Annotated in this window: 400 protein-coding genes, 2 tRNA genes, 4 pseudogenes and 1 riboswitch (2 of these 407 only partly in view); of the genes and pseudogenes, 214 read left to right on the forward strand and 192 right to left on the reverse strand. The window is 43.7% G+C overall.

Annotation, left to right across the window (positions count from 1 at the left end):
* On the reverse strand, positions 1-2394 hold the 5' portion of the coding sequence (locus MgSA37_RS21855) for a gliding motility-associated C-terminal domain-containing protein (protein WP_096355001.1). Its footprint begins 1089 nt before the window's first position; 2394 of the gene's 3483 nt are visible here — the first part of the coding sequence; it begins with the start codon at positions 2392-2394; the stop codon falls past the left edge of the window.
* A 126-nt stretch (positions 2395-2520) separates the two neighbouring features.
* Here MgSA37_RS21855 and gcvP point away from each other — a divergent pair, with 126 nt between their 5' ends.
* Together gcvP and MgSA37_RS21865 are read left to right on the forward strand one after the other, a co-directional pair.
* Complete coding sequence (gene gcvP / locus MgSA37_RS21860; RefSeq protein WP_096355003.1) at positions 2521-5430, forward strand: aminomethyl-transferring glycine dehydrogenase; 2910 nt, start codon at positions 2521-2523, stop codon at positions 5428-5430.
* A gap of 103 nt (positions 5431-5533) precedes the next feature.
* Positions 5534-5845 (forward strand): antibiotic biosynthesis monooxygenase family protein, encoded by a 312-nt coding sequence (locus MgSA37_RS21865; protein WP_096355005.1) that lies wholly within the window; start codon positions 5534-5536, stop codon positions 5843-5845.
* 3 nt (positions 5846-5848) lie between these two features.
* On the opposite strand, the gene MgSA37_RS21870 is transcribed toward MgSA37_RS21865, so the two are convergent.
* Positions 5849-6130 (reverse strand): Txe/YoeB family addiction module toxin, encoded by a 282-nt coding sequence (locus tag MgSA37_RS21870; RefSeq protein ID WP_096355007.1) that lies wholly within the window; start codon positions 6128-6130, stop codon positions 5849-5851.
* Positions 6121-6336 (reverse strand): hypothetical protein, encoded by a 216-nt coding sequence (locus MgSA37_RS21875; RefSeq protein ID WP_096355009.1) that lies wholly within the window; start codon positions 6334-6336, stop codon positions 6121-6123. The genes MgSA37_RS21870 and MgSA37_RS21875 overlap by 10 nt, the downstream gene beginning before the upstream one ends.
* A 223-nt stretch (positions 6337-6559) precedes the next feature.
* Here MgSA37_RS21875 and MgSA37_RS21880 point away from each other — a divergent pair, with 223 nt between their 5' ends.
* Complete coding sequence (locus MgSA37_RS21880) at positions 6560-6922, forward strand: TM2 domain-containing protein (protein WP_197706032.1); 363 nt, start codon at positions 6560-6562, stop codon at positions 6920-6922.
* 126 nt (positions 6923-7048) lie between these two features.
* On the opposite strand, the gene MgSA37_RS21885 is transcribed toward MgSA37_RS21880, so the two are convergent.
* A complete protein-coding gene (locus MgSA37_RS21885) occupies positions 7049-8689 on the reverse strand; it encodes a M28 family metallopeptidase (RefSeq protein ID WP_096355011.1) in 1641 nt (546 codons plus the stop codon).
* Positions 8690-8881: 192 nt separating this feature from the next.
* Between MgSA37_RS21885 and MgSA37_RS21890 the strand changes: the two genes are divergently transcribed.
* The 3 genes from MgSA37_RS21890 to MgSA37_RS21900 all read left to right on the forward strand — a co-directional run bounded on the left by MgSA37_RS21890 (position 8882) and on the right by MgSA37_RS21900 (position 10792).
* Positions 8882-9241, forward strand: a complete 360-nt coding sequence (locus tag MgSA37_RS21890) for a hypothetical protein (protein ID WP_096355013.1) — start codon at positions 8882-8884, stop codon at positions 9239-9241.
* An 88-nt stretch (positions 9242-9329) separates the two neighbouring features.
* Positions 9330-10022 (forward strand): SIMPL domain-containing protein, encoded by a 693-nt coding sequence (locus MgSA37_RS21895; protein ID WP_096355015.1) that lies wholly within the window; start codon positions 9330-9332, stop codon positions 10020-10022.
* Between the two features lie 356 nt (positions 10023-10378).
* Entirely contained in the window at positions 10379-10792 is a 414-nt protein-coding gene (locus MgSA37_RS21900) for a hypothetical protein (protein WP_096355017.1), read from the forward strand.
* 4 nt (positions 10793-10796) lie between these two features.
* On the opposite strand, the gene serS is transcribed toward MgSA37_RS21900, so the two are convergent.
* Positions 10797-12068 (reverse strand): serine--tRNA ligase, encoded by a 1272-nt coding sequence (gene serS / locus MgSA37_RS21905; RefSeq protein WP_096355019.1) that lies wholly within the window; start codon positions 12066-12068, stop codon positions 10797-10799.
* Between the two features lie 123 nt (positions 12069-12191).
* Here serS and rsmI point away from each other — a divergent pair.
* The 4 genes and pseudogenes from rsmI to lnt all read left to right on the forward strand — a co-directional run bounded on the left by rsmI (position 12192) and on the right by lnt (position 15582).
* Positions 12192-12862, forward strand: a pseudogene (rsmI, locus tag MgSA37_RS21910) (16S rRNA (cytidine(1402)-2'-O)-methyltransferase).
* A gap of 92 nt (positions 12863-12954) precedes the next feature.
* Positions 12955-13317 carry a hypothetical protein gene (locus MgSA37_RS21915; RefSeq protein WP_096355021.1) on the forward strand — a complete coding sequence of 121 codons (363 nt, stop codon included), beginning with the start codon at positions 12955-12957 and terminating at the stop codon, positions 13315-13317.
* 65 nt (positions 13318-13382) lie between these two features.
* Entirely contained in the window at positions 13383-13904 is a 522-nt protein-coding gene (locus MgSA37_RS21920; RefSeq protein WP_096355023.1) for a DUF1572 domain-containing protein, read from the forward strand.
* Between the two features lie 67 nt (positions 13905-13971).
* Entirely contained in the window at positions 13972-15582 is a 1611-nt protein-coding gene (gene lnt / locus MgSA37_RS21925) for an apolipoprotein N-acyltransferase (RefSeq protein ID WP_096355026.1), read from the forward strand.
* A 34-nt stretch (positions 15583-15616) separates the two neighbouring features.
* Here lnt and MgSA37_RS21930 read toward each other — a convergent pair whose 3' ends face one another.
* Entirely contained in the window at positions 15617-16474 is an 858-nt protein-coding gene (locus MgSA37_RS21930) for an N-acetylglucosamine kinase (RefSeq protein WP_096355028.1), read from the reverse strand.
* Complete coding sequence (locus tag MgSA37_RS21935) at positions 16471-16851, reverse strand: response regulator (protein WP_096355030.1); 381 nt, start codon at positions 16849-16851, stop codon at positions 16471-16473. Before MgSA37_RS21935 ends, MgSA37_RS21930 begins: the two co-directional genes overlap by 4 nt.
* A gap of 321 nt (positions 16852-17172) precedes the next feature.
* Here MgSA37_RS21935 and MgSA37_RS21940 point away from each other — a divergent pair, with 321 nt between their 5' ends.
* The gene (locus MgSA37_RS21940; RefSeq protein ID WP_096357665.1) at positions 17173-18981 is read left to right on the forward strand and encodes a M61 family metallopeptidase; all 1809 of its coding nucleotides are present in this window, start codon (positions 17173-17175) and stop codon (positions 18979-18981) included.
* A gap of 106 nt (positions 18982-19087) precedes the next feature.
* Positions 19088-19243 (forward strand): lmo0937 family membrane protein, encoded by a 156-nt coding sequence (locus tag MgSA37_RS28385; protein WP_157750677.1) that lies wholly within the window; start codon positions 19088-19090, stop codon positions 19241-19243.
* Between the two features lie 77 nt (positions 19244-19320).
* Here MgSA37_RS28385 and MgSA37_RS21945 read toward each other — a convergent pair whose 3' ends face one another.
* The 6 genes from MgSA37_RS21945 to MgSA37_RS21970 form a co-directional block, all read right to left on the reverse strand.
* Positions 19321-19893, reverse strand: a complete 573-nt coding sequence (locus MgSA37_RS21945; protein WP_096355032.1) for a YciE/YciF ferroxidase family protein — start codon at positions 19891-19893, stop codon at positions 19321-19323.
* A 56-nt stretch (positions 19894-19949) separates the two neighbouring features.
* Positions 19950-22454, reverse strand: coding sequence for a DNA ligase D (ligD, locus tag MgSA37_RS21950; RefSeq protein WP_096355034.1), 2505 nt, complete (start codon positions 22452-22454; stop codon positions 19950-19952).
* A gap of 1 nt (position 22455) precedes the next feature.
* Positions 22456-23226, reverse strand: coding sequence for a non-homologous end joining protein Ku (gene ku / locus MgSA37_RS21955; RefSeq protein ID WP_096355036.1), 771 nt, complete (start codon positions 23224-23226; stop codon positions 22456-22458).
* Between the two features lie 137 nt (positions 23227-23363).
* A complete protein-coding gene (locus tag MgSA37_RS21960; protein ID WP_096355038.1) occupies positions 23364-23762 on the reverse strand; it encodes a hypothetical protein in 399 nt (132 codons plus the stop codon).
* A gap of 764 nt (positions 23763-24526) precedes the next feature.
* On the reverse strand, positions 24527-25963 hold the full coding sequence (locus MgSA37_RS21965; protein WP_096355040.1) for a glycosyl hydrolase 53 family protein: 1437 nt from the start codon (positions 25961-25963) through the stop codon (positions 24527-24529).
* 145 nt (positions 25964-26108) lie between these two features.
* Positions 26109-27065 carry a nitrilase family protein gene (locus tag MgSA37_RS21970; protein WP_096355042.1) on the reverse strand — a complete coding sequence of 319 codons (957 nt, stop codon included), beginning with the start codon at positions 27063-27065 and terminating at the stop codon, positions 26109-26111.
* A gap of 157 nt (positions 27066-27222) precedes the next feature.
* Between MgSA37_RS21970 and MgSA37_RS21975 the strand changes: the two genes are divergently transcribed.
* Positions 27223-28212 carry a family 43 glycosylhydrolase gene (locus MgSA37_RS21975; RefSeq protein ID WP_096355044.1) on the forward strand — a complete coding sequence of 330 codons (990 nt, stop codon included), beginning with the start codon at positions 27223-27225 and terminating at the stop codon, positions 28210-28212.
* A 5-nt stretch (positions 28213-28217) separates the two neighbouring features.
* Here MgSA37_RS21975 and MgSA37_RS21980 read toward each other — a convergent pair whose 3' ends face one another.
* Entirely contained in the window at positions 28218-28811 is a 594-nt protein-coding gene (locus tag MgSA37_RS21980) for a cupin domain-containing protein (RefSeq protein WP_096355046.1), read from the reverse strand.
* Positions 28812-29033: 222 nt separating this feature from the next.
* Here MgSA37_RS21980 and MgSA37_RS21985 point away from each other — a divergent pair, with 222 nt between their 5' ends.
* The 7 genes from MgSA37_RS21985 to MgSA37_RS22015 all read left to right on the forward strand — a co-directional run bounded on the left by MgSA37_RS21985 (position 29034) and on the right by MgSA37_RS22015 (position 35013).
* Positions 29034-29411 carry a VOC family protein gene (locus MgSA37_RS21985; protein WP_096355048.1) on the forward strand — a complete coding sequence of 126 codons (378 nt, stop codon included), beginning with the start codon at positions 29034-29036 and terminating at the stop codon, positions 29409-29411.
* Between the two features lie 631 nt (positions 29412-30042).
* The gene (locus MgSA37_RS21990; protein ID WP_096355050.1) at positions 30043-31059 is read left to right on the forward strand and encodes a hypothetical protein; all 1017 of its coding nucleotides are present in this window, start codon (positions 30043-30045) and stop codon (positions 31057-31059) included.
* Between the two features lie 46 nt (positions 31060-31105).
* Positions 31106-32113, forward strand: coding sequence for a hypothetical protein (locus MgSA37_RS21995; RefSeq protein ID WP_096355052.1), 1008 nt, complete (start codon positions 31106-31108; stop codon positions 32111-32113).
* 120 nt (positions 32114-32233) lie between these two features.
* Complete coding sequence (locus MgSA37_RS22000) at positions 32234-32446, forward strand: hypothetical protein (protein ID WP_157750678.1); 213 nt, start codon at positions 32234-32236, stop codon at positions 32444-32446.
* Positions 32447-32571: 125 nt separating this feature from the next.
* Positions 32572-33471, forward strand: coding sequence for a LysR substrate-binding domain-containing protein (locus MgSA37_RS22005; RefSeq protein ID WP_221199406.1), 900 nt, complete (start codon positions 32572-32574; stop codon positions 33469-33471).
* Positions 33472-33602: 131 nt separating this feature from the next.
* Entirely contained in the window at positions 33603-34613 is a 1011-nt protein-coding gene (locus MgSA37_RS22010) for an NAD(P)/FAD-dependent oxidoreductase (protein ID WP_096355056.1), read from the forward strand.
* Between the two features lie 82 nt (positions 34614-34695).
* Positions 34696-35013: a 2Fe-2S iron-sulfur cluster-binding protein gene (locus MgSA37_RS22015; RefSeq protein WP_096357669.1), complete on the forward strand. Its 318-nt coding sequence runs from the start codon at positions 34696-34698 to the stop codon at positions 35011-35013.
* A gap of 56 nt (positions 35014-35069) precedes the next feature.
* Here MgSA37_RS22015 and MgSA37_RS22020 read toward each other — a convergent pair whose 3' ends face one another.
* Positions 35070-36887 carry a patatin-like phospholipase family protein gene (locus MgSA37_RS22020; protein ID WP_096355058.1) on the reverse strand — a complete coding sequence of 606 codons (1818 nt, stop codon included), beginning with the start codon at positions 36885-36887 and terminating at the stop codon, positions 35070-35072.
* 166 nt (positions 36888-37053) lie between these two features.
* Here MgSA37_RS22020 and MgSA37_RS22025 point away from each other — a divergent pair, with 166 nt between their 5' ends.
* From MgSA37_RS22025 to MgSA37_RS22060, 8 genes are all read left to right on the forward strand, one after another.
* Positions 37054-37389, forward strand: coding sequence for a winged helix-turn-helix transcriptional regulator (locus MgSA37_RS22025; protein WP_096355060.1), 336 nt, complete (start codon positions 37054-37056; stop codon positions 37387-37389).
* Between the two features lie 148 nt (positions 37390-37537).
* Positions 37538-38071: a DinB family protein gene (locus tag MgSA37_RS22030; RefSeq protein ID WP_096355062.1), complete on the forward strand. Its 534-nt coding sequence runs from the start codon at positions 37538-37540 to the stop codon at positions 38069-38071.
* 181 nt (positions 38072-38252) lie between these two features.
* The gene (locus MgSA37_RS22035) at positions 38253-38762 is read left to right on the forward strand and encodes a MarR family winged helix-turn-helix transcriptional regulator (RefSeq protein ID WP_096355064.1); all 510 of its coding nucleotides are present in this window, start codon (positions 38253-38255) and stop codon (positions 38760-38762) included.
* Positions 38755-40314, forward strand: a complete 1560-nt coding sequence (gene hutH, locus MgSA37_RS22040; protein WP_096355066.1) for a histidine ammonia-lyase — start codon at positions 38755-38757, stop codon at positions 40312-40314. Before MgSA37_RS22035 ends, hutH begins: the two co-directional genes overlap by 8 nt.
* Positions 40292-41965, forward strand: coding sequence for a urocanate hydratase (gene hutU / locus MgSA37_RS22045; protein ID WP_096355068.1), 1674 nt, complete (start codon positions 40292-40294; stop codon positions 41963-41965). The genes hutH and hutU overlap by 23 nt, the downstream gene beginning before the upstream one ends.
* 163 nt (positions 41966-42128) lie before the next feature.
* Entirely contained in the window at positions 42129-43334 is a 1206-nt protein-coding gene (hutI, locus tag MgSA37_RS22050; RefSeq protein ID WP_096355070.1) for an imidazolonepropionase, read from the forward strand.
* 150 nt (positions 43335-43484) lie between these two features.
* Positions 43485-45167 carry a glutamate formimidoyltransferase gene (gene ftcD / locus MgSA37_RS22055; RefSeq protein WP_096355072.1) on the forward strand — a complete coding sequence of 561 codons (1683 nt, stop codon included), beginning with the start codon at positions 43485-43487 and terminating at the stop codon, positions 45165-45167.
* 32 nt (positions 45168-45199) lie between these two features.
* Positions 45200-46864 (forward strand): ABC transporter substrate-binding protein, encoded by a 1665-nt coding sequence (locus MgSA37_RS22060; protein WP_232010709.1) that lies wholly within the window; start codon positions 45200-45202, stop codon positions 46862-46864.
* An 11-nt stretch (positions 46865-46875) separates the two neighbouring features.
* On the opposite strand, the gene MgSA37_RS22065 is transcribed toward MgSA37_RS22060, so the two are convergent.
* Entirely contained in the window at positions 46876-47364 is a 489-nt protein-coding gene (locus MgSA37_RS22065; protein ID WP_096355074.1) for a hypothetical protein, read from the reverse strand.
* Positions 47365-47537: 173 nt separating this feature from the next.
* On the opposite strand from MgSA37_RS22065, the gene MgSA37_RS22070 reads away from it, so the two are divergent.
* Positions 47538-48092 carry a porin family protein gene (locus tag MgSA37_RS22070; RefSeq protein ID WP_394365404.1) on the forward strand — a complete coding sequence of 185 codons (555 nt, stop codon included), beginning with the start codon at positions 47538-47540 and terminating at the stop codon, positions 48090-48092.
* Positions 48093-48345: 253 nt separating this feature from the next.
* Here the strand turns inward: MgSA37_RS22070 and MgSA37_RS22075 are convergent, their stop codons facing one another.
* Together MgSA37_RS22075 and MgSA37_RS22080 are read right to left on the reverse strand one after the other, a co-directional pair.
* Complete coding sequence (locus MgSA37_RS22075; protein ID WP_096355079.1) at positions 48346-50613, reverse strand: aconitate hydratase; 2268 nt, start codon at positions 50611-50613, stop codon at positions 48346-48348.
* A 418-nt stretch (positions 50614-51031) separates the two neighbouring features.
* A pseudogene (locus MgSA37_RS22080) lies at positions 51032-51654 on the reverse strand (polysaccharide deacetylase family protein).
* Positions 51655-51753: 99 nt separating this feature from the next.
* Between MgSA37_RS22080 and MgSA37_RS22085 the strand changes: the two are divergent.
* The 5 genes from MgSA37_RS22085 to MgSA37_RS22105 all read left to right on the forward strand — a co-directional run bounded on the left by MgSA37_RS22085 (position 51754) and on the right by MgSA37_RS22105 (position 56697).
* The gene (locus tag MgSA37_RS22085) at positions 51754-53199 is read left to right on the forward strand and encodes a TolC family protein (RefSeq protein WP_096355081.1); all 1446 of its coding nucleotides are present in this window, start codon (positions 51754-51756) and stop codon (positions 53197-53199) included.
* 157 nt (positions 53200-53356) lie between these two features.
* Entirely contained in the window at positions 53357-54715 is a 1359-nt protein-coding gene (locus MgSA37_RS22090) for an efflux RND transporter periplasmic adaptor subunit (RefSeq protein WP_096355083.1), read from the forward strand.
* 222 nt (positions 54716-54937) lie between these two features.
* On the forward strand, positions 54938-55960 hold the full coding sequence (locus MgSA37_RS22095) for an NAD(P)H-dependent glycerol-3-phosphate dehydrogenase (RefSeq protein ID WP_096355085.1): 1023 nt from the start codon (positions 54938-54940) through the stop codon (positions 55958-55960).
* Between the two features lie 26 nt (positions 55961-55986).
* Entirely contained in the window at positions 55987-56298 is a 312-nt protein-coding gene (locus MgSA37_RS22100; protein ID WP_096355087.1) for a hypothetical protein, read from the forward strand.
* Between the two features lie 84 nt (positions 56299-56382).
* Positions 56383-56697: a single stranded DNA-binding domain-containing protein gene (locus MgSA37_RS22105; RefSeq protein ID WP_096355089.1), complete on the forward strand. Its 315-nt coding sequence runs from the start codon at positions 56383-56385 to the stop codon at positions 56695-56697.
* Positions 56698-57005: 308 nt separating this feature from the next.
* Here the strand turns inward: MgSA37_RS22105 and MgSA37_RS22110 are convergent, their stop codons facing one another.
* A complete protein-coding gene (locus MgSA37_RS22110; protein WP_096355091.1) occupies positions 57006-58847 on the reverse strand; it encodes a DEAD/DEAH box helicase in 1842 nt (613 codons plus the stop codon).
* A gap of 196 nt (positions 58848-59043) precedes the next feature.
* Here MgSA37_RS22110 and MgSA37_RS22115 point away from each other — a divergent pair, with 196 nt between their 5' ends.
* From MgSA37_RS22115 to MgSA37_RS22125, 3 genes are read left to right on the forward strand one after another with little or no spacing between them, the layout of a single operon-like run.
* The gene (locus tag MgSA37_RS22115; RefSeq protein ID WP_157750679.1) at positions 59044-59277 is read left to right on the forward strand and encodes a hypothetical protein; all 234 of its coding nucleotides are present in this window, start codon (positions 59044-59046) and stop codon (positions 59275-59277) included.
* Positions 59262-59570, forward strand: coding sequence for a type II toxin-antitoxin system RelE/ParE family toxin (locus MgSA37_RS22120; protein WP_096355095.1), 309 nt, complete (start codon positions 59262-59264; stop codon positions 59568-59570). Before MgSA37_RS22115 ends, MgSA37_RS22120 begins: the two co-directional genes overlap by 16 nt.
* A 7-nt stretch (positions 59571-59577) precedes the next feature.
* Positions 59578-60447, forward strand: coding sequence for an alpha/beta fold hydrolase (locus MgSA37_RS22125; RefSeq protein ID WP_096355097.1), 870 nt, complete (start codon positions 59578-59580; stop codon positions 60445-60447).
* A gap of 124 nt (positions 60448-60571) precedes the next feature.
* Here the strand turns inward: MgSA37_RS22125 and MgSA37_RS22130 are convergent, their stop codons facing one another.
* Positions 60572-61039 (reverse strand): DUF4293 domain-containing protein, encoded by a 468-nt coding sequence (locus tag MgSA37_RS22130; protein ID WP_096355099.1) that lies wholly within the window; start codon positions 61037-61039, stop codon positions 60572-60574.
* A gap of 118 nt (positions 61040-61157) precedes the next feature.
* Here MgSA37_RS22130 and MgSA37_RS22135 point away from each other — a divergent pair, with 118 nt between their 5' ends.
* The 4 genes from MgSA37_RS22135 to MgSA37_RS22150 all read left to right on the forward strand — a co-directional run bounded on the left by MgSA37_RS22135 (position 61158) and on the right by MgSA37_RS22150 (position 64212).
* Positions 61158-61673 carry a DUF892 family protein gene (locus MgSA37_RS22135; protein ID WP_096355101.1) on the forward strand — a complete coding sequence of 172 codons (516 nt, stop codon included), beginning with the start codon at positions 61158-61160 and terminating at the stop codon, positions 61671-61673.
* A 151-nt stretch (positions 61674-61824) separates the two neighbouring features.
* The gene (locus tag MgSA37_RS22140) at positions 61825-62280 is read left to right on the forward strand and encodes a MarR family winged helix-turn-helix transcriptional regulator (protein WP_096355103.1); all 456 of its coding nucleotides are present in this window, start codon (positions 61825-61827) and stop codon (positions 62278-62280) included.
* A 390-nt stretch (positions 62281-62670) separates the two neighbouring features.
* Positions 62671-63195, forward strand: coding sequence for an FKBP-type peptidyl-prolyl cis-trans isomerase (locus MgSA37_RS22145; RefSeq protein WP_157750680.1), 525 nt, complete (start codon positions 62671-62673; stop codon positions 63193-63195).
* Between the two features lie 45 nt (positions 63196-63240).
* Positions 63241-64212 (forward strand): FKBP-type peptidyl-prolyl cis-trans isomerase, encoded by a 972-nt coding sequence (locus MgSA37_RS22150; RefSeq protein ID WP_096355107.1) that lies wholly within the window; start codon positions 63241-63243, stop codon positions 64210-64212.
* Between the two features lie 26 nt (positions 64213-64238).
* Here MgSA37_RS22150 and MgSA37_RS22155 read toward each other — a convergent pair whose 3' ends face one another.
* From MgSA37_RS22155 to MgSA37_RS22180, 6 genes are all read right to left on the reverse strand, one after another.
* Positions 64239-65552, reverse strand: coding sequence for a cryptochrome/photolyase family protein (locus MgSA37_RS22155; protein ID WP_096355109.1), 1314 nt, complete (start codon positions 65550-65552; stop codon positions 64239-64241).
* On the reverse strand, positions 65545-66450 hold the full coding sequence (locus MgSA37_RS22160; protein WP_096355111.1) for a TIGR01777 family oxidoreductase: 906 nt from the start codon (positions 66448-66450) through the stop codon (positions 65545-65547). The genes MgSA37_RS22155 and MgSA37_RS22160 overlap by 8 nt, the downstream gene beginning before the upstream one ends.
* Positions 66451-66526: 76 nt before the next feature.
* Entirely contained in the window at positions 66527-66844 is a 318-nt protein-coding gene (locus MgSA37_RS22165) for a Dabb family protein (protein ID WP_096355113.1), read from the reverse strand.
* Between the two features lie 254 nt (positions 66845-67098).
* A complete protein-coding gene (locus tag MgSA37_RS22170) occupies positions 67099-68424 on the reverse strand; it encodes an ABC1 kinase family protein (protein WP_096355115.1) in 1326 nt (441 codons plus the stop codon).
* A gap of 374 nt (positions 68425-68798) precedes the next feature.
* On the reverse strand, positions 68799-69467 hold the full coding sequence (locus MgSA37_RS22175; RefSeq protein WP_157750681.1) for an HAD family hydrolase: 669 nt from the start codon (positions 69465-69467) through the stop codon (positions 68799-68801).
* Positions 69454-70116, reverse strand: a complete 663-nt coding sequence (locus MgSA37_RS22180; RefSeq protein WP_096355119.1) for a TetR family transcriptional regulator C-terminal domain-containing protein — start codon at positions 70114-70116, stop codon at positions 69454-69456. Before MgSA37_RS22180 ends, MgSA37_RS22175 begins: the two co-directional genes overlap by 14 nt.
* A gap of 389 nt (positions 70117-70505) precedes the next feature.
* Between MgSA37_RS22180 and MgSA37_RS22185 the strand changes: the two genes are divergently transcribed.
* The 4 genes from MgSA37_RS22185 to odhB all read left to right on the forward strand — a co-directional run bounded on the left by MgSA37_RS22185 (position 70506) and on the right by odhB (position 76929).
* Positions 70506-71804 (forward strand): DASH family cryptochrome, encoded by a 1299-nt coding sequence (locus MgSA37_RS22185; RefSeq protein WP_096355121.1) that lies wholly within the window; start codon positions 70506-70508, stop codon positions 71802-71804.
* A 43-nt stretch (positions 71805-71847) separates the two neighbouring features.
* Positions 71848-72099 (forward strand): hypothetical protein, encoded by a 252-nt coding sequence (locus MgSA37_RS28390; RefSeq protein WP_157750682.1) that lies wholly within the window; start codon positions 71848-71850, stop codon positions 72097-72099.
* A 329-nt stretch (positions 72100-72428) separates the two neighbouring features.
* Complete coding sequence (locus MgSA37_RS22190; RefSeq protein ID WP_096355123.1) at positions 72429-75239, forward strand: 2-oxoglutarate dehydrogenase E1 component; 2811 nt, start codon at positions 72429-72431, stop codon at positions 75237-75239.
* 112 nt (positions 75240-75351) lie between these two features.
* Positions 75352-76929 carry a 2-oxoglutarate dehydrogenase complex dihydrolipoyllysine-residue succinyltransferase gene (odhB, locus tag MgSA37_RS22195; protein ID WP_096355125.1) on the forward strand — a complete coding sequence of 526 codons (1578 nt, stop codon included), beginning with the start codon at positions 75352-75354 and terminating at the stop codon, positions 76927-76929.
* Between the two features lie 92 nt (positions 76930-77021).
* Here odhB and MgSA37_RS22200 read toward each other — a convergent pair whose 3' ends face one another.
* Positions 77022-78197, reverse strand: coding sequence for a serine hydrolase domain-containing protein (locus tag MgSA37_RS22200; protein ID WP_096355127.1), 1176 nt, complete (start codon positions 78195-78197; stop codon positions 77022-77024).
* Positions 78198-78566: 369 nt separating this feature from the next.
* Here MgSA37_RS22200 and MgSA37_RS22205 point away from each other — a divergent pair, with 369 nt between their 5' ends.
* The 8 genes from MgSA37_RS22205 to MgSA37_RS22240 all read left to right on the forward strand — a co-directional run bounded on the left by MgSA37_RS22205 (position 78567) and on the right by MgSA37_RS22240 (position 86714).
* Positions 78567-79430 carry a carbohydrate kinase family protein gene (locus MgSA37_RS22205; protein WP_096355129.1) on the forward strand — a complete coding sequence of 288 codons (864 nt, stop codon included), beginning with the start codon at positions 78567-78569 and terminating at the stop codon, positions 79428-79430.
* A 181-nt stretch (positions 79431-79611) separates the two neighbouring features.
* The gene (locus MgSA37_RS22210) at positions 79612-80037 is read left to right on the forward strand and encodes a hypothetical protein (RefSeq protein WP_157750683.1); all 426 of its coding nucleotides are present in this window, start codon (positions 79612-79614) and stop codon (positions 80035-80037) included.
* A 689-nt stretch (positions 80038-80726) separates the two neighbouring features.
* Positions 80727-80966 carry a hypothetical protein gene (locus tag MgSA37_RS28395; protein WP_157750684.1) on the forward strand — a complete coding sequence of 80 codons (240 nt, stop codon included), beginning with the start codon at positions 80727-80729 and terminating at the stop codon, positions 80964-80966.
* Between the two features lie 313 nt (positions 80967-81279).
* The gene (locus MgSA37_RS22220; RefSeq protein ID WP_096355135.1) at positions 81280-82377 is read left to right on the forward strand and encodes a vWA domain-containing protein; all 1098 of its coding nucleotides are present in this window, start codon (positions 81280-81282) and stop codon (positions 82375-82377) included.
* Positions 82378-82517: 140 nt separating this feature from the next.
* On the forward strand, positions 82518-82895 hold the full coding sequence (locus MgSA37_RS22225; protein WP_096355137.1) for a VOC family protein: 378 nt from the start codon (positions 82518-82520) through the stop codon (positions 82893-82895).
* 91 nt (positions 82896-82986) lie between these two features.
* Positions 82987-84492, forward strand: a complete 1506-nt coding sequence (locus MgSA37_RS22230; RefSeq protein WP_096355139.1) for a sigma 54-interacting transcriptional regulator — start codon at positions 82987-82989, stop codon at positions 84490-84492.
* Between the two features lie 285 nt (positions 84493-84777).
* The gene (locus MgSA37_RS22235) at positions 84778-85797 is read left to right on the forward strand and encodes a metallophosphoesterase (protein ID WP_317046602.1); all 1020 of its coding nucleotides are present in this window, start codon (positions 84778-84780) and stop codon (positions 85795-85797) included.
* A 29-nt stretch (positions 85798-85826) separates the two neighbouring features.
* The gene (locus MgSA37_RS22240; protein ID WP_172885357.1) at positions 85827-86714 is read left to right on the forward strand and encodes a UbiA family prenyltransferase; all 888 of its coding nucleotides are present in this window, start codon (positions 85827-85829) and stop codon (positions 86712-86714) included.
* A 257-nt stretch (positions 86715-86971) separates the two neighbouring features.
* Here the strand turns inward: MgSA37_RS22240 and MgSA37_RS22245 are convergent, their stop codons facing one another.
* The 4 genes from MgSA37_RS22245 to hemW all read right to left on the reverse strand — a co-directional run bounded on the left by MgSA37_RS22245 (position 86972) and on the right by hemW (position 91072).
* Positions 86972-87853 (reverse strand): cupin-like domain-containing protein, encoded by an 882-nt coding sequence (locus tag MgSA37_RS22245; protein WP_096355143.1) that lies wholly within the window; start codon positions 87851-87853, stop codon positions 86972-86974.
* A 199-nt stretch (positions 87854-88052) separates the two neighbouring features.
* The gene (locus tag MgSA37_RS22250; RefSeq protein WP_096355145.1) at positions 88053-88931 is read right to left on the reverse strand and encodes a cupin-like domain-containing protein; all 879 of its coding nucleotides are present in this window, start codon (positions 88929-88931) and stop codon (positions 88053-88055) included.
* A gap of 273 nt (positions 88932-89204) precedes the next feature.
* Positions 89205-89756, reverse strand: a complete 552-nt coding sequence (locus MgSA37_RS22255; RefSeq protein ID WP_096355147.1) for a fasciclin domain-containing protein — start codon at positions 89754-89756, stop codon at positions 89205-89207.
* Between the two features lie 194 nt (positions 89757-89950).
* Complete coding sequence (hemW, locus tag MgSA37_RS22260; RefSeq protein WP_096355149.1) at positions 89951-91072, reverse strand: radical SAM family heme chaperone HemW; 1122 nt, start codon at positions 91070-91072, stop codon at positions 89951-89953.
* Between the two features lie 185 nt (positions 91073-91257).
* On the opposite strand from hemW, the gene MgSA37_RS22265 reads away from it, so the two are divergent.
* From MgSA37_RS22265 to MgSA37_RS22310, 10 genes are all read left to right on the forward strand, one after another.
* Positions 91258-92355 carry a site-specific integrase gene (locus MgSA37_RS22265; RefSeq protein ID WP_096355151.1) on the forward strand — a complete coding sequence of 366 codons (1098 nt, stop codon included), beginning with the start codon at positions 91258-91260 and terminating at the stop codon, positions 92353-92355.
* Positions 92336-93289, forward strand: a complete 954-nt coding sequence (locus MgSA37_RS22270; RefSeq protein ID WP_096355153.1) for a hypothetical protein — start codon at positions 92336-92338, stop codon at positions 93287-93289. Before MgSA37_RS22265 ends, MgSA37_RS22270 begins: the two co-directional genes overlap by 20 nt.
* 127 nt (positions 93290-93416) lie before the next feature.
* The gene (locus MgSA37_RS22275; RefSeq protein ID WP_096355155.1) at positions 93417-93758 is read left to right on the forward strand and encodes a helix-turn-helix transcriptional regulator; all 342 of its coding nucleotides are present in this window, start codon (positions 93417-93419) and stop codon (positions 93756-93758) included.
* A gap of 25 nt (positions 93759-93783) precedes the next feature.
* Positions 93784-94740: a toprim domain-containing protein gene (locus MgSA37_RS22280; RefSeq protein WP_096355157.1), complete on the forward strand. Its 957-nt coding sequence runs from the start codon at positions 93784-93786 to the stop codon at positions 94738-94740.
* A 140-nt stretch (positions 94741-94880) separates the two neighbouring features.
* Positions 94881-95294: a plasmid mobilization protein gene (locus MgSA37_RS22285; protein ID WP_096355159.1), complete on the forward strand. Its 414-nt coding sequence runs from the start codon at positions 94881-94883 to the stop codon at positions 95292-95294.
* Positions 95291-96163 carry a relaxase/mobilization nuclease domain-containing protein gene (locus MgSA37_RS22290; RefSeq protein ID WP_096355161.1) on the forward strand — a complete coding sequence of 291 codons (873 nt, stop codon included), beginning with the start codon at positions 95291-95293 and terminating at the stop codon, positions 96161-96163. Before MgSA37_RS22285 ends, MgSA37_RS22290 begins: the two co-directional genes overlap by 4 nt.
* 55 nt (positions 96164-96218) lie before the next feature.
* Entirely contained in the window at positions 96219-96788 is a 570-nt protein-coding gene (locus MgSA37_RS22295) for a hypothetical protein (RefSeq protein ID WP_096355163.1), read from the forward strand.
* An 83-nt stretch (positions 96789-96871) separates the two neighbouring features.
* Positions 96872-97330: a hypothetical protein gene (locus tag MgSA37_RS22300; protein ID WP_157750685.1), complete on the forward strand. Its 459-nt coding sequence runs from the start codon at positions 96872-96874 to the stop codon at positions 97328-97330.
* Positions 97305-98351, forward strand: a complete 1047-nt coding sequence (locus tag MgSA37_RS22305) for a zeta toxin family protein (RefSeq protein WP_157750686.1) — start codon at positions 97305-97307, stop codon at positions 98349-98351. Before MgSA37_RS22300 ends, MgSA37_RS22305 begins: the two co-directional genes overlap by 26 nt.
* A gap of 183 nt (positions 98352-98534) precedes the next feature.
* On the forward strand, positions 98535-98768 hold the full coding sequence (locus MgSA37_RS22310; protein ID WP_096355169.1) for a hypothetical protein: 234 nt from the start codon (positions 98535-98537) through the stop codon (positions 98766-98768).
* A gap of 39 nt (positions 98769-98807) precedes the next feature.
* On the opposite strand, the gene MgSA37_RS22315 is transcribed toward MgSA37_RS22310, so the two are convergent.
* Both MgSA37_RS22315 and MgSA37_RS22320 read right to left on the reverse strand, forming a co-directional pair.
* A complete protein-coding gene (locus MgSA37_RS22315) occupies positions 98808-99449 on the reverse strand; it encodes a histidine phosphatase family protein (RefSeq protein WP_096355171.1) in 642 nt (213 codons plus the stop codon).
* 178 nt (positions 99450-99627) lie between these two features.
* A complete protein-coding gene (locus MgSA37_RS22320) occupies positions 99628-100866 on the reverse strand; it encodes a cation:proton antiporter (RefSeq protein WP_096355173.1) in 1239 nt (412 codons plus the stop codon).
* Positions 100867-101421: 555 nt separating this feature from the next.
* Between MgSA37_RS22320 and MgSA37_RS22325 the strand changes: the two genes are divergently transcribed.
* On the forward strand, positions 101422-101697 hold the full coding sequence (locus tag MgSA37_RS22325) for a hypothetical protein (protein ID WP_096355175.1): 276 nt from the start codon (positions 101422-101424) through the stop codon (positions 101695-101697).
* A gap of 14 nt (positions 101698-101711) precedes the next feature.
* A complete protein-coding gene (locus MgSA37_RS22330; RefSeq protein WP_096355177.1) occupies positions 101712-102374 on the forward strand; it encodes a hypothetical protein in 663 nt (220 codons plus the stop codon).
* Between the two features lie 166 nt (positions 102375-102540).
* Here MgSA37_RS22330 and istB read toward each other — a convergent pair whose 3' ends face one another.
* Together istB and istA are read right to left on the reverse strand one after the other, a co-directional pair.
* Complete coding sequence (gene istB, locus MgSA37_RS22335) at positions 102541-103287, reverse strand: IS21-like element helper ATPase IstB (protein ID WP_096355179.1); 747 nt, start codon at positions 103285-103287, stop codon at positions 102541-102543.
* A 29-nt stretch (positions 103288-103316) separates the two neighbouring features.
* The gene (gene istA / locus MgSA37_RS22340; RefSeq protein ID WP_232010710.1) at positions 103317-104840 is read right to left on the reverse strand and encodes an IS21 family transposase; all 1524 of its coding nucleotides are present in this window, start codon (positions 104838-104840) and stop codon (positions 103317-103319) included.
* A 538-nt stretch (positions 104841-105378) separates the two neighbouring features.
* On the opposite strand from istA, the gene MgSA37_RS22350 reads away from it, so the two are divergent.
* Complete coding sequence (locus MgSA37_RS22350; RefSeq protein ID WP_096355183.1) at positions 105379-106137, forward strand: metallophosphoesterase; 759 nt, start codon at positions 105379-105381, stop codon at positions 106135-106137.
* Positions 106138-106198: 61 nt separating this feature from the next.
* Here the strand turns inward: MgSA37_RS22350 and MgSA37_RS22355 are convergent, their stop codons facing one another.
* Positions 106199-107767: an RNA-binding domain-containing protein gene (locus tag MgSA37_RS22355; RefSeq protein ID WP_096355185.1), complete on the reverse strand. Its 1569-nt coding sequence runs from the start codon at positions 107765-107767 to the stop codon at positions 106199-106201.
* A gap of 455 nt (positions 107768-108222) precedes the next feature.
* On the opposite strand from MgSA37_RS22355, the gene MgSA37_RS22360 reads away from it, so the two are divergent.
* The 7 genes from MgSA37_RS22360 to MgSA37_RS22390 all read left to right on the forward strand — a co-directional run bounded on the left by MgSA37_RS22360 (position 108223) and on the right by MgSA37_RS22390 (position 115775).
* Positions 108223-109095, forward strand: a complete 873-nt coding sequence (locus MgSA37_RS22360; protein ID WP_096355187.1) for a helix-turn-helix transcriptional regulator — start codon at positions 108223-108225, stop codon at positions 109093-109095.
* Positions 109096-109175: 80 nt separating this feature from the next.
* Positions 109176-109934, forward strand: coding sequence for a nuclear transport factor 2 family protein (locus tag MgSA37_RS22365; protein ID WP_096355189.1), 759 nt, complete (start codon positions 109176-109178; stop codon positions 109932-109934).
* 967 nt (positions 109935-110901) lie between these two features.
* Complete coding sequence (locus MgSA37_RS22370; RefSeq protein WP_096355191.1) at positions 110902-112197, forward strand: TolC family protein; 1296 nt, start codon at positions 110902-110904, stop codon at positions 112195-112197.
* Positions 112198-112213: 16 nt separating this feature from the next.
* A complete protein-coding gene (locus MgSA37_RS22375; protein WP_096355193.1) occupies positions 112214-113413 on the forward strand; it encodes an efflux RND transporter periplasmic adaptor subunit in 1200 nt (399 codons plus the stop codon).
* A complete protein-coding gene (locus tag MgSA37_RS22380) occupies positions 113413-114165 on the forward strand; it encodes an ABC transporter ATP-binding protein (RefSeq protein WP_221199398.1) in 753 nt (250 codons plus the stop codon). The genes MgSA37_RS22375 and MgSA37_RS22380 overlap by 1 nt, the downstream gene beginning before the upstream one ends.
* Complete coding sequence (locus tag MgSA37_RS22385) at positions 114162-115382, forward strand: ABC transporter permease (RefSeq protein WP_096355197.1); 1221 nt, start codon at positions 114162-114164, stop codon at positions 115380-115382. Before MgSA37_RS22380 ends, MgSA37_RS22385 begins: the two co-directional genes overlap by 4 nt.
* 39 nt (positions 115383-115421) lie before the next feature.
* Positions 115422-115775 (forward strand): hypothetical protein, encoded by a 354-nt coding sequence (locus tag MgSA37_RS22390; RefSeq protein WP_096355199.1) that lies wholly within the window; start codon positions 115422-115424, stop codon positions 115773-115775.
* Positions 115776-115777: 2 nt separating this feature from the next.
* Here the strand turns inward: MgSA37_RS22390 and MgSA37_RS22395 are convergent, their stop codons facing one another.
* A complete protein-coding gene (locus tag MgSA37_RS22395) occupies positions 115778-116506 on the reverse strand; it encodes a LytR/AlgR family response regulator transcription factor (protein ID WP_096355201.1) in 729 nt (242 codons plus the stop codon).
* Positions 116503-117546 carry a sensor histidine kinase gene (locus MgSA37_RS22400; RefSeq protein ID WP_096355203.1) on the reverse strand — a complete coding sequence of 348 codons (1044 nt, stop codon included), beginning with the start codon at positions 117544-117546 and terminating at the stop codon, positions 116503-116505. The genes MgSA37_RS22395 and MgSA37_RS22400 overlap by 4 nt, the downstream gene beginning before the upstream one ends.
* 761 nt (positions 117547-118307) lie before the next feature.
* On the opposite strand from MgSA37_RS22400, the gene MgSA37_RS22410 reads away from it, so the two are divergent.
* The 8 genes from MgSA37_RS22410 to porN all read left to right on the forward strand — a co-directional run bounded on the left by MgSA37_RS22410 (position 118308) and on the right by porN (position 127987).
* Positions 118308-120824, forward strand: coding sequence for a glutaminase family protein (locus MgSA37_RS22410; RefSeq protein ID WP_232010711.1), 2517 nt, complete (start codon positions 118308-118310; stop codon positions 120822-120824).
* 296 nt (positions 120825-121120) lie between these two features.
* A complete protein-coding gene (locus MgSA37_RS22415; RefSeq protein WP_096355207.1) occupies positions 121121-122089 on the forward strand; it encodes a DUF4271 domain-containing protein in 969 nt (322 codons plus the stop codon).
* Positions 122090-122109: 20 nt separating this feature from the next.
* Entirely contained in the window at positions 122110-122874 is a 765-nt protein-coding gene (locus MgSA37_RS22420) for a uroporphyrinogen-III synthase (protein WP_172885359.1), read from the forward strand.
* A gap of 408 nt (positions 122875-123282) precedes the next feature.
* Positions 123283-124596 (forward strand): T9SS ring complex lipoprotein PorK/GldK, encoded by a 1314-nt coding sequence (gene porK / locus MgSA37_RS22425; protein ID WP_096355211.1) that lies wholly within the window; start codon positions 123283-123285, stop codon positions 124594-124596.
* 48 nt (positions 124597-124644) lie between these two features.
* Positions 124645-125457 (forward strand): type IX secretion system motor protein PorL/GldL, encoded by an 813-nt coding sequence (gene porL / locus MgSA37_RS22430; protein ID WP_096355213.1) that lies wholly within the window; start codon positions 124645-124647, stop codon positions 125455-125457.
* Positions 125458-125495: 38 nt separating this feature from the next.
* The gene (porM, locus tag MgSA37_RS22435) at positions 125496-127028 is read left to right on the forward strand and encodes a type IX secretion system motor protein PorM/GldM (RefSeq protein WP_096355215.1); all 1533 of its coding nucleotides are present in this window, start codon (positions 125496-125498) and stop codon (positions 127026-127028) included.
* Between the two features lie 6 nt (positions 127029-127034).
* The gene (locus MgSA37_RS29215; protein ID WP_232010712.1) at positions 127035-127280 is read left to right on the forward strand and encodes a hypothetical protein; all 246 of its coding nucleotides are present in this window, start codon (positions 127035-127037) and stop codon (positions 127278-127280) included.
* 26 nt (positions 127281-127306) lie between these two features.
* Positions 127307-127987 (forward strand): type IX secretion system ring subunit PorN/GldN, encoded by a 681-nt coding sequence (gene porN / locus MgSA37_RS22440; RefSeq protein WP_232010892.1) that lies wholly within the window; start codon positions 127307-127309, stop codon positions 127985-127987.
* A gap of 289 nt (positions 127988-128276) precedes the next feature.
* Here porN and uvrC read toward each other — a convergent pair whose 3' ends face one another.
* The 4 genes from uvrC to porW all read right to left on the reverse strand — a co-directional run bounded on the left by uvrC (position 128277) and on the right by porW (position 135996).
* Entirely contained in the window at positions 128277-130076 is a 1800-nt protein-coding gene (gene uvrC / locus MgSA37_RS22445; RefSeq protein WP_096355217.1) for an excinuclease ABC subunit UvrC, read from the reverse strand.
* A gap of 65 nt (positions 130077-130141) precedes the next feature.
* Complete coding sequence (locus MgSA37_RS22450; RefSeq protein ID WP_232010713.1) at positions 130142-130528, reverse strand: four helix bundle protein; 387 nt, start codon at positions 130526-130528, stop codon at positions 130142-130144.
* A gap of 84 nt (positions 130529-130612) precedes the next feature.
* Complete coding sequence (locus tag MgSA37_RS22455) at positions 130613-132844, reverse strand: transglycosylase domain-containing protein (protein WP_096355219.1); 2232 nt, start codon at positions 132842-132844, stop codon at positions 130613-130615.
* Positions 132845-132846: 2 nt separating this feature from the next.
* Positions 132847-135996: a type IX secretion system periplasmic lipoprotein PorW/SprE gene (gene porW, locus MgSA37_RS22460; RefSeq protein WP_096355222.1), complete on the reverse strand. Its 3150-nt coding sequence runs from the start codon at positions 135994-135996 to the stop codon at positions 132847-132849.
* A 69-nt stretch (positions 135997-136065) separates the two neighbouring features.
* Between porW and MgSA37_RS22465 the strand changes: the two genes are divergently transcribed.
* The 9 genes from MgSA37_RS22465 (at position 136066) to MgSA37_RS22505 (ending at position 142388) form a co-directional block, all read left to right on the forward strand.
* Complete coding sequence (locus MgSA37_RS22465; RefSeq protein ID WP_096355224.1) at positions 136066-136287, forward strand: AtpZ/AtpI family protein; 222 nt, start codon at positions 136066-136068, stop codon at positions 136285-136287.
* A 53-nt stretch (positions 136288-136340) separates the two neighbouring features.
* Positions 136341-136727 carry a hypothetical protein gene (locus MgSA37_RS22470; RefSeq protein ID WP_096355226.1) on the forward strand — a complete coding sequence of 129 codons (387 nt, stop codon included), beginning with the start codon at positions 136341-136343 and terminating at the stop codon, positions 136725-136727.
* A gap of 32 nt (positions 136728-136759) precedes the next feature.
* A complete protein-coding gene (atpB, locus tag MgSA37_RS22475; protein WP_311732857.1) occupies positions 136760-137818 on the forward strand; it encodes a F0F1 ATP synthase subunit A in 1059 nt (352 codons plus the stop codon).
* Between the two features lie 92 nt (positions 137819-137910).
* Positions 137911-138114, forward strand: coding sequence for an ATP synthase F0 subunit C (gene atpE, locus MgSA37_RS22480; protein WP_096357681.1), 204 nt, complete (start codon positions 137911-137913; stop codon positions 138112-138114).
* A gap of 84 nt (positions 138115-138198) precedes the next feature.
* Positions 138199-138693, forward strand: coding sequence for a F0F1 ATP synthase subunit B (atpF, locus tag MgSA37_RS22485; RefSeq protein WP_096355230.1), 495 nt, complete (start codon positions 138199-138201; stop codon positions 138691-138693).
* Positions 138694-138789: 96 nt separating this feature from the next.
* A complete protein-coding gene (gene atpH, locus MgSA37_RS22490; protein ID WP_096355232.1) occupies positions 138790-139335 on the forward strand; it encodes an ATP synthase F1 subunit delta in 546 nt (181 codons plus the stop codon).
* Positions 139336-139370: 35 nt separating this feature from the next.
* A complete protein-coding gene (atpA, locus tag MgSA37_RS22495; RefSeq protein WP_096355234.1) occupies positions 139371-140945 on the forward strand; it encodes a F0F1 ATP synthase subunit alpha in 1575 nt (524 codons plus the stop codon).
* 139 nt (positions 140946-141084) lie between these two features.
* A complete protein-coding gene (atpG, locus tag MgSA37_RS22500) occupies positions 141085-141981 on the forward strand; it encodes an ATP synthase F1 subunit gamma (RefSeq protein WP_096355236.1) in 897 nt (298 codons plus the stop codon).
* Positions 141982-142190: 209 nt separating this feature from the next.
* The gene (locus MgSA37_RS22505; protein WP_096355238.1) at positions 142191-142388 is read left to right on the forward strand and encodes a hypothetical protein; all 198 of its coding nucleotides are present in this window, start codon (positions 142191-142193) and stop codon (positions 142386-142388) included.
* Between the two features lie 23 nt (positions 142389-142411).
* On the opposite strand, the gene MgSA37_RS22510 is transcribed toward MgSA37_RS22505, so the two are convergent.
* The 3 genes from MgSA37_RS22510 to ggt all read right to left on the reverse strand — a co-directional run bounded on the left by MgSA37_RS22510 (position 142412) and on the right by ggt (position 147137).
* On the reverse strand, positions 142412-144211 hold the full coding sequence (locus tag MgSA37_RS22510) for an ABC transporter ATP-binding protein (protein WP_096355240.1): 1800 nt from the start codon (positions 144209-144211) through the stop codon (positions 142412-142414).
* A 109-nt stretch (positions 144212-144320) separates the two neighbouring features.
* Entirely contained in the window at positions 144321-145082 is a 762-nt protein-coding gene (truA, locus tag MgSA37_RS22515) for a tRNA pseudouridine(38-40) synthase TruA (RefSeq protein WP_197706033.1), read from the reverse strand.
* Between the two features lie 309 nt (positions 145083-145391).
* A complete protein-coding gene (ggt, locus tag MgSA37_RS22520; RefSeq protein WP_232010714.1) occupies positions 145392-147137 on the reverse strand; it encodes a gamma-glutamyltransferase in 1746 nt (581 codons plus the stop codon).
* Between the two features lie 199 nt (positions 147138-147336).
* Here ggt and MgSA37_RS22525 point away from each other — a divergent pair, with 199 nt between their 5' ends.
* The gene (locus MgSA37_RS22525; protein ID WP_096355242.1) at positions 147337-147831 is read left to right on the forward strand and encodes a hypothetical protein; all 495 of its coding nucleotides are present in this window, start codon (positions 147337-147339) and stop codon (positions 147829-147831) included.
* A 169-nt stretch (positions 147832-148000) separates the two neighbouring features.
* Here the strand turns inward: MgSA37_RS22525 and MgSA37_RS22530 are convergent, their stop codons facing one another.
* Positions 148001-151735, reverse strand: coding sequence for a S8 family serine peptidase (locus MgSA37_RS22530; RefSeq protein ID WP_096355244.1), 3735 nt, complete (start codon positions 151733-151735; stop codon positions 148001-148003).
* A gap of 365 nt (positions 151736-152100) precedes the next feature.
* Here MgSA37_RS22530 and MgSA37_RS22535 point away from each other — a divergent pair, with 365 nt between their 5' ends.
* From MgSA37_RS22535 to MgSA37_RS22550, 3 genes are all read left to right on the forward strand, one after another.
* Positions 152101-155274 carry a T9SS type A sorting domain-containing protein gene (locus tag MgSA37_RS22535; RefSeq protein ID WP_096355246.1) on the forward strand — a complete coding sequence of 1058 codons (3174 nt, stop codon included), beginning with the start codon at positions 152101-152103 and terminating at the stop codon, positions 155272-155274.
* A 404-nt stretch (positions 155275-155678) separates the two neighbouring features.
* Entirely contained in the window at positions 155679-157007 is a 1329-nt protein-coding gene (locus tag MgSA37_RS22540; RefSeq protein WP_096355248.1) for a T9SS type A sorting domain-containing protein, read from the forward strand.
* Between the two features lie 619 nt (positions 157008-157626).
* Positions 157627-162996 carry a DUF2341 domain-containing protein gene (locus MgSA37_RS22550; RefSeq protein WP_172885360.1) on the forward strand — a complete coding sequence of 1790 codons (5370 nt, stop codon included), beginning with the start codon at positions 157627-157629 and terminating at the stop codon, positions 162994-162996.
* A 72-nt stretch (positions 162997-163068) separates the two neighbouring features.
* On the opposite strand, the gene msrA is transcribed toward MgSA37_RS22550, so the two are convergent.
* On the reverse strand, positions 163069-163614 hold the full coding sequence (gene msrA / locus MgSA37_RS22555) for a peptide-methionine (S)-S-oxide reductase MsrA (protein WP_096355254.1): 546 nt from the start codon (positions 163612-163614) through the stop codon (positions 163069-163071).
* 460 nt (positions 163615-164074) lie between these two features.
* Between msrA and MgSA37_RS22560 the strand changes: the two genes are divergently transcribed.
* The 4 genes from MgSA37_RS22560 (at position 164075) to MgSA37_RS22580 (ending at position 181020) form a co-directional block, all read left to right on the forward strand.
* Positions 164075-167470, forward strand: a complete 3396-nt coding sequence (locus MgSA37_RS22560) for a T9SS type A sorting domain-containing protein (RefSeq protein WP_157750687.1) — start codon at positions 164075-164077, stop codon at positions 167468-167470.
* A 580-nt stretch (positions 167471-168050) separates the two neighbouring features.
* Positions 168051-174908 (forward strand): putative Ig domain-containing protein, encoded by a 6858-nt coding sequence (locus MgSA37_RS22565; protein ID WP_096355258.1) that lies wholly within the window; start codon positions 168051-168053, stop codon positions 174906-174908.
* 642 nt (positions 174909-175550) lie between these two features.
* Entirely contained in the window at positions 175551-180668 is a 5118-nt protein-coding gene (locus MgSA37_RS22575) for a YDG domain-containing protein (RefSeq protein WP_096355262.1), read from the forward strand.
* Between the two features lie 130 nt (positions 180669-180798).
* The gene (locus MgSA37_RS22580) at positions 180799-181020 is read left to right on the forward strand and encodes a hypothetical protein (protein ID WP_096355264.1); all 222 of its coding nucleotides are present in this window, start codon (positions 180799-180801) and stop codon (positions 181018-181020) included.
* Positions 181021-181035: 15 nt separating this feature from the next.
* Here the strand turns inward: MgSA37_RS22580 and MgSA37_RS22585 are convergent, their stop codons facing one another.
* Complete coding sequence (locus MgSA37_RS22585) at positions 181036-181665, reverse strand: DUF4136 domain-containing protein (protein ID WP_096355267.1); 630 nt, start codon at positions 181663-181665, stop codon at positions 181036-181038.
* A gap of 69 nt (positions 181666-181734) precedes the next feature.
* Positions 181735-183384 (reverse strand): NAD+ synthase, encoded by a 1650-nt coding sequence (locus tag MgSA37_RS22590; protein WP_096355270.1) that lies wholly within the window; start codon positions 183382-183384, stop codon positions 181735-181737.
* A gap of 101 nt (positions 183385-183485) precedes the next feature.
* On the opposite strand from MgSA37_RS22590, the gene gldB reads away from it, so the two are divergent.
* Positions 183486-184523, forward strand: coding sequence for a gliding motility lipoprotein GldB (gene gldB, locus MgSA37_RS22595; protein ID WP_096355272.1), 1038 nt, complete (start codon positions 183486-183488; stop codon positions 184521-184523).
* Between the two features lie 109 nt (positions 184524-184632).
* On the opposite strand, the gene MgSA37_RS22600 is transcribed toward gldB, so the two are convergent.
* The 4 genes from MgSA37_RS22600 to MgSA37_RS22615 form a co-directional block, all read right to left on the reverse strand.
* Positions 184633-184818: a hypothetical protein gene (locus MgSA37_RS22600; RefSeq protein ID WP_096355274.1), complete on the reverse strand. Its 186-nt coding sequence runs from the start codon at positions 184816-184818 to the stop codon at positions 184633-184635.
* 387 nt (positions 184819-185205) lie between these two features.
* Positions 185206-185682, reverse strand: coding sequence for a DUF4349 domain-containing protein (locus MgSA37_RS22605; RefSeq protein WP_096355276.1), 477 nt, complete (start codon positions 185680-185682; stop codon positions 185206-185208).
* Entirely contained in the window at positions 185679-186089 is a 411-nt protein-coding gene (locus MgSA37_RS22610; protein WP_096355278.1) for a DUF4349 domain-containing protein, read from the reverse strand. The genes MgSA37_RS22605 and MgSA37_RS22610 overlap by 4 nt, the downstream gene beginning before the upstream one ends.
* A gap of 89 nt (positions 186090-186178) precedes the next feature.
* Positions 186179-187036, reverse strand: a complete 858-nt coding sequence (locus tag MgSA37_RS22615; protein WP_096355280.1) for a DUF4349 domain-containing protein — start codon at positions 187034-187036, stop codon at positions 186179-186181.
* Positions 187037-187504: 468 nt separating this feature from the next.
* Between MgSA37_RS22615 and MgSA37_RS22620 the strand changes: the two genes are divergently transcribed.
* The 19 genes from MgSA37_RS22620 to MgSA37_RS22710 all read left to right on the forward strand — a co-directional run bounded on the left by MgSA37_RS22620 (position 187505) and on the right by MgSA37_RS22710 (position 206367).
* Positions 187505-188782 carry a cytochrome c3 family protein gene (locus MgSA37_RS22620; protein WP_096355282.1) on the forward strand — a complete coding sequence of 426 codons (1278 nt, stop codon included), beginning with the start codon at positions 187505-187507 and terminating at the stop codon, positions 188780-188782.
* Between the two features lie 41 nt (positions 188783-188823).
* Positions 188824-191880: a TAT-variant-translocated molybdopterin oxidoreductase gene (locus tag MgSA37_RS22625; protein ID WP_096355284.1), complete on the forward strand. Its 3057-nt coding sequence runs from the start codon at positions 188824-188826 to the stop codon at positions 191878-191880.
* A 25-nt stretch (positions 191881-191905) separates the two neighbouring features.
* Positions 191906-193375 carry an NrfD/PsrC family molybdoenzyme membrane anchor subunit gene (nrfD, locus tag MgSA37_RS22630; RefSeq protein WP_096355286.1) on the forward strand — a complete coding sequence of 490 codons (1470 nt, stop codon included), beginning with the start codon at positions 191906-191908 and terminating at the stop codon, positions 193373-193375.
* A gap of 2 nt (positions 193376-193377) precedes the next feature.
* Positions 193378-193914, forward strand: a complete 537-nt coding sequence (locus tag MgSA37_RS22635; protein WP_096355288.1) for a DUF3341 domain-containing protein — start codon at positions 193378-193380, stop codon at positions 193912-193914.
* Positions 193898-194482 carry a c-type cytochrome gene (locus MgSA37_RS22640; protein WP_096355290.1) on the forward strand — a complete coding sequence of 195 codons (585 nt, stop codon included), beginning with the start codon at positions 193898-193900 and terminating at the stop codon, positions 194480-194482. The genes MgSA37_RS22635 and MgSA37_RS22640 overlap by 17 nt, the downstream gene beginning before the upstream one ends.
* A 13-nt stretch (positions 194483-194495) precedes the next feature.
* Entirely contained in the window at positions 194496-195764 is a 1269-nt protein-coding gene (locus tag MgSA37_RS22645; RefSeq protein WP_096355292.1) for a quinol:cytochrome C oxidoreductase, read from the forward strand.
* 49 nt (positions 195765-195813) lie between these two features.
* Entirely contained in the window at positions 195814-197013 is a 1200-nt protein-coding gene (locus MgSA37_RS22650; protein ID WP_096355294.1) for a cytochrome c oxidase subunit II, read from the forward strand.
* 16 nt (positions 197014-197029) lie between these two features.
* Positions 197030-198916, forward strand: coding sequence for a cytochrome c oxidase subunit I (locus MgSA37_RS22655; protein WP_096355296.1), 1887 nt, complete (start codon positions 197030-197032; stop codon positions 198914-198916).
* A gap of 179 nt (positions 198917-199095) precedes the next feature.
* Positions 199096-200157 (forward strand): COX15/CtaA family protein, encoded by a 1062-nt coding sequence (locus tag MgSA37_RS22660; protein ID WP_096355298.1) that lies wholly within the window; start codon positions 199096-199098, stop codon positions 200155-200157.
* On the forward strand, positions 200154-201017 hold the full coding sequence (gene cyoE / locus MgSA37_RS22665; protein ID WP_096355300.1) for a heme o synthase: 864 nt from the start codon (positions 200154-200156) through the stop codon (positions 201015-201017). Before MgSA37_RS22660 ends, cyoE begins: the two co-directional genes overlap by 4 nt.
* Complete coding sequence (locus tag MgSA37_RS22670) at positions 201014-201595, forward strand: cytochrome c oxidase subunit 3 (RefSeq protein ID WP_311732856.1); 582 nt, start codon at positions 201014-201016, stop codon at positions 201593-201595. Before cyoE ends, MgSA37_RS22670 begins: the two co-directional genes overlap by 4 nt.
* A 20-nt stretch (positions 201596-201615) precedes the next feature.
* Complete coding sequence (locus MgSA37_RS22675) at positions 201616-202344, forward strand: cytochrome c oxidase subunit 3 (RefSeq protein WP_096355302.1); 729 nt, start codon at positions 201616-201618, stop codon at positions 202342-202344.
* A 20-nt stretch (positions 202345-202364) separates the two neighbouring features.
* Positions 202365-202721 (forward strand): cytochrome C oxidase subunit IV family protein, encoded by a 357-nt coding sequence (locus MgSA37_RS22680; RefSeq protein WP_096355304.1) that lies wholly within the window; start codon positions 202365-202367, stop codon positions 202719-202721.
* A gap of 50 nt (positions 202722-202771) precedes the next feature.
* Positions 202772-203419, forward strand: a complete 648-nt coding sequence (locus tag MgSA37_RS22685; RefSeq protein ID WP_232010715.1) for an SCO family protein — start codon at positions 202772-202774, stop codon at positions 203417-203419.
* Positions 203420-203464: 45 nt separating this feature from the next.
* Positions 203465-204037, forward strand: coding sequence for a DUF420 domain-containing protein (locus MgSA37_RS22690; RefSeq protein ID WP_096355308.1), 573 nt, complete (start codon positions 203465-203467; stop codon positions 204035-204037).
* A gap of 96 nt (positions 204038-204133) precedes the next feature.
* On the forward strand, positions 204134-204412 hold the full coding sequence (locus MgSA37_RS22695) for a hypothetical protein (RefSeq protein ID WP_096355310.1): 279 nt from the start codon (positions 204134-204136) through the stop codon (positions 204410-204412).
* Positions 204413-204451: 39 nt separating this feature from the next.
* Complete coding sequence (locus MgSA37_RS22700; protein ID WP_096355312.1) at positions 204452-204859, forward strand: DUF983 domain-containing protein; 408 nt, start codon at positions 204452-204454, stop codon at positions 204857-204859.
* A complete protein-coding gene (locus tag MgSA37_RS22705; protein WP_096355314.1) occupies positions 204837-205499 on the forward strand; it encodes a DUF2461 domain-containing protein in 663 nt (220 codons plus the stop codon). Before MgSA37_RS22700 ends, MgSA37_RS22705 begins: the two co-directional genes overlap by 23 nt.
* Positions 205500-205518: 19 nt before the next feature.
* A complete protein-coding gene (locus MgSA37_RS22710; RefSeq protein ID WP_096355316.1) occupies positions 205519-206367 on the forward strand; it encodes an OmpA family protein in 849 nt (282 codons plus the stop codon).
* A gap of 82 nt (positions 206368-206449) precedes the next feature.
* Here the strand turns inward: MgSA37_RS22710 and MgSA37_RS22715 are convergent, their stop codons facing one another.
* A complete protein-coding gene (locus tag MgSA37_RS22715) occupies positions 206450-206752 on the reverse strand; it encodes a DUF4286 family protein (protein WP_096355318.1) in 303 nt (100 codons plus the stop codon).
* A 140-nt stretch (positions 206753-206892) separates the two neighbouring features.
* Positions 206893-208701, reverse strand: coding sequence for a tetratricopeptide repeat protein (locus tag MgSA37_RS22720; protein ID WP_096355320.1), 1809 nt, complete (start codon positions 208699-208701; stop codon positions 206893-206895).
* 247 nt (positions 208702-208948) lie between these two features.
* Here MgSA37_RS22720 and MgSA37_RS22725 point away from each other — a divergent pair, with 247 nt between their 5' ends.
* Genes MgSA37_RS22725 through MgSA37_RS22735 form a run of 3 tightly spaced genes read left to right on the forward strand, consistent with a single transcriptional unit; the run spans position 208949 to position 213198 of the window.
* Positions 208949-210850 carry a S9 family peptidase gene (locus tag MgSA37_RS22725; RefSeq protein ID WP_096355322.1) on the forward strand — a complete coding sequence of 634 codons (1902 nt, stop codon included), beginning with the start codon at positions 208949-208951 and terminating at the stop codon, positions 210848-210850.
* An 8-nt stretch (positions 210851-210858) separates the two neighbouring features.
* Positions 210859-212502, forward strand: coding sequence for a sensor histidine kinase (locus MgSA37_RS22730; protein WP_096355324.1), 1644 nt, complete (start codon positions 210859-210861; stop codon positions 212500-212502).
* A 3-nt stretch (positions 212503-212505) separates the two neighbouring features.
* Positions 212506-213198, forward strand: a complete 693-nt coding sequence (locus MgSA37_RS22735; protein ID WP_096355326.1) for a response regulator transcription factor — start codon at positions 212506-212508, stop codon at positions 213196-213198.
* A 43-nt stretch (positions 213199-213241) separates the two neighbouring features.
* On the opposite strand, the gene MgSA37_RS22740 is transcribed toward MgSA37_RS22735, so the two are convergent.
* Positions 213242-213862, reverse strand: a complete 621-nt coding sequence (locus MgSA37_RS22740; RefSeq protein WP_096355328.1) for a class I SAM-dependent methyltransferase — start codon at positions 213860-213862, stop codon at positions 213242-213244.
* 143 nt (positions 213863-214005) lie between these two features.
* Here MgSA37_RS22740 and MgSA37_RS22745 point away from each other — a divergent pair, with 143 nt between their 5' ends.
* Complete coding sequence (locus tag MgSA37_RS22745) at positions 214006-215850, forward strand: CocE/NonD family hydrolase (protein ID WP_096355330.1); 1845 nt, start codon at positions 214006-214008, stop codon at positions 215848-215850.
* 28 nt (positions 215851-215878) lie between these two features.
* Here the strand turns inward: MgSA37_RS22745 and MgSA37_RS22750 are convergent, their stop codons facing one another.
* Positions 215879-216754: a c-type cytochrome gene (locus MgSA37_RS22750; protein WP_232010716.1), complete on the reverse strand. Its 876-nt coding sequence runs from the start codon at positions 216752-216754 to the stop codon at positions 215879-215881.
* 240 nt (positions 216755-216994) lie between these two features.
* On the opposite strand from MgSA37_RS22750, the gene MgSA37_RS22755 reads away from it, so the two are divergent.
* Positions 216995-218713: an ArnT family glycosyltransferase gene (locus MgSA37_RS22755; protein ID WP_096355334.1), complete on the forward strand. Its 1719-nt coding sequence runs from the start codon at positions 216995-216997 to the stop codon at positions 218711-218713.
* A gap of 18 nt (positions 218714-218731) precedes the next feature.
* Positions 218732-219754 carry a hypothetical protein gene (locus MgSA37_RS22760; protein WP_096355336.1) on the forward strand — a complete coding sequence of 341 codons (1023 nt, stop codon included), beginning with the start codon at positions 218732-218734 and terminating at the stop codon, positions 219752-219754.
* 129 nt (positions 219755-219883) lie between these two features.
* Here the strand turns inward: MgSA37_RS22760 and MgSA37_RS22765 are convergent, their stop codons facing one another.
* From MgSA37_RS22765 to MgSA37_RS22775, 3 genes are all read right to left on the reverse strand, one after another.
* Positions 219884-220621, reverse strand: coding sequence for a head GIN domain-containing protein (locus MgSA37_RS22765; protein WP_096355338.1), 738 nt, complete (start codon positions 220619-220621; stop codon positions 219884-219886).
* Between the two features lie 211 nt (positions 220622-220832).
* Positions 220833-222491, reverse strand: coding sequence for a M1 family metallopeptidase (locus MgSA37_RS22770; RefSeq protein WP_096355340.1), 1659 nt, complete (start codon positions 222489-222491; stop codon positions 220833-220835).
* 39 nt (positions 222492-222530) lie between these two features.
* Positions 222531-224405, reverse strand: a complete 1875-nt coding sequence (locus tag MgSA37_RS22775) for a CocE/NonD family hydrolase (RefSeq protein WP_096355342.1) — start codon at positions 224403-224405, stop codon at positions 222531-222533.
* A gap of 768 nt (positions 224406-225173) precedes the next feature.
* Between MgSA37_RS22775 and nagB the strand changes: the two genes are divergently transcribed.
* Entirely contained in the window at positions 225174-227093 is a 1920-nt protein-coding gene (gene nagB, locus MgSA37_RS22780; RefSeq protein ID WP_096355344.1) for a glucosamine-6-phosphate deaminase, read from the forward strand.
* 64 nt (positions 227094-227157) lie between these two features.
* Here nagB and MgSA37_RS29220 read toward each other — a convergent pair whose 3' ends face one another.
* On the reverse strand, positions 227158-227925 hold the full coding sequence (locus MgSA37_RS29220; RefSeq protein WP_232010717.1) for an excinuclease ABC subunit UvrA: 768 nt from the start codon (positions 227923-227925) through the stop codon (positions 227158-227160).
* A 5-nt stretch (positions 227926-227930) separates the two neighbouring features.
* Positions 227931-230105 carry an excinuclease ABC subunit UvrA gene (locus tag MgSA37_RS29225; RefSeq protein WP_232010893.1) on the reverse strand — a complete coding sequence of 725 codons (2175 nt, stop codon included), beginning with the start codon at positions 230103-230105 and terminating at the stop codon, positions 227931-227933.
* A 575-nt stretch (positions 230106-230680) separates the two neighbouring features.
* Between MgSA37_RS29225 and MgSA37_RS22800 the strand changes: the two genes are divergently transcribed.
* The 5 genes from MgSA37_RS22800 (at position 230681) to MgSA37_RS22820 (ending at position 235078) form a co-directional block, all read left to right on the forward strand.
* Complete coding sequence (locus MgSA37_RS22800; RefSeq protein WP_096355349.1) at positions 230681-231265, forward strand: RNA polymerase sigma factor; 585 nt, start codon at positions 230681-230683, stop codon at positions 231263-231265.
* Positions 231266-231567: 302 nt separating this feature from the next.
* The gene (locus tag MgSA37_RS22805) at positions 231568-231762 is read left to right on the forward strand and encodes a hypothetical protein (protein ID WP_157750689.1); all 195 of its coding nucleotides are present in this window, start codon (positions 231568-231570) and stop codon (positions 231760-231762) included.
* A 269-nt stretch (positions 231763-232031) separates the two neighbouring features.
* Positions 232032-232790 (forward strand): endonuclease III, encoded by a 759-nt coding sequence (gene nth / locus MgSA37_RS22810; protein WP_096355353.1) that lies wholly within the window; start codon positions 232032-232034, stop codon positions 232788-232790.
* A 267-nt stretch (positions 232791-233057) separates the two neighbouring features.
* Complete coding sequence (gene recA, locus MgSA37_RS22815; RefSeq protein WP_096355355.1) at positions 233058-234065, forward strand: recombinase RecA; 1008 nt, start codon at positions 233058-233060, stop codon at positions 234063-234065.
* A 221-nt stretch (positions 234066-234286) separates the two neighbouring features.
* Positions 234287-235078 (forward strand): DUF3050 domain-containing protein, encoded by a 792-nt coding sequence (locus MgSA37_RS22820; protein ID WP_096355357.1) that lies wholly within the window; start codon positions 234287-234289, stop codon positions 235076-235078.
* 187 nt (positions 235079-235265) lie between these two features.
* Here MgSA37_RS22820 and MgSA37_RS22825 read toward each other — a convergent pair whose 3' ends face one another.
* The 4 genes from MgSA37_RS22825 to MgSA37_RS22840 form a co-directional block, all read right to left on the reverse strand.
* Entirely contained in the window at positions 235266-236132 is an 867-nt protein-coding gene (locus MgSA37_RS22825) for an ice-binding family protein (protein WP_197706034.1), read from the reverse strand.
* A gap of 570 nt (positions 236133-236702) precedes the next feature.
* Positions 236703-238652 (reverse strand): OmpA family protein, encoded by a 1950-nt coding sequence (locus MgSA37_RS22830; protein ID WP_096355359.1) that lies wholly within the window; start codon positions 238650-238652, stop codon positions 236703-236705.
* A gap of 106 nt (positions 238653-238758) precedes the next feature.
* Entirely contained in the window at positions 238759-240846 is a 2088-nt protein-coding gene (locus MgSA37_RS22835) for an InlB B-repeat-containing protein (protein WP_157750690.1), read from the reverse strand.
* Positions 240847-240972: 126 nt separating this feature from the next.
* Complete coding sequence (locus MgSA37_RS22840; RefSeq protein ID WP_311732855.1) at positions 240973-241542, reverse strand: helix-turn-helix domain-containing protein; 570 nt, start codon at positions 241540-241542, stop codon at positions 240973-240975.
* A gap of 462 nt (positions 241543-242004) precedes the next feature.
* On the opposite strand from MgSA37_RS22840, the gene MgSA37_RS22845 reads away from it, so the two are divergent.
* A complete protein-coding gene (locus tag MgSA37_RS22845; RefSeq protein ID WP_096355361.1) occupies positions 242005-243105 on the forward strand; it encodes a hypothetical protein in 1101 nt (366 codons plus the stop codon).
* Positions 243106-243179: 74 nt separating this feature from the next.
* Here MgSA37_RS22845 and MgSA37_RS22850 read toward each other — a convergent pair whose 3' ends face one another.
* The 11 genes from MgSA37_RS22850 to MgSA37_RS22900 all read right to left on the reverse strand — a co-directional run bounded on the left by MgSA37_RS22850 (position 243180) and on the right by MgSA37_RS22900 (position 254227).
* Entirely contained in the window at positions 243180-244700 is a 1521-nt protein-coding gene (locus MgSA37_RS22850; RefSeq protein ID WP_096355363.1) for a S10 family peptidase, read from the reverse strand.
* Positions 244701-244774: 74 nt separating this feature from the next.
* Positions 244775-245152: a DMT family transporter gene (locus tag MgSA37_RS22855; protein ID WP_096355365.1), complete on the reverse strand. Its 378-nt coding sequence runs from the start codon at positions 245150-245152 to the stop codon at positions 244775-244777.
* A gap of 86 nt (positions 245153-245238) precedes the next feature.
* A complete protein-coding gene (locus tag MgSA37_RS22860; protein ID WP_096355367.1) occupies positions 245239-246222 on the reverse strand; it encodes a sterol desaturase family protein in 984 nt (327 codons plus the stop codon).
* Between the two features lie 57 nt (positions 246223-246279).
* A complete protein-coding gene (locus MgSA37_RS22865) occupies positions 246280-246642 on the reverse strand; it encodes a four helix bundle protein (protein WP_096355369.1) in 363 nt (120 codons plus the stop codon).
* Positions 246643-246734: 92 nt separating this feature from the next.
* The gene (locus MgSA37_RS22870) at positions 246735-248162 is read right to left on the reverse strand and encodes an N-acetylneuraminate synthase family protein (protein WP_183475847.1); all 1428 of its coding nucleotides are present in this window, start codon (positions 248160-248162) and stop codon (positions 246735-246737) included.
* Positions 248163-248190: 28 nt separating this feature from the next.
* A complete protein-coding gene (locus tag MgSA37_RS22875) occupies positions 248191-248997 on the reverse strand; it encodes an SDR family oxidoreductase (protein WP_096355371.1) in 807 nt (268 codons plus the stop codon).
* A gap of 145 nt (positions 248998-249142) precedes the next feature.
* Complete coding sequence (locus tag MgSA37_RS22880) at positions 249143-250480, reverse strand: aminotransferase class III-fold pyridoxal phosphate-dependent enzyme (RefSeq protein ID WP_096355373.1); 1338 nt, start codon at positions 250478-250480, stop codon at positions 249143-249145.
* A 15-nt stretch (positions 250481-250495) separates the two neighbouring features.
* Entirely contained in the window at positions 250496-251434 is a 939-nt protein-coding gene (locus MgSA37_RS22885) for a transketolase family protein (protein WP_096355375.1), read from the reverse strand.
* A 1-nt stretch (position 251435) separates the two neighbouring features.
* Positions 251436-252299: a transketolase gene (locus MgSA37_RS22890; protein WP_172885362.1), complete on the reverse strand. Its 864-nt coding sequence runs from the start codon at positions 252297-252299 to the stop codon at positions 251436-251438.
* A gap of 52 nt (positions 252300-252351) precedes the next feature.
* Positions 252352-253161, reverse strand: coding sequence for a cytidylyltransferase domain-containing protein (locus MgSA37_RS22895; protein ID WP_096355377.1), 810 nt, complete (start codon positions 253159-253161; stop codon positions 252352-252354).
* 19 nt (positions 253162-253180) lie between these two features.
* Positions 253181-254227, reverse strand: coding sequence for a hypothetical protein (locus MgSA37_RS22900; RefSeq protein WP_096355379.1), 1047 nt, complete (start codon positions 254225-254227; stop codon positions 253181-253183).
* A 362-nt stretch (positions 254228-254589) separates the two neighbouring features.
* A riboswitch (SAM riboswitch) is annotated at positions 254590-254689 on the forward strand.
* 79 nt (positions 254690-254768) lie between these two features.
* On the opposite strand from MgSA37_RS22900, the gene MgSA37_RS22905 reads away from it, so the two are divergent.
* The 3 genes from MgSA37_RS22905 (at position 254769) to MgSA37_RS22915 (ending at position 256415) form a co-directional block, all read left to right on the forward strand.
* Complete coding sequence (locus MgSA37_RS22905; RefSeq protein WP_096355381.1) at positions 254769-255899, forward strand: cysteine desulfurase family protein; 1131 nt, start codon at positions 254769-254771, stop codon at positions 255897-255899.
* Positions 255900-255912: 13 nt separating this feature from the next.
* Positions 255913-255984, forward strand: a tRNA-Cys gene (locus tag MgSA37_RS22910).
* An 11-nt stretch (positions 255985-255995) separates the two neighbouring features.
* Entirely contained in the window at positions 255996-256415 is a 420-nt protein-coding gene (locus tag MgSA37_RS22915; RefSeq protein WP_197706035.1) for a hypothetical protein, read from the forward strand.
* A gap of 336 nt (positions 256416-256751) precedes the next feature.
* Here MgSA37_RS22915 and MgSA37_RS22920 read toward each other — a convergent pair whose 3' ends face one another.
* From MgSA37_RS22920 to MgSA37_RS22930, 3 genes are read right to left on the reverse strand one after another with little or no spacing between them, the layout of a single operon-like run.
* Positions 256752-257303, reverse strand: coding sequence for a hypothetical protein (locus MgSA37_RS22920; protein ID WP_096355385.1), 552 nt, complete (start codon positions 257301-257303; stop codon positions 256752-256754).
* Positions 257300-257872: a DUF1543 domain-containing protein gene (locus MgSA37_RS22925; protein ID WP_232010718.1), complete on the reverse strand. Its 573-nt coding sequence runs from the start codon at positions 257870-257872 to the stop codon at positions 257300-257302. Before MgSA37_RS22925 ends, MgSA37_RS22920 begins: the two co-directional genes overlap by 4 nt.
* The gene (locus tag MgSA37_RS22930) at positions 257856-259586 is read right to left on the reverse strand and encodes an FAD/NAD(P)-binding protein (RefSeq protein ID WP_096355389.1); all 1731 of its coding nucleotides are present in this window, start codon (positions 259584-259586) and stop codon (positions 257856-257858) included. Before MgSA37_RS22930 ends, MgSA37_RS22925 begins: the two co-directional genes overlap by 17 nt.
* A 409-nt stretch (positions 259587-259995) precedes the next feature.
* Between MgSA37_RS22930 and MgSA37_RS28400 the strand changes: the two genes are divergently transcribed.
* Positions 259996-260154, forward strand: coding sequence for a lmo0937 family membrane protein (locus tag MgSA37_RS28400; protein WP_157750691.1), 159 nt, complete (start codon positions 259996-259998; stop codon positions 260152-260154).
* Positions 260155-260329: 175 nt separating this feature from the next.
* Positions 260330-261019, forward strand: coding sequence for a VIT1/CCC1 transporter family protein (locus MgSA37_RS22940; protein ID WP_096355393.1), 690 nt, complete (start codon positions 260330-260332; stop codon positions 261017-261019).
* Positions 261020-261194: 175 nt separating this feature from the next.
* On the opposite strand, the gene MgSA37_RS22945 is transcribed toward MgSA37_RS22940, so the two are convergent.
* The 3 genes from MgSA37_RS22945 to MgSA37_RS22955 all read right to left on the reverse strand — a co-directional run bounded on the left by MgSA37_RS22945 (position 261195) and on the right by MgSA37_RS22955 (position 263248).
* Positions 261195-261875 carry a hypothetical protein gene (locus tag MgSA37_RS22945; protein WP_096355395.1) on the reverse strand — a complete coding sequence of 227 codons (681 nt, stop codon included), beginning with the start codon at positions 261873-261875 and terminating at the stop codon, positions 261195-261197.
* Positions 261876-262161: 286 nt separating this feature from the next.
* Entirely contained in the window at positions 262162-262758 is a 597-nt protein-coding gene (locus MgSA37_RS22950; protein WP_096355397.1) for a hypothetical protein, read from the reverse strand.
* A 7-nt stretch (positions 262759-262765) separates the two neighbouring features.
* Entirely contained in the window at positions 262766-263248 is a 483-nt protein-coding gene (locus MgSA37_RS22955; RefSeq protein WP_096355399.1) for an RNA polymerase sigma factor, read from the reverse strand.
* A 232-nt stretch (positions 263249-263480) separates the two neighbouring features.
* On the opposite strand from MgSA37_RS22955, the gene MgSA37_RS22960 reads away from it, so the two are divergent.
* Entirely contained in the window at positions 263481-264737 is a 1257-nt protein-coding gene (locus MgSA37_RS22960; protein ID WP_096355401.1) for a hypothetical protein, read from the forward strand.
* Between the two features lie 13 nt (positions 264738-264750).
* Here the strand turns inward: MgSA37_RS22960 and MgSA37_RS22965 are convergent, their stop codons facing one another.
* Both MgSA37_RS22965 and MgSA37_RS22970 read right to left on the reverse strand, forming a co-directional pair.
* Positions 264751-265137, reverse strand: coding sequence for a helix-turn-helix transcriptional regulator (locus tag MgSA37_RS22965; protein ID WP_096355403.1), 387 nt, complete (start codon positions 265135-265137; stop codon positions 264751-264753).
* A 122-nt stretch (positions 265138-265259) separates the two neighbouring features.
* Positions 265260-265442: a type II toxin-antitoxin system HicA family toxin gene (locus tag MgSA37_RS22970; protein WP_096355405.1), complete on the reverse strand. Its 183-nt coding sequence runs from the start codon at positions 265440-265442 to the stop codon at positions 265260-265262.
* A 937-nt stretch (positions 265443-266379) separates the two neighbouring features.
* Here MgSA37_RS22970 and MgSA37_RS22975 point away from each other — a divergent pair.
* The 4 genes from MgSA37_RS22975 (at position 266380) to MgSA37_RS22990 (ending at position 270496) form a co-directional block, all read left to right on the forward strand.
* Positions 266380-268146 carry a PKD domain-containing protein gene (locus tag MgSA37_RS22975; protein ID WP_096355407.1) on the forward strand — a complete coding sequence of 589 codons (1767 nt, stop codon included), beginning with the start codon at positions 266380-266382 and terminating at the stop codon, positions 268144-268146.
* A 21-nt stretch (positions 268147-268167) separates the two neighbouring features.
* A complete protein-coding gene (locus MgSA37_RS29800; protein WP_096355409.1) occupies positions 268168-268398 on the forward strand; it encodes a DUF3624 family protein in 231 nt (76 codons plus the stop codon).
* 515 nt (positions 268399-268913) lie between these two features.
* Positions 268914-269159, forward strand: a complete 246-nt coding sequence (locus tag MgSA37_RS22985; RefSeq protein WP_197706190.1) for a hypothetical protein — start codon at positions 268914-268916, stop codon at positions 269157-269159.
* Between the two features lie 329 nt (positions 269160-269488).
* Positions 269489-270496: an IS110 family RNA-guided transposase gene (locus tag MgSA37_RS22990; protein ID WP_096349728.1), complete on the forward strand. Its 1008-nt coding sequence runs from the start codon at positions 269489-269491 to the stop codon at positions 270494-270496.
* Between the two features lie 492 nt (positions 270497-270988).
* On the opposite strand, the gene MgSA37_RS22995 is transcribed toward MgSA37_RS22990, so the two are convergent.
* Positions 270989-272239, reverse strand: coding sequence for a DUF2130 domain-containing protein (locus MgSA37_RS22995; RefSeq protein WP_096355411.1), 1251 nt, complete (start codon positions 272237-272239; stop codon positions 270989-270991).
* Between the two features lie 488 nt (positions 272240-272727).
* Here MgSA37_RS22995 and MgSA37_RS23000 point away from each other — a divergent pair, with 488 nt between their 5' ends.
* The 10 genes from MgSA37_RS23000 to pgl all read left to right on the forward strand — a co-directional run bounded on the left by MgSA37_RS23000 (position 272728) and on the right by pgl (position 285771).
* Positions 272728-273960 carry a DEAD/DEAH box helicase gene (locus MgSA37_RS23000; protein ID WP_172885363.1) on the forward strand — a complete coding sequence of 411 codons (1233 nt, stop codon included), beginning with the start codon at positions 272728-272730 and terminating at the stop codon, positions 273958-273960.
* Between the two features lie 69 nt (positions 273961-274029).
* On the forward strand, positions 274030-276414 hold the full coding sequence (locus MgSA37_RS23005; RefSeq protein ID WP_096355415.1) for an alpha-L-rhamnosidase-related protein: 2385 nt from the start codon (positions 274030-274032) through the stop codon (positions 276412-276414).
* Positions 276415-276767: 353 nt separating this feature from the next.
* Positions 276768-277526: an ROK family protein gene (locus MgSA37_RS23010; protein WP_096355417.1), complete on the forward strand. Its 759-nt coding sequence runs from the start codon at positions 276768-276770 to the stop codon at positions 277524-277526.
* 14 nt (positions 277527-277540) lie between these two features.
* Positions 277541-279544 carry a transketolase gene (gene tkt / locus MgSA37_RS23015; RefSeq protein WP_096355419.1) on the forward strand — a complete coding sequence of 668 codons (2004 nt, stop codon included), beginning with the start codon at positions 277541-277543 and terminating at the stop codon, positions 279542-279544.
* A gap of 152 nt (positions 279545-279696) precedes the next feature.
* Entirely contained in the window at positions 279697-280146 is a 450-nt protein-coding gene (locus tag MgSA37_RS23020) for an RpiB/LacA/LacB family sugar-phosphate isomerase (RefSeq protein ID WP_096355421.1), read from the forward strand.
* Between the two features lie 63 nt (positions 280147-280209).
* Positions 280210-281304: a transaldolase gene (gene tal / locus MgSA37_RS23025; protein WP_096355423.1), complete on the forward strand. Its 1095-nt coding sequence runs from the start codon at positions 280210-280212 to the stop codon at positions 281302-281304.
* Positions 281305-281309: 5 nt separating this feature from the next.
* Positions 281310-281954 carry an HAD family hydrolase gene (locus tag MgSA37_RS23030; RefSeq protein ID WP_096355425.1) on the forward strand — a complete coding sequence of 215 codons (645 nt, stop codon included), beginning with the start codon at positions 281310-281312 and terminating at the stop codon, positions 281952-281954.
* On the forward strand, positions 281935-283359 hold the full coding sequence (gene gndA, locus MgSA37_RS23035; protein ID WP_096355427.1) for an NADP-dependent phosphogluconate dehydrogenase: 1425 nt from the start codon (positions 281935-281937) through the stop codon (positions 283357-283359). The genes MgSA37_RS23030 and gndA overlap by 20 nt, the downstream gene beginning before the upstream one ends.
* Positions 283360-283380: 21 nt before the next feature.
* A complete protein-coding gene (gene zwf, locus MgSA37_RS23040) occupies positions 283381-284892 on the forward strand; it encodes a glucose-6-phosphate dehydrogenase (RefSeq protein WP_096357697.1) in 1512 nt (503 codons plus the stop codon).
* A 153-nt stretch (positions 284893-285045) separates the two neighbouring features.
* Positions 285046-285771, forward strand: a complete 726-nt coding sequence (gene pgl, locus MgSA37_RS23045; RefSeq protein ID WP_096355429.1) for a 6-phosphogluconolactonase — start codon at positions 285046-285048, stop codon at positions 285769-285771.
* 5 nt (positions 285772-285776) lie between these two features.
* On the opposite strand, the gene MgSA37_RS23050 is transcribed toward pgl, so the two are convergent.
* From MgSA37_RS23050 to MgSA37_RS23140, 18 genes are all read right to left on the reverse strand, one after another.
* Positions 285777-286562: a hypothetical protein gene (locus MgSA37_RS23050; protein ID WP_096355431.1), complete on the reverse strand. Its 786-nt coding sequence runs from the start codon at positions 286560-286562 to the stop codon at positions 285777-285779.
* Between the two features lie 283 nt (positions 286563-286845).
* On the reverse strand, positions 286846-287277 hold the full coding sequence (locus MgSA37_RS23055) for an OB-fold protein (protein ID WP_157750692.1): 432 nt from the start codon (positions 287275-287277) through the stop codon (positions 286846-286848).
* A gap of 10 nt (positions 287278-287287) precedes the next feature.
* A complete protein-coding gene (locus MgSA37_RS23060) occupies positions 287288-288220 on the reverse strand; it encodes a DUF5777 family beta-barrel protein (RefSeq protein ID WP_096355435.1) in 933 nt (310 codons plus the stop codon).
* A gap of 34 nt (positions 288221-288254) precedes the next feature.
* On the reverse strand, positions 288255-288617 hold the full coding sequence (locus tag MgSA37_RS23065; RefSeq protein WP_096355437.1) for a hypothetical protein: 363 nt from the start codon (positions 288615-288617) through the stop codon (positions 288255-288257).
* 12 nt (positions 288618-288629) lie between these two features.
* On the reverse strand, positions 288630-289307 hold the full coding sequence (locus MgSA37_RS23070) for a c-type cytochrome (protein WP_096355439.1): 678 nt from the start codon (positions 289305-289307) through the stop codon (positions 288630-288632).
* Between the two features lie 325 nt (positions 289308-289632).
* Positions 289633-290064: a YceI family protein gene (locus tag MgSA37_RS23075; RefSeq protein ID WP_096355441.1), complete on the reverse strand. Its 432-nt coding sequence runs from the start codon at positions 290062-290064 to the stop codon at positions 289633-289635.
* Positions 290065-290075: 11 nt separating this feature from the next.
* Positions 290076-290438: a hypothetical protein gene (locus tag MgSA37_RS23080; protein ID WP_157750693.1), complete on the reverse strand. Its 363-nt coding sequence runs from the start codon at positions 290436-290438 to the stop codon at positions 290076-290078.
* 13 nt (positions 290439-290451) lie between these two features.
* The gene (locus MgSA37_RS23085; RefSeq protein ID WP_157750694.1) at positions 290452-291180 is read right to left on the reverse strand and encodes a c-type cytochrome; all 729 of its coding nucleotides are present in this window, start codon (positions 291178-291180) and stop codon (positions 290452-290454) included.
* A gap of 598 nt (positions 291181-291778) precedes the next feature.
* Complete coding sequence (locus MgSA37_RS23095) at positions 291779-294154, reverse strand: MG2 domain-containing protein (protein WP_157750695.1); 2376 nt, start codon at positions 294152-294154, stop codon at positions 291779-291781.
* A gap of 59 nt (positions 294155-294213) precedes the next feature.
* Positions 294214-295395 (reverse strand): DUF4249 domain-containing protein, encoded by a 1182-nt coding sequence (locus MgSA37_RS23100; protein WP_096355451.1) that lies wholly within the window; start codon positions 295393-295395, stop codon positions 294214-294216.
* Between the two features lie 7 nt (positions 295396-295402).
* The gene (locus MgSA37_RS23105) at positions 295403-296572 is read right to left on the reverse strand and encodes a DUF4249 domain-containing protein (RefSeq protein WP_157750696.1); all 1170 of its coding nucleotides are present in this window, start codon (positions 296570-296572) and stop codon (positions 295403-295405) included.
* A gap of 44 nt (positions 296573-296616) precedes the next feature.
* Positions 296617-299382, reverse strand: a complete 2766-nt coding sequence (locus tag MgSA37_RS23110) for a TonB-dependent receptor (protein WP_096357699.1) — start codon at positions 299380-299382, stop codon at positions 296617-296619.
* 1 nt (position 299383) lies between these two features.
* A complete protein-coding gene (locus MgSA37_RS23115) occupies positions 299384-300133 on the reverse strand; it encodes a hypothetical protein (RefSeq protein ID WP_096355455.1) in 750 nt (249 codons plus the stop codon).
* A gap of 261 nt (positions 300134-300394) precedes the next feature.
* Complete coding sequence (locus MgSA37_RS23120) at positions 300395-300595, reverse strand: hypothetical protein (RefSeq protein ID WP_096355457.1); 201 nt, start codon at positions 300593-300595, stop codon at positions 300395-300397.
* A 77-nt stretch (positions 300596-300672) separates the two neighbouring features.
* Positions 300673-303654, reverse strand: a complete 2982-nt coding sequence (gene infB / locus MgSA37_RS23125; RefSeq protein ID WP_096355459.1) for a translation initiation factor IF-2 — start codon at positions 303652-303654, stop codon at positions 300673-300675.
* 61 nt (positions 303655-303715) lie between these two features.
* Entirely contained in the window at positions 303716-304951 is a 1236-nt protein-coding gene (gene nusA / locus MgSA37_RS23130; RefSeq protein ID WP_096355461.1) for a transcription termination factor NusA, read from the reverse strand.
* Positions 304952-304955: 4 nt separating this feature from the next.
* Complete coding sequence (gene rimP / locus MgSA37_RS23135; protein WP_096355463.1) at positions 304956-305420, reverse strand: ribosome assembly cofactor RimP; 465 nt, start codon at positions 305418-305420, stop codon at positions 304956-304958.
* Between the two features lie 246 nt (positions 305421-305666).
* Complete coding sequence (locus tag MgSA37_RS23140; protein ID WP_096355465.1) at positions 305667-306086, reverse strand: hypothetical protein; 420 nt, start codon at positions 306084-306086, stop codon at positions 305667-305669.
* Positions 306087-306470: 384 nt separating this feature from the next.
* On the opposite strand from MgSA37_RS23140, the gene MgSA37_RS23145 reads away from it, so the two are divergent.
* Positions 306471-308114: a response regulator gene (locus tag MgSA37_RS23145; RefSeq protein ID WP_096355467.1), complete on the forward strand. Its 1644-nt coding sequence runs from the start codon at positions 306471-306473 to the stop codon at positions 308112-308114.
* Positions 308115-308521: 407 nt separating this feature from the next.
* On the opposite strand, the gene MgSA37_RS23150 is transcribed toward MgSA37_RS23145, so the two are convergent.
* Both MgSA37_RS23150 and MgSA37_RS23155 read right to left on the reverse strand, forming a co-directional pair.
* Positions 308522-313330: a RecQ family ATP-dependent DNA helicase gene (locus MgSA37_RS23150; RefSeq protein WP_096355469.1), complete on the reverse strand. Its 4809-nt coding sequence runs from the start codon at positions 313328-313330 to the stop codon at positions 308522-308524.
* Between the two features lie 550 nt (positions 313331-313880).
* A complete protein-coding gene (locus MgSA37_RS23155) occupies positions 313881-316250 on the reverse strand; it encodes a prolyl oligopeptidase family serine peptidase (RefSeq protein ID WP_096355471.1) in 2370 nt (789 codons plus the stop codon).
* Positions 316251-316358: 108 nt separating this feature from the next.
* On the opposite strand from MgSA37_RS23155, the gene MgSA37_RS23160 reads away from it, so the two are divergent.
* The 4 genes from MgSA37_RS23160 (at position 316359) to MgSA37_RS23175 (ending at position 319169) form a co-directional block, all read left to right on the forward strand.
* The gene (locus MgSA37_RS23160; protein WP_096355473.1) at positions 316359-316877 is read left to right on the forward strand and encodes a GNAT family N-acetyltransferase; all 519 of its coding nucleotides are present in this window, start codon (positions 316359-316361) and stop codon (positions 316875-316877) included.
* Between the two features lie 161 nt (positions 316878-317038).
* Complete coding sequence (locus tag MgSA37_RS23165; protein WP_096355475.1) at positions 317039-317260, forward strand: hypothetical protein; 222 nt, start codon at positions 317039-317041, stop codon at positions 317258-317260.
* 216 nt (positions 317261-317476) lie between these two features.
* A complete protein-coding gene (locus MgSA37_RS23170) occupies positions 317477-317689 on the forward strand; it encodes a hypothetical protein (protein WP_096355477.1) in 213 nt (70 codons plus the stop codon).
* A gap of 16 nt (positions 317690-317705) precedes the next feature.
* Positions 317706-319169: a DUF692 domain-containing protein gene (locus MgSA37_RS23175; RefSeq protein ID WP_096355479.1), complete on the forward strand. Its 1464-nt coding sequence runs from the start codon at positions 317706-317708 to the stop codon at positions 319167-319169.
* Positions 319170-319178: 9 nt separating this feature from the next.
* Here the strand turns inward: MgSA37_RS23175 and MgSA37_RS23180 are convergent, their stop codons facing one another.
* Positions 319179-320348, reverse strand: a complete 1170-nt coding sequence (locus tag MgSA37_RS23180) for an FAD-dependent oxidoreductase (RefSeq protein WP_172885364.1) — start codon at positions 320346-320348, stop codon at positions 319179-319181.
* A gap of 92 nt (positions 320349-320440) precedes the next feature.
* On the opposite strand from MgSA37_RS23180, the gene MgSA37_RS23185 reads away from it, so the two are divergent.
* Positions 320441-320965 carry a YfiT family bacillithiol transferase gene (locus MgSA37_RS23185; protein ID WP_096355483.1) on the forward strand — a complete coding sequence of 175 codons (525 nt, stop codon included), beginning with the start codon at positions 320441-320443 and terminating at the stop codon, positions 320963-320965.
* Positions 320966-320978: 13 nt separating this feature from the next.
* Here the strand turns inward: MgSA37_RS23185 and MgSA37_RS23190 are convergent, their stop codons facing one another.
* The 8 genes from MgSA37_RS23190 to prfA form a co-directional block, all read right to left on the reverse strand.
* The gene (locus tag MgSA37_RS23190) at positions 320979-321479 is read right to left on the reverse strand and encodes a heavy-metal-associated domain-containing protein (protein ID WP_096355485.1); all 501 of its coding nucleotides are present in this window, start codon (positions 321477-321479) and stop codon (positions 320979-320981) included.
* A gap of 98 nt (positions 321480-321577) precedes the next feature.
* On the reverse strand, positions 321578-322429 hold the full coding sequence (locus MgSA37_RS23195) for a DUF6515 family protein (protein WP_157750697.1): 852 nt from the start codon (positions 322427-322429) through the stop codon (positions 321578-321580).
* Positions 322430-322599: 170 nt separating this feature from the next.
* The gene (locus MgSA37_RS23200; RefSeq protein WP_096355489.1) at positions 322600-323913 is read right to left on the reverse strand and encodes a sensor histidine kinase; all 1314 of its coding nucleotides are present in this window, start codon (positions 323911-323913) and stop codon (positions 322600-322602) included.
* A 4-nt stretch (positions 323914-323917) separates the two neighbouring features.
* Positions 323918-324601: a response regulator transcription factor gene (locus MgSA37_RS23205; protein ID WP_096355491.1), complete on the reverse strand. Its 684-nt coding sequence runs from the start codon at positions 324599-324601 to the stop codon at positions 323918-323920.
* A gap of 3 nt (positions 324602-324604) precedes the next feature.
* Entirely contained in the window at positions 324605-325492 is an 888-nt protein-coding gene (locus tag MgSA37_RS23210) for a hypothetical protein (protein WP_096355493.1), read from the reverse strand.
* A gap of 30 nt (positions 325493-325522) precedes the next feature.
* On the reverse strand, positions 325523-325867 hold the full coding sequence (locus MgSA37_RS23215) for a hypothetical protein (RefSeq protein ID WP_096355495.1): 345 nt from the start codon (positions 325865-325867) through the stop codon (positions 325523-325525).
* Between the two features lie 235 nt (positions 325868-326102).
* Entirely contained in the window at positions 326103-327047 is a 945-nt protein-coding gene (locus MgSA37_RS23220; protein WP_096355497.1) for an FAD:protein FMN transferase, read from the reverse strand.
* Between the two features lie 305 nt (positions 327048-327352).
* Positions 327353-328426 (reverse strand): peptide chain release factor 1, encoded by a 1074-nt coding sequence (gene prfA / locus MgSA37_RS23225; protein WP_096355499.1) that lies wholly within the window; start codon positions 328424-328426, stop codon positions 327353-327355.
* A gap of 297 nt (positions 328427-328723) precedes the next feature.
* Here prfA and MgSA37_RS23230 point away from each other — a divergent pair, with 297 nt between their 5' ends.
* Positions 328724-330055, forward strand: a complete 1332-nt coding sequence (locus tag MgSA37_RS23230; protein WP_096355500.1) for an alpha-L-fucosidase — start codon at positions 328724-328726, stop codon at positions 330053-330055.
* Positions 330056-330065: 10 nt separating this feature from the next.
* Here MgSA37_RS23230 and MgSA37_RS23235 read toward each other — a convergent pair whose 3' ends face one another.
* The 3 genes from MgSA37_RS23235 to MgSA37_RS23245 are packed head-to-tail and all read right to left on the reverse strand — an operon-like array spanning position 330066 to position 333082.
* Positions 330066-331646: a M1 family metallopeptidase gene (locus tag MgSA37_RS23235; RefSeq protein ID WP_096355502.1), complete on the reverse strand. Its 1581-nt coding sequence runs from the start codon at positions 331644-331646 to the stop codon at positions 330066-330068.
* A gap of 60 nt (positions 331647-331706) precedes the next feature.
* Positions 331707-332285, reverse strand: a complete 579-nt coding sequence (gldD, locus tag MgSA37_RS23240; protein ID WP_446425737.1) for a gliding motility lipoprotein GldD — start codon at positions 332283-332285, stop codon at positions 331707-331709.
* Positions 332282-333082, reverse strand: a complete 801-nt coding sequence (locus MgSA37_RS23245; RefSeq protein ID WP_096355506.1) for a shikimate dehydrogenase family protein — start codon at positions 333080-333082, stop codon at positions 332282-332284. The genes gldD and MgSA37_RS23245 overlap by 4 nt, the downstream gene beginning before the upstream one ends.
* A gap of 255 nt (positions 333083-333337) precedes the next feature.
* Between MgSA37_RS23245 and galB the strand changes: the two genes are divergently transcribed.
* Positions 333338-335767, forward strand: a complete 2430-nt coding sequence (galB, locus tag MgSA37_RS23250; RefSeq protein WP_232010719.1) for a beta-galactosidase GalB — start codon at positions 333338-333340, stop codon at positions 335765-335767.
* A gap of 211 nt (positions 335768-335978) precedes the next feature.
* On the opposite strand, the gene dinD is transcribed toward galB, so the two are convergent.
* The gene (gene dinD / locus MgSA37_RS23255; RefSeq protein ID WP_096355508.1) at positions 335979-336812 is read right to left on the reverse strand and encodes a DNA damage-inducible protein D; all 834 of its coding nucleotides are present in this window, start codon (positions 336810-336812) and stop codon (positions 335979-335981) included.
* 234 nt (positions 336813-337046) lie between these two features.
* Between dinD and MgSA37_RS29840 the strand changes: the two genes are divergently transcribed.
* Positions 337047-338726, forward strand: a complete 1680-nt coding sequence (locus MgSA37_RS29840) for a PQQ-binding-like beta-propeller repeat protein (protein WP_096355512.1) — start codon at positions 337047-337049, stop codon at positions 338724-338726.
* Positions 338727-338830: 104 nt separating this feature from the next.
* Here the strand turns inward: MgSA37_RS29840 and MgSA37_RS23270 are convergent, their stop codons facing one another.
* The 8 genes from MgSA37_RS23270 to MgSA37_RS23305 form a co-directional block, all read right to left on the reverse strand.
* Positions 338831-339121, reverse strand: a complete 291-nt coding sequence (locus tag MgSA37_RS23270) for a hypothetical protein (RefSeq protein WP_096355514.1) — start codon at positions 339119-339121, stop codon at positions 338831-338833.
* 51 nt (positions 339122-339172) lie between these two features.
* The gene (locus tag MgSA37_RS23275; RefSeq protein WP_096355516.1) at positions 339173-339937 is read right to left on the reverse strand and encodes an HNH endonuclease; all 765 of its coding nucleotides are present in this window, start codon (positions 339935-339937) and stop codon (positions 339173-339175) included.
* Complete coding sequence (locus MgSA37_RS28405) at positions 339934-340107, reverse strand: hypothetical protein (protein ID WP_157750698.1); 174 nt, start codon at positions 340105-340107, stop codon at positions 339934-339936. Before MgSA37_RS28405 ends, MgSA37_RS23275 begins: the two co-directional genes overlap by 4 nt.
* Complete coding sequence (locus tag MgSA37_RS23280; protein ID WP_232010720.1) at positions 340095-340226, reverse strand: hypothetical protein; 132 nt, start codon at positions 340224-340226, stop codon at positions 340095-340097. The genes MgSA37_RS28405 and MgSA37_RS23280 overlap by 13 nt, the downstream gene beginning before the upstream one ends.
* Positions 340227-340579: 353 nt before the next feature.
* Entirely contained in the window at positions 340580-340834 is a 255-nt protein-coding gene (gene atpC, locus MgSA37_RS23285; protein WP_096355518.1) for an ATP synthase F1 subunit epsilon, read from the reverse strand.
* 165 nt (positions 340835-340999) lie between these two features.
* Entirely contained in the window at positions 341000-342505 is a 1506-nt protein-coding gene (gene atpD, locus MgSA37_RS23290) for a F0F1 ATP synthase subunit beta (RefSeq protein WP_096355520.1), read from the reverse strand.
* A gap of 465 nt (positions 342506-342970) precedes the next feature.
* Positions 342971-343951: an NAD(P)H-quinone oxidoreductase gene (locus MgSA37_RS23300; RefSeq protein ID WP_096355524.1), complete on the reverse strand. Its 981-nt coding sequence runs from the start codon at positions 343949-343951 to the stop codon at positions 342971-342973.
* A 120-nt stretch (positions 343952-344071) separates the two neighbouring features.
* Positions 344072-346438 carry an ABC transporter permease gene (locus tag MgSA37_RS23305; protein ID WP_096355526.1) on the reverse strand — a complete coding sequence of 789 codons (2367 nt, stop codon included), beginning with the start codon at positions 346436-346438 and terminating at the stop codon, positions 344072-344074.
* Positions 346439-346575: 137 nt separating this feature from the next.
* On the opposite strand from MgSA37_RS23305, the gene MgSA37_RS23310 reads away from it, so the two are divergent.
* From MgSA37_RS23310 to obgE, 6 genes are all read left to right on the forward strand, one after another.
* Complete coding sequence (locus MgSA37_RS23310) at positions 346576-347214, forward strand: type IV toxin-antitoxin system AbiEi family antitoxin domain-containing protein (RefSeq protein WP_096355528.1); 639 nt, start codon at positions 346576-346578, stop codon at positions 347212-347214.
* Positions 347211-348068 (forward strand): nucleotidyl transferase AbiEii/AbiGii toxin family protein, encoded by an 858-nt coding sequence (locus tag MgSA37_RS23315; RefSeq protein ID WP_096355530.1) that lies wholly within the window; start codon positions 347211-347213, stop codon positions 348066-348068. Before MgSA37_RS23310 ends, MgSA37_RS23315 begins: the two co-directional genes overlap by 4 nt.
* Positions 348069-348181: 113 nt before the next feature.
* Positions 348182-348643: a redoxin domain-containing protein gene (locus MgSA37_RS23320; protein WP_096355532.1), complete on the forward strand. Its 462-nt coding sequence runs from the start codon at positions 348182-348184 to the stop codon at positions 348641-348643.
* Between the two features lie 74 nt (positions 348644-348717).
* A tRNA-Arg gene (locus tag MgSA37_RS23325) sits at positions 348718-348791 on the forward strand.
* 152 nt (positions 348792-348943) lie between these two features.
* A complete protein-coding gene (locus MgSA37_RS23330; RefSeq protein WP_096355534.1) occupies positions 348944-349516 on the forward strand; it encodes an adenylate kinase in 573 nt (190 codons plus the stop codon).
* Positions 349517-349646: 130 nt separating this feature from the next.
* On the forward strand, positions 349647-350645 hold the full coding sequence (gene obgE / locus MgSA37_RS23335; protein WP_096355536.1) for a GTPase ObgE: 999 nt from the start codon (positions 349647-349649) through the stop codon (positions 350643-350645).
* A gap of 96 nt (positions 350646-350741) precedes the next feature.
* Here the strand turns inward: obgE and MgSA37_RS23340 are convergent, their stop codons facing one another.
* The 39 genes and pseudogenes from MgSA37_RS23340 to MgSA37_RS23530 all read right to left on the reverse strand — a co-directional run bounded on the left by MgSA37_RS23340 (position 350742) and on the right by MgSA37_RS23530 (position 390586).
* Positions 350742-352322: a hypothetical protein gene (locus tag MgSA37_RS23340; protein ID WP_157750699.1), complete on the reverse strand. Its 1581-nt coding sequence runs from the start codon at positions 352320-352322 to the stop codon at positions 350742-350744.
* 10 nt (positions 352323-352332) lie between these two features.
* Positions 352333-352887, reverse strand: coding sequence for a WcaF family extracellular polysaccharide biosynthesis acetyltransferase (locus MgSA37_RS23345; RefSeq protein ID WP_096355540.1), 555 nt, complete (start codon positions 352885-352887; stop codon positions 352333-352335).
* The gene (gene xrtY / locus MgSA37_RS23350) at positions 352871-354292 is read right to left on the reverse strand and encodes an exosortase Y (RefSeq protein ID WP_096355542.1); all 1422 of its coding nucleotides are present in this window, start codon (positions 354290-354292) and stop codon (positions 352871-352873) included. Before xrtY ends, MgSA37_RS23345 begins: the two co-directional genes overlap by 17 nt.
* Positions 354289-354909 (reverse strand): class I SAM-dependent methyltransferase, encoded by a 621-nt coding sequence (locus MgSA37_RS23355; RefSeq protein WP_096355544.1) that lies wholly within the window; start codon positions 354907-354909, stop codon positions 354289-354291. Before MgSA37_RS23355 ends, xrtY begins: the two co-directional genes overlap by 4 nt.
* On the reverse strand, positions 354906-356045 hold the full coding sequence (locus tag MgSA37_RS23360) for an XrtY-associated glycosyltransferase XYAG1 (RefSeq protein ID WP_096355545.1): 1140 nt from the start codon (positions 356043-356045) through the stop codon (positions 354906-354908). Before MgSA37_RS23360 ends, MgSA37_RS23355 begins: the two co-directional genes overlap by 4 nt.
* Positions 356042-357450: pseudogene (locus MgSA37_RS23365) on the reverse strand (exosortase Y-associated Wzy-like protein). The gene MgSA37_RS23360 and the pseudogene MgSA37_RS23365 overlap by 4 nt, the downstream one beginning before the upstream one ends.
* Complete coding sequence (locus tag MgSA37_RS23370; RefSeq protein ID WP_096355547.1) at positions 357443-358600, reverse strand: glycosyltransferase family 4 protein; 1158 nt, start codon at positions 358598-358600, stop codon at positions 357443-357445. Before MgSA37_RS23370 ends, MgSA37_RS23365 begins: the two are co-directional and overlap by 8 nt.
* Complete coding sequence (locus MgSA37_RS23375; protein ID WP_157750700.1) at positions 358597-359688, reverse strand: acyltransferase family protein; 1092 nt, start codon at positions 359686-359688, stop codon at positions 358597-358599. Before MgSA37_RS23375 ends, MgSA37_RS23370 begins: the two co-directional genes overlap by 4 nt.
* A gap of 39 nt (positions 359689-359727) precedes the next feature.
* A complete protein-coding gene (locus MgSA37_RS23380) occupies positions 359728-360354 on the reverse strand; it encodes a class I SAM-dependent methyltransferase (protein WP_197706036.1) in 627 nt (208 codons plus the stop codon).
* Positions 360354-361637, reverse strand: coding sequence for a glycosyltransferase family protein (locus tag MgSA37_RS23385; RefSeq protein WP_221199443.1), 1284 nt, complete (start codon positions 361635-361637; stop codon positions 360354-360356). The genes MgSA37_RS23380 and MgSA37_RS23385 overlap by 1 nt, the downstream gene beginning before the upstream one ends.
* A complete protein-coding gene (locus tag MgSA37_RS23390; RefSeq protein ID WP_096355552.1) occupies positions 361634-362683 on the reverse strand; it encodes an acyltransferase family protein in 1050 nt (349 codons plus the stop codon). The genes MgSA37_RS23385 and MgSA37_RS23390 overlap by 4 nt, the downstream gene beginning before the upstream one ends.
* Positions 362676-363896 (reverse strand): glycosyltransferase family protein, encoded by a 1221-nt coding sequence (locus tag MgSA37_RS23395; RefSeq protein ID WP_096355553.1) that lies wholly within the window; start codon positions 363894-363896, stop codon positions 362676-362678. The genes MgSA37_RS23390 and MgSA37_RS23395 overlap by 8 nt, the downstream gene beginning before the upstream one ends.
* 20 nt (positions 363897-363916) lie before the next feature.
* Positions 363917-364303, reverse strand: a complete 387-nt coding sequence (locus MgSA37_RS23400; RefSeq protein ID WP_096355555.1) for a hypothetical protein — start codon at positions 364301-364303, stop codon at positions 363917-363919.
* Between the two features lie 20 nt (positions 364304-364323).
* Entirely contained in the window at positions 364324-365397 is a 1074-nt protein-coding gene (locus tag MgSA37_RS23405) for a glycosyltransferase family 4 protein (protein ID WP_096355556.1), read from the reverse strand.
* A complete protein-coding gene (locus tag MgSA37_RS29235) occupies positions 365343-366329 on the reverse strand; it encodes a glycosyltransferase (RefSeq protein WP_096355558.1) in 987 nt (328 codons plus the stop codon). Before MgSA37_RS29235 ends, MgSA37_RS23405 begins: the two co-directional genes overlap by 55 nt.
* A complete protein-coding gene (locus tag MgSA37_RS23415) occupies positions 366322-366999 on the reverse strand; it encodes a methyltransferase domain-containing protein (RefSeq protein ID WP_096355560.1) in 678 nt (225 codons plus the stop codon). Before MgSA37_RS23415 ends, MgSA37_RS29235 begins: the two co-directional genes overlap by 8 nt.
* 21 nt (positions 367000-367020) lie before the next feature.
* Entirely contained in the window at positions 367021-367938 is a 918-nt protein-coding gene (locus MgSA37_RS23420) for a glycosyltransferase family 2 protein (protein ID WP_096355561.1), read from the reverse strand.
* A gap of 7 nt (positions 367939-367945) precedes the next feature.
* Positions 367946-368848: a hypothetical protein gene (locus MgSA37_RS23425; RefSeq protein WP_096355563.1), complete on the reverse strand. Its 903-nt coding sequence runs from the start codon at positions 368846-368848 to the stop codon at positions 367946-367948.
* Position 368849: 1 nt separating this feature from the next.
* On the reverse strand, positions 368850-369821 hold the full coding sequence (locus MgSA37_RS23430) for a hypothetical protein (protein WP_096355565.1): 972 nt from the start codon (positions 369819-369821) through the stop codon (positions 368850-368852).
* Positions 369805-370635: an acyltransferase family protein gene (locus tag MgSA37_RS23435; RefSeq protein ID WP_157750786.1), complete on the reverse strand. Its 831-nt coding sequence runs from the start codon at positions 370633-370635 to the stop codon at positions 369805-369807. Before MgSA37_RS23435 ends, MgSA37_RS23430 begins: the two co-directional genes overlap by 17 nt.
* Before the next feature lie 70 nt (positions 370636-370705).
* A complete protein-coding gene (locus MgSA37_RS23440) occupies positions 370706-370888 on the reverse strand; it encodes a hypothetical protein (protein WP_096355568.1) in 183 nt (60 codons plus the stop codon).
* Positions 370881-372026 carry a glycosyltransferase family 61 protein gene (locus tag MgSA37_RS23445; RefSeq protein ID WP_096355570.1) on the reverse strand — a complete coding sequence of 382 codons (1146 nt, stop codon included), beginning with the start codon at positions 372024-372026 and terminating at the stop codon, positions 370881-370883. The genes MgSA37_RS23440 and MgSA37_RS23445 overlap by 8 nt, the downstream gene beginning before the upstream one ends.
* Positions 372017-373042 (reverse strand): glycosyltransferase family 2 protein, encoded by a 1026-nt coding sequence (locus MgSA37_RS23450; RefSeq protein WP_096355572.1) that lies wholly within the window; start codon positions 373040-373042, stop codon positions 372017-372019. The genes MgSA37_RS23445 and MgSA37_RS23450 overlap by 10 nt, the downstream gene beginning before the upstream one ends.
* Complete coding sequence (locus MgSA37_RS23455) at positions 373026-373895, reverse strand: FkbM family methyltransferase (RefSeq protein ID WP_096355574.1); 870 nt, start codon at positions 373893-373895, stop codon at positions 373026-373028. Before MgSA37_RS23455 ends, MgSA37_RS23450 begins: the two co-directional genes overlap by 17 nt.
* Complete coding sequence (locus MgSA37_RS23460) at positions 373892-374905, reverse strand: glycosyltransferase family 10 domain-containing protein (protein WP_096355576.1); 1014 nt, start codon at positions 374903-374905, stop codon at positions 373892-373894. The genes MgSA37_RS23455 and MgSA37_RS23460 overlap by 4 nt, the downstream gene beginning before the upstream one ends.
* Before the next feature lie 23 nt (positions 374906-374928).
* Positions 374929-375759, reverse strand: a complete 831-nt coding sequence (locus tag MgSA37_RS23465) for an FkbM family methyltransferase (protein ID WP_096355578.1) — start codon at positions 375757-375759, stop codon at positions 374929-374931.
* A gap of 15 nt (positions 375760-375774) precedes the next feature.
* A complete protein-coding gene (locus MgSA37_RS23470; protein WP_157750701.1) occupies positions 375775-376668 on the reverse strand; it encodes a glycosyltransferase in 894 nt (297 codons plus the stop codon).
* A 1-nt stretch (position 376669) separates the two neighbouring features.
* Positions 376670-378184 carry a hypothetical protein gene (locus tag MgSA37_RS23475; protein WP_096355582.1) on the reverse strand — a complete coding sequence of 505 codons (1515 nt, stop codon included), beginning with the start codon at positions 378182-378184 and terminating at the stop codon, positions 376670-376672.
* Between the two features lie 13 nt (positions 378185-378197).
* Positions 378198-379046, reverse strand: a complete 849-nt coding sequence (locus MgSA37_RS23480; protein ID WP_096355584.1) for a hypothetical protein — start codon at positions 379044-379046, stop codon at positions 378198-378200.
* A 3-nt stretch (positions 379047-379049) separates the two neighbouring features.
* A complete protein-coding gene (locus MgSA37_RS23485) occupies positions 379050-379895 on the reverse strand; it encodes an alpha-1,2-fucosyltransferase (protein WP_096355586.1) in 846 nt (281 codons plus the stop codon).
* Positions 379892-380827 (reverse strand): glycosyltransferase family 2 protein, encoded by a 936-nt coding sequence (locus MgSA37_RS23490; RefSeq protein ID WP_096355588.1) that lies wholly within the window; start codon positions 380825-380827, stop codon positions 379892-379894. The genes MgSA37_RS23485 and MgSA37_RS23490 overlap by 4 nt, the downstream gene beginning before the upstream one ends.
* A complete protein-coding gene (locus tag MgSA37_RS23495) occupies positions 380820-381731 on the reverse strand; it encodes an exostosin domain-containing protein (RefSeq protein ID WP_096355590.1) in 912 nt (303 codons plus the stop codon). The genes MgSA37_RS23490 and MgSA37_RS23495 overlap by 8 nt, the downstream gene beginning before the upstream one ends.
* Before the next feature lie 6 nt (positions 381732-381737).
* Positions 381738-383021 (reverse strand): ABC transporter ATP-binding protein, encoded by a 1284-nt coding sequence (locus MgSA37_RS29240; RefSeq protein WP_232010723.1) that lies wholly within the window; start codon positions 383019-383021, stop codon positions 381738-381740.
* Positions 383021-383884, reverse strand: coding sequence for an ABC transporter permease (locus MgSA37_RS23505; protein ID WP_096355592.1), 864 nt, complete (start codon positions 383882-383884; stop codon positions 383021-383023). Before MgSA37_RS23505 ends, MgSA37_RS29240 begins: the two co-directional genes overlap by 1 nt.
* On the reverse strand, positions 383877-384998 hold the full coding sequence (locus tag MgSA37_RS23510) for a glycosyltransferase family 4 protein (protein WP_096355594.1): 1122 nt from the start codon (positions 384996-384998) through the stop codon (positions 383877-383879). Before MgSA37_RS23510 ends, MgSA37_RS23505 begins: the two co-directional genes overlap by 8 nt.
* Positions 384991-386778 (reverse strand): asparagine synthase (glutamine-hydrolyzing), encoded by a 1788-nt coding sequence (asnB, locus tag MgSA37_RS23515; protein WP_096355596.1) that lies wholly within the window; start codon positions 386776-386778, stop codon positions 384991-384993. The genes MgSA37_RS23510 and asnB overlap by 8 nt, the downstream gene beginning before the upstream one ends.
* A gap of 154 nt (positions 386779-386932) precedes the next feature.
* A complete protein-coding gene (locus tag MgSA37_RS23520) occupies positions 386933-387448 on the reverse strand; it encodes a UpxY family transcription antiterminator (RefSeq protein ID WP_096355598.1) in 516 nt (171 codons plus the stop codon).
* A gap of 15 nt (positions 387449-387463) precedes the next feature.
* Positions 387464-389896 (reverse strand): GumC family protein, encoded by a 2433-nt coding sequence (locus tag MgSA37_RS23525; protein ID WP_096355599.1) that lies wholly within the window; start codon positions 389894-389896, stop codon positions 387464-387466.
* Entirely contained in the window at positions 389897-390586 is a 690-nt protein-coding gene (locus tag MgSA37_RS23530; protein WP_172885365.1) for a polysaccharide biosynthesis/export family protein, read from the reverse strand.
* A 183-nt stretch (positions 390587-390769) separates the two neighbouring features.
* On the opposite strand from MgSA37_RS23530, the gene MgSA37_RS23535 reads away from it, so the two are divergent.
* From MgSA37_RS23535 to gap, 3 genes are all read left to right on the forward strand, one after another.
* Positions 390770-391522 carry a glycosyltransferase family 2 protein gene (locus tag MgSA37_RS23535; RefSeq protein WP_096357705.1) on the forward strand — a complete coding sequence of 251 codons (753 nt, stop codon included), beginning with the start codon at positions 390770-390772 and terminating at the stop codon, positions 391520-391522.
* Positions 391523-391642: 120 nt separating this feature from the next.
* Positions 391643-392746 carry an MraY family glycosyltransferase gene (locus MgSA37_RS23540; RefSeq protein ID WP_096355602.1) on the forward strand — a complete coding sequence of 368 codons (1104 nt, stop codon included), beginning with the start codon at positions 391643-391645 and terminating at the stop codon, positions 392744-392746.
* Positions 392747-392858: 112 nt separating this feature from the next.
* On the forward strand, positions 392859-393851 hold the full coding sequence (gene gap / locus MgSA37_RS23545) for a type I glyceraldehyde-3-phosphate dehydrogenase (protein WP_096357707.1): 993 nt from the start codon (positions 392859-392861) through the stop codon (positions 393849-393851).
* Positions 393852-393962: 111 nt separating this feature from the next.
* Here the strand turns inward: gap and MgSA37_RS23550 are convergent, their stop codons facing one another.
* The gene (locus MgSA37_RS23550) at positions 393963-394589 is read right to left on the reverse strand and encodes a hypothetical protein (protein WP_096355604.1); all 627 of its coding nucleotides are present in this window, start codon (positions 394587-394589) and stop codon (positions 393963-393965) included.
* Between the two features lie 205 nt (positions 394590-394794).
* On the opposite strand from MgSA37_RS23550, the gene MgSA37_RS23555 reads away from it, so the two are divergent.
* The 5 genes from MgSA37_RS23555 to MgSA37_RS23575 all read left to right on the forward strand — a co-directional run bounded on the left by MgSA37_RS23555 (position 394795) and on the right by MgSA37_RS23575 (position 399251).
* Positions 394795-395229: a GNAT family N-acetyltransferase gene (locus MgSA37_RS23555; RefSeq protein WP_096355606.1), complete on the forward strand. Its 435-nt coding sequence runs from the start codon at positions 394795-394797 to the stop codon at positions 395227-395229.
* Between the two features lie 96 nt (positions 395230-395325).
* On the forward strand, positions 395326-396516 hold the full coding sequence (locus tag MgSA37_RS23560) for a phosphoglycerate kinase (RefSeq protein WP_096357709.1): 1191 nt from the start codon (positions 395326-395328) through the stop codon (positions 396514-396516).
* Positions 396517-396664: 148 nt separating this feature from the next.
* Entirely contained in the window at positions 396665-396901 is a 237-nt protein-coding gene (locus tag MgSA37_RS23565; RefSeq protein WP_096355608.1) for a hypothetical protein, read from the forward strand.
* Complete coding sequence (locus MgSA37_RS23570; RefSeq protein ID WP_096355610.1) at positions 396883-397293, forward strand: type II toxin-antitoxin system VapC family toxin; 411 nt, start codon at positions 396883-396885, stop codon at positions 397291-397293. Before MgSA37_RS23565 ends, MgSA37_RS23570 begins: the two co-directional genes overlap by 19 nt.
* 86 nt (positions 397294-397379) lie before the next feature.
* The gene (locus tag MgSA37_RS23575; RefSeq protein WP_096355612.1) at positions 397380-399251 is read left to right on the forward strand and encodes a CocE/NonD family hydrolase; all 1872 of its coding nucleotides are present in this window, start codon (positions 397380-397382) and stop codon (positions 399249-399251) included.
* Positions 399252-399345: 94 nt separating this feature from the next.
* On the opposite strand, the gene MgSA37_RS23580 is transcribed toward MgSA37_RS23575, so the two are convergent.
* The 4 genes from MgSA37_RS23580 to MgSA37_RS23595 form a co-directional block, all read right to left on the reverse strand.
* Positions 399346-399576, reverse strand: coding sequence for a histidine kinase (locus MgSA37_RS23580; RefSeq protein WP_096355614.1), 231 nt, complete (start codon positions 399574-399576; stop codon positions 399346-399348).
* 1 nt (position 399577) lies between these two features.
* Positions 399578-400984 carry a sigma-54-dependent transcriptional regulator gene (locus MgSA37_RS23585; protein WP_096355616.1) on the reverse strand — a complete coding sequence of 469 codons (1407 nt, stop codon included), beginning with the start codon at positions 400982-400984 and terminating at the stop codon, positions 399578-399580.
* Positions 400985-401192: 208 nt separating this feature from the next.
* Positions 401193-401975 (reverse strand): enoyl-CoA hydratase/isomerase family protein, encoded by a 783-nt coding sequence (locus MgSA37_RS23590; RefSeq protein WP_096355618.1) that lies wholly within the window; start codon positions 401973-401975, stop codon positions 401193-401195.
* 11 nt (positions 401976-401986) lie between these two features.
* Positions 401987-402406: a cobalamin B12-binding domain-containing protein gene (locus MgSA37_RS23595; RefSeq protein ID WP_096355620.1), complete on the reverse strand. Its 420-nt coding sequence runs from the start codon at positions 402404-402406 to the stop codon at positions 401987-401989.
* A 157-nt stretch (positions 402407-402563) separates the two neighbouring features.
* On the opposite strand from MgSA37_RS23595, the gene MgSA37_RS23600 reads away from it, so the two are divergent.
* Entirely contained in the window at positions 402564-403898 is a 1335-nt protein-coding gene (locus MgSA37_RS23600) for an APC family permease (protein ID WP_096355622.1), read from the forward strand.
* Positions 403899-403964: 66 nt separating this feature from the next.
* On the opposite strand, the gene MgSA37_RS23605 is transcribed toward MgSA37_RS23600, so the two are convergent.
* Positions 403965-404729, reverse strand: a complete 765-nt coding sequence (locus tag MgSA37_RS23605) for a ThuA domain-containing protein (protein ID WP_096355624.1) — start codon at positions 404727-404729, stop codon at positions 403965-403967.
* 464 nt (positions 404730-405193) lie between these two features.
* On the opposite strand from MgSA37_RS23605, the gene MgSA37_RS23610 reads away from it, so the two are divergent.
* The 3 genes from MgSA37_RS23610 to MgSA37_RS23620 are packed head-to-tail and all read left to right on the forward strand — an operon-like array spanning position 405194 to position 408510.
* Positions 405194-406903, forward strand: coding sequence for an IlvD/Edd family dehydratase (locus MgSA37_RS23610; protein ID WP_096355626.1), 1710 nt, complete (start codon positions 405194-405196; stop codon positions 406901-406903).
* Between the two features lie 41 nt (positions 406904-406944).
* Positions 406945-407688, forward strand: coding sequence for a hypothetical protein (locus MgSA37_RS23615; RefSeq protein WP_096355628.1), 744 nt, complete (start codon positions 406945-406947; stop codon positions 407686-407688).
* Positions 407689-407742: 54 nt separating this feature from the next.
* Positions 407743-408510, forward strand: a complete 768-nt coding sequence (locus MgSA37_RS23620; protein WP_096357711.1) for an SDR family NAD(P)-dependent oxidoreductase — start codon at positions 407743-407745, stop codon at positions 408508-408510.
* 250 nt (positions 408511-408760) lie between these two features.
* Here MgSA37_RS23620 and MgSA37_RS23625 read toward each other — a convergent pair whose 3' ends face one another.
* Both MgSA37_RS23625 and MgSA37_RS23630 read right to left on the reverse strand, forming a co-directional pair.
* A complete protein-coding gene (locus MgSA37_RS23625; protein WP_096355630.1) occupies positions 408761-409744 on the reverse strand; it encodes a GlxA family transcriptional regulator in 984 nt (327 codons plus the stop codon).
* A gap of 154 nt (positions 409745-409898) precedes the next feature.
* Positions 409899-410825 (reverse strand): sugar phosphate isomerase/epimerase family protein, encoded by a 927-nt coding sequence (locus tag MgSA37_RS23630; protein ID WP_096355632.1) that lies wholly within the window; start codon positions 410823-410825, stop codon positions 409899-409901.
* Positions 410826-411034: 209 nt separating this feature from the next.
* Here MgSA37_RS23630 and MgSA37_RS23635 point away from each other — a divergent pair, with 209 nt between their 5' ends.
* The gene (locus tag MgSA37_RS23635; RefSeq protein WP_096355634.1) at positions 411035-411541 is read left to right on the forward strand and encodes a GbsR/MarR family transcriptional regulator; all 507 of its coding nucleotides are present in this window, start codon (positions 411035-411037) and stop codon (positions 411539-411541) included.
* Positions 411542-411894: 353 nt separating this feature from the next.
* Here MgSA37_RS23635 and MgSA37_RS29470 read toward each other — a convergent pair whose 3' ends face one another.
* A complete protein-coding gene (locus MgSA37_RS29470; RefSeq protein WP_260146870.1) occupies positions 411895-412020 on the reverse strand; it encodes a hypothetical protein in 126 nt (41 codons plus the stop codon).
* A 221-nt stretch (positions 412021-412241) separates the two neighbouring features.
* Here MgSA37_RS29470 and MgSA37_RS23645 point away from each other — a divergent pair, with 221 nt between their 5' ends.
* Positions 412242-412883 carry a response regulator gene (locus MgSA37_RS23645; RefSeq protein WP_172885366.1) on the forward strand — a complete coding sequence of 214 codons (642 nt, stop codon included), beginning with the start codon at positions 412242-412244 and terminating at the stop codon, positions 412881-412883.
* On the opposite strand, the gene MgSA37_RS23650 is transcribed toward MgSA37_RS23645, so the two are convergent.
* Together MgSA37_RS23650 and MgSA37_RS28635 are read right to left on the reverse strand one after the other, a co-directional pair.
* Positions 412878-414683 carry a tetratricopeptide repeat-containing sensor histidine kinase gene (locus tag MgSA37_RS23650; RefSeq protein WP_096355638.1) on the reverse strand — a complete coding sequence of 602 codons (1806 nt, stop codon included), beginning with the start codon at positions 414681-414683 and terminating at the stop codon, positions 412878-412880. The two genes, MgSA37_RS23645 and MgSA37_RS23650, sit on opposite strands and share 6 nt — an antisense overlap.
* 137 nt (positions 414684-414820) lie before the next feature.
* Positions 414821-415024, reverse strand: a complete 204-nt coding sequence (locus tag MgSA37_RS28635; RefSeq protein WP_096355640.1) for a hypothetical protein — start codon at positions 415022-415024, stop codon at positions 414821-414823.
* 314 nt (positions 415025-415338) lie between these two features.
* Here MgSA37_RS28635 and MgSA37_RS23660 point away from each other — a divergent pair, with 314 nt between their 5' ends.
* The 5 genes from MgSA37_RS23660 to MgSA37_RS23680 all read left to right on the forward strand — a co-directional run bounded on the left by MgSA37_RS23660 (position 415339) and on the right by MgSA37_RS23680 (position 420116).
* Positions 415339-416148, forward strand: coding sequence for a hypothetical protein (locus MgSA37_RS23660; protein WP_096355642.1), 810 nt, complete (start codon positions 415339-415341; stop codon positions 416146-416148).
* A gap of 103 nt (positions 416149-416251) precedes the next feature.
* Complete coding sequence (locus MgSA37_RS23665; RefSeq protein ID WP_157750702.1) at positions 416252-416878, forward strand: hypothetical protein; 627 nt, start codon at positions 416252-416254, stop codon at positions 416876-416878.
* 82 nt (positions 416879-416960) lie between these two features.
* A complete protein-coding gene (locus MgSA37_RS23670; RefSeq protein WP_096355646.1) occupies positions 416961-417761 on the forward strand; it encodes a hypothetical protein in 801 nt (266 codons plus the stop codon).
* A 191-nt stretch (positions 417762-417952) separates the two neighbouring features.
* The gene (locus MgSA37_RS23675; RefSeq protein ID WP_096355648.1) at positions 417953-419122 is read left to right on the forward strand and encodes an acyltransferase family protein; all 1170 of its coding nucleotides are present in this window, start codon (positions 417953-417955) and stop codon (positions 419120-419122) included.
* Between the two features lie 184 nt (positions 419123-419306).
* Entirely contained in the window at positions 419307-420116 is an 810-nt protein-coding gene (locus MgSA37_RS23680; protein WP_096355650.1) for an SDR family oxidoreductase, read from the forward strand.
* Between the two features lie 53 nt (positions 420117-420169).
* Here MgSA37_RS23680 and MgSA37_RS23685 read toward each other — a convergent pair whose 3' ends face one another.
* From MgSA37_RS23685 to MgSA37_RS23695, 3 genes are all read right to left on the reverse strand, one after another.
* Complete coding sequence (locus MgSA37_RS23685) at positions 420170-420490, reverse strand: hypothetical protein (RefSeq protein ID WP_096355652.1); 321 nt, start codon at positions 420488-420490, stop codon at positions 420170-420172.
* A 91-nt stretch (positions 420491-420581) separates the two neighbouring features.
* Entirely contained in the window at positions 420582-420938 is a 357-nt protein-coding gene (queD, locus tag MgSA37_RS23690) for a 6-carboxytetrahydropterin synthase QueD (protein ID WP_096357713.1), read from the reverse strand.
* Positions 420939-421021: 83 nt separating this feature from the next.
* The gene (locus tag MgSA37_RS23695) at positions 421022-421633 is read right to left on the reverse strand and encodes a class I SAM-dependent methyltransferase (RefSeq protein WP_096355654.1); all 612 of its coding nucleotides are present in this window, start codon (positions 421631-421633) and stop codon (positions 421022-421024) included.
* Positions 421634-421904: 271 nt separating this feature from the next.
* Between MgSA37_RS23695 and MgSA37_RS28640 the strand changes: the two genes are divergently transcribed.
* Entirely contained in the window at positions 421905-422189 is a 285-nt protein-coding gene (locus tag MgSA37_RS28640; protein WP_096355656.1) for a hypothetical protein, read from the forward strand.
* 394 nt (positions 422190-422583) lie between these two features.
* Here the strand turns inward: MgSA37_RS28640 and MgSA37_RS29585 are convergent.
* Positions 422584-422939 (reverse strand): annotated as a pseudogene (locus tag MgSA37_RS29585) (endonuclease domain-containing protein).
* A gap of 681 nt (positions 422940-423620) precedes the next feature.
* Positions 423621-424049, reverse strand: a complete 429-nt coding sequence (locus MgSA37_RS23710) for a DoxX family protein (RefSeq protein WP_096355658.1) — start codon at positions 424047-424049, stop codon at positions 423621-423623.
* A 159-nt stretch (positions 424050-424208) separates the two neighbouring features.
* Between MgSA37_RS23710 and MgSA37_RS23715 the strand changes: the two genes are divergently transcribed.
* The 3 genes from MgSA37_RS23715 (at position 424209) to MgSA37_RS23725 (ending at position 426028) form a co-directional block, all read left to right on the forward strand.
* A complete protein-coding gene (locus tag MgSA37_RS23715; RefSeq protein WP_096355660.1) occupies positions 424209-424808 on the forward strand; it encodes a hypothetical protein in 600 nt (199 codons plus the stop codon).
* A 523-nt stretch (positions 424809-425331) separates the two neighbouring features.
* Positions 425332-425688, forward strand: a complete 357-nt coding sequence (locus MgSA37_RS23720) for an MmcQ/YjbR family DNA-binding protein (protein WP_096355662.1) — start codon at positions 425332-425334, stop codon at positions 425686-425688.
* The gene (locus MgSA37_RS23725) at positions 425681-426028 is read left to right on the forward strand and encodes a cupin domain-containing protein (protein ID WP_096355664.1); all 348 of its coding nucleotides are present in this window, start codon (positions 425681-425683) and stop codon (positions 426026-426028) included. The genes MgSA37_RS23720 and MgSA37_RS23725 overlap by 8 nt, the downstream gene beginning before the upstream one ends.
* A 131-nt stretch (positions 426029-426159) precedes the next feature.
* Here MgSA37_RS23725 and MgSA37_RS23730 read toward each other — a convergent pair whose 3' ends face one another.
* Positions 426160-427776 (reverse strand): DUF5597 domain-containing protein, encoded by a 1617-nt coding sequence (locus MgSA37_RS23730; protein WP_096355666.1) that lies wholly within the window; start codon positions 427774-427776, stop codon positions 426160-426162.
* Between the two features lie 662 nt (positions 427777-428438).
* Between MgSA37_RS23730 and hemC the strand changes: the two genes are divergently transcribed.
* The 10 genes from hemC to MgSA37_RS23785 all read left to right on the forward strand — a co-directional run bounded on the left by hemC (position 428439) and on the right by MgSA37_RS23785 (position 437527).
* Entirely contained in the window at positions 428439-430019 is a 1581-nt protein-coding gene (hemC, locus tag MgSA37_RS23740) for a hydroxymethylbilane synthase (protein ID WP_096355670.1), read from the forward strand.
* A 344-nt stretch (positions 430020-430363) separates the two neighbouring features.
* A complete protein-coding gene (gene hemB / locus MgSA37_RS23745; RefSeq protein ID WP_096355672.1) occupies positions 430364-431335 on the forward strand; it encodes a porphobilinogen synthase in 972 nt (323 codons plus the stop codon).
* Between the two features lie 44 nt (positions 431336-431379).
* A complete protein-coding gene (gene hemL / locus MgSA37_RS23750; protein ID WP_096355674.1) occupies positions 431380-432750 on the forward strand; it encodes a glutamate-1-semialdehyde 2,1-aminomutase in 1371 nt (456 codons plus the stop codon).
* A 117-nt stretch (positions 432751-432867) separates the two neighbouring features.
* The gene (locus tag MgSA37_RS23755) at positions 432868-433737 is read left to right on the forward strand and encodes a sensor histidine kinase (protein ID WP_096355676.1); all 870 of its coding nucleotides are present in this window, start codon (positions 432868-432870) and stop codon (positions 433735-433737) included.
* Between the two features lie 160 nt (positions 433738-433897).
* Positions 433898-434605 (forward strand): response regulator transcription factor, encoded by a 708-nt coding sequence (locus MgSA37_RS23760; protein ID WP_096355678.1) that lies wholly within the window; start codon positions 433898-433900, stop codon positions 434603-434605.
* Positions 434605-435132 carry a tetratricopeptide repeat protein gene (locus MgSA37_RS23765; protein WP_096355680.1) on the forward strand — a complete coding sequence of 176 codons (528 nt, stop codon included), beginning with the start codon at positions 434605-434607 and terminating at the stop codon, positions 435130-435132. The genes MgSA37_RS23760 and MgSA37_RS23765 overlap by 1 nt, the downstream gene beginning before the upstream one ends.
* A 110-nt stretch (positions 435133-435242) precedes the next feature.
* Positions 435243-436298 carry a uroporphyrinogen decarboxylase gene (hemE, locus tag MgSA37_RS23770; RefSeq protein ID WP_096355682.1) on the forward strand — a complete coding sequence of 352 codons (1056 nt, stop codon included), beginning with the start codon at positions 435243-435245 and terminating at the stop codon, positions 436296-436298.
* Between the two features lie 78 nt (positions 436299-436376).
* Positions 436377-436913, forward strand: coding sequence for a CopD family protein (locus MgSA37_RS23775; RefSeq protein ID WP_096355684.1), 537 nt, complete (start codon positions 436377-436379; stop codon positions 436911-436913).
* Between the two features lie 76 nt (positions 436914-436989).
* Positions 436990-437226: a hypothetical protein gene (locus tag MgSA37_RS23780; RefSeq protein WP_096355686.1), complete on the forward strand. Its 237-nt coding sequence runs from the start codon at positions 436990-436992 to the stop codon at positions 437224-437226.
* Positions 437219-437527, forward strand: coding sequence for a type II toxin-antitoxin system RelE/ParE family toxin (locus MgSA37_RS23785; RefSeq protein ID WP_096355689.1), 309 nt, complete (start codon positions 437219-437221; stop codon positions 437525-437527). Before MgSA37_RS23780 ends, MgSA37_RS23785 begins: the two co-directional genes overlap by 8 nt.
* A 98-nt stretch (positions 437528-437625) precedes the next feature.
* Here MgSA37_RS23785 and MgSA37_RS23790 read toward each other — a convergent pair whose 3' ends face one another.
* The 3 genes from MgSA37_RS23790 to MgSA37_RS23800 are packed head-to-tail and all read right to left on the reverse strand — an operon-like array spanning position 437626 to position 438453.
* Positions 437626-437856 (reverse strand): hypothetical protein, encoded by a 231-nt coding sequence (locus tag MgSA37_RS23790; RefSeq protein ID WP_096355691.1) that lies wholly within the window; start codon positions 437854-437856, stop codon positions 437626-437628.
* A complete protein-coding gene (locus MgSA37_RS23795) occupies positions 437856-438173 on the reverse strand; it encodes a rhodanese-like domain-containing protein (RefSeq protein WP_096355693.1) in 318 nt (105 codons plus the stop codon). The genes MgSA37_RS23790 and MgSA37_RS23795 overlap by 1 nt, the downstream gene beginning before the upstream one ends.
* Position 438174: 1 nt before the next feature.
* The gene (locus MgSA37_RS23800; protein ID WP_096355695.1) at positions 438175-438453 is read right to left on the reverse strand and encodes a rhodanese-like domain-containing protein; all 279 of its coding nucleotides are present in this window, start codon (positions 438451-438453) and stop codon (positions 438175-438177) included.
* Between the two features lie 215 nt (positions 438454-438668).
* Here MgSA37_RS23800 and MgSA37_RS23805 point away from each other — a divergent pair, with 215 nt between their 5' ends.
* Positions 438669-438878 carry a hypothetical protein gene (locus tag MgSA37_RS23805; protein WP_096355697.1) on the forward strand — a complete coding sequence of 70 codons (210 nt, stop codon included), beginning with the start codon at positions 438669-438671 and terminating at the stop codon, positions 438876-438878.
* Positions 438879-438884: 6 nt separating this feature from the next.
* Here the strand turns inward: MgSA37_RS23805 and MgSA37_RS23810 are convergent, their stop codons facing one another.
* Both MgSA37_RS23810 and MgSA37_RS23815 read right to left on the reverse strand, forming a co-directional pair.
* Positions 438885-439613, reverse strand: coding sequence for an esterase family protein (locus MgSA37_RS23810; RefSeq protein WP_172885367.1), 729 nt, complete (start codon positions 439611-439613; stop codon positions 438885-438887).
* Positions 439614-439663: 50 nt separating this feature from the next.
* Complete coding sequence (locus MgSA37_RS23815; protein ID WP_096355699.1) at positions 439664-440260, reverse strand: SGNH/GDSL hydrolase family protein; 597 nt, start codon at positions 440258-440260, stop codon at positions 439664-439666.
* A gap of 389 nt (positions 440261-440649) precedes the next feature.
* On the opposite strand from MgSA37_RS23815, the gene MgSA37_RS23820 reads away from it, so the two are divergent.
* Entirely contained in the window at positions 440650-443610 is a 2961-nt protein-coding gene (locus MgSA37_RS23820; protein WP_172885368.1) for a cadherin-like beta sandwich domain-containing protein, read from the forward strand.
* A 56-nt stretch (positions 443611-443666) separates the two neighbouring features.
* Here the strand turns inward: MgSA37_RS23820 and pdxA are convergent, their stop codons facing one another.
* The gene (gene pdxA / locus MgSA37_RS23825) at positions 443667-444734 is read right to left on the reverse strand and encodes a 4-hydroxythreonine-4-phosphate dehydrogenase PdxA (protein WP_096355703.1); all 1068 of its coding nucleotides are present in this window, start codon (positions 444732-444734) and stop codon (positions 443667-443669) included.
* A gap of 228 nt (positions 444735-444962) precedes the next feature.
* Here pdxA and rsmA point away from each other — a divergent pair, with 228 nt between their 5' ends.
* Positions 444963-445742 carry a 16S rRNA (adenine(1518)-N(6)/adenine(1519)-N(6))-dimethyltransferase RsmA gene (rsmA, locus tag MgSA37_RS23830; protein WP_096355705.1) on the forward strand — a complete coding sequence of 260 codons (780 nt, stop codon included), beginning with the start codon at positions 444963-444965 and terminating at the stop codon, positions 445740-445742.
* A gap of 21 nt (positions 445743-445763) precedes the next feature.
* Here rsmA and MgSA37_RS23835 read toward each other — a convergent pair whose 3' ends face one another.
* Positions 445764-446330 (reverse strand): hypothetical protein, encoded by a 567-nt coding sequence (locus tag MgSA37_RS23835; RefSeq protein ID WP_096357717.1) that lies wholly within the window; start codon positions 446328-446330, stop codon positions 445764-445766.
* Between the two features lie 135 nt (positions 446331-446465).
* Here MgSA37_RS23835 and MgSA37_RS23840 point away from each other — a divergent pair, with 135 nt between their 5' ends.
* A complete protein-coding gene (locus MgSA37_RS23840) occupies positions 446466-447407 on the forward strand; it encodes a 2-hydroxyacid dehydrogenase (RefSeq protein WP_096355707.1) in 942 nt (313 codons plus the stop codon).
* 84 nt (positions 447408-447491) lie between these two features.
* Here MgSA37_RS23840 and panC read toward each other — a convergent pair whose 3' ends face one another.
* Entirely contained in the window at positions 447492-448337 is an 846-nt protein-coding gene (panC, locus tag MgSA37_RS23845) for a pantoate--beta-alanine ligase (RefSeq protein WP_232010724.1), read from the reverse strand.
* 155 nt (positions 448338-448492) lie between these two features.
* Between panC and MgSA37_RS23850 the strand changes: the two genes are divergently transcribed.
* From MgSA37_RS23850 to glmS, 3 genes are all read left to right on the forward strand, one after another.
* Positions 448493-449317 (forward strand): glycogen/starch synthase, encoded by an 825-nt coding sequence (locus tag MgSA37_RS23850; protein WP_096355711.1) that lies wholly within the window; start codon positions 448493-448495, stop codon positions 449315-449317.
* 15 nt (positions 449318-449332) lie between these two features.
* Positions 449333-450754: a DUF4270 family protein gene (locus tag MgSA37_RS23855; RefSeq protein ID WP_096355713.1), complete on the forward strand. Its 1422-nt coding sequence runs from the start codon at positions 449333-449335 to the stop codon at positions 450752-450754.
* A 194-nt stretch (positions 450755-450948) separates the two neighbouring features.
* Entirely contained in the window at positions 450949-452784 is a 1836-nt protein-coding gene (gene glmS, locus MgSA37_RS23860) for a glutamine--fructose-6-phosphate transaminase (isomerizing) (RefSeq protein ID WP_096355715.1), read from the forward strand.
* A 139-nt stretch (positions 452785-452923) separates the two neighbouring features.
* On the opposite strand, the gene MgSA37_RS23865 is transcribed toward glmS, so the two are convergent.
* On the reverse strand, positions 452924-454423 hold the full coding sequence (locus MgSA37_RS23865) for a catalase (RefSeq protein WP_096355717.1): 1500 nt from the start codon (positions 454421-454423) through the stop codon (positions 452924-452926).
* Positions 454424-454629: 206 nt separating this feature from the next.
* Between MgSA37_RS23865 and MgSA37_RS23870 the strand changes: the two genes are divergently transcribed.
* The 8 genes from MgSA37_RS23870 to MgSA37_RS23905 all read left to right on the forward strand — a co-directional run.
* Positions 454630-455565: a hydrogen peroxide-inducible genes activator gene (locus MgSA37_RS23870; protein ID WP_096355719.1), complete on the forward strand. Its 936-nt coding sequence runs from the start codon at positions 454630-454632 to the stop codon at positions 455563-455565.
* Between the two features lie 139 nt (positions 455566-455704).
* Positions 455705-456229, forward strand: coding sequence for a Uma2 family endonuclease (locus MgSA37_RS23875; protein WP_096355721.1), 525 nt, complete (start codon positions 455705-455707; stop codon positions 456227-456229).
* Between the two features lie 107 nt (positions 456230-456336).
* Entirely contained in the window at positions 456337-456975 is a 639-nt protein-coding gene (locus MgSA37_RS23880; RefSeq protein WP_096355722.1) for an MBL fold metallo-hydrolase, read from the forward strand.
* Positions 456976-457117: 142 nt separating this feature from the next.
* Positions 457118-458344 (forward strand): FtsX-like permease family protein, encoded by a 1227-nt coding sequence (locus tag MgSA37_RS23885; RefSeq protein ID WP_096355724.1) that lies wholly within the window; start codon positions 457118-457120, stop codon positions 458342-458344.
* A 9-nt stretch (positions 458345-458353) separates the two neighbouring features.
* Entirely contained in the window at positions 458354-458719 is a 366-nt protein-coding gene (locus MgSA37_RS23890; protein WP_096355726.1) for a hypothetical protein, read from the forward strand.
* Positions 458720-458826: 107 nt separating this feature from the next.
* Positions 458827-459198, forward strand: a complete 372-nt coding sequence (gene rbfA / locus MgSA37_RS23895) for a 30S ribosome-binding factor RbfA (protein ID WP_096355728.1) — start codon at positions 458827-458829, stop codon at positions 459196-459198.
* 4 nt (positions 459199-459202) lie between these two features.
* Positions 459203-459907, forward strand: a complete 705-nt coding sequence (locus MgSA37_RS23900; RefSeq protein WP_096355730.1) for a peptidoglycan DD-metalloendopeptidase family protein — start codon at positions 459203-459205, stop codon at positions 459905-459907.
* A 235-nt stretch (positions 459908-460142) separates the two neighbouring features.
* Positions 460143-461373 carry the 5' portion of an amino acid permease gene (locus MgSA37_RS23905; RefSeq protein WP_096355732.1) on the forward strand. It continues 95 nt past the right edge of the window, so the window shows 1231 of its 1326 coding nt (coding positions 1-1231); its start codon is at positions 460143-460145; its stop codon lies off the right edge, out of view.

Consider the following 461373-nt stretch of genomic DNA (forward strand, 5'->3'; position numbering starts at 1 on the left):
ATCACCTGGAGCTACATTTAATAAATCGGGATCAACGGTAATAATTGAATGACCGGCGGCATCTGTCCAGATATATTTTGTGGCCCCGGTTACTATGATCCCGGTTATTGACCCGTTGTTATTACTGCAGCTTGCCACGCCGGGCGTAGCTTTAGTTTCATCCAAGGTGATACCATTGGTCTCGGGAATGGTAATATCGCTGCTATAAACCGGCCCGCACTGGCTGTCATCCATTACCTCCAGTTTATAGGTTCCGGCAGGTTGTCCCAAAAGGTCTTTGGTGGTACCCACAGTTTGCTGCTGGCTGTTCCACCAGGTATATTTTAAAGTGCCTGTTCCGGTAACAACAAGGTTAGTAATTGAACCGGTCGACTGGCCGCAATTGGTGGATTGGATGTTGGGGTTGGATTGATCGATATTGGGGCCGGAAACATTTTTTAGGGTGACGGGGCCGTAGGTTGTTACGCAGCCATCAGACGTATTGACAGTTAAGGTATAATCACCCGCCGTTAATCCCGCAACTTCTAAAGTATGACCTACCACGCTTCCGCTTCCATCTTTCCAAACGTAGGTACTGATTTCCGATAAGGGATCGTACACAAATAAATTTTTTATCGATCCATTGCTTGTTCCACAGGATATATCGGTTTTGACCAAACCGTTATCGTATATTATCACACGGTCGTCATCCACCCGGAATTGTTCGCTTACTATACAGCCACCCCCCAGCACCAACTGATATTTACCGGGCTTGCTTACTGTCAAGTCAAGGCTATGTGATATAATATTTCCATTTTCATCCACCCAATAATAAGTGAGCCCAGTAGGTACAATTAAACCGCTTATAGTTGCAATATTAGTGCACCTAAGGTTTTTAACCACTACATTAGTTGCATCTATTTGAAAAGTTTTATACTCAGACGTTACATTGTTTACTGTTGCTGATACATAAAATATACCGCTAAAATTCAAGATATTAGCTTGCCATTTACCTGTGTTATCGGCTGTAACTGTTTCGATGTAATTTCGGATGCTGCAATTCGCATAGGTGCAAGATTCTGACGAATAAACGTCGATAAGCGCACCAGGGTTGGAAGTGCCACTCAATGTTGTTTGATTTCCTACCGTGTTTGTTTTGTTAAGAGCTACTACGGGCAACACCCCAGCGGCTGCATCATTGAAATAGGCGCCTGTAGATATACAATTAAACACGTTTTTGCGGATAAATATATTGGGTGAATTGGCGGCCGCAATCGCACTAAAACAATCTCCTAAATAATTGGCTTGTGCCGCATCGCCGGTGCCAAAATTTACCTGCGCCTGGCAGTTTGAAATGCCTACCGGCAGGCCTTCGTTGGCACGCGATTGTGCGGAATTTAAACTGGTTGTACCATCGCCCGCTAGACCAAGGTAGTTACTATAAAAATTTATTCCCCCTTTCAAAGCGTTTATGGAAAAAACAGTCTCAAAGTTTCCACTCGTATTGTTTTCAATATCTAACTGGGCTGTCGCGCACTTTTGGGCATCCGATGCTGTAAATCCAAATTGATTCAGAAAATCGGTATTTACCCTAACATAAGAAACTAATTGGTACTCAAATGATGTGGTTACCCCATCCTGAAAAACTCCAAAATTGTTTGATTTGATACTGAGCACATTGCCAGTTGAATTTTGAGCAAAGTTGATTTCAATACCTATGAAAAATATATTTCCTGCTGAACCCGCACCGCCTATATTGATATTATTGCAGTGATACAAGCTTATTCCGCCGGAGGGCATATTATCACCAGTTTCAGTAGCACTATCTTCGGGTGTCAGGCCGATAACATTGCCCTGGATATTTAAAAAATCAACTCCATTTCCGTTAACAACCCGATCTTTAAACCCTCTTATCAAGTTCCCTTTACCAGGCGCGCCGATAGTAATATTGGTTGAATTTGCAATGTTAAACGCATATCTCGTTTTCAAGTCAGCCCAGGTTGAATTTGCGTAAGAATAATCATAAATATACAGGCCATCTATCTCGACATTATTAATACCCAACAAATTGAAGGTTGTAAATGGGTCGTTATTAACCGGCGTCGAAACTTCTACGCGGCTATTGGTGGCTCCAAAAGGCGCCCCGGGCTGGGTGGTACCGTCTATTAAAAGATTGGATGACAGATCGGGCAGTTGGGTTATCAGGGTAATTGTCCTTCCCGCCACACTAACATCCACTAATTTAAACTGTATCACATCTTGCGCAGCGCTACCATTTGCCGCCGCCTGCATTAAAGCATCGCGCAGCGTTCCCGGCCCCGAATCAGCATTGCTCGTCACCACAAATACGGCAGAAAATGCCCTCAGGCTGAAAAGAAATAACAGGAAAAAAAGTAAAAATTTTTTATGCAACATTATTTAGGTTATCACTTGCTAAAAATACAGTTTTTCAATGTAAAACCATTGTCACCATCGGGTTATTCAATTGTTATACAGTAATGAAATTTGTACCTTTGCGGAAAATTTAAGGGAAGCTAATTCATGAAGTTGAACATCGATTATCAGGAAAAATTTCAGTCGCGTCATATCGCGCCAAACGAGGCAGATACCGCGCAAATGTTAAAGGTTGCAGGTGCAGATTCACTTGATGAACTGATCAGCCAAACGGTACCGCAAAAAATAAGACTGAAGGCTCCCTTAAACCTCCCGGCAGCCAAAAGCGAATTTGATTACCTGAATACACTGAAGCAAACTGCTTCAAAAAACAAGGTTTTTAAATCATTTATCGGGCAGGGCTATTATGATGTGATCGTTCCCGGCGTAATACAGCGCAATATTCTTGAAAATCCCGGATGGTACACCCAATACACCCCCTACCAGGCAGAAATTGCGCAGGGCCGTTTACAGGCATTACTAAACTTCCAGACGATGGTGATCGACCTTACCGGGATGGAAATTGCCAATGCCTCCCTGCTTGACGAAGGCACCGCGGCTGCCGAAGCCATGTTTATGCAATACAGCCTGCGTAAAAATCAGGGCGCTAATGTATATTTTGTTTCGGAAGAGTTATTTCCGCAAACTATCGATATTTTAAAAACCCGCGCACAACCGTTCGGTATAGAATTACTGATCGGTGATCATCGTTCAGTTGAACTGACCGAGAATATGTTCGGCGCTATAGTTCAATATCCTGCCGGTAATGGCGCAATTTACAATTACGCCGGGTTCGCTGCCGCAGGCCACGAAAAAGGCATTAAATTAACTGTTATTGCCGACATCATGAGCCTGGCCCTTTTAACCCCTCCGGGTGAATGGGGTGCGGATGTGGTGGTTGGTTCAACCCAGCGTTTTGGCGTACCGATGGGTTTTGGCGGGCCGCATGCCGCTTTTTTTGCCACTAAAGAAGAATATAAACGCTCAATCCCGGGCCGTATCATCGGTGTTACTATAGACAGCGCCGGCGATTACGCACTGCGTATGGCATTGCAAACCCGCGAACAGCACATCCGCAGGGACAAAGCGACCTCCAATATCTGTACTGCACAGGCCTTGCTGGCTATTATGGCCGGCATGTACGCAGTTTATCACGGCCCTAAAGGCGTAAAACTGATTGCCGAAAGAATCCATGGCCTTGCTATATTACTGGCTGATTCACTAAAACAATTAGGCTATGAACAATTAAATGAGGCGTACTTTGATACACTGAAGTTTGACCTTGGCGCTTTGACCGGATCCGTTCATGCCGAGGCGATCAACAATGAAATGAACTTCCATTACAAAGGTTCGGAAGTGACTATTGCTATCGATGAAACCACTTCGCCGGAAGATATTAAAACCATCGTAAGGTTTTTTGCAAGGGTAAAAGGCAAAACATTGAACGATGTTACTTTCGATGAATTAAAAGAAAACATTCAAACTGTTATCCCGGCTGAATTACAGCGCCAATCGGCTTTTTTAACCCACGCGTTGTTTAATTCGCATCATTCGGAACACGAGATGCTGCGTTATATCAAATCGCTGGAAGCAAAGGACCTTTCGCTTTGTCATTCAATGATCGCGTTAGGCTCGTGCACCATGAAACTGAATGCCACTACAGAGATGGTGCCGGTTACCTGGGCCGAGTTCAGCAAAATGCACCCCTTTGCCCCTGCCGACCAGGTGGGCGGCTATATGCAGGTGTTTGATGAACTAAACAATTGGCTGAGCGAGATCACCGGCTTTGCAGCGATGAGTTTGCAGCCAAACGCCGGCGCGCAAGGCGAATATACCGGATTAATGGTAATTCGTGCTTACCATAACGATCGTGGCGACTCACACCGTAATATCGCGCTCATCCCTTCATCTGCCCATGGCACCAACCCGGCATCTGCGGCAATGGCCGGGATGAAGATCGTTGTGGTTAAATGTGACGAAAATGGCAATATTGATGTTGCCGACCTGAAAGCCAAAGCTGAACAATATAAAAACGAACTATCGTGCCTGATGGTTACCTACCCGTCAACCCACGGCGTGTTTGAAGAATCGATCATCGAGATCTGTGAGATCATACATGCAAACGGCGGCCAGGTTTATATGGACGGCGCTAATATGAACGCCCAGGTAGGCCTTACCAGCCCGGCCACCATCGGTGCTGACGTTTGCCATTTAAACCTGCATAAAACCTTCTGTATTCCGCATGGTGGTGGCGGCCCGGGTATGGGCCCAATTGGTGTGGCTAAACACCTGGTGCCATTTTTACCGGGACACGCGGTTGTTGATATCGAACGCGGTAAATCTATTCATGCGGTATCTGCTGCTCCGTGGGGCTCTGCATCTATCTTAATTATATCACATGCTTATATTGCCATGATGGGCGGCGAGGGTTTAACTAATGCAACCCGTTATGCGATATTGAATGCCAACTATATCAAAGCGCGTTTGGAACACCACTACCCTGTTTTGTATACAGGGGCTAATGGCCGCTGTGCACACGAAATGATATTGGATTGCCGTGCATTTAAAAACTTTGGCGTTGAAGTTACCGATATTGCCAAACGCCTGATGGATTATGGCTTCCATGCGCCAACTGTTTCCTTCCCGGTTGCGGGCACGGTAATGGTTGAGCCGACAGAATCGGAACCAAAACACGAGCTTGACCGTTTTTGCGATGCCATGATCTCTATCCGTCATGAAATTGACAATGTGGAGAAAGGGATTTTTGATAAAACAGATAACCCTTTAAAGAACGCCCCGCATACCGCATCGGTAATCACCGCCAACGAGTGGGAACATCCTTATACCCGCCAGAAAGCTGCCTTCCCGCTGCCTTATGTCGCTGCCTACAAATTCTGGCCGTCGGTTGGCCGTGTGAATGACACTTATGGTGACAGGACATTGATCTGTTCTTGCCCGCCACTTACGGAATACGAATTTGAAGAAAGCGAAATAACAACGCCGGAATACGGAACGTGAAAATGATGTGCAGATGTGCGAATATGCAAATGTGCAGATGACAATGAAGATGCGTTAATTTGAAAATTGACGCATCTTCAATTGATAGTTTGAATATTTAAAAATGATTGCAGGAACTCCAGATCCTCCCTATTACGCGGTAATATTCACTTCCCTTCGAACCGAAGGCGACAATGGCTATGGCGCTATGGCTGATGAAATGGGCGAACTTGCCAAACAGCAACCCGGTTACCTGGGTATTGAATCAGCAAGGAATGAATTAGGTATCACTATCTCCTATTGGCGCTCGCTGGAAGATATTAAAAACTGGAAAGCCAATGCACGGCACCTCGTCGCTCAAAAAACCGGTCGCGAAAAATGGTATGAACATTATAAGGTTAGGATTTGTAAGGTTGAGAGAGATTATGAGTTTTGAAGTTTACTTATCATCATAGTGACCACGCATACTGAATATAATCACCTCCTTAGCCATATCGTTAATTTCGTAGGTAATTCTGTTTTTCCTATCTATTCGCCTGGAATAACCATCAGTATATTTTAATTTTTCAGGATCGCCGGGGCTTTTACTGTAAGGGTTTCTTTGTAAGGCTTCTACAATATCAGATATCTTCTTTATTGCCTGTTTATTCCCTGACTTCTGCCAGTGCTCTATGTCCTTCTGTGCCTCTTTATAAAAAATAATCCGGTAGATTACTTCCACAGGTCTTTGGGATTGATTTCCTTAAATTGGTCCAGATCGCCGTTCCGATAGGCCTTTTGTCCATTAAGTACAGTTTGCTTAACTTGTTCTCCGCTGGGCACATCATCAACATTTATAGCCTCAAACTTAATTTTTAATTTCTTAAGCAAATCCTTAAGGAAAGATGATTCCTTTTCATCCTTAACTTTAATTACTAATTCTTCCATGATTTATTTTGTATAACAAATATAATGATAAATTCAATCGGGCCATTGCTGCATATCTATTCTTTTTTAGAGGTTTGATTGCATTCAGGCAAAGCTTTTCACCGTCAAAATCCCCTCACTCACCGACTTGTTTTAACTGCTAACCTAATACCGGTTGCGTTTTTTTGGATCTGCCTTAATTTTATACCAGGTTTTAATGATGACAAATTAATCTGGTACAAAAATGGACGCTTATCAATATTCATATACCAATGCGGCAGGCATCACCATGGAAGAATACAGTTTTCTTCACCACGCATCAGCAGGGCTTTCGCAAAATCAAATGCAAACCTTTATGCTGGTTTACAACAGCCGCAGAAAAAATCCAAATGATATTTTGCTGGCAACCCTGTTAGGTTTTTTAGGACTGGCGGGTATGCAACGGTTTATGACCAGGAACTATATGTTGGGAGGACTTTACCTGCTGACTTTCGGTTTTTTCGGGATCGGTACCCTTATTGATCTGATCACTTATAAAAGTATCGCTAATGACTATAACAGGCATTTAGCGTATGAATGCTATCAAATCGCTAAAATGAACAACTAAACTTTTTGACGGGAGCGCAATAGATATCAACTGAAAAACTCCCCGAATCTATCATATTGAACAGAAGGTGAAAGGTAAAAGCACCATCGCTTCACACCTTTCACCTTTTCCCTTTCAGCTTTATCCTTATTTTCCCATTGACTTTTCACGGACCGCTTTAAACTCAGAGCCATTTTTCCAACCAGGGAAAGTACTTTCATTCGCCAGTTTATCACCTACTTTAAACAGCATATTGGCTACCTCCGCCATCCCGCCAGCATCCATGCCCGGCGAATAGTTATCTGATGGCTGATGGTAATGCTTATCCCCATATTCTTTTTGCCTGGCTTTGCCCCAGGCTTCACCATGCGTAATACTTTCGGCCCCATTGTTCATATCCAACGCCGGTACACCCACCTTCGCAAAATTAAAATGATCAGACCTGTAGTAGCCGCCTGCGCCGGGGTTTTTATCGCCGGTAACCTTTTTGCCGTCTTGTTTTGCAAAATCTGCTACATAATCTTCCAGGTTGTTCTGCCCCTTACCCGCAATGGAAAAATCATTGGTTTCGCCATAGGCCCCCAGCGCGTCCATGTTAAGGTCAGCCACAGTTTTATTTAAGGGATAAATAGGATGCGTGGCATAATATTCCGAACCCAGCAGGCCCTGTTCTTCCCCTGTTACTGCTAAAAACACTACAGATCTTTGGGGTTTCTCCTTTAATTGCATAAACCGCCTGGCTTCGCTTAATACTGCAGCTACGCCGCTGGCATTATCAACTGCCCCATTATAAATGCTATCACCTTTTGCATCGGGTTTACCAATGCCCAGGTGATCCCAATGTGCGGTATAAAGAATGCATTCTTCAGGACGGGCGCTTCCCTTTAGTACAGCGATCACGTTGTGTGAGGTTGAATATTTTAATTTATTTTGAATAGTAAGCGTAGCATCCAGGTTTAACGGCATAGCTTTAAAATCCCTTTTACGCGCGATAGCCCTGAAATCGCCCGCTACACCCGCTGCTGCAAATAGCTTTTTGGCTGCTTCTTCGGTTATCCAGCCTTCAACTTTACATCTTGAAAGATGTTTATCTGATTGTTGTAAATATAGCTTTGCTCCTGTAAAACTATTGGCTACAACGCTCCAGTCATAACTTGCCGGCTCAGTTTGATGCACTATGATGATTCCAGCAGCCCCCTGCCGCGCTGCTTCTTCGTATTTATAGGTCCAGCGACCATAATAGGTCATGGTATCGCCTTTAAATAAGGTACGGTCGCCCGATTTAAAGCCAGGGTCGTTCACCAATACCACAACCGTTTTACCTTTAAGGTCCAGCCCCGCATAATCATTCCATTTATATTCAGGGGCAACAATGCCATATCCCGCAAATACCAGCGGGGAGTTTTTTAACTGCACCGTATCCAGTTCGCGCCGTGTTGAAGCCACAAAATCGGCCAGGTAATTCAGGCTGAAAGGTTGTTTTCCTCCCGATATTTCCATAGTGCCCACAGGCTTGCTGGTCACTTCAACCATAGGCACCTCCTGGAAATAACTGCCATTATTCCCCGGCTCAAGGCCCATATTTTTAAACTCCGATGAAATGTAGGCGATGGCCTTAGTTTCACCCACAGTAAATGGCTTCCGGCCAAGCAATGAATCATCTGCCAATACTGCTATATGGCTTTTTATTTCGTCGCCCGTTATGGGATTGCCCTTGTCGTGACTTTTGCATGCGGCCAGGACAGCGGTTATGCCAAAAGTTAAAAGGAAAGAATATTTTATTTTCATTTCGGTCAGTTTCGCCGAATGTAACAAAAATTCCCTTTATTTAAACGCAGGCGTAGCCGATCAAAAACGAACACCCCGCTGTATCAAAATGATACGTAGCGGGGCATATCATTACATAAAACACTGAAGTACAGCAATATAAAACAACGGCACATAGTTTGTGCAATAATATACAGTTAACACAAAATCAAAATGAGCAGTAAAAAACAACCTGAACGCCGTACATTTTTACAGGATCGTTTTGATATCCTGATCAAAAGGCAAAAATCGGGAAAGGCAACATTTAGTGAATTAACTGAACTGGATGAAATTGTAAACCGCGACCCGGAATTAAGGGAAAAAGTTATTCGTGAAAGTATGCTGACGGAAGGATATGATGACTTTGAAGAGCCAATGAACCATCCTCAAAATGAAGAGCCTGTTTTACAACAAGTAAAAAGACGAAGTTTATTAAGCCACATAAAATCACTAATAACCCGCATTTTCAATTCGCAAATTATTACGGTAAAAACCGGTAACGTTATACTGCGATCGGCACTTTTGTCATTCTGAAAAAATCACCCGCCAATATCTTTAGTTTACGTTGCGTACAAATAGATTTATTTTCGGTAATTTGGCAGAAACCTTAAAACTATAATTCATGAAAAAAATCATTTTACTGGCAGCCCTGATTGCATTTGTTTTTTCCGCCTTTTCGCAAACAGTTGACCTTCGCCGCAAAATTGAAGTTAGTGGATCCGCTGAGCAGGAAGTTACGCCTGATATTATCAACGTTACTGTATCCCTGCAGGAGTACATGAGTGGTAAAACCAAAATCACCATTGATGAATTGGAGAATCAGCTTGAAAGCGCTGTTAAGGATGCCGGCATTCCCAAAGAAGACTTCACTGTAAACAACTTGTTCTCTTACAATAATTATTATCAAAAGAAAAAGTCGCCAGATTTTTTAGCGGCAAAACAATACAGGATCCGCTTTCATGATCTTAACAAATATAACCAGATAATAGCGGCCGTTGACGCTAAAGGCATATCCTCAACAAATATTGATAGTTACGATTATTCGAAAATGCCGGAAGTAAAACGCCAGGTAAAAATACAAGCTTTGTTGGCCGCTAAAGAAAAAGCGACTTACCTTTTAAACAGCCTGGGCGAAAAACTGGGCCCAGTGATCAGCATCAATGAAACCGAAACCCCAATCCAGAATTACTTTAGTCCTAATATGTACTCAAACACAGTGATGGCCTACAATAAGAGCGAGTCGACTTCGGATATTGATTTTAAGAAAATAAAATTAAGTTATCAGATAAATGCTGTCTTTGAGATTTCGAATTAAGGTGTTGAAAACCCGGGGCCATTTATAAAAGTATTTTTAAACAGTTCTGTTTGCAAATTATAAATCCCTCAAAAAAAATTGCATTTCACGAAGAATTTTTAATTGTATAATGCAATTTCTTTGTTATACAAGTGTTAATAACTTTTAAGCCGGAACATCAACCACTACCCTTTATTGCGTTTTGGATACAATATTTTCTTATTGGTTAATTTAATATAAAAAACACACTCCTTTTGTGAAGTTTTGTGCCCAATATTAAAAAAATATTAAGTTTTTATTTTCTTTCCCATTGATTGATAAGCACTTGACAATTTGAAAATTACCATTTATCTTTAGTGACCCTAATAGATTTAAGCATGATCCGTACACGCTTCAGGAAGGTAATACTTGTTGCCCCTGAAATCTTCGATGAACATTTAATCGCTGGTTATACCAACGTTAAACACGTGTCTGTTGCAACCAATATATTCCCCTCTATTTTTGAATCCTACCCCGAGCTGATTATATTTGATCATGATTTTTTAGGAAGGGACCTGGAAAAAATTCTGCGCCGGATCCAAACAAATAAGTTCTACAATAAAATCAAACTTTACTGTTATAAAAATGATGCCAACGAAAAAACGGATAGTTTCCTGAAAGTTCTTGGCGTTGATCAGTTTATCTACAAGGCCGACCTGGCCAAGGTCCATCAACAAAAAACGGTGCTAAACACCGTCAATGATATGATCGATCACTCGATCATTAAACTTGTTGCCGGTGTAAGCAACTAAACGCTTAATCTATCCACTCAAACTTTGTGTACGGAACCAATACCTCGGGTACTTTTATGCCATTTTCCGTCTGGTAGTTTTCCAATATCGTTGCTACAATACGTGGCAAGGCCAATGCACTGCCATTAAGCGTGTGGGCCAACTGGGTTTTTCCTTCAGCATTGCGGAAACGGAGTTTTAAACGGTAGCTCTGGAAAGTTTCGAAGTTTGAAACAGACGAAACCTCGAGCCAGCGCTGCTGCGCCGCACTCCATGTTTCCAGGTCATAAGTAAGCGCGGAGCCGAAACCCATATCTCCGCCGCAAAGGCGCAATACGCGGTATGGCAGTCCTAATTTTTGTAATAAACCCTGTACATGGCTCACCATCTCCTCCAATAACGCGTATGAATTATCCGGGTGGGCGATTTGCACAATCTCCACCTTATCAAACTGGTGCAGTCTGTTCAAGCCACGTACGTGGGCGCCATATGAGCCTGCTTCCCTGCGGAAGCAAGGGGTATGGCCGCAATTTTTTACGGGCAACTCATCGGCCTTTAAAATAACATCACGGTAAAGGTTAGTGATGGGCACTTCTGCAGTCGGGATCAGGTACAGGTTATCCAAACCCACGTAGTACATTTGCCCTTCTTTATCCGGCAACTGGCTGGTGCCAAAACCCGAGGCTTCATTCACCATTAAAGGCACACTTACTTCGCTGAAACCTGCTTTTTCAGCCTCGTCAATAAAGTAATTAATGAGGGCACGCTGCAATTTGGCGCCTTTGTTTTTATATACCGGGAAACCCGCGCCTGTTATTTTAACACCAAGCTCAAAATCAATCAGGTTATATTTGGCGGCAAGTTCCCAATGTGGCAATGCGTTTGCAGGCAGGTGCGGCATAGCGCCGCTTTCAAGCACAACTTCATTCTCCTCGGGGGTAAGCCCTTTCGGTACCGAACTATGAGGTAAATTGGGCAGCAATACCTGTTTCTGGTATAATTCATCCTCGATAGTTGAAAGCTGCTCGCCTAAAGTCTTGATATCTTCTTTCCAGGTACCGGTTTTTGATTTGAGCACCTCGGCTTCTTCTTTCTTGCCGGCCCGCATCAGTTCACCAATCTGTTTTGCTGCAGCATTTGCTTCCGCCGAAACATTATCCAAACTGGTTTGTGTTTGACGGCGCTTATCATCCAATTGAATAATTTCATCAACCAAAGCGGGCTGTTTAAAATTTTTTACAGCCAAACGTTCCAAAACCTGTTCCCTGTTATCGCGGATATAATTAACTTGCAGCATTATTTTTAATTTTAGGCAAAGATATAATCAGTTGGCGGTTTGCAGTGTGTAGTTAGCAGTTTTTTTGTTTACCCTTTCAACTGCCTACTGCCAACTTCAAACTGCCAACTTCAAACAAAAAGAATGAGTGGAAAATTATACCTGGTTCCCACCCCGATAGGTAACCTGGAGGATATGACCTTCAGGGCAATCAGGGTTTTAAAAGAAGCCGACCTCATCCTGGCCGAGGATACGCGCACATCGGCGCCATTGCTGAAGCATTTTGATATCCATCAAAAGGTATTTGCACACCATCAGCATAACGAGCACCAATCGACCAACGAGATCATCCGTTTTTTAAAGGAAGGAAAAATATTGCGCTGATTTCGGATGCGGGCACCCCAGCGATATCCGATCCAGGCTTTTACCTGGTAAGGGAAGCATTGAAAAATGAAATTGCGGTGGAATGCCTGCCCGGCGCTACCGCGTTTGTTCCGGCCCTTGTCAACTCGGGGTTCCCTACCGACCGGTTTTGTTTTGAAGGGTTCTTACCGGTAAAAAAAGGACGCCAAACCCGCTATAAAACTTTAGCAACTGAAGAACGCACCATCATCTTATATGAATCGCCGCACCGGTTATTAAAAACACTGGACGAAATGGCTACCTATTTCGGAGCTGAAAGGCAGATCTCCGTTTCCCGCGAGTTGACAAAAATGTTTGAAGAAACTGTTAGAGGAACGGTAACCGAAGTAAAAACTTATTTTGAAACACATCCTTTGAAGGGTGAGTTTGTGATTTGTGTAGGCCCCCTCTAAATTGCAAAGCAATCATGAACACCGATAAAAAGCAATAAACCAGTGAATAATCCCCCCCGGTAGGAGAGACTTTTTTATATTACCTATAAAGCATGACACACATCGCCAAAAATGACGAGCTTTTAAATTACTTATCCGGAGATAAAAGTTTAATAAGTGCATCAATAAGCAGGTTCGATATTTTTTATGCTAATCATAAATTAAATATTGATGTTTATATTACCTTATTGTATTCAAAGGATGAAAAAGACCTAAAAATACAATTTCAAAATGTATCTCAATATGGCATGTTCTACACCTCAGATCATTATTTTTACTATATAGAACGGTACAAATTTTTTAAGTCCGATAAAGGGTACTATATTAGTTTTGACCCTTTCGAGGAAAATAGGGAAATTCAGGTTGAAGACAATAACTTTATTTTAGCCGACAATATGGAAGGCTATTTTTTGTAATAAATAAAACAAGTCTTAACGTCTCCCCTGCCGGGGGAGATTTAGAGGGGGCTGGAAGGGCTTTTATGAAAGAATATTTAACCAGCGCAATCAAACGCTTTGAATATTATAAAACACTTGCCGAACAGACTTTCGCCCAGGTTAATGACGAAAGCTTGTTTTGGCTATATAATGAGGAAAGCAATAGCATAGCCATGATCGTTCAGCACCTGGCAGGCAATATGCTTTCCCGCTGGACAGATTTTTTAACCAGCGATGGCGAAAAAGATTGGCGAAACCGTGATGCAGAGTTTGAAAATGCGATTACCAATCGAGCTGAATTGTTGACGCAATGGAATAAAGGATGGGATTGCCTCTTCAATGCCTTAAATTCAATCGGCGATGATGATTGGGAAAAGGATATTTATATCCGCAATGAGCGCCACAGCCTGGTGGATGCCATTAACCGGCAATTGTCACATTACCCTTATCATGTTGGGCAGATTGTTTTTATTGGGAAAATGATCGCCGGGGCTGATTGGCATTCGCTATCTATACCAAAAGGAAAATCGGGATCGTTCAATTCAGAAAAATTTAAAAAGCAGTAAGTACACCTTTAATAAACTATTAAAAATAATTGCGTCATTTGCAGCGTTTCCACGGGATATTATTTCAATGAAAAAAAACATACTGTTAGCAACGCTTTCCGGTTTACTACTTTGGATTGGCTGGCCGCCTACGCATTACACAACTTTTTTATTATTTGTGGGATTAGTACCGATGCTGGTTGCTATTGAAAGCATTATTCAATCCAACGCAAGCAAAAAAGGTAAAAAAATATTCGGCACCGCTTTTATCGGCTTTTTTGTTTGGAACATTCTATCTATTTTCTGGGTTTACAATTCTTTAAAAGTGATTGGTGAGGTGGTGGCCGTACCTGTTTCATTTATACCTTACTCCTTAGGGCCACTGTTAATGGCGACTGCTTGCTGGCTGTATTACCGGTTACGGTTAATAACAAACCGCAACTTCAGTTTATTTGGATTGATTTGTTTTTGGATAGCTTACGAATACCTGAATCAAAGCTGGGATCTTAAATTCCCCTGGATGACATTGGGTAATGGTTTGGCGGTCTCGCACCAATGGGTGCAATGGTATGAATATACCGGGGTATATGGCGGCACGCTTTGGATCTGGACGATAAACATCCTATTATTTTTAGTTTACACGGGGTTAAAAGAGGGGCAAAACAAATTCTCAAGATTAAAACTGATCACTGTATTTGTTCTGGTTTTAATACTGCCTGTAAGCTACTCACTGTTCACTTATTATAATTACCACGAGCAAAACAACCCCTCAAATATTGTGGTGGCACAACCCAATATAGACCCCTATGCAAAGGAATCAACAATGCCTGCATCATTGCAATTGAGTATATTAACCCATATTTCCGATTCGCTGGGACAGGCCAACACCGAGTTTTTTATCTGGCCGGAAACTGCCATTGCAGAAGAGATCAACGAGGATAATATCCGCACCAATACCTACTTTTTGCAAGCGCAGCATTTTTTAAACAAGTATAAAAATGGCAATTTATTAACCGGCGCCGAGACCTATAAGATCTATAATAACCAGGCCACGCCAACGGCAGCTTACGACGAAGAGCATAATATATATTCTGATAGTTTCAACACCGCTATAAACATTGAGAACTCTGCCGAGGTACAATTCTATCATAAATCCAAACTGGTTCCGGGTGTTGAGGCATTGCCTTTCCCATCAGCATTGGCGTTTTTAAAACCTGTTTTTGCACATTTGGGCGGGGCCACAGGCAGCTATGCCGGCCAAAAAGATCCGGGTGTTTTTTATGCGCAAAGTGGCATTGGCGTTACACCGGCAATTTGCTACGAAACGCTTTGGGGCGGATGGATAGCGGAATCGGTAAAAAAAGGTTCACAATTTATTGCCATTATCACTAACGATGGCTGGTGGGAAGACACCCCCGGCAAAGACCAGCACCTGGATTATGCCAAACTCCGCGCCATTGAAACCCGCAGATGGGTTTGCCGATCGGCCAATACCGGCATTTCAGCTTTCATTGACCAGCGAGGCGATGTGGTGCAGCAAACCAAATGGTGGGTACGTACGGCTATCAAACAAGATATCAATCTCAACTCGGATATTACTTTTTACGTGCAATATGGAGATTACCTGGCCAAAATTGGTAGCCTGCTGGCGTTATTGGGGATAGTTTTTATTGGTATAAAAATGGCAATCCGAAAATAAGCTGACTTAAAACTTCCGACTCGAGACTTTAGGCTTACTCCCCACCTTCCCTGCTCAAAATAAATTCCATCAAATCATGGATTGGCTGGCGGATGATCTTACCAACATGCACGCCGTTTTCTTTACAGGCCGCTTTCAGCTCATCCGAAAAAACAAAGGCTATCGAACCCACAAAATGGCATTTAAATTTATAGTATTGAGGGTACCACTTTATATTGGTTTCAATAAATTCAACCATGCCTTTATGCAAAAGGTTTTGCGCGTAGTTTGTACTTCTTATTTTTGTCAGAAATTTACTAAACGCCGCCAGGTACGAATTTGGATTAGGGGTTTGATAAACATTCCTGATCACTATTTCCTTGGTAATATGGTAATCTTCATCAAATTTAGCACTGATATCCAACGGCATATTACCGTATAAAAAATCAGTAATCAAAGCCTTGCCGAACCATGAACCTGACCCTTCATCGCCCAAAACAAAACCTAAACCATGCTGACCGGAATGGATTTCGGCCCCATCAAAGTATGAAATATTTGAACCCGTGCCCAAAACACAACAAAGGCCTTTTTCGGCTCCGCAGGTGGCATAGGCACTGCCAAGAAGGTCACTATCTACACTGATATATGATTTATTAAATAATTGGCTAAGGGCATTGGAAACGATCTCGTGCCTGTCCGGGCTGGAGCAGCCTGCCCCAAAAAAATAAATTTCTGTGATCTCAGGGGCATAGGCAATCATATCGGCTGCCTGCTCCTGTAAAATTTTTACGATCTCTTTTTCGGTTAAAAAATATGGGTTAAGCCCGGATGTTCTAAATTGCTTTACTTCACCCGTTGAAAGTTTAAGCAACCAGTCTGTTTTTGACGACCCGCTATCAGCTACCAAGATCATTGGCTAAGTTCTTCGAGTGCTTTTTGAGTAAGTGGTTTATGAATAAACTGGGTAATATATTTATTATCGGTTGATTTCCGCATATCCAGCGGGTCAAGAGATGATGAAAGCATAAATATTTTGATACCGGATTTGTCGATATCTATTTTGTCATAGTCTTCCAAAAATTCGAACCCACCCATGCCAGGCATCCTTACATCCAGGAAAATAACATCGGGTTTGATTGTTCCGTTGCTTAACGCGCTTATAGCCTCCTGTGCCGAACGCACCACTGTAATATTGTCGGCGAAGTTGCTGGCTTCCAAAATTTTACGCGTAACAAAATTGTCGATGTAATTGTCGTCGATCAACAAACAGTTTTTAAATCGGTTAGCCATTGAGTTCAAAAATAGCTTTTTCAGTCAATTTAAAAAATTCTGTGCCGCTTTTTATTTTTTTACGCTGATTACACCGATTGTTTTGTGATCACACCGATTTTTCGCCGACCAAAATTGGTGATATTTGACGGCCAAACGCAGTCAACTACTCACTTAATCAACCTAATCAACTCCCCATTGTGTCAGGTATTTTACAAATCTTTCCGGGCCCGGACAGTAAAATTTTAATAAATTGCCCCTCATAGTTTTTAAGTAAACTAAATATTCAACTTTTTGATTAATTATTCCCGGGTTACCGGGTTTCAAAACCTGCTCATCTCAATGAAAACAATTAAGTTAGCGCCCGTTTTATTAATAATGGTATTTTTTATGGATGTTAATACAAGTAAAGCAACCCAAACAACTGGAGCTACCCATATTGCATATACAGTAACTTTCCCTGAGGCTCAGGCGCACTACGCGGATATTGAAATGAATATTTCAGGCCTGCACCAAAACGGCCTTGACCTTAAAATGCCGGTTTGGACACCGGGATCGTACCTGGTGCGGGAGTTTGCAAAAAACATCGAATCTTTCAACGTATCGGCAAATGGCAAAACCCTGGCATCACCCAAAACCAGCAAAAACTGCTGGCATGTCAACACCGCCGGATTATCGGCCATAAACGTTAAATACAGGGTTTATTGTTTTGAGATCTCGGTACGTACCAGTTTTGTTGATGCCTCGCATGGATTCCTTTCAACAACGGGCATTTTTATTTATCCTGATAAAATGCTGCACCTGCCATCAACCGTTCATATTGTACCTTACAAGGGCTGGACAAAGGTGTCCACAAGTTTGGATATGGTAAATAATGATCCGTTTACCCGCTATTCGCCCAATTTCGATATTCTTTTTGATTCGCCCATTGAAATTGGCAACCAGGATGTTTTTGGTTTTGATGCTGCTGGTGTAAAGTATGAAGTGTGTATGGTTGGCGGCGGAAATTATGACAAAGAACGCCTTAAAACCGACATGGCCAAAATAGTTGAAACAGAAACCAATGTTTTTGGCGAAAACCCTAACAAACATTATGTTTTTATTGTCCATAATTACCTCCGCGGCGGTGGTGGTTTAGAACATTTAAGCTCTACCACTTTGGGCGCTTCAAGAGATAGTTATGCCACCGAAAGCGGGTACCGCAACTTTTTGGGACTTGTTGCCCATGAACATTTTCACTTATGGAATGTAAAACGTCTGCGTCCTTTTGTGCTCGGGCCCTTTGACTATGATAAAGAAAATTACACTACTGACCTTTGGATAGCCGAAGGTTTTACGGCTTATTACCAGAACCGGGTTTTGCGCCACGCGAACCTGGTAACACCTGATATTTTCCTGACCACCGTAGCCGCAGAAATGAGCGTAATGGAAAACCAGCCGGGCGCCAAAATTCAACCCTTAGCAGAAGCAAGTTATGATGCCTGGATAAAAGCCTACCGCCCGAACGAAAATTCAATTAACTCCACCATTTCATACTACGATAAAGGGGCGGAAGTGGCCACCCTGCTCGACCTGGAGATCATCAATGATTCTAAAGGAAAATACTGCCTTAATGATGTGATGAAATATATGTATAATACTTATTACAAAGGAAAAAAACGCGGTTATAAGGACATTGAATTTAAACATGGGCTTGAGAAATTTGCAGGCAAAAACCTGGATGATTTTTATGCTAAATATGTAACCGGCCTTGCCCCTATTGATTACAATCACTACCTGGGATACGCCGGTTATAAAGTTACCGACGAGTTGGTTTCTACCAATGATCCAACGCTCGGTATCACCTTTGCCGCTAACAATCCTAAAAAAATAATTTCTTCAGTGCTTCGTGGTAGCGCGGCATGGATTGACGGCATTAATGTGAATGACGAACTCACAGCAGTTGACGGCGCACCGGTGACTGATGCAGCCACCATACTAAACGGCAAAAAACCGGGCGATAAAATTACCGTAACAGTTTTACGCGACGGCCTGCCACTAACACTTCCGGTTACCCTGCTGAGGAACAACAAGGTTAATTTTAAAGTAGAAGCACTACCCAACCCAACGCCGCAACAACTTGTGGTACAGAAGAAATGGTTGGGCTTGTAGATTGGTTGGTTAATGGAGTCGACTAAGTTTTTCTTCGTCCTGCAAAACATTTTAGGTGCATTGGTGATTATAGTATCTATAAGTCATTAACTAACATACAGCTACCATGAACTCAATATTATACCTCGTGGCCTTTATCCTGGTGATATTGTGGGCCATCGGATTTTTTTTTATGGCCATAGGCGGCTTAATCCACATTTTACTGATCATTGCGCTTATTTCTATTGTGCTTGGGCTGATCAGGAGACCAACAGCAATTTAGACTCATCCGATGAGCAATGACAAAAAAAGCTACCCTACTTGGATAGCTTTTTTGTTATTGCTGCCATGTGCTTAATGTTATTCGCTTTCGTGGGCTCCTTTTTGATTAATGCTGTTTTCCGCTATTTTGCTCAGCATGTTATCAGCATTTTTTTCCTCCTGCAAAGTAGCATCCAACAGGCTTGCGGCTTCAGTGTAGCCCAATACGGTGGCCAGCGTCTTTAAAGTCCCATAGGACGCTATCTCGTAATGTTCAACTTTTTGAGCGGCTGAAATAATGCCGGCGTCCCTGGTAAAGCTGCCTTTCTTTGTTTCCGAAATTATTTCTTCTCCTTCTTTAATCAACCCGGCCATCGCTTCGCATTTTTTTGCCACTGCTTTTTCATCGATAGACTCAAAAGCGCTTTCAAGCCGCGTCACATGATTTTCCGTTTCGTTTAGGTGATTTTCAATAGCAGTGCGCAACTCGTCAGATGTTGCAGCTTTCGCCATTTTCGGCAGTGCGGATACCAGGTGTTTTTCTGCCCAGTAAATATCCTTTAATTCGTCGATAAACAATTCATTTAATGCAGATTCTTCTACTCCGGGAGTTTCAACTGCGTTTTTTTGTTTAGTTTTTATGATTTGATGTTTGTAGTGTCTCCTAAACATTAATCATACCAACATTTCTCAATTAGAAATTTATTTAATTATAAAGATTTAAATATTCATTTTTTCAATAATTCCAGGGCTTTTTTCAAGTCTGCCTTTGTATTTGTCAGCTCCTTCCAAGGGTCATTGATCTTTTTTACACGATCTTTCATATTAAAAATCGTATAGTCGGATAACTTAAGGTCGTAGTTCACTTCACTCCATTTGAGCGGAGCTGAAACGGTAGCACCGGGCCTTGGCCGTACCGAATAGGGGCAAGCCACCGTTTGGCCCCGGCGGTTTTGCAAAAAATCGATATAGACTTTATTTTTTCGTTTGGCTGGGCTCCGTTCAACGCTGGTAGTGTCAGGCAGTTCAGTGTGTATCAAATTTGCTGCGTATTCTGCAAACATTTTAACAAAGTCATAGTCGTATTTAGCACCCAGGTAGCAATAAATATGCAGGCCTTTTGATCCGGACGTTTTTATAAAAACCTCCAGTTTCATGCGTTCAAAAATTTCTTTTGTTTTTAGTGCCGCATCAACGGCATAGCTAAACGGCACATCATGCGGATCAAGATCAATAACTATATAATCCGGATTCTCCGGCGTTTTATATGAACTAAGCCATGGATTGATCTCGATGCAGCCTAAATTCACCATATACAAAAGCGTGGCAGCACCATCGCCTATAATGTAATGTATGTGCTTATCATTACTTTCTGAATAAAGCGATTCGGTTTTAATAAAATCGGGCAGGTGAGCGGTATCCGTATCTTTTTGAAAAAAACCGGGGTCGCCGGTACCGTTTGGCTGCCGGCGCATGGATATAGGTTTATCCTTTAAATAAGGAACTATCCAATCAGCCATGTCCCTGTAATAATTAATAAGCTGCCCCTTGGTTATCCCCTCTTCCTTCCAGAATACCTTATTCAGGTGGGTGACTTTCAAATTTTTGCGACCGATGGTGATAACCTCCTCGTCGGCCAGCTGTGTATCGGGTGTTTCCATAATTACCTTTTCTGATTTTTTATCCATCCTTAAACCTTTGAATACCGGGTGCCGCAGATGCTTATCAGCCGTCCATTCAGCATACCATACTTCGCAAACCAATTTTGGTTTTATCCAGGTTATTTTGTTCCGCCGGATTATTTTTTCTTCAAAAGGTTTTTTATCGGTTTCCAGCGGGTGCATTTTTTCATAAAGCTCCTTAATACCGGCCTCATTAAAACCTGTACCGCAGTTGCCGATATATTGCATTTTATCGCCGGGCTTAATGCCCAGGATCAACGAGCCAAAATATTTGCGCGAACCTTCAGGAGCTGTGTACCCGCAAATAATTGCCTCCTGCGAATTTTGAAGTTTAAACTTCAGCCAGTGATCAGTACGTTTGCCACTGTTATAGTAACTATGGCTATCCTTTCCTATTATTCCCTCCCATCCTTCTTTCTTCGCCTTTTCCAAATAAACAGTTCCCTTTCCTTCGATATGATCATTATAAATAATGTCCTTCGAATCAATCGACTTCAGTAAAGATTTTAACAATTCTTTCCTCCTGACCAGCTCCATCCCACGCAAGTCGTGCCCGTCAAAGTTCAGCAGGTCAAAAACATAATACTTTAGCTTCAATTCGCGGGTATCGCCCTCATATTGCTGTATATCCTGGAAACTACTTTTGCCACTTTTGTCTTCAATAACCAATTCCCCATCCAAAATGGCCTTTTGCGGAACGGACTTCAACTCATCCACTATCTTACTATAGTCCTTGCTAAAATCAATGTCGTTGCGCGAGATGAGCCGGGCTTTACTGCCTGTATATCCTATAGCCCGGTAGCCATCCAGTTTGCGCTCAAATATCCAGTCGTCGCTATCAAATACTTTCGGCGCCAGTTTTGCCATCATGGGGGTATAGGGTTTACCGGCAGTCGCCTCATTATCAGCAGCTATGGCTGCTTCGCCGTCTTCAACGTTCTTTTCTTTGGTTTTTATTTTTTTTGATAAAGGCAGAGTTGTCGCCTCCCCGTGTTTGTTGTTTTTTAGCGCCTTTATCTTTTCGGGCACCAGGTCTTCGCTGTTAAAATGCCGTTGGGCAAATTCATCGTTATGCTTAATCAGCAGCCACGAATTATCTTCAGCGTTATGCAGCTTTACCAGGGCAAATTCTCCTTTTAAAATTTCGCCCTTCAGCCTGAATTTTAAATTACCTGATTTTAGCCCGGCCCGCAATGTTTTTACATCGTCTTCCCGGTTTTCAGCCAGCGACGTATATGTTCCCTTGTCCCAGATTAAAACTACTCCGGCCCCGTAATTTCCCTGGGGTATAACGCCTTCAAAGTTGCGGTAATCATAGGGATGGTCTTCCACCATCATGGCTAAACGTTTGTCGTTCGGATCCATTGAGGGGCCTTTTGGTACGGCCCAGCTTTTCAGTACGCCATCAAGTTCGAGCCTGAAATCATAATGCAGGTGCGAAGCATGATGCCGCTGTACCACGAAGGATAAAGTTTTCGTTTTGCTTTTGCCGCTTTTTGGTTCGGCAGTCTTCTTAAAATCACGCTTTCTGAAATAATCAAGCAAACTCATATCAAGCTCCTTTCTTGCTATTAAGGCTTTGCATCAGTTGTTCGTACAGGTCGTCGCCGGTAGCTTTGGCAGGTTTCATTTTTTTAACAGTTGCCCTTTTACCTTTCGCTTTGGCCTTAATGATCTTTAAAAGCTCATTATTATATTCATCTTTAAATTTCGAAACGTCAAAATGTTCAGCATATTGGTTGATGAGCGCCATGCCGACGTCCAGCTCCTTCTTGCTTACTGCAACGTCTTTTGCTACATTCAGGTCATCCATGCTGCGGATCTCCTGCGCAAAACGGATGCGGGTTACTACCAGCACATGTTCCACCGGGTGTACAATGCAAAGCGACTCTGTGGTACGCAATACAAACCTGGCCAGGCCGGCTTTTTTTGATTTCACCAACGCCTCAACCAGCAGGGCATATGCTTTATTATTTTTAGCGTCCGGTTCGGCGTAATAGGAAGTTTCGTAATACATGGGGTTAACATCGCCGATATCCACAAAGCTTTCTATCTCGATGACCTTGCTTTTTTCGGGCGCTGCATCTTCAAAATCCTGATCGTCTACTATTACATAATCGTCGTTCAGTTTATAGCCTTTAACAATTTCATCGTAAGGCACTTCTTTATGTGTATTTTCATTAACGCGCTGGTAACGGATATGCGCATGATCGCGACCATCCAGCATATCAAAATCCAGCGAACTGCTTTGAACCGCTGAATATAATTTAACCGGGATACTAACCAGGCCAAAGCCAAGTGAACCTTTCCAGATAGGTCTCATAGGTAGATGTTTATACGTAAATATAACTCAAAAAAAGCGAGCGGGTTCAGAATAAATTTAACTGCCCTGCCTGGCAGGTTGACGGGGTATTAGGCAGATCTTAGTTGCAGCCGGCTATGGTTACCGAGCCGTTAGATTCAACCAATATCCCTTAGCTCCGCGTTAAGTTCATTATCTTGCGCTAAAACAGGCTGATGATCGTAATTTTTCAGCGGGCGAAGCCTTGTTTCAGCAGGCATATTATAATTTTCAACTATTTCCTCCTCATTCCGTTGCGGGATGGGTGTTTCGCGGGCATAGCTATAACCCAATCTCTTATTTTCCTCTTCAATAAAATTAAACAAATCGCCAAGGCATGCGTAAACAGCCCGTAAATATTTAAAGTTGGTGGATGTAAGGACTTTCCCCGGATCATCCGGCCCTTTACCCGGTTCACAAAAATTAAGCTTTGTGATGATGCCATTTACAAGTTCGGCATTAAATTTCCCTTCGTTATGCCATGATAGGGTGTTTTTTACTTCTCTGAAATGATCCATTTTCTCAGTAATTTTTTGTCATTTAAAAACGCATTTAACATCCACACAATTAACTCAATACGATGGCGTCTGCTATTATTTCTCATCAATGGCTATGCCAATAAACAAATCAGCTTGTTTTTTCATGCCTTCATTTAAAAGGTTAGCGCCCGGCTCAATTGAGAAAGGATTTGTGCCGGGATCCGGTTTATCAAAGAATGAAATCGTAAATTTAAGTGTAGTATTTCGTATACATCTAGTAGTCTAAATAAAGAAGGCAATGGTCGAAATAAAACAAAACCAGCTATAGAAACGGGCACTTCAATGGGATCTGCTTAACCCTCTTCTCTCCACGAAAAGAAAGCCTGCCGTTTACTGCCTTTGCGGCTGCCCGGGCAAACCGATATGCTTAAACAACCAGGTAAGCGCAAAGCCCGAAAAAGCTGCCTTTAAGTCCTTTAAGAACTGGTGGCAAAATCGGCTGAATTTTAAAGAATATTTTTCCGGATCGAACAACAATATATTACCTTTAGTAAACTAATTATACCATGAATCCGTCAACAAGCATAATCTTATGGACCACATTGTCTTTTATAACGTTATTGGTGGTAGTTTACTTTGTCATAAAGGCTTTAAGAAAAATTTTACGTTAAACAAAAACTTAATAGATAGATTCACGAAATTTAACCCGGGTCGTTTGTTTTTTAAAGCCCTGATAGAGGGCTTTGCCGTTTAAAGACTTTGTAAATCCTAATACTTCAGTTAAATCGAAAAAGTCAGTTAAATCAGTGATTCAGATACTTCCCCGCTATCTCCGGGTAAACCACATCCAGGTAATCATTGGCTTTGCCATCTTTATCAAAAATGCCTTCCCAGGTGCTTAGTGGTTCCCAAATAAAAGAACCTACGGCCTTGCCATTGGGCACATTGAAGGCAATATCGTTTACTTCACGTTTAAGCTGCGAGTATTCGGCAACCATTACCTGCTGCGGGTAGCGTTTGGCAAGGTCGGCCATATTGTATTTCAGGTCGGCAGGGGTACCGTGCCATTTGGGGTAGTAAGAAAGGCCTATCACATCAAAAGGCACGTTTCGCTCTTTCATATTATCCAAAAAGAACCTGGCTTCGGCATTTTGGCCCCCCAAAGCAATATGCAGCATAATAATAGTATTCGGACTAACTTTTTGAACACCCTTCACACCTTCGTATATCAGCTGTGCCAGGCTATCCAGGCTGCCAATGGCGCCGTCGGGCCATACCATACCATGGTTAATTTCGTTGCCTACCTGTACCATATCGGGCGCGGTGCCCTGGTCTTTTAACTGCTGCATTACATCAACGGTATAGTTATAAAGGGATGTTTTAACCGCCGGGAAATCTTCGCCAGCCCAGGCGGCGGGTTTATTTTGCTGTTGCGGATCGGCCCAGTAATCGCTGTAATGAAAATCGAGCAAAAACTTCATCCCTGCGGCTTTTATTCGCTTGGCCATTTGTTTGGTATGCTCAAGGTCGCAAAAACCTTTCACCGGCGAATAGCCTTTAGGCTGTGCCGGGTCGACAAAGATCCGCAGCCGGATGTAGTTAAACCCATGCGCTTTCATGATCTCCATAGCGTCACCCTGAACACCTTTGTCGGAAAATTTCATACCGCGGCTTTCCAGTTGCGGTAAAAAGGAAATATCGGCGCCCAATATTTTATCAGTAACTTTTTTCGGTTTGTATTTATCGCGTGTAACTACGTGCGCTATTCCTAATTGCACCGTGTGGATCTCGGTTGAGCCCGTGTATAAACTATCAGCTTTGGCTTCGAGTTTAATTTTACTTAGCGTTGTTCCGGCACGTAAGATTAACCGGCAGCTGCCATGCACGTTTATCTGCCAGCTAGTGTCCGTATGCGGTATGGCTGCAAAATCACCGGCATCCATTATGTTTACAATTTTGGCATCGCCACTTAAATGCAATACAACAGGGATTTGCGCATTTGCAAGGCTATCCCCCTTGCTATCAATAATTTTAACATTTATCAGGGCCTCATCCTTACCATTAGCAATCATCGTGGTTTTGTAAGGGGTTATCTGAATTTCGGAAGGTACGCCCGGAGGTTTTGGCTTCCATCGGTTTTGCTGAGCTTGCAGCGTGCCGGCAGCAAATAACATTAAAAAAACTAACAGTCCGCAACGTTTAAGTCCGGGGAAAGGTATGGTATACATATTATGTAACATAACGGTTTGAATTGGTAGGTTAAAGGTAAATTTAAAATGTAATTATGACAATTATTTTAACAGGAAAGCGGCTTTCTATCCAATTTTTTACAAAGAGCGAAAAAATGATTTGTGTTTCACGCCATTGTTATTGGCGTCTGTGTATTTAGTTGTTTTTAGTAAGCCATACCACTTTTTGTTCCGGTACGTGGTCTCTCCCTATAATATCTTTGTATAAATCCGGTCGCCTGGCTTTCCGGTAGCGGTAACCACCTGCCAGTTCCAGTTTATCAGGTGTTAGTGTTGCTATCGCGATATCATTATCCAGTTTACGGCATTCAGCAATGATATCGCCGTAAGGGTCGATGATCATTGAGCATCCGTTTTTCAGTTGTTCGCCGTCCATGCCTATCGCATTAGCAAAAACTGCATAAACAGCATTGTCATAGGCCCGTGCGGGCAGCCATTTCATCAGCCATTCCCTTCCCTTGGGGCCATCAAACTCCTGGCGCAGCGAGGTGGGGTCGGCGACCCTGTTTTCCCATAACTCGGGATCGACAAAACCGGCCCCCGGCCGGGTTGATGGGGTACACATGGTAACATGCGGCATAAAAATAATCTCGGCGCCAAGTAAAGCCGTAGCCCTTACATTTTCAATAACGTTATTATCATAGCAGATTAATATTCCGCATTTCCATCCGCAAAGATCAAATACTACATATTCATTTCCGGGAGTGATATGTGCATTGATAAAGGGGTGCAGTTTACGATATTTGGCTACCAGCCCGTTTTTATCCACGCAAACGTAAGGCTTGTAAATTTTATTATCGGCATCCTTCTCAAAAAGCCCTGCCAAAACTACGATGTTATATGCCGCCGCAATGTCGGTTAACCTTTTAACCGATGGCCCATCCGGGATAAACTCGGCCATATCCAGCATTTGCTGCTTCGAAAAATTAAGCGCAAATGAATAGCCGGTAATTGAGCATTCATGAAAAGCAATAACTTCTGCGCCTTCGCCGGCAGCTTTTGCAGCAAGCTGGCGGATGGTTTCCAGGTTAGCTTCTTTATCGCCGCTTTTGTGCTCAAATTGGGCGGTAGCGATTTTCAGCATGTTCTTCATAGGCTTTTTAATAAATTAAATGTTATTTCAATCTACCAAGGTAAGTTTTAAGCAGTAATTTATAATGTTCCGGCACAAAAAATCCGTACCCCTTTTAATGTCAAACGGCATTATAAATTAACTGTTATATTTACATTTTTATTATTGAAATAACCATATGTTACGCGAGATTTTTAAGTTCAAAAATAAAAGGTCATGGTCAGTTATATTGCTGACCATATTGGTATCAGGCATACATTTAAAAACCACCGCCCAACAAAATTTCATTAAAAACCCCATTGCAAGGGGGTATTTTGCCGACCCGACCATTATTAAGGATAAGGGCACCTGGTATATCTACGCCACCATCGATCCATGGGGCAGCGATGAGTTAGGTGTTTTGGCAACCAAAGATTTTAAAACTTTCACCCAAAAACATATCAACTGGCCTACCAAAAAAGCCTGCACCAGTTCAACGTCGAACGGATCAATGGTATGGGCGCCATCCATCCGAAAAGTCAATGGATTGTTTTACATGTATGTGGCGGTTGGCAGCGAAGTTTGGGCAGGCGTAAGTGAACACCCGCTGGGCCCCTGGCGCAACGCAAAACCTGATAATACACCTTTAGTTACTGCAAAAGATTATCCGGCAGTACATAACATCGACCCGGATTGTTTTATTGATGACGACGGGCAGGCCTACCTGTACTGGGGCTCTGGCTTCAATTGGATAAACGGGCATTGTATGGCGGTAAAACTAAAAAAAGACATGGTAACCTTTGATGGCACGCCAATGGACATTACCCCGCCCCACTATTTCGAAGCGCCGCACATGGTAAAGCGCAACGGCATCTATTACCTGATGTATTCTTACGGAAAAGCGATCGACGCCAGCTACCAGGTTCGCTATTCAACCGGGAAGACTCCTTCGGGTCCGTGGACAGAAGGCGTGTATGACCCTATTCTTTCCACCGCGGCTGACAGCAGTACTTACGGCCCTGGTCATCACACCGTTTTTAAAGTAAACAAACAATATTATATCCTGTACCACCGCATCCACCCACAAAAAAAGGATTATGTATTAAGGGAGCTTTGTTTGGATAGCTTAAATTTTGACGCCAAAGGCAATATCCTTAAAATAGATCCGGCAGGAGTTAAGGCATTTTAAATTTTCTATATAAACCGGTACTGCAAAACAGCGGTAACATGGGATGTTACCAATTTTATATCGTGCTTCTTATGCAAAGGGATCTCAACAAAATCGCCGGGACCTAAGGCATAAAAGTCTTCGCCGATAGTGCATTCGCAGCGACCCTGCAAAATGAAAAAACTTTCCAGCATATCGCCATGTTCTTCTTCTGGTACATTTACTTTGCTGATCACGAGCATTTGCTGAACGTCCTCATCGTCTCTTATCAGGTGGCTAACAAAATCTGCTACCGGCTCATCAGGAATTAAGTGAGAAAATAAACTTATCCAGGGTTCGGGGTCGCAAGCATGACGAATTACCGGGAGATCATCCATATTCAGCATCCCGGGGTCATCAAATCCAAGTGCCAAAAGCACTTTTTGTTTAACCGAAGGGTTGGGCTCGATAGCATTTAAATTCGCCAGTTTCTCCATGGCGTTTTCTATAGCCGTCAATTCTGCTTTAATATCCGGGTAAAGCATTGTCATCTGGATGAGGTGCGCCTCTTCTTCTTCACTTAGCAAACCCAGGCAATACTCTTCTAAAACACCGCTTTCAATATACTTCCCTGTATCCATCTTTAAATGCCGGTTCTTTATACCCTGTAACGAAATTCTTATGCAAAGGTAGACAATACTTTTTAACGACAAAGGCTTCAAAATATGCTTCGATATCTTCAGATATGCGGTGCGGGGTATTGTTCAGCAATAACAGTTTAACTAAATTAGCAGGGCTGATACAAAAAAAACCGATTTCACTTTTACATATCAGGATATGGTTTAGCTTTGATAATTATATACATGAAATTCAGGATCGCCAGGCATACTACAGACTTAAACCGCATCATTGATTTTTACGGCCGCATTTTGGGCCTGAAAGTGCTGGGCGATTTTAAGGACCACCACCAGTATAACGGCGTTTTCATGGGTTTACCCGGTGAAAGCTGGCATATGGAGTTCACCGTGTCGGAAAAACAGCCCGAACACAAACCCGATGACGACGACCTCCTGGTTTTTTATGCGGCATCCCTGGCCGAATTTGCTGAGATCAAAAAAAGGTTTATCATCAATAATGTAAAACATGTTAAACCACAAAACCCCTATTGGGAAAAGAACGGGATCACCTTTGAAGATCCGGATGGCTACAGAATTGTAATTTCGGTAATAAGGGGACTGTAATACCATCAAAAGTGCCCGTATGCCATCAATTTATTCCCGCCTAAAGCATTTCATTCATCAATAATTGCTTCCAAAAAAGCTTATACGCGAAAATATCGGGTAATTCCCGCACTATGTTCAGGTAGTATTACGCTTGCCCCACTTATAAATCCGCCGTTTCTTTACATCAATATTTAATAAGCTAATAATTCAGGTATAATAATTAATATAAAAATCACTATAAACAGTGATTGACAGCCACTTATACACATTGTAGCTTTACAGGATAAAGCAATTAAATAATTGAGGCCCGGCAGATGCCGGTTATTTATAAATATTCATATTTTAAATAAACCGGCCACCGCTTAATCAAACGTAAGAGATATAGTTAGTTAGTTAGTTTGGTTTGCCGGTACGGGGTCTCTGTACCGGCTTTTTTTAACTTATAAATAACAATAGCAGCTCCGGGTCAAAAAAATTATATAAATAAGATCAACGGCGTTGCGGGTCAATTCTTATCAGGCACTTTTTGACATATATAAATTACTAAATATTAATAACATAACCAAATTCAATAGGTCTACCTCCGATCCCGTAGCTTATTAAAATAACGAGTCAGAAAAAAAATTAAAAACCAATAATCAAAAAAATCATGAAACGGCTAACACTTTACCTTTTAATCTTTCCATTTGCTGCTACCATTATTGCCTCATGCAATAAAAATAGCAGTGTTAATCCCGCAAATACTGCCAAAATCGGCAACAGCTCCTATATTACCCAGCTGGTTACCGTTTCAGGCAGCATCCTCTATATCGGCAACATCCTTCCTACGCTTGCTGTAGGAGCGGTTGGCGATTACTTCCTCGACGTTACAAACGGGTATGTTTACGGCCCCAAAACAGCAGTATCCTGGGGAAGAGGATATTCCCTTAAAGGGCCAACAGGCTCTACCGGGGCCACCGGCGCACCAGGGACAGCGGGAAGCCAGATCTATAGCGGCACAGGTATGCCTCCGGCATCTACTGGTGTAATTGGCGACTACTATCTCGACACACAAAATTTCCTGCTTTACGGTCCTAAAATCGCTGCAGGCTGGCCCGTACCAGTGAGCCTTACCGGCCCGACTGGCCCGAAAGGCCCGGTTGGCCCTCAAGGCCCTCCGGGAGGAGCCACCAATGTAAAGGTTGATACTTTTACTGTTAAAGGCAGCGACTGGCTTTGGAATTCGCAGTATGTTTATGAAACATCCCCCGGCAGTTATACCGAATATTTTACAAGGTATTACGTTCGTCATAACAGCTCAGTTACTGCCGGAGTACTTGACACGGGATTGGTTGTGGTTTATTTTACGCCAAGCCCCGTAAATAATCCTTACCAATGGGCGCCGCTGCCTTACCAGTTCGATTCCTCATTCGGATACACGGATAACTATGTGTATGTTACAGCAGTGGGACAAGTAACGCTCCATTATTTCTTCATCCAGACAGACCCTAATTCTACCCTGCCCACGTTAAGTACCTACAATGATGAAACACGCAAGTTTAAAATAGTAACGATAACCGGCAAGGCATTTAAATCGGCCGTCGCAAATCATGTCAATTTTAATAATTACCAGGAGGTGAGCAGGATAACGGGCTTATGGCAACAGGACATCCGGGAACAGAAATAACAGAATATATTCCATATTACATTTATTCACCAATAAAAATGACATTATGAAACGGCTTATATTCAACTTTTATACAATAATTTCCGCAGCAATAATTTTTTCCTCTTGCCACAAAGACACTAAAGTTATCCCGCAGGACATGGCAGCTACAAATTCGCCATCTATCATCACGATGCTGACCTCGGCGGCCGGGTATGTACTTTATGGAGGCACAACCGTACCTGCTGCAAGCTATGGCACGGTTGGCGCTTACTATCTCGACCTGCTTAACGGCACCATATACGGGCCCAAAACGGCTTCGGGCTGGGGTAGTGGTTTATCGTTAAAAGGCAACACCGGCGCTCCGGGCAATACAGGGCCGAAAGGCGCTGCCGGAAGTAAAATTTATGCCGGAGGCGTAGCACCGGCTGCTACAACCGGCGCTATTGGCGACTATTACCTTGATAGAGTAACAGCTTTCCTGTATGGCCCTAAAACCGCATCAGGCTGGGGTATCCCGGTTACGCTAAAGGGCCCGGCAGGTCCTCCGGGAAACCCGGGACCAACCGGACCGGCAGGAAAAAATGCAAATGTATTTTCGGATGTATTTACCTTAAAGGGCAGCGATTGGCTTTGGAACTCGCAGTATGTTTATGAAACAAGCCCCGGCAGCTATACCGAGTATTTCACCCGGTACTATGTTCGTCCGAATAGTAAGATCAATGCTGACGTTTTGAATAACGGAATGGTATTGGTATACTTTACACCAAGCCCGGTAAACAATCCAAACCAATGGGAGCCTTTACCTTACCAGTTCGACTCCTCATTTGGATTTACCTATAACTATGAATTTGTACCGGCAGTGGGCCAGGTAACTTTACATTATTTCTTTATTCAGACAGACCCTGCAGCTACCCTGCCAACGTTAAGTACTTACAATGACGAGACACGACAGTTTAAAGTGGTTACTATTTTGGGTGAAGCCGGCATATTTATGCTTGCACACCATGTTAATTTAAACAATTACCAGGAAGTAAGCAAAGTAACCGGGCTGTGGCAGCAAGATGCTAAATAGCACAAGTTTGGTTAATAGTTAGTTTGATTGGCCGTCGCGGGATTTTCCCGTGGCGGCTTTTTTTCGATGCCTTTCAAAACAAATTCTGTTTTTATTTATTCTGTAATAAAATTATTTATAATGAACAGGACCATCGGGATCGCATTAATTATCATCGGGGCAGTTATGATCATTTGGACAGGTTTTAGCTACACCAAAAAGGAAAAAATTGTTGATGCCGGTCCTATTCAAATCAGTGCCGACAAAGAGAAAACAGTAAACTGGCCACCCTACCTGGGCGGAATATTGTTAATAGGCGGAATTGTAATTGTTGCTACCGCGAAGAAGAGGTGAAAGGTTAAAGCATAAAACTTGATTGGCTTAGTTGTTGCTTTCATTTCTACCTTTTGGCTTTCGCCTTTCTGCTTTCAGCTTTTCCCCTTACATTTGTAGAAACGCAATATTTTGCGTCTCCGCTAATGATCTTCGATTTCCGCCTGAAAGTATTTTACACGGTTGCACAAAGGCTGAGCTTTACCAAAGCCGCGGCAGAATTGTTTATTACTCAACCGGCGGTTACCAAGCATATTAAAGAACTGGAACATCAACTGAACGTGCAGCTATTTATGCGCAATGGCAACAGCATTGTTTTAACCACTGCAGGCAAAATTTTGACCCAATACGCCGAAAAGATCTTTCAAACCTATACCGAACTGGAAACCGAGCTGGCACAGCTGAATAATATGGAAGCCGGCACGCTGCACATTGGTGCAAGTACAACTGTTGCCCAAACCATTTTACCCAAGCTGCTCGCCCTGTTTAAAAAAACATACCCTGCCGTTCACTTTACGTTCACCCAGGCCAATACCGATGTGATCACCCAGCAGGTGCTGGCCGAAAAAATTGATATTGCCATTGTTGAAGGGGCAGCCCATTACCCCCAGATCGCCTATGCGCCTTTCGCGAAAGACGAGATCGTACTGGTAACAAAGGCTAATAACCAGCTTTCAAAAAAGGCCGAGATAACACCGAAACAATTGCTCAACATCCCATTGGTATTGCGTGAAGCCGGTTCCGGTACGCTGGATGTGATATTTAATGCCCTTGCCCATATCGGCATCAACCCCAAAGACCTGCAGATAGAGATCCAGCTGGAAAGCAGTATCGCCATTAAACAATACCTGCTGTACTCCGAAACAGCTACCTTTCTTTCTATACAATCCGTTGTAAGCGAGTTAAAGTACAATGAGCTAACCATCATTGACATCAAAGGACTCGATATATTCCGCACCTTCCAGTTTATCCAGCTCCAGGGTAAAAACACCAAACTTATTGAGCTTTTTAAGCGTTTCTGCCTTACCAACTATAACTTAAAGTAATCGCTGATTACTATTTATCATTAGTTTTATGTTATAATAACATTGACCTTTAGTTATTAATTCAAACGCATTTGATTGAATATTTGAACCTGCGATCGTATTCAATAATTCAACCAATCAATAATTAAAACATGGAACTAGTAACTACTGATATTTGCATTATAGGGGCAGGGCCTGTAGGTTTATTCGCTGTTTTTGAAGCAGGCCTGTTAAAAATGCGCTGCCACCTGATAGATGTATTGCCACAGGTTGGCGGGCAGCTTTCTGAAATATATCCTCAAAAACCCATTTACGATATTCCTGGTTTCCCAACTATCAATGCACAACAGCTGGTTGATGGTTTGATGGAACAAATACAGCCGTTTCACCCCGGATTTTCTTTAGCAGAACGCGTTAATGAACTTTTTCAGCTGGAAGACGGATCCTTTGTTACCCGCACCAGCGACGATACCGAAGTGCACAGCAAGGTGGTGGTAATAGCCGGTGGCCTGGGCTGTTTTGAACCGCGTAAACCTGTAATTGATGGATTGGAGCAATTTGAGGGCAAAGGTGTAGCGTACATGGTTAAAAATCCCGAAGCTTACCGCGGCCGCAAAGTAGTACTGGCCGGCGGTGGTGATTCCGCTTTGGACTGGACCATTTTTTTGGCCGATATTGCCGAAGAAGTAACCCTGATCCATAGAGGCGATACCTTCCGGGGCGCACCAGACTCTGCCGAAAAGGTTTTTGAACTGGCTACCGAAGGGAAGATCAACCTGATCCTTCAATCACATATCAATGCCATCAAAGGCAACGGGCATTTGCAGCAGGTAGAAGTGATTGGCAGGGATAACGAGACCACGGTAATTGAAGCAGATCATTTGATTCCGCTGTTTGGCCTCACCCCAAAACTTGGCCCTATTGCTGAATGGGGACTGAATGTAGATAAATCGGCCATTATGGTAGATACGGTTGACTACAGCACCAATGTAAAAGGCGTTTATGCTATAGGCGATATCAATATCTATCCCGGCAAGTTAAAACTGATCCTTTGTGGTTTTCACGAAGCTGCCCTGATGGCCCAAAGTGCATTTAAACACGTTTACCCTGATCAGAAATTAAGTTTTAAATATACTACCGTTTACGGTGTAACTGCTTTTTAAGTTTAAAGGCGAAAGGATAAAGGTGAAAGGTTTGAACGACCACACCTTTTGCCTTTCACCTTTTACCTTTAACCTCACCAACATGATCAATATAACCATAGAAGACCGCGACGGGAGCCGCCGGCCGGTTGAAATACCTGAAGAAATAAGCCTTAGCCTGATGGAAGTTTTAAAAGCATCTGACCATCATGTACTGGCCACCTGCGCCGGTATGGCCCTTTGCGCCACCTGCCATGTACAGGTGCTGGAAGGCCCTGAAAAATATTTCCATGCCACAAATACCGAACTGGATATGCTGGACACGCTGCCTGAAACAGGCCACGACAGCCGCCTGGCTTGCCAGATAAGGATCAGTGAAGATATGGATGGAATGATATTCAGGATAAGGGGCGAAGCATAAGCAAACGGCAAAAACTTCCGAAGTTTTTAAAACTTCGGAAGTTTACCATAATTCCCCTACCAATTTTCAGGAAAAGGAATATCCTTCACACTTAATGGCTTAAATTTTTTGATCTGGTAGTCCAGGCCGTACTGGTTATACATAAAAAAAGGATCGGTTTTAAAATGCTCATAATCTGCAGTCAATTGCGCCTTAAGGCTGTTTAAGCGGCCCAGGTATACTGCATCATAAGCCGAGGGGGTGGTAAAAAGCCTTTCGATATAAGTAAGCAAATTATAACAGGTGGTCAACTGCCCGCAGGCAATAATACAGGCCATGCTATGCTGCTGGTGCATATTGCTTTCGTCAAACCATAGCGTTGTGCCCATATTAAAAGCGGTTTGGGCCACAATCTGGATGTCGCGGCTGGGGTTTAAATACGGTGCAGGTGGCGGGTTCTTCTTGCGGTACAGGTCGCTTGAAAAAGCAAGATCATAAATGTGGTTGCCCTTGCCACGGTTTTTCCACTGCGGCGATCCGTAAAAAGTATTATAAAGCAGTTGCCTTATCCGTTTTAAAAAAACACTCATATTCAGCAGCAGCACCGATTCAACCCGGGCCTGCATCATTTGTTTCAATACCACCAGCGGTGTTTTAGTAAAATAATGGATGAGTAACCTGATGATCTTTTCGGTAAATGATTTTAGCAAGGGCGATGACGTGCCGAGGATCTTACTTTTTAATGAGGACACTGCCCATAAAAACAAAGCAGGCAACACAATTAAAATTCCGCCCAGCATCCCCATCCAAACCAAATGGCAGTAAAACCCAAACCCGATACAGCCTGCGGCAACCAAAAAGAATAGGGTGGCGATCCAGTTTATACCACCAAGACTGATGCCGGTATGTTCGGGTTGCGGCGGATTAACATATGGCTTGATAAAATAGCTGCCTACGTCATTCACCAGCATCAGGTCGAAAGGTTTAAAAGTCGTTTCGTGCCTTTGCCTGCGGCCGTCGGCATACATCATGCTTTGCAGGCCCTGGTTATCGGTGATGCCGCCATCCATAAAACCGACATTTTTTTCGGCTATAAAAGTCGATTCCTGCTTATCGCCGGTTTGAGGGATCATCGTGAGACCACCTTTCAGTTCATCTTCGGTTAAACCTTCATGCGTAAAATCCTCAGGGAATACAATAGGCTCAAAACCTGCCGGGAAACAGGAAGAAGCGGCAAGCACATCCCCTATTTTGTATTTTCCGGCAACCAGCTGGCTAAGGAATATATTTTCGTTCCCGAATTTGAAATAAGGGTCGTTAGCAGAGTCAAGCACCATTTTACGGTCCTGCCTGAAAGAGAGGCCGGTATAAAATTCAGTGGTATTAAAGCAAACTTCCTGCAGGTGGCCGGCTTCGTTATTATAAAAAAGAGAATGCAGCGTTGCTCCTTCAAAAATATACTCATCATAAGCCATTGAAAAAGCATTGATAATGTTGCGGCTTTTATCGGGCCGGTTGCGCCAGCGTTTTTGATCTGAAAGAATTTCGAGCGCGTTTTGCAGCAGAAAATCGCCGGAAAGGCATTCAAACAGCTTTACATAAAAATCCTTAAATGATTTACCCTGCGCGTTATACAGTGAGTATAAGGTGGTGGGAATAGTCCCGCCGGATGCCGACGACATATAAGTTACCTGGTTTAAAAGCACGTTGCCTTTAAGCGGGTCGTCATCGCCATTAAATTTAACTTTGTATAGATAGGATATGACGCCCATGCCAAATGAGGCGGCACGGAAGCCGCCGCCCGAAAATGCAAGCGCGATATTTTCAAATGGTTTGATGCTGGATACTTTCAGGGTAAGCTCCGCATGTTGAGGTGTGGGGGTTAAGGTTTCCATTGGATGGATTTTAGGTTTGTTTGCATAAAAATAGGCATAAAAAAAATATCGTCAATAAATTTTAAGGATTTTATCCGCCTGACTTATAATTATTTACGCAAAATTTAATTTGCAGTTTACATCAAAAGATATACATTTGATACCAGTAGCTTAACAAGTACTTTTAATGAAAGAAAAAAGTAATGACATCCTGAACCGGATAGCCCATGTACAAAATACCCTGCAGGCCATAAACGGCAAATGGAAGCTGCCGATATTAATGTCGATGTATGCGGGTAAAAGCAGGTTCAGGGATATACAGCGTAATATCCCGCAAATAACCACCCGGGTACTCTCCAAAGAGCTAAAGGACCTGGAAGCAAGTAAGCTCATCATCCGCATTGTTACAGACGGACACCCGGTGTCAGTTGAATACAAACTCACTACCTATAGTTATACCCTTACCCCTGTTGTTGATGAAATGATTAAATGGGGAAAGCAGCACAGTAAAGGCAGCCTTTGATTTACGATTTTAGAATTACGATTTACGAATTTTTTACAATTGTTTATTTTTTCAAGGCGTTCAAGAATGCTTCGCAGTTTAGAATTACGATTTACGAATTTGTGAACTAAACCTTTGCAGCAAACTCCGTGAAATAAAAAAGCATGTTATGCGAATAATACCAAAACCATTGGAAGGCGAATACCCGCCTTATGCTATTATGTACATCAACCTATTGCCTGATGACGGACAGGTATTAAAGCACATGCATGATAATTTTATTGCCGTAAAGCAATTGATCTATAGCCTTCCGGAAGAAACGCTGTACCATCGCTACGCAGCGGGTAAATGGAGCATTAAAGAAGTGTTGGTGCATATTGTGGATGATGAAAGGATCTTTGCTTACCGCGCACTTCGTTTTGCCCGGGGCGAACAACAAAATCTGATCGGGTTTGACCAGGATCAATACGCCGCACTTTCAAAAGCTAATGAACGTGATCTGGATAATATTTTTGAAGAATATGAAGCCGTCAGAAGATCAACCATTGCCTTGTTCAATGGCTTTCCCGAAGATTCACTAACCAGGATGGGTAAAGGAACCGGCAGTTTCAATGGCGCAACAGTAAGAGCACTGGCCTATCATATTGCCGGTCACGAACAACACCATATCAATTTAATAAAAGAACTTTATTTGAATAGATAAACCCAAGTCACACACCAAAAATCTGTAAAATCAAACTAATCAGTTAAAAATCTGTGATCAAAAATCTGTGAAAATCAAATTAATCAGCTAAATCTGCGGTCAATAATCAGTGAAATCAAAATAATCCGTAAAAATCCGTGATCAGGCTTGCATTTATATAAGCACTTATATAAATTGCACCATGAATTTATACCAAAGCCTGGGATACCTTGTAATGGGCAGCCGCTTACGGCGGTTAAGCGAGAGTTTTTTATCAGAAATTAACCGTGCTTACCAAAATGAGGGCATTGATTTTGATGCCAGCTGGTTCCCGGTATTTTATTTATTGTCGAAGAACGACGCTTTGTCTATCAAGGAGTTAAGCGAACAAACCGAGGTTTCGCACCCGGCTGCCAGCCAGCTCATCACCAATTTAAAAAACAAAAACCTGGTAACCAGCGCCACCTGTGCCGATGATGGGCGGAGGCAATTGATTACACTTACTGATAAAGGAAGGGATCTGTTACAGCAGATTATGCCTGTTTGGGATGCGATACTATTGGCGATGGACGAATTGATAACAGATAACCCCACATCTGACAACCTGCTGCCCGCTGTTGACGCTATGGAAAAAGTATTTAAACAAAACAGCTTAGCCGAAAAAATTGGCAGTAAACTATCCGTTGAACTTAAACCTGCAGCTAATGAGTAAAGTATTTAACTACGGTGCGGACCATTTAACGGCGGGTATTTGCATTGATATAGCCTCCGGCAAAACAAAAGGCTTGATCAATGGCCATACGGCTGACAGGGTGCGTGCATCGTGGCGCGAAGTGGAAAAGATTGTACACGCCCATCACCCGGTTTATGGTATCAATACGGGTTTCGGGCCTTTGTGTGATACCCGGATATCGGAAGCCGATACTTCTTTATTGCAAAGCAACCTGCTCAAAAGCCATAGTGTTGGCGTGGGTAAACCCATCCCTGCGGAGATAGCCAAACTGATGCTTATTACCAAAGTGCATGCACTGGCACAAGGCTATTCTGGCATTGCGCCTGAAACACTGGAGCGCATCATCTGGCATATCGACAATGATATTATCCCCGTAGTTCCTGAAAAAGGTTCGGTTGGCGCTTCCGGCGATCTTGCCCCCTTAGCGCACCTGTTTTTGCCCTTAATAGGCCTGGGCGAAGTTTTTGCCGGCGGAAACCGCCTGGCTACTTCGGGCATTTTAAGCGCTCACGGCCTTAAACCACTGGTACTGGGCCCAAAAGAAGGCCTGGCGCTGATCAACGGCACGCAGTTTATCCTGGCATTTGCTGTAAAGGCTGTACAACGGCTAAACGATGCATTGAATGCCGCAGATATCATAGGCGCTATGTCGTTAGAAGGTTTGATGGGTTCGGCTCGTCCTTTTGATGCCCGGTTGCATCAGTTACGCCCATACAAAGGCAATAAATTTGTCGCCAAACGCCTTCATACCTTGTTAAAAGATTCGGAGATCTGCAATTCGCATGTAAACTGCGACCGTGTGCAGGATCCCTACTCGCTTCGCTGTATGCCGCAAGTGCATGGCGCGTCGCGCAATGCCTGGCTGCATTTAAAAGAAATGACAGAGATCGAACTCAATTCGGTAACTGATAACCCTATTATTTTTAATGCCGAGGATACCATCAGCGGTGGCAACTTCCACGGGCAGCCCATGGCGATACCTTTAGATTATGCCACTATCGCGGCAGCAGAACTGGGCAATATTGCCGACCGCCGTTGCTACCTGATGAGCGAAGGACGTTACGGCTTACCAAAACTATTGACCCATAATGCCGGCCTGCATTCGGGTCTTATGATCCCGCAATACACTACGGCAGCTTTGGTTACAGAAAATAAAACGCTCTGTTTCCCGGCAAGTGCTGATAGTGTGCCGACATCCCTGGGTCAGGAGGACCATGTTTCGATGGGTTCTATCAGCGGACGTAAGCTGCACCAGGTAATTGATAATTTAGAATATATCCAGGCTATCGAACTCCTTTATGCTTCGCAGGCCATGGATTTCAGGCGGCCGCTCAAATCAACCCCGGTAATTGAGGCCTGCCACCAACTGGTACGCAGCAAAGTGCCTTTTATTGATGATGACCGCATTTTTGCAGATGACATCAACCAGCTTCACCAGTTAATTACCAATGGCGAACTGCTCACGACAGTAAACAATACAGCAACAGCTAACCAAATAATTTTAAACGATGACGACTTCGGAATTTATTAAAACCTACGCCAACCACCCGGTGTATAAAGCCCCGCGTGGTATGGAACTGCATGCCAAAAGCTGGCAGACTGAAGCACCTTTGCGGATGCTGCTGAATAACCTTGATGGCCAGGTGGCCGAAAACCCGGACGAACTGGTGGTTTATGGCGGCATCGGCCAGGCGGCCCGTAACCCGGAATCGCTCCGTAAAATTATTGAGCTTTTGCTGGAGCTGGATGAATATCACTCGCTATTGGTACAATCCGGCAAACCGGTAGGCATTATCCGCAGTCACCCCGAGGCACCGCGTGTACTCATCGCTAACAGCAATTTAGTTCCTGCCTGGGCAACCTGGGATCACTTTAACGAACTCCGCGCCAAAGGCCTGATGATGTATGGGCAGATGACGGCCGGCAGCTGGATCTATATCGGCTCGCAGGGCATATTGCAGGGCACTTATGAGACTTTTGTAGAATGCGGCGTACAGCATTTTAATGGCGACCTTACCGGCAAATTGATCGTCAGCGCTGGTTTGGGCGGCATGGGCGGCGCTCAGCCACTGGCAGCCACTATGGCGGGCGGTGTATTTTTAGGGGCCGATGTGGATGAAACCCGCATCCAAAAACGTTTGGATTCGCAGTACATCGACAGGATGACCCACTCGTACGAGGAAGCTATTGCCTGGGTGCAGGAAGCAATGGAAAAGGGCGAAACGTTGTCGGTGGGTCTGGTAAGCGATGCCGGCGATATGCTGGAAAAATTATTGCATGCCAATATCGTCCCCGATATGCTGACCGATCAAACTTCGGCACATGATCCGCTGAACGGTTATATCCCTAACGGACTTTCGATGACATTGGCATCGGTGCTCAGGAAAACCGACCCGGCTGAATATAAAAGATTATCCCTTGCCAGTATGGCAAGGCATGTTGGCTTTATGCTCGAACTGCAAAAACGCGGCGCCGTAACTTTTGATTACGGCAACAACCTGCGCGAATTTGCCCGCCAGGGCGGTGAGCCGAATGCGTTTAACTTCCCCGGGTTTACCCCCGCCTATATCCGTCCCTTATTTTGCGAGGGCAAAGGGCCGTTCAGATGGGTCGCCTTATCCGGCGATCCTGAAGATATTTTTGCTACTGACAACGCATTGATGGAAGCTTTTCCTGAAAACAAACCCCTGATTAACTGGCTCGAAAAAGCGCAGCAAAAGATCTCTTTCCAGGGCCTGCCCGCGCGCATCTGCTGGTTGGGCATGGGCGAACGCGAAAAAGCAGGCTTAATATTTAACGACCTGGTAAAAACAGGCAAAGTAAAAGGCCCCATAGTAATAGGACGCGATCACCTGGACTGCGGTTCCGTAGCATCCCCTAACCGGGAGACGGAATCCATGATGGATGGCTCTGATGCGGTATCAGACTGGCCGTTACTGAACCTGATGTCGAACACGGCAGGCGGAGCTACATGGGTATCCTTCCATCATGGCGGCGGCGTCGGCATGGGCTATTCACAGCATGCCGGGATGGTGGTATTAGCCGATGGAACTGATCGCGCAGCCACCTGCCTTAAAAGAGTTTTATATAATGACCCGGCAATGGGCATCTTCCGGCATACCGATGCCGGCTATGATAAAGCCAAAGAATGGGCGGAGAAGTTTGATTTGAAAGTATGGTAGGTATTGAGTCCGAAAGTCCGCAATGTCGGAAAAGTCCGAAAGTAAAGAAGAAATAAAAATACATAGCGTATAATTGTCATAACTATGATCTTTGGGGTTTGAATTTTCATAATCCTAAAATCTTTTAATCTTAGAAATCCTAGTTCAGACAAAGTTCCAAAACATGAAAAAAATAACAGGCCCATTCACCCAAATATTGCCATTAACCGGCCTGCCGCTAAAAGGCGCATTGAAGGACAGCCAGCTGCAGATCATTAAAAATGCATGGGTTTTGAGTAATAACGACCGGATCATCACCATCGGCACACTGGAAAGGCTGCGCAAGGACCATCCATCGGCACAGATCACCGAAATTACCGGCGACAGGGTGTTACTGCCGGGCTTTATTGACTGCCATACGCATATTTGTTTTGCCGGCAGCCGGGCCAATGACTATGCCCTGCGTTCATCCGGTAAAAGCTATACCGATATTGCTAAAGCTGGTGGCGGCATTTGGGATACGGTAACTGCTACCCGTGCGGCAAGTGAGGCAACCCTGGTTGAACTATTGGTGAAACGTGCGGACAGGCATCTATCCGAAGGTGTCAGCATAATTGAAGTAAAGAGCGGGTACGGTTTATCTGTTGAACAGGAGCTGAAACAATTAAGGGCGATAAAAGAGGCATCGTATAAAACAAAAGCAACCTTAGTACCCACCTGCCTGGCAGCGCACATGCTTCCAAAAGACTTTGAAGGAACGCGAGCAGAGTATTTGGATGACGTTTTAAAAAACCTGCTCCCTATCGTCAAAAAAGAAAACCTGGCTACCCGGGTGGATATTTTTGTGGAGGATGGTGCATTTAAGCCGGAAACCGCTATGAACTTCCTTCAAAAAGCAAAAGAAATGGGCTTTGCCGTAACCGTTCATGCCGACCAGTTTACTACCGGCGGCAGCGAGCTGGCTGTTGAAGTTGGTGCTGTTTCTGCAGATCACCAGGAAGCCACCAAGGACCGGGACATCAAATTATTAGCAAAATCAGATACAGTAGCAGTGGCCTTACCCGGAGCCTCATTAGGATTAGGGATGCAATATGCTCCTGCCCGGAAGTTACTGAACGCGGGTGCATGCCTTGCCATTGCCAGCGACTGGAACCCCGGATCGGCCCCGATGGGCGATTTGCTGATGCAGGCTGCCGTATTGGGTGCAGCCGAAAAACTAAGCGCCGCCGAAGTATTTGCCGGGCTAACCTTCCGCGCAGCACAGGCCTTAAGGCTCACCAACCGCGGAACACTGGCAACAGGTACCCCTGCTGATTTTCATATGTATCCGACCAATGATTACAGGGATATATTATATAACCAGGGGAAACTGAAACCAATTTTAAGGTGAAAGCAGAAACCTGCCTGCCGACAGGCAGGGGTAAAAGGCGAAAGCTAAAGCCATTTATATTAGAAATAAACTTAAAACAAATAATTGAACTTTTTCTTTCGGACTTCCGGTCTTCCCGGACTTTCGGACTAAAAACATAATCTCTCTACCATGCAACTAATCGAATGTGTCCCCAATTTCAGCGAAGGTGTAAACCTTGATATTATTAAGCAGATCACCAACGAAGTTGAATCTGTTGAAGGTGTACGATTGTTGAATGTCGATCCGGGCAAAGCCACCAACCGTACGGTGGTAACTTTTGTGGGCGAACCGGAAAAGGTGATCGAAGCGGCGTTTTTAGCTATTAAAAAAGCCGGCGAACTGATTGATATGAGTAAGCATAAAGGCGAACACCCCCGCATGGGCGCTACGGATGTCTGTCCGCTGATACCGATAGCGAATATCACCATGCAGGAAACGGCAGCATATGCCAAACGCCTGGCCAAACGCGTGGGCGAAGAGTTATTCATTCCGGTTTATTTGTATGAGCATGCGCAGGAAGATAAAAGCAGGAACAACCTTTCGGTGATCCGTGCGGGGGAATATGAAGGCTTTTTCAAGAAGATCAAATTGCCGCAATGGAAGCCTGATTTCGGCCCGGTGGAGTATGACGCCAAACGCGGCGCAACGGTTATCGGCGCAAGGGATTTCCTGATCGCTTATAATGTCAACTTAAATACTACCAGCACCCGCAGGGCAAATTCCATTGCCTTTGACGTGCGGGAGGCTGGTCGGGTTTTGCGTGAAGGCGACCCGATCAACGGAAAGATCATTACTGATGAGAACGGTAAACCAAAATCAATCCCCGGTTCGTTAAAATCAGTAAAAGCCATCGGCTGGTTCATCGAGGAATATGGTGTGGCACAAATCTCCATGAACCTCACCAATATTGAAGTAACCCCCTTACATATTGCCTTTGACGAGGTCTGCAAAAAAGCAGCAGAGCGTGGCATGCGTGTTACCGGCAGCGAGTTGGTGGGCCTAGTACCACTCAAATCCATGCTGGATGCAGGTAAATATTTCTTATTAAAGCAGCAGCGTTCGGTTGGGGTGAGTGAAAAGGAGTTGATCAGGATAGCAATCCTTTCAATGGGACTTTCGGAACTGGCGCCTTTCAACCCGGACGAACGCATTATTGAATATTTGCTGAAAGATAAGGGATCCAGCAAACTCGCATCCATGAGTTTGATCGATTTTGCCGACGAAACGGCCAGCGAAAGCCCTGCCCCTGGCGGTGGTTCAATTGCCGCCTACCTGGGCGCTCTGGGAGCAGCTTTGGGCACAATGGTAGCCAACCTATCCTCCCACAAAAAGGGCTGGGACGACCGTTGGAAAGAATTCAGCGATTGGGCCGAAAAAGGGCAGCAATATAAAGATGAATTGTTAGAGCTGGTCGACCTGGATACTGCCGCGTTCAACAAGATAATGGAAGCCTTCGGCCTGTCCAAATCAACACCCGAAGAAAAAGCGGCAAGGGATAAAGCCATACAGGACGCCACCAAATATGCCATTGAAATACCCTTTAAAGTGATGAAAGCCGCCTGTGGCAGCATGACCGTCATCAAAGCTATGGCCGAAACTGGTAACCCCAACTCCATCAGTGATGCGGGGGTGGCAGCCCTTTGCGCCCGCAGCGCGGTGATCGGTGCCTTTATGAATGTGAAGATCAATGCTTCGGGGTATAAGGATAAGGCATTTACGGATGAGATTATTGCTGAAGGTAATGAGATTGAAAAACAAGCTATGGAATTGGAAAAGGAGATTATTGAGTTGGTGAATTTGAAAATTAGTTAATTTGAAGATTTGAAAATGCGTAAATTTAGGTCGTGGGAGTAAAACAGCATTGTTCAACAATTTTCAAATTTTCAAATCAACCAATTTTCAAATTACTACTGCTACTGCTATTCATCTCCTGCTCAAACAATACATCCACTTCCAAAAAAACCGTCTTCAATATCAACCTGGATGAAGGCCTCAGTTCCCTTGACCCAGCTTTTTCGCGCAACCAGAATGCCATCTGGATGAACAATGCGTTGTATAACGGCCTGGTGCAGATTGATGACAGCCTGAAAACCATCCCCTGCATTGCAAAAAGCTGGGATATTTCAACCGATGGCACTGTCTATACTTTTCACCTGCGTAATGATGTTTATTTTCATGATGATCCCCATTTTAAAAACGGTATAGGCCGCAAAGCCGTCGCAGCTGATTTTGTGTACAGCTTCAGCCGCCTCGTCGACCCGAAAGTGGCCTCCTCCGGCTCATGGATCTTTAGTGACAAGGTGAACGGCTGTAACGGTTTTATCGCTATAAATGACTCTACTTTTCAGGTAAAACTGAAACAACCTTATCCGCCGTTTATAAGCATGCTTACTTCGCAGTATTGTTCGGTAGTACCGCATGAGGTGGTTGATTTTTACGGGAAAGATTTTCGCCAGCACCCGGTGGGTACCGGGCCATTCAGGTTTAAGTACTGGAAAGAAGGCGAAGTACTGGTATTGCTGAAAAACGAACATTACTGGGAAAAAGATAAGGATGGCAGTCCCCTGCCCCATTTGGATGCCATTCGTGCCACCTTTATCGGCGATAAACAAACCGCTTTTATGGAATTTATCAGCGGCAAGCTCGATTTTTTGAATGATATTGATGGCAGCTACCGCGATGATATCCTCACCAAGTCTGGTAAGATCACTACCAAATACAAAGGAAAATTTATCTTAAGCACCGGCCCGTTCCTCAATACCATTTACCTGGGCATGCTGGTAGATAGCAGCCTGGCTATCGTGAAAAGCTCGCCCTTGCGGCATTTAAAAATAAGGCAGGCCATCAATTACGCCATCGACCGCAAAAAGATGATCAAATACCTGCGCAACAGCATGGGTACGGCAGGTTCGGCAGGGTTTATTCCTGTCGGGATGCCGGGTTTTGAGGCAGACAAAATGCAAGGCTACTCCTACAATCCCGAAAAAGCAAGGCAGTTACTCAAAGAAGCCGGTTATCCCAATGGCGACAACCTGCCCGAAATTGTTTTACATACCACCGTAGGCTACCGCAGCCTGATTGAGTATGTGCAGGGACAGCTCAGCCAGATCGGCATTAAAACAAGTGTGGAGATTACCCAGGGCGCCAGCCTGCGCGAACTGGTATCCAAAAACGGCGTCAACTTTTTCTACGGAAGCTGGCTGGCTGATTATCCCGATGCGGAAAATTACCTTTCTGTTTTCTACTCAAAAAACAAGATCCCCTGGGGGCCAAACTATACCGGCTTTAACAATAAACAATTCGACGCCCTGTTCGTACAGGCCTACCACGAGCCTAACGATGAAAAACGCTACGCCCTTTACCGCCAGATGGATAATATTGTAATGCAGCAATCGCCGGTAGTTATTTTGTATTATGATAAACGGGTTAACCTGTATCAGAATAATATTTCAGGATATAGCGTTAACGCGCAGAATTTGCTGGTGTTTAAGAAGATAAAAAAGATTTAGAAATGCGCATACTACTCGTTTTTAGTGTGTTTTGAACGAAACTTATCCAAAGCAACTGCCTCATCAAAATAACCGGTAAACTTATTAGATAATACCTCGTCTTTAAATTTGACTATCGTATAACTGCTATCAAAACAGTCTATTTCCATAACGGCTTCTTGGTATTGTATGTGCCCATCCTCAAAAATAAATGGATTACTCTCAATAAAGGGAACAAGCTCATTACTGATCTCTATTTTAACATCAAGAGGTACAGCCAAAATCACACCCCATATCATTTGCATCCCGGAGTCAATAACTCTCTTAAACTGTTCAGGCTTCAATATAAAATACTCTTCCTCGTAATTTATAGGCAATTCATGGAAATTGTCGCATCCATTAAACTCGAAATCGGAGATTATCCAGTTATGGTTATTAATTTCTTCACAAATGGGTTTAAAAAGTTCAATAAGGTTGGTGTGATATTTTAACTTGTTTAATTTCCTGATTACCCAATTCATTTTACAATTGTACTATTTATTCTAGTTATTAATGATCTCGTGTTACTTAAAATAACAGATCGATTTCATTTCCAATAAATACCTATCTTTCCAAACTTAAATTTCATTTCACGCGAGAATCATACCTTATCCTCATCCTTCTATTTTCAACTGCATTTACTTTCGCCCAAACCATAAATTATGGCATTAAAGCCGGGCTTAATTTGTCAACATTATCACTTACAGGTCCAGGGTTTACAAATTATGGCAAATACCTCCCCGGGTTTAATGCAGGTGGTATCGTCAATATTGAATTTTCAAATTTCACAATCCAGCCGGGTTTATTCTATAGCACAAAAGGCGAACAAATTACTTTACTTTTTGTTGATGCTAATCAGCAAAACCCACAAAAAGCTACATTGACTTATAGGCTGAATTTCATTGAACTGCCTATTAACTTTCTGTATAAAATTGTAAAATTACAAGATGGAAACTTACATATTGGCGGCGGACCTTACCTGGGCTATGGCATTTCGGCGAACTCATCGATAAATGGAACAAATACTTCTCTTTCATATAGCAAATACTATCGTAACCCGGATTACGGGATCAATTTCATAGTCGGAGCAGAATTCATCAATAAATTTATCGTAGACGCCGGCTACGGGTTAGGGTTTGCCAACTTAGGCGGTGGTTCCACCCCACAAAACCGGGTATTTAGCTTTTCCGTGGGATATTTGTTTAGATAGGCCAATCCCAGACATTCCGCAATCGCAATTCCGACTTCCGCAATTCAAATTAGTTGTGCCTAAACACAACCCCCCGCCGGCAAAATAAAATTGGAAGATTTTACGAAGTAATTTGCGGAAGCATACAACAACAATTAACGCTTATTCATTCATAATTTGCTTCACAAAAAAAGCCTCCCCAAAACGGAGAGGCCTTAAATGCTTTCGCCTTTTACCCCTGCCTGTCGGCAGGCAGGTTTCAGCTTTCGCCTCCTTACGAAGCCATTTGCCGCCTGATGATATTCAGCGCGCCGCCGGCTTTAAACCATTCTATCTGCTGTGCATTATAGGTATGGTTTACCGGGAAGCTATCGGTCGATCCGTCTTTATGGTGCAATACCACGCTTAACTGTTTGCCGGGGGCAAAAGTGGTTAAGCCGATAATATCAATGGTATCGTCTTCCTGTATTTTATCATAGTCGCTGGCATCAACAAAAGTGATACCCAGCATGCCTTGTTTTTTCAGGTTGGTTTCGTGGATGCGGGCAAATGATTTTACCAGGATGGCACGGACACCCAGGTGGCGCGGCTCCATAGCAGCATGTTCACGTGATGAACCTTCACCATAGTTTTCGTCGCCTACTACAACGGTGCCTATGCCATGCGCTTTGTAATCACGCTGGGTTGCAGGTACCGGGCCGTATTCTCCGGTTAATTCGTTTTTAACGCTGTCGGCAGTATTGTTAAAATAGTTGATCGCTCCGATGAGCATATTGTTGGAGATATTGTCCAAATGCCCGCGGAACTTCAACCAGGGACCAGCCATAGAGATATGGTCGGTAGTACATTTCCCTTTTGCTTTTATCAAAAGTTTTAAGCCAAAAATATCGGTGCCTTCCCATGCAGAGAAGGGATCAAGCAGTTGTAAACGGGATGATTTAGGGTCAACCTTCACTTCTACTTTGCTGCCGTCTTCGGCTGGCGCCTGGTAGCCTGCATCTTCCACTGCATAACCTTTTACCGGCATTTCAATACCCAATGGTTCGTCTAATTTTACCTGTTCGCCTTTGTCATTGATTAAAGTATCAGTCAGCGGGTTAAACGTAAGATCACCGGCAATAGCAAATGCAGTTACAATTTCCGGCGAAGCCACAAACGCGTGGGTATTCGGGTTACCGTCCTGGCGTTTGGCAAAGTTACGGTTGAAAGAGGTGATGATAGAGTTTTTGCGCGTAGGGTCGTCAGTATGACGGGCCCATTGGCCGATACATGGGCCGCAGGCATTCGCCAGCACAACACCGCCCATTGCTGCAAAAGTGTCCAGGTAGCCATCACGGTCAACTGTATAACGTACCAGTTCTGATCCCGGTGTTATAGTAAACTCCGCTTTGGTTTTTAAATGTTTATCAATGGCCTGTTTGGCGATAGAAGCCGAACGGGTAATGTCTTCATAAGAGGAGTTGGTGCATGATCCTATCAAACCAACTTCCAGTTTTACCGGCCAGCCGTTTTCTTTAACCGCTGTCGCAAATTTAGAGATTGGCCATGCCAGGTCAGGGGTAAACGGACCGTTTACATGCGGTTCCAGTTCGCTCAGGTTCAGTTCGATCACCTGGTCGAAATAATCACCAGGGTTTGCATAAACTTCAGGGTCGCCGGTTAAGTATTCGGCAACCGCGTCAGCAAGGTCGGCAATGTCAGCACGCTTGGTACCCCGCAGGTAGGTAGCCGCTTTTTCATCGTAACCAAAAATAGAGGTGGTCGCGCCGATCTCGGCACCCATGTTGCAGATGGTGCCTTTACCTGTTGCAGAAAGCGAACGTGCGCCTTCGCCAAAATATTCAACAATAGCGCCGGTACCGCCTTTTACGGTAAGGATACCAGCTACTTTAAGGATAACGTCTTTTGCCGATGTCCAGCCGGAAAGTTTCCCGGTTAGTTTTACACCGATCAGTTTCGGGAATTTAAGCTCCCATGGCAGTCCGGCCATTACGTCGCAGGCATCAGCACCACCAACACCAATAGCGATCATCCCCAAACCACCTGCATTAGGGGTATGTGAGTCGGTACCGATCATCATACCGCCGGGGAATGCATAGTTTTCCAAAACCACCTGGTGAATAATACCAGCACCAGGTTTCCAGAAACCCAGCCCGTATTTATCCGATACCGAAGCCAAAAAATCATAAACTTCTTTATTTACATCCTTGGCGGTGCTCAAATCCTGGTCGGCGCCAATTTTAGCCTGAATCAGGTGATCGCAATGAACGGTTGAAGGTACGGCCACCTTTGGACGGCCCGCCTGCATAAATTGCAGTAACGCCATTTGTGCGGTAGCATCCTGCATAGCAACGCGATCGGGTGCAAAGTCAACATAATCCACACCGCGGCCAAATGCTGTTTGGGCATCGCCTTCGCTAAGGTGGGCGTATAATATTTTTTCGGTTAAAGTAAGGTGTTTGCCGGTCGCTTTACGGGCAGCAGCCACGCGGGTGCTGTAGCGGTCGTAAACATTTTTGATCATATCTAAATCAAAAGCCATCGTATTTGAACTTTTAGGTGAGGAATTAGTAGAAAAACTTAATAAAAAAACACTTTTAACAGTGTCGAGCGGCGAATTTACAAAAATTAAGAATAAATGCTGTCAGCTAAGTGTGTAAATATTATTTGGAGGGGTTCTAAATTAGTTGATTGGTTGGATTGGGTTGATTAGGTTGATTGAGTTAGATAGGTTGAGTAAGTTTATTCTTCCTTTGTGTTCTCTGTGTCTTCTTAGCGACCTTTGTGTTAAAAATCTAAATAAAGACTCAAAGCCGGGACTCAATTGAAGTAATTTTCTGTTTTGGGGCGATGCCTGCGGCCCGGTCCGCCCCAAGGCGGATCATACTGCACGGGCCTTAACCACATGGGCCGGTATCCGCTGCCATCCCTATCGCAAACTGCAAACTTTTCTTCCCCCTTTAGGGGGCCAGGGGGCAAAAACTATACCCCTCCTTACTCCAATATTCCAACGCCTTCGGCAGCGCATACTCCATCCGCTCCTGCGCTTTTAAACTATCATGAAAAAGCACAATATCACCGGGCTTTGTATTTTTGATCACATTATTAAGGCATTGTTCCGGGCTGACGGTGGCATCATAATCTGCTGAAAGCACACTCCACATTACAATTTGAATGCCTGGCTTTGCTTTTTGCAGCAGCTTAACCTGCGACCGTTTGATGCGCCCGTATGGCGGGCGAAAAAGCTTCGTATCCAGTAATTTATCGGCCTGCAAAAAATTGTCGAGGTAAATATTATCTTCAGTCTTCCATCCTTTTAAATGATTAAAAGTGTGGTTACCGATGACATGGCCTTCGTTTTTTACCTGCTCAAAAATAGCAGGGTGCTTGCAAACATTGTCGCCTATACAAAAAAAGTAGCTTTGGCATTGTACTGTTTTAAAATATTTAAAACAAATGGTGTAACAATGGGTATAGGCCCGTCGTCAAACGTCAAATAAATGCACCGGTTAGCTGCATTGGCGTCCCATAATAGTTTGGGATACAATATTTTTAACCATTTAGGTGTCTTGATCAGCAACATTTTAAAACAGCAGAATTACGAAATGAATATAAGCAAGCCCTTAACCGGTTCGCAAATTATTCAAATCTAACATCTCAAATTAATATACAGCATAAACTCATGGTACAATTTTTATCAAGACCTAAACTGATAAGCCTCGCGGGGATTGCGGCGTTTGCATTGCTTAGCTTTACAGCAAAAGCGCAGCAGGTGATTAGCTTGCAGCAGGCCGTTGACCTGACGATAAAAAATAATTTAACCATTAAGCAGGCCCAATTTACCGAGGCGCTTGCCAATGAGGATTACAAACAGGCAAAGTATAACCAGTTACCCAGCCTTTCAGCCAATCCGAGTGGAACGTATAATTTTGGCCGCAGCGCCAATTTAACCACTTATTCGGTTAGCAGTCAAACAAATTTTTATGCTTCTGGAAGCGCCCAGCTTTCGGTAACCGTTTTCCAGGGAGGTCAGTTGCGTAACCAGATATTGCAAAATAAACTCATATTGGATGCGGATAAAACCAGCACAGCAAAAGTTAAGAACGACCTGCTTTTAAACGTGGTTACAGATTACCTGACCATTTTGACCGACCTGGACCTTGTAGTTGCAGCAAAACAACAAATAGACCTGGCAAAGATCACGCTTGACAGGGCACAGAAAAACTTCGATCTGGGTAATTCAACCCGCGCCGACCTGGCACAGGCACAGGCGCAGCTATCAACCGCTGAGTTAAATTTAACCACTGCTCAAAATCAAGCCGACCTGGCCATTCTGATATTAAAGCAGTATATGGAGATGGATTCTTCAACTTCCATAACCGTTGAAAAACCTGATATCAGCAAGCTGACCGATATAAAGACCGTGTACGATGCAACCGAGGTTATAAAAACGGCATTTACAAACAACCCTGATATACGGCTTGCCGAATTGCAGCAGGAAACATATGCCCAGGCAATTAAGGTAGCTAAAGGCAGCTACTATCCAACCGTATCCTTTTTTGCCGGTGCCGGGTCGAATTATTCAAGTTTGGTAACTACGCATACCATAGGGGCAACGCCATACACATCGGTGCCTATTGGTTTTGTGGATGCTACAAAACAAAGCGTTGTAACTATGGAGCAACTACCAATAACCGCATCATATTCGCCGCTTAACCAGGTAAGGGATAACTTCAACCAATCATTGGGTATCAGCGTTCAAATACCGATTTTTAATCATTTTACCGCACGGACATCAGTAACAAAGGCTAAGTTAAACTATGAGTATGCCCAGCTAAGCACCCAGCTTGCAAAGAATACTTTAAGCAAAACTATTATACAGGCAGTACTTGATCTGCAGGCAGCTGAGAAAAGTTATCAATCATCATTAAACACTTATAATTCAAATAAGGAAGCATTAAATGTTACCAAACAGCGGTTTGATGCCGGGCTGGTAAACACACTTGATTATAATACTGCTTTAACTAATTACAATAAATCGCAGAATGATATGATCGAAGCGCAGTACCAGGTGGTATTCAGAAGTAAGGTGATTGACTATTATCTTGGTAACCCGATAACTTTGTAAAAAGTCCGGAAAGTCGGAAAAGTCCGAAAGTCCGAAAGAAAAAATAAGAAAATTAGAAAATAATAAATCCGAAATCGAACATCCGAAATCCGAAACGGCGTAGCCCTCTTGAACACCGTTAAAGAAAAAATTAAAAAGTGAAAAATACACAAGAATCATGGGAAAAACTACAAAATATATTCTGATCAGCCTTGGCGCTGTTATCCTTATCCTCATTTTATTAAAAGTGACAGGTGTAATTGGCAAACCCGACGTAACCCAGGTGGCTACCGAAAAAGCTGCCGTACGCGACATCAACGAAACGGTATCGGCCAGCGGCAAAATAAAGCCGCATATCGAAGTAAAGATCAGCCCCGAAGTTTCGGGTGAGGTGGTTGAACTGCCGATAAAAGAAGGCGATGTGGTAAAAAAAGGGCAGTTGCTTTGTAAAATCAGGCCTGACATTTTACAATCGCAGTATGACCGCGCTGAAGCAGCTAACAATACCCAAAAAGCGAGCATCGGCAATGCCAAACAAATGCTGGCCCAATCCCAGGCCACCTTTGATAACCAGGCCTCTATTTACAAACGCGACAAGGCGCTATATGATAATAAAGTAATCACTACTGCCGAATTTGAAGCAGCAAAGGCAAGCTATGACGGCGCCAAAGCGGCGCTTGAAGCAGCCAAGCAAAATGTAATCGGTTCAACGTATGGCCTGGCTCAATCACAGGCATCTGTAAAAGAAGCGGCTGATAACCTGATCAAAACCAATATTTATTCGCCCGTCGATGGTGTAGTTTCAAAATTAGGAATCCAAAAAGGTGAACGCGTATTGGGTACACAACAGTTTGCAGGTACCGAGATCATGACTATCTCTGACCTGAGCCAACTGGACGTAAACGTTGATGTAAATGAGAATGACATCAACCGGATCCAATTAGGAGATTCTTCAAAAATACAGGTGGATGCTTTTTTAGGCAAAACATTTACCGGTGTGGTTAGCGAAATTGGCAGCTCGGCAAACGTAGTGGGTACTAATGCCGACCAGGTAACCAACTTTACCGTTAAAGTAAGGATCAGCCCGGCTTCCTATCAAAACCTGCTGATTAAATCCGCCGAAAACCCTAACCCATTCCGCCCGGGATTAACGGCTACCGTGGATATCAATACCAATCACGCAAAAGCATTATCGGTACCAATTCAATCAGTTACTACCCGCGAACAGAAGAAAATGGTTACTACCGTAAACAGCGACAATTCAACCAATACGTCAACCACCGACGATAACAGCACAAAAACCAAAATAGCAGCCGTTGTAAAAGAATATGTGTTTGTTTATAACGCAGGTAAAGTAAAACAGGTACAGGTAACTACCGGCATCCAGGATGACAGTTATATCCAGGTATTATCGGGCCTTAAGGATGGCGACGAAGTGGTGTCAGCTCCGTTTGCAACCATCGCCAAGATCCTGAACGATGGTATGGTAGTTAAAAAAGTGGATAAGAGCAAGTTGTTTACCGGGGACGGAAAATAAGGTGAAAGCTTAAAGGTAAAAGCTAATAAAAATTACTAATGAACCAATGAGCCAGTGAACTAATGAACTAATGAACAATATTTCATTAAATTTGTCCTGTCAATTAAACCTGGCAGGACTTTTTATTTGATAAGTTTTGTTTTGAAAGAAAAATCAAACTTTTAAAACAGAAACAATATTGTGTGTTTTGCATTTGATATTTAACATTCACTACTCACCATTTTGACCACTCACTACTCACCCCTCACCCATCCAAAGATCACCGTTGTTGGCGGCGGAAGCTGGGCAACAGCCAATATTAAGATACTGAGCGATAACACTACCCCGAAAGAAATATTCTGGTGGATGCGCAATGTACAAGCGGTAGAACATCTGCATAAGTTCAGGCATAACCCGCATTACCTTAGTTCGGTTGAAATAAATGTGCCGGCTCAAAATATCTCAACAGACCTGGCTTCGCTGATCCATGAGGCCGATTATGTTTTACTAAACGTGCCTGCGGCTTTTTTAAAGGAGGCGCTCACCGGCATCACCACCGCTGACCTGGAGGGTAAGAAAATAATATCAGCCATAAAGGGTATCGTTCCGGATGAAAACCTCATCATTGGTGAATTTATGCACCAGCATTATGATATTCCCTATGATCGTTTCCTGGTAATCAGCGGCCCCTGCCATGCAGAAGAAGTAGCGCTGGAAAAATTATCCTACCTCACCATCGCTTCCGCCGATACAGAACTTGCGGCTGAATTTGCCGGCATGTTTAATACCCGGTATATTAAAACGGTAATTTCGGACGATATTTATGGCACCGAATATGGCGCGGTATTAAAAAACATCTATGCTATAGCCGGCGGCATTTGCCACGGTGTAGGCTATGGCGACAATTTCCAGGCGGTGCTGATCTCCAATGCCATCCGCGAACTGGAACGTTTTGTAGATGCCGTACACCCGATAGACCGTGACATTAAAGAATCAGCCTACCTGGGCGACCTGATGGTAACTGCCTACTCGCAATTCAGCCGTAACCGTACATTCGGTAATATGATCGGTAAGGGTTATACGGTAACCTCGGCACAACTGGAAATGAATATGATAGCCGAGGGTTATTATGCAGTAAATTGTCTACACCAGGTGAATAAACAGTACAATGTATTTATGCCTATTTGTGACGCTGTTTATGCCATTTTATACGAAAAACGGTCTCCGGTGCTCGAAATGAAACATTTGGCCGAACATTTGACTTAGTAGTATAAATCTTAACATTTACTACTATGAAGAATGTATTAAAAGTGGCACTGATAGCAGTGGGAATTTTCTCATTTGCACAAAGCCAGGCAAAACCAATGCAACAGGATACCACCGTGGGGCAAAAAATGAAGCACACGGCAAAAAAGGTAGGGCATGCAACTGCACATGCTGCAGCAACAACCGAATCAGCGGTGGTTGATAAAAAATATGATGGAAAATGCGGTCCCGGTGGCGAAACCGTTTATATCAACAAGCACTCGCACTATTATTACATTAACAAAAGAGGACACAGGGTTTACCTGAAAAAATCGCAGTTAATGGATAAGAAAATGTAATTTTTCCCTTTAAGCCTGTAATATTAAACCGTATTTTTAGCTGTTTAATATTACAGGCTTATTTTTTAGCCAAACAGCTTCGTCATGAAAAAAACCGCTTTGGTATTGGTGCATCTGGCTTGTGCATTTGTATTGATCAGCGGGGCCTGCAAAAGCCCTTCCAATAAAAAGCTTAAAGGAATGTGGCTGTCAAAGGATGGCTCCAAAAAATTAAACATAACCGATAAAACCTTCGCCATTGACGGCGAGGAAGCCGAAGATTATTTCGTAAAAGGCGATACGGTTTTTACCTCCTACCAGGGCAACCTGCCCTATACCATTTACCGGATACAGAAACTCGACGACCATTCTCTCAAACTCATGCTGCCTGATTCAGTGGCGGTGGAATATAGCAGGTAACGTTCATTGGTTCACTGGTTCATTTGTTCATTTGTAATATAGTGTTATATGATCTTTGCTATCTAATTCTGGCTGTTTTTACCGAAACGTTAGCCGCAGTTTCTTTCGGAACTGTCGGCAGGCAGGCTTTTCGGTCTTTACTGACTTCCGGACTTTCTGACAAATCATCTAATCTCTAATCTCCAGTCTCAAATCTCTACCCCCACCCCAATGCAAAAACCCTCAACCGGGAAGGTGAGGGTTTGCAAAACAAACTAAACTAAACTATTGCCTGCCGCTAAACAGGCTTATGAAAACTAAACTGCAAACTAAAATCTTCTGCGTCTTTCGCCGCGGTCCTCACGGCGTTTGCCTGAGAAATCGCGAAAACCGCCACCAGCTGCTCCACCGGCTCTTTCACGGTTGAAGCCGCCTTCGCGTTTTTCGCCGCTGCCGCTTCTTTCGCGGTTGTAACCGCCACCGCCTTCGCGGCGCTGGTATCCGCCTTCGCGTTTTTCGCTGGTGCCTTCGCCCGAAATTTCTATCCTAACCGGGCGACCTTTAAATTCAATATCTTTAAACCCGTTGGTTACTTTTTCAACGTCATCATGTTGTACTTCAAAAAATGAGTACACCCCTTTAACGTCTATCTTGCCCACAGTCCGTCCGCTGATCTTGGTATTGTTGCAGATATAACCAAGCAAATCGCCACGGTTAAATTCATCTACCGAACCCAAATTGATGAACAGGCGGGTATATTCTGATTTACCACCACCGCTAACACCGCCACTCTGGCGCGGTGCAGAACGATCATCACCTCTTTCGGGCCTGCGGCCTTCTTCTATCGGAGCGTTCAGATCCGGCGCATTCTTGTAATATTCAAGGAAGCTATTAAATTCAATAGAAGCAAAGCGTTTAATAAATTCTTCTTTGCTCATATCCTTAAACTCCTCCATAATACGGGGAATATATTGTTCAATCTGCTGCTCGTTAACAACAACACTATGTACTTTATGTACAATGCTGAACAATTGTTTCTCGCACACGTCAAAGCCGGTAGGGATCTCGGCCTTAACAAAACGCTTGCCCAGGCCGCGTTCTATCTGGCGGATCTTACCTAATTCTTTCGCATTGATGATGGAGATAGAAACACCTGTTTTACCTGCACGGGCTGTACGGCCGCTACGGTGAGTGTAATTTTCAACTTCATCAGGTAATGAGTAATTGATAACGTGTGTAACGTCATTAACGTCGATACCGCGTGCGGCAACGTCAGTAGCAATTAACAGCTGCAGGCTGCGGTCGCGGTAACGTTTCATTACCTTATCGCGCTGCTGCTGTGAAAGGTCGCCATGCAGCGAATCGGCATTGTAGCCATCCTTTATCAGGGCTTCGGCAATATCCTGGGTTTCAATTTTGGTACGGCAAAATACAATACCAAAAATGTCAGGGTTAAAATCAACGATGCGTTTAAAGGCAGCATATTTATCGCGGGCACGAACAATGTAATATTCATGCTCGATATTTACGTTTCCGGTATTTTTTTCGCCCATGGTAAGCTCAAACGGCTCATTCATGTATTTTTTGGCTATCCTGCGAACTTCGGATGGCATAGTGGCCGAAAACAACCATGTTTTTTTGGTATCAGGAGTAGTTGAAAGGATACTGTCAATGTCTTCCTGGAAGCCCATGTTTAACATTTCATCGGCCTCGTCCAAAACAACAAACTTAACCTGCGAAAAATCGATCGCTTTTCGGTTAATGATATCAAGCATACGGCCTGGGGTAGCAACCACAATTTGTACGCCGCGTTTTATCTGGCGTAACTGGTCAACTATACTGGCGCCGCCATAAACAGCAACAACATTAACGTTGCCCATTTTTTTGGCGTAATTTTTTATGTCATTCGTGATCTGTAAACAAAGTTCACGTGTGGGGCACAATACAAGTGCTTGCGGATAATTTACTTCGAAGTCTAACAGTTCTAACAATGGTAGGCCGAAGGCAGCAGTTTTACCGGTCCCGGTTTGGGCTAATCCGACAAAATCGTTGCTGCCTGTCAACAATACCGGGATTGACTGTTCCTGGATTGGTGTAGGATTTTCAAATCCTAATTCAGAGATGGCATTAACAATATCATGACGGATTCCCAGTTGAATAAATGGGTTCATGAATTAAAATAACGAATCTGGCAACATCGCCAAATCGGCCGCAAAGGTACGCTTTTTAATTATCAATTCAAACACCTAAGCCGCTAATTATGAATATGACATTTTAAGGATAAAAAAAGGCGGTTTATCCCCTATAAAAGATGTTTTATTGATAGACTTGTTTTTATTTATTAGATTTGATTTACATATGTATTTTATGGACATTCAGTTAGAAAAGTTGAATTTAATAAAATGGCTCACTGATATTGATGAACCCTCGGTGATTGCGAGGTTCATAGCTTTGAAAAACGAACAGCAGCAGGATTGGTGGGATGAAATCGGTGAGGATGAACGGGCAGAGATTGACGAAGGTTTAGCACAAGCTGACAGAGGTGAAGTTTTTTCACATGAGGAAGTTATGGCAAAGTACGAAAAATGGCGTTCAAAATAATTTGGACGATACAAGCTGCTAAAGGCTTTCAAAAAATCATCGATTATTTAGAAGAAAATTGGTCGGGCAGGGAAGTGTCAGATTTCGTGAATGAAGCTGACAGGTTTTTCAAAACGCTCGTAGTTCACCCTGAAATCTTACAAAAAACAGGGATGCGTAAAAATACTTATCGCGGCCCTATTAACAGTCTTACAATTGTAACTTATAGGATAAAGCCTAAAAAGAAAGAAATTGAATTAATTAGCATTCGAGGAGCCAGACAAAAGCCTCTAAAGCGATACCCACCTTTGTAAACCAATCATGATACAAAAAACCATCATCACGTTAGCATTAAGCATATTTGCTCAATTCTCCTTCGCCCAGGAGGCAAAATCACCCTTTGATACCACTACCTATGGGCGAAACCCGGCCGTTGGTAAATATGCTGATATCCGCGGTTTTAAAATGTATTACGAAACCTATGGAAAAGGCGAGCCCTTATTGATCATTCATGGCAATGGTGGGTCCATCAATAACTTCCTGTACCAGATCCCTTATTTTGCAAAAAATTACCAGGTAATAATTGCCGACAGCCGCGCCCAGGGAAAATCAGTTGATCCAACAGACTCGCTGAGCTATGAAATGATGACAGATGACCTGAATGCCCTGCTGGATAAACTTAACCTGAAATCCTGTTACGTGATTGGCTGGAGCGACGGCGGCATTAACGGGCTGCTGTTGGCCATGCGCCACCCGGATAAGGTAAAAAAACTGGCCGTCACCGGTGCCAACCTTTGGCCTGACAGTACCGCTGTCGACCCTTTTGTATATAAATGGGCCGTTAATATGAATAAGACCGTGCAGGACTCCGCCAAAAAAATGAAAAGCCCATCGCCCGCAATAAAAAATGAATTAAAGCTGCTCCACCTGTTATCATACGAGCCGCACATCACTATTGAACAATTGCATACAATTACCTGCCCCACGCTTGTAATTGGCGGCGACCATGACGTGATCCAGCCGAAACATACCATGCTGATAGCGCAATCCATTAAGAATTCCTATTTATGGATCATCCCTAATTCAGGGCATTCTACTCCTATCTTTAAAAAGGACCAGTTTAACCAGGTAGTTGGTGATTTCTTTTCGCAGGAATTCAGGACAATTGATCAGTTCGGGAGATTTAATTAATATTGGTTGATTAAGTTGAGTGAGTGAGCAGTTGATTAGGTTATCTGGATCAGGTGTCTAATTGGTGAATCAGTCAAACCAAAGCTAACTTAATCAACCTAATCCAACCTGGTCAACCAATCAACTACCTCAGCCTATCCGCTGATTTTACCAGCTTTTCGTCCCTTTGGATCGCCTTGAGCGCAAATACGATAAACAGTATACTAACGGAGGATAGTAATAACCCGATCCCCCAGTTATGGGTATCGATCTCGATACTTCCCATTACCCCCTTAACCGCCTGTGCCATCCAGAAACTGAAACCAAAAATCACCAGTATGGCGCTGTAGCATAAAGCGATCTGCTGTTTGCGGTTCTTATAAAGAAAAATGATCACCAAAGGGATCAGGCCTATCACGGCAGCAGCAGCAGTAAGTGCGGTAAAAAACTGGGTGTGCACGTATTGCCCATTCACATCCTGAAAAACACCTGTAACTGAAATTGTTACCGGTTTGCCGTCAACAAGAACATTGTGAACAAACGGAAAAAGAAAAAGTGCGTAAATGGCTAAGCCGGCCAGTAACAGGTAAATACTTTGTATTCTTTGCAGCATATTTTTTTTATATTGAAAACAAAGATATAATGTTTTAGTTTATAGCTCAATATGATTATCATTTGATGATCTGCAATAATTTTTTTGCCGATGCTTTTTACCCCGTAATTAAATAGCCATGAGTAACCAACTATCTGCTTTACAGCCTAAAGATGTGCAAATTGAAGATAAGCTGCTAAAAAAAACCTTTCTTGAACATTTAAATTATATCTATTTCGGCAAGCAGCACCTTTTACATTTCTTTGACGAAGTTAAAGGCCTTGCCAGGTTAAATGTTTTAAAACAGGCCATACAGGAGGCCATTGATGATACCATCAGCCAAATTGGCCAATTGGATGAAACTTACACGGCAATACACGAAACGCCCGCCAAAACAAATACTTTAGGAATAAAGGCGCTGACGCTGGAGGCCTACCTCTCGGCTATAAAAGCAGGGAAAACACCCCTTGAAAAAGACGTCTTCATTCTTTTTTACATGCAGCAGATAGAAGGCATTGAAATTACTTATTTTAAAGTTTTGAAAAACCTGGCCATTGCCATCGGTTATAACAGTACTTTTCTCGATCAGCCTTTTGACCTCGCTGTAGATAACAAAATTTTATTCGAAGAGATCTATAAAGAGTATATTTCCTGAGGCCGCCTTAACGCCCGTTTGGATAAATGTTATTAATGCCATGCCCTTATTGCGGGGATAGCTCGTGACAAGCTTGCCCAGGCCGTTTAAAAGTGTTTAACCGGCATTTAATCAGCCAACAATTCAATCAAAAAATGTAAGTTTGTTTCCTATGTCGGGTAGCGTAAAACACCAGGAAACCATCGACTATTTTTTAAAAATAGTTTGGCAAACTGTTGCCAATAAATACAATCATTTAGTTACAGAGTTTGGCATAACCCAGTCAATAGGATACCTGCTGATCAATATTGATGAAAAAGACGGCACTACTGTTTCGCAGGCTGCCACATTGCTTGGCCTGAAATCAACCAGCTTGTCAAGAATGCTGCGCCAATTGGAGAAATCAGGATTGATCTACCGCGAATCTAACGCGGGTGACAAACGTTCGGTTAAAATATATTTAACCCCTTTGGGTAAAGAGAAGCGCCACCTGGCACGTGCCCTGGTAAAAAAATTCAATAACTATCTTAATGCACACATCAGCGAAAATGATAAAGAGTACCTGATCAAAATGCTAAAAAAGATCAACCAGCTTACCGTCAGTTTTAAACCAGATACATTGGGTTAATTTATAATTGCTGCACTTTTCCTGTTTTGTTGCTGCCAGGGGATCAATGTATGCGTTGGGGTAATATTACAACTTTCCAACCTTACAACATTCCAACAACTTAATCAACTCAATCACCCCCAGCCACACACGTTTATATAAAAATAACCGTTATAGCCTAACAAAATGCTTTTGTAAAAGGGTGATTTTGCAGCTATTACAGCCTATTAAGTGTTAAAAAATGTTAAGCTGCTGTTTTTGAATTATAAAAGAATAAATTTGCCGATTGAAAAATCCCCGTGCGGCCAAAAAATGAGGTGCCGTTCAGGAAATGCCGGCAGATAAATCGCGTTAGCCATGTTAAGGGCGCTGCGAAAAATAAAAAGGCAAATAAACAGTATGGGACATAAAATGAACAGGATTCTGTTAATTGTATTGCTTGCTGCTGCTGGTTTAAGCTCTTGTACCAAAACGGTTGATGTTAAGGCACAGATCAGCGCGCAATTAATTAAAGATGATCAGTTAATTACAACCTATTTAAAAAACAATAACATCACAGCGAGTGTGATCGACTCAGCCGGTGTTTCAACCGGCATTTATTATAAAATAGATACCGCCGGCACCGGTACAGGTTTATTTACAAGTTCAACCCAGGTAACGGTTGGCTGGATTGCCTGGCAGATAAAACAAGATGGCACATTGAGTGGCGTAATTCAGCAGACGGACACTTTTCATCCAACTTTTATCTTAGGTGAAACCATAAGAGGCTGGCAATTTGGTTTCGAGGATACCAAAAACAGCTTAGGGCCCGGCGGGATAATAACATTATATGTGCCATCACATTATGCATACGGCCCGTTTCCGCAGTCCTCGTTAGGGCTGCCGGCCAATGCAGTGCTTGTTTTTCATATAACACTATACAGTATAACTAATTAATAAAAAATTACAACGCAAATACAAGCAACCCGAATAAAAGTGCAAATGAAACAAACCATATTTTCTGTTATAGTAATTTCAATAATAGGCGTTATTTTATCAACAGGCATGAGCTCATGCAGGAAAGACAACAATCAACTGACTATTAAGCAATACGATGACATCCAGATAAACAATTACATTACAGCCAATGGCCTTTCCGGTTTTTCAAGAGATACTTCAGGTGGCGACACTACAGGCATCTATTATAAAATCATCAGCCCCGGATCAGGCCCGGCACTTCAGTATTCGGATAAAGTTGCATTTGTTTATACCTACAAAACTTTAGACGGCTCCTATGTAACTTCTGATACGATCGCCAATCATTATTACGACTATGTTGGCCATATTCACAATAATAATTACCCTTTAGGGCTGCAAACCGCGGTACATAATATTTTAAAATATTCAAACGCCACGATGCGTTTGCTCATCCCATCTCACCTGGCCTATGGCAAAAACGGTTCAGGTTCGGGCAGCAGCCAGGTAGCCAATAACCGTATCGCGGGAAATGAGAGCCTTGATGTTTACATCCATGCCATCAACTACCTCCCAATAAACAACGCTACCACAAACGGGTTTCCTGCTTATGACGATATGGTGATACAGAATTACATGAAGGCCAATAATTTAACCGGCTATACCAAAACTGCTGATGGATTATACTACAGTATATTAACCCCGGGTACTGGTACCGACGCAATACTTGCAACCAGTACCATTACGGCAACCTATACCGGCCAACTATTGAACGGAAATATTTTTGATGGCGCTCACAACGGAACCAATGTAATGCCTGCCACGGTAATAAGTGGCTTCATACCAGGTGTGACGGAAGGTTTGCAAAAAGCGGTTGTCGGAACAAAAATATCCATGTTAATTCCTTCGTCTATAGCCTATGGTATATCGGGTTCTTCGGGCATCCCGCCATTTAGCTGCTTAAGATTTACCTGGCAGATAGTTACCGTAACACAGTAATAGAGAAAAGGGGTATTTTTTTTATCTTATACAGAAAGTGCCTCTTTAAAAACTTTTAAACAACGTTCGCGTGCGAAAGCATGATCAACAATGGGTTTTGGATACCTGCTGAAATCAGCATATTCCGGAACCCATTTTTTGATATATTTAAGCTGCGGATCAAATTTCTTCAACTGCGAATCAGGGCTGAAGATCCTGAAATAAGGCGCAGCATCCGTACCCGATCCGGCCGACCATTGCCAACCGCCCGCGTTGCTGGCTAATTCATAGTCCAATAGCTTACGGGCAAAATAACGTTCGCCCCAGCGCCAGTCAATCAGCAGGTCCTTACTTAAAAAACTGGCCACCACCATACGCACCCTGTTATGCATATAGCCCGTGCTGTTTAGTTCACGCATCCCCGCATCCACCAGTGGGTAACCTGTTTCGCCCTTGCACCACGCTTCAAAGTGCTTTTCGTCATTTACCCAATTGATCCGGTCAAATGCAGGTTTAAATGATTTGGTTGCAGTGTGGGGAAAATGGTAAAGAATCATCATATAGAATTCCCGCCAAATGAGTTCGTTCAGCCAGGTTTTCTCTTTAAACTCATATGCGGTACGGGCCAGTTCCCTTATGCTTACCGTACCAAAGCGTAAATGCAGCCCGATATGGCTGGTTCCTTCAACCGCCGGAAAATCTCTTTTTTCAGGATATGTAGCGATCAGTTCTTTATAATGAATTGCCGGAAAGTTAAGCGTGCTTTTTTCAAAGCCAAGGTCTTTTAACGCGGGAATCTGTAATAGCTCCGTTTTAAAAAAATTGTCAAAATATTTGCTGTTGGGATAGGCTTTCAGATAAAACGGGGTGAGCTTTTGGTACCATTTGCGATTATATGGCGTGTATACGGTATAAGGTTTGCCGTCGTCTTTTACTACCTCATCTTTTTCAAAAATCACCTGGTCCTTAAAAGTGTGAAATAGAATCTCCTGTTTTTTTAACAGGGCCTGGATGGTGTCGTCACGTTTTTTTGCATAAGGCTCATAATCATGATTGGTATAAACATTGGCAATTTGGTATTCCCTTAACAGTTGTGCCCAAGCGTTTTCGGCCGTATCATACAAAACAAGCAAGCTACTGCCGTTTTCCTGGAGCTGTTTGTCCAGCGCGGTAATTGTTTCATAAATAAAAGTAACACGGGCATCATCTTTATCTTCAAGTTGATCCAATATTTCCTTGTCGAATATAAACACGGGAAGCACCTTGTTGGGGCCTTTCAGGGCATGGTAAAGCCCGGCATTATCATCAAGGCGGAGATCGCGCCTGAACCAGAAGATAGAAACAGGTATTTTTTTATCCATAAATCGCTTTTAACGCTAACGAAACCTCCGAATAAATAAATTTATACCCTGCAGCTTCAATTTTTTTGGCGGAGACCTTGGTACTGCCCAAAACAATCGTACTCATTTCGCCTAATACTAATTTTAACAAAAAGGAAGGCACATTGGGCAGCCACAATGGTTTATGCAATTGTTTGGCAATTGCTCTGGTTAATTCCTTATTGGTGACAGGGTTTGGCGCCACCATATTATAAACCCCCTCAAAATTTTCATTTTCAACCGCGAACAAATACATCCCAATCACATCCTGCACATGGATCCACGGAATCCACTGTCTGCCACTGCCCAGGGGAGCGCCAACAAATAATTTTACAGGTGCAGCCATTTTGGCCAGCGCCCCGCCTTTATCAAGTACCACCCCGGTACGGAATTTAGTTACCTGCAGGCCTAAAGCTTTGCCTTCATCTACAACATTTTCCCATTCCACGCAGCATTTGGCCATAAAATCAGTAAACGGCGTGCTTTCCTCAGTCATCAGCTCTTCCCCCCTATCGCTGTAATAGCCGATAGCCGATGCAGAAATAATGGATTTAACCTGGTGTTTTCTTGTTTTGAGCAAGCCATAGATCAACTGGATCGATTTGGTGCGGCTATCTATGATTTCCTTTTTCCTTGCCTCAGTCCAGCGGCCGTCAGCTATGCCGGCCCCGGCCAGGTGAATGATGACATCTACCCCGTCAATACAGTGTTCTGCGATCTCCCCCTTATGCACATCCCACAAAAAGGTTTTAACGCGCGGGTCTCTTCCCGGCGAACGGCTTAGATGACTAACGGTATAGCCTTTATCCAGCAACTGCTTTGTAAGGCTGCTGCCGATCAGGCCGGTGCCACCGGTAAGGAGGATGCTTTTTGGGTTCATAGTTTATGGTTCATAGTTCATGGTAAAAAGGCGATTTGTAGAATAGCTCATTGCAGCTGCTATGAACTATGAACCATCAACCATGAACATTTACACTATCTGCAACAACAACTTTGCTGCAAAGAGGTTTGGCGTAGTTTTCGGCAAAATACACGTGGGTAGGGTCAACCTGGTAAGCTTCCTGCTCGGCAGGGCCATCAAATAACAACAAAAGCGAAACATCATACGAACGGTCAACTACGCTGCGGAAAGTTTCGGCAGGTACGCCGATATGGATCTGGCGGATATGCGGAATTGGCAAAAGCGTATTTAAACCGTCAATCAATTGCTGTTTATCGGCTTTATCATGAAGCCAGAAATGAACGTGATGTACAAAAGTATTTTCGAGAAGCATGTTAATGTGTTTTTATTTCACTAAAATGGAAATAAATTGTGACTATAAACGTACAAACTTCAGATATGATGAAGAGTTGACAGGAAGTGCCCGCGGATTCTTAATGCGTACACACTACATAAACCTTAGCCTTGAGGGCGAATGCGCAATTCGTGTCAATCAAATTCGTGTCCATTCGAACAAATTCGTGAAATTCGTGTCCATTCGAACAAATTCGTGAAATTCGTGTCCATTCAATTCGTGTCCATTCAATCTCATACAAACTGCTCCACCACATGCGGCTTAAACGTATCCGTTTTAACCTCCGCTTTCAACTCATGCAAAATATTATACAGCCCGAAATTGGTGCGGTTAACATAAATAAAATGCTTTACGCCCCGCGCCTGTTTAAACTCGGGCATTTTAGCTACCTTTTCACCAAAGCCATACAGTTCATCAAAAAACGCGGTTTGACCGAAATCAAAATGATCGGTAATATATGGCTTGGCAAACAAGCCTATCATTTGCCGGTACATTTTATAATAAAACTCAATTTGCGCGGGCGTATCATTCGGATGGATCATCTCCAGCTGGCGGAACGCCTTAATCGTTTCTTCCTTATTTTCCATTAACCCGGTAGAGGTGAGCGAGAAAAAAGGATAGTAAAAATCTTCAGGCATTTCTTTGATACAACCGAAATCTATCACACCGAGTTGGTCATCACCGGTGATCATAAAATTCCCGGGGTGCGGGTCCGCGTGTACGGCGCGCAGCTCGTGTTGCTGAAAATTATAAAAATCCCATAGCGCCTGCCCTATTTTATTGCGCAGTTGCTGCGACGGATTAGTATTTAAAAATTCGCGCAGGTGTTTGCCTTCCAGCCAGTCCATGGTGATGATGCGTTTGCTGGATAATTCGGGATAATATTTCGGAAAAACCACATTGTCAAGCCCTGAACAGGCATTTGAAAATTCAATAGAACGCCTTACTTCCAGCTCATAGTCGGTTTCTTCCAGCAGGCGTTCTTCTACCTCCTTCATATAAATATCCAACTCTTTTTCACTCATGCCCAGCATTCTGAAAGCAAATGGCTTTACCAGTTTAAGGTCGGACGAAATAGAATCGCCAACACCGGGATATTGAATTTTTACCGCAAGTTTTTTACCGTTTAACTCGGCCTGGTGCACCTGGCCGATGGACGCCGCGTTAGACGAGCGGACGTTAAATTTATCGTAGATTTTATCGGGTGTTTTGCCAAAATACTTTTTAAAAGTTTGTACGATCAGCGGCCCCGACAAGGGCGGCGCATTGTACTGCGACTGCGAAAACTTATCGGTATAAGCCTGTGGCAGCAGATTTTTGTCCATGCTCAGCATTTGCGCCACTTTAAGGGCGCTGCCCTTCAGTTCGCTTAATGATTCATAAATGTCCGATGCATTATCCTCGTTCAGTTCGCTTTTATCCATCTCGGGATTGAACAGTTTTTTGGAGTAATGCTTAATATAGTTACCGCCAATTTTAAAACCGGTTTTTACAAATTTCGCAGAACGTTCGACCTTGGAGGTTGGTATACTATTTTGTTCTTTTGGATTTTCACTCATTTGTTTACTTCTATCATACTTTGTACTGGTATCCGAATCCTATGACCCATCGGGCAATATCATTAGATTATAGAAAAATATTTGTTTTCCCCTCTTTTCCGCTTGCGGAAGAGAGGGGCGACCAGCGTAGCGTAGTCGGGGTGAGTAGGCTCGCCGCCCTGCATTGGCGGTAATGTCCGCTGGGGTTAACTCACCCGATCATCGCTACGCTTGATCTGCCCTCTCTTTTGCAGGCAAAAAAGAGGGCCAAAAAGCTCTAAGAGGCAATTATCTTCATCCTTATTTTTTCTACAACGGGGTTATCCCTAACGAGATCTTTTCTCCGCAATTCAATAATTGTCGGTTTGCTTTATTACTATCCCCTACACAAAACGTCATTCAAATAACGCAGCCAGCTTTTGCACGGTCAACGCCAAATAATTATCGATCACCAGGTTTACCGGCTGTAATTCCGCAGCGGTATGCCCTGTAGTTATCCCTACAACTTTCATCCCCGCGCTGTTAGCCGCTTTAACCCCAGCTAATGAATCTTCAAACACCACGCATTTTTCAGGCGGCATTCCTAATTTTTTGGCTGCTTTTAAAAATACCTGCGGATCGGGTTTGGGCCTCGTAACCATGGTTGAATTAATGATGGCATCAAAATCCCCTTCTATCGGAATTTTATTGAATACAAAATCTATATCTTCCTGCGTGGCTGACGTACCCATGGCCATTTTTACCCCGGCATTTTTCAATCCGTTTAGAAAATGCTCCAGCCCATTTATAGGCGCCAGGTAAGGCGCATAAAGTTGCCTGTAAAATTCTTCCTTTTCATTCAACAAGTCTTTTAGCTGCGCTTCATCCCTGCCTTCGCCAAACACCCGTCGGATAGTTTCCAATACCGGCACGCCACTGATAGTGGTATAGTAAGTTTCTTTACTTAACCCGCCTTTACCATATTTTTTATACAGCGCCTGCCACGATTTAAAATGATAGGGGGTATTGTCGATCAGGGTGCCGTCCATGTCGAAAATGGCGGCGAAGATACTAGTTGTTCCCAAATCCCATGCTCTGTTTAACCCCGCCGTGGGTGGCTAAAAACTTCCCGTATTCAATCAGGTTATCAATGGGTGAACGCTGAAAAAGATCAAACGTAACGTTGATGCCTTTTTCAATAGCTTCGTCGGTTTTTTCAAAACCCGTTGAGTTATCATTGATCCAGAAATGCAATACAAAAACCAATTGAACCCAAAGGGCATCTTTGTAACGGTTAGTGAAGAACTTACGCTCCGAAAGTTCGTTCGTCTCTATACCTTCAACAATAATATCATTGCAAAACGTTTCAAACAAGTCTTTTATACCCCGGAAAATCTGTGGGGTCGAAAATGTTTTGGGCTGCTTTTTAACACTGTAAACAACAAAACTGCGACTGCCTTTCAGCAACTCAAAAAAGCTGTAAAAAAATGATAATGCTTTTTCTCGGGCAGTATATTGCATCCATATTTCCTGCGTTTTTATTTCGGCAATGGTTTTCACAGCGCAACCGGTCCATATATTTTGCTCAATAGCGTCGAACGAGCTGAAGAAGCTGTAAAATTCTTCCTCCTGCATTTTGTTTTTCTTTGCAAATATGTAAACCGATTTTGGTTGTTCACCTTCTGTCAGCACAAAATCAATATAGGCTTTCTGTATATTTTCTATGGTAGCCATAAGTATATTTATTTTACGTTATAAAATTATAACATTACTTTAAAGTAAATGTCATTCACATCTATAATTAACAACGATGGTTTTGGGGGGATAGTACAATTGATTTTATGTTCCCAACATCGTTACAATGGGCCTTATCCTGAATTATAATGTCGGCCATTCCCTTTTTTTAAGCGATACCAAAATGATTTTCCGGCAAGTAAAACAACTAAACTTAATGACACAGCTATAAACGGAATAACACGTACGCCGGATTTTTGATTATTGCAATATTTATTTTTTTAGCTTAAAATGTATTAGCCATGTCAAATATTTATTGCACATTGTGCATCACAATTAAATAAATTGCAAATTTGCGGATTGCAATACTATTGTCCCCTTGATTAAAAATGAGCGAAAAGACGATATTGGTATGGTTCAGGAATGATTTACGCATCCACGATAATGAGATATTATTAGAAGCGGCACGTAAATCAGACAAGGTATTACCCGTATATTGTTTTGATCCCTATTATTTCCGCACAAATCCTTCAGGCAATGCAAAAACAGGCAGTTTAAGGGCGCGTTTCCTTTTGGAATCAGTTGCAGACCTGCGAAAAAACCTGCAAAATATAGGTGGAGAGCTAGTGATCCGCATCGGTAACCCGGCTGAGATCTTACCTCAACTCGCCGAAGAATACCATATCAATGAGGTTTACCATCACCGGGAAGTGGCCCACGAAGAAACAGACATATCCGAAGAGGTGGAAACAGCTTTATGGAAACTGAAGCTGAATTTAAAGCACTTTATCGGCCATACGCTTTATCATAAAGAGGACCTCCCCTTCCCGATAAAAGACATTCCGGATAGTTTTGCCATTTTTAAAAAGAAGATCGAGCGCGACAGTACCGTTCGCCCCTGCATCGCCACACCAACGGCTATCCAAACGCCCTTCATAACAAATGCAGGCAAATTGCCAACCCTGCGCGAATTGGGGTTGGATGAACCGTTAGATGATCCGCGTGCTGCAGGGCAGTTTTCAGGCGGCGAATCTGCAGCGCTAAACCAACTGGAACAATTTTTTTTAAATGGCGACCTGTTTGCCGTCGGAAAAGGTGCACGTATACCGTCCATCAATTCCTTTTCGTCAAAACTATCACCATGGATAGCTTTGGGCTGCATCTCGCTAAGGCATGTTTATTGGGAGATAACCAAACAACACCAGGCCACGCATTCAAACCAATACCAGCCTATCTTGCTTGACCTTTTGTGGCGTGATTATTTCAGGTTCATGTTTAAAAAACACGGGCAAAAATTCATTGCCGCTAAAAATAATAGCGAAATAATAGTTTTAAATAATGACAACCAGGATGATGCTTTAGAGCGCTGGAAAAATGGCGAAACCGGCGTGCCCCTTATTGACGCCGTTATGCACGAACTTAATGCCACCGGCTATATCAATAACTACGGGCGCCAAATTGTAGCCGGTTACCTGGTGCACGACCTGAAAGTTGACTGGACCAGGGGTGCAGCTTATTTTGAAGAAAAACTGGTTGATTACTCCCCCGCAAGCAACTGGGGTAACTGGGCATTCATCGCGGGAGTCAATGACGCACGCGAAAGCCGCTATGCTATTGCCACAAAACCGCCAACCGACCTGGTAACTAATAACGATTTTATTGACACCTGGCTACCTCAGGTGAGCTAAGATAAGTCGGGATTTTCTCCATGAGTGTTCGAAACAAAAGCAATTGCAGCTACCCTCTTTTTTGCCTGCAAAAGAGGGGGTGAACGAGCGTAGCGATGTTCGGGTGAGTCAACCCCGGCGGACATTACCGCCAACGCATGGCGGCGAGTTTACTCACCCCGGATTCGCTACGCCTGCCGGCAGGCAGGCAGGCCTGCCGGCAGGCTCTCCGACCCTCTCTACGGCAAGCCGTAAAGACGGTAAAAAAAGCGTTTTAATGCACGCTTGTTTCTTCCTGAAAAGTCACAATAAATAAATCAGGCAAAAATGTAACCTTTCAGGTATATTTACGTCTAATAATCATTATGATTATGAACCCGTTCGAGCAATATACAGTCATTATCGGCATTCTTGCTATTCTATTGGAAGGGGTTTCCTACCTGCGCGATTTCGTCCGTAAACTTTTCCATAAATAAACCATTTCGTCTGTCGTTTTTTATTATTACAAGGCATTAATAACATGTCGCGGTAAAACTTGCCGCCATTCATTCAGCTGTTTACCTATAAAACAACATTTTACAAATTAAATTAAAAGTTTACAAGGCGATATGCTTACTTTTGTACCGTTTTAAAGATTGGTTTCGCATGGATCGTCTCAATTATATTAATAGCGGAAACGCTGCCTACATAAATTCATTGTACGAGGCATACAAACAAGAGCCTGAATCTGTAGACTTTGGATGGCAAAAATTTTTCGAAGGATTTGATTTTGGAAAAGATACGCCCGCCGCTCCGGTGGCAACCATACCGGCCGAAGCTTCGGATCACTTTTTCAAAGAAATTAACGTACTCAACATGATAGATGGCTACCGCTCACGCGGCCATCTATTCACCAAAACAAACCCCGTTCGCGAGCGCCGCAAATACTTTCCGGGTAAAGAGCTGGAGACTTTTGGGCTTAGCGATGCTGACCTGGATACTGTTTTTAATGCCGGTGTACAGGTGGGTTTGGGCCCTGCAACCTTACGCGACATCCGCCAGTTGCTTGAAGAAACCTATTGCGAATCAATAGGCGCCGAATACAGGTACATCCGCAACCCGATCAAGATCAAATGGTTTGAGGACCGGATGGAAAGCAAACGCAACACCCCGTCTTATACCGTTGAGGAAAAGAAACTGATCCTGAATAAGCTGAACGAAGCGGTTGTTTTTGAAAACTTTTTGGGCACAAAATTTTTGGGCCAAAAACGTTTCTCGCTCGAAGGCGCAGAAGCGGTGATCCCTGCCCTTGATTCTGTTATACAAAACGGATCGGAATTGGGTATCGAAGAGTTTATCATCGGCATGGCCCACCGCGGCAGGCTGAATGTGCTGACAAATATTATGGAAAAACCCTACAAAGAGGTCTTTTCGGAATTTGAAGGCAAAAATTTTGATGAAGAAACTCCATTCGGCGGCGACGTGAAATATCACCTCGGCTATTCAACGGATGTGGTAACACAGGGCGGCAAAAAAGTGCATTTAAGCCTTTGCCCCAACCCTTCACACCTGGAAGCAGTTGACCCGGTAGTGGAAGGATTAACGCGGTCAAAAATTGATTTCAAATACAAGGGCGATCATTCCAAAATAGCGCCGATATTAATACATGGCGATGCATCTGTTGCCGGCCAGGGTATAGTGTACGAGGTTTTACAGATGGAAAAACTGGATGGTTACCGCACCGGCGGAACGATCCACATTGTTATCAATAACCAGATTGGCTTTACTACCAATTACAAAGACGCAAGGTCAAGCACTTATTGTACCGATGTTGCAAAAACTGTTTTATCCCCGGTATTTCACGTAAACGGCGATGACGTTGAGGCCATGGCCTATGTGGTAAACCTGGCCATGGAATACAGGCAGGTATTTCACGAAGATGTATTTATCGACCTGTTATGCTACCGCAGGTATGGGCATAACGAGGCAGATGAGCCTAAATTTACCCAGCCGGTATTATACAAAGCGATAGAGGCACATCCTAATCCACTGGAGATCTATAAAAAACAATTGCAGGACGAAGGCAGCATTGATGCGAATTACGCGCCCGAGCTGGAAAAAAACTTCCGCGCCTTGCTGCAAAAAAATCTCGACGAGTCGAAATCTGAAGACCGGATCACCGAAACGGTGCAAATGTTTGAAGGGGTTTGGCAGGGGATGCATATAGCAAGCACCAGGGAGTTTTTTGCCCCTGTTGAAACTGCCGTACCTGAAGAAGAATTACTTGAAATAGGTAAAAAAATAACTACGCTGCCCGAAGGAAAGGAGTTTTTCAAAAAAATTGAAAAGCTTTTTGACGAGCGGAATAAAATGGTGACCAAAACCCATGTTTTTGACTGGGCAATGGGCGAACTCCTGGCTTATGGCTCCTTGTTAAAAGATGGCCACCCGGTTAGGATAAGCGGCGAAGATGTTAAACGCGGTACTTTTTCGCACCGCCATGCAGTTTTAACTTTAGTTGATTCGGAAGACGAATACACACCGCTGGATACCATTGGTGCAGAAGGCAAATTCAGCATTTTTAATTCATTATTATCTGAATATGGGGTTTTAGGATTTGAATATGGTTATGCCATGGCAAACCCTAACGCACTTACTATTTGGGAAGCACAGTTCGGCGACTTTTTTAACGGTGCGCAAATTATTGTTGACCAATACATTGCCAGCGCCGAAACCAAATGGCAGCGTGGTAACGGATTAGTTATGTTATTGCCTCACGGCTATGAAGGCCAGGGCCCGGAACACTCTTCCGCACGTGTGGAACGCTTTTTGGAGCTTTGTGCCGATAGCAATATCCAGGTAGCTAATTGCACCACACCGGCAAACCTGTTCCATATTTTAAGGCGGCAGATGCTGCGGGACTTCCGCAAACCATTGATCATATTTACGCCGAAGAGCCTGCTGCGCAGCCCTAAATGTGTATCGAAGCTTGAAGAATTTACCCATGGCAAATTTCACGAGCTCATTGATGATGAATATGCCGATGCTAAAAAGGTAAAACGTGTACTGCTTTGCACAGGTAAAATATATTACGACCTGCTTGAAAAACAACAGGCTGATAAACGCAAGGATGTAGCTATAGTTCGTATTGAGCAACTTTACCCTACGCCATTGGTACAGATATTAAAAGTAAAAGCTAAATACAACAAAGCGAATGAATTTATCTGGGTGCAGGAAGAGCCTGAAAACATGGGTGCCTGGCCATATATTTGCCGCAAATTCCATAACGATAAATTGATCAATCTGAATGTAATTTCGCGAAACGAGGGCAGCAGCACCGCTACCGGTTTTGCAAAACAGCATGCGGCACAGCAGCTGTTAATTGTTTCAAAAGCGTTTGAAGCCCCTCCGGGCAAACAGGTAAAAGCTGCCGTTAAAGAAACTGCTGCAAAAATGGCGACAGCAGGAGCAGATTAATTTAGTCCTGAGTCGGTAGTCTAAAGTCTTAAGTCAGAGAAATTTTGACTCAAGACTTCGGACTCAAGGCTTTCGACTGCGAGACCAATTTATATAACTACAAAAACAAAAAATGAGTTTAACGATCAAAGTTCCGCCGGTTGGCGAATCTATTACCGAAGTAACCTTGGCCAGCTGGAAAAAGAAAGACGGCGATGAGGTTAAAATGGATGAAGTAATTGCCGAGTTGGAATCAGACAAGGCAACCTTTGAACTTACTGCCGAAAAAGCAGGTATTTTAAAAATTGTGGCGAAGGAAGGCGATACCCTGCCAATCGGCGCTGTGGTAGCTACCATTGAAGATGGCGGCGCTGCTGGTTCAGCTGTAAAAGAAAGTGCACCGGCCGCGCAGCCAGTTATAGCTGCGACTGCCCCCGCACCTGTTCCGGCAACTAATGGAGCTGCAACCGCTACCTCCGGTTCGTTGCAGGTGAAAGTGCCAACTGTAGGCGAATCCATTACCGAGGTAACGCTGTCGCGTTGGATAAAAAAGGACGGCGATACCGTTGCTATGGATGAGCCCATCGCCGAACTTGAATCAGATAAAGCAACTTTTGAACTAACTGCCGAAAAAGCAGGCATATTAAAAACAATTGCCAAAGAGGGCGATACTTTACCGATTGGCGCAGTAGTATGTACCATTGAAGGCGCTGGCGCTGCAAAAGCTGCAGAAACGGCACCATCAGCTGCTCCCGTACTAAATAACAGCAATCCAGCGTATGCTTCCGGAACACCGTCACCCGCAGCGGCTAAAATTTTAGCTGAAAAAGGCGTAGATGCCAAAGCACTAAGCGGAACCGGTGTTGGCGGCAGGATCACCAAAGAGGATGCCCTGCTTGCTGAAAAAGTATCCGAAAACCCGCAAATAAGTAAAGCGGCCCAAAGCCAAATCGTAGAACCGGCTAAACCTGCAGCACCTGCGCCCAAGATTGAAGCAGCAGCGCCCGGTTCAAGAACAGATCGCCGCGAAAAAATGTCTTCACTGCGCAAAACAGTGGCTAAACGTTTGGTTGCGGTTAAAAATGAGACTGCAATGCTCACCACTTTTAACGAAGTGGATATGGCGCCCATCATGGAACTGCGTGCTAAATACAAAGATAAATTCAAAGAAAAACATGGCGTTGGCCTTGGCTTTATGTCGTTCTTCACCAAAGCAGTTTGCGAAGCACTGAAAGAATGGCCTGCAGTTGGCGCCCGCATTGAAGGCGAAGAAGTAGTTTACAGTAATTTCGCTGATATTTCCATCGCTGTATCTGCGCCAAAGGGCTTGGTAGTTCCGGTGATCCGCAACGCCGAAAGCCTCAGCCTGGCCGGTATTGAAAAAGCCGTCGCAGCCCTGGCCGTAAAAGCCCGCGATAATAAATTAACCCTCGAAGAAATGACCGGCGGTACCTTCACCATCACCAATGGCGGTGTTTTTGGTTCGATGATGTCAACCCCTATCATTAATTCGCCGCAATCGGCTATATTGGGTATGCACAATATCATTGAGCGCCCTGTGGCTGTAAACGGGCAGGTAGTTATCCGCCCGATGATGTATGTAGCGTTATCTTATGATCACCGCATCATTGACGGCCGCGAATCGGTAAGCTTTTTGGTGAGGGTAAAACAATTGCTGGAAGATCCAACAAGATTGTTATTGGGGGTGTAGCCCCCTCCAAACCTCCCCCGGTTGGGGGGCTTAAAAATAATACCTTGCGGTATAAACTCATAAAAATCCGGCAATTTAAATTGCCGGATTTTTTATTTTACTGCCTTGTGCAGCTCATTTTCCAGTTGAGATACCTTATCCTGGCTGATATTATCGTTAACAACAATCATAAAACCAATTTGCTCGGTGGGATAAAACTCACATATGGTATTAAAACCTATTCCGGTGTGGCCGGTATGGTAATAGTCCTTAACGCCATCCTCCAGATCGTACATCCAGTTTAAACCGATGGCAAAATCTTTAGGGTTACTGCCCCAAACCAGCTGGTGGCTTAGCTTAACAGCAGGATCTTGCTCTGTCAGCTGCGCCTGCAGATATTTCATCATATCGTTCATGGTCGAGTTCATGCTGGGGCCTCCCGGGTAAAACAAGTTGGTATTGATGTCTCCACTGGGATAGGCTTTCAAATCGCACCATGTTATCGCGTTCCCGGCGCCATCATATCCCTGTATAAACCGGCTAAGTTGTGCCACCGGGATCCTGGTGCGGGTATCGTACATACCGAGATGGGTTTTAAGATAATGGGTTACCAGTACCTCATACGGCTGTTTATAGATTCTTTCCAACAACAGGATCAATACCTCCATGGCATTGCCATTGTAACGGTATTTGGTACCCGGAATGGTATCAATTTTAAAATGATGCAGATCGATTAACAGTGAATCCTGGTTATAACGAAGATAAAAGTTAAGCTGACCGGGTAGTAGAAGCTTTTTAACGCTATCCATAACGGAAGCAGGGAAATCCCTTGCAGAACCAGGCATGCCCGAGGTATGGCTTGCTATATCAACCAGGCGCACCGGGTGCCCCTGGTATTGCAGGTTGGGGTACTCACCGGGCAGATAAAGCCGGATATCATCTGTTAGTTTTACCTTTTTTTCAATTACCGCCTCTGCAAGCATGGTGCCCACAAAAGTTTTGGCAACCGATCCCAGGTTAAATAATTGGTCGTATCGTGGTAACTGGCCCGTACCCTTTACCGATTCGCCATAGCTATACATAAAATTACGACCATCTTTACAAACGCCTATCAATAGCCCAACTGCGCCTTCATTTTTCATGTAATCAGCCGCACCTTTTTGAATAGCCGAATCGAGGTGGTTTTTTAAAGGGTTGTCGGTTAACAATGGCTTTGCAATTTGCGCGGTGGTCAGCTGAACTGACAGATTTAGTAATGAAAAAAGGCAGACGTAAAATATCTTCATCATAAAGATAAGACGTGCGGGAAGAGGGATTAGTTACAAGGCTGTTTACCGAGCTAGTCATTTACGAAGTTTAATTCGGTATTGTTTTTTCTCAAAGGCCTCATTGAGGGCCTCGCCGTTTAAAAACTTCGTAAATCTTTTCCGGTCAATTTTTCATATGCAGATGGATTGTTTTCTTTATAATAGAATAAGGTTACATACCGGGTAGAGACGTGATGCATCACGTCTCTACGACATGCTGATCAGGACGAATGACCTAAGACCCACGAAACAATATAAAATCACCCTCTTCATCATGCAATTTAAATAAATTTATCAAAAAACATTTTACCTTTAACAACCCGGTAAACCCGGACCAATTTTCACCTCAAAATGAATACTATTCTCTGCTTCGGCGAAATACTATGGGATGCTTTTGGCGACGAAAAAGTTGCCGGCGGCGCCCCCATGAATGTGGCAAGGCACCTGGTACAGCAGGGTGCAGATGTTTTATTTGCCAGTCGTGTTGGCGACGATGAATCGGGCCATGGCCTGGTTGATTTTTTAAAAGCCAATGGCCTTTACAGCGACCTGATCCAGGTAGATACCCACCTGCCTACCTGCGAAGTAACCGTGCAGCTGGATAAACACGGGCACGCTACCTATATCATCCCTCAACCGGTGTCCTGGGATAACATTCAGCATGATAACAACCTGGATGAAGCCGCAAAAGAAGCATCTGCTATTGTTTACGGCAGCCTGGCCTGCCGCGATACCACTACCCGCGATACTTTGCTGAACTTACTGAATGAAACCACCGCCCTAAAAATATTTGACGTTAACCTGCGCCCGCCGCATTATACTTTATCCACCATTGAAACACTGGCTGCCGGAGCCAATGTGATCAAAATGAATGAAGATGAAGCGGCATTGCTTATCGGTGGCACCCCCGAAAACCTGAAGGAAGGCATTTTAGAATTCCGCTCAAAATACCATGCCCAAACCATTTGCGTAACTCGTGGCGGAGATGGCGCCATTGTATGGCATGATTATGAGTTTTATGAAAACCCTGGCTGCAAGGTTGAAGTTGTAGATACCGTAGGCGCGGGCGACTCATTTTTGGCCGCATTTGTAAACGGATTGTTAAAAGGGCAGCCGATGCCGCAGATCCTGGAAACAGCTTGTAAGATCGGCGCTTTTGTGGCGGGGAAACGGGGAGCGAATCCGGTTTATGATGAAAGCGTATTATCACTTTAATTGCTCTTAAATGAAATGCTGGCTTTTAAGTTTCCTTTCTATCATATTAAGCATACATTTTGCTGACGCTCAAAAGGTAAGTTTGGAAAAATGGGTATCTCATACGGTCGATTCTTTGCACAAAAATCATGTCGACACGATTGAATATTATCATGCATACTGTGGCGAGTGCTTGATATCAATGAAACCAACCGACACCGTTCCGACACATCAATGCGATGTTGGGACTGGCTGGGTACAAAGGGTAAATGCCATCATTTATAAACAAAACAACAAATACTATTCGTCAACCTTTAATTGTGGCTATCCGCCTATCAAGAAAAAATTAACAAACGTTAAATCCCTTGACTATTTTCTTTCTATTATCCCCATTCTGAATAAAAGAGATCAGTATGGAGCAGCAATGCGGAAAAGACACAAATTTAATCCTCTAATATCAGTAGATGGCGGTTACGAAGAAGCTTTTCTTTATTGCGGTCGTATCAGGAAAAGTGTTTTTATGAAAGAAGATCAAAAAACCGATAAAGAATGGCGACGATATTTTTGGATTGACAAACAAACCAAATTGCTTGCTATGTTAGAATCCGAAACTGCATCAAAGGATTAAAATCCCCCCCCGCTGGGAGTAAGACTATCCCAAAAAAAATAACTGTAGCTACCCTCTTTTTTGCCTGCAAAAGAGAGGGTGGTCGAGCGAAGCAAAGACCGGGTGAGTCAACCCGGCGGACATTGGCGCCAATGCATTTACGGTAATGTCGCTCGTATAGTCTACTCACCCCGACTACTCCGCCTTTAGGCGGATGGTCGATCCTCTCTGCCGAAATCGGCAAAGAGGGTAAAAAAATCAAGCTTTCAAACAGCATGAGGTTTGTCATCCTTTCCTAACAATTCCAATAAATTACACCTCACCCCAAACTTTTCAAAAAAATAATCCGTTTCTTTATATCAGAAAGGGTACCCTATGCGTGGTTTTTGTGGATGGGAAGCGAGAGGCGAAACCATATCCTTAATTTATTCTAAACCCAGACCTACTTATTGCGTCACTACATCATGCAGCAAACATTTAGTATTGACCAATCCAGGTTAAACAACATCAGGAAAAGATTTTTATTAAGCACAGGGAAAATATTCTTGCTTCCATATATCTTCGTTTTAATTCTTCAATTCTTAGATCCCTCTATAAAAAGTTTAAATTTTTATTTAATGCCGTTTCTATTTTATTGCGTTTTCGTAAGCCTTCTTATATTTTTAAAATCAAAAAAATTAATAAAGACATACAAAACACTTGAAATAACCTTGAACGACAAGGGCATCGAGTATAAAGGCGAAATGATGCTATCTCAAAAGCTCGGGTGGCGCAGCTTAAAAATTGAAGAGAAATCAAATGGCATTATAAATCTCTACGACACAAGTATCCCTGCTTTTACCAGGAGGATGAAAGGGGAAGGCTGGATACAAATTCAGCCTGAAATCAACAACAGGGAGCAATTGCTTTCTACCCTCTATGCCAACCAAAGTAAATACCAGGGCAAATAACTGCAGCTACCCTCTTTTTTGCCTGCAAAAGAGAGGGTGGTCGAGCGTAGCAAAGACCGGGTGAGTCAACCCGGCGGACATTGGCGCCAATGCATTTACGGTAATGTCGCTCGTATAGTCTACTCACCCCGACTACTCCGCCTTTAGGCGGATGGTCGACCCTCTCTGCCGAAATCGGCAAAGAGGGTAAAAAGATTTAAGCTTTCAAACAACAGGGGGTTTGTCATCCTTTCCTAACAATTCCAATAAATTACCTCTCACCCCAAACTTTTCAAAAAAATAATCCGTTTCTTTATATCAGAAAGGGTACCGTATGCGTGGTTTTGAGTTCTCGAAGTATAAACCCAGCCAGATTCCGAAAGGCGGGTTTGAAGATTTACTGAAATTATTTTTGGAATTGCTAAACTACACCGCCGGCGATGCTGGCGAAGCTTTGGCCTGGATGAATGAGCTGGATAAGCAATACAACATTACCAATAACGAATACGGGATGGGTGATTTTATTGACGACCTGAAGCAAAAAGGCTACCTGACCGAAGACAACGAAAAAGGCAATTTTAATATCACCGCTAAAACCGAGCAAAGCATCCGCGAATCAGCGCTGGAAGAAATTTTCGGCAAGCTGAAAAAATCAGGCAAAGGCAATCACCGCTCCCCACAATCGGGTCAGGGCGATGAAAAGAATGCCGAACGCAGGGAGTTTGAGTTTGGCGACAGTTCCGACCAGATCAACATGACGCAATCCATCCATAACGCCCAGGTTAACCATGGCATCGGCGATTTTATGATGACCGAACGCGACCTGGAAGTGGAAGAAATGGACTACAAAACCCTTACTTCCACCGTACTGATGATCGATATTTCGCACTCCATGATCCTTTACGGTGAAGACAGGATCACCCCGGCCAAAAAAGTGGCCATGGCCCTTGCCGAGCTGATTCGCACCAAATACCCTAAAGACACGCTGGATATTGTTGTTTTTGGCAATGATGCCTGGCCCATTACTTTAAAAGATCTGCCCTATTTGCAGGTTGGCCCTTATCATACCAACACCTATGCCGGGCTCGAACTGGCTACTGATCTGTTGCGCAGGCGTAAAACCCATAACAAGCAGATCTTTATGATCACCGATGGCAAGCCCACCTGTTTAAAAGAAGGTACTAAATATTATAAAAACAGCATCGGGCTCGACCGTAAAGTGGTTAATAAAACCCTTAACATGGCGGCCCAGTGCAAAAGGTTAAAAATACCCATCACCACATTTATGATCGCCAAGGACCCCTACCTGCAACAGTTTGTTCGTAAATTTACAGAGACAAATGGCGGCAAAGCGTTTTATAGCTCACTGAATGGCCTGGGCGAATATATTTTTGAAGATTACATCCGGAACCGGAGGAAAACAGTAAGATAATGTGCGGATATGCAAATGTGCGGATGTGCAGATGAGAGAAAGATGTGCGGATGTGGGAAAGATGTGCAGATGATAAAAACATGTGCGACGGGTTAATGAAAAACACACCAATGACCCAATGACTTAATGACCTAATGACAATGAATATCGACCGTATAAATCACCTGGTATTAACCGTAAAAGACGTTGAGGAAACCTGCGCATTCTACCGTGATATTTTAGGGATGGAGATCGAAATAATTACCGCCAGGAAAAGAGCCTTAAAATTCGGCGACCAACGATTTACCCTGCACCAAAAAGGTATGCGGTTTAGTCCGGAGGCACACATACCCACACCCGGGGCAATTGACATCGGCTTTAAAGTAAAAGAATCTGTCGAGCAGATCAAAGCAGAACTCGAAAACAAAAACATACCCATAGAGGGTATAGTGCAGCGGCCCGGCGTAAACGGGAAAGTAACTTCTATCTATTTTCGCGACCCCGATCAAAACCTGATCGAAGTGAGCAGTAATATATAAACGCATTTGAAGATGTGCTAATTTGAAAATTTGAAGATGTTATGCGCTTCATTTTCAAATTTTCAAATCATCAAATTTTCAAATTAAAAAGATGAACAAACTATTAAATATCAGAACCCTCGGCGAGTTAAAAAAGACGGATTATAAAAGCCGGTCGGTTAAAGAAGAATTAAGGGCAAACCTGATCAAACAATTGCAGCATGGCGAGGGAGGCTTTGAAGGGATCATCGGTTTTGAGGATACCGTTATCCCCGACCTGCAAACTGCCATTCTTTCGCGCCACAATATATTATTGCTGGGTTTGCGCGGGCAGGCTAAAACCCGGATTGCCCGCCTGCTGGTGAACCTGCTGGATGAATATATGCCTTATATTGAAGGATCGGAATTGTATGATGACCCTTTGGCGCCTATATCCTGGTTCGGGCATAATGAAATTATTACCAAAGGAGACGATACCCCGATTGGCTGGATCCACCGCTCTGAACGCTATACCGAAAAACTGGCCACACCCGATGTAACGGTTGCCGATCTGATCGGGGATGTTGACCCCATCAAGGCGGCCACCTTGAAACTGACTTATTCGGATGAGCGGGTGATCCATTTTGGTTTGATCCCCCGCGCACATCGGGGCATTTTTGTGATTAACGAACTGCCCGATCTTCAGGCACGGATCCAGGTTTCACTATTTAATATTTTACAGGAACGGGACATCCAGATCCGTGGTTTTAAACTGCGCCTGCCGCTGGATATTCAGTTTGTGTTCACCGCAAACCCCGAGGATTACACCAACCGCGGCTCTATCGTAACCCCGTTAAAGGATCGTATTGAAAGCCAGATCTTAACACACTACCCGCGTACCATCGACGTTTCCCGTAAAATTACCCAGCAGGAAGCATCACTCACCCCCGAACAACGTTCGACCATTGAGGTGGATGATTTGGTAAAAGACCTGGTGGAACAAATTGCTTTTGAGGCCCGGAATTCAGAATTTATCGACAAAAAATCGGGCGTTTCGGCACGTTTAACCATATCGGCATTTGAAAACCTGGTAAGCAACGCCGAAAGGCGCATGCTGATCAATGGCGAAAAAAACACCTTCGTCCGTATTTCTGATTTCCTGGGCGTAATCCCTGCCATCACCGGCAAAATCGAGCTGGTATACGAAGGCGAACTGGAAGGCCCTGGCAAAGTTGCCAATATCCTGATCGGTAAAGCCATTAAAACACTGTTGCTGCAGTTTTTTCCCGATCCCGAAAAAACAAAGAAAGCAAAGGCCCCAAATCCTTATGCGGAGATCATCAATTGGTTTGGCGATGGCAATAATTTAGCCGTGATTGACGAATTGCCGCTGCATGAATACAAAAAAGCGCTTAATGCCGTTAGTGGATTGAAGAGCCTTGTAAAAAAACTGCATCCAAGGTTGACAGAGAACCAGGAGTTATTAATGATGGAATTTGTTTTACACGGACTGTCGGAATTTTCGCAGCTGAACAAAGGTTTCCTTGATAACGGCTTCGCGTTTTCGGATATGTTTAACAGCCTGTTCAACCTGCAACCGGATGATGACGACCTTGACATTGATGACGACCGCTATTAATTTTGTTTCATTTTAACCCCTGAGGATGGAAGGCGTAACGCTTAATCTGCTTTTTTTATTGCCATTGTATTATTACTGGATGTTTATGTTTTCAAAGGGCTGAGCAAGCTTTCGGTAAAATGGAAATTTATTGGTAAAAGATGGTTTTTAATTACCTGGATAACTGTTACCACGGTACTGCTTGGCGGTTTGCTGCTGGCAGTATACGTAAAGATTGACCTGGGGCTGAGGCTCGTCATTGTCCTTGCGTTTTTTGGTCTTCTACTTTTTAAAGCTTGCTTTGCCTTGCTTTTATTGATTGATGATTTGCGCCGCTTAAGTATTTTCACCGGCAGAAAATTAAAGAAAACCGGCACCCTGGCACCTGAAACAAAACACGCCCCCGATACGATCCCGCGTTCTGAATTTTTACTAAAAGCGGGGTTGCTTGCCGGCGCTGTTCCGCTGGCGGCTTTTAAGCTGAACATGAAAAGCGGTTTGTATGATTACCAGGTAAAACGGCATAACCTTTACCTGCCCAACCTGCCAAAGGCTTTTGACGGGATGAAACTCGGGCAAATTTCAGATATTCATTCCGGCAGTTTTTTTGATAAGAAAGCAGTTTTGGGCGGGGTTGAAATGCTGCTTGGCGAAAAACCTGATGTCATATTTTTTACAGGCGACCTGGTGAATGAACAAACCAACGAAATGCGCGATTACCAGGATATTTTCAACAAGGTGAAAGCGCCTTTAGGTGTGTTTTCTTCTCTTGGAAATCATGATTACGGCGATTATGCGGACTGGGCCACCCCTGCGGCCAAACAGAAAAATCTGGATGACCTGGTACAAACCCACAAAAACATGGGCTGGGATTTGTTAAGGAATGAGAACCGCCGTTTAAAAATAGGTAACGAAGAAATTGGTATCCTCGGGATCGAAAACTGGGGCGAATTAAGCCGCTTCCCAAAATATGGCCGGATGGACCTGGCTGTAAAAAATACCGATGATCTGCCGGTGAAATTACTTTTGTCGCACGACCCTTCGCACTGGCGGGCGCAGGTATTACCACATTACCCGCAAATTGATATGGTGTTTGCCGGGCACACCCATGGTATGCAATTTGGGCTGAGGACAGAACATTTTCAATGGAGCCCGGTTGAATACCTGTATAACGAGTGGGCCGGCTTTTACCGTGAAGGCAAACAGCAAATTTATGTTAATGTGGGCTACGGATTTTTTGGTTTCAGGGGAAGGGTTGGAATATTGCCGGAGATTACGATATTTACATTAAAAGCCGGACCAGATCCTTTACAATCGCTCAGCTAAAAAATGCCGGTTTGCCATCCAGAAAAACGATGAAGAAAATATTGCAGCAGGCTTTTGACTTTTTGCTTTTCAGCAATGTTTTTATGGCATTGTGTGCCGTGGCACAGGGGCTTGTAACTTTCTACCTGGCAGGGGCAAAACCTGTTGCATCAGTTACCTGGCTGCTTTTTACCTCCACTATCGGCATTTATAATTTCAGCATTTTATTAACCCGGCCAAAAAATCCCGAACAATCTCAATACAGGCGCGTTCGCTGGTTTTTTGCGCATTACCGGTTAATGGTGACCTTTAGCATTGTTTCGTTACTTTCCCTCATTCCGCTATTCTTTTTGATGTCAACGGAATCAAGAATCTTGCTCATATTTTTGGCTGCCCTTTCTTTCGCTTACAGCATCCCATTGTTTACAATGGGCGAACAAAAATTTGGCTTACGGAATATCCCCGGACTAAAGCAATTCCTGATAACGCTGGTATGGACCATGAGCACCGTTTTATTACCGGTTTTGGAGGCGCAACATATCCATCTTACAACCATTTCGATGCGTGACACGACGATCCTGATCGCCAAACGCTTTTTACTGATAGCTGCCCTTACCGTGCCTTTTGATATCCGCGATCTTTTTGAAGACCAGCAATCCGGCCTGAAAACCATCCCCGTAGCCTTTGGAGAGAAAAAGGCCTATATATTTTGCCAGGTATTACTGGCCGGCTATGTTGTTTTATTGTTTCTTTTCCGCGGAAACGGTTTTAATACCGATTTTTTTGCATTAACCATTACGGTAGCATTGGCCGGCTGGCTCATCTTTAAATCAACCTGGGAAAAGAATGAATACTATTATTTTTTCTTTTTAGACGGGGTACTCATCCTGCAATACCTGGCGCTCCTGCTGTTTCACTGGCTTGGCGGGTTGCTGTAATTTTGAAATAAAAATTGAATATTATTGTAGTATGCCCCGCCATAGGCGGACTACCGCTTTGCAGCACAACGTTCAACCGTTATTTTGCCGCGTCAGCGGCTACCCAATTCGCGAAGGGTAGCCACTGACGTGGCAATTATTCTTGGTATTTGGTTTCTACAAAGCGGTAGCCCCGATGGGGCAAAGGTTTTTCTTGTCTCGAACTCAGATTAACTTAATGGACATTGAACGTTAGCATTTGCCTTAAGACTCTTTACTTAAAAAGGCTTTCCAGCGGCCAGCTCCTTATGCGCACGCTTAACGGCCAGGTTTTCGCGGTACCTGGCGTAATTGGCCTTAAAAGCTATTTTCAGCGCACTATCCAATCCGCCCTTTATGGCTAGGTTATAAACACTTGCTGCCTTGCGTGACAAAGAAGCATCCCAGGCGCGAAGGCTTAATGAATAGCCGCCTTCTACATACTTCATCCAGTGCCAGTACCCTGTAGGCATAAACAGCGTGTCGCCATGTTCTAAAAACGCTTCGGTACCTTCGACGCCTTCAAGGGCCGGGAATTTTTTGAAGTCTGGCCGAAGCACATCATAATCTTCCAGCGCATAAGTGGCATTGGGGATGCAATATAAACGGCGTTTCCATTTATTCTCAAACAAGATTACCTGCTTTTTCCCTCCAAAATGGGTATGGAAGATATGCGGCAGGTCGATATCATAGTGCAAAAAAGTAACCGAATCCGATCCGCCAAAAAACATGGAGGGCATGCTCTCGATAAAACCACCCATTAAATCCTTTGGGAAGGCGATATCATTGAGCAATTGCGGGGCCTGTTTAAATATATTGAAAAAGAAGATCCTTAACTCGGTAGGTTCCGACATGATCAGGTCGATATACGCATCAAAAGGCATTTCTGCGGCTGCTGAATTGATTGGTTTTGCAGGGTCAGCTTTGGAGTTATCATATAACGGGACTATTTTGTCGCCAACAACCTGTTTCAAATATCCGGGAGTCCATTTCTGCAAAGCGGGCCAGTTATGGGTAAGGCCTTTGATAATTAAAGGCCGTCGCGGGGTCAAATAATTAGCGGCAAAATCTTCGGGACTAATATGATCTACGATATCAATGGGGTGGAGGATAAAACTCATGCTTCGTTGATTCCCGTAAATTCCAGGTCAAAGTAAAAAACTACGGATAGGGAATTAACAAAGTAACGATACCAATATATCCTGCACATTAATAAAATGTTAAAAGATAGAGACGAGAGCCAAGAGCCAGGAATCGAGAACCAAGGTATAGTAAATAGGCGATTCTTTTCCTGGTTCCTGGCTCTTGACTCTTGGCTCTCTACAACTCCCCTTCGGCCAGCGCTTTTTCCGCGCGTTTAATAGCCAGATCCTCTTTCCAGGCCATATATTTAACGTTAAAATTCTTCTTCATCAGGTCGTCAAACTTCCGCTGTATCGTCAGATTATACAGGCTTTTTGCTTTAATACCCCATGATTTATCCCAGGCACGCAGTGAGATAGAAAATGACCCGTCGAGGTATTTCATCCAGTGCCAAAAACCGGTGGGCATAAACAGTGTATCACCGTGTTCCAGGATAGCCTCCTGCCCTTCTACCCCATCAAGGGCAGGGAATTTTTTAAAATCGGGGTTTTCAATATCGTAGTCCTCCAGCGCATAGGTGGCAAAAGGGATACAATAAAGACGTTCGCTCCATTTTTGGTCGAACAGGATCACGTGCTTGCGCCCGTTAAAATGGGTATGGAAGATATGGGCAAGGTCGATATCATAATGCAAAAAAGTAACTGATCCGGCCCCGCCAAAAAACATATTGGGATACTTATCTAAAAAGCCGCCCATCAGGTTAGTAGGCGAGCGGTAATCATCCAGCAATTTTGGCGCAAATTTTATAGGGTCAAATAAAAATATCCGCAGGTCGGTGGGTTGTTTTTGTATCAGGTCGATATAATCGCCAAACTTCATTTCCGCAGCAGCAGCGTTTATTGGTTTTGAGGGATCGGCCTTTGCGCTGTCATACAAAGGAACTACCTGGTCACCCACCACATCTTTCAAATAATCAAAAGTCCACTTTTGCAGCGCAGGCCAGCTTTCGGTGGCTTTGCGAATGATCAACGGCTTGCGCGGAATTAAATAATTGTTAATAAAATCCTCTTTATTGATATCATCAACGCGGTCTATAGGGGTTAGTACGATGCTCATGTTCACAATTATTTAACGTGCAAAAGTAAATAAAAGGTAAAAACGTTTAAACATCATCTTTGTTTCTGATAGTTTTCTGACAATTTCAGTTTGCAGTTGGAAGTGGGCAGTTTGCAGTATGAAACGAGATTTTGTTAAATCAAATAAAACCTAAAAAACCCGGCGCCATGGGCAACCGGGTTTGATTTCATAGATAGATGAATAAATATTGAGAAATTAGCTATGCCAGACGGCCATCCATCTGCAAACTGCCTGCTCAAAACTGCAAACTATTTAGTCAGGCATCAATACGGTATTCACCACATGGATCACCCCATTGCTTTGAAATACATCGGCAATAGTTATCCATGATTTGCCGCCTTTTTCGTCAACCAGGTACAGTTTTTTACCTTTTGCCATTACGGTTAAAGTGCCGCCTTCAACGGTTTTTAATTCCGCTTTACCGTCACCGGCTTTAACTTTTGCCCACAGATCGGCTGAACTTATGCGGCCTGCCACCACATGATAGGTTAAGATTTTAGTCAGGGTAGCCTTGTTCTCAGGTTTTACAAGGGTGCCAACAGTTCCCGCAGGCAGTTTATCAAAGGCTTCGTTTGTTGGCGCGAAAACGGTAAACGGCCCTGCACTTTCCAGTGTTTCAACCAAACCGGCTGCTTTAACGGCAGCCACCAGCGTAGTGTGGTCTTTTGAATTTACTGCATTTTCAACAATGTTTTTTGTTGGGTACATGGCGGCGCCACCTACCATAGGGTTTGTTTGTGCGTTTGCTTTGGGCGCTATTGCAATAGCTGCTAATGCAAAGGCCGCGATCATTAATTTTTTCATAGGTTTTAATTTGTTTTTTAAAGGTTATGAAGCTATCATGAGTAGTTTTTATTTTTTGTAACTCATGATGGTTTCATAAGGTATGTATGTTATTTTAGGAGAAGATACGGCAGCATTAACAACCCGGTTTTTGAGATCGCCGTTTTTTGTTATTCCCCCAGGTTTTACAAATACCCGTTAGTTAGATCGGCGTTTTAGAAAAACAGCCCTGCAGCTATTTTATCAGCATATAATTTACCATTTGGGGTTAAGTAAATAATATTATCTTTTTGAGTGATCCACCCACGCTCAAAATATTCCTGCGCTACTTTTACCAGGTCAGGAGATGCCCCGGCAGCAATTTTCTCAATCATCCTCAAATCAAGTCCCCATATTGTTCTTAAAGAGGTCATGATATATTCATTCAGGCGGTTGCCTTCGGTCAGTATTTCCTCCTCAGCGGGTATTTCCCCTTTTTGCAAAGCTGCTATGTATTTCGCATTATTGGCCACGTTCCATTGCCTGGCCTCCTGGTTATAGGAGTGCGCCGAAGGGCCAATGCCAAGGTATTTTACCCCTTTCCAGTAATTAGCATTATGCCTTGAATAATTACCCGGTTTGCAAAAGTTAGAGATCTCGTAATGCTCGAAACCCCGGGTTTGCATGGCGTCCATCAGCAAAACAAATTGTTCTGCGCTTTGCTGGTCGTCCATGGCCGGTTGCTTTTTCTTGCTGATGAAGGAAGCCAGCGCCGTGCGCGGCTCAACTGTCATGGAATAAGTTGAAACATGGGGCACATCCAGCGCAAATACTTTATCCAGGTTTTGCTTCCATTTGGCATCCGTTAATAATGGATACCCATAAATAAGGTCGACGGTTATGTTTTCAAACCCCATATCCTGCGCTCTTTTTACGCAGGCTTCGGCTTCATCGCCTTTATGTACCCGGTTCATCCATAGCAGGTCCTCATCAAAAAAAGATTGAATGCCGATACTTAAACGATTGATATTGGTTTGCCGCAGGGCCTTTAGTTTAGCATTGTCAAGGTCATCAGGATTAGCTTCCAGGGTAATTTCGGCATTTGAATTTACCACATGCAGCTTGGTGATCGTCCCGATAATTAAATTGAGTTCATCAGCGGTTAATAAAGATGGTGTACCTCCGCCGAAGTAAATCGTTTCGATGGTTTCGCCGTCAAGATAGTTTTTTTGCTGGCTGATTTCTTTAAGGACAGCCTCTAAAAGCTCATCCTTATATTTTAGCGAGGTACTGAAATGAAAATCGCAGTAATAACACGCCTGTTTGCAAAAAGGGATGTGGATATAGATGCCGGCCATGTTTTTATGATAGCATAAATGAGGAAAAATGGCAAAAGAATAAAATAGATATAATGCTCATTATTAGATGTTTAATTGTTTTATTTTTACTTTATTTTTTTGCATTCTTTTTAATTTTATGTTAATTTTGTTACTCAGTTGTTACTTTTCGACTTTCGTGAGTAACAAAAGTAACAAATTATTTTATGGTAACCATTAGATATAAAGAACTAAGCAGCGGCAAATTTAGTGCCTATCTCGATATTTATTCTAACACCGGTGAGGGCAAAGGTAAGCGCAATTATGAGTTCCTTAAGATTTATGTCGATAAGGACTATTCTGATTCCGGAACACGGATTAGTGAGGCTGATAAGGATAAGCTTAAAATCATAAAGGCACTTCGCAATAAACGAGAAGATGAATTAAATTTCTCAGAGCATGGGTATAAACAACGCGCAAAAATAAATTATAATCTTCAAGATTATTTTGATCAATGTTTGTCCAAGAAATTTAATTACAAATTAGAATGCCTTATTATTCACCTTAAGAAGTACTTCCCTAAGCGAGATGTTTTAGTTCAGGACGTGGATGAAGATTTGTTAAGCAACTTTCAAGGCTACCTGCTTAACCAGGTCAGCAGAAATACCACTAATGCCTATATGTCCGTTTTTCGTCAGCATTTCAATAAATTGGTTGTAAAAGGTGTTATCCAAGCTTCGCCATTTAGTAGCTTCAAGATCATCGAAGAGGAAGATTCAGAGCGTACCACCCTTACCATCGAAGAAGTACGAACTTTAGCTAATTTCATCCCCAAAAAGGGGAACAGTCAGATCCGGCAAGCTTTTTTATTTTCATGCTTCACAGGGTTGCGGTTTTCAGATGTAAAAAAATTAGTTTATAGTGAAATTCAAAATGACCAGATTACTTTCCGGCCCGCCAAAACCACGAAAAAAATCGTCATAGTGCCACTAATCGAAGACGCTAAATTAATCATCGAAAAACTTCCAAAGCATCCGATTAATAAAAAGGTGTTTTGGGATCTGCCATCAAGCCAGGTTGTTAATGTTTATCTAAAATTTTGGGCATTGGAAGCGGGTATAAAGAAAAACCTTCACTTTCATGCTGCAAGACACACTTTCGCCACCATCGGCCTAACGTTCGGCATGGACATTTATACGATGAAAGAATTACTTGGACATAGTAAAATCGAAATGACACAAGTTTATGCTAAAATTGTTGATCAGAAAAAAAAGTTAGAAATGTCAAAATTCCCCTCATTAGCAAATGAAAAAGATACTCTTTGAAATCTTAATGCTAATTACGTTTTGCCTGGTATATTTTCTGATACCAGGGTTTCGGATTTCATTACTGATTTGCCTTTGTGTACTTTCAGTTTGGATTATACCTGCACAGGTCTTTTTATCCATCGGCTTTCAAGACTGGCTTGATGAACTAAGTGATAGGTTTGGACAACTTAGTTATGAAAAGCGTTTGGCGCAGCTCCGGGAAAAGTTTGCAGGCTTAACCGAGGCGGAAGCAAAAAAGCTGCGGTGGTTTTACATTCTTACACATGTGTTTCATTACCTGCTTATTTTGACCTATATAGCGGCGGTGGCAATAGTTGTATTCTTTTTGCTTTTTTATAGCGGTAATAAACATGACCCTTTATTTGTTGCTAAGGCATTTATTATCGCTTCAATTATCATCATCATCGGTTACCTGGTTGGTAGAAATATGTTTTCGGTTAAACAAAAAAAAGTACGTGATGAAATATTCAACTTATTGATTGGCAAGGAATGGAAAAAAAAGCTACATGGCAGCTCAAATGCCAGTGACATTTCTGATATATTCAACGTACAGCCGGTTTCATTTTATAGTTTCTGGTTGCAGGGAAAAGGATTGGAGGAAAAGGAAGTCGCATTTAAAAAATTCCTTGACAGCTTAAATCGACACAGCAAAGGGGGCAACCTGTTCAATATTGATCCGGCTGGACGGGTAGAAATCGTTCCTGTTGTCTACGTATCAGCTGTCAGCAAATCATTGGCCGGATTTCTCAAATATTGCATTGAAGATCGTAAGGTTCTTTCCCACGATATTCTCCATCATAAACATCGGGAGCTTTTACGCGATGTTTTTATTATTGACAAATTGAAAAACCTTGTTTTTTTAGAAGGACAGCGGTTTAAAGATACTCCTGTTGAGTACATTAATGTATATAAGTCCATCTCCCTTGACTAAGCACTTTGCATAGTTTCCAATAGTTGCTGACAGCATAGCATAAAGTACGGTCATTCGTTACCAATCAACCGTTCGTATAGGTTCGTTTTGTTCTATTTTTTTGCTTCCGAATTAAATCGGAAGACGAATGAATATCAACGAAAACATGCGCTTAATAGATCTGAAAGTTTCGGATTTATTAACTATCCTAAAAGAAACCGCACCGACCCCACCCGCATCGCCAACGAGCGATGATGATGAAATCGGGGGCTATGAGATTGCAGAAAAAATCACCGGTTACGCGCGCCAGACCCTTTACCAATTAAAATCAGCTGGTGAAATCCCTTATATCGCCCTGCCCAATGGCGGTGTCCGGTTCTCTAAAAAGGCAATTGTCAATTGGTTAATGTCCCATAAAAAACTGACCAACGAGGAAATAGTAGACAGAGCCGAAAATTTTGTGTTTAAACGCAGAGCACGCCGCAAATAAATCAAGCGATCAAAAACTAATTCCTATGACATTAGATTGTAACCAGGCCAGGCAAATTCCGATAGTTGGATACCTGGCAAAATGCGGGTTTCACCCGCAATATATCAAAGGGGCCGATCACTGGTACCTGTCCCCGATCAGGGAGGAAAACACAGCCTCTTTTAAAGTCAATACCCGGTTGAATGCCTGGTTTGACCACGGCATCGGCGAAGGCGGCAACCTGATCGACCTGGGCATCCGGCTGCACCGCTGCTCGGTGGAAGAACTGCTGGCCCGCCTGTCCGCGGACGACTACACCCTTTCTTTTCATCAGCCATGGGTGGCTACGGCGGAACGCGAGACGGCATCTCCCGTTAGCGGCGCTAATGATACGGATGAGCCGCGTATTATCGTACTGGACGTTACGCCGTTGCACAGTCCTGGCCTGATCACATACATTACCGGCCGGGGTATTGACCTCACTTGTGTTCGCTGGTTTTGCCGGGAGGTCAAGTTTAGCATTAAAGACAAGACCTATATGGCTATCGGTTTTGAGAACCGTTCCGGAGGCTATGAGCTGCGCAATCCCTGGTTCAAGGGGTCATCATCACCAAAGGACATTACGGTGATCAGCAGCCATAACAACGCACAGGCGGTATGCCTGGTCGAGGGCTTTATGGATTTCCTGTCGTTGCAACGATTTCGGAAATTCCCCGACACGCCTACCGACATTATCGTACTGAACTCGGTTGCCCTCATCGGCAGGAGTATCGAATTGCTAAGTGGTTACCAGGATGTTTATCAATACCTGAACCATGATAGCGCAGGCCACGCCGCAACCGAAAAACTGAAGCAAGCAGGTATCCACGCGATTGATGCGAGTAGTTTTTACCAGGGTCATAACGACATTAATGCCTATTTGCTGGCAATGCAACAGAACACATTACAACAGGAAATAAACACCCAACCGCATGAAAAGCATGGCCATAGCTTACGGCGCTAAAGCGCCCCATATATATGTATATGGGCATAGTTGTATATCTCACTTTTTAGGTGAGCCAGCTATGTTTTGGCTATGCCAAAACTCGCTGGCCCCCCTCATGCTATCGCATTCGGGGGATTTTTGAAGACTTTTTTACGATAATGAATAAGACTATTAACAAGACCGGGATCACCACAGCCGGTAAAAATAAAACAGGTGCAGCCAAAGGAGGCCGGCCAACAAAGCAACACAAACGGCGGCAGCTGTTGGCAGCCATGTGTACACCCCTGGAAAAAAAGATGATAGAGATCAATGCCCAAAGGGTGGGTTTAACGGTATCAGAGTTCCTGCGCGACCTGGGTTTGAAAAACAGGATACAGGTGAAGATCAAAAGTCTGCCCAAGTCAGTATTGGAACTTAAAGGCACCCTAAATCACACGGCGGCCAACATTAACCAGCTGGCGCGGAAACGTAACAGCGGGGACGAACTGAACGCCCTGGAGCGGGCGCTGCTCAATCAATGTGTCCGCGAGATACAAGGTTTAATTGGCACCATAAACAGCTATTTACAATGATCGGAAAAATAGTTACCGGCAAAAGTTTCCGGGGTTGCCTGAACTACCTGCATGAGGGCAGGCTCCAGGAAACCGAGGAACAGCAACGGCAGGAAATGGAAAAGAAGCAGGCACAGGTCATCGCCTACAACCAATGTTTCGGCAACAAGAAAGAGCTGATCCGGCAATTTATCGAGGTCAGCAAACTGAATCCAAAGGTCAGCAAGCCGGTGTTTCATTTGACCGTTAGTTTAGCCCATGCCGATGCAGGCAAGCTCAATAACCAGCAAAAGGCGGATATCGCCGCATCACTGGCCAAAGAGTTCGAGTTTGATCGTAATCAGTATGTGGTCGTTACCCATGCAGATACCCAGCATGAACATCTGCATATTGTCGCCAACCGCATCGGTTATGACGGCAAGACAGCGGGCGACAGTAATAGTTACAAGCGTGTGGCCGAAACCTGCCGCAAAATGGAACTGGCCTATAAGCTGGAAAAAGTATTAAGCCCAAACAAATTCCTGGCGCCGGAACAGCGCGTAGCGCAAAGCCAGCGGATCGACCAGCGAAAGGAAGTTTTGAAGCAGCACCTTTCCAAAGCCATCAAGCAATGCCGGGATGTGCAGCAGGTAAAGCAATACATGGAAGACCGGGGCTATAAGGTGGAACAAGGCAGGGGCATCGCTTTTACCGATCAGCAGCAGGTCTACTTTAAGGGCAGCCAGGTTGGCTACAGTCTGCAAACCATTGAAAATAAATTAAAACAGGAACAACAATTAAAAGAGCAATTAAAACAACAACAGCAGCAACAACAAAAACTGGCCCTGCAACGGCAACAGGAGCAAATCAGGGAGCAAAAACGCGACCGGAGCCACGGTATGCATATGTGATAACAATATCTAAAGAAAGACGAATAACCAATTAATTAACTCAAATACTTAAGCAATGAAAACTGAAGAATTAGAATTAGACGAACGAAGCTTGAAAGACATCATCGGCGATATGACTGTTGAGCTACAAAAATGCCATGCGTTTATGGCGGTGCAAACCAACGAGCGGGAGGCAAGAGACAAGCTAATCGCTGAAAAAAACAAGGGAATCGGGCAACTGGTTACTGATTTTAAAGAGGACCTGAAGAATATCAAGGTCATCGCGCCACCAGCTGACCTATCGCCGGTAACCAAGACCTTAACAAATGGTTTGGCCGACATTAACCAAACTATTGACAAGGGGCCAAAGCCGATCCACAGGTCATTGAAAATTAACCTGTTCCCGGAACACAACCACAGGGAGCATTATAAATTGGTCTATGGCAGGTTGATCCCTTCATTATTAGGTTTTATCATTTTATTTTTTGTTTGCCTGACTGTCCGTGATTCATTGGACGCCTACCGGGCACATCAACAAAATATCGACGGTAATAACTGCATCAATGCATGGAATTATGTTTATAACCATTCCGGCCCTGCAACGCAAAAAAGAATGTCAAAAGCTTTGGAAGATGCGAGCAAATGATCAAAAAACAGACAGCCGTATGACAGCTGCGCACAGCGAAACAACAATTAATTACTTAATATTTATTAAATTTGAATAGTGTTATGGACAAGAGTATGGAAACCCAAATTATTACGGATGCTAACGGCGAACCACTAAGGGTAATCATGGATTACCAGGAGTATGCTAAAATACTCGAAGAATTGAAACGGCCATTGCCAGCACCTGTCAAGGTTGAAGAACGTAACCCGCTTGATTGGTATTCATTAACAGAAAGCGCTAAATCCATTGTGAACGGACTGGTGGCCCTGGCTTCGCGGGAACACATGAAAGAAATGGATAAACCGCAACCTAACCAGGACCGGATAAAAGAACTTGTTAGTTTACGCGATGAAGCATTAGCCATTAACCGTGATCCGGAAAATTTCATGAGCCTGCCGCGCATGGAGGAGATCATCGCTAAATACAGTCCGATACTGCTGGCAGAGAAAAAAAAATACCATAAGCGAATCTTATTCGCCATCCCTTTCCAAAACGTTGCAAACCTTGTATGCGCTGAGTGATTCTGCGTTTGAAAAGGCGCAACTCTATATCATCGATAACCACCGGGGTAATTTAACACCTGCTGAAAACCCTATCGCTGTTATCATAGGCGCGCAACCCGGTGCAGGTAAAAGCGAACTGGAAACTATCGCCCAAAAAGAATTGGGTGGTAATGTTATGATCTGTAACCTCGATGCTTTACGGGACTTTCATCCTGATGCGGAAACCATTAAAAGAAAGCACGAAGCCTATTATCCTGATATTACCGGGGACTATGCATGGAAATGGCGGGCCGGTCTAATGGATTATTGTGTAGAGAACCGGCTAAACTTTATTATGGAAGTTACTTTTGCAGACGGCCCCTATATCAATAGCGTCATCAACGGATTAAGGGAAAACGATTACCAGGTTAACCTCAAGTTGCTTGCAGTACATCCACAATTAAGTCTTTTGGGCATTCAGGATCGCTATGAACAACAGAAATTGGAGAATGAATCCGGGAGAATGGTCATTAAGGAAGCGCACGACGATCGTTACAGCAAGTTGATCCCCTCACTGATAACGGTGCAGGCGGAATCTTTATACAGTAAGTTGGAGATATATGGCCGGAATGTGGCCTCGGGCCTGCATTCGGATATTCATGGTGTACACCTGATCGCCACCAATCCCCCCAACGCCGTACAGGTCTTTCAGCATGTATTCGATCAGCCCTGGCCGGATAAACTGGTGCAATTTTTTGAACAGAAAATGCAATCGGTCATCCAGCTTAAAGAAGTCAGGAACGCGCCCAAATGGGAAATTGCAAAGTTCAAAGAGGAAATGCAAACTCAATATATCTCCCCCGGCCAAATGCAACAGTTGGTCGAGCAGCAGCAGCGTGAGTTAAAAGCAGCACAGGAACTAAAGTCAGCACAAGAGCTAAAAGCCGCGCAGGAACGGCAGGAATTAGAGCGGCAACGAAAGGCCGAGGAACAACGCCAAAACCTATTTATACGCAAAGGCCCTGGTAAAGACCGGGGCATGGGTGGGCCGAGCCGGTAAATTACCCTGTTTAATTACCGCCTGGAGGTAATAGCAAAGATGTAGTTTTGCATGTGCGAAACCATCTTTGCTGCCCTCGTGGTCAGGGTTTCGCGGCGAATCTTGCGAAATCTAGCGGTCCAAAACGAAGTGATCTGAAATAGGCGATAACCTTTTTGTAAATTAGTGTGTAATAATATATCAATGGAAGCAGACCCTTATAAACCGATCTTTGAATGTACTTTGAAAGAGATGGAAGATCGATTACGTCCGGTAATTGAAAAGGTAGAGGCCGAAAATCTTAAGGCCGGTTTTTATAATATTTACCACTATGGTAATTCCAAAAACATGTTTGTCCACCAATATGCTGACCACCGGGAACTTGTATGCGTAAACGCTGCAACCGGGGAAATAGTGGTGGTCAATGCAAACTTTTAGGTAACCTATTGATTTTTGACAGCAGCCAATGATATTTAATTATTCACCTACGGATAGCTCCGGGTCAAATACAGGGTCAAGAACATTCCACGTACCCTGACCGTAGCTAGCTTTGAACACCGCAGTATTATGTACCGGCAATAAGGTCATCTGATCACGAAAGACGGTCATGGCCGCCGGATCATCATGTTGGCCTGTGGTAAAATATTGCCAGATCACGCGCATGACGTGGCCATGCGCGAAAACCAGGATAAACGCTTCGTCCCTTTGCTCTAAACGTTTAATACACGAAATTACACGGCTTCGGAAGCTGTTAAACGATTCCGCACCTTCACCATGAACAGAATCAGGCTGACAGGCATCCCAGTAATTTTTTACCCAGGGCCGCCGCTGATCGACGGTGGTATTAATACATGCTTTGGGCGATAAAAAATCAAACTCATGTATTGGCCATACCAATGTTTGAACTTGAGGGTGTTTTTCCAATAAAGGCCGCGCGGTTTGTTGCGTTCTTATATAGGACGAACAGATTACCAGGTCAGGCACAGCATTGATAATATCAGCTAAAATTTCCGCCTGTTCATGTCCTTTGGGAGTTAATGCAATCAGTCCGGGATCGTCAGTAGGAAGTCCGGCATTCGCCTCGGATTCGGCATGGCGGATAAACCATACATTTTTCATAGACTCAAATTTACTGATATGAAGCTATATTTTAAAATGGCGTGAAAAATTTGGAAGCTAGCCATGGTCAGTATCTATACCGACAGCCTCACCGACCCGGACTTCAAAGATATTTATGCTCCGTTGGATGGTATAGTAATGAATGCGGAAGTCATGATCAAATTGCTGAACTAATCGGCTAAGTCCTTTGCAATCTTTTAGCCAGTTTCCCAATGGTCAAACCCTGCACTAAAATAGAAAAAACCACGATCATATAGGTAATGAGCACGAATTCATCCCGGTGCATAGCCGGGCTTAAAGAAAGAGCCAGGGCTACTGATAAGCCGCCCCTTAAACCGCCCCAGGTAAGGATGGCGACCGCGTGTTTTTCAAATTTGATCTTAAAACGCAATAATAACACAGGGAAAAAGACGGACACCCAGCGGGCTAGTAGTACGGTCAGGACGGACAGGACGCCAATAAGCAAAACTGTCATATTGATCTTAATGATCAGCATTTCCAAGCCTATTAGCAGGAAAAGGATAGCGTTCAGGATCTCATCGACCAGCTCCCAGAATTTATCGAGGTAATCCCGGCTGGTGTCGGACAGCGCCTCGTCTTTTACCTTGTTGCCTGTGATGATACCCGCTACTACCATCGCCAGCGGGCCGGATACGTGCAGATGACTTGCAATGAGGTAACCACCCATCACGATGGCTAAGGTGACCAGTACCTCCACTTTATAATCATCAATCGAGCGAAGGGCGTAAAAACCAATATAGCCTAACAAGCCGCCAAACAGCAACCCGCCAACGGCTTCCTGTAAAAAAAGTCTGCCAACCGCTAAAAAATCAACAGCGGAAACCCCGGAACCGGCGGCATCCAGCAAGGTGACAAATACCACCACCGCCACGCCGTCATTAAACAAGGATTCTCCAGAAATTTTGAGCTCCAGCGAAGACGGAATTTTGGCTGTCTTCAGTATAGCCAATACCGCAATCGGGTCGGTTGGTGATATTAATGCGCCAAATAGCAGGCAGTAAATAAAAGGAATTGGCAAATGAAACAACCCGAATAGGCCCCAGGTCATCCCGCCAACCAGGGTGGTAGAAATCAGGATACCTAAAGTTGATAAGGCCAGCACCGGCCAGCGTTCCTTTTTGAGTTTCCCGGCATCAATCTGAATAGCCCCGGCAAACAGCAGGAAGCTGAGCATAAAATTTAGCAGCACCTCCCGGAAATTAATAGAGGAAGCTAATTGAACGGCTTTATCCGAAAGCATAGAATGGAAATTGCCAAATATCACCAGCAGCATGGACGATAGCAGGGACAGTACCATAATACCAATCGTGGGAGGCCATTTGATCAGCCGGTGATTGATATAGGCGAATACTGCGGTCAGCACGATCGTAATGGTCAGAATCTCGTTAATGCTCATGTAGTGCTAATTTACTATTTATCTGGAATGCATGGGTGTAACTTAGCGGATTAATATGCTATCCAGAAACATAGCTGACAATGTTCAGACTGTAGATTAATTATTAGGCAATAATTATAAATCAGATGTTTACGATAGTAATAGCAGCCATTCCTTATTCACCTGTGCCGCGAAGATAGCCCACCGCCGGGATAAAAAGTAAAGGCTATACAAGCGGGCGGGAGTTGTTTGCTTTCAGCGGCCCCGCCCGGCCTTGACTTTTTACCCGGCTCGCGCTGTTGGTTGCTTAACAGTTGAATAAGGGATGGTGGGTTCAGCAGGTCGCAGACCTGCCTTGGTGTAGCCGTAGTGGTTTGTTTATTCTATCTTTCTTAAAATAAAATAGCTATTTTTACAATTACAAAAACAGGTAAGCTATCCTGCTTGCCTATTGTGATAAGGTTTAGGTTGAAAGGCCCGGCAGCGAGTGTTAGGGTCTTTCTTTTTGAGACTTAACCTGACCAATAGTATGAAGAAGACCTATAAACGTTACATAATTACTGATAAACCTAAAACATGCTTATCGAACAATACGAAATCGTCAAGGAGAGTATTTTTCTTTTTGACAATCTTGAAGAAAAAATCAAAGGCCGAATTGTAAAAATCATAAAAGGTGCTAATGCTGCCTACCAGTGGGATTTGAATTATTATTGCCGTTTAGACCACGAAGCGGGTGTATATTGTCCGTCCGCTCCATTTGGTGATTCAATGGCTGAAACGGAACATAAACTAATGTCTTATGTCAAACGATTTGAAAAGGCAGTCCAGGTAGTCCCCAATGATTTCTATTAAATAGCGGTTAATTAATGGCAAAGGAAAAATCGCTGATTAATAAATGGAGCCATTTAAAATCAGAAATAAAAAGACGACCGATATTAGGATTGAAATTGGGGTTTTCGGCTGAAATTCTGCATCATTATTATTATCATACGCCACCTGATCATGAAATTCTTCGGGTCGAAACCCTGTTATATCAAGACCGGACGGAAAAGACCAGGAGAATTAGAGATGAATTAAGCAAGGTCGTAGGTCACAGAGAGGCTGTAAAAGTTTCGCAGAAAATTGGGATAAGTGATTCTAAGTTGAGAGATATTATGGAAGGAAAAGATTTGACACCTTCTTATGATATTATAGCCAAAATTGAATTTTTCCTTTTTATGATTGTCGGGTTCGATGTTTCCCTTGAAAATGAGGAATTTAAAAGTGCTTATTTAGATACCTTAGTCGATAACTTATCGTCAAAAGTAAACTCGATTGGCGTATCTCTGCTGCGATGTTCAGAAAATATGGCGTTTCTTAAAAAATACCCGGTGAATAAAAATTATCCCAAATTGTCCAATAGTGACGAATATTATTTAAGAGGCCCTTTATCCTCAATTGCCAGGGATTTAAAGAGACTTACAGAAGTTCAGGAAGAAATACAGATATTTATGGATACTTATGTTAGAAAAGTTAAAGATATTCGTTGATTTTTTCCATTTTTAAGGGTAAAAACCATGATTTTAGGTGGTGTATGTTATGGAGATGTTGACCACCCTGTTCCGGGCCAAATTGACCACTGGGTTAGCTGACTTTTGGGTTGCAGCAAATGCTGTAAAAGCATGTACAAAAATAGTTATTTAAAAGGTAATTTCATTAGTGGCTGTTTTCCGGTTCCACGCCACGTTTTCTTCTCATAGATTCTCCCTTTAGCTCGATACGGTGCGCATCATGAACGATCCGGTCCAGGATAGCATCAGCAATCGTTTTTTCACCAATCACCTCAAACCATTTATTGACCGGCAGCTGTGAGGTAATGATCAGCGAGGTCTTACCGTGCCGGTCCTCAATGATCTCCATGAGTGCCGCCCTGCTTTGTGCATCAAAAGGCTGGATACCAAAGTCGTCCATAATGAGCAGTTGCTGTCGTTCCAGCTTGGCAGTCTCTTTGATATAGGAGCCGTCTGCCTTAGCCATCTTCAGTTTGGCAAACAGTTTAGGTGTGCTGGTATACAACACCCGGTAACCCAATATGCAGGCCTGGTGGCCAATGGCAGAAGCAATATAACTTTTACCGATACCTGTGCTGCCGGTGATCAGCAGGTTCTCAAAGCGGTCAATAAAGGTACAGTCCGCCAGACGCATAACCTGGTTCCGGTCGATTGTGCGGTCAGCATGGTAGTGAACATCCTCTATAGCAGCTTTATAGCGGAATTTGGCATAAAGGATAGTGCGCTCTATACGCCGGTTCTGCCGGTCTTCCCATTCAGCTTCTACCAGGTGGGCCAGCAGTTCGTCCGCTGTGTAATCATTCGTTTTACCGGTTTCCATGCTGCTTTTAAAGGCATGGAACATGCCGAAGAACTTCATCTTCCGCAGTTTGTCTAAGGTGCTTGTGTTCATGTTGTTATTGGTTTATTGTTGTATATTATTTACTTGTAATCGCCCCTGATGTTCTTGTGATCTGGCATAGGCAGCTCATCGGCAAATAAGCTTTCCTCGTAGTTATCCATCTTGTTTTCCAGTATGGTTTGTATCGTTTTATAGTTATAGACACCATAACTCAATGCCCGCTGGCAGGCAATAGTCAATCGTTCGTTCCCTGCTTTTTTCGCAAAGCCAAGCACCCCCAGGCACGATTTATAAGCCTGTTCGGGGTGTTGCTTGCGCTCCAGTATCTGAAGGATATACAGCCTTACGTCCTCATGAATGGAGGCTGCCCAATCCAGGAACATATCTGGCGTCCAGTCACTTTTAAAGCGGTGCGTACTGGCCATGTGCTCTTTATCAGTGGTATAGCCATAGGGGTTTTTATTGCGTTTATGCAAGGCGATACGCTCATAGTTGTAATAGATCTCTACGGTAGTGCGGGAGTATAACAGCTTGACATGTTTGCCGATAAAGCGGTAAGGGACACTGTAATAGTGCTTATCCGGGCCGAGGTTAACATGGCCGTTCTTGATTACCCTGGCCTGGTGCTGCTTCTTAAACTGGTAGCGCAGGACTGGCAGTGGTGCGAGGGTTTGGCGCTCGATCTCTTCAAACTGTAGTATTCTGCTATAGTTACGCCCCTTGAGTAACTGGCTGTTATGGACTTCCAGGGCCTGCCAGATCGCTGCATTGAGTTCTGTTAAAGAATGGTAGACATGCTTGTTTAAAGGCGCGTATATCTTGGTATAAATGATCTTTACCGCACCTTCCACCAATGCCTTATCGCGAGGGCGGTACGCCCGAGCTGGTAATATAGTTGTACCATAGTGATCGGCAAAGTCTTCAAATGTTTCGTTCAGGGTAGGTTCGTAGCGGCTGCTTTTGGTTACGGCAGCCTTCAGGTTATCGGGAACAATGGCGGCGGGAACGCCGCCAATAAAGTGCAGGGTATTCTCGCAGGCTGCTATAAAGTCTTCCTTTTGCTGGCTCATAACGGCCTCTACGTAGGTTAACTGGCTGGCGCCCAGGATGGCTACAAAGACCTCTACAGGCGTGATCTCCCCGGTATCCTTATCGGTGATGCTCAACTTCTCCCCGGCAAAATCGACATATAGCTTGTCCCCGGCCTTGTGATCCATGTGCATGGTCGGGTTGACCCTGGCCTTCCACTGGTTATAATAAAAGCAAAACTGGCTGTATTGGTAGCCGTCCGGGAACTCTTTGAAGTAGGCCTCCCATAGCATCTGCCGGTTAACACCTGTTCGTTTGAGTTCTTTATCGACGTGGGGAAAGCAGCGCAGCATGGACTGCATACGCGCATTTGGTGGGTGTTCTTTGGACTTTCCGAACAAATCTTCCAGCTCTTTGTCGTTCAGCGCGTTAACCTCATCAAAGGTGAAACCGCTGGCTTTAAATGCTGTTATGTACTTTTTTACTGTGTTTCTCGATGCATCGGCCTGGGCAGCTATCGTCAGTAGGGGCCGCTGCTGGCTGTGCATCTTTAGTATCTTTCTTATCTTACTCATGCTGATTGTTAAGTTGGCCATGCTTTACGAAGGTGTCTTTGCCCTCAAAAGATGGTTACTTCTACAGCATTTGCTACGTGTTTGGGGTGGTCAGTTTCCCCCGGAATGCCCTGGTCAATTTCCCCCGGAATGGGTGGTCAGCTTGCGCCGGAATGTGGTGGTCACGTTCATCAGAATCTCCACAACAAAAATCAAGAGGTTAATTGAGGCAAAATATTGAAAAAATCGCTTCGGAGTAAGGTCACGAAACAATACAGAAGACAAGGTTACCGCATCATCACAGCTGGTCTTTTCTGTAAGGCCCAAAAACAAACTTTATTAAGTTTGCTATCTTGCGGGCAGCAAATTATATTGCAAATATAATAAATCATATTGATTATATCCAGCCATAATTATTGTAATGGTAATTTTTATGTCAATTTATTTTAATATCATTCTAATTTAAAACTGATATAAATAAGATTAATTTAAAAAGTTTCGTCAAATAGTAGGCCCGCATAATGGTTTTAAAGTCCCCTTTTTCTAATTTTGAAACACTATGATTTTACAATACTGCTCCGACCTTCATTTGGAGTTCCCCCAAAATGAAGCCTATATAAAAGTTAATCCCATCAAACCCATTGGCGACATTTTGGTATTGGCTGGCGATGTAACACTATTTACCCGGATAGACCAGCAAAAGGACTTCTTCAATTATATTAGTGATCACTTCAAGGAAGCCTATTGGATACCGGGAAATCACGAGTACTACCAAAGCGATATTTCAAACAGATCGGGGTCATTTGAAGAAAAGATCAGAAGCAACGTGTCTCTGTTAAATAATGTAGTTAAAGAATTTGGCGGACATCGATTATTATTTTCTACTTTATGGTCATCCATCAGCCTATTAAATGGCTGGCGGATAGAACGTAGTCTGAATGATTTTTATCAAATTAGTTATAATGGGAAGCGCTTTCAAATTCCTGATTATAATGATTTTCATACAAACTGCCTTTCATTTCTATCTTCTGCTTTAGAAACAGATGCAATAGGCAAAAAAGTAGTAATTACCCATCATGTTCCTACTTTTAAAAACTATCCTCCAGAATATAAAGGAGACTACCTAAATGAGGCTTTCGCAACGATATTGGATGATTTGATTTTGAATACCACGCCGGATTATTGGATTTACGGCCATCACCATCAAAATATTCCTGAGTTTAAAATAGGGCACACAAAATTGCTGACCAATCAGCTTGGCTACGTTCAACGCAACGAGCATTTGTTCTATCAGTCTGATAAACGCATTGAACTTTAGTATATAACGGCACTACTGTTAATCCTTTTAACTTAGGCAAATAAATTTTATCACAAGAATTTCAAGTAGCGGGGGCCGTATTGCTGGTTTGATACTTTTGATATTTACTGGAAAGCTTATCGGGTTCGGTAAGAGTGATATAACCAGCTTGTATTAGGGGTAAAATATGCAGACGATAATTTTTAGGCTGATTCGAAATGCCAAGGTGAATAAATATATCTGCCCGGCTTTGGGGAATTTGGCAAAAGTTTAATATTTCCTTTTGTTTGGGAGATAACAGAATAACAGCTCTATTACCAGCCCTATTACCATCTCTATTACCTTCCTTATTACTTGCCACTTCTTTTTGGGCGTCATCTACCAGAACAACATCATTTTTAAAAGCAGGATGGCAAAATATTTCTACTTCGAAAAAAGTACGTTCATCATCTGTACGAAAGGTTGGTTCTGGAGAGCCGTTACGCTCCAAAACACGTTTAATAGTGGGAATACCTGTCGCACGGCCTTCTGTTAAATCGAGTTCTTTTAAAAAATCCCCTAAACGGCGGTTGCGGTAACGGCGCGGCCTTATCCTGCCACTGATGAAATCTTCCTGGCGGATAGAGCGATCAGGGCCACCATAATTAAGCAGTACGATAGATCCCGGTGAAACCCGGATTTCAACCTGTTCCCGCAATTGATAATCACGATGAAATAATGCATTCGCCACGGCTTCTTCCAATGCAGCGTAGGGGTAATTCCAAATACGGGTTGCTTCTGCCTTATCAGCTTGCTTAATAACTTTTTCCTTTAAAAAATTTGTTTTTAATAGGTCCAGCGTATTTCTGATTAAAGTAGGTACGGGGCCTGTGATACGCGGGTATTCAACAAATTCAGCTTCTCCTTCACCCTTTGGAAAATACACGACATCCACCCAGGTAGCCGGAAAGAATTTTTCCGGGTGTTCATTAAACATCATCAATGCCACATTCCGGGGAAAGCGGTGTTCGGGAGGGCCATCAACCAGGAGCATCTGCTCTAATATTTCCGTTTTGGTATGCTGATCGGAAGCTTCCATCAATTTACTGCCTATCAAGCGTAAATGATCCTGAATGAGCACCATTGAAATATCATCTATACCGGCATATTGGTTAGAACGGTCATCAAAGGGAATCTGGTTGGCGAGGCTAATGAGTTCTTGCTGAGTTTCCATATCTGCCACAGCAGAACTGGCATACCTACGAACATAATAGGAATATCTTTTTTGTTTAGCTGTAATTTGTTCAGGCACTTCATAAGGGCGGTTAGAGCCACCAGGCACCCAAATAACTAAAATCTGTTGACCATCCACAGTTTCAATAAAGAGTTTAGGATGATAAACCGGGTTAATTAGGTTATTATAACCGATCATTTCTTTTTGAATGGAGGCAATATTGGATGCACTTAAACCCATAACAGGCCGCTTGGCAATTCCGTTTTCCTCTTCCACGCCAATCAGAATATAGCCACCACCCACATTTTCAAAATCATTCGCAAAAGCACAGATTGAACGATAAACCGCATCCGGATTCCATCCCGTTTTAAATTCGAGCCGTTCCGATTCAACAGAACGGGCGTTTAATAAATCTTCAATATTGACGTGTAATGGCATGTTGTAAAAATAAGCAGGAATGTTATAGAATGAAATTAAAATTGACCCTACACCTCAAAGCATCGGGTAATAAATTAGTGATTGTAGTGTTACTTATTTGTTACTTTTAGAATGTAACTAATTGTGAGACAGTTATATATTCAATCCCGGCCATACGGCAAAGATATAGTTTTCAGTTGGCAGCAGAATGGCTATCCCGAACCATCCATTATAACCTCCAGGGAAAATATTTTTGACGTGCACCTTTTGAAGGCATTAAACAAGGCTGGGTTCTAAGCGATGAATGGATGGGTGATATAATCAGAACACCCTAAGAATATTTTGAACCCGATAGAATTTCCAACACTTCAACAGATACAACAACAATAATTATATTTTTGAATTAAATAAGTCTGTAAAAATATTAGTCCGAATTAAATGCGGTTATGGGTGAGCAATTACAAAAGATCCTGTAGATGACAACAAATATTAAAAAATACAGCTTCAAAGAAGGGCTTCCACAGGAATTTGAAATTGTAGCGCTTGCTGAATTTTATAAAGGTTTTAAAACTATAATAACCTCGGCGCACCGGGCAAGGTTTTACCATATTATCTGGTTCCAAACAGGAAATCCAATTCATTCAGTTGACTTCAATCCAGTAAGTATCGAATCCAATACACTTCTTTTTTTAAACAAAGACACTGTTCACCATTTTGACAGTAAAAACCCATTTGACGGGAAAGCCATTTTATTTACTGACAGTTTCTTTTGCAAGACAGAAGCTGACGGTAAGTTTTTGAGGGATACTATTTTGTTCAATAACTTATTTCCGGTGTCGCAAATTAATGTCGGGCATCATGCGAAATTATTTGAAAATTTATTTCAACTAATGACCCGTGAGTTGCAAAACGAAAAAGACAGTCGGCAAGATGAAATCCTGAAAAACCTTCTTCATAATTTGCTTTTACTTTCTGAGCGGGAGAGAAGAAAACAAAACATGAGGGAGTTGAAAAAAGGCCCTGATCTTGATTATGTAATGTTGTTTAAAGAGGCCTTAGATGCAAATTATAAAAGTAAAAAGCAGGTAAGCTTTTATGCTGAAAAGATACTCATAACAGAAAAACGTCTTAACCAGGCCACAACCAGGCTTCTGTCCAAAACCCCAAAAGAGTTTATTGATGATAGAGTTATGCTTGAGGCGAAACGGCTTTTAGCGCATACCACCGAAAGCATTAAAGCGATTGGCTTTGATTTGGGTTTTGATGAACCCACAAACTTTATTAAATATTTCCGAAAACATAGTCATTCGACCCCTGCTGAATTCCGGAAGAAAAACAATCAGGACTAAATGTATCATTTAAAGTAGATTTCTCACCTTTCTCACGCGTTCCATAGTTCAGACCTTTGTTGAAAAATAAAAATAAGAGAATGAAAAATAAACAAAAGGTAGTTGAATTACTAAAAGCTATTGAAACCGGCGCTACAGAACCCATCGGATATATTAATCCCAACAAGTACATCCAGCATAATTTAGGTGCCGCAGACGGGCTTGCCGGATTTGGCGCACTGCTTAGCGCATTACCTGCAGGTTCTGCAAAAGTAAATACTGTAAGGGCTTTTGAAGACGGTAATTATGTTTTCACACATACCGATTATAATTTCTTCGGCCCAAAAATCGGTTTTGATCTTTTTCGTTTTGAAGATGGTAAAATTGTAGAACACTGGGATAATTTACAGGAAACAAGCGGGCCAAATCCAAGTGGACATACGATGACCGATGGCCCTGCAACAAGTGCAGACGCTGATAAAACGGAAGCAAACAAGGCTTTGGTACAAAGTTTTGTGGACGATATTTTGGTAAATGGACGAATGGAAAAACTTACCGGATATATTGATGGAGATAACTATATTCAACACAACCCTCAAATTGGTGACGGCTTGTCGGGGTTAGGAAAAGCACTGGAATATATGGCCTCACAGGGTATCTCTATGAAATACGATACTATTCATAAAGTATTGGGCGAAGGTAATTTTGTTTTAACAATAAGCGAAGGTGCGTTTGCTGGGAAACACACTTCGTTTTATGATTTGTTCCGCATAGAAAACGGAAAAATTGTTGAGCATTGGGATACCATAGAGGAAATTCCGGCAAAAGAGAACTGGCAAAACAATAATGGTAAATTCTGATCAATAAAATTGCCGTTGAAAATAAAGAGGCTGTTTCAAAAGTTGATGAACTAAAAAGCAAACGAAATAAAATTTGGACTTAGTGTTCTTAGTGAATACTTTATGCCCTTTGTGGTTTGTTTTTTTAACCAAAGCACACGAAGAAAGAACACTATGGCCACAAAGGCCTAACGGTTCAAAATATAATTTGGTTACCTTTTACATGGAGAGACTTTTGAGACAGCCTTGTTTTTTTTAACTAGTTGAATCGGATTGAAAAACCGTTGGCTGCTTTTAAAACACAACGATGGGTTTTCTACCCGGTGTTACTCATTTGTTACTTTCTGAATGTAACCAGTTGAACATTCAATGCCGGCCATTGTGCAAAGGTAAGCGCAATTATGCGTTCCTCAATATTTATGTTGATAAGGCTGATTCCCACCAGCAAAATTTGTGACAGTTGGAAACGTAAACTAAAATAATAAAAGGCGGTTCGTTATGGTGCTATTAACTGAAGACGCTAACTAATCATAGAAAAGCTTCCAAGCATCCAGATAATAAAAGGGTATTCTATGATCTACTATCAAGCCCAGCGAGACCACTTTAAAAACTATTAGCTAACAGGAGGCACCTGCGGAGCCATCAGCTGATCTATTTATGCTATTAACAGGCAACTCCTCAGGAGTCATAGACAGAAGATCGCAATAGTGCCAGCGGAACTACCTGTTTATAGCACATACAATTGTGATTTAATGGCTCCAGTGGAGCCCCCTGTTTAAAAGCAATTTCCCTGATCAAGCCAAGGCATTAAGGTTTATTTAAGGTATAGGTACTTAAGTAGCTGATTTTACTTCTTTAATGTTCGGCGCTTTTATTACCCCGTTGATTAATTAATTGGAAAGCGTCGATACAAATCGGGTTAGTATCGACACTCGGTTTTTTTACGGGTTTTATATTATTCCTTTGCACTTAAGAAGCAACATAGTACATGACAAAAAAGGCAATTTCTTTATTTTTCAGCTGCCTGATATGCGCCACGACAGCATTTTCCCAGGACAGCCTGAGTGTTGTTAAATGGGACCTGCAGACCTGTCTGGACTACGCCAAAAAAAATAATATCCAGGTAAGCAGCGCCCGGCTTAGCCAGCAAACCAGTCAGCAGGAACTGATACTTTCCAGAGGCTCTGCATTGCCCAATTTGTATGGCTCGGCCACGCAATATGTCAATCATTATCACAACGAAGCGGTGTATGGCTCCGGTAACTACGGACTAACTTCATCCTGGACCCTTTACCAGGGTGGATACATCAAAAGCGATATTCAGCAAAAGAACGTGGAGGTGGAGCGGGCTAACCTGAACATCCTGCAACAGGTAAATGACATCACCTTGCAGATCACTCAGTATTACCTGAATATTTTACTGGATAAAGAAACTATTGTTTACCAGCAAAATGTGGTCACCACTTCACAGGCACAGGTAGAACAGGCCAAAAAACGACTGGATGCCGGCAGCATAGCGCAAAAAGATGTTGCCCAGCTACTGGCCCAGCTGGCAAACGACAAATACACTTTAGTTACTGCTGAAAACGCCCAACGGCAGGACCTGATCAGCCTGAAACAACTCCTTCAGCTGACCGTCACAACGTTTGATGTGATCACACCGGATACCATCATTTCAAAAAAAGCGGTGGATAACCTGCTTAGCGTACAGCAAACTGCCCTTAAAGACCGCCCGGAGGTAAAAAATGGCGAACTAAATGTAAAATCGGCCGAATTTGGGCTGCAAAAAGCCAATTCCGGCTATCTGCCAACCCTTACCGCCTCGGGTTCGGCCGGCACCAGCTACCAGGGCGCAGGCAGCGGTTATTTCAGCCAGTTGAACAACGGCTTTAACCAGCAGGTGGGCCTTAGCCTGTCTATCCCCATTTTTACCCGCAAAGTTAACCAGGTGAACCGGGCTGAAGCCAGGATCAATATCGATCAGGCTAAACTTTCATTAAAAGACACCAAAACAACCCTTGCACTAACTATTGAAAAGGCTTACATCAATGTAGTCAATTCGCAAAACCAGTACGATGCGGCAGCCGAGGCCTTTAAATACAACCAGGAAACTTACCGGGTCGCTAATGAGCAATTGAAGGTAGGCATCGTAAGCATGGTGGACTTTCTGCAGCAAAAATCCCTGTATACGCAAGCCCTACAGCAATATATCCAGGCTAAGTACAATGCTGCACTTACTATAGAGATATACGAATTTTATAAAGGAACCCCTGTTAAACTATAACAGTAGACCCCTCATCATGAAAAAGAACACGAAGAGAATCCTCATTATTGCAGCGATCATTATTGTACTCGGTACAATATGGCTGCTTGCCGCTAAAAAGAAAGAAAAACAGGTTGTATTACCTACCGAAGTGCCTGCATATGGTTATATCGCTCAAACAGTCACAGCAACCGGCACAATTCAGCCTGTGGATACGGTGGCGGTAGGTACCCAGGTATCGGGTATCGTGAAAGTGATCAATGCCGACTTCAATTCCAAAGTAAAGAAAGGCCAGCTATTGGCGCAATTGGATAAGTCGCTTCTGCAGGCAACGGTCGATCAGGCCAGTGCTACTTTGCGCACACAGCAAAGCCAACTGGTTTACAACGAGAATTTTTATAACCGGCAAAAGTTGTTGTACAGCAGCGGCTCGATCAGTAAGCAGGATTATGAGTCGGCTTTGAACAATTTTAATTCATCCAAAGCAGCGGTGGATAATGCGGCCGCTGCGCTGCGCTCGGCTGAAAAAAATCTGTCCTATACCGATATTTATTCGCCTGTAGACGGCGTGGTGCTTTCGCGGAGTGTGAGCCTCGGGCAGACCGTTGCGGCGGCATTCAGTACACCGACGCTCTTTGTGATCGCCAAAGATATTTCAAAAATGCAGGTGCAGGCAGATGTGGACGAAGCTGATATCGGCAACGTAAAAATCGGTAACCGTGTTAGTTTTACGGTAGACGCCTATATTGATGATGTGTTTAAAGGAACAGTATATGATGTTCGCCTGCACCCGAAGACCACATCAAATGTGGTGACCTATACAACCATCATCTATGCCCCTAATGATAGCCTGATGCTTAAACCAGGGATGACCGCCAACATCAACGTTTATACCAAAGAGGTAAAGAACGCGCTGACTGTCAGCTCAAAGTCACTGAACTTTGCGCCCGATTCCGCGCTAAGAAAACAGTTTATTTTAAAACCAATGGCGCAGGGCAATAACAGTAATGCGACTAATGGCCCGGGAAAACCAGGAAGCGTATGGCTTAAAAAAGGCAGGGAGCTGGTACAAACCCCGGTTCGCTACGGGCTTGATGACAATACGCATGCCGAGATCCTGTCGGGGTTATCTGTAAAAGATACCATCGTATCCTCGCTGCCGGTACCTGTGCAGGCCGAAGCAGGCACATCTATTTTGCCAAGTCCGGGCGGCGCTGATAAAAACAAGAAGCCGTAATGAAAAAGATATTAGAGTTACATGATATAACGCGGGAGTTCCAGATGGGTTCTGAAATTGTGCGGGCACTGAAAGGCGTAAGCTTTGATGTATTTGCCGGTGAGTTTGTGACCATTATGGGCAGTAGCGGCTCGGGTAAAACAACCTTGCTGAATACCCTGGGCTGCCTGGATAAACCCAGCAGCGGGAATTACCTGCTTGATGGCGTATCTGTGCGGGAACGGAGCCGGGACGAATTGGCCAAGCTTCGAAATGAGAAGATCGGTTTTGTATTTCAGGCCTATAACCTGCTGCCGCGTACCACGGCTTTGGAGAATGTGGAACTACCGTTGTTTTATAATCCAACGGTAACGGCGGCAAATCGCCGCCAAAGGGCCGCAGCCGCCCTGAATGCTGTAAAACTGGGCGACCGGATTAATCACCTGCCCAACGAAATGTCAGGCGGGCAGCAGCAGCGGGTGGCCATTGCCCGTGCGCTGGTGAACGAGCCAGTGATGATCCTGGCCGACGAAGCTACCGGTAACCTGGATACACGCACATCCTACGAAATTATGGCTTTGATGCAGGACCTGAATCAAAGTCAGGGCAAAACGATAGTCTTTGTGACCCACGAACCAGACATCGCGGCTTTCAGCAGCCGTACAATCACGCTTCGGGATGGCCGCGTGGTGAAAGATCAGGTTAACCAGCAGGTACGTTCAGCCAAAGAAATGTTGGCCGCCTTACCCCAAACAGAAGATTACCACGTATGAAAGTTTTAAATCTGATCAGGCTCGCGCTGTTGGCCCTGCAACGCAATAAGTTAAGGGCTGTACTTACCATGCTGGGCATCATCATCGGTGTGGCCGCAGTAATTACCATCGGTGCTATCGGCGCCGGCTCAACGGCCAGTGTCCATAATTCACTGTCCAGCATGGGCTCCAACCTGATCATGGTGATGCCCAATAGCAATGCGCCCGGCGGCGCGCGTTTGCAGGGCGCCAATGTGGAAACCCTGACCGAAAAAGACCTTTCCGCCTTAAAAAAGGAAGCGACATATATTAATGCCATATCGCCCTCATCACAATCCAAAGGGCAGGCGATCAATGGTTCGCTTAACTGGCCTACCACCATTGAAGGCGTAAACCAGGATTATCTTGCCATCAAAAACATATCGCTCAAAGACGGTAAAATGTTTTCAGACAGGGATGTGCACACTTACGGGAAAGTTTGCCTGCTGGGCCAAACCGTGGTAGATAATATATTCCCAAAAGGGGTTGATCCGGTCGGCAAGATCATCCGCTTTAAGAAAATTCCTTTCCAGGTCATCGGCATACTCAATAAAAAAGGGCAAAACACTTTTGGGCAGGATCAGGACGATATTATCCTGGCGCCCTACACCACTGTTCAGAAACGGATCATAGCATCCATCTATTTCGGAAGTTTTAATGCCTCGGCCAAATCCGAAAACCTGTCGCAGGCTGCAGCTGACGAAATGGAGAAGATCCTGCGTAAAACGCACCGGCTCCGCCCAACCGAAGACAATGATTTTACCGTGCGAACCCAGGCCGAACTCATACAGACCCTGAGCTCCATCACCACACTGCTAACCGCATTACTAACCGCCATAGCAGCTATATCATTGGTCATTGGGGGCATTGGTATCATGAATATCATGTACGTATCGGTAACCGAACGTACCAAAGAGATCGGCCTGCGCATGGCGATCGGGGCGCGCGGCAGGGATATCCTTAGCCAGTTTTTAACTGAAGCTATCCTCATCAGCGTTACCGGCGGCCTTATCGGTATTCTCATTGGGGAAACCCTGGCCTTTGTTATCGCCAATGCGCTGAAATGGGAGCCTATTATTGATAAAGCATCTATCATGGAAGCATTTGGTTTCTGCACACTGATCGGGGTTTTCTTTGGCTACTACCCGGCCCTGAAAGCTTCCCGGCTTGACCCGATAGAGGCGTTGCGATATGAATGAATAAATTAATCAAATAATTACCAATAAATCCTAAAAGCAATGAAAATTAAAAAACTGATTCTCGCCCTGATGGCAATGGCCATTGTAACTTTCGTTTACGCTGCAACTGATATCAGCGGCCATTGGGCCGGTTCTATTAACGGGCAAATGGAAGTTTCCTATGATTTTAAAGTAGACGGGCAAAAGCTAAGCGGCAGCACTAAAGGCCCCGACGGGAACACTGTTCAATTAACCGATGGTTGGTTTAAAGATGACAGTTTAGCCTTTACCCTACCTATCATGGACCAGCAGCTTAAAATGACCGGCAAGGTAAAAAGCGCTGACCAGATTGTGCTTTACATGAAAGGCGGCCCGATGGGCGACATGAGTTATACGATCAATAGGGCGAAATAATTTCAGGAACCAGGCTGACGCCAGCTTTTCATAAAATTACCGAATGCCTCCCGGTAAGGTTCAGATACCGGGATGGCAGCACGGCCAACCTGCACGGATGTTTTGGTTACGGCTGTCACCTTATCGATGGCCACAATGAACGAACGGTGCAGCCGTATAAAATGGCTGGTTGGCAGTTTTTGTTCTGCCACTTTTAAGGTCATCAGTGTTATTACCGGTTTTGGCTGGCTTTCTAAAAATATCTTGATATAGTCGGACATGCTTTCCACGTACAGAATCTGTGCCATATCGATCCTTATCAGTTGGTAATTGGAATATACGTGAAGATACTGTGGCTGGCTATCTTGCTCCAGCAATGAAAAATATTCAAGCGCACGGTTGGCGGCACGGGTAAAATCAGCAAAACTAAAGGGTTTTAACAGGTAATCCAGTGCGGCTAGTTTGTGCCCTTCCAGCGCGTACCGATCAAAAGCGGTTGTAAAAACAATGCGTACCGAACGCCGGTTGTCACCCTGGTCAACCATAGCGGCAAACTCCAGCCCGTTCAGATCAGCCATCTTGATGTCTAAAAAAACAAGCTGTACTTCTGGGTGTTCATTTAGAACGGTCATAGCCGTCATTGCACTGGAACATTTACTAACCAGTTGCAGGAATGGGGTCTTAGCTACATAAGCGGCGATCATTTCTAAAGCCACCGGCTCATCATCAACGGCGATACAGTGAATGGTCATGTCAAAGATATTTGAAGTTCGATCCGGAATTCCTGAAGTTCGTGGTCTTCTTTCACAGTGAGCTTATATTTGCCCGGATAGATCAGATCCAGACGGCGGCGCGTATTGGCCAGGCCGATCCCGCTGCCCTCGTCCGTTTCCTTTGCGGGTTCCGCAAATAAAGTGTTACGTACCACAAAGTGCAGCTTTCCCTGGCATAACTTCGCCGATATATAGATATGGCTCGGCTGCACCGTGCTGATGCCATGCTTAAAAGCATTTTCTACAAAAGGTAATAGCAGCATCGGTGCCAAAGGGGCGTCAATCGGGCCTTCTGGCCGGTTGAAAACGACCTGGACATGCTCAGGCAGGCGCAATTGCATTAACTGGCGATAACTATCGATAAGGTGTAGCTCTTTTTCGAGGGTGGTTGATTGCTGCCGGGTATCGTATAACACATAGCGCATCATATGAGACAGCGTGTAAATAGCTTCACGGGCCCGGTCTGCATCGATCTCGGTAAGTCCGTAAATAGTATGTAATACGTTGAAAAAGAAATGAGGGTTGATCTGTGAACGTAAAACGGCCAGTTCGCCTGCGATGCGGTCATTTTCCAGGGATTTCTCCTTTAACAGGTCGGCCTGTACTTTCTGGCTGACCGATATAATGATGGCGATACCGATGACGATCATGGTCATAATCATGATACTTAGGTCGCCTACCGGGGTATAACGATCGTCAATCGGAGGATGTCTCGGGGCAAACCTGCGTAGCAAGCCCGGCAGGTCCATCAGTTTATCGGCCTGGTGGTTTAAAAGCGGAGCGGCAATGCAGATCAGGAAAACGAGCAGTGCGAAGGTCCCACCGCTGTTGTTATAAAGCAGTTTGGGAATGAGTACCCGGAGATGAAGGTAAAATATACCTACCAGGGAAGCATATAAGGCTAATTGCTTGGTCCATATTTGTATGGGTAGAGACGAAGTTATAGTCAGTGGAATGCAGGTAAAGACCAATAGCCCCAGCAACACGGCAAAATGCACCGAGAAGATCAGGGAACGCAAACGGCTAATTTTAACGAGAGGTAACACAGCTACAAATTACCGCCTTTTAATTTCAAATCCAAAGTCGCCTTATCCATACCATGGGTGTTTCTACAGGAACATATCGCCTTTCCGTCGATACTCCTTCCTAATCAGGTCCCGAATGTATTATTTGCATGAATGACTACCCCACAAAAACTCAAAGACGAGGCAAGAGAATTACAGATCAGGCGTCAAATATGGCGGGCTTTCTTCTTGCTGGCAGAGCCTATCGATCCGGATTCTCTTATTGTTCGATTAAAAGCTACCGGTTTAATGATCGAACGTGGCATGGTGCACAGTACGTTGACTTTGTTGATCGAGTATGGTTTTGCAGAGCGGAACCGTAACGAAGAAATAGGTATCACTTACTACCGATGCCGTTGATCTTCAAGGAAATCAAAAGCAGGCATCATGATGACCCACAAAAGGAGTTACCGGCATTTGAATTGTCCTTTTGGAGTTCTCCAAAATTATTGAAGATTTGATAAAATCCTCATTGGCGTTATCAGTAACGAAACTATATTAACCTGCAATTACGGTTTTGATGCTCCATTTTGTATTATTGTACTCTTGACAGGCAACTTGTTTGGATAAAGGTCAATTCATGCATTTTTGAATGGATTGACTGAAGCATCCTGCTTTGACGATCCAAAATATGAAAGAGTAAACCTGGCAGTTGATTGGCTGATCATTGATTATTTACCTTTAATACCTCGATACTAAACTTTGAAAAACAAAAAATGAACAAGCTAACCCAAACAACACAGCAGGCAGCTATGATTTTAAAAAAAAGAACCAAATGGCCAATTTTGATTGCAAACATGCTATTGGCATTTTCAGCGTCCGCGCAGGAGAGAAAAGCGCCTGCCTACCCGCTGATCACCCATAACCCCTATTTCAGTGTATGGTCAACAACTGATGACCTTGCGGCATCAACTACCACACACTGGACAGGCGCCAGCCAGTCATTAATTGGTATGATCAGTGTGGATGGTTTGTTTTACCGGTTCATGGGCAAGGAACCGGCCTATTTTAAAACCATCCTTCCGGCGGCTGACGAAAAACCGTATGCTATAAAATATACGGAGACTGAACCACAAGGAGACTGGAAGGCTTTAACCTACAGTGCAGAAAACTGGAAATCGGGCATGGGGCGTGTTGGTGATATTGAAGGGCTTGATAAAACGATCTGGAAGACCAGGGACATTTGGATCAGGAGAAACTTTACTATAAACAGCGTACAGGATATCAATAAACTGATCTTAAAAATATCGCATGATGATGATGCCTATGTTTACCTGAATGGTGAAGAAATATTTAAAAAAGTTGGGGTAACCAATGATTATGGGATGATACCCGTAAACAAGGATAAGCTAAAAGTTGGTGAAAATGTGCTTGCTATCCATGTAGTAAACACTGGCGGCGGCGCAAGGCTTGATGTTGGCCTGGTTGACCAGGAAAAAGAAAACCTGTCCAATAATATCCTGGTAGCTAAACAAAACAGCGTAAACATAAACGCTACCCAAACGATGTATAATTTTAAATGCGGCAAAGTCGACCTGGATTTAACTTTTACTTCGCCATTGTTACTAAACGATCTGAAAATTTTATCAAGGCCGGTATCATACATCACCTGCCGTGTAAAAGCAAACGATAACCAGGCGCACCAGGTTAAGGTTTATCTCAGCGCTGCAACCAGTCTGGCGGTTAACAGGTCATCACAGGAAGTTACCACCAGTAAGCTCAGTACCGGGAGCTTATCTATTTTAAAAGCCGGAACAACCGAACAGCCTGTGCTTCAGAAAAAGGGCGATGATCTTCGCATAGATTGGGGTTATGTTTATATCGCGGTGCCAAAATCAGCTAACGCTACCCAGTTTGTCACTACTGAAAAGGGCGCGGCCAACGCTTTTTACAGTGGCAACACTACAACAAGCAGTAAAACCGGAACCGGTTTAGCCTTAAATACCCTGTTACCATTCGGAAAGGTCGGTAAAACGCCTGTATCGAAATTTATTGAAGTTGGTTATGATGATATTTATTCCATACAATATTTTGGCAGCAATCTGAGGCCGTGGTGGAATAACGACGGAAAGCATACGATTGAAAATGAGCTCGGCGAAGCTGCTGCAACCTGCAATAATGTGCTGGCCAAATGCCGGGCCTTCAACAAAAACATGTATGATGACGCAAGGAAAGCGGGAGGAGAAAAATACGCTGACCTGTGCGTACTGGCCTACCGGCAAAGTATTGCTGCCCATCAGTTGGTAAAAAGCCCGCAGGGTAAACTCTTATGGCTTTCTAAAGAAAACTTCAGCAATGGCTCAATCAATACCGTTGATGTAACTTATCCCTCGGCCCCCCTGTATCTGCTATATAACCCCCGTTTACTGGAGGGTATGCTGAATGGCTTGTTCTATTATAGCGAGAGCGGCAAATTTGACAAAGATTTTGCCGCCCACGACCTCGGCACTTACCCTATTGCCAACGGGCAAACCTACGGTGAAGATATGCCGGTAGAAGAATCGGGCAACATGATCATCCTGACAGCCGCAATTGCTAGAGCCGAGGGCAACGCCGCCTTTGCAAAACCACACTGGAAAACACTGAGCAGGTGGGTGAACTACCTGGTAAATGAGGGTTTCGACCCCAAAAATCAATTATGCACGGATGATTTCGCCGGGCACCTCGCGCGTAATGCCAACTTATCGGTTAAAGCAATAGTGGGTATAGCTTGTTACGCGGACCTGGCAGCGCAATTGGGCGATGCACAAACGGCCGCCAAATACCGCGGTATCGCTAAAGGTATGGTTGCCAAATGGATGAAATTAGCTGCAGATAACGATCATTATGCGTTAACTTTTGACGATAAAGGTACCTGGAGCCAAAAATACAACCTGGTTTGGGACAAGGTGCTCGGTTTAAAACTTTTTCCGCAGGAAGTGTATGATAAAGAAATTAAGTATTACCTGGCAAAGCAGGAAAAATTTGGTTTGCCGCTGGATAGCCGAAAAACCTACACAAAGTCTGACTGGATATTATGGACGGCAACTTTTGCCGGTAACCAAAAGGATTTTGTAGCGCTGATTGATCCGATCTACAAATATTCTTTGGAAACACCTACGCGGGTGCCATTGAGCGACTGGCACGAAACCACCGACGGCAAGCAGGTAGGTTTCCAGGCGCGCAGTGTGGTTGGCGGCTATTTTATGAAATTATTGTATAACAAGATGACCGGTAAAACGCAGGCGAGGTAAAATAGATCTGATTAAAGTTAAACCTGACTACCTTTTTGGTTACTGCCATCACCCTTGTTGATGGGAAGTGAATTATAAGTAAAGCAGTGGGTCCTTTTGTGGATCCGCTGCTTTTTAACTTCGGGGTTAGGCTAAGTGTTATTTCCTATACAAAACCTACCGCGGGGTTTATGGGGTTGGTATTCACGCTCATCAGGCCGGCTTCATTAATTAACGCTAATTTAAACAAGACATATGCTGAAACATCCAATTAATGAGGTATTTTTGCGGCACAATAAAAGGCTATCCTTATAATAATGCGCTTTACTGTTTTTTGCTGCCTGCTTTTATTATTTTGCTGTTTTGGCGCCAGTGGCCGGCAGGATAAGGTTGCTGCAAAGGACCAGAATGTTTTAAAACCTGTTGACCCAAATACCGTGAACCCTTTTCTTCCGGATTCTGTTGTTAAGGCGAATAAGGAAAAGCATATGCAGGATTCCATCGTATTTGCCTACCTCATCCCTGACTCCCTGCGAAGCAACCACGTTATGGATAGCATCCGCGCAAACAATTTATATAAAATGCTTTCAGGTCCTTCAGCTCATTTAAAAAAAAGAGAATTTGAGCAGAGCGGCTTCCTGAGAAGCTCCCGCGATCCATGGATCATCGCGGTAGTGCTGGGCCTGCTGATATTTACCGGTTTCCTGAATGCTTTTCTCGGCAACGATATAAAAAATGTGCTGCGTTCTTTTTACAACAGCCAGGCAATTTCGCAAACTGATAAGGAAGGCGGGCTAATCAATTCATGGGCCTTCCCTGGTTTATTTATCTTATTCAGTTTATCTCTTGGCCTCCTTTTGTACCAGCTAACACAATATTATAATATTTCATATAGGTTGAGCGGATTTGCGCTTTTTATTTCATTTGCTGCAATAATCAGCTTATTAATGGCATTTAAATTTATTATTTTAAAATTTATCGGGTTTATTTTTCAGTTAGATACGCTTGTCAGCGAGTACATAACCGTGTTGAACTTAACTTATTTCACAATGGCATTTATTTTGCTGATTGTTGCCATATGTTTTAGTTTGCTGGCCAGCAGGTTTATACCACTTTTATTGAATTTTACACTGGCTTTTACAGTGTTAATATTTTTATGGCAATACCTGCGTAACAGCATGAATATCATTTCTGATTTAAGATTTCACAAATTTTATTTATTTGTCTATCTTTGTGCCCTCGAAATTTGCCCCGTTTTAATAATAATTAAAGCACTGAATTTATAACTTTTAGCAGTTTACACGAATTGAATTTGGAAGATAGAAAGAAAAAGGTTAAGAGCATTTTAGTTACACTGCCTAAACCTGAGAATGATAAAAATCCATACGCCGAGCTTGCTAAAAAGCTTAACCTGAAAATTGATTTCAGATCATTTATTCACGTTGAAGGTGTGCCCGCAAAAGATTTCCGCAAGGAAAAAATCAACCTTGCCGATTTTAGCGCTGTGATATTTACCAGCCGGAACTCTGCTGATCATTTTTTCAGGATCTGTGAAGAAATGCGTTTCGAGGTGCCGGTTGAGATGAAGTATTTCTGCCTTTCAGAAACCATCGCCCTTTACCTTCAAAAATATATCCAATACCGCAAAAGGAAAATATTTTTTGGCAAACAAACGGCATCCGATCTGGCTGAAGTGCTGAAAAAACACTCCGGCGAGAAATTTCTGTACCCCTGCTCTGATGTCGCTGCAGAAGAAACCCAAAAATTCCTGCTCGAAAACGGTTATAATTTCACCCCTGCGGTTCTTTTCCGTACGGTTTGCAGTGATCTTTCTGACCTTGCAGAAGTATTTTATGATGTGATTGCTTTCTTTAGCCCGTCAAGCATCCAATCGCTGTACAAGAACTTCCCCGATTTCAAGCAAAATAATACCCGGATCGCTGCGTTTGGCGCAACCACACACAAAGCAGTGCTCGAAGCAGGTTTGATACTGGATATCCCGGCGCCAACGCCAGTTGCCCCTTCAATGACCATGGCCATTGAGCAATATTGCAAAATCGTAAATAAATAACCGCCGCCGATAAGGTTGTTTTAAACAACCACCTTATACTTATACGATTACACTTTATTAAAAACGGATCGCTGACAATGGTTACGATCCTAAAATAGCGCTGTTGCAACCGGGCAGCGTAAACAATACAGGCGCATAAATGGTTGTTAAAATGAAAAAACACGTGCTTTATGTAATCATTTTGCAACTATTTTTAATAATGGCTCGTATAAATGGAAACAATTTAGCATAATTGTAATGGATAATCAGATATAAATTATGCCGTTATTAGCTAAGAGTTTATATTAGTTTAGCAAAAATTAATGTAGATTTGACTAATAATATGTTTTTTATAATTAGGTGGATCAAATTTAATATATTCGGGGGTCACATTGTGTTATATTTATATAACTGATTTTTGATTTAAAAATGAAGCAAATTTACTTTTTAATTGCAGTCTTGGCTGTTGGAATATTAAGCGGCTGTAGCAAAGGCGGAGACAGGGGTGAGTTAACCGGGGTCCCGCAACGTTCATTCAGAGCCGAGGTGCCGTTGGGCATGGTTTATATCCCCGGAGGTTCGTTCCTGATGGGTCAAACAGATCAGGATGTTACTTTTTCCCAGATCGCCCAAACCAAGCAAGTTACTGAACCACCATTTTTTATGGACCAAACCGAGATCAGTAACAGCCAATACCGCCAATTTGTAAACTGGGTCCGCGATTCAGTTGCCATCACCAATTACCTTAACGACGACAAATATTACCTGAAGCCTCAAAAAGGCGAAGTTACCAATGGTAAAAAATACATCAACTGGGCCTATGTAAAACGTTATCCTGTAATGAGTACCCGCAAAGGCGCAGGCTCAGCCGCTGCTTCTGCAAAACTGCAGGGGATGTATTACCAGGGTGATGACAGGCTGTTTGACCGTAACGAACTTGACGTGCGCCTTTTAAAATATAATTATGCCCAGATGGTATTGCGTGATGCGGCTAATTATAAAGATGATAAAAGTAAAAAACGTTCCGACTTCATTTTCCGCGATACTGTACCTGTTTACCCGGATACATTGGTGTGGCTGAGTGACTTCTCCTATGCGGCAAATGAACCCATGACTGAAAGCTATTTTTCGCACCCTGCTTACCGTAACTATCCGGTAGTGGGTGTTACCTGGCGCCAGGCTGAAGCTTTTACTGTTTGGCGCACGCGCTATAACGAAGCTTATAAAGATTCAAGGCATATCCCGCACCGTGCCCCCTATGATCTGCCTACCGAAGGTGAGTTTGAATATGCCGCACGTGGTGGCAGGGTTGGTACCGATTACCCATGGGGCGGGCCATACATTAAAAATGCCAAAGGTTGCCTGCTGGCAAACTTTAAACCCGGCCGCGGTAACTATACCGACGATGGCGGCGCTTATACCGTAAGTGTAAAATCTTATTTCCCCAACGATTTCGGCTTATATAATATGGCCGGCAACGTAGCCGAATGGACATTATCAGCCTTTGATGAATCCGCTTCGACATTTGTACATGACCTTGCGCCAACTTTTAATTACCATGCCAAACCAAATGACGCGCCTGTTTTAAAACGTAAAGTTGTGCGTGGCGGATCATGGAAAGATGTTGGATTCTTCCTTCAAAACTCTACCCGTACTTTTGAGTACCAGGATACTGCAAAATCATATATCGGCTTCCGTTGTGTAACCCACTACCTGGGCCGTGATATCAAAGATAAACGCTAAAAAATCAATTTCAACAAAACAAAAATTAAACGCTTTTTAAAAACGACTATGACTGGGAAGAGAGAACCATACGGAATTAATAATATTGTATCCTGGGGTGCAACAATTGTTATTATAGGCCTATTATTTAAAATTCAGCACTGGCAGTATGCTACAGTTTTTATAACCCTTGGGTTAGGCACTGAGGCGGTATTGTTTTTCCTGTTGGGTTTTCAAAGAGACGTGAAAGAGATTGACTGGACCCGCGCTTATCCCGAACTGGATTACGATTATGACGGAGAGTTGCCAAAAGCAGCTTCAAAGAAATTAACAGGTGGAGGCGACAGTTTTTCAAATACCGCCGCACTTGACCAGATGCTGTCAGAAGCAAAGATAGGCCCTGAACTGATCGGCAGCCTTGCCAGCGGTTTAAGGACTTTTGGTGATAAAGTGAACTCTATTTCGCGCGTTACCGATGCAGGCGATGCAACAATGGCTTTTACTGCTAAAGTTAAAGAAGCTACCGCCAGTTACGAAAAACTGGGAAGCTCTTTTGCAAAAGCATCCGGCAACCTTGATGAAATAGCAAGCACCAGCATCGATTCAAAATCATACCACGAGCAGGTAAACAAGATGGCCAAAAACTTAACGGCTTTAAATGCTGTATATGAGCTGGAATTGCAGGACTCAAGCAACCATCTGAAATCAATGAACAAATTTTACCAGGATATGTCAACCACAGTTAAAAACTTTAATGATTCGGCAAATGATGCCAAATTATTTAAGGACGAAGTTAACCGTTTGGCTAAAAACCTGGCAACACTGAACTCGATATACGGTAACATGCTTTCGGCAATGAACCAGCCACGTGTTAATAGCTAACCAGTTTTGATCATTAAGAACATTAATATTTAATACACATGGCTGGAGGTAAACAAACCCCAAGACAACGAATGATAGGTATCATGTACCTGGTACTTTTGGGCCTCATCGCCCTTAACGTACCGGATAGCTTATTGGATGCCTTTAAAAATATAACTATAAGCCTTGATTCATCAAGCAAAAATGTTACCAACGGCGTTGAGACAACTTTTCAAACTTTTGAGGCTACAAAGCTAAAGGACGAACCACAAAGAGCCGCGCCAATTTTAAAACGTGCGAAAGATGCAGCAGCAGTAGCTGAATCATTAGTTAAATACGTTGAGTATTTAAGAGCTTTATTGGTTAAAGAAGGTGGTGGCATTAATCCCACTATCAATGACGTAGACGCAAGGGAAAATCTCGATATTTCTCCACGTTTGATGATCACAGACAAACGTGCTGATTCATTGAAAGACAAAATAGACCAGACAAAAGCACAACTCTTTGCGGCATTGAACGAAAAAGAAAGAAAAGGAGTTAACTTTTCTTTAAATACTGATGCTCCTCCATCAAGTTTAGGCGTAACCAAAACCTGGCAGGATGCCTATTTTGGTGAGGGTATCCCTTTAGGAGCTACCTTAACCACCCTTGCAAAAATAGAAACGGATACAAAAAACGCCGAAAACGAAGTAGTTAAAAGAATATTAGGCGAAGCAGAAAAGGCCCAGGTAAACCTTGACCAATTTAATGCTGTTGCAGTTGCACCTACAAGCTATGTGCTTGTAGGACAGCCTTATACTGCGGACGTATTTTTAACTGCGTATGACTCTAAATTGTCTCCAAACATTACGGTGGGCGGTTCTCCTTTAACGGTTGATGCTGGCAAAGGCAAATATGCTGGAAGTACATCCAGTGTAGGTTTACATACATGGTCGGCTACGATATCTTTTAAAGACAATGATGGCAAGATCCAAACTTACAATACGCCTTCACAAACTTATATGGTCGCTGCCCCTTCGGCTACCGTATCGCCTACCAAAATGAATGTGCTTTACATTGGTTTGCCTAATCCACTTTCTATCTCAGCACCCGGTATCGCAAAAGAAAATTTGCGGGTAACTATGACCGGTGGCAGCATTAGCGGTTCAAACGGCAATTACACCGCTACTGTTAGTTCTATCGGTCAGGCTACGGTAAGTGTTTCGGGTGAATTAACAAAAGGCAAAACTTCATTCTTAGGAAGCAGTATATTCCGTGTTAAACGGATTCCGGATCCTAAAGCACAGTTTGCAGGCAAAAGTGGTGGCAACACCAGCGCAGCGAACATCAGGGCGCAGGACCGGGTATTTGCAAAGCTTGAAGATTTTGAGTTCGACGCCAAATTTAACGTAACCCGTTTTACCCTGCTGATTGCAAAACCAAGGCAGGATGTGGTTACCTTATCTGCTACAGGCAATGAACTGACCAGCGCGATGAAATCATTTATGAATAATGTTACACCGGGTACAACCGTTGTATTTAAAGATATAATAGCCGTAGGGCCTGACGGAAGTCAGCGCGGCCTTGACCCTATTGTGTTGAGTGCAAATTAAAATGTTATGAAAAGGAAAATTTTAATCATTGTATTGTGCCTTGCAACTGTAGCATCCTATGCACAAAGTAGTAAAAAGAGGAGAAAACCAAAACCTAAAACAACTACCCAGCAGCAGGTTAAAAAACCCGATACCACCAGTATAGCCCAAAGCGCAAGACCATTGGCGGATACCAGTAAAAAATTGGGGGGCAAACCAGGCAAGCATTTTGACCGTCCCCTGGATGGCTACTACAAAAAAGCAATATATTAAATGCTAAAGTTACTCCTTATCCAAACCTGCGCGAATCGGACGTAGCTTTTGCAAAACGTGTTTGGCGCGAGATTGACACGCGCGAAAAAATGAACGCTTACCTGGCGTCTCCAAAACAAAGGCTGATAGATGTAATTATGAATGCCGTTGCAGCGGGTGAGCTAACTGCTTACAGCGCAGTTCCGGATAAGGACAATGACCCGGATGGTGATAGCTTTTATGCGCCGCTTAGCCCTGATAAAGCAAGAAATGCAATGGCCGACAGTGTACCCGTTGATAAATTTGACAAGGATGGTAACAAGATAGGTACGGTAATGAAAGCCGGTGAATTAAACCCAGACAGCGTTGTGAAATTCAGGATAAAGGAAGACTGGGTATTTGACAGGCAGCGCTCCATATTTGAGCCCCGTATTATTGGTTTAGCGCCAATGGTAAAAGTTAAAGTTGGCAGCACCGAAGAATATCAACCTGCATTTTGGTTGTATTTCCCTGATGCAAGGCCAATATTTGCAGTGAAGGAAGTTGTCAGCAAAAACAGTGATAATACCGGCCTGAGTTTCGACGATATTTTTATGAAGAGGATTTTTACCAGCTACATCGTGAAAGAATCCAACGATAAGGATGAACGTATCAAAGATTACGCTACGGGTATAGATAAGCTGTACGAATCTGAACGGATCAAAAATCCCTGCAGGATTGGGAGCTGAATTTGTGGTCGTACTAATGAAGTCGGGAAAGTCCGAAAGTCAGTAAAGTCCGAAAGAAAAATATTTGATGCCCTGATGATTAATTTCGTCAGGGCATTTTTGTTGAACCACCGGTCAGACCTATCCACGCCGCTCATTGCGAGGAACGAAGCAATCTCTAATCAGGACATTCACGAAACGAAATGCATCAGAATTTCCGGCGTGCGGCTGACAGGTAATCCGTTTCGCGCCGGTCCGAGATTTGCATGTGTAGAGATTGCTTCGTTCCTCGCAATGAGCGACAAGAGGGTTATTTCTCCCCAAAATACGCAAGTATTGCCTTTGCCTGTTTGGTATTCACCACCTCCATCAAAACTTCTTCCGTCGCTTCGCGTACTTTTTTTACTGATTTAAAGTATTTCAATAATTTTTCGGCTGTGGTTTTGCCTATGCCTTCAATAAGCTCAAGTTCGGTAACCAAAGTTCCCTGATCCCGCTTCTTACGGTGAAAAGTTATGCCAAAACGGTGCGCTTCATCCCTTAAGTGCTGGATAACTTTTAAGGTTTCCGATTTTTTATCCAGGTATAAAGGATATTGATCGCCGGGGTAATACAATTCCTCCAGGCGTTTGGCAATGCCGATAACGGTAACCTGTTTTTCTATCCCGAGTAACCTCAGGCTCTTCATGGCTGATGACAGCTGCCCCTTGCCGCCGTCGATAACGATCAGTTGCGGCAGTTCCCCAGCTTCATCCAGCATGCGCCTGTAGCGCCTGTGAACAGCCTCTTCCATCGTAGCAAAATCATCAGGGCCTTCTACGGTTTTTACATTAAAATGCCGGTAATCTTTTTTTGAAGGCTTCCCATCCTTAAATACAACAATTGCCGAAACCGGGTATTTACCCTGGAAATTGGAGTTATCAAAACACTCAATGTGCCGCGGCAGGGTATTCATCCGCAGGTCTTTCATCATTTGCGTAAGCAGCCTTTCGGTTCTTATTTCCGGGTTTAGTTTTTCATATTGATCGATCTTTTCTTTCCTGAAGAACCGCACATTTTTCTCCGAAAGGTCAAGCAGTTTCCGCTTTTCACCCAACTTCGGCACCGTAAATTTTAACGACTGATCTTCAACGTCGATATTAAAAGGAACGATGATCTCTTTTGAATGGCTTTCATACCTGGTCCTGAACTCGGATATAGCCAACTCCAATAGCTCCTCATCACTTTCATCCAGCCGCTTTTTCAGCTCGATGGTTTGTGTCTGGATGATGGTGCCATTCATCACCTTTAAGTAATTTACAAAGGCATATTTTTCGTCGGAGGCGATGCTGAATACATCCACATCGGTAATAGAGGAGTTAACCACCGTTGACTTGCTCTGGTAATTCTCCAGCAACTCGAATTTTCTTTTTAAGCGATGGGCATATTCAAAATTCATGTCGGCAACTGCCTGCTCCATATCACTTTTCAGGTTACGAAGTACGCCGCCGATCTTCCCGGTTAAAATGTCTTTAATTTCATTAATGCTGTGGTCGTAATCATCTTCCGTCTGGTAATCCTGGCAGGGCCCTTTACAGTTACCCAACTGGTATTCCAAACAAACCTTAAACTTGCCTTTTTGAATATTTTCTTTATTGAGCGCCAGGTTACAGGTACGTAAGGGATAAGTTTCTTTTATCAGCCCTAAAATATTATGCATCATACTTACCGATGCATAAGGCCCAAGATATTTTGACCCATCGCGTACGATGCGCCTGGTCCAAAAGATGCGCGGGTAATGTTCATTTTTGATGATGATCCAGGGATAGGTTTTATCATCCTTTAACATGACATTATACCGCGGCTGGTGCTTCTTTATCAAACTGTTCTCCAACAGCCAGGCATCAACCTCAGTATCAACAATGGTAAAGGTGACATTCCGGATCTTGGATACCAATACCCGGGTTTTGGCATTTACATTATAGTCCTTGTTAAAATATGAGCCCACACGGTTACGCAGGTCCTTTGCTTTACCGATATAGATCAGTTCCTTCTCCTCGTCCCAAAACTGGTAAATGCCTGGTTTATGGGGAATATTTTTTAACGCTTCTTTGTAGTCAAATTTGTTCATTGGTTCACTGGTTCATTAGTTCATTGGTAGCATGGCTTATCCGATTCAATAAACCTTTGAATGATTTAAATACCTGCCTTGTTAGCAGCTGATTTACCAATAAACTTTAGATAAGCATTTAGCTTAAGATGAATAGATTGAAGTTTTTCAAATAATGCAGTGAATTGATCTTCATTCAAAAGTCCCCTTGTTTTTGACTTTTTCAGCCACCCCTTTGTTTCAACTATCGAGCCCCGGCTAAAATAACAGAAGTTTTTATTTTCTTTATAATGATACCGCCCGTACCCTTCAGCAATATTTGCCCCGATTGAGTCAGCAGACCTTACAATTTGCTTGCCAACAGTATCTTTGGCAAAATAATCCCATTCACTTACGATAAACCAAATTTCATCACTAAAACTCTCGGCTAATTGGTAAACTTCTAAATCTTCAAGATTATAATAACTCATCATTATATTTTTTGAAAATAATTAACGGAAATTAATTAGCGAACTGTGCAACCAATAAACTAATGAACCAGTGAACTAATGAACCAATCAGAATCCTAACTTCTTATCCACATCATTTGTTCCCTGCTGCTGCTGTTTATAGGCATTACAATCTAAAGTAATGGTCATGTTTTTTGGGGCGTCAAAATCAACATTTTTTTTGATCCCAAGGGCCGGATTGGCATAAACCCTTTTCATAAATCCTGCAAATATAGGCAGGGCCGAATTGGCGCCTTCGCCAAGCCTTGTTGACCGGAAGTGAATATCCCGGTCTTCGCAGCCTGACCATACACCGGTAACCAATTGCGGTGTTATCCCAATAAACCAGCCGTCGGAGTTTTCCTGGGTGGTACCGGTTTTACCGCCAATAGGGTTATTTAAGCCATATTTATACTTTAACCTTGATCCTGTACCATCTTCTATTACTCCTTTCAGCATATAGGTCATTACGTAAGCGCTTTGCGCATCCATCGCCTGCACCACTTTAGGGGTATGGGTATAAACCACGTTGCCATTTTTATCTTCAATACGCAAAATAAATGTGGGCTCAGTCCAGGTGCCGTGGTTGGCAAATACCGAATAAGCGCCTGTCATATCAAATACCGAAGCATTAAATACACCCAAACAAATTGATGGATATGGCGGTACATCGCTGGTAACGCCCATCTTTTTGATCAGCTCCATTACGGGTGTTGGTTTCACTTCATTCATTACATAGGCCGTTACATAATTTTGCGAATGCGCCAGCGCTGTTCTCAGCGAGATAGCCCCCGGCAGCGTTTCAGTAGGCGATGAACCCGGCGTCCAGCCGTCAATCGTAACCGGTACATTATCCACTTCCTGGCAGGGCGAAAAGCCATTTTCGATGGCAACGGCATAGGTAAACGGTTTGGCGGTTGAACCCACCTGCCGTGTGCCAACTTTAACCTGGTCGTATTTAAAATGTTCAAAATCTGTGCCGCCTACCCAGGCCTTTACATAGCCGGTGGTTGGGTCCATGCTCATCAGGGCATTGCGCAACATCATTTTTGAGTATAATATCGAATCAATTGGCTTCATCAGCGTATCAATATCTCCCCGCCAGGTAAATAACTCCAGGCTGTCGGGTGTATCAAAATTTTGCCTGATCTCGTCTTCTGATTTACCCTGCAACTCCAATTGCTTGTACCTGTCAGACCGGTACATCCCTTCGTCGAGCAATAATTTAAAATTCTTGATGCTTTTCCACCGGCTAACCCCTTTCCATTGATCATTGAACTGACCTTGTAACTGGGGCATATACTCGCGCTGTGCTTCTTCCGCATATTGCTGCATTGTAGCGTCAATGGTGGTATATATTTTTAAACCGTCGCGGTCAAGGTCATATGGGGTGCCGTCTGACCGGACAATATTCTGGTTTTTAAAGATCTTTTGGATCTCCTGTTTCAGTACCGCCCTGAAATATGGCGCCGGCCCTTCGTTATGGTTCATCGGGTTAAAGTCGATCCCCAATGGTTTGCTTTTAAACTCCTGCAACTGGCCATCGGTTAGATAGCCTTGTTTCTCCATCAAGCCAAGGATCAGGTTTCGCCGGTTTAGCGCCCTGTCCGGATGCCGTATGGGTGAGTAAACACCGGGACCCTTAACCATACCAACCAACACAGCCGCCTGGTCGGGCGTAAGTTTATCAGGGGTAACATTAAAGTAGGTATGCGCAGCAGATTTGATACCAAAAGTATTGTAAGCGCCAAAATCCACTGTGTTTAAGTACATCGTTATTATTTCCTGCTTGGTATACCGCCGCTCAAGGCGAACCGCGATAATCCATTCTTTTAATTTTTGTGTGAGGCGTACAAAGGGGTTATGTGCACCCTGGCTCCCCGAAAAGAGATTTTTAGCCAGCTGCTGGGTAATAGTACTCCCCCCCTGCTTTGACCCGATCAGGTTTAATAAAGGAATGGTAAACAAACGGCGAAAATCTATCCCCGAATGGTCATAAAATCGCGAATCTTCGGTTGCGATCAGCGCGTTTACTACATTGGGCGACAGCTGCGAAAAGCTTACACTGGAACGGTTTTGTACATAATAAGTCCCCAGAACTGTAGTGCCATCTGCCGATATAACTTCAGAAGCCTGGTTACTTTTAGGATTTTCAAGGTCGCGGAAAGATGGGAGTTGCCCGAATAAGCCGAAATAGGTAACCACAAGCAGCAATACAAAAAGTGCAAAAAAGCTTAGCACCGCTCTCCACAGGTACCAGTTATACCTTTTTATATCCCCGGGCGAAAGTTTAATGATCATGATCAGTAATTGTTTTGAAAATAGTCGATATAACTATCCAATGTTTTTTGGTCGGCTAATTTATCCAGATTTTCCTTAGTAATAATAAAAAAGCTGTACTTATCCTTTGGCACCTTCATAATATCCGGCAAAAGCGGTACAATATCATGGGCAAACTTCTTTACTTTTTCCAGCGAAGGGAACAAGCCTACATAGATCACCTGGTCATGATCGCCAACGGCTTTCAACTGATGTTTAATGCCGTTGCCTGCATAATTTGCCCGGGTAAACTGCCCTATTCCAAAACGCGAAGAGGCCAGATTAGTTGTACCCGATGTAACATTTACTACAAAGTAATAATTGGTGCTGTCGCCTTTCGAAAAAATGGAAGGCACAACAACTTTAGCTTTCAGCGCATCCGGATCGGCCTGCGACGAGATCGCCTCCTGGCTTGCTTTTACAGAATCAACCGGGGCAACTGTTTTGGGCGTTTCAACCGGCGGACTAACAGGTGGCGCTGCCTGCGTGATAATTTTAGTTGTATCTACAGGCGGGGCCTTTGGCACAACCTGTGCCACCGCATTTGTGGTGTCTGTCTTTGGAATAACTTTTGGTGTTACCTGAACGATAGTTTTGGGCGTATCCGTTTTCGGGCTATTTTTTGGAACAGTTACCTGCGCTATAGTTTTGACAGAATCTTTCTTCGGGGTGATTTTTGGAACAACCACCTCTTTTTTCACCTTTGTTGAATCAACTTTCGGCACTGCCTTCACTATTTCAGCAGGCTTTTTCACCGGCTCTTCTTTCTTTTTTTCCGGGAGCCGTTCGCCGGGTTTGGCCGCAAAAATATAAGGCTTCAATATTTTTCGGTAAGTAGCCTTCTCTTTATTTTCCTGGGCAAGGGTAAAAGGGACATCATGGGGGTCGACATCTGCTAAAACTACATTCCTCGCCAGCATTTCATTTTGGTTTGCACTAATATAAGCCAGGTGCTGTTTAGCCAGCGGAACGATCAGCTTATCATTGGGGTATATTTTAATCAGTTGCTGCAAACTATCTGCAAATGGGCCAACCTTTTCATTATGCCCCTGCGAAATTATTTGCAGGTAAAATATCTGGGCCGATAATTTACTGCCGGGATATTTTTTTAGAAGCAACGGGGCCTTCTCAATTACCTCTTTGTATTTTTTATTGGCATACAAATCAAAAACATCGTTGTAAGCCTTGGTAAATTCAGCATCCTGGTCCTCAAGCTTCCTGGCAAACTCCGGATCAATGATGATTTTAGCGAAAGGGGTTTCGGGGAATTCTTTCAGTAACTTGTTTTTATAAAAATCAGACTTCGCCGGGTCGATGTCGCTGTAAAGCCTGTACAGGTTATAATAAATCGCCGGTTTATTTGGATCCTGCGGAAAACGGGCCAGTACCTTTTCAAAAATTTCAATAGCATCTTTCTTGTCTTCCAGGATATCCCTGTAAAAATCACCCAGGTCTGTATAAGCATTATAAACCCGCAGGTTGGATGCAGAAAGCAGCGCGGGTGTAAGCGGAAGTGCAGCAACCAGGTCCTTACGGAAACTTGATGCCGAATTGGATGTTTTACCTGTATTGGAAGGCCCGGCCGGCGCATCAGGGTCTGCAGATTGAGCAGCGACTGCCGGATTACTGCTTGCTTCAGCTGCGCCCCTGGTGCTTCTTCTCCAGTTATCTTCCAGCGTACGGTTACCCCAAACGCGTTTAAAATCGTTATATCCCTGGCTCACTGCGGTAGCATTATCAAAATAAAACGTTCCGCCTTTTGCCTGGCTCCCTGATGCCAGCCTGGAGCCACCTGCGCGGGATGCCGTGGTTGCGGCATTGGTCTGCGCCGCCGCAGCCGCTGCCTTTTGCTGCAAGGTGTTATCATTCACCATTTTATCAATAACACCCGCACGGGTTTTTTCATCCATCCGGGCAAGCGCCTGCAGCGTATCCTCTTTGGCTATAATTTGCAAACGTTCAGCAAGGTAAGAAAGGTTGCTCCCTATTTTTTTGATGCCCACATAACCGGGGTAATTGGTTGGCAAACTGGTTAACGTACTGTCGTAATACTTCTTCGACTTTAAATAATCGGCTTTAATTTTAAAATAGATCTCCGCAAGCCTTAAATAGGAAAGTCCCTTCTGGCCCTGGTTTTTAACACTTGTCCGTACGGACAGGTTATAATACTTTATGGCATCATCAACTTTTTTGTCGGCCATTTCCAGTTGCGCCACCTGGTAATAGATCTGGTCTTTAAATTCTTTATTATTCGGGTTCTTCAAAAGGGCAAGCAACTTGGTGATCCGGTCTATTTTTACCCCGTTTTGGTTGTCTTCAATCCGTATCAGGTTTAAGCTGGCATTAAAGGCCATTTCAAACTGGGCGTTACTCTTCGAGATCTGGTCGTAATTCCGCGCGGCATTTACCTGTTCATTGTTCAGTTCCTGTACCTGGGCCAAAATAAAGGTCCACCGCAGCCGCCGGGTTTTGTCGTGGCAATATTTCAAGGCCAGTTTGGCCATTTCCTCCGCGTCTTTGTAATCTTCTGCAGCTATATCATATTGCAATTTAGCAGCGTAAATATCAGCAGATATCTTCTTTTTAGGGTTGATGCTTTCAATGGCGCTGTCAATAACCATTTTCGCTTTTGGCAACTGGTTCAAATAAATTAATGCCCTCGTCTTCCAGATCCTGGCATCGCGTACCAGGTCATTTCGTTTAGGATAGTTATGGATCACATAACTCAAAAATTCATCTGCGTTATAAAAATTACCTTCCAGGTAGTTAGCCTGTCCCAAAACAAGATAGGCGTCGCCGATATATTTACTCTGGTCCTTATAATTAATGATGGTATACCCTTTTGCTATCGCTGCCTCCAGGTCTTTATCAGGTGTCTGGCTTTGTGCAATGGTATCCGGGTAAACACTTAATATTTCATTGTAATTATCAACAAATGATATTTCATAGCTATCCTGTTTCTGCTGCAATATCTCTTTTGCGTTAAAAAGGATATTAAAATTCGCAGTAAGGTTTTGCATATCGCGGTTAAAGCCGCTTTGTTTCTGGAGCGCACACCCCGACAGGATCGCCATCAAAGCAATTACCAGCAATTTAAAGGGTTTATTTACAGAAAGTTTAGATGTTAGCCTCAATTTTAAACGGGGATATAAAAGCCTTGCTAATTTAGCAACAATTATGAAATAGGTTTAATAAATTTGAAGATGGATAAAAACAAACCTCCAAAAGAGAATAACACGGGCAATGGCTATTTAAAGTATAGCGGAATGGGCTTTCAGATGATTGCGATCATCGGGCTATTTACGTACGCGGGCTATAAAATAGATCAGTCGGCCCAGCACCAGGTAAAATGGGTTACTGCCATTCTTTCGCTAACGGGTGTTTTTATATCTTTGTACGTCATCATAAGGTCTGCAAAAAGCTGAGTTTATTTAAGTCTTTTTAGCACATCATAAAAATTACAACCTCTCTCATTCAAATGAAAGTAACATCTTCTATTATTTTATTCGTGGTATTTATTATTGTTATCGCGATACCGCCGGCGGCACTTCAATATACAGGGAACACTGGTTTATTAACGCCAAATTTCTGGACTGTCTTCTGCTTTATGTCGGGTATCACGTTTTTAGTAGTTGCCGTGATGCTTATTGTCGGGCGGAAAAACCAGGAGCATTTTACCCCGGCATTTTTGGGCGGCACCACCTTTAAGTTGTTAGCCTGTTTAATATTTATTTTTGTTTTTTTATCAAAAAACCCCTCAAATAAGCCCATTTTTTTGGCTAATTTTTTATACGTATATTTATTAAATACTGTCTTTGAAGTTTATGTTTTGTTGCGTAACTTGCGGCACGAAAAATTAAAGTAGAAAACTTCATTTAGATGAATAATAGCTCGATTTTGAACTTAAAACTTTTTAGAATTTCTTTGTTTTGTGCGTTTTTTTCAATCGCAGGCTTGTTTAGCACCCCGGTTAAGGCCGAAGGAAATACCACTGATACTACTAAAAAGGCCTATGATGCCAAGGCAACAATACTTGAACATATTGGCGACTCACATGTATGGCCGATAATTGCTGAAAAGTGGCTCCCGCTTCCTGTAATTGTATATACAGATAAAGGGCTTGAAAGTTTTTCATCAGGTAAATTAATGCCGGAGGGCACTGTTTATAAAGGCGAAAAATACAGCTACAAACTGGAAGAGAACAAGATAAAAGCAGTGGACGCATCCGGAAATATTGATGAAGCGGCCACAAAAAAGCTGAAGGACTTTTCAATCACCCGCAACGTGGTGAGTATGTTTATGACCATGGCTATTTTACTTATTATATTTTTAAGTATTGCCGGCTCCTACAAAAAACGTGTGGGTAAAGCGCCTAAAGGTCTTCAGTCATTTTTGGAGCCCGTTATATTATTTGTGCGCGACGATATAGCCATCCCTAATATCGGCAGTGTGAAAGCACACAGGTTTTTACCCCTGCTGCTTACCATCTTCTTTTTTATCCTTATTAACAACCTGTTTGGTATGATCCCGTTTTTCCCGGGTGGCTATAACCTTACCGGTAATATCGCTGTAACAGCAGTGCTTTCCATTATCATATTTTTTGTGGTTAACCTTAACGGCAACAAGCATTACTGGAAACACATTTTTGTACCAAACCCCTGGTGGTTATTCTTTATCATGATCCCGGTTGAAATTGTGGGCATATTTACAAAACCTATCGCGTTAATGATTCGTTTGTTTGCCAACATTACCGCCGGCCACATTTTAATATTAAGCTTAATATCGTTAATATTTATTTTCAAAACAATTGCTGTTGCCCCTGTTTCAATTGTGTTTGTGGTATTTATGGATGCCATTGAGTTACTGGTTGCCTTTTTACAAGCCTATATTTTCACCCTGCTGGCATCATTGTTTATCGGGATGGCTATTGAAGAGCATCACAGTGAAGTTTTGTAATTAATTATCTTTTATATAAACACGTTTAAATTTAAAACACAATGACTGGAATGATTGGAAGCATCGGTATGGTTTTAGCTCAGGCTACTACTGTGCACGGAAGCGTTGCAGGTTTGGGTGCCGGCTTAGCTGCAATTGGTGCAGGTATCGGTATTGGCCAGATCGGCGGTAAAGCTGTTGAAGCTATTGCACGTCAGCCTGAAGCAATTTCTAAGATCCAACTTAACATGATCATCGCTGCCGCCCTTGTTGAAGGTGTGGCCCTGTTCGCGGTGGTTGTTGCAGCATTCTTTTAGGGTGCAGCGAAAAAACAACCCGGAGCGGTTGGCTCCGGGCTGTTTTTCACTTAATTAATTGATTATTAAAAATATATTTTAAATATGGATTTAGTTACCCCCGCATTAGGTTTAGTTTTTTGGACGACGCTTTGTTTTGCGATATTATTATTTATACTGGGTAAATTTGCCTGGAAACCTATTTTAGCTGCCGTTGCTGAACGTGAAAACTCTATTGAATCGGCCTTATCGAAAGCTGAAGCGGTAAAAGAAGAAATGGCCCGCTTAACCAGCGAGAACGAGGCTTTGTTAAAACAAGCCCGTGCTGAGCGCGATACTATTTTGGCAGAAGCAACCAAAGTAAAAAACCAGATCATCAGCGAAGCTAAAGAAGCAGCACAAAAAGAAGGTTCACGCCAGATTGAGCTTGCCCGTGTAGAAATCAATAACCAGAAAGCGATAGCTATGGCTGACGTTAAAAACCAGGTGGCCAGCCTATCACTGGAAATTGCTGAGAAAATTTTACGCAAGCAGTTTGAGGATTCGAAAAAACAGGACGAACTGGTTAAGGAATTATTAAAAGAAGTAAAACTTAGTTAGATATGAGACATGAGATGTGAGATATGAGAAAAGAGCGCTGCTCCCAAACTTAATGTCTCAAATCTCAAATCTCATTTCTCACATCTCAATAATAATATGTCAGAATTAACAGTCGCATCAAGGTACGCCAAATCATTAATTGATCTTGCAGGTGAACAAAGGCTTGTGGAAGAGATCAAGAATGATATGGACCTTTTTCATCATACTTTAAGGGTTAATCCCGAATTGAAAGCGGTTTTAGCCAACCCGATCGTTTCACACCCCAAAAAGATCAATATACTGGATGAAGTATTCGGCAAAAAGGTTAACAAAGTAACCAATGCCTTTTTTAAGCTGATGATCAACAAAAGCCGCGGTGAGGTTTTATATGCAACCGCTAAGGAATATGTGCACCAATACGATATCATGAACAATATTGTTGAGGCCCGCGTAGTATCGGCTACTGAATTATCGGCAGCTAACAAGGAAACACTGGTTGCTGATATTAAAAAGGCCACAGGCGGTAACATCAAGCTTGAAGCAAAGGTAGACCCATCACTGATCGGCGGCTTTGTTTTAACTGTTGGCGACAGGCAGGTTGATACCAGTATAGCTGCTGACCTTAGAAAATTGAAAAAAGAATTTGCCCAGGGGGTTAATTAATAAAAACAACAAAAACGCTAAAATAAAATTAAAAAATGGTAGAGGTAAGACCAGATGAAGTATCAGCAATTTTGCGTCAGCAATTAGCCGGCTTCAAGTCAGAATCTGAATTAGAAGAAGTGGGTACTGTGCTCCAGGTGGGCGACGGTATCGCGCGCGTTTACGGATTAACAAAAGTACAATCAGGCGAGCTGGTTGAGTTTGGTACCGGTTTACAGGGTATCGTACTTAACCTTGAAGAAGATAACGTGGGTGTGGTATTGCTCGGTAAATCCGATGATATAAAAGAAGGTGATACCGTTAAACGTACCAACCGCATCGCCTCAATCAATGTAGGTGAAGGCATGCTTGGCCGCGTTGTGGATACCCTGGGTAATCCTATCGACGGTAAAGGCCCTATAAAAGGCCAGACCTACGAAATGCCTTTGGAGCGTAAAGCACCAGGCGTTATCTATCGTCAGCCGGTAACCGAGCCATTACAAACAGGTATCAAAGCGATTGATGCGATGATCCCTATCGGTCGCGGACAGCGTGAGCTGGTAATCGGCGACAGGCAGACAGGTAAAACTGCCGTTTGTATCGATACCATCATCAACCAGAAAGAATTTTACGAAGCCGGTAAACCGGTAATATGTATCTATGTTGCCTGCGGCCAGAAAGCTTCTACCGTAGCCAACATCGTTCGCACATTGGAAGAAAAAGGCGCTATGCCATTTTCTATCATCGTTGCAGCCAACGCTTCTGACTCTGCTACCATGCAGTTCTTTGCTCCGTTTGCTGGTGCAGCAATCGGCGAATACTTCCGTGACACAGGTCGCCCGGCATTGATCATTTATGATGATCTTTCAAAACAGGCGGTTGCTTATCGTGAAGTATCCTTATTACTTCGTCGCCCACCGGGCCGTGAAGCATATCCTGGTGACGTATTTTATCTGCACAGCCGTTTACTGGAACGTGCCGCTAAAATCAGCCAGAATGATGAGATTGCACAGGCCATGAACGATCTTCCTGATTCTATCAGGGGTATTGTAAAAGGAGGTGGTTCGTTAACGGCTTTGCCGATCATCGAAACACAGGCTGGTGACGTATCTGCTTATATCCCTACCAACGTAATTTCAATTACCGACGGCCAGATCTTCCTTGAATCTAACTTGTTTAACGCAGGTGTTCGCCCGGCCATCAACGTAGGTATTTCGGTATCACGTGTGGGTGGTAACGCACAGATCAAGTCAATGAAAAAGGTTGCCGGTACGTTAAAGCTTGACCAGGCACAATACCGCGAGCTGGAAGCTTTCTCAAAATTCGGTTCAGATCTGGACGCTTCAACTAAAACTGTATTGGATAAAGGTGCGCGTAACGTTGAGATCTTAAAGCAAGGACAATATTCACCTGTAACTGTTGAAAAACAGGTTGCAATTATTTACCTGGGTACTAAAAACCTGATGCGTAATGTTCCGGTAAATAAGATCCGTGAATTTGAAAGCGAATTTACCAGCCAGCTGGAAGCACGTCACCCTGAAACATTAGCTGCCCTTAAAGCAGGTAAGTTTGATGATACGATCACCGGCGTACTGGAAACAGTTGCTAAAGAAATGACCGGGAAGTACTAATTTAGATATGAGATGTTAGATGTGAGATATGAGACAAAAGCATAGCTTACAGCTAACAGGAAGTTAAGAGAGATTGATGATTGAGAAGGGGGATGAAAATCTCAAATCTCAAATCTCAAATCTCAAATCTCAAAAAAGAATGGCTAATTTAAAAGAAGTAAGAAACAGGATAAAATCCGTAAGCTCAACACAGCAGATCACCAAAGCCATGAAAATGGTTTCGGCGGCTAAGCTGAAAAGGGCTACGAATGCTATTGTACAATTGCGCCCTTATGCTAACAAGCTGAAGGAATTATTGGCCAATTTATCGGCAAGCCTTGAAGACGGTTCATCGCCATTCCTGGCCGAGCGCGAGCCCAATAAAGTGCTGGTTATCGTAGTATCCTCCAATCGTGGTTTGGCAGGCGCTTTTAATGCAAATGTTATTAAAACCGCCAATAACCTGATTGCCGAGAAATACAGCGCGCAGTTAAGAGCAGGCAATGTTTCTATCGTAGCGATCGGTAAAAAAAGCCAGGAGTTTTATCAAAGGCGCAACTATAATGTTATTGGTAACAATAACGACCTGTACCTTGATTTGAATTTCGAAAATGCTTCAAAGATCACCGAGAGCATTATGGAAGGCTTTTTGAAAGGCGATTACGACCGGGTTGAACTGGTGTATAATCAATTTAAAAATGCCGCAATGCAAATATTGGTTGCTGAACAACTGATTCCGGTTCCGAAGCCTGCTGTAAAAGAAGTAAAAAAGGAAACCAAAGCGGCCGTACAGGTTGATTATATCCTTGAGCCTTCGCAGGAATCGATTGTTGAACAGCTAATCCCGAAAAACATCAAAACGCAGTTATACAAAGCCGTATTGGATTCAAACGCATCTGAACATGGCGCCCGGATGACGGCGATGGATAAAGCCACTGAAAATGCCGGCGATTTGTTAAAAGCCTTAAAGCTTTCCTACAACCAGGCCCGCCAGGCGGCGATCACTACCGAGCTTACCGAAATTGTAAGCGGCGCGGCAGCTCTTTCGGCAGAATAGGCCCAGCCCCCTCTAAATCTCCTCCGCCAATTGGCGGAGAGACTTAAAAAATATAAAAAGGCTTCCCTATTTGGGAGGCCTTTTTGTTGTCAGAACCGGGATTTTTAGGATTAATCAGATTCATCGGATTTTCATCCCGTTAACCTGATAAATCTGTTTAATCCTGGTTCAGACTTTAAACAATCCTAAACCCGCTTTGTTAATATGGTATGACAAAGCCAGCAAATTCAAAAGAAAAACCATCGCCTGCGGATACGCCAACAAAAAGGCCGCATGATAATGGCGGTAAAAGCAAAGTGCGTAAAGCAGACCGAATTTATCATGCAGATGAACCGCACGGCGGAGATATTGCCAAACAACATGAACAGGAAGAGCAACCGGTTCATTCGGCGGACGTTAAAGGGTGATTTAACGTTTTAACGCAACAAAATTACCTGCTGATCCCTGCCGAATTAAACTGCAGGTCATATAGTTTGCGGTAAAAGCCGTGCTCTATCCGCAGTAATTCCTGGTGTGTGCCAATTTCTTTTATCTCGCCATGATCAAGCACGATGATCTTGTCGGCGCTTTGGATGGTGGATAAGCGGTGAGCTATCACGATGGCGGTACGGCCCTGCATCAGCTTGTTGATGGCATTTTGTATCAGGATCTCTGTTTCTGTATCTACGGACGAGGTGGCTTCATCCAGCACGAGAATTGCCGGGTTATAAACCAATGCCCTGATGAATGAAATTAACTGCGCCTGCCCGGCGGACAGTGTTGCCCCACGTTCCATAACATTATAGGCATAGCCGCCTGGCAAACGTTCAATAAAATCATGAGCGCCCACGTCTCTGGCGGCTGCGATCACTTGCTCCAATGTTATAGCGGGATTATTCAGGCTGATGTTATTGGCGATGGTATCTGTAAACAAAAACACATCCTGTATTACAGTGGCTATTCGCGAGCGAAGGTAATTAACATCATATTCGCGGATATCTATCCCGTCTACCATTACACTGCCTTTTCCAATTTCGTAAAAACGGTTCAGTATGTTGATGGTGGATGATTTACCGGCGCCGGTAGCGCCCACCAGGGCCAGCGTTTTTCCGGGTTCGATGTGGAAGCTGATGTCTTTTAATACCCAGTTTTCGTCGTTATAAGCAAACCAAACGTTTTTAAATTCTATATCGCCCAAAATACTGGCTGGTTTTAAGGCACCGGTATTTACCGCAACTTCATCGGTATCCAATACCTTGAAGATCCTGTCGGCTCCTACCATGCCCATTTGCAGCGTATTAAATTTATCCGCCAGCTGGCGGATCGGCCTGAAAAGCATATTCAGCAATACGATAAATCCCGTAATTACGCCGGGGGTGATACCGTGTTCTGCCGCTGAGAATGATTTGATTTGCTGATCAGATAAGATCCGTTTACATCCATACCAAACTAACAAGCCGATGCAAATAGCAAACAAAATTTCCACCACGGGGAAAAAGATGGAATAATACCAATTGGAGCGGATATTAGCGTCCCTGTATTTTTTGTTTACGGCGACAAACTTGCGCATCTCCTGGTCTTCCCGCGCGAAATTCTGAATAATGCTGATGCCCGAAATATGCTCCGCCAAAAAAGTATTCAGATGCGCCACCTGTGTGCGTACTTCCTGGAAGGATGATTTTATCGCTTCCTTGAAAACATAAGTAGATAAAAGCAGCAATGGCATCGGGATGAGCGTGATCAGCGCGAGCTTCCAATCCTGGTACATCATGATGCCAATAACAGCAATCACCAGCAGCATATCCCCCATTATGGAAATTAGTCCTTCTGAAAAGATATCGGCAATGGTTTCCAGGTCTGACACGGTTCGGGTAATGAGCATGCCAATCGGCGTGCGGTCGAAATATTTTAACCGCAGGCTGGTGATGTGGTTAAAAATATCAATCCGCAGATCACGGATCACAGATTGGCCGAGGGAGTTGGTCAAATATGTTTGGTAATATTGGGCTATGGTTTGTATAAAGAGCTGTAAAAACATCAGTTCAACCATAAACCGCATGCCGTTATAATCGCTCTTTAAGATATAATTATCCAGTGTTTTTTGGATCAGGATAGGTTGAACAATGGCATTGGCGGCAATAAAAACTGTTAAAAACGCCGAAATGATAAATGTAAGCCGGTAAGGTTTCACATATTTCATTACCCTGCCAAGCAGTTTCCAATCAAGCGCTTTACCGGTTACTTCGGCCATTTTTTATTTACGAATTACGAGTTACGAATTACGATTTTTTTATTTGAAAGATTGTCTGAATTGAGTTAAACATTTAATAAATCTAAAATCGTAATTCGTAAATCTAAAATCAATACAAAACTTCCGTCAGATATAACCCGCATGCAGGTACGGAAGTTCCCGCTTTGCTCCTGTTTTTGCTTTCAATAATTTGCTGCACGGCTTCGGGTTCAATTTCTTTACGGCCAACCATGATGAGCGTACCTACTATTGCCCTTACCATATTACGTAAAAAGCGGTCGGCCGAGATGCGAAAAACGATGCCGCTTTCCGTTTCTTCCCAACGGGCATAAGTAATTTTACAATTATTGGTTTTTACCTGCGTGTTTGATTTACTAAAACAGCTGAAATCAGTATAAGCCATCATCAATTGGGCTGCTTTATTCATCAGCTCCAGATCTGGCCGGTCACGCAACTCCCAGGAATAATTATTTTTAAATGGATCCTTGTTAAAATGAATATGGTATTCGTAAGTCCGCAACCTGGCATCGAAGCGGGCATTTGCATCCGCTGCCACCGGGAATATATCCTTTACAGCAATATCAACCGGTAAAACAGCATTGATACTCCTTAACAAACTTTCCTTTTTTTCCATGGACCATGGACCATGGTCCATGGTCTCTCCTGCGTCGAAATGCGCAAAAAAGTCCTTTGCATGAACGCCGGTATCGGTGCGCCCGCAGCCTGTTGTTTCAATGGGTTGCCTCAATATGATGGAAAGTTTCTCATTCAACACTTGCTGTACGCTCATCGCATTTTTCTGAACCTGCCAGCCATGATAATTGGTGCCGTTGTAGGAGAGCTGAATAAAGTAACGTTGAAGGGTTGCCACAATGCAAAGGTAACAATTGTTAAAATGTTTTGACCCATACCAAAACAGGGCGCAGGGCAATCGCGTTTAAAATACCGGCATGGAATTTTTCGCCCCGACCAGAAAAATTATAAATAAAAATTTTCAAAAAAGCAAGCAAATCGCCGAAAAAATTACTGTCCCAGGTGTCCCAGGTCTATTCATCCGTCCCGGGTGGTTCAGCCGGTTTGGATATCCTAATGCCCTTGCCTGGTCTTATAAATACGTCGTCAACAAAAAGCTATTTTTTTTTAAATACGATTCTGTGAAAGAGGCCTGCTTAACAAAGTCTTACCATCCTGATTTCGTATCGTCCCCCCGCGGATCTGCGCCGCCATGGTAATAACCATCTTTGGTTATCAAAATAGCATCAACGCGGCCGATCTGGCCATGGTCAACCATTTTATAGCCTTTTTTTTCCAGGCGGCTTTTTTCCTCAGCTCTAATAGTTCCCCTTTCCACTTCAATCACATCAGGCAGCCATTGGTGGTGAAAACGTTTTACATCTACGGCCTGCTGCATATCCATGTTAAACTCAATCACATTTAAGATGGTTTGAAATACCGAGGTAATAATGGTAGCCCCTCCCGGTGTCCCAACCACCATAAATAACTTTCCGTCTTTTTCAATAATGGTCGGCGTCATGGAGGATAGCATCCTTTTGCCCGGCTGGATACTGTTTGCCTTACCACCTACTAATCCAAACATATTGGGCGCTCCCGGTTTCGAGCTAAAATCGTCCATTTCATTATTCAGCAAAAAGCCTGCGCCCTTTACAAAAATATGCGAGCCGAAAGAATCGTTCAGCGTGGTTGTGATCGACACTGCATTCCCTTCGGCATCTACAATGGAGTAATGGGTGGTTTGGTCGCTTTCGTAACCGGCTATAATTCCGGGCTGTATGGAAGCGCTCGGCGTGGCTGCATCCCAATTAAAGCTTTTCATCCTCCTTTCGTTATATGCCGGGTTAATCAGGCTATCCACTGGTACCTTATAAAAATCCGGGTCGCCCAGGTATTTCGACCTATCAGCATAAACACGCCGTTCAGCTTCAACTACGAGTTGCACCGTAGAATCAGTATTATGCCCCCACTGGCTCAACGGATACTTTTCAACGGAGTGTAAAAGCTGCAGCAAAGCAACACCACCGCTTGACGGTGGCGGCATAGTTATTATTTTATACCCTTTATAATTTCCGGTAACCGCTTCGCGCCAGACAGAATGATAATTTCCAAGGTCATTTTTGGTCATTATGCCATTACCTCTTTTCATTTCGGCCACTATCTCATCGGCTACGAGGCCACCATAAAAACCTTCTCTACCTTTATCACGGATCAATTCGAGCGTTTTAGCCAGGTCTTCCTGCACCAGCAGGTCGCCCTCTTTCCAGGCATCGTTTTTCAGCAGGTAGGTTTTACCCGGGTTAAGTTTTATGAATTGCCCCTTGTCGTAATTAAGCGCTGATGCAAGTTTCCTGGTTATTTTAAAGCCATTGCGTGCCAGGTTTATGGCAGGTTGCACAAGGTCGGCCCATTTTAATTTTCCGTATTTATGATGCGCCTGGACCATTCCGTCTACAGAACCCGGAACGCCTGATGCCTGGTGCGTATAGAGGCTCATATCAGGTATTATGTTACCTGCGCTGTCCTGGTACATTTTGCTGCCGGCGCTGGCAGGCGCTTTTTCCCTAAAGTCAAGCGTATTGGTTTTTCCGGATGCCGACCGGTAAACCATAAAACCTCCGCCACCAATGTTCCCGGCTTCAGGATGGGTAACCTCCAGGGCGAATTGTACTGCAACCGCGGCATCAACCGCATTACCGCCTTTTTTTAATATATCCAAACCGACCTTTGATGCAAAAGGCGTAGCGCAAACTACCATACCCTTGTTGTATTTGGTTGCATCCTGCGCATAGCAAACATGCACAGTAACAACCAGCAAAAGACATACAGAAAATTTTTGTAGCTTATTTTTTACGATGAAAAAAACATCTCCCCTGCTCCCTGCCATTTTATTTGCGGCAAATATGTTGCTCATAATTAAAGTCATAGTGCGACTAATTTATAACAATTACGGTAATAAATTTTATAATAACCATAATAATACAATTATACATTACATATCCTTTTTCATTTTTTATCTTTGAAAACCAACAATTTAAACGCAAATCTTCTTCGATTTTTGTATTAAAAAGCATAAAACCTCATTTTTGCCGTTTCATTTAAAACAATTACTTATGAAAAAATTATTATTCAGTTCCTTTATTTTAGTTTCCGTTCTATTTCTCAGTCAGCAATCAAAAGCCCAGGATTACAAAACCGCGGTAGGCTTAAAATTTGGCGGCTATGAAAATGGTATTTCCGTTAAATATTTCAGCACACCTGATATAGCCCTCGAAGGCGAATTGGGTTTCCGCGCGCATGGCGTTGTGATCACCGGTTTATACGAGATTCACACTGAAGCTTTTGGTGTAAAAGAATTAAAGTTCTATTATGGTGCAGGCGCACATATTGGTGCCGAAGGCAGCGGAGTTTATCAAACTTTTGACGGCGGCGACCAGGTGTATAACCAAAGCCATATCTTGCTGGGCGTTGATGGTGTTTTAGGGCTTGAATACAAAATCCCCCAAACCCCGGTCGCTATCAGCCTTGACTTAAACCCAAGGGTTGAACTGGCTACAGGGCCGTTTTTTGATATTGCACCCGGATTGGGCTTGAAATATACTTTTTAGGGGTTAAAGATTAGTGATTGGAGATTAGAGATCGGGCATAACTTGTATAATCACCCCTGCAGCAAGATGCTAATCTCCAACCACTTATGTATAACTTAGTAACTTTTGGCTAAACGTCAATTGCAGCTTCTTTTGGACTACCGGACTTTTCTGACTTTCGGACTAATCTCTACCTAACTATAACAATCTTATTGTAATAAACCTTTTGGCCCAATACTATTTTCAGGATGTAACTACCGGGCGCCTGTTTTGATACATCAATTGTTGTTGCAAAATTACCCTGTGTAATGGTTTGCAGGTTGGTATAAACTATTAAGCCTGCTGAATTTATCAGGGATAAATTTAAATTGTTATTAGCGGGTGATGCAAAAATAATGCTTAACTGGTTGCTTGCAGGAACGGGGTAAACTACCAAGCCAATATCGCCGGTATTTCCCTTGTTTGAGGTAAGCACATACACATAATTATCAGATAACAACTGGCAACCCGTACTAAGGTTGATGCCAAGGGTGTAATTTCCACTTTTGGCCGGGATATAGGTTTGACCGGTAGCACCATCAATTGCTTTACCATCAACATACCATTGGTTCCCTGCCAAAAAATTAGAAGTAAGCGCTGTTCCATTGAGGCTGATTACAGGTTGGGTAAGGGAAACTGCCTGTCTTGCCGGGGCCGCGCAGCCGGGGCTTTGTAATTTCAGATCATAAAAATAGTAGTAAAAGTTTTTATAGTAGGCCGTGTCCGTACCTGAAGCAGCATTATTACCATCAATACTAAAAACATTCCCTATTTTAAAAGGATAGCCGCTTACCCCGGTATTGCTGCGGTAAATAGTTGCTGTACTGTCAAATACGACAGTTAGGGTATAGGCGCCCGCGGCAGGCAGCAGTAAATTTAAAGGATATACGGCGCCCTGGTCGCTCGGATCGTCGGCTTGGGGGCCCGGAGTCGGATTAGTTCGGGTAGCAACCGTATTAATGGTAGTCGTTGATACCACCTGTCCATTGCCGTTAGCAACGTTAAAGGTTATTTTGCCGGAATTACCAATGTACAGGCGTGCGCTTTTAATTATTACAGGAATGCGCGTGCTTATATTGACATACGGTGTAAATTGGTTGTAACCGCCGCCGCTGAATGCATATTTGGTAGCCGGGCCAATACTTCCTTTAAAATCATTCAAACCAGCGTAATAGCTATTATTTATGGGTGCCTGCGCAACAGTTGCGGGCGAACCGAAGGCAAAAGGAATAGTATCAGCAACATGTTGGTACCAAAGTAATTCGCCGTCGCCCAGGCCTGAAAGCTGGTAGTTTTTATTGTTATTACAGTAATAGGCTGATAAATTGGTGATGGTTGACGGGGTATTGATGGTAACCGTTTCCGTTGCCTGGTTGTTGGTACTTATCGGGTCATTGCCAAGGTTGGTTGAAGCTGTTATGGTGTAAACGGCGCCAGCAACAGCGGTAAAGCTGCCGTTCAGCGTAAATGCTTCCTGATCCCCGGGCTGCAGGGCTGCGCTGTATGTTTGGTTTAAGGTGGTTACCGTTTGACCGGGACCGGTTATCACCACCTTTACGGGGATGTTGCTGATGGGTTTACTCCCGTAATTTTTAATCATCACCGTAATTTGCGGGTTGCCCGGGCACGTGCCCGTGGTATCCGGAGACACAATTGAAGCTATCCCGGCATCCGTACTTGTTTGTAAAAACTGCACGCGGAAATCTTCAGTTTCGCCTTTGGCATAGTTTCCGCATGGTTTTATGGTTGATGTATCGCTGGTTTCGGCCAGCACAACACGTAGCAGACTATAATCTCCAGGAATAACGGTAGCGGGAACTGTAATATTGGTACTGTATGTCCCGGTTCCACTGATGATCCCTGTTGTAGCGGCCAGCTCGTCTGTATCAAAAACACCGTTACCATTCCAGTCGATATATATTTTAGCCGCTTTATTAAAATTGCTGCCACAGGTGCCTAATGTTATGTTTAAAGGATATGTTTTTCCCTGTTCCAGCTGAATAGTTTGATCGGTATGATCTGAATAAGTAGTGCAACCCGCGGATGCTGTATAGTTAAGGTTAGCAAGTGACAGGTTATTCACCTTCGAATCAGCATTGGACAATGGCGCTGATGCACAGTAAGCCTGCCCCCCTGAACCTGTTACAATCAACGAATAATCCTGTAGTCCACCTTTCAAAGTGCCTTTGTGTGTTACAGTAATTGTATAGGCTTTGCCAGGTACCGTTCCGGGTATCATCACCTGTTCAACATTATCCACTACATTGTCGCCTTTTTTTGCAGGCGCAGAGGGATGGTCAGGATCAAGCACCCAGGGGTAAAAAGTTGTTGAGCCATCGTTAACGCGGATATCAAGGTCATTCACCAATTTGGGGATCCGGCTGTTAACCACACCATCCGCATTGGCCTGTCCTGCGGGATCCGTCCATGAAATAGTTGCTGATAAAAGGCCGTTTCCCGAGGCAATAACGTTGTAGGATTGCGTTTGCCCCTGCGGCAAGGTTGCTTCCGCCAATAAGCTTCCTGATCCGCTATTTGTTAACACCTGTGCTGCTTTCTTCATATCCAGCAGGCCCCAGCCATAAATATAATCCGGACCAGCATTGCCGGCGTCAAAAGCCGTGTGGCAGGCAAGCCCCTTAAGGGTTGCTGCGCGCATAAAACCCCCGCTGTGTTTTTTGGCATAATATTCCTGCAACAGGTATAAGGACCCTGTGACATTTGGTGCAGCCATAGAGGTGCCCGACATGGTAACATAACTACTTGAACTTGCAGCCCCGGCGGAAGTAACATCTACTCCATCGGCAACGATATCCGGCTTTACCCGTCCGTCGTCCGTTGGCCCCCAGCTGCTGAAATAGGCGATAGAAATATCGTTGCTGTTAGCCGGGCCATTGGGCAAAGGGTTTACCGCGCCTACGGTGAGTATATTTTTTGCATTTCCCGTGGAACTGATCACATCGTAAGCGCCGTTGCTGCTGATTGTAGTTGGCCTTGGGCCTTTATCTACCATTGTTTGATTATTGTTGCTTTGAAAGCCAAAATAATCCTGTCCGACATCCGGGCCGGGATAAGCATGTGCATTGCCTGCTGATTCAACAATTAAATAATAAGGTGCATTAAAAGCGATCTGGTCATACTGCATCGTCCGGGTTCCGTAAAATCCGAAGTTATAATCCACCGTATCTCCGGGTAAACCGTACCATTCCCAACGGTTCTGGTCGTTGTTAAAATTCCAGCCTGCTTCGTCGCCGTAGGAGTGGTTTGACAATAATAAACCCGATGAGGCTGCAGTCATCTTTGATACATCATTATCAAAATAATACGAATGCAGGGTAGCCGCATTAAACGCCATACCCTGTGCGGGCAGATACACGCCTTTTGCTATCATCGTCCCGGCCACATGGGTAGCATGATCTGCCACCGGTTGCGAATCCTCCAGCGTTATTGTTTTACCTGCAAATTCCTGGTGTGCTTTATCCACTTCTCCGCCGTCCCAAATGGCAAGTTTATCATTTAAAAACGTAGCTGAGCCCGAAAGGTTCAGGCCCAAAAGCCCTCCCGGTTGTACGGCATTGGTTTGGGTAGTTGCCGCGGCTATAATATTGTCATAGGTAACCAGGTAAACCGGGTAACCCAGGGCATTTATACCTTGCAGTAAAGCTAGTCCGTCGTTTTTTGTTTTCCTGGTTACGGGCCATCCGTGGGTTTTAGCCAGCGTAATTGCCTTTTGATAATTTGCCTGGAATAAAATACTTAACCGGGCGGAGGTATCAGCCAACTCCCTGCTTTTTACATCGGAAACCAATTTGTGCTGACCAAATGTTTCAGATGCTGTACACAGCAAAAAACATACTATCAAAAATGCTGCGTAAAATTTATACATACCGCCAATGATAATTAATCAGGACTATTTACGTCCTATTATTTTTCTTTAAAACCAATTGAATTATGATCCGTCTCCGGGGTACAATATATCAGGAATTTGAACATTTCCCACATTTAAATTGAAATGTCAAATCGATTTAATCAGAAGATTCACGATTGATTATTTCTTAAAAGAATATCTTTTTAAGAAACCCTATTGGCGTTTTTTACGTATATGACTAAATAATATTCACAAAAGATATTTTTTTGCCTGAATAGCTGTAATTACTAACAACTTGTGAATAATAAATGTTTATTAGACAGAAATTTTATTTAATATTTGCTCCAATAGCTTGAAATCTTACTTGTTAACAATAGAATCGATTGAAAAAAACGTTTTTCCTTTTCCATTTTATCATTGTTTCTATATTTTGCATAAAAAGTGCGGAAGCGGCTATAACTTATACATGGAAAGGCGGATCCAGCGGCACCTGGAATCTTGCCTCGAACTGGACACCGTCCAGCGGTAGCTTATATCCCGGAACGGCGACGTCCGACATAGCGATATTTCCGTCAGGCGGTACTTTCACAGTTACCTTGAACGCCGCTATTTCCCTTGCTAACATTAATGAAACTTCAGGCACAACATTATTAACAATCAACACCGGGGGCAAAGCAATAACTGTAAGTTCGGGCATTGCGCTTGGCACCAACTCCTCTTCGCTCACATTTCTGGGTTCAGGAGCGGTTTCTATTGCTGGAATGACGTTCCAGAATGGTGATTTTTTAAACTGCGGCTCAGCCACCGATGCTACTACCCAGGTAACGTTTACCGGTGCAAACATTACGCTGGCGGCTAACAGCGGAAATGGCATATTTAACTACGGCACTTTTAATTTAACCAGCTCATTGTTATACACAGGTTCAAGCTCGCAAATTAATAATGAAAGTGGCGGCATCTTCAGTTGTACATCTTCAAGCATATACCTGCAGGGCGGCTCGAGTTCCATAATCAATAGCGGAACCTTCAACATGTTATCAAGCTCTGTTTATTTGAATGTAAATCCATGCGCTATTACAAATAACCCAACCGGCTCCTTTAATATGAACGGCGGTTCGCTGATATCCTACACGGCCAGCAATAACGAGGAGATCTATAATTATGGTACATTTAACGCGACTACCGGAGCCAATAGCATTACGATGATCTCCGGCGCATCTGATAATACGATCTACAATTACGGCACTTTCAATGCAGGTTCAGGCACCTCTTCAGTTTGTACTATTACACTGGCCGCTACACGGGGCGATATCAAAAACACCAGCGCAACTTTATCCGGCACCACTTATAACGGCATTTTCAACCTCGGTTCGGGCTCCGTTATTAAATTCGATTCCTCATGCAGCAACTGCCAGGTTAATAACGATGCAAGTTGCGCTTCGTGTACTTTTAACCTGATATCGGACGCAAACAGTTCAGCAACTATTTACCAGATTCCATCGGGCTCAACCTGTCCGGGAACATTCAACGTTCAGCGATACTTGCAGGGTGGCAGCACTTTTACAAGCGGCAGATGGGTGTACCGCAACTACCGGCTGATGTCGTCACCGGTAAATACTGTTTCTTCAAACAGCAGTTCAACAGCTACCTACCCGGTTAGTTTAAAATACCTGGCGAACAGTGCCATTGTAACAGGTGCAAAAGGAGGCTATGCCTATCCCAGCACATTTAATTCGGCAACGGCTTCAGGGAACCCGTCTATTTACTTTTACCGCGAAGACATCACCCCCAGCAACACCACTTTTACAAGCGGAAACTTTATTGGCGTTACGGATATAACAGACCAAACGAATTACACCGTGGGCCTGTCAGACGGTTCAACGCCAAAAATTTCTATTGGCAACGGCTTCTTCTTCTTCTTCAGGGGAAACAGAACAGCGTCAATAGGCACCAGCCCCGGCAAAACCACCTATCCTTACGTAGCGCCGGAACCGACAGTTTTTACCGCCAGCGGCTACCTTAACCAGGGCGCGTACCAGGTACAAAATTGGGTGTCGGGGGGCGGAAGTTTAAAATATGAAGTCAACCCCACGTATAATGGCGTTAGCCAAAATAACAGTGCGGTTAGGGGATTCAACCTGGTTGGCAATCCGTACCCTTCATCAATAGACTGGGAAACTTATAATGCATCAAATACATCAACTACAGGTATTGTTGTAAATACAACTTCAGGTGTCGCCAACGTTTCGCCAACCATATGGGTATTTAATCCATTTACCAACCAATATAATACTTATATGAAAGGAGATGGTGGTATAGGAAAAGGCAGCAGCGGAACTGGTAATGGCAGTACCAATGCAAATATTATTGCAAGCGGACAAGCATTTTTTGTTCAGGCTGTTAACCATGCTTCTACTTTAACTTTTTACGAAACCGCTAAATCTATCTCACAACCGGCATCAGGCTACCTGCTGATGGGATCGCCGCCGCCCAGCACAACCCCGCAATATATGCGTCTCATTCTGCAAAAAGATTCCATCAATAACGATGACATGCTGGTTTTCTTTAATTCAGCTGCGAGCGAAAAATACAGCCCCTATGAAGATGCAGCATATTTCCCCGGATTAACCGCTCCGGAAAGCCTTGCGAGCATTTCAGGCGACAGTGTCAAATTGGCAATTAACCGTTTACCCCTGCCTGATCAAAAAGCGCCACGTATTATCCCGCTGTCTGTTTCGGCGGCCGAATCCGGTCAATATACTTTTTTAAGGACTGATTTAAAAGCCATACCGCAACTGTATAATATTTGGCTTACAGATAAGTATACAGCCGATTCGCTGGATCTTCGAAATAACACGACCTACAAATTTAATATAGATCTTAGCGACACAGGTACTTTCGGAAATCACCGTTTCCAATTGGTTATCCGCCAAAACCCTGCGTTAATGGTGCACCTGTTAAATTTTGCAGGCGCAAAAACATCAAATGGCGCGCAAATTACGTGGATAACTGAAAACGAAGAAAACTATACCAATTTTACAGTTGAAAGGAGCAGCGACGGCGGAACCACTTTTAGTGTTTTAGGGGGCGTTGCCTCGGGCGCACAGGGAACGTACAGCTTTCTTGACAAAAATCCTCCGGCAGCCGCAGTTATGTACCGCTTAAAGATAACAGACCTAAACGGCACCGTCACCTATTCAAATATTGTTACCCTAATGTACGCCGGCACTAACAACACTTTGGCAAGCAATATCAGCGTTTATCCAAATCCAGCAAGCAATGTAATAAACCTTGCCATCAGTGAGCCTGCGACCGGTTCGCTGCCAGGTGTATCAAGCCTGCCAAATACCTTAAATCAAGGTGCAAGCGGTAGCAGCAATACATCTTACAGCATTAAAATTGTTAATATCACCGGATTAGTTATTAAAAGCGTCACTACTACGCAAACGGTTTGCCAGGCTAATATCGGCAGCTTATTACCGGGCACCTATATTATCCAGGTTTTAAATAATAAGGATAACAGCATTGTTGGTAAAACCACATTTATTAAACAGTAAGCTACCCGCTTATTTGCATACACTGTACTATAATTACATATGCTGCTTTATTAAAATTAACAAAATCACCATACAAAATTTTCTGGCACCCGGTCTATTGTTGCAAATAACTTTTTTTGGAACACTATTTGCCTATTAAGGTGAACACATTTAATAAACGAGAATAGCGCGGGTAAAAACGGGGAATATATTCTAAAATATTTAACAGCAATTTTCAACCCCTTCCACACTGGTTAACCCTTCCGAAAACATCCTGTTTTATAGGTTAATTTCGATATACACAAGAGAAACTTTTAAATATTATCCACATTTATTTTATTATGTCGCACTTATTTCTTTAAATTGAAGGCCCTTTACCCTTTTATGGCAAGAATTTTGCCTTTTGATGAATTATTGTGAATAACTTGAAAACAAAAATACTCGTCTGCTTTTTGCTGACCGGGATATTGCAGGCTTTTAAAAGCACAGGCGCCATTACCTCTGCTGGTATCAAAACTGCTGCATCCAACAACAAAGGTGCGTTTGAAAAAATCCGCACTTTGGAACGGGGGCATTTTGTCCATATTGCACACACGGTTAACAAACAGGTGAGAAAAATATTTAACCACGGCATGAATCGCCATCTGCGGGAAAACTTCGTAAGAAATAACACCAATAGTACCGCACTTGATAGCGTCACCAAACTCCTGCGTTTACAATTATACCTCGATCAATATAATTATGATGAAATCGTGATCGGCTTTAACTCAGGCGCTAAAACAACCTACGATTTCAATGAAGATTCAAAATATTTGCAGGGCATCAACGCAGCTGAAGGGCTTTCAAGTTTTTCGAGCGATGGCGTACCGCTGGCAATTAATTTAGTTCCATTGCCAAAACAAAACCCCGAGGTAATAAAACTTGACGTAGAAGCCCAAAAAAGCGTGTCCTTTACCTTCAAACGCAAACAACTTGACCAAATCCCCGCTATTTATAATATCTGGCTGAAAGATAACTACAAGAAAGACTCTGTAAACTTCAGGGTTGATTCAAATTATTCATTTACAGTAAATAAGGCCGACAGCGCCACCTTTGGAAGCAATCGTTTTAGTGTAATCATCAGCAAGGAGCCGGCTGCTGCATTTAAATTACTGGCTTTTAACGCTACAAAAGACAACAACGGGGCACAAATATCCTGGGATACCCAAAATGAAGAAAACACAACAGCATTTTCAGTCCAAAGAAGCAGCGATGGTGGCTTGGTATTTAAAACCCTGGACAGTCTTAAATCAACCGGAGCCGGCAGTTACAGCTATATTGATAACAACCCGCCTGCTGCCACAGACGAGTACCGTCTAAAAGTCACGGACCTTAACAATGCCGTTACTTTTTCAAATACAATAACGCTGATCTATGGAAATGCAACCAAGGCCATCACCGGCAATATCAGCATTTATCCCAACCCATCCAGTAACACCATCAACCTTACAATTAACCAGGCCGGCAATGGTTCGTCAACCAGTACGCTGGCAACGCAAAGCGCCGGGCCATTCCTATCGCTGGCAGCAACCACAAATACTTTATACAGTATTAATATCGTGAGCACGTCGGGCGCTATTATCAAAACAGGAATGTCCTCGACCACAACATGGCAGGCGAATATCGTCAGCCTGTTACCCGGCACCTATATCATCACAGTTATTAACAATAATGATAAAAAACTGGTAGGCCGGAGCACCTTTGTAAAGCTATAGTAAACACTGTTGGTTAATGCGCGCTATAGGTTCGGCAAGGCCCCTGCTTTGCCCTGTCTCTCCTTCTAAAAACCCTTCACCCGTTTTTCAATATAGAAAAATAATTATCAGCTATTTTGGCAAAATAGGTGTGTTTAAAGTTAACCTTAAAGAAGAAAACTTTAAAGCCAGCCTTCTCCCTTTATTTCTTTTTATTTAATTGTTAATCATCATTAACCATTAGTATAATGACCTGTAATAAATTCCGAAACAATCCCCATTTATTTAATTAAAAACAGGTTGTAATAAAAGCAACCATCTGCGTATTCCACACACAAAATCAACAAATGTTAATAAACCGGGCATTTGTTGAGAAATACCGCCTTCTTGCAGCAACCTTCCGCTTTACACGGAGATAAAAATATTTCACCTTAGTAGAAGGTGAGATAGGCCTGATTTTGATTTGATAAATTATTAATTATTGATTAAAGCAATAATTGTCAGTGTGACAAAAGTTGGATAAAAGAAGGATTTATTTGAATACTTCATTATCCAGTTTGCGCTTTGCTGCTAAAAGGCAAAGCGCCGATGACTTAATTAATGTATGGCTATTACGCCCCTTACGCATATACTAAATAACATGAACATTAAAAGGCCGTTGTTTAAAGCAATCGGGAAGCAAACACAAAAGGTTCTTCCTGTATTAATTTTACTTCTCTTTGTTTTTAATGCAGCGTACAGCGCCAGAACCGTAACTGCAATCTCCGTAGGATCACAAACAGGTACAGCTACCTTTGGCACAGGAACTTCGGTTACCTATACCATTACATTAACCAGGGGTGGTAATAACGCTACCGGGTCTGATGCAATAAGCATAAGTGCATGGAGCCCGAGTACGCCAACGGGAGTTACAGCTACTTTCAGCCCTGCTTCTCCTTATAATTGCAACCTCGTTACAACCGTCACCTTAACTTTAACAACTACCGCAGCAACCGTTGCCGGTGCATATACTTTTACCGTAAAAAATATTGATGCAAACGGCGGTGGTACTTCAACATCAACCGGCACCTTAACCTTACTGCCAACCACCCCAACCATAAGCGGAGGCGGTTCTGGCTGCGCGGGGGGCATAACACTTACCGCTTCAGGCGGTTCGCCGTCCGGCGGAACATACAACTGGTATAATGTTTCAACCGGCGGAAGTGTGCTGGCTACCGGAACCACTTACCCGCCAACAGCAGCCGGTACCTATTATGCATCATACACGTCCTCTTCGGTAGAAGGCGCCCGCAGCTCAGGAACGGCGGTAACTTTAACAGGCGGGCCGATCATTTCAACTGCTCCAACCAGCCCGACGAGCGGTTTATATTTGTCTTATCCATTTACAGGCAATACCACCGACGCATCAGGTAATAGCAATAACGGAACCATCCGCGGCACAGTAACGGCAACAGCCGACAGGTATAATGCCAGCAACAGCGCATATAAGTTTAATGGATCTACGGGATATATTTCTACCGCCACAGGCATAGCCGCGCCCGGGCCACAAAATCTTTCCATCAGCGTGTGGTTTAATACAAGTACTGCCGGAGGGATGCTGGTAGGTTACAGCGCTTCGCAAACTGGGCTGGGCTCTCAATATGACCGGCATATTTATATGGATAATTCGGGCTATGTATATTTTGGCCTGTACGCTACTTCAACCGGCACCGCTAATACAATAGTGTCAACATCAGCCTATGCTGACGGAACCTGGCACCATGCTGTTGCAACATGCTCAACTACCTCTGGAAGCTGCCTGTATATTGACGGGGAACTACAGTCCTCAAGTTCAACCATGACGGCGCCCGAAACTTATACAGGCAACGGCTACTGGCGGGTGGGCTATAATAATTTAGCCGGATGGACGAATCCCCCAACTGATTATTATTTCACAGGTTCACTGGATGATATAGCGGTTTATAACACCGCTATAAGCGCATCGCAGGTTTATACATTGTATGGAGCGGGTAGCGCGCCAACCTGCGCTAACAGCACTCTTGCACTACAAGTTAATACGGTTAGTGGTGATACTTATTCATGGACGGGCCCAAACAGTTTTACATCAACATCACAAAACCCTACGGTTTCAACCAGCGCAACAACAGCTATGGCGGGTACTTATACCTGCACGGTTACCAGCCCAGGCGGCTGTACTTCATCCATTGACGTTACTGCTGTTGTAAATGCCGCGCCAACTTCTGCATTCACAGCATCTTCATCAGTGATCATAGGCGCTAACGCGACCATAACTTACAGTGGCACCTATTCAGCGAGCAATACCTACACCTGGAATTTTAACGGCGGCACTATTGCCTCCGGGTCTGGCGTTGGCCCTTATACCGTCAATTGGTCCACGTCGGGCTCAAAAACGGTAACACTTACGGTAACAAACTCAGGGGGCTGTTCCTCTACATCAACTCAAACAGTTACCGTAGGTTCGTACGGCAATTATGCTTTTAGCGATCCGATCACTTTGAACAGCGCCTCACTGGGTATAACATCTAATTTAACAAACTTTCCGGCTTTGCTAAGTATCCAGGATAATAACCTGATTATTTCAGGGGCTTGTACCGATAAGGTGTATTACCCAAATGGACCAAATTATGACTTTGCTTTTTATGACAATACAACAGGGGCCGAATGCTATTACCAGGTGGAGAGCTACAACCAAACCACGGGTACCTTACTTGTTTGGGTGCAGATACCCACGCTGACCTACGCCACTAATAAAAGTATAACATTTTACTATGGCTCAACATCGCCATCAACAACCCATAATACGGCTTTTTATCAAAACACCTGGGCAAGTGATTACAAAGGTGTATTCCATTTTAATGAATCGAGCTATTCGGGTTCAGTTACAGACGGCTCCTCAGGTGCGCATACCGGTACTACCAGCGGCATGACCTCTGCGGACCTTGTTACCGGAAAAATAGGCACTGCCTATTCATTTAACGGCTCTTCAAAAAAAATCACATTTGGCTCCATCCCCATCACCGGTACTTTTACACTTTCGGCATGGGTTAAGTTAGCTGCGATAAACATAGACCAAAAAGTAATGACCAATCAATCAGCCGCAGGAAACAGCAGTGGCGGATATAAGCTTGGCGTTTATACCAATAATTACCCGGAAACAGAATCCGGCACAGCCGGCGACAGAGGTTCGACACCATTCCCAACCGCATTTACAACCGGTACCTGGCATTATATACAGGGTGTTTATACCGGATCAACGCTAAGCACTTATGTTGATGGCTCGGCTTATGAAGTTTTAAGCACAACTAACAACCCCTCGGGTACCAATCCTTTTTATATAGGCGTAGGCGAAGGCGGAACTCAATATTACTTCAATGGCATTATTGACGAAGCCAGGGTATCATCCACTGCTAAAAGCGCCGATTGGATAAAAGCCGAATATGCTGACCAAAATAACCCCACAACTTTTACAACAGTTGGCTCAACCTCAACAAACAGCACCAACGCGGCCACCATATCGGGTGCATTAACCTATACCTGGACAGGTTCAACCAGCACCGACCCCACCGTTGCGTCAAACTGGAACAATACCACCGCCGGAACCACCAGCCAGTTACCGGCGTTTGACGGCAGCGCCACATTAGTGATACCGGCCGGGTTAACCAATTACCCTTCATTAACAGCCGATGCAAGCTTATATGGCTTAACCATAGCCAGCGGCGCTTCGTTAAATTTAAACGGCCATACCCTGAGCGTGGGCTGCAATATTTACAATAGCTCAGGCGGTCAGATTTTGTATGGGAGCACCCTTACATCAGGCATCACCTGGAACGGATCGGCTTCAACACAAACTTATACCGGCTCCAGTACCTCAAATACGGCTCAATTGGGAAACATGACCATAAATAACTCCGCAGCAGGAACCGTTACCCTTAGCGGCGGCCCTGTTGATATCTATAATACACTTACCATAACAAAGGGGAACCTGGTGATAGGCTCTTCGCCTGCGGCTTTAACATTAAAAAGTACAGCCGCGCAAACTGCAAGTGTAGCCGCCATCCCAGCCGCGTATTCAATCACCGGGAATGTAACCGCCGAACGTTTTATTACCGGAGGAAACACCTACCTCGGTGGTAAGTGGATCTACCGGAACTACCGGTTAATGTCTTCACCTGTAAATGAAGGCGTAAACAGCGGCAATTATCCGTATAGCTTAAATTATTTGGGCGCCAGTACCATTATTACAGGTTGCACTTCGTCCTATGCCACGTATTCAGGAAACCCGAGCTTGTATTTGTATAACGAAGCTTATACACCCTCCAATTTTAGCTTTACGAGCGGTAACTTCATTGGTGTCAGCAATATCAATAACACTGCTGCAAGCGGCCATATCACTACTACCGATGCCGCCCATCCCTCGGCAAATGTGTATGCAGGAGACGGATTTATGATGTATTTCAGGGGTAATAATATTAATAACCTTACCGGCTCGCCCAGTAAAACAAGCGCCCCCTATGTTGCACCCGAAAATGTGATCTTCTCAACCACCGGAAATTTAAACCAGGGTACCTATTCGGTGGTATCATGGACAGGTGCTGCGGGCCTGATGTACACAACAAGCAACGCAGGCAACTCCTCCGTACGCGGCTTTAACCTGGTAGGGAACCCCTACCCCAGTTCAATTGACTGGAGCACCTTCAGCAACTCAAGTTCATCCGCGGCTATTTACGGGTTACATGTAAATCCCACCATTTATATCTTAAACCCCGTTACCAGTAACTTCGACACCTACAATGCAACCACTAATATAGCCACGGGGAGTGCAAGCAAGATTATATCAAGCGGGCAGGGCTTTTTTGTACAGGCCAACGCAGCTTCGCCGACGCTCACCTTTACCGAGAACGCTAAAACAAGTACCCAGGTTAGCGGCAGCAACCTGCTATTGGGTACTCCGGACGCACAAAGCGCCTATAATAGCTATTTACGAATGAAACTGGTGACCGATACCCTTAATAATGATGAAATCGTCATTGGGTTTAACAGCACATCGTCTGTTAAATTTAATGGCGCTGAAGATGCTCAGTTTATGCCCGGTTCCGGGTCGGCTCAATCCATCGCCGCCTTGAGCGCGGATAGTGTAAGTACCGCTGTAAAATGGGTTCCCTTACCTAAAAGTGCTCTTAGCCAGGCCATCAGGCTAAACGTTTCAGCAAAGGCAAGCGGCACCTATACGTTAATACGGACGGATTTTAAAGCCATACCGAAACTTTACCAGGTTTGGTTGATGGATAATTACAAAAAAGATTCGCTTGATATCCGGAACAATACCACCTACACCTTTGATATCAGTCATTCCGACACCGCCAGTTTTGGCAACAACCGCTTCAAAGTGGTTGTACGCCAGGACCCGGCATTAATGGTGCATTTATTGAATTTTATTGCAAACAAGATAACAGGGGGGGCACAGATTATCTGGGTAACTGAAAACGAAGCAAATTACACCAATTTCACGGTTGAAAGAAGTATTGACGGGGGAAAAACCTATACGGTTTTAGGGGGCGCTGCATCCAATGATCTTGGCACCTATAGCTATTTGGATAAAAGCCCTGTAACCGGCGCAAACCTTTATCGCCTGCAGATTGTTGACCTTAACGGTACCATCAGCTACTCAAATATTGCAACAGTAATGTACGGTAAAACAACAAGCCTGGTTAAAACCGGAATTGTTGTGTACCCCAACCCGGCGAGTACTATTATTAACTTAGCAATAGCGCCCGGATTTAATTCGAATACGGGCTCATCCCAGGGATCAACAACAACCTATGAAGTTCAAATCGCAAATATTTTGGGTGCAACTGTAATTAAAACAACAACCAGCCAGCAAAGCTGGCAATCAAACATAAGTGCATTAATGCCCGGCACTTACGTCATTAATGTAACCAATGCAAAGGATAACAGCGCCGTAGGGCAAACAACATTCATTAAGTTATAATTCAATAAAAAGTTACCCTGATTTTTAAATCGGTGCAGGAAGGGTCTTATTGCTTTTAACCTACAATGTCATTCACAATAATCCGGGCTTGATCTTTTCGGCAAATTCCTTTGCAAATTTATTGAGCTTAGGCTGTATCACGATAGCACAATAGGAGTTATGCGGATTATTGGCGAAGTAATTCTGGTGATAATCCTCCGCTTTATAAAATGTTGAAGCAGGGGTAATTTCAGTAACAATAGGCTTATTATAAACCTTTTCCCCTGTCAACATTTTTACCATTACTTCGGCCTGCCGCTTTTGCTCTTCGTCGTAATAAAATATGGCCGACCTGTATTGAGTACCCACATCCGCTCCCTGGCGGTTAAGCGTAGTTGGATCATGCGTTTTAAAAAACACCAGCAATAACTCCTCAAAAGTTATCTCTTCAGGATTGTATTCAATATCAATTACTTCGGCATGACCTGTCGTGCCGGTGCAAACTTCTTTATACGATGGGTTTTCGGTATCGCCTCCCATATAACCGGAGGCTATATTTTTAACGCCTTTCAGGCTTAAAAAAACGGCTTCCGTACACCAGAAACAGCCGTTGCCAAATGTTATTCTTTTTAAATTCATGATATATTATTTACGAAGTTATGATAAAATAGATTTTATAACGGGTAAAGCTGTTAAAATTGCAAATCGATTACAAGGCATTTACCAGGATTTAGAACAATGATTAAAAATTCGCTAAACAATAAAATATAATACAATGGTTAATATTTTTCTTTTCAATAATAATCAAAAATGAGTTAAATTTTAATTTTTATATATAAAGAAATTATCACCCAGGAACAATAATCCGCTATTTATCAAACAAATAGCGGGCAGTTGCCATATAACGCAACCCATGTTAATATGTTAGTAATAACTACCGCTACATAATAAATACTATTAGTTAATTAGTTCCATCCCCTAATGCAAAATGCGGTAGTTTGATAATTATTGAAGCGTTATTTCCAGGTTTCAATTATTAATGAAATAAACACCAGGCACCTCAGGGGGGACTTAAAAGCTTTAGAAAACAGTGTATATTGTGAAAGTTAGTTTCAAAATCCTTCTTTGCTCAATAACTTTAGTATTATTCATTAATAATATATTTGCGCAGGCGCCCAGCATCAGCTATGCTACCCCGGTAAATGTTTATACAGTCGGTACAGCCATCACGCCTTTAGTGCCGACAAACACCGGCGGTTCAGTATCAACAACAACGCTTGCAACAACCAGTGTTTCGGGCCCAAGCGGCATGGGGTTAAACCCGGCCGGTAACCTGTATGTAACGCAATACACAAACGCCTCTGTCACTTATTACAACTCAAGTGTTACGTATATCGGCACTTTTGGATCAGGGTTTACCAATCCTGACGGTATCGTATTTGATGCTGCCGGGAACGCCTATATTGTAGATGCCGGCGCAGGTTCTGTATTTAAAATAACCACTGGCGGCGTTAAATCGACTTTCGTTTCCGGGCTGACCAACCCACTCGGCATCGGCATAGATGCTTCCGGCAATATATTTGTAGCTGTTACAGGCAGTAACCAGGTAAAAAAATACTCAAGCGCCGGAGCATTATTACTGACCATTACCACCAACGTAAGTTCACCAACTGATGTAAGGGTAGATGCTTCCGGCAATATTTATGTGTTAAACTACGGAACCAACAGAATCACCAAATATACATCGGCCGGTGTTTATTCATCAATATTTGCATCCGGGTTTAACGGCCCCTACACTATGTTTATCGGATCAACCGGAAACGTTTACGTAGGCGATTCAGGTAATAATAAAGTTATCATTTATAATTCGGCAGGAACGGTACTAAACACGATAACAGTAACCGATCCCGAAGGGGTAACCACTGACGCAAGCGGCGATATTTTTATATCCAGTTACAGCGGTAATAAAATATACGAATATCCGCCAATGGGAGGCTATACCATCTCGGGCACACTGCCGGCGGGCTTAAGTTTCAGCACTTCAACCGGCACTATATCAGGCACGCCTACGGCATCATCAGCGGCAACCAATTATACCATCACCGCCTATAACACAATCGGAAGCAGCAGTTGTACAATAAGCATAGCGGTTGGCAACACTGTTGCATGGCTGGGTTTTACCTCAACCGCGTGGGCCACCGGAACAAACTGGAGCACCGCATCGCCGCCTGGTGTAAACGATGCTGTAAGCATTGGCGTGTCAGCATATACCGGGGCAAAAAAAGAACCATTATTAACAACAGCAGTTACCGTTGGCTCGATTACGTTTGGCAATAACGGCGGTAGTCATACCTTAACGGTAACGTCTCCTGGAGCGTTGACCATTGGAGGCAGCCTTACGATCCCAACCGCCGTAACCCCTACTATAACGGGTTCCGGAGCTGTGAATATTGCGGCCGCAGGGATGGTAAACATCAACGGGACCGGCGTTTTAACACTCACGCAGCCCATCAGCTTTACGTTGATGTCGTCCGCATCCGGATCAGCATCTGTTGGTCAAATAACCACTACGTCTATCGCAGGCACGGCTGCGGATTCGATCCACGTTCAGCGGTATTTAACCGGAGGGGCCGGTTACAGGGGATATCGCCTGCTTTCATCGCCGGTATATGCTGCAACAGTAAGTTCAAATAACGTTTACAATTTAAATTACCTGCGTGATCATACATTTCTGACGGGTACATCGGGAGTTGGAAATGGCTTCGACCAGGCTGGAAATCCCACGCTTTATTTATTCAGGGAAGATAAAGTCCCTTCAAATTCGACTTTTACCAGCGGTAATTTTTGGGGAATAAGCACTATTACGCCAAATTCACATTCAACCAGCAGTTATTCGGTAACAGGGGGCACACCAGGTGCAACAAGCTCCTTTAATATTCCGGCCAGTAACGGGTTTATGCTCTTTTTCAGGGGGGACAGGACAACAGTTAGCCCCTATGTTACCAGTACCGTACCGGTTGCCGCTACGGTAACTTCAACCGGCACCTTAAACGCAGGTACCATTGTAGTACATAATTGGTATACACCGGCTGCTGCAACTATGGGGTTTACCAGCGTTGTTGCAAATGCAGCGGTACGGGGCTATAACCTGGTTGGCAACCCTTACCCAAGCTCAATTGACTGGAGCACATTCAGCAACTCGAACCCGGCCGCTTCTATTTACGGCTTAAATGTTAATCCAACTATTTACATATTAAACCCTGTTACTAAAAATTACGATACCTATAACGCTGTAACCGGTATCGCTACCGGCAGCGCAACCAAAATTATTCCGAGCGGGCAGGGCTTTTTTGTTCAGGCAAATCTCGCTTCACCCTCTTTAACTTTTAATGAAAGCGCCAAAATAAATGCGCAGGTTACCGGCAGCAACCTGTTAATGGGCACACCGGAAACACAAAGTGCATATAACAGCTTCATCCGGTTTAGACTGTCTACCGATACCATTAATAAGAGCGATATGGTTATCGGCTTCAACAATGCGTCGTCTACCAAATTTAATGGCAATGAAGATTCTGCATTCCATCCCGGTTCAGGCTCGTTACAAACCATTGCAGCAATCAGCAGCGACAGTGTTTATACTGCTGAAAAATGGGTGCCTTTTCCAAAAAGCACAGCCAGCCAGGTAATCAGGCTTAACATTTCGGCAAGGGCAACAGGCGCATACACTTTGCAGCGGACGGATTATAAAGCAATACCACAACTATACCGGGTATGGCTGATGGATAAATACAAAAAAGATTCGCTTGATATCCGCAATAATACTACGTATGCCTTTGACATTGATGTAGCTGATACAGCCAGTTACGGCAATAACCGTTTCCAGGTGATTGTGCGGCAGGACCCTGCCCTGATGGTTCACTTATTGAATTTTACTGCAACCAAATCAGAAAGCGGCTCCCGGGCAGTGTGGGTTACTGAAAATGAACAGAATTATACCTATTTTACCGTGGAGAGAAGCAATGATGGCGGCGTGACCTACAAAATCATAGGCGGGGCTTCTGCAAGTGGGCTTGGCACCTACAGCTATTTGGATAAAAGCCCGGCAATTGGGGCTAACCTCTATCGGTTAAAGATAGTTGATCTTAACGGAACAACTACCTATTCAAATATTGTAACGCTGATGTACGGCAACACGGCAACACTTACAAAAACCGGAATTGTGGCTTACCCTAACCCGGTAAAAACATTGCTTAATTTAAATATCGCTGCAGGCTTTAACAATAATTCCACGGCTGCTTTATCCATCTCATCGCTTCCGGTTTCGTACACGGTGGCAATTTCCAATATTTTAGGCGCAGTAATGATTAAAACCACAACTACCCAGCAAAACTGGCAAGCTGATGTTAGCGCATTTATGCCCGGAACCTATGTAATAAAAGTAGTAAACAATAATGATAATACCACCGTTGGCCAGGCAACTTTCATTAAACTTTAATTTTATACAACACGGCGGTTAAATGCGGCACAACTATCAAAAAACAAAAAACAATAAATAAGCACAATTTAAAATAGAGGGAATGTAAATATTAAAGCGAATATGTTTTGAAGTTAATAAAACAAATTTTTTAATAATAATAATCAATACGATCCAATAATCATCAAATTTTGTTAAAATGTTGGAAAATAGAATAGGTGTCGCAACAATTATATTTATTATTTCGTATAACGCCCTTACCTGATCATGATTAGCAATGTGCGAGTGAGTTGTGCTTTAAACATTGAACAGGCTAAATAAAATTATTATAAATAACCCTGTTAATTTAAAGCGACCAGATAGCGCCTGACAAATGCTTTATGATAAGGCATTTTGAAAGAAAACTACACTGTCAAAAAAACAATTATGGCGATACTCATAAACCATTATTATTTTTCTCCTGCAAGTGATTCAAAACACTTGCTGAAAATCCCAATTGCTGAGATGCAAAAAGGAACTTCGGTAAATAAATATAAATCAAAGAAATATCACAACATATTAAAACTCTCCAATTTCTGTAGTTTAAATTCCAAAAACTGGAATGCTAACGCGGTCTTTATGGCGAATAGTGGCTCAAAAAGGCTTCGGTTTAATATTTGTATGGAGGATTTTCAAAGTTTGGCAATATGAAAAAAGTTTACTACTATTCATCATAAGTCTTTCCCTGGTATTCATATCAGCCAAGGCGGTAGCGGCAAACGCCAACCTCAATTCGCTTGCAGTGAGCGCCGGCACGCTTTCTCCGGTTTTTGCAAGCGGTACTTATGCCTATAGTATTTCCGAAAGCAGTTCAACAGCGTCCATTACGTTTACACCGGTTCAAACAATTGGAGGTTCAACTATTAAAATTAATGGTACAACAGTTGCCAGCGGCGCCACATCCGGCGCTATTGCGTTAAGCGCCGGAACCAATACCATAACTATTGTTGTTACTTCTTTTGGTAATACAACAGAAACCTATACCATAACGGTCACCAGGCAAAACATCAGCTACTCAGGTTCGCCTTTTACTTATTATACCGGTTTAACCATTACTTCGTTAACACCGACAGCGACCGGCGCGCCAACCTATGGGGTAAGCCCCGCGCTGCCTGCGGGTTTAGCCATCAGTGCAACAACCGGGGTGATCTCCGGCACACCGACAGCCACCGCTTCGGTAGCCACCTATACCATAACCGCAACCTATTCCGGCGCAATTACGGCTACTACCACCTTGAGTATAACGGTCCTGGCTTCTACCATAAGCTATACCGGATCGCCTTTTACGTATCGTGCAGGTACCCCCATAAGCACCTTAACATCAACAGAAGTGGGTGGCAACCCGGCAGCTTATTCCGGAACACTTCCGGCTGGTTTAACACTAAATACCTCTACCGGCGACATAACAGGAACACCAACCACTCCAACTGCAGCAACGGGTTATACCATAACTGCAACTTATGCCGGTGGTGTTACGGCAACCACAACCATCAACATCACGGTATTAGCCCCGACAATAAGTTATACCGGATCGCCTTTCGCCTATCAAACTACGGTAGCTATTTCAACATTAACGCCAACGGTAACCGGCACAGTAGTAAGTTATTCAGGAACATTACCCGCCGGTTTAACCCTCAATACTACCAACGGACAGATAACAGGTACGCCAACAACCGTATCCGCGGCTACCGCTTATACCATTACCGCTAATTACGCCGCCGGGGTTACTGCCAGTACCAATATTACAATATCGGTAAACCTTGTACCTCCTGCCATTAGCTATTCGCCATCCACCAATATATATAACGTCGCCACAGCAATAACATCATTAACGCCTGCAAACACCGGTGGCGTAATAGCAAGCTTTTCTATTAGCCCAGGCTTGCCTGCCGGTTTATCTTTTGATACTACCACCGGTATTATTTCGGGTACCCCCACAGCAACTTCTGCAGCCACTACTTATACCATTACCGCAACCAATAGCGGGGGCAGCAACAGCGCTACCGTTAATTTAACTGTTTTAATGCAGTTGCCCGTTATTTATTTTTCGCCGGCATCACAGGTTATCGCCGAGGGGGCAACAATAGCGCCTCCGATAAAACCAACAAATACAGGCGGAGCGATAACCAGCTACTCGATAGATATTCCATTGCCCGCGGGTATGTCATTTAGTACTTCAACAGGTAAGATCACAGGATCACCAACCGTTCCTTCAACCGTAACAACTTATACGGTTACCGCTACAAATGCCGGGGGAAGTGCGAGCGCGACTATAACCATTACGGTTACGCCTTATCCGCCAAATATCAGTTATTCGCCATCAACAAATATTTACACTGTTGGCACAGCGATCACCCCTTTAACGCCAACGAACACCGGTGGCGCAGATACGATTTACACAGTCGGTCCGTCATTACCTGCTGGTTTATCTTTTGATACCTATGCCGGCACGATATCGGGTACGCCTACAGCAGCATCACCTGCTACAACATATACCATATCAGGTAGTAACGATGGCGGGTCGAGCACTACAACAGTAACTATTTCGTGCGTAGTTCCATCACCGCCGGCGATCAGTTATTCACCTGCAACAAATACTTATACCGTCGGAACGGCCATAACTCCATTAACGCCCGCAAATACGGGCGGCGCTGCAGTTAGTTATTCGATAGGGACAACATTACCGGCGGGCCTGTCATTTAATACTACCACAGGCATAATTTCCGGAACGCCCACGACCTCCACATCTGCAACAACATACACAATTACAGCAACTAACGCCGCCGGCAGCGGGTCAACAACGGTTACATTAACTGTACTGCCAAAAGCCCCGGTAATCAGTTATTCACCGTCAACTAATACCTATACCAAAGGCACTGCTATTACCTCCCTCACGCCAACCAACACAGGAGGCGCGGCTACCAGTTGGTCCATCAGCACTGCTTTGCCAACAGGCTTGTCTTTTAATACATCAACCGGGGTTATTTCAGGAACCCCAACCGTTACTTCTGCTACTACAACTTACACTATTACGGCTACCAACGCTAAAGGCAGCGCAACAACAACTGTAACTATAACCGTAAACTCCCTTGCACCAAATATCACTTATACACCAGGAACGGTCACCTATACTGTGGGCTCAACAATAACGCCTGCCACGCCAACCAATACCGGGGGTGTCGCATCAAGTTATGCAATAAGCGGCGGCACATTGCCAACCGGATTATCGTTCAGCACCTCAACCGGTGCAATTTCCGGAGCTCCTACTGTTGTTTTCCCTACTACAACGTTTACTATTACGGCCACTAATAGTTCGGGTTCAAGCAGCACCAATTTAATCATTACCGTTAGCCCGGCAGCGCCTATAATCAGTTATACTCCTTCAACCGATGTTTTAACGGTAGGTGCTACCATGACCACTTTAACACCAACAAATACCGGGGGAGCGGTTGTTGGCTATTCGTATGCAACAACAGGAGTTTCGCTAACCGGTGCAACATTAAGCGGACCAAGTTTGATGACCATTGATGCATCGGGCAATATTTACGTAGCCAACTATAACAATGGAACTATTAGCAGGTGGAATTCAAGCCATACCTATTTGGGAACTTATACCACCGGCAAAGCGATGACAAACCCGGAAGGAATCGTATTTGATTCGTCGGGTAATTCATATGTTGAAGATACCGGCGCAGGTGCTATCTATAAATTCAATTCTTCCGGCGCTTACGTATCCACTATTATCACAGGTTTAAATCACCCGCTTGGTATCAGTATCGATGCGTCAAATAATTTATATATTGCCACTTATGTTTATACGTCGCCTTACACAAGTTCGGTAACCAAATACAACACATCAGGCACCCTGCTGCAAACAATTTCGAACACCCAGATGAACGAATCGGATGGCGTTGCCGTTGACCAGTCGTCCGGAATTATCTATGTATTAAACAGGGCACTAAACGTTACAGGTACCAACCAGGGCTATGTAACTTATTACAATTCATCGGGCACCTACCTGGGTACATTCAGTTCCGGTTATAATGACCCTTTGGCAATTTCGGTAGATCCATCCGGAAACGTATTTGTAGCTGATTCACACAACAACCAGGTAAAAATCTATAGTTCAACAGGTGTATTATTAAACACTTTAAGCGGTTTTACCGACGTAGAGGGCTTTACCGCTGATGGGCAGGGGAATTTATACGTGGCGGATTTTACAAATAACACGGTTAAAGAGTACTTGTCGCTTGGCGGCTATCACATCAACGCACCATTGCCAGCCGGGTTAACCTTTAGTACCACTACCGGTCAGATCAGCGGTACGCCAACCTCTTCGTTCCCTACCACCACTTATACCATTACCGCATACAATATTACGGGCAGCGGCTCTACTACCGAAACCCTGTCGTGCGTTATTTCATATGATTGGGTTGGTGTTACCAGTACGGATTGGAACACAGCTTCAAACTGGCTCAGTAATGTAGTGCCTACCAGCTCAAATACGGCTGTAATTGGCGTTAACCGAACCTTTAATTATTTCCCGAATGTGCTTACGGCATCAGGCACGGTTAATGTTGGCGCTATTTCATTTGGTAACGTAGGCAGTCAGGCGCCTGGCGTTGTTGTGAATACGGGCGCTACTTTAAATGTATTGGGACCAATAACTTACCAAAGCGATGCAAGTGCAGGACTTGGATATACCTGTACGCTTTCTGGCGCGGGTACATTAACTGCCGACAGTGTACTTGTTATTGCGAATACGGCGTTGGGTAGCGCCTATACTGCAACTATGGCTTCATCAGTTACGAATTTTAATATTTCCGGGAATATTTCATTAACGTCGTCCGATAATGGGTCTGTTGCATACAACCCCACCTTTAACGTCACCGGCGGAACAACAAAACTGACAGGAGTTGTTGAAACATCAAACACTGCTTTAGGCACCTCAACTTTCGGCGTAGTTCCGGCGTCTGCTGCTACCCTGCAGTTTGTTAATTCAACCGCATTATCCGGATTATCATCAACCGGCACTAACGTCATCTCATTTACAAATGCCGGAGCCACCGTTGAATACGCAGGTGCCGCACAAACTGTGTACAACAGCAAGAGTATTACAGGGTTATCAACAGGTGTAACTTATCAAAATATTAAATTTTCGGGCACCGGCATTAAGTCGGTTGTCGGCAGTAGTCTTAGTATATCAGGCGATTTTACCAATACTTTGGCCAACGATGCAAGCAATACTGTAAGCCTGGGCGGCACGGTTCTCTTTAACGGAACAACCCAAAGCCTGGCAGGCGGAGGTGGTAACGGTACCGGTTTAGGTAAAGTTATTTTTAGTGGTGCGGGTACAAAAACCATGGTTAGCGGTTCGTTCTATGTATATCCTACTGGTGTTTTAACTATGAGCGGGAACAGCACTTCAACTATTTTGAATGCAAATGGCTTATTGACGCTAAAATCAAGCGCTACATCTACGGCATCAGTAGCTGCCATACCCACCGGGCCAAGTATAACAGGCAATGTAAACGTACAACGGTATATAACAGGCGGAACCGGGTATCGTGGCTATCGCCTGGGTTCTTCCCCTGTGTATGCAACAACCGTTAGCGGTAACAATGTATGCAGCATTAACTATTTGCAAACCTATATGTATCTTACCGGCAGTGCCGGCGGTGGCTTTGATAAAACAGGTAACCCCACGCTTTATTTATTCAGGGAAGACCAAACACCAAGTAATTTAACTTTTACCAGTGGTAACTTCTGGGGCGTCAGCGCCATTAACAATACACCTGCTACAACCTATACTTTAACAGGTTCGGGCACGGGAAATTTCAACATTCCCGTAGGTAACGGATTTCTATACTTCTTTAGAGGCAACCGGAACTCTGCTTCATTAACAACAGAAACACAGCCAAGCTATGTTACGCCGGTAGCAGTTACAACCGTTACTACCGGCATACTTAACCAGGGGCAGGTAATAGTAAATAACTGGTATACGCCGGGCTCCCCGTACCTTGGCTATACTGGTACAGGAACCGGAACAAATTACGCGGTACGCGGCTTTAATTTCGTTGGCAATCCTTACGCAAGCTCAATAGACTGGGAGTCGTACAATACAACATCTTCAACAACAGGAATTTATGCAAACAACGTAGGAATAACTGTTTATGAGCTTAATGATGTTACCAATAACTATGATGTTTATCAAAAGGGCGGTATTTACACCAACCATGGAACGCGGACGATAGTAAGCGGGCAAGGTTTTTTTGTACTGGCCACAAGCGGTACAAACCCACAGTTAATATTTAATGAAACGGCTAAAACCACCGCTCAGAATACCGGGCAAAATTTATTTATGTCAACAAAAGATGGTTTGGCAGCGTTGAATAATTCAAACGTCGATCAACACCTCCGTTTACAAATGGTAAAGGATACCATTCATACTGATGATGTTTACATCGGCTTCAATTCTGGTGCTTCATCGAAATTTGTGGATGATGAAGATGCCCCTTACAGGCCAGGCAACGGGCAAGTGAGCATAAGCAGTTTTTCAGCTGACGGGGTTAAGCTTGCTATTAACAAAATGCCATTGCCTACGCTGCATGACCAAACGATTCCGCTATTTATAACCGCAAAGGCCTATGGCACATATGGTTTGAATTTGACTGAAATTGCCGCCATCCCGCAAGTTTATGACGTTTGGCTGAAGGACAAATTCAACAAAGATTCGTTAGACATGCGTCATAACCCCTCTTATACCTTTGATATCACTGCGGATACCAATAGCTATGGGAGCAATCGTTTCGAACTGGTTATCCGCGAAAATCCGTTGAAAATGGTGCACCTGCTAAATTTCTCGGCAACTAAAGCACAAAACGGTGCCGAGGCCGTTTGGGTAACAGAAAACGAACAGAACTACACCAACTTTACGGTTGAAAGAAGTACCGACGGCGGAACTACCTTCAACGTACTTGGAGGTTATGCATCCGATGCCCAGGGTACTTATAGCTACCTGGATAAAAATCCGGCAAATGGGGCAAACCTTTACCGCCTGAAAATAGAAGATATCAACGGTACAATTTCCTATTCGAAAGTAGTTACTGTGATGTACGGCAACGGATCCAGCCTGGTTAAGACAGGTATTTTAGTTTACCCGAATCCTGCAAAAAGTACGTTGAATTTGAATATAGCCCCAGGTTTTAACAGCAGTACGGCTACCCCGGTTACGGGTTCGTCAACTGCATATGATATCCAGATCGTTAATATTTTAGGTTCTGTAGTAACAAAAGCCACCACCAATACGCAGAGTTGGCAAACCGATGTCAGCAGCCTGATGCCAGGAACCTATGTAGTTAGGGTAGTGAACAGCAGTAATAACAGCACCGTTGGACAAGGAACGTTCATTAAATTATAATCTAAATAAAATATATTTATTTACCTGAATATCAATATATTATAATTAATATCTAAGATCAGCCCTTGATGTTTTTGAATGGCACAGACCCTGCCATTACCGTGTTTACCAGACCCTAAATCTGGAAGCAGCGGGAGTTTATTGTTAAAATTTAAAAAAACATTAAGTGTCGCAACAAATAAATTTCCATTTCGTATAAGGGGATTACCGGTTCATGATGGGCGCTTGTTTAAGTGAGTTTTACCTGATTATTGAACCGGCTAAAAAAATTCATATAGAATAACCCTATTAATTATTAAACCACGGATAGTGCCGGATTCATGCCGTTATTCAAGGCTAATTTGACGAAAACTATACCGCGAAAGAAACAATTATGGCGACACTTAAAAACCGTTATTATTTTTCTTTTGGAATTATTTCCGGGCATTGGCCTATTGATACAATTTGCCTGATTCAAACCGATAAAACTGAAAACACCATTAACCCATTGTTTTATACGGCAATATTGACATCCTTTTATTACCAGAATACCATATTAGAAGATTCCGGGAAACGGAATTTAACTATTTCTTTTATTTCAAAAATAAGCCGGTCAGCAGGTTGGCCTATACAGTATACGTGGGCGCTTCAAAGTTTGGTATCATGAAAATTAAAAATCTGACCCCAGCTTTCTCTTATGCTTTGATGAAATCAAAGACTTTTCGCTTTTTGCGGCAAATACTTTTAAAACAAAAAAAAGATTTGGCGGCTTTTAAAAAACTGTCCAATCTAACACCTACAGTAAAAGCAATTTTGTTTACGCTGATTTTGGGAGTTACTAATTTGTTTTTAATAAACAAAACATTCGCGGTTACCTATTACAAACTTCCGGCTGCTACTTATGGAGCGCAAACGGGTACTGCCACTTATGGCACTGTGTCAACAGTAACCTACGCAATAACTTACGTAGTTTCAACATCGGCTGCCTCAGCAAACAGCGACCAGCTTGCGCTAGCCTGGACCAGCGGAGCCCCCACCGGCGTTACCTATACAATTACATCTTCTAATTTAACGCTGGTAGGTGGCAATAATGCGGCGGCTACTTTTTTACCTGTTTCAACAGGTACCAAAATCATTACTTTAACAATTACTACTACAGCAGCAACGCCAGCGTCAACGGCAGGATACGGCTTTACCCTTACAACAACAGACGGAAATGGGGGCGTATCTGGCAGTAGTTCCGGTTTAACATTGGTTGTCGGTACAAAAGCTTTAACTGTTACGGCAAATAATCAAACAAAGGTTTACGGTACTGCATTTACCTTTGCCGGCACCGAGTTTACCACCTCAGGGCTTACTAATTCAGATGTTGTGACAGGTGCAACCATCACCAGTGGAGGAGCTGCGTCAACAGCAACTGTAGCAGGCAGCCCTTATGGCATTACGCCTGCGGCGGCGGTTGGCAGCGGCCTGGCGAATTATAGTATCAGCTACACAACAGGTACTTTTACGGTAACTGCAAAACCTGTAACGGTTACCAGCCCCGTGGCCGCAAACAAAGTTTATAACGGCACCACAGCCGCAACAATTACCGGAACGCTCAGCGGCATTTTATCGCCTGACGTGGTCACGCTTTCCGGCACAGGTACTTTTGCGGGCGCAAATGTTGGTACCGGCATTGTTGTTACACCAACATGCACGCTAACCGGCGCAAATTCCAGCAATTATACTTTAACACAGCCCGCAGGCTTAGCGGCCAATATCACCGCGGCGCCTTTAACCATTACTGCAAACAACGTTTCAAAAGTTTACGGTACCCTTTTAACCGGCACTGCGGGCTCTACAGCGTTCACTTCAACCGGGTTACAAAATGGAGAAACTATTGGCAGTGTAACCATTGCGTATGGTACCGGTTCATCCATAAACGCGCCGGTGGGTACCAATACTGGTGCCGTAACTGCATCAGCCGCAACCGGCGGCACTTTTACGCCCGGAAATTATTCCATAACATACCTAAACGGAAACGTAACGATTACCCCAAAAGCATTAACCATGCCGGGCGCCGCAGCCGGCAGCAAGGTATATGACGGAACTACACTTGCCACCGTTACCGGCGGAACACTTTCGGGTATTGTTTCACCCGATGTAGTAACAATAAACGCAGCCTGTACATTCGCGACAGCAAATGTGGGCACAGGTATAGTGCTAACTTTTTATATCGGCGGTGCGGATGCCGGGAACTATACCCTGACACAGCCAGGCGCCACTGCCAATATAACACCAAAAGCATTAACAGAAAGTGGTGCCACCGCAGCCAATAAGGTATACGACGGAACAACAACTGCAACCATCACCGGCGGAACACTTACAGGGGTGATTTCACCGGATGTGGTAAGTGTAAGCACAACCGGTGTTTTCGCCAGCGCAAACGCCGGAACTGGTATTTCCGTAACTATTGCAATTACGGGTGCCAGTGCCGGTAACTACACCATTACGCAGCCGGGTATAACTGCAAACATTACCCAAAAAACTTTAACAATTACGGGCATAACCATAACTAACAAATCTTATGATGGTACAACAGCTGCAACCATATCAGGAACCGCGGCATTAAGCGGGATTATAGGCAGCGACGTTGTAACACTGGGCGGAACACCAACTGCTGTATTTGCGTCTCAAAACGTTGCCACGGGCATTGCTGTAACAATAACCGGGTATGCGTTAAGCGGGGCAAGTGCCGGTAATTATACCATAACACAGCCCAGTGGGTTAACGGCAAATATTACCGCAGCTACATTAAATATAGTTGCTACCGGCCCCGGCAAAGTTAATGGAACTGCACAGGCGAGCCTTTCGGGCGCGGGAAGTGTTGGTTATTTCAACTATTCAGGAATTGTATCCGGCGAGAGCATAACAAGCGTAACGTTAACCCTAAGCAATACGGCGGCACAAACAGCTGGCTCAACCTATACAGTTACACCCTCGTTACCCGTTGGCGCGGGCGGATTTAATACAAGTAACTATTCCATCACCTACACGGCTTATAGTGGTATTGTAGCTGGCCATAATTATACATGGACGGGAGGGGCAAATACAACCTCCTGGACTACCACCGGTAACTGGTCATCAAACCCCAGCGGCGGAACGTATCCGGGAGGTGGCGGCGTTACCTATGATGGGGTTATCCTGCCATCTGGTACCACCTATACGCCTACTTTATCAGCAGGCGTTACGGTTAATACCCTAACCTTTACCGGTAACAATACGCTTACCATAGCTTCGGGTATAAAATTAATTTCAACTAACTCCTTCATTGTCAATGCGGCTGCTACCAGTGCAAACCTGGTATTTTCGGGGGCATCTACTTCTACCATACTTGAGTTAAGCAGCTCTGTATTTAGTAATTATGGCAGCTTCAACATCAGCGGTACAGGCCTTTTCCAGGTTGATAATAACGGTTCGTATATTTATAATGGTGGTACTGTAACTGCCAACGGCAATTGCACTTTGTACCTGCAAGGTGGCACCAATGTAACCCATGCGATTACCAATGCAGGAACCTTTTATGCAGGAACCGCCAATTCAAATTGCAACATCGAGATGGACGATTATGGATCGATAGAAAATTCGGGCACCTTTTACCTCGGTCCAACATCCCTGATGTATTATTTTAACGATCTCGCCCAGTTCTGCATCATCAACAATGAAAACGGCGGAACTTTTACCCTGCAATCAAATGCAAATGGCTCGGCAACCATAGGTGAAATCCCGCAGGGAAAAAACAACGCATTTACCGGAACGTTTAACGTAGAAAGATATTTCCAGGGTTCAACCACAGTATCAGCAGGCCGTTTTATTGAGCGCAATTACCGCATCATATCCTCCTGTGTAAATACAGGCACAACCGTAAACGGCAACTACGTTTATGGCTTAAATTATATTGTCGGTTCAACAGCGGGCCAGACAAGCACTGCCAACAGCACTACAAACGCTTTCATTACCGGGTGCACCGGGTGCAGCACCAGTGGCGGCAATCCATCTATTTATTTATATAATGAAAGCTATACCCCAAGCAATCAAACATTTACCAGTGGAAATTTCCTTGGAATTACCAATATAACGAACTCTACTACCGGCGGAACTATCTCGGCGAGTGATGGGGGCACCTATAGTTTACCAGTAGGTACCGGCGTGTTTTTCTTTTTCAGGGGCGCAGCAACAAACTGGGCAACCAGGACAGTTTATCCGTATATCGCCCCTGAAGGTGTTACGCTAACCTCGAAAGGCAATCTGAATGTGGGGTCGTACACTTTTAAAGACTGGTACACACCATCGTCATCAAATTTAGCTTATACCGGTACAGGTACCGGCACCAATTATGTGGTACGTGGGTTTAACATGATTGGTAATCCATATCCCTCAGCCATCGACTGGCTAACATCTTATTCAGGATCGGGAGCTATAGTTCGTACAAATATAAGCCCCACTATTTGGGTATTTAACCCTGTAACAAGCCAGTACGATACATACCAGGCAACATCATCAACAACCGGCACTGCTACAGGCAACGCGTCGAGATATATTGCCAGCGGGCAAGGTTTCGTGGTACAAGCCACTGCTGCCAGTCCGGCGTTAACGATTTCCGAATATGCCAAAGTGGTATTAAATAATAATGGTGTGGCAGGAACAGGCGCAGTACCAGCCGCTGCAAAGTTAACCGGTTCGGGCCTGTTAATGAACACTGCCCCTATCCAAACAACCGTACCACAATCACTTCGGTTAAAACTGGTAACCGATTCAATAAACTATGATGATATTTTTGTTGGATTTAATTCATCAGCCTCAACCAATTATGATGCGTTTGAAGACAGTAAATTTTTAGCCAGCAACAATGCGCCGGAAAGTCTGGCAAGTTTATCATCAGATGGTGTACAACTATCCATTAATAATTTACCACTGCCAAAGCTGGTGCCACAGGTAATAAAACTATTTGTTACCGCAAAAGCATATGGTACCTATACCCTTCAAAGAACAGATTTGCAGGCGATACCAAAGATTTATGATATTTGGCTAATGGATAAATTCAAAAAAGATTCATTAGATATCAGGGTTAATTCAACTTATAGATTTGATATAACTACCGATACGACCAGCTATGGAAACAACCGCTTTCAACTGCTAATAAGACAAAACCCGGCTTTAGGAATTCATTTACTAAATTTCACGGCAAACAAGGCAGAAAACGGTACACAGGCAGTTTGGGTAACCGAAAACGAAGAGAATTATACTAATTTTACTATTGAAAGAAGTACCGACGGCGGAAGCACATTTAATGTATTGGGTGGCTACATTTCGGGCGCATTGGGCACTTACACCTTTTTGGATAAAAACCCGGCGAAAGGCGCAAATCTATACAGGTTAAAAATAGAAGATATTAACGGAACCATCACCTATTCAAACGTAGTGACTGTGATGTATGGTAATGGAACAGGGCTGGTTAAAACAGGGATAGTGGTTTACCCTAACCCGGTAAAAAGCTTACTGAATTTAAATATTGCTCCGGGTTTTAACAGCAGCATACTTACGCGGGGCATTAGTTCATCAGTTGCTTACAATATCCAAATAACTAACATATTGGGGGCGGTAATGACCAATGCAACAACAAATGCGCAAAACTGGCAGACTGACGTAAGCAGCATGATGCCCGGCACGTATGTTATTACCGTGATAAATGCCAGTAATAACACTACGGTTGGGCAGGGAACCTTTATTAAGTTGTAATAAGTTTAGAACAGCATCGATATTTGCGAATTCTGATCAAAATATATCAATTTGAAATATAGCGGTTATCTTTGACAAATATTTTGCAGGAAACACTACATTTGTAAATAGAGATCTAATCATCTGGCGTATGCGTGGTAAATTATTTTGGGGAGCTTTAGTATTATTTATTTTTAATTCATCTATTCTTTTTGCGCAGCCGGGCGAACCTTGCGGAGGAACTGACCCTGACGCTACGTGCCCGCTTGATACCTGGATTATCGTTTTAGCGGTAATTGCGGTAATCTCTGCCGCTTATCATTTGCACCGAAAACAAAAATCCCCTTTGCCAACGGCAAACGGTATTAAATAATAGCATTTATTGCATTTATGATTGCCTTACTCCCATTTGCGGAGGCGGAGCTAAATGCAACTGGTCCAGAATGCCGTTAACTACCTTTGGCAGATCATCAATATCTTTTTGCGGGTTATGATGAACCTCGCCAACACCAAATCCCCGCCAAACAATTTTTCGGGTACGGGTATCAATAATATCAATAATAAGTGTGCCTTCTTTGTAATGTTCTTTTTCGGCATACGTTAAACCGCCATAGTATGAAAAAGGACCACCGTATGCATAATACGGCCGATACCATCCGCCCCAGCCCCAGCCAAATCCCCAACCAGGGTAAAACCCACCGTAATATGGTGTGTAATAATTAGTTCGGGCCCCACGGCCGACAATACGTGAATAGGTAACCACCAGGTCGGGATGATTCTGACTTAACTGTAAACCTTTTGCCAGCAGGGCGCTGGTTGCCGCGTCCTTAATTTTTACATCTGCCGCCTGGTTCACATTGTTCCCGTCGCCTTTTGAAGGCGGCATCCAGGCGAAGCTGCGGTAGCCCCCCATATGCGTTTTATTAATAGCAGCGGTGTAATAGTCATAACTGGTACACGCTGAAAAACCCGACAGCAATATAACTGCGAGCCCCCAATAAATCAGTGATCTTTTCATGATATTTTTCTCCCGGTATTTTTATTAGACTAACTAATGGTAAAAGGTTTAACAACAAAAAAAATAAATTTACGACAAATATTTTCCTACGATTGGCATCCTGCGGCCCATCCCGAATGCTTTTGGCGATACCCGCAGTATTGGCGGTGTTTGGTATCGTTTATGCTCCGACAGGTTGATTAACCTTATCACCTTACGTACTATTTTTTCATCATAACCCATTTTTATGATGGTGGCTGATGAACATCTGCCTTCAACATACTCTGCAATTATTTTATCAAGGATATCGTATTCCGGCAATGAATCGGTATCCTTCTGGTTTGGTCTTAATTCTGCCGAAGGCGGTTTAACAATGGAATTTATCGGAATGATCTCTCTTTCGCGGTTAATATACCGGGCCAGTTCAAAAACCTGGGTTTTGTAAACATCGCCAATAACCGAAATACCGCCGCACATATCGCCATATAAAGTACCGTAACCTACCGCAGCCTCGCTTTTGTTAGAGGTATTCAGTAAAATATAGCCAAACTTATTACACATCGCCATTAACAGCACCGCCCTGGTGCGCGATTGTATATTTTCCTCAGCAATATTGAAAGGCAGATTTTTAAATTGCGGACTCAGCGTTTTTTCAATGGCCTCTGTAATGTTTTTGATATTGACGGTTTCGTGCAGGCAGCCCAGGTTTTCCACCAGGTCTTCGGCATCTTTAATAGAATGATCGCTTGAAAAACGCGATGGTAATAATACCGCCATCACATTTTTGGGGCCCAAAGCTTCGGCGGCCAGTGCGCATACCACCGCAGAGTCGATCCCGCCTGAAAGGCCGAGTATCGCCTGTTTAAAACCTGATTTATAAAAATAATCCCTTATCCCCAGCAATATAGCCTGGTGGATCTGTTCAATATCGCTTTGTTTTTCTTTCCTTAAAGTTGACGGGTGATCAAAACTAAGTCCTCCATTTTTGTCGAGCTGATAATAAGCGATACTTTCTTCAAAGTAAGGCATTTCATCAATCAATCCGCCCTTGTTATCAAAAACCAGCGAACCGCCATCAAAAATCAGCTCTGTTTGCGCACCTATATTGTTCACATACAACAAAGGCAGCTGGTACCGTTTTGCATTATCGCTTAAAATTTCAATGCGCTCTTCGTCATGGTTATAAGCAAAAGGCGACGCTGCGATATTGATCATTACATCCGGTTGTTCCTGGATCAGGATATCCATCGGGCGGGTAATATACAGCGGGTTTTCAATATCGTTCCAAAGGTCCTCGCAAATGGTAAGGGCTATCCGGTGTCCTTTAAAATCTATACAGCTAAATTCGGTAGATGGCTCAAAGTAACGGTATTCATCAAATACATCATAGTTAGGCAACAGCGCCTTATGCGCAACCGCCTTTACTTTTCCGTTTTCAATAAAATAAGCCGAGTTATATAATTCCTTGCCCTCGTTATTGTTATTAGGTGTAGGCAGCCCTATAATACAGGCCATATCGTGGCAGGCGGCAGCAATTTGTTGGGCCGAGGTTTCGCACAGATCAATAAATTCATCAAACTCTAAAAAATCGCGTGATGGATACCCACAAACGCACAATTCAGCAAAAACTACCAGGTCGGCGCCGTTGTTACGCGCTATTTGGATGTGATCAATAATTTTTGCAGTATTTGATTCAAAGTTGCCAATATGATAATTAAGTTGTGCTAACGCGATCTTCATTATAAATAGTGATTTTATACAGGTCCTAAACTAACGTTTGAAATACAGCGTTTAGGGTGTTTAATGCAAATAAAAAATTAATTTTGCCGAAAGCATAAAAAATGATCCTTTTCAACAAAACAAAACAAATTTACCTATTTTTTTTTACCGGCGTATTATTAAGCGCCTGTGGCCATAAAAAGGTTGATGTAAGCAATATTCCGGTGAATGTAAAAATTGAACGTTTTGATAAAGAATTCGATGCCATGAAAACCAGGCCTATGGTGCAGCAGGCGGCCTACCTGCAAAATAAATATGGAAGGTTTTACCACGATTTTATCGCAACGCTGTTACAGGATAACCAGATCAACACCACCGATACTGCTTATTTTGCATTGTTACGCAAGGTTTTTGTTACGAAAGATTACAATGACCTGAAACATGATATTGATTCGGTTTACCCCAACCTGGATAAACCCGAGGCCGAACTGACCGATGCTTTCAGACATATCAAATACTATTACCCTGAAAAAAAACTCCCGGCGGTTTATGCCTTTGTTTCGGGATTTGAGACACCCATTATTACTGACAATGGCTTATATGGCATTGGGCTTGATTTATTTTTAGGCGCCAATTCAAGGTTTTACCCGGCGTTAACGTCCGCATGGCCGCGCTACATGTCACGCAATTTTAACGAACAGAATATTTGCCCGCGGTTAACTGAAGCTATTATACGCGAAGATATGTTCCCGGAAAGCGACAGCAGTAAAACGCTGATGTCTAAAATGATCTATAACGGAAAGATCATGTATTTTATGGACCAGGTATTGCCTGATGCCGCTGATACTCTTAAAATTGGTTATACCGATGCCCAATTAAAATGGTGCAAGCAATTTGAATCAAAAATATGGGCCTGGTTTATTGACCAGAACCTGCTTTACGAAAGCGATTATCAAAAAATACAAAAATATATTTCCATGGCGCCTTTCACCCCCGGGCTGGGCGAAAAAAACGAATCGGCGCCTAAACTGGCCATTTGGACAGGCTGGCAAATTGTACGAAAGTATATGGAAAAGCATCCTGATGTTACCCTGCAGCAACTGATGGCTGATAACGATGCCCAGAAGATATTAACCGAATCGGATTATCACCCGAAATGAAGTCTTGAGTCAGGAGTCTTAAGTCAAAAGTCGGCAGAAAGCACAAAAAATAACGAAACAATAAGCCAAAACGGTTTTGACTGAAGACTAAAGACTTAGAACTTAAGACTTATTCCAGTATTCCGAAAACGCCTTTTAAAGCGATCCCTACGCCAGTTATTAACAGGATATTGGCAACAATATTATTGTAAGGAAAATCGGCAAAACGAAGATACACACCAAAAAGGCCTATAATAATTGCAATGACGATAATAATGTAATGACGTTCGGAATTGGCGTTTTCAGTAGTGTTCATTTTTCGCTGATTTTTATTGTTGGGCAAAAATATAAATGTTTACTGAATTGTTAAAATTATTTAGTTGATTGAGTTGGGAAATAGCGTTTAAAAATTGCTTGTTGTTTTTATGCTGATGTATTAATCATACCGGGCTAAAGTAATTAGGTTATCATAACGCATGAACCACCCGGGACAGATGAATAAACCTGGTACACATGGTACGCTAATATTTCCCTCTTTTTACTTGCTTTAATGAAGAATTTAATGTATTATTTTTCTGGTCGGGGCGAAAAATTACATGCCGGTATTTTAAACGCGCTTCCCCGGTTGTTTGGTTTGGATTATTTGATTAGGTGAGTAGTTGTTGTTCATCACAAAATTCAACTACTCACCTGGTCACCCCGATCAACCTTTAACTAAGGCTTTTCTTTTGAAATACCTGATCGCCAGCCAAATTACAAGGCCGACAGGTATCAATATCCAAAAGTTTGAAATACCGATCAATACCTCTACAAATACATTCCAGCCGGTCTCAAATGACATACCGAATCGTTTGGAAAATGGTTGCTGATAATCTGCCAGGTTATTATCAGCCATCATCCTTTTGCTGACTGCGTTGGTTTCATAAAAAACAAGGACGACGGTACTCAATTTAACCGAATCATCAATTTTACGGTTGTTTATTTGCTCATCAACCATGTTGTTTTTAAAGGCCAGCAAATTATCCGGGTCTTTTTTATTGACGGTTGTTTTCTTTTGCGCATCAACCAATTCGTTTTGGTTTTTAAGTTTAAGCCGCGTTGACAGGTAGTCCAATGTTTTGTCTGCAACCTCTATTTTTTGATCGTTTACCCTGATCCCCAGTTGGGCAACCTTGTTCATAAAAGCCACCAGGTTTGCGGGGGGATTTTAACGGTCATCTCCGCCGTTGAATTAATAAGGGTAACCCGCATAACGGAGTCGTCACTTTTTCGCACATCCACGCTATCCACCACGGCCGACTGCATTACCTGATGAGTTACCTCGCCGTGGTAGCTGTCTGTAAGTGCTGTAATTTGCTCCGTTGCTTGCCGCACACTCTTTACCTGGAACCGTATGCCGGCTGTTTTTACCACTTTAGGATGACTTTGAATTGTATCACTATGAATAATTTTTGCTGCGCGCATTACTTCTTTCGTTGAATCTGCCGATGCTTTTAGCGTATCTGCAGATTCACTTGAATTACTTTTGCCCTTGCATGCGCATAGCAATGCCAGCCCCGCAAGCGGGATTAAAAATTTTGTTTTCATGATTTGTAGGGATTGGTTATGGAAACCTTTAACTATTAAAAGGTAACCTGGTTAAGGAAATTGTATATTGCCTTTTATACAGCGGTACATTAAACTTTAGCTGGTGCAATCATCTTTTTAATCCGGTAGTTTCGGACCAGCACCCAAACGCCGATAATTGCTATTATAAACACCCACAATTTGGCCATACCTATAATAACATCTACGAATATCCCCCAGCCGTTTTCAATGGCCATACCCAGGCGCCTGAAAAAGGGAAGATTGTATGCCGACGGGTCATCATTGGCAATTACCTCCTTATTGATGGTATTGCTCTGATAAAAGCTCAGGGTAACAATGCTGTTTTTAACCGCATCGTCAATCTGCCGGTTACCAATCTGCTGGTCGATCATATCATCTTTTAAATTCAACACATCTTCAGGTTTTTTAATCACGATCTTTCCTTTTTTTTGCTGGCTTACCAGTTCGGCCCGGCTTTTAAGTTTCAGCTGCGCGGAGAGGTAATCGAGCGATTTATCCGTGATATCCATGCTGCGGTCATTCACATAAATACCCAAATGGCCCACCTGGTTCAAAAACTCATCCAGTTTAGTTGAAGGGATCTTTACCGTCATTTCGGCAGTGGTATTAAAGGCGGTTACCCGCATAACCGAATCATTACTGATACGGATATCCTGGCTGCGCCCGGCAGTTGAACCCATCTGGTGGTGGATCACCATACCATTAATACCTGTAGTAAGCGCCGTTATATGTTCGGCGGTTTGCTGCACATTTTTCACTTTGAAATGGATGCCTGCGGTTTTTACCAGTTTCGGCCCGGAAACCGAATCTTTACTAACCGTATCGGCGCTGCTGCTGTTGTTCAGAAGCTCGTAACTGCCCGATTTGCCTTTGCATGCGCAAAGAAATGCCAGCCCCGCAAGCGGGATTAAAAATTTTGTTTTCATGTTTTTTGGATTTTATATTGATACCGGACAGTGGCAAAAGGTAACCCATTGGCATAATTGCCTATCAATTTGTTACATTGAACCGTAAAATGACCGGGTAAAATTAAAGCGGTTAACCAGCGCCTCAAGCAACGTTCACCATTTAAAATTCTTTATCTAACCAAGTTTTATGCCAATAAATATGGTGCGTCCATTAATGTGACGAACATCATTTTTCGCACTAAATTCAGGCACACATAATTTTATCGTTATAATTCTATAATTCTTTAAATTAGCGTCGTTATAAACAAATTTAACCAGCACAATAATATTATTTAGAATTATTATAAATTAGATATTGCTGTCATTTGTTTGTCAGGGATACTGTAATAAATTTTACTTTTGTGACTGAAAAATTCGGACATATCATACATCTCCGCGTGAATTACAATCATTAATATAGAAAATTATTTAGTATAAATACACTTTATGAGGAGTTTCTCATTACTTTTTAAACAATTTTCAAGGTCGGTTTTAGTGGTTGCCGGTTTTGCTTTTTTAGGAACCTCTGCTTTTGCGCAGGGAGACGCCGCTAAGGGCGAAGCCATATTTAAAGCCAAATGTACCACCTGCCATGCCATTGACAGAAGGGTGATCGGCCCTGCGTTAGGCCCACAGCTTAATACGGAACCTGACGATAAGTTTCTGACCAAATGGATCCAGAACAACCAGGCTTTAATTGCAGCAAAGGACCCGAAGGCCCTAACCATTTACAACCAGTATAACCAGGCCGGCATGACCGTGTTTGCCGAATTATCTGATGCAGATGTAGCCGGCATTTTAACCTATGTGCGCACCACCTACAAAGCCATGCAAACGGCGCCGAAAGCTGCCGCCGGAGGACCTGCTGCAGAATCGGGACCGAGCCAGATGGTAATTTTCGCACTGATCGGCGTTATTATCCTTGCCTTTGTCATCATCCTTGTATTAAACAAGGTGGTTAGCACACTCGAAAGATTGTTGCTGAAAAACAAAGAGCTGATGATAGCCGAGCCTGTTGCAGAAGCAGCCCCGGTTGACCGTATGGCAACTGTCAAAAAACTCGCTAAAAATAAAAAATTGGTATTTTTCGTACTGTTGTGCGGTACCTTAGCGCTTGGCAGCTGGACATGGGTTACCCTTTGGACCACCAACGTTCACCAGGGTTACCAGCCGGTGCAGCCCATCAAATTCCCGCACGACCTGCATGCCGGCGCAATGAAAATTGAATGCCAGTACTGTCACTCCGGTGCATACAAATCGAAAAATGCATCCATACCATCATTAAATGTTTGTATGAACTGTCATAAATCAATTGATCGCCGGAAAGATGCTACCGTTCCATCACCTGAGATCGCAAAAATTTATGATGCATTGGGATATGACCCTGCAACAACCAAATACGACAGCACCAAGGCAAGGCCAATTCAATGGATCCGTATCCACAACCTGCCTGACTTTGCATACTTCAACCACTCACAGCACGTAAAAGTTGGCGGCTTAAAATGCCAAACCTGCCACGGCCAGGTTCAGGAAATGAAAGAAGTTTACCAATACTCGCCATTAACAATGAAATGGTGTATACAATGCCACAAACGTACCAACGTAAATATGAAAGGCAACGCATACTATGAGAAAATGGAAGCAGTGCACGATTTGATTAAAGCTGGCAAACCGGTAACCGAAGCCGCTATGGGCGGTATCGAGTGCGGTAAATGCCACTATTAATAATTTGATTAAAACTTATCATTACAGTTTATTTAGCTTAAATGGATAGCAATAAAAAATACTGGAAAGGTTTAGAAGAGCTGAACAAAACCCCGGAATTTGTTGAATTGAACAAACACGAATTTGCGGAGCCTATTCCAATCGAAGATGTTTTAACAGGAGGCGGTTTAGAAGGAAGAACACCGCGCCGCGACTTTTTAAAAGCAGTAGGCTTTGGCGTAGGTGCAGTAACTCTTGCTGCTTGTCAAAAAGTGCCTGTTCATAAATCCATACCCTATTTAATAAAACCGGAGGAAGTTACCCCGGGTATTGCCAACTACTACGCCTCTACTTTAGAAGGCCAGGCTATTTTGGTAAAAACCCGTGAAGGACGCCCGATCAAAATAGAAGGTAACCCGAATGATATTATAGGTAAAGGCGGTTTAAGTGCAAGGGCACAGGCTTCTGTACTCGACCTTTATGATGTTACCCGCTTAAAAAATCCATTAAAAGATAACGGCGATTACGGTTGGGAACAAACCGATAGCTTTATTAAAAGCGAACTTGACGCCATTAAAGCATCCGGTAAAAAAATACGCCTGATCACGTCAACCATTACCAGCCCATCTTCACTGGCGGTAATTGCTGATTTCCTGGCGGCCTATCCAACTGCAAAACACATTAATTATGATGCGGTATCCTATACCGGCATTATCCAGGGCAACCAGAATAGCTTCGGCAAAGCAGTGTTGCCTCATTATAATTTTGATAAAGCAGATGTAATTGTAAGTTTCGGCGCTGATTTCCTGGGCACATGGATCTCGCCTGTTGAATTCATCAGGCAGTACGTGCAAAACAGGAACAACAAATCGCTGGAGGCTAAAAAAATGTCGCGCCACATCCAGTTTGAAACCTCGATGAGCGTAACCGGCACCAATGCTGATGTTCGTATCCCGATAAAACCATCCGAAGAAGGTGTTGCCCTGCTTAATTTATACAATGCAATTTCAGGCACTACTTTGCCTGGAAGCCAGAAACTGACAAACAATCCAATAGCTGATAAAGCTTTAACGCTTGTTGCAAAAGAGTTACTGCAGGCTAAAGGTAAAGCGTTGGTGGTTGCAGGTTCAAATGATGTAGCTACCCAGATTTTGGTTAATGCCATCAACTCCCTGTTAGGAAGCTATGGAAAGACCATCGATCTGGACAATCCGTCAAAACAATTTGCCGGTAACGACGCAGAATTTGCGGAATTTGTTAGTGAAATGAACAGCGGCGATGTTGGCGCAGTATTTTTCCTGAATGCCAACCCGGTTTATGATTATTATAAGAGTGCGGATGTTGTAAACGGTTTGAAAAAAGTGCGTTTAAAAGTATCTTTCTCTGATAAAAACGAAGAAACTGCTGCACTTTGTAATATTATCGCTCCAAATCATCATTACCTTGAATCATGGGGTGATGACAATGCATTGGAAGGCTATTACACGATCTTACAACCAACCATAAACCCTGTTTATGATACCCGCCAGGCTGAACATAGCCTGATGATATGGTCTGGCAGTACTGTAAAAGATTACTATACTTATGTACGCAACACCTGGGATAAATCGCTTCTTGCAAAAGGCGGATTATCCGGACAGGCAGGTTGGGAAAAATTATTACAAACCGGTTTTGTACAAACCGCGCCTATCGCCGCAGGCAGCTACTCTTTCTCCTACGGGCTAGACAGCGTTGCACAAAAAATACTGGATCACAGCAAAGAACTTACCGCCGATGGCAGCAAAGTTGAATTGCAGCTTTATCAAAAAGTATCCATGCGCGATGGCAAAAGGGCCAACAACCCATGGTTGCAGGAGTTGCCCGACCCGGTTAGCAAAACCACCTGGGACAATTATGCTAACGTATCCCCTGCTGACATGAAGAAATGGGGCTGGCAAGATGGTGATGTAGTTAAAATTGACGCAAACGGTTATTCAATAAGTGTACCGGTAATATCACAGCCTGGGCAGGCACAAGGCACTGTATCAGTAGCTGTTGGCTACGGCCGTACCATTGCCGGGCCGGTTGGCGACAATGTGGGTAAAAACGCATTTCCTTTCCATACGCTGCGTAACAATACATTGCAAACAAGCGTTGTTGCTGCATTAACTGCTACAGGTACAAATTCGCCGCTGGCACAAACGCAAACACACCACTCTATTGAAGGGCGTAACAGCATTATAAAAGAAGCAACCTTTACTGAATACCTTAAAAACCCGGGCGCACGTACCGGGAAAGAGGAAGATCATAAAGTATACAACCTTTGGGACAATTATGAGCACCCTACCTATAACTGGGTAATGGCGATTGACCTTAACGCTTGTACCGGTTGCGGCGCCTGCGTTGTTGCCTGCAGCGCTGAAAATAACGTACCTGTTGTGGGTAAAGACGAAGTTAAGCGTCGCCGCGAAATGCATTGGATCCGTATCGACCGCTATTACAGCTTTAATGATAATGGCAGCAATGGTGGCACAACCCGTGAACACGAGATAGCTACTATGAAGCTGGACGATCTGGATCACGTAAAGGTTGTTTACCAGCCAATGCTTTGCCAGCATTGCGATCATGCACCTTGCGAAACTGTGTGCCCGGTACTGGCAACAGTACACTCCTCCGAAGGTTTAAACCACATGGCTTATAACCGTTGTATCGGTACACGTTACTGCGCTAATAACTGCCCATATAAAGTTCGCCGTTTCAACTGGTTTAACTACTGGAACGATGCACGTTTTGAAAACTACTTACAGGGCGATCATACCCAACTGGTACTTAACCCTGATGTAACCACCCGTTTCCGTGGTGTGATGGAAAAATGCTCTATGTGTATCCAGCGCATCCAGGCAGGTAAATTAAAGGCCAAGATTGAAAAACGCCCGCTGAAAGATGGTGACGTTAAAGTGGCCTGCCAGCAAACATGCCCTGCAAATGCGATTGTATTTGGTGATGGAAATGATCCTGAATCAGAAGTGTCAAAAGCTTTAAAAAGCGAAAGAACTTATTACGTTCTGGAAGAGTTGGGTGTACAGCCAGGCGTTGGATACCAGGTAAAAGTTAGAAATATATCTGAATTAGAAGCTTAATTAATTACAAGAGAGATTATAAAATATGGCATCTCATAGTGAATCAATAATAAGAGAACCGTTAATTACAGGCAAAGACATCACCTATGCCCAAATTACTAACGATGTTCTTCGCCCAGTAGAAAATATGCCGGGGAAAGCCTGGTGGATAGGCTTTGTGGTGGCTGTTTTAGGGGCTTGCCTTTGGTTATTTTCCGTTAGCTGGACCTTTTGGTACGGTATAGGCGAGTGGGGACTTAACAAAACCGTTGGATGGGCCTGGGATATTACAGGTTTCGTTTGGTGGGTAGGTATTGGTCACGCCGGTACGCTTATTTCGGCTATCTTGTTGCTGTTCCGTCAAAACTGGCGTAACTCCATCAACCGCTCGGCTGAAGCGATGACTATTTTCGCTGTAATTTGCGCGGCTTCGTATATCGTTTGTCACATGGGCCGCCCATGGATGTTTGTTTATTCGTTACCGTTACCAAATACCTATACACTTTGGGTTAACTTTAACTCACCACTCATCTGGGACGTATTTGCGATATCAACATACTTCTCTGTATCATTGGTATTCTGGTATACAGGTTTGTTGCCCGATTTAGCTACTATTCGCGACCGTGCTACAGGTTTACGCCGCAAAATTTATTCTTTCTGCTCATTCGGGTGGACAGGATCTGTAAAAACATGGCAGCGTTTTGAAACAGTTTGTTTGATCCTGGCCGGTATTTCTACTCCACTGGTACTTTCGGTACACACCATTGTATCCATGGACTTTGCTACCTCGCTTGAACCAGGATGGCATACCACTATTTTCCCTCCCTATTTCGTTGCCGGGGCAATTTTCTCGGGCTTCGCGATGGTACAGACGCTGTTATTGGTTACCCGTAAGGTATTAGGACTGGAGAATTATATCACCATGTTCCATATCGAGGCGATGAACAAGATCATCCTTTTAACAGGATCTATCGTTGGTGTTGCTTATTTAACAGAATTCTTTATCGCCTTTTACTCAGGCGGCGAATATGAACAATACACATTTCTTAACAGGTTCATCGGGCCTTACTGGTGGGCAGGTTGCATGATGTACGGATGTAACGTACTGATGACCCAACTGATGTGGTTTAAATCCATCCGCAGAAATATCCCTATTGCATGGGTATTATCTATCGTGGTAAACATTGGTATGTGGTTTGAAAGGTTTGTGATTATCGTTGTTTCCCTGCACCGTGACTTTGTTCCTTCAAGCTGGGCAATGTTTTATCCTACCTGGGTTGACATGAGTATCTTCATCGGCTCAATAGGTTTATTTTTTACTATGTTCCTGCTGTTTATAAGGGTGTTACCTTCAATAGCAATGGCCGAAGTAAAATTGATCCTGAAGAGTTCAAGTGAGCAGGCCAAGAAAAAATTAATGGCACACGGAGACCTGGATGAAGAGCAGGTAGAATTTTATAAAGAATCATTGGTGAAATTTGACAGCGTTGAGATTTCTGATTACCAAAAAGCATAAAAATGAGCAGTACCAAATATATTTTAGGCCTTTTTGCAGACCCCGATGAAATGATGCACGGGATAGATCTGTTACAAAAGAATAGTGTGCCAATTTATGATGTTTTCACCCCGATGCCGATTCACGGTATCGAAAAGAAACTCGGCATTAAGGATTCGCGTTTAGGTTTTGCAGCTTTTATGTTTGGCTGCCTGGGTGGCACAACCATCTTCAGCATCGCTTACTATATGCTGGTGCATGACTGGCCGATGAACATTGGTGGTAAGCCGGCATTTGCAATACCCGACTTTGTTCCCATTACGTTTGAATGGACCGTATTGTTTACGGCTTTCGGCATGACCCTTACTTTCTTCTTTGCAACACACCTTTTCCCGGGCCGTACGCCAAGGGTTATGGATCTGCGTGCAACAGATGACAGGTTTGTGATTGCTATTGACGCAAAAGGAAATACACCACACGACGATATTACTAAAATTTTAAAAGAAGCAGGAGCTGTTGAAGTAAAGCATAACGACAGAAAATATGTTAGCTATGAATAAAATAAAAATATTGGGCACAATAGCTGTTGCTATCACTGCTACGATAGCTATTTCATCGTGCAAGGATAAAAGAAGTACTGGCTGGGAATACGCTCCCAATATGTACGAGCACCTTGCCTATGACCCGGACCAGATAAATGATAACTTTAAGGATGGCAAAACCGCCCAGGTACCACCCGCAGGTACAACGCCTATAGGTTTTGTACGTTTTGATTATCCAAATTCAAAGGATGGTTATGAAAAAGCCAGCGTGGAAGTAAAAAGCACGCTGCCGCAAACACAGGCAAATTTTACCGAAGGTAAATTATTATTCACCTCCTATTGCTCACCCTGCCACGGTTTAAGCGGCAAAGGTGATGGTTTGGTGGTTGCCCATGGCTTTCCGGCGCCTCCATCATATTCAACCGGTGTATCGTCACGTGGTGGCAATATGAAAGACCTTACTGACGGCAAAATTTATCATACAATTACTTATGGTGTAAACGCGATGGGCTCATATGCTTCACAGCTTGACCCTACCGAAAGATGGAAAGTAGTTATGTATGTTCACCATTTACAAACTTTATAAGCTGATTTTTTAAATGAAGACTTCTCATAGTTTCGACGAACGATTTCAATTTCAAGGCAAAGCCAAAACCTGGAGCCTTGTATTGATGGCTATTGGCGTAATTGGAATAGCATTCGGTTTTTTATCAGGCGGCGGCGAACGTACATTTGCTAACCTGCTGCTGATGTCCTATTATTTTGCTTGCGTTTGTACCTGCGGCGTATTTTTTCTGGCTGTACAGTATGTAGCCCAGGCTGGCTGGTCAGCTGCCATCCTGAGGATTCCACAGGCTTTCGCAAAAGCATTACCTGTTGCTGCCGTAATATTATTTGCAGTTATTTTTCTGGGCATTTTCATGACCCATACCGGCCTTAACGAATATGGTAAACAAACCACTATCCCTTATTTATACAAAATTTGGGCAGTAAAAGGTGTAACTACCCCCGGTGATCCAAATTACGACTCAGTTATCACTGCCAAATCAGGTTACCTGAATGTGCCCTTTTTCCTTATCCGTATCGCCTTATACCTGGTATGTTATTCAGGATTAGGCGCTTTGCTGGTGAAATATTCTAACAATGAAGATGCTTTAGGCGGTATGTTTAACTACAACAAAAGCTTTAAAGTTTCGGTTATTTTCCTGGTGATATTCGGCTTTACCGTTCCGTTGTTTGCTTTTGATACCATCATGTCCTTAGAGGCACACTGGTTTTCAACTATGTTTGGCTGGTACAATTTTGCGGCATTATGGGTTGGCGGCTTATCAGTAATTACCCTTACCATCATCATTTTACGTCAAAATGGGTACCTGGAATGGGTTACTGAAGATCACCTGCACAATTTAGGCCAGTTAATGTTTGGCTTCTCTGTATTCTGGACCTACCTATGGTTCGCACAATTCCTGCTAACCTGGTATGCCAATATACCTGAAGAGTCGGCTTATTTTTACAGAAGGTGGCAACCTGAGTTTATAGGATGGTTCTGGTTAAATATCGTTGTCAATTTCCTTACGCCATTACTGTTATTGATGAAACGCGATTCAAAACGCCTGGTACCGGTATTAAAGGTGGCATGTATCATCCTGATCTGCGGTCACTGGCTTGATTACTGGCAAATGATTATGCCTGGCGCTGTTGGCCCGCAATCACACTGGTATACCGAGATCAGCTGGCCGGAGATCACCATATTTTTTGGTTTTGCAGGTTTATTTATCTTTACCATGCTGAATGCGCTAAGTAAATTTAACTCACTGATACCAAAGAAACACCCGTTGCTGGACGAGAGCCTCCATCATCACATATAGTAATTAATAAATTTGCACCAAAATAAAAGAATACCAAACATAAAATAAGATGGGATTCAAAAAACTATTAACTTCTAAAAAAGCGCTTTTACTTTTTGCAGCATCCATGCTTTTGGGGTCACAACAGCTAATGGCACAAGCGGTAGCGCAGGGCACAATAACGGCCGGAACGCCTGATTCTATGGCCAGCAGCGGAATGTGGACTGGCGTGCTCTATTATGTACTCCTTGGTTTGGTAGCCTGTTTCTGTATTGCCATCCTTGGTAAAATATTAAAGGTTTATGATCTTACCCTTACTATGCAGGGTAAAAAACCAATCAACTGGAACAGTTTTATGGCAGTTTTATGCCTGGTGTTCCTGATCGTTGGCTTATATGGCGCCTACTGGTCGCTAACTGTTCAAGGCAGCATGACTTTACCAAAATCAGCATCAGCCCATGGTGTTGATATTGATAGCATGTTTAACCTGACCAGTGCACTTACGCTTATCGTATTTGTAATTACCCAGGTACTTTTATTCGGGTTTTTGTTCTTTTACCGCGCTTCAGACAAACGTAAGGCATACTTCCTGCCGCACAATAATACCATCGAAAAGGTTTGGACTATTATTCCGGCGATTGTTTTAACCGTGCTGGTAGTATTTGGCTTCTTTACCTGGCAAAGTGTTGAAAATAGCACCAATATGAAAGGTGATATTAATATCGACGTAACCGGCCACCAGTTTGCCTGGGAATTACGTTATCCAGGTCCGGACGGTAAACTGGGTCAATTAGACTACCGGCTTACAACAGGCCTTAACAAATTAGGCATTGACTATAAAGACCGGAACAGTTATGACGACCTGCAGGCTGATACCCTGGTATTACCGGTAAACAAATCAATCAGGTTAAATATTCATGCGCAGGATGTGATCCATAGCGTATTTATGCCGCACTTCAGGTTACAGCAAAACGCGGTACCGGGTTTACCAACGTATTTTAAGTTTGTACCAACGGTTACTACAAACCAAATGCGCTCTGAAACTAATAACCCTAAATTTGAATACCTGCTTTATTGTAACAAAATATGCGGTGGCATCCACTACAACATGCAAAAAGTGGTACGTGTAGTTTCAGAATCTGAATACCAGGACTGGATTGCAAAACAAAAACCATATTTAACTGATCAGTTAAAACAACAATTAAAAGTAGCTGCCGCAAAATCATCGGCCGGCTCATTATCATCAAACAAGTTAGCGTTAAATAATTAATATAAGATTAGCGAGTATGTCAACATTAGCAGTTCACGATCACGGCTTGGTACATCACGAAGAAGGACACGAACACCATCATAAAGCCACGTTTCTGAATACTTATGTATTTAGCCAGGATCATAAAATGATTGCCAAACAATTCCTGATCACAGGGATTACGATGGCATTTATCGGTATGTTGTTATCTCTGTTATTCAGGATACAGTTAGCCTATCCGGATAAATCATTCCCTTTGCTGGAAACTTTATTGGGCCGTTTCGCACCAGGCGGACGTTTGAGCCCTGATTTCTACATGTCGCTGGTTACCATACACGGTACTATCATGGTATTCTTTGTGCTGACAGCTGGCTTAAGCGGAACTTTTGCGAATTTACTGATCCCTCTTCAGATAGGAGCCCGTGATATGGCTTCTCCGTTTGTAAATATGCTATCCTATTGGTTCTTCCTTATAGCGAGTATCATCATGGTTTCTGCATTTTTTGTGGAAAAAGGGCCTGCCAGCGGTGGATGGACCATTTACCCGCCTTTATCGGCTTTACCTACGGCAATGCCCGGTTCTGCTGAGGGTATGACTTTATGGCTCATCAGTATGGTTTGCTTTATTGCCTCATCATTAATGGGCGGTATTAACTACGTTAGTACAGTTTTAAATATGCGTACCAAAGGTATGGACCTTTGGAAAATGCCGTTAACTGTGTGGGCTTTGTTCCTTACTGCAGTTTTAGGTGTACTTGCTTTCCCTGTATTAGTTGCAGGCGTAGTTTTATTGATATTTGACAGAAGTTTTGGTACAAGCTTTTACCTTTCGGACATTGTTTTGAACGGAAAAGTAATGCCATTCGAAGGTGGCAGCCCTATTTTATTCCAGCACTTATTCTGGTTCCTTGGTCACCCGGAAGTTTACATTATCATCATGCCCGCGATGGGGATCTCATCCGAGGTGATGTCGGTAAATTCACGTAAACCAATTTTTGGTTACCATGCAATGGTGTATTCACTTATCGGTATTACCGTTTTATCATTTATCGTTTGGGGTCACCACATGTTTGTAACCGGGATGAACCCCTTCCTTGGCGGTGTATTTATGATCACCACGCTGATTATCGCGGTGCCATCGGCTGTAAAAACCTTTAACTGGCTGGCTACTTTATGGCGGGGTAATATCCGCTTCACTCCTGCCATGCTTTTTGCTATCGGGATGGTTTCTTTCTTTATCTCTGGTGGTTTAACCGGTATATTCCTGGGTAACGCTGCTTTGGACATCAACCTGCATGATACTTATTTTGTGGTTGCCCACTTCCACCTGGTAATGGGCTCTGCTGCTATTTTCGGCATGCTTGCGGGCGTGTACCATTGGTTCCCTAAAATGTTCCGCCGCATGATGGATGACCGTTTAGGATACCTGCATTTCTGGGTAACCTTTGTAGGCGCATACCTGGTATTCTTCCCGATGCACTTTATGGGCCTTGAGGGAGTTCCGCGCCGCTACTATGCCATAACTGAATTCCATCAATGGGATCACTGGCTTAATGTAAATACGTTTATTACCTGGGCCGCTATTATGGCCGGCTTTGCACAGGTTGCATTTATCATCAACTTCGTATATTCTATTTTTTGGGGTAAGAAAACCGTCCAAAACCCATGGAATGCAAATACTTTGGAATGGACCGCTCCTATCGAACATATTCACGGTAACTGGGCGGGTGAATTACCAACTGTTTACCGTTGGCCATATGATTACAGCAAGCCTGGCCATGAAGAAGATTTCATTCCGCAAAACGTTCCTTTTTCACAAACCATGAGCTCAAATATGCCTCACGATTTTGAAGACAATCCTGAAGGGTTGGAAGAATTCAACAAATGGACAAGTACACAAAAAGCTAACGAAGAAGTAAAATAAGTCCGAAGTTTTTAGTCCTGAGTCTTGAGCCAAAAGATTTGTGTATGTCTTTGGCTTAAGACTCAGGATTTGTTTTAATACCACTTTTATGCCGGTTGAAAGGTTACTTGCCTTTCAGTTTGATTATTTAGTTTGCAACGTTCGGCTTAAAACTAACAACCGGTTTTTCTTTAAAATAAATGAAGACATTCGCGTCAAAAATCAGGTTCCAGAAATACAGCCTAGTTACTATAGTACTGCTCTTTATACTTATACTTGCAGGCGCTGTAGTTCGTAGCACCGGTTCTGGAATGGGATGCCCCGACTGGCCAAAATGTTTCGGACAATATGTACCCCCTACTTCCATCAACCAACTGCCAAAAGATTATAAGCAGAAATATGTTGCTGAGCGGACGGAAAAAAATCAAAAATTCGCCAAAACACTTGACCTCTTCGGGTATGTCGACCTTGCACGCCGCATCCGGGAAGACAAATCAATATTGATACCTGAAGAATTCAACGCGTCCAAAACATGGACAGAATATATCAACCGCCTTGTTGGGGCTATTTCTGGTTTATTTTTGGTATTGGTGGCTATTTTTTCATTCAGTTACCGCGGCGAAAATAAACTGATCCCGTTTTTAAGTGTTCTGAATATTCTACTGGTGGGTTTCCAGGCCTGGCTTGGGTCCATCGTCGTGTCAACCAATCTTGTATCTGGTATTGTAACGCTGCATATGCTGTTGGCGCTGGCAATTTTGGCTATTTTGATTGGCACCTACCACATGGCTAAAACTTATGGCAAACACCGGTTAGATTCGAGCCCGATAACACATGTAGTGATGGTACTCACCTTAATTATTTCAACTGTTCAAATTGTGTTTGGCACTGAAGTTAGAGAAAAAATTGATGCCGTATCAACACATTTACAGGGCGGCTACCGCGAAGCCTGGATAAGTAATGCAGGAGCGATATTTGTTCAGCATCGCGACATCGCTATATTGGTATTGCTGGCAAACATAGTACTGTTTTTGCTGATCCGCAACGGTTTTAGCAGGCATTCCAATCAACAACAGATAATGAGCTTTATATTCCTGATTATTATGCTGCAAATGGGTACAGGGATCTTGTTATCCTATTGGGCGCTGCCACCATTTGCACAGGCATTACATATTTTACTGGCCAGCCTTATTTTCGGCGCCCAGTTTTACCTGATGCTGAATTTGTATACATCAGTAAAGAACCAGGAGGCCAATAGATGAGGTGGAGCGATTTTTCCAAACTGATAAAGTTAAGATTAACCTTTTTAGTAGTTTTTTCGGCGTCAATTTCTTTCCTGATCGGCAGCAAAGTTAACGGCGATATCAACTGGTTTAATTGGGGGAAACTGATTGTTGGTGGCTTTCTGGTCACCGCGGCTGCAAACTGTTTTAACGAGATTATTGAAAAGGACCTGGATAAGCTGATGAAGCGGACGATGGACCGGCCCATACCGTCGGGACACATGACCACGGGCCAGGCGCTTGTATTGGGTTTATTTATGGGAATGGCGGGCACCTACCTTTTAGGGAGCCTTAATATCGATACGGGATTATTATCCGTATTTTCAATTGTACTATATGCTTTTGTTTATACGCCTTTAAAGCGCAAATCGCCAATAGCTGTGTTTGTTGGAGCAATACCAGGCGCGCTGCCCCCGCTTATCGGCTACGTTGCCGCTCACGAAAAGATTGATGCTATCGCTTTAATTTTATTCGGCATACAGTTTGTATGGCAGTTCCCGCACTTCTGGGCCATTGCCTGGGTATTGGATGACGATTACAAGCTGGCCGGTTTCAGGCTGCTTCCATCCGGAAAAAGAAATTTAACAAGTGCTATAGTTACTTTTATATTTACGTTACTATTAGTACCCGTAAGTTTATTGCCTACCTGGTACCATTTTGGCGGTTATTATGTGGGGGCAGTGTCACTGGTTTTCAGCCTGGCCTTTTTATACCTCGCGTATAAGCTTTTAAGCACCCTGGAGATCGGATCAGCAAAAAAGCTGATGTATGGTTCGTTTTTATATTTGCCGGTAGTGCAATTAATGTTTTTATTTGATTTTATAGGAAAAGTGAAATGATGGCGCAGATACAACAAAAAGATAAGGTAAACCTTGGTGCAAAAAAATTCAGTATGTGGATTTTCATATTCACATCATTTATGCTTTTTGCTGCCTTATCAAGCGGGTTTATTGTTTACAGCGGCGGCAGGGGCCACGGCCTTGACGTAATTTTGCCGCAGGCTTTTATGTACAGCACAGCGGTAATCATACTCAGCAGCATTACCCTGTTTTTAGCCTCAGGGGCGGCCCGGCAACTGCAGTTTGCAAAACAGCGCCTTTATTTATGGCTTACTTTTTTCTTAGGTATCGCTTTTTTTGCGATACAGATCTATGCATGGTATGTCCTGGCGATAAAAATGGGCATCTATTTTATCAATCCTAATGCATCAAGGTCATTTATTTATGTATTCAGCGGATTACATTTAGTACACGTTTTAGCAGGCCTGGCGGTACTGTTAAATGTTATTATAGCCAGTTATCGCAATACACCACAGGTAAAGAATTTATTCAAAATGGAAATGGCATCTATTTTTTGGCATTTTCTCGATATTATATGGATTTATCTGTATGTTTTTTTACTTTTGAACCAATCTTAAAAACAAATAACTAAGTACAAATGAGTACAGCAGTAACACAACATGTTGATGAGGTAAAATCAACACCATGGTCAGGAGGCAGATCGCCTTTTAATGTAGAGTATGGCAAAATGATGATGTGGTTTTTCCTCCTCTCGGATGCATTTACTTTTTCGTCATTATTGATCTCTTACGGCGCTTTACGTTTTAGCGCACCAACCTGGCCTTCGCCGTCTTTGGTATTCCAATCTGTTCCCGGAACTTCAATTGAGCACGGTGCTCCTTTGGTATTTGTAGGTATCATGACCTTCATCCTGATTGCCAGTTCGGTTACAATGGTTTTGGCAGTTGAGGCCGGGCATCGCAATGCAAAAAAAGAAGTAGTTACCTGGATGCTGTTCACCATATTAGGCGGATTGATGTTTTTAAGCTGCCAGGCATTGGAGTGGAACCACTTACACAGCGAAGGCTTCTGGTGGGGACATATTCCAACCAAAGAGGTGATGTCAGAGTTTTTTAAAGGAAACGTAACAGAAGGCCAGATGGCGATGACATCGCACCAGTTTGCAAATTTATTCTTTACCATTACAGGTTTCCATGGTTTCCACGTATTCTCGGGAGTGGTTATTAATATCATCATTACGATAAACGTTTTACTGGGCACCTATGCAAAACGCGGCAGCTATTTAATGATCGAAAAAGTAGGTTTATACTGGCACTTTGTAGATTTGGTGTGGGTGTTTGTATTTACTTTCTTCTATTTAGTTTGATAATTTAACCTGATTAAGATATGTCATCAGAAACTACAACAGTTCATGCAGCAGGCGCTGAACACGGCGAACACGAAGGAATGACCAAAAAAAGAATATTAAAGATCTTTTATATTCTAACGGCGATTACCTGTGTGGAATTTTTTATCGCACTTTGGTTAGGGCCTCACCTTCAACTATCATCGCAGGTTGTTAACCCTGCTTATATTATATTAACTTTATTAAAAGCATATTTTATTGTCGCATTTTTTATGCACTTAAAATTTGAAAAAGTGGGATTGGCGCTGGCTATCATCGTTCCCATTCTTTTTATAATCGGTTTAATACTGGTGCTTACAAATGAGAGCCATTATTGGATCGGTTTAAGGCACATATGAAAATTGCGGTCATATTAAAAAAAACTATAATCCTGGTACTTGTTCTATTAGTGCCAGGATTTTTATATTATTTACTGGTATCAAAGGGCAAAAACAGGTACTTAAATCTACCGGTTTACGGGCCTAAAACAGTACTGAAAACAACGCACAAGGTTGGCCATAACGATGTACCTGATACACTTTATCACACATTGCCCGACTTTAAACTGACCGACCAGGATGGCAACACCGTAACGCCAAAAACTTTTAGCAAAAAAATATTCATCGCTAACTTTTTTTACACGCACTGTAAAGGCTTATGCGACCAGATGAACACAAGTATCAACCAATTAGCTACGGGTTATGCAGTCAGCAAAATGGTTTACTTTGTTTCTATCTCTGTTGATCCCCAACGTGATTCCGTAAAGGCTTTAAAAAATTATGCCAACATAATTAAACCGCCGTCAGCAAGATGGCTGTTTTTAACTGGCGATACGGCTTCCATTTATTCCCTGGCGCATAATGGCTTCCTTGTTAACGCGCTGCAGGCCGGTAAAGACAATTTTATTTACAGCGATAAGCTGATGCTAATTGACGAAGACATGCGGATAAGGGGATATTACAGTGGCGCCTCCACTTCAGATATGATTAAGCTGGGTGATGAAATTAAAGTATTAATAAAAGAAGAGGTATTGAAAAACGATACACCGATGTATTAGAGATTAGTGACTAAAGATTAGAGATTAGCTAAACCATGCCAGACTATGACTGATAAATTTATATTCCGATTCGTTGCAGCAGTATCCGTATTCGTTTTTGTGGTAGTGTTGGTATTAAACCGCAGGCTCATTCCTGCTCCTGCAGTGCTTCCGTCATTCACTGTGTACCTGCCAATGCTTAACGCATTTTTAAACGGCACCTGCAGCCTGCTGCTGCTGGCATCGCTCTGTTTCATAAAGCTTCGTAATATTAAAATGCACAAGCGCATTAATATTACGGCATTTTGCTTATCCTCATTATTTTTAGTTTCGTACATACTGTTTCATTATTTAAAAGCCGATACCATCTTTGGTGATGTTAATGGCGACGGACACCTGTCACCATCAGAAAGCGAAGCGGTAAGCACCTTACGTCCGGTTTATTTAACTATACTTATCTCTCATATAATCCTTGCTGCCGGCGTTTTGCCGCTCATATTGTTAAGCTTTTACCGTGGACTGCAAATGCAGGTTGAAAAACATAAAAAGCTGGTAAGATGGGCATTCCCTATTTGGTTTTATGTAACAGTTACGGGCGTTATTGTTTACCTGATGATTTCTCCTTATTATCATTTTTAAGGGTTCCGGCAGGGGTTAATGAATGTTTAATACTTTGCTTTAAATTGCAACCAGCCCCGATTGCTTCCTATCATTAAATACGCTAAATTTGCCTTTATGAAAGCATGGCTGAGAATAACTTTAACGCTTGGGGTACTTTGCCTGGTGATGATTGCATTTGAACCAGCGAAAGCACAATGCTCTCAATGTGCGGCACAGGTAGCTACCAATTCAAAAAATGGCGGAAATGCAGCGAATGGGCTAAATAAAGGCATATATCTTTTATTAGCTGCGCCGTACCTTGCAGTGGGCTTTGTTGGTTTGATATGGTATAAAAAATTCAGGCGCAAAAATGTAAATCTCGATATCCAAAACGATAAATTGCATTTAAACTAAGTGTATCAAACCCCGGGGAAACCCGCCTATCTAAAATAAATGTCAAAAACAGCTAAATCATGGGCAATGCTGCATGCCAAATGCCCGCGATGCCGCAGGGGCGCTATGTTTAGCGGGGGGATATACAACTTCGGGTCGAACAAGATATTTGACAGATGCCCGCATTGTAACTTATATTACGAAATTGAACCCGGGTACTTTTATGCGGCAATGTATGTAAGTTACGCTTTGAATGTAATGGAAGGTCTTTTAATAGTGGCGCTTACTTACTTCATAACTCAAAATTCAACTTCGCCCTGGTTATATATCGGCACAATCTTAACAGGATTGCTTGTGCTTTCGCCTATCAATTTCAGGTATTCACGCGTTTTGTTATTATATTGGCTATCGCCTAAAATAAATTACCAGCCACATTTAGATAAAGATGATTCAACGGCAAACCATTGATTTTTTAAAAGAACTGATTGAAAATAATAACCGCGATTGGTTTATGGCCAACAAGGAGCGGTACGAAACAGCCAGGGAAAATGTAATTGCCTTTACAACTGAACTGCTGGGCCTGCTGCAAAAAATTGATCCGCAAATTGATAGCGCACTCGACGCCAAAAAATGTGTAATGCGTATTTACCGCGATATCCGTTTCAGCAAAGACAAAACCCCTTACAAAAATTACTTTGGCGTAAGCATACCCACCAAAGGTACAAAAGCCGGCAGGGCCGAATATTATTTTCAAATTTCGCCGGGAAACTCACTAATAGCAGGCGGCTACTGGATGCCTGAAGCGGATCACTTAAAAGCAATAAGGCAGGAAATTGACTACAACGCCAACGATCTGAAAAAAATAATTAATGAACCGGAATTTGTAAACCTGTTTGGCGATTTCAGAAAACAAGAACAACTGAAAAGTGTTCCAAGAGAATACAGCGCTGATAATGAAAATATTGACTTGCTGAAACTTAAAAGTTTTGTAGCTTTTCGCCCATTAAAGGATGATGAATTATTGCTAAAAAATGCGGTGTCGGATATAGCCGGCATTTGCGGCAAAATTTATCCTCTCAACGTTTTTTTAAATAATGCATTAGCTTAATCAACCATAATTTATTGTCATGAAAATAAGGTACTATTTATTTGCCACCGCCATTTGTTTTGTTTTGCACTCATGCGTAGTGTTGTCACCCAAAAAATATAAAGCTTTAGTAGCTGAACGCGATTCGCTGGCTACCCGGACAGGGGTCCTTGAAGATACGGTTGCCAAACTGCGTGCCGACACGATGAGGCTGCACCGCGAGTTAAATGATATGCAAAATAATTACAACGCGTTAAATACAAATTTCAATTCGCTGAATGACAAATACAGCGCTTTGAACAATAATTTCACCACAAGTTCAAGCAGAGTAAGCCAACTTTCAGCAGACCTGAAAAAACGCGAAGCACGGCTAAAAGAGGTTGAGGATGCCCTGCATAAACGCGACGATGCATCAAACGCATTGCGCGATAAGTTGCAGAAAGCACTGCTTGGATTTCAAAACAGCGGCTTAACCGTTGATATCAGGGATGGTAAGGTATATGTTTCTTTGGCTGACAAATTGCTGTTCCCGTCGGGCAGTATAAATATTAACGAGAACGGTAAACTGGCATTACAGCAATTGGCTGCGGTGCTCAATAAAGAACCTGATATTACTATAGCAGTTGAAGGCCATACCGATGACAAAAAAGTAATCAACCTCGGCCAGATCAAAGATAACTGGGACCTGAGCGTATTGCGGTCAACTTCAGTTTGCCGGTATCTAACTGAAGTAGAAAAGATTGATCCGAAACGGCTTACTGCAACAGGTAAAAGTGAGTACCAGCCTGTTGACCCTGCCAACACAAACGATGCGCGCACAAAAAACAGGCGTATTGAAATTGTGCTCTCACCAAAACTGGATGAATTGTATAATTTGATAAAACAATAGTTAGCATCAGAATTTACAGGATTAGAGAATTAACAGAGTTCTGAAAATTCATTAATCCTGTAAATTCTGATTCAGACAAATATTAATCCACTGTTTGCATCAGTGTATTAAATATCACAAAATGATTTTCAAATTCCTGGTTGTGGGCTTCCTGCAGGCGGTGTAAATGTTTACTGTAAAACTGGTTAAAATCGCCTATACTATCTGCACGGTATTGAATGCAATAGGTAACCCCTTCATTAGGCGAATCAATAACATTAAGGATCTGGAATGATTTGAAATAGCCGGTAGCCATAACGGCAGGTATGTGAACTTCTTTTATCCATTTAAGCCACTTTTCCTGGACGGCTTCTTCTATAATTACGGTATCGTTAAATATAATCATGTGTTAGTTGTAAGGGTTGTAATATGTTGTAAAGGTTGTAATAGTTTTTAAAATTTTAAATTGTTATTGCAATTACCGCCATTATGTTGACTTTGTGCCCCGCCAATACCAATGAACTAATAAACCAGTGAACTATTGAACTAAGAAGCATCATTCTTATCCCCTCTTAAAAGCCTGAAGCGTTTACGGGCCTCGTTGATCCAGAGGCTGCCGGCATAATCGGTAATGATCTTTTGGTAATATATTTTTGCTTGTTCTTTATCAGATAGCTGGTTTTCGTAAATATCAGCCAGCATAAATATGGCATCATCGGCCCAAAGGCCCGTGCCATACTCCTGCGCTATTTTTTTCAAAAGAATAACCGCTGCCGGGTAATCTTTTTGCTGAATAAGCAGCCTTGATTTTGCCATTAATATGCCATCAGCAAGCGAATTCGCAGGGTATTTGGTATCAATACTATCCAAAGTATGCATTGCTTTTTCGGGCTGCTCGGCATAAATCAAAAGGTCGGCCCGGGCAAACATCTTCAAAGCCGCACCGGTGCTATCGGCAAATAAACTCTCCGAAATAAGCAGCGACAAGTTCAAAGCGTCATTTGCGATCAGCTCGGAAGTTGCAGCTTTTAAAACATCCAGCTGACCTTTTGCCCAGGTAAAATCGCCTGTATAATAGGCCAGTTTTGCGTTGCGGTATTTTGCATCCTGCCCAATGGCTGAGGCCTGGTTATCCAATTCAACCTGGCTATACAATAAAGTGGCATTCCATGGTTTGCCGCTCAGCAGCGAAATGTCGCCCAGGTCCAGCTTACATGAGGCAAGTAACGTCCGGTTGACCCCAGGGATAGCTACGGCCTCTTCAAGAATTTTTTGCGCCTCATCCAGTTTATGCAATTTAAACGCCTCCAAATTCGCGAGTTTTTGCATGGCAAAAACGGTGTTAACGTTTTTGCCAAATTCATCCAGCAGTGCGTTATAATTTTTCTCGAGGCTCAAAAGGTCGTCCTCCGTATACTTACCCGACGTAACTTTTTGGTTCTTGGTATTGATCAGTTCAATCTTCGAAGAAATGTAATAAGGCGAATCTTTCCCTTTACTGATCAGGTATTCGTATCCCCTGATCGCCGCGTCGTAAGCATCATTTCCTTCAAGGGTACTGCAAAGCTCAAAAACACTGCTGCCGTCATCGTTAAGGCGACGGCTTAACGCAAGCGCCTGGTTTAACGCCTGGTCGAATTCTTTTTGCTGCATGAATTGCCAGGTCAGCAATTGAGGATACAAGGGCTGTTGCGGGTCTTTCTGTATCCTTTTTAAAACAGCAATCCTAAGTATATCGTAGTCTGCTGCGTTTTCATAAAGGCCTGCCAGCGTATTCTCCGCCTGGCTGATGAATGCTGGGTTTGCCGGCAAAAAGTTAAGATATTCCTCAGTTAGTGCCGCTTTATCTCTTTTATACCGGTAAAGATTGATCAGCTCGTAAGAGAAAAGGGCATCATTATGCAGCATTTTACGGCCCTTTTCAAATATCCTGATGGCATACTCAATATTCGCATTCTGGTAGAATTGAGAGGCCAGGGCCGATATTTCGCCCTGGTCGGGCGGCAAATTTCTAACCAGTTCATCGTACAAGGCATTGGCCTTATCAACCTCGCCCTGCTGGGTATAAGCAGTGCCGAGCGTAATGATATATTGATGATCGCCGGCGTGTTTCCGGATCATTTTTTTAGTGATCCCCTCGGCCTCATCAAACTTTTTAAGTTCCAGCAAGGTATTTACATACACACCAAAATAACTCTCGTTATCCTGTTTATATAGCTTTTGATAAATATCAAGGGCCTTTTGCTGTTCACCGTTAGCCGCAAATTGCTTCGCCAGCTGCAGTTCTGTATCCTGTGCAAAAGCACTTGCAAAACAGGAAAAAAGCAGGAAAGTACAAACCGCGAAATATTTCATTTTTTCAAAAGTAATCAATTATGCATTAATTTGAAGATAAGCATATTTGACGATCTTAACTTTAATATTATTCGTTTTATAGGTGAAAATCCTATTATTTTTTGCATTTTCAAAAATTCAATTTGTCTCCGTTTCAAATTGAAACTATAGTTATATAACGGTTTTGCAGGGTAAAATTGTAGTGACACTTAAAATTGATTGAGTATATTGCATACCTTAACCTAATTAAAACATTAAATATAAACCAATGTTAAGGCCTTTAAGGGTATTACTTTCTATCGCTGTAATAGTGGCTTTATGTACTTGCAATCAACAAAGTACACCCCGTATTCCTATTTCTGATTTTTTTAAGATCCCTGAAAAAAGCACATTCAGAATATCTCCGGACGGCAAATATATTTCCTACCTAAAAGCATACAAGGGTAAAGAGAACCTGTTTATACAGCAATTGCCGGATGGCAAGGAACAGATGGCTACCTCGTTTACTGACTATCCTGTCAGGGGTGATTATTTTTGGACCTATAACAATCACATCGTTTTTAGCCAGGATTTAGTGGCTAATGATGAATTAAAGCTGTTTACTATAGATGTAGCCACATTAAAACTAAAAAATATTCTTGACCAGCAAAAAGTCAGGATAAGCCTTTTGAACAGGAATAAACAGCAGCCGGATATAATTACCATCAGGATGAACAAACGTGACCCTGCAAATTTTGATATTTACAGGTTAAACATCATAACAGGCGAACTGATCCCCTATCTCATCAACCCGGGAAATATAACAGAATGGTACCCGGAAGTGGATGGTAAAATCCGGCTGATCACGTCATCAGACGGCGTTGACAAGACTATTTTATTCCGCCCGAATGAAAACGCTCCGTTCCGGCGAATTATTGAAAATAATTTCAGCACCTCAGTTAGGCCCATTGCTTTTACAGGTGAAAAAAATTATTTCTATGCCTTATCAAATGTGAACCGTGATAAAACAGCCCTTGTTGAAGTTAATGCTGAAAACGGCAGGGAAATAAAGGTATTGTATTTATGTACAAATGCTGATATACAGGACGTTGAATATTCAAAAAACAAAAACCACCTTGAAATGGTGAGGTGGGAAGCAGCAAAACCACAAAAGCATTTTTTAAGCGCAGACATTAAAAGCATATATGACAAACTGCAGCCCCAACTTAAAGGCACCGAAATAAACATCACCGACAGGGATAGCGCCGAAAATAAATTTATCATTATTACCTATACTGACCGGAACCCGGGGACCTATTATTTATATGAAAATAAAACCGGCCAGTTAAAAAAACTTGGTGACATCAATTCGACGCTCAATCCCCAGGATCTGTGCAAGGTACAGCCGGTATCATATAAGGCGAGTGATGGATTAACTATTAACGGGTACCTCACATTACCCCAGGGCACAAAAAGCACAAACTTACCGGTTGTAATAATGCCGCACGACGGACCATTTAATCAAAGTTTTTGGTGGGGCTATAATCCCGAGGTACAATTTTTAGCTAACCGCGGTTACGCGGTTTTCCAGATAAATTTCAGGGGGTCCACCGGTTACGGGAAGGCATTTCACAACGCGGGCTTTAAAGAAGTGGGGGGCAAAATTCAACAGGATATAACTGACGGCGTTAACTGGCTCATCAGCAATAAAACCGCTGATCCGGATAAAATAGCCATTTTCGGTGCCGGCTTTGGCGGATTCTCGGCATTATATGGCATCTCGCTCCACCCCAGGTTATACAATTGTGCTATTGTTCAGCATAGCCTCATCAATTTTTTCTCTTTCATTAAAGATGCGCCGCCGTTTTTAAAACCATCGGTAAAAATGATGTACGAAATGGTTGGCGATCCGGAAAAAGATGCCGCCCAGCTGAGGGCTATTTCACCGGTTTTTCATACCGATAAGATCAGGGCGCCTTTATTGATTTTTCAGGGAGCTAAAGATGACAGGGCAAACATCAGTGAATTAAACCAGTTTGTACGCGAACTGCAAAAACAAAACGGAAGTGAAAATGTGAAGTACTTTTTAAAGCCAAATGAACGGACCTTTTTTAGGAGCGAGCATAACAGGTTGCAAATGTATGCTGAGATAGAACAATTCCTGGATAAAAATATGCGGGTTAATCCATAAACCCTGTTATGAACAAGTCAAAAAGCATTTATCGCAAAAACTTTTCGCTGGTCGTTGTTTTCCTTATTTTGATTTCGGTGATCTTTGTTGTCGCACTTTTTATTTCGTATGATTTTAACGCTAAAAATATCGATAATGAATTTGCTTCAAAAAAAATTGATGTATTAGAGCAAACCATCAAGCCCTATAATGACCTGTTTCAAAATAAAATCCCGGAGATCACCTCATACCAGGGATTTTTAGACTCCACTTCTGCAGCAAAATACGCTGATGCAATTTTTCATAACTTTCCTTTTGTACAGAAAATAGTGTTCTATGATGCCCGGATAAGCAGTCAAAAAAACAGCACGGTATTAAGGGATAACCTCGGTGTCTCTATCAACCAAATGTACCAGTATGCCCCGGCAAACGGGCAGGTAAAGGGCATCAGGGTATGGAATACAAACGATGAGGATGATTTTAAAGAAATGGCTGTGAAGCTGAGTGATTATATCGCTTTTTCAGATACTTCGAGAGAGTCGTCCCAGATCGAGATATTTAATACCTTTTATAATATTAAATCAGGGAAGATCAGCTATTCAAATATTCCCAGGCGCACAGATGTAAAAAACTACCGTGAATTGATAAAAAATGGTAGCCCGACATCCTATTACAAGCAAAATATTATGACTTTTTTCTTAGACCCCTATTCGCTGAGGGTTAAGAACACACATAAAGAACTTTACCAGGATGTAAGCATTCAACCGGTGGTTTATGACCCGCTGGATGCAGGTAACAATAACCTGGTAACCGAAGCTGCTTTGCCAGGGGCGTTTGCTGACTTTAAACTCTACTTTAGGTCTGATAGCGATTACCTTACGGCAGAAACCAACCGGCGGTTTATGCCTATTGCCGCGATGGTATTGTTGATTTACTGTTTTTTAGTGCTGATCGGGTGGCTGATTTACCGCAACCTGAATGTAAACCTTAAATTATTCAAGCTGCAATATGATTTCATTAATAATTTTACTCATGAGTTTAAAACACCTGTGAGCGTAATTAAAATAGCCGGATCAAACCTTAGCGCCGAGGGCGGGCTGAGTGATAAACAACGTAAACAATATGGGAGGATATTGAACGAAGAAGCTGATAAACTAAATGACCTGATGAATAAACTTCTGTCATTTACCCAGCTTGAAAATAAATCGATTGATATTAAAAAGGAGGAAATTGACGTTGAAGCGTTTGTGACGAAATATATTGAAACATTTAAAATAAAATACCCTGACTTTAAAATCAACTTTAAGGCTCATGGGGTTACTTCGTTTTATAGCGACCCTGTGCTTTTGGGCAGTATTTTCCAAAACCTGATTGAAAACGCCTATAAATATTCACATCCAAGTAAAAAAGTGTTGAATATTAATGTTTTGCAGCAAAAACGGGATATTATTTTTTCTTTTGCCGACAGGGGTATAGGTATCCCAAAAAACGAGTTGAATAATATATTTAAAAAGTTTTACCGCATAGAAAATCAGTATAATCAAAACGGGAGTGTCGGCCTTGGGTTAGCTTTCTGTAAAGAACTGGTAAATTTTATGCACGGAGACATATCTGTTAACAGCAAAGTGAATGAAGGATCGGAATTTATCGTCACCTTGCCTTATGAAAATTGAATTATGAACAAAGAAATTAAGATCGCGCTGGTTGAAGATGATGAGAACCTGCGTTTTTTGGTAGCTGAACGCTTACAATCAGAAGGGTACAAGGTACTGGAGGCGCCTAACGGCGATGATGGTGAAAAAGTAGTTTTGGCAGAAACCCCCCATGTAGTATTGCTGGACTGGATGCTGCCCGGTAAACAGGGATCGGAGGTTTGCACCAGCATAAGGAACAACGGTTACGAAGGACAGGTAATTATGATGACCGCCAAGGGCCAGGATATCGACAAAATTGAAGCTTATAAATTTGGTGTGTCAGACTATATCATCAAACCATTTAACATGGATGTTTTGGTGGCGATGATAGATAGTAAAATCAAATTTTCATTAAATACCGACAAATCTGAGTCCTACAAATTTGCAAATATGGAGCACCAGCCCAATACGCATTTATTGATCAGGGACAGCCGTAAAATTGAATTAACCATCCTTGAAAACCGGATTTTGCTTTATTTCCTTAAAAATAAAAATAAGGTGATTAACCGCGAAGAACTGATGATGGAGGTTTGGGGCTATAATGCCGACGTAAATACGCGCACCCTGGATATGCATATTGTAAGGCTGCGCAAAAAAATTGAAACCAATGCCGATTCGCCGCAATATTTGCAAACCGTAAGGGGGATTGGGTACAAGTTTGTTTACGCGGGATAGTATTCTAAAATAAACATTCATAGAGACGTGATGCATCACGTCTCTACCTCGTTTTAAAAACTTCTGAAATTATAAATTCTCCAAAAAACGTTTGTGAGGCGATGGTTTCATAACCATACTGCTCAAACTGTTTCTCAATAGCGGGCAGCGCCGATGCTTCGATATTGCAAATCAGCCTGAAAAATAAAAACATCGATTTTAGTAACTCTCTTTGCCACCATTTTCCTTTCAATTGGAAATCGCAATTGAGCCATAAACCGCCCGGCTTTAATAGGGAGTGAATACGATTAAATACCTGTTTAAATGTTTGCTCGGTAAAATTGTCAAACAAAAATGGCGTGACCACAATGTCAAAGCCGGGAAGAAAAGGAATATCTTCTATAGCTTTATTTATAAAAACAACCTGATTGTTACCTGTATCCCGTTTTTTTGAACGGGCCATCATTTTTGGCGCAACCTCAACATAGGTGCACTGTAAACCGGATGGATGAATTTTAACAATTTCTTCCAGTATCCAGCCCGTGCCACCGCCAACGATCAAAACATTCGAATTGGGGGGAATAAACCGTAACAGGTAAACCTGCGCCTTAATCAAAGCCTTTCCGTATACCAGGCGAGAAACCCCGTCGTAAAACCATGCGGAGTTGTTGTAGTTGGCGGCCATGTTTGAGTTGATTGGGTTGATTAAGTTAGATTAGGTTGATTAAGTTTTAATAAAGAGAGCAATTCAACTGAATCGACTGCTCACCTGTTCAACCTAATCAACTAATTCCCTATCTTTAGTCATCCATCCTTAATTCAGCAATTATGAGTACATTTTTCACAAAGATCACATTTATAGGTATACTATGTTTATGTTCAGCTAACCTTTTTGCACAGCCCACCAAACCTGACGATAAATATAGCCGCCAGGAAGTGATGATACCCATGAGGGATGGAATTAAACTGCATACCGTTATCTACACCCCAAAAAATCAGGCAGAAAAACTACCATTTTTAATCACCAGGACGCCTTATGGTGTAAGTGAAAACCCGAGCCCTGAAAGGGAAGGTTATATCAAAGATATGGCCGACGAGGGTTATATTTTTGTTGCCCAGGATATCCGTGGCAGGTATTTATCACAGGGGAAATTTGAAATGCAGCGTTTTAACCGCGATAAAAAAGATCCGAAGGCAATTGATGAAGCAAGCGATACTTTTGATACCATTGACTGGTTACTTAAAAACATCCCTGACAACAACGGAAAGGCCGGCATTTACGGCATCTCCTATGATGGGTGGACGGCAATTATTGCCGGTACTGATCCCCATCCTGCTTTGAAAGCAGTATCAGAACAGGCCACCCCGGCCGATATGTTTATGAATGATGATTTTCACCATAACGGCGCTTTCCGTTTAAGCTATGGTTTTGAATATTCGGTATTAACTGAGGCTGCAAAAACGGACTCGTTGTATAATTTCGGACAATACGATACCTATGACTGGTACCTTAAACTGGGTACACTCTCAAACATCAATAAAAAATATGCACACAATACGCTGCCAACCTGGAACAACTTTATTGCACATCCCAACTACGATAGTTTTTGGCAAAAACAAGCGCTGGCTTACCGCTTAGATACCCCCAGAACCGCTATTCAGCACGTATCCGGCTGGTGGGACCAGGAAGATATGGTTGGCCCGCAAACCGCTTACAAAACTTTGGAGAAAAAAGATGTTAACCACAAAAATTTTATTGTTTTAGGCCCATGGAGACATGGTGGCTGGGCCGGTGGCGATGGTACCAGCCTGGGCAATATTAAATTTGACGGGCAGGCCACGGGCACTTATTTCAGGAAAGAGATCCAGGCTAAATGGTTTGCATGGTATTTAAAAGGCAAGGGTGACGGTAATTTTGCCGAGGCTATTTCTTTTCAAACAGGCTCAAATAAATGGATGAATTATAGCGCCTGGCCGCCAAAGGAGGCTGTAAGCAAAAACATTTATTTTCATACCGATGGGAAGCTATCTTTTGAAAAACCCTCTGCGGCTGAAATAAAATCCTTTGACAGTTATGTTTCTGATCCTTCCAAACCGGTACCTTACCGGCAAAGACCAATTGAAGAAACCTACGGCCCGGGCTCCCGCTGGTATTACTGGCTGACAGAGGACCAGCGCTTTGTTGATAACCGCCCTGACGTTTTAACCTGGCAAACTGATACCCTTACACAAGACGTTACCATAACCGGGAATGTACTGGCAAAAATATACGCGTCAACCTCCGGCAGCGATGCGGATTGGGTGGTTAAACTGATAGATGTGTATCCGCAGGATTATAAAAAAGAGTTAAAGATGTCGGGCTATGAGTTGATGATTGCCGATGATGTATTTCGCGGCAGGTTCAGGAAAAGCTTTACAAAGCCGGAACCCATAACGCCCGGAAAAGTGGAAGCATACAGCATCGATCTGCATGGCGCCGATCATGTTTTTAAGAAAGGGCATAAAATAATGGTACAGGTACAAAGCACCTGGTTCCCGGTGATTGACCGGAATCCGCAAAAGTATGTACCCAATATTTTTGAAGCTAAAGCAGGCGACTATCAACCGGCGACGCAAAAAGTTTATCATTCGGCAATTTTCCCGAGTAGTATAGTTTTGCCGGTGATGCAATAGTTTGACAACTTTTGCGCAGTTGTCAAATCTATTTTTGCGCAGCCTTCATCAATCCAAACGGCCCGTATTTATGCTGCATTTCGCTAAAGTTATCAGCATAAGGCCCAAATGGAAAATCTATCGGTTTGTTTTTCAAATCCTTCCAGTCGTTACGTTGGTCGTAATGGGGCCGGGGTTGAGAATTGATGAACGCTGCTACATTCCAGGCTTCTTCATCCGTTAGCTGCGGGCTCTTGTATGTTGCGCCAAAAGGCATATTGTTTTTTACAAAACCGGCCAGGTTACCGATGCGGTACATACCTGCGCCATTATTATAACTATGATCGCCCCATAACGGCGGGTAGGTGTAGGTGAGTTGATCTGCCGCAAGCAAACCTTCGCCATCAACGCCATGGCAAACCTTACATTTAGATATAAAAACAGCCTGTCCTTTATGCGGGTCAGCGGGGGTTTTCAAAAACGTGAGCTTTTCTGTTGCCGAACCAAACAGCTTTTTACCTTTTTTCACCCCCTGCCCTATCCAATTGATATAAGCCATCATAGCACGTACTTCCCTCCCGTTTGTATCGGGAACTTTACCTGCCAGGCTGCGCTTAAAACAATCGGTTATCCGGCCGGAAAGCGGCTGAATTTTACCGCTTCGATAACTCTGCTTTGGGTAATTCGCCAGTACGCCAGCGTAGTTATTGGCAAAGAGTCTGCTGCCACCCTCCAGGTGGCAATTCTGGCAATTCATCCCATTTGATAATTGGGCAATACTTCCCCTGGGGCCAAAATATTTTGCCGTATGGGCCAGCAGTTCTTTGCCGTACCGGATCATATCACCTGTTTTGTTTTTTGGGATAGTGGTTGAATTGGGGGCTTTCCAGGCATTGGCGGGGATTATCCTTGTGCTTGATACCAATTGTACTGAGTGTGATTTATTGTTATTACACGATATGGAAATAATACAAATCAATATCAAAAATAAAACGCCGGGGAATTTATAACAAAACACACTTGTGTTGTTATCTACATTTGATTGCGCCATGAATGAATTGTGATTAAATACAACATAAAAATAAGCTATATTAATTCTATTTCGCAAATACCAGCCTTTTACCTATTATGCTAACTTTACACCGAAAAAATCCAGGAGTCATTAATGCCAGATAACGTTTCATATACCTCGGCCAAATCCAGCAAGATCATTCTCTATTTTTTGTTGTTTTGGACGATATTGAATGCCATCCAGGCTTTTACCCTTGAGCTGCAGGCCGATGAAGCCTACTACTGGCTGTATTCCCGCTACCTGGATTGGGGTTATTTTGACCATCCGCCCATGGTGGCGTTGTTTATCCGCTTTGGCTATGCATTAATCCATAATGAGTTTGGCGTAAGGTTGTTGACCGTACTGGCCAGTTCTGCCTCTGTTTATTTGCTTTGGCTCATCCTAAAAAAATATGCGGTTGATGCCGTGGCCTTTGTATTAGTTGTATCAGGGATCTTTATTTTCCATATTTATGGATTTACCATCACGCCGGATGGGCCGCTCTTCTTTTTTACCGTGCTGTTTTATTACGTATACCAGCGATATATTGAACAGGACAAATGGAGCCTGGCAATAATATTGGCCGTGGTTATCGCCTGCCTGCTTTACAGTAAATACAATGGGGTGTTACTGATCGGGTTTACGGTGCTTGCAAATATCAAATTATTAAAGCGCGGATCGTTTTGGGCCATCGTTATCCTGTCGTGCGCCCTGTACCTGCCTCACATATTATGGCAGGCAAATCACGGTTATCCTTCCATCAATTATCATTTGTTCGAACGTTCGGCCCGCACTTATGATTTCACCGATACTTTTTCCTATATCCCCGGCCAGCTGTTTATGGCGGGCCCGCTGATTGGCTGGTTCCTGTTTTACAAAGCTTTTACCACCAAAATAAAAGATGCCTTTGTGCGCACCCTAATGGTAAACTGTGTTGGTACGTTTTTATTCTTTTTCTTTAGCAGCAGCCGCGGCGAGGTACAACCGCACTGGACTTTCATCCTGTTTGCTCCCTTAGTGATGCTGGTGCTCATCCATTTTAAACAGCAAAACGGCAGGCCGAAATGGCTTTTCCCATTGGCCATGGTTAATTTGAGCCTGATATTGGTGGTTAGGCTGATCATTATTTTCGGCTTCGGCTTTGCAAGGACTTATGGCCATTTAAAAAGCTATTATGGCTTTAAAGATTGGGCTCACGTGGTAAAACAAAAAGCCGGCGAACATTATGTAGTCATGAGCGAGGGTTTCCAAAACCCGGCGAAATACGATTTCTATACCAACAGCCTGAAATGTTTTGCCTACGATACCCGCTATTATCGCCGCACACAATTTGACATCTGGCCCATGGAGGACAGCCTTCAGCATAAAAAGGTATTTTACTTAAATTGGTTCCCGATAAAAGGATTAACGACCGATTCTATAAAAGTGCCTGCCGGTACCTGGTACACCGCCTGGATTGACGATTTCCGTACCTACCAGCAAATTATTTTCGAAACCCCGACCTACAAAATAACAAAAGCACCGGGCGATAAAACCAATTTCCAGTTAACTTTTAAAAATCCTTATCCTTATGCCATCAGCTTTAGCAACAAGGGTTATACACATGCTGTTGTTTTGGAGGCTTGTTTTTTTAAGGGTGATAACATTATTAATACCCAAAAAGCCGACAGCACTTTCAATCAAATAAATTTAAAACCCGGTGAGACCGGCCGTTATAATTTTACATTAAATGCCCCGTTGGAGAAAGGAAGTTACGATCTGCTGTTTTCGCTGCGTACCGATCCGTTCCCGGGAAGCAAAAATGGCAGAATTATTACCTTTACAGTTAAATAAAACCCCTATTATTAAACAATGAAAAAACTCTACTTTACCTTACTGATTTCAATTATAACGGGAAGCGCTGCCCTGGCGCAAAGCGTCGACGTAAATTTTAGCGGCCTTGGCTTTTTGGATAACCGGGAGTATAAAGACTTTGTTGCCCGGTCGCGCACTTATTCCGGCATGCGTACCGAGCTTGATTTCGGGTTAAATATTGATAGCTTAAACCATTTTATAGTTGGCGCTAATGGTATCCATGAATTTGGTGCCGTGCCTTTCTTTTTAAAAGTAAACCCTGTAGCCTATTATAAATTTAAAAGCAACACATGGCAATTTATGGCGGGTGAGTTTCCGAGAGTTGGCTTGCTTGATAATTACCCCAGGGCGCTATTGAATGATACACTGCAATATTACCGCCCTAATGTGGAAGGTTTGCTGGCCAAATATCAAACTTCTCATTTTATGGAAACCGGCTGGATTGATTGGGTGAGCCGTCAAACCGATACCGCCCGCGAGCAGTTTTTATTTGGGTTTGAAGGCAAGTACAAACCATCGTTAACGGGGCCGTTTTACATTGTGCACTATTTTTTACTGGAGCATAATGCCGGAGCGGCTATACTGAGGCCTGATGACCATATACAGGATAACGGCGGCGGACAGGTTAAACTGGGGCTTGATTTCAGCCATAAACAAAAAGCATTCGATTCCTTAACATTTGAAGCTGGGGTAATGATATCAATGGAGAGAACCCGCGGCGTGGATGGCCTGCAAACACCAAAAGGGTTTATCGCCAGCGCTTATGGCAGCTTTAGCCGTTTTGCTATTTTTGATGAATTTTATGCCGGACAAGGATCGCACGTCAATTTCGGCGATTCGTTTTACGAAAAGAAATTTTATAACCGCCTCGACCTGATCTTTAACACCTTCGTTTACAAAGGCCTTCGCGGTAAATTTGTATTGAGCGTACACCGTACGCCCGGCTACACCAGCAACCAGGAAGCCTTTAATATATCCTATGACCTGGGAAGAAGGGTGATCGGGAGGTTTAAGGATTAGTGATTGGAGATTAGAGACCGGAGATTAGGACAGAAACTAATCTCCGGTCTTTTTTTTATAACTCAGATCATTATTGCCGAAACGTCAGTTGCAGCTTCTTCCGGACTTCACTGACTCTCGGACTAATCTCTAAAACCGCGATATATCCCCGCTGCCACTTTTACGGCTGTTGACAACCTTTGCAGACCCGGTATAGCGTATATCGCCCGAGCCACTTACTGAAGCGTCAATTCTTTCACTCACGTTTACCTGTGCATCGCCTGAACCGGATACCCTTACGGCGCAGTTAACAGTAAGCAAATTGCGGGCAGTAAAATCGCCCGATCCAACCAAACTAACCCCTGAAGTTTCGGCACGCCCTGAAAGTTTCATGTCGCCCGAACCTGTGATACTGCAATCAAGGTTTTTTGCATCTACCCTGCCTGTCATATCGCCCGACCCGCTGATGCTTAAGCGTAATGCGTTTGATGAAATGCCCTCTTTAAAAAAGGCATCGCCCGAACCTGTAAGACTGATACTGTTAAGGTTTTTTGCGACTACATATACGACAATTTTTTTATGGTGCCCCCAAAGGTCGCCCCAATTAAATGTATCGTGTTTATTATATATTTTCAACACACCGCCATCCACCTCGGTAATAATACGGCTTATTATATCTGACGGCGCTTCTACCTTAACAGATTCCGTTGAACCCTGGGTGATATATACGTCAAACGACCCCGCTACGTCAACTGCGTGAAAACCCGAAAGATGGCGGTCGACTATTTCCGAAAAATTTACGGTTACAGATGGATGGGATTTCGCGATAGAAACGCCGCTAGTGGCCAACAGCACGATTACGGCAAAAATCCTTGTAATTGATCTCATGATTTGTATGTTTTATTGAATAAGACAACACTTAAAACAATAAGGTTGCACTAAAGTTACGAAAATAAAAAAGCAAGAAGTGAATAGTGATGGGTAAATAGTGAGTGGCTTTTTTAAAAACTTTGCCGCTATTCCACGCCTAACTATTCACCCTTTAGGTACAAACTTCATTATTCGATATGCATTTCCCCCTTTTAGGGGGCCGGGGGGCTTAGTCCACCAGCACCCCGATATAATAATTAAAAGTATCCACCTCTATATTATCCTTCGTGGCGCCTGTTATCGAAACAGGTTTAAATCGGGTGGTGGGCTGAATAAATTGATATTCGCCACCCTTAATTTTCACCTGTACGGGCATATTAAAATCTTTTGTATCGGCCTGCCAGCGGCAATGTAATTTACCATTAATCACCATAAACTCCAGTATCGGGATGTTTTTATAATGCAGGTACTGGTCAAATACAGGTTTCAGGTTTTTGCCTGACTGATTACTGATATAATCAACAACGTCATCATAAGTTACCGTTTGGTGGTAAAAAGTTTTGTTTAATCCCCGCAAGATATTGCGCCATTTTTCATCGTCATTAATAATCGTCCTGATCATGTTCAGCAGGTTACCACCTTTGTAATACATATCTTCCGACCCTTCTTTGTTTACACCGTAAATACCTACAATCGGGCGATCGTTTTCAATGGATATCCGGGTACCATGCACATATTCCTGCCCCGCCAGTTTGCCGTAGCGCTGTTCAACAAATAAGGATTCAGAGTAATTGGTAAAACTCTCATGGATCCACATATCGGCGAGGTCTTTTGAAGTGATGTTATTGCCAAACCACTCGTGCCCGCTTTCATGAACAATAATAAAATCCCACTTAAGCCCCCAGCCGGTCCCGGAAAGGTCGCGGCCAAGGTAGCCATTGATATAATGATTACCATAGGCGGTGCCGCTCTGGTGTTCCATACCCAGGTGCGGGGCCTCTATAAGCTTATAGCCATCTTCGTAAAAAGGATAAGGGCCAAACCAATGTTCAAAGGCGCTGATCATGTCCTTTACATTCTCTCCAAATTGTTTTTTAGCTTTTTCAAGGTTATAAGTCAATACCCAGTAATCCAGCGTCAGCTTTCCTTTTTCGCCGTTATAAGTATCGCTAAAATGGGTGTATTTGCCAATATTTGCTTCAATATCATAGTTATTGATAGGGTTGGATACAAACCAATCGAAACGGGTATATCCATTTTTCAGGTCAGTTACTTTTCTGAGGCGGCCATTTGACGCATCCTGCAAACCTTCAGGAACACTGATACTGATGAGGGCACTGTCCACCTCGTCGGCCTGCTGGTCTTTGTTTGGCCACCATATGCTGGCGCCAACACCCTGGCAAGCCGTAGCTACCCATGGGTTACCTGCTGAATCCTTTTTAAAAACGATACCACCATCCCAGGGGGCGTTTTTAGCAATAGTGGGGTTACCCGAATAATACACCGTAAATTCATCCTTGCTGCCTTTCGCTATTGTAACCGGGAAAGTAACAAACACAGCATTGTATTCGCGGGTGTAAGGCAGTTCCTGCCCTTTATAAACCACTTTTTCAACTTTTAAATTGGCAAACAGGTCAAATTGCAGTTTGGTAAAATCCTGCATGGCGGTAAATTTAAAGAGCGTGCTGCCGCTGATGAATTTATGTTCGATATCAAACTTAACATCCAGGTGGTAATACCCGATATCATAGCAGGTACGCAATGGGGTTGATAAATCTCCCCGCAGGGTATCGGCACGTGTAAATAATGCTTTGGCTTTGCCCAACTGGGCGTTTGCTTTTAACGTAAGAAGCCCGAGGGCCAAAAGTAACAACTGGTATTTTTTCATTTATATCTGTGTAATCTTTTAAAAAATCGGTGTAACCCTTTATTCTAATACGGTAACTTTTACATTAGAAAGTGCGGCATCATTATGATAGATCCTGATGGTTGCTTTTTGAAAGTCAGTATCTTTTGCCTGGTCAATATCCTCAAATTTTTGCGGATTGCGGTCAACCAGCGGGAACCAGGAATTTTGAACCTGGATCATGATCCTGTGCCCTTTTTTAAATGTGTGGGCAACATCAGGGAGATTATATTTGACCTCAGTTATTTTTCCCGGCACAAAAGGTTCCGGTTTTTCGAAAGAGTTACGGAATTTACCCCTGAACACTTCTCCCCTTACCATCATTTCGTAGCCTGCCATGGTTACATTTTTGGGATTAGGTTTTGGATCAGGACAATTATCCGGAAAAACATCTATCAGTTTTACTACAAAATCGGCATCAGTGCCTGATGTTGATGCAAACAGGTCCGCAATTACGGGCCCGGTAAGCGTAATATCTTCCTTTAAAGTATCCGTTTGGTAAACCTTCACATCGGGCCTTCTTCCGGCAAAACGCTGGTCATCCAGCATATATTCCCTGGTACGGTTTGCCTGTATCCCGTCCTGGTAAGGAACCGGTGAATTGGGATCGCTGATATACTCATCAAAAACGGCGTTCTTCGTTTTTTGAGGAGCAAAAGAAAGCTGGCCATTGGCGCCGAAATACAGCGTTTTCTCTGTTGTATTTTTAGGCGGCCATTGGTTAAACTTATGCCATTCGTTACTGCCGGTTATAAATATGGTAGCTTTTGGCAGGTCGAGTATCTTTTCATCCTTCAGGTAAAACTTAAAAAAGGGTAGTTCAACATTTTCGCGAAACCATTCGCTTGTTTTGGAGCCAAAATTCTGGTCGCCAAAAAACTGCCCGTCGCCCCGCTCCCAGCCGCCATGAAACCAGGGGCCCAATACCAGCATATTAGGGTGCGTTGCCGGGTTTTGCTTTTCCAATGCCTTAAAAACCTGCTGAGCGCCAAAGGCATCTTCCGCATCAAAAAAACCACCAACCACCATTGTCGCCGGCGTGATATTTTTAAGGTGCGGGCGGATATTCATTGCCTTCCAAAACCAATCATAGTTGGGATGGGCCATCATATTGTCCCAAAACTTTACCGAGTCGCCTAAATAGCGTTTCTTATAGTTGGGTAATGCTCCTAAATCCAGGTAAAACTTATAATTATCCTTCTCCTTATATTTAACCGGGTTTTTAAATTCTGCCGGTGTAATGGGTTTAGGACGCGGAACGCCAAAACCGGTCATGAAAGAAAACGCGTCCATTACGAAAAGCGCCCCGTTATGATGAAAATCATCGCCGATAAACCAGTCGGTAACCGGCGCCTGCGGCGAAACTGCTTTTAAAGCGGGGTGGGCATCAGGCAGGGAGGCTGTTGAATAAAAGCCCGGGTACGAAATTCCCTCAATACCAACTTTACCATTGTTATTGGGCAGGTTTTTAATCAGCCAGTCAATCGTATCGTAGGTGTCCGAACTTTCGTCGGTTTCTTTATTTGTTTTTTTATGGTCGATGTCGGGGCGCACATCAACAAACTTTCCTTCACTCATCCAGCGGCCCCTGACATCCTGGTAAACAAAAATAAAGCCGTCCCTGGCTAACAGCATATTCTGCCCAAGTGTACGCTTGTAATCGTTTTCGCCATACGGACCAACGCTGTAAGGCGTACGGGTCATGATGATCGGATATTTTTTTGATTGATCCTTTGGAAGATATATCGACGTAAACAGGCGGATCCCGTCGCGCATGGTGATATACTTTTCCATCTTGGTGTAGTGTTCCCTCACATACAGCGAATCTTGCGATGGCTGTGCAACCGCAGATGCAAATAATAATGCAGCCCCAAACAGGAGAAATAGTTTTTTCATGGAATCGGTTTGTTTTTTAAAGGGATTACGGCTGCCACCAGGCACAAAAAGGACATAAAGCGGGGATTGGACAATGGCGCCATTTTAATAAAGTCAGTTAACGAGGCTAATTTAGTAAGATAATTGATCATTTGCTATTGTGTTAATACTGTTACACAGCACCATTCCGAAAAGAAAATGGGCAGGAATTTAAATTATGTATGCCGAATAACGCTGTTGGTATATGGAATACCCGTGTTGGTGTAATTAATTTGTAACTTGATTTTACAACGTTACCTTTGATATAAGTAAGATCGCCGGAAGGGGAGAAAAAAATTCTCCAACATTATTCTCCGGCTAAAAGCTTCAAGGGCTTTAACCTATTCCTTATTATTTATTGCCTGGCCTCAGCTTCAATTCCTGTATAATTTATTTTTTTATGGTTTTTTATTTCTGTTTTTAACCCCTCAACGGTTTAATTTCATCCAATGCCTGCGTTATTTCAACTTATTAAAATATTTTAAAAAGTTTTGAGTATATTAATTTTAATTTATTAAGTTTGTAATAGATAATGCATAAAACATCATTAAACGGACTATTCTTTGGCCTTATGTCGGTAAGGGTAATTTTAATAGTTAAATTGGTTTGAATAAATCCTCGTTTAGGCGGGGATTTTTTATGCAACATTCTTTTTATAAACCCTTTTTCTAAGTCCGGAGTCTTGAGTCGAAAGTCTCAAGTCAAAACAGGACTTCGGACTAAAGACTTTAGACTTACGACTCAAACACAATGGCGAGATTAAATTTACTTGAAGAAACGAGGTACGAGAAACTGCCGGTAACGGTGTATGGCAACCAGCAGCAGGCGTCTGTTGCCGTAGCGGGCCGCATAGCGGCATTGATCCGCGGCAAAGAAGCCAAAGGCGAAAAAACTGTATTGGGGCTGGCTACCGGGGTAACCCCCATCGGGGTTTATGCCGAACTGGTAAGGCTGCACAAAGAAGAAGGCCTGAGCTTTAAAAACGTGATCACCTTTAACCTGGATGAATACTATCCCATGCAGGCTGCCGCAGCGCAAAGCTATGTGACCTTTATGAACGAAAACCTGTTTTCGCACGTAGATATCGATAAAAGCCATGTAAATATTCCCGACGGCACCCTGTCCCTTGACGAGGTGCCCGCCTTTTGCCTGGAGTACGAACAAAAGATTACCGCCCTTGGCGGGCTGGACCTGCAGATCCTGGGCATTGGCCGTACCGGGCACATCGGCTTTAATGAGCCGGGCTCGGCGCCAAACTCAGGGACAAGGTTAGTCACCCTGGATGACCTGACCCGGAACGATGCCTCCAGAGATTTCGGCGGTAAATCAAATGTGCCCACCAAAGCCATTACCATGGGCGTGGGTACCATCTTTAAGGCCCGCGAGATCATCCTGATGGCCTGGAGTTTGAAAAAAGCCCCGATCGTTAAAAAAGCAGTAGAAGGAGAGATCTCCGGGGAAGTACCGGCTACCTATTTGCAGTTATCGGATCATGTGGAGTTTGTGCTGGATGAAGCCGCCGCAAGTTCATTAACCCGTTTTGATACCCCCTGGCTGGTAAAAGACTGTCACTGGGAAAACGGCCTGAAAAAGAAAGCCGTGATCTGGCTGGCAGAAACCGTGAACAAGCCGATTTTAAAACTAACCGAAGAAGATTATAATAACCATGGCATGGCCCAGCTGGCCGTTGAACAGGGCCCTGTGTATAATATCAATATAGACATTTTTAACCAGTTGCAGCACACGATCACCGGCTGGCCGGGCGGTAAGCCCCATGCCGACGATTCGCAAAGGCCCGAAAGGGCACAGCCGGCCCGGAAGCGCTCCATCATCTTTTCGCCTCACCCGGACGATGATGTGATCTCCATGGGCGGTACCTTTATCCGTTTGGTTGACCAGGGGCACGATGTGCACGTAGCCTATCAAACCTCTGGCAACACGGCTGTATGGGATGATGATGTGCTCCGCTTTGTAGAATTCGCCATCGACTTTAACCAGAGCATCGGCGAAGACAACAGCAAGCTGAAACAAATCTATGAAGATATGCGGGCTTTTATCCCTACCAAAAAACCCAACCAGGTAGATACCAAAGAGATCAGGGATGTAAAAGGGTTTATCCGCAAAACAGAAGCCATCTCGGGGGCACGTTATGCAGGGCTCGAAGATGACCATATCCACTTTATGGCTTTGCCTTTTTACGAAACCGGCAAGATCAAAAAGAATACCGCCGGCGAAGCGGACATCAAACTAACAATGGAGTTGTTGCAAAAAGTAAAGCCGCAGCAGGTATTTGCCGCAGGCGACTTTGCCGACCCGAACGGAACGCATTTGGTTTGTTTCAATATCATAGTAGCGGCATTGAACCGCTTAAAAGCCACCGAAGACTGGGTAAAAGACTGCTGGCTGTGGATGTACCGGGGGGCATGGCATGAATTTGAGACCCACGAGATAGAAATGGCCGTACCGCTATCACCACAGGAAGTGATAAGAAAACGCAACGCGATCTTTAAACACCAAAGCCAGAAGGACAGGCCGGTATTCCCGGGGGATGATGCAAGGGAGTTTTGGGTAAGGGCCGAGGACCGCACCCGCGAAACTGCCCGTAATTATGATAAACTGGGCATGGCCGAATATGAGGCTATGGAGGCGTTTGTGCGGTATCACTTTTAATATTTCACTTGATTGGTTAAATGATTACACCGATTTTAAACGGATCGGTGTAATCAAAAAATAATCAGTGGAATCTTTCCTTAAGGAATTGTCCCGTATGCGATTCCTTCTCTTTAATCAAATCCTCCGGTACGCCTTCAAATACCACTTTACCACCGTTGTCGCCGCCTTCTGGGCCGATGTCGATCACCCAATCGGCACATTTAATTACGTCCATATTATGCTCAATAACAATAATGGTATTGCCATGCTCCAGCAGGGCGTCGAATGATTTAAGCAGCTTTTTGATATCGGCAAAATGGAGGCCGGTGGTCGGTTCGTCAAAAATAAACAGGGTTTTATTGGCATTGTTGCCTTTCACCAGGAAGGACGCCAGCTTTATGCGCTGGGCCTCGCCACCCGACAGGGTATTGGATGATTGGCCCAGTTGCACATAACCCAAACCCACATCCATTAAAGGTTTTATTTTGGCAATGATCTTTGGCTCTTTGGCGAAAAACTCCAAAGCTTCTTCAATCGTCATGCTCAGCACTTCGGATACATTTTTATCCTTATAGGTAACATCCAGGATATGCTGTTTAAAGCGTTTGCCGCCGCAGGTTTCGCAGGTAAGGAAGATATCCGCCATAAACTGCATTTCAATCTTCACTTCACCTTCTCCCTGGCAAACATCGCAGCGGCCGCCCTCCACGTTAAATGAAAACGCCGATGGCTTTAAACCGGCGGCTTTGGATACCGCCTGCCCGGCGTACAGGTTGCGGATCTCGTCCCAGGCCTTTACATAAGTTACCGGGTTAGACCGGGATGAACGGCCAATGGGGTTTTGGTCCACCAGCTCTACCTGTTCAACTTTTTGGTAATCCCCTTCAATACTATCGTAGGCACCGGTTTGCTCGGCGTTATAATTGCCCAGTGTTTTTGTAGTGCAGGCGCCAGGATCCGTTTTACCAAACTGGTTTTACCCGAGCCGGACACACCGGTAACTACTGTTAAAATCCCTAACGGGAATTTGGCGTTTACATGCTTCAGGTTATTTTCGCGGGCGCCTTTTATTTCAATAAAGTCGTTCCATTTCCGGCGGCTTTTGGGGATAGCTATTTCGTCCCTGCCGCTGAGGTACCGGCCGGTAAGGCTTTTTTCATCCTTAATAATTTCATCATAAGTCCCCGAAAAAACCAGGTGGCCGCCGTGCGTACCGGCTTCGGGGCCGATATCGATGATATGGTCGGCCGCTTTCATGATCTCCTCTTCGTGTTCCACCACCAAAACCGTGTTGCCCACATCGCGCAATGATTTTAACACATGGATCAGGCGCTGGGTATCCCGCGGGTGCAGGCCGATGCTCGGTTCGTCCAAAACGTATATCGAACCCACCAAACTGCTGCCTAACGATGTTGCCAGGTTAATCCGCTGCGACTCACCCCCCGAAAGGGTATTGGATAAACGGTTAAGGGTTAAATACCTCAAGCCTACATCGTTTAAAAACGACAGGCGGTTGGTGATCTCCATCAGCAGGCGTTTGCCCACTTTAAGGTCGGTTTCATTCAGTTCTATCGTATTAAAAAACGCAAGCGCATTATCCAGCGGCATTAAAACCACATCGGTGATCGACTTTCCGTTGATTTTAACATAGGATGCATCCTGCCGTAAGCGGCTGCCCTTACATTCGGGGCAGGTAGTTTTGCCGCGATAGCGAGACAGCATCACCCGGTATTGGATTTTATAGGTTTGTTCTTCCAGCTCCTTAAAAAATACGTCCAGCCCACGGAAATATGCATTTCCGGTCCATAACAACCTTTGTTGTGCCTCTGTAAGCTGGTTATATTGCCGATGGATGGGGAAATCAAATTTTAAGGCGTTTTTTACCAGCAAATCGTTCCATTCGCGCATCTTCTCACCACGCCAGGGGGCAATAGCACCCTCGTACACACTCTTGCTTTTATCGGGGATAACCAGATCCCCGTCAATGCCAATCACCTTACCATAACCTTCGCAGCGCTTGCAGGCGCCATAAGGATTGTTAAAGCTAAAAAAGTTTGCAGTCGGCTCTTCAAAACGGATCCCGTCCAGCTCAAACCTGTCGCAAAAAAAGCGTTCGGTTTCAGTTTCGGCCCCGGGTGCTTTATAACGCACATAGCAATCGCCCTTGCCTTCAAAAAACGCGGTTTGGATAGAGTCGCCCAGGCGGCTGACCGTTTCGTCTTCTTCGTTTTTGGTGATCCGGTCAATGACGATCCTTACGGTTTGGTGGATATCTATGGCTTTTTGTCCATGGTCTTTTTCAGCTTTACCTTTCGCCTTTAAGCTTTCACCTTTCACCTCCTCTTTCTTACCTTTCACCTTTCCGCTTTCGCCTTTCACCTCTTCTTCAATTTCCTCAACCAGCCACGATCCGTCATCAACAATGCTCATGTCTTCCAGTAAGTCTTCAATTCGTGAGAGTTTACCTCTGAATTCAACCCTAACAAAGCCTTTTTGCATCAGTACCGCCAGCTCTTCTTTTAAACTGCGGTTATTGTGCGGGTACAACGGGCAAAGCACGGTAACCTGTGTATCGGTTGGCAGTGTCATAATAAAATTGATCACATCCGTAACCGAATCTTTTTTTACGATACCGCCGGAAACCGGCGAGATGGTTTTCCCGATCCGCGAAAAAAGCAGTTTCAGGTAGTCGTAGATCTCGGTTGATGTACCCACAGTTGACCGCGGGTTAGAAGTGATCACCTTTTGCTCGATAGCGATGGCCGGGGCTATGCCTTTTATATAATCAACATCCGGTTTATTCATCCGGCCTAAAAACTGCCGGGCATAGGATGACAAGCTTTCCACATAGCGGCGCTGCCCTTCGGCATACAACGTATCAAAAGCAAGCGATGATTTGCCCGAACCCGACATGCCGGTAACTACCACGAGCTTATTTTTGGGTATCGCCACATCCATATTCTTGAGGTTGTGCACCCTTGCCCCTTTTATAATAATATGATGCTGAGGATCTTTTTCTGCTTCGTTCATACGTGAAAGTCCATAGTCCATGGTCGATGGTCCATGGTAGCTGCAAAATAGTGCTGCCAGGTTCACTCCCGATCATGGGCTTTTTTAATAAATTTCCTTGGGGTGAAGTAATAGGTGGCCATTTCTGCCATGGTCTATGGACCATCGACTATGGACTTCTCCCCAAAATGCAAAAATCCTAAAATATTTAGCAGTATCCAAATGAGTTTGAGAAATGATTTGGTTAATTGACGATAAAAAGATTTGTTTGCATTCACCTGACAATTGATAAGGTTTATTCAAATTAATTGCCGGCATACCGCCGAAAATCATCAAAATCAGTTCTTCTGTAAAATCCGTGTTCGGCTTTTAAAATAATGGCTTACAACGATTGCAAAGCCAGGGTAGTATATTAAATATTGTTAAATTATGTTAAATAGCGCATTTTTAGGCGTTCATTCAAAAATAATATTTGTTTTTTCGGGGATTAATTGTTTTATTTGGGATAACAATTTCTTAACCCCTAAAGAGAATCGATATAGATAAAACTCTACTTAAATAAAATATTTAGTTAATTAAGTTAGCAGTTTATCTCTATGGATTTTCAATTGAAAAGTGACCAGGATCTCATCCATCTTTATATTGCAGGCGACGAAGCTGGGCTGGTTGAACTGATTCGCCGATACCAATCAAAAATATATACTTCCGTTTACTTGCTTGTAAAAGACGAATACCTTGCCGAAGATATTTTTCAGGATACGTTTATTAAAGTTATTAATACTTTAAAAGCGGGTAAATATAACGAAGAAGGCAAGTTTTTGCCCTGGGTAACCCGCATAGCCCATAATTTAGTGATCGATCATTTCCGCCGTGAAAAACGGGCGCCAATGATCAATAATGGCGACGACTTTGATATTTTTGAAGTACTGGGCAATTATGATGAAAGTACCGAAGACCGCATGGTACGCGAACAAACTTATAAAGACCTTAAAACCCTGATCCATTTATTGCCTGCAGAACAGAAAGAGGTACTGATTATGCGCCATTTCGGCGATATGAGCTTTAAGGAAATTGCTGACATTACCGAGGTTAGCATTAATACGGCGCTGGGCCGCATGCGGTACGCGTTAAATAATTTGCGCAAAATGATGCAAAGCAAAGAAATGAGTTTAAAAAACTAATTGTGTGATCGGGTGGAGTGGTTGCTTAGTCTTTCCGGCGTTAATTAAGTTAAAACGATCTTAATTAATATGCCAAAAGGCTAAAAAAGCCACTCGCTTGATCCGTTCCTGATAAATCCTGAAAGTAAAAAGGGTTGTAAAATTTAAGATTTTACAGCCCTTTTGTCATTTACTCCCCTCCAATTTATTTACAACCGGTAAGCGTTAAATAAAAAAATTTCATTTAATTTTCATCTTCATAAAATATTATATTTATGCTGTCGTTAATAATCTGTAAACCACCAAAAAAACACAGAAAACATATGGATGAAACTTTTACAACAACTTTAAATTTACTAACTAACAAAGCTAAGGTGAACGAGGAATTGCAAGAGAACCTGGAAGGCGACGAGTTAATGTTTTACCATTCGCTGCGCGCTGATCTGGACCTTTTGGCAAAAAGCCCTAAAGTGCAAACCATACATCAAATCCTGGATTACTCCAGGAGTCTCCGTTAGCAGTAAAAAAAATCGCTGGTTCACAGGTCACGATTGGTTTCCATATCAATAGGTGATTTGTGAACCTTTCTATTTTGGGGTCATTGGGTCATTTGCTGCGCGTCATTAAGTCATTGACTGTATATTTGTTTCGGCAAGCCCGCTGCAAATTTTTTTCTATTTGATATTTATTGATGATTATTGCAATTAATTTTTCATGAACAGTTATTGGATAAAAGTCTGCCTATAAAATGGCACAATGACCTAATGACTCAATGACCTAATGACCAATGACTAAACAGGACCGCTACAAAAACTTCGTTGAATATTTCTCCAAACAGCAACCGAACCCGGTTACCGAACTGCATTATCGCGATCCGTTCCAATTGCTTGTCGCGGTTATCCTTTCGGCACAATGTACGGACAAGCGGATCAACCAGGTAACGCCGGCTTTGTTTGCGCGTTTTCCGACGCCGCAGGCTTTGGCTGCGGCCAGCGTTGACGAGGTTTTTAATTATATCCGCAGTGTAAGCTATCCTAATAATAAAGCCAAACATTTGGTGGGTATGGCCAAAATACTGGTGGATACCTTTCATGGCGAGGTACCGTCGGACATTGACGACCTGCAAAAAATGCCCGGTGTAGGCCGCAAAACAGCTAATGTAATTGCTTCTGTTGTATTTGATGCACCAGCCATAGCGGTAGATACACATGTTTTCAGGGTATCGGCCCGCATCGGTTTAACCAACAACGCCCGCACGCCATTGGCCGTTGAAAAGCAACTGGTAAAATATCTTCCTGAAAACTTATTAGGTGTTGCTCACCACTGGCTCATCCTGCATGGCCGTTATATTTGCCTTGCCCGCAGCCCAAAATGCGAGCAATGCCCCATCAACTGGTTTTGTAAATATTACGAGCAAACTCATACCGAAACCGCGCTTAAAAAAGCGGAAGCCGTTAAAGTAAAAAAGACGAAGGAGCAGAAAAAGAAGGTTGCTTTAAATAAGATAAGCAAGGAACTTAAGAAACGAGGTGTTGAGGGTTTGTGAATGGTTGATTGAGTTGATTATGTGAATAGTTTGTTTTTTGCTATTTATATTTTTACTTCCTAACTTAATCAACATATATTAAGTGAGTAGTTGATTAAGTTGAATAGGTTGACTAAGTTCGCCGATGCCTGGTTGACTAATGGGCAGTTATACAGTTATTATTAACTCAATCAACCTAATCCAACTTAATCAACTAATAAATAATTACTAAAATAATTAGCATTTATCAAAAATACTATTTACATTTGTTTTCATAATTTTTAAAAGATGAGCAGCGCAGATAAATTAAAAGCATTACAGCTAACCCTTGATAAGCTGGAAAAATCATACGGAAAAGGTACCATCATGAAACTGGGTGATACAGCGATCGAAGCGACCGAAGTTATATCAACCGGCTCAATCGGTCTGGATATTGCCTTAGGGGTTGGCGGTTTGCCAAAAGGCCGGGTAATTGAAATTTACGGCCCTGAATCATCCGGTAAAACTACGTTGGCGATCCATGCCATAGCCGAATCGCAAAAAATGGGTGGCATCGCCGCCTTTATCGATGCGGAGCATGCTTTCGACCGGTTTTACGCTAAAAAACTTGGAGTTGACGTAGAAAATTTGCTGATCTCTCAGCCGGATAACGGCGAGCAGGCCCTTGAAATTGCTGATAACCTGATCCGCTCAGGCGCTATTGACATCCTGGTAATTGACTCTGTTGCTGCCCTGGTACCCAAGGCCGAAATTGAAGGCGAAATGGGTGATTCCAAAATGGGTTTACAGGCACGCCTAATGTCGCAGGCATTGCGTAAGCTTACCGGTACCATCAGCAAAACAGGTTGCTGCTGCATCTTTATCAACCAGCTGCGCGAGAAGATCGGCGTAATGTTTGGTAACCCAGAAACTACTACAGGCGGTAACGCTTTGAAGTTTTATGCTTCGGTACGTTTGGATGTACGCCGGATCTCGCAGATCAAAGACAGCGAGGAAGTATCAGGTAACCGCGTTAAAGTTAAAATTGTAAAAAATAAAGTTGCCCCTCCTTTCCGTATTGCTGAGTTTGACATTATGTTTGGCGAAGGCATTTCAAAAGCAGGCGAGATCATCGATCTTGGGGTTGAGCATAATATCATCAAAAAAGCAGGCTCATGGTTCAGCTATGGCGAAACCCGCTTGGGCCAGGGCCGTGATGCCGTGAAACAACTGATCCAGGACAACCCTGAACTGATGGAAGAACTGGAAGCTAAAATAAAACAAACCGTTACCGGGGACCACCTGGCTGAAGTTTAGTTTTTTGGATTTCACCGATTAATTTTTGATTACACCGATTTGGGGTGATTATACAGATAGTTTTAAGGCCTTCCCGCTGGGGGAGGCTTTTTTGTTTGATGGGTTATAACATTTCGTCATTCTTGTCTCATAAATTATAATCATTCGCACGCGGAATTACATTTTCCAGTTTGTTCCGCCTCAAACTTTTACCTTTGCCGCCTTTAAAAGCAGTGGACAAGATGAACCCCCGGATCAAAAAAATACAGCAAGCAATTGAACCTTTAAGGCAGCAGATCATTAACCACCCGGTTTATAGTTTAATGGATAGTATTGACGACTTGGGTGTTTTTATGAATTACCATATTTATGCCGTATGGGATTTTATGTCACTGCTAAAAGCGCTTCAAAATAATTTAACCTGTACCAGCGTGCCCTGGTTCCCGGTGGGTTCCGCAAATACAAGATACCTGATCAATGAAATTGTTTGTGGCGAAGAATCGGATGTGGATGCCAACGGCGTTCGCAAAAGCCATTATGAGCTTTATTTAGATGCAATGAAGCAATGCGGGTACGAGCCGCAGAGGTTTCTGAATTTTATATATGCCTTAAAAAATACTGGGAACATACAGCAGTCATTTGATGAAGCTGAAGTGCCGGATGCTGCCAAAGAGTTTGTAACTTATACCTTCGGTATGATCAACAGCGGCAAAGCACACCTGCAGGCTGCCGTGTTCACCTTTGGCCGGGAAGACCTGATCCCGAATATGTTTTTATCGATCGTGAATGACCTTAACCAGAAATTCCCGGGACAAGTTTCTGAATTTAAATACTACCTCGACCGCCATATTGAAGTTGACGGCGATCATCACAGCCACCTGGCTTTAGAAATGACCACTGAACTTTGCGGAACTGACGAACAAAAATGGAATGAAGTTGAAGCTGCGTCTGTTGCCGCCCTACAAAAACGCATCGGTTTATGGGACGGAATTTATAAGCAGATACTGAGCACAAAGGTTTTGGAGGCCAGTTAACCGCCTTAACGGTGCCTGTTAAAACTCATATGATCACCAACAACGCTCTTTTGTAAAATAATTAACGCCTTGTTCAGGTATAAAGGCTTTCCGAGAAATCGGTTTTTTAAACCTTATTTTTTTGACAACAAAAAAGCCGCCTTTTTTAGGAGACAGCTTCAAACTTATAATAGGAGGCTAAATATATTTAATAGGGATGAACATCATCCGCAATTAAAGTAACTGCCGTTTGGGCAAGTAGCCTGCCGGTGACTTTAGAACCAGTATTTACTGATATAAGCGTTTTACTAAGAATATTCCCTTTGAAATTTACTGCTGTACCAAGCGTTGCCTTTCCTGAAACTACCCAGAAAATATTTTTAGCCTGTGCACCGCCTTCTAAGGTTATGATGGCGCCATTACCTACGGTAAGGTTTTTTGCGATCTGGAAAACCCAAACATCATCCGCCAGGCCCTTTAGCTTAACGCCCGCTCCTGAAATTGATACACCGGTACCCCATTTATACAAACCGGGAAGCAAAGTCCTGCCGCTTAAATCGCCGGCAAATTTTTCAGTAACAGGGGCCGGAAAGATACGCCCGTTAGCTTTTGTAAAGGCGGTCTTCATGTCACTGATTGCAGTGGTCATTTTTGCCGGTGTAGGTGGCGCATAATTGGACGCGAAAACTTCGCCGGTTACAATAGGTGAAGTTGAAAATTGATTAGATGCATCTTTTGTTAACCCAAACCCGGTTATTGCTGTTGAGGAAATTGGACTTACACCGATGTTACCTGTAATAGCTGTTACACCCGTGGTAGAAATCCCGGTTTCTGTTAAAACAGTAAAGTTAATTGCCGTGCCAAGGTAAACCGGCTTGGCATCAACATCAGTGCTGGCTGTAAGTGTTGTAGTAATTGAGGCCTGCGGGGTTGAACTTGTAGCGTTATCTTTTTGGCATCCCGCCATCAATAATGCGGCAAGAAAAGCCGTTCCACAAAAAAAGGTTACTTTTTTGGAACTTTTTTGTCCCTGAGTTGCCCGGGTATTTTTAACCAACCCAATTTTTTTTATCATGATGTATTTTTTAATACTATTTAAAGTCTTGATCTCCCGGATTTGTACCCGGCTAAAACAAACCAACTGTATACTGCAAAGCCGATGCCTGTATTTACCGGATTTGATCCGGCCAGTTATTCTATTTTATTTTGAGAAATTAATTTAAAAGGGTACGCGGCCTGCAGGCCTTATGGAGGATGTTTTTTAAGGATTGGCCCAATTTAGGTTGATACTAATTGATGAAATAATATTTTATTTATAATTAAATAAAACCGCACCACTTATACTTAAATGAAAATGTGCTTAGTATAAAGGATTAAAGTGTATCCCGGCAACTAATAAATGAAGAAAATATTGTGATTTAATAAATTAAAACAACCCCAATAATTATAGCTGATAGCATTGGGTCATATTGTCCCTGGAGTCACAGTCCCGCTTAATACAAATAATTGGAAATGCATTTCCTGGTTTCGCTATAACTTTTAAGGCTCACGATTTTTTTGAGCGCAAATAATTATGGGTTGATTAAACCGGGTTTTATTTATGGGTTAAGTAACCTATAAAACTCAATTCAATCAACCCAATAATTTATTTAACCGACACTATATCAATAATAACGGTCCGGTTGTAAAAACGTTCTTCAGGAAGATTATTATCAAATGGCGACACTGCGGCATCTTCGCCTAAACCGCGTGTTTCAAACTTAACATGATCCCTGCCGGAGTTGGCTATTGCGCGCTCAATAATTTTTTGAGTTTGCTGTGCCCTCTCGTCCGAAAGTCTTTGGTTATAAGCTTCTTCACCAATGATATCCGTATGCCCATTAATAGTAACGGTAGCCCCGTCAATAATCAATGGCGCTACTACGGTAGTTAAAAATTTATCATACTGGGCGATGGATTCTGCTTTGTTATAGTCAAATACAATACTATAGCGAAAGCCACTGGTAACGGTTGGATCAGGACGCAGTAAATGAACCGACGTTTCCTTTGTAACGGTTGATCCGTTATTTAAATCAGCCAGCAGCGTTATTTTATAGTCGCCGCTTGGGCTATCGCCTAAAATGGTTGCGGCAGGCAAACCTTGCTGGTTACCTGTGAAAGGGCCAAAATGCTGAACATTCCCTCTTTCGTCCGTTGCATTAACTGACCATGACTTAACTTTCTGCTGCGCTGAATCTACATTGAAAAGCACCTCAAAATCGAGCGGATTTTCCTGCGTTGTATTGATTTGAACCGGCTTCATCATACCGCCGCCAGCTTCAACCAATAACTCAGGAGATTTGCTTTCAATATCAACCCTGCGGTTTTCGGCTCCCAAAAGTACAAGTTCCCTGGTGCCACCCGGATGTTCTGAAGATGGATGTGCCCTTAAACTACCGTGAGTGGTGATCCTTGATCCGTCAATTTCAAATACAGTTACCAGGTAAAGTTTGATTGATTCAGCAAATGCCAGCGCATCCCTGGTACCCTGCGCAGAAGACCCTTCAAGAGAGATAACAGCTGCAGGATTGGCCCGCATACGGCCGCCCAAAATATTCAAAACATTATAATAAACTGTTAATTGCCCGGCGGAACGGCCCGTTCCGGAAGGCGACTGTGCATTTTGCAATTGGTTTTCATTAAAATTGGTGGCCTGCTCTTTTGTCAGCAGTACGTACCTGCCCGGAATAGCTGCCGACCCGTCGTCAAAAAACACAGCATTAAGCACCGGGAACGTCTCGCTTACACGGCGTACCGGCGGGGCGTTTATAGGCCCGCGTACCGTAAATGTAACATCACTTACAACAGGGGTAGCAACAGCCACCGCTACCGGCTGATCCTTTACAACGGCCCTATGCCCTTTTCCAAACTTAAGTGCAAGCCCGGCCCTGACAGTTGTAATTGACAAACTCTCAATATTGCGGGGATCCTGTCCAAAATAAGGGTGGTAAGAAATAAATGGCGAAAGACTTACTTTCGATTCGCTGTTTGGCGCCGAAACAGGAATGTCAAAGCCGGCGCCAACCTGGCCTGAAAATATGGTATTTTGTACCGAACTAAAATCGCCGTTGGTATTTGGTTGCTTAAGTTGCGTGTAAGCAAACCCTTTATTTACATTTATAGCTATACTTGGCCCGGCAAAAAAATACAGGCTTGTAGTGGCAAAACCCAAACGCAGGCTGGGTTCTATGGAAACATAACTAAGTTCTGAAGTTAAGTCAGCAGGGCAATTACACGGCGCTTCAACACCATCGAACTTTGCGCCAAGGCCATCATAACCGACATTCAGCATTGCGCCCCATACCGGGCCGGGGCGGTATTCAACCAGCAATGATGCATAGGGCCTAACACCGTTACCCTTGTGAAATGGTGTTGGCGTAATCAGTGCATTATTAAGGCGTTGAGTTGTTCCGGTATAAAAATTAAAATTCGCGGCGCCTGATACACCAAACCACCATACTGGTTGCGTGGTTTGAGCCATGGCCGCTGTGCTCATAAAAATCACCGTTAAAAAGCTGATGGTAAGTTTATGCGATATTTTATCTATTAGTGACATGATATTTTTCTTTTAAAATTGAGGTTCTGTTTGTTTTTGGTATTTTAATTTACCGGCCGGCAGCAGCCGGCCGGTAAATTATTGGATCGAAACCCAATGTGATATTTTAAGGCATGTTAATGGTGGTATTTACCATAGTTACCGAAGAAACGAGCGAGATAGCGCGTCCGTTAAGTACCGTCTGAACTGTGTTTCCTGCGGTTGAAAAAGTAACCCCCGAATTCGCAATTATATTACCGACCATAACGCCGCCACCTGCTGCATTAATAGTTGCGGCACTGCCAACCTGCCAGAATACATTATCAGCCTTTGCCCCATTTATTAATTTAACACTTCGGGCGCCTGCCGGCCCGGCAATTCCCACCGTTAAACCCGCAGCTGTCTGGAATATCCATACAGCATTTGGATCACCCTGTGCATCAAGCGTAAGGTTTCCGTTGGTGATGTTAAAAGTGCCGCTTGCTGATTTGTATACACCCGGCGTTAAAGTTAACCCGCCTAATTCTCCTGCACCCGGATCGATACCGCCAGGCTTATTAGCAGGCGAAATGCTGATGTAAAATGCTGTTACAGATGCCAGGAACTGGGTCGCCATAGCAAATTTTGGCGCTGTACCCGGAAACGGAGGAGCTGCATAAATGCCACCCTTTACAAGCCCGACATTTAAAGGTGTTTCGGTATAAACATCGGCGGTTAAACCGTCATGAAATCCGGTTATTGCGCTGGCGACAGCTGTGCTGCCAATTGCACCGTTATTTATTACCGTATTAATGCCCTGGTTAGTCATGCCGGCTGTGCCGCCAAAACTACCGAAAATGGTAACTAACAACGGTGGGTTTACCACTACCTTAAAGTTGGCAGTAATATTTAAGTTTGATTTTACAACGATGTTTAACGGATTGGCTGCACCCGTTGCGTCTCCGCTCCAGGAAGCAAACTTGTACCCTGTATTTGGTGTCGCTGTAAGATGAACAACTGTTCCGTAGTTATAAATTAATTGGTTTGGACTTTTTAACACCGTACCGTTAACCGCAGTAACATTCACGGTGAAAGTATTAATAATGAAATTAGCTACCAGCGTTGTATTTGCACTTAAAGGGAAGGTATAAGCCGGACTGGTAGAAACTATCAAGCCGTTTTTCGTCCAGTTTACAAACGTATAGCCGGTATTCGCGACTGCAGTAGCAGTGACCGACGTCCCCGCGTTGTATGAGCCTGAGCCTGATGTTGTTCCGCCTGTAACCGGAGTTGATGAGAGCACTAATGCAAATTGAGATGCCTGAACAGCACTGAAGTTGGCAACCAACGTAGTATTTGCTGCCAAAATAAACTGGTAGTTTGGACTGGTGGAAACAATGTTTCCGTTATTTGTCCAGTTAACAAAAGCGTAGCCTGCATTTGGCGTAGCGCCAACAATTACAGACGTGCCTGCCTTATAAGCGCCCGATCCTGACGTTTTACCGCCTGCCACAGGGTTTGAGGATAGGGTAACCGCAAAATTGCCGACTACAACCGGCGTAAAGTTTGCCACTAATGTTATGTTTCCGTTAACGGTAAACTGGTAGCTGGAACTTTTAGACACGATAACGCCATTATTGGTCCAGCTGGTAAATGTAAAACCAGTGTTGGGGGTTGCAACTACAGTAGCAACCGAGCTTTGCGCAAAAGTGCCAGCCCCCGCGGATATACCGCCCGCTACAGGGTTTGATGATACACCTATTTGCGGAATAGTAGTGAAAGTCCATACATAATTGCCAGTCATTGCTGAACCTAAGGTATCCGTAGCCCCGGTGGTAATTGTACCTGTATATTTAATAAAGGGTAATAATGGCACCGTCGGCGTGAAGGTAAATACCGCGTTGTTGGCGGTGGGCGCTACCGTTCCGGCAATAACGGTTGAACCCTGCATAATGGTAAATGTTGTACCATTGATTGATGAGGGGCGCATGGCCGTATTAAATGTAACTGAAATAACTTTGCCGAGCACAACGTCAACCGCTGTGTTCATCGGATCGGTAGTAACTACCACCGGGCATACACCCTGGATAGCACCTTTGTAATTGTCCTTTTTACAACCTGCTATAAATACGGCTGATAATAAAACCAGGGACAGTATAAATGGAAATTTTTTGAAGAAGCCTTCTTTTTGGCTCACCCGCTCGCTATCGTTAGTTCGGGTAGATGTTTTTCGCATGGTTAATTAATTTAGATAAATAAGTTATGGCTTTAATCCTCTTAATCTATTTTGAAAGGAATTAAGGACAGTACAAACCTACCGGGTAACGCTGCGGGGGATGTTATACAATTTTTTTTAAAAGTTCTATAATTCACACATTTGAGGGCGATGAATATTGAGGTTGCTAAAATGCCTGAAAAGGGATGGGGTGATGCCTGTAACTTTTTTGAATTGGGTAGAGAGGTGAGCAACACTGCTATAGTTGAGTTTCCACGAGATCTCGGTAAGGTTTAGCTCGTTGTAGCTGATCAGTTCCTTTATCCGTTCAATTTTAGTGAAGATAAAATACTGTTCAATGGTTATCCCTTTTTCCTCAGAAAACACGTTGGCCAAATAGGTGTAATCGTGTTTTAACTCCTGGCTTAAATAATTGGAGAAATTTATTTTCACGTGGCATTCTGATTTGTAAACCATACTAAGGATCGTATTTTTTATCCTTTCAGCCAAAATGCTTTTTTTATTATCTATTAATTCCAGGCCTGATTTTGATAGGGCGCTTTTAATTGCTGCAAGTTGATCATCAGATAGCATCTCAAATGTTTCAACTTTCCCCAACTCCACAGAAGCACAATGCAGCCCAAGTTTTTCAAACTCAAGTTCAACTATTATTTTGCAGCGAACACACATCATATTTCTTATGTAAAGTATCATCATAAGTGCTGTAATACAAAACAAGTGCCCCGTAATGTCTGCATCTTCATTGTAAGCTATTAACTGATTTATATATTAGTTAATCAATCGTTTTTCCCGCTTGATTACAACCAGGGGCTATATTGCCCGAAAATGTGTCAAACTATTTAAATTTAGCAGGCGGCATTTACCAGTAATGGCACCCGGCACGATTTAGTAAAATTGATTACTTAAAGAGAATAGTTGTATGCTATTAACTAAAACTTAACCAATGAAAACCCCAAAATATGCGGCCTCCGGAATAGTTATTTAAATTTTAATTGCCGGCAACTCCCAATGCAGAAATCCCGTATATCAGCTAAAGGTGTTTACCCCTGGGTTAAAAATTTTTAAGGTGTCCGAAATAATACCTATTTTTAAAGCCAACTATACACTTACACTCAAAAAAGCGTTAGAACATTTATTATTAATGGATATAGAATAAATATGAGAAAAATATACGCTGCCTGCCTTCATTTTTTTGCGTGCGGATTGTTTTTAGCAACCTTGCTGATGTCATCCTGTAAAAAGGATAAGTCAACACCTATACCTGTTCCCAAACCCATTGCAACACTGGGAATGTACGAAGTGGACAGCGGCATTTATAAAAGAATATTTATCCCCATCACTAAAGTAGGTACACAAAGTGTCACTTACTATAGCGTGTTTGATACCGGTTCAACCGGGATGACCATTGATGCCACGGGTTTAATACCTGCATCAATGATCACCAATGCGGGCATTACTGTGGCTGGCGACTCGGTAAATGTGAATGGAATTACCATTACAAGCCAAACTGCAGTAATAGCCTATGGTAATGCACAAAGTGAGATCCAGGAGTTTGGCAACCTGGCCTATGCACCCGTAACTATCGGCGATCAAAACGGCAATGTGACTACCACCCGTATCCCTATCTTCTTATATTATAAAATTGTGGATAATACTACCGGGCAAAAGCAACCGGCGCATTCAAATGACGTATTTGGTGTTGGGCCGGGCGTTAGCTTTGCCAACAGTAATATTGGCAGCCCGCTAAGTTATTTTAAAACCGCTGCCGAAGTAACCAGTGGCTTTAAACTGGCTATGCTTAATAATGCGGCGTTCAGCCTTACCGGAACTTACGTTTCAGGCTTGCTCACCATCGGGTTAGTGCCCAATGACCTTGCGATAAATGGTTTTGTAATGCACAACCTTACGTATTATTCCCAGGGTGGCTATTCACCGGATATCCCTGCTACAATCAATTACAACGGCACAAGCGTTGCCGGTACGATATTGTTTGATACCGGGACACCCGCTATATCAACTATTGCCAATCAACAAGCCGCCAGTAATATCAGCCAGCTTCCGACAAACACCAGTGTAACCATAACAACAGGCAAAGGGTTTAGTTATTCCTACACCACCGCAAGCGCTAATGATATTACGCAGGTTGCAAAACCCTCCTATACCGGCGACCCTAGAACCATTTTCAGCATCAACTTTTTTACTGACAATGAATTTTTAATGGATTATGCGGATCATAAGATCGGCCTGAAAAATAATTAGTTCTGAGTCGAAAGTCTGGAGTCTTAAGTCGAAAGTCATATCCGACTCCCGACTTAAGACTTTCGACTCAGGGCTTAGTACTTAGCAGGTGTACCCGGTTTCGGAACGGATTCCTGGATAAATTTCCTTAAATTTTCTGTTGCGGTTGCCAGGTCTTCTTTACGCAGGTAAAGCATGTGCCCGCTTTTATAACCTTCCCATTTTAACCGGTCTTTCAACCTGCCGCTTGGGTCAAGCTGCCAGAGGCTGTATTTGGCATTAAAATAGTCGCAGGCGCCATCATAATAGCCTGATTGGATCAATAAATGCAGGTAAGGGTTTTGGGCGATGGCCTGCCTCAGGTTTTCGCCGGTATGGTCATTTTTATCATCCCATGGCCAAACATCACCAAACATATTGTATTTCAAATCTGTTTTATAATTGAGCTCGTTGCGGAGGTAGATGTTCATCGCCGGGGTAAACTCGTGCAGCCAGGCTACCAGTTCGGCATTATAATCAGGACTGCCGCCATAAGCCTGCCTGTCGATCCCTTTATAACGTGAATCAAGCCGACCAACGGTGTATCCTTTCACCCGCAATAACTCTTTCCAGAAAAGGTCGTAGGATACATCGAGGTTATTACCTAAAATAACATCAACGGATATGCCGCTGTATTTTGCCATTTTAGCGGCCATATCTTTCTTTTGGGCGTCGTCAATAAACCCGCCGCGCGCCATAGCGGGGATCAACTCGTTAATGGTAAAATTTTCCACTTCGGGTAAAAACGCGGTAAGGTCTTTTTGCTGGTATTCGGGTGACAGCATACCATGATACCATGCGGTTGCTGCAAAATACGGCAATTTCAATGCTGCCTGTACAGGGCCGCTCCGCTCAATACCCAGGTCTGTTGGGGATACCAGGATGACGCCGTTCAAATACATCCACTGGGCATTTTGCAGCTCCAGCGCCAGGCCCGAGGCCCGGGTGGTGCCATAACTTTCGCCGATTAAAAACTTAGGCGAAGCCCAGCGGTTTTTGCGGGTTACAAATGTGTTGATCCACTCAGCCAGGTATTTGATATCCTCATTCACCCCAAAAAATTTAGAACCGGGTGTTTCCTTGTTTACGATCCTTGAATAGCCAGTATTTACCGGGTCGATATAAACAATATCGGCAACGTCAAGAATAGAATTTGGATTGTCTTCCATGCCATAAGGCTGCACCGGGTAACCCTCGTTATCGGTATTCAACCTTCTGGGGCCGGTATAACCTATTTCCATCCAAACCGACGGCGTGCCGGGGCCACCGTTAAACGAGATGACCAGCGGCCGGGTCGACCTGTCGCTAATATCATCCCTTTCATAATACGTGTAAAATACGCCTGCAACGGGGCGCCCGTCTTCATCCCAAATCGGCATACTGCCGGCAGTAGCGGTATAAGGCACAACTTTGCCTTTTATACTTACTGAATGTTTGGTAACTACGGCAGAATCCACCTGCAAAATGCGGGTTTTTGTTATGGCGTTAGGGTTTTTTGATGGTGTTGACGGTTGCTGGGCCAGGGCTGTCCCGGCTATTAAACAAACGAATAAAGTTGAGATATAAAAATTCTTCATAATTAAAGGTCTTAAATATTTTTATCAGAACAATGTAAAGAGCGAACAGGAAAGTAAATTGTTACAATTAAAATTTATTTGGGCTGTACCGCATAAATTTTCAGCCCCAAAATTCCGGTCATTATCAATAACATAAAAAACACTTCGGCCCAGGAAATCCGTTGGTGAAAGAATAATATTTCGGATAATTTCAGGAATATTAAGGTTGTTGCTGTCCACACGGCAAATGCCATTGCCGTTGGGATCTGTTTTATAGCGGTTGAAAAAAAATAGATGTTGGCCAAACCAAATAAAACATAACCCACAAAAGGGAGTAAAAACTGCAAACCTCCCTGCCATTTATAAAAATTGGTAAAGGTTAAGGTCTTCAGGTCGCTGAATTTCATGAACTTTAAACAGAAGGTCCAGGCGGTTTCGCAGGTTGCGGCTAAAACTAAATATATCCAGGCCAATACTTTTAATTTTTAAATACAGGCTGCAAGATATAAATTTTCAATAGCATTGAAATGCTTTTTCAGGCAGCAGGAGCTCGATATTGTCATTGCTGCTTGTAGTTATAATTTACAACCTCCCCATCAAGCTCGTTAAGGGTAGCCTGTGATGAAGTATTGTCCGTTTCCAATTCATCAGGGTGCATATAATATACCCTTGCGGATTTTTTGATCCCTAAAAATTTGCTCAATGCCATTACCAGGTTAGGGCGCAATTCATAATACCATTTAAACCATTTGTATTTCAGCAAGCTTTTTTCGTCGAACCTTTTTACAGAGAAGGCATGCTGCAGGAAATAGTCTTTAGGATAATCATAATACAGGCCCCAGTTGTCGCGGCGGTTGCCCGGTTTATGGGCGGGGAAATAAACTGTGCCAAAAAGATAGTCCCATATAGAAAACTTAGTAGCGAAATTGGCGTGAAAAACCTCGCGGTAATTGGCATGGTGCCATAAATGCAGTTCGGGCGAGTTCAGGAAATATTTTAATTTCCCAAACTTTACATTCACGTTGGCATGGATGAACATGCCGAACATGGCATCAAGCAGGGCTTTGATGGGAATAACTTCAGGATGGGCGCCTAAAATTACGATGGGCGCGAATTCAATAGTTTGATTAATGATAATTTCGACAACGTGGGACCTTGATCCCGCCAGGAAATCAACTTCCTTGCCTGAATGATGTGCCTCGTGTGTGCGCCAAAGCAACTTATTAGCATGCTGTAAACGATGGAAAAGGTAGATATACAGATCATGGGTGACCAGGAAAAACAATACCTGTTCGGTTATCGACCAGCTTCTGAAAAAGGCGAAACCATGCCAGTGAATTAAATTTTGCAGTGACGGTATGATAAATGCGAAGATCAGGATCTTCAAAAAATAACTCTGGATAATGGTATACCATACCAAATCAATCCAAAAACCCTCCCTGAAGAAAGGCAAGCCCTTACGGTATGGCGAGATCCGTTCCCAGGCGATGATGAAGATCACCCAGCAGATGAGGATTGTTGTTGTTGTTTGTATTAATGTCATTCTAAGTCGAAAGTCTTGAGTCTTAAGTCTTAAGTCAGAAACTATTGGTTTAATTTATTATTTAAATTTTTCTGGATTATTTATCATATAAATTAAGAGATACGTGACCTCTTCGCTTTGCTTATTGAGTTCATTGTATTTGCCGACATCAATATAATTACAAGCAAGGGAGGCATCTAACCATGCTTGTGTTTCCCCATTCTCCATATCCGCATCTGTAAGTTTACTCACAAAATGATTGGGGTATTTTCGCTTTTTATAAGCTTCCGCTATTGATGCAAAAACAGATCTTGAAGATCTCCTAATTTGGTCAATAAGACTATATGTTTCTTCTTTTGGAAAACTTTTCGTTATTGAAAATATCTCCATTGATAACGCAAATGCTTTTTTATAAGCAATCAAATCTCTGAATGAACTCATTGTTTAGACCTAAAGTTTAAATCCGAAAATCGATATTTTTTTATAAAATATTTTAGACTCCGGACTTAAGACTTTAGGCTTCGGACTTAAGACTATGCCTTAGCTTTCTCCTTATATTCATCACTAATATTAACCCTTAAACGTTTCATCGGACCAAGTTCAGATTCATAAACTCTTTTTATGCCATCGCCGGCGGCAATTTCCACATCGCGGATATCACGTACCAGGCGCTGGAAACCCTGCGGCTCAACTGATGCCGCATGATCAGATCCCCACATGGCCCGGTCAAGCGTGAAATGGCGTTCCACAAATGTTGCCCCCATGGTAACCGCGGCAACTGTTGTTGCCAAGCCTGTTTCATGCCCCGAGTATCCAACAGGAACACCCGGATATTTGGCAGCCAGTGTCTGGATCATCCGAAGGTTCAGTTCTTCGGGTTTGCATGGATAAGCCGAAGTAGAATGTGCAATGAACAAAGGATAATTCCTGTCAAACGACCATACCAGGTTCATCGCGTCTTCGATCTCTTTAATGGTCGACATCCCCGTGGATAGCATCAACGGCTTCCCTGTAAGCAAAATCCGTTTGATCAGCTGTGTATCTGTCAAAGATGCTGAAGCCAGTTTATACAATGGGGTATCAAATTGCTCCATAAAATCAACCGCTTCCACATCCCAGGTAGAAACAAACCAATCGATACCTACCTTTTTGCAGTATTGGTCGATGGTAGCATATTCTACAATGCCGAACTCGGTTTTACGTTTATAATCAATGTAGCTCATCCGGCCCCACGGGGTATCGCGCATAATTTCCCATTGGTCTTTTGGCACACAGATTTCAGGGGTTCTCTTCTGAAATTTAACGGCAGTCGCTTTTGCCGCTACGGCCTCATCAATCAGTTGTTTGGCGATTTCAAGCGATCCGTTATGATTGATACCGATCTCGGCAATAATATAGCAAGGTTCACCGGGACCAATCTTGATACCGCTGTTTAAGGTGATCACCTCATTTTTTTGCCTGCTGACCTTTTCGCCTTTCCGGGCGGCAATGATCATTTCGGCAACTTCCCTGAAACAGCCGCTGCCGCCGTTATTTTCACAAACTACTGAAGCCACATCTTTGACAAAAAAGATAGCATTTGCCGGGCAAAATGAAACGCCCGCCATTTGCATTATTTCCAGGTCGTTTACATCATCACCGATGAAGCCTACTTCTTCGGGTTTTAAACCAAGCCTGCTGATGATTTCCTGAAACACCGATGGTTTATCCTTAACCCCGATGTGCAATTCAGTGATCTTTAATTTTTCCGCACGCCTGATCACCGACGGTGACAGCTCGCCGGTAATAATGCCTGTAGTTACACCCGCAAGGTTTCGCAGGCGCTCAACACCCATACCATCGCGGATATCGAACTTTTTCAGTTCTTCTCCGGCCTCGCCGTAATAAACGCCGCCGTCTGTTAATACGCCGTCACAATCGGTGAGGAGTAATTTGATTCGTGAAAGTTTTGCTGCTAACATATTGTTCATGTTTAATTGGGTTCGTTAATTAAATTGCGGTCCATCCGCCGTCAACCACCAGGTTTGCACCTGTCATATAAGCCGAGGCATCACTTGCCAGGAAAACCAGTGCGCCCTGGTAATCTGTGGGTTGCGCCATACGGCCCAGCAATGTTTTAGCTGAATAATTCTGTACAAAAAATTCGTTCTGTGAGTTCTCAACGCCACCTGGAGAGAGCGTATTTACCCGTACGCCTTTGCTGCCCCAATAAGCTGCCAAAAACCTTGTAAAATTTACTACCGCCCCTTTAGTAACCGGGTAAACCGGCGATTTATAAAAGGTTTGTTCGCCACATTCATTCCGGTAAATAGATTGATCGGGGCCAACGATGCCATAAGTTGAAGCAATATTGATGATGCTGCCACTCCCCTGTTCGGCCATTACCGTACCAAAAACCTGCGAGGCCAGGAACACCCCGGTTACATTTACATCCAGCGATTTTTTAAAAGCATCGAGTGGGTAGTTCTCAAAAGCCGATAGCTCCTTTGCCATCCCCGGGTTCTCGAACATATCATTAATGGCAGCATTGTTCACCAAAATATCAATGCTTCCATATCGGGTTAATATTTTATCGCGGGCTGTTTTTAAGGATAATTCGCTGGTAACATCTACTTTAAGCCCGCCGTGCTGTTCGCCCAGACTTGCCGCAAACTTCTCCGAAGCAGCCTCATCCATATCCGCCACTACCACATTGGCGCCGGCCTCTGCAAGAGCTTCGCAGTGTTTTTTACCCAGCAAGCCAAGGGCTCCCGTAACTATAGCAGTTTTATTTTTTAATGAAAATATGTTAGTCATTTGCTTCGCGTCATTGGGTCATTGGGTCATTTGCTTCGCGTCATTGGGTCATTGGGTCATTGGGTCATTTGCTTCGCGTCATTAAGTCATTGCTTGTCCTCTTCAATGACTTAATGACTTAATGACCCAATGACTCAATGACTTCTTACACCGTCTTCGGCTTTATATTATAGTTACTTACTTTACGGAAAACTGCTTCCAGCACTTCGCCTTTTAAATATTGTTTGATGTTGCCACTTTGGATCGCCTCTTTCATTATTGGCATCACATCCCTGTATGCCGAAAGTGTGTAGGCAATATCTTCATCGCTATGGCTGTAACACATGTTATGGAAACCTGCCCAAAGCACCCCGCGTTTAATCATTTCCTGCTGCATCAGGGTTTTTACTTCAAGGCCGTTACCGGCTTCGGGGGTAAAAGTTACCATGGAGCGGCAGTTGTAACCGATGCAGCGGGTATAAATATCCATCCCGGCTTCAATCGCGATCTGGTTATAGCCGTCTTTCATTAATCCGCCTTTTTCATCCAGGTATTGCGGTACATTTTTATCACGCAGTTCATTAATGGTAGCGATACAGGCTGCCAGCGACAGTGCTTCACCGCCAAATGTGGTATAGCTAAAAACCTCGTGATTAAACAATTCCATTACATCCGCGCGGCCGGTTAGCAGGGCGATAGGCATACCATTGGCACATGCTTTTGAATATACAGCCAGGTCGGGTTTTACATCAAAGTATTCCTGCGCGCCGCCGATAGCGATGCGGAAACCTGTCCACATTTCATCAAAGATGAGCAGGGTGCCGTTTGCTTTACATACTTCGGCCAGTTCTTTCAGGAACCCCGGTTTTGGCGCTTCGAAAATAAATGGCTCCAGGATCAGCGCTGCAACGGTTTCATCCAGCGCCGCTTTGATGGCCTCAATATCATTATACTCAAAAGTATAGGTCATGTTCTGGATAGCCTCAGGGATACCGGCATTACGGCTGGTGATGCCGATATACCAATCGTGCCAGCCGTGGTAACCGCAGCAAAAAACCTTTTCGCGTTTGGTGAACGCACGGGCAACACGTATGGCAGCAGAGCAAACATCTGCGCCTGTTTTGGAGATCTTTACCGCTTCGGCATTGGGGATCACTTCCTGTATCAGTTCCGATAATTCAACCTCCAACGGGTGCATCAGCGAAAAAGTGATGCCATCTTTTAATTGCTTTTCAATAGCTGCGTCCACAACAGGGTAAGCATAGCCTAATGAGATAGGGCCGATGGCCGAGTTAAAGTCGATATACTCGTTCCCGTCAACATCCCATACATGCGAACCTTTGCCTTTTTGCAGGTATTTTGGCGCTACGCCATTGGTAAACTGTCCCGGGCCTTTTGCCAAAGTTTGGGTAACCGGTTTTTGAACTTTTATCGCACGCTGGTACAATTCGTTCGATTTGCTTATATCAGGGTATTCAGGGTTAAATTTTACAGAATTTGGCATGGTATTCTTATTTATTTATTCAGAAAATTGTGGGATTGATATTTCAGGTTGATAAGCATTGGTATTGTAACCCAATATTTTTTCGGCTATCTGTTTGCCGGTAAAGCCTTCATGCTCCAGTACATTGGGTAACAAGGATGGTTTAAACCATTTGTCTTTCAATGCCATCGGGATCACTTTGGCGGTTTGGCAATGCTTTAGCAACACTTCGGCAACTATGCTATAAAGGCCTCCTGTAACAAAATGATCTTCGAGCGTTATGGTTATAGCACTTTCGCGGGTAGCTTCCAATATGGCCTGCTCATCCACGGGTTTAAGGCTGCGCAGGTTGATCAAACCGACCGACAAGCCTTCGTTTTTCAATATCTCAACGGCGATAAGCGCTTGTTCAAACAAAAGCCCGTAGGTTAATATGGTGACATCATCGCCTTTTGAAATAATTTCGGCCTTGCCTAATTTAAAAGGGCTATGCTGATGATCTGTTTTGCGGGTATTGATACGCACGTAGGACGGATGCGGATGTTTCCATATCTCGGGCAGCATCATTACCAGGTCCTGTTCATCTGCGGGGGCAAAAACAGTCATATTCGGGATGCCCCGCATCAGGGAGATATCTTCCACCGCCTGGTGGGTAGGGCCATTACCATCAGATAAAAAGCCGGGAATAAAGCTGCTTAGTTTTACAGGCAGGTTTGGGACACCTGCATCTGTACGTACAAATTCAAATGCACGCATGGTTAAAAACGATGCCAGGGCATGTACCACAGGGATCCGCCCGCGCAGCGCCAGGCCGGCGGCAGCGCCTATCATAGTTTGTTCCGTTATGCCGGTATCAATAAACCGATTGCCAAGTTTGCCGGGGATATTGCGTACCAGGGCGCGGTTTTCGGCCGTCATCACGATAAAGCGATCATCGGCTAATGCAGTTTGGGTAAGTAATTCTTCGTAGGTCATGTTATCTCACCACTAAAGTTTCAGATGTTAAATTGGTTAAATGTTCGCCGTGCAATTCCTTCAGCAGGCTTTCTACCTCTTCGGCATTAAAATTACAGAACCACCTGTCGGCTCTGCGTTCAATGCTGGGTAATCCTTTGCCACGTACGGTATCTGCAATTACTACATTCAGTTTACCTGTTTCAAAAGGATAGGCTGAAAAAGCTTCGTGCAGGGACTCAAAACTATGCCCGTCAATTCGTTTTACTGCTGCGCCGAATGCGGTAAATTTATCATGCAGGGGCTCCAGCGGGATCAATTCCTCCGTTGGCATATTGGCCTGGAAATGGTTACGGTCGATCACAAAGATCAGGTTATCCAGTTTATGGGCATTGGCAACAAGCGCGGCTTCCCAACAGGTGCCTTCGTTCAACTCGCCGTCACCCATAATACAGATCACCTTGTTTTTGCCGCCTCTTATTTTAATGTCCATGGCAACGCCTATTGCTACCGATGGCAAATGCCCCAAAGAGCCCGAATGAAATTCGATGCCGGGAATATGCGTATTGGGGTGCCAGTAAATATGGTCGTTAAGGGATAAATGGTTTTTCAGCCTGTCCTTCTCCAGCAAACCAAGCTCAGCGAAGGTGCCGTATAAAGCGGGTACATCATGCCCTTTTGAAAGGAACAGGTAATCCCTGTCGGGGTCGTTAAGATTATTTGGGTTGATGTTTAAAAATTCCGAATACAGGTAAACAATCAAATCGGCAGCAGAAAGTGATGCTCCGACGAAGCAACCGCCATCTGTTGACATTTTGATAATATGCTCCCTTACTTTTAAAGCCGTGGCTTCGAGCTGGTCAATTGGTATAGCTGAACTTTGCATTTAATAATGAATAAAACTTTAAAGTTAAATTCTGATTATTTAACTTATGTTATCAAAAAGTCAATTTTGTTTGGTCTGATGAAATAGTTTTTAATTCATCCATATGGTTACGGTACCAGTTTACCCCCGCGTAGCGGGCATTGATGTCATATATTTCCGGCTTTTGTTCAAGCAGGCTAATGATATCATTGCAGGAAAAATTATGTCTGGCCGGATATAACTCTTCGTAAACGCGCTTTATAAACAGGTAATCGGCTTCATAATCTATCGTAAAGCGATGCGACATGGAATAATCTTTTCCTGTATCCCAGGTTACGTTTCCAATACTGAAGCTTTCAGGATTTTCCCAGATATAAGGGGTGGTGTGCTCCAGCTCCAGGGTCTTTGTTGCTTCTTCCCATGTTCTTTCAAGGCAGGCCATGGTCATGATCTCCACATCGTTCCCATCCGGGAAAGTGGCAGGGTGCAGGTTGCTTACGTAATCATATTCACCGGGGTGCTCAACATAAAAATCAAGCACCTGGTCAATAATCTGAGGATCTATCAGCGGGCAATCAGAAGGGATCTTTAAAACGGTATCGGCATTATATTTTTTGCCGGCCTGGTAGTGGCGGTCGAGCAGGTTATTGAGGTTGCCGCGAAAGCAGGGCACCTCTATACGATCAGCTTCCTGCTCAATGATATCATCGGCACTTTCTTCAGACGTAGCAATAACCACCAGCGCCTTGTGGCGGATCATTTTAAGCCGTTCAATCATCCTCGACAAAAGGCTTTCGCCCAATAGGGGCATCATCACCTTCCCCGGCAACCGGCTCGACGACATCCTGGCTTGTACAACTATTACAATATTATCTGCCATCATATATTAAACGCTGACATAGTTAGGCATACTGCACCTCCAGATAAGGTTCGCTTTCTGCCTTAAATGTAAATCCTTTCAGAAAATCTTCCTTTTTACCGTTAAAGTTAATATACCCCCTGCAAATTTGAGCGATATTTTTTGCGGAGGTACCGCCATTCTGGACGGGGGCCAGGCGGTAAAGTTCCTCAATATCAAAATAAGAATGCACCTTTTTACCCAGCGCTATCCCGGTATAAACAACGGTTGAATATTGGGTGATCAGCTCGCAACAATTGGCTATCATATGGCTGGTATTACCGCCGCTGAATATCAGGCTTCCTTTTGGAGCGTATTTTTTTATCTCGGCTTCTGCCCTTGCCACGTTTTCGTTAGGATGCAGCTTAAAAAGCATTTGCCTTCCATCAGCAATTTTCGCAGCGTGCTTTATAAAAGCCGGCCTGTTTTCAAAACGAAAGGTTTCGCGCATATCCGTAGTGGCTACCATCACATAGTCATGCAACGGGAAATCATTATCGAGGTATTGGCGCTGGTTATCGTAATTTGGGATGCCGGTTACAATCAGTTTTGAAGCGTCAGTACCTTTTCGGGCAAGGTAATTTTTATACCCTATTGAGGCTGTACAATAAATATCGCATACGTTGGTTGAACCATTAAGCGACGTATCGCCTGAGCAATATGGCGGCAGGTTTAAGGCCTTAACCAAACCGGTTAACAGGGTGGTTTTATCGATCATCCCCTCCTGCACCCAAATGGTTTTGGTATGTCTGAATTTTTTGGCCACGATCATATCGGTACAGTTAACTACCAGGTCGTATGGATGCCTGTCGCCGCCCTGGTCAATCCGGGCGCCAAACTGGTTAAGGTAATTTTCTGATTTTTTCCGGAAGTGATCAGCAAGTACCGTATGGTTGGCAACAGGCGTGTATTTTAGTATTCCCTTTAAAAAATTGTTGTCCGCGAAGAGCTGGCTAAACCAGCAGTCGAAGTCGTGCAAATGCTCCGAGATCTGGTGCATTTGCGAAGTTTGATTAATAGACCCGGTAATAAATAGTATCTTCTTCCTCATCTCGATTCGTAATCAATTTTTAAAACTACAAATTAGGTTTTGGCTTTTAACAGCCTCGGAATAATGTTAATACAGCCTTAACTTCAGCTTAACGGTGATGTTAAAGTTGTATTATTCAGCTATTATCTGGTAAAATAAAGTTACAATTAATTTAACATTAGGTAAAAGCACATAACCGAATATTTTTTGATTTTATTTTTGTATGTCCGGTGATTTTGTGTGAAAAGTTTGAGCGATACTCAAAAAATAGCGCAAATATTATTGGCAAATGCAGGCTAAAAAATGATCCATTCAAATTAATTCTATAAAATCCATAGGAATTATATAAATTGTTTTATATTTGTCCCCGAAACGTTCTTTATTATTTATCCAGAAAGACCGAGGGAATGGCCCTGCGACGTCTTAGCAACCTATAAACATAAGGTGCTAATTCCACTCCTGTAACCGGGAGAAAGATAAAATCCAGGTATAATCTACTTGTAATTGCTGCACCCTGCGCGGCTTCTGGCATATGGAATAAAGGCAAATAAAAAAACAAGACATGAAAATTTACCTGGATAACGCAGCCACCACCCCGCTGGATCAAAACGTATTCGAAGCGATGACCCCTTATTTTCTGAATCACTATGGTAACGCGTCTTCGCAGCACGGGCCGGGCCGCGAGGCAGGCCAGGCACTGGAAGCCAGCCGCGCCACGATCGCCGGTTTGTTAAATGCTTTACCTGAAGAGATCGTTTTCACTTCGGGTGGTACCGAGGCGGATAATATCGCCATCGTGTCGGCGGTTACCTGTAACCATATCGACCATGTGATCACTACACCGTTTGAGCACCCGGCCGTTTTGCAAACCCTGCGCGCACTGACGGCCAAAAACCATACCCGCATAAGTTATATAAAGCATGACGGCAAAGGCAACCTGGATCTGAGCCACCTGGAATACCTGCTGCGGACCAATACCCGCAACCTGGTTTCGGTAATGCATGCCAACAACGAAATAGGCAACCTGAACGATATCGTGCAGACCGGCGAGCTATGCGAAAAATACCAGGCCTTGTTCCATACCGATACAGTACAAACTATGGGGCATTACCGCCACGACCTTAGCCGGCTGAAAGTTCATTTCCTGGCGGCATCGGCGCATAAGTTCCACGGCCCCAAAGGCGTTGGCTTTTTGTACCGCAGCAAAGGGCAGCGGCTCAACCGCCTTATCCACGGCGGGGGCCAGGAAAGCGGCCTGCGCGCCGGCACCGAAAATATCCCGGGCATTGTTGGTATGGCCAAAGCGCTTGAAATTGCTTACGGGCAAATGGAACAGGATCATTCGTACATACAAAACTTAAAATACCATTTGATTACCCGTTTGACCGAAACATTGCCGGATGTGCAGTTTAACGGCAATTCGGCCGACTTAAATAAAAGCCTTTATACGTTATTAAGCGTGAGCCTGCCCGGTACGGATACCGACCTGCTGCGCTACCTCGATACAGAGGGCATCGCCGTTTCCGGAGGCAGCGCCTGTTCGGGCGGATCAGCCTCGCATGTATTGAAGGCGCTTGGTACAGATGCAGCGCGCACCGCTATCCGCTTTTCATTCAGTAAATTCAATACCAGGGCCGAGCTAGACCAGGTGGCAGAAAAACTGGCCGCAGTTTTCCGGCTGGCAGCTGCCTGAGGCAGCAACAAACGGTGGAGTGGCCGAGTGGCGAGGCGGGGGTCTGCAAAACCTTTTACGGCGGTTCGAATCCGCCCTCACACCTCTAATGAAGATATGATGAAGAAAGTTATTTTAATGACAGGGCTTATGGTTTGGAGTATAGCGCTTTTTGCGCAGGACAAGCCGCTCACCATCGAGAACTATTATAAACTGAAATGGGGCCATGCTGAAGAGTTTATCGCACTATGGAAAAAAAACCATTACCCGTTGCTAAAAAAACTGGTTGAAAATGGCGACTTGCTGCGTATTACAGCCGAAATCCCTGTTCTGCACAGCGGGGAAGACACCCGTTGGGACTTTAAAGTGACTACCACGTTTAAAAATGAACACCTGGCATTGGATTATAGCATCGCCGACCCTTATAAAAAACAGCTTTTTCCGGACCGGGAGAGCTATGCCAAAGCGGAGCAGCAGCGTTTTGAACTGGTGCTGGCACACTGGGACGTTATCGTAGAAAGTGTCCCTTTAAATTAACTTATAGAATATGAAAAAACTCCATATACTTACGTCACTTTGCCTGCTATCAGGCGTGTTACATGCACAAACCTTTATCGCTAACGGGCAGTGGCGGGGGGTATTTTACCAGCCGGACGGCAATTGAAGCGACAACCTTAGTCGCCGTTACCGGCAAAAAATCAGCTCCCGGCAGGCTTTCATTAAATTTTCCATAATTTTTTATTAATTAATTATTACGACATAAAATAAATTAAAAATAAAGCAGTTAATTTATCTAATTAACTGAATTTTAATCTGTCAGTTAGTAGTTAAATTGTGTAAACGCAGGTATAGCGCAAGGCCACCCCTGCCTTTTTATTTACCCCCAAAGTTGGAAATGGAATGACGAATGAGGGTGAGCAGGTTCTTCCGTACTGCGGCATCACCAGCAGTAAGTTTTTTTACCAGGCGTTCTTTCTTTTGAAGGTATTGCAGGGCGTGTTTCCGGTCGTGCCTTAATACCCATTTGATATTGTCAGCCAGGTCGCAATACTTAAGGGTTTGTGCGGCGGGACTGGTTTTGCTGAGGCGCAATGCTTCTTTTTCTTTCCGTTCGTCTTTGCTAAGAAAGGGGAATGCCGCTGACGTATATACATCTGTCAGCTCCGTAACGGTTGAGGTGATAAAACTGGCTTGTTCAGGCTCGTATCCGAAAAGGATCAGGGTATTGGTTAATTCATCTGCGGTGGTTTCAGTATCCTCCAAAAGGTCATGACATAAACCCGTCTCGTACCCGAGCGCCATTAATGGCCCTGCCATGCCGGCAACGGCAGCCAGGTGCGTAAAATACGGGGCGGTGGTTTTTTTTACCAGTTGCCCGCGGTGTTTCTCTTCCACCCATCGTGTAAACAGTTGGGCGGATGTCATTTGATCTTATCCAGTTTTAAATAACCTAAATGGATTTTGTCGGTTGCCACATCTTCAGCAGGCGTTAGCAATACCCGGTACTTTTCCTTTTCGCCGGGCGGCAGGATCTCTTCGATATGATAGATATCATCCACATCAATGCCATATTTTTCGTCGATATGCGAACCGGCTCCTTTTAGGGTATTGGTTTTATAGAACAAGGTTTGCTTTGCGTGCCGCGCTGCCTGCGCTCGGTCGCTGTGTACGGATAGTACGGTATAATGCTGTTCCTCCAGCTTATCGGCCTGGTAACCGCCCAGGTTTATAAAAAACAGCCGGTTTAAAGCTAAAAAGTCATCCCGCTCCTTCAATACAACTTCCACCCTAAAGCCACTTACCCGGGTTACTTCGCGCCAGCCATCAACATGGAGGCTATTGCCGGTCCCGGGCCAGAAAGCGCGCATCTGCGGCACCAGGTCATTCAGCACCTGGCCGATACCAAAAAAATAATCATGCTGTTCCACATTGCGCGCGGGGGATTTTGAGCCCAGCAGCACCATAAATAATTTTAGTTCAGCTGAGGATGGCATGTTCATCATTTGGCAATAAAGTTTTTATGATAGTGGCCGAGGCCGCCTCGCTAAAATCAAGGCCCGAATAATCGGGGTTATAGCCGCCGATATAAGGTACGGCCATGATGTAGATGCGGTTGTTAAATGCGCCGTAATCATCTATCACCTGGAAATTATCGTTGATGGTAATGCCCGAAACTCTAAGGTAATAGTCGCCATGCTGGTCCCGGAGCACATCTTTGCTGGCAGCGACGGCCTTGAGCGCTTCATCGGTCGAGCGGAATTTTAAACGCGCCGGGCTAACCGTTTTTTTGCTTAACATGCTTTTAAACTGAAATTCATCAAAATCCAAATGCGGCTGCCCAACACAATCTACATAGGTTTTAAAATATTTTGCCTGTGCCCGGCCTTCTTCGTCGGTATAACGGTAAGTTGCTCCGCCCCTGCTCTCTGCTTCCACCCGGCTGTCGTCGCCAACAGCAACCAGGTCAAGCACCCCGGCGTGGTGCAGCGCTATCAGCTCCTCACTTGAGCTTTGCGGTATATAGGCAATAACAATTGAGATGAGCGGCGTGAGCGAATGCTGCAGCCGCAGCATATCTTCTGCTGACAAATGTTTAGCCGGATAGTTTAGCGCAAAACTAAGCACACCCAGCATTTCTTTCCAGTAAACCGATTCCCTGCGTCTGATCGATTTTGCTGCTTCTGCATATTCGGCCCTTAACAGCTGGAAAGGGTCGAGCCGCTCGCGGAGGTCCATCATTGCGGCTACAAATTCTTCCATGCGCAGGTGTTTGATCTTTTCGTAAAATACAGGGTCTTTTTCTTTTATAGGCGCTTTAAAATCGTTCTCGAACACAAAATCGAGCGATAAAAAGCCGTTATTAGCTGCCCTATGCGCCGCAAGTTCATCAGGCGTCAGCAGCGAATCATTTGACAGGTGCGAGTCGTCAAGGTGAAACCGCACTGCGGGCAGCATGCCGTTGCGGGTGTGCATTATCATTTTAAAGTTTGGGCTTTCGGGCAGCAGGCGGTAACTAAGGGTGCCATTTTCGTGCTTGCTGAACGTACCATTGTAGCGCGACAGTGTCCGAATGGCGTCAACCGCAGTAAGCGAGGAGCCTTTGATGGCAACCTGGTGATTAAGTTTAAGGGCGAGTTTGGCGGGCGGATAGGGCGAATCAAAATAACCGGGCACGGTTCCTTCGTGCTTAACCGGCCAGTTATGCCCGGTGCAGATGATCACCCTGTCAAACGCGAATTTTTCGGCGCCGTTTATTTCCACAAAAACCCTTTCCTGCCCGGGGTAATCTATGATATCGGTTACGTTGCTGCTGTAATGTATTTTAAACGGGATGCCGCGTTCGCCGGCCTGTTTTTGCAACATATCAAACTGGGCGGTAAGGTACTGGCCAAACAGTAAGCGCGGCAATACCTTGTATTCATTAAAACGAGCCGGATCGATGTGGAACTTATTTAACGTATCTTTTGGTACAGTTTTTATCCATGCCGACAGCGGGCTAACCAGCAGGGGGATCTCATTACCGGATACATTGGTGATATGTTCGTCATTGGCGCCGTCGGCGCTGTAGGGCATACCCGCGCCCAATCGGTTTCGCTTCTCAAATACGGTGATGGCAATATCCGTCCTGCCAGCATCTACCAGTCTTTTAAACATAAATAAGCCGCCCGGTCCGCCACCCAAAATGGCTATGTGTTTGGTCGTTTCCAAATTATTCAGCTTTAAAAATTACTTCCCTGTTCAATATTATTTCCAAACAACTGAGCTTTTGCATTTTTGTTTATAAAAATAGCTGGGGGATGGTGTTATAGCTATGTTATTTAAAATACAATGACATTTCCCGGCGCCATGGCCAGTTGCCATGGCCCGCCAGGGCCACCCGACTATATTTATACCCAACAGCCCTTTGTACCTGCTGGCATTATGCCTGTATTAACAAACCATAAAGGGCGGTTAAAAATGAATAAGCGGCCAAATGAGCAACTGTCCTTTTATCTTACTCTTTTTTATTTGAATTTGGACACTATTTGTTCCCCGGAGGGCTGCTCAAAGGGGGATTGGGCCTTTGGTATTGCATTTGTATCTCTTCCGGCAATCAGTCACACTTAAAAAAAACATCATGAGATCAATTTTGTACATAATAGCAGTTATCCTCATCATTGGATGGGCTATCGGCACATTTGCTTACGCGGCAGGCGGCCTGATTCATATTTTATTGGTAATAGCGGTTATCGCTATTATACTTGGCCTGATCAGGCGGGATTCTACAGTTATCTAACCTAAGCCAACAAGAATTTTCGGGTAAGTGAAGTTGAAACTAAGCCCGGTTTGTAAAATCAAGCCGGGCTTTTCGTTAGCTATTTTATTTTACACCCGGCGACATTCAATAATTTTTATTGATTTTTACACTATTGCGGGCATCGGCAAGCTGCTGAAAACGCTAAAACTAAAAAATGGAATTAGAAAAACATTATTCAAACAGGAGCGGCTGGCTGCGGGCGGCTGTTTTGGGCGCCAATGACGGCATCCTTTCAACCACCAGTATAGCTATTGGCGTAGCGGCGGCCAGCCATACCCGGGGCCCGGTAGTCCTGGCGGCACTTGCGGGCCTGGTTGCAGGCGCAATGTCAATGGCGGCAGGTGAATATGTGTCGGTGAGTTCGCAATCGGATATTGAGAATGCAGATTTAGTTCGGGAAAAGAAAGAACTGGACACCATGCCCGAGATCGAACTGAAAGAACTGGCAAAAATTTATAAAAAACGGGGGTTAGACAGTGAGCTGGCCCTGCAGGTGGCGGAACAGCTGACCAAACACAACGCCCTGGAAGCCCACGCCAAAGACGAATTGGGCATTAACGAATTTTCGCAGCCGAAACCGCTGCAGGCGGCCCTGGCCTCGGGGGCATCTTTTATATCAGGCGGCATTTTACCCTTTTTTGTATCCCTGTTAGCGCCGGTACACCTGATGGAAATATTTTTATATGGTTTTGCCACCGTATTCCTGGCCCTGTCGGGCGCTGTTGCAGCAAAAGCAGGCGGCTCGGCCATAGTCAAAAGCATGATCCGGATCTGCTTTTGGGGGACGATAGCGATGGGGATCACGGCGCTGGTGGGTTATTTGTTTGGGGTGAAGACGGGGTAAGGGATTCTGGCGATATCAAGGACCTTACAAGCCAAAAGAAAATTTAATAACAAATAATGAATGTTGAATGCCGAATGTTGAAATGCTTAATCATAATTCAAAATTGGTCGTTCGGTGTTCGATATTAAAATCCGTTACCCAAAGTTTGCAAATTCAGACAACGGCTACTATCACATCATAAAACAGCGCTAATTCGCAGTTTGTTCCCAGCTGCGCAGCCTGCGCAACAGGGTATCATAGTTTTCCAGGTTGACCCCATCAAGCATCGTAAATTTTTTTTGAAATTAACCAGGTAAGCTTTTGCCTTCGCGCTTCCCGAAAGCGCGCTGATGAATAGCTTGTCAGCCAGGTTAATCGTGGCCTCATTATTTATATTTGGCGTGTATTGATAAAGGTTTAATACATTGTTCACCTGTTTGGCGCTATATTTAGGGATACGCCGGTTGATCACTGAATCGCGGACCAATTTACCTTTCGAAAAATAAATATGCTCCGTTGTCCAAACGGTTTCGTTGTATGTCATATCCTTACCCACCGGCAGATCAACCAACTCCTGCACCAGCAATTCGCCATTGGCTGTTTTTACATTACAAATTTTCACGGCCTCCCAAAATTTGATAATTTGCTTTGCCCCGCATACCGAAAGCACAAATTCACGGTATAATACTTTGCCTTTAATGATGTTTTTTTCTTGGGCGCCGCATAAAGCAATGGCAACATTACCGGGAAGTTGAAATACCGTATCTGCTTTGCTGTCAGCATACTTGGATGCAGCACATTTGCAGCCGGAAAGTTTTAACTGGCCAAATGCCATCGCGGGGATAAATGCCAGCAGCAATATTTTGATAAATTTCATATACGGCAATAGGTTTTAGCTAAGGTAATAAAGAAATGCTATTGAAGGGTTGATTGTTGTTTTTTTAACGCAACTGCTCACTATGTGCACAGGCGCGCGAACCTGCAAAACTCAAACAACGGAAGATATTTAAATTGCACTGCCGGGTGCCGGTGATGTTTTACCCAAATAAACAGGTGCAGGAAAAACACAATCGGGCACATGAGCAGCAGCCTTTTAAAAAAAGTGATCATAATAAGCTGTTTTAAAAATATTTATTGTTTTGTCCCGGTTTGTTGATCTTTCTTTACGCCTCTATTTCTTTTAAAATATTTTCGGCGCCGGCAAGCACATTAAGATAACACCGGGACACCCATCTTGTGGCAAACCAATAATAAATTGGCGAAATAATAAGGTACCAATACCACACACCGGTTATTTTAAAAATATCTTTCCCGCCAATAAGTTCGCTCATTACCGGCAGGCTTACCAGCATGAGGATAGCCCCGAGATAAAATTTCAATTTTTGAACAGACACAATTTGCTTTTTACTGCTTGAATAGGCTATTAATGATTCCTTGTAGCTGTTAGCCGAAATATTGATTGACCTGATCTTAAAAATTGACCTGATAGTAAGCGTGGGCATCAGGATCAATAACAGGGCCGAAACAATACCGCAAACCAACAAATACCAGGTGTTTAGTGCCCCCATATTTATAAGTATATAAGCTGCTATCACAAAACATCCGGCTGAGCCTATTGCTTCGGGCACCCAGATCTTAGCTACTTTATGGTTATAATTTACTTGTGTCATTTTGATAATTAATGAATCGGTTAATTTTTTTTGTTTTTCCATTTCGGCCGACATTTCTCCCCACAGGGTTTTCATTTCTTCTAATTCCATCTTATTTTTAATTTATTTGAACTGCCAATTTTTGTTTGATCCTGCCTAAACGGGTGCCTACATTGCTTGCGGTAAACCCCGTTATCGTGGCTATTTCGTCGTACGTTTTTCCTTCCAGGTAGAGGAGAACAATACCTTTTTCTATTTCGTTCAGCTGTTTTACCAGGGCAAACAGCATTTCGCTCCGCTCCTGCATGGTGGTGTCCTGTATATCGGGCTTATTTAGCAAGCCCTCATCAATGGGTACACGGTCCCCTTTCTTTTTCTCTTTATTTAAATGGCCGATGGCGGTGTTTAAAGCGATGCGGTACATCCAGGTACTTATTTTAGATTCATTTCTGAATGTGCCGAAACATTTCCATAACTGATATACTACTTCCTGGTACAAATCCTGCTCGTCCTCTTTGCTGTTTGTGTACACCCTGGCCACCTTATAAATAAGGCCCTCGTTTTCTTTTATAATCCTGATAAAAGCTTCTTTACTGTGCATTTAAATCTTACTATATCCAATTAGTAGGGAAGGTGCACGAAAAATCACAAAAAAAGTTAATTATTTTTCGGAGAGCCAAAAGCCCCCCGGCGCCGGAGCCGCCCAGGGCGGGGGCAGCAGCCAATTTTCTTACAGCGGCTGCACTGTTTTAAATACCCGTAATTTTTGTTTTTGATATATAATAATATACCTTTATGTTATTATACTAAATCGTTTTAGCCAATTACACAATATGAAAGCCCGGAAACTGCCCGCCTTGTTGTTTGCCGTTTTAATAATGGCTACAGGGTGCAAAAAAAATAATGTCAAAACCGTTCCGCCCACGCCGCCATGCAATGGCCCCCAATTGCTTAAGGAAAATATTTTGCCTGATTATTTAATAGTTGACGGCGGCCTGATCACTGTTTATGATGAAATAGCAGCTGATCTGCCAGGCAATGTGTATATCGAAAACACTTCACAGGAATTTACCGACCCCAATTTAACAAATGGTATTGCAGGAATTGCGCAGGGATACTTGTATAAATTTGATGCGCTTGGTAACCAGGTGTACACTAAACCGGCCATCACCGGTTATCAATCAGCTATTGCTGTTGATTCGATGCAGCAGGTGTATATTGGTTATTTTACAATTCTTGACTCTCCCTGGCACAGTATCGTAAACGCCACTAAATATAACAGCTCCGGCGATACCGCCTGGAGCAAGCATATTTACTATGCCATGGATGCTACTTTTACCAGCCTGGGGGTGAGCAATATCGGCATTTTGCATGTAGCGGCAGACGATATCAGCGCCCCGCTTGATAACCAGTATAATGACCCGACGGTGCAGGTTCAACCGGGCAGCGGGAATATGATGTACACCTTCGATCAAACCGGCAAGCTGACGCACGTAAAACAAATATCTACAGGTTTTAGTACAGCAAGTTACCAGTTTTTGCCATCAGGCGGCTTTTATGATATTTACTACGCGGCAGGTTATACTGCCATTGCAGATGAATATGACCTAAATTCAAAACTGGTAAATACCCGGCAAATAGCTGTCCCCGAACGCTCAACCGTGTTTTGCGACAGTAAAACAAATATTTACAATATCGACAGCACAACCATAACCAAATACACCGGCGGTAATACAAAAGCCTGGTCGATAAAGGTGCCGCCTTTTAAACTGGTAAAAACAGGCGCCGACGGCAACCTGTATATTGCCGGCACCTTTAATGGCAGTGTAAACTTTAACCCTGCCGGCACCTCAAAAACATTAACCGCGCATGGCAATAATGATAGCTTCCTGGCAAAAATTGACGCCGATGGCAAAATGACCTGGGTAATACAAAGTTTAGGAACCGATGGTAAAACTTACACCGGCGCATCGCAGATAGATAAGTTTGTCTTCACCGGCAAAAACGGAATATTTGTTACGGGATCGGCGCTGAATTCAAATACTCACAAAAATGTTCATTTTGGTGCTTTGTATATGCAGTGTGAATAGGTAGAGGCGTCTATCAAGATACATAAACCGAAGCTTTTTGCATTTCATCAGCCAACCTGTGCAGCGTTTCTTCAATCTTTTTTGCCTGGTTTAATGAGGGGTGTTTTACGCCGGAAGCATATTGGCGCAGTAATCCGGGGTGGATGCCCGCATGTTTTGCCACCTTGCTGATATTTAAAAAATCGAATTGGCGGAAAAGCGCATAAACATCATACCTGATGTCGAACACTACGCTTTCGGGTTCAAGCCCCTCGAAATCTTTTAACAGCCCTTTTAAATTCAGTTGCAGGGTATCCAGGTTATCGGCTTCTTCCACAATCAGGTTATCATTATAATTTACCCTTCCCCAAATTCCGTTTTCACCTTTTTCGATGATGAGTTCAATCTTTTGCACGTCCATGGTGTTTTTTTCGCTTTATTTTGGCTATAGCCAATGAGCGTTTGTTTATTGTTTCAAATTTTTACGCTTTTCACGCAAGCAAACGGTTGTTTTAAATAAAACAACAAATAAAGGTTGGGGGCTTATTTTAACCCCGCCTGTTTTAAAATCGCTTGTAATGTTCCTTTTGGAATATCTCCTTTATGAACCGGAACTGTCACTTTCCCCGGTTTGTTAGGATTTACCAATTGCAGGTGACTGCCTTTCTGGTCTTTTTCCAGCCAGCCGTCGTCTTTTAGCAATTTAAGTAATTCCTTAACCTTCATTATCTAAAGGTAGCATATTTGCTACTTTATTGCAAATTTATTTAAAAAATATACGGTCCTGGTTTATCGCGCCGAAGATTATTTATTCAAGCGCCTCCAAAATGCCGGTGTCGACCAGATTATTGAGGTGGGTGGTTTTTTTAGTGTAGTCGCAGACTACGCGCATAGTCGTCCGAAGTTACAAACTTCGGAAAGCGGGTAAATAGGTAGTTTTTCTCCGCGCAAAGACAAAAAAGATTAGCCTGCAAAAAGCGTCAGCGTTTTTTGCCAATGCCTGGTAGTGGAGCGCGGCGGGCTACCTGTCAGCTGAGCACGAGTCGCCTTTGCGCTTTCGGCCTGAGCGACAGACTCGCGCTTGAAGAGTGGAGCGTTACGGCGAGAAAAAAATTAACCGTGATGCATATCGTCCCGTGTATAACGCCCTTTCAGGGCTGGCAGGATGTGCCTATACCCGCCGGACTTCGCCCGGCGTTAACGTGTAGCGCCCTTTCAGGGCTGGTGTAAACCAATTTTAAGTCCTGAAAAGGACGTAATACGCCAACAATGGGTGCAGCCCATCGCATAGCCGGTAGCACGGGCGCAGCAGACTCGCGCTTGAAGAGAAACCCTCCCCGCCACTTCACAGCCGGCCGCACCCCTCCCATTGGGAGGGAGTTTTGGCGGTGATTCAGATCTTCCGAACACCCGGGATGATAAAACCAAAAAGGGTGTAGAAATATATTCTTCGGCCCTTTAAGCTATCCTGCCTCAAAATGATTTAGATGGATATACCTGTTAGCGGGGCACGCGACCGCGCAGACTATCCCGGCATACACGCGCCCCGGGAACTTAACCCTCAAAAAAATTCCGCCGATTTATTTTTGTTTTTCATTGAAAACCACTACCTTATGGAAAATTCTAAACTTTATAAACCTTATTTCTCGACCGGAAATTAATTATGTGCTCAGTTACAATTTTAGATGTTACCGGAAATACCGGGATAGACACCATCGCTACCGTAAACGGGACCGCAACGGGGTGCGCACGTATAACGTTGTTTATTGACTGCGGTATGGACAACCACCTCGGCCCTTTTTATGCACCCGTTGATCAAAGCGGAAACTGGAGTGTTGCTATCCAGACCAAATGTGTGTGCGGCTCCCCAATCACCGTAAATGCCACATGTGGCTCAGACCCAAATTGCACGGCCACATTTAACGGGCCTATCCGGTGTAACTGCTGCCCGGTGGTGAGTACCAATATCCAGCCTGGGCAATGCTACGATGATGGCACCAGGCAAATTGAAATTAGTTCGTCGTTCACCCTCGAAGGCAGTTGTAAAACGGTAAGCGTGTATTGGGATCTGGGCGATGGCACTGTCACTCCACACGTTTCCTTCGGTCCGTTCGGCACCACTACAAACGTAATCTGCCCCACAATAACGCATACTTATAAATGCGGCCAAACGTACAATGCGACAGTGCACGTGGTGAATTCATCGGGCGAATGCCCGCCGCAGGCCGTGCCTGTAGCCGTTGCATGCTGTAATGACTGTTGCCCGCAGCTAAACTTAAAATACATCTACGGAAACTGCACCGCCCAGGCTGTAAACCTGAGTATCGAATACAGTATTATCTTATCAAGCGATGTTTCCTGTCCGCCAATTAAAGGCGTTTTATCTTTTCCGGGGCAGTCCATCGCAATCGTCAATTCATCGCCGTTAAACGGCACCGTTGCATTGGTATTACCGCCGGGTACGGGTTATGCCGTGTCGCTTATACTAACAGATCCTGGTAATTGCGGAGCTATCCATAAAACTTTTGACGTTTCGTGCGATTGTTGCCCCAATGCTACGGTTTCATTTAACACCAACGTGAGCGAGGCTTGCAATGCGGACCATGAAACCAAACATGTTACCATCAGCGCCCATGTTACCCCGATGATCAAACAGGGTTGCCCGTCAATAGTACAGGCACAGTTGTTGGTTGACGGCGCAGCGGTCACAGCGGGTTCAGGGTCGGGTACATTTAGTTTGAACTGGCAGGGCGATTACACCTGCGGCGACCATACCATAACTATTTCGTATCCGGGCAGCACCTGCGCTGATGCTTCGGACATCTTTTGCGTATCGGTTTGCGAGAAACCCGTATGTAAAGCCAACCGGATTGCCTTTGAGGTTTTTGCCACCACGTTTCTGATTTCGCTGGTGCTGGCTATCGTCAACACTTATGATTCTTTTATCTGGTTTATTGCTTTGGGGGCCGCCATATTGGCCTTGATTTCTTATTTTACCTGGCTGCCCTGCCCTCGGCAATGCAACAAATGCACGCTATTTTTAGCCCTTTGGGAAATTATGCTGGCAGCATTCGTCGGTTTTTTAATGTTATCAAAATCCACCTTGAGCTGGCTGTTCTTTGTGTTGTCAGGGTCGGTCGGGCCGGTATTTGCCGTTATCATCATTATCCTTATACTGCTGTTATGTGCACTGATTATTTACCTTTTATTTAAATACTGGGTTCAGCGGTGCTGCCCCACAAATTGCGAAAAGTGGACTAATTTCCAGGAGGCGTTTTTGAATGTATCTTTCATAAGCACAGGTATAGTTGTTGGCATACTTGCATGGGCCGGCGTGGCTGGTTTTTACATCATCCCGCTGTATGCCGCCATTTGGGCGTTGATTTCGCTGTGGGTATGGTATAAAAAAATAATGGCCTGCGGCTGGTAAATAATTAAATAATTAATTAATATGGCTTGCTGCGGTCAACTAACAAATCAACCATTTAAAAGGAAACTTGGAAAATGCAAAACCTGCATTTTTCTTTCCTTCAGTGGGACTGTCGTCAGTATAGCTTTGCTGTGCGCGTTATTGTTTTTTCCAAAAACGCCGGTGATGGTTATTGTTTTCATAGCGATTTTGGCTTTGGCATTTACAGCGCTTTCGGTGTTGCATATTGTTTTTTATTTTAAGGGGAAGTGAAGGGGCGGGCTTCACCCTGCTATGGGTTGACAAAGTGTGCCGATTGGCTATGCTTAGCGTCTTTCTGCCTTTTCCGGGTTTCCTTTTTCAGGCGCGAGTCTGACGTTCTGGCCAAAAGCGCAAATGCGCGCCCCGATGACAGGTAATCAGCTATGCCTGTCTCTGGGACACACAAGCCAACGCAGATGCTGCCAGAGACATTACAGCGACAAAAAATTAACCGCGATGCAATTCCGCCCCGCGTAAAAGGTATTACGCCCTTTCAGGGCTGACAGAGGTGCCTATACCCGCCGGACTTCGCCCGGCGTTAACGTATAGCGCCCTTTCAGGGCTGATGTAAACCAATTTTAAGTCCTGAAAGGGCGTAATACACCAACGATGGGTGCAGCCCATCGCATAGCCAGAGGTACAGCCCGCCATCCGCTGAAGCAGGCTTGCTTGTATAGCCGGTTACCTAAACGCGGACCACAAGCGAGGACGCTTGCGGCAGCGGCGTCGAAAGTCGCCGCGAATGGATGCTGCACCAGTTTAAATATTACGCCTCGCAGCACACCCGTAACGAAACCTATCAGCTGTGGGAGCATGATAGCCATCCTATTGAATTAAGCACGCCTGCATTTACACAACAAAAAATAGATTATATTCATGATAACCCTGTTCGCGCCGGCTTGGTTTACCGCGCTGAAGATTATATTTATTCAAGCGCCTCTAACTATGCCGGCATCGACCAGATCATTGATGTGGATTGTTTGTTTTTTTAGTGTAGTCGCAGACTACGTGCATAGTCATCCGAAGTTACAAACTTCCTTTAGATTAGCAAATCAATAAAATCTAGTTGTTATTGCTTGTTGAAGTTTTCTTTTTGCTTCTTTTTCTTTTGTTAATAACCATGATTTTTGTTGAAAAGGTTAACACTGACAGAGGCGCCTTCAGAGAGACTACCAGGTATTCAGGCCTATTGTCCGATTTAATCCTCTGTCAGTTGTTTAAACAAGCATCAAATAGAAATTAGAGTTCTCAGGCTCATTAGTAAGGTATTGATTGTGTTTAAACCGGTTAACCCTGTTATTAACAATTTAAAAGTAAAGTTATGGAATTTACCTATTTCGTTGGTACGGATGTATCAAAAAATGAACTGGACTTTGCCGTTATGCAAGGTAAGAGACTTTTATTTCACAAGGAGATCGCCAATAATCCACAAGACATTATTGCGTTCCTTAAAGAGTTATCCAAACTACCGGAATTTGCTTTAAACACCGCTGTTTTCTGCATGGAACATACCGGGATCTACAACAATCATTTACTATACTGTTTGCATAAAAAGAAAGCCAATATTTGTTTGGAGGCAGCTACCCAGATCAAGAATTCGCTGGGTAATATCCGAGGGAAGAATGATAAGATAGATGCTATTCGTATTGCTGAATATGCTTACAAAAACCGCGATGAATTGCGTTTATGGACCCCTAAACGGGAAGTTGTCCAGCAATTGGCCCATCTTGCTACCACGCGCGCACGCTTGATAGATGCAAAAAAAATGCTGCAAACACCGCTTAAAGAAACCGGGGCCTTCGTAAATAAGCGCATAGCCAAACAAAACGAATCGGTATGTGCAAAAACTTTAAATGCCATTGAAGCCGATCTTAAAAAGGCCGATCAACTTATGGATAAAATCATACGCTCGGACGAGGAACTAACACGCTTATTTACCATAGTAACGTCTGTGACTGGCGTCGGCAAGGTAACTGGTGTCCAGGTTGTGGTAACCACTAACGAATTTAAAGACATTAGCGACCCTAAGCAATTTGCCTGTCATTCAGGCGTGGCTCCTTTTACAGATGATTCCGGCAAGGTGACAAAGAAAGCCAGGGTATCCCATATGGCCAACAAAAAAATAAAAACGCTTTTACATTTGGCAGCAATGGTGGCTATACAATGTGACCCGGAAATAAAACTATACTACCAACGCATGGTAAACATCGAAAAAAAGAATAAAATGAGCGTTATAAATGCTGTCAGAAACAAGCTTATTCTACGCATCTTCGCTTGTGTAAAGCAAAATAGGTTATATGAAAATAATTATCAAAGATTAGTTGCATAGATCATAGAAATCGGACAGCGATCAGCGATCGCTGACGGGGGGGGCGATACCCGCCGGACTTCGCCCGGCCTTAACGTGTAGCGCCCTTTCAGGGCTGATGTAAACCAATTTTAAGTCCTGAAAGGGCGTAATACACCAACGATGGGTGCAGCCCATCGCTTAGCCAGGGGCGCCGGTCGCCAGTGGCGGCGGCAAGCAGCCCTGCATATGGACGCTGACAGGTCGCCCCAAATCCCGCTAAGGCGGGCGTGCTTCCATAGTTGATTACCTGAACGCGTACCCCGCCGGCAAATGGGGCGCCAGCAAAAGAATTGAATGATAATTTATACGGATTTTTCTTTACAAATCCAAGTAAATTACAGAATTTATTAGCGTACCAGGTGTACCAGGCTTATTCATCCGTCCCGGGTGGTTCGGGTGCTTCACCCTCCAAACAGTGTTGGATTTCCCGTTTTAAAATCTATTTAGCGGAAACCCAGGGCCTGCAATTTCCTACTCCAACAGCAGGGCATCATCCTCATCCCCCAGTTCCAAATGGATCATGTCACTACCGGCGATGCCTTCGATGGAGCCTTTGATATGGGCGGCGTTAAGGAGCACCTTTTCCAGCTGCTTTTCGCGGGCCTTCCACATTTTCTCCATGGCGTCGCGCTCTTTCTGGATGGAGATACGCATGCTCATATAGCCCTCGCGGATGGCTTTCCACTGCTCGCTGAACTCGTTGCTGATGAGGTAATCGTACAGCAGGTGCATTTTATCGCCTTTGTTGTCCTGCGCCTTAGCCAGGTTGGCCAGCTTGATAATGCCATCCCGCAGGATATAGGCCACTGCCTTCACCTCCTCGAAGGAGCAGATCCACACGCCATCCTTTTCGCCAAAGCAATCCATTCCCTTGGGGTAGCATTGCGACACGATAACGGCGACGTCCACGCCGATGGCGCGCATGTCTTTTTTTAGTTTGTCTATCCAGTCCCCGCCGAAGTCCTTGGTGCGTTTGCTTTCATAAATAATGCGCCCGCACTCCAGCCCGAATTTATTGCGCACCGTTTGGATACAATCGGCCCCGCGCACGCCCTTGCCCACCTCGCCAATGAGGTCGAATGGAAAACTCTCGCGCAGCAATTCTTCCAGGATCAGCTCCTGCACTTCGCCCTGCAGCTGCATGGAGCCTTGTTCGGCTTTGCGTTTCATTTCGTCCACCAGCTTTTTCTGGTCTTCCAGTTGCTTTTCGAGCTCTTTTTGTTTGAGCTGGTATTCAGTATCCTTCAGGTTAAAGCGCTCGGCTTCCTGCTTGCGGATCTGTTCGGAGAGTTCGCTGCGCTGCTCCTGCAATTTGCGCTGTACAGAAAGTTCGAGTTCTTCTTCGCGCTGTTTAAGGGCGTTTTCCTTTTGCATAAACTCCAGTTCCTTCTGGCGGGAGGCTTTGAGCTTTTCGTCGGTTTCGTTTTTCTCGTTCTGCAGCAGGGCCAGCTTATTTTCATAGTCGGACCCGATGCTTTTGCGCAGGGATTGCTCAATAATGGCCTGTAGTTGCTTTTTTTCGTCGTTGAGGCGCTGCTCAAAAGCAAGCTGCTGCTGCCGCTCTTTATTGACAAATTCGGTTTCCTTTTTGCGGTATTCTTCTTCCTTTTGGCGGGTATAGTCGCGCATTTTTACCTGCAGTTCTTTTTTATATTCTTCGGCCATCACTTCCTCAATCGGAAATCCAAAACCACAATTAGGACACTTAACTTCTGTTGCCATATGTATAAAGGGAAATAAAGATGCAAATAACGGAATTAATGATAATGATTGATAAAGATTGGCGGTAATAAACGCGGGACCAGTGCCAGGTAGGCGGGCCTTGGCGGTAATTTCCACAGGGGGGACTCACCCCGACTACGCTGCGCTGGTCGACCCTCTCTACGGCAGGCCATAAAAAGGGTTGGGGAGGTTTTAACTTTATATATTTTTCTCCGCCCTCTTTGCCGCTTGCGGGAGAGAGGGCGGACGAGCGAAGCAACGTCCGGGTGAGTCAACGGAGCGCGTTTATAAACGTCATTGTCCGCTTACCTTAATGACATTTCGCTTGCGGAGAACCGGCAGGGTAGCGCAGCCATGACCGGGTGAGTAAAGCCGCCGCCATGCTGTTTTCATGGCGTTTAATGTAATGCCCGTGTCGCTTTTATCGCAATTTGCTGTTTACACAACAATTTTTCCTATCTTGCATACCTCATCACCATAAAAGTATAGTGACATTCCAGGAATTCAATTTTAACGAGCATTTATTAGAAGGCATTTTGAGTATGGGTTTCAATACCCCTACCCCAATACAGGAAATGGCCATCCCCATTATATTAGCGGGAAACGATATTATTGCCTGCGCGCAAACGGGTACCGGCAAAACCGGGGCATACCTGTTGCCTGTGCTGGAGCATATCAGCAAAACCCAAAAACACCATAGCTATTGCCTTATTCTTGCGCCAACGCGCGAGCTTGCCCAGCAGATAGACCAGCAGGTGGAGGGCCTCGCCTATTTTACAGGCATCAGCTCCATCGCGGTTTTTGGCGGCGGCGACGGCATTGCCTACGAGCAGCAGCGGCGCGGGATCCAGAACAATGTAAACATCATCATCGCCACACCGGGCAGGCTGATAGCGCACCTTACATCGGGCGTATTAAAGCTGAACCATTTAACCCACCTGGTGCTGGACGAAGCTGACCGTATGCTGGACATGGGCTTTTACGACGACATTATGAAGATAGTGAGCTACCTGCCCAAAACCAGGCAAACGCTGCTATTCTCGGCCACCATGCCGGGGAGGATCCGCACGCTGGCCAAATCAATATTAAACAACCCGCAGCAGATCAATATCGCGCTTTCGCAACCGGCCGTGGGTATCGACCAACAAGTGTACCGGGTGCACGACGCGCAGAAAACACCTTTACTGCAAATGCTGCTGAAAAACGGCAGCTATACCAGTATATTGATCTTCTGCTCGCGCAAGGAAATTGTGAAGTCGCTGGCGAGGGAACTGAAATCTGCCAGGCTTAATGTGTCAGCCTTTCACTCGGACCTGGAGCAAAAGGAACGCGAGGAGATTTTACTGAACTTTAAAAACAGGCAATTGCCCATTATTATTGGTACAGACGCACTTTCGCGGGGTATTGATGTGGAGGGGATTGACCTGGTGATCAATTACGACGTACCGGGCGACCCGGAAGATTATATCCACCGCATTGGTCGCACCGCCCGTGCCGAAACTACCGGCACTGCCATCACTTTTGTAAACCACCGCGACGAGCGCAAGCTGAAAAGCATTGAACAACTGATAGAGAAGCCGATCCGCCTGATGGAAGTACCCGATGAGCTGAAAAGTATCGAAATGGCTAAGCATGCGCCGCAATCAGCCAATAAAAGGCCACAGCAACGCAAATGGGGCAATAAAAGCAGGCCAAAAGGGAGACCCAACAGCCCGGCATAAAATATTTACACGGTACAGTACAACGGCTTAAATAAAAGCAGTTAAATTAGTCCATTCATAAACCAAAAGATGAGGACTTATTTAACTGCCTTTTTTTTAGCCTGCTTTTTGCTGTTTGCAAAACAGGGATCCGCCCAGATAGCCAATGATAAAACCGTTTTAAGCAAACCCTGGAATGCTTACTGGATAGGCCCGGCAAATGATCCCGGCAGGGAATATGGCGTTTATTATTTTCGCAAAAGCATTGATCTGCCTGCGAAACCCGCCAGCTTTATCGTAAAAGTATCGGGCGATAACCGTTATAAACTATATGTGAACGGAACACTGGTATCGGTTGGCCCGGCACGGGGGGATACCTATTACTGGAACTATGAGACCATCGACCTGGCGCCTTATTTAACAGCAGGGAAAAACAGCGTCACGGCGATTGTTTGGAATGAGGCTGAAGTGCGGCCCGAGGCTCAGATCTCGTTGCGTACTGCTTTTATCCTGCAGGGAAACTCCACTGCCGAAGAAATTATAAACACCGGCAGCTCATGGAAATGTTTGCAAAATAAGGCTTATACCCCCATCACCGGCATTGGTTACCCAACCTATTACGTTGCCGGACCCGGCGAGCTGGTGGACATGAACAAAACCATTAAAAACTGGATGGGCACTGATTATGATGACTCCGCCTGGCCCACTGCCGGTGTAATGGAACATGGTAAACCCAAAGGCCTTGCCGATGCATTTGGCTGGATGCTGGTGCCTTCGGTGATCCCGCAAATGGAGCGCACTTTGCAGCGGATACTGGTTTTACGCAAGGCAGACGGGATCACGGTGCCGTCAACGTTCCCTGCTACTAAAACAGCCATAACTATCCCGGCCAATACAACGGCTACTTTACTACTCGATCAAACTTACCTCACCAGCGCCTATGTTACTTTAAATTTCAGCAATGGTAAGGGCGCGGCCATGTCGCTGATGTATAACGAGTCACTATTTGATAACCTGGCCAAATATGGTTCGCGCAAGGGCAACCGCAATGATGTGGAAGGCAAAGATTTTGCGGGGAGGCGCGATAGCGTGATTTCGGACGGAACCGCCGGTCAATCCTTCAATACGCTTTACTGGCGCACCTACCGGTATATCCGCCTCAGGATCCAAACCAAGGACGACCCGCTGGTGATCGATGATATTTACGGCACTTTTACAGGGTACCCGTTCCAACAGAACGCCAAACTGCAAACCGGCAACCCTGAAATGCAAAAGATCCTGGACATCGGCTGGCGCACTGCCCGGCTGGATGCTATGGAAACTTATATGGACTGTCCTTATTATGAGCAGTTGCAATATATCGGCGATACCCGCATCCAGGGCATGGTATCCTACTATAACAGCGGCGATGACCGGCTGATGCGCAACGCCATCAACCTGATGGACCATTCGCGGATCGCCGAGGGGTTGACGCTGAGCCGGCATCCGTCATACAGCCCGCAAATCATTTCGACCTTTTCACTCTGGTATATCGGCGTACTCCATGATTACTGGATGTACCGGCCCGACAGTAATTTTGTAAAGGACAAACTGCAGGGCGAACGGTCGGTGCTTGATTTTTTCAGCAAATACCAACAGCCCGATGGTTCGCTAAAAGGCACCCCTTACTGGACCTTTGTAGATTGGGCCGAGGGTAAAAACTGGGATGGCGGCAAGCCTCCGATAGGCACAAAAGGCGGTTCTTCAATACTTGATCTGCAATTATTGCTGGCCTACCAAATGGCCGCCGATATGGAAAGCAAAATAGGTATGCCGGCTTATGCAAAACGTTATCATGAAAAAGCAGCTCAACTAAAACAAACTATTCAAAACAACTATTGGGACGCGGCTAAAAACCTTTATGCTGATACCGAAGACAAAGATTTGTTTTCGCAACATGCTAACTCTTTGGCTATTCTGGCCGGGTTGGTGAAACCGCAGGAGGAAATGGCCCTGAGCAAAAAGATCTTAACCGATACCTCCTTAACCCCATGCACCATCTACTTTAAATATTACATGCACCAGGCCCTGGTGAAAGGTGGTTTAGGAAATGATTATTTGAACTGGCTGGACATCTGGCGCAAAAACATCGCCAATGGCTTAAGCACCTGGGCCGAGATTTCCGACCTGCCCAATGCCCGCTCCGACTGCCACGCCTGGGGCGCCAGCCCGAACATTGAATTTTACCGGACGATATTGGGGATCGATAGCTATGCCCCCGGCTTTAGTAAGGTAAAGATTGAACCGCATTTGGGGGATTTGAAAAATGTGTCTGGTGAGATCCCGCATCCAAACGGAAAAGTTGCCGTAAGCTACATACAGGATGGTGCGTTATGGAAGATCAGTATCAACCTGCCACAAAAAACATCGGGTGTTTTAATCTGGAAAGGAAAAACTTATCCTTTAAAGGCGGGAGAGAACTTGCTTAAGATTTAATTTCCGAAAGATTTCTCCGGCAGAATTACGAAGTTTTAAAAACCTCGTAATTCTTTTCTGCTTTTTTTAAAATGATAGTACCAGCTATTCTCAAAAATTCAATTCCCCTGTCAAAACCCTGCCTTTCAAGCAAAAAAAAACAAACAGATTACCTTATTGTTGTGTTAATGTTGTTTATTTGGTGTTGAATATTCCTGTTAATTGTTAACAATTAATTATGATTAAATCTTGATATTTACACCGCTAAATTCTTCAGGTCAATTACTCAAAAAAATAGATAGCCGCCGGTTTTGTTAAAACAAATTTTGTCCAGACGCTCTACCAGGCATAAAAATTAAAAACAAATCATTTTAATGGAAACCACTCCCGATCAGTTAAAAATTCTTTCCTTGGACATTGGAGGCTCTCACATCAAGGGTACTATCTTAAACGCAAAAGGCGAGCTGCAAAAAGCTTATGAAAAGGTACCCACCCCCGTGCCGGCCAGCCCTGAAAACGTGATCGCAGCGATCAAAAAGCTGGTTATTGATTTCCCCGGATTTGACAGGATCTCAGTAGGCTTCCCCGGTTATGTAAAAGAAGGCGTAATAAAAACCGCACCCAATTTAAGTAATGAATTGTGGAAGGATTTTGACCTGGCCAAAAAACTTGAAGAGGAATTGGGGCACCCCACAAAAGTAGTAAATGATGCAGATATGCAGGGCCTTGGCGTAGTAAGGGGTAAAGGGCTCGAATTGGTGATTACCCTTGGCACCGGTTTCGGCACAGCATTATTATATAATGGCAACCTGCTGCCTCACCTTGAATTTTCGCACCAGCCTGTAGGCAAGGTAAAATCTTATGATAAATATATCGGCGAGGTGGCCATCGAAAAGGAAGGCTATAAAAAATGGAACCGCCGCATGCAAAAGGTCTTCGAGGTTTTAAAAACAGTATTTAATTACGATTATTTATATATCGGTGGCGGTAATTCAGATAAGTTAACGTTTAAGCTGGATAAGAATATGAAAATAGTATCCAACGCCGACGGGATAAAGGGTGGCACCAGGTTATGGGTAAATGACCTGATTCCCGAATCAACAGAGAAAGCAGTTAAAGCAAAACTAAAATAAAATTACATTACGCAATGAACGCAACTACACAGGACATAGAAACATTAGGAATCGATACCGTACGAATATTATCTGCCGATGCAGTACAGAAAGCAAATTCAGGCCACCCGGGCACCGCAATGGCGCTTGCGCCTATGGGCCATGTGCTTTGGACAAAGTTTTTAAACTACAACCCAAAAAATCCGCATTGGAATAATCGCGACAGGTTCATCCTTTCATGCGGGCATGCCTGTATCCTGCAATATAACTTTTTATACCTTACGGGATATGACCTTAGCTTGGACGATATTAAAGATTTTCGCCAGTTAAACAGCAAAACTGCCGGCCACCCCGAATATGGTTTATGCCCCGGGGTTGACGTAACTACCGGCCCCTTAGGCCAGGGTTTTGCAAACGGTGTAGGCTTTGCTATCGCGCAAAAACATTTGGCATCACGCTATAACAAGCCTGGTTTCAACCTTTTTGATTACCATGTTTACGCTATTGTGAGCGATGGCGACATGATGGAAGGGGTAACTTCAGAAGCGGCTTCGTTAGCCGGCCACCTGGAACTGGGCAATATTATTTATTTGTACGATGATAACCATATTTCGATAGAGGGCGCTACGGATATTACCTTTAACGAAGATGTTAGCGAACGCTTCCGTTCATACGGATGGCACGTACAGGACCTGCCCGATGTTAATGATACGCATGCTTTGGAACTGGCCATCACCAATGCTAAAGCCGAAACGCAAAAACCATCATTGATCCGAGTTCGTTCACTTATCGCTTATGGTAGCCCCAATAAATCAGGCACCGCCGGTTCTCACGGTTCGCCGCTGGGTGCCGACGAAGTAAAACTGGTTAAGCAATTCTTCGGGTTTGATCCGGAGAAATCATTCTACGTGCCTGATGAGGTAAAAGAATTTTATCATAAAGCAGGCGAAAAAGGCATCGAAAAAGAAGCCAAATGGAATAAACTATTCAGCGATTATAAAGCACAATTCCCTGAACTTGCCGAAGAATACGAGTTGGCAACCAAAGGCGAGCTGCCAAAGGGATGGGCGGATGACCTGCCGGTATTTAAAGCGACTGACCCTAAAGTAGCAACACGTGTGGCATCAGGAAAAGCATTAAACGCCCTTGCTGCAAAAATCCCTTACTTAATTGGCGGCGCGGCAGATTTGGCCCCGTCAACAGAAACAAATTTAAAGGGTTTCGATTCCTTCACTTCCGAAAATCGCGGAGGCCGTAATTTTCACTTTGGAATCCGCGAGCATGCCATGGGGTCGGCATTAAACGGTATGGCCTTAACCGCAGGGGTAATTCCTTTCGGGGCGACTTTCCTGATGTTCAGCGAATACATGCGCCCTCCTATCCGCCTGGCTTCTATTATGCAGGTGAGCCCGATATTTGTTTATACGCACGACAGTATCGGCCTTGGAGAAGACGGTACTACCCACCAGCCGATTGAACAACTGGCTTCCCTCCGCTCCATACCAAGGATCACTGTTATCCGCCCTGCCGATGCCAACGAAACCGTACAAGCATGGAAGGTTGCCGTTGAACATAAAGGCGGCCCGGTTGTGTTAGTGTTTACCCGCCAGGGGTTACCGATCCTTGACCAGGATAAATATGGCAAAGCTACAGGATTAGCCAAAGGCGCCTATGTATTATCAGAGGCAAGTAAAACTCCTGAAATTATTTTAATTGCAACAGGTTCTGAAGTAGCTTTGATTATGGAGGCCCAGGTTAAACTGGAGGCTGAAGGTATTTCAACCCGCGTGGTAAGTATGCCATCGTGGGAATTATTTGAAAAACAGGATGCTGCGTACAAAGAAAGCGTGTTCCCTAAGGCTATTAAAAAACGTTTGGCCGTTGAAATGGCGTCGCCAATGGGCTGGCATAAATATGTTACCGACGAAGGTGACATTTTAGGCATGACCACTTTCGGCGAATCAGCACCGGCAGAAGAGCTGTACAAGCATTTTGGCTTTACGGTGGATAACGTGGTAAAGAGGGCGAAAGCACTCTAATATAGATGTGAGAAATTAGATGTGAGACGTGAGATTTTCGGTCTTCTATTCTACTCTTTCCCACAAAATGTTAAGATTAGAGATATGAGATATGAGGCAAGTCTAATTGGATTTGCCTTATATCTCATATCTCAAATCTCAAATCTGAGAATATGAAAATAGGAATTGCAGCCGATCACGGCGGATATAAACTAAAAGAAGTTATTCATCCTTTCCTGGTAAAGCTGGGGCATGAGGTGATTGACTTTGGCGCTTACAAGCTGGACAACCAGGACGATTACCCGGATTTTGTGATCCCGCTGGCCGAAGCGGTAGCAAACGGCGAAGTTGACCGTGGCATAGCCGTTTGCGGGAGCGGCGTTGGCGCCTCAGTTGCAGCCAACAAGGTACACGGCGTTAGGGCAGCGCTCATCAATGATCATTTTTCGGCACACCAGGGCGTTGAGGACGACGACCTGAACATGCTTTGCCTTGGTGGCAGGGTTACCGGCAATATGGCTGCTGAAGAGTATGTCACCGCTTTTTTAAATGCACAATTTACTGCTGCCGAGAGGCATTTACGCCGTTTGGGCAAAGTGCACGAACTGGAAAAAAGAGATTAGTTAATTACAGAAATATCTTTCGGACTTCCGGACTACCGGACTTTCGGACTAAAATAAAGCATCATGGAAACAAACAAAGTAAAACAAATACACAGCTTTGGCCAAAGTATCTGGCTGGATTTTATCGACCGCGAGATCATGTCCTCGGGCAAATTGCAAAAATTGATCGATGCTGACGGTGTAAGAGGCGTTACCTCAAACCCGGCTATTTTTGAAAAAGCGATCACCAGCAGTTCGGACTACGATGCCGATATCCGCAAATTATCAGACAGCGACAAAACCAACGAAGAGATCTTCTTCGGTTTGGCTATTGAAGATATTAAAAATGCCACTGACCTTTTTAAAGGGATTTATGACGAATCAAAAGGCGTAGATGGTTATGTAAGCCTGGAAGTTTCGCCATTTTTAGCGCTTGATGCAGAAGGAACTGCTAAACAAGCTGAAGAACTTTGGAAAGCCGTTGACCGCAAAAACGTGATGATCAAAATCCCGGGCACAAAACCCGGTTTGCAAGCCATCAGGCAATCAATTGGCAAAGGCATCAATATTAACGTAACCCTATTGTTCGGCTTACCACGTTACGAAGAAGTGGCAGAGGCATACATAGCAGGTTTGGAAGACCATTTAGCAGCCGGCCATAACATCGGTCACATTTCATCTGTTGCAAGCTTCTTTTTAAGCCGCATAGATGTTTTGGTTGACCCGTTACTGGACGAAAAAAGCCTGGGCGACCTGAAAGGCGAAGTTGCCATCGCGTCAGCAAAAAAAGCTTACGAAATTTACAAAAGAGTATTCAGCGGCCCGCGTTGGGAAGCATTGGCTGCCAAAGGCGCCAAAGTACAACGCCTGCTTTGGGCAAGTACCAGCAGCAAAAACCCTGCTTTTAAAGATACCAAATATGTTGAAGCATTAATCGGCGCAGATACCGTTGATACTGTTCCTTTGGAAACTATTGAAGCTTTCCGCGACCACGGCATTGCCGCCAATGTTTTGGAAGACGGACTGGATAAAGCAACCGAAACATTAGACCGCCTGAAAGCAGCCGGTATTGATCTGGACAAACTTACCCAGCAATTGGAAGACGAAGGCATTGATAAATTTAACAAGCCTTTTGAGAAATTGCTGAACGCTATTGAAGACCAGAAAACTAAAGTTTAAAAAATTTGGAAGCTACATCGGTAAAGATCCTGTTCTTTGACATAGGCGGCGTACTGCTGAGCAATGGCTGGGGGCATGAAGGACGAAAAGAGGCGGCTGAAAAATTTGGCCTTGATTACGAAGAGGTGAACGCCCTGCACAATTTTATATTTAACGTATATGAAATTGGCAGCATCAGTTTGGATGAATACCTGGATACGGTGGTTTTTAACCATCCGCGCGATTTTACCAGGGAAGATTTTAAGGAGTTCATCTATAAGCAAAGCGTTGAATTGCCTGATACCCTGAAATGGCTGAAGGAGTGGCGAAAAACCTGTGGCTTCAGGATCATTTCTATCAATAACGAGGGAAAGGAACTGAATGATTACCGGGTGAAGAAATTCAAACTGCATGAGTGCTTCGATGCTTTCATTTCTTCCTGCGAAGTAAAGATGCGCAAACCCGACCCAAGGATATTCAGCCTGGCAATGGGCGTGGCATTGGCCCAGCCCAGCCAATGCGTATATTTTGATGACAGGATCATGTTTGTAAGGGCCGCCCAAAAACTAGGCATCAGGGCTTTTCAGCACACCGATTTTGAATCAACCAAAAGAATATTAGAAGAACTTAAACAAGAAACATTCCAACCAAATGAGCAATACATCAAATAAATATGCTTTCGGTATGATAGGCCTGGGCACCATGGGCCGCAGCCTGCTGCTAAACATGGCCGATCATGGTTATGCCGTGGCCGGGCACGATAAAGACGCAGCGAAAGTTGCATCGCTGAACGAAGAAGGAAAAGATAAGGATGTTAAAGGTTTTGGGGATGCAAAAGAATTTGTGCAAAGCCTTACTACCCCGCGTGCCATTATGATGCTGGTGCCGGCAGGTAAAATTGTCGACAGCGTTATTGCTGAACTTACCCCACTTTTGGACAAAGGCGATATCCTGATCGATGGCGGCAACTCGCATTTTACTGATACCAACCGCCGCGTGGATGAACTGGAAGCTATTGGCCTCCATTTTTTTGGCATGGGTGTTTCAGGTGGTGAAGAAGGCGCGCGCCGCGGCCCCAGCATGATGCCGGGCGGCGACAAGGATGCCTATAATGTAATGAAGCCGATTTTCGAAGCCATCGCTGCTAAGGTAGACGGAGCTCCTTGTGTTACTTACATAGGGCCCGGCGCTTCCGGTCACTTTGTAAAGATGGTGCATAATGGCATTGAATATGGCCTGATGCAATTGATCGCAGAATCATACGAGATCATGAAAACCGGCCTTAAAATGGATAATGATGCTATCGGCGCAGTTTTCACCAAATGGAATGACGGCAGATTAAAATCCTTCCTGATAGACATCACCAAAGATATTTTTGCTTTTAAAGCACCCGGCACCGATCATCTTTTATTGGATGATATAAAGGACGAAGCCAAGGCAAAAGGAACAGGTAAATGGACCTCGCAAGTGGCCATGGACCTGCAGGCGCCGATCCCTACGATCGATTCCGCCGTTTCAATGCGCGACTTGTCGAAATATAAAGCACTGCGTGTACAGGCGTCTGATCTGTACAGCAAAGATGCACCGGTATTAAAGGTAGATACCGATGCGTTTTTAACAGCGCTTGAGCAGGCCTTTTATTTTACCATGATCATCAGCTACGCCCAGGGCATGCATATGCTTGAACGGGCCTCTGAAGAATTTAAATACGATCTTAAACTTGGCGAGATAGCCAAGATCTGGCGCGGCGGCTGCATCATCCGCTCTGCATTTTTGAATGATATTTTCAACGCGTACGAAAAGAACAGTAAACTTGAACACCTGCTGCTGGATGAGCATGTTCATGACCTTGTAAGCGAAACCGTACAGGGCGCCCGGACAGTTTTATCGGCTACAATTGCAGCCGGTATAGCGGCGCCTGCTTTTACAGCATCATTAAGTTATTTTGATAATTTCCGTACCAAAAGGATGCCGTCAAACCTTACCCAGGCGCAGCGCGACTATTTTGGCGCTCATACCTATGAACTGATCGGGAAAGAGGGCGTATTTCATACACAATGGGTAGAAAAGATATAGATGGCTACTAAAAACGAAAAAATGAACTCAAGCATAAAAACAGAACCAACTGTATTTATAATTTTCGGCGGTACCGGCGACCTTACTTCAAGGAAGATTGCCCCTGCCCTTTATAATTTATTTTTGGATGGCTGGCTGCCTGCTCAATATTCCATTATTGGCACGGGCCGTACCAAGTTTACCGACGAGCAATTCAGCGAGAACCTGTTAAAGGATATTAACCAGTTTTCGCGCAGCGGAAAGGCTGACCCGAAAAAATGGGCTGAGTTTTCAAAAAACATCCACTACCAGGTTTCAGATATCAATGATTTTGAAACCTATAAAGAATTTGGAAAACGGGTAGAAGAGCATAACACCGAATGGAAGACACAGGCCAATGTAATCTACTATCTTGCCGTATCGCCAAACTTCTTCCCCATCATCGCCTCTAATATCTCCAAAGCAAAATTAGCCGAAGACCCCGATCGTGTAAGGATAGTAATAGAAAAACCGTTCGGGCACGACCTGGAAACTGCCAAGGAACTAAATAAATTACTTTCGGGTATTTTTAACGAGTGCCAGATCTATCGTATCGACCATTACCTCGGTAAGGAAACCGTTCAAAACATTATGGCTTTCCGTTTCGCCAACTCCATTATGGAGCCACTATGGAACCGTAACTACATTGAACACGTACAGATTTCTGTAACCGAGCAATTGGGCGTTGAAGAGCGCGGCGATTATTACGATGGCGCAGGCGCCATGCGTGATATGATCCAGAACCACTTACTGCAATTACTTTGCCACATAGCCATGGAACCACCGGTTAGCTTTAACGCTGATGAGGTGCGCAACCGCAAGGTGGATGTTTTAAAAGCCATGCGCAGGTTTGGGCCAGATGATGTGCGGATGTCTGCCGTGCGTGGCCAATATGCAAGCGGTTGGATGCAGGGCAAAGAAGTGCCGGGCTACCGCGAAGAACCTAAAGTTGACCCTGAATCAAACACCGAAACTTTTGCCGCTGTTAAGTTTTTTGTAGATAACTGGCGCTGGCAAAATGTACCCTTTTATGTGCGCACCGGTAAACGCATGCACCAGTCTGCATCGGTAATAACCATACAATTTAAGGATGTACCGCACCTGATCTTCCCTACGGAAGCGGCCGAAAGCTGGCAGCAAAACAGGCTGATCATCAGCATCCAGCCCGAAATGAGCATCCGTTTACAGGTGCAGGCCAAACGCCCGGGTTTGGATATGGTGCTGAATACAGTGGATATGGTGTTTGATTATAAAGGCACCTACACCACGCAGCCCCCTGAAGCGTATGAAACCCTGATACTGGATACCATGCTGGGCGATCAGACGCTGTTTATGCGCGGCGACCAGGTAGAAGCTGCATGGGAACTGATCATGCCGATTTTAAGTACATGGCAAACTAAAAAGAGTTTGAATTTCCCTAATTATTCAGCTGATTCATGGGGCCCTGAGTCTGCCGAAGCGCTGATTGCAAGGGATGGATTTAACTGGTTTACACTGCCAATTAGCAAGAAATAGTTGAATAGTTAATTAGAGATTAGAGATTAGAGACTGGAGATTAGTTGGAGAATTTTAAAAGTGACGAGATGAAGCTTCTTTCGGACTTTACTGACTTTTCCGACTTTCGGGCTTAACTAATCTCTAATCTCCAACCTCTAATCTCTAACCTCAATGGAGTTAAATATTTTTAATAACGAAAACGAAGTGCTTGCTGCCCTGGCGGCGCACTTTGTTAAAGTTGCAAACGAAGCCATTGCCGCAAAAGGCAAGTTTTCCGTAGCGCTGTCGGGTGGTAGTTCACCCAAAAAACTATATGAACTGCTGGCCTCTGATTACGAGGACAAGCTGGAATGGGACAAAGTCTATTTCTTTTTTGGGGATGAACGTAATGTGCCGCAAACCGATAAGGACAGCAATTACCTGATGGCAAAAAATGCACTTTTTGCGCCGCTGCTGATCGACCCTGACCATATTTTCCCGGTGGATACAAGCCTTGAACCCAAAGAGGCTGCCGCGAAGTACCAGGAAGTGATTGAAGATTTTTTTGATGAAGATGAACTGAGTTTCGACCTGGTATTATTAGGCCTGGGCGATAACTCGCATACCGCATCTTTGTTCCCTTTTACCCCGGTTTTACACGACAGGCTGCCCGGTGTAAGCGAAGTTTTTTTACCTGATCAAAATGTTTACCGCATTACCATGAATGCGCCGCTCATCAATGAGGCCAAACAGATTGCCTTTTTAGTTTACGGCGAGGGCAAGGCTGTTGCGGTGCACCATGTACTGGAAGACGACGAGGATATAGAAGAATACCCGGCGCAGCTGATTGAACCCATTGTAGGCGAAATTGAGTGGTTTATGGACATAGCGGCAGCAGCACTGCTTGAAAATATTTAAATTTTTTATTTAGGGATTTGGGCGATGAGCCATTGCGCTATATCATTCGCGGCCTTGTCGTTATCAAAACCGGGCGGCAGGCGGCCATTCATGTATTCGTTATAAAACCATGGATCTCCAACGGCAAAAACCGTTCCCTTACCATATTTAGCAATGGCGATGATCACCGCGCCATTGCTGTTTTTCAAACCTGGTTTAGCCGGAGGGCTGACGCCGATAGAACAAACATCCTTCATAAATATTTTACGGGCGGTTTTAAAAACAGGATTTCCGGCAGTCACCACTGCACCGTCATCAAAATGCTGATCATTGATCACATGATTTTGCAAATCATCATTAAAATGCATTCCGAACTTAGCCGCCAGGTTATTAAAATGTGGCAATTCAACATTAGCGCTGTCATTGGCTAACATTAATAATACACCACCATTTTTTACCCAGGCGGCTATTTGTCCGGCATCATTGGCCTCAATATAATTAGGGTCGGGGCTTTCTTTTTTTGTATCCGGGTCAACTATGATATAAATAGCAGTTCCCTTTAAATTATTTAATGTTGGCGCTGCACCCAGTGTATCCAAATGGGCACCTGCTCTTTTAAAAGCATCGCCAAAAATGGAAAACCCGGTGTTTGTTTTATCTTCCCATGTATAATGATACCGCTCTGTTTTTCCGGAAGCCATCTGATGCACTTCGTGATTAAAATAATAATCAAGCGTAACCTTCTGTGCTTTGGCAACAAAGGCGCTGGCCGTTAAAATCAGCCCCGTAATGATATTATATTTTAGTCTCATTACAGGGCAAATTAGCGATATCTATCCTCTCTGCCAAAATTTATGAGTTAGGACACAGAGAAATCGCTTTTAAAGAGGAGGCTCCTGTGGAGCCTTCAAAACGATACAAATTTTTTCTATAGACAGGCCGCTCCTCCGGAGCTAATAATAACCTACCTTTCAGACTCCGGAGGAGTCCCGTGTTTATAGAAAAACAAAATTGAAAATTATGGCTCCAGGGGAGCCTCCTCATAGTCGTTTTATTTTAAAAGCGATTGCCTGACATAGGATACCTTTAATTATATTATTTTGGAATTTGTTCGGGTTTAATAATTATCCCCCCACTTAAAACTACATCACTTAAAAAACCCGAACAAATTCCCTTTATAACTACTGTTGAGTCTGCAGAACCCAGTGTAATGCCCGGCTTTAAAGTGCAAAAAACGTTCGCAAAAGCGTCTCCGCTCTTTAAGGTTACGGTTGTATTACCCGCCTGGTCAGCTTTCTTTGCCAAAATGGTGCCTGTTACCTGCACCGCTTTGTTTAAATACCTGGCATTTGCTGCTTTCTCGTTGGTTTGATAATCTTTCACGATTTGAACCGACGTAACATTGATCGCATCTTCATTTACCACATCCCGATGGTGTGATTCCGAATAGGGAAAAACGTAATACCACACCCCAAAGCCACCAACTAAAATGACAGCCAATGCAATTAATATGATCTTCTTTTTCATTTTGTAACGATTAATGATTGTGTTTAACCACGGTAAATACCCTTGAAATATTAAAGCCCAGATGGATGCCGCCATTGCCCCACTGGCTGTTGGTTTGCGTAATAAAGCTGCTTTCGTTTATCCCGGTTGAGTTGGTAAAGAAGAACTGGAATACGTGCCCGCCGGTTTCAATATCAAAGCCGAGTGACATCGCATCATAGGTGCCCTGGAACTTCGTAACCTGGTAGTAATACTCGCCTGTAAAGTTCACTCTTTTGGAAAGCCTTATGCGAAATCCTGTACCGACAGAGTACAGATCATTGGGCGTTGCTTTTGTTGGTACAATATTGTAATGCACCATGGTGGGCACAAACTGGATTGAAAAATAGTCGCCAAATTTGCGGGCGATGATCAATTGATTGGTGAAATTAAAATGATCGGAACTATTGATCGCATAGGCTGTTGGCTGGTCTTTAATCGTCCGCCACACCGCGTCGGAACTCAGGCTCAGGGATATGGGCATAGCCGCTCTGCCGGTTGACTGCCTCAGGATCCTGAATTTGTAAAAGCCATCAAATTCCTTATTGTAAGTACTGCGGCCTATACCCACTTCAAGCCTGTTACTGATACCGTAGTCCAGTCCCAAACGCATGGTAGCCTGGTCGAGGCCGTAAAAATTATAGGCCCCTGTATTTACCAGGCCGAACCTGTGCGAGATTTTAACGTCCAAAATACCCGCACCGGTATTCTCAATGGACTGGCTATTCACAATCCGCGTTGTTTTAAATGTTGAGGTAACAATATCAGTTGTTTCCTTTGCGTCTTTTTTGTCCTGTTCATCCTGCTGTTTAAACAGGTCGACGTTTTGCGCCATTGTCATAAGCGGCAAAAAATAAAAACAGGCAAAAAATATAACGCCAAATACGCTGCGTACCCGGAGGTTATGGTGAGTGATGTTCTTCATAGTGCTGAGTGCTTTAATTATAGTTTGTTTGCGTTTAGTTGTTTGGCGTTCCGTTATTGATCCAGGTTTGTATCGTTTGAATCTCGCATGAACCCAGTTGTGACCCGCTGAGGGGCATACCCGGTATTCCGCCGGTATGATTTATGGAATTCATCAGTTGCCCGTTGGTAACATAGGCTTTTACAGTATTATAGCTATCCAACGCTATACCGGCACCTGCCGCTGCATTCCCGCTGTGACAGCTGTAGCAATTTGAGCTAAGTATTGTTTTTACAGATACGCTGTACGTTACGCCTGTTAAATTACACGCAGTTTGGGGGTAAACAAGGTCCGCATGATCATAATAACAACCTGAGGCACATAAAACAAAGAGTATTAATACAAAAATATATCGCATGACGTTCAAAATTTATTGAGGACAACCATTGTTGATCCATTTAGTAATTTGTTTAACCTGGCAGCTGCTCAGCGGCCCTGATGGCGGCATATTCATTGCCGGTAAAGCCGATGTATAATTTATACCGGCCAGGAAACTGGCTTTAAGTGAAGTGCCTGCCGACTTAGCGCTGGCGTAATCACTTAATATTACGTTTCCGGACCCGGGTGCTACACCATGACAACCATTGCAATAGGTTGAAAATATCTGCGACACGCCATTGCTGTACGTCGTTTTGGTGGTGTCGCAGGTAGCTGTTGCGCAAGATGTATTTAAAGCACCCTGGTCTATCCACTTTGCAATCGTAGCCGTTTGTGCCGGCGTTAATTTCGGCGAATTGCCCGGCGGCATCGAACCGTCCTGTATCACACTGTAATACCTGCTGGGGCCTGTATTAAAAGGAACAATTCCCTGCATGATATTACTATAGGTGGTTAAGTTCAGAATCCGGTCCTCGCCGTTATTTTTGCCGTCATGACAACCGGTACTGGCACAATACGTTTGAAATAAGGGCAGCACATCCGATTGAAAGCAAACGGTGTCTCCTTTAGCAATGGGCCCGCTGCTTGTTTTGTACGGAACCACGCGATCATGTGTACATGAATACAGTACTGCCACGGTAATGGTTATCATAATTAGTGCCTTTCTCATAACAGATTTGTTTATATCGCGGAACGCTACTTTTTAAAATCGGAGGAAAAATGAAAGGATAGAAAAACCCTGTTTTTTCCACCCGAAGGGTAAATGAATTGATAAACAAATCTATCAGTACCTATCTTTCCTTAAAATGACCCCTATCTTTCCAAATTATGAGATTAGGCAGATTTAAAATGCGCAATACTTAACCTGCGCTTTAATCTGCTTTCTATTTATTCATATTCGCAGTTAATCGTTATTTCTACTTCGCTGGCTATCTTTTCGCCTATGTATAAGCCGGTTATACCATACTCTTTTATCTTTATTTTAAAAGACCCGGTTATCGTTGGCTTCCCCCCTGAATTGTCATTACCCCGCCGGCGGTAACTTTTTGTGATACGCCATGCAGAGACAAAGTACCATCAACATTTATGGGATATTTGCCGTCTTTGGAAAAGTTAATGGTCGACGCATTTGTAATAAAACCTTTAAATTCGGCCTTTGGAATTTTGGAGCTTTCCAGGTAATTTTCGTTAAAATGATCTTCCATCAGCTGATTATCAAACCGGAAGCTTTTGATTAACGCGCTAAAAACGATCTGGCCCGTTTTATCTACCATTTTACTGTCAACCTGGTTATTGGTGGCGGCAACGTTTTCAAGCGCCGTACTGGCATTAAATTTTATTTGACCGGTTTTTGTTACATATATTTTTTGCGCATGCAGCGTGAAACTTACGGCTGTAAGCAAAAGGGAAAAAATTAGTTTGTTCATTTTTTTAAAGTTTAATTGTTTGGTGTTCCGTTACTGATCCATTTCTGGATCGTTGATATTTCGCAGGAGCTTAATTGTGAACCGCTCAGGGGCATGGCCGGGATGCCGCCCGTATGATTAATCGAGTTCATTAATTGTCCGTTGCTTACATATGTTTTTAAAGCGTTATAATTATCCAATACCACACCTCCACCAGCCGAAGCATTACCGCTGTGGCAGCTGTAACAGCTGGCATGAAGAATCCCGGTTACCGATATGCTGTAAGTTACCTTTGTTAAATCACACGTCGTTTGGGGATAAACCAGGCTGGCACGGTCATAGTAGCAGCTGGTAATACTCAGCATAAGGAGTATTAATACAAAAATATATCGCATGGTTCCTTTTTGCTTATTGCGGACAACCGCTGTTTATCCAAATACTTATTTGTTTAACCTGGCAACTGCTTAATGGACCTGACGGAGGCATATTCATTAATGAACTGGTTGAGGTATAGTTTATCGCGTTCAGGAAAGTGGCTTTAAGCGACGTTCCGGCTGATTTGGCACTATTGTAATCACTCAGCACAACGTTACCCGACCCGGGCGCCACGCCGTGACATCCATTACAATAGGTTGCAAAGATTTGCGAGATGCCGTTTGTATAAGTTGTTTTTGTTGTATCGCAGGTGCTTGTTGTGCAGGAATTGTTCAATGCCCCCTGGTTGATCCATTTGGCGATGGTGGCCAGCTGTGTCGAAGTGATCTTCGGCGAGTTTCTTGGCGGCATTGAGCCGTCCTGGATGATGGTATAAAACCTGCTCTGCCCCGGATTGAAAGCCACAATCCCTGCCTTTATACCGGCATAAGTCGTCAGATTAAAGTTGTTGTCCTCCCCGTTTGATTTTCCATTATGGCAACCGGCACTTCCGCAATAGGATTGGTACAGCGGCAACACCTCTGATTGGAAACACACCGTATCACTTGGAGGTGTCCCGCCACCGCCTCCGCCGCCATTTCCGCCGCCGCCTCCATTTCCGCCGCCACCGGTATTGGTTGTTGGTGCCGGCGTGATGTGATCGTGTGTACATGAGTAAAGTGCCGCCAATACTACCGCCAGGATGATCATTGTTTTTCGCATTTTAATAGATTTTAAATTGTTTTTCATTTTTTCAACGACAAATTCGACATAACTATTTATTGATAAAGGCGTTATATAAAAACCTAAAATAGCCGCCCCATTTTACTCACGGTATACCAAATGGTTTGTATTTGTTACTCAAGTGAACATTCCGACATGGTCGGCTTCTCGCGTTTTCTTTTTCTTTCCGCGCAACTTCTGCCCTGTTCATTGATCACTGATTTATTAAATCCCGCCTCCTGGTCAACCATTTGTTTTGTTAATACCCGTTTGAATTGTAATAACAATGTTACAATTCAATTTAGTAGTTGAAATGAAAAACGGGCGGTTTATAAAAAAAGTATGTTATTTATAAAAATATTTAAATTAATATAAATATGGCCCAAACGGCCATTCTTTCCACATTTAGGAATTTTGAGTGAATTCTGTGGTAATTTTGAGGAAATTCTGTAGTTAAAGGGGTTGTTTTTAAACACAACCCATTGATGCGCACAAAAAAATACACCAACAATATATAGTTTAAGCATATATTATTGATGTATTTTTAATTTATATTTTATATATTAATCAAAATTTCGGAATAATAATATAATAATTATTATTTAACCTCGAACGTAAAGTACCCGCTCCCCGGCTCTCCTTTAGGGGTAAGGCCCTGTATAACGCCAACATAGGTACCAGGCTCGTCAGAAGTGTAAAAAGACACATCGCCAGCTGCATGCTGTTTTACAGACGGGGTCCAATACAGCAGGTTCCTGAAATCCGGCAGCCGGTTGGCAGCCCTGGCTTCGGTATCATAAACCGGGGAATAAAATTGCCGGCTAAGCTGCATGCCTTCATAGTCAACTACTATGGCGCGGGGGTCAAGTTCAACGCCGCCGAGATCGCCTTTATAGGTTGTAAAACTAAATATTCCTTCTTCCGTAGATGGGCCATAATAATACCTGAAAGGCACCACCTCCAGTTTTCTAACCTTTAACGGATCTACGGTAAATACCTTATTCATATTAAACACCGGGATCCCATCAAGTAAAACCAGCGGGTCGCTATCTAAAAACCCTTTGTTATTTAAAACCTTGATGTGAAAATACCCTCTTGTTTTTACGATATTATCCTCCGACACATATTCACGTAAGTCCTCTTCCATTGTAGTAAAACGTGTAAAATCATCCAGTTTATAGGTTTTAAAGGGCTTTCCATAAAAGGCACTGCTGTCAATATGCGGATCGTAATAACGCTTTAACATATTGCCCGAGTAAATATTCAAAACCTGGATACCAATACTGTGGTCTTTTAATGCATTTGCCTGGCCGCTGTTAAATTCAAATTTTGGTAGCGCCGCCCTGGTGTACTGTTCGGAGAAGGGGCTTAAAATATCAATCCGGTAGGTGCTGTCTATCAATTCATTGGTTTGTGCGATGACCTCGCCGGTACCATAAAAATCCTTTGTCTCGTACAATAAGCGCCCTGACGAATCGCTTTGAGATGTATAAAGCTGCACTCTTTTCCCGGGGATACCAAGGTAGGTCATGATGTTTTTAGCGGGAGCACCATTCTCGGAGCTAACTATTTTAGCTGTGATGATGTGGCCGGTATATTCAGGCAGGAAATTAAAGGCAGCCGCCCGGTTTTCCAAAATATCTTTCCATTGAAACCTGCGCCAGCCTTGTGTGAGCATCAGGTTTTCCAGCGCCTCATCCGATTCAGCATTTACGTTACTGAAATAATAATCGGGCGACTCAATACTGCCTTTCAAGTCGGAATTTAACCATAAATAGCTAAAAATATTACTGCCGTCAATGGCCTGCAATGAATCAACGCGGTAAACCGCCATCGACATATCAGCGTCTGATGCTTTGCCGGCAGGATCTTTAGCCTGTACGTTAACCGTCACTTTTTTGCGCAACCCATATTGTGACTGATCAGCGCCGGCAGCGATCAATAATTGCCGTGCCGGACGTTTGAAATACAGCCGTTCGCAAACCGGCTGTTTTGCATTATTGAAAACAGTAATGTGTGAGATCCCTTCGCCCAGTTCGCTTTTATTGATGCTAAAATTAGCTGTCCCATTATTAACCGCCGCGCTTTCCGCAATCTTTACGGTTTGGCGGGTGTGCACAAAAAGATAAATATTACCACCCACGTTTTCATTGTCTTTTACGGTTACATTTAACTGCCCTGATGCGTTGTCGGTCAACGACATCACGTACCCCTGGCTGTTCGCTGCAGGAATATCTTTTGTAATTGGCGGGTTTCCGTCAATTTTTATAATTGCCTTATAAAAATTTCTTTCTTCAGGCGTAAACGAAAAACTGCCCATCCCGAATTTCAAGGATTTAAACCGCGCCACTGTATCATTTTTTTGGTTAACCACAACGCCGCTCAACTCAGCGCCTTTGCCATTTTGCCCAACTGCCTTAAACGCCACTTTACTTTTAATACCATTTACCAGGTTGCCCCCCTCAGGAAAGAAGTTAATATCATAGGCTGCACTTTCTTTAGCAGCGGCATCCGGAGATTTTAAAGGATTAACAAATGTGATTAATTTCTCGAAGTAGAAATCGGGGCCAAAATTTTTCATCCAGCTGGTATAGGCCCTTAATTTATAATTCCCGTTGCTTACAGAAACCGGGATATATAATGAACCATCGCCCGAACCATTTTTCATCGCAACCTTAGCCTCAACAATCCGGCTTTGGCTGTTATCCAAAATCTCAATATAAACCACCTTACTCAGGTTAAGTGGCTTATGGTCGTTGCCATCGACGCAATAAACTTTAAACCATAAAATTTCGCCCGGCAGGTAAACGCTTTTATCTGTGTGAACATAAATTTTCTCCAATAAAGCATTTTGCTTATACAGATTAAAGCTGTTTTGCACCTCCTGTATCACCTGTGCCCTGCTATGTTGCATAAGCATAAAAAGCACCATCGCTAAACATATCGCGCGGCTGTTTTTTGTAATAATTCTCATATCAGGTTGGTTTAATAGGTGTAATTTATTGATAAATTTCTTAGTTTTTTCTTTTCTTATCATTTCCAAAACGACGGTTTAACATTTGTTCCTCTCAAGGTACAGTCAACACAGACCGGCTCTGACGCAGTATAACCAATCGGCGGGCTCCCCGGTGGCGAAATAGCCAGAACAGGTATTTCAGGGTTCGTTGCGCCTTTGTTGTAATTGATGTGCAAATCAACCTGGTTAATCGGGGTAGTGGACCCTGGGGGTATATACTTGAAATAAAAAGTATCAAGCTTGCAGGTTGGGTCGTTGTGCGAATCAGCCCATGCAGGGAGTTGCTGGTTTGCAATAAAAATCCGGGCACTGGAAACACTTCCAACACTAATATAACCTATTACAGGCTCGGAAGGGTTGGTGGTTGAATGGATATTGCCGCTGATCTGCGAGGGCTGCGCGTCAAAAATGCTGCCCAACTGCTCCGTATTCTTTTTCAAATTTTGCCAGAACGCGTACGCGTTTCCTGATAAAGCATATTGTTTAACGAGGATGCTGTATTTTGAACTCAATTTTTCAGAAGTTGAGGGGATGAAAATAATAGGATTGTTTACAATAACGTCACGTGCAAGCTTAGCCGATGAGTTTAAAATAATTGTGCTTGACGTTGTGCTGGTCCAGCAAGTGTATATCTGGTCGTTAATATAATCCCTTTGTACAACATCATCGCCGTTTGATTTAAAAAACGAATCGTATTGCGAGTGGATGATCCAGGTTTCCTCGTAATCCCAGCGGTAATACTTAGTGTTATTATTGGCATCGTGGGTGTTTGAGTAAATATTTAAACCATCCCTCTGGATTACAAAATTAACACTATCAATGGGCGGGGAATTTTCAACGGTGACAAAATCCGACAAATATTCTTCATTTGCGGTTTTTATCCGCAGCCGGTATTTGTGGCTATTATCAAGGTTCAGGCCATTAGCCGTATAAACGCCGATTTGCGATTCAGCCAAAGGATAAACTGCCGACTGGTCACTTTCAACAGTAAGAACCGCCCCGTTAACCGGATTTAATGTAATATTGCTGGCTATATTAACGGTATGGCTAAGTTTTATGGTTGTAGCATCGGGCCCGCTGTTTATTACCCCCTCCACAACCAGGTAGCTATTGGGCGCAGTAATTGTAGGCGGATTGTATAGCTTTTTACAGCCGGTAAATAGTATTAAAATAAATATTGACGTTTTCCAGTTTCTCATTTTTTTCTTATCTCCAAAAATCCGGTTGTTTATTTGTTCCCCTTAACGTACAATCCACACATTCCGGCTGTGCTCCCGTATGGCCAATGATCATTTCGGGCCCAATAGGCGGAATAACGATTATTGCAGCTACCGGTATCAGCGCGTCTTGCGGATTAGCCAGGTGGTTATAATTAAAATATACATTTTCCTGGTTAACGGCTACCGTTGCCCCGGCAGGTTTGTATTGCAGGTAAATGGAATCAAGTGTGCAATTAGGGTAAGGTTGTGCAGGCACCCAGCCCGGTAATTGCTGGTCTGTAATAAAAATCCGTTTACTGGTAACCGTTCCTGCACTTACATAACCAATCACCGCTTCAGACGGGTTTTTGGTTGAATGGATATTCCCGTTTATTTGCGAGGGCTGTGCATCAAATATGCTCCCTAATTGTTCGGTATTGGTTTTTAATATTTGCCAAAATTTATAGGCATCGGCGGTTAAAGCATACTCTCTCACCATAATGCTGTATTTTGTCCCCAGTTTTTCCGAAGTGGATGAAACAAATGTGAGCGGGTTATTTGTGATCACATTTTGCGACAATTTAGCCGAAGACCCCAGAATGATCGTGCTTGAGGTGTCATTTCCCCAGCAATTATACACCTCGTTTGCCGGAAAAACCCGCTCTACAACGGTGTCGCCATTGGATACGTAGCCTGATTGATAGTAAGAGTGAAATACCCATGTTTCCTGGTAATCCCATCGGTAATATCTGGTATTATTTACAGCATCGTGGGTGCCTGCATTAATTTGGATGCCTTTGTTTTCAACGTTAAAACTAATCGTATCAACCGGGGGTGCGTTTACTACCGGCACAAAATCTGAAAGGTATTCATTGTCGGCCGTTTTAATTCTTAAACGGTATTTCCTGTTATTATCAAGCTGCAAACTACCAATACCGTAACTACCTTTGCGCGTTTCGGTCAAGGGGTATATGGTGTTCTGATCGCTCTCAATCGTCAAAACAGCACCAGTCAGCGGGTTTAAAGTTATTTTGCTGGCGAGGTTTACCGTATGACTAAGCTTAAAAATGGTAGAGTCGGGGCCGTTATTAATCACACCTTCAACCACGAGGTAACTACCCGGCGCTGATATTGCAGGCGGATTATAAAGTTTTTTACAGCTGACCGATATGACCATAAGTATAAAATAAAGATATCTATGACGACGACTCATAGCGGGGGTTAAAATCTTATATTATAATTGATAAATGGTATGGGCGAGGCGAAAATGGATAATTTATACCCGCTGATCACCCCGCTTTGTTCTGTAAAAAATGTTGAATAAGCATTTTGGCGGCCGGTTAAGTTGTACACGCCCACCGTCCATGAATTGTGCGTTTTTTGATGCACCCTGTGATTGCCTTCAATATTTATGGAAAAATCGGACCTGAAATAATCAGGGATCCGGTAAGCATTGCGATCTGAATAAAACACCCTCTCTGAACCAGCATACTCATATTTGGCTATGGGCAAAGTAATTGGCCGGCCGGTGCTGTATGACAGATCCAACGATACGCTGTAACGGTGTGTAAAACGATAATTACCGGTAAAATTGAACGAGCTTGGCTTGTCGTAATTTGCCGGATACCATTTGCCTTCGTTGATCAGCTCACCCGCATTGGGGTCGTCCTGCTTAAGGAAGGTGCGCGAATAGGTATAGCTGATCCATCCGTTTAATTTACCGGCCGTTTTTTTAAGCAAAAATTCGGCGCCATAGGCTTTGCCTTTTGTATTGATCACGTCCTGCTCAATGTGCTGGTTTAATAACAGCACAGCGCCGCTTTTATAATCCAGGTAATTTCTCAGCCGCTTGTAATACACCTCGACCGACATTTCGATGGTGTTTTGTTTCGCATTCTGAAAAAGACCAAGGGATATCTGGTCGCCGCTTTCAGGTTTTAAATTGGGGTCACTTAATTTATAAACATCAGTTGGCGAAATAGAGGTTGAGTTTGATAACAGGTGGATATACTGGTGCAACGTATTATAACCCGCTTTAACAGAAAGGTTATCATTCAATAAATACCGGGCCGATAGCCTTATGTCAGGGGAAATATAGGTTTTTATGAAATGTCCCTGGCCATAAGCCGTGCTATCTAAAACATTATCAGGCTCTTTGGGTAAGTTGGGGGCGTAATTATCCACGGTTTGCGGGCCGAGGTAATTGTAAATATTAAACCTCACCCCCGCGCTGATTGAAAAATTAGCGCTTACATCATATTTATCTCCAAGGTATAATGCGCTTTCGAGGGCCTGCTCAGGCGCCACCACCTGGGGCAGCACCAACGACTGTGCTCCAAGTGGCTCAAAAGTTCCCGGATTGATATGGTAAAGGATGGAGTTTAAGCCAAAATCAATGGTGTGCTTATTATTCAGATAATAGGTATAATCTGCTTTAAAATTTGATTGATTAATATTAAAAGCCAGATCATAACCATTAACGGGATTGGCTTTGCTGTTAATATCATACTGGTACCTGTCAAACCCTGCCGAAATCAAACTGAACAGCTTTGTGCTGTAATTGTGTTTCCATTTAAGGGATACACTTTTATTGCTGTAGGAATAAGTAGTATCGCTGTTCAGTTTAAACTTATCATTACTGATATAGCTGGAGAGATAAAGGTTATTTTTATCGTTGATTTGGTGGCTGATATCAAGATTTACATCGTAAAATGAAGCGGAGCTGTGTTTATACGCGTCGGGCAGTAAGTTTAACAACCAGTTTGAATAGGTTGTACGGGCGCCAAATATAAAAGAGGTTTTGTCTTTTACTATCGGGCCCTCCACGTTAAGCCGGCTGGTTAATAAACCAATACCTGCTGAGCCGGTAAATATTTTTTTATTCCCTTCGCGGTTGGTTACTTCCAGTACGGATGAAAGCCGCCCGCCAAATTTTTCGGGGATACTGCTTTTATACAGTTCAATATCCTTAACAATATCGGGGTTAAAGGCGGCAAAAAAGCCAAAAAAGTGTGCAGGATTATAAATGGTGGCGCCATTAAGCAAAATCAAATTCTCATCTGCCGAGCCACCCCTAACATTAAACCCTGTTGTGGCCTCGCCTACAGAGGTAACGCCAGGCAGGGTTAAAATTACTTTTAACACGTCAGTTTCGCCAAAAGCGGTAGGGATCTGCTTGATATTTTTTATGTCGAGCCGGGTAACGCCAAGTTCCACACTGCGCACATTGGCTACCTTATCGGCCGATATTTTAACTTCCTTCAGGCTGTTTACCTGTTCCTGCATTTCAATAATCAGCTTTCCATCATTATAAAGGATAGTTTGGCGCCGCGTATCACGCATACCCAGCCCGCGGACAATAAGTATATGCCTGCCCCTTGGCAGCGTTATGGTAAAATAACCAAACTGATCGGTAGCTACCCCTGTTTTTGTGTTAGCTACATAAATACTCGCCCCAACTACGGCCTCGCCCGATTTAATATTGCGCACGTACCCGCTTAGTGTTGCGTTGCCCGGCTTTATGGTATTTGTGCGGGTGCCAATTTCATAAAGCTTATTCTCAGTAGTAGCATCAGGCACATTTTTATCTTTATCATCCGTATAGTCGGCCACTGCAGCCGTTTGCGCATTGTTTACAGGTGCCATGCTTGTAAAACCGGGGGCCAGGTCTGTTTTAATTTGCCTGCCTTTTGTAATAAACACCTGCTGCGATGAGGTTACGGCAAAATGATAATTGGTGTTTTTGAACGCCGCGTACAAAATACTCTCCAAAGGTTGTTCAGTTATTTGCAGGGTTACCCGCAAACTGTCAAACTGCGCCGGGTCGTAATAAAAACGGGCGCTGCTTTTAGATTCCAGGTCAGCGGCAAATTGTGCAATAGTTGCCTGTTGAAAGTTACAACTGATGAGTTTTGCATTTTTTTGTTGTGCCAGGGCGGTTTGTAAGAAAAACAAAACGCAAAGAGTGATAAGGTATGTTTTTCTCATGTTATTTTGATATTTGGTCATAATAAGATGCTATTTTGACCATAGCCTCTTCAGGTTCCCTGCGAAAATTTAATTGACTTGTTCTGATATATTGCTGCACCTGTTTCTTTTTATCCTTTAAAACATCCAGCATCGAACTTTTGCTGCTGATCTCGTAGTACACATTGTTTTTCCGGATATAATAGCTTTTTACCGGATTAAAATAAGATTCGATAGTTGTCTGCCCGGCCGAAGTCTGGATATTTTTTGACCGCTTAGCCAGCACCTGCGTTTTACCGCTATACAGCTCATCATAATAACCGGATTGCAGGACAGTATTATTTGCCAGTGTGTCGGCATCTACGTTTACAAAGTGATGATCTAAATAATCAAAGCTGCTTACCTTCTCTTTAACCAATGCGAACTTGGTGAAATGATTGTAAAGCAAAACAACAACCTGGTCACTGTAAATATCATACAACATGGGTACCTGGCTAAAAGTGATCCCGTTATAATTAACAACACCCGGTGCAAACGCTTTTACATCCGAAAAATAGGCGTTCCCGGTTATTAAAGGGTCGTAATAGGTGTATTCGGTACCGTTATACAAGGATGATTGCTTTCCGATAGCAGCATAAAACAACGATAGTGTGCCATTCAAAGCGCCTTGCTGCGAACTGCTATCGGGTTTAGTTTGCTGTGAAAAAGATTTTTTGCTGACGATAAGGCATAATATACCCCAGATTAAAGGTAAATAGGTCCGTCTTCTCATAATTTAAGGTTAAGCAGGGAAATTACATTACTTTAAGTTAATAATCAATACGTTTCAAAAATTAAATTGCGACAGTGCTGATTTTATTTATTTTTCAATGTAACAATGTTATTGCATTTGCCAAATGAATTGGAAACGGCGCTGTTACCCCATGCTTTTTATAAATTGCAATGATTTATTAACTATTGAATTAAGTACAAAACAGCAGAAAAAGAATTTATGAAAGCATTAAAATTACTGGCGTTATCGCTTTTGGTAATGTTAAGTTTTAGCGCATCCGGGGCGCAGCAGGCACCACAAAAGCAACAGCAACCGAAGCAGCATCAGGTTTACCATCAAAAGCATCATCAATCCAAACAGCGCAGTCACCATAAAAAAGCGCACAGCCGCCGGCACAAAAAACATCCCGGGCGAAAACACCGTGCCCATATGCTTAAGCATCGCCGCCATAGCATTCATCATGCAAGGCAAAATAAAAAGAAATAAAAAAAGGCCCGCTGAATTACGCAGCGGGCCTTGCTATTTTTTACAGATGCCTGTTACAGCTTCCTTTTCACTTCTACATTTTCGTAAGCTTCCACAATATCGCCAACCTCAATGTTATTAAAGTTATTGATGTTCAAACCGCACTCATAACCGGCGCTAACTTCTTTCACGTCGTCTTTAAAGCGTTTCAACGAAGCCAATTCGCCGGTATAAACTACCACGCCTTCGCGGATGATCCGTATTTTGCTGTTGCGGTTGATCTTGCCATCCAGCACCATACAACCTGCAATGGTACCCACTTTGCTGATCTTGAACGTTTCGCGAATCTCCACATTGGCAACAATTTTCTCTTCGAAAGTTGGTGCAAGCATCCCTTCCATCGCCGCCTTGATCTCGTTGATCGCATCGTAAATAATGGAGTAAAGCCTGATGTCAATTTGTTCCTGCTCGGCCAGTTTACGCGCACTGCCTGACGGCCGCACCTGGAAACCTATGATGATCGCATCTGATGCCGAAGCCAGCAATACATCCGATTCGGAGATCTGCCCAACAGCTTTCGAGATGATATTCACCTGGATCTGCTCGGTAGATAGTTTCAGCAATGAATCTGACAATGCTTCGATTGATCCATCCACGTCACCTTTCACAATAATATTCAGCTCCTTAAAGTTACCAACTGCCAAACGGCGGCCAATTTCATCAAGGGTGATATGTTTTTGCGTACGTAAGCCCTGTTCGCGTTGTAACTGCAAGCGTTTATTGGCAATTTCACGTGCCTCAACTTCACTTTCAAGCGCGTTAAATTTATCACCGGCAGTTGGTGCACCCTGCATACCCAATACCTGTACCGGGGTTGACGGACCAGCCTTTTCAACCCGTTGGCCACGTTCGTTGGTCAATGCCTTTACTCGCCCGCTATAACAACCGGCAAGTATCGGGTCGCCCACACGTAATGTACCTGCCTGTACCAGGATGGTGGTAACAATACCACGGCCTTTATCAAGGGCAGCTTCTATTACGGTACCAACGGCACGTTTATTCGGATTCGCTTTTAACTCGAGTAATTCGGCTTCCAGCAATACTTTTTCTAAAAGTAATTCTACGTTCAGACCGGTTTTGGCTGATATTTCCTGCGACTGGTATTTACCGCCCCATTCTTCAACCAAAATATTCATGGCTGATAATTGCTCGCGCACCTTATCAGCGTTTGCACCCGGTTTATCTATTTTATTGAATGCGAAGATGATCGGCGCGCCGGCAGCTTGTGCGTGGTTGATGGCCTCGCGGGTTTGCGGCATCACGCTATCGTCAGCAGCAATTACAATAATTACAATGTCAGTTACCTGGGCACCCCTGGCACGCATCGCGGTAAACGCTTCGTGGCCCGGTGTATCCAAAAACGTGATCTTACCTTTATCGCCCGGCAGTGTTACCTCGTAAGCACCAATGTGCTGGGTAATACCGCCTGCTTCGCCACCAATTACGTTGGTTTTGCGGATAAAGTCGAGCAATGATGTTTTACCGTGGTCAACGTGGCCCATGATGGTAACAATCGGTGCACGTGGTATCAGGTCAGCCGGATCATCCGGTTGGTCAAGGCTGCCTTCTTCGTCCTGTGGTTTTACAAATTCAACCTGGTAGCCAAATTCATCAGCCACAATACTCAGCGTTTCCGCATCAAGCCTTTGGTTGATTGAAACGAACATGCCCAGGCTCATACAAGTGGAAATGATCTGCGTAACAGACACATCCATCATCGAAGCCAGTTCATTGGCCGTTACAAACTCGGTAACCTTTAATACTTTTGCCTGCAATTCGTTTTCCATGGCCAGTTCTTCAGCAGAAGCGGCAACATCATCACGTTTTTGACGGCGGAACTTGGCACGCTGCGCGAATTTACCGGATTTACCGGCACCGCTTAGGCGTGCTAAAGTTGCCTTTATTTGGTCTTGTATATCTTTTTCTGTAGGTTCTTCTTTCGGCCCGTTGTTTTGAGCTGCGCTCCGGTTCCTGAAATCAGGGCGGTTGCCGGCTCCTGCGTTGCCGCCACCTGGTCCGCCTGCCGGCGGGTTGTTACCACGGTTCCTGAAATCAGGACGGTTACCGCCATGCGGCTGTTGCTGGCCCGGAGGGTTTGCAGCCTGCTGGCCCGGGTTATTACCCGGATGGTTGCCATGATGATCTTTACGCTTACGTTTGCGTTTATGATCCTGGGCGTTATTGGTGTTTGAAGACGAAGCTACCGGGTTGCGTTTTGGCGCATCAACCGGCAATTGTATTTTGCCAATAACGTTTGGCCCTGTTAAACGCTCTGCTTTCGCACGGATCACCTCAGGCTCCTGTGGTTCTTCAGGGGCCGGGGCTTCTGCAACCGGTTCGGGTTTTGGTTCAACCTTAACAGGTTCGGCAATAACTTCTGGCGCCTTAACCTCCGCTATTTTAACTTCTTCCTTCGGTGCTTCCGGAATAATTTCTTTCGGCTGTTCCTTTACAGGCTCCGGCTCCGGTTTGGGAGCAACAACCTCAGGTTTAACAACCTCCACTACCGGCGCTTTAACTTCAACAGGTTTTTCAACCGGCTGAGCTTTAGCGTTCAAATTATCCAGGTCAATTTTACCAACCACTTTTACACCCGGTAAAGCATCAGCATGTTCTTCTGCTCTTATTGGTGCAACAGGTTCAACCGGTTTTGGCTTTTCAGCTACCGGCGGGGTAAAATGGTGGCCGGCATTTTTTATAAGGATCTCCTCGTTTTCGAAATCTCTCGAACGACGGGTTTCAGCGGGCTTTTCAGGAATCTGTACCGGTTCTTCTTTCCGGATCTTGCCGATACTGATCTGCTTTGCTTCTTCCTTAATAATTTTATCTACAGCAAATTCTTTTAACAGAGCGTTGTACATATCGCCATCAAGCAAGGCCATAGGGTGCTTTTGTACCTTGTACCCTTTTTTTGCTAAAAAGTCAACAATGGTACCCGTACCGATATTCAGCTCTTTTGCTGCTGTAAATAATTTTATTGATTTGTCTTCTGACATTTATTATATGCTTTCTCTGCTTTTTTGTGCAAAAATACGATTTTAATTTTGGTTATTATGATTATTCGAACTCAGCTTGCAGAATTGATAACACATCCTTCACAGTTTCTTCTTCCAGGTCGGTGCGTTTTACCAATTCGTTAACAGTTAATGCCAATACTGACTTGGCAGTATCCAGGCCGATTCGTTTAAATTCATCAATAATCCAGCTATCAATTTCGTCTGAAAATTCTTCTATATCCACATCTTCATCCTGTTCGTCCGCTTCGCGGTAAACGTCGATCTCATAGCCTGTTAATTTACCGGCCAGTTTAATATTATGCCCGCCGCGGCCAATCGCTAAGGATACCTGGTCGGGTTTTAAGTAAACTGCTGCGGTTTTTTTCTCATCGTCCAGTTTAATGGAGGTGATTTTTGCAGGAGATAATGCACGCTGGATGTACAGCTGCAAATTATTGGTGTAATTGATTACGTCAATATTTTCGTTTTTTAACTCACGTACGATGCCATGGATGCGCGATCCTTTCATACCCACGCAAGCGCCAACAGGATCAATACGGTCGTCGTATGATTCAACGGCAACTTTAGCACGCTCACCCGGTTCGCGAACAATTTTTTTAATGGTGATCAGTCCGTCAAAAATTTCCGGCACTTCCATTTCAAACAAACGCTGCAAAAAAGCAGGCGCCGTTCGCGAAATGATGATCTTAGGGTTGCTGTTCAGCATATCTACCTTATCAACCACCGCTTTAACCGTATCTCCCTTTTTAAAATAATCCGCAGGGATCTGTTCTGATTTTGGCAGCAATAACTCATTGCCTTCATCATCAAGCACCAGGGTTTCTTTTTTCCAAACCTGGTAAACTTCTCCGGTTACAATTTCCCCCACACGATCTTTATATTTTTTAAAGATCTCGTCTTTCTCCAATTCCAGAATTTTTGAAACCAGCGTCTGGCGTGCCGCTAAAATAGCGCGGCGGCCGAAACTCTCCAGGGTGATCTGCTCAATATACTCGTCGCCCACCTGTAAGGTCGGATCCAGTGTTCTTGCCTCTGCCAGTTCAATTTCCAGGTCGTCGTCCTCACTAAAACCGTCTTCCATCACCTTGCGCGTACGCCAGATCTCAAGGTCACCGTTGTCTGTGTTTACAATTACGTCGCAATTTTCATCGGTACCATACTTTTTCCTGATCATGCTTCTGAAAACGTCTTCCAGCACGCTCATCATGGTTGGGCGGTCGATGTTCTTGAAATCTTTAAATTCCTGAAAAGAATCAATTAAATTAATATTGCTCATTGTCTTACTTGAATGATATTAAAACTTTTGTCTCTGCTATTTTATTTACGGGGATAACAACCTCAATAACTTCGGCTTTTTTTCCCTTTTCTTTTACTTTTTCTTCTATTACGATGGCATCTTCGGTTATGCTACTCAGTTTGCCTTCTCTTTTGGTGCCGTCGGCCATTTTGATGGCTAAGTTACGACCAATATTTTTAATATACTGCCTGATGAGTTTAAGCGGAACATCAAGCCCCGGCGATGAAACCTCCAGGTTATAGGCAGTTTCAATCACATTTTCCTCTTCCAGCTTAAAGCCCACGTACCTGCTTATGCCGGCAACATCATCAATGCCGATGCCGTTATCGCCATCCACCAATATCACCAGTTTACCGTTCGGGTGCATTTTTATGTCGACGATAAACAGGTTGGGTTTATCAGCTATCTTCTCTTCAACCAGTTCTTTTACTCTTTTTTCAATATTCATTATCCCTTAGATAATTTGATTGATAAAATAAAAGAGGGGACAATCGCCCCCTCTTTTTTAATTCAAATGCAAATATAAGGACTTTTATTGGGGTTTCAAAATGGTTTTTTAGTTGATTGAGTTAGATTGGGTTGATTAAGTGAGTAGCTGGGTTAATCAGGTTGAAATACGAACAAAGAACTCATTCAACTCGATCAACTTAATCAACCCAATCTAACCCAATCTAACCCAATCTAACCCAATCAACTAATCCCTAACCACCAAATCCTGGTGAGGCACACTACCTAATTTCTTTTTGCCCCCGATAAAATCCCAGGGTTTTGTGCCGCCTTCAAAGCGGAAATAACGCAAAAAATAGGTGTGGCCCTTTACAAACGGGGTATCGGGTGTAAATACAATAACGCTGTCTTTTACCTGGTATACCCCATGCTGGATGGGCTGGTAATCTTTCAGATCTGTATCCGCAGGCATCCGGTAAACCGGGATGAGGTTTTCCCATACGGCAGGTGATGCATTACGGCTGACTTCGCCCATGATGGCCGGGTCGAGGCCTTTGAACCGGATGGACCGGTTATTGTTTACCAGGGAGATACGCACCGCAGTGCTATCGGGCCTGCCTGCGCAGCCAAGGAAAAAGACGAACAGAAGGCAAACTGTTTTTTTCATTATTGCACCATAAAAATCCACCGTAAATATAGGCCACAGGAGCCTGCAAAAGCATTTTAAGAATTTTTTTTATCATGCTATTTTTATCTCACCTTATGGCGAAGCTTTGGATGGCTGCCCTGAACAGAGATTTAAATTTCGCTTGTATACTTTTATACTTTAGCCTTATACTGCCATCAGGTAATATGCGTATACCCCGGCTATAAAAAAACAGGTTGGTTAATTCAATGTAATTAATATTTAGGATATTAATTGTCCTAATAATTAAAACTTATTGCGTTTATAATTGTTATATTTTTACAATTTACTCCAGTTTGCCGGCAACATAAGGCAGACCCGCCGTCGCGTTTCCGCGATACGATAACCGTAAATTACCCAAGGAAGATGAGTGTGTATCAAAAGGACGATATCAACCTTTTAATAGTTGATGACAGTAAGGATAATTTAATGGCTTTAGAGACCTCCCTGGAACAGGATGGGTTAAAAATTTATACAACCGCGTCTCCAAAATCCGCTATGGAAATTTGTTTGGAGAATGATATTTCAATAGCGCTGATTGATGTTAAAATGCCCGAAATGGACGGGTTTGAACTCTTGGATCTGATTAAAAAAAATCCCCTTACCGAACATATCATGGTTATTTTAATCACCGGCTACTCCATGAGTTCGGCGTGCGTGGTAAAGGGGTTGAATAAAGGCGCTGTAGACTACCTGTTTAAACCGCTTGATCTTTATATTACTATTGCCAAAGTCAACTCTCTGATAACCATGGTTAATTATCAGCGGGAAATCAATAACAAAAACAAGGAATTAGTGAGTTACCAGCACGACCTGGTGGAAGCAATTGAGCAAACCGAAAAAAGCAAGATCGTTAAAGAAAATTTTTTGGCCAATATGAGTCATGAAATCAGGACGCCGTTAAACGCCATTATTGGCTTAACCTCGCTGTTAACGGCATCAGAGGTAACGAGAGACCAGCAGGAAATGATAGATATGATGGACTTTTCGTCTAAATCGTTGCTTGGAATTGTTAACGACATCCTGGAAAGCGCGCAAATAGACGCCGGAAAAATTGTCATAAAAAGGGAGCCGGCCGACATTGCCGGGTTGGTACAGTCGGTTTGTAACCTTACCAGGCCGATGGCCAATGAAAAGGGATTGGAGCTGATTTGTGAGACAGACGCGAACATTCCTTCGCTGGTAATGGCCGATCCGTTAAGATTAAATCAAATTTTAATCAACCTGATCAATAACGCCATAAAATTCACACAAGCCGGCACGATAAAAATCAGCCTTCAGCTGCTTGAAAAAAGAGGCGACGATGTAGTGCTGGAATTTATTGTTAAAGATTCAGGCGTTGGAATCCCGCAATCGTCAATAAATAAAATATTTACCCGGTTTGAACAAATTGAAGATAAAACCTGGCAAAAATTTGGCGGTACCGGCCTGGGGCTTTCTATCGTTAAACGACTTGTGGAATTAAAAGGCGGCAAGCTTAAGGTCGAAAGTACCTTAGGGGCCGGAACTTCATTTATTTTCACCAATTCCTATAAAGATGTTACGAAGGTTAAGGCCCTGGAAATAACAAAAAAGCAAATAGCCGACCTCCCGAAATTTGATAACATTTTAATATTATTGGCCGAAGACAACGCTATCAACCAGTTTGTTGCTGTAAAAATATTAAAGAAATGGAATATTAAAGTTGATATTGCCATTAACGGACTGGATGCATTTAAAAAGCTAAAGGAGAATAATTACAGCCTGATATTGATGGACACGCATATGCCGGTGATGGACGGAAACGAGGCGACAAGAAAGATCCGTACGGAATTAACAGGTTTTAAAAAAGATATTCCGATCATGTCGTTTTCTGCTTCGGTACTTGAAATTGACAGAAACGATGCAAAGAAAGCGGGGGCAAATGATTTTATTGAAAAACCTTTTGAACTTAAAACCTTAAACCGCAAGTTGCATAAACTGCTGGATAAGCAGCTGGCTAACCAGGAAGTGCTGGCCGATCAATTTTAAGCAGGAGTTTTGTCCCCCTCGCCGGTTCGAGCATCGAGCTTGAACCTAAATGTTGGTCAGCGTCCCGCTGACGTTGCCAAACATTTTTCAGTCGTTAAAACCACCGAATGGGATGCCGTGCTATGTAAGCGGCCTTACCCCCGTTTGGGTTCAGGCCCGGCAGCGTTTAAGAATGCCGGCGATTGATACCCTAACATCACCTAAGTTGGCTGCACCACTGGCTATGCGATGGGCTGCACCCATCGTTGGTGTATTACGTCCTTTCAGGACTTAAAATTGGTTTACAACAGCACTGCAAGGGCGCTATCCGTTAACGCCGGGCGAAGTCCGGCGGGTATAGGCACATCCTGCCAGCCCTGAAAGGGCGCTATACCTTTACTCCGATCAGGTGGGCGATCACAGGCCAACTATAAATTCAATTTTTCAAAAGAGATTTTTGGTAAAACAATCTTAATTTCAAGATCGGTATCTTTTTTTTGCCAGTAAAGCACGAAGTTTATTTTCGCAGTTTTTACTATATACCCTTTTTGGTGATACTCTTTTACGAGATCAGAAAATTGGTTTGAAAATTTCAAAACCGGTTGCCGGTTGGTATTCAGACATTCATCGTCAGAAATAATCAGGTCATTTCCTGCCATTAATGTGGATATGTAAGGCTGCGTTCTGTAAAAATAGTCGAGTTTAACATCTTTATGCGTCAGATGTATAGTCAACAGTGCAGGTGGCAAATTCGGTTCAATGCGTTCAATATGTGTAAGGCTGTTCACTGTAATATGCTCAAAAAGACCGGTATTAGTATGAATGGAGAGGTTACATTTGGCCCTGGTGATGGCCACATAGAGTTGCCGTTTAAAGTCGTCTGTGGTTTGCCCCATGTTTTCCAGCATCAAAAAAACATTGTCAAATTCTTTCCCTTTGGCTTTGTGGATGGTGGAAACAAAAATTGTTTCGCCGCCATGCGGATAAAAATCTTCCAGGTTAGACTCGCGTATAAAAACTTCCAGGTCAGACTTGTATTTGACTTTTTTATTCGTCGACTCAAAATCCTTTATAAGATTTTCGCAGATCGTCCAATTATCGCTGCTTTTAAATGTTGCAGTAGCCTTACATACTGCATTTTCCCACACTTCGCCGGCTATTACATAGCCCTGTTCGCCAGTATTCAGCAGGCTGAGAAAGAATCTGATTTCGGCCAGGTTAAATAGATTGAAGGAATCATTTGTTTGGACAAGTTTGGCTTGCATACCGTTTTGCAACAACAATCCGGCTGTTTGCGATGCCTCTTCATTTGTTTTAACAAGTACGCAAGTAGTGCCAGCCAGCGCAGCGCTGCTCACATCATTTACGAGCGGAGTGATAAGGTTTCCATGCCGATAGTTTGTCAAGCTTATTTTGCCATCATTGGTTTGTTTGGCAATACCTGGTGTGTTTTTCAGCCTATCGGCAATACGGGTTAAAAACTGGTTTGCAAAATCAACAATATTACTTTTACTTCGATAGTTTTCTACAAGCTCGTATTTTTTGGCACCACTCAATTTGATAAGTTGTTGCAGATATATTGAGCTCGAGCCCCGGAACTGGTAAATATTCTGATCGTCATCACCTACTGCAATCACTCTCATCTCTTCATTCTCGTCTATCAGCGTAAGCACCAGGTCAAATTCATCCTTGTCCATGTCCTGTGCTTCGTCTATCACCAAAACGGTTTTTGTGATCCGGCTGGGTTCAACCTCTTTGTTTTTTATTTTGTCAATAGTTCGTTTTAAGATGCTACCGGATTTTTCAATGCTTCCTACTCTTCCCAGTAAATCAAAGCAGTAGGAATGAAAGGTTTTTATGTCGATGAAATATGCCGCGTTGCCAATTAAATTCAGCAGTCGTTTTTTGAATTCGGTTGCGGCTGCCCTGGAAAAAGTGAGCATCAGCAACTGCTCGTGCTTTACATCCTCCATTAGCAGCAATGAGGCAAGCTTGTGCACCAATACTTTTGTTTTGCCACTCCCCGGCCCGGCAGCAACCACTATGTATTTTGAATCGTTATCGTTTATAATACTAAGCTGTATCGGCGACAGCTCGCCAAATAGCTGTCTGAATTTCGCCGGAGTTATATTTAGACTGATTTCCTTTTCGCGGCTGCCCTTAAAATATTTATGAAGGAATGAACCATAATTAAGTTGAAAATAATCATTGGCAAACTGCAGTGCATCCCGATAGCTTTCGATCATCTTATTCGCATACTCGCCCACTATATGTATTTGCTGGATCTTATTTTGGTAGAAGCGGCCTAACTTTTGATAGTCTTCATTCTTGTAGCGTTTTTTGTTATCCAGTTCAATACGCTCTAAACTTAAACGGTTGTAAACCACTAAAAAGCCACCTTCTATTTTGATGGCGCCGATCCTGGAAAGATAGAAAAGCCCGCTTTCGATGTCGTCAAGTTCAATATTAAGTTTATAAAGCTCCAGGCGCTGTTCATAAGCTGTCTTTAATTCAAGCACTGAAAATTCAACCAGGATTTCTTCTTTGCTGATGTCGGCGGCGAAGGCCTGTGTGTTAGCTTTGTCGTATAAATAGCCTGTAATAAATACGGCCAGGCGATTGCACCTTTCAATTTTGTCTCTTAATACCTGGGGCGCGAATAAACTTTGCACGGCAAAATGACTTTTTGACGATGGTAGATTTTTGCGCCTGATCCAGTTTTTAATTGCCCAAAAGTTGATGATGGTTTTAATCTTATTGGGTGTCGCATCAGTATAACCCTCATTTTCGATGTGTTCATTTAGCTCTTTGATTCCCAAACTGTTTACCTGCTCATCGAAAAAAGGCAACAAGTATTTTTCTATTCTTGCGAAAGACTCAACAATACCGAGCGAACGGTTTTTATTTTCACCGCGCTTAATAAAAGCCGTCAAATCTTTGGCATCCGCTAAAATATTTTCTTCGCGAAGCAGGTTGATCATCCTTATCACCTCTTCTTTTACAATACCTAAATGGTCGCTGATGTAGTCAACACGTGATTCGCCAGCCTCGTCACCTACCTGCTTCCTGCTTTTACTTGAAAAAAGTTTTTTGATAATCCTGGCTGCCTTCTCTTTTTCCCTTTCTCCAAAGCGTTCGGACGCATTTATTTTATCGATAGCCTCCTGGGCGCTTTTTGAAAGTATGCTATTGGCAAAAACTCGTGGTGAATTTTGACCGCGCTTCAGGTACCCGGCATCTTCAAGTGCTGCAATCGCAGTGGTAATCCTTGTTTCTATTTCGGCAATACTATCATCCCATCCTGCCTGCCGGGCAATCTCCAAAGCTGAGTTGGATACGTTCGAACGGAACCGCGTGAGATCTTTTATGGCTTTCCAAACCTGTTGTATTTCTTTTACCGATAGCTTAGTTTGGTTAAGCATGATAAAATGCTTGCTCAAATCGTCCTCATTAAACAGCACGTAGCAATCGGCTTCTATATTTTCATCGCGGCCGGCCCGACCAGCCTCCTGCACATAATTCTCAAGCGAATCGGAAATATCGTAATGAATTACCACACCGACATCTTTTTTGTCCACCCCCATACCGAAGGCCGAGGTGGCAACCATGATTTTTATCTCCCCGGCTAAAAAGGCGTTTTGATTGGCGGTTTTCTCTTTCGCCTCCATCTTGCCGTGGTAAGCTGTTGCGTCAAAGCCGTCATTCTTCAGCCGTTTTGCCAGCATTTCCGCTCTTAGGGTTCTCGAAACGTATATAATGGCGGGGCAGTCTTTCTCGCTCACTAAATCCCGCACTGCTAAATATTTTTCTTCATCGTCCTTTTTGGATAAGACCTTGTAGTGTAGATTGGTGCGCGATATGGACGTAGTAAATAAATCAAGCTGCAGGCCCAGCTTTTCGCGGAAATAAACGCAAATATCCTCAATCACCTGTAGCTTGGCCGTTGCAGTAAAACAAGAAACCGGTATGGGTTCGGAAAGATTTTTCTTTTCCTGGATATTGCGGATAAAGTCGCCGATGTACAGGTAATCAACACGGAAATCTTGCCCCCACGATGAAAAACAATGTGCTTCATCTATCACAAACCGGGCAATCTTCCTTCCAAGCAGTAAACGTTCAATCGTTTTTGAGCGCAGCGATTCTGGCGAAATGTAAAGCATACAAGCCGATCCATTTTCAACGCGTTCGAACGATTTTGCCCTTTCTATGGGATCCAGCAAACCGTTTATGGTAACCGCGTCTGTTAAGCCAACTTTTTCAAGATTATCCACCTGGTCTTTCATCAGCGACTGTAATGGCGATATCACCACCGTTAAGCCCCTTGTGTTTTCGCCGCTCATTAGAGCCGGCACCTGGAATGTAATAGATTTACCACCGCCGGTAGGAAATACCGCCAAAAACGACTTGTTGTGGATGGCAGCCACAACAGCTTTTTCCTGTAATGGCTCGCCTCCATATTCCCTGAATGCCGAAAAACCGAAAAACTTTTTTAGGGCAAGATGTGCATCGAGCGCACGATTACAATAGCTGCAACCCGTAAGGCAGGGCTTACTTCTCAAAAGGAATATTACCCTGTCTACATCCGGATAATTTTTTAGCACCCAGGGCGGCGTGATAGAGGTGCCGTTGCCTGCCCTGATGAGCGACAGGCAATACGCAAGTTCTAAAGGGTAATCAGACACCAGCAGGCTGAGATCGGCATTGCTGCAAATTTCTCGTCCAAATTGTTGACGAATAAGCGAGATAACATCGACTCGTACAGGCGAAAAGTTGACAAATCTGAAAAATGCCCCAAAATGCCTGTCGTTTTTTAACAGCAGGAAATAAATATCCTGAATTGAGCTATCAAGTTGTTTAAACGTTGCAATTTCATTGTAAAACAAATCCTTCGCCTTAATAGCATCGTTCAGTGGGTTATTTGGCTCATCGTATTGTAGCTTGTCATCCTTAACAAGCGCATGATATGGTTTTGACGGAAACAAAAGCGGCGAAAGGTAAAGTGTATCAATGATGTCATCAGCAGCCACACCAGCCTGTTGAAGTAGCAAGCCAATGTATTTTACATCATGATTCATGATATTATGCCCGCATATAAAAGCGGCGCCGCGAATAAATTCGGAAAAGGCAACGGGCGATCTATCATGCAATGTATTACCATTGTCCCTGACGCCGCCAAAGTCAAGAACTTTTCCGGATTGCGGATTAATTTCAGTATCTACAAAGGCTATAGATGGCAATTCAGGTTGTTTAGCTTAATATTCCAGGCAAATCAATTACCTATTTGCTGCAAATTACAATTTTAAATGACGTTTAGCTACAATTTTATGAGGACGCATCGTTAAATCATCATCCTAAAGTATTATGTCTGGCAAATTTATGGCCTGTTCGCTGTTGTTTTTCTTTAGATGATTAAATGCGCCAGCTGTCCGAACTGCTCCACTTCGGATAACTACGGCTGCCGGCTGTGCCTTGATCATCTACCCCTCGCCGGTTGTTAAAACTCCCGAATAGAATGCCGCATTATGTAAGCGGGCCGCTTACAACCGTTTGGGTTCAGGCAAGATGCCTGAACCGGCGGAAATTTTGAACCTTTAAATACGGAAAAAATTCGACAAAAACAAGCAAACCGGTTAAAAAATTAGCGTACCAGGTGTACCATGCTTATTCATCTGTGTCGGGTGGTTCAGGCGCACCTGCCTTCTACCTGCAAGTTAGCTTAAGTTAACATCAACGCAAAACTTAGTCAACTTAATTCAATCTAATCCCCCCCGATAGCCATCGGGGCAACTACTTCCTCAACGTCGTCTCAAATAACTTAAAGATGCGTTTATACTCATCCGTCCAGCTGCTGGCTTGTTCAAAAGCGTGGTCCTCTATCGGGTACGACGCCAGTTCCCAGTTTTCTTTGTGTAATTCAATTAACCGCTGGCTTAAGCGGACAATATCCTGGTAGTTCACATTCTGATCGATCATGCCATGTAGCATCAACAGGTTGCCTTTCAGGCCATCGGCAAAATAGATCGGCGAGCTTAAACGGTAAGCTTTTTCATCATTAAACGGCTCATTTAAAATAGCATCGGTATAGCCATGGTTATAATGCGCCCAGTCGGTAACCGAGCGGATAGCCGCGCCGCTGGTAAACACATCAGGCTCGGTAAACATGGCCATCAGGGTAATAAACCCGCCGTACGAGCCGCCATACAGGCCAACACGTTTGGGGTTAACACCATATTTATCTACCAGCATTTTTACGCCATCCACCTGGTCGCTCAGGTCCTTGCCGCCCATGTGGCGGTAAATAGCGGTGCGCCAGTCGCGGCCGTAGCCCGCGCTGCCCGAATAATCCATATCCAAAACGGTATAGCCATTATCGGCCAGCATATTGTTAAACATAAATTCGCGGAAATAATAGCTCCAGCCATACTCAACGTTTTGCAGGTAGCCTGCGCCATGTACAAAAACCACGGCGGGTTTAGCCGGGTCGGGATGTTTGGGCAGGTAGAGGTGTGCATATACATAGCTGCCATAGCGGTTTTTAAAGGTGATGATCTCCGGTGCGCGCCATGGGTACGAGTTAAATTCAGGCGTGGTTGAATGGGTTACCTGTATAGCCGCCGCGCCGGGCTTGTTGGCCTGTACATATAATTCCCAGGGTTTATTGGTATAGGAATAACGGATAGCCAGCCATTTTTCATCGGGCGAAAGGGATACATCGCTCATCCCTTTCATAGAGGTAATCTTAACCGGTGCACCGCCCGAAACAGGGATACGGTAAAAATTGGTAATGCCGGGGTGCTCCATATTGGCCGTAAAATAAAATGTTTTTTTATCGTTAGATGGTTGCAGGGTCTGCACTTCCCACTTGCCGCTGGTGAGTTGTTTTTTGGCGCCATCGGTCACATCCACCAAATAAATATGCGCATAACCGCTGGCTTCGCTTTCAAAATAAAAATGATTATTGTCCGTAAAGCCAAAGTTGTAGGCCCCAGGCCCGCCTACCCATGCGTCGTTATGCTCACGGTCGAGTGGGATTAAATTACCTGTCGCCGGGTTAAGCTTCATTATCCAGCGGTCCTTATTATCATCGGCATATACAGTCACCACCGCGTTTTTGCCATCTTCGCTCCAATACGGGCCCTCTACAACAACCTTGCGGTCTTCGTTAAGTTTGGTGCGTTCCTCTAACTCTTTTGGGTAATCTTTTACATAATCCGGCAGGTCTTTTATACCGGGGATAGCCGTAGTAACAATTTTATAAACCGAATCCCTTTGGGTATCAAAAACCCAGTTTTCAGCCGTCGACTGCGGCGCGCCAACCTTGGTACGATTGTTGATGTCCTCCGTAAAACCCGATGCGGTGACATAATTCGGTACAATTCCACGCTTGGCATCGGTTGGACGTTTGGTCAGCCTGTAAGTAATAAAGCGACCATCAGGACTTAACTCCACCCCGCCAACAGACTGATCATCTATCCCGATCTCTTTCAATTTCTTCGGCTCCAGTTCTTTATTTTCGATGGAATCCAGTTTCCGGTCCTTCTCATTTACTTTTATGATATCGAACAATTCAAGCTGCTGTTTTTTTAGCCAGGCTTCCTGCTCATTGCCGGCCGCCTTTGCCCCCCTTTTGCCGGATGTCGACGCCGCCGCTGCAGAATGGGTGAAATTAGTGAGCTGCACCAGTTCGCCGCCGTTTAGTTTAAGTGAGAACAGGTTATCCCCTTTCATAAATAAAACACAGGTTTCGTCACCATTAAAAGAGGGATCATATTCATGCTCGGCTGTATTGGTTAACCGGGAGATTTTGCCCGAGGATGGCTCCGAAAGAAAGATATCGCCACTTGTTTCAAACAGCTTTAAGGTATGTTTTTTGTTCCAGGCGCCGTTTTCAGGAGCCATTGCTTTTTTCTCATCAATACTTACCTTAACCGGCTTAACAGCTGATGGCGTGATGGAGAATTGTTCATCCCGCTCAGTATTATTGGGGTTCCAGTTAAAATAGATCTTTTTGCTGTCATCGGCCCAATGAATTGCTGACGGCGAAACGCCGATCCATTTAGGATCGCGCATTATTTTTTCAACGGTTAAGGTATCCAGCTTTTGTGCAGACGCAGCAATGGAAGCCGCTAATAATAGGAGCGTAAAGAGTTTTTTCATATAATGAGGTCAGTCAATAGTCAATTAGTTCAAACCAATCAACTCAATAATACGCAAGATAACAGTTTCAATAATCATTGCTAATTTTAGCAACTGTTTTGTTACAATATGGAATTACAAGGACAAGGGTTTAAACTTCGCGATTGGAAAACGGATGACGTTGAGCCGCTGCAAAAGCATGCGGACAATCCCAATATTTACTCGTATTTGCTGGACAGGTTCCCCCATCCTTATACCATGGAAGCGGCCAAAAGCTGGGTTAGTATGATGCTCAACCAAAATCCGCAGGTTAATTTTGTTATTGATGTTGATGGCCACCTGGCTGGCGTTATCGGCCTTGAAATAAGGGAAGATGTTTACCGGAAAACGGCCCTGCTGGGCTATTGGATCAGCGAAACCCTATGGGGAAAAGGGATTATGCCCCTGGCCATAAAACTGATCACTACTTATGCTTTCGAAAACCTGGGGCTAATACGCATACAAGCCGGGGTTTTGAGCAATAATCCGCGGTCAATGCGGGCATTGCAAAAAGCCGGTTTTACCAAAGAGGGCGTTTTAAAAAACAACATCATAAAAAATGGCATCATCCTGGATGAACATATTTTTGCAGCCCTTAAAAATAATTGAATACCCACACCGGTTGCCTTGCCAGGTATTTTTACTCAATAGCCATTCGTATTAGTACGCAATAAATCAGGTACTTTCCCCCTTTTTAAGGCTCACCCAGCCTAGTACCTTTACCCTATGAGCAGGGCGCTCTGTTTTGATAATGAAAATAGACCCGGGTTATGGCAACAGAAGGAAGTTTTACAACAGCGACTAATATTTACGTAGCTACCGCCTCAAAATTAAGTTTTGAGCAGATACGCAGTGTAACCAACGAATTGTTGCAGATCCTGGGATACCCCGACAGTTATACCGGTTTCACCTTCCATTTTATTGATGACGGCCATTTAATACAAGCCAACGCATCAGTAGACCATATGCTCAGGATTTCCATAGGAAATTAAGCAGCTCATCTTGACCTTTTTCTCTTTCAAAAACCGAAGTTACGTAGTTATACGCAGGCTAAAACCGTAGTGAACCCATGCAGATCAGGGGTTTTTCCGCTTGCCGGCCTCCACCGGCTGATCTACCTTTATCCCTATAAGCGGGGCGCTTATGAATCTACCCCCGGAAGCCGAAAAGGGTGAAAAGAGTAGGCAACATTTATTAAATCTACCACTATGAAATCGGGAAGAAAATTTTCAAAAGAAAACGCAGTTTTGGTATCCGTACCATCAAAACTATCACTTGAACAAACCCAGCACATTACCAAAGAGATCCTGGGTATTGTTGGCTGCCCAAGCTGTTATTCAGGTTTTAAATTCCAGTTTATTGACGAAGGTGAAATAATCACCGCAAGATTCAGTGAAAACCAGGAATTAAGCATCCATTAAAACCAGGCATTAAAAAATGAATGAACTTGGTGTAGGGCTTATTTATTTCCAGGGATTTGAAAACTTTCTTGCATCGCATTCATCGCTGATCGACGTGGTTGAGATCGAACCTCAAACATTTTGGTACGATAAAAATGATGAATGTGATGCATTTAAGTATGATGCCGATGTTACGGCATTCCTCAGCTCTTATAATCGCCCCAAATTATTCCACGGGGTGGGTTACCCCATTGGCGGAACTTGCGTGCCCCCGGCTCAGCACTTTAATACGCTGCGGCAACAGGCGAAAGAGTTAAAGCCACAATGGATCAGCGAGCATTTGAGTTTTAATATGTTTAATGATGCAGGCCGGGAAATAAATTCAGGCTTTCTTCTTCCACCCTTACAAACGGCTGAAGGCGTAAAAATTGCGGCGGCCAATATCAGGGCCTACCGCGACGAAATGGGCCTTCCATTTGCGTTTGAAACCGGTGCAAACTATCTTAAACCACGCAGGAACGAGATGCCGGATGGCCTATTCGTAAGGAAAGTGGCCGAAGAAGCCGACTGCCATATTTTGCTCGACCTGCACAATATCCTCGCAAATCAGCGAAACGGCAGGCAGGGCGTACGCGATTTTTTAAAATGCCTGCCTTTTGAGCGGGTAATTGAGCTTCATGTTGGCGGTGGTTTTTATTATAAGGACTTTTACCTGGATGCCCACAGCGGCCCTTCAGACGCTGAGTTGTTCAGCATTCTTGAAGAAGTGGTTGGCAAATTGCCCAACCTTAAGGCCCTGATGTTTGAGATCGATCCCGAATCATTTACAAAAGTGCCGCAATCTGCCATAAGAAACCAGCTGAATACCATGCGGCAGATCTGGGATAAAAGGGGCTACTACCAGAAAAAGCAAAAAGCAAAACCTGCCGTTTGTCCCGAAGCAGGTACGGATGCAATCATCACAGTTGCTGAATGGGAAAATACGCTTGGCAAAATGGTGTTAGGCAAACCGATAGACAATGAGCTTTCAGAGGAATTGCTGCATGACAAAGGCATTTCGATCATTAAGGATATGGTCTTTAATTTCAGGGGTTCTGTATTGATTTCTACCTTAAAATTCTCTACCCGCTTACTCCGCCTTTCGGTTGGCGAAGCGGTATTTAAGCGCTATGTGAATGATTTTTTCGACCTGGCAGCCCCGGAGCTGTTACCTGTTGTTGCAGCAGAACAGTTTTCGGCATATATCAAATCAAACAATACTATTGTCCCCTACCTCGATAAGATTTTGGAATACGAACTGGCCGCTATTCATACGGCGATAGACAAACAAAAACGCATGGTGAATTTTGACTTTGACCCGGCACCGCTATTCGCCGCACTTGAGGCGGCACGGATGCCTGTAGAACCATTGGCGCCTAAAACCCTGAACCTGCAGGTTGTTTTTGAAAACCAGGCAAAAGCTGCCGATTCGCTTGCATTTAACCCGGTGGTGCATAACTGAAATGCATCCCTAATTCACCAGGTTGCCATTTAAATCCACCGTCCGGGCAAATGGATTTAAATACCGGTTGATTAAAACGGCAAATTCCCGGCGCGTAATGGAGCGGTTAATGTCAAAATCCAGGGTAAACTTATAGCGGGTTTTCCAATCGCTTTTTATCCGGGCATTTAAAACCAGCGGATCGGTTAGCGTATAATCACTGATGAGCGATAGTGTATTGGCAACGGTAAACTTCTCGCCCGGCTTTTCTTTATTAAACCATAAAAAGGCGCGGGAATAAATTTCGGTTAAAACGGGTTTTATCCTTTCGGTCATAACCGGAGCATCAGGCATAAAATCACACCCGGAATCGCCCGATTCACCCTTTATTAAACCCGTCGCACCCACCTGTTGTATAGCACGCCAATCGTGGTCGGTTTCCGGGATATCGAAAAAGGGAAGCAGGGCGCCTTTAAAATCCAGAATCTCACCCTGGATAATTCTTACCTTCAAGTTTTTCGTACTTGTTTTGAAGAAGGCGCAATAAGCAGCCACAGCGCCTACGCCTTGTCCCAGCGTTGTCTTGTTTGCCAGATAACGCAAATGTTTTGAGGATGGAAATAGTGCCTCGGCAACTAATAAATTATCCGTTCCATTAGCTATTACAGCTTTCATCGGGATGGTATAGATTGGAAAAGGCGGATAATCATCATCAGAGGCGGAAGTACCATTATTGCGCTCCCATTGCAATCCCCCGCCCATAGCTATTGATGTACGGTATGATCCCGATCCGGGCTTATTCAGCAGACTATCTAACCGGCTAAAAGTTGCTTTTGCAAAAGAGGTAACGTTTCCTTGAGGGGTGGCGTCAATTACTACCCGGGCTCTTATAATTTTATCTTTACCATTTTCGCTAATCTTTACTTCCCAAAATTCATTTTCCTTTTTTATGCCTGAAAATGTTGAATTTGTATAAACAGTAAGGTTTTTTACCGAATCCATCATTTTTTTTAAAATGGGGGTTCCTGACAATGAATCTTCTTCTGCCAATACCGTTTTCGCCTTACTCCTTGCACTCTGCATCGCCGCGGCTACGCCGCTCGCACTGCCGCCAATTACCAATACATCGGTTTTGATAATTTGGGCGTAGGTGGATGGGAAGTAAAAAACAAGTAATATAAGGATTAGCTTTTTTATCATCGGGCTATCAAATAATTTCATACAAACGCTAAATTAGGCCAAAACCTTGCTGCGAATTAAAATTATACTTAATTTAATTTTTTTTTAGACCAATGACCGACGAACAACAAAAATATCCTATCGGGAAATTCAAGGCCCCCGTATCGTACACACAGGACGACATCCGTACCTGGATCACCATTATTAAAGAATTTCCGGGCAGGTTGCGCCATGCCATTATCGCCCTGAATGAAAAACAACTGGATACGCCATACCGGCTTGGAGGCTGGACCCTGAGGCAGGTGGTGCATCATGTTGCCGACAGCCACATGAACAGCTTAATGCGTTTTAAATGGGCGCTTACCGAAGAAAGCACCACCATAAAACCTTATGAGGAAGCCGATTGGGCCTTATTGCCAGATTACCGCATGCCTGTTGAACCTTCGTTAAAAATAATTGAAGGCATCCACCAGCGCTGGGCCGCATTGCTGGAAAGTTTTACGGAAGATGAATGGAACCGTACTTTTGTTAACCCCGAATCGGGCAATACGTTGCAGCTTAAAAAAGCACTTGCGCTATACGCCTGGCACAGCAAGCATCACCTTGCACATGTTACGGAAACGATAAAAACCTTTTAATTTTTCGGGGCGTTTATATAGCCACATGATATACGCGGCCTGTTTTTGCCGGGTCATCATTAACAATGAGGCCGCTATATTTTTTGGTGACTGACCGCGGGGCAAAACCTTTATCAACAAGGATAAAAGCCACCTCGCCGCTTAGCGGTTTATCCGCGTTCACCAATTTAAAGTTAGCGCCGTGCGAACTAAAATAATTATTGGTAACCTTTACATTGTCAAAATTAAAGGTGGCCTTTAAAAAGCTGATAAAAAAGTTTTCTTCGTGAACGATATTGCTGATCTGGTCGAAATTTACAGGCTTATCACTCTTAAAAGTAATTACATAAATATTATGCATCAGGTCGGGCTTAACATCCTGGATAAATGGCAGCGCCCTCAATGAATTTTCGGTAGTTTTTGCGCACAGCGCACAGTTTAACCCGCTAACCTGTAGTTCAGCTTTTGTAAATTGAGCTTTTGCAGATCCGGCGGCTAAAACCAGCAGCATCATTACTATTTTTAATCTTTTCATCCAGAAACTGATTTACAAATAAATTGGCGGCATGAAAGTAAGCAAAAAAGCCTGTCGGTAATCCAACAGGCTTATAAATATTTTAATTTTAAACTCAATTAAATGCCTTTGTCATCATCAGACGGCAGGCTGGCTATGCGATAAGCAACATTTCCACTTGGGTCGGTAACTTTCTCATAATAGATGCCATCCGGAGATACAAAATATTTTTTGCCGTTCAAATTAACCTTGCGGCAATCATCCGGTAGCTGGTTAACCATATCACCAATTTTGGGGGCAGCAACTGTTGCATTTGGGTCGGTAACATTATCACCGGTATTTAAAACGCCATCACGGCCGGCAACCACGTATATTTTTTTACCCTTATCGTCAACACTTTCTTTGTAATAAACGCCATCAGATTCGTAATACTGAACGCCGTCTATTTTGATCGGGTTCGCATTTCGCGGAAGATCCGGCACACCGGCACCGATCGGCGGTGCTGTTACCTGGTAGCCACCATTATCATAAGGGGTATAAAAAATACCATCGTAATAGTAATACAGGCCTGCACCCCAATAAAACGGGTAATAGCCGTAAGGCAGTATGCCGCAGTAAAAACCAAGGTGCGGATAGCCGTAATAGCCAAAGCCCGGCCTGTAAAAGGCCCCGCCATGGTAACCGGCACCACTGAAATAGCCGCGGCCGGCCCTGTAGGCTACTGTACTATGAAAATTAGCTGCTACCTGGCCGTTAATGCCTGACCGTGCGCCTACGCTATTATGAAAGCCTATTCCGCCGCCGCCAAAATGCGCGCTGGCGCCACCTCCACCACCAGAACGGGCACCACGCTGGGCGCTCGCTGTTGAAATCATCAATACTGAAAGCAAGCTGCTTAAAAATAAACCGCCCGCATATTTATACATCCTTTTCATCGCTTTATCTAAAATACTATTAACTGCTTTTTTCAATTTTAAGTACGAAACTTATTTATTTAGTTTTCACCATTAACTATTAGACAAAAACCATGCTAATAGTTTAATTTAAAAACATAAAATTATAAATTTTCAACTTTTCTTCAATGCAAAAAACAAAGCACAAATGTAGATGCCAATACGTGCAGATTGCAATAAATGCTACATTATATTTCAATTAGAAATGCCGGCAGAATGAGCCTAAAGGTGCTCCCTTTGTCCTTTTCGGACTGAACTTCAACTTTTATACCATGAAAGCCGGCGATAGACTGAACTATGGGCAGGCCAAGCCCGAAACTATCCTGTTGAAGGGATTGCCGCATCTTTTTAAACCGGTTAAAAATATAGGGCAATTCTTCGGCACTGATGCCAATACCGGTATCAATTATGCTGACCACGAAATTGTTGCCTTCCCTGGTGGCGGTTATTTTAATTCCGCCATTTTCATAGTTGTATTTTATCGCGTTGTTGATCAGGTTAAAAAACAAATTAAACAGCAGAAATTTATTTACATGCACCAGGTTCCAGTTTTCGGGAACGGAGGCCTCGTAAGTAATATTTTTATCCTGCAGCCGGATAGATATCTCGTCGTAAACTTCCTGTAAAAGGGACGCGAGGGGAATCTTGTCTTCTTTTAAAAATTGATCGTTTTCAATTTGGGAGATCAGTAATAATGTTTTGGTAATGCTTTTTAAACGGTTTAATATTCGCTGCATCTCCAGCAGCCGTGATTTCAGGTCATCGCTCAGATCTTCGCGCTCAAACATGTTTTCGATCTTCGATTGAAGGATCGAAACCGGCGTCATTAACTCATGCGATGCGTTTGAAATAAATTCCCGCTCCTTTTGAAAAGTAGTTTCAATAGTTACGATCATTTTATGGATGCTGATATCCAGGTACTCAAAGTCGGACGTTGTGGTTTTAACCTTTTTATAGGAGCCAAAGTTCGGAAACTTGTTCCCGATAAGTTTGGTTTTGATGATTTGCCCGAGTGGCCGCAATACGTAAGCCGAGTAAAACTGATCGGCAAGAACAGTTAACAGGATCATGCCAAGCAGCACAACAAAGGCGATATTTTGCAAGGGCGCTGTGGTCTCTTCTATCGAATCAATACTTTTGCCGATTTCCAGCAGGTAGCTCTTTTTGCCCAGGATAAAATTATAGCTCAGGATCCGGTAGTCGATGGTATCCCCTTCAATTTTTCGTTTTTCGTTGCGGATGGTATCCAGGCTTTCTTCCAGCGAATCCTCATCAAGGCTGTAAAACTGGTCTTTTAAGGGTGAATAGGCCGCGTATAAATTATTTTTGATGCCGGATATTTTGATGATACCGAGCACTTTTTTCTTTTGCCGCTGCAGTTTATTGTCGGTAAAACTTTGGTTGATGTCCCTGATCAGAACGGGCAATAGCAATACGAACAAGGTTACGAGTACCAGTTTTGATATGGTGTTATACAGCGTAAGTTTTGTCCGGAGTTTCAAAAACTTAAGTATTGATCTTTATTTTATAACCCAGCCCGCGCACGGTTTCAAGCCAATCGGGCGGTGCAAAGGCATTCAATTTTTTGCGTATATTTTTGATATGGGCATCAATATAATTTGAATCGTAATCATCATTAATTACGCTGCCCCAAATATGTTCACTCAGCTGCGACCGGGTTAATGTCCGGTTTTTATGAAGCAGCAGGTAAGCTATCAGGTCAAATTCCTTTTTGGTAATCGTATTTACTTCGTCGTTATAATAACTGATGGTGCGGTCGGTAAGGTTGATCAAAAAGCCCCCCAGGTCGACCAGGTTTTGTTTCAAGCCAAATTTCCTGCGCGTGATGGCCTGCATCCTGCTGTATAGTTCCAGTAACGAAAATGGTTTTGGCAAATAGTCGTCAGCCCCAAGATCAAGCCCTTTAATGCGGTCGTAAACTTCAGCCCTTGCTGTCAATATCATACAAATAGCCTCCGGGTTACTTTTTTTTGCTTCTTTCAACAGGTCCAGGCCGTCGTAATCGGGCAGGCCCAGGTCAATCAAAATAAAATCATACAGGTTTACAGCAATCTTTTCGGAGGCAGACGTCCCGTTATAACAAACTTCGCAGATGTAATTATAGTTGGTGAGGAATAATTCCAATTCTTCTGCAAGGGCTTTTTCGTCTTCAATGATCAGGACGTTCATGCTTTATTTGAAAAATAAGTAGAAAAAGGTCAAATTAAAAAAAACTTCGTGCCTGTTTTTCAAAGCCCCCTCAACGTTTACCGGTATGGAGTATTTCCACGAGGCTTCAAAGGTATAATGCGGCCTGTTGTACGAGATCGGCAGCTTTAAGCTATAGTTCAACATCCTGAACTTTCCATTATCGTAATCATGAAAATAGGGAGGAATATCAAGGCCGCGAACAGAGTTGTCATAATACAGATGCTGCGGGTGCAGCGTGGAATACCGCCCGACAAAATTCTGGGTTCCAATGATCATGCTTACGCCGGGATCAATTGAAAGGTAATCCTTATCATCAAAAATACTCCAGCTGGTTTCAATATGCTTCGCAGTACTTAAGGTGATAAAATAGTCATTTGCATCCCCAAACAGGTAATCAAAAGTAGCGCTTGATTTTGCGAATTTCCAGTCGAACGCATTTTTAAAATTGATATCATTTGATGAAGCCGACATGATTACCGGGGGCGCATCTTTGGTGAAAATGAAACGGGTGTAACTAAAAGTACCCGTCAACGCTTTAGAATATTTAAACAAATAACCTGCCCCAAGGTCAACTTCGTCAACAACCGGGGTATATCCGAAAACCTGTACGGCCGATCCGTAAACAAAAAAACCCGACTTGAAATTATAAATCGCGTCGCCGCTGGCATAAGGATATTTAACCGGGCCGGTTCTGCCAAAAAACTGGATGTCGCTGCCATAATTTACACCTATGGAAATTGATTGTTGCCTGGCAACGGTATCTGTATCGGCCGGGGCATGTGCAGTATCTTTAAACAAATGCAGCCTTGTTGCTGCTGCATTTACAGCATTACAAAGGGTGATAAAAAATATTGCAAAAAGGTATTTCATTAATATTCAATAGTTTGAAAGTTGAATTTGTTAATTACCATTTCTTCTTGGTATTTCCGGCGGTCGCTCTAATCCCTCAGGCCTCCGCTGTCTTTTTGGCTTTGGTTTGGGCTTTAAAGCTGCCGCGTTGTCCCCGGTTTCAATTTTTTCGGGTTTGGGTTGTTTTTTTGTTTTGGCAACTTCCTTAATCTTCTTTTTATCGTCTGCCTCTGTTTTCCTTGCGTTTTTTGTAGTGTCGGTTAAATTCTTTTTAAAAGGCGAATGTATGCCTAATGTATAAGTAATAACGTTAAAACGCCTGTCTTTTATTTTTGCAGATAAAAAAGATGGTGCAAATATCAATAAGATGCAAACATATGCAAACCACTTTATCATTGAAGGGGAGAAAAATTGTAAAATTCTTTTCAAATAATGCTGTTAAACACTAAAACTATTTAAGCTGGTAATTTCGCCGCCATGGTGCGCCATACAATTTTAAGCATAAAAATGCATTTAGCACCATTGAACCTTAATTGATCGGAATTATATAAACCGGGTTTATTTTTTTAGAATGTTAATGGCAAGCGGCCAACACTATCCTAACCAAATTTACAACACTGGTTAAGTTATGTTAATTAAGGGTGCTGATATCTTTTGAGGAATAAACACGCTCATGGTCGTCAATGATGATGCAAGCCATCTGGTTAAGCTGGTTGATCAAATATAAACCGGCATTGATGCCTATTGACATTACCGGCGTAGCCATCGAATCGGCAAGTTCGGCGCTGGGGCTGATAATGCTTACGCTTTTTATGCCGCTGACAGAAAATCCCTTTTTCGTGTTTACTGCATTTACCTTTTTTTGGTTAATTACTGCGGTAAATTTTTCGGAATTGACTGATGTAGCCACAGCCATGTTACTGATGTTGATATTTGAAAAAGGCTGTGAACGTTGCGAAGGATCGGCTGTGGCAATTGTCCATGGCTCATGGTCGGGTTGTGCACCCCAGGTCAGCAGGTCGCCGCCGGCGTTTATTACCCCGCTGCTTACCCCGTTCATTTGCAGGATATACCGTGCACGGTCGGCCGCATAACCCTTACAGTTTGCGCCAAAGCCAATACGCATCCCTTTTTCATTTAAAAAAACTGTTTGCGCAGCAGCATCCAAAACCACATTCTGGTAGTTAACGCGGCTTATAGTTGCTTTGATAGCTGTTTTATTAGGGGTATTATCAATGTCTGAGTCCTCTTTATCCGGCGTATAGTACGTAATATCAAATGCGCCATAGGTTAGTGCCGATATTTGTACCGATCTGTCAATCAACCTGAAAATTTCAGGATCTGCCTTTACCGCCTTTAAGCCTGCATTCCGGTTAATTTCGTTTATGGTACTGTCATCACTAAAAGTACTCAACAATTTTTCAACCCGGTTGATTTCGGCAACAGCGTCGTCAATACGTTCATCAGCCCATTGCGGGTTACTTCCTACAACGCTAATTTCAAACTGATCAGCCATAAGCCGTACAGTGCGCCTGAAAATAACTGGTTTGGGTGATAATGTTTTTATAGCTAACATACGCTCATCGATATTAAAGTGCGAAACAATAAACCTTTACTTAAAACCGTCGCAATTAAACCTCTTTAATCAGGGGAAATGAGATTTTGCTAATTTTAAATTCAAAAGTAGAGGCCTTATATGAAAATAAGATGAAAAGGGAGTTTCGATAACCGTAATCCAGGGAATAGGGAAACAGCTTACCTGCCCGGGGAGGCAATGCAAGATGCAAATATTTGGTAATTAGCTATTTATATAAATAAAAAACAATAGTCATTTAAATGCTATTATTTTTTATTTATATAATCCCGGTAAAATATGAATACTTATGCGGTGGTTCCTTCTTTCAGTTTTTCCGCGTTTTCGGCAAACTGAAGCGCTTCCATTATCTCCAGGATGTCGCCGTTCATTACGCCAGGCAGGTTATAAATGGTAAGGCCTATACGGTGCTCGGTTAAACGCCCCTGCGGATAGTTATAGGTACGCACTTTGGCGGACCTGTCGCCGGTGGAAACCATGGTTTTGCGTTTTTTGGAAGTTATTTCCAGGTGTTTTTGTAATTCCATTTCGTACACCCTTGAGCGTAACACCTGCAAAGCCTTATCATAGTTTTTTAACTGCGATTTCTGATCCTGGCATTGCGCCACAATACCCGAGGGAATATGGGTTAAGCGCACCGCAGAGTAAGTAGTGTTTACGGATTGCCCGCCCGGTCCGGATGCACAAAACAAATCCTTGCGGATATCGCTCACCTGCAGGTCGATATCAAACTCATCCACTTCAGGCAATACCACCACCGTGGCGGCAGAAGTATGTACGCGGCCCTGGGTTTCGGTGTCTGGCACGCGCTGTACCCGGTGTACACCCGATTCATATTTCAGCGTACCATAGGCATCTTCGGCATTTACGTTAAATACAATTTCTTTGTAACCGCCTGAGGTACCTTCGGTATAATCCACCAGTTCGGTCTTCCATCCGCGTTTTTCGCAAAAGCGCATATACATGCGGTAAAGGTCGCCGGCAAATAAAGCTGCTTCATCACCACCTGTTCCGCCGCGGATCTCAATGATCGCATTTTTGGAATCTTCAGGATCTTTCGGGATCAGCATCAGGCGGATGGCTTCTTCCATCTCGTCCTGCTTTACCAGCAATTCGTCCAATTCGGCTTTCGCCATCTCGCGGAATTCCTCGTCCTTTTCGGTCGCTAAAATTTCTTTATTGCTATCGATATTACTCATAATGTTGCGGTAGATATTGTACTCGTCAACAATTTTGGCAAGATCTTTATATTCTTTATTCAGCTGGGCAAAGCGTTTCATATCAGCCATGGCATCAGGGCTGCTTAACTCGGCTTCAACATCTTTCCAGCGTTGGTATATGGCTTCTAATTTTTCTAACATAATTGGCCTTTCTCGAAAAGCCCACAAAAGTACGCAATTTAAGCCAATATTAATTCATCGGGATGTAAAGAGATGCCCCCTTACCTAAATGGATTTGATCATCCTAAAATAAAGGGTGTTTTGGCCTTATCCTATTTCTCAAAAATATCCTTAAATTGCCTTCGTAAACTGACCGTTAAAGCATGAGAAAAGGTGAAAGCCACGCCCATCCCGGCGGCAATTGTTATTGCTATGTTATGTCCTCAAAAACACCCGCATCAAATTACTCAAGTAACTTAAATTCAATTTTCAACTAAAATGACCAAAAGACTCCTTCTATCATTTTGCTTTTTTTATTGCACCACATTTTATTGCAACGCCCAAAATAAAATCGACCCTAAAACTATCGCCGGTAAAATGCAATGGTTCCAGGATGCCAAACTGGGTATTTTTATACATGCCGGCATCTATTCGGTAAACGGGATTGACGAATCATGGAGTTTCCATAATAAAAAGATCAGCTATGCTGATTATATGAAACAGCTCAACGGCTTTACCCTGAAAAAATACGACCCGGCGTTTTGGGCCGGCCTGATCAAAGAGAGCGGCGCACGTTATGCCGTCATCACCACCAAACACCATGATGGGGTGGCGATGTATGATACCAAAATGGATAACCGGGATATTGTAAAAGCTTCGCCCGCGAAGATGGATATGATCAAACCATTTTTTGAAGAATTGCGCAAAAGGGAGATCAAATGCGGGGCCTATTTTTCGCTGATCGATTGGTCGTACCCGGATTATCCCGGATTTTTAAAAGATAGTTCGCGTTACGACGCACAAAATGATTATACGCGATGGAATAAGTTCAGGGCATTTTTCCAGGGACAGATCAAAGAGATCGGCGATAAATTTAATCCCGACCTGTGGTGGTTCGATGGCGACTGGGAGCATAGCGCCGAAGAATGGGAAGCGGAAAAAGTACGGCATATTATCCTCTCCAAAAATCCTTCCGCAATAATTAACGGCCGCCTGCAGGGCTATGGGGATTATACCACGCCCGAACAAAACTTCCCCGTTACGCGGCCCCCGTATAACTGGTGGGAACTTTGCATGACGGTGAACGACAACTGGGGCTACCAGCAACACGACCAAAACTGGAAAACACCTTACGAGATCATATCCATTTTTGCGGATGCTGTTTCAAACGGCGGCAACCTGCTATTGGATATCGGCCCCAAAGAAGACGGTACCATCCCCGAAGAGGAAATTAATGTATTAAAAGAACTGGGCGCCTGGAACAAAAGAAATGGCGAAGCTGTTTTTAACACCATTGCGGGCATACCACAAGGGCACTTTTACGGCCCTACTACTTTATCAAAGGATTCAACTACATTGTATCTGTTTGTGCATGCCAAAACAAGCGGACAAATCATGCTAAAAGGCCTCGACAATAAAATTGACGACATTACCGTGCTTGGCAACGGCGCAAAGCTTACCCACAAAGTAGTTGGTAAAATATCATGGAGCCCGGTGCCCGGCCTGGTTTATATTAATTTGCCTGAGGGTGTTCAGGATAAATACATCACCGTGTTAAAACTGAAGCTGGATAAGCCTGTGAAGTTATATCGCGGGCAGGGTGGTTTGTAATTGCCGGAAACTAATTACTTTCTGCTACCTCAAACCCCGCCAGTAAATTTACATCCGGATCAGCTACTACGTTTTTTGGTTTTTCTTTTACGGAAAAAACGGCGTTAACGGCCTTGTTTTTTATATCGAGCATCATGGTTTTTCCGTCTATTGAAACCGCTAAAGGAAATTCGAATAAAGTATCTTGTTTTTGAGTGATGCTCATTTCGACAACCTTATTGGCTTCATTATATTTCCAGGTAATGCTTAGCTGCGGATGCCCGGCGGTATACAGCCACTGCTTAAAAAATTGTTCCAGGTTTTGCCCGCTTGTTTTTTCCATTACCTTGCAAAGGTCATCGGTATTGGCATTGCTGTTTTTATACTGTGCATAGTAGTTGCGGATACCTTTCCAGAATAAGGTATCGCCTAACTTCCTGCGCAGCATATGCAATACCCACCCACCCTTTTGATAGCTGTTAGCGTTAAGCATCTGCATAAAATTGTTTTTTACTGCGGTGTCTACAACCGGCGTAAGCCGTCTTTTTTCGAACTTCAGTACCGTTTGCCTGTCATCCATCAAACGCTTTTTTAAAGTATCTGTGCCGTATTTATTTTCCAGGTACAGGTTGGTCATATAGGTCGCAAAGCCTTCGCTCAGCCATAAATGGGCAAAGCTTTTTTCACTTGCAGCATCGCCAAACCATTGGTGGGCTATCTCGTGCGCCATTAATTCTTCAATGCCTTTACTGGTTACCGAGTTTTCAAAATAAAATATCGCGCTGGCATTTTCCATCCCGCCGAAGATGGTTTTTGACTGTACATTAGCCAGTTTTTCATAGGCATAAAGGCCGATCATTTTGATATAATAAGGCAGTATTTCTTTAGCGACGGTATAACTTTTAAACCCCGCACCTTTACTTTCAGGGAAAACATAGGTATATAAGGGGATATTACCAATGTCCGCGGGATGATCAATGGCAAAATCAGCCACGCCGATTACCATTACCTTTGTGGGCAGCGGCGACGTTTCTTTCCAGTGCGTCAGTTTAAAATGACCCGGCAATGTTGTTTCAACCGTTTTAAGGCCATTGGCAACTACCTGGTAATGATCGGGCGCGGTAACAATAAAATCAACAGTTGCCTTATCCGCAGGATAATCAGCACAGGGCAGCCAGTTGTGCGCGCGATCGGGCCAGTTATCGCCAAAAAAAGTGCGGTGCCCAAATTCGTTTGTTGAAATAATCAATCCATCTTCCGGGATGCCTGCATAAGTAATCTCATAGCTGTGCAGACTACCGGCTTTTACGGTCGCGTTTATATTTAACAAATCGCTGTCCTGGCTAAATGATAATTTATGCCCGGCTTCATATACGGATGAAACCCGCATGCCCTTGCCCGATTTCTTTGTTTTAACCAAATTAAGCCGGAAGGAATTTACATCTTTTAAAAATTTAATTTTTATTGTTGCCAGCCCTTCAATGGTATCTGTATTGTCGTGTAGCTGTATGGCAAAAGTATAATGCTGCACATCAATGGTATGGAATTGTACCTGCGCCCTGGCGGCGATGGAAAAAAATAGACTAATTAGAAAAAATAGACTTTTACGCATAACTAATTTATTTCCTTTCGGACTTTACTGACTTTTCGGACTTCCCGACTAATCTCTAACCTACTTCCACCTGAAACTTTTGATCATCACATTCACATCCTGTTTTACAAAAGATAATACAGGTTGGATTGAGTCGAGCCGCGGCTCGGTATTAAAATAAAGCGCGCCGCGGATATAGTTTTTGGTGCTGTCGGTTAAAAAGAATTGAACGGATGAGGCCGCATTGCCATCAATAGTATAATAAATGCCGTAAACCTTTTGCTCCGGGTACGAGATTACGCCGGCGTCAATACCGGTGGCCTTTACGGTATGTTTAAAGCTGAGTTTGTGCGCATCCTCCACCAGTTTGTCAAATTCCTTTTTTGATCTGATAGGCTCGTAACTTAAATGAAGTGTGCCGTTAAACTGCGTAAACTGGATATTCATCCAGCAGGGCTTGGCATCGGGGTTTCTATCCGGTTCTATTTTTGCATATTTTGGATAGTCGAACATGATCGGGCAACCGCCGGTGTAGGGCTGGTACTCTTTTTTAGGGAAAATGATGCGGTAATACCCCCTTGGCTTCGGCGAATAACTATGATTGCCGCTGCATGAAGCAAGGCAAAACAAGGTTATAAACAAAAACGCAGCGCACCTCATGGATATATTTCTTTTTGCGTCCATATTTCCCAACTCTTTTCGGCCTGCAATATCAGCATTTCGTATCCATTTTTTATCGTGGCACCTTTTTGTTCGCCTTTTTCTAAAAACAGTGTTTTTTCAGGATTGTAGATCAGGTCGTATAATAAATGATCTTCCGTTATAGCGTCGTAGGGTATTGGCGGGCATTCATTAACATTCGGCGACATCCCGATGGGTGTGGTATTGATGATCATCAGGTGATCCTTAATATGTTTCGGTTTCAGATCGGTAAACAGCAAATTACCCGCATGCGGTTTACGCGTAATCACTTTATACGCTATTCCGAGGTTTTCGAGCACGCATTTTACTGCCCTGGCAGCACCGCCATCACCCAAAACCAGCGCTTTATCATGACGATCTTTTAACAACGGTTTTAAAGACGTCTCAAAACCATAGATATCCGTATTGAAACCTTCGAGCCTGAAATCGTCGCCGATAACCCCAACCTCACCGGAAAACGCCGCGGATACAGGGCTTTCGGCACTGATGCGGATGCAGTTTACTGCCCCGGCTTTGCGGGCGTCATGTTCAATCCAGTCCAGGTATTTTAAAACGCCAATTTTATGCGGTACAGTAACGTTAAGGCCGCAAAGGTCAGGGTTTTCCTTCAAAAGCTCCGGCAATTGCGTAATATGTTCGATGGGGAACAGCTCGTATTTGGCATCCGTAATATGCTCTTTTTCGAACTTCTCTGTAAAATACTTTTTCGAAAAAGAATGTGAAAGCGGGTAACCGATCAAACCATAATATTTCATGGTGTAATATTAAGAAGAAAAGAAAAATTCCGTTCCCCTTATTTGCAGAAAAAACAAAACCGCTAAATATTCTTCAGATCTGCAATTCTCCCTTTTTCAATAATAACCATCAATAAAGCAGCATTTTTTTCATTGTGATAAAGATTAAAGTCTAATTTTATAAAAATTAATCGTTTCATTAATTCAACGAACACTAATTCAATAATTAATTATAATTTAGTGTCCGATTTACAGTTAATCCTAAATTAACCCATTATGCTGCTTCATAAAGCTTTTTTTACAAAGATGGCCAGGCCGCTTTGCCTTTTTATTATGGTTTTATTTGCCCTGAAGGGCTACAGCCAACCGGGCCGTACCGTTGCCGATTTCGACAAAGGCTGGCGCTTTAACCTCGGCGATGTTGCCGGCGGCGAAAAACTGGATGTAAAAGACGGCACATGGCGCGTGCTTGACCTTCCGCACGACTGGAGCATTGAAGGGAAATTCAGCAAAGAAAACCCGGCCACACCCGAAGGCGGCGCTTTACCCGGCGGTATCGGCTGGTACCGTAAAACCTTTACCGTGCCGGCGTCGGCCAAAAACAAACTGGTTTATATTGATTTTGACGGCGTTTACCAAAAAAGCACCGTATGGATCAATGGCCATAACCTGGGCTTCAGGCCGAATGGATATATTTCGTTCCGCTACGACTTAACGCCATACCTTAATTTTGGCGGCACCAATACCATCGCCGTTAAGGTTGACAATTCCGTTCAGCCAAATTCCCGCTGGTATTCAGGCTCGGGCATTTACCGTAATGTATGGCTCACCACTACTGATAAGGTAGCCGTTGATCATTGGGGCACCTATGTAATTACGCCCAGCGTTACTGATAAGGCAGCCGAAGTTAAAGTTGTCGCCAGCATCCTTAACGCTACACGTGCGCAGCAGCCGGTTACCATCACCACTACGCTGTTAAATGCCGAAGGAAAAGCCGTTGCAACGACAACAGAAAACACCGTATTAAAAGATGCTTCCACCCGTTTTACCCAGGATCTCAAAATCAACAATCCGATATTGTGGTCGGTGGAGAAGCCGTATCTGTATAAAGTATTAACCAAAATATCCGGGAAAAATTCTGCCGACAGCTATACCACCCCTATCGGGATCCGCTATTTTAACTTTGATGCCGACAAGGGTTTTTCGCTGAACGGAAAGCTGATGAAGATATTGGGCGTTTGCGATCACCACGACCTGGGCAGCCTTGGCGCTGCCATTAATACCCGCGCCCTGGAGCGCCAGCTGCAAATGCTGAAAGCGATGGGCTGTAACGGCATCCGTACTTCGCATAACCCGCCTGCGCCTGAGTTGCTCGATCTTTGCGACAAAATGGGTTTTATTGTGATGGATGAAGCTTTTGATTGCTGGGAATGGCAGAAAGTTAAATACGACTACCATTTGTATTTTAAAGAATGGCATAAACGCGACCTGGAAGACCAGGTTTTGCGCGACCGCAACCACCCGAGCGTAATGATCTGGAGCATTGGCAACGAGATTCCGCAGCAGGGGGATACCACCGCGTTGCGTATAGCGCCCGAACTGGCCGGCATCGTACACAGCCTGGATAAAACACGCCCTATTACTACCGCCAATGACAACCCGGGCAAAGGCAACAAGATCATCCAATCAGGAGCGATTGACCTGATCGGCTATAATTACCACGAGTTTGATTACGCTACTTTCCACGACAGGTACCCGGGCAAGAAATTTATCGCAACAGAAACAACATCCGGCCTGGAGATGCGCGGGCATTATGATATGCCTTCGGATAGTATAAGGGTATGGCCATCACGTTATGACAAACCATTTACCGATGGCAACCCGGACAACAGCGTGTCGGCATATGACAACGTTCGCCCGGGATGGGGCTCAACGCACGAAGCTACCTGGAAAGTGATGAAGAAATACGACTTCCTTTCGGGGATGTTCATCTGGACCGGCTGGGACTACCTGGGCGAACCTACCCCATATTCATGGCCGTCGCGGAGTTCTTATTTTGGCATCATCGACCTGGCGGGCTTCCCTAAGGATGTTTACTACATGTACCAGAGCGAGTGGACCAACAAAACAGTGCTGCATATCTTCCCGCACTGGAACTGGACCCCAGGCAAAATGGTGGACGTTTGGGCATTTTATAACAATGCTGATGAGGTAGAACTGTTCCTTAACGGCAAATCACTGGGCACCAAAAAGAAACTGGGCGAAGACCTCCACATTATGTGGCGCGTAAAATACGAGCCCGGTACCCTAAAAGCTGTATCGCGCAAGAATGGCAAAGTGGTTTTAATCCGCGAGATCCACACCGCAGGCGCCCCTGCTAAAATTGAGCTGGTGGCCGACCGCAAAAACATTAAAGCGGATGGCAAGGACCTGTCCTTCATCACTGTTAAGATCCTGGATAAAGACGGCAACGTTGTACCGAATGCCGACAACCTGGTTAACTTTAAAGTGAGCGGCCCTGGCTTCATCGCCGGTGTGGACAATGGCGACGAAGTGAGCCACGACCCCTTTAAAGCCAATTACCGAAAGGCCTTTAACGGCCTGGCACTGGCGATCATCCAAACCAAAGAAAAAGCAGGTAATATTACTTTTACGGCAACGGCGGCAGGGTTGAAAAGTGCGACCACCGTATTGCAGGTAAAATAACCGAGGATTTAAGCCGTTTACAAAGTATATCAAAACCGGCAGGATAGCTTATCCTGCCGGTTTTGTGTTTTGTGGCGTTGATGTTATGGAGGCGGAAAGAAGCCAGTGTTCCCCCTGAACAGTATGAACACCGGCGAACAGTGGAAAATACCTTTAAAGTACTTATTACCGACTGTTTAAATAATTGACATCGACAATATCGCGAAGACTTTCAGGGTTTGGGGCTTTTTGATGCCTTTTTGTTATCGCTGTCAAGGCGCCTTTCCAGTTTCTTTACATCTTCTGCCGGTGGCAGTGCTTCAGGCTTTACGCCTCTTTGCAGTAAAATATCACGTACCGCTTTGTTATTATCAATATGCTCCTTTGAAATAGCGTTTTGCTGGTTTAAATCTTTTTCAATAACATTATGACTGGTTAATTCATTGGCGAAATCTTTTGCTTTAATGGTAAGCGTGGGCAAAAAATCAGCCAGGGGTTTCGCTGTGGGCACACCCAGTTTTTTCTTCATATCATTCGTATTAAACCCGCCGAATAAAGCCTCGTCCCCTTTTGACCGGATGATCGCAAAACCGGCGCTATCCACTCCCCTTTCATATAAAATAGCTGATAGCTTTTTTTCAGATTTGGTTAGCTTGTCGCGGGCGTTAACACGCTCAACGTCAATCAGCCGTTGTTCGATAATTTCCTGTTTGCGCGTTTGAACGGCAAAGTAGGTTTGGGCGAAAGCAATGGGTGGTTTTGTTGGGTCGCCGTTTTGCGCAATCAGGTAGCAGGCATAACGGGTTAATGCTGTGTCTTCTACTTCGCGCTGGCCACCGCTGCCAATGGTAACCATTTTCGTGGTATCACGAAAATGGTCCGATATTTTTGAGCCTGCATTTTCGCAGGCTTTTTTTGCCTTGCTTACTGCATTTGTAAAATTCTCCCAACGCTGGTAACCCAGTATTTCCTGCAATTCCCGCGCGCTCCAAAATTCTATTCCTTCATAATTATAACAGGCCTGTTCAAACTTGCCGAATAATTCTAAAATAACTTCCTTTTTCATGTGTTTCGGTTTATAAAAGCAATATAGTCCAAAACAAGAAAATAATTGAGGGGTGTGGAAAACATTCGGCATGCCTAATGTCTCCGATCGGGCTCCTTAATGCCATTACCCACCACCTTTGCCGTCACCCATTTTTTTAATATATTTATTCCATAAAAATGTTTGCGCAAACAGCCGGCAAGCCCGGCTATTGCCTGCCAATTCCGGATAAACCAAAAAACTAAAAAATAAACAATGATGACGAAGGTTATTAAAGCAGCGCTGCTGTTCACATTGCTTTTGATGGCCTGCAAAAAAAAGGATGCTGTTACACCGCCCCCTGCCAATACCAGCACGCCGAATGCACAGCATGCCTCCGTACTTACCCAGCATAACAATAATACCCGGGCAGGCTTAAATAACCAGGAAACTGCCCTCAATACCGGCAATGTTAACACCACCAAATTCGGCAGGCTGTTTAACCTTAATGTAGACGACGACGTTTATACCCAGCCCCTGGTTTATGGCAATTTAAGCATCGGCGGCAGCCTGCATAACGTGGTTTTTATCGCCACGGTAAATAATACCGTGTATGCCTTTGATGCCGACAATGGCAAATTATACTGGAAAACCAATTACACCCAGGCTGGCATGAACCCGCCGAATATTACCCAAATGAATTCGGCCTGGTGCAACCCTTATTATGGTTTCGGTTTTCATATTGGCATTACCGGTACGCCGGTGATCGACTCAACAGCCAAAACCATTTATTTTGTTGCCAAAAGCTTCTCGGGCAAAAATTTTTACCAATACCTGCACGCTGTCGACCTTACCAACGGCAGCGAAAAACCCGGCAGCCCGGTTCTCATTACCGGCAGCGTGCCCGGCAAAGGGGATGGCAGCGTTAACAATACCGTTAGTTTCGATCCCCTGCGCGCCAACCAGCGCCAGGCCTTAACGCTGGTAAATGGCACCGTTTACGTTACCTACGCTTCGCACTGCGACTGGAACCCCTACCATGGCTGGATCTTTGGGTATAACGCCCAATCGCTGCAGCTTAAAACAATTTACAACAACACCCCCGATGGCGAAGCCGGCGGCCTGTGGGAAAGCGGGCAGGGGCCTGCCGCAGATGACCAGGGCAACCTTTACGAAGTATCCGGAAACGGAACGGTTGGCAACGATGCCTATACCGCCTCCATTAACGGCACCGACCCCGGCACCAGCAATACCAACCCCGCCGACCTTAAAAACCGCGGCGAAAGCGCAACCAAACTGAGCCCGGCTGGCACGGGTATGCAGGTGAGCAGCTTTTTTACCCCGTCAAGCTATTTCGACATGGATTTAAACGACCTGGATTATGGCGTTATGGGCGCCATGCTGATCCCCAACAGCAATTACTTTTTAACCGGCGCTAAAGACGGCAATTTATACCTGCTGAATAAAGATAATATGGGTGGCTATTCAAGCACCCTTAATGCCGTACAGCAAACCATCCCGCTTAATGTGGCCCTGCATTGCCAGCCGGCTTATTACAAGGGCCCAACGGGCGAATTTGTCTATGTATGGGCAGAAAACGACCGTTTGCGCGCTATGCCTTTTAATGCGGCCACAGGTACTTTTTCAAACAACCATATGGTGGCTACCATTGCCGGGCCCACCGGAGAGATGGGCGCTTTTCTCTCAGTTTCCTCCAACGGGCAAACCACAGGCACCGGTGTTGTTTGGGCCTATTATACCGCGCCTGAGGACAACTACCAGGGGCACCTGGCCGCATTTGATGCCGCCGACGTTAGCAAAGAACTTTGGGACAGCAGCCGCAACCCTGCCGACATACCCGGCACTTTCGCCAAGTTCTCTACCCTCACTATCGTTAACGGGCATTTGTACGTGCCTACCCTGTCAAAAATGGTGGTGGTGTACGGGTTGAAATGAAAGCACGTTATTCCAACGCTGATTGCTGAGTCCGATTGACACAAAGATTTCATCTATTTAATTTTTTTATCAAATCAATAAAATCTATTACGATAAAATCATTGTCAGCAAATAAAATCTCTTACGATAAAATCATTGTCAGCAGGCTCATCGGTATATTCAATGCTTTCAAATTTATGCCATGTCGGGTCGACCCTGAAATCTATGATGTCGGTAAATATTTCCGGCAAGTTCCACTGCTCGGCATAAAACCACGTTTCATCAATCAGTTTGGTTTTGATGAAAGCTTCTAAATCCGAAAGCTTAATTCCATCAGGATTGGAAAATATTACCGAAATAAACTTTTTGTAGTTGCCGCTATCGCGATAAAGGTAGTTGAATTTGATGTTTGGCATGAAGCCAAGGTAGGGGAATAGTTAAAGCTTGTCAATCGGATATAAGTGAACTTATGCTTCTAACAAATCATTATGCATCCTTAAAAATTCTATATCAGGATAAAACTTCTTCGGGGCGATGAGCGACTTGCCATCATAATCTAAAAAGTTTTGCTTAATACTCAACACATCTTTATAGTTATAAAACCTTGATGATATTTTTATTTTGAGGCCTTCGGTAACGGTTATGAGGTGCCTGTCGAAGGCTTTATCATGCAAAGCGTTTAATGCTAAACCATTATTAGGATTTAATCGATTAAAATTATCACCACTCCATGGTACGATATGACTGGCTACCAATAATTCGATAATACCGATGCCAGTTATACAGCATTGATTATTAAAATTGGTAATGACGGCGGCTCTAAAAGCCTCTTGATTTACCCGGGACTTAACCAAACGTTGGACCTCTTTTCCTTCTCTCTGCTGATATTTGTCTAAGTCAATATCGTATAATTTTTCAATGGTTGTGTGCTTTGTTTTAGCCAAAAGAACTTCACTCTCAAAAAAAACATCACCCCAATTATTCATGTACTCCTGCCATACTTCCCTATCTAATTTACTGGCATTTACCATGCCCTTTTGAGTTAAGCGAGGGTCAAGGCTGGCGAAATTGACTAACTTAAAGGCAACAGAACCCGGTGTTCGGCCAATGAGGTGGGCCAGCTCAATAATATCCTTATTGGTTTGCGACATCTGCCCAAACATCAATTTGTTGTATAAATTGATGGCCAACAACAATTCATCCTTTGTCCAAAGTGTTTGGCCTTCTTTCATAATTCACCATCTACCTCACAAAACACATGTTTACAGCTGTTATCCAAACATTCATTTACGGCCATTTTTAGTTTGGTGTGAAAGAAGCTCGAAATGATATCCGTCCTGGCACCACAAATTGGGCAGGTGGTTGGTTGATCGAGCAAGTAATAGTAGGTTACAGGTTCCATAAAGTAAATGTAACATAAACTAATGGAAACCTGCGCACCAGCATTTCGGGTTTGGTATCCTTACTGCGGATGCGCGACATGTTGTAGCTGCGGGTTGCTTTGGAGTGTACATCTGCCATAGGGCAAAAATACGATAAATTCAAACTCCGCGTCATTGCGAGGAACGAAGCAATCCCTGCATAGGACAATCAACCGGCGATCATCAACGGATGCACGGCGCGCGGCTGACAGGTAGCCCCGAGATTTTGGTGTGGTGATTAGCGCGTGCAGAGATTGCTTCGTTCCTCGCAATGACGCGTGGAGAGGCGGCTGCTTCAACTCCCTGGCGCGAACACCCTCTCCATTTTATCCCCTTTATCCTCGCCAACCCAATGACTAATGACCTAATGACGCGAAGCAAACGACCAAAAAAAATCCCCGGCCAAAAGCCCGGGGATCTCTTAAATAATTTTCTGTTGGTTTGATCAGGTAATTACTTCTCCAATATGCCTTCGGCCAGTATCACTACTTTGTTATTGGAAGCCTCAACCACACCCCCTTTTATAAAAAGCGTTTGCTCCTTACCGGCATTGCCGCCGCGAACGGTTACTTTGCCATCTTCCAGCGTGCTGATGATGGGCGCGTGGTTATTTAATATTTCAAAAAATCCCAAAGTACCTGGAAGGGTTACCGATGTGGCTTCACCTTCGTAAACGGTTTTGTCGGGAGTCAGGATTTCTAATGTCATTGCTTTTTAGATGTGAGATATGAGATGTGAGATGTGAGACGGATTGCCTCTTTATTTCAAATCTTATACCTATTGTCTCAACTCTTTTCCAGATATGAGATATAAAGCTTAAGATACGAGACGAATTGCCTCTTTATCTCAAATCTCATATCTCAAATCTCATATCTAGCTATTGGCCTCAGCCAATAGCTTTTTGCCTTTTTCAATCGCTTCTTCAATGCTTCCAACAAGGTTAAAGGCAGCTTCGGGATATTCATCCACTTCGCCGTCCATAATCATGTTAAAGCCTTTGATGGTTTCTTTAATGTCAACCAGTACACCTTTTAAGCCCGTAAACTGCTCGGCCACGTGGAAGGGCTGCGATAAGAAACGCTGTACACGGCGTGCGCGCGATACAACCAATTTATCTTCCTCGCTCAACTCATCCATACCCAGGATGGCGATAATGTCCTGTAGCTCTTTATAGCGCTGCAAAGTTTCCTTTACACGTTGTGCAGTATTGTAATGCTCGTCGCCCAAAATAGCAGGGCTCAGGATGCGCGAGGTTGAATCCAGTGGATCCACCGCAGGATAGATCCCTAACTCGGCAATCTTACGTGATAATACGGTAGTAGCATCCAGGTGGGCAAATGTTGTTGCCGGTGCAGGGTCGGTCAAGTCATCCGCAGGTACGTAAACGGCCTGTACAGAGGTGATTGAACCACGTTTGGTTGAAGTGATCCGTTCCTGCATGCTACCCATCTCGGTTGCCAGTGTTGGCTGGTAACCTACCGCTGACGGCATACGGCCAAGCAACGCCGATACTTCGGAACCTGCCTGGGTAAAGCGGAAGATGTTATCAATAAAGAATAATATATCGCGTCCTTTTCCGTCAGCATCACCGTCGCGGAAATATTCTGCAATAGTTAAGCCTGAAAGTGCCACACGTGCACGTGCACCGGGAGGCTCGTTCATTTGTCCGAAAACGAAGGTTGCTTTTGAATCTTTTAATGCTTCAGGGTCAACTTTGGATAAATCCCAGCCGCCTGACTCCATCGAATGCATAAACTCGTCACCATATTTAATGATGCCCGATTCAAGCATTTCGCGCAGTAAGTCGTTACCTTCGCGGGTACGCTCACCTACACCGGCAAATACTGATAAACCTGAGTATGCTTTCGCGATGTTGTTGATCAATTCCTGGATCAATACGGTTTTGCCTACACCGGCGCCACCGAATAACCCGATTTTACCACCCTTGCTGTAAGGCTCCAACAAGTCGATCACCTTGATACCGGTAAAAAGCACTTCGGTTTCGGTTGAAAGGTCCTCAAAACGGGGAGCGCTGGCGTGGATAGGGCGACCAGCCGAGTTGTCCAATTCTTTAATACCGTCGATGGCGCTGCCAACCACGTTGAATACACGTCCTTTAATATCATCGCCAACCGGCATTTTAATAGCCGATTCCAGATCCACAACGTCCATGCCGCGAAGCAATCCGTCGGTTGAATCCATCGCGATGGCGCGAACGCGGTCTTCGCCCAAATGCTGCTGAACTTCTAAAATAACTTTCTGACCATTTTGTTTGGTGATCTCTAATGCATCATAAATTTTTGGAAGATGTGCATTAACTGCGAAGCTTACGTCAACTACCGGACCGATGATCCGTGATATTTTTCCAATGTTTGGCATATATAACCTGGTAATTTAAAGTATTTTCAATGAAATGAGCGCCTTATAAACAGAACCCTCCTTTCAGAGGCGCAAAGTTAAAGTTTTTTGTTAAATATTTAAAGGGTGGATTTAAATATTTTATAGCCTTTTAAGAATATTATTTTCAGGGGGGATGGCGGGCATGGCGGCGAGTTTACTCACCCCGACTTCGCTGCGCTTGTCACCCCTCTCTTCGGCAAGCCGAAAAGAGGGGAAAAGAAAAGGGATAAAAAATAAAAAAATCCTATATCCCTCTTTACCGCCTGCGGTAGAGAGGGTGGACAAGCGCAGCGAAGTCCGGGTGAGTAAACTACCGAAGCGACATTAACGCCAATTGCAAACCGCCACCGCAGCCACCATGAACTATCAACTAAGAACTCCTTCCCGCTATGGACTATGGACCATCGACTTCCTCCCACCATGGACCATCGACCATGGTCTTCCCTACACCTCCAACACTATCTTCCCGATATGCGTGCTGCTTTCCATCAGCGCGTGTGCTTCGGCCGCTTTTTCAAACGGGAAGGTGGCATTAATGATGGCTTTTATTTTGCCTGAGGCCAGCAGCGGCCATATATTTTCCTCCAGGCTTTGGGCGATGGCAGCTTTAAAGGCCGTGTCCCTTGCCCGCAGGGTAGAGCCTGTGATGGTGAGCCGTTTGGTCATTATTAATGAAAGGTCGAGTTTAACATCCTTGCCCATCATCATATTAATCAGTACCAGCCTGCCGTCAAAAGCCAGGCACCTGATGTTGGGTACGGTATAATCGCCGCCTATCATATCTAAAATCACATCAACCCCTTTACCATTGGTAAGCTGCCTGATCTCCTCCTCAAAGTTTTCTATTTCGTAGTTGATGGCTTTGGCTGCGCCGAGGTCTTCACAAAACTTACATTTTTCATCGCTGCCGGCGGTTACATAAACGGTAGCGCCCATAGCCTTTGCCATTTGAATAGCCGCCACACCAATCCCGCTTGATCCGCCATGCACCAAAAGCGTTTCGCCCGCCTGTAGTTTACCCCTGTCGAACACGTTACTCCAAACGGTAAAAAAGGTCTCGGGGAGGGATGCCGCTTCAACAAAACTCAGGTTGCCTGGGATGAGCAGGCATTGGCCCGCGGGTACGCTGCAATATTCCGCATAGCCGCCACCTGTTACCAGGGCGCAAACTTTATCGCCAACCTTCCAGCGGGTAACATTGGCGCCGGTTTCGATGATGGTTCCGGCAATTTCAAGTCCGGGTATATCCGGCGATGCCCCGGGCGGCGGCGGGTAATGCCCCTTGCGCTGCGACACATCAGGGCGGTTAACGCCCGCTGCGGCCACTTTTACCAAAACTTCATCCGGCAAACAGGCCGGCGTGGGCCGTTCTTCTATCTGCAATACTTCAGGGGCGCCGGGTTGGGTTATCACAATCGCTTTCATGGGGTAAATATATCTGCATTAGTAACCCTTATCAAATCAATAATGTTTGTTTAAATAATTGTGACTTTTCACCAGCGCATACAAACTTTCAGTTTTCGCCTTTTACCTTTCAACCCTCCTTCACTCATTCTTTAAACTCTCCACCGGGTTCGCCATTGCCGCCTTAATAGACTGAAAGCTAATAGTGATAAAAGCGATCAGCAATGCCCCTAAGGCTGTTATTGCGAAAACCCACCAATGGATCTGCTCGCGGTAAGCATAGCTCTGCAGCCATTTTTCCATTGCCAGCCAGGCCAATGGGGATGAGATGAGGATTGATATCAAAGCCAATTTCATAAAATCGCCCGACAACATCGTCACTATGGTGGAGACGTTAGCGCCCAATACCTTGCGGATGCCGATCTCGCGGTTACGTTGTTCAGCGGCATAGGCTGCAAGGCCAAACAGGCCAAGGCAGGCTATAATGATAGCAAGCGTCGTGAAAATGATAAAGAGCTGCCCCATGCGCTGTTCATTACTGTACAGGGCATTAAAATCTTCATCCATAAACGAGTATTCGAAATGCTGGTTGGGCGATAGTTGTTTCCAGGTGCTTTCAATCCTGCCCATAAGGGCAGGTAAATCGGTGGTGTTTACTTTTATGCTTAAGGAGGCCATCCAGTCGGGCGCCATCACCATAAATAAAGGAGTAACATTATCCCGTAACGAAGAAAAGTTAAAGTCTTTTACCACACCGATGATATGATATTTTGTATTGATCCTTTCTGCTGGACTGCCATTATACCCAAGCATTCTTGCCGCAGTTTCATTGATGATCATCGCTGATGAATCAGTAGCAAACTGGTTTGAAAAATTCCGGCCCGAAACAAGTTTCATACCCATAGTGCTAATATAATCTTCATCTACTGTCCAGTATTCCCCCTGGATATTCTTCCCTGAAGATGCATTAAAAACGTTTGGAAAACGCAGGGTACCTGTAGGTAAAAAGCTGGTAAGCGTAGCGTTAACTACACCGGGTATTTGTTTAATCTCTTGTTTCAGGATTTTTGGATCTTTCAAAGTGGTCACATTTTTTACGATGAGTACCTGGTCGCGGCTAAAGCCAAGGCTTTTGTTTTGGATATAATTTAGCTGGTTATAAACAACCAATGTGCCGATGATGAGGAATATAGATATTGCAAACTGGAACACTACCAAAAAGCTGCGGAGTTTGCTGCCTTTAAAACCCGCTGATAATTTTCCTTTTAAAACATGCACCGGCTGAAATGCCGACAGGAAAAATGCAGGATAAGCACCCGCCAATATCCCCACTACCACAATAATTACCAACAAAGCCGGCAAAAGCCAGGTAAAGGTGTGCCGGCTGATGGAGAGTTCCTTACCCGAAACCTGGTTAAAAAACGGCAGCAGCAACAAGGCAATTACTACCGCTATTATGGCTGCGGCCAGCGTTACGATAAGTGATTCGGCAAGGAATTGTGCCACCAAATGTCTACGTGTCGATCCCAATACCTTGCGCACCCCCACCTCCCGTGCACGGTTAGCTGAGCGGGCGGTTGACAGGTTCATAAAATTGATGCAGGCCAGCACCAGTATAAAAATGGCTATTGCCGAAAATATGTAGACGTATTGGATATTACCATTGGCACTCAGTTCCCTTTGCCGGTTTGATTGAAGGTGAATGTCTTCCAATGGCGTTAAACTTAGCTTAATGTAATTACCGTGCGCAGCAAATTTGGTGTAGTTAAAATCTTTTGTGTCGATATGCCTGCGCAACAAACCGTCAAACTTGGCTTCCAAATGATTTGGATCGGCGCCGGGTTGAAGTAAAATATAGGTATTGAACATAAAGCCATTCCAGCCTTTACCCTGGTTTGCATCCAGACCAAATAAAAAATCAGCCTTAAAGTGTGATTGAGCAGGGATGTCCCTAATCACACCTGCTATTTTATAGATGCTATTGCCATCATTACCTACCTTAGTAAGCGTTTTACCGACAACATCAGTCGAGCTAAAATATTTTTTTGCTGTTTTTTCGGAGATCACTATATCATTAGGATCTCTCAACGCGGTTTTCGGGTCGCCCGCGATCATCGGCAAAGTAAAAATATCAAATATATTGGGGTCGCAATAAATGCTCCGGTCTTCCTGGATAATTTCATTACCCTTTTTAAAACGCAGGTTAATAGCCAAAGCAAGACGCGTTGACCGCTCCACTTCGGGGAATTCCCTCGCCATGGCGTCGCCAACCGGCGGGGCGGCTATGGCAAACGAGGTTAGGGTGCCGCCGTACTTTAAATCGCTGTTTACCCGGTAAATCCTTTCATATTTGGCGTTATACCTGTCGTAACTCAATTCATCAAACACATAAAAAACAATCAGCAGGCAGGTTGCCAAGCCCAAAGCAAGGCCGAAAACATTGATAAAGGTGAAGCCTTTATTTTTTAAAAGGCTGCGGAAGGCGGTTTTTAGGTAGTTCCTTATCATAGCTGATGATTTAAAGGAATAAATATATAACTAATTATTTAGTTAATTCCACAACCGCATCATAAAAAATAAAATGCATATATTTAATAAGATAGTCAATTATTTTCGATTATCTTATTAAATATTTACATTTGTAAATGGATATCCGACAAGCCATACGATCATACGCACGACAACCATTAACTCATCAATTACTGTTGTCGCTATTAAAGGATTACAAAAGCCCCAATGATAAGATTTCTTCATTACTTAACGATAGGGTATTGACGGGTATTAAGAAAGGGCTGTATATCGCCGGGCCTGTGTTAAAGGCCAATAAACCCGAACCGTTTTTAATGGCGAACCAAATATTGGGGCCAAGTTATGTCTCATTGGATTCGGCGCTCTCCTATTACGGACTGATTCCCGAACGCGTTTATGAGATCACGTCAGCGACGGTAAAAGCTTCAAGAAAATTTGTGACAGAAATGGGCCTTTTTAGCTATACCCATCTTTCGCTGCCCTATTATTCATTCGGCATTCAGCAACAAATACTATCCGATGAACAATATGTAATGATGGCTTCGCCTGAAAAAGCTTTGTTTGATAAAGTGATCACTACGTCGGGGCTGGTACTCAGAAGTAAAAAACATGCCTGGGAATACCTGGTGGAAAATCTGAGAATGGATGAAGACAGCCTGAAAGACTTTGATACGACTTCGATGTCGTCATGGCTGCAGGACGCACCAAAAAAAGATAGTTTATCGATGGTCATTAAAGCATTAAATAACTTATGATTAAAGAATGGCTGGATAGTTACAAGCCGGCAAATAAAGAAGAAGCACTACAGGCGCTCCGTGAGATTATGCAGGAGATCGCCCTCGCCGGCCTGCAACGTGCCGGTTTTTTTGAAAAGGCGGCCTTTTACGGCGGTACCGCCTTAAGAATATTTTATGGGCTCGACCGATTTTCCGAAGACCTGGACTTTTCGCTTTTAGCAACAATTCCGGAGTTTTCGTTTGACAGGTACCTGGAGGCCGTGCGCTTCGAATTTGAATCATTAGGCTTTAAAATATCTGTAAAAGAAAAAGAAAAAACCAATAAGGGTAATATTCAATCTGCATTTTTAAAATCGGAAACTATCTGGAAAGAATTGATTTTAGAAGATATTATCCCACAAAACGGATTAGACCAAAAACCAAATATTAAAATTAAACTGGAGGTTGATATCAATCCGCCACAAGGCTTTAATACCGAAGAAAAGTTGTTATTGAAACCGTTTTCATTTTACGTTAAATGCTTTGTTATTTCGGACTTATTTGCGGGCAAAATGCATGCACTATTATTCCGTAAATGGGGCGACAATGTAAAAGGGCGCGATTGGTACGATATGGAATGGTATATCAAAAAGGGTGTGCCATTAAACCTGAGTCATTTTTTATTAAGGGCACAAGACAGCGGCGATTGGAATAAAGCGACCATCACCGCAGAAGAGTTTCAACAATTATTAAATGCAAAAATTGATAAGGTAAATTTAAATCGCGTAAGGGCAGATATTGTCCGTTTTATCCCTGATCCTATGCGAATTGAAATTTGGTCTGCCAAATATTTTCACGACCTCGTTAGCCATTTGACTATTATTATCGAATAAGCATTCTTTTAAACGATATTTTATCGGGCTATACCAAAGACACCAAAATGTAAAATATCTGATCACCCTCGATCAACCGGAATTATTTTATTTCTTTGCATAAAAAACAATCTATGTCATTACAACCAGGTTCACCAGCACCACAATTCACTTTGATCTCAACCGAAAAAAAACCGGTTTCATTGTCCGATTTTAAAGGCAAAAAAGTTGTCCTTCACTTTTTCCCGATGGCTTTTACCGGCGTTTGTACCACACAGTTGTGTACCATGCGCGATAGCTTTGGTTATTATGATGGCCTTAATGCTACTATTTTAGGCATTTCTGTCGATTCGCCTTTTACATTGGCTAAGTTTAAAGAAGAAAATAATTACCAGTTTGAACTCCTGTCCGACTTTAACAAAGAAGTATCTGCGGCCTATGGCGCTATTTACGAAGAATTTGTTTTAGGCCTTAAAGGTGTATCAAAACGGGCGGCTTTTGTTATTGATGAAGAACAAAATATCATCTATGCCGAAGTGCTTGAATCAGCAGGCGATTTGCCGAATTTTGAGGCAATTGCAGCCGCTGTAAAGTAATTTTCAAAAATATTATAGAGGATTGAAAAGAAATCCTATTTTTGCAGTCCTGTTTCAAAAACGATCCGGGAAATGCACTTGTAGCTCAATTGGATAGAGCACCTGACTACGGATCAGGAGGTTAGGGGTTCGACTCCCTTCAAGTGCACATTTTTTTGAGTCAAAAGTCTCAAGCCCGGAGTCCAAAGTCGAATAAGTTTTCCACTTAAGACTTCAGACCTTCGACTCAGGACTTAAGACTAAGGACTTAACCAAAGCCTTTCTGTATTGTACCGAAAGGCTTTTAATTTTAAACAGCACATGCTAAACCTGGTTTTGTTTGGCCCCCCCGGAGCGGGAAAAGGCACCCAATCGCAGAAACTTATCGAGAAATATGGCTTGATCCATCTTTCGACCGGCGACCTGCTTCGCAGCGAAATAGCTAACGGAACTGAACTGGGCCTTGAAGCAAAAAAGCTGATGGACCAGGGAGTTTTAGTTCCTGATGCTGTTGTTATCGGTATGATCAGCCATAAACTGGATGCCAATAAAGACGCAAAAGGCTTTATTTTCGACGGTTTTCCACGTACAGTGGCGCAGGCCGAAGCATTGGATCAGTTGCTTGAAAGCAAAAATGCCCCCATATCCGGCATGATCGCACTTGAAGTGAACGATGATGAACTTGAAAAGCGTTTATTACTGAGGGGTAAAGATTCCGGACGTCCGGATGATGCAAATCCTGAAGTGATCCGCAAACGCATCAAAGAATACAATGATAAAACCGCACCTGTCGCCGGTTTCTATAAAGCACAGCATAAATTTAAAAGTATAAACGGCATTGGTTCTGTTGAAGACATATTCAATGGGATCGGTGCTGTGATAGATTCTTATTAAGGAAGTCCGCAAGTCGGAAAGTCAGTAAAGTCCGAAAGTAAGAAGAAACAATCGGCTAGTATTTAAGTTTCTAATAGTATAATTTTAATCTTCCGGACTTTACTGACTTCCGGACTTTCCGACTCAAACAATGTCCCAGGGATCCAATTTTGTTGATTATGTGAAGATCTGCTGCCGTTCAGGTCATGGCGGGGCGGGTTCGTCGCACTTACACCGTGATAAGTTTACGGCAAAAGGCGGCCCGGATGGTGGCGATGGCGGCCGCGGAGGGCATGTAATTGTAAAAGGGAATGCCCAGCTATGGACATTGCTTCACTTAAAATACCGTAAACATGTGATTGCCGGCGACGGCGAATCGGGCGGCAGCTCATTAAAATCAGGCAAAACCGGTCGCGATGAAATTTTGGAAGTACCACTGGGTACTATCGCCAAAAATTCAGAAACCGGCGAAACGATATTCGAGATCACAACCGACGGCGAAACGCGGATACTAACCGATGGTGGCCGTGGCGGGCTGGGCAACTGGCATTTTAAAACACCGACCCTGCAAACCCCCCGTTTTGCGCAACCCGGCGAAGACGGCAAAGAAGAATGGAACGTACTGGAACTAAAGATACTGGCTGATGTGGGCCTGGTAGGTTTCCCTAATGCGGGTAAGTCGACCCTGCTTTCGGTAGTTTCGGCGGCCAAGCCTGAGATTGCTGATTATGCTTTTACCACTATCGTACCTAACCTGGGTATAGTAGCGTATCGTGGCGGCAAATCATTTGTGATGGCGGATATCCCCGGCATTATTGAAGGTGCATCACAGGGTAAAGGCTTAGGCTTCAGGTTTTTGAGGCATATCGAGCGTAACTCGGTGCTATTATTCATGGTACCTGCCGACACCAATCGCAGCATCAAAGAGGAATACGAGATCCTGCTGCACGAACTGAGGGAATACAATCCCGAAATGCTGGATAAACCAAGGGTGCTGGCCGTAACCAAATCGGATATGCTGGATGATGAGCTGCAGGCAGAAATGAAAAAGGAACTTCCAACGGATGTCCCTTCAATTTTTATATCATCAGTAGCTCAAAAAAATATCGACGAGTTAAAGGATTTGCTTTGGCGGGAGATCAACGGTTAGTTGATTGGGTTGAACAGGTTAGATTAAGTTGATTGAGTTGGCATTTTCGGCAACCATCCAATGACCCAATGACTCAATGCCCCAATGACATTCCCCCTATCTTTTCTCCCTCGCCTCATAAAGCATATAATTATTGCTTAATGGCGATATATCAAACCGTTTATACCCGTTAAATGATTTCATGATCATTTTTTCTTTCGGGCCATTATAACTTTCGGGCAAAATAATGAACAGCGGTCCGGCAAAACCTTCATAGGTGTACTCATCCATATCTATTTTCAGGTTGTCTCCTATGGCCGGCAGGGTGACGATGCGGTTATGCTCCACTTCAAGGCCTAAATCATTGGCGATAAAAACAAAAACGGCATGCTTATTTTCTTTATCAAGCTGCATGATTTTGTTGAGCGATTGCTGGTCGATATTGGGCTGGGCAATACCTGTAAGGCCATGTGCGCTTACATTTTTATTGAAATAAAAGCCCGTATACATGTAATGCACCGAAAAGCAACCTATTGCTGCAACTAGCAGCATAAAAATCACTTTTACGGCAGGTACCGACCTGGACACCAGCCAGATCAACCCCGGCACAATTAAAACACCCAGGATGCGAAAATGCCTGGCTTCGTAAGATATATTCAGCTGGTGCAGGTAAGCAAAACCAAAAAAAAGCAGCGCCACAAAGTAAAAAAGCACAAGGAACAACCTGTAGGTATTATTGGTTAGGCGGCGTACGATCAGCAGGATAAGCGCAAGGCTCATCAGCGAAAATAAAAACAGGATCACTACACACCAGCCGGGAGGAAGCATGGCCGGGCCAAAATGATAGATCAAGCCGTGCACAAAATCATCAATAGAAAAAGCTGAAAGCAAAGGAGACGCCAGCGGAAAACTGAAGGTTTCGGCAGCCAGCTTCAAACCTTTGGCTGTACTTGCCGGGCTTTGGCCCTTCGACAGGAAAAACACATAAATGCACGCCAGTGATATTACGGTGGGGATTCCGACCCACAACCCTCTTTTTATCCACTCCGGCAAGCCCTTGCGGTGCGCGCAAAGTTTTATCCATAGACAAAATAAACCGGCGATATAAATCCAGATAAAGGATGATTTAAAAAAGAAGCCCGCCCACCCGGCAATTATTACAAACAGTGCAACTTTAATCCCCGGCCTGTGAAAGGAGGCGCAGCCATATAAAAACCAGCCTTCAAACGCAAATAGTAGTATTTCGCCACCATTATAATAAACATAGGGCACAAAAAAGGCCACCTGGCAAACGATAAAAACAAGGCTTGATGCGGCTATCATTGCCGAAAAACCAACCTTCCTGAAAAACTGATAAAATCCGGTTAACCCGATAGCAGTGCATAAACTTACCGTAATGGCAATGGCCTGCCCCATGCTGATACCGGCGATCAGCTTAAAAAAATAAGGCACCAGGTATTGGCCGGGGCTCCACCAGGTAAGATACTCGGTGTAATCCTGCGAAATATCGCTTTGGTCAGGCGCCACCATATTATTAAACCCACCGCCCAGGTGCATGCTCCTTAACACCTGCAAACCATTGGCCGGGTCAGGGAACAATGCCGGCGGGATTATAAACAGGATAATCCCCATAACCAATACGGCTATGGCTATAACTGCAAGAATGATTTGATGAGGGTTTCTTTTAAGAGAAAACATCTGATTATTTTTAACTAATCGCCCTGTCGCGAACTTTAACCGCCGGGTTTCCCTGGTAAATACTGTATGCTTCAAGGTCTTTTGTCGCTACAGAACCGCCGGATAATACTGCGTGCGATGCTGCTTTTACACCCGGCATTACCATCGCCCCCGCCCCTATCCAAACACCATCCTCCAGCATAAAGCCTTCAACGATCAGGTCGAAGGTCGTTTTTTTATAGTTATGATTGCCCGTGAGCAAAACCGCTCCCTGTGAAACACATACGTTGCTGCCGATACTCACCGGTACAAGGCAATCAATCCAAACGTTTTCGCCTATCCATGTATGATCTCCAATGCGGAGATGCCAGGGGTACTTAACATTTACGCCGGGTTTGATAGTGACGCCCTGGCCTACCTTTGCGCCAAATAACCGCAGTAAAAACGCTTTAAACCCATTTGACGGCACCAGGCTGGTTTTTAAAAAAAATGCATTGAGGTAATACCACAAAAATCTTTTGAATGCTGTGCCACCGGGGTTAAACGGGGCATTATTATAGGAGGACAGGTCAGTTTGTTGATTCATTTACATTTAAGGCATCGTCATGCTTAACCCAAAAATACAATGTTATGGCGATGATGAGGTAAATCAAAATATTAAATATGGTGTGGTGGTCTAATAGGTGGTCTCCTTTTTTATTCCAAAAGATGGCCAGCAACACAAACCGCAGGATATTTAATACTTCGATACCAATGATCCCTCCTATCAAAAACAACCATTTTGATCCGAACTTTTTGGGATAGGCCAGCACAAAAGCTGCAAAAAAGCTGATAACGCCCAACCCCAGGCACGAGTACACCAGTTGTATGGTGCCATGCCCGGCCACCAAAAGGTCGTATTCGTTATAAATGGCACTAAAGCCGAACAGGTTGAGCAACCCTGCGCTGCTCATCAATAAAAAATGGCGCAGCCAGCTGATATAATTCAAGTGACCAGCTAAAAATGCACTGTAATGGTTTCCGGGCGATGTTACTCCGAAAAAAAATATGTTGAAATAATAAAACAACAGAAAAAGGATAACAAAGACGATGACAAAGCGGATGGGGCTTAATTTTTTATCTGTAGTTGTATTTAACGGTTTATCCTGTTGGAGGATCTCGTCAATTTTAATATCCACTACCAGCCTGAACCAAAAGGCCTGTAAAAAATGAAATATTACCCCGGTACGGCCATCAAGGATCCCCAGTTGGAAAAACATCCTGTAGAGAAAATACAGCATCGGCCTCACATAGCGCGGCAGTTGCCACCAAAGTTGTTTTAACCAGGCGGTACGCTCATCGGGCGAACCCCAAAAATGCGGTTTTATGGTTTGCGACCTGATCTGCATCATCCGCTCCACTTCCTCATGCGCCACTAAATCGCTATAGCGGTTGTGCTTGGCTATCCAGAAACTGATCTTGTTCTCCTTCAGGTTTTCTTCCAGGATATAGCCATCCTTCCAGATGATGGTTTTGCCGGGAACGATGATCCTGTGGTCCATATTTTCATTCAGGTCCGAATACCCGATACCAAACCTGAACATCTTGAGCAGGTAAATAGGCGAGTAGCCGCCGTGTTTTATCCAGCGCCCCTTAAAAAAGTTCTTCCTGTTAAAATAAATGCCGTTTACACCTGCGAAATCTTCGTCCCTGAAAACTTCCAATCGCTTTTTTAATTCAGGCGTAACTATTTGATCGGCATCCAAACATATGCCCCATGGGGTTTGAACCGGGAAATTTTTCAGTGCGAAGTCCCATTGCGCCGGGTGGTTTACAAAAGGATTTTGCAAAATCTTTGCCCCAAATTCTTCTGCAATGGATACCGTGTTATCAGTACTGCCAGAATCCAGCACAAAAACAGCGGCATCTAAATCTTTAACAGATTGCAGCAGGCGCGGAAGATGAACCTCCTCGTTAAATGTAATAATGATAAAAGTAAACTGCTGGTTCAATTTAGTTTTGCCTTAATGATCATCGATTTCCAGAAATAAGGCACGCGCCCGCAGCCTTTAAACGCCGTTACGGTAAAACCTGCATCGGTTAAAAGCCTGCTCAACGTAGCTTTCGACCAAAATTTGATATGCCCGCCATGCCAGCCCGGGCTTAAATGGAGGTCCCATTTATTAAAAAGGCTGAGCGATAGGTTTTTTAAATAACCATGATATGGGGTGGTGATGATCAGCTCACCCTTGCCGTTCAATGAATCTTTGCAGAACCGGATAAAGCCCGCCGGATCGTACAAGTGCTCGATCACTTCTGTGGAAATAACGGTATCAAACTTTAAGCCCTGCAGCTCTTCCGGCAGTTTGCCCGTTGAGAGGTCCTGGATAAAAAACCTGCCGGGACTAGCTTGCCTGGCTATATGAATTCCCTCTTCCGAGGCATCCGTTCCATAAGCATTAAAGCCTTGTGAAATTAAGCAATTGGCCAGATAGCCATTTCCGCAACCCAAATCCAGGATGCAGGTGTTTGTGTTTTTATCCAGCAATGATAGCAAAGGGTCCTGCAGGTAGCTAAAGGTATGGGCAGGTGCATCGGTATGAAAGCCGTAATCTTTGTATTCCGTCATTTTTCGATCAATTCTTCATAAAGGTCCGCATACTTTTTCACTAAATGCGTTTCATTAAAATCATCGGCGATGATACCGGGAGCAAACTCCCTGATCCTGTTCAAACCATCTTTATCGTTTATGGCAATATTGTTGATATGCCAGGCTACCGACGCAGGGTTGGCATGACAGAGCCAGCCGAGATTGTTTACATTCACATAATCCTCCAGGCCTACTTCTTCGCTGATCAATACCGCAGTACCCACACTCAGGCTTTCAATTACCGCGTTGCCGAAGTTCTCATCGTATGAGGGCAGCACGAAAAGGTCATGAGCGTATAACAAGTCGAATTTATTTTCATTTTGAAAGCCGAGCCAATCGATCTTATCTGCCAAATAATTTTCTGCTGCCAGCTTTTTTAAGGAGTCAACATAATCCGGATCGCCGTCACCTGCAACCGTAAGCTTGTATGGGATAGTGACAGACGGCAATGCTTTGATCAGCAGATCCAGCCCCTTTTTTTCTTCAATCCTTGAAAAGAATAATAATTTAAAAACCGGCGATGGTTCTCTGGCGGCAAAATGCTGTTGTTCGGGCAGCTTTACAAAGTTTGGCAATACTGTCATGCTTTGGGGACTGAACAGGCTGCTTACGGCATCCGCCTCTCTTTTGGAGGTAGCGTGGATATGGCATTTTTTTAATAACGTTTTACCGAGCAAATGATGGATTGCCCATTTAACGCCAATATTTTTGTTTTGAAAGGAATAAGGACTCAATGTCCCTCTTGCCGAAAGCAATACCGGCACCTTGTTTTTGAGCGCGATGAGACATGAGAAAATCGACACTAAATTCCACCATGCGTTGATATGAACCAGGTCAAAGCTTTTCGCCTCGCCGCGTAATTGCTTAAAAAGCGCGGGCGAATAATGGCTGTGATCTTTGGTAATTCTTTTAAAATAAGTCACAGGCACGCCATCCACCATCACCTTTTCGCCGGGAGTTACCGGCAACTCTTCTCTCCCGTTAGCAGTAGTAGCATACACTTCAGTATCTACACCGGCCTTTACCAGGTTTTCGGCCAGCATAGAGACCGACATGGTTGGCCCGCCATAAATAAAAGCGGGTTTATACGCCGCGCAGATCTGCAAAGTTCTCAAACCTCTTCCAGTACTCCCGTATATCTTAAAATCCTGAAAATAACATACATACTGATATAACTCCAGAAAACTGAGTTAACCAGGAACTCAAAACTCAAGCCCCGCCAAAAAATCTGGAAAAGCCCGCTGAAAATAAGCGCTGTACCCAAAGTATATCCGCCAAAAAGGTATTCGGCCTTTAGTGATATGAGTTGTGCTATTGCGCCATAAAAAAACAAGCCGATCAAAATGCCAGGTATCCCCCACGAGAGATAAGCATCTACAATATAGGCTGGCTTTGCGGATACGTTGGCCCCCCTCCTGATCACACCAGCATCGTAAACCCGTTCCATTACCAATTCTTCGGTACTTGGTTTTGATGGCCAGAAAGCACGCGGAACTACAGCTATTGCCGATTGCTTTAAAAGCTGCAAGCCATAAAAGTCGATATTTGACGGCGTAGATTGGACAAATTCATTGAACATGTCCACTTCGCTGAGCCTGTAAACCAAAAAACCCCAATTGGAATCATCTCCTGATTGTTCGCTTTTTATCGTGGCATCCAGCGCCAGTTTATAGGCATCGTCTGCATCAACATCCCCCGACCAATTGTTTTCCCTAAACACCTGGTTATAGGTGGGCAGAAAAATAAACAGGATCAGCAAAGCCGGCACAAAAATAACTGTTACCAGCTTTTTATAATTTGGATATAAAAACAAACCCAATACCAACACGCTGATAATGATCGGCTCTTTAAACCCGGAGATCAATGCCTCGTAAAAGTTGGATATGTATAAGAGAACGCAAAAAGCTGTGTTCCATATTTTTTTCAGTGGGATCGCAAATGCCAGCGCAAGCGTGCCTGCAATAAAGCTGAGGGAACTGAACTGGAAATAAAATTGCTGTAAGCCGGAGATCCTTAAAAACAGCACCGATAAAGGCAAGGTAACAATTGCAGTTATAAATAACATATTTGCAATTTTTTCCTTTTCGATAAAATATTTTTTTTGACGGGGTATTTCATAAACGCAAGAATACCTGTCACAAAAGCCGCATGGCCTAAAACGTAATACCGCTGGCAAAGCGCAGTTAGTTCAACTTTTTGATGATCAATAACAAAATAAATGTTATCCGTTTTTTGAAAATTGTCGTACCCCAATAGGTTCAAAAAATAAAATATGGAGCTCCATGACATATACCCGGCGAAAATGATCTGCACCAAGAAAATAGGCCGCATTACCTGCTCTGCGATGGGTCTGTCTTTTGGCAGGGGCTTTACCCAACCACTCAAAGTGAGGTAAAAAATCAAATTTGTCCCGATCCATGCGATGAAATACGACAATACAGGATCAGATTGAAATAACAACGCTATCCCAAAGGGTAAAAATAAAACCAGGTACCTTTCGATAGGTTGATTTTTATCCATTATCTACTGCAGTTTCAATAACGTTAACCTGTTCTTCAATTGTCCATTTTTCAACCAGGTTTTTTGATTTTCTTCCCATTTCCGCCAAAGCATTTTTTCCTGCACAAATGAGTTTATTCAGCTTTTCCGCCAGGTCGGCAATTGTGCCGGCATTAAAGATCTCACCGTTTTCACCGGGTATAACCAGGTCCGCTGCGGCCCCAACTTTATCCGAAGCCAGGATGGCTTTCCCCGCTGCCATAGCTTCGTTAATGGCCAGCCCCCAGGTTTCACCAGGCCCTTTTGAGGGCAGGCAAAACAAATCGCAGGCCTTGAAAACTACCGGCATTTGCGTTTGATTCTGAAAATCCATAAAATGAACGCGGCTGTTCTTTTCAGCTTTCAATATTAATTGCTCCTCCAGCGGGCCATTGCCTGCAAAAAGTAAATGTAACCCTGCTTTGTCCAGGTTTAAAAAAGCTTCCAGTAATAAAACCGGCGATTTTTTTTCTTCAAATTTCCCTGCAAAGAGGACGAGGATTTCGTCATCTTCAATGCCCAGGTTTCTTCTTAATAACAACGCCTCTTCATTCCCGCCTGCAGCAAACCGCCCGTTATCAATGGCGTGCGGCGCAAAACTCAGCTGCTCATCATCTATCCCGTATTTTTTAAAATAGTTTCTGGCATTTGTGCCTGGATAAAACGCATGATCAACATGCCGGTAAACCCATTTTAAAAATATTGTTTTCAGGATGGCTTTCACCCCTTTTTCTTCATCCAGCAAAGTAGAATCCCCCCTGAAGAAAACCGGCAGCTTATTTTTAAAATAACGGAGCACTTTTAAGTGGCTTTGAAAACCCCATCCATAAATAAGGAGGGCATCGGGCTGCCAGTTTTTTATTTGATCGACCAGGCCGGGGTTTACAATCCCCTTAAAATGATGCGTACCCGGATCTTTCGAGGTATTTTCCACCCATTCATAGGAGTATCCTTCCAACAAAGGTATATCCCATTTTATCTTTTTATTAAAGCCGGGGTCAAATTTGTCAGCAGACGCCTCGCCCCAGGTATAAAAAACCCTGATATCCAGTTTAGCCCTTTTGTGGAGTAATTGAAATACGGGCGCGTAGTATTGAATGGGATGCGTAGTTATGATGGCCAGTTTTTTCATTTCGAAGAAAGATTCCCTATTGAAAGAAACGGCTTTTCAAATAAATTAAAACTCAATAAAGAAAGCGGATATAAGATAACTGCGCTTATGGTCATGGTAACTAACGGGGCTGATATACCTTTAAGACCAGGCGCATATTTTATTACAAATTCAGCAACAACCGGGATAATTAATGCATGTAACAAATAGAAACTATAAGATATTCTTCCCATTTTTTTAAATAACACATTCCCGAGTACCAAATTCAGCCATTTGACTGAAGTTACTGATAAATACAAAATGCCGGCAAACCCAAACCCCATTAATGTAAAACCAGCTAGTTTAAATAAATTATAGAATTCAGCTGAAAGAGACAATATGGCATTGGATACGAGGATCCTGCCCAAATAAGTAACAGCTATAAATGCAGCCAGCCATGCCACCCGGTTTAGCAACACAAAATCCTTCTTTAATAACAACCTCGCCGAGAGAATACCGCAACCAAATTCAGCACTTCTGAAAAGAATGGTATATGTTAATAAATCCATATGATTTTGCAGGATTAAGACTGAAACAATAGCTGTTAAATAAATCGCTGCAAAAATTAAAATAAATGTCTTTTTAAAGCCTATGATATTTTGATAAATCAATAAAAAGGGAACGATAAAATAAAACTGCCACTCAACAGTCAAAGTCCAAAAATGGCCGGCGATAACAAACTGACTTTCAATAAAATTGAGATAAAATAGACTATGCAGAAAATAATATATGCTATTTAACCGGGCGTTGTAAAAAACGTTTGCCGTTACGATATAAATAACCACTGAAGCATAAAACGCAGGCGACAACCGAAACCATCTTTTTAACAGAAACCTGTAAAAATCGTGGTAGGAAAAATTGGATTTTGAAGCATAGAAATAGTACATACAAAACCCACTGATAACGAAAAAAAGGTCAACACCATTTCCGCCCAAAGCTAAAAAATCAGATATATCTATTTTCCCAACGTAACACCTGGGGTTTCCGTGTATTACCCAGCAGTGTATCCATAAAACCCCCATGGCCGCTATAAACCTAAGGCCATCAAGCGTTTGTATTCTTTGTCTCAAATATTCTAATCGTTTAGGGAAATATTTTTATCAGTTTTTTCATTTCTGGCAATCAAAGGCGGCGGCTTTGTAAAACCTGCCTTCCTCTTCAACAAACTTAAAAACGGGATCGCCTGAGTCGCCGAAAGTACAGGGACGGATGTTGATAAAACCTGCCTTTTTCAATTCGTATTCCAAGGATTTGTAATCCCACATCCAAAGGTGTTTGGAGTTACCATACATGCCTTTGATATTGGATGAAAGCGATTTTGGGCGATTTTCAACCCCCAGCATGGTATCATGCATCAATTCATTGGCAGGCGCTTCGGTAGTGTCGTAGCCGGAAATATAATCTTGCACAGCAGCTTTCAGATCAGGCACAACGCCTCTGAAAGTTCCCCCGGGCTTTAATATATTAAAGGTATTTTTCAGCGCGGTTAAAAAATCCTCGTAAGCCAGGTGCTCCAGGATGTGCGAGCAATAAACTGCGTCGCAGCTACCCGGCTGCTCGGGCAATCCTTTAACAATATCACCATATTTTACATTTGCCGGAAAACGCTGCTTGTTGCGCGTATATAACCTGCCAAAGATGGGCAAACGCTCAAAGCGTAAAGTTGGGGACGCATCATAATTCACCCATTCGCCGGGGGCCGAAAATCCGCAGCCATATTGAACATATCTCTTCATCAGGGTGTAAAAATAACCTTATTAAATAAATCGCATTGCCGTTTTGTCATTGTTTGGGCCGAATATTTTTTTACCGCATCCACATCGTAATCCGGTAAATTTGTAGTGCCATTCAATATCTGCTTAAAAAAGGAATCAATTTTTGAGAGCAATCCGGGTGTCTCATCATAGCTGTAAGTATCCTTAACTCCAAACTCTTTCAAAATAGCAATAGCAGAACTTTTTGTATTAAATACTGCCATCAGGGGTTTGTGGGTTAAAAGGTACGGAAATATTTTTGAAGCTGTATACTGCGGATCATCAGAACCCGGAATAAACAAGCCATCTGCCTGCTGCAGGGTTTGCAGCGTATGGTAATAACCTATCCTGCCGGTGATCTCCACTACATAGTTTTCTATTCGGCGTTCTTTTGCTAACGGCAAAATAGTTGCACTGCCTTGCCCGTTTGGGGCATAGCTGGTGCCGATAAAATAAAGCTTTAGCTTTTGATACAGATCCGGCTCGGCGGACAAACCCAATTTCAAAGCTTCAAAAACCGGGATGATTGCATTATGCATATCCATACCGCCGCGACCGATATAGACGATGTTTTTAAACGCAGGATCAAGCAGTGGCATAAATTCCCCTGTATGTTCATCCGCTATTTTCAGATCCGGATCAAAGGCGCCGAAAGTAATGGTCTCAGAAGGGATATTTTTTAACCGGGGATACCTGTCCTTAAGTATCCCGATATAATTTTCCGAAACGCTGATCAATCCGCCCACTTCATTCATCGCTTTTGGCTCCAGGTATTTGTTTAAACGGTAGGAGAGCCAGTATTTTGGCGGTTGCTGTTCTTTGGGTTTATCGCGGTAATATTCGGAATGCCAGGGATCCTGCATATCGATCACATAAGGCACCTTAAACTTTTTTTTCCAGTAAGCCCCTAACGTGCAAACCTGGAACTGTGTAGTGGAGAAATAGATCAAATCGAAATTACCTTCCTTTAAGAGCCGGTTTACTTTTTGCCGAAAAAACCACCACGACCGGTAAGAGATACTCCCGAAGCCCAGCTTCGAAGTCCATTTTTTACCGAGGGCTTTAATGAGGTGAACCCTTGTCCCTGCGGGGATACTTTCTGCCAGCAATTTATCCTGCGGAAGATCGGTACAGGCAGGGTCAACAGCCACCACTTCGGCCTGCCAGCCATTTGCTTCAAAATAAGGCAAACTCATCCGCACGCGTTGCATATCGGCCGTATTTACGGGCGGAAAATAGGGCGAAATGATCAATACCCGTTTCAATTAAGCGTAGTGTTATATTTATGGTTGAGTTTGCGTGCCAACCGGTGCCCCGGTCTTTCCACGGCTAAATAAAAGCCGTAGGATATGGCAACGGCAAGCAACAGAAATAGCGGGTAGGTAAAAGTATTATAAATAAAAAACAGCCGCAGGATCACGTATAGCAATGGGTGACACAGGTAAAGTGAGTAAGAAAATTTACCCATTTTTTCGAGGGTTGTATTGGAGGGATGCGTTTTAAAGTAAACAATCTCCGTTTGCAGCCATTTATAAATCAGCAGCGCAAAAATATTCATCGAGAGAATATAACTGAGATGCAGGTGGAATTTTCCTATACAGCAAAAACAGCTGATCAAAAAAACAATGACCCGATAAATCATTACTGATTTAAAGCTGGCCTGCTTTAAATCATCAATATGTTCGGCTATCAGCACGCCCAGCAGCCAGCAGGGTAAACCCACTATCCAGGTTAACCAGCCCCCCAACTGCCAGTAATAACCATGATAATTGGTATCCGTTTGTTTAACAAAAGCCACAACATCATGAAAACAAAGCGTACCGATAACCAAAGCGGCGATGATATACGAAACAATGAATTTATTTTTCCAGCTGAGCTTGATCTTCGCCATAAATGGGTACAAACCGTAATAGATCAACTCGCAAAACAAACTCCAAACCACGGCATTTTCAGGGTGGTTAAATTGTGTACCGATAATGAGGATCACGGCAAGCGGAATCAATATTCTCAGAAAACGCCTGATCCAGAATTCGGTTAAATTGGGGATGCCGTTTTTATTGGGGTAGTGGATCACAAAACCCGAGATGATAAAAAAAGCGATTACCGCCGAAGTGCCGTCAAATGCATTGGCTAAAAAATACCCGGCATCCCTGAAAATGGAATGCGCCGAATGTTTGAGCGCCGTGGCATAAACATTATCAAAATGCGAGAGCATTACGATAAACGCCAAAACAAACCTGATGCTGTCAACCCCGTAAAACCATTTGGTTTTTGTATTATTCACCATCGCCGGCGGTGCAGCTTCAAACATTTTCTATCACTTTTAAAAATTTCCTGCTTTCTGTTTCCCAGTTCAATTCGGTTTGGCCCGCTTGCCAGGCCGCCGTTTTGGTTTGATATAACAGCTCCCTGTTTTTATGGTATTGGGCCAGGATTGCCGACAAGTCCGATGCGTTTTTATAAACCTTGCCCGTTTGCGAATATTGCTCAAGCAAGCTATTTTGTGCCCTGGTATTGCTTGCCGCCACAGCAAGCCCGCATTGGATATAAGTAAAGATTTTGTTGGTTAACGAAATATCCCTGTTAAGGCATGAACCTGTTTCTGACGCCAGTCCGATATCAAATTGAGAAGCGATGCTGAAGATCTGGCTTGCCTTTACCGGCTCGTAAAAGTACAGGTTATAATTGGCGATCCCGGCATCATGCGCCAGTTGCGAAAGGCTTTGCTTATATCCCTCTACCGGTTTCCCCAATAAATGCAGTTCGCATTTTACGCCCGACTGCCCTATTGCCTGCACGACAAGCTCCAGCCCGCGGCCGGGACCAATGGTTTGCGAAAACCAAAAAAGTTTTAATGGCTTTTTTTCGTTTTTAACGATAGAAATACCGGCAGTTAGCGGAAATACGTTCAGGATGGCCGTTACCGTTCGTTTATACAACGCAGCATACTGATCAGCAATCATAGGGCTGGACGCGGTAATGTAACTGGCACCGGGGAGATATTTATCTTCAAGATAAGTGCAAATTTTATAATGAAATGAATTAAGATCATCATCAATTTCCTGCCGGTGAAAATCTTCCGCGTCAAAACCAAAAGGCTTGTTGTTCCAGGCGGCGGCATGAGCTGCTGCCGGCAAGGCGCCCAAATTGTGGGCAATGTACAGGTCGCCATTGTAATTTTTGGCTGCTTCTTTTAAAAAATAACTGCTTCTTGAAATGGCAAAATCCCCAAAAGTTTTATAAGCCCCCGTTTTTTTCACCATGAACCGGCTGAGCCGGTGAATCAATCGGCTTAAAAACCATAAAAAGCGCTTTTGCTCCGGGTCGCCACCCAAACGGATTGCACTCCATTTTTTTTTCGCAAATAATTGCTCGTCGTGTAGTGTTCCCCAATCATTCCAGTAAGCATATAGTACAGTTACCGCATATCCGGCATCGGTTAATGCGTCAGCCTCCTTAACCAAACGCGGGTTGAGAGAAGGCTGGCCCGATGAAATTAAAACTATTTTTTTTTCAGGTGCCAATAAGGTTGAGGTAAGGTCGATTATTCGGTTTTTTGGTAATTAAGCAGGTTGTACATCATTACAGGTATGCCCACGATTAGTGATAATAAAATACCATAATGCCAACCATGATAAAGTTGATCATTATCCCGCGTCAGGGTGGTCATCAGGATCAATTTGACAAAGCGGTATCCAATCCAGATCACAAATGTAAAAATAACAACCCGTGTAGCCCGAAGCCTGAATTTAAATCCATCAACCGGGTCCGGATTAACTTTTAACTCTGCTTTTATTAAAATCTGCATCGAAAAATTGATGAGGCAAAAAAGCAAAATGGACGTAATGCAATCATATAAAAGATGGTATTTAGTCAGCTGCCCCAGGTCATCCTCCAACAGCCAATCCAATAACCAATATATCGTTCTCATCTTTTATTTTGCTTTACCAATCACTTATTAAAAAGTTGGAGATAGTTATGTGCGATCACCTCTGCATTAAACCGTTCCATTGCCGTTTTCCGGCACAGGAACCTATCGATGGTATCAATTTCCGCAATTTTTTGTTGCAGGCCTGCGGCATCATCCACAATAAAACCAGTAATGCCATTTTCAACCACTTCGGGTACCGATCCTCTCCGGAAAGCGATCACCGGCGTACCGCAAGCCATCGCCTCTATCATTACCATCCCAAAGGGCTCATCCCATTCAATGGGGAACAGTAATGCTTGGGCCTGCCCTAATTGCATATTCTTTTCAGCATCGTTTAAAGGGCCCACATATTTTATTTGAGTACCGTCAATTTGCGGTTCGATAACCGTTTTAAAATAAGCCTGGTCTTCTTCAGTATGTGATACATTGCCTGCTATAACCAATTGGTTATTTGTTGCTTTGGCAGCGTCAATAGCAGTGTGCGCGCCTTTAATCCTGTCCAAACGGCCTAAAAACATTAATGGCGCAGCTGTGCCAACTTTATAATTCAGCGTGTATTGCGAAAAATCAATCGCGTTATAAACCGTTTCCCAATGGCCCTTTATATTACCTGTGGCCACGCAGTTATCGCTGCAAGCGGTAAATATTAAGTTGCGGTTCGGTAAACTATTTACAATTTTTATCCCGCCTGTGGCTACCGGCCTGCCGTAGGTCATTATTTTTTTTACAGGGCTGTTTAAAATGGGGAGTAAATAAACCAAACGCCCAAAATTGTGGATCAGGTCAAAGTTATCCCGGTTTTTGCGCAGGTATTTCCAAACAAAGCGGGCTTCTTTAAACCGCACCTGTTTAGAGCGGCCCAAGTCATTCGTCCCAAAGGTAACCGTTTTGCCGCTGCAATGCGATTCCGGCCCGGCCAGTAAGGTTACCTCGTGGCCCAGCTTTTGGTATTCTTCCGCAAACAGGGACACCAGCCTTTCGTGTCCTCCATATAATATTGGAGGTACGGGTATCCCGGGATCCATGATCAGTAAAATCCTCATGCTAACTCCGCCTCCACTTCCCTGCATATCGCCAGGTATTTCTCTGCACATTTTTCAAGCGTAAGGTTTTCAAGGATGTAATCCCTCGGCTTAAAATCATTTATTTTTCTTAAAAACACGGCAAGTTTAGGTTTAAAATCATTGGCATCAGTAAATTTTACGCCGCAACGCTCGTCCCAGTAAGGTACGGAACTTACCGGCTGATATTTTACCCTGTCGGGATAATAATGTGGGTCCTGCCAAAAGCCGCCCCTGTCCCAGGCCAAAATGGGTGTATTGGTTGCCAATATCTGCTGGTAAGCAAGCCCCTGCGTCTCATGCTCGCAAAGGAAGATCACCGCTTTTGAAACTTTGAGTTTTTCAGTCAGCTCATCATGCGTGTATTGCCCGTATTTAATAAAATGGTAGCTAACCTTTTGTTCATCCAGCACTTTGGTGACCGGGGCCACTAATTCCTCCTCCATTTGTTCATGCTGCCACCTTATTTTATAATAGATCAAAAAGTCAAAGGTCTTAACACTATCGTATGGCTTCCATTGTTCGGTGTCAATGCCTACAGGCCAGCCGAGCACTTTATTTCCGTAAGCTGGCATAAACATATCGCACATCCATTCACCGGGCACCAGCACGCGTTTTACATTTGGGTATTGTTCAAACAGATCAGCACATTCTATCGGGTGCGAGTAGATCCCCGCGCCAAGGATGATGGGGTTTTTCCATTTCTTTTCAAACACCAGGTGTGGTTTGCCGATGATACAGGCGATCTCGCCGGGATGTTTGCGGATATAGCCGTAATCATTAAACCTGTAAGGGAAGCCAATCCTGTCAAACCCTTTTAAAAGATTTATGGCTATAGTGGCAACGCCGCCGGGCTTTTGTTTACCCCGCACCAGACGTCTGATCAGCTTGCGGGGGTAGCGGTCGTATTTAAACCACCTGTCCGGGTCGGGTTCGCTGTAAAATATATTGATGGGCTTATCCAATTTTTTTGGCAATTATTCCATAACTCATGCCACATGACGTGGCATCCCTGCTTTCTATTCTTTTTTTCGCCAAACGGGAAACAAATTTAAAGGGCGCCGAAAGCCCCCCGAGGCCTTTACCAAACAGCGTAGTTTTTCCGTCGAGTGTGCTGTATTCTATTATTTCAAAGCCGGTATCTTTCAGCAACCGCTCCACAATATGCGGCCACGCTGTAAAAACATGATGATTAAGTTCCAGGTCCGACGGGGTAAAACAGGTTAAATAACCGCTTTTTAATAAATTGATCCGGCTGGTGCTCCAGGCGGGGCTGGGCGTGGTTAAAATTAGCAGGCTACCGGGCGCCATCGTATCAAAAACATTTTTCATGCACAGCCAGGGGTTTCGCAAATGTTCAATAATCTCCAGCATGGTAACTACCTGCGCCGGTGCATGTCTATATGGAAAAGGCTGTTCAATATCCCATTTTTCGGCCGAGGCATCCAACGGTTCCAAATCAAAAGCTTTGTAATTGATACCGGCCAATGTGATATACTTTTTCAGAATATTATCCCTCGACCCAATATCATAAAGGGTAGTGGTTTTGTTTTTTAAATCATTGCCGGTTATTTCACCAATCTTTTTTGCTGCCCATTCGTAGCGGTTAAGTGATGAGTTTTCTTTCAGTTCCATTTTTTAAAACTTGTTATGATCCTAAAAAGATCGTTTTATTTTAAGCAGCCGGTGGGTATTGTTAACCCCTATGCTTTTATATAAAAACCCGGTCAAGCCTTTGTCGGGAATCTTAAAATCCGGATCAAGTTGCTTTATCCATTCAAATAAACTGACCGAATCTTCGAGATCATGTCTTGCAATCCAGCAGCACAAAGGCCACAATGCCTTTACCGAAGCTTTTTTCCGGCGTTCGGTAAGCTCCCCTTTTTCCGCCAGTTGCGCAAGTATATTTTTATAGATGTTGAGGTGCTGGTAATCCTGCACCGCTTTCTGCATCCCCCGGTTTAACTGCAATTTGGATTTGGTATGGCTGGTATGCACCAGCGCACAACCATTGTGAACATTAACCTTTGGATGCTTCAGCGCTGCTTCGATCACAAAAAGCCGGTCGTCGCGAAAGGCAAAGTCGGGCCGGTGCGGGATATCCTCAATAAATGATTTTTTAAATAAATAAGCTGAATAATGTGAACTATCACACTCGCCCAATTGCTGCGCAATAAAGTCATCACAGGCCACCCAGGCCTGCTGCGACAGTTGTTTGCCATTTTCATCAACCAGCGTATAGCCGCTTACTACAATATCGCTGCTATTTCCTTCGGCAATGGCAAATTGTTCATCAATCGCGCCGACAGCAAGGCCGTCGTCCGAATCTAAAAACTTAATATATTTTCCTTTGGCTATGGCAAAACCCCGGTTAACGGCCCAGCATTTACCGCGATTGGTTTGCTGTAGAATAACAATGCCATTTTGTTGCCGAAGCCAGTCCATCGTTCCGTCTGTACTGCCATCATCAATCACTATGAGCTCGACAGCACATTTGTTATTCCGGCAACTTTCCACCGTTTTGGGCAGCGACCAAAGGCGGTTATACGTTGGAATGATTATGCTAACGTCCATTGATACTTTAAAGCAATGCTTTTAATTTTAAATCCGGAAACCTGTCAAACTGGTGAACAACGGGAATAACGTGCCCTTTTTTATCAGTAAGTTCATGATCGCTGTTTACGGCGATTGAGTTGGATTCGCCAAGCGTAGCAACTTCCCCCTCGTTATTTTCCAATAAATTTGAACCCGGAAAATAATTATTATGCACCAGGTAATTATGTACCCCCTGGTCGAACCCACCGAGACCAGTTAGACCCGCGGTTATTTTTGCCTGCATTTTTATCATTGCCTCCAGATAATTGATGATTTGATTTACGCTGCCAATCGTGGTACCTGAACAAATGCTCACTTTATCGGCTATCTGTGCAAGCGCTTTCTTTCCAAAAGCATGCCTTAACCAATACGAAGTATAAAAACTGTTTGCAATGGAATGCGCTTCCGAATAAAAATTCAGGAAGCTATTATTGCGGATCCCTGCAAAAGGGTCCGCCTGGAATAAGACGTCCCTTACATCTGTTATCAAAACCAGGTCATATTTATCCTGGTTGGCCAACAGATACTCATAGTAATAACAATACCTTGAGCCGGAGACCAAATGAAAGGTTTTTACATATTTGCTTAAGGTGTTTAAATTATCTTTCCCGGGGCTTAACAATGCGTACAACGCTTTATGAAACAGGTAATGCACCTTCCAAAGCCTTGACGCAGCGTACTTTTTTGAAAATGAAAGTACCGATTTTTTAATATAGATCAGGATAACATCCTGGTTTAACAAAAGCTGCTTGGTTTCAGCATCAATATCATCACTTACCAGGATAACCACATCGCCTTTAAAATCAATGGCTTTTAGCGATGTGAAAAAGTATTGCATAGCTGCGTATTTATACCCCGTTGCCGTCCCGATAATTAAATTTTTTTTCATATTACAAGCGCTCCGAAGGTTTAATCCGCCTGGTGCCAAAAATGAGTTTATAAACAGGTCTTAACAAGTTTTTCGCCGTTTCCTTTATGCGTTCCGGTAATTCAATATTAATAGCAGCTGATATTTTGCGCCAGGCAGTTAACTCATTGGTGCTTGCTGCCTGTAACAGGCAAATGTCTTTTTTATATTGATAGTTCAGCGAATGATGCCCCAGAAAATGAATGATCAAAGGATGTACTTTTTCAAAAGGGTACCAATCCTGGTGCAAAGGGCTTGGTTTTGGCGGGTTATACAAGCTTGTTTTGCCCTTAAATACATCTGTTGAGTATTTACCGGGGCACGAGAGCGGGTCACTCATTATCGTTCCGTCATCAGCTATAGGTTTCCCGTCATTCAGCGCCATAGCCAATGCGATGATCACTTCATCATTCGGGCGTTCGCGCAAGCGCACAAAACCTATTTCGTCATATTGCGTTTCCAGCTCACGGGCCAGCCCGTAAACTTTTGCAGCTTTGCCGCTATTTTCCAGGTAATAGATCCCGCCGTTAAATTTAGGCAGCTGTTTAACCTTGAATTTTTTGCAGATCGCCGCCACATCGCCAAACCATTCCCCTGTTGAAATGTACCCACCAACTACCGAAACCGAATGCCCTTCAAATTTTTTAAAAACGCTTTCTATGTTGCCATAAATCAAACAATCACTATCTATAAAAAGCGTTTGACCCGCCGGCGCCAGCTTATCAAGATGCAGTTTTGGTGAAAAACCTTCGCCAAGCGCCCCCGGTTCAATGGGTATAATTTTCACAAAATGCTTCACATCTGGTGCAAGCAACTGTGGTTGATCCGTTGCCAGGTAAAAATTAATGCCGATCTCCGCGTTCCAAAGCCAAAATGAACGTGCAAGGTTAACCGCCATATCAACATACAGCTTTTTGCCGGTGGCAATAGTTAATACGTTACGCGGCTTGTTCAACGGGCTTTTTGCGGGATATAAAGGGTTTTTCGATAAATTGAAAGCTATACCAGGTAATAACAGGGATAATAAATATCCCCGCAATCAGTCCCGGAAATTGCAGCGATGCAGGCAAATATTTATGCGCTGCAAAGTTTTTTAAATAGATCAGCGGCTCATGCAACAGGTAAAGCGAATAACTTGAAAGCCCTATCGCCGCCGCTATTTTTATCACCCATGTATCTTTATGCTGTCTCAACCAATCTTCCTTTGATATGATAAACATCATCGGCGCTGACCAGAGCAGGATAGAAATCTGGTCGGAAACTATAAAAAAGCTGTTCGGGAAGTATTTTAACCCTGCAAATACCACCAAAACAACAAAGTAAAATACCATGTACACGGGTTGCTTTAAATCGCCTTGGCTTAACATTTTTTTATCTGACAGGAACGCACCGCAGCACCAGGCAAACCATAAATTAAACACACAAAACCGTTCCGCAATATTAATGCTGCCATTGATTTGAAAATAAGCGATGCTGATGCAGGAAACAATTAAACTAAACAGCAGCGCATAATTTAAATTGTATTTAAACCGCACGTAATAAAATAAGGGGTAAATGGCGTAAAAGGCCAGCTCAATGCTTATCGTCCATAAAACTACGTTGATGCTGTTAAAATACGGAACTGTAAATCCCTGTAAAGAAAACAGGTGAACCACAAAATCCACCATACTCGGTTTGTAGGTGCCGGAGGCAATATAATTTATCCCCAGCGCAAAAAGCAGAGCAAAGAGATAGGGGGGTAGATCCGTAAAAACCGGCGGAGATAATATTCTTTTAAAGGCAGGGCTATGTTTGCTTTAATGTATTTGATGTTGGACGCATGGATGCAATAGCCGCTTATTAAAAAAATAGTGGCACGGCATAAAAAGCCCCCAATGCATCCATATAAGCGATGAGGTGAACACCCGAATATTTCGCCAAAAGTGCGCCAACATGCATATGGTAGGTAAAAACTCCCAGAGCGGCAAGTGCCCGTAACAAGTCGATGGCGATAATATTTTGCATCGTTTTTTTCTCAGCCATTTACCTGTTTAATCGTTTTTAAAAGTAGTTCTTCGGGCACAACAATGTCGCCCCATGCTGCCCCGGCGGGTTTATCGCCCACTATATACCAATAGTTTAATTTAAGGGCGGAGGATAAGGTGTAAAAACAATCCGTCCGGAAGTAATCGGGCGAAAAGATTTCAATTACAACGGTATGATTCCGGCTGAAAACCAAGTTGCTTAAAGCCGCGCCGTGTACCCCGATCACTATTTTGGATTGCTGCATCAAATCAACCTGTTGATCAATGCCCAATTGGTCAGGTTCAATAATTTCGAAACCTTCTTTTTTTAATGCTTCTATAACCGCCTCCTCGTTGAGCACTTTCCGCTCCACACCTGCTCCGCGTTTAAAGTACATTTTTTTTGAGGGCACTCCTGCTGTACCCGGTGTGGTAAGCTTATCCCGCAGGTAATCAATGGCCCATTGCGGCGACCGCCCCTCGCTGCCGGTCAACGAAGCGACATACAAATGATCAAAGTGCAGCTTTTCATTTTCGTTGATCAGCAATATTTTTTCTTTCGGGATGCCAAAATGCGGCAAAACATCAAGAAATTTCTGCGGCACTTTCGAGGAGATGCAGAAATGATCTACCTGATTCAAAACCGATTCATAAATCTTTATCCGCGGCAAAACATCATTCAGCCAGTGATAATAATTATGGCTCTCGGGCGAAACCAGCACCGCGCCATTGCCGTTTATCCTTTGCGCCTTGCCGGTGAATGTATAAAATGGGTTTTTCTGAAGAAACTTTTTTAAGGTTGAGATCCCAAAATGGTGGCTGAACTCCTGGAACACTTGGTGATCGGCTGTCAACACCAGCCCTTTATGGCCGAGCAAATAGATATGCTGCAGGTAAAATAGCGAGGCTTTTTCTGTAGGATAATTCCGGTTAATATAAAAGGCTTTTTCATTAGGCTTGCCCAGCGTTTTTGGTTCATCGTGCTGAAAAAAGCCTGCTTCGCAAATGGTTTTAACCCATGGCCCGCGCTGTGCAAAATAGATGCCTTTCCGCTCTTTTTGCTTTTCAATCCAATCCGCGCATGAAGTGATGATCCGCTTTGGCAGAACAAATGGAAATTGCCTTGCCCAGAATACCAAGTTTGCTTTCAGGCCCATGATGCTTTAAAACGTTGCTGCCAGTAGGCCATAAAGCGCACCGGTTTCCATCCCAAAATGTTGGCTAAGGCATGCCCTGCCGGTCCCCCCATATATTTTTCGCCTTTATAGCCCAGGGCGGTTGCCTTTTGGATGCAATAACCCGATAATTCCTTAAAGCGGGGATAAGCCGCCACGCCCGTCCACCAAAAATGGCGGGCAAAAATACGGTCAAGTACCGGCTCGCTTGTACGCGCCTTTAAGTACCCGTATTTCAGGTTGAGAGATTCGACAATATTTTCAAACGCTTCGGCATTTTTTTGCCCGGACAAGGAAGTGGCTAATTTAAATTTCCGGTAATAATTAATGCCCTTCTTACTGAATTTAATTCCCCCGGAAGCTAATACTACCCTGCAAAAAAACTCGCCGTCATCATCAGGGCACCTGAACTCGTTCCAGGGCCCGGCTTTTTCAATTACCGCGCGCGGCGTTAACCAGGCATTGGGTTGGATCATCCCGCCATAGCCCGGCATTTCATCTTCGCCCGCGTACAATTTTAATAAAAAGTCAACGGGGTTGTTGTTATCGGCACAAAACCAATCATCGGTAACCTCGCCTTTAAAAGGATCGTCCCCGTCAAAAAAATGAACCGTGCGGCACAAGGCCACCTGGTTGACTGAGTCATTTAAAACATTCAGCTGGCTTTCAATTTTATCAGGACTTAACAAATCGTCGGCATCTAAAAACTGAATGTATTCGCCTTTCGCCGCTTTTAACCCCGCATTGCGGGCCGCTGATGCTCCGCTGTTTTTTTGGCTGATGACGATTATCTTTTTCCCATCGGCATATTTTTGCGCAATGCTTAGCGATGAATCCGATGAACCGTCGTCAACTATAATGATCTCCGTATTTTGCCAGGTCTGCTTCATAGCAGAATCGAGGCATGCCGCTAAATGTTTTTCGGCGTTATAAACAGGGATGATGATAGAAACCAGCAGGTCGTTCATTTTTTTACCGCTATCAAGCTGAAAAAACATCTTTAATGCAATCACTTACGTCCCCATTTACAGCAAGGATATTTTGCTGCACAAATATCTCATTTGCAGTGTTGTACGGACCAAGCTTATCAATTCCGGTTTGAACGATCCGGTAAAATTCAAACCCGGTTAGCAACATATAGAAATCCCTTAAGAAAACCCGGGAATACACATTGTGCGAATTAAATTCAAATTGAATAAACCTGATCTTCCCGTTTCTCAGCATGTTCCCGGCTCCTTTTAAAACAGACAATTCATGGCCCTCGACATCTATTTTTAAAAAATCAATATTTGTAATGCTATTTGAAATACAAAAGCTGTCAATTGTATCCATCTGGAATTCTATCGGGGAAATTTCATTGTCATTTTTAAAAATCTCCGGAAAAACATCCTTGTATACAGAAGCAATTTCAGTATCAGAATTGTCAATCGTATTAAATAATGTTCCTGTCCCTTTCGTATCGCTAAAGCCAATATTATATAAATTTACGCCGGCGTTTATCGTGTTATTTTGCAATTTTTCAAATGTGCCTTTTACCGGTTCAAAAGAATAAATCGACGCATTTGGAAAATAATTTCTTAACTCCAATGTATAATTGCCAATGTTGGCACCGATATCAAAAAAAACCGGTTGGGCGTTATCTTTACACAAACAAGGCAGCGTATCTATTAAAAATGTACGCTCACCACTCGCACCTTCTTTTAAACTACCTGAACCGCCAATTTGAATAAGCGCATGCTCATGTAAGTTTATATTAACGGCTTTTGCGCTAAAAACCAACAATTGTTCTAAGTTTCTTTTTCCGATGACCTTCGAGACCGCCCGAACAAAGCCTGATAAAATTGTTTTCATTTCACTGTATTAAAAATTTCCATCCACCTTTTTTTTGTCGAAAAACGTTCAGGAAGCGTATCATTATTCAGCCAGGGTTGTTTTAAATATTCAAGGTATAATTCGGGCTGCCGGTCAATGGCAATAATTTGTTCAATTACCGGGCTAAAATCCATTCCTGCAAATTGCGCCTTAGTTTTAAAACCCCTGGCCCACGATTTTATTTTTCTTTTGATGCGGTAGCGTGGACTGTTCAAAAAGGTTGGCCTGATATCATCAAAATCCATATGGCCTATTTTACCCAATGTCTCCGTAAGTGTTTTGTTGCCGGCGTTAAGGTAATCGCCGGCATTTATAAAACTTTTGGTATTAAATATTTCGCTTACAAACGGATCGCCAAAATAAATGGGGATGCTTTGGGCGAGCATGGCGTCGTATAATTTTTCGGTTTGATAGCCGGCGTAAATGTCATTTTCAAATGCAATGGTGAATTTATAGGGCGATAAAAATTTTCTTTTCACCTCCCATTTATCCCCCGAATAAAGCATATCGATGCCCGGCATATTGTTCATCGACCGGCCCGGGGCATCCACTCTTTTATATTTTGATAGCTGGCTAAAAAAAGCTTCCCGGTAGGAGACCTTGTGCGAATATAAGAAATTGCAAAATTTTGTTTTTGATGCCGCTACCTTTTCCGCATCGTAATCCGTCCCCTTTATTAAATCGTGCGGGCTAAACCCGTGCCACTGGATCCGCTTGTAGTTGGGCTGCTGCACATCCTCTTCGCGCGGGATGCCGAATGCCCATTCGCAAACAGATAGATCGGGTTTTATATTCTCGCAAAAATAGCCGATCCGGGTGTAATTGCCTTTTGCCGGAATATCATTCCCATAAGGACCGAAAACGATAAAATCAGGATCGGTGCTGTCGACAAAATCATACTCATCCAGCAGTTCTGCCAATATTTCATTCACCGACCATTTATAATCAAGCCCGTTTTGAAATTTTATTTTAATTGATTTTTTATTCAATTTGTGTCGAAAACCCGGATTATTTAATCATTCCTCCTAAACCACAAATTGGCCTCAGGATAATCATCGCCCAACCTAAATTTATCACCCAAAACATTATAGGCTTCGTATCCCTGGTCAATAATATAATTGTATACCTCTTCTTTTTTATAGCCGGTTCTTTCAGTCAGATCTGAGAATTCCATTATTATATTTTTAGGCTTTACCAGGTTTTGGCCGAAAAAGCCTTTAAAAACGTTCATCTCAAACCCCTCTACATCAATTTTCATCAAATCAATCGAGGGTAAATTGTAATGCTTTACTATTTCGGAAAGCGTACCCAGCCTGATTAGATAAGATAAATCGTCATTTGAGTTGTCCACCACCTGGAAAGTGCCCGAGTTGGCCGGAGAGGGGTTGACAAGGTATCCGAACGAATCTTTATCCGATAGCCCGATATTGACCGGAATGATATTTTTTGCCTTGTTTAAATAAATATTGGACAATAATTTTTGAAAACTCAGGAAATAAGGCTCAATAGCGTAGATTTTTAAATTTTCAATAAAACTTAGATGAATGGAATGAAAACCAATATTGGCGCCAATATCTATACAAACTCCTCCATTTTTTAACAGATCATCGCATAGGCTCAGGGTTAAAGGCTCATAACTTCCCGAAAAAATAATTTCGTGGCACATATACTCCCTTGTTGAAAGCTGTAATAACTTACCGTTTGAACCTTTTACCCTCACCGCGTTTTTAAACACGAAATCGTTTAATAAATTTATGATCCTGAGCTTAAAGGGATGCCCCGGTATTTTTCTAATGTAAAATAAAAACAGCTTGTCCTTTAGCCGGCTTCCTGTATATATCATCAATCGTCTTTTAATTTATTTACTATCAAAGAATTCAAAAACATTATGGTCATTTATTTCCGAAATATAATGGTAATAATAGCTGTAAATTGAATTCATACCGGCCGCGTCAACAGATGGGATCTGTGCGTTCGCATTGGCCGCCCGTTTTAAACGCTTGCCAATGAAGATCTTAATTTTCGACCAGGCACTTATCCCGGCACGGTCGCCCGCATATTCATAAAAAGCACAGGCCCTTTCACCCTGTTCATTAACCAGCCTGTTATTTTTTAATGAGGTAACCGTATTTACATGGCCAACCGACAGTGCATTGTAACCTGTGTAATAACTAATCCGGGCTCTTAAATGACTAATCCTTAATGAATATTCCCAATCCATCATCACAAAGGCGGTATTGTATAAACCTATGTAAGCCAATGAGCTCTTTCTTGTTAACAAATGTACGTCGCCAAAGGTAAATGATGGGGTAAGCCCGTTTTTCCACTTTTCAAATTGTGATAACCTGCTGTGTTTATGTATTGTTTTATAGCTGGTTAAAGAGCTGCTCAGATCGTTGGAAATGACAATGTCAACAGCCGGGTTCAGCAGCATATAATTTTTACATTCCCTGATCGCTTTATAACAAAAAACATCGTCATCAATAATTTTCTTGATGAACATACCATTGGCCATCAAAATGGCCTTGTTCCATCCATGGGCCTGGTTAATGTCTGGCTCAGTGATAAATTGATGGATCTTGCCATCATTGTATAATTCCTGAAGATACTCCTTCGCACCGTCTGTACTGTTACCGTCTACCACCACTATTTCTTCATCCGGTTGCAATGCCGCTAACAATTTAGCCAGGGTGATCTGTAGGAAAGGCAACCGGTTACGTGTTGCAATGATGTAGGAGATGGAAAACTTCATTTTAAATGGCACCGTGGTTGGTTGAAAATTCAGGCGAAGGATCGCCAGCGTATACTTCGCCAATAAAACCCTCGCCCGGCGTAAACGGAATGATGAGAGCATCTTCATCCGGGAACCGCGGGAAACTATCGTGCACCATCACGCTGTTTTTAAACCGGGGATAAATAACCTTCTCTAAAAAAACCTGGTCGACCCCGTAGTTATTGGTCAACAGGTGTTTCCGGGTTTCTTTTTTTATGCTGATGGTGCTTTTTTTAATTCCCCACATGCCTGCCATTACCAGGGCATTGTGATGGATATGATCACGAATGATATGAAAATCTTTATCGGAAGCCAGCCATTGTTCAATCATTATTTTTTCGCGGAGGGTAGGCATCGAATCCAGGTCGCGGATGATAACCGCCTCTGCTCCTTCTTCAATCGCCAGAAACCGCCACGTGGTGTATCTTGCATCTACGCCGGCATTTTCCATAATCACAACTTCGCAACCGTTACCGGTTAGCAGCTTGATATAATTAGCGTCAATATCCTTTGCCACGTACACCCTGCATTTCCAACCCGGCAATAATTCGTTATACGTTTTTATTACTTTTTCCATATTCGCAGTATACACGGCATCGTTGCCAAAAAGAGAGAAGGCAATGATGTTTTTTGCCGGGCCTGTGCTATTCTTTTTCGCTGCAATAGCGTACAAATCCTTATCAAAATAATTTTGCTTCAATAGTTTCAGGCGGTCGATTAATGCTTTCGCGGGTTTTTTTTGAAGATATAAGAAATATTTTTTTCCTTCCGATCCAAGACCAACGTAATCAACAATGTTCTTCAATTCGTTCAGATGATGCTCCATCGGCCTCAAACAATGCACATCAATATACTTATTAAAAAATAGCCCGAACTTTGAATATTTCCAATGCGACCGGTCGATGCGGTTTTTGGCCATCGGGTTCCAGCCCCGTTGTAAAAACACTGTTCTACTTAATAAAGCTGATTTGTGCAATTGTTCGGCAAAAAACAATTCGTCAGTATCCCATTTCTTGCCTAATGCATGAAGATCCTTTATAAACCTTTCAACTGTGGCCTCATCTGTATCTTTCAGTCCTATAATCTCCTGGAAATATTTACCCTTTGCGGCGATGTAGCACATCGGGTACCTTAATTCCGTTGTATAGGCATCCGAAGAAAAAATCAAAACAGCATCGTTACTATATTGCGCTATATTTTTTGTGAAATAATCTTTACTCAAAGGGATCATATCAATGTCACCGATCACGGATACCTCATCAGGAAACAGGCAGGGAATAATAAAGCGGATGACCTGCGAAATAAACCCTGATGAGATGCCCTCAATTTGCGGGACCTTTATGATGGTACCGCTTGGATGATTGAGGTTGAGGTTACCAACAACAGCTACCGTGGGTTCGATACCCATATTGCGCCATGCTTTAGCCACCAGCGGCCAAAAATCGTAATAGAATGGATTATTATCTGTCGAAACTATTGCCCTGTTAATTTTCAAAACGCTTTGTTCATTAAAATTTGTCGCGGTTAAAAAAACGCCTGAACACGCTTTTATTTGATTCAGGAATTTTATTGGCAGCCCCGGTAATGGATGCTTTCCAAAAGGCAAAATCAATTAATTGCAGGTTTTCCTTTTTTTGCTGCGCGATACCAATCAACTCCTTTAACTTATCCTGATCCTGTAAATCCTCCACCTTGTCTAAAATAACCACGGGGAGTTTTTTGTAAAGTTCGTTATATACAGGGTAATTGCCTATTTTAATCGTAACGGCTACCCTTTTGCAATAAAGCACCTCATATAACCGGTGCGTATCAATACCATTTCCTGCCGGGCAGATCGTAGCTTCATGATCCAAAACCTTTTTTATTAACCCCGGATAATTTAATGATGGCTCATCCCAGTTGATGAATGGCGTATTGATACAAATTTCTTTCACCGGTTTGCGGTATGCCGTGTTAGTTTGTGTATTAAAATTGGCGTACAAAAACTGTGAAGGGCGACTGTTCTCATTGCTATTAAACACTTCGTTTAACAGATTTATTTTTTCCACCGCATGCGGCCATGCAACACCATGCCCCTTTCTTTTATTAACACTTGTATTTTCCAGACCGATGGGGATGGAAATCAATCTTTCGTGGTACGTTAAATTATTCTGGCAATACCAAAAGCGGATATTATCCGGCATGAGTGAAGTTAAATTGCTCGCGATCCCTTCGTCCCCGTTTCCGGAGATCAGGATAACCTCGTTTTTAAACTTCGCAATTTTTTTAAATTCATCTTTCAGGTAATCGGTTTTGCAGAATATGATATCCCTCCCGTTATGCAGATCGCCAAATTTATTTAGTTGCAGCAGCTCCAATGGTTATTTAAATTTTATCCATCCCTCCGGGATCACATTTACCGGAAGTTCTTTCCCTTCATTTTTTCCGAGCCAATACGCCGGCGCAATTACTTTGGGATGTTTGGGATTAAGGTATGCCCCCCACCAGCTGAATGAACTGGCTGACAGGATACAAACATCGGCATGGGTTAAAAACTGGAAATCAATGATCTCGGCATTCTCCGACAGGTATTTATTTTCGATATGGCCAAACTCCCGGTTGATAAATTCAAAATCATCGCTAATGAAAATATAATAGTTTTCATCGGTGTGGATGCTATCAATCGCCCTTTTATAATAATCCGAACTCAGCGCCAGGCCGAGGCCCGCATAATCGCCACGCCGGATATGCACGGTTACATATTTTTTTGAGGCGGGAAGCGTTTTTAAAATATTTTCGAATTGCTCACAGTAGTTTCTTTTTATCGAAAACAAATTGATGATCTCCTTTTTGTGATCAATGAAATAATCTTCGGATTGAAAAAAGCCGGTGTATAGTACCTTGTCATTAATGCTTTTTAGCTGTTCGCCTGGTGAAAGTTCATTTTCAAAAATGAGTTCATGCAATCCACAAATTCCCTTTAGCAATTTGTAAAACGCCACCTTTAAATGATGGTTGAAAATGTTTTTGTACCCGCTGATAGTGAAAACATATTGATCCAAAACAGATAAGCGGGCTGGTTTTATGTCGAAGTAGGCCAGCACCATAAAATTGATCACGCTTTTATCGATATAAAACCTTGTTTTTAGGTTTTTTGAAACACTATAGATAAAGGCATATTGAAAAAGCTGGTTACCCAAACGACCCTCTAATCTAACTGCTATCATTTTGTCAGCTTAAGCACTCTTTTAATTTTGTTGACTGCCCTCGACAAAAAAGAGGGCTTGGGGTAAATGGCCGCATTTATTTTTTTATTTAGGTTGACGTAAAATTGTTTTTTTGATCCTTCGGAAACCAATTTAAGCGGTCGGTTTTTAAGCTGGTAAAACCAAATGTATTTACCCTTGCCAAGCATATAGTTTAAAAACTGCTCGTCTATCCTGTCAAAAAATGGCAAAAGGGCATAGGCCGCTTTTACCGAAACCGACCAGAGGTTAGCCTCCGCATCGCGCATCCAGTATGAATTGGCATAATCAAGCCGGTGATAGTAAAAAGTATCTTTTAGCACCACCATTTTAGCCCCGGTTATTGCCTGGCGCAGGCCAAATGTCCAGGTATCAAGCGCACCGGTGCCTTCGGCATAGCCTTTGGCATTAAGCCAGCTTTGCCTCGTAAAAAGGTAGTTGCCATGCTGACCGGGCGTATTTTTCCCAACCAGGTAATCGTCAGGGTTAAAATCACCGGCGGGCAATGTCCAGATATAAACCGGGTTAAATTTGTCATCTGCAAACGAATGCTGAAACTGGAATGAAGCAACATCAGCATTATGCTCCATTAAATATTTTTTTAAAGGGGGAATACTCGACGGGGCCAATACATTATCTGAATCAAGGCAAAACAGGAGTTCATTCTTTGCGTTTTCCACTGCTGTGTTCCGGGCGGCTGCACCACCTTTATTCCGCAAATGTTCAATAACGGTTATAACGGGATATTTTTGTCGCAGCTTTTTTAAAACCTCGGTTGTATTGTCAGTTGAGCAATCATTTACAATAATGAGCTCATCACCGTCGGTAAAGTTGGTTGCCATAATTGAATCAACAGACTCCGCTATGGTGAGCGAACAATTATAGGCAGGTATGAAAAATGAAATATCAGGCATTGCTTTTGCTCCCCATTTCTTCGAGCTCCTTAATCACATACTTGCACCATTTTTGATAGTACAATTCGTTTTTCCAATATCGGTAAGCTTTTTTCCCTTTTTTTATGGCGTCTTTTTTATCTAAATTTTTAAGCAGTTTTTCCAGATCATCCACTGTCGCCGCATAATAGCTGAATTCATCCCAAGGGATGAATTTTTTAAACGGGCGTACATCAACATCGCCGACCAGGCAGGGCGCAGTGCCTAACTGCATGGCCTCAAAAAAGCGAAAGGAACTGCAACTTGTACCTCTCGGGCATAATGCCACGTACGATGCCATGGTATTCAGGTTGAAATTCTTGGCCCAAAGCCATCTTTTATAAAACCGCGTGGGCAAACCGCCCTGTATCAATACCCCGGGGTTGGTTTTAAACCGCTGCTCCATCTCAACCCGTATGGGGTGCGTGGTAAATGATCCGTTGAATGAGGCTAAATATCTCTTTTTAGGATTAATCGGCGGTTTGCGGTGCGTGCTGCACAAAATAGGAATGTCAATACCTTCATTGATGGTACGCGCCGCCGTAAACAAAGTCATTTTACCGCCATTGATCAATATCCCCCCATCAAACTGGGTAATGGTGAATGTCCTGGAGTCGTCAATCACTATTTTATCAACGCCTGCCTGTAATTCTTCCAAACCTTCCCCGTGCTCCGCAAATCCGTGATTAATATGCCAGCGGGTCCAGTAAACGGGTAAATAGTGCCAGTCGGCTTCTGTGGGATTATTGGTAACCAGATTCTTTTGCTTTTTAAGCCAGATATGAAAGTCCTGCTCAATACCGTAATCCTTGTTGTGCCCCGGATATTGAAATGACTGCGTTTTGGGTTGAAATACAGACGGTGGGTCCAGAATAAAAATCTTCATATAGTATCAGTCATCACTGCCTATGGCAGTACGCACGCCGTTGGTATTCGGCAGGTTTATTATTCCCAGGTTATTGAAGTCATACGCACTGCTCCATTCTTCCAGCACTTCAAACGAACTGATATCGGTCACAAAAAACCACTCAACATTCCCCAGCGAAAAATTGGTATGGTTGGTATTGTGCCCGCCAACGGCTACGGTGTAAGTTCCCGGCCTTAAAAAATAGCTTTGCAGCTTTATATCCGAGCGGTAATACCCGGGTTCAATCGCTGTAGATTCTTCCAGGTCCTGAACCGTCAGCACCCTTACGCCATCTTTAAATAAAGTAAGCGAGATGCGGAAGCCCGGCAAGTATTTAAGACACTGGTATTTAATACAAACATTTATTTCATCCTTTGGTGTTATCGCAACATCCAGGGGGCTGCCGTTTACCGTAACGCTTTTTATTTTGATAGTGTCAGCGAGAGGACCGATAGCAGCAATTCCCGATTTTGGGTCCAGCGAACTGTTCATATAATTCCTGATGGCTGCTTCGGTGTTACCGGTAAAAGCTATTTGCCCGTTGGTGAGCAATATTCCCTTATCGCATAACTGCCGTACGCTCCCCATGTTGTGGCTCACAAACAAAACGGTTTTTCCCTCGCCTTTACTCACATCGCCCATCTTTCCGAGGCATTTTTTCTGAAACTCGGCATCGCCAACGGCCAGTACTTCGTCAACTACTAAAATTTCAGCCTCCAGGTTGGCCGCAACAGCAAATGCAAGCCGTACATACATACCGGATGAATATCTTTTTACCGGGGTATCAATATAACGGTCGACACCTGCAAAGTCCACTATCTCATCAAACTTCCGTTTAATCTCTGCCTTGCGCATACCCAGGATGGCGCCATTCAGATAAATATTTTCGCGCCCGGTCAGTTCAGGGTGAAAGCCGGTACCTACTTCCAGCAAGCTGGCAACCCGGCCCTTAATTTTAACCGTCCCGACGGTTGGCGAGGTTACCCTGCTTAAAATTTTTAACAGGGTGCTTTTACCCGCACCGTTTCGCCCTATAATCCCTACTGCATCACCCCGTTCAACCTCAAAATTCAGGTCGCGTAAGCTCCATACAATATCGCTTGTGCCTTTTTGAGTGCGGTCATTAAGTTCGCCTATTTTTAAAAAGGGGTCTTCTTTGCCGCGGATCCGGGCCCAGTAACGTTCAAGGTCGCGCGAAATGGTTCCGGTACCAAAGTCTCCTAACTGGTACGCTTTCGACAAATTTTCAACCTTTATTACTTTAGTCATTATACGGTATCAACAAAATTTTTCTCCACCCGGTTAAATATAATGGTGCCGATGATCACAACAATTATCGTCGCGCCGGCGGCAAATCCCAATAACCCCCAATTGAAACTGCCCTCGCCCAAAAAGCCTTTTCTAAACGTTTCGATAACTACTGTTATCGGGTTGTATTTAATTAGCCAGCTATATTTAGGATATTTTGCCTGGGCAACGGTTAACGGATAAATTACCGTGGTGGTATACATTAAAAGCGGTACAGCAAAGCTTACCACAAAGGTAAGGTCGCGGTATTTGGTAGTTACCGCAGAGATCATCATCCCCAAACCCAAACCCAATGCGGCTATCAATACGATGAGCACCGGGAACAGCAACAAGTAAAAATTGGGTTGTATCGGGTATCCCTGGATACTATAAATAACCATCAGCAATAAAAACAAAATAAATTGTACACCGAACCTGATCAGGTTTGAAAGTACAATACTCAGCGGCATAATCAACCGCGGAAAATATACCTTACCCAGCATTGCCGAATTATCTTTAAATACAGTCGAAGTTTTAGTTAAACAATCCGAAAAATAATTCCAGATGATGGTTCCTGCTAAATAAAATACCGGGGGCGGAATTGACCCGGTGGATATTTTGGCAATATTGGCAAAAACGAAATTGAAAAGGACGATAGTAGCCAGTGGCTGCAAAAAAAACCAGAGCGGACCCAATACCGTTTGCTTATAAAAAGCCACAAAATCCCTTCGCACCAATAATACAAGCAGATCCCGGTAATGCCATACATCCTTTAGTTTCAGGTCAAGAAGATTATTCCTGGGGCTGATTTCAATGTCCCAAATTTCTTCCCCCGGCTTATCCATTATTTATTAGTTTTTCTAAGTTCTCCATATAATGTTTTTCATTAAAATGCAGCAGGCATTGCGTCTGCAGGTATTTCCGGGTCTCCTTGGTTAAAGCTGTTTTTAAAAAAACAGTTAAGGCATTTTCCAATTCTGCCAGGTCGTCCGGATTTATGGCTTTCCCTAATTCGCCGTTGCAGATGGCATCAACACTCCCATCAACATTTCCGCAGATAACAGGCAGGCCGCAAGCCAGCGCTTCAATAAAAACAATTCCAAAACCTTCTTTTTTACTCGGCAATACAAACACATCAGCCAGTAAAAAATGATCGGAAAGTTCGTTTTCATCAATAAATCCGGTAAGTATTACCTGTTCTTCCACTTTATGATCTGAAATGAGTTTCTGAATCCTGCTCTCTTCGTTGCGATCATACTTTCCGGAAAGGATATATTTTATGTCCGGATATGTTTGTTTTAAACGGCCTATCACTTTTATCACCTGGTCGTGCCCCTTATACTGCTCGGTTGAGGCCAGGCGGGTTAACGTAAATAGTACAGGATTATCTGCCGTTATTCTATACCGCTGTAATAAATGTACCGGTTTTGTAAACGTTTCCGGTAGCCTCATAAACGGATCAACCGCATTGTTTAGAACGACACACTTGGCAGGGTCGGTTTGATGCCTGCTTATCATTTGCTGCCGGGTAAAGTTGCTCACACATATCACCTTGTCGCAATGTTTCAGCAGCGCAATTTTAACGCGGGATAACGGCCTCCATACCTCAATACCGTGTGTAATCAGCCAAACTTTACATTTAGGGTTGATGATTTTCAGTAGCAGCCCTACCGACGCCAGGTTAATATGTGTCAATATAACTACATCAGGCTTTTTCGACTGAAATATCGTCCTGAAAATAAAGTTCAGGCGCATCAGATTAAAGCCGACAAAATTATCAGCAGGCAAATATTGGGGCATTAAATCTTTATCGGAATCGTAAACGGACCATAATCTAAAATCCCATTCGTTGTTTTTGGCAAGGTTATATAGCGAATGGGCAAGCGTACGCGTCATTTTTTGGATACCACCAGTAGTGCTAAACGTTTGCAAAGAAAATAGTACTACTTTTTTAGACATGTAATTGAATTTGGTAAAGCGCAAATACCTTTGACCAGTGCATCTGGCCGCTTTTAAATTTCAAAACCTCATTCTGGGCAAACTTACCTTTGTATAATTTTTCGTTGCTGATCTCGATATGGCGGCTCATCCACTCTTGAAAAGGAAACGTAAAACCCATTTTTGGCCTGTTCCAGGTCATTTCCGGTAAAATTTCCTTAAAGCTATCAATTAATATCTTTTTGGGCTGGTTTTTACTGAACCTTATTTCAGGCGATATTGTCTTCACCATTTGCTGAAAATCCTCATCCAAATAGGGCACCCGCACTTCAAGGCCATGGCTCATGCTCATTACATCGGTATCCCTCAGTAACTGGTTTTGCATATAAAGATTACTTTCAAACCAGGCAGCATGTTCCTCATTGTACGGACCGAGGTTATTTATATCGGCTTCATTAAATAAAATTTCGCCTACCTCTTTTGTATCCATGTTCAATATGCGGGCAATATCAGCAGGAACAAACAGCGCCCGTAACAATAAATAGTCGGCCAAATAGTGTTCATGAGATAAAAAAGAGATTTTTCTGTACCTGTCTGTTTTAAAATAATTTGCTGCGCGGAACAATACTGATGGTATTTTCCTGAGATATTGCAGGTATTTTATCCTGTTAAAAGAAGGGTATCCGCCAAATAGTTCATCGGCTCCAACTCCGGAAAGTACCGCCTTCAACCCATCTTCATGCGCATACTTGCTGATGAACCATGAATTTATTCCATCAGTTGTCGGCATGTCCATATCCGAAATTATCCTGGGAAAAAACGTTTCAAAGTCCTGTTGTTGTACCAAATGCGCATACTTTTCGCCACTAATCTGGTCTAACACAATATTCTGGTAAGCGCGTTCATCGTAACTTTTTTCGTTAAAGAAAATAGAAACTGTTTTTAACTGTTGTTCTTTTTGCTGATTTGCCAGCAATGAAACCAGGCTTGAGTCAACGCCTCCGCTTAAAAAAACGCCGATAGGCGCATCAGCTATCAGCTGCCTGTTGATGGCCGCTTTCAAACTGTTTCGAATATAGTCTTTCGCATCCGTGGCATTGGTGATATAATTTACAGCGGGGGGATGGTAAAATTCGGCAATACTAAAGCTGCCTGAATGATGATCCCACGACAGGTAATGCCCTTTCTTAAGGCTTAAAACGCCTTTTAAGGTGGTATACGGTTCGGGAATATGTCCGAAAGCTAAAAATCTAACGGCCCAGGCCGGATCCTGCCCGGTTGCTATGCCCGATATTTTGAAGGCTTTAATTTCCGAGGCAAAACAAAGCGTTCCATCCCCGGCGTAATAATATAGCGGCTTAACCCCTGTAGCGTCCCTTACAAGAAATGTTGTTCCCTCTTCCTTATCATATAAAGCAAAAGCAAACATGCCCCGCAGTTTTGAAAAAGACGAAATGCCCCATTGCAGGTAAGCATTGATAATAACTTCGGTGTCGGTATTTGAGTGAAATAATACCCCGGCTTTTAAAAGTTCTTCTTTAATTTCACGATAGTTATAAATCTCGCCGTTAAAGGTTATCCAAACTCTTTGTTTACCATCTGCCATGGGCTGGTGCCCGTTCTTGCTAAGATCTATTATGGAAAGCCTCCTGTGCCCGAATACCAGGTTCGCGCCTTCATCTGAAAACACACCTCCATCATCAGGACCACCATGTTTTAAGGAATCACACATAAGTGTAACCTTCTCAATAAGTTCATTTTGTTCAAGCCTTTTTGATATTATTCCTGCTATCCTACACATATAAAAAATACATTCACAGCTTCGCCGCGTAAGTCACACTTAAAAAGCACAACCTATTATAATTCAGCAATTTAAATGCTGCATTCAATTAAAACATTTGGGCATTAATATAAACAAAATGCCTCTGCTACTTATTTTAACTATTCAATCAATGTTAAACCCTGTCTATCAACGATGCTGAAACGTGTACAATTATGGAGTAACCCAAATTCTCTAAACGTAAGGCAAGTTGTTTTTGCGACCGGTAAGAAATAATCTCACCTTTAAGGCCTTTCAATGGCCCGGCTTTAATTATAATGTTTTCCCCGGGTTGCAGGTCCTGTTCGGTAACCTCCAGTTCATATGGGCTGGCGATCAGTAATTTAAGCTCATTTATCTGGCGATCAGGCATTGGTGTAATTCTGCCTGAGAAATATATAAAACGCGCTATTCCTTTGGTCATTAATACTTCCGTCTGCTCATGTTCCTTAATCCGTACAAATAAATATGATTTAATAAACGGCTCCTCCACCCATTTCTTCCTATCGCTCCACTGTTTAAGTTGCCGCTGCAATGGCAAATAGGCTTCAACACCTTTTTTTATCAGCGCTTCAAATGCTTTTTTTTCAGAACGGGGATGAGTATAAACCGGGTACCACTTACTTAAACCTGCAGCTGATTTTAATGGCATAATTTTTTTCGCCTGTTATCTGTTGAACCACCTTCTGATATCCCACCAATGTTTCTTCTTTTCATCTATATAATAGCCTGAGCTTTCATACCCGCTGTAATCAGAATAATAATAATACCTTGAACCATAATTATCACCGGTAAACTTGGTAGTGTAGTACCGGGAATGCAGCAGATCTTCGGAGTATGCATTCAACACTATTACAGTATTGTCCAAATGATATTCCTGCGCAATACGCTGCGGAACAGTTGCCGAATAAAATTTTGATTTTCCTGAGCGAATTACAAACAGGTTAATATCACTCATCCTGATCAGCGGTATCGCATCTGAAACCAACCCGATGGGCGCCGTGTCGATCATAATCACATCATAAATAGTTTTCAGCTTTGTTATTAACTCGGTCATCCTGCCTGAATGCAAAAGCTCGGAAGGATTTGGCGGCACGGGGCCTGATATGATGAAATCAAGATTCTCCTGCGAAGAATGCATTATAATATCTTCTGCTTCACATTGGTTGGCCAGGTAGTTGCTTAAGCCAATATCATTAGGCACCTGGAAGGTTTTATGCAATTTTGAACGACGCAGATCGGCTGCTATTAGTATTACTTTTTTATTGATAAGGGATAACGTGCTCGATAAATTTACGGCCACAAATGATTTTCCCTCCCCGGCTACTTCGGACGTGATACAAATGATCTTGTGCTCTTTTTCGGACGACAGGAAGCTTAAGTTGGTACGTACCGAGCGGACAGATTCCGCAAAAATGGACTTGGGCCGTGTAATTGCAAGAATTTGTGAGCTATATTCATCAATTTCTTCAGGAAATTTCCTGATTACCCCGATAATAGGAACAGTGGTAAGACTTTCGATGGTTTCCTTGTCGTATATATAAGGATTCAGTACCCTTATCAGGATGATCAGCCCCAGGCCAATTACGAGACCAAAAATGATGCCCGTGCGGCGGATGCTGTGTTCATCAGGTGATACCGGGCCGAAATTAGGCTGGGCCAGGTCAATGATTGTGGCGCCCGGTAAAATTCCGGCGCTATTGATCTGGGCATCTAATTTTTTTTCAGATAAAAAGGAGTAAACTTTATCATTGATCTCAAAATCCCGTTTCAGGCTAAAAAGGTCCCTTTCTGCTGCCGGCATTTGTGAGATTTGCTGATTTATTGGTGCAATCTGGGTATCAAGGTACTTTGCTTTATTATCGATAACATTGCGGGAACTATTTAAACTGGTTAAAATGTTATTTTTTGCGACTAAAATTTGCTGGTTTAAATCAGTAATTTGTGGAGAATTGGGAAGGTATGTTTTTAACAATGAATATTTCTCGGCAAGCAGGTTATTCAACCCGGCCACTATCTCATTAAGCTGCGGATCAATCAAACCGCCAAGGTTAAAACTAAGATTTGCATCCCCTTTTTCTTTGATAATTTGTTGTTTTAGCTGATCGATTGCCAATAATTGTATTTTAAGCAATGAAAGTTGCGTTTCAATATCTTTGGCTTTACCCATCGCCTGTTCGGATGCCGACCCCACATCCATAATTTTTTTATTCTGTTTAAATTGCTCAATAGAGTTGGCTGATCCCTTAACCTGACTTGAAAGAAAATCCAACTGGCTATCGATAAACTGGATCATATGCGTCGTAGAAAGGGTTCGCTGATTACGATCGTAATTCAGGTATTCTTTCATAATAGCGTTCAATATATCAGCGGCAAACTGCGGGTTTGAGTCAACCTCGTGCAAGGCGATCATGTTAGAGTTTTTGGCTGTCTCGTTTGCCTGAAAGCCACCCCGTATCCTGCCGATAAAGTCATTGGGCGAATTCAACTTAAATAAATACGAAACGGTTGACGGAAGGCCGCCCGGGTATTTTATACTAAATGCAGTGGGACCAATAGTAAACGGAACGTTGTATTTGCAAACGTATTGAATGTCTTTACCGCCGTTTTTATAACTGATGTTAAATGACTTGTTGTTGATCGGTTTATAAGTAATCAGCTCATGAAAAAAATTCAGGCTATCAAATTTTATTAATTCAATATCAAGCGGTTTTTGGGGATACAACTCATTTGTGCGGTTAAGAACGCGCCCAACAATATAAAAACTAATGCGGTAGTCGAGTTGTTTGATGGCGCTCTCCAAAAGCGGGGTGCTTTGTAAAACGATAGTTTCCGTTTGGATCCTGGAAGCGTTCGCCCTGTCTGAGGCAACTCCCGCCCCGGTTATATCTGCCATCTCAGATTTTTTTTCCTCAAACTTCATCGTACTTGAGGTGGCAAATGTTTTCGGCGTGTACCACAAATACACATTAGAAATGAACATACAAATGGTTACTGAACCAACAATCCAATACCATCTGCTTAACAGAATCTTGCCGATCTTAAAATAATCGATCTCCTGGCTCGGCAGCTTATGCTTAATCTTATCGGTTTCTTCCATTTACTTACGCACAAGAGTGAGGATGATCAGCGCCGTATTAAACAAAATTAACGCCGGCTGTATCAATGATGAAAAATTCTGTAAGTTATCCGTACGAGTAGCCCGCTTATTTTGGGAAATGTAAATGATATCTCCGCTCTGGAGCAGGGCAGCTGGATCATTTATTGCCCCAATGTCGTTCAGATCAATAACGGTAACATGCGGATTTTGCTCGCTACCCCTTATTATTTTGATGTTTTTTTCATTTGCCTTTTCGGTAAGCCCCCCGGCTTCCCCTATCAGTTCAATAAGGGTAGTTTTATCTTTAGTAAGCTGGAAGTTGCCCTGAGATCTGATCTCGCCCAGTATGGTAACCTTTAGATTAACAATTTTTAAAGCGATAATGGGTTGTTTAAGGAACGTTTTCCGGTAAAGTTCCTCAATCTTTTTTTGTGCTTCATACCTTGTCAGCCCCACAACCGCTACGTGGCCCAAACCTGTTAGCGCTACAGTCCCATCCTCTTCAACCTGGTAGGTTTCTGATTGAGTTGTAGCCCCGCCCTGAGAAGAAACAGCGCCTTGTGCAGGCGTAAGGTCAACAATATTTTTACTGTTTTGCAAATTCCGGATCTCCAGGATATCCTGCGATTTTATGTGGTATTGGTAGGCAGTAACTTCGGGCTTCAAGGCCGCAGTGTCTGCTGAAATCATTTTCCTTTGCTGAAAAAGCACCTGGTATTGCTGGTTGGAACAAGATGCGCAGGATAAAATTACAGCTAAAATTAAATATAGGTAAATTAATTTATGCATACACACCTGTTCTTTCTTAAGATTAAATTATTAGTAAACAGCTTCAAATTTACGTAATTTTGCCGCTATAAACACTTGTATTTTTTGTTTAGTCCTGATTTAAAAATTTCCCTGATCACCGTCTCTTTCAATGCTGAAAGCACAATTGAGCGCTGTATTCAATCTGTTTTGGCACAATCCTTTAAAAACGTCGAATATATAATTATTGACGGAGCTTCAACTGACAATACGCTTCAAATTATCCACAAATACAAACAGCATATACAAATTTTAGTATCTGAACCCGATAAGGGCATATACGATGCCATGAACAAAGGCATAAAAATGGCTACGGGAGATATTATCGGCATGCTTAATACAGATGACTACTTTGCTGACGCCCAAGTTTTAAAGGATATAGCGGGCCAGTTTACCGTAAACAATGCCGATATTACCTATGGCGACCTGGATTTTGTTAATAATAAAGGGGGGATAGTGAGGAAATGGAGATCGGGCAAATATTTCTCGGGCTCGTTTAATTGGGGATGGATGCCTCCACATCCTACATTTTACTGTAAAAAGGAATTGTTTCAACAATTTGGCTATTATAGCCTCGGGTACGGTACTGCTGCAGATTATGAGTTGATGTTACGATTCATGCATAAAAACGGGTTAAAGGCAAGTTACCTTAATAAAGTAATAATTAAAATGAAAACTGGCGGGGCAAGCAACAAAAATCTTAACAGTCGCGTAAAAGGATTATTGTTTGATCTGAAGGCTATGCGCAATAATGGCATAAAAGCACCTTTACTAGGGTTAATATTTAAACCTTTACGTAAGATTAGCCAGTATTTTTAATTGAAAATTAATATGTTAATATGTTTATAATTTACCTTCAAAATAATTATCAAATGTTAGTTACTTGCACCTATCGATTGATAATTGATTTGATAAGTCTCCCTAATTTTTCTAAGTAAAATGATGGAATTTTTACATAATTATACTATTGTTTATTATATCCTGATAGTTCTGATTTCCATCTTCATAACAGCGTTCGCCATCCCCTCTATTTTACACGTGGCGCGGTTCCGCCACTTATATGATGATCTGGGCCATTTCAGGAAAACTCATGATCATGGCATCCCGCGGCTTGGCGGTGTAGCTATTTTCGTTGGCTTTACTATAACTTCGCTTTTGCTGTGCATGACAGATAAATCGCTGCCGATCAATTATTTACTTACTGCCTGCATTATTTTATTTGCTATGGGGCTAAAGGATGATCTTTCGGGTGTAAATTCAAGTACTAAATTCATTATCCAGCTCATCGTTTGTTTCATCCTGGTAGTTTTAGGCAATATAAGGCTTACCAGCCTCTATGGCGTTTTTGGCATTTATGAACTTTCCTATTTTTTAAGTGCCGGTATTTCCATTTTGTTGATACTCGCTATAGTTAACGCTTTCAATTTGATAGATGGCATTGACGGCCTGGCCGCTACAACCGGTATCGTTGCCAACAGCGCATTTGCTGCCCTGTTTTTATACATCCGTCAGTTTGAACTGGCTGCTGTTTCGCTGGCGATGGTGGGTGCAATCATCGGGTTTTTAAAATTTAATATTACTCCGGCAAAAATATTCATGGGCGATACAGGTTCATTATTGATCGGGCTGATCTCCGCAGTAATGGCCATTAAGTTTATGGAAGTAAACCACGTGGCAGCCAGAACATCGCCTGAGATTTTTGCAGTACCTGCTATAACGTTTGCCATTTTAATTGGGCCGATATTTGACACTGCCCGTGTTTTTATCGTGCGTATTTCAAATGGCGTGTCGCCGTTTATTGCCGACCGCAACCATATTCATCACCGCATGCTGAAACTGGGTTTCAATCATTTACAAACCACGCTTATTTTATCCGGCATCAACGTTATGTCGATAATAACGGTGCTTTTATTCAACAACTACAGCAGCTCGGCACTAATCCTTTTGATTGTCGCCTTTTCGCTGATCTTCAATTGGAGCATCACCTTTTTTATCCGCTCAAAAGAACGCGAAAACCTGGCACTGCGCAACTTATTTTTATAGCCTGATCTTGCCTGTAACGTTCAGCTTATTGTAAATACTATTCTTTAAGGCGGTTATTACCCCGGCCCGCTACCTTATTTTACTTAAATTTGCAGCCTTATAAATCGATATGATAAGGATTGCTATAAACGGTTTCGGGCGTATAGGCCGGATATTTTTAAGGAATATTATCCACACGAAAGATATTAATGTGGTGGCGATTAATGATCTTGCCGACACAAAAACACTTGCCCACCTTTTTAAATACGATTCCGTTCATCATGGCTTTAACGGGACGATAACATTTGATGATGACTATCTTTTTGTAAATGGCCATGCTATTGAGGTATTTTCCGAGAAAGACCCGGCTGATCTGCCATGGAAAGAACTGGATATCAACCTTGTAATTGAGTCAACCGGTAAGTTTACTTCAATTTTGGGAGCATCCAGGCATTTGCAGGCAGGCGCCAAACAGGTTATTATTTCGGCACCCGGCAGCGAAAAAAACACCCAAACAGTAGTATTGGGTGTTAACGATGACACCGCCGACCTGCATTCTCCTATCATTTCCAACGCATCATGTACCACCAATAATGTGGCGCCAATGGTAAAGATCCTGGACGATAACTGGGGGATTGTTAACGGGTATATCACTACCGTTCACTCCATGACGGGAGACCAAAACCTCCACGATGCGCCCCATAAGGACCTGCGCAGGGCAAGGGCTGCTTCCGCCTCTATTATTCCCACAACAACCGGCGCCGCAAAAGCTATTACTACTATTTTTCCCCACCTCGAGGGTAAATTGGGTGGCGCCGGGATCCGCGTGCCTGTTTTAAACGGATCGTTAACCGATTTTACCTGTATTTTAAAAAAACCTGCCACTGTTGAAGAAATTAACGCAGCCTTTAAACAAGCTGCTGAAGGCGCCATGAAAAGGATCCTGGAATATACCGAAGACCCCATTGTATCAACCGATATCCTGGGCAATACTCATAGCTGCATTTTTGATGCACAGCTTACATCCATTGTTGGCGGGCTGGTAAAAGTGGTGGGCTGGTACGATAATGAAATGGGCTACTCAAGCCGCCTGGCTGATTTGGTCAAGCGAATAGCTTCGCTGTAGTCCGAAAGTCGGAAAAGTCCGGGAAGACCGAAAGAAGAACGCCGTAAAATGATTGATAGCTCCCCAAAAAAATACTCGAAGCTACTTTCAGACTTTACTGACTTTCCGGACTTACTTCGTATAAACCAGCACTGCCGCCTCCGACTGGGGCAGGTAGTTTTTTTGATTGTAATAACTAAAGGAGGTAAAAACAACCGTATCATCGGTTTTGCTGATAAAAAAAGTTTGCGCATTTAATGCGTCTTTATTTGAGGCGTATGATTTAAAAAAGGTAAATGGCCGGTTTACATTTATCTTCATCATTTTTACATTATTGATTAACGTATCGCTAACTTTTTTCAATATTACATTGTTTAAATTATCATCCACCCAATCCAGCGTGGTGTTGCCCCCTTGCGCAACGGTTGTAAAATCAAGGCCGTTTAATAAGGTAGTCTTAAAGTCTTCCTGTAAGTGAACCGCTGATATCTTTTGGTAGGCTTCGGAGGTGAATAAAATATCCACATTCTCGTTAAATACCAATGTAAGTTTACTACCCGAAACACTCGTTTTTACTGTTTGCCGGTTAATATTAAACTTAGGCATATGAATGGAGTCATCGTGGCTTAACCCCGAACTTGCATCGGGCGGGGTAGTGCCCGTGCTGTTATTTTTGTTGGTTTGAGGATTAACGTCCCCCTGCTTGCTGCATCCTGCGAGTATTACTGCTGCAAAAATCAACGTAAAAAATAGTTTCATAGCCAGGTTTATTATTCAATCGGTTACTGTTAGTATGCAATTGTTATGCAAATTTTTTAGATAATTGCAAAAACAATAAAAAATGCCTTTCGGACAGGTTAAAAAAGAACTGGTTTTCAAAATTTATTTTTGATTAATAATTAAAAACAAATTAAAGCGGGGAAAAACCTACTCAATTTGGCAAATAACAGCTACTTAATAGTAAATGATAAGGTTTATAAAAGTTGAAGAATTGCTCCCCATCAGAAACGACGTATTGCGGGAAGGAAAACTGACGAATGATGAATGCCGCTTCCCTTCGGATCAGCTGGAAGGGGCGTTTCATTTGGGCTATTTTTTTAATGATGAACTGGCTTGTGTGGTTTCGCTTCATCCGCAAAATTACGGCGAATTTGCTGGCCCTGGCTACCAGCTGCGGGGTATGGCAACGCTTGAACCATACCGGGGTAAGGGGTTTGGCAATCAACTGGTAAACTTTGCACTTGTTTACCTGCGCGGGCAGCGGGCAAATTATGTTTGGTGCAACGCCCGCAAAAAAGCAGTGCAGTTTTATTTAAACGTGGGCTTTGAAGTGATCTCGCCTGAATTTGAGGTGCCGGGCATCGGCCCGCATCATGTAATGTATGTTAAAATAAAATGATCACTTTATGATTTACATCACTTTTAACTTTTAAATTCAGAATATAGAAAAATTTTGCTGAATTTGGCGGCTTTAAAACTTACAGGATTAAATACTATGAAAACGATAGATCTAATTAGCTTTACCGGAAAAAAAGCGCTTATAAGGGTTGATTTTAACGTTCCCCTGGATAAAGATTATAACATTACCGACGATAACCGGATGACAGCCGCGCTGCCAACCATCAACAAGATTTTAAAAGACGGAGGGGCGGTGATCCTGATGTCGCACCTGGGCCGGCCAAAAGGAGGCCCGGAAGATAAATATTCCCTCAGGCACCTCGTTCCGCATCTGTCTGATTTACTGGGTCAGCAGGTTGAATTTGCTGATGACTGCATCGGGACCGAAGCAATTGAAAAATCAAAAGCCCTTGAAGGCGGCGAAGTGTTGCTGCTTGAAAACCTGCGCTTTTATAAGGAAGAAGAAAAAGGCGACGTGGCCTTTGCCGAAAAACTGTCAAAATTGGGCGATATTTATGTAAACGATGCCTTTGGTACAGCTCACCGTGCACATGCCTCCACAGCGGTGATCGCTCAATTTTTTCCGAATGCCAAATTTTTTGGTTACCTGATGGCCGGCGAGTTGAAAAATGCCGAAAAAGTATTGAACGGCGCGGTTAGGCCTTTCACCGCCATTATGGGCGGTGCAAAAGTGTCCGATAAGATTGAACTGATTGAACGCTTGCTGGATAAGGTTGACAGCCTGATTATTGGCGGCGGCATGGCTTATACTTTTGCCAAAGCCCAGGGTGGAAAAATCGGCAAATCATTGGTTGAAGAAGATAAGCTCGACCTCGCGCTAAGCCTCATCGAGAAAGCAAAAGCCAAAGGCGTAAATTTATTATTACCGACAGATTCAGTAATTGCCGACAATTTTTCAAACGACGCTAATACGGCCATCGCCCAAAATAATGATATAAAAGACGGATGGATGGGTTTAGATATCGGCCCTGACTCCATTGTCGAGTTTACCAAAGTGGTTGAAGGCTCAAAAACCCTTTTATGGAACGGCCCGATGGGTGTTTTTGAAATGGAAAAATTTGAGGCCGGTACCAAAGCGATTGGTTTGGCCGTAGTAAAAGCTACTGAAAACGGCGCGTTCTCCTTGATAGGGGGCGGTGATTCAGCCGCGGCAGTGGCCAAATTCGGATTAACCGAGGATGTGAGCTACGTATCCACCGGTGGCGGCGCGTTGCTTGAATATATGGAAGGTAAGGAATTGCCGGGCGTTAAAGCGATAAACGAATAATGTTGATTTCGGACCCCGATAGCTATCGGTACGGATTTTCGACCCGATAACCATTGGGTCCGGATTTGCAGTATTGAAATTTGTAAAGAAGGTGAGCGGTGCTTGCCTTTTTTTATTTAATGTGTTATCTTTATAAAAAGATTAAATTATGCCCGAGGTTGTTATAACATATAAAAAGCCTGAAACCCTGAAAATTTTAAAGAGTCTGGCAAAATATTTGGATTTCAAAATGTCTTCGGATAAAAATAAAAAGCAATCTTCCCTTGATGATATATTAATTCCAGGAGATAAAACTTTAAATATTTCTGAACTGGAGAATATATTTACCGGCAGTGGTATTGATGCCAAAAAGCTTAGAGAAGAAGCGTGGAAAAGGACAAAGTAATCTGCGACACAGATGTAATGATTGATTATTTGGATCATCTGCAAATAAGACATCAAGCCGCCAAATACATTCTTGACAACTTAATAGGGTTAGATTTCGTAACACTCTCCGCTGTTACAAAGATGGAATTGATAGCAGGAGCGCCAAACAAGGCTGGTCTTGGCAAACTAAACAAGAATATCAGCCGGTTTAATATATTACTCATTAATCCGGACATCACTTCGTTGACAATACAGCTTATTGAAAATTATAAGCTCAGCCATAATTTAGCTATGCCCGATGCTTTGATAGCAGCAACCGCGCTCCATACCGGCTTTAAACTATTTACCTTTAATTTGAAAGATTTTAGATTCATTCAAGGTTTGGAGTTTTTTGAAGCTTCAAATCAATGACCCTTCCGTAACGATTTTATGACAACCCAACCTGTTTGTCATTTTGTTTTATTCCGTACTTTTAAAAACTTTTTAACTGACTTTTCATGAAGAAACTTACCTTTTTGGCTTTAGGCCTCTGCCTTTTGACGTTAAACGCTTTGGCGCAACCCGGCGGTGATGCTGCCTATGTGAAGGATAATTATATCAAATACGAATACCAGGTACCGATGCGCGATGGTATAAAACTGTTCACTTCGGTTTATGTGCCAAAGGATACTTCCAAAAAATACCCGATAATGATGGACCGCACGCCGTATAGCGTGGCTCCCTACGGCGCTGATAAATATAAAGGCAGCCTTGGGCCATCCTCCCTGTTTTTACACGACAAATATATTTTTGTTTACCAGGACGTGCGCGGCCGGTGGATGAGCGAAGGTATTTTCCGCGAGATGACGCCCGAATTGGAGCAGCATAAAACCAATAAAGATGTGGATGAAGGAACCGATACCTACGATACCATCGACTGGCTCATTAAAAACATCCCTAACAATACCGGCAAAGTAGGCGCCTGGGGTATTTCCTATCCCGGCTTTTTTACCACCACCTGCTTATTGAGCCGTCACCCGGCATTGGTAGCGGCGTCGCCGCAGGCGCCGATGTCCGATCTGTACCGCGATGATGCTTTTCATAACGGGGCCTTTATGCTGGCGGCAAACTTTAGTTTTTATCCTTTTTTTACCAACAGGCAGGATAATAAGCCAACCCAGGCCCGTGGCAGCGAACTGAAATACGGCACCGAAGACGGGTACGAGTATTACATGAAAATGGGTTCGGTAAAAAACTCTAACAAGCCGCAATATTATAACGATACGATCAAACTGTGGAACGAAATGCTGGATCACCCTAATTATGACCAGCACTGGAAAGACCGCAAAGTATTGCCGCACCTGCACGATATTAAAACCGCTACCCTGGTTACCGGCGGCTGGTATGATGCTGAAGACCTTTACGGCGCTATCAATACTTATAAAACTTTAGTAAAAAACAACCCTGCTACCCCTATCTATTTCGCTATGGGCCCATGGGTGCATGGCGGATGGGCGCGAGGAGCGGGCGACCATTTGGGCGATGTTGATTTCGGCGGCCCAACCGGGCCATTTTACCGCGAGAAGATAGAGTTTGCCTTTTTCAGTCATTATTTAAAAGGTACAGATACGGATATCCCGAAGGTATCCACCTTTGAAACGGGCCTTAATCAGTGGAAAACTTACAAAACCTGGCCGCCAAAAGAAGCAGAGGATAAAAACCTGTACTTGTTGCCAGGCGGCAAGCTTTCTTTTAATGCGCCAAAAGCATCCTCAGGCCCCGATGAATTCGTGTCTGATCCTACCAAACCGGTACCATTCATCAGTGAAACCGACCTGGATATGAAACGTGAATACATGACCGCTGATCAGCGTTTTGCCGAAAGCCGGCCCGATGTATTATCTTACCAGACCGATGTGCTTGATAAGGACATTACGCTTGCGGGCAACATTTGGGCAAACCTTAAAGTAAGTACCACAGGCACCGACGCCGATTGGGTAGTTAAAGTAATTGACGTTTATCCTGATAGCGCCAAAAACAATAAATTTACCGGCCAGGGTGTTTATATGTCGCATTATGAGCAAATGGTACGCAGTGAGGCGATGCGCGGCAAATTCCGTAAAAGCTTTGAATTCCCGGTGGCATTTACGCCAGGCCAGGTGAGCCCGGTAAATTTCGAGCTGCAGGATGTGCTGCATACCTTTAAAAAGGGGCACCGTATTATGGTACAGGTACAAAGCACCTGGTTCCCGCTGATTGACCGGAACCCCCAGCGTTTTGAAGATATCATGAAAGCCAGGGATTCAGATTTTCAGAAAGCTACCAATAAGGTGTATTCAACCAAAGAAAATCCAAGTTATTTAAAAGTGAGGGTAATACCGGGCGAATAATACCGGCAAATGATGGGCAGCCTTGCTTTATTGACAAAGTTGTCCATTCTCTTTAAGATTTAAGGGAGGCGATATTTTCGCCTTCCTTGAATAATTATTCAGTTTCTTTAAGCAGGGCGTTTATTTTTTTTGTGCTGAGGGAGATCGATTCCAGGTAAAAGGTACAATCTTCGGAAGCATCGGGGATTTCGTAACGTAACTGTTCCAGGGCCAAAAGTATATTTGAAAGCTGGTTATTGATATCATGTTTTAAGGTGCGCAAAGTATCATCACTGGTTTTGCCAGGAGAATTGGCTTTAGTTTTATCTTTTGCCGGGCTCTTCACGTTATTTTATATTGATGGCCTTCATTTTATTATAAAGGGTTTTCCTGTCAATATTTAATATTTCAGCAGCTTTGGTTTTATTGAAATTAACTTCCCTCAACACTTTTAATATCGTTTCGTATTCGGCTTCCAGGGCCGCGTTTTTCAGGTCGTGGCGCACCTCTTTTATTTCAAAGCTTTCGATATGATTGCCATATTCATGGACAGGCATTTTAAAGTTCGAGATTTCAAGCGGGAGCGCTTTCATCGTAATTTCGTTTCCTTCAGTCAACAATGTTGCCCTGCGCACAACGTTTTTCATTTCGCGCACATTGCCCTGCCAGCGGTAGTTCATAAAACATTCCACAACTTCCGGAGAGAACGAAACCACATTACGTCCCAGCTCATGGTTTGCCAGCTTTAAAAAATGGTCGGCCAGCAGCATGATATCATTTCCACGTTCGCGCAGGGGCGGTATAAAGATGCTAAACTCATTAAAACGGTGGTAAAGGTCCTCCCTGAATCTCCCTTTTTGTATGCCTTCCTGCAAATTTTCGTTGGTAGCTATAATGATGCGCACATCAAGGTTAATTTCTTTGGTACTGCCAATTCTTTTCACTTTCCGTTCCTGTACGGTTCGTAATAAGGCCGCCTGGATCTCATAGGATAAATTTCCTACTTCGTCCAAAAACAAAGTGCCGCCGTTTGCCATCTCAAAATGGCCGATCTTGGTATATAAAGCGCCGGTAAAGGAGCCTTTTTCGTGGCCGAAGAATTCACTCTGGGCCAGTTCTTTGGTTAACGATCCGCAATCCATCGCTATAAATGGCTGGTTGTAGCGCGGGCTGTTTAAATGTATGCTCTTTGCAACCGACTCCTTGCCGGTACCGCTTTCGCCCATGATGATCACGCTGTAATTTGTTGGGGCAACCAATTCTATCTGGCGCAAAAGCTCACGGGATGCACGGCTGTTTCCTAATACAAATTCACCATTAAAGGCTTGTTTTCTATTTTCCCTTGATGATTTATCCTCGTTATTTTTTTCGGTTTTATCCTCAATCAGTGCATAATGCGTTTCAATTGCTTTGGTAATGGTATTTAAAATTTCATCCGGATACAAAGGCTTGGTAATATAATCATAGGCGCCCATTTTTATCAGCTCAACAGCCATCTTTATGTCCGAGTAGCCGGTAATAATGATCACACCCGTTTTTGGATATTGGGTTTTTATATTTTTAAGCATTTCGCGGCCATCGGTATCTTCCAGCCTGAAATCGCACAAAACAAGGTTAAAGTCGCCGTTTTTAAGGTACTCCATACCAATAGTGCCGGTTGATGCAGTAGTTACATCAAAACCATTTCGTGTCAAAAACTTCGCCAACAGCAACGCAACATTAACTTCATCATCAATGATGAGAATTCTTTTCATACCAGCAATTATTGTTTTATCATTAAGGTCGTTTGCATGTTAATTAACATACTAATCCGCTAATTTATAAATTTAATCCTCTCTTACGTTTTTACGGGGACAAAAGTTATATTTTGCTGAAAATCATGGCCGGCTTGTGTAAAAAATAGTATCAAAAACACAAAAATGCGCGGCTATGGCAGAAGGGGGGCTGCCAATTATAAAAAAATCATTCTCCTTTAAAAGCGGGTTTACGTTTTTCTAAAAATGCTGCAATACCTTCCTGGAGGTCCTTGGTTGTAAAACATTTTGAAAATTCTCCGATCTCCGTTTCAAACCCATTTACCCCATCCTTTACCGCAGCATTTACGGCTGTTATTGCCGAGGCGATTGCAAGCGGCGCCCGCAATAATATTTTACTTAATAATTCTTCGGCCTTTCCCAATAATTGCTCCTGGCTCACTACATGGTTTACAAGGCCGCATTGGAGTGCATCAGCGGCAGTAATCATATCAGCGGTCATAATCATTTCCATCGCTTTCCCTTTTCCAACCAGTGCGGTTAAACGCTGGGTGCCGCCATAGCCTGGTATCAACCCCAAGGTTACTTCGGGCAACCCCATTTTGGCATTTTCAGCGGCGACGCGGATATGACAGGCCATGGCAAGTTCCAATCCACCGCCGAGGGCGAAACCATTTATAGCGGCAATTACCGGCTTGTTCCCATTCTCTATCTTATCAAAAACAAGTGTTTGTCCCTGCCTTGCTATCTCACCGCCGCCCTCCGAACCTGTATCTTTAAATTCTGAGATATCAGCACCCGCTACAAAAGCTTTTTGCCCTGCACCGGTAATAATAATTCCGCCAACTTCTGGGTTATTAAAGGCATCTGATAAGGCCGAATGCAATTCAGCCAGGGTGTCTTTATTTAGGGCATTCAATTTGCTTTCGCGATTGATGATGATGAATTGAATCCGTTCCTTATATTCAATAAGTAAATTTTTAAATGACATCTTAATTTCCTTTAAAAATTACGGTGCTGATGTACCCATTCCGTAATGTATTTTACAATATCTTTTGTATGGGTACCCGGCGGAAAAAGTTCACCAATGCCCAGTTTTTTTAGTTCAGCCATGTCTTCCTGCGGGATGATGCCACCGCCGGTAATCAGTACGTCGTCCATCCCTTTTTCTTTTACCAGGTTGATGATCTTCGGGAAAACCGTCATGTGCGCCCCGGAAAGGATGGAAACACCGATGGCATCCACGTCCTCCTGCAGGGCTGTATTTACCACCATCTCAGGAGTTTGGCGCAACCCTGTATAGATCACTTCCATTCCTGCGTCACGCAGCGAGGTTGCAATTATGCGCGCGCCCCGGTCGTGCCCGTCAAGCCCCACTTTGGCCACTAAAACACGAATAGGACGGTTAAAAGGTTTGCTCATTTAAAACCCTGATTGGTTGCCTGTAAAAGTAATAAGAAATTATGAGCTTGTTAAAATAGTAATCAATAAGAGACCCAACTATTCGTTTTTAAACGATTTATAAATAAAAACGAAAACAATTTAAATATTACCCGTATAAACAATATTTTTATCGCTTATGCCTTCACAATTGTCGTTAAAAAAAATAAGGCCGATACAATTGGTCGCTGTAATTTTCTTTACGGTTTCAGGTGGCCCCTATGGTTTGGAGCCATTGGTATCGTACGCTGGTCAGCATAGCGCATTACTTATTTTATTGATCACCCCTTTATTGTGGGATGTGCCTGCTATTTTTACCGTGCTTGAGTTGAACGGTATGATGCCAGTTACCGGCGGCTATTATAAATGGGTGAAACATACCTTAGGCACCCGATGGGGTTTTTATGAAGGCTGGTGGACCTGGCTCTATACTTTTATCGATCTCGCCATTTATCCCGGTTTGTTTGTGGTGTATGCCTCCTTCTTTTTTCCATGGCTGATGGATTACCGGATCCCCATTTGCCTGGTTTTTGTTTGGCTTTCTGCCTTGCTGAATATCTTAGGTATAGTTCCGGTAGGTAAAACATCGTTGATATTAGGGGCGGCAGTGGTAACACCGTTCATCATTTTATTTGTACTGGCATTTTACCATCATTCGGTTACCAGCATTCCTTCACAAACGCTAAAAGGGGTACCTTTTTCATCATTAGGGATGGCCCTGTACACGGTGATGTGGAACTGCCTGGGCTGGGACAACGTAACCACCTATGCCGAAGAAGTTGAACGCCCGGTGAAGTCCTATTTATATTCAACCTTTACAGCTTTTGGACTGGTGATCGTATTATACTTTTTAATTATCCTGGTTTCGCAGCAAACAGGTATTGATACCGGCAAATTGCAGGAACACGCCTTCCCCGCAGTAGGTGAAGCTATCGGCGGCCACTGGCTGGGGCAGCTGATCGCCCTGGCAGGTATGGCCAGCACCTTCGGGATCTATGCGGCGGTGTTGCTTTCCGTTTCGCGCGTGCCTAAAGTTATGGCGGATGATGACCTGCTCCCCCATTTTTTAAACAAACAGCACAAGCGATTTTTAAGCCCTTATGTCTCCATCATTACCTGCTCGCTGGTGGTTAGCCTGATGGTACTATGGCCCTTTGCTGACCTGCTGATCATTGATGTGACGGTTTACGGCGCCGGTTTATCCCTCGAATATATCTCCTTAATAAAACTACGTAAAGTGGCGCCGGATGCGCCGAGACCATTTAAAATACCTTTAAGTATAACCGGCCTTTATATGATGGTGCTGCTGCCCTTCGTGGTTTATTTTGTGGCGCTGGCAGGCGCATTCTCTTCTACGGAACAAGCTGTTTGGGCAGCAGTTTTTGCTATTGCCGTATTGGCAAGCGCTGAACTGGTGTGGCAGCTGATTCTATGGAAAAAACCCCACCATCGGAAAGGAACGATATTTCAGTAGAAACGGCAATACTTTGCGTCTCTGACGTTTCTTGAATGATATCGGGAGACGCAATGCTTTGCGTCTCTACCTTGCAGAGGCCCAAAAAATCGCGTTGCAAAATATCCTTTTATAAACCTCACTGTTAAATAACACCGGCGAATGCCCCATAAAAATATAAACATTTTTTGCCTTAACATTCGGGTTAGTCCAAATGACCGGGTGATCGCCCATTTTGATGTCTGAATTGGGGCTGTAGGTTGATTCATCCACACTGGCAATTACATGCACATTTGGCCGCGGGCTTTTATCATAGGTGTACCATTCTTCTTTTTCAACCATAAATGAGGAAGGCACACCTTTCATAACCGGGTGGTGCGGATCTTCTATAATCACTTTAGCCCTGGCAAAGGTTGGGATATAATTTTTGTAGGTGATGCCCCCCATGAACCCCGAGAACCAGTCCCACATTTTGTAACCGTCAAAGTCGCCAAGCAGGGTGGCATGGTGAAAACCGATCCAGCCGCCGCGGCCATTGGTGATATAATCTTCAAATGCTTTTACTGCTTTATCCTTCCAGGCGTACGGCGGATAATCCAACTGGATAAACAATTGGTATTTACTTAAAAATGCGGAATCGATCAGGTCGGTATTCCGGATATAATCGATGGTAAAATTACTGTCGGCAGCCAGTTTATCCAGCCATGGTCGGGCTGCTTTGGTATATTCAACATGATGCCCTCCGTTTTCATATAACGCGACTACATGAAAGCGGGGCGCTTTTTGCGAAAAAACCGTTGAATGCCCAATAATGATGATTGATACAATTAACAGAAATATTTTCGATCTCATAATATCCGGGTTAATGGCACAAGATAAGGCCTTCCCGTGAATTTTAAGTATCAAAATAACGTGTTTAGCGATTAAAAAATAGTGAAAAAGGCAGATCTTAAAGCCGGGCCTGTGCGATTCCCCTCTTGAGAGGCCTGCCTGCCGGTAGGCAGGGGTGGAGGGGTCTGGTGACGAGTATGTTTGCTAACACACCCCCGCCACACCACAGGCCAGCGCACCCCTCTCGAGAGGGGAGTTGTCATAGTACTCATATTTCCAATTAGTTATAGTGCTCAATATGGAGATTTTCCAATCGCCAAACATTTTATTAAATAATTAAGTTCAGCCTGGTTTTTATTACCGCCTGATATTAAGCAGGCAGGGAAAAAAATCAATTTGTAAAAGGTCCGAATTAAAATAAATCCGAATTCGAACATCCGACATCCGAAATAAATGAATAATATTGATTTAGAATTATCAACCAAATGGATAAAGAGTTAAGAAGCCGGCAATGGTTCGGGCGGAAAGGCAAAGACGGGTTTATTTACCGGGCCTGGATGAAAAACCAGGGGATCCCCGCCCATGAATTACAAGGAAAACCGGTTATCGGCATTTGCAATACATGGTCGGAACTGACCCCATGCAACGCCCATTTCAGGGAACTGGCTGAGTCGGTTAAGCATGGCATTTACGAAGCGGGCGGTTTCCCGGTGGAGTTCCCGGTAATGTCGCTGGGTGAAACGCTGATCAAACCAACTGCTATGCTGTACCGCAACCTGGTGAGTATGGATGTGGAAGAATCTATCCGCGCCAACCCGTTGGACGGCGTGGTTTTGCTTTGCGGCTGCGATAAAACTACGCCGGCACTTATTATGGGTGCTGCAAGTGTCAACCTGCCTACCATTGTGGTTTCGGGCGGGCCAATGCTTACCGGTAAATACCGGGGGCAGGATATAAGCACATCCGATGTATGGCGTTTTTCTGAAGCATACAGAAGCGGCGTAATGAGCGACGAAGAACTTTTTGTTGCAGAAGCCTGCATGACGCGAAGCCGCGGCCATTGCGCCGTAATGGGTACGGCATCCACCATGGCCTGTATGGTGGAATCATTGGGATTAAGCCTGCCCGAGAATGCCGCTATCCCCGCAGCTGATTCACGCAGAAAAGTATTGGCGCATTTATCCGGCAGCCGGATTGTTGATATGGTGAATGAAGACCTGAAGCTTTCGGATATATTAACCCGGCAGGCTTTTGAAAACGCCATCACCGTAAATGCGGCTATCGGTGGTTCAACTAATTTTGTGATCCATTTACTGGCAATTGCCGCCCGCATTGGGGTTGATTTGGGTATGGATGATTTTAATAATATCAAAAACATCCCTTTGCTGGCCAACCTGCAGCCATCCGGCAAATATTTTATGGAAGACTTTTATTATGCCGGCGGCTTGCCGGCGTTAATGAAAGAATTGCACGCTGTTTTGCATCGCGACAGCATAACTGTCAGCGGAAAGCCCATTGAAGAAAATTACCTGAGAAGCGAATGCTTTAATCGTGACATGATTGCCACAATGGATAAGCCTTTTAACCTGCTCGCCGGCATCGTGGTGGTAAAAGGTAATCTTTGTGAAAACGGCGCGGTGTTAAAACCATCGGCAGCCAGCCCGGCTTTAATGAATCATACCGGCCGTGCCGTGGTATTTGAAAATATTGAGGATTATAAGGCCAAAATTGATGATCCCAATTTAGATGTAGATGAAACCAGCGTGCTGGTGTTGAAAAACGTAGGGCCAAAAGGCTATCCCGGCATGCCGGAAGTTGGCAATATGTCGATCCCTAAAAAATTGCTGGAGAAAGGCGTTACGGATATGGTACGCATTTCTGACGGACGGATGAGCGGCACCGGATTTGGCACCGTAGTACTGCATGTTTCGCCCGAGGCGGCTATTGGCGGTACTTTGGCCATTGTACAAAATGGGGATATTATTCACCTGGATGTTGCCGCCGGTTTGCTGCAGGTTGAATTAACTGAGGATGAGATCATTCGCAGAAAAGGTGAGTTACAGCCATTTGAAAATTTAACCAGCAGGGGCTACGTGTGGCTCTACCAAACCCATGTTGAACAGGCACATTTAGGTGCTGATATGGTTTTTTTAAAGGGAGGGTCGGGCACCGGGGTGTTAAGGGATTCGCATTGAATCCTATTGAGTTATTATTGTGACATAATTGTTATTTAAAAATGAGCGGATATATCAATAACCTTCTTGCAAGAATGTCGGATCGTACTTATTCCGAACACAAGATTAAAGGATCCGGACTAACTGAAATAAAATATACGACCTCGACTAACGCAATTGAGGAGGCAAGAAATCTTTCAAATAGCCAATTAGGCGCCGGGTTGTTTGTAATGATTGAACAGGCGAAAGACAAGGAATCAAAAAATAACCTCTATTTTATATTGGGAAGCATTGCGACAAATACAAAGGATGAAAACATAACGCGCTTTTTGATTTCAAGGCTGTCTGTAGAAAAAGATAAAACTATCCTGGTAACAATTTTATCACCCCTGGGCGAATTGTATAAACCCGCGACGATAGATCTTTCGCCAATTATCAAATGTACCGATAGTAAAAACTGGCATGTTAGAGGCAAGGCTTACGAAGCGTTAACAAACAGCGAAATTGATGCAGAGGGCTTCCTGGGTGGAAAACTAAAACTGACGCAGAATAACGATGATATCCAATATTTACTCTGGGCTATTACATATGTTGCCACGTCAAAATCACGGGCAATAATTGAGAAATTTTTAAAAAGCCGTCAGCAATCAATAAAGGGAGCAGCAGAAAATGCATTGGTAATATTATTAATTAGAGAAGGTTATGATTTTAACGAAATAGCCCGGATAAGCCGATCACCGTTGACGGGCGTAGAAAGGTTAAATGAAAGAATTGCTTTTTTTACCCGACGCCCCTTAGCCTTTTGAGCAAGGCGCCAATAATTGAACAGGCTGTTAAAATACCATAAATCAGACTCAAACATGACAACCAAAAATTTCACCAATAAAACAGCTATTGTAACCGGCGCGGGCCAGGGCATTGGCTTTGAAATTGCCAGGCAGATGGCGCTTGAAGGCGCCTGGGTGTTGCTCAATGATATCAATGAGGCACTGGTAAAAACTGCTGCCGAAAAGATTGCAAATGAAGGCGGAAACTGTTACGCACTGGCGGGCGATGCTGCGGATGTCGATTTCATCCAGCATATGGTAGACTCAGCCGTGCGGCATTTTGGCGGCCTGGATATCGCTATTGCCAATGCCGGAATCACCCTGTTTGGCGATTTTTTAAATTACCCTGTTGAATCGCTGCAAAGCGTAATGCGCCTGAATTTGCAAGGCAGTTTTTTCCTCGCCCAAAAAGCGGCTAATCAAATGATCAGGCAGGAAAGCGGTGGGCGCATCCTGTTCATGTCATCCGTTACCGGCCACCAGGCACACCAGGACCTTGCCGCCTATGGCATGACCAAGGCCGCGCTTGAAATGCTTGCCAAAAGCCTGGTTATTGAGTTATCACCATACCAAATTACCGTAAACACTGTTGCCCCCGGCGCTACCCTAACCGAAAGAACGATGGAAGATGCCGGGTATAAAAATACATGGTCGCGCATTACACCGATGGGCCGCCCGGCAACGGTGGAGGATGTGGCCAGTGCTGTTTTATTTTTAGTTTCTCCGCAAGCCGGGCATATCACCGGACAAAACATCATTGTTGATGGCGGGTGGACGGCGGTAAGCACATCGCCGTATTAACAGTTAACATTAAAATATTGTTAATTTAACTCCTATCAGTTTTGTAGGATATAAAAATATTGTATATTTGCAGTGGTGATAAGATGTAAGCCCAACAGTTTATACTTCACTAATGCAGGTAGCTGAAAGGCGGCAGCAAAAAAAGAAAATGGTTCGATCCCGTTTCCTGCGTCCTCTTCTCATAATTTAGGTTTATAATTGGTTAGAACGAGCTCCTGCCCATCAGGAGCTCTTCTTTTTTTACGCGTTTTTAATTTAAATATATTTCTTCCCGGTTATACTTTCGCCTGTAATCCTGTGGGGTAAGGCCCGTTATCTTTTTAAACACTTCGCGAAAGGTTTTGATATCATTATACCCGGCATCATACATTAAAAGGTTAATGTTCTGGCTCCCTTTTTCGAGCGCCTTTTTGGCCGCTTCAATTTTCACACGCTGCAAATACTCAAACGGCGTATTCTTTGTGGCTTTTTTAAAGCGCCTGATAAAATTACGCTTGCTCATATTGGCGCGGTCGGCGATATCGTCAATAGTAAGCGGCAAATGATGATTTTCTTCAATATAAGTTTGCGCTTTCAGTATATCGTCATCATTATGTTTGCGCTGGCCCTTAAATACCGAGAAATGCGATTGGCTGATCCTGTCCATATCCAGCGAAAACATTTTACTTGCCCAAACGCCCACTTCCCTGCCGCAAAACTTATCGATCATATACAGGATGAGGTTCAGCGATGAAAATGCGCCTCCGCTGGTATAGATCCCTTCCTGGTCAGTGATCACCATATCCGATAGAAAATTAACATCAGGGTACCTGCGTACAATATCTTCCATGTCGCTCCAGTGCGCAGTACATGAGCGACCAGGCAACAATCCCGCCTCGGCCAAAAAATAGATCCCCGAGCACAGGCTGGCAACTTCTGAACCTGCCTGGTATTTGGTATTTATCCAGTTAATCAACCCCTTGTGTTTTACCAGCATACTATCCCGGTCGCCATAAAACGCTGGAACGATAATCAGGTCGGGTTTCTTTAATTCTTCGGCCAAACAATATGTTACAAAAAGCGGGTTAAGCGGCAGCAAGTCGTTATTTGCTTTTTCACCTGCCAGAATTATTTTAAACGGCTGGGATTTACCCGTTTGCTGAAAAAGCCTGTTGGTATGGATAAACATATCCATGGCGCCGGTAACAGTCGACAACGTGGCATCCTCGTGAATAATTAATGCTACTTCTCTCATGCAATCAAAATATACTCAAATATAAGGATTTGGTGAAAAAGTGAGTGGTGAATGGTGAATGGTGAGCAAAGCGTTCATTAATGCTGAATTGCAGATGGGGTGAACAGAATTATTTCCCAGCTTACCCATTCACTATTCACTCACTACTCACCGCTCAACTTAAAGCGTCCTTGGCATATTCGCGGCATTTGATCACTTCTTTAACCGCATCAGAGCCGGCCGGTATTTGGTATTCCTGCTCGATAGTTGCGGGGAATTTATAACCTTCTTTTTTCATTAATACCAATACTTCTTTTATCGGCGTATCACCCTGCCCCCAGGGCATATTTGGCCCGTCATGAAATTTCCTGTCTTTCAGGTGCATACTGAGTATACGCTTATGGTTTTTCTTAATAAAATCTATGGGGCTGCTGCTGGTTCCGGCAACATAATGGCCAATATCAAGGTTTATCCCGTTGTGGTCGCTCTGGCTTAAAGCGTTATCCCATAAAGTTGGGGTGGCCTGGGTATGGGCATGGTAACCTACCATCATATCGTATTTTTCGGCCAGGTTACCCAGGCGCGCTGTTTGGTTGTCGTCGGGCAATTCAACGGTAACATGGCTGCAGCCCAGTGCCTTGCCCGCATTAAAAGCATATGCTATTTCCCCGTCAGTGTTGTTCGCATTCAAAGCGTTTGGCTTCCATGCATAAATACTTACGCCCGCATCATTATACATTTTACGAATGGCAACAAAAGGGTCCATTAATGTACTTTCGCGCCAGGCGGCCATTCGTGTTTTGTAGTCTGCACTGTTATCATATTTTGGCGCTCCGGCGTAAGCTTCTGCCGCGTCTCCCATTAGTTCAATTGCGTTAATATTACAAGTTAAACAATACTGTAATATTTGTTCTATGCTGCCGGGCATACTCCTGAAAGAGTATGTAATAACGCCAATTTGTACACCATTTATTTTGGAATTTGGCTTAACCTTGGCAAAAATTGAATTTGCAAAGGAACTTTTTGAGGCCAGTGCCATGCCAGCGGCAGCAAGCATGCTTGCGCCAATAAACTGACGCCTGGAGACGTTTTGCTTTTTCATGATCAATAAAATATTTAGTTTACAGAATAATTGGTTAACTGTAGAGGCAGATCAAATTTATTGATTAATTATTGGCAAATGAAAGCCAATCAAAAAAATAATGTTAATTAATAAATAAAATAAAAGGCAGCAATTTTACCCGGAGGAAAAACACCAGCACTTAAGTTTCAGTATATTTTGAAACTTCGATAACATTGGTATATTTGTATATGGAATTACCGGAAGCAAAGCAAAAATTCATTGAAGCCTGGGGCAAATTAGGGTCGGAATGGGGGATCAACCGTACCATGGCCCAGGTGCATGCGTTGCTGCTGCTAACGCCGGATGCCTTAACTACCGAAGAAATAATGGAAGCGCTGAGTATATCCCGCGGAAATGTGAATATGACCGTGCGCGACCTGATCAACTGGGGCCTGGTTGAAAAGCAATTGCGGGCCGGCGAGCGTAAAGAATATTTTTATGCGGATAAAGACACCTGGAACATCGCCCGGCAGGTAGCCAAAGAGCGCCGTAAACGCGAACTTGACCCGGTAATTAAAATATTGGACGAGCTGGTAAAAGTTGAGGGCGATAAAAAAGACCCCGGCTACAAAACATTTCATAAATCAGTAACCGACATTAATAAACTGGCAAAAAACGTTGATAAAACACTGGAAACAATGATCAAAGCCGATGAAAGCTGGTTTTGGGGATCGATATTAAAAATATTTAAATAAAAATCGCTGATTTCCATCGCAGTTTATAAGCGGTATAAATAGCATTATTTCTATATTTGCAGCCGGATCAGGGTTGCCGGGTGGGTCCTGAAATAAGGGCTGTTTAAAATACGGTTCCTGTTATAGCAAAATTTCCTGTGGTGTAATGGTAACACATCAGATTCTGGCTCTGAGGATTGAGGTTCGAGCCCTTGCAGGAAAACAAAAAAGCGCCCCGGAGGGCGCTTTCACAGCAGAACTATGAAAAACTGCCTGTTAGTTCGTTCCTGAAGAACGTTTGACATCATCCCCGATATCAAGGGGTTAAACACCCTGATATCGTCCTGTTCCATTTATTTTTACTGCTTTTTTTCTTAGCGCTCATCCTGCTTTTTAGTGTCGGGCTTGTGTTGAGTAACAGTATCTTCATTAGCATTCCGCACAACCAGGGCGACTATGCAAAGCACCATTATTATTGCTGTGCCGATTATATCTTTCATAAAATTCCTGATTAAGATGTGTACCGTATTTTTGCCGGACGTATTATTTATGCCGGGTCTTTACCCTCCTTATCCGGGAGCCGGGTGAGCGTTGTTGTTCATGGTGATGCAGGATCGATTTTCAGAGCCAATTTATGCAGCGCCCCAGGGGCATGCAATACAAACCAGTTGGTATTTTTTTATCGAAACCACAATGCTTAGTTTTACTGCTAATTATTATAATGGAACGTACATCTGAAAAACTATCTGTGATTATTGCAGATGATCATATCTTATTTATCAACGGACTTTGTATGCTGCTGCAAACCGAACCTGATATTGAGATTATGAACATTGCATCCAATGGCCGGGAAGTACTCAGCTTACTAAATTCACAAATACCCGACCTGATACTGCTTGACATTAACATGCCCAGCATGAACGGCTTTGAAGTGCTTATGCGGGTAAAATCCTGTTATCCGAAAATTAAAGTAGTGATGCTTTCTACTTATAATGAAGAGCACCTGATTGAAAAAGCGAAGACTGGTGGCGCCAATGGGTACATCTTAAAAAATGCTGAAAAGAGCCAATTATTGCAGGTATTGCGATTGGTGGGGCAAGGGCAGTCGTGCTTCCCTTACAAACAACCTGCTGGCAATTCAATATTTGATGAATCGGATCCATTTTTAAAACAATTCCAGCTCACTAAAAGGGAAATTGAACTTTTGCAGTTCATCAAACAGGATTTTACCAACCAGCAGATGGCCAACCACCTGCACCTGAGTATCTATACTATTGAAACGCACCGGAAAAATATAATGCAAAAACTGAACCTGAAAAACCCGGTGGAACTCACCAAATTTATCCTGCAATATAATTTATAAGGATTTACGATTCAGTGGGATGTACACCGACACCAGCGTTCCTTTACCCACCCGGGAGTCGATCTCTACCTTGCCTTTTAAAAAATTGATCCGCGACCTCAGGTTGTTCAACCCTATACCCCAATAAGCCCCGGGGCCTGCGACCTCAAATCCTTTGCCATTATCCTCAATAGTTAAACTTATATTCTGTTCATCCCTTATCAACGAAATATCAAGCCTGCTTGCATCGGCATGCTTCATTACGTTGTTTACGCATTCCTGCAAAACGCGGTACAAAATAATTTCGGTTGTTGCATCGAAGGGTTCATCAAAGCCCCTGCTGAAAAGCTTGATGGCAATGGCATCGTTTTCAATGTTCTCAACAAATTGTTTAACTACTAAGGCAAGGCCGGTTTCATGAAGCGCCCAGGGCATCATATTATGTGATATCGTTCGTACCTCCCTGAAACCGTCATCAACCAGTTTGATTGCTTTCTCAAACCGCTTCTTTTGCGCCTCGTTTGCAAAAGGCAGCTCCCCGCCTATAACCGTTAAATTTATTTTGGCAGCCGTCATGGTCTGGCTTACGCTATCATGCAGGTCCTGTGCTATTCGTTTTCGCTCGCTTTCTTCCGTTTCAATGATCGCCTGCATGGCAATATTGCGTTGCTTTAGCTTTGTTTGTTTATAATAAATAAACCCTATAAAAAGCATTAACCCGATAATTACAACTATACCGGTCATCCAATAGTTGCGTTTGGTTATCTCAAACTGCTGCTGAAGTACCTGGTCTTCTCTTTGTGTTATCTCGTATTTGGTTTGTAGTTCGTCGATAGTTTTTGATTGGCTGGTATTATTTAAAGCACTCAGCGCCATGTGCTTTTTTAAATATACAAGCGATTGCCTGTAATCCCCCTTTTGCTCATACAAATCAGCTATTTCATTTACAGCGCTGCTTTGCATGGCTCCATAACTTATTTTAGTGGCGTATTGCAAGCATTTTTGCAATGCATCCATTGATTGCGGGTACAACTTTTTGCTTTTATATAATACACCCAGGTTAAAATAATTGATGGTGAGGGCCAGCGTATCGTTCAGTGATTTTTTAGTTTCGATGGTTTTTAAAATATCCTGTGCCGATTCACTTTTCTGTTTTAAACTTCCCAAAACATCTTTCATAAAATTCTTGCTGAATGCTTCAGAGGTATTCTCTTTTGTTTTTTGAACAAAATCGAGCGAGTCGATGATGTCATAGGCCTGTTTGAAATAATTGAGTGCTTCGCGATAATTATGTTTGGCCTCGTATAACGCCCCGGCCTGGCTCAAAGCATTTATCAGCTGCCGGTGTGCGCCGGTTATTGAAGAAATACCAATAACTATTTGATTTAAACGGATCGCTTTATCATAATTCTTCAATTGAGCATATGACTTTGCCAGCTCCAAATATTCATCTGCTACCGAAGCCTGGTTTTTAACCGTACTCAGAATTGCGATCGCCCTATCAAAAAAATAGGCGGCAGAATCATATTTCGCTGTTAACTCAAATGTTTTCCCAATCGCCAGCAGTATTAAACCTGTAGCTTTTTTATCGCCCAAGCGGTCGGCAAGGCTTAATCCTTTACGGGCAATTTCAAGGGTTTCCCCCGGATTCTTTCGCAATGGATGGCTTAAGAATGCCGTTGTGGCATTTAAACGTTTTTGGTAGGATGCATTACCAAAAATAATTTTCTTTAAACTATCACTATTTTGACCGGCGCACGAAATTGCAGATAAAAGAAAGCAGATAAAAAAAAGTATTTCATAGCCGGATGCGTGTTCCATGTTAAAGGTAGTAATTTCAACACTATTGGCAAAAGCCCCCTCTATCGTGCGTTATTAGGTTGAAAATCATCAAGCCAATTGCAAATTGTATTATCCCGGGAGGTACTGCCCCTATCGTTCGTATAAGGGGTTGTTTTTCAGAAAAATTGAATTTGAATAATTAAAATGGCCACCACGGATAATATTGCCAGGTAGAAATATACATTTTTACGCTGTTTCGCACTGATGATGTAGGGGATCTTTCCTGTGTTTCTTAGCTTACGGTATTTGAGCAAATACTTGCGTGATAATAGAATAAAGATAACGGGGATACAATAAATTAAATATTCTAAATTTTTCATACGCCTTAACTTTAAATTCTTTACGGTACAATTTTATGGGCAGGCGCCCCGGCGAACAATACAAAGCAGTTGGTATTTTTACAGGAGTAATGAAGCGTAAATTTACAGGCGCATGTTAAGTCAGATCGGGTGGTTAAAAAAGACTGTGAATGCATTTTTTTAACAGGTTGAATATCGTGTATTTTTTATACCGATTATGCATTACTATAAAAAATACGTAATTTAGAGTGACATTATCACGCGCGTTCTAACTCAAACTATGGCACTGTAAGCTAATGAATTGCGGATTGAAAATATGGGGACTATTTTTTTTTATGATAACCCTGTATTTGGTTTTTCCGGGTGCGGCATTGGCACAAACCACTTTTGAGGATGCCCTCCAAAAAAAAACGGATTCATTACTCGCACCGGTTAAGGCTGAAAATACAAGAGACGAGCTTTTACCAAACAACGTGTTACAAAACCTGATCTCGCCATCAGGCTGGGGAGGGTTTGGTACGTATATATTTGGCGGTATAGGCGGCGATTACCCGCAACCATATCGCACCAGGGCTGATTTGATAGCCTTTGGAGGTTTTTGTACGGGTAATCCTCAAAAAGCAGTAAACGTTGCATTAAGTATGAATATCACCAACGTGCATGAAGTGACGGATCTTTCGGGAAATATTCAGATAAGCCGCCAAATTTTTACAGGCAGCAGCATCTCTGCGGGCGGGTTACAGTTGTTTGCCAACAAGCGACAATCAGATTCGCCGGGGTCAACATTTTATTTTGCATTTAGCCATGCCCTGCAATGGCTGCCATCGGCCACGCCGGGCAGCTCGAAGCTTACCTATACCATCGGAATTGGTAACGGGCGCTTTTATACTAAAAGCGCCCTGGATATAAAGAATGGCAGGGGCAGGCATGGCACTGCGATATTTGGAAGCATATCCTACGAATTGATAAAAAATGTTAACTTTAATACTGAATGGTCCGGCATAAATCTGGGGTGTTCATTGGGCATTAAACCCTTTAATAGTCCTTTAGCTGTTGGCATCGGTGTAACTGATTTAACAAGGTATGCCTCTGATAAAATAAATTCAACATTTTTAATATGCTACCCGCTATCGGTGGCAAGATAATTGAATGGCAATAGGGTATCTACACATACAAACAACAACAATAAATGGCAGTAAAAAATTACTGCTTATGTGGTTCTTTGTGTTAATTGCGTTCACTGCACCCTTGAATAGCGCAACAGCGCAGGCACGCAACTTATCCGACTGGAATGTACCCCCTCCCTTGCCTCCGGGTTCCTCAACTAAAGGAAATACTACGGGAAAGCCGGCAACGGCCAAATCAATTTTGCTCATTCCGGGTGATATACCGATACCCTCCCAGCCGGCGGCTCCTCCTGTAAAGATGCCGTACCTCGCCGCTATTGTTACGACATCGCCTTTTGCTGCTTCACCCGGCCAACCGTACAAATTGAGTATTGACGTTGAAGGGCCTGATATTCCATTACCCGGCGCCCCGGATGCACCACCATTACCGCAACAAACAATGCAGGACAAACCGGCACCGGAGGTTATTGACCTGCCTGCTCCGCCCCCGCCTGATATGCCACCTTTGCCGCAACAGCCCGCATCTTCAGGACAAACAACGCCCGGAAAATTGCCGCTCCCTTTAATGCCGGAGGTGCTAAGTCTCCAATCTCCGTTGCTGCCGCCAGCAAGTGCGCCAATGTACTGGCCGACACCTGCTATACCTGGAAATGCCAGTATACGACTAACGATAGCTGCCGGTGAAAAAAGTGTTAAAGGCAAACGCAAGGGTAAACATAGATTTAAAACCAAACCGCTCCGGATTTAATTCCGGCTGGCTTATTCACAAACTCAAACTTCACCGGTACCAACATATCTGCCCTGCAGAAAACGATCAAAAGAAATAAAAAATGAAATTTACGCCAACCAGAGTCAAACATATCCTGCTTATAACCCTATCGGTTATAAGCGGTGTTGTTTGCGCACAGGTTAGGTTTAAAAAAGGCGACGAATTTCAGCGGCAGGTATTAACCAAATCAAATTGCGTGCTGCAGCGCGGAAGCCAAACCTTGCATGTAAGTTCATTTTCCATCGTCACAAAAACTTATAGGGTTACGGAGGTATCCGATAAGGGAGCAACAATTATCATTACAACTGATAAAATAATTGATACCATCAATGCAATGGACCAAAACCTGGTGTATAATTCGGATAAGGCCGCCGACCCTAATTCTGCCATCCAGGTGGGTTTGCAGAAAACATTAAATGCGCGGTCTGCCGTTATGGTAAATAATAAAGGAGAAATATTGAGCGTAAGAAATACTGTTGCTGTAAACGACACACTTTTATCCTTTGCCGGGATCCAGCCGGAGTATTTATCGCCTGGCGCCATGCTGCAATTTATGGCAGATTTCCCACTAAACCCCTCTGTCAAAAAAGGTTATTCATGGACGGACGCTACGCCGTTAAAAGAAACCAATTACACCATTTACGCCATCACCGGGCATACTACCACCATCACCCACAAAACTTCCATATTGGGAGGTAATATGAATAGCCGTATCAACGGATCTTTGTTAATAGATAATTTTACCGGGCTTATTTTAAAGCGATATGCGCAAAGTGTTTCAACCGGATACGAAATGGTTAACGGCATAGTTTACACTGCAACCCGCAGGACAGCTACAACCGAGGTAACCGTGAAAAAATAAAAAGGCAAACAAGCGCTAATTGCTTTTCCCCCGCAGACCTGTTAGTTAATTCACCTTCTTTTTTGACGAACAGCCCCATAGCTTTGACCACAGGGAACACCCTTCCGGTTTTTTCGCCCTAATATTGCAACGTCATAACCGTTTGGTTGTCAATTTATTTAAGCTCAACAAGTACTCTTACAATTACTTCGATGGAACGTATAAAAACCGAAAATACTACCCTGCTTACCGCTGAAAAAAAACCAGCACAGAAATTCAATTACATCAATCACCTCAAGGTATTAATGACCGTCCTGGTGGTGCTTCACCATTCATTTATTACCTACGGCGCACCGGGCAGCTGGTATTTTCAGCAAAAGACACACTTGCTGGGGGCGCTTTTCCCGATGACGGTTTTCGTAGCCACTAACCAGTCGTTTTTTATGGGCTTTTTCTTTTTCCTGTCGGCTTTGTTTATCGCTCCCTCTTACCAAAAAAAGGGCACTGCCAAATTTTTGGCCGACCGGCTGAAAAGACTGGGCATCCCGCTGGCATTTTATTCTTTGGTATTATCGCCCATACTAAATTATATCGTTGAACATTACGGATACGGACAGCATCACTCTTTTATGGAATATATGTCAGGCTACCATCACTGGATCGATCTTGGGGTAATGTGGTTTGTAGCCGCGCTGCTTATTTTCAATTTGGTGTACCTGGCTTATAAAAATATCCCTGCGCTCAACTTCAACATAAAACTCAATTTCCCTTCAAACAAACAGCTATTGATTGGGGGGTTGGCGCTGGGCTTTTTATCTTTTTTAGCCAGGCTTATCTGGCCCACAGGCTGGGTATTGGCTCCGCTTGGTTTTCAATTAGGATATTTTCCTCAATATATTGTCCTTTTCGTACTCGGTATTATCGCTTCAAACAACAACTGGCTTAACCAGTTGAATTTAAACCAGGGTAAGTTGATGAGGACCGGGGCTTTACTGATGGTGCTCCTGGTTTTGCCTGTCATATTTATCCTGTTTTTGATCCTGAAATTCCCGGGCAACTATTTCAATGGCGGCTGGAACCCCGTTGCCCTTTCCTACGCTTTATGGGAACAGATCGCCGGTGTAATGATTATGGCCGCTATGTTATGCATTGCCAAATTTAAATGGAACAGCGCCACCCCTTTTATGAACGGCTTATCTGCAAACGCTTTTGCGGTCTATATCTTTCACCCGCTTGTGCTGATCTCTTTATCCCTGCTGGTAAAATCCTGGGATGTTAACCCGGTTATTAAATTAGCGGTAGTGGCCCCGGCTGCTGTTGCAGGGTCGTTTTTGCTGGCAGGCCTGCTCAGGAAGATTCCTTTTGTGAGGAGTGTTATTTAAAGTGGTTTACCAGGCGCCCTTTCGTTTAATCTTTCGGCAAATTACAACATCCAACTTTCGGTCGGCATTACTGGTTATCAGGAAATTCAAAAAAACAATTTCTTTGCTTTCATATAAATTTGCATTTTTATAGCGTAAACCATCAGGTTTGCATCGCATTAAAAAATCATTATTAAATCAAAAAATGGGCAAAGTAATTTTAGTGACCGGCGCTTCGTCCGGTATAGGTTTAGCGGTTGCAAATGCATTGCAGGCAAAAGGCCACACCGTTTATGGTTCATCACGCGATATTAAACGCCTCAGTTCCGTATCCTTTAAACCGATCCAACTGGATGTTACCGATGATGCTTCTGTAAACGCAGCTGTTGATAAAATCATTAAAGCCGAAGGCAAAATTGACGTGCTGGTAAACAATGCCGGCAACGGTGTAACCGGCCCTGCTTATGCCATGCCGGTTGAATATGCCAAAAAACAATTCGAGGTTAACTTTTTTGGGGTGATCAGGGTGAGCAGCGCGGTGATCCCCAAAATGATAGAGGCTAAACAAGGCCTGGTGATCAATGTAAGCTCGCTGGCCGGCCTGTTTGGCTTGCCTTACCAGGGCTTGTACAGCGCCTCAAAATATGCTATCGAAGGATACTCGCAAAGTTTGCGGATGGAACTGCGCAATACCGGCGTTAAAGTAACCCTTATCAACCCTGGCGACTTTAAAACCGACTTTACCGGCAGCCGCGAAAAGGTACCCTTCCCGCTTAAAAATGAGCAGCTTGAAAAAGAATTTACCACCGCTGTTGCCAGTATGGAGAAAGATGAAAGCGTAGGCGCCAATCCGGATGTGATCGGTAAAAAGATCTGCGAGATCGTTGATTCGTCGAGCCCTGCACCCCGTTACCTTATCGGCGCTTTTGGCCAAACTATTGCAGTAACGCTTAAGAAAGTATTGCCTAACGGTTTGTTCGAAAAATTAATGAACGACCATTACGGGATAAAATAACCTTCATTTACAGACTTACGAAGTTTTGAAAACTTCGTAAGTTTAATTCGATTCTATTTCTTCCCCTCCAAATATTTATAATGCAATTGCTTCAATGTTTCAGTTGAAGCTTCATCAGCGGAGATGCCATATCCGGAAACCAATATCCCCTTTAAGCCTGAAGGATGAGCAAGCGCATAAACGGTAGCCTCATCTGCCGGATCGGATGCGCCTTCATAACGGTAAAGGTCGACGATTTCAAATTCATCGGCTGGGTAGCCATGCTCCCCGGCAAACAAATGGTTTTCCTTTAAATTGAGGTCTAAAGTATATCCCTGCTTTTTAAGCTGTTCAATCGCTTCGGTTACAGTGCCGTAATGGAATTGCTGTTTCATATCGGTAGGTTTTGAGCTATCCGATAAAATTAGGGAATAAATGCCGGATGCGGATTATTTTCTCAATTTATCCGCTGTCTTCCTTTAATCCTCATTCCCCTTCGTAGATCACTCCCGACGACGCCGTTTCATTCAACTCAACCCTTTTTAATGCGGGAATGAGCGGTTTAACCTGATTCCACAGCCACACGGCCAGTATTTCGCTGGTCGGGTTTTCAAGGCCGGGAATATCGTTCAGGCAATTATGATCCAGCCGGTCAATAATGGGTTTGATCAGCCTTTTCAAATCGCCGTAATCAATTACCCAGCCTTCATTGGGCAGCAACGGGCCATCTATAAAAACAGTCAGCTGGTAAGTATGCCCGTGCATGTTTTTGCACTTGTGCCCTTCGGGTACATTAGGTAAAAAGTGGGCCGAATCAAATATAAATTTCTTGTAAATCAACATAGGCGGCAAAGGTGCGGCATTTGTGTGTTTATAAAAATGACGGAGATCAGTTTTTTTGACTGCTCTTTCCGAATAACGTTTGCTCACACCTTTTGCAAACACCATGTCGTCATGCAGCGCATATTTTGCACGTTGGTGGTTTTAATGGGTTCCATCAGCCGGGCGTTTAGGGCGACGGTATAATTCAGCAGCATTTTTTCGTTCACCAGGAAACGTTCGGAGCCGTCGGGTAAAAGGTAACGCCCAAGGCCGGTAGGCAATACCAGGTTTTCGAGGCCGATGTCAGATGCCAGGCGGGCAAATAAATAACCGCCCGGTTTTAACACCCGCCACATCGAATGCAGCATGCTTTCAAAGTGTTCCTCGCTATGGGCAAAATGCAGTACCGCGCTGCTGATCACCAGGTCGAAACTCTCATCGGCAAACGGCAACGCTTCTGCCGGGGCCACTACGAAATTACTTAATGGATTAGCCGGCGCAAGGTTTTGTGAAAGCTTTTTTACTGCTTCAACAGCTTCGGGATTTGGGTCGACCCCGTAAACTGAGTAGCCGTTTCGTAAAAAATAAACCAGGTTGCGCCCGCCCCCGCAGCCGGCATCCAAAATAGTATAACAGTTATCGTAGGTGCCCTTTAGCAACTGGTCGAACAGGTAGATATCAATATTGCCGAAAAGCTGCTGCAGGTTATCTTTCATGGTGTTACTAATGGCTAAATTAGTGGTTTGTTTGCAAAATTCGCTATATCAATATTTTTTCGCGGCGATGTTACGGGTCGGTGAGTTATTGGCTCCTATCACGAAGGCTAATCGCCAGGAGTGCCGCCGACAGCCTGCTGCCAGATAAGCAGGTGCACCTGAACCACCGACACGGATGAATACACCCGGGACACCTGGTACACTAATAATTTCTGTAATTTACTTGGATTTTTAAAGAAAAAAATGTATAAAAAACTCGCTTTATTTCCCGATGCCGCGAGTTTGTAACTTGTGGTTGTGCATTGCTGCGGTTTTCAACCGCCAAAGAAATGCGGTATGGGGAGTTCGCCCTGCGGACATAACGCCCCCGCATGGCGGCGAGTCTACTCACCCGGTCATCGCTCCGCTCGACCTGCCCTCTCTCCCGCAAGCGGCAAAGAGGGCTAAGAAAAAAAACAAAACTTCCACACCCTCTTTACGGCCTGCCGTAGAGAGGGTCGACCAGCGCAGCGTAGTCGGGGTGAGTCCCCCGGCGGACATTACCGCCCCTGCATAACGGCGAGTCTACTCACCCGGTCATCGCTACGCTTGACCTGCCCTCTCTCCCGCAAGCGGCAAAGAGGGCTAAGAAAAAAAACGAAACTTCCACACCCTCTTTACGGCTTGCCGTAGAGAGGGTCGACCAGCGCAGCGTAGTCGGGGTGAGTCCCCCGGCGGACATTACCGCCCCTGCATAACGGCGAGTCTACTCACCCGGTCATCGCTACGCTCGACCTGCCCTCTCTCCCGCAAGCGGCAAAGAGGGCTAAAAAAATAAAAACTTCTTCCCCCACCCTCTTTACGGCTTGCCGTAGAGAGGGTCGACCAGCGCAGCGCAGTCGGGGTGAGTCCCCCCGGCGGACATTACCGCCCCTGCATAACGCGTCAACTGCCCGGGCATCAACATTGCCCTACAAATATTCCTTTATCTTTTGCAGCACCATTTGCGTTTCATTAAGGATCTGTGCATTATCAAACCTTAAAATCCTTAATCCCAAAGCATTTAATGCTTCATCCCGATTTCATCATATTCCTTTTTTAGCAGGTGAATTGGCCCGTCTGCCTCAATCACTAATTTTGCTTTATGGCAATAAAAATCCGGTATGTAATACAAGTATCTGCCAAATGCAAAAGTTACACAAATCGGATGCTGCCTTAAAAACTTCTGGTTAAATAGCTTTCTGTTCCTTAAATGATCCCATAGCAGTTTTTCAGCCGGAGTTTCTCTCCGCCTCAGCTCACGACATAAATCAATAATATTTGGCACAGCGAAAAATAAGAAAAATCTTTTTTACTTTTCTTCCCCACCCTCTTTACGGCCTGCCGTAGAGAGGGTCGACCAGCGCAGCGCAGTCGGGGTGGGTAGACTCCGCCGCAATGCAATTGGCGGTAATGTCCGCCGGAGTCTACTCACCCGGTCATCGCTCCGCTTGACCTGCCCTCTCTCCCGCAAGCGGCAAAGAGGGCTAAGAAAAAAAACAAAACTATCCCACCCTCTTTACGGCTCGCCGTAGAGAGGGTCGACCAGCGCAGCGCAGTCGGGGTGAGTCCACCCGGCGGACATTACCGCCCCTGCATGGCGGAGAGTCTACTCACCCGGTCATCTCTACGCTCGACCTGCCCTCTCTCCCGCAAGCGGCAAAGAGGGCTAAAAAAAAACAAAACTTCTTTCCCACCCTCTTTACGGCTTGCCGTAGAGAGGGTCGACCAGCGCAGCGTAGTCGGGGTGAGTCCCCCCGGCGGACATAACGCCCCTGCATGGCGGCGAGTCTACTCACCCGGTCATCGCTCCGCTTGACCTGCCCTCTCTCCCGCAAGCGGCAAAGAGGGCTAAGAAAATAAAAACTTCTTCCCTACCCTCTTTACGGCCTGCCGTAGAGAGGGTCGACCAGCGTAGCACAGTCGGGGTGAGTCCCCCAGGCGGACATTACCGCCAATTGCATAACAACTATGCTACCCTCTCTCCAAAAACCACCCCATCCAAACTCCACCTGTCCCATTCCCCCGGTGCCGCCAAAATAAAGATCAGCAAAACTGCCCTCGGGATCACATGCTGCAGGTCCCAGATCGGTTCCAGCAGGCCATGACCGAAAGAAACCACCAGCAGATCAACACCCAGCAGGGTTAAGGCATATTTGCGGAAAAGGCCAATAATGAGCAAAAACCCGCAGATCAGCTCCACATACGAAGTATAATAAGCCGTGCCCCAAATCAGCCATTTGGGCAGAAAGGTTTTTTCAAAATCTTTAAAAAACATACCGTATACTTTGAGCACCGTGTAGGTAAATATTTTGCCATAGCCCTGCATCAAAAAAATAATGCCCAGCAGCGACCTGGCAAACAGCAGCGCCGCGGCACGGGATGTTTTATCGTTCATGGTAGTTTTTTAGGAATTTGGAATTAAATATAGGGAAATGCGTGGTCATTTAACAACCGCAAGCTCAAAAAGGCGCTTTGATGAGTTTATTTAAAATCGACAAACTTTGCTGATTTAAAACCATACATTGCCGGTCTAATATTTAAACTATTGATCACAATGAAATTAAAACCCCTTGCCTTGCTATGCGCTTTTTTTCTCAGCAGTTGCGCAGCCAGTTATCATCCCATCAACCCGCCGGCTTTAAGTTATCTTTCAAACAGTAACGATAAATCGGTGAGCCTTGATTATAAATACAACCTGCTACCTCAAAAGTATGCGAAAAAGGAAACCAAATTTAGTGTTAAACTCGTTGCCGTTAAGTTAACCAATAACAGCGGCCGCGATCTTATTTTCGGAAAAGACATTAAACTGACCTATGGCAATGGCAGTGAAGCTGTTTTGATGCAAAACCAGCAGGTGTATAGCGCATTGCGGCAAAAAAACGAATACTACCTGTTTTACCTGATCCTGACCGCTGCAACCATCAACACCACCACCAACGGACAGCAAACAAGCTCTATCCCTATCGGCTATGCGTTGGGCCCCGGATTAACAGCAACCAACTTGCTGGTTGCCGATGCCGCAAACAAAACATTTAACGACGAATTATTAAAATACAATATCCTCGGCGCCACCATTAAAAATGGCACAACCGTTTATGGATTGGTCGGCATCAACTCCGCTAATTATGAGGGTTTAAAGGTTAAGGTGGAGTAACGGTTTGATGAACAAGCTTAACCCGTAAATTAGCCCTGTAGTCTTTTGATTGTGGGGCTAATTCATGTTACCGGATATTTTTGAAATTAGGTTGCAGTATATTTGCTGCCGCGAGTTTGCAACTCGTGGTTTTGCATTGCTGCGGTTTTCAACCGCCCCAGAAATGCAGTTATAGCCGCAATCTTTAACATAAAACACAGTGCAGTTGAAAACTGCACACAATGCGTACCACGAGTTACGCTTCGCTAAACTCGCGAGAGCGAAGATGAAGCTGATTTGAAAAATCGTGGTAATCCTAAAATCCTACGAATCTTGGTTCAGACAAATACCCACGTTAGCGATGGCAGCGTATACCAGCCCCGCGCCTAACGCCCGCGCCGTATGAGCGTACAGCGCGACTGCCCCGATGGATAATGCTCATCAAAAACAGCATGCCAGCATCGGGGCGGGAACGCCCAAAACACCACACAAAAACAATCCCCCCCCTTTCCAAATCCCCTTAAAACTTCCGACATTTACCCTAATGATCGACAACACCTTCATCTACCTGGAGTTTCTGCGGAAAACCTGCCTGCCATGGCCGGGGGTTACCGAGAAGCTGTGTTATGGTACGCCGGGTTTTTATGTCAACAAAAAACTGTTCGCCCGGATGAAGGAAGATGGCGAAACCCTGGTGGTGCAATCCCTCATCCGCGAAAAATGGATACTGAAAGATCCGCTCACCTATTTTATAACCGACCATTACCTTAATTATGATTACATGCTGATCAACCTGCAAAGGGTAGCGCCGGAGGAGTTAACCGAGCTGTTACAAACCGCCTGGTATAACCGCGCCCCGCGCAAACTACAGCAGCAATACGAAGAAAACAACCATGAATAAACACATCACCTCTACCCAAAACGCCCAGCACTATACCTGGGGCGACCAATGCGACAGTTGGTACCTGCTGCGCTCAGACAGCCTGGCCGTAATCCAGGAACGCATGCCCCCCGGCGCCGCCGAGCAAATGCATTACCACGACCGTGCGCAGCAGGTTTTTTACATCCTGCAGGGCACCGCCACTTTTGAAGTGGAAAACGAAACGGTAACCGTACAGCAGGGGCAATCTATCCATTTCGCACCCAAAATGCGTCACCGCATTCTTAACAACAGTAGCACAGATCTCCATTTCCTGGTGATCTCGGAGCCGAAATCACATGGCGATAGGGTGAATGTATAGCAGATTACTTTTTAGATTTTACCCCATTGCCATGGCATGGGCGCGTGCTTGCTGTGTTTATTGCCCGCCTGCCCTATCCCAAGCCATCCGCCAAACCAATGACCTAATGACCCAATGACCTAATGACATTTTTATCTGACCACCAAAGAAATTCGTAAAACCGTTGGCGTGTTGCCAAAACCCGGGCCGCCCCAATCGGTTTCATCGCCGTTAAGGATGCGGAGGGCTTTAAAGGTTCCGTTTTCGTAGCGGCCCTGTTCTACCTTCAAATATTGCCAGGCTTTGCCGGCACTAACGCCCATCGGCTGAAAGCTGAGGTGGCAGCGCGTACCCATTACGATAAACTGATTTTCGGCCAGCTTTGCCACCAGTAGTTTCCCGGTAGCCTGGTTATATACAGGTGCGGCATTTGCCCTGCCATCGCCGCCGAATTTCACGTCGGCCTGCCACGCGCCCAGGTCGATGGTTTGATCAGCATGATCCTCGCGCTCTACTACGGCTTTTATCCTGCCGTCAAAGGCCCATTCAGCCAACTGGCCCATCATCGGGGCCGCAGCGGCATATTCCTGTGCAAACGGCGACAGGCGTTCGGTCATCAAAGCATCCTTTTCGGCCACGCCGTTATCATCAATCCCAAAAGGCGAAAAACCTATGCCGCCATGGGCCAGCACAGTATAAAAGTATTTGGCGTTTTCGGCAATTAAACCGGCTTCCGGCACAAATAAAGGGTTATCGCGGCGGTCGTACATGTCAATCACTTTCAACACTTTGTCGCTGGAGTTCAGGTACAGGTCCGGTGCTTCAATATCAATAGCCGGGGCCGCTACCTTCCATATCGGCAGCACATTGTCGGTTGGGCCGCCACTTTCGTAGTTATTGGCGGTGGGGTTGCCAAATGGTTCGCGCAGGGCAGCGTTCGCATAAAGAGGCAAAGGGTAAACCGCTTTACCCGCCGCGGCCACCTGCCCGATGAACCGGGCCACCGACCATGCCTGGAAGTACTCGTCGGCGCGGTCGCCAAATACCTGTTGCCAGGTACCGCTGCTTACTACGGGCACATTCATCGCACCAAGCACTCCCGGCGTCATCAATGCTGCAGGCACCTGGCCCTCAAACATTTTTTGCGCCAGGGGCGAGTAATCCCGAATGCTTCCCCATGCGCCGCTTTCATTTTCCACCTGCACCATCAGCACGGTATGCTGCGTATCGGCGGTTTTCAAATAGCTCATTACGGCGGTAAAAGCTTTGATATCGGCATCCAGCGTAGCCTTCACATTTGGCGAAGGCGAATCAACGGGCTGCCCTTTTTGATTAGTTATGTTAGGATATTTAGCAGCATCGCGCTTCATCCATTCGGGCATATAGTGGTTGCTGCCGTTTTTCCAGGTGGCAAACCATAGCAGTACCAAATGCACTTTATGCTGCCTTGCCTGGCTGATAAGGGTATTTACTACCGAAAAATCAAACCTGCCGGCCTCCGGCTCTATTTGTTCCCAGTAAACGGGTACTTCAAGGGTATTCAGGTGCAGGGCTGCTGCCGCCCGCCAAATATTGGGCATCATGCCGGGCCAGGCGCTGGAGTTATGGGCCTGCCCGCCAAGCATCAAAAAGGGCCTGCCATCCACCAGCAGCGCGTGGCGACCATCTTTTTCAATAATCCTGGGCATGGTATTAGCCGCGGGCTGGGCAAAGGAGTTTACAATGGAGAGCAGGACAAGTGCGAGGCAGAGCGATAAATTCCGGTTCATGAAGCTTGGTTTATAAATGTTTTAACGACAGCTAATTTAGGGAATATCCGGGAGGATCTGCTACATCAATTTCATCAAAAAATTATCATTATGTTACTTGTTCTGTTGAGATGTTAATTACCGCAAATGCATTGGTGCATATTAAATCATCCGCTTAGCTATTGCCCGTACGCTGTTACAGGCCCGGTCACGTAAACAATTTTGACCCTTACAATCAGCGCCAACCAAAGAAATCGCTTTAAAGGGGGGGAGGCTGTCTCAAAAGGCTTTCAATGTGAAATGTCACCAATTTATATTTTGAACAGCTAGGTCTTTGTGACTATCGTGTTTTTTCTTAGTGCGCTTCGTGGTAAAAAACAAACCACAAAAAACACGATGTCAGAATATTATTTTGTTTGCTTTTCATTTCATACACTTTTGAGACAGCCAACTCAAAAACGAGTCGGAGTTTTCTATAAAAAGGCCGCTCCTCCGGAGCTAATGATGACGCGCCTGTCAGACTCCGGAGGAGTCCCGTGTTTATAGAAATATAAAATTGAAAATAAAGGCTCCAGGGGAGCCTCCTCGCGTTTGTTATATTTTAAAAGCGATTTCCATGCAGCACCCGCAATTATTCCGTAAATCATCTGCATAAAAAGTTAAATTTGCAGCACAATCATAAAGTGGATAGAAAACTCATCATCGGAACACGCGGCAGCGACCTTGCTTTATGGCAGGCGCATTTTGTACAGGACAGCCTGGCCGCGCTTGGCATCACCGCCGAATTAAAGATCATTAAAACCCAGGGCGACCGCATCCTGCATTTAAGCCTGGATAAACTGGAAGGCAAAGGTTTTTTTACCAAAGAGCTGGAAGAAGAATTACTGGCGGGCACTATTGACCTTGCCATCCATTCGCACAAGGACCTGCCTACTGAAAACCCGCCGGGGCTGATGATCGCCGCCGTTTCTGAACGTGAAGACGCTTCTGAATTGTTATTGATACTAAAAGATTGTGTGGATGTACATCAGAAATTATCCGTAAAATACGGCGGTATCGTGGGTACATCCTCCAACCGCCGCAAAGCCCAGTTACTGGCTTACCGGCCCGATCTGGATATTATCGACCTGCGCGGCAACGTACCAACCCGCGTAAATAAACTGCGCGAGGAAAATTATGATGCTATTATGCTGGCCAAAGCCGGCGTGCACCGCCTGGGTTTGGATTTGAGTGAATTTTATGTGGAAGAATTAAACCCGGCTGAACTGGTGCCTGCACCTGCTCAGGGCGCCCTGGCCATACAGATCCGCGAAAACGACACCGAACTGTTTAACGCCCTGCAGCCTATGAACCACCCTGATGTGGTGGAGCAGCTTGCCGTGGAGCGTACCGTGTTAAAACTGTTTGGCGGCGGCTGCCATATGCCTTTGGGCTGCTATTGCCGTAAGGAAGACGGGCAATTCCAGGTATTTACTTCAAAAGCTGATGAAGGCGGGGATTTCCCCGACAGGCTGTTTTTAGCAGCAGCAACTACTGAAGGCTTAGCACAAAAAGTGGTATCGTATTTCGATAAAGACAGGATCTTCCCTAAAAAAGTATTTATCAGCCGGGAACTAACTGATAAAAGCTATTTCCGCCGGGCATTGGAAAAACATGAAATAGTAGTGGAAGATCGTTCGCTCATCCGTACCGTACCGGTGATCACAAAGCTGGATAGCTTTATATTAAGAAACATTGACTGGGTATTTTTCAGCAGTAAAAATGCCGTGGAATACTTTTTTAACCTGGAGCCCCTATTACCTAAAAAAGTAAAATTTGGCGCCATGGGCAGCGGGTCGGAGGATATGCTGCGCCGTAAGGGTTATTTTGTTGATTATATTGGCGAGGGTATTGATACCGCCATTGTAGCCGCCGAATTTGCAGAATTAGCTAACGGGCTCAACATCGCGTTCCCCTCGGCCAAGGATTCGATGCGGAGCATCCAGCTCGGGCTTTCATCTGATACAAAGATCATCGACCTGCCCGTTTACGAAACCATCAAAGAAGAAAAACCGGAAGCGAGTGACGCGGAGATCCTGGTATTTACCAGCCCATCCAATGTAGAAGCTTATTTCGAAGAAAACTTAGTACAACCTGAGCAAAAAGTGATTGCCATTGGTAAATCAACCGGTAAAAAGCTGGAAGAAGCCGGGGTAAAATATACCCTGCCTTATTCACCCGATGAAACCGGGCTGGCAGAAGCGGTGTTCGGGATTGTTATTTAGTTCATAGTCGATGGTCGATAGACCATGGCAAAATCGCTGTGGACTATCGACCACGGTCCATGGACTGCAGCTGTTTATAAACAGCAGGAATAACACGGCATAGATCAGTTCATAAAAATATTTTTTTATCCTGTGATAAAATTTACAATAAAAACAGAAAATATTTTTTCTATTTATCAATAGCCAGGTGCTGTTCACAAAAAAATCATGTGGATGACATTTTTTTAGAAAAAGCTTCATATCTGCCTACAACTTAATGCGACCCGGCATTATTAGTACTTGAATTTGTTTTCCTTTATTAACTTTGTCTCTCCTGTTTATTGCAGGCCTATTGATCCTATAAAATGTTACAACGACCCCGTAGAAACCGGAAAAGCGAAGTTATCCGCCAGATGGTACAGGAAACGCACGTCAGTGCGGCTAACCTGATCTTCCCTTTATTTATTATTGAAGGTATCGCCCAAAAAACTGAAGTGGCATCTATGCCGGGCATCTTTCGCTATTCGATAGATAATTTGCTGCGCGAAATTGAAAGCTGTTTGAAACTGGGTTTAAATTCTTTCGATCTGTTTCCAAATATTGACGAATCGTTAAAAGATAAATATGCTACCGAAAGCCACCGCGAACAAAGCCTGTATCTGCGTGCCATCCGCGAGGTAAAAAAGAATTTCCCTGAAGCCTGTGTGATCACCGACGTGGCCATGGACCCCTACAGCAGCGACGGGCATGATGGCATTGTTGAAAACGGCGAGATCCTGAACGACGAAACCCTTGAGGTTTTGGGCAAAATGGCCCTTGCCCATGCACAATGCGGCGCCGATATTATTGCACCATCAGATATGATGGACGGGCGTGTAGGCTATATTCGCAGGGTATTGGACGAAAATAAGTTTACCAACGTTTCAATCATGTCGTACTCGGCTAAATATGCCAGCGCCTTTTACGGGCCGTTCAGGGATGCTTTAAATTCGGCCCCAAAATTCGGGGATAAGAAAACTTACCAGATGAACCCGGCCAACCAGCGCGAAGCTTTGATTGAGGCCAATCTGGATGAGCTTGAAGGCGCCGATTTTTTAATGGTAAAACCAGCCCTGCCTTACCTGGATATTATTAAATTGATAAAAGACCATACGGAACTGCCGGTTGCGGCATATAATGTAAGCGGTGAGTACGCCATGATAAAGGCAGCCATCCAAAAAGGCTGGCTGAATGAGCAGCGTGCCATCACCGAAGTACTTACTTCTATCAGGCGTGCAGGCGCCAGCGCGATATTAACCTATCACGCAAAGGAAGTATTGGAGAATAAATGGTTGTAAGTTAGTGATTAGAGGTTAGAGATAAGAGACTAGAAAAATAAAAAATGTTCGATTCTTTAAAAAAGAAATTCAGTGGTGATGGTGATGAACCGGTAGGTACAACTACCAAACCGGATATCAGCAGGGAGAAGTCTGCGGCTTTGTATGAAAAAGCGAAAACGTATTTCCCGGGTGGAGTAAACTCGCCGGTAAGGGCATTTAAATCCGTATACGGTACGCCCCTGTTTATTGAGAAGGGTGACGGCAGCGCAATATGGGATGCCGACGGCAACCAGTTTATTGATTTTTGCGGCTCCTGGGGGCCGCTCATCCTGGGGCATAACCATCCTAAGGTAAGGGAGAAAGTAATGGAGGTGATGCAAAACGGCACTTCATTTGGCGCACCAACCGCGCTTGAAAATGAGCTGGCCGAGCTGATCGTTAAAAACAATAAATTTATTCAAAAACTGCGTTTTGTAAGTTCAGGTACCGAGGCGGTAATGTCGGCTATCAGGCTGGCAAGGGGTTATACCAAGCGCGATAAGATCTTGAAGTTTGAGGGTTGCTACCATGGGCATACCGATGCGTTGCTGGTAAAGGCAGGCTCGGGCCTGGTTACTTTTGGTGAAACATCATCAGCCGGGGTGCCTAAATCATTTGCCGATGAAACCATAGTAGTAGCCTTAAATGATAAAGCAGCGGTAGAAGAAGCTTTTGCAGAATTCAAGGACCAGATAGCAGCCGTGATCATTGAGCCTATCCCGGCGAATAATGGTTTGCTGTTGCAGGAAAAAGAATACCTGCAATTCCTTCGGGATATCTGCACCAAAAACGGCACTTTATTATTTTTCGACGAAGTGATCTCCGGCTTCAGGGTCGGATTTGAAGGCGCAGCAGGTTATTACCAGGTAAAACCGGATATCATCACTTATGGAAAGATCATTGGCGGCGGATTACCTGTTGGCTGCTATGGGTCATCTGCCGAAATAATGGGCAATGTATCTCCTGACGGGCCGGTTTACCAGGGTGGCACTTTATCGGGCAACCCGGTAGCCATGGCAGCAGGTATTGCGCAGCTGACTGAATTATTAAGATCCGGCTTTTACAAGGATCTTAACAAAAAGACCGAAGAATTTACCGATGCCATACAGCGTTTTGCCACGGCACGGAATTATACGTTTAAAGTATTCACTATCGGCTCCATTTTCTGGTTTGCATTTACCAATAAGGAAAGCATCCGCAGGGCCGATGAAGTGGATGCCGCGAGCATGGATAAATTTAAAAAGTTACACCGCGAATTGCTTAACAGGGGCGTTTATTTTGGCCCCTCAGGCTACGAAGTTGGGTTTATATCGTCGGCCCATACCAAAATCGACCTTGAAAAAGCAAAACGCGCTATATTTGAAAGTCTGGAAGTGGTGTTTAACGGGAAGTAAAGCAGTTGGCAGTTATTAGTTTGCAGTTTGCAATAAAGTTTGCAAACACGCTTATTAATCACTTAACTGAAAACTAACGGCGCGCTGCCCACTGCAATCTAAAAACTGCAAACTGAAATGAGAAGATCATTCATCATATTTTACGCGCTCATCACCTATGCGTTGGCTGAGTTAACCTGGTGGGCCTATTTGCTTGTAAAAGCAATGCCGAGCAGCTTTGGCATGATCATGGGCGAAGGTTCGGTGTTTATATTTGTATTTTTTGTTGGGGCATACTCCCTGCACAGATCTATACTGAAAGAGCGCAAATTACAGGAACAAAAGAAGAACTTCCTCCTTTCGGTAACTCACGAGCTAAAATCGCCTTTAGCATCCATCAAAATACTTTTGCAAACCATCCAGAAACGCGATCTTACAAAAAAACAAACGCTTGATTTTATCGAAAAATCGTTAAAGGATATAGAGCGCCTGGATGATATGGTAGAAAATATGCTGCTGGCATCAAAAATTGATAACCAGTCGTACACTTTTCCAAAAGATAAATTCAATCTGTCGGGCCTGGTTGACAGTATCGTTAACCGCCTGCAGATCACCAAATGCGAAAGTAACCAGCAAATTATTGACGCTGAAATTGAGCCAAAGATCGAGATCACCGGCGATAAATTCGCCTTAACTTCGGTGGTTACCAACCTGATTGAAAACGCTATTAAATATTCGGGGCCATGCGCAACGGTTGCGGTAAAACTGTTTTCGAAAGACGATAAGGTTTATTTACAGGTTGCCGATCATGGCATCGGCATATCAGATATGGAGAAGGGCCGTATCTTTGATAAGTTTTACAGGGTAGGCAGCGAGGACACCCGTAACACAAAAGGCACCGGTTTAGGTCTTTATATTGTAAAAGAAGTGCTTGATAAGCACCAGGCCAGTATAAAAGTGAAAGATAACCGACCTGTTGGTAGTATATTTGAAGTGGTTTTTGATTAACACGAATTTCACGAATAAAAACGAATGCCCGCTAATTAGCTTTACAGCCAATTGGATATGATTTTAAAACTTCGCTTTTATTCGTGTACATTCGAGAAAATTAGTGCTTAAATAAATTCGTGTAATCCGAAATAATTCGTGAACATTAGTGTAATATATTATGCCAAACAAAAAAAGAATTTTACTGGCCGAAGATGAAGAGCATCTTTTAGAAGCCATAAAACTGAACCTGGAGCTGGAAGGTTACAAGGTTTCAACTGCTACCAATGGCAAAAAAGCCTTGCAGATATTTAAAGAAGAACGTTTTAATTTAGTAATACTGGACGTAATGATGCCCGAAATTGACGGCTTTGTGGTTGCTGAAACCATCAGGCTGGAGAACTCAGAGGTGCCTATTATGTTCCTTACTGCTAAAAACACAAACGAGGATAAAATTTCGGGGCTGAAAAAAGGAGCAGATGATTATTTAACCAAACCCTTTAACCTGGAAGAATTGATTTTGCGGGTAAATAACCTGGTGAAACGCAGCCTTAAAGGCGACGAGCTGAAAGAATTTAACAGCTACAAGATCGGGGACAAAACCATCCACTTTAATTCTTTTGAACTGGTAAACGGAGATGGATCGATCACCCCGCTAACAAAAAAAGAAACCATGCTGCTTAAACTGCTGATTGAGCGCCGTAACGACGCCGTATCGCGCGAGCAAATACTGGAAACGGTTTGGAATTACGATGTATATCCATCTACCCGCACCATCGATAACTTTATCCTTACTTTCCGTAAATATTTTGAACCTGACCCTAAAAACCCGGTTTATTTTCACTCTATCCGCGGTGTAGGCTATAAATTTACTGATAACCAGCATTAATGTTTACCAACAGGACCCGTTTATTTATCGGCACTATTTTTTTCCTGTCGCTGATCATTTTGGTAGACCGGCACCTGTATGAATTGTCATCAGTTGCGCTGATGATGATCGTTTTGCTGGGCTGGGATTATTTGAGGCAGGGCACTTTGGTAGTAGCTTCAAAGCAATTTCATCATAAAGATTACGAAAAAGCTGAACGTACCTTATCTGAAATATTAAGGCCGCAATGGCTGGCCAAAAACAGGCGGGGATATTATGAGTTTTTAATGGGCGGGGTTTGCCTGCAAAAGCAGGATTTTGAAGATGCCGAAAAACATTACGAAATTGCCGCTCAATACCCTTTACGTTCCATAACGGACCATGTGGCCGCGCTGGTGCATGTGGCCAATATCAGCATCAGGCAGGGTAATTTTGACAAGGCCGAAGCTTATTTGCAGCTTACCGAAAAACATAACGCTAAAATTAACGCCAAAATGAAGGATGTGATCAGCCGACTTCACCAGGAAATAAAGAAAAATAAACGGTAGGGGCGACCCTTGTGGTCGCACTGCTATTATAAAGGGCGGCCACAAGGGGTGTTCCTATTAAATATAACGTTATAAAGGGCGACCACAAGGGTCGCCCCTACGATAAACATATGAGAGATTCATTACTGATAAAAGCCGCATTTTCGGAGAAAACAGGACGCCCGCCAGTGTGGATGATGCGCCAGGCAGGCCGTTTTATGAAAGAATATTGGGATATTAAAAACAAATATTCCTTCCTGGAGATGTGCAAAACGCCAGAGATTGCCGCGGATGTTACCATGCTGCCGGTCGACCTGCTGGGTGTTGACGCCGCCATTTTATTTTCAGATATCCTGGTAACAGGCGAAGCTATGGGCGGCGATCTCAGTTTCAGCCAGGGTGTAGGGCCAAAGTTTGCCAACCCGGTACGCACACAGGCCGACGTGGATCAACTGGAAACAGAAGTTGGGGATAAGCTGCAATATGTTGCTGACGCGATAAAAGTAATACAACAAAGACTAAATGCCCGCCTGCCGGACGGGCAGGGTTCCATCCCACTGATCGGTTTTGCAGGCGCCCCTTTTACGGTAATGAGTTACCTGGTTGAAGGCGGTTCATCAAAAGATTTTAAGCTTACCAAATTGATGATCCACAACCACCCGGAACTGGCCCACCAGTTACTATCCAAAATAGCGACAGTTACTGCCAATTACCTCAACATGCAGATCGCTGCAGGCGTTAATGCGGTACAAATCTTCGATAGCTGGGCGCAGGCGCTGGCCTGGGAAGATTATAAAGAGTTTTCGCACCGGTACATTGTGGAGATCATCAGCAAACTTAACCGGAAAGATATCCCCGTGATCTCCTTCTGCAAAGGCAGCTCGGTTTTTGCGCCACTAATGGCCGAAGCGAAACCTGATGTAATTTCTATCGACTGGAATGTTGATCTTTTGGATATTAAACAGCGTTTACCAAAAGGCATCGCCGTACAGGGCAACCTGGATCCGCATATTTTATATGCCGATAAAAAAGTAATTAAAGACCGTATCTACCGCCTGTTCGACCGGATGAAGGATGAACAGGGGTTCATATTTAATTTGGGCCATGGCATTATGCCGGATATCCCTTTTGAAAATGTGAAATACGCGGTTGATATCATAAAAAGCTACAGCCCCCCGACCTCCTAAATGGGGAGTTCGTGGTGGGTTATTTAAACATAATAAATATTCAAATTCCCCCTTTAGGGGGTTAGGGGGCTTGACTTTATGTATCCTTACGTCCTTTCCATACACATCATTTTTGTAGTCTGCTGGTTTGCCGGGTTGTTTTATATGGTGCGCCTTTTTATTTACCACACCGAGGCGCAGGAAAAACCAGAACCTGACCGCCGGATACTTTCTGAACAGTTCGTGATCATGGAGCACAAGCTCTGGTATATTATTACTGTACCGTCTATGGTGCTGGTATTGGCCGCAGGGTTAACCATGCTGTATATGCTGCCTGTGTGGCTGCAACAGCCATGGATGCACTTGAAGCTGATGTTTGTGGTGTTGTTACTGGTTTATCATTTTGTTTGCCAAAACATCATGAAGCAAATGGCAAAAGGGATCTTTAAACGTACCTCCACCCAATTGCGCCTCTGGAACGAAGTGGCCACCATCCTTTTATTTGCGATAGTTTTCCTTGCTGTTTTAAAAGATGCCGTAAACTGGATCTATGGGCTTGTCGGCCTAGTTCTTTTATCCATCATGCTGATGATCGGCGTAAAAATTTACAAGCGTTTCCGCACAAAAGATAAATAGTTCGATCGTCTCCGGCATAAAAAATTAACAAGCTTTTTTGATCATAATTAGTTAAATTTGTTTAAAAAGATTTATTATGTCGGTAGCGGAAGTACATAAAACCAAATCCAACCTAAAAGCGTGGATCGACCAGCTTTCAGATACCAATATGCTGAGTATGCTGGATGGCGTCCGGATCTTAAATACCGGCAATACCGCCTGGGATGATCTTACCGAATATCAAAAAGAAAACATCAATGCCGGATTAGATGACATTAAGCATGGGCGTGTGATGTCGTCAGAAGAGTTTTGGGACCAGCTGAAAAATGGCTGAAAAAGTTCCACATAAAATAATTTACACCCAGCGTTCTCTTGCCAATATCAGGGCGATAAGAAGTTATTTACTGTATAAATTCACTCAAAAAGAAGTTGATAATCTTTACAGGTTGATAAATGAGTTTGAAAGCGTTGTTGCGGTATTTCCTCAATTATATCCTTTAATTACTGGTAGTAAAAAAGTACGACGTGCTGTTCTGAGCAAGCAATTATCAGTATTTTACACGTTTTCGAAAGATGCGCTGCGAATTGCTGCCATACTTGATAACAGGATGGATAACGCCAAATGGCCGCGTTAAAAACCAACGAACATTTCCGCGCAAAAAAGGGATGAAGGAAACGCCTGTCGGCATCTGATCATCCCATATTGAAATTAAAACAGAAAAACCAGGGGCTCTTAAATATCTTCTATGTCTTTATCTTTTTTTGTATCATAAGGTACAGCACAACCACCTGCCCCACAGCACCCGGTATTGGATAGCGCCATGTAAATAAACAGGGCGCTAAATAACCCAACCGCCCAATCTGACGATTGGATCGACCAAACCAGCATCCACAAACCCATCCCCAGGCGCAAAAAGCGTGCAAAATTCCAGTTGGTAAATACCCTTTGTTTGATCGCTTCCATTAAATGTATTTGTTAAGGCTGTGCCAGCTGCCGCCGTTATGCACGTTTGTAAATCCCTGTGATTGTAACATGGCCTTTGCCGAACGGCTGCGCATGCCCGAGGCACAACAGGTAATGATTGGCTGATCTTTTTTCATCTTGCTTACCTTGCCGGCGAGCATACCGAGCGGGATATTTACCGACCCTTTTACATGCCCTCCCGAAAACTCCCCTGGCGAGCGAACATCAATAATTTTTGCGCCACCAGCTATCAACGCCTCAAAATCAACGCCCGGTGTTAATCCGAATATTTGTTTTAAACTTTCTAAAAATCCCATATTAATTCATTGAATAATTTTTAATAGTTACCCACGACCCACCATCGCAGCAATCAATCCCATATTGTTTTAAAAGCTGGCTGGCCATCTGGCTCCGCATGCCCGACGCACAGCAAAGTATAATGTTTTTCATTTGCTTCAGTTCTTCAAGCCGCGTATTAAGTTCATTTAAAGGGATATTGATACTTGCTTCAGCGTGCCCGGAATTAAATTCCTCAGGCGATCTTACATCAACAACAACGGTTCCCGGCGATAATAGTAATTCTGTCAACAGGCTCATTTTGATTATATTTAATAAACAAAAGTGAACATATCGCCGATCTCTGTTTGGAACATTTGTTGGATAAGAGGCAATTTTTTCAAACGCTAACGGGACCTTCCCCAACCGACGGCCGTTTTAACACAAAAATTCTATTTAAAAGATGATGAGGAACATTTTAATTTACATTGAGCAGCATTATTTTTGATTAATTATCCCTTTTAACAAATCGATATATGGACGAACCGGATATCTACGATCCTAAACATTGGAAGTGGTCGACATTTTATTATAACCAGGGGGATAAAAACTGGTTTGTACCGGGAAAGGAGGGTTTAGGCCTTAGGCCTAACTTTGCCCATAAATCAATTCAATTTATTTTCGGCCTCATCTTAATAATCACAACAGTATTGATTTTGTACAACTTAGATGTGCTGAAGTTTTAAACTACGCTACAAATATAGCTGTACCATTTGCCGCCAGTACCGCGGGCGGTGGGCGTAATTGGCCCAGGTATAAAACTGGTTGGCAATGCCCTTGTTCCAGAGCAGCTCACTAAAATCGTGGTTGTTTTGCCAAAAGGGGTCGGTTTCGCCTATGGCCAATATAATTTCAAGCTGACGGATGGCTTTAAGCTGGTTTTCATCGGTCATATTGGCCATATATTGCTGGGGCATATTAAAATAAATATCCTCGTTATGGTAGCCATCAAACAAATCCCTGAAATCCTCTATCTGCCGGCTAAGGTCGTACCGGCCACTCATCCCTACTGCCTTTTTAAAAATGTGGGGATGTTTTAGGGCGATGTTAAGGGCATGGTAAGCGCCCATGCTGCAGCCGGCGGTTTCAAAATAGTTGCCGTTGTTTTTTAAACGCATCAAGGGCAGCACCTCATTAAGGATATAGTTTTCGTATTGAATATGTCGGCCGATGCGCACTTCCGGGTAAACATCGCGGTTGTAAAAACTTTCGTTATCAATACTGTCAACACAAAAAAGCTGGATCTCGCCGTTGTAAAGCCGGTCGTGCAGCGAGTCAAGTACGTGCCAGTTTTCATAATCATAAAAACGGGCCATCCGGGTAGGAAAAAACAGTACGGCGCGGCCATTATGCCCCAATATTAAAAGCTCCATGTCGCGCTGCAACACCGGGCTGTACCATTTGTGATATTCTCGGTTCATTTACGGGTTGCAATATCATTACCCGACGTTAAGTTACCATAAATAAATGATTAACCCATATGCAGGATGCAATTTAAAATAATTGCACGCCACAAAGCATATCCTTTTGCACTCAGATGGAGCCCGTCGAAAGCAAACAGTTCGGGCCGGGGTTTGCCGCCCCCATCAAGCATCGGGCTAAAAACATCCACAAAATGCCAGTTGGCGGGGTAGGTATTTATTTCCTTTTCAATTAATGAATTGGTGAACCTGAAAACGTTGGCCATATGCCAGCGGGTGATGCTGGGCTTTAGGGAGATAAAATAAACAGGGATGTTGCCGAAACGGGCGTTTATTTTTACCGCCATCTCCTGGAAAAAAATAAAAACCTCTTCGGGGTGACGGCCATCGCCCAGGTCGTTATCCCCGGCATAAATAACCAGCCGTTTGGGTTGATATGGTTTCATTATCCGTTCAAAAAACCAAACGCAGGCAGCAAGTGTCGATCCGCCAAAGCCCAGGTTAACAGGCTTAAACCCAGGGAAATCTTTATCAAGGCTGCTCCATAGCCTGATAGACGAACTTCCGTAAAAAAGCGTTTCAGGTACAAAATTTAAATTTTGTGCCTTTTGTTCCAATTGTTTAACGTCATCTTCGTACCAGTACATGCGGTGTTGTTATACGGTCTTTTTTGTTTTAAAGATTGTCTTAAACGTGTGGCCGTGACAATTATGCCAAACCTAAAAATTCCGGCTGTAATCCGGGTATAAAAGTTTTAATTAAATAAATGAACCGACGCTCCGCTGTTTTTTGAATAGTCTGCTAAATACCATGCATTCAACTATTTTGGCTACTTAAATATCATTTTGTTTTTTGGGTGATTTTTAATAGCTTAGTTGCTAAGCTACGAACACAATGCAACTATTAAACTCAGATGACTGAAAAAATAATTTTCATGTGTAAACTGAGTTGTTTTGCTTTGCTATTTTTCTTAGTTCAAATTATTCCTGCAAAGGCTTTTTTATTACCATCGTTAAATGCACCGGGACATTGCAAGTTGGATAATATTGTTATTCCTGAGATAAAAACAAAAGCTGATACAGGTCAAATCGATCATTTTATTATTGCCGGACAAAGCAACGCGGTAGGAAAAGGGGATACAACTTTTTCTCCAAAACTCGCTATTGATATTGCCAGTCAATACTGGAATGGCGCCATCAGGGCAGCTAATGACCCAATTGGCCCGATTAGTGATAGCTTATACAGGGGCAGCGCCTGGCCGGCCTTTGCCTTGCGATATAACCAGTTAACAGGCCATAAAGTGGCCTTTGTGCAATGTGCAGTTGGCGCAACTTCGCAGGTTGCGGCAACAAAACCGGAAGTCGCCGGAACATGGGATACAACAGGCACTTTATTTACAACCATGATAGCCCGCAGCGACAGTTCAATGGCTGCCTTTACGACAGCAGGATACAGGGTGAATAACTGCGGGATGCTGTGGCTGCAGGGAGAACAGGACGCCGCGGGGATTGAAAATGGATCGATAACGGGTGAAGATTACTATCGGCGCGCAATTGTAATGATCAATAATTTTCATGCTCATTATGGCGCTAAGATCCCGTTTTACTTAATAAAAATAGGAGCGGAGGTAAAACCCGGCCACTACGGATTCGATACAATCAGGAACCGGCAGGAACAGCTGGCTAAAGCAGGATACGTTATTATTGTAAGCAGACTTGCTGCTTCATATATCAAAATGGGGTTGATGAACCCTATCCTAACATTAGGCAACCTGCATTACAGTCAACAAGGTTATAACGTGATCGGTATCAATGCCGCTGAAAACGTTGTAGCGGGCTATAAAAACAACAGGTTTAACACCCCCTCCCAAAATACCGATCTGGCAAACCTGGGCATCAGTAATGGAAAGGTATCGCCCGCATTCAATCCGAAAATCAACAGCTATGTGACTACCCTAACTACGGATACAACAAGCATCGTTCCGCCGGCTGCAGATACATCGGGTGTGGTGACGGTAAATGGCACTATTGTACCCTGGGGGGCTGTTTTACCTGTTGCAAACCTTAAATTCGGCGTAAACACTTTTTCCGTAAGTGTTGCCGCCCCTGGCGCCAGTGCCGCCAACACTTATATACTAGCCATCAATCGCGTCCCATCCCCTGACGCCAGCCTTGCCGCACTAACATTAAGCACAGGCAAATTAAACCCCAAATTTTCACCTGCGATCAATACGTACGTGGCTTCTACAAACAGCAACATTAACTCGATCTCGTTGACGCCAACCACAAGCGACGCAGGCACTGTCGTAACCGTAAATGGCGTTCCTGTGATGTCCGGTGTCGCTTCGGCGAATTTACCGCTAATTACCGGGGCAAACATGATCAATATTATTATAACAGCAGCTGATGGGATCAGCACGCAAACCTATACTATTACGGTCACCCGTGCTCCTTCAGCCAACGCCAAACTTTTAAATTTAACAACAAGCAGCGGGGCTTTGATTCCGGCATTCAGCAATAACTTAACCAGTTACACGAAGGCTGTAAGTAATAATGTGGCGTCCATTATCGTTACGCCGACGGCGGCGGATTCCACTGCTACTATCTCGGTTAACGGCGCAATAGTACCGTCCCGCAGTCCATCAGGTTATATACCGCTAATTGTCGGCGCCAATGTGATCAATACCATAGTAACTGCCCAGGATGGTTTTTCCAGGCAAACCTATACCATAACTATTAATAGAGCTGCATCAACCAATGCTAAACTCTTAAGTCTAACCACCAGTAGCGGGGCTTTAAGCCCCGCATTTATCAATACTACGGGCACCTATTCAAAAGCAGTCGGCAATAATGTTGCCAGTATCACTTTTACTGCAAAAGCGGCTGACCCTACTGCGGTTGTTAAGGTAAACGGCACGGCCGTTCCTTCAGGTACGGCTTCGGCAGCTATCCAGCTCGCCGTTGGCTCAAATACAATCACAATCGCAGTGACCGCACAGGATGGCGTTACTGCAATAACTTATTCGATAATTGTTAACAGGGCCGCATCATCTAATGCTAAACTTTTAAGCTTAACTACCAGTTACGGCGCCATAAGCCCGGCATTTATAAATACCACTGTCAGCTATACCAAGTCGGTCAGCAATACAATTTCCAATATAACTGTTACTGCAAAGGCTGCAGATCCCAGCGCAGTTATTACAATAAACGGCATTCCGGTAATTTCGGGTGCGGCGTCTGCAGTAATCCTGTTAAAGGCAGGCACTAATTTGATAACCATTTTGGTTACAGCACAGGATGGTGTAACCACTAATGCATATACTATCATTCTAACCAGGCTCCCTTCAAGCAATTCCCGCATGTCTGCACTACATCTAAGCGACGTAACGCTATCGCCAACTTTTATAGGGACTACTAATAGTTATACAGCAGCTGTTGCAAATACCGTAACTTCAACCACCGTAACGCCAAAAACTGCCGAACCTAATGCCACTGTAACTGTTAACGGCACAACGGTGACTTCAGGAACAGCATCGGCGCCTATTGCTTTAAGTGTTGGCAGCAACGTTATTACAATGACGGTAACCGCCCAGGACGGCATAACCCTCACCATTTATACGGTTACTATAACAAGGGCTGCAGCTCCGGTAAATAGTATTTATGACATGGCGAGCGTATCAGTCGTACCGGGCATGCCGCAAATATCCAACGATGGCATTTCAGTAAACCAGGGACTTTCGCCAAATGGCGATGGCCTCAATGATATTTTGATGATAAAAGGCATCACCAGGTATCCCGACAACAAACTGATGATTATGAATAGAAGCGGTGAACTTGTTTATGAAATTAAAGGTTACGACAACATCACCAAGGTATTTGACGGGCATTCCAGTAAAACAGGAGCCATGCAATTACCCGGCACTTATTTTTACTCGCTGGATTATTCAGCAGATGGAATAGCTAAACACAAAACAGGGTTTATCGTGCTGAAATATTAAGGAAAGCGCCAGGAAGAAAGATAGTTAGAAACCTATTCCTGGCTCTTGATTCTCGCCTAATCCCTGTCGCGACTCAGTTTGGTGATGGTTAATGGGTTTTCCATTAGTTCCAGCGTTTCGCGGCGGTGTTTAACAATATGCAGCGCGGTAAATATCGCTTCACGGAATGACACTTCGGATGCCTTGTTTTGCCCGGCAATGTCATAAGCGGTACCATGATCGGGCGAAGTGCGTACAAAATTTAACCCGGCAGTAAAATTCACTCCTGATTCAAAAGCGATCTGTTTAAAAGGGATCAGGCCCTGGTCGTGGTACATGGCCAGTACAGCATCAAACTGTAAATAACTTCCGTTGGCAAAAAACCCATCCGCTGAATAAGGGCCGAAAGCAAGGATATTTGCATTCCGGGCTTCCTCTATTGCCGGGATGATCACATTTTGTTCTTCATCGCCAATCAGTCCGTTATCACCGGCATGCGGGTTCAGCCCAAGCACGGCTATCCGCGGTTTGCGGATCCAGAAATCATTCCGCAGGCTCTGGTCCATCAGTTTCAGTTTTGCCAGTATCTTCTCACCGGTAATGCTTTCAGCAATTTTAGCCACCGGGATGTGCCCCGTTACCACCCCTACACGCAGGGTGTCACTCACTAAAAACATCAGCGACTCTTCCGCGCCGCCGCGCTCCTGCAAATATTCGGTATGGCCCGGGAATTTAAACTCCTCGCTTTGTATGGTATCTTTATTAATGGGTGCGGTAACCAGTGCATCAATGTCACCGTTCAGCAGGTCGTTTGTTGCTTTTTCAAGGGAAAGGAAGGAGTATTTACCAACAGCGGCGTTCACCACACCGGGTTCAATCTTTACATCTTCTTCCCAGCAGTTGATCATATGCGGTTTGCGGTGGTCCTTTTTTCCCGTAGCCTCAGAAGGATGGTTGATCACCGCAAAATTAAGCTCTTCGATATTTGTTGTACGGCGATAAAACGACGCTACTTTTGTATGGCCGTAAACAATTGGCGTACAATAGTCATAAATGCGGAAATCCGCCAGGGTCTTGATTATAATTTCAAGCCCTATACCATTAACATCGCCAATACTTATCCCAATTTTTATTTTCTCGCTCATAACTTTATGATTACACCGATTATAGCTGGTGATTACACCGATTACAATTGATGATTTGCTTATTTTTTGGTCATTGCGTCATTGCGTCATTAGGTCATTGTTTAGCGGGATTATTCCAACTTTACAACATTTCAACCTTACAACATTTCAACTTCCCTCTACAAATTAAAAGATTAATTCATGATTAAAGGACAAATATGTATAATTTGCCACAATATTCGATTAATAATGACATTGGTAAGAGCAAAAAAGCACCTGGGTCAGCATTTCCTTACTGATAAAAACATTGCTGCAAAAATTGTGGAAAGCCTGCGGCCGCAAAACGGCTATAAGCAAGTGCTGGAAGTTGGCCCCGGGATGGGCATCCTTTCTGATTTTTTATTGCAGAAAACAGAGTACGAAGTTTCGCTGATCGACATTGATACGGAATCGTACCAATACCTGCAAAAAAAATACCCGGCTTTAGGTAAGCGGCTCATCAACGCCGATTTCCTGGACATGGATTTTGCCGCCTTTTTTAGCGGCCCGATGGCTATTATCGGCAATTTTCCGTACAACATATCGTCCCAAATCCTTTTTAAAGTACTGGACAACCGGCAGCAGGTGGTTGAGGTAGTGGGCATGTTCCAGAAAGAAGTCGCCGAACGCTGCAGCGCCAAACCGGGCAGTAAGGAGTACGGCATCCTGAGCGTGTTTTTGCAGGCTTACTATAAGGTTGAATATCTGTTTACGGTAAAGGCCGGGGTGTTTAACCCGCCGCCAAAGGTATTATCGGCAGTGATCCGGTTAACCCGTAATGAAACCCCCCGGCTAAACTGCGACGAAAAATTATTCTGGCAGGTAGTAAAGGCCGGCTTCAACCAGCGCCGGAAAACCTTAAGAAATGCGGTATCATCCCTCATCAACAAAGAAAAAATGACCGAGGAGCCATTGCTCGACCTGCGCGCCGAAAGGTTAAGCGTTGATGATTTTGTAAAGCTAACCAATATGATCGATGCCAACAGGTGAGCCGCAGGAGAGAAGTTGGGATTAAAACACCTGGATAGCCTCCATATGTCCGCTCAGTTCCATTTTCTTTACGGAAGCAGCCATGCGCTTGATAAAAAGATAATTGGCCGTACCGCCTATTACAGCGCCAACTACGGGCACAAGCCTTTCCGCCGTGCGGGTGCCCAATAGCAACAGCAGCTTTTCGGCAATACCCTCCATCATTGTTTTGGAAATGGCTACTCCGGCCTCCACTTTTAACGAAGTGGCGACAAGTTTCATAAAATCGTCGAATTCTATTTTATAAGTACCCTTGTTATGGTACATAATGGCCATTGTTACCCTGAATTGCTGGGTGATCAGGTTGGCGAAATCAAACGGTATCCCGGCAATCAGCGTAAACATACCGCCGCTGCCTGATATTACGCCCGAACCTGCTGCCAGGCAGGCACATTGCTCAATAAATTTATCAACGCCCATTTTATCAACCCCTTTTTTGATGTTGAGCTGGTTAATGTGGTCAAATATTTGTTTAAAACCCGCTTCTGCAAGTTTTTGCGCTCTGAGTTTGATATCTGCGCCCGCTTTTTTGAATTTGATGATATTCATGATATTATACCTGCTATTAACGTGCCAAAGGGCTGAAGGTGTATAATTGTCATGTTTTATCAATAAATAAAGGCCAGTAGGCTTATTAGTCCCATCATTTTTTAATTTTACATTTTTAATATAATAGCTGAGTATTTGAAAAACACCATCCTGATTGTTGATGATATCCACCCCATTTTTATGGAAAAGGTGGAATCCCTTGGTTATCAATGCGATTACCGCCCTTTAATAAAACCTGATGAAGCTCTGCAAATTCTGGGCGACTACGAAGGCCTGGTAATGCGCTCAAAGTTTAAACTGAACCGCCAGTACATTGATGCCGGTAAAAACCTGCGCTTTGTATGCCGCGCCGGTGCCGGCATGGACAATATCGACGAAGCCTACACCTCCGAAAAAGGCATCACCCTCATCAACGCACCCGAAGGCAATATGGATGCCGTTGGCGAGCACGCCGTTGGAATGCTATTGGCCCTGATGAATAACTTTAACGTTGCCGACGCACAGATCCGCGCCGGAAGCTGGCAGCGCGAAGCGAACCGGGGTTACGAGTTAAAAGGGAAAACCGTGGGCATTATTGGCTATGGCTTTATGGGGCATAGTTTTGCCCGCAAACTATCCGGCTTTGAGGTAAATGTGATCGCTTACGATAAATACAAAACCGGCTTCAGCGACCAGTATGCCCGCGAGGTAAGCATGGAAGAAATTGTGAAACACAGCGATGTGTTAAGCCTGCATATCCCGCTAACGCCCGAAACTGCCGGCCTGGTAAATGAAGAATACCTGTTCCATTTTAAAAAGCCCATATTCTTGATCAATACCGCCCGTGGTAAGGCGGTGCAAACCCAAGCAGTACTGAATGCCATTAAACAGGGTAAAGTTTTGGGTGCAGGGCTTGACGTGCTTGAAATTGAAAAATTCCCGACCCTTGCCGAACAGGAGTGGTTTGATGAATTACGTCAATCCGGCAAAGTGATCTTAACCCCGCATGTAGCCGGCTGGACATTTGACTCGTACCGCAAGATCAGCGAGGTAATGGCGGAGAAGCTTGCTTCGCTGTCCATGGTCCATGGTCGATAGTCCATGGCTACTTTTCAATACATAAAATTCTGCCATGGTACTATGAACTATTGACCATCGACAAATTCTGCCATGATCCATGGACTATGGTCTATCGACCAAAAAAACATTATCTATCAACCTTGTCTTGCCCACTTTGGCGGCAACCAGGGCGATGATACTTTTAGAATTTTCGGTAGCGGGATGCAGGGTGTCGGCATCGGCAATTTCAAAATAATCAGGTTCAACACCGGACTCATTGATGATCATATTGTCAGCCTGTTCCTTCAGAGCAGCCAGGTTATCCCTGCTGAAATTATCCTTTACCCAGTTCAATGTTTTTGATAGGATGAGCGCATGCTGCCGGTCTGCGGCAGTGAGGTGGATATTCCTTGAGCTCATAGCCAGGCCATCGGCTTCGCGTAAAATAGGACACATCACCAGTTTTACCGGCATGGCTAATTGTTTTACCATGTGGTTGATGATCATAAACTGCTGGTAATCCTTCTGACCGAAAAAGGCGGTATCGGGCTTCACAATATTAAACAGTTTATAAACCACCTGGGTAACCCCCTGGTAGTGGCCCGGCCTGAATTTCCCTTCCAGCAAATGCTCCGCTTCGCCGATGTTTAAATGCCATTTCTCATTAGCATCATAAATTTCGCTCACCGGGGGATTGAACAAAATATCACAGTTTCCCTTTTCAAGCATTTTAATATCCGCCTCAATGGTACGCGGGTATTTCTCCAGGTCTTTGGGATCATTAAACTGGCTGGGGTTTACAAAAATACTGCAAACAACCTCATCGTTGGCTTGCCGCGCCTGTTCAATTAAACTCAGGTGCCCCTCATGAAGTGCACCCATAGTAGGTACAAAACCAATGGTTTTATTTGTATCCCTTATTTCCTGCAAAAATTGCCCCAGGGAGTGCTTTGTTGTAAAAATGTTCAAATCAATAGAAATTACGAAATCCGGCAAAGTTGTACATTTCATTAAAACCTACCAAATTTAACTTGCATAATTGGTTGCCAGTTCATATAATAATGCTTATATTTGCAGACTCAAATTTATAGGCTCTTTATTTATAATTTAATACTGATTTAGTGATGGGTAAATCTAAGCTTTTGTTTATAACTCACGAAATGTCTCCTTTCCTTGAACTCTCAAAAATTTCTGAAATTACGCGCCAGTTACCACAGGCGATGCAGGAAAAAGGTTACGAAATACGTATCCTGATGCCCCGTTTCGGAAATATCAACGAGAGAAGGAACCGTTTGCATGAAGTGATACGTTTATCGGGGATGAATATCATCATCAACGATAACGACAATCCGCTGATAATTAAAGTTGCTTCTATTCCCGCAGCGCGGATGCAGGTTTATTTTCTGGATAATGAAGAATATTTTCAGCGCAAGCATGTTTTCACGGATAAAGACGGGAAATTTTATGCTGACAATGACGAGCGAATGATCTTCTTTTGCAAAGGTGCACTTGAAACAGTGAAGAAATTAGGCTGGGCTCCTGACATCATCCATTGCCACGGCTGGATGAGTGCTTTGGTACCGGCGTATTTAAAAACCACGTATAAAGACGATCCAACCTTTAAAAATTCAAAAATAGTTTACTCTATTTACGAAAACGACTTTACTACTGCAATGGATCCTGATTTTGCACAAAAAGCAGTGATGGGCGATATGACGGAAAAGCATACCGAAATTTTTAGCGCAGGAACAAATTCAGCTTTATATGCGGGTGCCATCCAATACAGCGACGGATTGGTACTAGCCGGTGAAAATATCGACGAAGAAGTGTTAAATATTGTTAAAAACAGCAACAAATCGGTTTTAGAGTTCGAATCCACCGCTGATTTCGAAAATTATTACAATTTTTACGACGAAATTGCCAATGAAGAATTGGCACAAGTTGTATAAGCTTTGAGATCATATATGAAATTTTTCCGCTTAGACTTATTGACCCTGTTGATAAGTCTTTTTATTTTGAATAGTTGTAAAAACCAGGATGCTGTTGGTTTGGGCGTAAGTTCAGGTCAGACAGCCAGCAACCTGATCGATACATCAACAATTGTGGTAAATACCGTCCCCGAAGATTCTGTGATAACGTCTGGTTTGACAAAAAGCCCGGTTAGTTGTTTTCGCGATCCTATATTCGGAAGCACAATGACTGCTTTGGCCACCGACCTGAATTTACCCGGCCAGGGATCATACACCCCTCCTACCGGTACGGTATATATCGACTCCGCACGGCTTGTTTTAAATTATGCCAACGGTTTTTACGGTGATTCCATCACCTCAAAATATACCATTAATGTTTACCAGCTAAAATCACTGTTCAGGACGGATACCGCCTATTACAACAACAAAAATTTTGGATACAGCACCACCAATTTTGCGGATTATTCTTCACAGTCGCCAATAGGAACGCTTACGTTTAATGCCAGGCCGCATGATTCCATAAAGGTTTATAATATCATTACCGGTGCGGCTGACACCTTGATTAAGGTACCACCCCAGATCAGGATCCCGATCGATCCTTCTTTTATCAACACCAATCTTTTTGGCGCAAGTTCAACAACGCTGGGGTCCAACACTATTTTTAAAACCAAGGTTAAGGGATTATTGATCAAGCTTGATTCAACAAAAACTACCGGATCCGGCGGATCTATTATGTTCAGCAATGCAGACTCGCTGGTGGTTTATTACCGCTCGGTTATTGGTACAACCATTGATACTGCCGTAGTTAAACTGCCTATTGTAAGCACGGCAACGTCAATTCACCATAATTATTCAACCGCTATCCGCAACGAACTTAACAATACCAAAAGTGGCTCGCGAAATTTATTTTATTTGCAGGGGCCTATTGGCTTAAGGGCTAAAGTGAGTTTTCCGCATTTATTGCAGAATTTCAGGGCGAGCCTGTTAAGTAACAACCAGGATGTGGTTATCAACCGCGCCGAACTGGTGGTTACGCCGCAGCCGGGTACCTATATCCCATTTGCGCCTATGCCTAAAATAAGCATGTACCAGCTCGACATCGCCTTGCAACGAATCGAATTACAGGACGCCAGTTCTGCTGACGCACGTTCAGGTGGTGTTGGCGTATTTGGCGGATTTTATAATTCCACGCAAAATGAATATCATTTTATAGTAACTGCCTACGTGCAGGACCTGCTATACGGAAAAACCGTCGATTATGGCACCTATATTGGCCCCATTGATAATACAAATACCACTACTGTAGATATAGGAGCCACCGCACAGGTTGCTTCGCGTACGGTAGCCATCGGGACTGATAAGAATTCGCCTTATCGTTTAAAGCTAAATATTATTTATACCAAGGTTGCTAAGTAAAGGGTAGTGATTGGAGATTAGTTAAATAGAGATTAGAAAGCAATAAAAAGGGGTTGTGGTGTTTACATTACAACCCCTTTTTATTTATATTATATCTAAACAACCGCAAGTATTCATTATTCAACTGATCTCTAATCACCAAACTAAACCTTATGTTGTTACCTTTGTTTAACTAACATTAATATTTTGATCCAATGTGTGGAATTGTAGGTTATATAGGTTTTAGAGATGCGTACCCGATTATTATAAAAGGGTTACACCGTTTGGAATACCGCGGATATGATAGCGCGGGTATTTCGTTATTTGATAATGGGCTAAAGGTTTATAAAAAGGCCGGTAAAGTTAGCGACCTTGAAAACTTTGTTAAGGATATTGATTTACAGGGCTCAATGGGAATGGGCCATACCCGCTGGGCAACACATGGTGCGCCAAGCGACCGAAATTCGCACCCGCATTCATCGGGGAACAGGAAACTAACCATCATCCACAATGGCATTATCGAAAATTATGGCCCGATAAAAGAAACGCTGACTCATAAAGGCCATATTTTTAAAAGCGACACTGATACCGAGGTATTGGTTCACCTGATTGAAGATATTCAGAACGAGACTGGTTTTGGCCTGCGCGAAGCAGTAAGAGTTGCGCTGACCAAAGTGATAGGGGCGTATGCAATTGTTATTATGAGCGATGACGAACCTGATCTGCTTATTGCGGCCCGAAAAGGCAGCCCAATGGTGATAGGCGTAGGTAAGGGCGAATACTTTATTGCATCTGACGCAACTCCGATTGTTGAATACACAAAAAACGTCATCTATCTGAATGATAACGAAGTGGCTTACATCAGTCGCGAGAATTTATTGATAAAAACGATTGATAACCAGGTTCACACGCCTTACATACAGGAACTCGATCTGAAGCTCGAAATGCTCGAAAAGGGCGGCTACGATCACTTCATGCTGAAAGAGATTTATGAGCAACCCCGCTCAATAAGGGATTGCATGCGCGGCCGTATTTACCCGGAGCAGGGCAAAGTGCAGCTGGGCGGAATAAAGGAATATACCGAGAAGCTCAAAAATATCGACCGTATCATCATCGTAGCATGCGGTACTTCATGGCACGCTGGCTTAGTAGGCGAATATTTGATTGAAGAGTATGCCCGTGTACCCGTTGAGGTTGAATATGCATCGGAATTCAGGTACCGCAATCCTATTATTACTGAAAAGGACCTGGTAATTGCCATTTCCCAATCAGGTGAAACTGCCGATACCATGGCAGCCATTGAACTTGCCAAAGAAAAGGGTGCAACCATTTTCGGGATCTGTAACGTTGTAGGCGCCTCAATACCCCGTACTACGCACGCTGGTGTTTACACGCATGCCGGCCCCGAAATAGGGGTAGCCTCAACCAAGGCATTTACCGCGCAGGTTACTGTACTCACATTAATGGCATTTTATATTGCCCAGCAAAGAGGTACGATTACCCAAAGCAAGTTGGTTGAACATTTAACAGAGTTAAATTCGATACCCGAACTGGTTGAGCGCGCGCTAAAATCAAACGACCATATCAAAGAGATTGCAGCAAAATTTAAGGACTCAACCAATTGCTTGTTCCTTGGCCGCGGAAGCTCCTTCCCTGTAGCACTGGAAGGCGCATTAAAACTCAAGGAGATCTCTTACATCCATGCCGAAGGTTATCCTGCGGCCGAAATGAAACACGGCCCTATCGCTTTAATTGACGATGATATGCCGGTGGTATTTATCGCCACCAAAGATTCGTCATACGAAAAGGTGATCAGCAATATCCAGGAAGTAAAAGCACGCAAGGGGCACGTAATTGCCATCGTTACTGAAGGTGATACCGAAGTAAAAGGAATGGCAGATTTTGTGATAGAAATACCCGAAACTGATGAGGCCTTTGTGCCCTTACTGGCTACCATCCCGTTACAATTACTGGCCTACCATATTGCCGTAATGCGTGGCTGCAATGTTGACCAGCCCCGTAATTTAGCAAAATCGGTAACGGTGGAATAGGGAGAAGTCAATCGTCTTAAGTCGTTAGTCTTAAGTCAAAAGCGAGTTTAATAAATATAAAACAAGGAAGCCGGATTGTCATTTCCGGCTTCCTTATTTTATTGACTTCAGACTAAGGACTCCAGACTTCGGACTTAACTTAAACATACCCCGCCATTGCTTTCATTGCCTCATCTGTATTTACCTGCAGGCCCTTTGCTACGGCCATCCCGAGGCCGATGTCAGCCCTGAACCAATGGCATAATTGCCTGTTGATGATCAGCTCACGTTTTGGCCCTTCAATTCCGCTCATAGCGCCGGTAATATTTTTTACAAGTTCGTGTTTTTCATCATCGCTCATTAAGCGGTATAAGTTGCCTGGCTGCGTGTAATGGTCATTTTCGCCTTCGGCATTGCGGTCATACCATCCCGCCAAACTGGTCCCCAAATCCCACGATGGTTCTTTATAATGTTCGTCGGCAACAATATCATCAAAACTATTCGGGAAATAATTAGGCGATGAGCCGTAGTTTCCATCCACCCGCATTTGTCCATCACGCTCGTAGTTATTAACAGCAAAAGGGCACCTGTTAACCGGGATCTGCTCGTAATTGGCGCCAAGGCGATGACGATGCGCATCCGGGTACGACAATAAACGCCCCTGGAGCATTTTATCCGGTGAATATCCAATACCATCCACTACGTGGGCCGGCGCAAACGCAGATTGTTCCACATGGGCGAAGTAATTGTCCGGGTTTTGATTTAACTCCAGCACACCCACATCAATCAGCGGAAAATCGGCATGCGGCCAAACTTTTGTCAGGTCGAATGGGTTCCATTGATAGGTTTTTGCCTGTTCTTCGGTCATTACCTGTATTTTTAAGGCCCATTTTGGGAAATCACCGCTATCAATCGCATGCAACAGGTCGTGTTGTGCAAAATCAGGATCTACGCCCCGCATCGCACTGGCTTCGTCACCTGTAAAATTTTTGATTCCCTGCTGGGTTTTAAAATGGAATTTTACCCAATGCCGTTCATTTTTAGCGTTGATCATGGAGAAAGTATGACTGCCAAAACCATCCATATGCCGGTAACCGTAGGGCGTGCCTCTGCTTGACATCAGGATGGTTACCTGGTGTAAGCTCTCCGGGTTTAACGACCAAAAATCCCACATCATGGTTGGGCTCTTGCAGTTGGTGTAGGGGTCGCGCTTTTGGGTATGGATAAAATCACTGAACTTTTTCGGGTCCTTTACAAAAAATACCGGGGTATTATTGCCCACCAAATCCCAGTTTCCTTCTTCAGTGTAAAATTTTAAAGCAAACCCGCGTGGGTCGCGTTCTGTATCAGCCGAGCCTTTTTCGCCGCCAACGGTAGAGAACCTGAGAAAAGTTTTGGTTTGCTTGCCTATGTAATTAAAAAGCTTAGCCCTTGTATATTTTGAAATATCATGCGTAACCGTAAAGGTACCGTAAGCGCCTGATCCCTTGGCATGTACTACGCGTTCGGGTATCCGCTCCCGGTTAAAGTGGGCCATTTTTTCGTGCAGAATAAAATCCTGCAGCAATATGGGTCCGCGTGGCCCGACGGTCATGGAGTTTTCATTCTCAGCATAGGGGATCCCGGATGCGGTGGTCAGCTTTTTCTTGTTCGTTTCCATAGTGGTTTATTTAAAAGACGATCAAACTTCAAAATAATTTTTCAATAGAAAAAATCAATAATTACTATATTTGAATAGACAAAAACTATTTTAAGAGCCGGGAGTCAAGAATCAAGAGCCAGGATTTGGAAGTAAAAAGGCGCCAGTTCTTTTCTTCTTTCGTTCTCTGTCTTGGTTCTCGGTTCTTGAATCTTGATTCTAACAATATGACTATTACCCAGCTTGAATACGTTGTAGCCGTTGATACTTACAGGAGTTTTGTATTGGCCGCCGAAAAATGCTTTATTACCCAGCCTACGCTAAGCATGCAGATCCAGAAGCTTGAAGATACTTTGGGCGTTAAATTGTTCGATCGCAGCAAACAGCCCGTTGTCCCTACCGAGATCGGGAACGAAGTGATTGCCCAGGCCAGGATCTTACTTTCGGAAGCAGAAAAGATCAAAGAGATTATCACCGACAGGCAGCGGGAGCTTTCCGGAGAGCTGAAAGTGGGTATCATCCCGACGGTGGCGCCTTATATTTTGCCCAAAATATTGCATGGTTTTATCGAAAAATACCCGCAGGTAAAACTCATCGTATCGGAACAAACTACCGAGCAGATCATCCAGCAGTTGAAACTCGGGGTGATCGACTGCGGTATCTTATCCACCCCGCTGCATGAAAGCAGCCTGACTGAGATCCCTGTTTTTTATGAAAACTTTGTGGCTTATGTATCCAAAAACAGCAAGCTTTCAAAAAAGAAGAGCATTAGCCCTGATGATATTGATATGGAAGAGATCTGGATATTGAACGAGGGCCACTGTATGCGCGAACAAGTTTTAAATATCTGCCAGCGTCGCAAAGCTACCCAGGGTTTCAAACATTTTGAGTACAATACCGGCAGCGTTGAAACCTTAAAGCGAATGGTGGACCAAAACAACGGCGCCACCATTTTACCGGAACTGGCCTTATCCGAACTAACCGACAAGCAGTTAGACAAGGTTCGGTATTTTAAATCACCGGAACCTGCCCGCGAAGTGAGCGTAGTGATCCAGCGTAATTTTTTAAAGCGCAGGCTGATCGAGGCCCTTAAAAACGAGATCCTGGAGTTTTTGCCCAAACGGATGAAAAGCAAAAAGAAAAAAGAGGTGATGGATATTTAGGAGGAAGACCGGAAGATGAACGCCTATTATTGATAGCACCAATTGTCAATTAATAAAAGCCGGTAAAGAGCACCACACAAACAAATTTTCACTTTCTACATTAAATAATAATATTTAAATTAGCATAAAAGAACAAAAAATGCACACCACAATACCAGCAACGGCAATAGATATTTACAGGAGCCTGCCTGAAGGCACCCGGTGCGAGGTACTATATAACCAATTGATCACGACTCCGGCTCCAAATACAACACACCAGTTTATCTCCGTAAAAATATCTTCATTGCTGTTTGTGTTTTTAGAAAAAGCTAAAACCGGGGTTGTACTCGAAGCTCCAACCGATGTGTATTTGATGGAAATGCAATCTGTTGTCCAACCGGATGTAATGGTCATCATGAATGAAAACAATAATATTATCCGTGAAGATGGGATACATGGCGCCCCCGACATTATTTTCGAAATACTTTCGGGCAATCGTACCCATGATACACTGAAAAAGAAAACCCTTTATGAAGAGGCCGGTGTGAAGGAATATTTCATTGTCGACCCTTCAGATAAAACAGTTATCATGTTTGCCTATAACGACAGTAAGCGATACGAGCTGATTTATGAGCTGAAAGGCAAAATTACGTCCGAAGTACTGGGCATCAGTTTTGAACTTTAAGATAAATCCAAAATTAGAATCTGCTCTTACTATCATTTTGGGTTCCCTAATCCTTCTGCAATCGACATTCCGCAATCCGCATTCAATTATTTCCGTATTTTTACCGCATGGCACAAATTCAATCTTTCACCAATAACCCGTACCAGGAAAACACCTATATTTTATATGATGAAAGCGGCGAGTGCGCCATCATCGACCCCGGCATGGATACCGCCAGGGAACAAAACGTCGTAGTTAATTTTATCAGGGATAATCATTTAAAGCCCGTTTTGCTACTAAATACCCATTGCCATATCGACCACGTGCTGGGCAATAAGTTTATTTTTGATCAATACGGCTTAAAACCAAAATTCCACGAGGGTGAACTTCCGGTTCTGGAAGCTGTAGTAGCCTATGCGCCGATGATGGGCATCCGATACGAAGTATCGCCCGTACCCGATGAATACCTGTCTGAAAAGGGGACGATCAAATTCGGCAATACCGAACTTCAGTTGATCTTCGCGCCCGGCCATTCACCGGCACATCTTTGTTTTTATGATAAAGAAGGCAATCAGTTGGTTGGCGGCGATGTTTTATTCAGGGGCAGCATCGGCCGTACCGACCTGCCCGGCGGCAATTTTAGCCAGCTGATGGATAATATCGAACATAAACTGTTTACTTTGCCTGATGATTGTATAGTTTACCCGGGCCACGGCCCTGAAACAACCATCGGCTACGAAAAACAAACCAACCCCTTTTTGACTTAATATAAATAGGCAATAATTGATATCGTTCATTAATTTCACTACAGCGATACTGTGTATAAAACCTCCGCTAAATAGGCTATTTTTGTAAACACTTTGAACATCATTTTAACTAATCTCCAATCTCTTATCTCTAATAACTAACTTGAACACCTCGCTATACATAGCCAAACGATACCTTTTTTCGCGAAAGAAGGTGCATGCTATCAACATCATTTCGGGCATTTCCATGGTGGGCGTGTTAATCGGCAGTGCGGCACTGGTGATCATATTATCAGTTTTCAATGGTTTCGAAGTAACTATTTTAAATTTATACGGTAATTTTTGTCCGGAAATAAAAATTGAACCACGTCTTGGCAAGACATTTAATCCTAACGTACCCTATTTTAATAACCTGCGTAAGGATCCCCGGATCTTTTCCTTTACTCCCGTACTCCAGGAAAAAGCGATGATCAAATACGATAACAAGTCGTTTATCGGAACGATTAAGGGCGTAGGTCGCGACTTTTTAAAAAATCCATTGATTGACAGTACGATACAAAGCGGGGCTTTTATCCTGAAATCAGCCGGGGAGCAATATGCCGTGTTGGGTGCAGAAGTTGAAAACAGCCTGGCGGTAAATGTAAAAGACAGGTTTTCCACCATCGAAATTTATGCCCCCCGCCGGCAGGCAGGAAGTGGCACCGACCCACTGAGTGAGTTTGTGGTACGCCCGATTACCCCCTCAGGTGTTTTTGAAGTGGGCCAGGATTTTGACGATATGGTGGTAACAACCATTGACTTTACCCGCGTATTGCTTGACCAGCCCCAGAACGTATCCTCACTTGAGATCAACTACAAAAAGGGAACCGACCTTGACGCCGTACAGCAGGATATCCGGGATAAGGTTGGCAAAGAATTCTCAGTAAAAAACCGGCGCGAGCAAAACACCGAGTTATATAAAACATTAAACTACGAACGCTGGTTTATTTTTATGATATTAACTTTTGTATTAATTATTGCTATATTTAATATTATTGGCTCATTAACCATGCTGGTGATCGATAAAAGAAAAGATATCGCTATTTTAACCAGCCTGGGCGCCCATAAACAACTGATACAGGGGATATTTTTTATTGAAGGGATGATGATCACTATAACCGGATGTATTGCAGGTATAGTATTAGGACTGGGATTTTGTATATTGCAGCAACGGTTTGGTTTGGTGAAAATGGGGTCGAAAATGTCAATGATTGACGCTTACCCCGTATCGCTGCGGTTAAGTGATTTTGTGCTTGTGTTTTTTACAGTTAGCTTTATCGCGGTTATTGCTTCCGGAATAAGCGCCCGGTTAAGTATTAAAGGGCTGAATGACATCAAGCAGGATTTATAATTTTAAAGAATGAAGCTACGGTTTTCGTCATATTTGATTTTGATACTTATTACAGGGATAATTGCTTGCAATAACCATCCCCAAAAACCGCCTGCGATAGTATTTAAGGGCGTTTACAGCTTTGGCCCAGAGGTAAAATCATTTAAGGATTGTGACAGCGGCCAGGAGTTTTGGGTTACTGACAGTTCAAAACAACTGGAATTAAAATATTCGCAGTTAAATTTCGAGAAACCTTATGTCCCTGTATATGTGGAAGTTGAGGGAGATAAAATCCATTCAGATAAAGAGGGCCTGGGATCTGAATTTGACAGTACACTGGTTGTAAGAAAACTAATAAAGATCACGAAAGAGATCCCGCAGGATATGTGTAACTGAAAGAACGTAAAAGCTTAAAGGCGAAAGCTCAAAGCTAAAAATGAAATTTTAATAATTAAACACAAATTAGCTTTGAGCTTTATGCTTTTAGCTTTCAGCTATAAAAAATGGAATCGAAGAGACAGCAAAAATTTGCAGGAGTAATACAGGAAGACCTTGCCGCTATTTTTCAGCGTGAGGGCATTAATTATTTACCAAATACACTGATCACCATAACCAAAGTGCGGGTTACACCCGACCTGGCTATTGCCAGGGTATTTTTGAGCTTTTTCAATAACACCAATGCGCAACTTGCCCTGCAAACAATCAAATCGCATGGGAATGAAATCCGCTATAAATTGGGTGCAAGGATAAAAGACCAGGTACGGGTGATACCCCAGCTGGAGTTTTTTATTGATGATACCAGCGAATACGTTGAACGCATGGACAAAATATTTGATAAAATAAGTAAAGAAGACCGTCAACCCGAAACTGAATAAAATAATGAGCGCTTCTGTACAATTAGCTACTTTCGTAAAAACACATCCCGATGCTGTCGGCCGCCTGGTTGATTTTAACCCGATGACCGATAAATTATACCAGTTTGACCTTACCATTGGCAACAAGGAACTTGACGCGGTAACCATTGCCGATCATGCAAAATTTGGAAAATGGGTTAATGGTAAACTGGAGGCTACCGGCGCTAAATATGGCATCGGCGGTTATATGGAAAACCGGAATATTTACGCCCATAGCCCTTTATTTAACAACGGAGATGTTAAGCGCCGGCACCACCTCGGGGTCGACATATGGGGAAAGGCAGGCATGCCGATTTACAGCCCTTTGAAAGGTAAGGTACACAGTTTTAAGGACAATAATAATCTAGGCGATTACGGGCCAACCATTATTCTGGAGCATAACCTTGATGGCTTGATTTTGCATTCGCTTTACGGACACCTGAGCCGTGCCAGCCTTGAAAACCTGAAAGTGGGACAAAAGGTTATTGCCGGAGAGCGGATTGCAACTTTAGGCGATGATAACGAAAACGGGCATTGGCCCCCGCACCTGCATTTCCAGCTGATATTTGATATGGAAGGTAAATCAGGTGATTACCCGGGTGTTTGCAGTTTAGAAGAAAAAGAAAAGTATCGTAAAAATATCCCTAACCCACAGCTGATCCTGCAATTTCCGAAAGCGGTTAACGCTTAGACCGTCAAAAAACAAACCAACAAACCTCGGTGATCTTCGTGCCTTCTTTGTGCCCTCTGTGTTAAAAACTTAACCACTAAGGAGCAGAGACGGCACTAAGAGACCAAATATAAATGAGCTGGTAACCCCGGGGCGTTTTGCAATAAAAACTCCACCGGCGTTCATTTATCAAAAAAATAAATATATTTAGGAAAGAAAAAATAGCCTGCGACATTTCACTCCTAAATAAATTTAAATGAGCGGATCAGAACCCGGCAAAATTGGCTTATGGGCCAGTACTTCATTAGTGGTCGGCAATATGATCGGGGCGGGTATATTCCTGGTACCGGCTGCTATGGCTTCCTATGGGAGCATTAGTTTGCTGGGCTGGCTATTTTCGGGGATCGGCACTTTTTTCCTGGCAAAGGTTTTTGCTAACCTGAGCAAAATGCTTCCAACTGCAACGGGCGGCCCCTATGCTTACACCCACCATGCTTTTGGTGATTTCGCGGGCTTCCTGGTGGCATGGGGTTACTGGCTGTCAAATGTTTGCTCCCTTGCAGCGGTAGCCATCTCGCTAATCAGTGCATTAAGTACCTTTTTTCCGGTGTTAGATAAAAGTGCTACAGCCGCCATCATCACAGGGCTGGGCTTTATATGGCTGGTGACCTGGCTAAATAACCGGGGCATTAAAACCTCGGGCAATGTACAGCTCATTACCACCGTTGCTAAGTTATTGCCCCTGGTTGTTATTGCCATAGGAGGCCTGTTTTTTATCAGGCTGCAAAATTTTCACCCATTTAACAGTAGCGGGAAATCAGTTTTTGAGGGGATATCTTCCACTGCAGCCATCACCATGTATTCTTTTTTGGGGATCGAATGTGCCTCCATACCAGCAGGAAATGTTAAAAATCCCAAAAAAACCATCTCGCGGGCTACCATGCTCGGTTTGGCTGTTACGGCATTGGTTTATATTTTAGGAAGCATCAGCATCATGGGCATTATCCCTCAAAAAACCTTAATGCATTCGGTTACTCCGTATGCCGATGCCGCCGTTATCATGTTTGGCAACAGTGCCCGCTACTGGGCAAGCGCTGGTGTTGCCGTGGCGGCATTTGGCGCCTTAAACGGCTGGACCCTGGTCCAGGGGCAATTCCCTTATGCTGTGGCAAAAGACAAGTTGTTCCCCTCATTTTTTAGCCGTTTAAACGACAATGGTGCACCCTATGCGGCTATCATCGTCAACAGTGTTTTTGTGTCCCTGTTTATGGTGATGAATTTCACCAAAGGACTGGTGGAGCAATTTAAATTCCTGATCCTATTGACTACATTAACCACCCTGGTACCGTATCTTTTTTGCGCCGCAGGGTATATCATCATCCGGTTCGATAAAAAGCACCTGCATAGCGGAGGATGGGCATCTGCTATCCTTATAGGCTCCCTGGCATTTGCTTATTCATTATGGGCCGTTGCGGGCTCTGGCCAGG

Source organism: Mucilaginibacter gotjawali, from assembly GCF_002355435.1.
Taxonomy (GTDB): Bacteria; Bacteroidota; Bacteroidia; order Sphingobacteriales; family Sphingobacteriaceae; genus Mucilaginibacter; species Mucilaginibacter gotjawali.

Bases quoted from the DNA above. Each gene is read 5' to 3' on its own strand.
- MgSA37_RS22620 (WP_096355282.1), top strand. From the start codon at position 187,505: ATGAGGAGTTTCTCATTACTTTTTAAACAATTTTCAAGGTCGGTTTTA.
- MgSA37_RS23720 (WP_096355662.1), top strand. From the start codon at position 425,332: ATGATCGACAACACCTTCATCTACCTGGAGTTTCTGCGGAAAACCTGC.
- MgSA37_RS21880 (WP_197706032.1), top strand. From the start codon at position 6,560: ATGGACGCTTATCAATATTCATATACCAATGCGGCAGGCATCACCATG.
- MgSA37_RS21915 (WP_096355021.1), top strand. From the start codon at position 12,955: ATGACACACATCGCCAAAAATGACGAGCTTTTAAATTACTTATCCGGA.
- MgSA37_RS22650 (WP_096355294.1), top strand. From the start codon at position 195,814: ATGGGATTCAAAAAACTATTAACTTCTAAAAAAGCGCTTTTACTTTTT.
- MgSA37_RS22735 (WP_096355326.1), top strand. From the start codon at position 212,506: ATGAACAAAGAAATTAAGATCGCGCTGGTTGAAGATGATGAGAACCTG.
- MgSA37_RS22655 (WP_096355296.1), top strand. From the start codon at position 197,030: ATGTCAACATTAGCAGTTCACGATCACGGCTTGGTACATCACGAAGAA.
- MgSA37_RS23220 (WP_096355497.1), bottom strand. From the start codon at position 327,047: ATGTTAGCTATAAAAACATTATCACCCAAACCAGTTATTTTCAGGCGC.
- MgSA37_RS23165 (WP_096355475.1), top strand. From the start codon at position 317,039: ATGGCAACAGAAGGAAGTTTTACAACAGCGACTAATATTTACGTAGCT.
- MgSA37_RS23685 (WP_096355652.1), bottom strand. From the start codon at position 420,490: ATGAAACAGCAATTCCATTACGGCACTGTAACCGAAGCGATTGAACAG.
- MgSA37_RS22395 (WP_096355201.1), bottom strand. From the start codon at position 116,506: ATGACCATTCACTGTATCGCCGTTGATGATGAGCCGGTGGCTTTAGAA.
- MgSA37_RS23560 (WP_096357709.1), top strand. From the start codon at position 395,326: ATGAAAACGATAGATCTAATTAGCTTTACCGGAAAAAAAGCGCTTATA.
- MgSA37_RS23565 (WP_096355608.1), top strand. From the start codon at position 396,665: ATGCCCGAGGTTGTTATAACATATAAAAAGCCTGAAACCCTGAAAATT.
- MgSA37_RS22905 (WP_096355381.1), top strand. From the start codon at position 254,769: ATGAAAATTTACCTGGATAACGCAGCCACCACCCCGCTGGATCAAAAC.
- MgSA37_RS23065 (WP_096355437.1), bottom strand. From the start codon at position 288,617: ATGCGATATATTTTTGTATTAATACTCTTTGTTTTATGTGCCTCAGGT.
- MgSA37_RS22900 (WP_096355379.1), bottom strand. From the start codon at position 254,227: ATGAGGAAGAAGATACTATTTATTACCGGGTCTATTAATCAAACTTCG.
- MgSA37_RS23420 (WP_096355561.1), bottom strand. From the start codon at position 367,938: ATGGACGTTAGCATAATCATTCCAACGTATAACCGCCTTTGGTCGCTG.
- MgSA37_RS23145 (WP_096355467.1), top strand. From the start codon at position 306,471: ATGAGTGTGTATCAAAAGGACGATATCAACCTTTTAATAGTTGATGAC.
- MgSA37_RS22920 (WP_096355385.1), bottom strand. From the start codon at position 257,303: ATGACATCCGCCCAACTGTTTACACGATGGGTGGAAGAGAAACACCGC.
- MgSA37_RS23635 (WP_096355634.1), top strand. From the start codon at position 411,035: ATGGAATTACCGGAAGCAAAGCAAAAATTCATTGAAGCCTGGGGCAAA.
- MgSA37_RS23185 (WP_096355483.1), top strand. From the start codon at position 320,441: ATGACCGACGAACAACAAAAATATCCTATCGGGAAATTCAAGGCCCCC.
- MgSA37_RS22865 (WP_096355369.1), bottom strand. From the start codon at position 246,642: ATGAGTTCATTCAGAGATTTGATTGCTTATAAAAAAGCATTTGCGTTA.
- MgSA37_RS22945 (WP_096355395.1), bottom strand. From the start codon at position 261,875: ATGAAATTTATCAAAATATTGCTGCTGGCATTTATCCCCGCGATGGCA.
- MgSA37_RS22245 (WP_096355143.1), bottom strand. From the start codon at position 87,853: ATGAGTTTTATCCTCCACCCCATTGATATCGTAGATCATATTAGTCCC.
- MgSA37_RS21985 (WP_096355048.1), top strand. From the start codon at position 29,034: ATGAAATTCAGGATCGCCAGGCATACTACAGACTTAAACCGCATCATT.
- MgSA37_RS22640 (WP_096355290.1), top strand. From the start codon at position 193,898: ATGTTAGCTATGAATAAAATAAAAATATTGGGCACAATAGCTGTTGCT.
- MgSA37_RS23815 (WP_096355699.1), bottom strand. From the start codon at position 440,260: ATGTACTGGTACGAAGATGACGTTAAACAATTGGAACAAAAGGCACAA.
- MgSA37_RS22140 (WP_096355103.1), top strand. From the start codon at position 61,825: ATGTCGGGTAGCGTAAAACACCAGGAAACCATCGACTATTTTTTAAAA.
- MgSA37_RS22270 (WP_096355153.1), top strand. From the start codon at position 92,336: ATGAAAAAGATACTCTTTGAAATCTTAATGCTAATTACGTTTTGCCTG.
- hemL (WP_096355674.1), top strand. From the start codon at position 431,380: ATGTTCGATTCTTTAAAAAAGAAATTCAGTGGTGATGGTGATGAACCG.
- MgSA37_RS23405 (WP_096355556.1), bottom strand. From the start codon at position 365,397: ATGTGCAGAGAAATACCTGGCGATATGCAGGGAAGTGGAGGCGGAGTT.
- MgSA37_RS23780 (WP_096355686.1), top strand. From the start codon at position 436,990: ATGTCGGTAGCGGAAGTACATAAAACCAAATCCAACCTAAAAGCGTGG.
- MgSA37_RS23810 (WP_172885367.1), bottom strand. From the start codon at position 439,613: ATGAACCGAGAATATCACAAATGGTACAGCCCGGTGTTGCAGCGCGAC.
- MgSA37_RS23875 (WP_096355721.1), top strand. From the start codon at position 455,705: ATGCACACCACAATACCAGCAACGGCAATAGATATTTACAGGAGCCTG.
- hemW (WP_096355149.1), bottom strand. From the start codon at position 91,072: ATGGCCGGCATCTATATCCACATCCCTTTTTGCAAACAGGCGTGTTAT.
- MgSA37_RS23115 (WP_096355455.1), bottom strand. From the start codon at position 300,133: ATGAGAAGACGGACCTATTTACCTTTAATCTGGGGTATATTATGCCTT.
- MgSA37_RS23455 (WP_096355574.1), bottom strand. From the start codon at position 373,895: ATGAAAACAATTTTATCAGGCTTTGTTCGGGCGGTCTCGAAGGTCATC.
- MgSA37_RS21940 (WP_096357665.1), top strand. From the start codon at position 17,173: ATGAAAACAATTAAGTTAGCGCCCGTTTTATTAATAATGGTATTTTTT.
- MgSA37_RS23245 (WP_096355506.1), bottom strand. From the start codon at position 333,082: ATGAAATATTATGGTTTGATCGGTTACCCGCTTTCACATTCTTTTTCG.
- MgSA37_RS22470 (WP_096355226.1), top strand. From the start codon at position 136,341: ATGAAAGTAACATCTTCTATTATTTTATTCGTGGTATTTATTATTGTT.
- MgSA37_RS23615 (WP_096355628.1), top strand. From the start codon at position 406,945: ATGAGCGGATATATCAATAACCTTCTTGCAAGAATGTCGGATCGTACT.
- MgSA37_RS23600 (WP_096355622.1), top strand. From the start codon at position 402,564: ATGCCTTCACAATTGTCGTTAAAAAAAATAAGGCCGATACAATTGGTC.
- MgSA37_RS22015 (WP_096357669.1), top strand. From the start codon at position 34,696: ATGATCAATATAACCATAGAAGACCGCGACGGGAGCCGCCGGCCGGTT.
- atpF (WP_096355230.1), top strand. From the start codon at position 138,199: ATGGATTTAGTTACCCCCGCATTAGGTTTAGTTTTTTGGACGACGCTT.
- msrA (WP_096355254.1), bottom strand. From the start codon at position 163,614: ATGAATTTAAAAAGAATAACATTTGGCAACGGCTGTTTCTGGTGTACG.
- dinD (WP_096355508.1), bottom strand. From the start codon at position 336,812: ATGAAAAAGGAAGTTATTTTAGAATTATTCGGCAAGTTTGAACAGGCC.
- MgSA37_RS29215 (WP_232010712.1), top strand. From the start codon at position 127,035: ATGAAAAGGAAAATTTTAATCATTGTATTGTGCCTTGCAACTGTAGCA.
- MgSA37_RS22025 (WP_096355060.1), top strand. From the start codon at position 37,054: ATGAAAGAAAAAAGTAATGACATCCTGAACCGGATAGCCCATGTACAA.
- MgSA37_RS23485 (WP_096355586.1), bottom strand. From the start codon at position 379,895: ATGATAGCAGTTAGATTAGAGGGTCGTTTGGGTAACCAGCTTTTTCAA.
- MgSA37_RS22530 (WP_096355244.1), bottom strand. From the start codon at position 151,735: ATGTATAAATTTTACGCAGCATTTTTGATAGTATGTTTTTTGCTGTGT.
- MgSA37_RS23315 (WP_096355530.1), top strand. From the start codon at position 347,211: ATGATTAAAGAATGGCTGGATAGTTACAAGCCGGCAAATAAAGAAGAA.
- MgSA37_RS23320 (WP_096355532.1), top strand. From the start codon at position 348,182: ATGTCATTACAACCAGGTTCACCAGCACCACAATTCACTTTGATCTCA.
- nagB (WP_096355344.1), top strand. From the start codon at position 225,174: ATGGCGAGATTAAATTTACTTGAAGAAACGAGGTACGAGAAACTGCCG.
- MgSA37_RS22110 (WP_096355091.1), bottom strand. From the start codon at position 58,847: ATGAACCCATTTATTCAACTGGGAATCCGTCATGATATTGTTAATGCC.
- MgSA37_RS22315 (WP_096355171.1), bottom strand. From the start codon at position 99,449: ATGAAAAATGTATGGTTTATCCGCCATGCCGAATCCGAGGCGAATGCC.
- MgSA37_RS22590 (WP_096355270.1), bottom strand. From the start codon at position 183,384: ATGAAGATCGCGTTAGCACAACTTAATTATCATATTGGCAACTTTGAA.
- MgSA37_RS23725 (WP_096355664.1), top strand. From the start codon at position 425,681: ATGAATAAACACATCACCTCTACCCAAAACGCCCAGCACTATACCTGG.
- MgSA37_RS23465 (WP_096355578.1), bottom strand. From the start codon at position 375,759: ATGATATATACAGGAAGCCGGCTAAAGGACAAGCTGTTTTTATTTTAC.
- MgSA37_RS22755 (WP_096355334.1), top strand. From the start codon at position 216,995: ATGCCAGATAACGTTTCATATACCTCGGCCAAATCCAGCAAGATCATT.
- MgSA37_RS23370 (WP_096355547.1), bottom strand. From the start codon at position 358,600: ATGAAAAAACTGGCCATCATAACTACGCATCCCATTCAATACTACGCG.
- nth (WP_096355353.1), top strand. From the start codon at position 232,032: ATGACTAAACAGGACCGCTACAAAAACTTCGTTGAATATTTCTCCAAA.
- MgSA37_RS23710 (WP_096355658.1), bottom strand. From the start codon at position 424,049: ATGAACGATAAAACATCCCGTGCCGCGGCGCTGCTGTTTGCCAGGTCG.
- rimP (WP_096355463.1), bottom strand. From the start codon at position 305,420: ATGAATATTGAAAAAAGAGTAAAAGAACTGGTTGAAGAGAAGATAGCT.
- odhB (WP_096355125.1), top strand. From the start codon at position 75,352: ATGAGTTTAACGATCAAAGTTCCGCCGGTTGGCGAATCTATTACCGAA.
- hemE (WP_096355682.1), top strand. From the start codon at position 435,243: ATGAGAGATTCATTACTGATAAAAGCCGCATTTTCGGAGAAAACAGGA.
- galB (WP_232010719.1), top strand. From the start codon at position 333,338: ATGCTGCTTCATAAAGCTTTTTTTACAAAGATGGCCAGGCCGCTTTGC.
- MgSA37_RS22955 (WP_096355399.1), bottom strand. From the start codon at position 263,248: ATGCACAGTAAAGAAGCTTTTATCAGGATTATAAAAGAAAACGAGGGC.
- MgSA37_RS22160 (WP_096355111.1), bottom strand. From the start codon at position 66,450: ATGAACCCAAAAAGCATCCTCCTTACCGGTGGCACCGGCCTGATCGGC.
- MgSA37_RS23680 (WP_096355650.1), top strand. From the start codon at position 419,307: ATGGGCAAAGTAATTTTAGTGACCGGCGCTTCGTCCGGTATAGGTTTA.
- MgSA37_RS23625 (WP_096355630.1), bottom strand. From the start codon at position 409,744: ATGAGAGAAGTAGCATTAATTATTCACGAGGATGCCACGTTGTCGACT.
- hutU (WP_096355068.1), top strand. From the start codon at position 40,292: ATGACGACTTCGGAATTTATTAAAACCTACGCCAACCACCCGGTGTAT.
- MgSA37_RS23760 (WP_096355678.1), top strand. From the start codon at position 433,898: ATGCCAAACAAAAAAAGAATTTTACTGGCCGAAGATGAAGAGCATCTT.
- MgSA37_RS21890 (WP_096355013.1), top strand. From the start codon at position 8,882: ATGAGCAGTAAAAAACAACCTGAACGCCGTACATTTTTACAGGATCGT.
- MgSA37_RS22465 (WP_096355224.1), top strand. From the start codon at position 136,066: ATGGATAAAAACAAACCTCCAAAAGAGAATAACACGGGCAATGGCTAT.
- MgSA37_RS23100 (WP_096355451.1), bottom strand. From the start codon at position 295,395: ATGAGAAACTGGAAAACGTCAATATTTATTTTAATACTATTTACCGGC.
- MgSA37_RS23105 (WP_157750696.1), bottom strand. From the start codon at position 296,572: ATGGTCATATCGGTCAGCTGTAAAAAACTTTATAATCCGCCTGCAATA.
- MgSA37_RS22635 (WP_096355288.1), top strand. From the start codon at position 193,378: ATGAGCAGTACCAAATATATTTTAGGCCTTTTTGCAGACCCCGATGAA.
- MgSA37_RS22030 (WP_096355062.1), top strand. From the start codon at position 37,538: ATGCGAATAATACCAAAACCATTGGAAGGCGAATACCCGCCTTATGCT.
- MgSA37_RS22135 (WP_096355101.1), top strand. From the start codon at position 61,158: ATGAGTAACCAACTATCTGCTTTACAGCCTAAAGATGTGCAAATTGAA.
- MgSA37_RS22575 (WP_096355262.1), top strand. From the start codon at position 175,551: ATGAAAATTAAAAATCTGACCCCAGCTTTCTCTTATGCTTTGATGAAA.
- MgSA37_RS23855 (WP_096355713.1), top strand. From the start codon at position 449,333: ATGAAATTTTTCCGCTTAGACTTATTGACCCTGTTGATAAGTCTTTTT.
- MgSA37_RS22455 (WP_096355219.1), bottom strand. From the start codon at position 132,844: ATGATCATTAAACTTTCGCCCGGGGATATAAAAAGGTATAACTGGTAC.
- MgSA37_RS23555 (WP_096355606.1), top strand. From the start codon at position 394,795: ATGATAAGGTTTATAAAAGTTGAAGAATTGCTCCCCATCAGAAACGAC.
- MgSA37_RS22250 (WP_096355145.1), bottom strand. From the start codon at position 88,931: ATGAGCATCGTACTAACCCCTATAGACCGCGTTGATGATATCAATAAA.
- MgSA37_RS22965 (WP_096355403.1), bottom strand. From the start codon at position 265,137: ATGGACGTGCAAAAGATTGAACTCATCATCGAAAAAGGTGAAAACGGA.
- MgSA37_RS21965 (WP_096355040.1), bottom strand. From the start codon at position 25,963: ATGTTACATAATATGTATACCATACCTTTCCCCGGACTTAAACGTTGC.
- MgSA37_RS29800 (WP_096355409.1), top strand. From the start codon at position 268,168: ATGGCTTGCTGCGGTCAACTAACAAATCAACCATTTAAAAGGAAACTT.
- MgSA37_RS23550 (WP_096355604.1), bottom strand. From the start codon at position 394,589: ATGAAACTATTTTTTACGTTGATTTTTGCAGCAGTAATACTCGCAGGA.
- ligD (WP_096355034.1), bottom strand. From the start codon at position 22,454: ATGAGTTTGCTTGATTATTTCAGAAAGCGTGATTTTAAGAAGACTGCC.
- MgSA37_RS22585 (WP_096355267.1), bottom strand. From the start codon at position 181,665: ATGAAAAGATCACTGATTTATTGGGGGCTCGCAGTTATATTGCTGTCG.
- MgSA37_RS22915 (WP_197706035.1), top strand. From the start codon at position 255,996: ATGATGAAGAAAGTTATTTTAATGACAGGGCTTATGGTTTGGAGTATA.
- MgSA37_RS23120 (WP_096355457.1), bottom strand. From the start codon at position 300,595: ATGATGAATGCTATGGCGGCGATGCTTAAGCATATGGGCACGGTGTTT.
- hutH (WP_096355066.1), top strand. From the start codon at position 38,755: ATGAGTAAAGTATTTAACTACGGTGCGGACCATTTAACGGCGGGTATT.
- MgSA37_RS22385 (WP_096355197.1), top strand. From the start codon at position 114,162: ATGAAAGTTTTAAATCTGATCAGGCTCGCGCTGTTGGCCCTGCAACGC.
- zwf (WP_096357697.1), top strand. From the start codon at position 283,381: ATGAACTCAAGCATAAAAACAGAACCAACTGTATTTATAATTTTCGGC.
- MgSA37_RS23055 (WP_157750692.1), bottom strand. From the start codon at position 287,277: ATGAAAAAGAAGATCATATTAATTGCATTGGCTGTCATTTTAGTTGGT.
- MgSA37_RS23345 (WP_096355540.1), bottom strand. From the start codon at position 352,887: ATGAATCAACAAACTGACCTGTCCTCCTATAATAATGCCCCGTTTAAC.
- MgSA37_RS22715 (WP_096355318.1), bottom strand. From the start codon at position 206,752: ATGATTATATTTAACGATACCGTAATTATAGAAGAAGCCGTCCAGGAA.
- MgSA37_RS21945 (WP_096355032.1), bottom strand. From the start codon at position 19,893: ATGTTTAGGAGACACTACAAACATCAAATCATAAAAACTAAACAAAAA.
- MgSA37_RS21935 (WP_096355030.1), bottom strand. From the start codon at position 16,851: ATGGCTAACCGATTTAAAAACTGTTTGTTGATCGACGACAATTACATC.
- gldB (WP_096355272.1), top strand. From the start codon at position 183,486: ATGATCCTTTTCAACAAAACAAAACAAATTTACCTATTTTTTTTTACC.
- MgSA37_RS22155 (WP_096355109.1), bottom strand. From the start codon at position 65,552: ATGGATAAAAAAATACCTGTTTCTATCTTCTGGTTCAGGCGCGATCTC.
- MgSA37_RS22085 (WP_096355081.1), top strand. From the start codon at position 51,754: ATGGTACAATTTTTATCAAGACCTAAACTGATAAGCCTCGCGGGGATT.
- MgSA37_RS22690 (WP_096355308.1), top strand. From the start codon at position 203,465: ATGACTGATAAATTTATATTCCGATTCGTTGCAGCAGTATCCGTATTC.
- MgSA37_RS22220 (WP_096355135.1), top strand. From the start codon at position 81,280: ATGCGTGGTTTTGAGTTCTCGAAGTATAAACCCAGCCAGATTCCGAAA.
- MgSA37_RS22365 (WP_096355189.1), top strand. From the start codon at position 109,176: ATGAAAAATAAACAAAAGGTAGTTGAATTACTAAAAGCTATTGAAACC.
- MgSA37_RS23530 (WP_172885365.1), bottom strand. From the start codon at position 390,586: ATGATTTCAGCAGACACTGCGGCCTTGAAGCCCGAAGTTACTGCCTAC.
- MgSA37_RS22960 (WP_096355401.1), top strand. From the start codon at position 263,481: ATGAAAGCCCGGAAACTGCCCGCCTTGTTGTTTGCCGTTTTAATAATG.
- MgSA37_RS22615 (WP_096355280.1), bottom strand. From the start codon at position 187,036: ATGAAAACAAAATTTTTAATCCCGCTTGCGGGGCTGGCATTTCTTTGC.
- MgSA37_RS22130 (WP_096355099.1), bottom strand. From the start codon at position 61,039: ATGCTGCAAAGAATACAAAGTATTTACCTGTTACTGGCCGGCTTAGCC.
- rsmA (WP_096355705.1), top strand. From the start codon at position 444,963: ATGACATTGGTAAGAGCAAAAAAGCACCTGGGTCAGCATTTCCTTACT.
- MgSA37_RS23060 (WP_096355435.1), bottom strand. From the start codon at position 288,220: ATGAAGAACATCACTCACCATAACCTCCGGGTACGCAGCGTATTTGGC.
- MgSA37_RS22830 (WP_096355359.1), bottom strand. From the start codon at position 238,652: ATGTCACTAATAGATAAAATATCGCATAAACTTACCATCAGCTTTTTA.
- MgSA37_RS22225 (WP_096355137.1), top strand. From the start codon at position 82,518: ATGAATATCGACCGTATAAATCACCTGGTATTAACCGTAAAAGACGTT.
- MgSA37_RS23235 (WP_096355502.1), bottom strand. From the start codon at position 331,646: ATGCGTAAAAGTCTATTTTTTCTAATTAGTCTATTTTTTTCCATCGCC.
- queD (WP_096357713.1), bottom strand. From the start codon at position 420,938: ATGTTGATTTACAAGAAATTTATATTTGATTCGGCCCACTTTTTACCT.
- MgSA37_RS23110 (WP_096357699.1), bottom strand. From the start codon at position 299,382: ATGAGAAAAACATACCTTATCACTCTTTGCGTTTTGTTTTTCTTACAA.
- MgSA37_RS22255 (WP_096355147.1), bottom strand. From the start codon at position 89,756: ATGAAAAAATTAATGATCGCGGCCTTTGCATTAGCAGCTATTGCAATA.
- MgSA37_RS29840 (WP_096355512.1), top strand. From the start codon at position 337,047: ATGATGACGAAGGTTATTAAAGCAGCGCTGCTGTTCACATTGCTTTTG.
- MgSA37_RS22770 (WP_096355340.1), bottom strand. From the start codon at position 222,491: ATGAAAAAATACCAGTTGTTACTTTTGGCCCTCGGGCTTCTTACGTTA.
- MgSA37_RS21930 (WP_096355028.1), bottom strand. From the start codon at position 16,474: ATGATCTTGGTAGCTGATAGCGGGTCGTCAAAAACAGACTGGTTGCTT.
- gldD (WP_446425737.1), bottom strand. From the start codon at position 332,285: ATGAGGTGCGCTGCGTTTTTGTTTATAACCTTGTTTTGCCTTGCTTCA.
- MgSA37_RS23865 (WP_096355717.1), bottom strand. From the start codon at position 454,423: ATGGAAACGAACAAGAAAAAGCTGACCACCGCATCCGGGATCCCCTAT.
- MgSA37_RS22660 (WP_096355298.1), top strand. From the start codon at position 199,096: ATGAAGACATTCGCGTCAAAAATCAGGTTCCAGAAATACAGCCTAGTT.
- MgSA37_RS21990 (WP_096355050.1), top strand. From the start codon at position 30,043: ATGAAACGGCTAACACTTTACCTTTTAATCTTTCCATTTGCTGCTACC.
- MgSA37_RS23275 (WP_096355516.1), bottom strand. From the start codon at position 339,937: ATGAAAGAAGGCCAAACACTTTGGACAAAGGATGAATTGTTGTTGGCC.
- MgSA37_RS22800 (WP_096355349.1), top strand. From the start codon at position 230,681: ATGGATTTTCAATTGAAAAGTGACCAGGATCTCATCCATCTTTATATT.
- MgSA37_RS22510 (WP_096355240.1), bottom strand. From the start codon at position 144,211: ATGGCCGAAGTAACCGGTAAAGCGCTTGATTGGAAACTGCTTGGCAGG.
- MgSA37_RS23790 (WP_096355691.1), bottom strand. From the start codon at position 437,856: ATGGAAGCGATCAAACAAAGGGTATTTACCAACTGGAATTTTGCACGC.
- ggt (WP_232010714.1), bottom strand. From the start codon at position 147,137: ATGAGCAACATATTTGCCGCAAATAAAATGGCAGGGAGCAGGGGAGAT.
- MgSA37_RS23850 (WP_096355711.1), top strand. From the start codon at position 448,493: ATGGGTAAATCTAAGCTTTTGTTTATAACTCACGAAATGTCTCCTTTC.
- MgSA37_RS23310 (WP_096355528.1), top strand. From the start codon at position 346,576: ATGGATATCCGACAAGCCATACGATCATACGCACGACAACCATTAACT.
- MgSA37_RS22010 (WP_096355056.1), top strand. From the start codon at position 33,603: ATGGAACTAGTAACTACTGATATTTGCATTATAGGGGCAGGGCCTGTA.
- MgSA37_RS22550 (WP_172885360.1), top strand. From the start codon at position 157,627: ATGAACATTAAAAGGCCGTTGTTTAAAGCAATCGGGAAGCAAACACAA.
- MgSA37_RS23190 (WP_096355485.1), bottom strand. From the start codon at position 321,479: ATGAAAAGATTAAAAATAGTAATGATGCTGCTGGTTTTAGCCGCCGGA.
- atpA (WP_096355234.1), top strand. From the start codon at position 139,371: ATGGTAGAGGTAAGACCAGATGAAGTATCAGCAATTTTGCGTCAGCAA.
- MgSA37_RS22890 (WP_172885362.1), bottom strand. From the start codon at position 252,299: ATGCAAAGTTCAGCTATACCAATTGACCAGCTCGAAGCCACGGCTTTA.
- MgSA37_RS23180 (WP_172885364.1), bottom strand. From the start codon at position 320,348: ATGATAAAAAAGCTAATCCTTATATTACTTGTTTTTTACTTCCCATCC.
- MgSA37_RS22035 (WP_096355064.1), top strand. From the start codon at position 38,253: ATGAATTTATACCAAAGCCTGGGATACCTTGTAATGGGCAGCCGCTTA.
- MgSA37_RS22875 (WP_096355371.1), bottom strand. From the start codon at position 248,997: ATGACTAACATATTTTCATTAAAAAATAAAACTGCTATAGTTACGGGA.
- MgSA37_RS21895 (WP_096355015.1), top strand. From the start codon at position 9,330: ATGAAAAAAATCATTTTACTGGCAGCCCTGATTGCATTTGTTTTTTCC.
- MgSA37_RS22415 (WP_096355207.1), top strand. From the start codon at position 121,121: ATGCGCTTTACTGTTTTTTGCTGCCTGCTTTTATTATTTTGCTGTTTT.
- MgSA37_RS23005 (WP_096355415.1), top strand. From the start codon at position 274,030: ATGAGGACTTATTTAACTGCCTTTTTTTTAGCCTGCTTTTTGCTGTTT.
- MgSA37_RS22290 (WP_096355161.1), top strand. From the start codon at position 95,291: ATGATCGGAAAAATAGTTACCGGCAAAAGTTTCCGGGGTTGCCTGAAC.
- MgSA37_RS28635 (WP_096355640.1), bottom strand. From the start codon at position 415,024: ATGAAAAATTTAGAATATTTAATTTATTGTATCCCCGTTATCTTTATT.
- MgSA37_RS21970 (WP_096355042.1), bottom strand. From the start codon at position 27,065: ATGAAGAACATGCTGAAAATCGCTACCGCCCAATTTGAGCACAAAAGC.
- MgSA37_RS23330 (WP_096355534.1), top strand. From the start codon at position 348,944: ATGCTAAACCTGGTTTTGTTTGGCCCCCCCGGAGCGGGAAAAGGCACC.
- prfA (WP_096355499.1), bottom strand. From the start codon at position 328,426: ATGTTAGAAAAATTAGAAGCCATATACCAACGCTGGAAAGATGTTGAA.
- MgSA37_RS23495 (WP_096355590.1), bottom strand. From the start codon at position 381,731: ATGAAGATTTTTATTCTGGACCCACCGTCTGTATTTCAACCCAAAACG.
- MgSA37_RS22375 (WP_096355193.1), top strand. From the start codon at position 112,214: ATGAAAAAGAACACGAAGAGAATCCTCATTATTGCAGCGATCATTATT.
- MgSA37_RS22950 (WP_096355397.1), bottom strand. From the start codon at position 262,758: ATGGAATTAGAAGAAATGAAAACCCTGTGGGGAGAAATGTCGGCCGAA.
- MgSA37_RS22065 (WP_096355074.1), bottom strand. From the start codon at position 47,364: ATGAATTGGGTAATCAGGAAATTAAACAAGTTAAAATATCACACCAAC.
- MgSA37_RS23445 (WP_096355570.1), bottom strand. From the start codon at position 372,026: ATGGGCCTGAAAGCAAACTTGGTATTCTGGGCAAGGCAATTTCCATTT.
- MgSA37_RS22990 (WP_096349728.1), top strand. From the start codon at position 269,489: ATGGAATTTACCTATTTCGTTGGTACGGATGTATCAAAAAATGAACTG.
- MgSA37_RS22360 (WP_096355187.1), top strand. From the start codon at position 108,223: ATGACAACAAATATTAAAAAATACAGCTTCAAAGAAGGGCTTCCACAG.
- MgSA37_RS22310 (WP_096355169.1), top strand. From the start codon at position 98,535: ATGGAAGCAGACCCTTATAAACCGATCTTTGAATGTACTTTGAAAGAG.
- MgSA37_RS23775 (WP_096355684.1), top strand. From the start codon at position 436,377: ATGTATCCTTACGTCCTTTCCATACACATCATTTTTGTAGTCTGCTGG.
- MgSA37_RS22605 (WP_096355276.1), bottom strand. From the start codon at position 185,682: ATGAACAAGGTTGCCCAACTGGGGATCAGGGTAAACGATCAAAAAATA.
- MgSA37_RS23050 (WP_096355431.1), bottom strand. From the start codon at position 286,562: ATGAGACTAAAATATAATATCATTACGGGGCTGATTTTAACGGCCAGC.
- tal (WP_096355423.1), top strand. From the start codon at position 280,210: ATGGAAACAAACAAAGTAAAACAAATACACAGCTTTGGCCAAAGTATC.
- MgSA37_RS22805 (WP_157750689.1), top strand. From the start codon at position 231,568: ATGGATGAAACTTTTACAACAACTTTAAATTTACTAACTAACAAAGCT.
- MgSA37_RS22370 (WP_096355191.1), top strand. From the start codon at position 110,902: ATGACAAAAAAGGCAATTTCTTTATTTTTCAGCTGCCTGATATGCGCC.
- gndA (WP_096355427.1), top strand. From the start codon at position 281,935: ATGAGCAATACATCAAATAAATATGCTTTCGGTATGATAGGCCTGGGC.
- MgSA37_RS21980 (WP_096355046.1), bottom strand. From the start codon at position 28,811: ATGGATACAGGGAAGTATATTGAAAGCGGTGTTTTAGAAGAGTATTGC.
- MgSA37_RS21875 (WP_096355009.1), bottom strand. From the start codon at position 6,336: ATGGAAGAATTAGTAATTAAAGTTAAGGATGAAAAGGAATCATCTTTC.
- tkt (WP_096355419.1), top strand. From the start codon at position 277,541: ATGAACGCAACTACACAGGACATAGAAACATTAGGAATCGATACCGTA.
- MgSA37_RS22075 (WP_096355079.1), bottom strand. From the start codon at position 50,613: ATGGCTTTTGATTTAGATATGATCAAAAATGTTTACGACCGCTACAGC.
- MgSA37_RS28640 (WP_096355656.1), top strand. From the start codon at position 421,905: ATGCCGCGAGTTTGTAACTTGTGGTTGTGCATTGCTGCGGTTTTCAAC.
- MgSA37_RS23870 (WP_096355719.1), top strand. From the start codon at position 454,630: ATGACTATTACCCAGCTTGAATACGTTGTAGCCGTTGATACTTACAGG.
- MgSA37_RS29470 (WP_260146870.1), bottom strand. From the start codon at position 412,020: ATGAAAGATATAATCGGCACAGCAATAATAATGGTGCTTTGCATAGTC.
- MgSA37_RS22840 (WP_311732855.1), bottom strand. From the start codon at position 241,542: ATGATGATACTTTACATAAGAAATATGATGTGTGTTCGCTGCAAAATA.
- MgSA37_RS23660 (WP_096355642.1), top strand. From the start codon at position 415,339: ATGATAACCCTGTATTTGGTTTTTCCGGGTGCGGCATTGGCACAAACC.
- MgSA37_RS23095 (WP_157750695.1), bottom strand. From the start codon at position 294,154: ATGAGAATTATTACAAAAAACAGCCGCGCGATATGTTTAGCGATGGTG.
- MgSA37_RS22145 (WP_157750680.1), top strand. From the start codon at position 62,671: ATGAACAGGATTCTGTTAATTGTATTGCTTGCTGCTGCTGGTTTAAGC.
- MgSA37_RS22320 (WP_096355173.1), bottom strand. From the start codon at position 100,866: ATGAGCATTAACGAGATTCTGACCATTACGATCGTGCTGACCGCAGTA.
- MgSA37_RS22625 (WP_096355284.1), top strand. From the start codon at position 188,824: ATGGATAGCAATAAAAAATACTGGAAAGGTTTAGAAGAGCTGAACAAA.
- gcvP (WP_096355003.1), top strand. From the start codon at position 2,521: ATGAAGTTGAACATCGATTATCAGGAAAAATTTCAGTCGCGTCATATC.
- MgSA37_RS22710 (WP_096355316.1), top strand. From the start codon at position 205,519: ATGAAAATAAGGTACTATTTATTTGCCACCGCCATTTGTTTTGTTTTG.
- MgSA37_RS23505 (WP_096355592.1), bottom strand. From the start codon at position 383,884: ATGGATAAGCCGGGGGAAGAAATTTGGGACATTGAAATCAGCCCCAGG.
- MgSA37_RS22210 (WP_157750683.1), top strand. From the start codon at position 79,612: ATGAAACCAACCGACACCGTTCCGACACATCAATGCGATGTTGGGACT.
- MgSA37_RS23470 (WP_157750701.1), bottom strand. From the start codon at position 376,668: ATGAAGTTTTCCATCTCCTACATCATTGCAACACGTAACCGGTTGCCT.
- porM (WP_096355215.1), top strand. From the start codon at position 125,496: ATGGCTGGAGGTAAACAAACCCCAAGACAACGAATGATAGGTATCATG.
- asnB (WP_096355596.1), bottom strand. From the start codon at position 386,778: ATGTGTAGGATAGCAGGAATAATATCAAAAAGGCTTGAACAAAATGAA.
- MgSA37_RS23010 (WP_096355417.1), top strand. From the start codon at position 276,768: ATGGAAACCACTCCCGATCAGTTAAAAATTCTTTCCTTGGACATTGGA.
- MgSA37_RS22850 (WP_096355363.1), bottom strand. From the start codon at position 244,700: ATGAAGAATTTTTATATCTCAACTTTATTCGTTTGTTTAATAGCCGGG.
- MgSA37_RS23755 (WP_096355676.1), top strand. From the start codon at position 432,868: ATGAGAAGATCATTCATCATATTTTACGCGCTCATCACCTATGCGTTG.
- MgSA37_RS23610 (WP_096355626.1), top strand. From the start codon at position 405,194: ATGGATAAAGAGTTAAGAAGCCGGCAATGGTTCGGGCGGAAAGGCAAA.
- MgSA37_RS23270 (WP_096355514.1), bottom strand. From the start codon at position 339,121: ATGCCAAACATCAAATTCAACTACCTTTATCGCGATAGCGGCAACTAC.
- hutI (WP_096355070.1), top strand. From the start codon at position 42,129: ATGAAAAAAATAACAGGCCCATTCACCCAAATATTGCCATTAACCGGC.
- MgSA37_RS22020 (WP_096355058.1), bottom strand. From the start codon at position 36,887: ATGGAAACCTTAACCCCCACACCTCAACATGCGGAGCTTACCCTGAAA.
- MgSA37_RS21995 (WP_096355052.1), top strand. From the start codon at position 31,106: ATGAAACGGCTTATATTCAACTTTTATACAATAATTTCCGCAGCAATA.
- MgSA37_RS23620 (WP_096357711.1), top strand. From the start codon at position 407,743: ATGACAACCAAAAATTTCACCAATAAAACAGCTATTGTAACCGGCGCG.
- MgSA37_RS23805 (WP_096355697.1), top strand. From the start codon at position 438,669: ATGGACGAACCGGATATCTACGATCCTAAACATTGGAAGTGGTCGACA.
- MgSA37_RS22295 (WP_096355163.1), top strand. From the start codon at position 96,219: ATGAAAACTGAAGAATTAGAATTAGACGAACGAAGCTTGAAAGACATC.
- MgSA37_RS22720 (WP_096355320.1), bottom strand. From the start codon at position 208,701: ATGAAATATTTCGCGGTTTGTACTTTCCTGCTTTTTTCCTGTTTTGCA.
- MgSA37_RS22835 (WP_157750690.1), bottom strand. From the start codon at position 240,846: ATGCGAAAAACATCTACCCGAACTAACGATAGCGAGCGGGTGAGCCAA.
- MgSA37_RS23380 (WP_197706036.1), bottom strand. From the start codon at position 360,354: ATGAAGAGATATGTTCAATATGGCTGCGGATTTTCGGCCCCCGGCGAA.
- MgSA37_RS23670 (WP_096355646.1), top strand. From the start codon at position 416,961: ATGAAATTTACGCCAACCAGAGTCAAACATATCCTGCTTATAACCCTA.
- MgSA37_RS22895 (WP_096355377.1), bottom strand. From the start codon at position 253,161: ATGATGGCAGATAATATTGTAATAGTTGTACAAGCCAGGATGTCGTCG.
- porL (WP_096355213.1), top strand. From the start codon at position 124,645: ATGACTGGGAAGAGAGAACCATACGGAATTAATAATATTGTATCCTGG.
- MgSA37_RS22730 (WP_096355324.1), top strand. From the start codon at position 210,859: ATGAACAAGTCAAAAAGCATTTATCGCAAAAACTTTTCGCTGGTCGTT.
- MgSA37_RS22230 (WP_096355139.1), top strand. From the start codon at position 82,987: ATGAACAAACTATTAAATATCAGAACCCTCGGCGAGTTAAAAAAGACG.
- MgSA37_RS22180 (WP_096355119.1), bottom strand. From the start codon at position 70,116: ATGGCTACCATAGAAAATATACAGAAAGCCTATATTGATTTTGTGCTG.
- MgSA37_RS22205 (WP_096355129.1), top strand. From the start codon at position 78,567: ATGAATACTATTCTCTGCTTCGGCGAAATACTATGGGATGCTTTTGGC.
- MgSA37_RS23355 (WP_096355544.1), bottom strand. From the start codon at position 354,909: ATGACGGAATACAAAGATTACGGCTTTCATACCGATGCACCTGCCCAT.
- MgSA37_RS23540 (WP_096355602.1), top strand. From the start codon at position 391,643: ATGATGGAATTTTTACATAATTATACTATTGTTTATTATATCCTGATA.
- MgSA37_RS29240 (WP_232010723.1), bottom strand. From the start codon at position 383,021: ATGACTAAAGTAATAAAGGTTGAAAATTTGTCGAAAGCGTACCAGTTA.
- MgSA37_RS22825 (WP_197706034.1), bottom strand. From the start codon at position 236,132: ATGATAAAAAAAATTGGGTTGGTTAAAAATACCCGGGCAACTCAGGGA.
- MgSA37_RS22765 (WP_096355338.1), bottom strand. From the start codon at position 220,621: ATGAGATCAATTACAAGGATTTTTGCCGTAATCGTGCTGTTGGCCACT.
- MgSA37_RS23020 (WP_096355421.1), top strand. From the start codon at position 279,697: ATGAAAATAGGAATTGCAGCCGATCACGGCGGATATAAACTAAAAGAA.
- MgSA37_RS23390 (WP_096355552.1), bottom strand. From the start codon at position 362,683: ATGTTTGAAGCTGCACCGCCGGCGATGGTGAATAATACAAAAACCAAA.
- MgSA37_RS23210 (WP_096355493.1), bottom strand. From the start codon at position 325,492: ATGAAATACCTTTTTGCAATATTTTTTATCACCCTTTGTAATGCTGTA.
- MgSA37_RS22170 (WP_096355115.1), bottom strand. From the start codon at position 68,424: ATGAGTGAAAATCCAAAAGAACAAAATAGTATACCAACCTCCAAGGTC.
- MgSA37_RS22410 (WP_232010711.1), top strand. From the start codon at position 118,308: ATGAACAAGCTAACCCAAACAACACAGCAGGCAGCTATGATTTTAAAA.
- MgSA37_RS23675 (WP_096355648.1), top strand. From the start codon at position 417,953: ATGGAACGTATAAAAACCGAAAATACTACCCTGCTTACCGCTGAAAAA.
- MgSA37_RS22725 (WP_096355322.1), top strand. From the start codon at position 208,949: ATGTTAAGGCCTTTAAGGGTATTACTTTCTATCGCTGTAATAGTGGCT.
- glmS (WP_096355715.1), top strand. From the start codon at position 450,949: ATGTGTGGAATTGTAGGTTATATAGGTTTTAGAGATGCGTACCCGATT.
- MgSA37_RS23160 (WP_096355473.1), top strand. From the start codon at position 316,359: ATGGAATTACAAGGACAAGGGTTTAAACTTCGCGATTGGAAAACGGAT.
- MgSA37_RS23400 (WP_096355555.1), bottom strand. From the start codon at position 364,303: ATGAGAACGATATATTGGTTATTGGATTGGCTGTTGGAGGATGACCTG.
- MgSA37_RS22355 (WP_096355185.1), bottom strand. From the start codon at position 107,767: ATGCCATTACACGTCAATATTGAAGATTTATTAAACGCCCGTTCTGTT.
- MgSA37_RS28400 (WP_157750691.1), top strand. From the start codon at position 259,996: ATGAGATCAATTTTGTACATAATAGCAGTTATCCTCATCATTGGATGG.
- MgSA37_RS22970 (WP_096355405.1), bottom strand. From the start codon at position 265,442: ATGAAGGTTAAGGAATTACTTAAATTGCTAAAAGACGACGGCTGGCTG.
- MgSA37_RS22675 (WP_096355302.1), top strand. From the start codon at position 201,616: ATGAGTACAGCAGTAACACAACATGTTGATGAGGTAAAATCAACACCA.
- MgSA37_RS22845 (WP_096355361.1), top strand. From the start codon at position 242,005: ATGAGAAAAATATACGCTGCCTGCCTTCATTTTTTTGCGTGCGGATTG.
- MgSA37_RS23880 (WP_096355722.1), top strand. From the start codon at position 456,337: ATGGCACAAATTCAATCTTTCACCAATAACCCGTACCAGGAAAACACC.
- MgSA37_RS28405 (WP_157750698.1), bottom strand. From the start codon at position 340,107: ATGGAACCTGTAACCTACTATTACTTGCTCGATCAACCAACCACCTGC.
- MgSA37_RS28385 (WP_157750677.1), top strand. From the start codon at position 19,088: ATGAACTCAATATTATACCTCGTGGCCTTTATCCTGGTGATATTGTGG.
- MgSA37_RS22740 (WP_096355328.1), bottom strand. From the start codon at position 213,862: ATGGCCGCCAACTACAACAACTCCGCATGGTTTTACGACGGGGTTTCT.
- ku (WP_096355036.1), bottom strand. From the start codon at position 23,226: ATGAGACCTATCTGGAAAGGTTCACTTGGCTTTGGCCTGGTTAGTATC.
- MgSA37_RS23230 (WP_096355500.1), top strand. From the start codon at position 328,724: ATGACCAAAAGACTCCTTCTATCATTTTGCTTTTTTTATTGCACCACA.
- MgSA37_RS22565 (WP_096355258.1), top strand. From the start codon at position 168,051: ATGCTAACGCGGTCTTTATGGCGAATAGTGGCTCAAAAAGGCTTCGGT.
- MgSA37_RS23715 (WP_096355660.1), top strand. From the start codon at position 424,209: ATGAAATTAAAACCCCTTGCCTTGCTATGCGCTTTTTTTCTCAGCAGT.
- MgSA37_RS23795 (WP_096355693.1), bottom strand. From the start codon at position 438,173: ATGGGATTTTTAGAAAGTTTAAAACAAATATTCGGATTAACACCGGGC.
- MgSA37_RS23765 (WP_096355680.1), top strand. From the start codon at position 434,605: ATGTTTACCAACAGGACCCGTTTATTTATCGGCACTATTTTTTTCCTG.
- MgSA37_RS23305 (WP_096355526.1), bottom strand. From the start codon at position 346,438: ATGATAAGGAACTACCTAAAAACCGCCTTCCGCAGCCTTTTAAAAAAT.
- MgSA37_RS23415 (WP_096355560.1), bottom strand. From the start codon at position 366,999: ATGGAACTGAAAGAAAACTCATCACTTAACCGCTACGAATGGGCAGCA.
- MgSA37_RS23525 (WP_096355599.1), bottom strand. From the start codon at position 389,896: ATGGAAGAAACCGATAAGATTAAGCATAAGCTGCCGAGCCAGGAGATC.
- MgSA37_RS23695 (WP_096355654.1), bottom strand. From the start codon at position 421,633: ATGAAAGATAACCTGCAGCAGCTTTTCGGCAATATTGATATCTACCTG.
- MgSA37_RS22745 (WP_096355330.1), top strand. From the start codon at position 214,006: ATGAGTACATTTTTCACAAAGATCACATTTATAGGTATACTATGTTTA.
- MgSA37_RS22775 (WP_096355342.1), bottom strand. From the start codon at position 224,405: ATGAAAAAACTATTTCTCCTGTTTGGGGCTGCATTATTATTTGCATCT.
- hemB (WP_096355672.1), top strand. From the start codon at position 430,364: ATGTTACAACGACCCCGTAGAAACCGGAAAAGCGAAGTTATCCGCCAG.
- cyoE (WP_096355300.1), top strand. From the start codon at position 200,154: ATGAGGTGGAGCGATTTTTCCAAACTGATAAAGTTAAGATTAACCTTT.
- atpH (WP_096355232.1), top strand. From the start codon at position 138,790: ATGTCAGAATTAACAGTCGCATCAAGGTACGCCAAATCATTAATTGAT.
- MgSA37_RS22165 (WP_096355113.1), bottom strand. From the start codon at position 66,844: ATGCTTCTCGAAAATACTTTTGTACATCACGTTCATTTCTGGCTTCAT.
- MgSA37_RS22525 (WP_096355242.1), top strand. From the start codon at position 147,337: ATGAAAAAATTATTATTCAGTTCCTTTATTTTAGTTTCCGTTCTATTT.
- MgSA37_RS22150 (WP_096355107.1), top strand. From the start codon at position 63,241: ATGAAACAAACCATATTTTCTGTTATAGTAATTTCAATAATAGGCGTT.
- lnt (WP_096355026.1), top strand. From the start codon at position 13,972: ATGAAAAAAAACATACTGTTAGCAACGCTTTCCGGTTTACTACTTTGG.
- MgSA37_RS22090 (WP_096355083.1), top strand. From the start codon at position 53,357: ATGGGAAAAACTACAAAATATATTCTGATCAGCCTTGGCGCTGTTATC.
- MgSA37_RS22695 (WP_096355310.1), top strand. From the start codon at position 204,134: ATGAAAGCATGGCTGAGAATAACTTTAACGCTTGGGGTACTTTGCCTG.
- MgSA37_RS23890 (WP_096355726.1), top strand. From the start codon at position 458,354: ATGAAGCTACGGTTTTCGTCATATTTGATTTTGATACTTATTACAGGG.
- MgSA37_RS23585 (WP_096355616.1), bottom strand. From the start codon at position 400,984: ATGAAAAGAATTCTCATCATTGATGATGAAGTTAATGTTGCGTTGCTG.
- MgSA37_RS23900 (WP_096355730.1), top strand. From the start codon at position 459,203: ATGAGCGCTTCTGTACAATTAGCTACTTTCGTAAAAACACATCCCGAT.
- MgSA37_RS23170 (WP_096355477.1), top strand. From the start codon at position 317,477: ATGAAATCGGGAAGAAAATTTTCAAAAGAAAACGCAGTTTTGGTATCC.
- MgSA37_RS22580 (WP_096355264.1), top strand. From the start codon at position 180,799: ATGCGTGGTAAATTATTTTGGGGAGCTTTAGTATTATTTATTTTTAAT.
- MgSA37_RS22645 (WP_096355292.1), top strand. From the start codon at position 194,496: ATGAAGACTTCTCATAGTTTCGACGAACGATTTCAATTTCAAGGCAAA.
- nusA (WP_096355461.1), bottom strand. From the start codon at position 304,951: ATGAGCAATATTAATTTAATTGATTCTTTTCAGGAATTTAAAGATTTC.
- MgSA37_RS23070 (WP_096355439.1), bottom strand. From the start codon at position 289,307: ATGAGAAAGGCACTAATTATGATAACCATTACCGTGGCAGTACTGTAT.
- MgSA37_RS23140 (WP_096355465.1), bottom strand. From the start codon at position 306,086: ATGAAAAAAACAGTTTGCCTTCTGTTCGTCTTTTTCCTTGGCTGCGCA.
- MgSA37_RS23450 (WP_096355572.1), bottom strand. From the start codon at position 373,042: ATGTTTTTTCAGCTTGATAGCGGTAAAAAAATGAACGACCTGCTGGTT.
- MgSA37_RS23510 (WP_096355594.1), bottom strand. From the start codon at position 384,998: ATGTCTAAAAAAGTAGTACTATTTTCTTTGCAAACGTTTAGCACTACT.
- MgSA37_RS22330 (WP_096355177.1), top strand. From the start codon at position 101,712: ATGGCAAAGGAAAAATCGCTGATTAATAAATGGAGCCATTTAAAATCA.
- recA (WP_096355355.1), top strand. From the start codon at position 233,058: ATGAGCAGCGCAGATAAATTAAAAGCATTACAGCTAACCCTTGATAAG.
- MgSA37_RS29225 (WP_232010893.1), bottom strand. From the start codon at position 230,105: ATGAACGAAGCAGAAAAAGATCCTCAGCATCATATTATTATAAAAGGG.
- MgSA37_RS23490 (WP_096355588.1), bottom strand. From the start codon at position 380,827: ATGCCTGATATTTCATTTTTCATACCTGCCTATAATTGTTCGCTCACC.
- infB (WP_096355459.1), bottom strand. From the start codon at position 303,654: ATGTCAGAAGACAAATCAATAAAATTATTTACAGCAGCAAAAGAGCTG.
- MgSA37_RS22115 (WP_157750679.1), top strand. From the start codon at position 59,044: ATGGACATTCAGTTAGAAAAGTTGAATTTAATAAAATGGCTCACTGAT.
- MgSA37_RS22325 (WP_096355175.1), top strand. From the start codon at position 101,422: ATGCTTATCGAACAATACGAAATCGTCAAGGAGAGTATTTTTCTTTTT.
- MgSA37_RS23280 (WP_232010720.1), bottom strand. From the start codon at position 340,226: ATGGCAGATGTACACTCCAAAGCAACCCGCAGCTACAACATGTCGCGC.
- MgSA37_RS22600 (WP_096355274.1), bottom strand. From the start codon at position 184,818: ATGAACACTACTGAAAACGCCAATTCCGAACGTCATTACATTATTATC.
- MgSA37_RS22700 (WP_096355312.1), top strand. From the start codon at position 204,452: ATGTCAAAAACAGCTAAATCATGGGCAATGCTGCATGCCAAATGCCCG.
- rbfA (WP_096355728.1), top strand. From the start codon at position 458,827: ATGGAATCGAAGAGACAGCAAAAATTTGCAGGAGTAATACAGGAAGAC.
- MgSA37_RS23785 (WP_096355689.1), top strand. From the start codon at position 437,219: ATGGCTGAAAAAGTTCCACATAAAATAATTTACACCCAGCGTTCTCTT.
- MgSA37_RS22610 (WP_096355278.1), bottom strand. From the start codon at position 186,089: ATGAAAACAAAATTTTTAATCCCGCTTGCGGGGCTGGCATTGCTATGC.
- MgSA37_RS22105 (WP_096355089.1), top strand. From the start codon at position 56,383: ATGAAAAAAACCGCTTTGGTATTGGTGCATCTGGCTTGTGCATTTGTA.
- MgSA37_RS22125 (WP_096355097.1), top strand. From the start codon at position 59,578: ATGATACAAAAAACCATCATCACGTTAGCATTAAGCATATTTGCTCAA.
- MgSA37_RS23800 (WP_096355695.1), bottom strand. From the start codon at position 438,453: ATGAGCCTGTTGACAGAATTACTATTATCGCCGGGAACCGTTGTTGTT.
- MgSA37_RS23650 (WP_096355638.1), bottom strand. From the start codon at position 414,683: ATGGAACACGCATCCGGCTATGAAATACTTTTTTTTATCTGCTTTCTT.
- MgSA37_RS22190 (WP_096355123.1), top strand. From the start codon at position 72,429: ATGGATCGTCTCAATTATATTAATAGCGGAAACGCTGCCTACATAAAT.
- MgSA37_RS22275 (WP_096355155.1), top strand. From the start codon at position 93,417: ATGAATATCAACGAAAACATGCGCTTAATAGATCTGAAAGTTTCGGAT.
- MgSA37_RS22860 (WP_096355367.1), bottom strand. From the start codon at position 246,222: ATGACATTAATACAAACAACAACAACAATCCTCATCTGCTGGGTGATC.
- MgSA37_RS22940 (WP_096355393.1), top strand. From the start codon at position 260,330: ATGGAATTAGAAAAACATTATTCAAACAGGAGCGGCTGGCTGCGGGCG.
- MgSA37_RS22820 (WP_096355357.1), top strand. From the start codon at position 234,287: ATGAACCCCCGGATCAAAAAAATACAGCAAGCAATTGAACCTTTAAGG.
- MgSA37_RS22200 (WP_096355127.1), bottom strand. From the start codon at position 78,197: ATGATGAAGATATTTTACGTCTGCCTTTTTTCATTACTAAATCTGTCA.
- MgSA37_RS22505 (WP_096355238.1), top strand. From the start codon at position 142,191: ATGACAAAGCCAGCAAATTCAAAAGAAAAACCATCGCCTGCGGATACG.
- MgSA37_RS23425 (WP_096355563.1), bottom strand. From the start codon at position 368,848: ATGAAAAAAAATTTAATTATCGGGACGGCAACGGGGTATAAATACGCA.
- uvrC (WP_096355217.1), bottom strand. From the start codon at position 130,076: ATGAACAAATTTGACTACAAAGAAGCGTTAAAAAATATTCCCCATAAA.
- MgSA37_RS23175 (WP_096355479.1), top strand. From the start codon at position 317,706: ATGAATGAACTTGGTGTAGGGCTTATTTATTTCCAGGGATTTGAAAAC.
- MgSA37_RS22185 (WP_096355121.1), top strand. From the start codon at position 70,506: ATGAGCGAAAAGACGATATTGGTATGGTTCAGGAATGATTTACGCATC.
- MgSA37_RS22670 (WP_311732856.1), top strand. From the start codon at position 201,014: ATGATGGCGCAGATACAACAAAAAGATAAGGTAAACCTTGGTGCAAAA.
- obgE (WP_096355536.1), top strand. From the start codon at position 349,647: ATGTCCCAGGGATCCAATTTTGTTGATTATGTGAAGATCTGCTGCCGT.
- MgSA37_RS22885 (WP_096355375.1), bottom strand. From the start codon at position 251,434: ATGACCTACGAAGAATTACTTACCCAAACTGCATTAGCCGATGATCGC.
- MgSA37_RS22880 (WP_096355373.1), bottom strand. From the start codon at position 250,480: ATGCCAAATTCTGTAAAATTTAACCCTGAATACCCTGATATAAGCAAA.
- MgSA37_RS21885 (WP_096355011.1), bottom strand. From the start codon at position 8,689: ATGAAAATAAAATATTCTTTCCTTTTAACTTTTGGCATAACCGCTGTC.
- MgSA37_RS22005 (WP_221199406.1), top strand. From the start codon at position 32,572: ATGATCTTCGATTTCCGCCTGAAAGTATTTTACACGGTTGCACAAAGG.
- MgSA37_RS21920 (WP_096355023.1), top strand. From the start codon at position 13,383: ATGAAAGAATATTTAACCAGCGCAATCAAACGCTTTGAATATTATAAA.
- MgSA37_RS22450 (WP_232010713.1), bottom strand. From the start codon at position 130,528: ATGATGAGTTATTATAATCTTGAAGATTTAGAAGTTTACCAATTAGCC.
- MgSA37_RS23575 (WP_096355612.1), top strand. From the start codon at position 397,380: ATGAAGAAACTTACCTTTTTGGCTTTAGGCCTCTGCCTTTTGACGTTA.
- pdxA (WP_096355703.1), bottom strand. From the start codon at position 444,734: ATGAGCGAGAAAATAAAAATTGGGATAAGTATTGGCGATGTTAATGGT.
- MgSA37_RS23155 (WP_096355471.1), bottom strand. From the start codon at position 316,250: ATGAAAAAACTCTTTACGCTCCTATTATTAGCGGCTTCCATTGCTGCG.
- nrfD (WP_096355286.1), top strand. From the start codon at position 191,906: ATGGCATCTCATAGTGAATCAATAATAAGAGAACCGTTAATTACAGGC.
- MgSA37_RS23590 (WP_096355618.1), bottom strand. From the start codon at position 401,975: ATGTCATTTAAAAATTTACTTATTGAATATAAGGAACGGATTCAATTC.
- MgSA37_RS22995 (WP_096355411.1), bottom strand. From the start codon at position 272,239: ATGGCAACAGAAGTTAAGTGTCCTAATTGTGGTTTTGGATTTCCGATT.
- istA (WP_232010710.1), bottom strand. From the start codon at position 104,840: ATGAGTAAGATAAGAAAGATACTAAAGATGCACAGCCAGCAGCGGCCC.
- MgSA37_RS22265 (WP_096355151.1), top strand. From the start codon at position 91,258: ATGGTAACCATTAGATATAAAGAACTAAGCAGCGGCAAATTTAGTGCC.
- porK (WP_096355211.1), top strand. From the start codon at position 123,283: ATGAAGCAAATTTACTTTTTAATTGCAGTCTTGGCTGTTGGAATATTA.
- MgSA37_RS22985 (WP_197706190.1), top strand. From the start codon at position 268,914: ATGCTGCACCAGTTTAAATATTACGCCTCGCAGCACACCCGTAACGAA.
- MgSA37_RS21960 (WP_096355038.1), bottom strand. From the start codon at position 23,762: ATGGATCATTTCAGAGAAGTAAAAAACACCCTATCATGGCATAACGAA.
- MgSA37_RS22390 (WP_096355199.1), top strand. From the start codon at position 115,422: ATGAAAATTAAAAAACTGATTCTCGCCCTGATGGCAATGGCCATTGTA.
- MgSA37_RS22120 (WP_096355095.1), top strand. From the start codon at position 59,262: ATGGCGTTCAAAATAATTTGGACGATACAAGCTGCTAAAGGCTTTCAA.
- MgSA37_RS22680 (WP_096355304.1), top strand. From the start codon at position 202,365: ATGTCATCAGAAACTACAACAGTTCATGCAGCAGGCGCTGAACACGGC.
- serS (WP_096355019.1), bottom strand. From the start codon at position 12,068: ATGCTGCAAGTTAATTATATCCGCGATAACAGGGAACAGGTTTTGGAA.
- MgSA37_RS22300 (WP_157750685.1), top strand. From the start codon at position 96,872: ATGGACAAGAGTATGGAAACCCAAATTATTACGGATGCTAACGGCGAA.
- MgSA37_RS22975 (WP_096355407.1), top strand. From the start codon at position 266,380: ATGTGCTCAGTTACAATTTTAGATGTTACCGGAAATACCGGGATAGAC.
- MgSA37_RS23215 (WP_096355495.1), bottom strand. From the start codon at position 325,867: ATGATAAAGTGGTTTGCATATGTTTGCATCTTATTGATATTTGCACCA.
- MgSA37_RS21975 (WP_096355044.1), top strand. From the start codon at position 27,223: ATGTTACGCGAGATTTTTAAGTTCAAAAATAAAAGGTCATGGTCAGTT.
- MgSA37_RS21900 (WP_096355017.1), top strand. From the start codon at position 10,379: ATGATCCGTACACGCTTCAGGAAGGTAATACTTGTTGCCCCTGAAATC.
- MgSA37_RS23605 (WP_096355624.1), bottom strand. From the start codon at position 404,729: ATGAGATCGAAAATATTTCTGTTAATTGTATCAATCATCATTATTGGG.
- atpD (WP_096355520.1), bottom strand. From the start codon at position 342,505: ATGCCAAACATTGGAAAAATATCACGGATCATCGGTCCGGTAGTTGAC.
- MgSA37_RS23595 (WP_096355620.1), bottom strand. From the start codon at position 402,406: ATGAGCAAACCTTTTAACCGTCCTATTCGTGTTTTAGTGGCCAAAGTG.
- MgSA37_RS22285 (WP_096355159.1), top strand. From the start codon at position 94,881: ATGAATAAGACTATTAACAAGACCGGGATCACCACAGCCGGTAAAAAT.
- MgSA37_RS22760 (WP_096355336.1), top strand. From the start codon at position 218,732: ATGAAAAAACTCTACTTTACCTTACTGATTTCAATTATAACGGGAAGC.
- MgSA37_RS22240 (WP_172885357.1), top strand. From the start codon at position 85,827: ATGAAGAAAATATTGCAGCAGGCTTTTGACTTTTTGCTTTTCAGCAAT.
- atpC (WP_096355518.1), bottom strand. From the start codon at position 340,834: ATGACATTAGAAATCCTGACTCCCGACAAAACCGTTTACGAAGGTGAA.
- MgSA37_RS22000 (WP_157750678.1), top strand. From the start codon at position 32,234: ATGAACAGGACCATCGGGATCGCATTAATTATCATCGGGGCAGTTATG.
- atpG (WP_096355236.1), top strand. From the start codon at position 141,085: ATGGCTAATTTAAAAGAAGTAAGAAACAGGATAAAATCCGTAAGCTCA.
- MgSA37_RS22870 (WP_183475847.1), bottom strand. From the start codon at position 248,162: ATGTTAGCAGCAAAACTTTCACGAATCAAATTACTCCTCACCGATTGT.
- MgSA37_RS23340 (WP_157750699.1), bottom strand. From the start codon at position 352,322: ATGTTTTCTCTTAAAAGAAACCCTCATCAAATCATTCTTGCAGTTATA.
- MgSA37_RS23300 (WP_096355524.1), bottom strand. From the start codon at position 343,951: ATGAAAGCGATTGTGATAACCCAACCCGGCGCCCCTGAAGTATTGCAG.
- MgSA37_RS23080 (WP_157750693.1), bottom strand. From the start codon at position 290,438: ATGCGATATATTTTTGTATTAATACTCCTTATGCTGAGTATTACCAGC.
- MgSA37_RS23645 (WP_172885366.1), top strand. From the start codon at position 412,242: ATGGAACGTACATCTGAAAAACTATCTGTGATTATTGCAGATGATCAT.
- MgSA37_RS22925 (WP_232010718.1), bottom strand. From the start codon at position 257,872: ATGCCATCCTCAGCTGAACTAAAATTATTTATGGTGCTGCTGGGCTCA.
- MgSA37_RS23205 (WP_096355491.1), bottom strand. From the start codon at position 324,601: ATGAACGTCCTGATCATTGAAGACGAAAAAGCCCTTGCAGAAGAATTG.
- MgSA37_RS22280 (WP_096355157.1), top strand. From the start codon at position 93,784: ATGACATTAGATTGTAACCAGGCCAGGCAAATTCCGATAGTTGGATAC.
- pgl (WP_096355429.1), top strand. From the start codon at position 285,046: ATGGAGTTAAATATTTTTAATAACGAAAACGAAGTGCTTGCTGCCCTG.
- MgSA37_RS23730 (WP_096355666.1), bottom strand. From the start codon at position 427,776: ATGAACCGGAATTTATCGCTCTGCCTCGCACTTGTCCTGCTCTCCATT.
- MgSA37_RS22100 (WP_096355087.1), top strand. From the start codon at position 55,987: ATGAAGAATGTATTAAAAGTGGCACTGATAGCAGTGGGAATTTTCTCA.
- MgSA37_RS22350 (WP_096355183.1), top strand. From the start codon at position 105,379: ATGATTTTACAATACTGCTCCGACCTTCATTTGGAGTTCCCCCAAAAT.
- ftcD (WP_096355072.1), top strand. From the start codon at position 43,485: ATGCAACTAATCGAATGTGTCCCCAATTTCAGCGAAGGTGTAAACCTT.
- MgSA37_RS23630 (WP_096355632.1), bottom strand. From the start codon at position 410,825: ATGAAAAAGCAAAACGTCTCCAGGCGTCAGTTTATTGGCGCAAGCATG.
- MgSA37_RS23075 (WP_096355441.1), bottom strand. From the start codon at position 290,064: ATGAACAAACTAATTTTTTCCCTTTTGCTTACAGCCGTAAGTTTCACG.
- MgSA37_RS23520 (WP_096355598.1), bottom strand. From the start codon at position 387,448: ATGCCATTAAAATCAGCTGCAGGTTTAAGTAAGTGGTACCCGGTTTAT.
- MgSA37_RS23440 (WP_096355568.1), bottom strand. From the start codon at position 370,888: ATGGCTGAGAAAAAAACGATGCAAAATATTATCGCCATCGACTTGTTA.
- MgSA37_RS23085 (WP_157750694.1), bottom strand. From the start codon at position 291,180: ATGCGAAAAACAATGATCATCCTGGCGGTAGTATTGGCGGCACTTTAC.
- MgSA37_RS22380 (WP_221199398.1), top strand. From the start codon at position 113,413: ATGAAAAAGATATTAGAGTTACATGATATAACGCGGGAGTTCCAGATG.
- MgSA37_RS22705 (WP_096355314.1), top strand. From the start codon at position 204,837: ATGATTCAACGGCAAACCATTGATTTTTTAAAAGAACTGATTGAAAAT.
- MgSA37_RS23835 (WP_096357717.1), bottom strand. From the start codon at position 446,330: ATGAATATCATCAAATTCAAAAAAGCGGGCGCAGATATCAAACTCAGA.
- MgSA37_RS21865 (WP_096355005.1), top strand. From the start codon at position 5,534: ATGATTGCAGGAACTCCAGATCCTCCCTATTACGCGGTAATATTCACT.
- istB (WP_096355179.1), bottom strand. From the start codon at position 103,287: ATGAACACAAGCACCTTAGACAAACTGCGGAAGATGAAGTTCTTCGGC.